At 62.3% G+C, this 439,549-nt stretch carries 467 protein-coding genes, 3 tRNA genes, 3 pseudogenes and 1 other annotated feature (1 of these 474 cut by a window edge); of the genes and pseudogenes, 235 read left to right on the top strand and 238 right to left on the bottom strand.

Annotated elements, in window-relative coordinates; translation table 11 throughout:
- The 4 genes from ACQKP1_RS07235 to rsmA all read left to right on the top strand — a co-directional run.
- Positions 1–2,019 carry the 3' portion of an LPS-assembly protein LptD gene (locus tag ACQKP1_RS07235; RefSeq protein WP_203014607.1) on the top strand. 318 nt of this gene lie to the left of the window's left edge, so the window shows 2,019 of its 2,337 coding nt (coding positions 319–2,337); the start codon falls outside the window, past its left edge; the stop codon is at positions 2,017–2,019.
- A gap of 127 nt (positions 2,020–2,146) precedes the next feature.
- Positions 2,147–3,091 (top strand): peptidylprolyl isomerase, encoded by a 945-nt coding sequence (locus tag ACQKP1_RS07230; protein WP_203014605.1) that lies wholly within the window; start codon positions 2,147–2,149, stop codon positions 3,089–3,091.
- An 18-nt stretch (positions 3,092–3,109) separates the two neighbouring features.
- Complete coding sequence (gene pdxA, locus ACQKP1_RS07225) at positions 3,110–4,132, top strand: 4-hydroxythreonine-4-phosphate dehydrogenase PdxA (RefSeq protein WP_427274745.1); 1,023 nt, start codon at positions 3,110–3,112, stop codon at positions 4,130–4,132.
- Entirely contained in the window at positions 4,132–4,959 is an 828-nt protein-coding gene (gene rsmA / locus ACQKP1_RS07220) for a 16S rRNA (adenine(1518)-N(6)/adenine(1519)-N(6))-dimethyltransferase RsmA (protein ID WP_427274744.1), read from the top strand. The genes pdxA and rsmA overlap by 1 nt, the downstream gene beginning before the upstream one ends.
- 15 nt (positions 4,960–4,974) lie before the next feature.
- Here rsmA and ACQKP1_RS07215 read toward each other — a convergent pair whose 3' ends face one another.
- On the bottom strand, positions 4,975–7,164 hold the full coding sequence (locus ACQKP1_RS07215; protein WP_427274743.1) for a methyl-accepting chemotaxis protein: 2,190 nt from the start codon (positions 7,162–7,164) through the stop codon (positions 4,975–4,977).
- 136 nt (positions 7,165–7,300) lie between these two features.
- Entirely contained in the window at positions 7,301–8,218 is a 918-nt protein-coding gene (locus ACQKP1_RS07210; protein ID WP_427274742.1) for a LysR substrate-binding domain-containing protein, read from the bottom strand.
- A 154-nt stretch (positions 8,219–8,372) separates the two neighbouring features.
- On the opposite strand from ACQKP1_RS07210, the gene choX reads away from it, so the two are divergent.
- Together choX and betC are read left to right on the top strand one after the other, a co-directional pair.
- Positions 8,373–9,275, top strand: coding sequence for a choline ABC transporter substrate-binding protein (gene choX, locus ACQKP1_RS07205; protein ID WP_427276421.1), 903 nt, complete (start codon positions 8,373–8,375; stop codon positions 9,273–9,275).
- 8 nt (positions 9,276–9,283) lie between these two features.
- Positions 9,284–10,804, top strand: coding sequence for a choline-sulfatase (betC, locus tag ACQKP1_RS07200; protein WP_427276420.1), 1,521 nt, complete (start codon positions 9,284–9,286; stop codon positions 10,802–10,804).
- Positions 10,805–10,865: 61 nt separating this feature from the next.
- On the opposite strand, the gene gmk is transcribed toward betC, so the two are convergent.
- From gmk to fabD, 7 genes are all read right to left on the bottom strand, one after another.
- Positions 10,866–11,513: a guanylate kinase gene (gene gmk / locus ACQKP1_RS07195; RefSeq protein ID WP_427274741.1), complete on the bottom strand. Its 648-nt coding sequence runs from the start codon at positions 11,511–11,513 to the stop codon at positions 10,866–10,868.
- Between the two features lie 3 nt (positions 11,514–11,516).
- Positions 11,517–12,407 carry a YicC/YloC family endoribonuclease gene (locus ACQKP1_RS07190; RefSeq protein ID WP_427274740.1) on the bottom strand — a complete coding sequence of 297 codons (891 nt, stop codon included), beginning with the start codon at positions 12,405–12,407 and terminating at the stop codon, positions 11,517–11,519.
- Between the two features lie 23 nt (positions 12,408–12,430).
- Positions 12,431–13,654 (bottom strand): endolytic transglycosylase MltG, encoded by a 1,224-nt coding sequence (gene mltG, locus ACQKP1_RS07185; protein WP_427274739.1) that lies wholly within the window; start codon positions 13,652–13,654, stop codon positions 12,431–12,433.
- 189 nt (positions 13,655–13,843) lie between these two features.
- Positions 13,844–15,100 carry a beta-ketoacyl-ACP synthase II gene (gene fabF / locus ACQKP1_RS07180; RefSeq protein WP_427274738.1) on the bottom strand — a complete coding sequence of 419 codons (1,257 nt, stop codon included), beginning with the start codon at positions 15,098–15,100 and terminating at the stop codon, positions 13,844–13,846.
- A gap of 131 nt (positions 15,101–15,231) precedes the next feature.
- On the bottom strand, positions 15,232–15,468 hold the full coding sequence (locus ACQKP1_RS07175) for an acyl carrier protein (protein WP_006727438.1): 237 nt from the start codon (positions 15,466–15,468) through the stop codon (positions 15,232–15,234).
- Positions 15,469–15,743: 275 nt separating this feature from the next.
- Positions 15,744–16,481: a 3-oxoacyl-[acyl-carrier-protein] reductase gene (gene fabG / locus ACQKP1_RS07170; protein WP_427274737.1), complete on the bottom strand. Its 738-nt coding sequence runs from the start codon at positions 16,479–16,481 to the stop codon at positions 15,744–15,746.
- 43 nt (positions 16,482–16,524) lie between these two features.
- Positions 16,525–17,469: an ACP S-malonyltransferase gene (gene fabD / locus ACQKP1_RS07165; protein WP_427274736.1), complete on the bottom strand. Its 945-nt coding sequence runs from the start codon at positions 17,467–17,469 to the stop codon at positions 16,525–16,527.
- Positions 17,470–17,677: 208 nt separating this feature from the next.
- On the opposite strand from fabD, the gene ACQKP1_RS07160 reads away from it, so the two are divergent.
- The 8 genes from ACQKP1_RS07160 to ACQKP1_RS07125 all read left to right on the top strand — a co-directional run bounded on the left by ACQKP1_RS07160 (position 17,678) and on the right by ACQKP1_RS07125 (position 25,427).
- On the top strand, positions 17,678–18,721 hold the full coding sequence (locus tag ACQKP1_RS07160) for an aldo/keto reductase (RefSeq protein ID WP_203014543.1): 1,044 nt from the start codon (positions 17,678–17,680) through the stop codon (positions 18,719–18,721).
- 132 nt (positions 18,722–18,853) lie between these two features.
- Positions 18,854–19,786 (top strand): calcium/sodium antiporter, encoded by a 933-nt coding sequence (locus ACQKP1_RS07155; protein WP_203014541.1) that lies wholly within the window; start codon positions 18,854–18,856, stop codon positions 19,784–19,786.
- Positions 19,787–20,006: 220 nt separating this feature from the next.
- The gene (locus tag ACQKP1_RS07150; RefSeq protein WP_427274735.1) at positions 20,007–20,912 is read left to right on the top strand and encodes an RTX toxin; all 906 of its coding nucleotides are present in this window, start codon (positions 20,007–20,009) and stop codon (positions 20,910–20,912) included.
- Positions 20,913–21,196: 284 nt separating this feature from the next.
- Positions 21,197–21,652 carry a 30S ribosomal protein S6 gene (rpsF, locus tag ACQKP1_RS07145; RefSeq protein ID WP_136597528.1) on the top strand — a complete coding sequence of 152 codons (456 nt, stop codon included), beginning with the start codon at positions 21,197–21,199 and terminating at the stop codon, positions 21,650–21,652.
- Positions 21,653–21,675: 23 nt separating this feature from the next.
- Positions 21,676–21,924: a 30S ribosomal protein S18 gene (rpsR, locus tag ACQKP1_RS07140; protein ID WP_003502063.1), complete on the top strand. Its 249-nt coding sequence runs from the start codon at positions 21,676–21,678 to the stop codon at positions 21,922–21,924.
- A 182-nt stretch (positions 21,925–22,106) separates the two neighbouring features.
- The gene (locus ACQKP1_RS07135) at positions 22,107–23,081 is read left to right on the top strand and encodes a DUF2232 domain-containing protein (RefSeq protein ID WP_427274734.1); all 975 of its coding nucleotides are present in this window, start codon (positions 22,107–22,109) and stop codon (positions 23,079–23,081) included.
- Between the two features lie 19 nt (positions 23,082–23,100).
- Complete coding sequence (gene rplI, locus ACQKP1_RS07130) at positions 23,101–23,676, top strand: 50S ribosomal protein L9 (RefSeq protein WP_203014522.1); 576 nt, start codon at positions 23,101–23,103, stop codon at positions 23,674–23,676.
- A gap of 254 nt (positions 23,677–23,930) precedes the next feature.
- Entirely contained in the window at positions 23,931–25,427 is a 1,497-nt protein-coding gene (locus ACQKP1_RS07125; protein ID WP_076395502.1) for a replicative DNA helicase, read from the top strand.
- 40 nt (positions 25,428–25,467) lie between these two features.
- On the opposite strand, the gene ACQKP1_RS07120 is transcribed toward ACQKP1_RS07125, so the two are convergent.
- The 3 genes from ACQKP1_RS07120 to ACQKP1_RS07110 form a co-directional block, all read right to left on the bottom strand.
- On the bottom strand, positions 25,468–25,770 hold the full coding sequence (locus tag ACQKP1_RS07120) for an AzlD domain-containing protein (RefSeq protein ID WP_427274733.1): 303 nt from the start codon (positions 25,768–25,770) through the stop codon (positions 25,468–25,470).
- Positions 25,767–26,465, bottom strand: a complete 699-nt coding sequence (locus ACQKP1_RS07115; RefSeq protein ID WP_203014505.1) for an AzlC family ABC transporter permease — start codon at positions 26,463–26,465, stop codon at positions 25,767–25,769. The genes ACQKP1_RS07120 and ACQKP1_RS07115 overlap by 4 nt, the downstream gene beginning before the upstream one ends.
- Positions 26,466–26,534: 69 nt before the next feature.
- Complete coding sequence (locus tag ACQKP1_RS07110; protein WP_203014502.1) at positions 26,535–27,398, bottom strand: AraC family transcriptional regulator; 864 nt, start codon at positions 27,396–27,398, stop codon at positions 26,535–26,537.
- An 84-nt stretch (positions 27,399–27,482) separates the two neighbouring features.
- Here ACQKP1_RS07110 and alr point away from each other — a divergent pair, with 84 nt between their 5' ends.
- The 8 genes from alr to ACQKP1_RS07070 all read left to right on the top strand — a co-directional run bounded on the left by alr (position 27,483) and on the right by ACQKP1_RS07070 (position 34,770).
- A complete protein-coding gene (alr, locus tag ACQKP1_RS07105) occupies positions 27,483–28,649 on the top strand; it encodes an alanine racemase (RefSeq protein WP_427274732.1) in 1,167 nt (388 codons plus the stop codon).
- Between the two features lie 72 nt (positions 28,650–28,721).
- Positions 28,722–28,976, top strand: a complete 255-nt coding sequence (locus ACQKP1_RS07100; protein ID WP_203014470.1) for a ribbon-helix-helix domain-containing protein — start codon at positions 28,722–28,724, stop codon at positions 28,974–28,976.
- Positions 28,960–29,274: a type II toxin-antitoxin system RelE/ParE family toxin gene (locus tag ACQKP1_RS07095; protein ID WP_203014468.1), complete on the top strand. Its 315-nt coding sequence runs from the start codon at positions 28,960–28,962 to the stop codon at positions 29,272–29,274. The genes ACQKP1_RS07100 and ACQKP1_RS07095 overlap by 17 nt, the downstream gene beginning before the upstream one ends.
- Positions 29,275–29,277: 3 nt before the next feature.
- On the top strand, positions 29,278–30,681 hold the full coding sequence (gene radA, locus ACQKP1_RS07090) for a DNA repair protein RadA (protein ID WP_006727418.1): 1,404 nt from the start codon (positions 29,278–29,280) through the stop codon (positions 30,679–30,681).
- 88 nt (positions 30,682–30,769) lie between these two features.
- Complete coding sequence (locus ACQKP1_RS07085; RefSeq protein WP_006727416.1) at positions 30,770–31,363, top strand: CvpA family protein; 594 nt, start codon at positions 30,770–30,772, stop codon at positions 31,361–31,363.
- Between the two features lie 127 nt (positions 31,364–31,490).
- Positions 31,491–32,981, top strand: coding sequence for an amidophosphoribosyltransferase (gene purF / locus ACQKP1_RS07080; protein WP_427274731.1), 1,491 nt, complete (start codon positions 31,491–31,493; stop codon positions 32,979–32,981).
- A gap of 121 nt (positions 32,982–33,102) precedes the next feature.
- Positions 33,103–33,843 (top strand): SDR family NAD(P)-dependent oxidoreductase, encoded by a 741-nt coding sequence (locus ACQKP1_RS07075; protein ID WP_427274730.1) that lies wholly within the window; start codon positions 33,103–33,105, stop codon positions 33,841–33,843.
- A gap of 48 nt (positions 33,844–33,891) precedes the next feature.
- Positions 33,892–34,770, top strand: a complete 879-nt coding sequence (locus ACQKP1_RS07070) for a DMT family transporter (protein ID WP_427274729.1) — start codon at positions 33,892–33,894, stop codon at positions 34,768–34,770.
- Here ACQKP1_RS07070 and ACQKP1_RS07065 read toward each other — a convergent pair whose 3' ends face one another.
- Entirely contained in the window at positions 34,771–36,009 is a 1,239-nt protein-coding gene (locus tag ACQKP1_RS07065; RefSeq protein ID WP_427274728.1) for a diguanylate cyclase domain-containing protein, read from the bottom strand.
- A gap of 309 nt (positions 36,010–36,318) precedes the next feature.
- On the opposite strand from ACQKP1_RS07065, the gene cysS reads away from it, so the two are divergent.
- The 8 genes from cysS to rarD all read left to right on the top strand — a co-directional run bounded on the left by cysS (position 36,319) and on the right by rarD (position 43,420).
- Entirely contained in the window at positions 36,319–37,866 is a 1,548-nt protein-coding gene (gene cysS, locus ACQKP1_RS07060; protein ID WP_427274727.1) for a cysteine--tRNA ligase, read from the top strand.
- 56 nt (positions 37,867–37,922) lie between these two features.
- Positions 37,923–38,165: an antitoxin gene (locus ACQKP1_RS07055; RefSeq protein ID WP_054150488.1), complete on the top strand. Its 243-nt coding sequence runs from the start codon at positions 37,923–37,925 to the stop codon at positions 38,163–38,165.
- A 14-nt stretch (positions 38,166–38,179) separates the two neighbouring features.
- A complete protein-coding gene (locus ACQKP1_RS07050) occupies positions 38,180–38,578 on the top strand; it encodes a type II toxin-antitoxin system VapC family toxin (protein ID WP_153763569.1) in 399 nt (132 codons plus the stop codon).
- Positions 38,579–38,704: 126 nt separating this feature from the next.
- Entirely contained in the window at positions 38,705–39,172 is a 468-nt protein-coding gene (locus tag ACQKP1_RS07045; RefSeq protein WP_427274726.1) for a GFA family protein, read from the top strand.
- Positions 39,169–39,657: a GFA family protein gene (locus ACQKP1_RS07040; RefSeq protein ID WP_427274725.1), complete on the top strand. Its 489-nt coding sequence runs from the start codon at positions 39,169–39,171 to the stop codon at positions 39,655–39,657. Before ACQKP1_RS07045 ends, ACQKP1_RS07040 begins: the two co-directional genes overlap by 4 nt.
- A 1-nt stretch (position 39,658) precedes the next feature.
- The gene (gene pip, locus ACQKP1_RS07035) at positions 39,659–40,618 is read left to right on the top strand and encodes a prolyl aminopeptidase (protein WP_427274724.1); all 960 of its coding nucleotides are present in this window, start codon (positions 39,659–39,661) and stop codon (positions 40,616–40,618) included.
- Between the two features lie 171 nt (positions 40,619–40,789).
- The gene (gene cimA, locus ACQKP1_RS07030) at positions 40,790–42,406 is read left to right on the top strand and encodes a citramalate synthase (RefSeq protein WP_427274723.1); all 1,617 of its coding nucleotides are present in this window, start codon (positions 40,790–40,792) and stop codon (positions 42,404–42,406) included.
- A gap of 117 nt (positions 42,407–42,523) precedes the next feature.
- Positions 42,524–43,420 carry an EamA family transporter RarD gene (gene rarD / locus ACQKP1_RS07025; protein ID WP_203014411.1) on the top strand — a complete coding sequence of 299 codons (897 nt, stop codon included), beginning with the start codon at positions 42,524–42,526 and terminating at the stop codon, positions 43,418–43,420.
- Between the two features lie 2 nt (positions 43,421–43,422).
- Here the strand turns inward: rarD and ACQKP1_RS07020 are convergent, their stop codons facing one another.
- Positions 43,423–44,043, bottom strand: a complete 621-nt coding sequence (locus ACQKP1_RS07020) for a TIGR00730 family Rossman fold protein (protein ID WP_006727403.1) — start codon at positions 44,041–44,043, stop codon at positions 43,423–43,425.
- A 157-nt stretch (positions 44,044–44,200) separates the two neighbouring features.
- Here ACQKP1_RS07020 and ACQKP1_RS07015 point away from each other — a divergent pair, with 157 nt between their 5' ends.
- Both ACQKP1_RS07015 and ACQKP1_RS07010 read left to right on the top strand, forming a co-directional pair.
- On the top strand, positions 44,201–46,258 hold the full coding sequence (locus ACQKP1_RS07015; protein WP_427274722.1) for a LysM peptidoglycan-binding domain-containing protein: 2,058 nt from the start codon (positions 44,201–44,203) through the stop codon (positions 46,256–46,258).
- A gap of 113 nt (positions 46,259–46,371) precedes the next feature.
- A complete protein-coding gene (locus ACQKP1_RS07010; RefSeq protein WP_427274721.1) occupies positions 46,372–48,261 on the top strand; it encodes an ABCB family ABC transporter ATP-binding protein/permease in 1,890 nt (629 codons plus the stop codon).
- Positions 48,262–48,287: 26 nt separating this feature from the next.
- Here ACQKP1_RS07010 and ACQKP1_RS07005 read toward each other — a convergent pair whose 3' ends face one another.
- Positions 48,288–49,571 (bottom strand): GGDEF domain-containing protein, encoded by a 1,284-nt coding sequence (locus ACQKP1_RS07005; RefSeq protein ID WP_427274720.1) that lies wholly within the window; start codon positions 49,569–49,571, stop codon positions 48,288–48,290.
- A gap of 246 nt (positions 49,572–49,817) precedes the next feature.
- On the opposite strand from ACQKP1_RS07005, the gene ACQKP1_RS07000 reads away from it, so the two are divergent.
- The 3 genes from ACQKP1_RS07000 to ACQKP1_RS06990 all read left to right on the top strand — a co-directional run bounded on the left by ACQKP1_RS07000 (position 49,818) and on the right by ACQKP1_RS06990 (position 51,718).
- Entirely contained in the window at positions 49,818–50,516 is a 699-nt protein-coding gene (locus ACQKP1_RS07000; RefSeq protein WP_006727399.1) for a phosphatidylserine decarboxylase, read from the top strand.
- A 10-nt stretch (positions 50,517–50,526) separates the two neighbouring features.
- Positions 50,527–51,387, top strand: coding sequence for a CDP-alcohol phosphatidyltransferase family protein (locus tag ACQKP1_RS06995; RefSeq protein ID WP_427274719.1), 861 nt, complete (start codon positions 50,527–50,529; stop codon positions 51,385–51,387).
- Positions 51,388–51,580: 193 nt separating this feature from the next.
- Complete coding sequence (locus ACQKP1_RS06990; RefSeq protein WP_427274718.1) at positions 51,581–51,718, top strand: hypothetical protein; 138 nt, start codon at positions 51,581–51,583, stop codon at positions 51,716–51,718.
- A gap of 61 nt (positions 51,719–51,779) precedes the next feature.
- Here the strand turns inward: ACQKP1_RS06990 and ACQKP1_RS06985 are convergent, their stop codons facing one another.
- Entirely contained in the window at positions 51,780–52,544 is a 765-nt protein-coding gene (locus ACQKP1_RS06985) for an SOS response-associated peptidase (RefSeq protein ID WP_427274717.1), read from the bottom strand.
- 134 nt (positions 52,545–52,678) lie between these two features.
- Between ACQKP1_RS06985 and ACQKP1_RS06980 the strand changes: the two genes are divergently transcribed.
- The 9 genes from ACQKP1_RS06980 to ACQKP1_RS06940 all read left to right on the top strand — a co-directional run bounded on the left by ACQKP1_RS06980 (position 52,679) and on the right by ACQKP1_RS06940 (position 58,646).
- On the top strand, positions 52,679–53,104 hold the full coding sequence (locus ACQKP1_RS06980) for an NUDIX hydrolase (RefSeq protein ID WP_427274716.1): 426 nt from the start codon (positions 52,679–52,681) through the stop codon (positions 53,102–53,104).
- Complete coding sequence (locus ACQKP1_RS06975) at positions 53,101–53,523, top strand: TIGR02301 family protein (protein ID WP_427274715.1); 423 nt, start codon at positions 53,101–53,103, stop codon at positions 53,521–53,523. Before ACQKP1_RS06980 ends, ACQKP1_RS06975 begins: the two co-directional genes overlap by 4 nt.
- Positions 53,524–53,617: 94 nt before the next feature.
- Positions 53,618–53,875 (top strand): hypothetical protein, encoded by a 258-nt coding sequence (locus ACQKP1_RS06970; protein ID WP_054150473.1) that lies wholly within the window; start codon positions 53,618–53,620, stop codon positions 53,873–53,875.
- 20 nt (positions 53,876–53,895) lie between these two features.
- Positions 53,896–54,633, top strand: coding sequence for a hypothetical protein (locus ACQKP1_RS06965; RefSeq protein ID WP_427274714.1), 738 nt, complete (start codon positions 53,896–53,898; stop codon positions 54,631–54,633).
- Positions 54,634–54,739: 106 nt separating this feature from the next.
- Complete coding sequence (locus ACQKP1_RS06960) at positions 54,740–55,573, top strand: YgfZ/GcvT domain-containing protein (protein ID WP_427274713.1); 834 nt, start codon at positions 54,740–54,742, stop codon at positions 55,571–55,573.
- 1 nt (position 55,574) lies between these two features.
- Entirely contained in the window at positions 55,575–56,207 is a 633-nt protein-coding gene (locus ACQKP1_RS06955) for a hydrolase (protein ID WP_427274712.1), read from the top strand.
- Positions 56,204–56,740, top strand: coding sequence for a tyrosine phosphatase family protein (locus tag ACQKP1_RS06950; protein ID WP_427274711.1), 537 nt, complete (start codon positions 56,204–56,206; stop codon positions 56,738–56,740). The genes ACQKP1_RS06955 and ACQKP1_RS06950 overlap by 4 nt, the downstream gene beginning before the upstream one ends.
- Positions 56,737–57,696 carry an NUDIX hydrolase gene (locus tag ACQKP1_RS06945; RefSeq protein WP_427274710.1) on the top strand — a complete coding sequence of 320 codons (960 nt, stop codon included), beginning with the start codon at positions 56,737–56,739 and terminating at the stop codon, positions 57,694–57,696. Before ACQKP1_RS06950 ends, ACQKP1_RS06945 begins: the two co-directional genes overlap by 4 nt.
- 59 nt (positions 57,697–57,755) lie before the next feature.
- The gene (locus tag ACQKP1_RS06940; RefSeq protein ID WP_427274709.1) at positions 57,756–58,646 is read left to right on the top strand and encodes a mechanosensitive ion channel family protein; all 891 of its coding nucleotides are present in this window, start codon (positions 57,756–57,758) and stop codon (positions 58,644–58,646) included.
- 55 nt (positions 58,647–58,701) lie between these two features.
- Here ACQKP1_RS06940 and ACQKP1_RS06935 read toward each other — a convergent pair whose 3' ends face one another.
- The 4 genes from ACQKP1_RS06935 to nadA form a co-directional block, all read right to left on the bottom strand.
- A complete protein-coding gene (locus ACQKP1_RS06935) occupies positions 58,702–58,890 on the bottom strand; it encodes a hypothetical protein (protein WP_427274708.1) in 189 nt (62 codons plus the stop codon).
- 394 nt (positions 58,891–59,284) lie between these two features.
- Complete coding sequence (nadC, locus tag ACQKP1_RS06930) at positions 59,285–60,190, bottom strand: carboxylating nicotinate-nucleotide diphosphorylase (protein WP_427274707.1); 906 nt, start codon at positions 60,188–60,190, stop codon at positions 59,285–59,287.
- A gap of 13 nt (positions 60,191–60,203) precedes the next feature.
- On the bottom strand, positions 60,204–61,796 hold the full coding sequence (locus tag ACQKP1_RS06925) for an L-aspartate oxidase (RefSeq protein WP_427274706.1): 1,593 nt from the start codon (positions 61,794–61,796) through the stop codon (positions 60,204–60,206).
- A 26-nt stretch (positions 61,797–61,822) separates the two neighbouring features.
- Complete coding sequence (gene nadA, locus ACQKP1_RS06920) at positions 61,823–62,893, bottom strand: quinolinate synthase NadA (RefSeq protein ID WP_427274705.1); 1,071 nt, start codon at positions 62,891–62,893, stop codon at positions 61,823–61,825.
- A gap of 232 nt (positions 62,894–63,125) precedes the next feature.
- Here nadA and ACQKP1_RS06915 point away from each other — a divergent pair, with 232 nt between their 5' ends.
- The 5 genes and pseudogenes from ACQKP1_RS06915 to ACQKP1_RS06895 all read left to right on the top strand — a co-directional run.
- On the top strand, positions 63,126–65,891 hold the full coding sequence (locus ACQKP1_RS06915; protein ID WP_427274704.1) for a DUF2339 domain-containing protein: 2,766 nt from the start codon (positions 63,126–63,128) through the stop codon (positions 65,889–65,891).
- Between the two features lie 67 nt (positions 65,892–65,958).
- Positions 65,959–66,612, top strand: a complete 654-nt coding sequence (locus ACQKP1_RS06910) for an HD domain-containing protein (RefSeq protein ID WP_427274703.1) — start codon at positions 65,959–65,961, stop codon at positions 66,610–66,612.
- A 13-nt stretch (positions 66,613–66,625) separates the two neighbouring features.
- Positions 66,626–67,471, top strand: coding sequence for an MOSC domain-containing protein (locus tag ACQKP1_RS06905; RefSeq protein ID WP_427274702.1), 846 nt, complete (start codon positions 66,626–66,628; stop codon positions 67,469–67,471).
- Positions 67,472–67,830: 359 nt separating this feature from the next.
- On the top strand, positions 67,831–69,051 hold the full coding sequence (locus ACQKP1_RS06900) for an MFS transporter (RefSeq protein WP_427274701.1): 1,221 nt from the start codon (positions 67,831–67,833) through the stop codon (positions 69,049–69,051).
- A 401-nt stretch (positions 69,052–69,452) separates the two neighbouring features.
- Positions 69,453–69,632 (top strand): annotated as a pseudogene (locus ACQKP1_RS06895) (hypothetical protein); the annotation flags it as partial.
- A 2-nt stretch (positions 69,633–69,634) separates the two neighbouring features.
- Here ACQKP1_RS06895 and recO read toward each other — a convergent pair.
- The gene (gene recO / locus ACQKP1_RS06890; RefSeq protein ID WP_427274700.1) at positions 69,635–70,408 is read right to left on the bottom strand and encodes a DNA repair protein RecO; all 774 of its coding nucleotides are present in this window, start codon (positions 70,406–70,408) and stop codon (positions 69,635–69,637) included.
- Positions 70,409–70,459: 51 nt separating this feature from the next.
- Positions 70,460–71,098, bottom strand: coding sequence for a TetR/AcrR family transcriptional regulator (locus ACQKP1_RS06885; RefSeq protein WP_427274699.1), 639 nt, complete (start codon positions 71,096–71,098; stop codon positions 70,460–70,462).
- 105 nt (positions 71,099–71,203) lie between these two features.
- Here ACQKP1_RS06885 and ACQKP1_RS06880 point away from each other — a divergent pair, with 105 nt between their 5' ends.
- Positions 71,204–72,301, top strand: coding sequence for an AbrB family transcriptional regulator (locus ACQKP1_RS06880; RefSeq protein WP_427274698.1), 1,098 nt, complete (start codon positions 71,204–71,206; stop codon positions 72,299–72,301).
- Between the two features lie 21 nt (positions 72,302–72,322).
- Here the strand turns inward: ACQKP1_RS06880 and era are convergent, their stop codons facing one another.
- The 8 genes from era to rpoZ all read right to left on the bottom strand — a co-directional run bounded on the left by era (position 72,323) and on the right by rpoZ (position 79,052).
- On the bottom strand, positions 72,323–73,273 hold the full coding sequence (gene era / locus ACQKP1_RS06875) for a GTPase Era (protein WP_427274697.1): 951 nt from the start codon (positions 73,271–73,273) through the stop codon (positions 72,323–72,325).
- Positions 73,274–73,999, bottom strand: coding sequence for a ribonuclease III (gene rnc, locus ACQKP1_RS06870; RefSeq protein WP_427274696.1), 726 nt, complete (start codon positions 73,997–73,999; stop codon positions 73,274–73,276).
- Positions 73,996–74,733: a signal peptidase I gene (gene lepB, locus ACQKP1_RS06865; protein ID WP_203014295.1), complete on the bottom strand. Its 738-nt coding sequence runs from the start codon at positions 74,731–74,733 to the stop codon at positions 73,996–73,998. The genes rnc and lepB overlap by 4 nt, the downstream gene beginning before the upstream one ends.
- 97 nt (positions 74,734–74,830) lie before the next feature.
- Positions 74,831–75,235, bottom strand: coding sequence for a holo-ACP synthase (acpS, locus tag ACQKP1_RS06860; RefSeq protein WP_203014293.1), 405 nt, complete (start codon positions 75,233–75,235; stop codon positions 74,831–74,833).
- Between the two features lies 1 nt (position 75,236).
- A complete protein-coding gene (locus ACQKP1_RS06855) occupies positions 75,237–75,818 on the bottom strand; it encodes a DUF2062 domain-containing protein (protein ID WP_203014290.1) in 582 nt (193 codons plus the stop codon).
- A gap of 124 nt (positions 75,819–75,942) precedes the next feature.
- Positions 75,943–76,092 (bottom strand): DUF3563 family protein, encoded by a 150-nt coding sequence (locus ACQKP1_RS06850; RefSeq protein ID WP_076395410.1) that lies wholly within the window; start codon positions 76,090–76,092, stop codon positions 75,943–75,945.
- A gap of 231 nt (positions 76,093–76,323) precedes the next feature.
- On the bottom strand, positions 76,324–78,552 hold the full coding sequence (locus ACQKP1_RS06845; protein WP_427274695.1) for a RelA/SpoT family protein: 2,229 nt from the start codon (positions 78,550–78,552) through the stop codon (positions 76,324–76,326).
- Between the two features lie 98 nt (positions 78,553–78,650).
- A complete protein-coding gene (gene rpoZ / locus ACQKP1_RS06840; RefSeq protein ID WP_006727366.1) occupies positions 78,651–79,052 on the bottom strand; it encodes a DNA-directed RNA polymerase subunit omega in 402 nt (133 codons plus the stop codon).
- 295 nt (positions 79,053–79,347) lie between these two features.
- Here rpoZ and ACQKP1_RS06835 point away from each other — a divergent pair, with 295 nt between their 5' ends.
- Positions 79,348–79,932: an NYN domain-containing protein gene (locus ACQKP1_RS06835; RefSeq protein WP_006727365.1), complete on the top strand. Its 585-nt coding sequence runs from the start codon at positions 79,348–79,350 to the stop codon at positions 79,930–79,932.
- 242 nt (positions 79,933–80,174) lie between these two features.
- Here ACQKP1_RS06835 and ACQKP1_RS06830 read toward each other — a convergent pair whose 3' ends face one another.
- Complete coding sequence (locus tag ACQKP1_RS06830) at positions 80,175–80,594, bottom strand: DUF3830 family protein (RefSeq protein WP_427274694.1); 420 nt, start codon at positions 80,592–80,594, stop codon at positions 80,175–80,177.
- A gap of 5 nt (positions 80,595–80,599) precedes the next feature.
- The gene (smpB, locus tag ACQKP1_RS06825; protein ID WP_166601299.1) at positions 80,600–81,076 is read right to left on the bottom strand and encodes an SsrA-binding protein SmpB; all 477 of its coding nucleotides are present in this window, start codon (positions 81,074–81,076) and stop codon (positions 80,600–80,602) included.
- A gap of 294 nt (positions 81,077–81,370) precedes the next feature.
- On the opposite strand from smpB, the gene ACQKP1_RS06820 reads away from it, so the two are divergent.
- Both ACQKP1_RS06820 and ACQKP1_RS06815 read left to right on the top strand, forming a co-directional pair.
- Positions 81,371–81,988: a hypothetical protein gene (locus ACQKP1_RS06820; RefSeq protein WP_427274693.1), complete on the top strand. Its 618-nt coding sequence runs from the start codon at positions 81,371–81,373 to the stop codon at positions 81,986–81,988.
- Between the two features lie 780 nt (positions 81,989–82,768).
- Positions 82,769–83,227 (top strand): hypothetical protein, encoded by a 459-nt coding sequence (locus ACQKP1_RS06815; protein ID WP_427274692.1) that lies wholly within the window; start codon positions 82,769–82,771, stop codon positions 83,225–83,227.
- Between the two features lie 285 nt (positions 83,228–83,512).
- On the opposite strand, the gene dapA is transcribed toward ACQKP1_RS06815, so the two are convergent.
- Positions 83,513–84,397 (bottom strand): 4-hydroxy-tetrahydrodipicolinate synthase, encoded by an 885-nt coding sequence (gene dapA, locus ACQKP1_RS06810; RefSeq protein WP_427274691.1) that lies wholly within the window; start codon positions 84,395–84,397, stop codon positions 83,513–83,515.
- 223 nt (positions 84,398–84,620) lie between these two features.
- Here dapA and ACQKP1_RS06805 point away from each other — a divergent pair, with 223 nt between their 5' ends.
- Entirely contained in the window at positions 84,621–86,690 is a 2,070-nt protein-coding gene (locus ACQKP1_RS06805) for a transglycosylase SLT domain-containing protein (RefSeq protein ID WP_425959197.1), read from the top strand.
- Between the two features lie 84 nt (positions 86,691–86,774).
- Positions 86,775–87,635: an alpha/beta fold hydrolase gene (locus ACQKP1_RS06800; protein WP_427274690.1), complete on the top strand. Its 861-nt coding sequence runs from the start codon at positions 86,775–86,777 to the stop codon at positions 87,633–87,635.
- 99 nt (positions 87,636–87,734) lie between these two features.
- Here ACQKP1_RS06800 and ACQKP1_RS06795 read toward each other — a convergent pair whose 3' ends face one another.
- Positions 87,735–88,691 (bottom strand): porin, encoded by a 957-nt coding sequence (locus ACQKP1_RS06795; protein ID WP_427274689.1) that lies wholly within the window; start codon positions 88,689–88,691, stop codon positions 87,735–87,737.
- Positions 88,692–88,932: 241 nt separating this feature from the next.
- Positions 88,933–89,023 (bottom strand) — tRNA-Ser (locus ACQKP1_RS06790).
- 606 nt (positions 89,024–89,629) lie between these two features.
- Between ACQKP1_RS06790 and ACQKP1_RS06785 the strand changes: the two genes are divergently transcribed.
- Together ACQKP1_RS06785 and ACQKP1_RS06780 are read left to right on the top strand one after the other, a co-directional pair.
- Positions 89,630–90,640 (top strand): porin, encoded by a 1,011-nt coding sequence (locus tag ACQKP1_RS06785; RefSeq protein WP_427274688.1) that lies wholly within the window; start codon positions 89,630–89,632, stop codon positions 90,638–90,640.
- 301 nt (positions 90,641–90,941) lie between these two features.
- Positions 90,942–91,874, top strand: coding sequence for a tyrosine-type recombinase/integrase (locus ACQKP1_RS06780; protein ID WP_203014254.1), 933 nt, complete (start codon positions 90,942–90,944; stop codon positions 91,872–91,874).
- 93 nt (positions 91,875–91,967) lie between these two features.
- Here the strand turns inward: ACQKP1_RS06780 and ACQKP1_RS06775 are convergent, their stop codons facing one another.
- Positions 91,968–93,185, bottom strand: a complete 1,218-nt coding sequence (locus ACQKP1_RS06775) for an NAD(P)/FAD-dependent oxidoreductase (RefSeq protein ID WP_427274687.1) — start codon at positions 93,183–93,185, stop codon at positions 91,968–91,970.
- A gap of 334 nt (positions 93,186–93,519) precedes the next feature.
- Here ACQKP1_RS06775 and ACQKP1_RS06770 point away from each other — a divergent pair, with 334 nt between their 5' ends.
- The 3 genes from ACQKP1_RS06770 to ACQKP1_RS06760 all read left to right on the top strand — a co-directional run bounded on the left by ACQKP1_RS06770 (position 93,520) and on the right by ACQKP1_RS06760 (position 95,691).
- A complete protein-coding gene (locus tag ACQKP1_RS06770; RefSeq protein WP_006727353.1) occupies positions 93,520–93,873 on the top strand; it encodes a hypothetical protein in 354 nt (117 codons plus the stop codon).
- A gap of 178 nt (positions 93,874–94,051) precedes the next feature.
- Entirely contained in the window at positions 94,052–94,468 is a 417-nt protein-coding gene (locus ACQKP1_RS06765) for a PilZ domain-containing protein (protein WP_006727352.1), read from the top strand.
- Between the two features lie 110 nt (positions 94,469–94,578).
- The gene (locus tag ACQKP1_RS06760; RefSeq protein ID WP_427274686.1) at positions 94,579–95,691 is read left to right on the top strand and encodes a pyridoxal phosphate-dependent aminotransferase; all 1,113 of its coding nucleotides are present in this window, start codon (positions 94,579–94,581) and stop codon (positions 95,689–95,691) included.
- Positions 95,692–95,844: 153 nt separating this feature from the next.
- Here ACQKP1_RS06760 and ACQKP1_RS06755 read toward each other — a convergent pair whose 3' ends face one another.
- Entirely contained in the window at positions 95,845–96,111 is a 267-nt protein-coding gene (locus ACQKP1_RS06755; protein ID WP_006727350.1) for an SEL1-like repeat protein, read from the bottom strand.
- Between the two features lie 509 nt (positions 96,112–96,620).
- On the opposite strand from ACQKP1_RS06755, the gene ACQKP1_RS06750 reads away from it, so the two are divergent.
- The 3 genes from ACQKP1_RS06750 (at position 96,621) to ACQKP1_RS06740 (ending at position 98,966) form a co-directional block, all read left to right on the top strand.
- A complete protein-coding gene (locus ACQKP1_RS06750) occupies positions 96,621–96,956 on the top strand; it encodes a DUF2147 domain-containing protein (RefSeq protein WP_076395390.1) in 336 nt (111 codons plus the stop codon).
- Positions 96,957–97,189: 233 nt separating this feature from the next.
- The gene (locus ACQKP1_RS06745) at positions 97,190–97,360 is read left to right on the top strand and encodes a hypothetical protein (RefSeq protein WP_203014242.1); all 171 of its coding nucleotides are present in this window, start codon (positions 97,190–97,192) and stop codon (positions 97,358–97,360) included.
- Positions 97,361–97,463: 103 nt separating this feature from the next.
- The gene (locus tag ACQKP1_RS06740; protein WP_203014239.1) at positions 97,464–98,966 is read left to right on the top strand and encodes an AMP nucleosidase; all 1,503 of its coding nucleotides are present in this window, start codon (positions 97,464–97,466) and stop codon (positions 98,964–98,966) included.
- Positions 98,967–99,007: 41 nt separating this feature from the next.
- Here ACQKP1_RS06740 and ACQKP1_RS06735 read toward each other — a convergent pair whose 3' ends face one another.
- Positions 99,008–100,108: an aldo/keto reductase gene (locus ACQKP1_RS06735; protein WP_427274685.1), complete on the bottom strand. Its 1,101-nt coding sequence runs from the start codon at positions 100,106–100,108 to the stop codon at positions 99,008–99,010.
- A gap of 106 nt (positions 100,109–100,214) precedes the next feature.
- Between ACQKP1_RS06735 and ACQKP1_RS06730 the strand changes: the two genes are divergently transcribed.
- Positions 100,215–101,099: a LysR family transcriptional regulator gene (locus ACQKP1_RS06730; protein ID WP_427274684.1), complete on the top strand. Its 885-nt coding sequence runs from the start codon at positions 100,215–100,217 to the stop codon at positions 101,097–101,099.
- A gap of 26 nt (positions 101,100–101,125) precedes the next feature.
- On the opposite strand, the gene ACQKP1_RS06725 is transcribed toward ACQKP1_RS06730, so the two are convergent.
- Positions 101,126–101,599 (bottom strand): OsmC family protein, encoded by a 474-nt coding sequence (locus ACQKP1_RS06725; RefSeq protein ID WP_427274683.1) that lies wholly within the window; start codon positions 101,597–101,599, stop codon positions 101,126–101,128.
- A gap of 148 nt (positions 101,600–101,747) precedes the next feature.
- Here ACQKP1_RS06725 and ACQKP1_RS06720 point away from each other — a divergent pair, with 148 nt between their 5' ends.
- The 3 genes from ACQKP1_RS06720 (at position 101,748) to ACQKP1_RS06710 (ending at position 103,497) form a co-directional block, all read left to right on the top strand.
- Entirely contained in the window at positions 101,748–102,344 is a 597-nt protein-coding gene (locus tag ACQKP1_RS06720; protein ID WP_427274682.1) for a PadR family transcriptional regulator, read from the top strand.
- A gap of 2 nt (positions 102,345–102,346) precedes the next feature.
- On the top strand, positions 102,347–102,640 hold the full coding sequence (locus ACQKP1_RS06715; RefSeq protein WP_427274681.1) for a DUF2218 domain-containing protein: 294 nt from the start codon (positions 102,347–102,349) through the stop codon (positions 102,638–102,640).
- Positions 102,641–102,723: 83 nt separating this feature from the next.
- Complete coding sequence (locus ACQKP1_RS06710; protein ID WP_427274680.1) at positions 102,724–103,497, top strand: SDR family NAD(P)-dependent oxidoreductase; 774 nt, start codon at positions 102,724–102,726, stop codon at positions 103,495–103,497.
- A 13-nt stretch (positions 103,498–103,510) separates the two neighbouring features.
- Here ACQKP1_RS06710 and ACQKP1_RS06705 read toward each other — a convergent pair whose 3' ends face one another.
- The 3 genes from ACQKP1_RS06705 to ACQKP1_RS06695 form a co-directional block, all read right to left on the bottom strand.
- The gene (locus ACQKP1_RS06705; protein WP_427274679.1) at positions 103,511–103,876 is read right to left on the bottom strand and encodes a type II toxin-antitoxin system VapC family toxin; all 366 of its coding nucleotides are present in this window, start codon (positions 103,874–103,876) and stop codon (positions 103,511–103,513) included.
- Positions 103,870–104,082, bottom strand: a complete 213-nt coding sequence (locus ACQKP1_RS06700) for a ribbon-helix-helix protein, CopG family (RefSeq protein WP_427274678.1) — start codon at positions 104,080–104,082, stop codon at positions 103,870–103,872. The genes ACQKP1_RS06705 and ACQKP1_RS06700 overlap by 7 nt, the downstream gene beginning before the upstream one ends.
- Positions 104,083–104,152: 70 nt before the next feature.
- The gene (locus tag ACQKP1_RS06695) at positions 104,153–105,526 is read right to left on the bottom strand and encodes an aspartate aminotransferase family protein (RefSeq protein WP_427274677.1); all 1,374 of its coding nucleotides are present in this window, start codon (positions 105,524–105,526) and stop codon (positions 104,153–104,155) included.
- 193 nt (positions 105,527–105,719) lie between these two features.
- Here ACQKP1_RS06695 and ACQKP1_RS06690 point away from each other — a divergent pair, with 193 nt between their 5' ends.
- The 5 genes from ACQKP1_RS06690 to ACQKP1_RS06670 all read left to right on the top strand — a co-directional run bounded on the left by ACQKP1_RS06690 (position 105,720) and on the right by ACQKP1_RS06670 (position 112,639).
- Positions 105,720–107,078 carry a glutamine synthetase family protein gene (locus tag ACQKP1_RS06690; protein WP_427274676.1) on the top strand — a complete coding sequence of 453 codons (1,359 nt, stop codon included), beginning with the start codon at positions 105,720–105,722 and terminating at the stop codon, positions 107,076–107,078.
- 249 nt (positions 107,079–107,327) lie between these two features.
- Complete coding sequence (locus ACQKP1_RS06685; protein WP_427274675.1) at positions 107,328–108,926, top strand: peptide ABC transporter substrate-binding protein; 1,599 nt, start codon at positions 107,328–107,330, stop codon at positions 108,924–108,926.
- A gap of 62 nt (positions 108,927–108,988) precedes the next feature.
- Positions 108,989–109,912: an oligopeptide ABC transporter permease OppB gene (gene oppB, locus ACQKP1_RS06680; RefSeq protein ID WP_427274674.1), complete on the top strand. Its 924-nt coding sequence runs from the start codon at positions 108,989–108,991 to the stop codon at positions 109,910–109,912.
- On the top strand, positions 109,905–111,029 hold the full coding sequence (locus tag ACQKP1_RS06675; protein WP_427274673.1) for an ABC transporter permease: 1,125 nt from the start codon (positions 109,905–109,907) through the stop codon (positions 111,027–111,029). The genes oppB and ACQKP1_RS06675 overlap by 8 nt, the downstream gene beginning before the upstream one ends.
- A gap of 2 nt (positions 111,030–111,031) precedes the next feature.
- A complete protein-coding gene (locus ACQKP1_RS06670) occupies positions 111,032–112,639 on the top strand; it encodes an ABC transporter ATP-binding protein (protein ID WP_427274672.1) in 1,608 nt (535 codons plus the stop codon).
- A gap of 54 nt (positions 112,640–112,693) precedes the next feature.
- On the opposite strand, the gene ACQKP1_RS06665 is transcribed toward ACQKP1_RS06670, so the two are convergent.
- The gene (locus ACQKP1_RS06665) at positions 112,694–113,611 is read right to left on the bottom strand and encodes a diacylglycerol/lipid kinase family protein (RefSeq protein WP_427274671.1); all 918 of its coding nucleotides are present in this window, start codon (positions 113,609–113,611) and stop codon (positions 112,694–112,696) included.
- Between the two features lie 253 nt (positions 113,612–113,864).
- Here ACQKP1_RS06665 and ACQKP1_RS06660 point away from each other — a divergent pair, with 253 nt between their 5' ends.
- Both ACQKP1_RS06660 and ACQKP1_RS06655 read left to right on the top strand, forming a co-directional pair.
- Entirely contained in the window at positions 113,865–115,082 is a 1,218-nt protein-coding gene (locus ACQKP1_RS06660) for an MFS transporter (RefSeq protein ID WP_427274670.1), read from the top strand.
- 195 nt (positions 115,083–115,277) lie between these two features.
- Positions 115,278–116,300: a zinc-binding alcohol dehydrogenase family protein gene (locus ACQKP1_RS06655; protein WP_427274669.1), complete on the top strand. Its 1,023-nt coding sequence runs from the start codon at positions 115,278–115,280 to the stop codon at positions 116,298–116,300.
- Between the two features lie 48 nt (positions 116,301–116,348).
- Here the strand turns inward: ACQKP1_RS06655 and ACQKP1_RS06650 are convergent, their stop codons facing one another.
- The gene (locus tag ACQKP1_RS06650) at positions 116,349–116,822 is read right to left on the bottom strand and encodes an Lrp/AsnC family transcriptional regulator (RefSeq protein ID WP_427276419.1); all 474 of its coding nucleotides are present in this window, start codon (positions 116,820–116,822) and stop codon (positions 116,349–116,351) included.
- Positions 116,823–116,951: 129 nt separating this feature from the next.
- Between ACQKP1_RS06650 and ACQKP1_RS06645 the strand changes: the two genes are divergently transcribed.
- On the top strand, positions 116,952–117,866 hold the full coding sequence (locus ACQKP1_RS06645; RefSeq protein ID WP_427274668.1) for a DMT family transporter: 915 nt from the start codon (positions 116,952–116,954) through the stop codon (positions 117,864–117,866).
- A 9-nt stretch (positions 117,867–117,875) separates the two neighbouring features.
- Here the strand turns inward: ACQKP1_RS06645 and ACQKP1_RS06640 are convergent, their stop codons facing one another.
- From ACQKP1_RS06640 to ACQKP1_RS06630, 3 genes are all read right to left on the bottom strand, one after another.
- Positions 117,876–118,283, bottom strand: a complete 408-nt coding sequence (locus ACQKP1_RS06640; protein ID WP_203014189.1) for a winged helix-turn-helix transcriptional regulator — start codon at positions 118,281–118,283, stop codon at positions 117,876–117,878.
- A 305-nt stretch (positions 118,284–118,588) separates the two neighbouring features.
- Entirely contained in the window at positions 118,589–119,203 is a 615-nt protein-coding gene (locus tag ACQKP1_RS06635) for a L,D-transpeptidase (RefSeq protein ID WP_427274667.1), read from the bottom strand.
- A gap of 176 nt (positions 119,204–119,379) precedes the next feature.
- Positions 119,380–121,044, bottom strand: coding sequence for an electron transfer flavoprotein-ubiquinone oxidoreductase (locus tag ACQKP1_RS06630; protein ID WP_427274666.1), 1,665 nt, complete (start codon positions 121,042–121,044; stop codon positions 119,380–119,382).
- Positions 121,045–121,376: 332 nt separating this feature from the next.
- Here ACQKP1_RS06630 and ACQKP1_RS06625 point away from each other — a divergent pair, with 332 nt between their 5' ends.
- The 5 genes from ACQKP1_RS06625 to ACQKP1_RS06605 all read left to right on the top strand — a co-directional run bounded on the left by ACQKP1_RS06625 (position 121,377) and on the right by ACQKP1_RS06605 (position 125,922).
- Entirely contained in the window at positions 121,377–122,288 is a 912-nt protein-coding gene (locus ACQKP1_RS06625) for an NAD(P)-dependent oxidoreductase (RefSeq protein ID WP_427274665.1), read from the top strand.
- An 88-nt stretch (positions 122,289–122,376) separates the two neighbouring features.
- Positions 122,377–123,780 (top strand): FAD-binding oxidoreductase, encoded by a 1,404-nt coding sequence (locus tag ACQKP1_RS06620; protein ID WP_427274664.1) that lies wholly within the window; start codon positions 122,377–122,379, stop codon positions 123,778–123,780.
- A 95-nt stretch (positions 123,781–123,875) separates the two neighbouring features.
- The gene (locus ACQKP1_RS06615; protein ID WP_006727323.1) at positions 123,876–124,661 is read left to right on the top strand and encodes an SDR family oxidoreductase; all 786 of its coding nucleotides are present in this window, start codon (positions 123,876–123,878) and stop codon (positions 124,659–124,661) included.
- Between the two features lie 119 nt (positions 124,662–124,780).
- Positions 124,781–125,005, top strand: coding sequence for a hypothetical protein (locus tag ACQKP1_RS06610; RefSeq protein ID WP_203014169.1), 225 nt, complete (start codon positions 124,781–124,783; stop codon positions 125,003–125,005).
- A 119-nt stretch (positions 125,006–125,124) separates the two neighbouring features.
- The gene (locus ACQKP1_RS06605) at positions 125,125–125,922 is read left to right on the top strand and encodes a hypothetical protein (protein ID WP_427274663.1); all 798 of its coding nucleotides are present in this window, start codon (positions 125,125–125,127) and stop codon (positions 125,920–125,922) included.
- Positions 125,923–125,987: 65 nt separating this feature from the next.
- Here ACQKP1_RS06605 and ACQKP1_RS06600 read toward each other — a convergent pair whose 3' ends face one another.
- Complete coding sequence (locus ACQKP1_RS06600; protein WP_203019970.1) at positions 125,988–126,176, bottom strand: hypothetical protein; 189 nt, start codon at positions 126,174–126,176, stop codon at positions 125,988–125,990.
- 272 nt (positions 126,177–126,448) lie between these two features.
- Between ACQKP1_RS06600 and ACQKP1_RS06595 the strand changes: the two genes are divergently transcribed.
- The 4 genes from ACQKP1_RS06595 (at position 126,449) to ACQKP1_RS06580 (ending at position 129,494) form a co-directional block, all read left to right on the top strand.
- Positions 126,449–127,741 carry an Hsp70 family protein gene (locus tag ACQKP1_RS06595; RefSeq protein ID WP_427274662.1) on the top strand — a complete coding sequence of 431 codons (1,293 nt, stop codon included), beginning with the start codon at positions 126,449–126,451 and terminating at the stop codon, positions 127,739–127,741.
- A gap of 220 nt (positions 127,742–127,961) precedes the next feature.
- A complete protein-coding gene (locus tag ACQKP1_RS06590) occupies positions 127,962–128,855 on the top strand; it encodes a uracil-DNA glycosylase (RefSeq protein WP_427274661.1) in 894 nt (297 codons plus the stop codon).
- Positions 128,856–128,998: 143 nt separating this feature from the next.
- Positions 128,999–129,190, top strand: coding sequence for a hypothetical protein (locus tag ACQKP1_RS06585; RefSeq protein WP_427274660.1), 192 nt, complete (start codon positions 128,999–129,001; stop codon positions 129,188–129,190).
- Between the two features lie 145 nt (positions 129,191–129,335).
- Positions 129,336–129,494: a hypothetical protein gene (locus ACQKP1_RS06580; RefSeq protein ID WP_157790723.1), complete on the top strand. Its 159-nt coding sequence runs from the start codon at positions 129,336–129,338 to the stop codon at positions 129,492–129,494.
- Between the two features lie 75 nt (positions 129,495–129,569).
- Here the strand turns inward: ACQKP1_RS06580 and ACQKP1_RS06575 are convergent, their stop codons facing one another.
- Entirely contained in the window at positions 129,570–130,466 is an 897-nt protein-coding gene (locus ACQKP1_RS06575) for a hypothetical protein (RefSeq protein WP_427274659.1), read from the bottom strand.
- Positions 130,467–130,793: 327 nt separating this feature from the next.
- On the opposite strand from ACQKP1_RS06575, the gene ACQKP1_RS06570 reads away from it, so the two are divergent.
- Entirely contained in the window at positions 130,794–132,065 is a 1,272-nt protein-coding gene (locus ACQKP1_RS06570; RefSeq protein WP_427274658.1) for an MFS transporter, read from the top strand.
- A gap of 2 nt (positions 132,066–132,067) precedes the next feature.
- Here ACQKP1_RS06570 and ACQKP1_RS06565 read toward each other — a convergent pair whose 3' ends face one another.
- Positions 132,068–133,006: a DMT family transporter gene (locus ACQKP1_RS06565; RefSeq protein WP_427274657.1), complete on the bottom strand. Its 939-nt coding sequence runs from the start codon at positions 133,004–133,006 to the stop codon at positions 132,068–132,070.
- Positions 133,007–133,306: 300 nt separating this feature from the next.
- On the opposite strand from ACQKP1_RS06565, the gene ACQKP1_RS06560 reads away from it, so the two are divergent.
- The 3 genes from ACQKP1_RS06560 (at position 133,307) to ACQKP1_RS06550 (ending at position 139,937) form a co-directional block, all read left to right on the top strand.
- The gene (locus ACQKP1_RS06560; RefSeq protein WP_203014152.1) at positions 133,307–134,416 is read left to right on the top strand and encodes a methyl-accepting chemotaxis protein; all 1,110 of its coding nucleotides are present in this window, start codon (positions 133,307–133,309) and stop codon (positions 134,414–134,416) included.
- A gap of 248 nt (positions 134,417–134,664) precedes the next feature.
- Positions 134,665–137,313, top strand: coding sequence for an aminopeptidase N (gene pepN, locus ACQKP1_RS06555; RefSeq protein ID WP_427274656.1), 2,649 nt, complete (start codon positions 134,665–134,667; stop codon positions 137,311–137,313).
- Positions 137,314–137,576: 263 nt separating this feature from the next.
- Positions 137,577–139,937: an ATP-binding protein gene (locus tag ACQKP1_RS06550; RefSeq protein WP_427274655.1), complete on the top strand. Its 2,361-nt coding sequence runs from the start codon at positions 137,577–137,579 to the stop codon at positions 139,935–139,937.
- A 92-nt stretch (positions 139,938–140,029) separates the two neighbouring features.
- Here ACQKP1_RS06550 and ACQKP1_RS06545 read toward each other — a convergent pair whose 3' ends face one another.
- The 4 genes from ACQKP1_RS06545 to ACQKP1_RS06530 all read right to left on the bottom strand — a co-directional run bounded on the left by ACQKP1_RS06545 (position 140,030) and on the right by ACQKP1_RS06530 (position 146,850).
- The gene (locus ACQKP1_RS06545; protein ID WP_427274654.1) at positions 140,030–142,981 is read right to left on the bottom strand and encodes a bifunctional [glutamine synthetase] adenylyltransferase/[glutamine synthetase]-adenylyl-L-tyrosine phosphorylase; all 2,952 of its coding nucleotides are present in this window, start codon (positions 142,979–142,981) and stop codon (positions 140,030–140,032) included.
- A gap of 52 nt (positions 142,982–143,033) precedes the next feature.
- Positions 143,034–144,449: a sensor histidine kinase gene (locus tag ACQKP1_RS06540; protein ID WP_427274653.1), complete on the bottom strand. Its 1,416-nt coding sequence runs from the start codon at positions 144,447–144,449 to the stop codon at positions 143,034–143,036.
- A 1-nt stretch (position 144,450) separates the two neighbouring features.
- On the bottom strand, positions 144,451–145,209 hold the full coding sequence (locus tag ACQKP1_RS06535; RefSeq protein WP_427274652.1) for a response regulator transcription factor: 759 nt from the start codon (positions 145,207–145,209) through the stop codon (positions 144,451–144,453).
- A 96-nt stretch (positions 145,210–145,305) separates the two neighbouring features.
- Positions 145,306–146,850, bottom strand: coding sequence for a Do family serine endopeptidase (locus tag ACQKP1_RS06530; RefSeq protein WP_427274651.1), 1,545 nt, complete (start codon positions 146,848–146,850; stop codon positions 145,306–145,308).
- A 282-nt stretch (positions 146,851–147,132) separates the two neighbouring features.
- Here ACQKP1_RS06530 and ACQKP1_RS06525 point away from each other — a divergent pair, with 282 nt between their 5' ends.
- The gene (locus ACQKP1_RS06525) at positions 147,133–147,303 is read left to right on the top strand and encodes a hypothetical protein (protein ID WP_427274650.1); all 171 of its coding nucleotides are present in this window, start codon (positions 147,133–147,135) and stop codon (positions 147,301–147,303) included.
- Entirely contained in the window at positions 147,300–147,704 is a 405-nt protein-coding gene (locus ACQKP1_RS06520; RefSeq protein ID WP_427274649.1) for a type II toxin-antitoxin system death-on-curing family toxin, read from the top strand. The genes ACQKP1_RS06525 and ACQKP1_RS06520 overlap by 4 nt, the downstream gene beginning before the upstream one ends.
- A gap of 40 nt (positions 147,705–147,744) precedes the next feature.
- On the opposite strand, the gene ACQKP1_RS06515 is transcribed toward ACQKP1_RS06520, so the two are convergent.
- The 15 genes from ACQKP1_RS06515 to ACQKP1_RS06445 all read right to left on the bottom strand — a co-directional run bounded on the left by ACQKP1_RS06515 (position 147,745) and on the right by ACQKP1_RS06445 (position 161,314).
- Positions 147,745–148,179, bottom strand: coding sequence for a cytochrome c-type biogenesis protein (locus tag ACQKP1_RS06515; protein WP_427276418.1), 435 nt, complete (start codon positions 148,177–148,179; stop codon positions 147,745–147,747).
- A 164-nt stretch (positions 148,180–148,343) separates the two neighbouring features.
- A complete protein-coding gene (locus ACQKP1_RS06510; RefSeq protein WP_427274648.1) occupies positions 148,344–150,332 on the bottom strand; it encodes a heme lyase CcmF/NrfE family subunit in 1,989 nt (662 codons plus the stop codon).
- On the bottom strand, positions 150,329–150,781 hold the full coding sequence (gene ccmE, locus ACQKP1_RS06505) for a cytochrome c maturation protein CcmE (RefSeq protein WP_427274647.1): 453 nt from the start codon (positions 150,779–150,781) through the stop codon (positions 150,329–150,331). Before ccmE ends, ACQKP1_RS06510 begins: the two co-directional genes overlap by 4 nt.
- A complete protein-coding gene (gene ccmI, locus ACQKP1_RS06500; protein ID WP_427274646.1) occupies positions 150,778–151,998 on the bottom strand; it encodes a c-type cytochrome biogenesis protein CcmI in 1,221 nt (406 codons plus the stop codon). Before ccmI ends, ccmE begins: the two co-directional genes overlap by 4 nt.
- A gap of 136 nt (positions 151,999–152,134) precedes the next feature.
- Entirely contained in the window at positions 152,135–152,446 is a 312-nt protein-coding gene (locus tag ACQKP1_RS06495) for an addiction module antidote protein (RefSeq protein WP_427274645.1), read from the bottom strand.
- Positions 152,443–152,715 carry a type II toxin-antitoxin system RelE/ParE family toxin gene (locus ACQKP1_RS06490; protein ID WP_427274644.1) on the bottom strand — a complete coding sequence of 91 codons (273 nt, stop codon included), beginning with the start codon at positions 152,713–152,715 and terminating at the stop codon, positions 152,443–152,445. Before ACQKP1_RS06490 ends, ACQKP1_RS06495 begins: the two co-directional genes overlap by 4 nt.
- A 169-nt stretch (positions 152,716–152,884) precedes the next feature.
- Entirely contained in the window at positions 152,885–153,292 is a 408-nt protein-coding gene (locus tag ACQKP1_RS06485) for a hypothetical protein (protein WP_427274643.1), read from the bottom strand.
- A gap of 123 nt (positions 153,293–153,415) precedes the next feature.
- Positions 153,416–154,810, bottom strand: coding sequence for an ATP-binding protein (locus ACQKP1_RS06480; RefSeq protein WP_203014119.1), 1,395 nt, complete (start codon positions 154,808–154,810; stop codon positions 153,416–153,418).
- Positions 154,807–155,472 carry a response regulator transcription factor gene (locus ACQKP1_RS06475; protein WP_006727294.1) on the bottom strand — a complete coding sequence of 222 codons (666 nt, stop codon included), beginning with the start codon at positions 155,470–155,472 and terminating at the stop codon, positions 154,807–154,809. The genes ACQKP1_RS06480 and ACQKP1_RS06475 overlap by 4 nt, the downstream gene beginning before the upstream one ends.
- Positions 155,473–155,515: 43 nt before the next feature.
- On the bottom strand, positions 155,516–155,755 hold the full coding sequence (locus tag ACQKP1_RS06470) for a hypothetical protein (RefSeq protein ID WP_203014115.1): 240 nt from the start codon (positions 155,753–155,755) through the stop codon (positions 155,516–155,518).
- 108 nt (positions 155,756–155,863) lie between these two features.
- On the bottom strand, positions 155,864–156,376 hold the full coding sequence (locus ACQKP1_RS06465) for a type II toxin-antitoxin system YhaV family toxin (protein WP_427274642.1): 513 nt from the start codon (positions 156,374–156,376) through the stop codon (positions 155,864–155,866).
- Between the two features lie 3 nt (positions 156,377–156,379).
- Complete coding sequence (locus ACQKP1_RS06460; protein WP_203014111.1) at positions 156,380–156,712, bottom strand: type II toxin-antitoxin system PrlF family antitoxin; 333 nt, start codon at positions 156,710–156,712, stop codon at positions 156,380–156,382.
- Between the two features lie 71 nt (positions 156,713–156,783).
- On the bottom strand, positions 156,784–156,993 hold the full coding sequence (locus ACQKP1_RS06455; RefSeq protein WP_203014108.1) for a hypothetical protein: 210 nt from the start codon (positions 156,991–156,993) through the stop codon (positions 156,784–156,786).
- Between the two features lie 23 nt (positions 156,994–157,016).
- Positions 157,017–160,796: a baseplate multidomain protein megatron gene (locus ACQKP1_RS06450; protein WP_427274641.1), complete on the bottom strand. Its 3,780-nt coding sequence runs from the start codon at positions 160,794–160,796 to the stop codon at positions 157,017–157,019.
- Positions 160,797–160,798: 2 nt separating this feature from the next.
- Positions 160,799–161,314 carry an NlpC/P60 family protein gene (locus ACQKP1_RS06445; RefSeq protein ID WP_203014102.1) on the bottom strand — a complete coding sequence of 172 codons (516 nt, stop codon included), beginning with the start codon at positions 161,312–161,314 and terminating at the stop codon, positions 160,799–160,801.
- A gap of 281 nt (positions 161,315–161,595) precedes the next feature.
- Between ACQKP1_RS06445 and ACQKP1_RS06440 the strand changes: the two genes are divergently transcribed.
- Together ACQKP1_RS06440 and ACQKP1_RS06435 are read left to right on the top strand one after the other, a co-directional pair.
- On the top strand, positions 161,596–161,856 hold the full coding sequence (locus ACQKP1_RS06440) for a CopG family ribbon-helix-helix protein (RefSeq protein WP_427274640.1): 261 nt from the start codon (positions 161,596–161,598) through the stop codon (positions 161,854–161,856).
- Positions 161,856–162,164, top strand: a complete 309-nt coding sequence (locus tag ACQKP1_RS06435) for a type II toxin-antitoxin system RelE/ParE family toxin (RefSeq protein ID WP_203014098.1) — start codon at positions 161,856–161,858, stop codon at positions 162,162–162,164. Before ACQKP1_RS06440 ends, ACQKP1_RS06435 begins: the two co-directional genes overlap by 1 nt.
- A 156-nt stretch (positions 162,165–162,320) precedes the next feature.
- Here the strand turns inward: ACQKP1_RS06435 and ACQKP1_RS06430 are convergent, their stop codons facing one another.
- The 3 genes from ACQKP1_RS06430 to ACQKP1_RS06420 form a co-directional block, all read right to left on the bottom strand.
- Positions 162,321–163,217 carry a DUF2163 domain-containing protein gene (locus ACQKP1_RS06430; RefSeq protein WP_427274639.1) on the bottom strand — a complete coding sequence of 299 codons (897 nt, stop codon included), beginning with the start codon at positions 163,215–163,217 and terminating at the stop codon, positions 162,321–162,323.
- Positions 163,214–163,846 (bottom strand): phage distal tail protein, Rcc01695 family, encoded by a 633-nt coding sequence (locus tag ACQKP1_RS06425; protein WP_427274638.1) that lies wholly within the window; start codon positions 163,844–163,846, stop codon positions 163,214–163,216. The genes ACQKP1_RS06430 and ACQKP1_RS06425 overlap by 4 nt, the downstream gene beginning before the upstream one ends.
- An 89-nt stretch (positions 163,847–163,935) precedes the next feature.
- Positions 163,936–164,514: an NUDIX hydrolase gene (locus ACQKP1_RS06420; protein ID WP_427274637.1), complete on the bottom strand. Its 579-nt coding sequence runs from the start codon at positions 164,512–164,514 to the stop codon at positions 163,936–163,938.
- A gap of 172 nt (positions 164,515–164,686) precedes the next feature.
- Between ACQKP1_RS06420 and ACQKP1_RS06415 the strand changes: the two genes are divergently transcribed.
- Positions 164,687–164,932 (top strand): type II toxin-antitoxin system VapB family antitoxin, encoded by a 246-nt coding sequence (locus tag ACQKP1_RS06415; RefSeq protein WP_427274636.1) that lies wholly within the window; start codon positions 164,687–164,689, stop codon positions 164,930–164,932.
- Complete coding sequence (locus ACQKP1_RS06410; protein ID WP_427274635.1) at positions 164,932–165,336, top strand: type II toxin-antitoxin system VapC family toxin; 405 nt, start codon at positions 164,932–164,934, stop codon at positions 165,334–165,336. The genes ACQKP1_RS06415 and ACQKP1_RS06410 overlap by 1 nt, the downstream gene beginning before the upstream one ends.
- Positions 165,337–165,487: 151 nt before the next feature.
- Here the strand turns inward: ACQKP1_RS06410 and ACQKP1_RS06405 are convergent, their stop codons facing one another.
- Positions 165,488–166,099, bottom strand: a complete 612-nt coding sequence (locus ACQKP1_RS06405) for a phage tail tape measure protein (protein WP_203014091.1) — start codon at positions 166,097–166,099, stop codon at positions 165,488–165,490.
- Between the two features lie 150 nt (positions 166,100–166,249).
- Between ACQKP1_RS06405 and ACQKP1_RS06400 the strand changes: the two genes are divergently transcribed.
- Entirely contained in the window at positions 166,250–166,579 is a 330-nt protein-coding gene (locus tag ACQKP1_RS06400) for a nucleotidyltransferase domain-containing protein (RefSeq protein WP_427274634.1), read from the top strand.
- Positions 166,557–167,048, top strand: coding sequence for a hypothetical protein (locus ACQKP1_RS06395; RefSeq protein ID WP_427274633.1), 492 nt, complete (start codon positions 166,557–166,559; stop codon positions 167,046–167,048). The genes ACQKP1_RS06400 and ACQKP1_RS06395 overlap by 23 nt, the downstream gene beginning before the upstream one ends.
- A gap of 50 nt (positions 167,049–167,098) precedes the next feature.
- Here the strand turns inward: ACQKP1_RS06395 and ACQKP1_RS06390 are convergent, their stop codons facing one another.
- Genes ACQKP1_RS06390 through ACQKP1_RS06380 form a run of 3 tightly spaced genes read right to left on the bottom strand, consistent with a single transcriptional unit; the run spans position 167,099 to position 168,121 of the window.
- Positions 167,099–167,302 (bottom strand): rcc01693 family protein, encoded by a 204-nt coding sequence (locus ACQKP1_RS06390; protein WP_203014085.1) that lies wholly within the window; start codon positions 167,300–167,302, stop codon positions 167,099–167,101.
- Positions 167,299–167,706 carry a gene transfer agent family protein gene (locus ACQKP1_RS06385; RefSeq protein WP_427274632.1) on the bottom strand — a complete coding sequence of 136 codons (408 nt, stop codon included), beginning with the start codon at positions 167,704–167,706 and terminating at the stop codon, positions 167,299–167,301. The genes ACQKP1_RS06390 and ACQKP1_RS06385 overlap by 4 nt, the downstream gene beginning before the upstream one ends.
- 7 nt (positions 167,707–167,713) lie before the next feature.
- Positions 167,714–168,121 carry a phage major tail protein, TP901-1 family gene (locus tag ACQKP1_RS06380; protein WP_427274631.1) on the bottom strand — a complete coding sequence of 136 codons (408 nt, stop codon included), beginning with the start codon at positions 168,119–168,121 and terminating at the stop codon, positions 167,714–167,716.
- A gap of 403 nt (positions 168,122–168,524) precedes the next feature.
- Here ACQKP1_RS06380 and ACQKP1_RS06375 point away from each other — a divergent pair, with 403 nt between their 5' ends.
- On the top strand, positions 168,525–169,748 hold the full coding sequence (locus ACQKP1_RS06375; RefSeq protein ID WP_427274630.1) for an MFS transporter: 1,224 nt from the start codon (positions 168,525–168,527) through the stop codon (positions 169,746–169,748).
- 122 nt (positions 169,749–169,870) lie between these two features.
- Here ACQKP1_RS06375 and ACQKP1_RS06370 read toward each other — a convergent pair whose 3' ends face one another.
- From ACQKP1_RS06370 to ACQKP1_RS06335, 8 genes are all read right to left on the bottom strand, one after another.
- Positions 169,871–170,269, bottom strand: coding sequence for a DUF3168 domain-containing protein (locus ACQKP1_RS06370; protein ID WP_427274629.1), 399 nt, complete (start codon positions 170,267–170,269; stop codon positions 169,871–169,873).
- Positions 170,270–170,610: 341 nt separating this feature from the next.
- Positions 170,611–170,946 (bottom strand): phage head closure protein, encoded by a 336-nt coding sequence (locus ACQKP1_RS06365; protein WP_427274628.1) that lies wholly within the window; start codon positions 170,944–170,946, stop codon positions 170,611–170,613.
- A gap of 2 nt (positions 170,947–170,948) precedes the next feature.
- Entirely contained in the window at positions 170,949–171,518 is a 570-nt protein-coding gene (locus tag ACQKP1_RS06360) for a head-tail connector protein (RefSeq protein ID WP_427274627.1), read from the bottom strand.
- 255 nt (positions 171,519–171,773) lie between these two features.
- Complete coding sequence (locus ACQKP1_RS06355) at positions 171,774–173,111, bottom strand: phage major capsid protein (RefSeq protein ID WP_427274626.1); 1,338 nt, start codon at positions 173,109–173,111, stop codon at positions 171,774–171,776.
- A gap of 5 nt (positions 173,112–173,116) precedes the next feature.
- A complete protein-coding gene (locus tag ACQKP1_RS06350) occupies positions 173,117–173,692 on the bottom strand; it encodes an HK97 family phage prohead protease (RefSeq protein ID WP_427274625.1) in 576 nt (191 codons plus the stop codon).
- A gap of 449 nt (positions 173,693–174,141) precedes the next feature.
- A complete protein-coding gene (locus ACQKP1_RS06345; RefSeq protein ID WP_427274624.1) occupies positions 174,142–174,462 on the bottom strand; it encodes a DUF6107 family protein in 321 nt (106 codons plus the stop codon).
- 261 nt (positions 174,463–174,723) lie between these two features.
- Complete coding sequence (locus tag ACQKP1_RS06340) at positions 174,724–175,074, bottom strand: alpha-ketoglutarate-dependent dioxygenase AlkB (protein WP_427276417.1); 351 nt, start codon at positions 175,072–175,074, stop codon at positions 174,724–174,726.
- A gap of 506 nt (positions 175,075–175,580) precedes the next feature.
- Positions 175,581–176,753 carry a phage portal protein gene (locus tag ACQKP1_RS06335; protein WP_427274623.1) on the bottom strand — a complete coding sequence of 391 codons (1,173 nt, stop codon included), beginning with the start codon at positions 176,751–176,753 and terminating at the stop codon, positions 175,581–175,583.
- A gap of 111 nt (positions 176,754–176,864) precedes the next feature.
- Between ACQKP1_RS06335 and ACQKP1_RS06330 the strand changes: the two genes are divergently transcribed.
- Positions 176,865–177,029: a hypothetical protein gene (locus tag ACQKP1_RS06330; protein ID WP_427274622.1), complete on the top strand. Its 165-nt coding sequence runs from the start codon at positions 176,865–176,867 to the stop codon at positions 177,027–177,029.
- Positions 176,962–177,432: a type II toxin-antitoxin system death-on-curing family toxin gene (locus ACQKP1_RS06325; RefSeq protein ID WP_427276416.1), complete on the top strand. Its 471-nt coding sequence runs from the start codon at positions 176,962–176,964 to the stop codon at positions 177,430–177,432. The genes ACQKP1_RS06330 and ACQKP1_RS06325 overlap by 68 nt, the downstream gene beginning before the upstream one ends.
- A gap of 8 nt (positions 177,433–177,440) precedes the next feature.
- On the opposite strand, the gene ACQKP1_RS06320 is transcribed toward ACQKP1_RS06325, so the two are convergent.
- A complete protein-coding gene (locus tag ACQKP1_RS06320; protein ID WP_203014056.1) occupies positions 177,441–177,746 on the bottom strand; it encodes a Dabb family protein in 306 nt (101 codons plus the stop codon).
- Positions 177,747–177,828: 82 nt separating this feature from the next.
- Positions 177,829–178,449: a glycoside hydrolase family 19 protein gene (locus ACQKP1_RS06315; RefSeq protein WP_427274621.1), complete on the bottom strand. Its 621-nt coding sequence runs from the start codon at positions 178,447–178,449 to the stop codon at positions 177,829–177,831.
- 209 nt (positions 178,450–178,658) lie between these two features.
- On the opposite strand from ACQKP1_RS06315, the gene ACQKP1_RS06310 reads away from it, so the two are divergent.
- Entirely contained in the window at positions 178,659–178,784 is a 126-nt protein-coding gene (locus ACQKP1_RS06310) for a hypothetical protein (protein WP_256367279.1), read from the top strand.
- A 547-nt stretch (positions 178,785–179,331) separates the two neighbouring features.
- On the opposite strand, the gene ACQKP1_RS06305 is transcribed toward ACQKP1_RS06310, so the two are convergent.
- The 9 genes and pseudogenes from ACQKP1_RS06305 to ACQKP1_RS06265 all read right to left on the bottom strand — a co-directional run bounded on the left by ACQKP1_RS06305 (position 179,332) and on the right by ACQKP1_RS06265 (position 188,752).
- A complete protein-coding gene (locus tag ACQKP1_RS06305) occupies positions 179,332–180,840 on the bottom strand; it encodes a DNA-packaging protein (RefSeq protein WP_427274620.1) in 1,509 nt (502 codons plus the stop codon).
- 110 nt (positions 180,841–180,950) lie between these two features.
- Positions 180,951–181,760, bottom strand: a pseudogene (locus ACQKP1_RS06300) (DNA adenine methylase).
- A gap of 101 nt (positions 181,761–181,861) precedes the next feature.
- Positions 181,862–182,332, bottom strand: coding sequence for a hypothetical protein (locus ACQKP1_RS06295; RefSeq protein ID WP_427274619.1), 471 nt, complete (start codon positions 182,330–182,332; stop codon positions 181,862–181,864).
- A gap of 277 nt (positions 182,333–182,609) precedes the next feature.
- Positions 182,610–183,770: a diguanylate cyclase domain-containing protein gene (locus ACQKP1_RS06290; protein ID WP_427274618.1), complete on the bottom strand. Its 1,161-nt coding sequence runs from the start codon at positions 183,768–183,770 to the stop codon at positions 182,610–182,612.
- Positions 183,771–183,953: 183 nt separating this feature from the next.
- On the bottom strand, positions 183,954–184,304 hold the full coding sequence (locus ACQKP1_RS06285) for a carboxymuconolactone decarboxylase family protein (RefSeq protein WP_203014042.1): 351 nt from the start codon (positions 184,302–184,304) through the stop codon (positions 183,954–183,956).
- 184 nt (positions 184,305–184,488) lie between these two features.
- Complete coding sequence (locus ACQKP1_RS06280) at positions 184,489–184,692, bottom strand: heavy-metal-associated domain-containing protein (protein WP_425959158.1); 204 nt, start codon at positions 184,690–184,692, stop codon at positions 184,489–184,491.
- 77 nt (positions 184,693–184,769) lie between these two features.
- Positions 184,770–185,213 carry a Cu(I)-responsive transcriptional regulator gene (cueR, locus tag ACQKP1_RS06275; protein WP_427276415.1) on the bottom strand — a complete coding sequence of 148 codons (444 nt, stop codon included), beginning with the start codon at positions 185,211–185,213 and terminating at the stop codon, positions 184,770–184,772.
- Between the two features lie 208 nt (positions 185,214–185,421).
- On the bottom strand, positions 185,422–188,058 hold the full coding sequence (locus ACQKP1_RS06270) for a heavy metal translocating P-type ATPase (protein WP_427274617.1): 2,637 nt from the start codon (positions 188,056–188,058) through the stop codon (positions 185,422–185,424).
- A gap of 229 nt (positions 188,059–188,287) precedes the next feature.
- On the bottom strand, positions 188,288–188,752 hold the full coding sequence (locus ACQKP1_RS06265; protein ID WP_427274616.1) for a YcgN family cysteine cluster protein: 465 nt from the start codon (positions 188,750–188,752) through the stop codon (positions 188,288–188,290).
- A gap of 345 nt (positions 188,753–189,097) precedes the next feature.
- On the opposite strand from ACQKP1_RS06265, the gene ACQKP1_RS06260 reads away from it, so the two are divergent.
- On the top strand, positions 189,098–191,287 hold the full coding sequence (locus tag ACQKP1_RS06260) for a transglycosylase domain-containing protein (RefSeq protein WP_427276414.1): 2,190 nt from the start codon (positions 189,098–189,100) through the stop codon (positions 191,285–191,287).
- A gap of 314 nt (positions 191,288–191,601) precedes the next feature.
- On the top strand, positions 191,602–192,792 hold the full coding sequence (locus tag ACQKP1_RS06255) for a GGDEF domain-containing protein (RefSeq protein WP_427274615.1): 1,191 nt from the start codon (positions 191,602–191,604) through the stop codon (positions 192,790–192,792).
- Positions 192,793–192,817: 25 nt separating this feature from the next.
- Here ACQKP1_RS06255 and ACQKP1_RS06250 read toward each other — a convergent pair whose 3' ends face one another.
- Together ACQKP1_RS06250 and alaE are read right to left on the bottom strand one after the other, a co-directional pair.
- Entirely contained in the window at positions 192,818–194,452 is a 1,635-nt protein-coding gene (locus tag ACQKP1_RS06250; protein WP_427274614.1) for a sensor domain-containing diguanylate cyclase, read from the bottom strand.
- 164 nt (positions 194,453–194,616) lie between these two features.
- A complete protein-coding gene (alaE, locus tag ACQKP1_RS06245; RefSeq protein ID WP_006727247.1) occupies positions 194,617–195,078 on the bottom strand; it encodes an L-alanine exporter AlaE in 462 nt (153 codons plus the stop codon).
- Between the two features lie 236 nt (positions 195,079–195,314).
- Here alaE and ACQKP1_RS06240 point away from each other — a divergent pair, with 236 nt between their 5' ends.
- Entirely contained in the window at positions 195,315–195,848 is a 534-nt protein-coding gene (locus tag ACQKP1_RS06240; RefSeq protein WP_427274613.1) for a DUF4269 domain-containing protein, read from the top strand.
- Between the two features lie 131 nt (positions 195,849–195,979).
- Here ACQKP1_RS06240 and ACQKP1_RS06235 read toward each other — a convergent pair whose 3' ends face one another.
- Positions 195,980–196,759: a hypothetical protein gene (locus ACQKP1_RS06235; protein WP_427274612.1), complete on the bottom strand. Its 780-nt coding sequence runs from the start codon at positions 196,757–196,759 to the stop codon at positions 195,980–195,982.
- A gap of 455 nt (positions 196,760–197,214) precedes the next feature.
- Between ACQKP1_RS06235 and ACQKP1_RS06230 the strand changes: the two genes are divergently transcribed.
- A complete protein-coding gene (locus ACQKP1_RS06230) occupies positions 197,215–197,901 on the top strand; it encodes a permease (RefSeq protein ID WP_427274611.1) in 687 nt (228 codons plus the stop codon).
- A gap of 3 nt (positions 197,902–197,904) precedes the next feature.
- Here ACQKP1_RS06230 and ACQKP1_RS06225 read toward each other — a convergent pair whose 3' ends face one another.
- From ACQKP1_RS06225 to ACQKP1_RS06215, 3 genes are all read right to left on the bottom strand, one after another.
- Positions 197,905–198,186, bottom strand: coding sequence for a hypothetical protein (locus ACQKP1_RS06225; RefSeq protein WP_427274610.1), 282 nt, complete (start codon positions 198,184–198,186; stop codon positions 197,905–197,907).
- A 171-nt stretch (positions 198,187–198,357) separates the two neighbouring features.
- Complete coding sequence (locus tag ACQKP1_RS06220) at positions 198,358–198,876, bottom strand: hypothetical protein (protein ID WP_006727242.1); 519 nt, start codon at positions 198,874–198,876, stop codon at positions 198,358–198,360.
- A 132-nt stretch (positions 198,877–199,008) separates the two neighbouring features.
- Positions 199,009–199,902 carry an NAD-dependent epimerase/dehydratase family protein gene (locus ACQKP1_RS06215; protein WP_427274609.1) on the bottom strand — a complete coding sequence of 298 codons (894 nt, stop codon included), beginning with the start codon at positions 199,900–199,902 and terminating at the stop codon, positions 199,009–199,011.
- A gap of 152 nt (positions 199,903–200,054) precedes the next feature.
- On the opposite strand from ACQKP1_RS06215, the gene ACQKP1_RS06210 reads away from it, so the two are divergent.
- The 6 genes from ACQKP1_RS06210 (at position 200,055) to ACQKP1_RS06185 (ending at position 202,940) form a co-directional block, all read left to right on the top strand.
- A complete protein-coding gene (locus ACQKP1_RS06210; RefSeq protein ID WP_427274608.1) occupies positions 200,055–200,534 on the top strand; it encodes a DUF3833 family protein in 480 nt (159 codons plus the stop codon).
- 79 nt (positions 200,535–200,613) lie between these two features.
- The gene (locus ACQKP1_RS06205) at positions 200,614–200,991 is read left to right on the top strand and encodes a PH domain-containing protein (RefSeq protein WP_427274607.1); all 378 of its coding nucleotides are present in this window, start codon (positions 200,614–200,616) and stop codon (positions 200,989–200,991) included.
- Complete coding sequence (locus ACQKP1_RS06200) at positions 200,945–201,271, top strand: DUF4160 domain-containing protein (RefSeq protein WP_427274606.1); 327 nt, start codon at positions 200,945–200,947, stop codon at positions 201,269–201,271. The genes ACQKP1_RS06205 and ACQKP1_RS06200 overlap by 47 nt, the downstream gene beginning before the upstream one ends.
- Complete coding sequence (locus ACQKP1_RS06195; protein ID WP_203013995.1) at positions 201,264–201,677, top strand: DUF2442 domain-containing protein; 414 nt, start codon at positions 201,264–201,266, stop codon at positions 201,675–201,677. Before ACQKP1_RS06200 ends, ACQKP1_RS06195 begins: the two co-directional genes overlap by 8 nt.
- A gap of 130 nt (positions 201,678–201,807) precedes the next feature.
- Entirely contained in the window at positions 201,808–202,392 is a 585-nt protein-coding gene (locus ACQKP1_RS06190) for a DUF1214 domain-containing protein (RefSeq protein ID WP_427274605.1), read from the top strand.
- Positions 202,389–202,940, top strand: a complete 552-nt coding sequence (locus tag ACQKP1_RS06185; protein ID WP_427274604.1) for a DUF1254 domain-containing protein — start codon at positions 202,389–202,391, stop codon at positions 202,938–202,940. The genes ACQKP1_RS06190 and ACQKP1_RS06185 overlap by 4 nt, the downstream gene beginning before the upstream one ends.
- 7 nt (positions 202,941–202,947) lie before the next feature.
- Here the strand turns inward: ACQKP1_RS06185 and ACQKP1_RS06180 are convergent, their stop codons facing one another.
- Together ACQKP1_RS06180 and ACQKP1_RS06175 are read right to left on the bottom strand one after the other, a co-directional pair.
- Positions 202,948–203,886, bottom strand: coding sequence for an HD-GYP domain-containing protein (locus ACQKP1_RS06180; RefSeq protein ID WP_427274603.1), 939 nt, complete (start codon positions 203,884–203,886; stop codon positions 202,948–202,950).
- A gap of 226 nt (positions 203,887–204,112) precedes the next feature.
- Positions 204,113–204,325 (bottom strand): hypothetical protein, encoded by a 213-nt coding sequence (locus ACQKP1_RS06175; protein ID WP_427274602.1) that lies wholly within the window; start codon positions 204,323–204,325, stop codon positions 204,113–204,115.
- Between the two features lie 389 nt (positions 204,326–204,714).
- On the opposite strand from ACQKP1_RS06175, the gene ACQKP1_RS06170 reads away from it, so the two are divergent.
- Positions 204,715–205,803: a DUF2336 domain-containing protein gene (locus ACQKP1_RS06170; RefSeq protein WP_427276413.1), complete on the top strand. Its 1,089-nt coding sequence runs from the start codon at positions 204,715–204,717 to the stop codon at positions 205,801–205,803.
- Between the two features lie 216 nt (positions 205,804–206,019).
- Here the strand turns inward: ACQKP1_RS06170 and ACQKP1_RS06165 are convergent, their stop codons facing one another.
- The 6 genes from ACQKP1_RS06165 to ACQKP1_RS06140 form a co-directional block, all read right to left on the bottom strand.
- On the bottom strand, positions 206,020–206,367 hold the full coding sequence (locus ACQKP1_RS06165) for a DUF1491 family protein (protein ID WP_427274601.1): 348 nt from the start codon (positions 206,365–206,367) through the stop codon (positions 206,020–206,022).
- A gap of 46 nt (positions 206,368–206,413) precedes the next feature.
- Positions 206,414–206,920, bottom strand: coding sequence for a type II toxin-antitoxin system YhaV family toxin (locus ACQKP1_RS06160; RefSeq protein WP_427274600.1), 507 nt, complete (start codon positions 206,918–206,920; stop codon positions 206,414–206,416).
- Positions 206,913–207,236: a type II toxin-antitoxin system PrlF family antitoxin gene (locus tag ACQKP1_RS06155; RefSeq protein ID WP_427274599.1), complete on the bottom strand. Its 324-nt coding sequence runs from the start codon at positions 207,234–207,236 to the stop codon at positions 206,913–206,915. Before ACQKP1_RS06155 ends, ACQKP1_RS06160 begins: the two co-directional genes overlap by 8 nt.
- Positions 207,237–207,338: 102 nt before the next feature.
- A complete protein-coding gene (locus ACQKP1_RS06150; protein WP_427276412.1) occupies positions 207,339–207,647 on the bottom strand; it encodes a HigA family addiction module antitoxin in 309 nt (102 codons plus the stop codon).
- A gap of 16 nt (positions 207,648–207,663) precedes the next feature.
- Positions 207,664–207,954, bottom strand: coding sequence for a type II toxin-antitoxin system RelE/ParE family toxin (locus tag ACQKP1_RS06145; protein WP_427274598.1), 291 nt, complete (start codon positions 207,952–207,954; stop codon positions 207,664–207,666).
- A gap of 42 nt (positions 207,955–207,996) precedes the next feature.
- Complete coding sequence (locus tag ACQKP1_RS06140; RefSeq protein ID WP_427274597.1) at positions 207,997–209,460, bottom strand: methyl-accepting chemotaxis protein; 1,464 nt, start codon at positions 209,458–209,460, stop codon at positions 207,997–207,999.
- Positions 209,461–209,651: 191 nt separating this feature from the next.
- Between ACQKP1_RS06140 and ACQKP1_RS06135 the strand changes: the two genes are divergently transcribed.
- Entirely contained in the window at positions 209,652–210,632 is a 981-nt protein-coding gene (locus ACQKP1_RS06135) for a glycosyltransferase (protein WP_427274596.1), read from the top strand.
- 34 nt (positions 210,633–210,666) lie between these two features.
- On the opposite strand, the gene ACQKP1_RS06130 is transcribed toward ACQKP1_RS06135, so the two are convergent.
- Positions 210,667–211,677, bottom strand: a complete 1,011-nt coding sequence (locus tag ACQKP1_RS06130) for a peptidoglycan-binding domain-containing protein (protein WP_427274595.1) — start codon at positions 211,675–211,677, stop codon at positions 210,667–210,669.
- On the bottom strand, positions 211,649–213,148 hold the full coding sequence (locus ACQKP1_RS06125; RefSeq protein ID WP_427276411.1) for a sensor histidine kinase: 1,500 nt from the start codon (positions 213,146–213,148) through the stop codon (positions 211,649–211,651). The genes ACQKP1_RS06130 and ACQKP1_RS06125 overlap by 29 nt, the downstream gene beginning before the upstream one ends.
- A 500-nt stretch (positions 213,149–213,648) precedes the next feature.
- On the opposite strand from ACQKP1_RS06125, the gene ACQKP1_RS06120 reads away from it, so the two are divergent.
- From ACQKP1_RS06120 to ACQKP1_RS06105, 4 genes are all read left to right on the top strand, one after another.
- The gene (locus tag ACQKP1_RS06120; RefSeq protein ID WP_203013964.1) at positions 213,649–214,113 is read left to right on the top strand and encodes a DUF5330 domain-containing protein; all 465 of its coding nucleotides are present in this window, start codon (positions 213,649–213,651) and stop codon (positions 214,111–214,113) included.
- 247 nt (positions 214,114–214,360) lie between these two features.
- The gene (locus tag ACQKP1_RS06115; protein ID WP_427274594.1) at positions 214,361–214,621 is read left to right on the top strand and encodes a CopG family ribbon-helix-helix protein; all 261 of its coding nucleotides are present in this window, start codon (positions 214,361–214,363) and stop codon (positions 214,619–214,621) included.
- A complete protein-coding gene (locus ACQKP1_RS06110) occupies positions 214,618–214,938 on the top strand; it encodes a type II toxin-antitoxin system RelE/ParE family toxin (protein ID WP_203013958.1) in 321 nt (106 codons plus the stop codon). Before ACQKP1_RS06115 ends, ACQKP1_RS06110 begins: the two co-directional genes overlap by 4 nt.
- Positions 214,939–215,056: 118 nt before the next feature.
- A complete protein-coding gene (locus ACQKP1_RS06105; protein WP_427274593.1) occupies positions 215,057–215,473 on the top strand; it encodes a SufE family protein in 417 nt (138 codons plus the stop codon).
- Between the two features lie 9 nt (positions 215,474–215,482).
- Here the strand turns inward: ACQKP1_RS06105 and ACQKP1_RS06100 are convergent, their stop codons facing one another.
- From ACQKP1_RS06100 to ACQKP1_RS06055, 10 genes are all read right to left on the bottom strand, one after another.
- Positions 215,483–216,265, bottom strand: a complete 783-nt coding sequence (locus ACQKP1_RS06100) for a DUF6456 domain-containing protein (RefSeq protein WP_427274592.1) — start codon at positions 216,263–216,265, stop codon at positions 215,483–215,485.
- Between the two features lie 15 nt (positions 216,266–216,280).
- Positions 216,281–216,706, bottom strand: coding sequence for a helix-turn-helix domain-containing protein (locus tag ACQKP1_RS06095; protein WP_427274591.1), 426 nt, complete (start codon positions 216,704–216,706; stop codon positions 216,281–216,283).
- Positions 216,707–216,946: 240 nt separating this feature from the next.
- Positions 216,947–217,375, bottom strand: coding sequence for a MucR family transcriptional regulator (locus ACQKP1_RS06090; protein ID WP_203013947.1), 429 nt, complete (start codon positions 217,373–217,375; stop codon positions 216,947–216,949).
- Positions 217,376–217,781: 406 nt separating this feature from the next.
- Positions 217,782–218,111, bottom strand: coding sequence for a monovalent cation/H(+) antiporter subunit G (mnhG, locus tag ACQKP1_RS06085; RefSeq protein ID WP_427274590.1), 330 nt, complete (start codon positions 218,109–218,111; stop codon positions 217,782–217,784).
- Positions 218,108–218,515: a cation:proton antiporter gene (locus tag ACQKP1_RS06080; RefSeq protein WP_427274589.1), complete on the bottom strand. Its 408-nt coding sequence runs from the start codon at positions 218,513–218,515 to the stop codon at positions 218,108–218,110. The genes mnhG and ACQKP1_RS06080 overlap by 4 nt, the downstream gene beginning before the upstream one ends.
- Positions 218,515–218,988 (bottom strand): Na+/H+ antiporter subunit E, encoded by a 474-nt coding sequence (locus tag ACQKP1_RS06075; RefSeq protein ID WP_203013936.1) that lies wholly within the window; start codon positions 218,986–218,988, stop codon positions 218,515–218,517. Before ACQKP1_RS06075 ends, ACQKP1_RS06080 begins: the two co-directional genes overlap by 1 nt.
- Entirely contained in the window at positions 218,985–220,565 is a 1,581-nt protein-coding gene (locus ACQKP1_RS06070; RefSeq protein WP_427274588.1) for a Na+/H+ antiporter subunit D, read from the bottom strand. Before ACQKP1_RS06070 ends, ACQKP1_RS06075 begins: the two co-directional genes overlap by 4 nt.
- 20 nt (positions 220,566–220,585) lie before the next feature.
- Complete coding sequence (locus ACQKP1_RS06065; protein WP_203013930.1) at positions 220,586–220,963, bottom strand: Na+/H+ antiporter subunit C; 378 nt, start codon at positions 220,961–220,963, stop codon at positions 220,586–220,588.
- On the bottom strand, positions 220,963–221,382 hold the full coding sequence (locus ACQKP1_RS06060) for a Na+/H+ antiporter subunit B (protein ID WP_006727213.1): 420 nt from the start codon (positions 221,380–221,382) through the stop codon (positions 220,963–220,965). The genes ACQKP1_RS06065 and ACQKP1_RS06060 overlap by 1 nt, the downstream gene beginning before the upstream one ends.
- Positions 221,379–223,775: a putative monovalent cation/H+ antiporter subunit A gene (locus ACQKP1_RS06055; protein WP_427276410.1), complete on the bottom strand. Its 2,397-nt coding sequence runs from the start codon at positions 223,773–223,775 to the stop codon at positions 221,379–221,381. The genes ACQKP1_RS06060 and ACQKP1_RS06055 overlap by 4 nt, the downstream gene beginning before the upstream one ends.
- A 302-nt stretch (positions 223,776–224,077) precedes the next feature.
- Here ACQKP1_RS06055 and msrB point away from each other — a divergent pair, with 302 nt between their 5' ends.
- From msrB to ACQKP1_RS06040, 3 genes are all read left to right on the top strand, one after another.
- Complete coding sequence (msrB, locus tag ACQKP1_RS06050) at positions 224,078–224,491, top strand: peptide-methionine (R)-S-oxide reductase MsrB (RefSeq protein WP_427274587.1); 414 nt, start codon at positions 224,078–224,080, stop codon at positions 224,489–224,491.
- A gap of 105 nt (positions 224,492–224,596) precedes the next feature.
- A complete protein-coding gene (locus ACQKP1_RS06045) occupies positions 224,597–224,746 on the top strand; it encodes a hypothetical protein (RefSeq protein WP_203013924.1) in 150 nt (49 codons plus the stop codon).
- A 155-nt stretch (positions 224,747–224,901) separates the two neighbouring features.
- Positions 224,902–225,297, top strand: a complete 396-nt coding sequence (locus ACQKP1_RS06040) for a hypothetical protein (protein ID WP_427274586.1) — start codon at positions 224,902–224,904, stop codon at positions 225,295–225,297.
- 127 nt (positions 225,298–225,424) lie between these two features.
- On the opposite strand, the gene ACQKP1_RS06035 is transcribed toward ACQKP1_RS06040, so the two are convergent.
- Positions 225,425–225,997 (bottom strand): nucleoside 2-deoxyribosyltransferase, encoded by a 573-nt coding sequence (locus ACQKP1_RS06035; RefSeq protein ID WP_427274585.1) that lies wholly within the window; start codon positions 225,995–225,997, stop codon positions 225,425–225,427.
- A 247-nt stretch (positions 225,998–226,244) separates the two neighbouring features.
- Between ACQKP1_RS06035 and ACQKP1_RS06030 the strand changes: the two genes are divergently transcribed.
- Positions 226,245–227,072 (top strand): class I SAM-dependent methyltransferase, encoded by an 828-nt coding sequence (locus ACQKP1_RS06030; protein ID WP_427274584.1) that lies wholly within the window; start codon positions 226,245–226,247, stop codon positions 227,070–227,072.
- A 131-nt stretch (positions 227,073–227,203) separates the two neighbouring features.
- Complete coding sequence (recQ, locus tag ACQKP1_RS06025) at positions 227,204–229,060, top strand: DNA helicase RecQ (RefSeq protein ID WP_427274583.1); 1,857 nt, start codon at positions 227,204–227,206, stop codon at positions 229,058–229,060.
- Between the two features lie 170 nt (positions 229,061–229,230).
- Here the strand turns inward: recQ and ACQKP1_RS06020 are convergent, their stop codons facing one another.
- From ACQKP1_RS06020 to ACQKP1_RS06010, 3 genes are read right to left on the bottom strand one after another with little or no spacing between them, the layout of a single operon-like run.
- The gene (locus tag ACQKP1_RS06020; protein ID WP_427274582.1) at positions 229,231–229,656 is read right to left on the bottom strand and encodes a type II toxin-antitoxin system VapC family toxin; all 426 of its coding nucleotides are present in this window, start codon (positions 229,654–229,656) and stop codon (positions 229,231–229,233) included.
- The gene (locus tag ACQKP1_RS06015) at positions 229,656–229,892 is read right to left on the bottom strand and encodes a type II toxin-antitoxin system VapB family antitoxin (RefSeq protein WP_427274581.1); all 237 of its coding nucleotides are present in this window, start codon (positions 229,890–229,892) and stop codon (positions 229,656–229,658) included. Before ACQKP1_RS06015 ends, ACQKP1_RS06020 begins: the two co-directional genes overlap by 1 nt.
- A 37-nt stretch (positions 229,893–229,929) precedes the next feature.
- Complete coding sequence (locus tag ACQKP1_RS06010) at positions 229,930–231,069, bottom strand: helix-turn-helix domain-containing protein (RefSeq protein WP_427274580.1); 1,140 nt, start codon at positions 231,067–231,069, stop codon at positions 229,930–229,932.
- Positions 231,070–231,241: 172 nt separating this feature from the next.
- Here ACQKP1_RS06010 and ACQKP1_RS06005 point away from each other — a divergent pair, with 172 nt between their 5' ends.
- The 3 genes from ACQKP1_RS06005 to ACQKP1_RS05995 all read left to right on the top strand — a co-directional run bounded on the left by ACQKP1_RS06005 (position 231,242) and on the right by ACQKP1_RS05995 (position 234,371).
- Positions 231,242–231,988 carry a hypothetical protein gene (locus ACQKP1_RS06005; RefSeq protein WP_427274579.1) on the top strand — a complete coding sequence of 249 codons (747 nt, stop codon included), beginning with the start codon at positions 231,242–231,244 and terminating at the stop codon, positions 231,986–231,988.
- A gap of 484 nt (positions 231,989–232,472) precedes the next feature.
- Entirely contained in the window at positions 232,473–233,510 is a 1,038-nt protein-coding gene (locus ACQKP1_RS06000; RefSeq protein ID WP_427274578.1) for an NADP-dependent oxidoreductase, read from the top strand.
- Between the two features lie 186 nt (positions 233,511–233,696).
- Entirely contained in the window at positions 233,697–234,371 is a 675-nt protein-coding gene (locus tag ACQKP1_RS05995; protein ID WP_427274577.1) for a type 1 glutamine amidotransferase domain-containing protein, read from the top strand.
- 201 nt (positions 234,372–234,572) lie between these two features.
- On the opposite strand, the gene ACQKP1_RS05990 is transcribed toward ACQKP1_RS05995, so the two are convergent.
- Positions 234,573–235,070, bottom strand: coding sequence for an N-acetyltransferase family protein (locus ACQKP1_RS05990; protein ID WP_427274576.1), 498 nt, complete (start codon positions 235,068–235,070; stop codon positions 234,573–234,575).
- Positions 235,071–235,204: 134 nt separating this feature from the next.
- Between ACQKP1_RS05990 and ACQKP1_RS05985 the strand changes: the two genes are divergently transcribed.
- Positions 235,205–235,684 (top strand): ABZJ_00895 family protein, encoded by a 480-nt coding sequence (locus tag ACQKP1_RS05985; protein ID WP_427274575.1) that lies wholly within the window; start codon positions 235,205–235,207, stop codon positions 235,682–235,684.
- Between the two features lie 156 nt (positions 235,685–235,840).
- Here ACQKP1_RS05985 and trhA read toward each other — a convergent pair whose 3' ends face one another.
- A complete protein-coding gene (trhA, locus tag ACQKP1_RS05980) occupies positions 235,841–236,500 on the bottom strand; it encodes a PAQR family membrane homeostasis protein TrhA (protein ID WP_427274574.1) in 660 nt (219 codons plus the stop codon).
- A gap of 200 nt (positions 236,501–236,700) precedes the next feature.
- Between trhA and ACQKP1_RS05975 the strand changes: the two genes are divergently transcribed.
- On the top strand, positions 236,701–237,084 hold the full coding sequence (locus tag ACQKP1_RS05975) for an MAPEG family protein (RefSeq protein WP_427274573.1): 384 nt from the start codon (positions 236,701–236,703) through the stop codon (positions 237,082–237,084).
- A gap of 72 nt (positions 237,085–237,156) precedes the next feature.
- Here ACQKP1_RS05975 and ACQKP1_RS05970 read toward each other — a convergent pair.
- Positions 237,157–237,417: pseudogene (locus ACQKP1_RS05970) on the bottom strand (DUF305 domain-containing protein); the annotation flags it as partial.
- A gap of 279 nt (positions 237,418–237,696) precedes the next feature.
- Between ACQKP1_RS05970 and ACQKP1_RS05965 the strand changes: the two are divergent.
- A complete protein-coding gene (locus ACQKP1_RS05965) occupies positions 237,697–238,095 on the top strand; it encodes a DUF6331 family protein (RefSeq protein ID WP_427274572.1) in 399 nt (132 codons plus the stop codon).
- Positions 238,096–238,211: 116 nt separating this feature from the next.
- On the opposite strand, the gene ACQKP1_RS05960 is transcribed toward ACQKP1_RS05965, so the two are convergent.
- The 3 genes from ACQKP1_RS05960 to xylF all read right to left on the bottom strand — a co-directional run bounded on the left by ACQKP1_RS05960 (position 238,212) and on the right by xylF (position 241,610).
- Positions 238,212–238,997: an ATP-binding cassette domain-containing protein gene (locus tag ACQKP1_RS05960; protein WP_006727196.1), complete on the bottom strand. Its 786-nt coding sequence runs from the start codon at positions 238,995–238,997 to the stop codon at positions 238,212–238,214.
- 14 nt (positions 238,998–239,011) lie between these two features.
- Positions 239,012–240,325 (bottom strand): sugar ABC transporter permease, encoded by a 1,314-nt coding sequence (locus ACQKP1_RS05955; protein WP_427274571.1) that lies wholly within the window; start codon positions 240,323–240,325, stop codon positions 239,012–239,014.
- Positions 240,326–240,569: 244 nt separating this feature from the next.
- On the bottom strand, positions 240,570–241,610 hold the full coding sequence (gene xylF, locus ACQKP1_RS05950; protein ID WP_427274570.1) for a D-xylose ABC transporter substrate-binding protein: 1,041 nt from the start codon (positions 241,608–241,610) through the stop codon (positions 240,570–240,572).
- A 239-nt stretch (positions 241,611–241,849) separates the two neighbouring features.
- On the opposite strand from xylF, the gene ACQKP1_RS05945 reads away from it, so the two are divergent.
- The 6 genes from ACQKP1_RS05945 to ACQKP1_RS05920 all read left to right on the top strand — a co-directional run bounded on the left by ACQKP1_RS05945 (position 241,850) and on the right by ACQKP1_RS05920 (position 245,372).
- On the top strand, positions 241,850–243,061 hold the full coding sequence (locus ACQKP1_RS05945) for an ROK family protein (protein ID WP_427276409.1): 1,212 nt from the start codon (positions 241,850–241,852) through the stop codon (positions 243,059–243,061).
- A gap of 84 nt (positions 243,062–243,145) precedes the next feature.
- Entirely contained in the window at positions 243,146–243,424 is a 279-nt protein-coding gene (locus tag ACQKP1_RS05940) for a BrnT family toxin (protein ID WP_427274569.1), read from the top strand.
- Positions 243,411–243,635 carry a BrnA antitoxin family protein gene (locus tag ACQKP1_RS05935; protein ID WP_427274568.1) on the top strand — a complete coding sequence of 75 codons (225 nt, stop codon included), beginning with the start codon at positions 243,411–243,413 and terminating at the stop codon, positions 243,633–243,635. The genes ACQKP1_RS05940 and ACQKP1_RS05935 overlap by 14 nt, the downstream gene beginning before the upstream one ends.
- A 210-nt stretch (positions 243,636–243,845) precedes the next feature.
- Positions 243,846–244,058, top strand: coding sequence for a hypothetical protein (locus ACQKP1_RS05930; RefSeq protein WP_006727191.1), 213 nt, complete (start codon positions 243,846–243,848; stop codon positions 244,056–244,058).
- A 76-nt stretch (positions 244,059–244,134) separates the two neighbouring features.
- Positions 244,135–244,842 (top strand): haloacid dehalogenase type II, encoded by a 708-nt coding sequence (locus tag ACQKP1_RS05925; RefSeq protein WP_427274567.1) that lies wholly within the window; start codon positions 244,135–244,137, stop codon positions 244,840–244,842.
- Positions 244,843–245,123: 281 nt separating this feature from the next.
- Positions 245,124–245,372: a DUF982 domain-containing protein gene (locus ACQKP1_RS05920; protein ID WP_006727187.1), complete on the top strand. Its 249-nt coding sequence runs from the start codon at positions 245,124–245,126 to the stop codon at positions 245,370–245,372.
- 39 nt (positions 245,373–245,411) lie between these two features.
- On the opposite strand, the gene ACQKP1_RS05915 is transcribed toward ACQKP1_RS05920, so the two are convergent.
- Positions 245,412–245,849 (bottom strand): YqaA family protein, encoded by a 438-nt coding sequence (locus ACQKP1_RS05915; protein ID WP_427276408.1) that lies wholly within the window; start codon positions 245,847–245,849, stop codon positions 245,412–245,414.
- 211 nt (positions 245,850–246,060) lie between these two features.
- The gene (locus tag ACQKP1_RS05910; protein WP_006727184.1) at positions 246,061–246,363 is read right to left on the bottom strand and encodes a hypothetical protein; all 303 of its coding nucleotides are present in this window, start codon (positions 246,361–246,363) and stop codon (positions 246,061–246,063) included.
- A 141-nt stretch (positions 246,364–246,504) separates the two neighbouring features.
- Between ACQKP1_RS05910 and ACQKP1_RS05905 the strand changes: the two genes are divergently transcribed.
- Positions 246,505–246,891 (top strand): DUF1622 domain-containing protein, encoded by a 387-nt coding sequence (locus tag ACQKP1_RS05905; RefSeq protein WP_427274566.1) that lies wholly within the window; start codon positions 246,505–246,507, stop codon positions 246,889–246,891.
- Here the strand turns inward: ACQKP1_RS05905 and ACQKP1_RS05900 are convergent, their stop codons facing one another.
- Together ACQKP1_RS05900 and ACQKP1_RS05895 are read right to left on the bottom strand one after the other, a co-directional pair.
- Entirely contained in the window at positions 246,892–247,377 is a 486-nt protein-coding gene (locus ACQKP1_RS05900) for a DUF421 domain-containing protein (RefSeq protein WP_203013860.1), read from the bottom strand. It lies immediately after the preceding gene.
- A 22-nt stretch (positions 247,378–247,399) separates the two neighbouring features.
- The gene (locus ACQKP1_RS05895) at positions 247,400–247,621 is read right to left on the bottom strand and encodes a hypothetical protein (protein ID WP_427274565.1); all 222 of its coding nucleotides are present in this window, start codon (positions 247,619–247,621) and stop codon (positions 247,400–247,402) included.
- 220 nt (positions 247,622–247,841) lie between these two features.
- Here ACQKP1_RS05895 and ACQKP1_RS05890 point away from each other — a divergent pair, with 220 nt between their 5' ends.
- Complete coding sequence (locus tag ACQKP1_RS05890; protein WP_427274564.1) at positions 247,842–249,365, top strand: sensor histidine kinase; 1,524 nt, start codon at positions 247,842–247,844, stop codon at positions 249,363–249,365.
- 42 nt (positions 249,366–249,407) lie between these two features.
- On the opposite strand, the gene ACQKP1_RS05885 is transcribed toward ACQKP1_RS05890, so the two are convergent.
- Positions 249,408–250,235, bottom strand: a complete 828-nt coding sequence (locus tag ACQKP1_RS05885; RefSeq protein WP_427274563.1) for an SDR family oxidoreductase — start codon at positions 250,233–250,235, stop codon at positions 249,408–249,410.
- Positions 250,232–251,425: a phytanoyl-CoA dioxygenase family protein gene (locus ACQKP1_RS05880; protein ID WP_427274562.1), complete on the bottom strand. Its 1,194-nt coding sequence runs from the start codon at positions 251,423–251,425 to the stop codon at positions 250,232–250,234. The genes ACQKP1_RS05885 and ACQKP1_RS05880 overlap by 4 nt, the downstream gene beginning before the upstream one ends.
- A gap of 55 nt (positions 251,426–251,480) precedes the next feature.
- On the opposite strand from ACQKP1_RS05880, the gene ACQKP1_RS05875 reads away from it, so the two are divergent.
- Positions 251,481–252,539, top strand: a complete 1,059-nt coding sequence (locus tag ACQKP1_RS05875) for a LacI family DNA-binding transcriptional regulator (protein ID WP_427274561.1) — start codon at positions 251,481–251,483, stop codon at positions 252,537–252,539.
- A gap of 18 nt (positions 252,540–252,557) precedes the next feature.
- Here ACQKP1_RS05875 and ACQKP1_RS05870 read toward each other — a convergent pair whose 3' ends face one another.
- The 3 genes from ACQKP1_RS05870 to ACQKP1_RS05860 all read right to left on the bottom strand — a co-directional run bounded on the left by ACQKP1_RS05870 (position 252,558) and on the right by ACQKP1_RS05860 (position 256,932).
- Positions 252,558–254,246, bottom strand: a complete 1,689-nt coding sequence (locus ACQKP1_RS05870; RefSeq protein ID WP_427274560.1) for a methyl-accepting chemotaxis protein — start codon at positions 254,244–254,246, stop codon at positions 252,558–252,560.
- Between the two features lie 261 nt (positions 254,247–254,507).
- Positions 254,508–256,196, bottom strand: a complete 1,689-nt coding sequence (locus ACQKP1_RS05865; RefSeq protein ID WP_427274559.1) for a methyl-accepting chemotaxis protein — start codon at positions 256,194–256,196, stop codon at positions 254,508–254,510.
- 343 nt (positions 256,197–256,539) lie between these two features.
- Positions 256,540–256,932 (bottom strand): DUF937 domain-containing protein, encoded by a 393-nt coding sequence (locus ACQKP1_RS05860; RefSeq protein WP_076395111.1) that lies wholly within the window; start codon positions 256,930–256,932, stop codon positions 256,540–256,542.
- A gap of 226 nt (positions 256,933–257,158) precedes the next feature.
- Between ACQKP1_RS05860 and ACQKP1_RS05855 the strand changes: the two genes are divergently transcribed.
- The 6 genes from ACQKP1_RS05855 to ACQKP1_RS05830 all read left to right on the top strand — a co-directional run bounded on the left by ACQKP1_RS05855 (position 257,159) and on the right by ACQKP1_RS05830 (position 261,196).
- Positions 257,159–258,727, top strand: a complete 1,569-nt coding sequence (locus ACQKP1_RS05855; RefSeq protein ID WP_427274558.1) for a helicase HerA-like C-terminal domain-containing protein — start codon at positions 257,159–257,161, stop codon at positions 258,725–258,727.
- A 153-nt stretch (positions 258,728–258,880) separates the two neighbouring features.
- Positions 258,881–259,687, top strand: a complete 807-nt coding sequence (locus ACQKP1_RS05850) for an EAL domain-containing protein (RefSeq protein WP_246753942.1) — start codon at positions 258,881–258,883, stop codon at positions 259,685–259,687.
- A 49-nt stretch (positions 259,688–259,736) separates the two neighbouring features.
- On the top strand, positions 259,737–260,057 hold the full coding sequence (locus tag ACQKP1_RS05845) for a YnfA family protein (protein WP_427274557.1): 321 nt from the start codon (positions 259,737–259,739) through the stop codon (positions 260,055–260,057).
- Between the two features lie 61 nt (positions 260,058–260,118).
- Complete coding sequence (locus ACQKP1_RS05840) at positions 260,119–260,367, top strand: BrnT family toxin (protein WP_427274556.1); 249 nt, start codon at positions 260,119–260,121, stop codon at positions 260,365–260,367.
- Positions 260,364–260,675 carry a BrnA antitoxin family protein gene (locus tag ACQKP1_RS05835; protein ID WP_203013833.1) on the top strand — a complete coding sequence of 104 codons (312 nt, stop codon included), beginning with the start codon at positions 260,364–260,366 and terminating at the stop codon, positions 260,673–260,675. Before ACQKP1_RS05840 ends, ACQKP1_RS05835 begins: the two co-directional genes overlap by 4 nt.
- A 29-nt stretch (positions 260,676–260,704) precedes the next feature.
- On the top strand, positions 260,705–261,196 hold the full coding sequence (locus tag ACQKP1_RS05830; RefSeq protein ID WP_203019954.1) for a GNAT family N-acetyltransferase: 492 nt from the start codon (positions 260,705–260,707) through the stop codon (positions 261,194–261,196).
- Between the two features lie 9 nt (positions 261,197–261,205).
- Here the strand turns inward: ACQKP1_RS05830 and ACQKP1_RS05825 are convergent, their stop codons facing one another.
- Positions 261,206–261,841 (bottom strand): LysE family translocator, encoded by a 636-nt coding sequence (locus tag ACQKP1_RS05825; RefSeq protein ID WP_203013832.1) that lies wholly within the window; start codon positions 261,839–261,841, stop codon positions 261,206–261,208.
- Positions 261,842–261,965: 124 nt separating this feature from the next.
- Here ACQKP1_RS05825 and ACQKP1_RS05820 point away from each other — a divergent pair, with 124 nt between their 5' ends.
- Positions 261,966–262,658, top strand: a complete 693-nt coding sequence (locus tag ACQKP1_RS05820) for a helix-turn-helix transcriptional regulator (protein ID WP_427274555.1) — start codon at positions 261,966–261,968, stop codon at positions 262,656–262,658.
- Between the two features lie 89 nt (positions 262,659–262,747).
- On the opposite strand, the gene ACQKP1_RS05815 is transcribed toward ACQKP1_RS05820, so the two are convergent.
- Positions 262,748–263,800 carry a fatty acid desaturase gene (locus tag ACQKP1_RS05815; protein ID WP_427274554.1) on the bottom strand — a complete coding sequence of 351 codons (1,053 nt, stop codon included), beginning with the start codon at positions 263,798–263,800 and terminating at the stop codon, positions 262,748–262,750.
- A gap of 319 nt (positions 263,801–264,119) precedes the next feature.
- Positions 264,120–264,611: a histidine kinase gene (locus tag ACQKP1_RS05810; RefSeq protein WP_427274553.1), complete on the bottom strand. Its 492-nt coding sequence runs from the start codon at positions 264,609–264,611 to the stop codon at positions 264,120–264,122.
- A gap of 168 nt (positions 264,612–264,779) precedes the next feature.
- Here ACQKP1_RS05810 and ACQKP1_RS05805 point away from each other — a divergent pair, with 168 nt between their 5' ends.
- The 4 genes from ACQKP1_RS05805 to ACQKP1_RS05790 all read left to right on the top strand — a co-directional run bounded on the left by ACQKP1_RS05805 (position 264,780) and on the right by ACQKP1_RS05790 (position 266,119).
- Positions 264,780–265,061, top strand: coding sequence for a hypothetical protein (locus ACQKP1_RS05805; protein WP_427274552.1), 282 nt, complete (start codon positions 264,780–264,782; stop codon positions 265,059–265,061).
- A gap of 12 nt (positions 265,062–265,073) precedes the next feature.
- Positions 265,074–265,283: a cold-shock protein gene (locus tag ACQKP1_RS05800; RefSeq protein WP_006727165.1), complete on the top strand. Its 210-nt coding sequence runs from the start codon at positions 265,074–265,076 to the stop codon at positions 265,281–265,283.
- A gap of 239 nt (positions 265,284–265,522) precedes the next feature.
- On the top strand, positions 265,523–265,759 hold the full coding sequence (rpsU, locus tag ACQKP1_RS05795; RefSeq protein WP_054151125.1) for a 30S ribosomal protein S21: 237 nt from the start codon (positions 265,523–265,525) through the stop codon (positions 265,757–265,759).
- Positions 265,760–265,891: 132 nt separating this feature from the next.
- The gene (locus ACQKP1_RS05790; RefSeq protein WP_006727163.1) at positions 265,892–266,119 is read left to right on the top strand and encodes a hypothetical protein; all 228 of its coding nucleotides are present in this window, start codon (positions 265,892–265,894) and stop codon (positions 266,117–266,119) included.
- 76 nt (positions 266,120–266,195) lie between these two features.
- On the opposite strand, the gene ACQKP1_RS05785 is transcribed toward ACQKP1_RS05790, so the two are convergent.
- Genes ACQKP1_RS05785 through ACQKP1_RS05775 form a run of 3 tightly spaced genes read right to left on the bottom strand, consistent with a single transcriptional unit; the run spans position 266,196 to position 268,240 of the window.
- Positions 266,196–266,972, bottom strand: a complete 777-nt coding sequence (locus ACQKP1_RS05785) for a VOC family protein (protein ID WP_427274551.1) — start codon at positions 266,970–266,972, stop codon at positions 266,196–266,198.
- Positions 266,973–267,004: 32 nt separating this feature from the next.
- Complete coding sequence (locus ACQKP1_RS05780; RefSeq protein ID WP_427274550.1) at positions 267,005–267,496, bottom strand: DUF1579 domain-containing protein; 492 nt, start codon at positions 267,494–267,496, stop codon at positions 267,005–267,007.
- A gap of 12 nt (positions 267,497–267,508) precedes the next feature.
- Entirely contained in the window at positions 267,509–268,240 is a 732-nt protein-coding gene (locus ACQKP1_RS05775; protein WP_427274549.1) for a DUF899 domain-containing protein, read from the bottom strand.
- A 50-nt stretch (positions 268,241–268,290) separates the two neighbouring features.
- Here ACQKP1_RS05775 and ACQKP1_RS05770 point away from each other — a divergent pair, with 50 nt between their 5' ends.
- Entirely contained in the window at positions 268,291–268,737 is a 447-nt protein-coding gene (locus ACQKP1_RS05770) for a MarR family winged helix-turn-helix transcriptional regulator (RefSeq protein WP_427274548.1), read from the top strand.
- 8 nt (positions 268,738–268,745) lie between these two features.
- Here the strand turns inward: ACQKP1_RS05770 and ACQKP1_RS05765 are convergent, their stop codons facing one another.
- Entirely contained in the window at positions 268,746–268,958 is a 213-nt protein-coding gene (locus ACQKP1_RS05765; protein WP_427274547.1) for a hypothetical protein, read from the bottom strand.
- 211 nt (positions 268,959–269,169) lie between these two features.
- Positions 269,170–269,592, bottom strand: a complete 423-nt coding sequence (locus ACQKP1_RS05760) for an organic hydroperoxide resistance protein (RefSeq protein ID WP_427274546.1) — start codon at positions 269,590–269,592, stop codon at positions 269,170–269,172.
- Positions 269,593–269,736: 144 nt separating this feature from the next.
- Between ACQKP1_RS05760 and ACQKP1_RS05755 the strand changes: the two genes are divergently transcribed.
- The 5 genes from ACQKP1_RS05755 (at position 269,737) to ACQKP1_RS05735 (ending at position 273,499) form a co-directional block, all read left to right on the top strand.
- Complete coding sequence (locus ACQKP1_RS05755) at positions 269,737–270,192, top strand: MarR family winged helix-turn-helix transcriptional regulator (RefSeq protein ID WP_427274545.1); 456 nt, start codon at positions 269,737–269,739, stop codon at positions 270,190–270,192.
- Between the two features lie 88 nt (positions 270,193–270,280).
- Complete coding sequence (locus tag ACQKP1_RS05750; RefSeq protein ID WP_427274544.1) at positions 270,281–271,621, top strand: DUF2254 domain-containing protein; 1,341 nt, start codon at positions 270,281–270,283, stop codon at positions 271,619–271,621.
- An 83-nt stretch (positions 271,622–271,704) separates the two neighbouring features.
- Positions 271,705–272,601 carry a class A beta-lactamase gene (bla, locus tag ACQKP1_RS05745; protein ID WP_427274543.1) on the top strand — a complete coding sequence of 299 codons (897 nt, stop codon included), beginning with the start codon at positions 271,705–271,707 and terminating at the stop codon, positions 272,599–272,601.
- Positions 272,598–272,963, top strand: coding sequence for a hypothetical protein (locus ACQKP1_RS05740; protein WP_427274542.1), 366 nt, complete (start codon positions 272,598–272,600; stop codon positions 272,961–272,963). Before bla ends, ACQKP1_RS05740 begins: the two co-directional genes overlap by 4 nt.
- A gap of 131 nt (positions 272,964–273,094) precedes the next feature.
- Positions 273,095–273,499, top strand: coding sequence for a host attachment family protein (locus tag ACQKP1_RS05735; RefSeq protein WP_427274541.1), 405 nt, complete (start codon positions 273,095–273,097; stop codon positions 273,497–273,499).
- Positions 273,500–273,609: 110 nt separating this feature from the next.
- On the opposite strand, the gene ACQKP1_RS05730 is transcribed toward ACQKP1_RS05735, so the two are convergent.
- The 4 genes from ACQKP1_RS05730 to ACQKP1_RS05715 all read right to left on the bottom strand — a co-directional run bounded on the left by ACQKP1_RS05730 (position 273,610) and on the right by ACQKP1_RS05715 (position 277,870).
- Positions 273,610–274,317, bottom strand: coding sequence for a L,D-transpeptidase (locus ACQKP1_RS05730; RefSeq protein WP_203013785.1), 708 nt, complete (start codon positions 274,315–274,317; stop codon positions 273,610–273,612).
- A 156-nt stretch (positions 274,318–274,473) separates the two neighbouring features.
- Entirely contained in the window at positions 274,474–275,292 is an 819-nt protein-coding gene (locus ACQKP1_RS05725; RefSeq protein ID WP_427274540.1) for a L,D-transpeptidase, read from the bottom strand.
- Between the two features lie 191 nt (positions 275,293–275,483).
- A complete protein-coding gene (locus ACQKP1_RS05720) occupies positions 275,484–276,131 on the bottom strand; it encodes a hypothetical protein (RefSeq protein ID WP_427274539.1) in 648 nt (215 codons plus the stop codon).
- Positions 276,132–276,265: 134 nt separating this feature from the next.
- Entirely contained in the window at positions 276,266–277,870 is a 1,605-nt protein-coding gene (locus tag ACQKP1_RS05715) for an MDR family MFS transporter (RefSeq protein WP_427274538.1), read from the bottom strand.
- Positions 277,871–277,934: 64 nt separating this feature from the next.
- Here ACQKP1_RS05715 and ACQKP1_RS05710 point away from each other — a divergent pair, with 64 nt between their 5' ends.
- The gene (locus ACQKP1_RS05710; protein WP_427276407.1) at positions 277,935–278,543 is read left to right on the top strand and encodes a MarR family winged helix-turn-helix transcriptional regulator; all 609 of its coding nucleotides are present in this window, start codon (positions 277,935–277,937) and stop codon (positions 278,541–278,543) included.
- Between the two features lie 171 nt (positions 278,544–278,714).
- Here ACQKP1_RS05710 and ACQKP1_RS05705 read toward each other — a convergent pair whose 3' ends face one another.
- Entirely contained in the window at positions 278,715–278,918 is a 204-nt protein-coding gene (locus tag ACQKP1_RS05705) for a hypothetical protein (protein ID WP_427274537.1), read from the bottom strand.
- A gap of 219 nt (positions 278,919–279,137) precedes the next feature.
- Between ACQKP1_RS05705 and ACQKP1_RS05700 the strand changes: the two genes are divergently transcribed.
- Both ACQKP1_RS05700 and ACQKP1_RS05695 read left to right on the top strand, forming a co-directional pair.
- Positions 279,138–280,517, top strand: a complete 1,380-nt coding sequence (locus ACQKP1_RS05700) for a TIGR03808 family TAT-translocated repetitive protein (RefSeq protein WP_427274536.1) — start codon at positions 279,138–279,140, stop codon at positions 280,515–280,517.
- 124 nt (positions 280,518–280,641) lie between these two features.
- Positions 280,642–282,480, top strand: coding sequence for a putative bifunctional diguanylate cyclase/phosphodiesterase (locus tag ACQKP1_RS05695; RefSeq protein WP_427274535.1), 1,839 nt, complete (start codon positions 280,642–280,644; stop codon positions 282,478–282,480).
- A 45-nt stretch (positions 282,481–282,525) separates the two neighbouring features.
- Here the strand turns inward: ACQKP1_RS05695 and ACQKP1_RS05690 are convergent, their stop codons facing one another.
- Positions 282,526–283,083, bottom strand: coding sequence for a DUF2087 domain-containing protein (locus ACQKP1_RS05690; RefSeq protein WP_203013776.1), 558 nt, complete (start codon positions 283,081–283,083; stop codon positions 282,526–282,528).
- A gap of 301 nt (positions 283,084–283,384) precedes the next feature.
- Here ACQKP1_RS05690 and ACQKP1_RS05685 point away from each other — a divergent pair, with 301 nt between their 5' ends.
- Positions 283,385–284,044, top strand: a complete 660-nt coding sequence (locus ACQKP1_RS05685) for a glutathione S-transferase family protein (protein WP_427274534.1) — start codon at positions 283,385–283,387, stop codon at positions 284,042–284,044.
- Between the two features lie 12 nt (positions 284,045–284,056).
- On the opposite strand, the gene ACQKP1_RS05680 is transcribed toward ACQKP1_RS05685, so the two are convergent.
- The 3 genes from ACQKP1_RS05680 to ACQKP1_RS05670 all read right to left on the bottom strand — a co-directional run bounded on the left by ACQKP1_RS05680 (position 284,057) and on the right by ACQKP1_RS05670 (position 287,806).
- On the bottom strand, positions 284,057–285,391 hold the full coding sequence (locus ACQKP1_RS05680) for a lipopolysaccharide biosynthesis protein (protein WP_427274533.1): 1,335 nt from the start codon (positions 285,389–285,391) through the stop codon (positions 284,057–284,059).
- A complete protein-coding gene (locus ACQKP1_RS05675; RefSeq protein WP_427274532.1) occupies positions 285,388–286,680 on the bottom strand; it encodes a GNAT family N-acetyltransferase in 1,293 nt (430 codons plus the stop codon). The genes ACQKP1_RS05680 and ACQKP1_RS05675 overlap by 4 nt, the downstream gene beginning before the upstream one ends.
- Before the next feature lie 118 nt (positions 286,681–286,798).
- Entirely contained in the window at positions 286,799–287,806 is a 1,008-nt protein-coding gene (locus ACQKP1_RS05670) for an asparaginase (protein WP_427274531.1), read from the bottom strand.
- 72 nt (positions 287,807–287,878) lie between these two features.
- On the opposite strand from ACQKP1_RS05670, the gene ACQKP1_RS05665 reads away from it, so the two are divergent.
- The 4 genes from ACQKP1_RS05665 (at position 287,879) to ACQKP1_RS05650 (ending at position 289,835) form a co-directional block, all read left to right on the top strand.
- The gene (locus tag ACQKP1_RS05665; RefSeq protein ID WP_427274530.1) at positions 287,879–288,613 is read left to right on the top strand and encodes a DUF3750 domain-containing protein; all 735 of its coding nucleotides are present in this window, start codon (positions 287,879–287,881) and stop codon (positions 288,611–288,613) included.
- A gap of 269 nt (positions 288,614–288,882) precedes the next feature.
- On the top strand, positions 288,883–289,155 hold the full coding sequence (locus ACQKP1_RS05660) for a hypothetical protein (protein WP_006727135.1): 273 nt from the start codon (positions 288,883–288,885) through the stop codon (positions 289,153–289,155).
- Positions 289,152–289,451, top strand: a complete 300-nt coding sequence (locus tag ACQKP1_RS05655; RefSeq protein WP_040300415.1) for a type II toxin-antitoxin system RelE/ParE family toxin — start codon at positions 289,152–289,154, stop codon at positions 289,449–289,451. Before ACQKP1_RS05660 ends, ACQKP1_RS05655 begins: the two co-directional genes overlap by 4 nt.
- 78 nt (positions 289,452–289,529) lie before the next feature.
- Complete coding sequence (locus tag ACQKP1_RS05650) at positions 289,530–289,835, top strand: hypothetical protein (RefSeq protein WP_427274529.1); 306 nt, start codon at positions 289,530–289,532, stop codon at positions 289,833–289,835.
- Between the two features lie 11 nt (positions 289,836–289,846).
- Here ACQKP1_RS05650 and ACQKP1_RS05645 read toward each other — a convergent pair whose 3' ends face one another.
- Entirely contained in the window at positions 289,847–290,542 is a 696-nt protein-coding gene (locus ACQKP1_RS05645; protein WP_427274528.1) for a proteasome protein, read from the bottom strand.
- A 273-nt stretch (positions 290,543–290,815) separates the two neighbouring features.
- Here ACQKP1_RS05645 and ACQKP1_RS05640 point away from each other — a divergent pair, with 273 nt between their 5' ends.
- Positions 290,816–291,841, top strand: a complete 1,026-nt coding sequence (locus tag ACQKP1_RS05640) for a hydroxyacid dehydrogenase (protein WP_427274527.1) — start codon at positions 290,816–290,818, stop codon at positions 291,839–291,841.
- 32 nt (positions 291,842–291,873) lie between these two features.
- Here ACQKP1_RS05640 and ACQKP1_RS05635 read toward each other — a convergent pair whose 3' ends face one another.
- The gene (locus ACQKP1_RS05635) at positions 291,874–292,398 is read right to left on the bottom strand and encodes a GNAT family N-acetyltransferase (RefSeq protein WP_427274526.1); all 525 of its coding nucleotides are present in this window, start codon (positions 292,396–292,398) and stop codon (positions 291,874–291,876) included.
- 26 nt (positions 292,399–292,424) lie between these two features.
- Positions 292,425–293,426 carry an NAD(P)H-quinone oxidoreductase gene (locus tag ACQKP1_RS05630; RefSeq protein WP_427274525.1) on the bottom strand — a complete coding sequence of 334 codons (1,002 nt, stop codon included), beginning with the start codon at positions 293,424–293,426 and terminating at the stop codon, positions 292,425–292,427.
- 224 nt (positions 293,427–293,650) lie between these two features.
- On the opposite strand from ACQKP1_RS05630, the gene ACQKP1_RS05625 reads away from it, so the two are divergent.
- Positions 293,651–295,366 (top strand): flagellin, encoded by a 1,716-nt coding sequence (locus tag ACQKP1_RS05625; protein ID WP_427274524.1) that lies wholly within the window; start codon positions 293,651–293,653, stop codon positions 295,364–295,366.
- Positions 295,367–295,389: 23 nt separating this feature from the next.
- On the opposite strand, the gene ACQKP1_RS05620 is transcribed toward ACQKP1_RS05625, so the two are convergent.
- Both ACQKP1_RS05620 and ACQKP1_RS05615 read right to left on the bottom strand, forming a co-directional pair.
- A complete protein-coding gene (locus tag ACQKP1_RS05620) occupies positions 295,390–295,860 on the bottom strand; it encodes a GNAT family N-acetyltransferase (protein ID WP_427274523.1) in 471 nt (156 codons plus the stop codon).
- A gap of 77 nt (positions 295,861–295,937) precedes the next feature.
- The gene (locus ACQKP1_RS05615) at positions 295,938–297,740 is read right to left on the bottom strand and encodes a bifunctional diguanylate cyclase/phosphodiesterase (protein ID WP_427274522.1); all 1,803 of its coding nucleotides are present in this window, start codon (positions 297,738–297,740) and stop codon (positions 295,938–295,940) included.
- A gap of 347 nt (positions 297,741–298,087) precedes the next feature.
- Between ACQKP1_RS05615 and betI the strand changes: the two genes are divergently transcribed.
- Both betI and betB read left to right on the top strand, forming a co-directional pair.
- The gene (gene betI, locus ACQKP1_RS05610) at positions 298,088–298,735 is read left to right on the top strand and encodes a transcriptional regulator BetI (RefSeq protein WP_427274521.1); all 648 of its coding nucleotides are present in this window, start codon (positions 298,088–298,090) and stop codon (positions 298,733–298,735) included.
- Positions 298,736–298,841: 106 nt separating this feature from the next.
- Positions 298,842–300,305: a betaine-aldehyde dehydrogenase gene (gene betB, locus ACQKP1_RS05605; RefSeq protein ID WP_427274520.1), complete on the top strand. Its 1,464-nt coding sequence runs from the start codon at positions 298,842–298,844 to the stop codon at positions 300,303–300,305.
- Positions 300,306–300,732: 427 nt separating this feature from the next.
- On the opposite strand, the gene ACQKP1_RS05600 is transcribed toward betB, so the two are convergent.
- The gene (locus ACQKP1_RS05600) at positions 300,733–301,083 is read right to left on the bottom strand and encodes a helix-turn-helix domain-containing protein (protein WP_203013732.1); all 351 of its coding nucleotides are present in this window, start codon (positions 301,081–301,083) and stop codon (positions 300,733–300,735) included.
- A gap of 3 nt (positions 301,084–301,086) precedes the next feature.
- Complete coding sequence (locus ACQKP1_RS05595; protein WP_427274519.1) at positions 301,087–301,332, bottom strand: type II toxin-antitoxin system RelE family toxin; 246 nt, start codon at positions 301,330–301,332, stop codon at positions 301,087–301,089.
- 50 nt (positions 301,333–301,382) lie between these two features.
- Here ACQKP1_RS05595 and betA point away from each other — a divergent pair, with 50 nt between their 5' ends.
- On the top strand, positions 301,383–303,035 hold the full coding sequence (gene betA / locus ACQKP1_RS05590) for a choline dehydrogenase (RefSeq protein WP_427274518.1): 1,653 nt from the start codon (positions 301,383–301,385) through the stop codon (positions 303,033–303,035).
- 191 nt (positions 303,036–303,226) lie between these two features.
- Here betA and ACQKP1_RS05585 read toward each other — a convergent pair whose 3' ends face one another.
- On the bottom strand, positions 303,227–304,369 hold the full coding sequence (locus ACQKP1_RS05585) for an alpha/beta hydrolase (RefSeq protein WP_427274517.1): 1,143 nt from the start codon (positions 304,367–304,369) through the stop codon (positions 303,227–303,229).
- Between the two features lie 372 nt (positions 304,370–304,741).
- Here ACQKP1_RS05585 and ACQKP1_RS05580 point away from each other — a divergent pair, with 372 nt between their 5' ends.
- The 3 genes from ACQKP1_RS05580 (at position 304,742) to ACQKP1_RS05570 (ending at position 307,698) form a co-directional block, all read left to right on the top strand.
- Complete coding sequence (locus tag ACQKP1_RS05580; protein WP_427274516.1) at positions 304,742–305,776, top strand: TRAP transporter substrate-binding protein; 1,035 nt, start codon at positions 304,742–304,744, stop codon at positions 305,774–305,776.
- Between the two features lie 72 nt (positions 305,777–305,848).
- A complete protein-coding gene (locus ACQKP1_RS05575; RefSeq protein WP_427274515.1) occupies positions 305,849–306,388 on the top strand; it encodes a TRAP transporter small permease in 540 nt (179 codons plus the stop codon).
- On the top strand, positions 306,388–307,698 hold the full coding sequence (locus tag ACQKP1_RS05570; RefSeq protein ID WP_427274514.1) for a TRAP transporter large permease: 1,311 nt from the start codon (positions 306,388–306,390) through the stop codon (positions 307,696–307,698). The genes ACQKP1_RS05575 and ACQKP1_RS05570 overlap by 1 nt, the downstream gene beginning before the upstream one ends.
- Here the strand turns inward: ACQKP1_RS05570 and ACQKP1_RS05565 are convergent.
- A complete protein-coding gene (locus tag ACQKP1_RS05565; protein ID WP_427274513.1) occupies positions 307,676–307,954 on the bottom strand; it encodes an Ada metal-binding domain-containing protein in 279 nt (92 codons plus the stop codon). The two genes, ACQKP1_RS05570 and ACQKP1_RS05565, sit on opposite strands and share 23 nt — an antisense overlap.
- Positions 307,955–308,103: 149 nt before the next feature.
- Here ACQKP1_RS05565 and ACQKP1_RS05560 point away from each other — a divergent pair, with 149 nt between their 5' ends.
- Positions 308,104–308,754, top strand: coding sequence for a DUF2161 domain-containing phosphodiesterase (locus ACQKP1_RS05560; protein ID WP_427276406.1), 651 nt, complete (start codon positions 308,104–308,106; stop codon positions 308,752–308,754).
- Between the two features lie 13 nt (positions 308,755–308,767).
- On the opposite strand, the gene ACQKP1_RS05555 is transcribed toward ACQKP1_RS05560, so the two are convergent.
- The 4 genes from ACQKP1_RS05555 to ACQKP1_RS05540 form a co-directional block, all read right to left on the bottom strand.
- Positions 308,768–309,238 carry a DUF6644 family protein gene (locus ACQKP1_RS05555; protein ID WP_427274512.1) on the bottom strand — a complete coding sequence of 157 codons (471 nt, stop codon included), beginning with the start codon at positions 309,236–309,238 and terminating at the stop codon, positions 308,768–308,770.
- 4 nt (positions 309,239–309,242) lie between these two features.
- The gene (locus tag ACQKP1_RS05550) at positions 309,243–309,620 is read right to left on the bottom strand and encodes a DUF6152 family protein (RefSeq protein WP_427276405.1); all 378 of its coding nucleotides are present in this window, start codon (positions 309,618–309,620) and stop codon (positions 309,243–309,245) included.
- A 159-nt stretch (positions 309,621–309,779) separates the two neighbouring features.
- Positions 309,780–311,267: a SulP family inorganic anion transporter gene (locus ACQKP1_RS05545; RefSeq protein WP_427274511.1), complete on the bottom strand. Its 1,488-nt coding sequence runs from the start codon at positions 311,265–311,267 to the stop codon at positions 309,780–309,782.
- Positions 311,268–311,341: 74 nt separating this feature from the next.
- Positions 311,342–311,397 (bottom strand) — a sequence feature (sul1 is cis-regulatory element that is thought to sense ions involved in sulfur or methionine metabolism; They are found in Alphaproteobacteria).
- Between the two features lie 140 nt (positions 311,398–311,537).
- A complete protein-coding gene (locus ACQKP1_RS05540; protein ID WP_427274510.1) occupies positions 311,538–312,557 on the bottom strand; it encodes a sulfate ABC transporter substrate-binding protein in 1,020 nt (339 codons plus the stop codon).
- A 599-nt stretch (positions 312,558–313,156) separates the two neighbouring features.
- Here ACQKP1_RS05540 and ACQKP1_RS05535 point away from each other — a divergent pair.
- The 4 genes from ACQKP1_RS05535 to ACQKP1_RS05520 all read left to right on the top strand — a co-directional run bounded on the left by ACQKP1_RS05535 (position 313,157) and on the right by ACQKP1_RS05520 (position 314,449).
- Entirely contained in the window at positions 313,157–313,396 is a 240-nt protein-coding gene (locus ACQKP1_RS05535) for a hypothetical protein (RefSeq protein WP_427274509.1), read from the top strand.
- Positions 313,397–313,497: 101 nt separating this feature from the next.
- Positions 313,498–313,746, top strand: a complete 249-nt coding sequence (locus ACQKP1_RS05530) for a hypothetical protein (RefSeq protein WP_427274508.1) — start codon at positions 313,498–313,500, stop codon at positions 313,744–313,746.
- Positions 313,747–313,844: 98 nt separating this feature from the next.
- Positions 313,845–314,093, top strand: coding sequence for a hypothetical protein (locus tag ACQKP1_RS05525; protein WP_427274507.1), 249 nt, complete (start codon positions 313,845–313,847; stop codon positions 314,091–314,093).
- A 107-nt stretch (positions 314,094–314,200) separates the two neighbouring features.
- The gene (locus ACQKP1_RS05520; protein ID WP_427274506.1) at positions 314,201–314,449 is read left to right on the top strand and encodes a hypothetical protein; all 249 of its coding nucleotides are present in this window, start codon (positions 314,201–314,203) and stop codon (positions 314,447–314,449) included.
- 89 nt (positions 314,450–314,538) lie between these two features.
- Here ACQKP1_RS05520 and ACQKP1_RS05515 read toward each other — a convergent pair whose 3' ends face one another.
- Entirely contained in the window at positions 314,539–314,970 is a 432-nt protein-coding gene (locus ACQKP1_RS05515) for an RrF2 family transcriptional regulator (RefSeq protein WP_203013691.1), read from the bottom strand.
- A 221-nt stretch (positions 314,971–315,191) separates the two neighbouring features.
- On the opposite strand from ACQKP1_RS05515, the gene ACQKP1_RS05510 reads away from it, so the two are divergent.
- The 5 genes from ACQKP1_RS05510 (at position 315,192) to ACQKP1_RS05490 (ending at position 321,609) form a co-directional block, all read left to right on the top strand.
- Positions 315,192–315,938, top strand: coding sequence for a phosphoadenylyl-sulfate reductase (locus tag ACQKP1_RS05510; protein ID WP_427274505.1), 747 nt, complete (start codon positions 315,192–315,194; stop codon positions 315,936–315,938).
- A gap of 207 nt (positions 315,939–316,145) precedes the next feature.
- A complete protein-coding gene (gene cysD / locus ACQKP1_RS05505; protein WP_427274504.1) occupies positions 316,146–317,102 on the top strand; it encodes a sulfate adenylyltransferase subunit CysD in 957 nt (318 codons plus the stop codon).
- Between the two features lies 1 nt (position 317,103).
- The gene (gene cysN / locus ACQKP1_RS05500; protein ID WP_427274503.1) at positions 317,104–318,591 is read left to right on the top strand and encodes a sulfate adenylyltransferase subunit CysN; all 1,488 of its coding nucleotides are present in this window, start codon (positions 317,104–317,106) and stop codon (positions 318,589–318,591) included.
- A 146-nt stretch (positions 318,592–318,737) separates the two neighbouring features.
- Positions 318,738–319,646 carry a MerR family transcriptional regulator gene (locus ACQKP1_RS05495; RefSeq protein ID WP_427274502.1) on the top strand — a complete coding sequence of 303 codons (909 nt, stop codon included), beginning with the start codon at positions 318,738–318,740 and terminating at the stop codon, positions 319,644–319,646.
- Positions 319,647–319,917: 271 nt separating this feature from the next.
- Positions 319,918–321,609: a methyl-accepting chemotaxis protein gene (locus tag ACQKP1_RS05490; RefSeq protein WP_427274501.1), complete on the top strand. Its 1,692-nt coding sequence runs from the start codon at positions 319,918–319,920 to the stop codon at positions 321,607–321,609.
- Positions 321,610–321,648: 39 nt separating this feature from the next.
- Here the strand turns inward: ACQKP1_RS05490 and ACQKP1_RS05485 are convergent, their stop codons facing one another.
- Both ACQKP1_RS05485 and ACQKP1_RS05480 read right to left on the bottom strand, forming a co-directional pair.
- Positions 321,649–322,647 (bottom strand): LacI family DNA-binding transcriptional regulator, encoded by a 999-nt coding sequence (locus tag ACQKP1_RS05485; protein ID WP_203019947.1) that lies wholly within the window; start codon positions 322,645–322,647, stop codon positions 321,649–321,651.
- A 327-nt stretch (positions 322,648–322,974) separates the two neighbouring features.
- Positions 322,975–323,051, bottom strand: a tRNA-Pro gene (locus tag ACQKP1_RS05480).
- Between the two features lie 338 nt (positions 323,052–323,389).
- Here ACQKP1_RS05480 and ACQKP1_RS05475 point away from each other — a divergent pair.
- Both ACQKP1_RS05475 and ACQKP1_RS05470 read left to right on the top strand, forming a co-directional pair.
- Positions 323,390–323,809, top strand: coding sequence for a hypothetical protein (locus ACQKP1_RS05475; RefSeq protein WP_006728140.1), 420 nt, complete (start codon positions 323,390–323,392; stop codon positions 323,807–323,809).
- A gap of 447 nt (positions 323,810–324,256) precedes the next feature.
- On the top strand, positions 324,257–324,517 hold the full coding sequence (locus ACQKP1_RS05470; RefSeq protein WP_427274500.1) for a hypothetical protein: 261 nt from the start codon (positions 324,257–324,259) through the stop codon (positions 324,515–324,517).
- 42 nt (positions 324,518–324,559) lie between these two features.
- Here the strand turns inward: ACQKP1_RS05470 and ACQKP1_RS05465 are convergent, their stop codons facing one another.
- On the bottom strand, positions 324,560–325,348 hold the full coding sequence (locus ACQKP1_RS05465) for a phosphate/phosphite/phosphonate ABC transporter substrate-binding protein (protein ID WP_427274499.1): 789 nt from the start codon (positions 325,346–325,348) through the stop codon (positions 324,560–324,562).
- 35 nt (positions 325,349–325,383) lie between these two features.
- Positions 325,384–326,307: a fatty acid desaturase gene (locus ACQKP1_RS05460; protein WP_427274498.1), complete on the bottom strand. Its 924-nt coding sequence runs from the start codon at positions 326,305–326,307 to the stop codon at positions 325,384–325,386.
- A 276-nt stretch (positions 326,308–326,583) separates the two neighbouring features.
- On the opposite strand from ACQKP1_RS05460, the gene ACQKP1_RS05455 reads away from it, so the two are divergent.
- From ACQKP1_RS05455 to ACQKP1_RS05425, 7 genes are all read left to right on the top strand, one after another.
- Positions 326,584–327,099, top strand: coding sequence for a sigma-70 family RNA polymerase sigma factor (locus ACQKP1_RS05455; protein WP_427274497.1), 516 nt, complete (start codon positions 326,584–326,586; stop codon positions 327,097–327,099).
- A gap of 172 nt (positions 327,100–327,271) precedes the next feature.
- Positions 327,272–328,279, top strand: a complete 1,008-nt coding sequence (locus tag ACQKP1_RS05450) for a FecR family protein (RefSeq protein ID WP_427274496.1) — start codon at positions 327,272–327,274, stop codon at positions 328,277–328,279.
- Positions 328,280–328,419: 140 nt separating this feature from the next.
- Positions 328,420–330,714: a TonB-dependent receptor domain-containing protein gene (locus ACQKP1_RS05445; protein ID WP_427274495.1), complete on the top strand. Its 2,295-nt coding sequence runs from the start codon at positions 328,420–328,422 to the stop codon at positions 330,712–330,714.
- A gap of 73 nt (positions 330,715–330,787) precedes the next feature.
- Positions 330,788–331,699: a siderophore ABC transporter substrate-binding protein gene (locus ACQKP1_RS05440; protein WP_427274494.1), complete on the top strand. Its 912-nt coding sequence runs from the start codon at positions 330,788–330,790 to the stop codon at positions 331,697–331,699.
- On the top strand, positions 331,699–332,676 hold the full coding sequence (locus ACQKP1_RS05435; protein ID WP_427274493.1) for an ABC transporter permease: 978 nt from the start codon (positions 331,699–331,701) through the stop codon (positions 332,674–332,676). Before ACQKP1_RS05440 ends, ACQKP1_RS05435 begins: the two co-directional genes overlap by 1 nt.
- Positions 332,669–333,613 (top strand): iron chelate uptake ABC transporter family permease subunit, encoded by a 945-nt coding sequence (locus ACQKP1_RS05430; RefSeq protein WP_427274492.1) that lies wholly within the window; start codon positions 332,669–332,671, stop codon positions 333,611–333,613. Before ACQKP1_RS05435 ends, ACQKP1_RS05430 begins: the two co-directional genes overlap by 8 nt.
- A complete protein-coding gene (locus ACQKP1_RS05425) occupies positions 333,610–334,377 on the top strand; it encodes an ABC transporter ATP-binding protein (RefSeq protein ID WP_427274491.1) in 768 nt (255 codons plus the stop codon). Before ACQKP1_RS05430 ends, ACQKP1_RS05425 begins: the two co-directional genes overlap by 4 nt.
- Positions 334,378–334,637: 260 nt before the next feature.
- On the opposite strand, the gene ACQKP1_RS05420 is transcribed toward ACQKP1_RS05425, so the two are convergent.
- The 3 genes from ACQKP1_RS05420 to ACQKP1_RS05410 form a co-directional block, all read right to left on the bottom strand.
- Positions 334,638–336,338 carry an ABC transporter ATP-binding protein gene (locus ACQKP1_RS05420; RefSeq protein WP_427274490.1) on the bottom strand — a complete coding sequence of 567 codons (1,701 nt, stop codon included), beginning with the start codon at positions 336,336–336,338 and terminating at the stop codon, positions 334,638–334,640.
- Positions 336,332–336,478, bottom strand: coding sequence for a hypothetical protein (locus tag ACQKP1_RS05415; RefSeq protein WP_427274489.1), 147 nt, complete (start codon positions 336,476–336,478; stop codon positions 336,332–336,334). The genes ACQKP1_RS05420 and ACQKP1_RS05415 overlap by 7 nt, the downstream gene beginning before the upstream one ends.
- Positions 336,479–336,628: 150 nt before the next feature.
- Positions 336,629–336,703 (bottom strand) — tRNA-Gln (locus ACQKP1_RS05410).
- Between the two features lie 169 nt (positions 336,704–336,872).
- On the opposite strand from ACQKP1_RS05410, the gene ACQKP1_RS05405 reads away from it, so the two are divergent.
- Entirely contained in the window at positions 336,873–337,433 is a 561-nt protein-coding gene (locus ACQKP1_RS05405) for a type 1 glutamine amidotransferase domain-containing protein (RefSeq protein ID WP_427274488.1), read from the top strand.
- Positions 337,434–337,508: 75 nt separating this feature from the next.
- Here ACQKP1_RS05405 and ACQKP1_RS05400 read toward each other — a convergent pair whose 3' ends face one another.
- A complete protein-coding gene (locus ACQKP1_RS05400) occupies positions 337,509–337,835 on the bottom strand; it encodes a hypothetical protein (protein WP_427274487.1) in 327 nt (108 codons plus the stop codon).
- A 115-nt stretch (positions 337,836–337,950) separates the two neighbouring features.
- Here ACQKP1_RS05400 and ACQKP1_RS05395 point away from each other — a divergent pair, with 115 nt between their 5' ends.
- Both ACQKP1_RS05395 and ACQKP1_RS05390 read left to right on the top strand, forming a co-directional pair.
- The gene (locus tag ACQKP1_RS05395) at positions 337,951–338,937 is read left to right on the top strand and encodes a hypothetical protein (RefSeq protein WP_427274486.1); all 987 of its coding nucleotides are present in this window, start codon (positions 337,951–337,953) and stop codon (positions 338,935–338,937) included.
- An 86-nt stretch (positions 338,938–339,023) separates the two neighbouring features.
- Positions 339,024–339,959, top strand: a complete 936-nt coding sequence (locus tag ACQKP1_RS05390; RefSeq protein ID WP_427274485.1) for a DUF1499 domain-containing protein — start codon at positions 339,024–339,026, stop codon at positions 339,957–339,959.
- 240 nt (positions 339,960–340,199) lie between these two features.
- On the opposite strand, the gene ACQKP1_RS05385 is transcribed toward ACQKP1_RS05390, so the two are convergent.
- The 3 genes from ACQKP1_RS05385 to ACQKP1_RS05375 all read right to left on the bottom strand — a co-directional run bounded on the left by ACQKP1_RS05385 (position 340,200) and on the right by ACQKP1_RS05375 (position 341,859).
- The gene (locus tag ACQKP1_RS05385) at positions 340,200–341,126 is read right to left on the bottom strand and encodes an MBL fold metallo-hydrolase (RefSeq protein ID WP_427274484.1); all 927 of its coding nucleotides are present in this window, start codon (positions 341,124–341,126) and stop codon (positions 340,200–340,202) included.
- Entirely contained in the window at positions 341,123–341,419 is a 297-nt protein-coding gene (locus tag ACQKP1_RS05380; protein WP_427274483.1) for a cupin domain-containing protein, read from the bottom strand. The genes ACQKP1_RS05385 and ACQKP1_RS05380 overlap by 4 nt, the downstream gene beginning before the upstream one ends.
- A gap of 179 nt (positions 341,420–341,598) precedes the next feature.
- Positions 341,599–341,859: an addiction module antidote protein gene (locus ACQKP1_RS05375; protein ID WP_427274482.1), complete on the bottom strand. Its 261-nt coding sequence runs from the start codon at positions 341,857–341,859 to the stop codon at positions 341,599–341,601.
- Between the two features lie 108 nt (positions 341,860–341,967).
- Here ACQKP1_RS05375 and ACQKP1_RS05370 point away from each other — a divergent pair, with 108 nt between their 5' ends.
- Positions 341,968–342,699 (top strand): hypothetical protein, encoded by a 732-nt coding sequence (locus ACQKP1_RS05370; protein WP_427274481.1) that lies wholly within the window; start codon positions 341,968–341,970, stop codon positions 342,697–342,699.
- A 21-nt stretch (positions 342,700–342,720) separates the two neighbouring features.
- Here ACQKP1_RS05370 and ppdK read toward each other — a convergent pair whose 3' ends face one another.
- Positions 342,721–345,387: a pyruvate, phosphate dikinase gene (gene ppdK, locus ACQKP1_RS05365; protein ID WP_427274480.1), complete on the bottom strand. Its 2,667-nt coding sequence runs from the start codon at positions 345,385–345,387 to the stop codon at positions 342,721–342,723.
- 223 nt (positions 345,388–345,610) lie between these two features.
- Between ppdK and ACQKP1_RS05360 the strand changes: the two genes are divergently transcribed.
- From ACQKP1_RS05360 to ACQKP1_RS05350, 3 genes are all read left to right on the top strand, one after another.
- Positions 345,611–346,612, top strand: coding sequence for a VOC family protein (locus ACQKP1_RS05360; protein ID WP_427274479.1), 1,002 nt, complete (start codon positions 345,611–345,613; stop codon positions 346,610–346,612).
- A 154-nt stretch (positions 346,613–346,766) separates the two neighbouring features.
- Entirely contained in the window at positions 346,767–348,080 is a 1,314-nt protein-coding gene (locus tag ACQKP1_RS05355) for an enoyl ACP reductase FabMG family protein (protein ID WP_427276404.1), read from the top strand.
- 397 nt (positions 348,081–348,477) lie between these two features.
- Entirely contained in the window at positions 348,478–349,644 is a 1,167-nt protein-coding gene (locus ACQKP1_RS05350) for an MFS transporter (protein ID WP_203013624.1), read from the top strand.
- 1 nt (position 349,645) lies between these two features.
- Here ACQKP1_RS05350 and ACQKP1_RS05345 read toward each other — a convergent pair whose 3' ends face one another.
- The 5 genes from ACQKP1_RS05345 to ACQKP1_RS05325 form a co-directional block, all read right to left on the bottom strand.
- Positions 349,646–350,068 (bottom strand): Ivy family c-type lysozyme inhibitor, encoded by a 423-nt coding sequence (locus ACQKP1_RS05345; protein ID WP_427274478.1) that lies wholly within the window; start codon positions 350,066–350,068, stop codon positions 349,646–349,648.
- Positions 350,065–353,529 carry a chromosome segregation SMC family protein gene (locus ACQKP1_RS05340; protein WP_427274477.1) on the bottom strand — a complete coding sequence of 1,155 codons (3,465 nt, stop codon included), beginning with the start codon at positions 353,527–353,529 and terminating at the stop codon, positions 350,065–350,067. The genes ACQKP1_RS05345 and ACQKP1_RS05340 overlap by 4 nt, the downstream gene beginning before the upstream one ends.
- An 81-nt stretch (positions 353,530–353,610) precedes the next feature.
- Positions 353,611–354,357 (bottom strand): DsbA family protein, encoded by a 747-nt coding sequence (locus ACQKP1_RS05335; protein ID WP_203013614.1) that lies wholly within the window; start codon positions 354,355–354,357, stop codon positions 353,611–353,613.
- A 185-nt stretch (positions 354,358–354,542) separates the two neighbouring features.
- Positions 354,543–354,896, bottom strand: a complete 354-nt coding sequence (locus ACQKP1_RS05330) for a DUF5368 domain-containing protein (protein ID WP_203013612.1) — start codon at positions 354,894–354,896, stop codon at positions 354,543–354,545.
- A gap of 10 nt (positions 354,897–354,906) precedes the next feature.
- Complete coding sequence (locus ACQKP1_RS05325; protein ID WP_427274476.1) at positions 354,907–356,208, bottom strand: NAD(P)/FAD-dependent oxidoreductase; 1,302 nt, start codon at positions 356,206–356,208, stop codon at positions 354,907–354,909.
- A 451-nt stretch (positions 356,209–356,659) separates the two neighbouring features.
- Between ACQKP1_RS05325 and ACQKP1_RS05320 the strand changes: the two genes are divergently transcribed.
- Genes ACQKP1_RS05320 through ACQKP1_RS05310 form a run of 3 tightly spaced genes read left to right on the top strand, consistent with a single transcriptional unit; the run spans position 356,660 to position 362,725 of the window.
- Positions 356,660–357,958 (top strand): tetratricopeptide repeat protein, encoded by a 1,299-nt coding sequence (locus tag ACQKP1_RS05320; protein WP_427274475.1) that lies wholly within the window; start codon positions 356,660–356,662, stop codon positions 357,956–357,958.
- A 10-nt stretch (positions 357,959–357,968) separates the two neighbouring features.
- Positions 357,969–360,494, top strand: a complete 2,526-nt coding sequence (locus tag ACQKP1_RS05315; RefSeq protein WP_427274474.1) for a FecR domain-containing protein — start codon at positions 357,969–357,971, stop codon at positions 360,492–360,494.
- Complete coding sequence (locus tag ACQKP1_RS05310; RefSeq protein WP_427274473.1) at positions 360,491–362,725, top strand: CHASE2 domain-containing protein; 2,235 nt, start codon at positions 360,491–360,493, stop codon at positions 362,723–362,725. The genes ACQKP1_RS05315 and ACQKP1_RS05310 overlap by 4 nt, the downstream gene beginning before the upstream one ends.
- A gap of 11 nt (positions 362,726–362,736) precedes the next feature.
- Here ACQKP1_RS05310 and ACQKP1_RS05305 read toward each other — a convergent pair whose 3' ends face one another.
- Together ACQKP1_RS05305 and ACQKP1_RS05300 are read right to left on the bottom strand one after the other, a co-directional pair.
- Entirely contained in the window at positions 362,737–365,007 is a 2,271-nt protein-coding gene (locus ACQKP1_RS05305) for a SulP family inorganic anion transporter (protein WP_427274472.1), read from the bottom strand.
- Between the two features lie 198 nt (positions 365,008–365,205).
- On the bottom strand, positions 365,206–365,697 hold the full coding sequence (locus ACQKP1_RS05300; RefSeq protein ID WP_427274471.1) for a DUF721 domain-containing protein: 492 nt from the start codon (positions 365,695–365,697) through the stop codon (positions 365,206–365,208).
- A gap of 82 nt (positions 365,698–365,779) precedes the next feature.
- Here ACQKP1_RS05300 and mutY point away from each other — a divergent pair, with 82 nt between their 5' ends.
- From mutY to ACQKP1_RS05280, 4 genes are read left to right on the top strand one after another with little or no spacing between them, the layout of a single operon-like run.
- Positions 365,780–366,886, top strand: coding sequence for an A/G-specific adenine glycosylase (mutY, locus tag ACQKP1_RS05295; protein ID WP_427274470.1), 1,107 nt, complete (start codon positions 365,780–365,782; stop codon positions 366,884–366,886).
- A 3-nt stretch (positions 366,887–366,889) separates the two neighbouring features.
- Positions 366,890–367,501, top strand: a complete 612-nt coding sequence (locus tag ACQKP1_RS05290) for an HAD family hydrolase (RefSeq protein ID WP_427274469.1) — start codon at positions 366,890–366,892, stop codon at positions 367,499–367,501.
- Positions 367,502–367,550: 49 nt separating this feature from the next.
- The gene (locus tag ACQKP1_RS05285; RefSeq protein WP_427274468.1) at positions 367,551–367,907 is read left to right on the top strand and encodes a type II toxin-antitoxin system RelE/ParE family toxin; all 357 of its coding nucleotides are present in this window, start codon (positions 367,551–367,553) and stop codon (positions 367,905–367,907) included.
- A 2-nt stretch (positions 367,908–367,909) separates the two neighbouring features.
- Positions 367,910–368,251 carry an XRE family transcriptional regulator gene (locus ACQKP1_RS05280; protein ID WP_203013590.1) on the top strand — a complete coding sequence of 114 codons (342 nt, stop codon included), beginning with the start codon at positions 367,910–367,912 and terminating at the stop codon, positions 368,249–368,251.
- A gap of 176 nt (positions 368,252–368,427) precedes the next feature.
- Here the strand turns inward: ACQKP1_RS05280 and ACQKP1_RS05275 are convergent, their stop codons facing one another.
- The 9 genes from ACQKP1_RS05275 to ACQKP1_RS05235 form a co-directional block, all read right to left on the bottom strand.
- Complete coding sequence (locus tag ACQKP1_RS05275) at positions 368,428–369,558, bottom strand: site-specific DNA-methyltransferase (RefSeq protein WP_427274467.1); 1,131 nt, start codon at positions 369,556–369,558, stop codon at positions 368,428–368,430.
- 193 nt (positions 369,559–369,751) lie between these two features.
- The gene (locus tag ACQKP1_RS05270; RefSeq protein ID WP_427274466.1) at positions 369,752–370,093 is read right to left on the bottom strand and encodes an MmcQ/YjbR family DNA-binding protein; all 342 of its coding nucleotides are present in this window, start codon (positions 370,091–370,093) and stop codon (positions 369,752–369,754) included.
- Positions 370,094–370,111: 18 nt separating this feature from the next.
- Positions 370,112–370,306 carry a type II toxin-antitoxin system HicA family toxin gene (locus ACQKP1_RS05265; RefSeq protein ID WP_427274465.1) on the bottom strand — a complete coding sequence of 65 codons (195 nt, stop codon included), beginning with the start codon at positions 370,304–370,306 and terminating at the stop codon, positions 370,112–370,114.
- Positions 370,307–370,313: 7 nt separating this feature from the next.
- A complete protein-coding gene (locus tag ACQKP1_RS05260; RefSeq protein ID WP_427274464.1) occupies positions 370,314–370,556 on the bottom strand; it encodes a DUF1902 domain-containing protein in 243 nt (80 codons plus the stop codon).
- 156 nt (positions 370,557–370,712) lie between these two features.
- Complete coding sequence (locus ACQKP1_RS05255) at positions 370,713–371,135, bottom strand: DUF1284 domain-containing protein (protein WP_427274463.1); 423 nt, start codon at positions 371,133–371,135, stop codon at positions 370,713–370,715.
- Positions 371,136–371,161: 26 nt separating this feature from the next.
- The gene (locus ACQKP1_RS05250; protein ID WP_427274462.1) at positions 371,162–371,752 is read right to left on the bottom strand and encodes a biotin transporter BioY; all 591 of its coding nucleotides are present in this window, start codon (positions 371,750–371,752) and stop codon (positions 371,162–371,164) included.
- A 639-nt stretch (positions 371,753–372,391) separates the two neighbouring features.
- Positions 372,392–373,072: a GntR family transcriptional regulator gene (locus ACQKP1_RS05245; RefSeq protein ID WP_427274461.1), complete on the bottom strand. Its 681-nt coding sequence runs from the start codon at positions 373,070–373,072 to the stop codon at positions 372,392–372,394.
- A gap of 107 nt (positions 373,073–373,179) precedes the next feature.
- Complete coding sequence (locus ACQKP1_RS05240) at positions 373,180–373,524, bottom strand: antibiotic biosynthesis monooxygenase family protein (RefSeq protein WP_427274460.1); 345 nt, start codon at positions 373,522–373,524, stop codon at positions 373,180–373,182.
- Positions 373,521–373,850: an NIPSNAP family protein gene (locus tag ACQKP1_RS05235; RefSeq protein ID WP_203013571.1), complete on the bottom strand. Its 330-nt coding sequence runs from the start codon at positions 373,848–373,850 to the stop codon at positions 373,521–373,523. The genes ACQKP1_RS05240 and ACQKP1_RS05235 overlap by 4 nt, the downstream gene beginning before the upstream one ends.
- A 165-nt stretch (positions 373,851–374,015) precedes the next feature.
- Here ACQKP1_RS05235 and ACQKP1_RS05230 point away from each other — a divergent pair, with 165 nt between their 5' ends.
- Both ACQKP1_RS05230 and ACQKP1_RS05225 read left to right on the top strand, forming a co-directional pair.
- Positions 374,016–374,702 (top strand): ArsR/SmtB family transcription factor, encoded by a 687-nt coding sequence (locus ACQKP1_RS05230; RefSeq protein ID WP_427274459.1) that lies wholly within the window; start codon positions 374,016–374,018, stop codon positions 374,700–374,702.
- 91 nt (positions 374,703–374,793) lie between these two features.
- The gene (locus tag ACQKP1_RS05225) at positions 374,794–375,168 is read left to right on the top strand and encodes a DUF4440 domain-containing protein (protein ID WP_246753938.1); all 375 of its coding nucleotides are present in this window, start codon (positions 374,794–374,796) and stop codon (positions 375,166–375,168) included.
- 295 nt (positions 375,169–375,463) lie between these two features.
- On the opposite strand, the gene ACQKP1_RS05220 is transcribed toward ACQKP1_RS05225, so the two are convergent.
- The gene (locus tag ACQKP1_RS05220; RefSeq protein WP_203013565.1) at positions 375,464–376,198 is read right to left on the bottom strand and encodes a carbonic anhydrase; all 735 of its coding nucleotides are present in this window, start codon (positions 376,196–376,198) and stop codon (positions 375,464–375,466) included.
- A gap of 217 nt (positions 376,199–376,415) precedes the next feature.
- On the opposite strand from ACQKP1_RS05220, the gene ACQKP1_RS05215 reads away from it, so the two are divergent.
- From ACQKP1_RS05215 to ACQKP1_RS05205, 3 genes are all read left to right on the top strand, one after another.
- Positions 376,416–376,760 carry a DMT family transporter gene (locus ACQKP1_RS05215; protein WP_040300799.1) on the top strand — a complete coding sequence of 115 codons (345 nt, stop codon included), beginning with the start codon at positions 376,416–376,418 and terminating at the stop codon, positions 376,758–376,760.
- A 14-nt stretch (positions 376,761–376,774) separates the two neighbouring features.
- On the top strand, positions 376,775–377,362 hold the full coding sequence (locus ACQKP1_RS05210; protein WP_427274458.1) for a TetR/AcrR family transcriptional regulator: 588 nt from the start codon (positions 376,775–376,777) through the stop codon (positions 377,360–377,362).
- A gap of 111 nt (positions 377,363–377,473) precedes the next feature.
- The gene (locus ACQKP1_RS05205; RefSeq protein ID WP_203013556.1) at positions 377,474–378,163 is read left to right on the top strand and encodes an HAD family hydrolase; all 690 of its coding nucleotides are present in this window, start codon (positions 377,474–377,476) and stop codon (positions 378,161–378,163) included.
- Between the two features lie 20 nt (positions 378,164–378,183).
- Here the strand turns inward: ACQKP1_RS05205 and ACQKP1_RS05200 are convergent, their stop codons facing one another.
- Together ACQKP1_RS05200 and ACQKP1_RS05195 are read right to left on the bottom strand one after the other, a co-directional pair.
- Entirely contained in the window at positions 378,184–379,104 is a 921-nt protein-coding gene (locus tag ACQKP1_RS05200) for a diacylglycerol/lipid kinase family protein (protein WP_427274457.1), read from the bottom strand.
- A gap of 178 nt (positions 379,105–379,282) precedes the next feature.
- Positions 379,283–380,647, bottom strand: coding sequence for an LLM class flavin-dependent oxidoreductase (locus ACQKP1_RS05195; protein WP_427274456.1), 1,365 nt, complete (start codon positions 380,645–380,647; stop codon positions 379,283–379,285).
- 128 nt (positions 380,648–380,775) lie between these two features.
- Between ACQKP1_RS05195 and ACQKP1_RS05190 the strand changes: the two genes are divergently transcribed.
- Both ACQKP1_RS05190 and ACQKP1_RS05185 read left to right on the top strand, forming a co-directional pair.
- The gene (locus tag ACQKP1_RS05190; RefSeq protein ID WP_203019942.1) at positions 380,776–381,357 is read left to right on the top strand and encodes an XRE family transcriptional regulator; all 582 of its coding nucleotides are present in this window, start codon (positions 380,776–380,778) and stop codon (positions 381,355–381,357) included.
- Between the two features lie 237 nt (positions 381,358–381,594).
- Positions 381,595–381,837 carry a hypothetical protein gene (locus ACQKP1_RS05185; protein ID WP_427274455.1) on the top strand — a complete coding sequence of 81 codons (243 nt, stop codon included), beginning with the start codon at positions 381,595–381,597 and terminating at the stop codon, positions 381,835–381,837.
- 55 nt (positions 381,838–381,892) lie between these two features.
- Here ACQKP1_RS05185 and ACQKP1_RS05180 read toward each other — a convergent pair whose 3' ends face one another.
- On the bottom strand, positions 381,893–382,447 hold the full coding sequence (locus ACQKP1_RS05180; protein WP_203013548.1) for a hypothetical protein: 555 nt from the start codon (positions 382,445–382,447) through the stop codon (positions 381,893–381,895).
- Between the two features lie 303 nt (positions 382,448–382,750).
- Here ACQKP1_RS05180 and thrC point away from each other — a divergent pair, with 303 nt between their 5' ends.
- The 4 genes from thrC (at position 382,751) to ACQKP1_RS05160 (ending at position 389,058) form a co-directional block, all read left to right on the top strand.
- Positions 382,751–384,157: a threonine synthase gene (thrC, locus tag ACQKP1_RS05175; protein ID WP_427274454.1), complete on the top strand. Its 1,407-nt coding sequence runs from the start codon at positions 382,751–382,753 to the stop codon at positions 384,155–384,157.
- 20 nt (positions 384,158–384,177) lie between these two features.
- A complete protein-coding gene (locus tag ACQKP1_RS05170) occupies positions 384,178–385,476 on the top strand; it encodes a M16 family metallopeptidase (protein ID WP_427274453.1) in 1,299 nt (432 codons plus the stop codon).
- A gap of 61 nt (positions 385,477–385,537) precedes the next feature.
- Positions 385,538–386,149 (top strand): GNAT family N-acetyltransferase, encoded by a 612-nt coding sequence (locus tag ACQKP1_RS05165; protein ID WP_427274452.1) that lies wholly within the window; start codon positions 385,538–385,540, stop codon positions 386,147–386,149.
- Positions 386,146–389,058 carry an EAL domain-containing protein gene (locus ACQKP1_RS05160; protein WP_427274451.1) on the top strand — a complete coding sequence of 971 codons (2,913 nt, stop codon included), beginning with the start codon at positions 386,146–386,148 and terminating at the stop codon, positions 389,056–389,058. Before ACQKP1_RS05165 ends, ACQKP1_RS05160 begins: the two co-directional genes overlap by 4 nt.
- A 12-nt stretch (positions 389,059–389,070) precedes the next feature.
- On the opposite strand, the gene ACQKP1_RS05155 is transcribed toward ACQKP1_RS05160, so the two are convergent.
- The gene (locus tag ACQKP1_RS05155; protein ID WP_427274450.1) at positions 389,071–389,706 is read right to left on the bottom strand and encodes a LysE family translocator; all 636 of its coding nucleotides are present in this window, start codon (positions 389,704–389,706) and stop codon (positions 389,071–389,073) included.
- A gap of 198 nt (positions 389,707–389,904) precedes the next feature.
- On the opposite strand from ACQKP1_RS05155, the gene ACQKP1_RS05150 reads away from it, so the two are divergent.
- Positions 389,905–390,477: a hypothetical protein gene (locus ACQKP1_RS05150; protein WP_427274449.1), complete on the top strand. Its 573-nt coding sequence runs from the start codon at positions 389,905–389,907 to the stop codon at positions 390,475–390,477.
- Positions 390,478–390,499: 22 nt separating this feature from the next.
- Here the strand turns inward: ACQKP1_RS05150 and ACQKP1_RS05145 are convergent, their stop codons facing one another.
- Positions 390,500–391,105, bottom strand: coding sequence for a YqgE/AlgH family protein (locus ACQKP1_RS05145; RefSeq protein ID WP_076392871.1), 606 nt, complete (start codon positions 391,103–391,105; stop codon positions 390,500–390,502).
- 187 nt (positions 391,106–391,292) lie between these two features.
- Here ACQKP1_RS05145 and ACQKP1_RS05140 point away from each other — a divergent pair, with 187 nt between their 5' ends.
- Both ACQKP1_RS05140 and ACQKP1_RS05135 read left to right on the top strand, forming a co-directional pair.
- The gene (locus tag ACQKP1_RS05140) at positions 391,293–392,141 is read left to right on the top strand and encodes a protein-disulfide reductase DsbD domain-containing protein (RefSeq protein WP_427274448.1); all 849 of its coding nucleotides are present in this window, start codon (positions 391,293–391,295) and stop codon (positions 392,139–392,141) included.
- Between the two features lie 71 nt (positions 392,142–392,212).
- Positions 392,213–392,704 (top strand): peroxiredoxin, encoded by a 492-nt coding sequence (locus tag ACQKP1_RS05135; RefSeq protein WP_427274447.1) that lies wholly within the window; start codon positions 392,213–392,215, stop codon positions 392,702–392,704.
- 68 nt (positions 392,705–392,772) lie between these two features.
- On the opposite strand, the gene ACQKP1_RS05130 is transcribed toward ACQKP1_RS05135, so the two are convergent.
- The 3 genes from ACQKP1_RS05130 to ACQKP1_RS05120 all read right to left on the bottom strand — a co-directional run bounded on the left by ACQKP1_RS05130 (position 392,773) and on the right by ACQKP1_RS05120 (position 394,608).
- Positions 392,773–393,081: a Dabb family protein gene (locus ACQKP1_RS05130; RefSeq protein WP_427274446.1), complete on the bottom strand. Its 309-nt coding sequence runs from the start codon at positions 393,079–393,081 to the stop codon at positions 392,773–392,775.
- Positions 393,082–393,175: 94 nt separating this feature from the next.
- The gene (gene rnhA, locus ACQKP1_RS05125) at positions 393,176–393,646 is read right to left on the bottom strand and encodes a ribonuclease HI (protein ID WP_203013531.1); all 471 of its coding nucleotides are present in this window, start codon (positions 393,644–393,646) and stop codon (positions 393,176–393,178) included.
- Positions 393,643–394,608, bottom strand: a complete 966-nt coding sequence (locus ACQKP1_RS05120; protein WP_427274445.1) for a homoserine kinase — start codon at positions 394,606–394,608, stop codon at positions 393,643–393,645. Before ACQKP1_RS05120 ends, rnhA begins: the two co-directional genes overlap by 4 nt.
- A 241-nt stretch (positions 394,609–394,849) precedes the next feature.
- Here ACQKP1_RS05120 and ACQKP1_RS05115 point away from each other — a divergent pair, with 241 nt between their 5' ends.
- Complete coding sequence (locus ACQKP1_RS05115; RefSeq protein ID WP_427274444.1) at positions 394,850–396,556, top strand: putative bifunctional diguanylate cyclase/phosphodiesterase; 1,707 nt, start codon at positions 394,850–394,852, stop codon at positions 396,554–396,556.
- Positions 396,557–396,592: 36 nt separating this feature from the next.
- Here ACQKP1_RS05115 and ACQKP1_RS05110 read toward each other — a convergent pair whose 3' ends face one another.
- The 11 genes from ACQKP1_RS05110 to coxB form a co-directional block, all read right to left on the bottom strand.
- Entirely contained in the window at positions 396,593–397,282 is a 690-nt protein-coding gene (locus ACQKP1_RS05110; protein ID WP_427274443.1) for a superoxide dismutase, read from the bottom strand.
- A gap of 124 nt (positions 397,283–397,406) precedes the next feature.
- Positions 397,407–398,405: a 4-hydroxy-3-methylbut-2-enyl diphosphate reductase gene (ispH, locus tag ACQKP1_RS05105; protein WP_427276403.1), complete on the bottom strand. Its 999-nt coding sequence runs from the start codon at positions 398,403–398,405 to the stop codon at positions 397,407–397,409.
- 10 nt (positions 398,406–398,415) lie between these two features.
- Entirely contained in the window at positions 398,416–398,781 is a 366-nt protein-coding gene (locus ACQKP1_RS05100; RefSeq protein ID WP_427274442.1) for a DUF1304 domain-containing protein, read from the bottom strand.
- A gap of 72 nt (positions 398,782–398,853) precedes the next feature.
- Complete coding sequence (locus tag ACQKP1_RS05095) at positions 398,854–399,597, bottom strand: SURF1 family protein (RefSeq protein ID WP_427276402.1); 744 nt, start codon at positions 399,595–399,597, stop codon at positions 398,854–398,856.
- 7 nt (positions 399,598–399,604) lie between these two features.
- On the bottom strand, positions 399,605–399,988 hold the full coding sequence (locus ACQKP1_RS05090; protein WP_427274441.1) for a DUF983 domain-containing protein: 384 nt from the start codon (positions 399,986–399,988) through the stop codon (positions 399,605–399,607).
- Between the two features lie 141 nt (positions 399,989–400,129).
- Positions 400,130–401,005, bottom strand: a complete 876-nt coding sequence (locus tag ACQKP1_RS05085) for a cytochrome c oxidase subunit 3 (protein ID WP_054148948.1) — start codon at positions 401,003–401,005, stop codon at positions 400,130–400,132.
- Positions 401,006–401,060: 55 nt separating this feature from the next.
- Entirely contained in the window at positions 401,061–401,669 is a 609-nt protein-coding gene (locus tag ACQKP1_RS05080; protein ID WP_203013513.1) for a cytochrome c oxidase assembly protein, read from the bottom strand.
- Between the two features lie 14 nt (positions 401,670–401,683).
- Positions 401,684–401,818, bottom strand: coding sequence for a hypothetical protein (locus ACQKP1_RS05075; protein ID WP_281435250.1), 135 nt, complete (start codon positions 401,816–401,818; stop codon positions 401,684–401,686).
- A complete protein-coding gene (locus tag ACQKP1_RS05070) occupies positions 401,818–402,774 on the bottom strand; it encodes a heme o synthase (protein WP_203013510.1) in 957 nt (318 codons plus the stop codon). Before ACQKP1_RS05070 ends, ACQKP1_RS05075 begins: the two co-directional genes overlap by 1 nt.
- Before the next feature lie 90 nt (positions 402,775–402,864).
- Positions 402,865–404,523 (bottom strand): cytochrome c oxidase subunit I, encoded by a 1,659-nt coding sequence (gene ctaD, locus ACQKP1_RS05065; protein WP_203013507.1) that lies wholly within the window; start codon positions 404,521–404,523, stop codon positions 402,865–402,867.
- A 14-nt stretch (positions 404,524–404,537) separates the two neighbouring features.
- Positions 404,538–405,422: a cytochrome c oxidase subunit II gene (gene coxB, locus ACQKP1_RS05060; protein ID WP_203013504.1), complete on the bottom strand. Its 885-nt coding sequence runs from the start codon at positions 405,420–405,422 to the stop codon at positions 404,538–404,540.
- Between the two features lie 376 nt (positions 405,423–405,798).
- Here coxB and ACQKP1_RS05055 point away from each other — a divergent pair, with 376 nt between their 5' ends.
- The 3 genes from ACQKP1_RS05055 (at position 405,799) to ACQKP1_RS05045 (ending at position 408,263) form a co-directional block, all read left to right on the top strand.
- Positions 405,799–406,278 carry an invasion associated locus B family protein gene (locus ACQKP1_RS05055; RefSeq protein WP_371418469.1) on the top strand — a complete coding sequence of 160 codons (480 nt, stop codon included), beginning with the start codon at positions 405,799–405,801 and terminating at the stop codon, positions 406,276–406,278.
- A 111-nt stretch (positions 406,279–406,389) separates the two neighbouring features.
- Positions 406,390–407,805, top strand: coding sequence for a metalloprotease TldD (gene tldD / locus ACQKP1_RS05050; RefSeq protein WP_427274440.1), 1,416 nt, complete (start codon positions 406,390–406,392; stop codon positions 407,803–407,805).
- Positions 407,802–408,263, top strand: a complete 462-nt coding sequence (locus ACQKP1_RS05045; RefSeq protein ID WP_427274439.1) for a bleomycin resistance protein — start codon at positions 407,802–407,804, stop codon at positions 408,261–408,263. The genes tldD and ACQKP1_RS05045 overlap by 4 nt, the downstream gene beginning before the upstream one ends.
- A 1-nt stretch (position 408,264) precedes the next feature.
- Here ACQKP1_RS05045 and ACQKP1_RS05040 read toward each other — a convergent pair whose 3' ends face one another.
- The 4 genes from ACQKP1_RS05040 to soxR form a co-directional block, all read right to left on the bottom strand.
- Positions 408,265–408,678: a type II toxin-antitoxin system HicB family antitoxin gene (locus tag ACQKP1_RS05040; protein WP_427274438.1), complete on the bottom strand. Its 414-nt coding sequence runs from the start codon at positions 408,676–408,678 to the stop codon at positions 408,265–408,267.
- Positions 408,679–408,702: 24 nt separating this feature from the next.
- Positions 408,703–408,912, bottom strand: a complete 210-nt coding sequence (locus ACQKP1_RS05035) for a type II toxin-antitoxin system HicA family toxin (RefSeq protein ID WP_427274437.1) — start codon at positions 408,910–408,912, stop codon at positions 408,703–408,705.
- Between the two features lie 123 nt (positions 408,913–409,035).
- Entirely contained in the window at positions 409,036–410,352 is a 1,317-nt protein-coding gene (locus ACQKP1_RS05030) for a serine hydrolase (RefSeq protein WP_427274436.1), read from the bottom strand.
- Positions 410,353–410,566: 214 nt separating this feature from the next.
- Positions 410,567–411,010, bottom strand: coding sequence for a redox-sensitive transcriptional activator SoxR (gene soxR, locus ACQKP1_RS05025; RefSeq protein ID WP_427274435.1), 444 nt, complete (start codon positions 411,008–411,010; stop codon positions 410,567–410,569).
- 79 nt (positions 411,011–411,089) lie between these two features.
- Here soxR and ACQKP1_RS05020 point away from each other — a divergent pair, with 79 nt between their 5' ends.
- Both ACQKP1_RS05020 and ACQKP1_RS05015 read left to right on the top strand, forming a co-directional pair.
- On the top strand, positions 411,090–412,583 hold the full coding sequence (locus ACQKP1_RS05020; protein ID WP_427274434.1) for an MFS transporter: 1,494 nt from the start codon (positions 411,090–411,092) through the stop codon (positions 412,581–412,583).
- 79 nt (positions 412,584–412,662) lie between these two features.
- The gene (locus ACQKP1_RS05015) at positions 412,663–413,709 is read left to right on the top strand and encodes a polysaccharide deacetylase family protein (protein ID WP_427274433.1); all 1,047 of its coding nucleotides are present in this window, start codon (positions 412,663–412,665) and stop codon (positions 413,707–413,709) included.
- A 13-nt stretch (positions 413,710–413,722) separates the two neighbouring features.
- Here ACQKP1_RS05015 and pdxH read toward each other — a convergent pair whose 3' ends face one another.
- Positions 413,723–414,343, bottom strand: a complete 621-nt coding sequence (gene pdxH / locus ACQKP1_RS05010; protein WP_427274432.1) for a pyridoxamine 5'-phosphate oxidase — start codon at positions 414,341–414,343, stop codon at positions 413,723–413,725.
- Positions 414,344–414,408: 65 nt separating this feature from the next.
- On the opposite strand from pdxH, the gene ACQKP1_RS05005 reads away from it, so the two are divergent.
- The 4 genes from ACQKP1_RS05005 to ACQKP1_RS04990 all read left to right on the top strand — a co-directional run bounded on the left by ACQKP1_RS05005 (position 414,409) and on the right by ACQKP1_RS04990 (position 418,041).
- Positions 414,409–414,864 carry an RT0821/Lpp0805 family surface protein gene (locus ACQKP1_RS05005; RefSeq protein WP_427274431.1) on the top strand — a complete coding sequence of 152 codons (456 nt, stop codon included), beginning with the start codon at positions 414,409–414,411 and terminating at the stop codon, positions 414,862–414,864.
- Between the two features lie 224 nt (positions 414,865–415,088).
- Positions 415,089–416,360, top strand: coding sequence for a DnaJ domain-containing protein (locus tag ACQKP1_RS05000; RefSeq protein ID WP_427274430.1), 1,272 nt, complete (start codon positions 415,089–415,091; stop codon positions 416,358–416,360).
- 255 nt (positions 416,361–416,615) lie between these two features.
- Positions 416,616–417,434: an enoyl-ACP reductase FabI gene (gene fabI, locus ACQKP1_RS04995; RefSeq protein WP_054148934.1), complete on the top strand. Its 819-nt coding sequence runs from the start codon at positions 416,616–416,618 to the stop codon at positions 417,432–417,434.
- Between the two features lie 16 nt (positions 417,435–417,450).
- A complete protein-coding gene (locus ACQKP1_RS04990) occupies positions 417,451–418,041 on the top strand; it encodes a histidine phosphatase family protein (RefSeq protein WP_203013475.1) in 591 nt (196 codons plus the stop codon).
- Positions 418,042–418,082: 41 nt separating this feature from the next.
- On the opposite strand, the gene ACQKP1_RS04985 is transcribed toward ACQKP1_RS04990, so the two are convergent.
- The gene (locus tag ACQKP1_RS04985; RefSeq protein WP_203013472.1) at positions 418,083–418,343 is read right to left on the bottom strand and encodes a DUF1344 domain-containing protein; all 261 of its coding nucleotides are present in this window, start codon (positions 418,341–418,343) and stop codon (positions 418,083–418,085) included.
- 279 nt (positions 418,344–418,622) lie between these two features.
- Here ACQKP1_RS04985 and ACQKP1_RS04980 point away from each other — a divergent pair, with 279 nt between their 5' ends.
- The 3 genes from ACQKP1_RS04980 (at position 418,623) to ribB (ending at position 424,057) form a co-directional block, all read left to right on the top strand.
- Positions 418,623–421,676, top strand: coding sequence for a putative bifunctional diguanylate cyclase/phosphodiesterase (locus ACQKP1_RS04980; protein WP_427274429.1), 3,054 nt, complete (start codon positions 418,623–418,625; stop codon positions 421,674–421,676).
- A 175-nt stretch (positions 421,677–421,851) separates the two neighbouring features.
- On the top strand, positions 421,852–422,946 hold the full coding sequence (gene aroC, locus ACQKP1_RS04975) for a chorismate synthase (RefSeq protein WP_427274428.1): 1,095 nt from the start codon (positions 421,852–421,854) through the stop codon (positions 422,944–422,946).
- A gap of 10 nt (positions 422,947–422,956) precedes the next feature.
- Positions 422,957–424,057, top strand: coding sequence for a 3,4-dihydroxy-2-butanone-4-phosphate synthase (ribB, locus tag ACQKP1_RS04970; protein ID WP_427274427.1), 1,101 nt, complete (start codon positions 422,957–422,959; stop codon positions 424,055–424,057).
- Between the two features lie 207 nt (positions 424,058–424,264).
- Here the strand turns inward: ribB and ACQKP1_RS04965 are convergent, their stop codons facing one another.
- From ACQKP1_RS04965 to ACQKP1_RS04950, 4 genes are all read right to left on the bottom strand, one after another.
- Entirely contained in the window at positions 424,265–424,963 is a 699-nt protein-coding gene (locus tag ACQKP1_RS04965) for an RES family NAD+ phosphorylase (protein ID WP_427274426.1), read from the bottom strand.
- Between the two features lies 1 nt (position 424,964).
- The gene (locus ACQKP1_RS04960; RefSeq protein WP_427274425.1) at positions 424,965–425,399 is read right to left on the bottom strand and encodes an antitoxin Xre-like helix-turn-helix domain-containing protein; all 435 of its coding nucleotides are present in this window, start codon (positions 425,397–425,399) and stop codon (positions 424,965–424,967) included.
- A 120-nt stretch (positions 425,400–425,519) separates the two neighbouring features.
- Positions 425,520–425,879: a GNAT family N-acetyltransferase gene (locus ACQKP1_RS04955; protein ID WP_427276401.1), complete on the bottom strand. Its 360-nt coding sequence runs from the start codon at positions 425,877–425,879 to the stop codon at positions 425,520–425,522.
- A 93-nt stretch (positions 425,880–425,972) separates the two neighbouring features.
- On the bottom strand, positions 425,973–427,160 hold the full coding sequence (locus ACQKP1_RS04950; RefSeq protein ID WP_427274424.1) for a winged helix-turn-helix domain-containing protein: 1,188 nt from the start codon (positions 427,158–427,160) through the stop codon (positions 425,973–425,975).
- A gap of 177 nt (positions 427,161–427,337) precedes the next feature.
- Between ACQKP1_RS04950 and ACQKP1_RS04945 the strand changes: the two genes are divergently transcribed.
- From ACQKP1_RS04945 to ACQKP1_RS04925, 5 genes are all read left to right on the top strand, one after another.
- Positions 427,338–428,018 carry an energy-coupling factor ABC transporter ATP-binding protein gene (locus tag ACQKP1_RS04945; protein ID WP_427274423.1) on the top strand — a complete coding sequence of 227 codons (681 nt, stop codon included), beginning with the start codon at positions 427,338–427,340 and terminating at the stop codon, positions 428,016–428,018.
- Positions 428,012–428,617, top strand: coding sequence for an energy-coupling factor transporter transmembrane component T family protein (locus ACQKP1_RS04940; protein ID WP_427274422.1), 606 nt, complete (start codon positions 428,012–428,014; stop codon positions 428,615–428,617). Before ACQKP1_RS04945 ends, ACQKP1_RS04940 begins: the two co-directional genes overlap by 7 nt.
- A gap of 32 nt (positions 428,618–428,649) precedes the next feature.
- Positions 428,650–429,213 (top strand): biotin transporter BioY, encoded by a 564-nt coding sequence (locus ACQKP1_RS04935; protein WP_427274421.1) that lies wholly within the window; start codon positions 428,650–428,652, stop codon positions 429,211–429,213.
- A gap of 81 nt (positions 429,214–429,294) precedes the next feature.
- On the top strand, positions 429,295–429,762 hold the full coding sequence (locus ACQKP1_RS04930) for a DUF4424 family protein (RefSeq protein ID WP_427274420.1): 468 nt from the start codon (positions 429,295–429,297) through the stop codon (positions 429,760–429,762).
- 228 nt (positions 429,763–429,990) lie between these two features.
- Positions 429,991–432,006 (top strand): HAMP domain-containing methyl-accepting chemotaxis protein, encoded by a 2,016-nt coding sequence (locus ACQKP1_RS04925; protein ID WP_427274419.1) that lies wholly within the window; start codon positions 429,991–429,993, stop codon positions 432,004–432,006.
- Positions 432,007–432,099: 93 nt separating this feature from the next.
- Here the strand turns inward: ACQKP1_RS04925 and ACQKP1_RS04920 are convergent, their stop codons facing one another.
- The 3 genes from ACQKP1_RS04920 to ACQKP1_RS04910 all read right to left on the bottom strand — a co-directional run bounded on the left by ACQKP1_RS04920 (position 432,100) and on the right by ACQKP1_RS04910 (position 433,446).
- On the bottom strand, positions 432,100–432,357 hold the full coding sequence (locus tag ACQKP1_RS04920) for a DUF2188 domain-containing protein (RefSeq protein ID WP_006726730.1): 258 nt from the start codon (positions 432,355–432,357) through the stop codon (positions 432,100–432,102).
- Between the two features lie 7 nt (positions 432,358–432,364).
- Entirely contained in the window at positions 432,365–432,688 is a 324-nt protein-coding gene (locus tag ACQKP1_RS04915; protein ID WP_427274418.1) for a hypothetical protein, read from the bottom strand.
- Positions 432,689–432,843: 155 nt separating this feature from the next.
- Positions 432,844–433,446, bottom strand: a complete 603-nt coding sequence (locus tag ACQKP1_RS04910; RefSeq protein WP_006726728.1) for a superoxide dismutase — start codon at positions 433,444–433,446, stop codon at positions 432,844–432,846.
- Positions 433,447–433,640: 194 nt separating this feature from the next.
- On the opposite strand from ACQKP1_RS04910, the gene ACQKP1_RS04905 reads away from it, so the two are divergent.
- Positions 433,641–433,970 (top strand): hypothetical protein, encoded by a 330-nt coding sequence (locus ACQKP1_RS04905; protein ID WP_427274417.1) that lies wholly within the window; start codon positions 433,641–433,643, stop codon positions 433,968–433,970.
- A 5-nt stretch (positions 433,971–433,975) separates the two neighbouring features.
- Here the strand turns inward: ACQKP1_RS04905 and ACQKP1_RS04900 are convergent, their stop codons facing one another.
- From ACQKP1_RS04900 to ACQKP1_RS04875, 6 genes are all read right to left on the bottom strand, one after another.
- Complete coding sequence (locus tag ACQKP1_RS04900; protein ID WP_427274416.1) at positions 433,976–434,317, bottom strand: YkgJ family cysteine cluster protein; 342 nt, start codon at positions 434,315–434,317, stop codon at positions 433,976–433,978.
- A gap of 3 nt (positions 434,318–434,320) precedes the next feature.
- Positions 434,321–435,505: an MFS transporter gene (locus ACQKP1_RS04895; RefSeq protein WP_427274415.1), complete on the bottom strand. Its 1,185-nt coding sequence runs from the start codon at positions 435,503–435,505 to the stop codon at positions 434,321–434,323.
- A gap of 87 nt (positions 435,506–435,592) precedes the next feature.
- Positions 435,593–436,138: a GNAT family N-acetyltransferase gene (locus ACQKP1_RS04890; RefSeq protein ID WP_427274414.1), complete on the bottom strand. Its 546-nt coding sequence runs from the start codon at positions 436,136–436,138 to the stop codon at positions 435,593–435,595.
- On the bottom strand, positions 436,135–436,443 hold the full coding sequence (locus tag ACQKP1_RS04885) for a DUF1778 domain-containing protein (RefSeq protein ID WP_427274413.1): 309 nt from the start codon (positions 436,441–436,443) through the stop codon (positions 436,135–436,137). The genes ACQKP1_RS04890 and ACQKP1_RS04885 overlap by 4 nt, the downstream gene beginning before the upstream one ends.
- 74 nt (positions 436,444–436,517) lie before the next feature.
- The gene (gene dxs, locus ACQKP1_RS04880) at positions 436,518–438,437 is read right to left on the bottom strand and encodes a 1-deoxy-D-xylulose-5-phosphate synthase (RefSeq protein ID WP_427274412.1); all 1,920 of its coding nucleotides are present in this window, start codon (positions 438,435–438,437) and stop codon (positions 436,518–436,520) included.
- Between the two features lie 89 nt (positions 438,438–438,526).
- Entirely contained in the window at positions 438,527–439,453 is a 927-nt protein-coding gene (locus ACQKP1_RS04875; RefSeq protein ID WP_427274411.1) for a pirin family protein, read from the bottom strand.
- Positions 439,454–439,549 lie beyond the last annotated feature (96 nt).

Raw genomic sequence — 439,549 nt, 5'->3', positions numbered from 1 at the left:
GTCGAGCCGACCGGAAACCGCATCTATGCGGATTCGCTCGATGTCACCGACAATTTCTCCGACGGCTTCCTGCGTGCCTTGCGCGTGGAGAGCACCGACAACACACGCCTCGTTGCCGAAAGCGCTCAGCGCGTCGGCGGCACGCAGATGATTCTGCACAAGGGCGTGTACACGGCATGTCTTCCCTGCGCGGAAAACCCGTCCCGTCCGCCGCTCTGGCAGGTGAAGGCAGAACGCGTCGTACAGGACGGCACGAAGAAGACCGTGCGGCTCGAAAGGGCCCGGTTTGAACTGTTCGGCAAGTCGCTTGTGACGCTGCCGTTCATCGAGGTGCCTGATAATACCGTCAAGCGGAAGTCGGGCTTCCTGTTCCCGCAGTTCCGCTCGGGCGAAAATGTCGGTTTCGGCATTGCGGTCCCCTACTACATCGCCATTGCACCGGACCGCGACGCGACGATCACCACGACAGGCTTCAGCGCGCAAGGCGTGCTGCTCGAAGCAGAGGTCCGCCAGCGCTTCGAGAAGGGGCAAGCCAATATCCGGATCGCTGGCATCAGCCAGATGAATACGGATGAGTTCACCGCCGGCACGAGCGACGCCGAGCGCGACACGCGCGGCCTCATCGCGTCCAAGGGCGAGTTCAAGATCAATCCGCGCTGGTCATTCGGCTGGGATGTCATGGTGCAGAGCGACAACAATTTCGCACGCACCTACGGCATCGATGGGCTGAATGCGTCAACGAACACCAATGTCGTCTATCTGACCGGCATCGGCGAACGCAATTTCTTCGACATGCGCGGTTACTATTTCGACGTTCAGGATGCGGACCTGAACAATACAGCCGAAAAGAAGCAGGCCACTGTCCTGCCGGTCATCGACTACAGCTACTACGCGCCCGAACTGGTCGCCGGTGGCCAGCTGGCTGGCACCTTGAACTTCACCTCCCTGTCGCGCTTCTCGAGCGAGTTTGCCGACACAAACAGGGACGGCGCATTTGATGTTTATCGCGGGCTGAAGGGCCACATGAACCGCCTGACGGGCGAGCTCGAATGGGAGCGCACTTTCGACGGTCCGGGCGGTTTGCAGATCACGCCGCTTCTGGCTGCGCGCGGCGATGTTTATGGCCTCGCCATGGACGCGCCCGGCAACTACACCGGCGGCTACACGAGCAATGACGCACCTGCTCGCTATTTGCTGACTGCCGGTATCGAAGCCCGCTACCCGTGGCTTATCACGACTGCCAACAGCTCGCATATCATCGAGCCGATCGCGCAGATCTATGCCCGCAACAACGAGGGCTATGCTGGCCAGTTGCCGAACGAAGACGCGCAGAGCCTGGTGTTCGATGCGAGCAACCTCTTCTCGCGCAACAAGTTTTCCGGGTTTGATCGTGTCGAGGGCGGCACACGCGCCAATGTCGGCATGCGCTACACCGGCAGCTTCGACAACGGGATCGGTGTTCGTGCTGTCATCGGCCAGTCCTACCATCTGGCGGGCCTGAACTCCTACGCAACGCAAGACCTGCTTGCCGTGGGCTCCGATTCCGGCCTTGAGACTGACGTCTCCGACTACGTCGCATCGGCTGGCTTCGAACTGCCGATCGGGCTTTCGCTGAGTGCCGGTGTGCGGCTCGACGAGGAAACGCTCGATGTCCGCCGTACCGACGTCAACGCGACCTATGCTCAGGACCGGTTTGAAACAAGCCTGACATTTACCCAGGTTGACGCTCGCCCGGCCTACTCGTTCAGCAACGACAACCAGACGGTCACCAGCTCCACGACCGTGAAGGTCACTGAGAACTGGTCGGTGTTTGGCTCGGTCAACTACGACATCGATGCCGACAAGTTCAACCGCCGCAGTGTTGGCATCTCCTATGCCGACGAATGCACGGTCTTCTCGATCGCCTATTCGGACAAGTATGACCCGAATGCCGAGACCGCGAACGACTGGACGATCGGTGGAAAGCTGGTGTTCCGCACCCTCGGAGAGATCAATCTCAGCGACACCTCGTTCGAGTGAGGCAAAGCCGCTGCGATGCAGGTCATTGTTTCGCCGCATGGATTGTGCAATCCGTGCGGCGGTTCTAAAATCCGTTACATGATCTAAGTCCGGAGCAGGCTTCTGCAGTTCGGAGAAAGGATGACAGATGGCTCATGCAAAAAAAGGCACCGGTCTGCTGCTCGCCGGCGTCATCGCGCTGTCCTTAAGCGTCAGCCCGACGCCAATCTTTGCGCCGGCTCAGGCAGCAACATCGGTGGCAGCCGTTGTCAACAAGACCGCGATCACCAGCGCTGACGTCGCGCGCCGCGTGGCCTTCCTCAGGCTGCAGCGTCGCAGCGGCAATCTCCAGCAGATCGCCCGGGAAGAACTCGTGAACGAGACGCTGAAGCGCGAGGAAATCGCGCGCGTCGGCATGTCCGTCAGCACGGCGGATGTGGATGCCTCGTTCGAACGCTTTGCGTCATCGAACAAGATGTCCGTATCACAGCTCAATTCCGTGCTCGATCAGGCGGGCGTGGGTGCTGCCCACTTCAAGTCCTTCATCGCCGTCTCGATGAGCTGGCCGCGCCTCGTGAACGCGCGTTACGGGGCAGGCGCACGTGGCCGTTTGTCGAACCAGGATCTCGTGACCCGTCTTCTCGAAAACAAAGAGAAGCCGGTGACGACGGAATATTTCCTCAAGCAGGTGATCTTCGTGGTGCCAGCCTCGAAGAAGGGCATCGTCGGCAAGCGCAAGGCGGAAGCCGAAAAGTCGCGCGCCTCGTTCCCGGGCTGCGATCAGGCCATGGAATTCGCCAAGAACTATCTCGATGTGTCGATCCGTAATCTCGGCCGCGTTCTTGAGCCCGAGATGCCGCCGGAATGGAAGCCGCTGGTCGAAAAGGCAAAGGGTGGCACGACGGCAACCCGCGTGACCGACCGTGGTGTCGAGTATCTTGCCATTTGCAACCAGCGTCAGGTCTCCGACGACGTGGCGGCAGAGGTCGTCTTCCGCGCCGAGGATATCGGCAAGGAACAGCAGGGCGAGAACCCGAATTCCGACAAATATCTGGAAGAACTGCGCTCGAAGGCCCAGATCGTAATGCAATAAGCCTCGAAAGGCCGATCCATGACCAATGGCGTCCTTCCGCTGGCGCTCAGCCAGGGCGATCCGGCCGGTATCGGGCCGGATATCACTCTTCAGGCGTGGCTGAAACGGGATGAACTGGCGCTCCCGCCGTTCCTCTATATCGGCGATCCCGAGGTCCTGAAGGTCAGGGCCCGCCAGTTGGAACTCGAGGTTGTTGTCGAGGAGACTGATGCGGCGCATGCAAGCGGCGTCTTCGCCCGGGCGCTTCCGGTTCTTCCCATTCCCACCGGCGTCGACGTCTTGGCTGGCAAGCCGCATGTGGCGAATGCCCGCGGCACGATCGCAGCTATCGAGACTGCCGTTGCGCTTTGCCTCCAAGGTACGGTGCGTGCTGTCGTCACCAATCCGATCGCGAAATCCGTGCTGTACGAGGCCGGTTTCGGTTTTCCTGGCCATACCGAGTTTCTCGCCGATCTCGCGGCGCGGGCAAGGGGTGGCTCGGTCATGCCGGTCATGATGCTTGCCGGCCCGAAGCTCAAGGCCGTCCCGGTGACCATCCATATTCCGCTGAAGGATGTTCCGGACGCGCTGACGGAGGACCTGATCGTCGACACCTGCCGGATCGTCGCGAAGGATCTTGCCGACCGCTTCGGGATCGCGTCCCCGCGGCTGGCGGTCGCCGGCCTCAATCCGCATGCGGGCGAGAATGGCGCGATCGGCCATGAGGACGACGACATCATCCATCCGGCAATCCGCCGGCTGCGCGATGAGGGCATCGATGCCTTCGGCCCTCTGCCCGCCGACACCATGTTTCACGACGATGCACGCAGCCGCTACGACGTGGCGATCTGCATGTATCACGACCAGGCACTGATTCCGGCCAAGGCACTCGGCTTCGACGACAGCGTCAACGTGACGCTCGGGCTTCCCTTCATCCGCACCTCACCCGATCACGGGACGGCCTTTGGCCTCGCGGGCAGCGGTTTTGCCAAGGAAACCAGCCTCATTGCAGCCTTGCGGATGGCCGATCGCATGGCGCATGAGCGCGAGGCATCTCTCTGATGGCCGCCCTCGATGGACTGCCGCCGCTGCGCGATGTGATCGCGCGCCATGGATTAGATGCCAAGAAGGCACTCGGACAGAACTTTATCCTCGACCTGAACTTGACCCAGAAGGTGGCCCGCAATGCCGGTTCGCTCGAAGGGGTGACGGTGATCGAGGTCGGGCCGGGTCCGGGCGGCCTGACCCGGGCGATCCTTGCGCTTGGCGCAAAGAAGGTCATAGCGATCGAGCGTGATCCGCGTTGCCTGCCGGCTCTAAAGGAGATTGCCGACCATTATCCCGGTCGCCTTGAGGTGATCGAAGGTGATGCGCTGAAGACCGATTTTGCGAGCCTCGCCCCGGGCGAGCCGGTCAAGATCATCGCGAACCTGCCTTACAATGTCGGCACGCAGTTGCTGGTGAACTGGCTGTTGCCAGGCCAATGGCCGCCCTTCTGGCAGTCCCTGACGTTGATGTTCCAGAAGGAAGTCGGGCAGCGGATCGTGGCACGTGAGGACGACAACCATTATGGCAGGCTCGGCGTGCTCTGCGGCTGGCGAACGGAGGCGCACATGGCCTTCGACATCCCCCCGCAGGCCTTCACACCGCCGCCAAAGGTGACCTCGACCGTGGTCCATCTGGTGCCGATCGAAAAGCCCCTGCCCTGTGATCCGGACAAGCTCGAAAAAGTCACGCAGGCTGCTTTCGGCCAACGTCGCAAGATGCTCCGGCAAAGCCTCAAGCCGATCGGCGGCGAAGCATTGCTCGCCCGCGCGGAGATCGATCCTCAACGCCGGGCGGAAACGCTCAGCGTCGAGGAATTTTGTCGGATCGGCAATCTGCTCTGAGTACCCGTTTCTTCGTCAGGCGGCCTCGCGGCCGCGCTCACGATTCTCGTTTCCAGGCAATTTGAACATGGCGATCTGACCGTTAAGGCGGTCAGCTTCGGTCGCCACGCTCGACGTCGCTGCACTCGCTTCCTCGACCATCGCCGCATTCTGCTGGGTCACCTGATCCATCTGGCTGACGGCCTGGCTGATCTCGTTGAGGGCAGCCGACTGCTCCTTTGCAGCCGAAACGATGGCCGTGACGCGCTCGTTGATCTTCATCACGTGGTCTTCGATGCCCTTCAGCGTGTCGCCGGTTTCGTTGACCAGCCGAACCCCGGCCTCCACCTCCTGCGCCGAACGATTGATCAGCGCCTTTATCTCGCGTGCGGCGTTGGCGGACCGCTGGGCGAGTTCGCGGACCTCCTGGGCCACGACGGCAAAGCCCTTTCCGGCCTCCCCTGCCCGGGCTGCCTCGACGCCCGCATTCAGCGCCAGAAGGTTGGTCTGGAAGGCGATTTCATCGATGACCGAGATGATCTGGCTGATCTGCCCGGAGGACTGTTCGATATGCTGCATCGCCTTGACCGTATCCGATACGACAGCACCGGATTTCTGGGCGGTCACGCTTGCTTCGCGCACCAGATGACCGGCCTCTTCCGCACGTTGCGCCGAGCTCGTCATGGTCGTGGTGATCTGCGTGATCGAGGCGGCAGCCTCCTCCAGAGCCGCGGCCTGGCGTTCGGTGCGGCGAGCAAGATCATCGGCTGCCAGTTGCAGTTCCTGCGAGCCGCCATGCAACTGTCCGGTGCTCTCGCGGATGGTCGCCATCACGCCGCAGAGCCGCTCCATCGAGCTGTTGAAGCTCATGCGAAGCGGATCGAGAGAGGGCGCGAAGGGGTTGGACAGACGGTAGCCGATCTCACCCGATGACAGCGCATCCAGGCCACTGGCGAGCTGTTCCACCGCAAATGCGATCTCCGCGGCACGCTCGGCCCGTTCGCGCTCGGCTTCAAGCTCGGCGGCACGCTTGATCCGTTCGGCTGCCTCCTGCTCTTCGCGCTCCTTGACCATGCGGGCCTTGGCAAGCGCGATATACTCGGTGACGGCGCGCCCCATCTGGCCGATCTCGTCCTTGCTCTCGGAACGGATCAGGTCGACTTCGACATTGCCGGCTGCCAGATCATTCATCGTCTTCGTCAGGCGCCGCAGCGGACGCACGACGGTTAGGGACAGCGAAACGGCGAAGAAGCAGGCAAAGGTGAGCACCGTGCTCGTGATACCGGCCACGCGCAGAAGGTGATGGTATTCTTCATCTGCCATCCCTTGTGCATCCACGACAATGGTCGCCAGCGTCTCGTTTTCGAGTTCCTTCAGGCGCTCGATGCGGCGCGCTGAGCGCTCCAGCCACTCGCCGCTGTCGATCGCACTGAGGTCAGCCGACAGGCCACCCACCATCATCTTCGAGCGGATATCTTCGACCGCGTCTGCATCCGGCGTATGCAGCGATTCGCGATAGTGCTCCCGATCCTCGTCCGGCAGCAGTTCGAGATACTGATCGATCAGCGACTTCTGCGAGCCGAACATGCCGACGAAATCGAGATAATGTGCCTCGTCGAACTTGCCTTCCGAGATGAAGGCGTGACCCAGATTGCGCTCCTGGCCTGCGACTTCCTTGGCATTCATCAGAAGACTGTAGGCCATCATCTTGCCGACCACGCCTCTGGCGCCTGCCGCGAGCGAGAACTCGCGCGAGACATTCATCAGCCGGTGAACGAGATCGGTGTAGTAGACGAAGACCTCCGTGGGCTCCAAGGCCAGATTGTCTGTCGAGGCCCGGATCTGTGGAAGCTTCGCCAGCACGGCCTCGAGCTCCTGTTCGTGGCGCATCAGCGTCGGATCGCCCTCGGCCTTCATGTCGGCGAGAACCTGATCCATCTTGTCGAGGGCGGGCGCACCGGCGGTTCGGGCGGCCTCAAGTTCGGCGCCATGCTCCCGCCCCTTGGAGGCGAGCAGGCCCACCGCTTCGGCGCGTTCCGCCTGGAGCGCATGCACGAAATCACCGATCACGCCGAGATCGGCGCTGACGATGTTCAGATGGCGAGCATGCTGATAGGCAGTAAACGTCGTATTGATTTCGACATAGGCCAGACCGGCCAGAGCCACGAGCGGTATGGCAAGCGCCACCGCGAGGCGCCAAGTCACTGAAACATCTGTCAGTCGCATCTCGATCCCCAGCACTAAATGAGTATTCACTAAGGTTCCGCAACCATAGCGTCAGAACAATGATGCAATGCAATGGTTAAACATTAGTCATAGGTGAATTGGGCAAATTGAGCGATGACGCGATTTCTTTGGTCTTTCAGGTCGGGATCCGTCCGGCAACTGTGCCACCAGCCTCTTCGACCAACCATGCGGCGAGCAAAGTCACGGCCTCGCTGTCGCTGCCAGGTACGAGCCAGTAACCACGTTCCTCAACGGAGACCATGTCACCGGCCATGACCAGTAGGTTGGCGTCGAGCAGGTGATCAACAATACCCAGCCAGCCAAGAGCCACGCCCTGCCCTGCCATGGCAGCCTGAACGACGAGCGCATAGGTGTTGAAGCGGAGGTCACCCGGACTGTCCCGCAGGCTCTCGCCCAGTCGCTGCCGTGACATGTAGGCGGGCCAGTCGAGCCAGGGCGACAGTTGCTCGGCTTCGAGATGGATTAGAGGACATTGTTGGAGGACCAGGTCCGGTCCATCCGTCAGGTTGCGCGCCAGGCTGGGCGTGCAGACTGGCACCACGCGTTCCGGCATCAGCAAGCGGGCGTCGCTGCCGAACTCGCTGCCAGAGCCGAAGGCGACGGCGAGATCCGCATCCTCCCGCCAATGATGGCTGAGGCGCTGGGTGGCGACGATCTGCAAATCGATTTCCGGATGGCTTTGTCGAAAGGCGTGCATGCGCGGAATAAGCCAAAGGCTCGAGAAGGCGTAATCTGTCGCGAGCCGCACCGCAGGCCTTCTGCGCGCTGCCCGCACGCTGCGCTGTAGGGCATCGACCTCCGACACCGTGCGCTCTGCAATTGCGAGCAGCCGCCGCCCTTCCTCGGTATACCTTACGCCCCTGTGCAGGCGATGCAGCACAGGCTGACCAAATCGCTGCTCCAGAAGGCGGATCTGATAACTCACAGCCGGCTGTGTCAGGCCAAGGGCTTCGGCAGCGGCCGACAGGGAGCCTTTTCGCTCGATCTCGACCAGCAGGCGCATCCAGGCGAGATCGATCAGCGCTTCAGACATAAATTTTCTCTATGTGAAACATCAAAATTCTCCCGCTTCACAGGTGAATGGTGCACCTCTTGAATAAGGGTAACCAATATCACAACAAGAGGGAACCATCATGCGCAAGACACTCACGTCCGGCACCCGCCTTGGCGGGCTCGCCGCTCTGGCAATGCTGTTCATCACCACCGCGGCCGCCGCTGCGGATGCCGAAAGCTGCAAGGTCGTCCGGCTGTCCGATCCGGGCTGGACCGACATCACGGCGACCAACGGTGTCGCCGCAGTCGTCCTCGAGGCGCTCGGCTATGAGCCGGACGTGAAAACGCTTTCCGTGCCGATCGGCTATCAGTCGATGAAGAACGGTGAGATCGATGTGTTTCTCGGCAACTGGATGCCGGCTCAGCAGGCCTTCATCGACGACCTAAACTCTGCGCAAGCGATCGAGGTCCTGGCCAAGAACCTGGAAGGGGCAAAGTTCACGCTTGCCGTTCCGACCGCAGTGGCAGACAAGGGCATCAAGGATTTCGCCGATCTCGGCAAAAACCCGGACGAATTCGAAAGCAAGATCTACGGCATCGAGCCCGGCGCACCGGCCAATGCAAACATCCAGAAGATGATCGATGCCGGCGAGTTCGGTCTGAAGGGCTGGGAACTGGTCGAGTCCGGCGAGCAGGCCATGCTCGCCCAGGTCGAGCGGGCCACGAAGGAAGGCAAGGGCGTGGTCTTCCTCGCCTGGGCGCCGCATCCGATGAACGAACGCTTCGACCTCACCTACCTTTCGGGTGGCGACGCCTATTTCGGCGCCAACTACGGCGGCGCGGAAGTCTATACGCTGGCCCGCGCCGACTGGAGCGGCAGCTGCCCGAATGCCGCAACCCTCTTCAAGCAGATGACCTTCGACGTCTCGATGGAAAACGTCTTGATGGGCGAGATCCTCGGCGGCAAGGATTCGAAGGAAGCGGCAACCGAGTGGCTGAAGGCTAATCCCGCCGTCATGGATGCCTGGCTGCAAGGCGTGACCACTCTCGACGGCCAGCCGGGTGACGCGGCGGTCAAATCGGCTCTTGGTCTCTGAGGTCGTCAATCGTGACTTCGCGCCCCAACATCCTGATCCTGATGGTGGATCAGTTCAACGGGACCTTCTTCCCCGACGGTCCCGCCGACTTCCTGCATGCCCCGCATCTCAAGTCTCTGGCGAAGCGCTCCGTGCGCTTCGCCAACACCTACACGGCAAGCCCGCTCTGCGCCCCGGCACGCGCCTCCTTCATGTCCGGGCAACTGCCGAGCCGCACGCGCGTCTACGATAACGCCGCCGAATTTGCTTCCGACATACCGACCTATGCGCATCACTTGAGGGCTGCCGGCTACCAGACCAGCCTTTCCGGCAAGATGCATTTCGTCGGGCCGGACCAGTTGCATGGTTTTGAGGAGCGGCTGACGACCGACATCTATCCCGCCGACTTCGGCTGGACGCCCGACTATCGCAAGCCGGGCGAGCGGATCGACTGGTGGTATCATAATCTGGGCTCTGTCACCGGTGCCGGGGTCGCCGAAATCACCAACCAGATGGAGTATGATGACGAGGTGGCCTACAACGCAACTCGGCGTCTCTACGACCTGTCGCGCGGCCATGACGAGCGGCCCTGGTGCCTGACGGTGAGCTTCACCCATCCGCATGACCCCTATGTTGCGCGGCGGAAGTATTGGGATCTCTATGAAGGTTGCGAGGCGCTGCAGCCGAGCGTGCCGGCCATCCCCTACGAGGAGCAGGATCCGCATTCGCGCCGCCTCATGGACGCCTGCGACCACCTCGCCTTCGACATTACCAACGAACACGTGGCACGAGCCCGTCAGGGCTACTTCGCCAATATCTCCTATGTCGACGACAAGATCGGCGAAATCCTCGACGTACTCGAGCGCACCCGGATGGCGGAGAACACCATCATTCTCTTCGTCTCCGACCATGGCGACATGCTTGGCGAGCGAGGCCTATGGTTCAAGATGAACTTCTTCGAGGGCTCGGCACGGGTACCGATGATGATGGCGGTCCCGGGGATCGATGGACGGCTGGTGACGACGCCGGTTTCGACGCTCGATGTTACGCCGACGCTTGCCGGTCTCGCGGGCATCGACATTTCGACAATCAAGGACTGGACCGACGGCGAGGACCTGATACCGCTTGCGACCGGCACCGGCGGCCGCAGCATCGTTCCGATGGAATATGCCGCCGAAGGGACGGTGAGCCCCATGGTCGGGCTTCGGAACGAGCGCTACAAACTGACGCTCTGTGCTGCTGATCCACCGATCTTGACCGATTTGGAGGCCGACCCCTACGAGCTCACCAACCTCATGGACGATCCGGCAGCTGCGGACATTTTTGCGACACTGAGCGCCGAAGCGGAGCGGCGCTGGGATTTAACTCGCTTCGATGCCGCCGTCCGGGAAAGCCAGGCTCGACGCCACATCGTCTATACGGCACTGCGCAACGGCGCCTATTTCCCCTGGGACTACCAGCCGCTGCAGAAGGCCTCGGAGCGCTATATGCGCAACCATATGGACCTCAACATTCTCGAAGAAAGTCAGCGCTTCCCAAGAGGCGAATGATCCAAACAAGAAGGGCGGCGGAGATAATCGCGCCGCCCTTTTCAATGGGTCAGAGACACTCTCAGGCGATCAGCCCTTCAACAAAATCGAACAGGCCGTGGCGACGATCACGACGCAGGCGCTCAGCCTTGACGATGGACTGCACGGCATCGAATGCCGAGTTCAGGTCGTCATTGACGATGACATAGTCATATTCGCGCCAGTGCTTGATCTCGGCGCGGGAATTGTTGAGGCGGGTCTGGATGACCTCTTCCGTGTCCTCGGCGCGACGATGCAGGCGCGACTGCAATTCGGCCATGGTCGGCGGCAGTATGAAGATCGACACGACGTCGGCCGACATCTTTTCCTGCAGCTGCTGGGCGCCTTGCCAATCGATATCGAAGAGCATGTCGCGCCCCTCACCCATGGCCGCTTCCACGGCTTCGCGCGGCGTGCCGTAGTAATTGCCGTGAACCTGCGCCCATTCCAGCAGCGAGTCGCTATCGCGCAGCCGTTCGAATTCGCGCTGCGAGACGAAGTGGTAATGCACGCCCTCAATCTCGCTCTGGCGACGCTGGCGGGTGGTGATGCTCACCGAGAGACTGATCTGCTGATCTCGGTCCATCAACGTTCGCGCAATCGTCGACTTGCCGGCGCCCGAGGGCGAGGAGATGACGAGCATCAGGCCGCGCCTTGCGATCTTGACGGAGGTGGGGGCGGCAGCGGCCATGGACTACTCCAGATTCTGAACCTGTTCGCGGAACTGGTCGATGACGACCTTCAATTCGATGCCGGCGGCAGTGACTGCGACGGCATTAGACTTGGAACAGATAGTATTTGATTCGCGGTTAAATTCCTGCGCCAGGAAATCGAGCTTGCGGCCGACGGGACCACCCACGGACAAGAGTTCCCGGGCCGCCGCCACATGGGCCTTGAGGCGATCGATTTCCTCACGCAGATCCGCCTTGGTGGCAATCAGAGCGATTTCCTGATGGAGGCGGTCGCGGTCGAGCCCGCTGGTTGAGTCCATCAGGCTGGAAAGCTGCGCTTCAAGCCGGCGTGCGATCTCTTCGGGCGAGCGGGACGGATCGGCCTCGATCTGCATGGCGAGTTCTTCGATCCTGGCGATATGCTCTTCGAGGATCCGGCGCAGCGCTGCCCCCTCGGTCGTGCGCATGTCTACCAGTGCGGAGATAGAACGTTCGAGGCCAGCGAGAATGTCGGCATCACGCGCGGCGATCGCCTCGGCGTCATCGGTCGCCTCGCGCATATCGACAAGCCCTCGGATAGACAGCAGAGTGTCCAGCCTGAGCGGTGCCGGGTCCAACACCTCGGGACCAAGTTCGTTGCGCAAGGCGAGAACGGCCGCCAGTGCATCATGATTGAGCACCGCTTCGACGCGATTTTCACTGACCGTCAAGCTGAGGCCGATCTGCAAATTTCCGCGCGTCAGACGCTCGCTGGCCAGGCGACGGATATCCGTCTCCAGTGCTTCGTGTCCCTGCGGCAAACGTGTGCGCAGGTCGAGACCCTTGCCGTTCACCGAGCGCAATTCCCAGGCCCAGCGATACCGACCGGACGAGCCCTCGACCCGGGCGAAGCCCGTCATGGATTGCAGTGTCATGTCCCCGCCCCTTACCGCCGGTCTCAGTTATTGGCCGACGGATCGACTTCCGGATCGACATCCAGTGTGGCTGGCGGCGTTTGAGCCCGCTCGGCCTCGATCTTGCGCCAGCGACGCACATTCGCATTGTGCTCATCGAGCGTCTTGGCAAAGGCGTGACCGCCGGTTCCGTCAGCGACGAAATAGAGGTCATCCGTCTTCCACGGATGCGCAACCGCTTCGAGGGCGGCACGGCCAGGATTGGCAATCGGGCCCGGCGGCAATCCCCTGATCACGTACGTGTTGTAAGGCGTTTCCTTGCGGATGTCCGACTGATAGATCGGCCGATCGGCCGGTTTGCCGTCACCGCCGAAGAGGCCATAGATGATCGTCGGGTCGGACTGCAGGCGCATGCCCTTGTTCAGGCGATTGATAAAGACCGAAGCGACATGGGCGCGCTCGTCGTCCTTGCCGGTTTCCTTTTCGACGATCGAGGCCAGCGTGACGAACTCTTCCTTCGTCTCGACAGGCAGATCCGGGTCACGCTTCTCCCAGATCTGGTCGATCAGACGTTCCTGTGCGGCCCGCATCTGAGCAATGATCTCGGCACGGTTGGTGCCACGCGTAAACTTGTAGGTGTCCGGACGCAGGCTGCCTTCCGGCGGAAGCTCGGCAGGCAGGTCGCCTTCAAGCACGGGATCGGCGGCAAGCCGCTGGAACATCTGCTTGACGGTCAGACCTTCGGGCAGCGACACGGAATAGAGTATCGATCGTCCGGATTCGAGCAGCGCCGTGATCTCCTTCATCGAGGAGCCGGCCTTAATCTCGTATTCGCCGGCCTTCAGCGTCTGACCGTCCGTGAGATAGGTGGTCGTCACATAGCGATAGATGCGGGCATCCGTAACGATCCCGTTGCGTTCCAGATTGTTGGCAATCTCGGCCAGACCGGCACCGCTGCGGACGACGAAATTGGTGTTGGCGACGAGCGGGCCGGGCTTCTGGTAGCTGTCCATCACATAGAAGAAGCCGGCGACAGCGACGACGCTGACGAAGACCACCATGGTCATCAGGAAGTTCAGAAAGATCACCAGCTGGCTGCGCGCCTTTCGCGAGCGGCGCGGCGGCTGTGGCACGCGCTCGGGGCGCAGGGCCTCGTTCGGCGACTTCGGAATGAAGGGTCCCTTGCCCGGCTGGGTATCGGCATCGCGGCCGAAGGAGACACCGTTGTTCTGGCTACCGCCGTTCTGGCTGTTGTCGGTCACCGGCAATCCTTCTTAGTTTCGCACTCGCGGCTGTTTTATCCAGCAATGCGGCAAAAATCCGGGTCATCGTCCGGCACAGATGCGCCGGGCGTTGGCATGATTTCTACCCGCTAAAAGTGGTGGCGGGCAAGAGCGCCCGGCCTTCTTCCAGTGCAATCGCGGGCGGCGGATCAACGACCGGCCGCCCGGGTGGGATCAGGCCTCGTAGCGCTTCAGCACCAGCGAGGCATTCGTCCCGCCAAAGCCGAAGGAATTCGACAGAGCGACGTTGATCTCGCGCTTGCGCGCCTTGTGCGGCACCAGGTCGATCTTGGTCTCGACATCGGGATTGTCGAGGTTGAGCGTCGGCGGTGCGACGTTGTCGCGAATGGCCAGCGTCGAGAAGATCGCTTCTACCGCACCGGCCGCACCGAGCAGGTGACCGATGGCCGACTTGGTCGACGACATCGAGACATTTTCGGCGTGATCACCGAGCAGACGCTCGACGGCACCCAGCTCGATCGTATCGGCCATGGTCGATGTGCCATGAGCGTTGATGTAGTCGATGTCGGACGGCGTCAGGCCGGCGCGCTTCAGCGCCATGGTCATGCAGCGGAATGCACCGTCACCATCTTCGGAAGGCGCGGTGATGTGGAAGGCGTCGCCCGAGAGACCATAGCCGACAACTTCGGCATAGATCTTGGCGCCGCGGGCCTTCGCATGTTCCAGTTCTTCAAGCACGACAATGCCGGCGCCCTCGCCCATGACAAAGCCGTCACGGTCCTTGTCGTAGGGACGCGAGGCAGCGGTCGGGTCATCATTACGGGCGGTCGAAAGCGCCTTGCAGGCGGCAAAGCCGGCAAGCGAGATGCGGCTGATTGGCGATTCGGTACCGCCGGCCACCATGACATCGGCATCGCCAAGTGCGACCAGACGGGCAGCATCGCCGATCGCATGTGCGCCGGTCGAGCAGGCCGTCACGACGGAATGGTTCGGGCCGCGCAGCTTGTGGCGGATCGAAACCTGGCCAGAGGCGAGGTTGATCAGGCGGCCCGGGATGAAGAAGGGCGAGAGGCGACGCGGACCCTTGTCGCGCAGGATGTGGCCGGCTTCAACAATGCCTTCAATGCCACCGATACCGGACCCGATCAGCACGCCGGTGGCGCATTGCTCGTCATCGGTCTTCGGCTCCCAGCCTGCATCCTTGAGCGCCATATCGGCTGCGGCAACGGCGTAGATGATAAAATGGTCGACCTTGCGCTGCTCCTTGGGCTCCATCCAGTCGTCGGGGTTCCAGGCGCCCTCGCCTTCGGTCGGGATGCGGCAAGCGATCTTGGCCGGCAGATCTTCGACCTCGAATTCAGTGACCAGACGGGCACCGCTCTGGCCAGCCAGTAGCCGCTGCCATGTCAGTTCCGTTCCACATCCAAGAGGCGATACCATGCCGGTACCGGTGATGACGACACGTCTCATCGTGCGAAGCCCACCCAATTTATTTGACCGAAGTCATTGTAAACAAAGGTCCAGATACAACAAGGCCCGCTCATCGCGGGCCCAAGCGGACAGGACGGGCTCGCGCCCGCCTTCCGCAGCAGTTTGGTCGATCAGGCCTGGGCCTTCTCGATGAACTTGACAGCGTCGCCGACCGTCAGGATCGAGTCAGCTGCATCGTCCGGGATCTCGACGCCGAATTCTTCTTCGAAGGCCATGACGAGTTCGACGGTGTCGAGCGAGTCAGCGCCCAGATCGTCGATGAAGCTCGCGCCTTCGACGACCTTTTCAGCGTCAACGCCGAGATGATCAACTACAATTTTCTTCACGCGTTCTGCGATATCGCTCATGTCGGTATCCTCGACCTTCTAAAATTCAGAGGGAGCCTTAATGGCGTCCCTACCCTGCATTCAGCCAGTGACGCTTTCGTCCCACCAGCAAACCTGTTCGGCCCTGACCCAGAGCGGTTTATGCAAACAAAAGCATAAACTTCGGCTCATGAGACGGAGCGACTGCTCACAGTCATGGCCCGCTTAACACGGTTTAAGCGCGCCGCAAAGCCAGAAATTCGCCCCCTTGCCTTGCTCAACATCCTATTGCGCAGGGGCTGTTTCCGGCAATGAGATCAGATCATCGCCATGCCGCCATTCACGTGCAGCGTCTGCCCGGTCATGTAGGCTGCCTCGTTGGAGGCGAGGTAGACGACGGCGGAGGCGACTTCGGCGCCGGTGCCCATGCGCTTCATGGGGATGGCCCCCATGATCGCTTCCTTCTGCTTGTCGTTCAGTTTGCCGGTCATGGCGCTTTCGATGAAGCCAGGAGCAACACAGTTGACCGTCACGTTGCGGGTGGCGATCTCCTGACCGAGCGACTTGGTAAAGCCGATCATGCCGGCCTTGGAGGCGCAGTAGTTGGCCTGGCCGGGATTGCCGGTGACACCGACGACGGAGGTGATGTTGATGATGCGGCCAAAGCGGCGGCGCATCATCGGATGGGTCAGCTCGCGCGTCAGGCGGAAAACGGCGGTCAGGTTGACTTCCAGAACCGCATCCCAGTCGGCATCGGACATTCGGACGAACAGGCCGTCCTTGGTGATGCCGGCGTTGTTGACCAGGATATCGACGCCTTCGAGTTCGGCTTCGGCCTTTTCGCCGAGCGCCTTGACTTCGTCACGGTCGGACAAGTTGGCCGGGAAGATCTTGACGCGATCGCCGAGATCGGCGGCCAGTGCTTCCAGTTTTTCGACGCGTGTGCCGTGCAGGCCGACAATCGCGCCCTGGGCATGCAGCTGGCGGGCAATTTCTTCGCCGATGCCACCGGTGGCGCCAGTCACGAGGGCCTTGCGGCCGGTCAGATCGAACATGGTCGGGTTCCTTGTTGTTCGTTGGGGCGATCAGCCGTTCAACTTAGCCGTTCAGGGCGGCGATCGCAGCGTCAATGTCGGCCGGGCCGTTGACGGCCACACCGTTGATGTTCTTGTCGATGCGACGGGCAAGCCCAGTCAGGACCTTGCCGGCACCCACTTCATAAAGCGTGGTCACGCCATTGGCGCCGAACCACTCGACCGTCTCGCGCCAGCGGACCTGACCGGTCACCTGCTCGACGAGCAGATCGGCGATTTCGGACGCCGACGTGACAGGGGCTGCACGCACATTGGCGATCAGCGGCACGATGGGGTCTTTTTTCTCGACCTTGGCAAGCGCTTCGCGCATGGCGTCTGCCGCGGGGGCCATCAAGGCGGAATGGAAAGGCGCAGAAACCGGCAGCATGATGGCGCGCTTGGCACCCTTTTCGGTGGCGAGTGCTGCAGCCTTCTCGACTGCGGCCTTCGCTCCCGAAATGACCAGCTGACCGCCGCCATTGTCATTGGCGATCTGGCACGGACCGACGGCAGAGGCATCCGCGCAGATCGCCTGCACGTCGCCATGCTCGAGGCCGATGATCGCAGCCATCGCGCCCTCACCCACCGGGACGGCTGCCTGCATGGCATTGCCACGAATGCGCAGGAGACGCGCGGTGTCGCCAATCGAGAATGTGCCGGCAGCGCAGAGCGCGGAATATTCGCCGAGCGAATGGCCGGCGACGTAGGCAACCTTCGACTTGAGGTCGAGACCCTTGGCTTCCAGTACGCGGATCACGGCCATGGAAACCGCCATCAATGCCGGCTGGGCATTGGCCGTCAGCGTCAGCGTTTCTTCCGGGCCGTTCCACATGATGTCGGACAGCTTCTGGCCGAGCGCTTCGTCGACCTCTTCGAAGACGGCACGAGCTTCGGCAAAATTGTCGGCAAGGTCCTTGCCCATTCCGACGGCCTGGCTGCCCTGACCGGGAAAGGTGAATGCGACTGACATGGGCGTTTCTCCCTTGGTTTTTTCCTGTCAATTCACAGTTGGCCCTTGCGAGTCAAGTCTTGCACCCCTTTGGCTGCCCCTCGAAACGACCTTAGGACAAGGCTGTTCCACAGCTATCGCCATCTTGCGATGCATCAATTTCTGACTAGATTGCTTCCGAACTCATCCCGCCTCCCAAGGCAATCCCTCCACATCAGAGGCTTCTCCCATGAAGATGAACCGGCTCGGCCGAACCGATATCCTTGTTTCCGAAATCTGCCTGGGCACGATGACCTGGGGCTCGCAGAACACGCGCGAGGAAGCCTATGCGCAGATGGATTACGCGCTGGAGCACGGCGTCAACTTCTTCGACACGGCCGAGCTCTATCCGACGACGCCGCTCTCGGCGGAAACCTATGCCGATACCGAGCGGCTGATCGGGGACTGGTTCGAAAAGACCGGCAATCGCGACAAGGTGGTGCTGGCGACGAAAGTTGCCGGCCCAGGCCGCCCCTATATCCGCGAAGGCAAGCCGATCACCGGCGCAGTGGTGAAGGAAGCGCTCGACGCCAGCCTGAAGCGGTTGAAGACCGACTATGTCGACCTCTACCAGATCCACTGGCCAAACCGCGGGCATTTCCATTTCCGCGGCGCCTGGAACTACAATCCCTACAAGCAGGACAAGGCAAAGGCCTCTGTCGAGATCGCGGAGATCCTGGATGCCCTCGGTGACTGCGTGAAGGCCGGCAAGCTTCGGGCCGTCGGTCTGTCCAACGAGACCACCTGGGGCACACAGAAATACCTGACGCTTGCCGAAGCCAAGGGGCTCCCGCGGGTCGCGACGATCCAGAACGAGTACAACCTGCTCTACCGTCACTACGATCTCGATCTGGCTGAACTGTCCCATCACGAAGATGTTGGTCTGCTTGCCTATTCGCCGCTCGCAGGCGGCATTCTCTCGGGCAAATATCTCGACGGCAACAAGCCGGCCGGTTCGCGCGGCTCGATCAACGGCGACATCGGCGGCCGCCTCGTGCCGCATCAGGAAGCGGCAACGCGCGCCTATGTGGAGCTCGCCAAAGCTCATGACCTCGACCCCTCCGCCATGGCGCTTGCCTTCTGCCTGACGCGCCCGTTCATGGCCTCCGTGATCATTGGTGCAACGACCCTGGAGCAGTTGAAGACCAATATCGGTGCCGCAGAACTGACGCTCTCGGATGAGGTGATGCAGGAGATCGCCAAGATCCATCGTCTCTATCCGATGCCAATCTGACGACACAGACTTCGCAGCCCCGCCCGGCATGCAAAAAATCAGTGAGCCGGGCCTACACAATGTCGCGGCTCGTCACCATTTGCGACTGCGGTTTAACGCCGGCCCGCGGGCCATGTTTTATGGGGGATTGTCTTGGATTATCTGTTCGTGGCCGGGGGCCTGGTCGGTCTTTACTTCGGTGCCGAGTGGCTCCTTCGCGGCGCCATCGGAGTGGCGCAGAAACTCGCCATACCGACGCTGATCGTCTCGCTGGTCATCGTCGGCTTCGGCACGTCGATGCCGGAACTGCTGGTCTCCGTCCGCGCCGCGCTGACCGGCTCCTCGGACATCGCGCTTGGCAATGTGGTCGGTTCGAATACGGCAAACATCCTGCTGATCGTCGGCACCTGCGCGTTGATCTTCCCGATCACCCATTGGGACAAGGGCGTGAAGCGCGACACCTATGTGATGATCGGCGCGGCGGTCCTGCTTCTGGGTCTCGTGCAGTTCGAGGCCATAGGGCGGCTTGCCGGCCTGGTCATGGTCGCGGTTCTCATCGCCTACATTCTCTATGCCTATATTCAGGGCAAGGGCACGATCGAGGAACTGGCGAATGAAGATGTGAAGCACGAGATACTCGGAACCGGCTTCATGACCCTTCTGATCGTCGGCGGTCTGGCCACGCTGTTCGTCGGTGCCGAACTGCTGGTCCGCGGTGCGACCAATCTTGCCCGCGATTTCGGGATTTCCGAAGCGGTCATCGGCCTCACCGTGGTTGCGGTCGGCACCTCGCTTCCGGAACTCGCAACCGGCATCATGTCGGCCATGCGCAAGCACTCCGACATCATGATCGGCAACATCGTCGGATCGAACATCTTCAACATCCTGTTCATTCTGGGCGTCACCTCCGTCATCCAGCCGATCTCCGTCGATCCGCGATTCGGCAGTTTCGACGTCCCCGTCATGCTCGGCATCACGCTCGGCTTCGCGTTCCTGCTTCTCGCCCATCTTGGCGTCCGCAGACTGACGGCCGGCGCGATGCTCGTCGCCTATGTCGGATACACACTGGCATTGGTTCAGGTCTGAGGCACGATCCGACGCCGATCAGGGTCGCCGGCATTTACGCTCTTGGTGTCGCAAACCTGGGGCCACAAGCAAAGGCGTGAGCAGATGTTAACTGTCTGCTCACCGCGTTTGCCTGGAGCGCCTTCCGCAACGGCGCAGGTCATGTAAGCTTTTCTCAATGTACGAATGCTAGCTTGCCATGCCAGCGCCCCCGCTGCTCGGGCCACGAGATAGGCGACACATGACAGTCATCAACGCTTTCTATCGCAATCCGAACGCGCTCGCATATGCCACTCAGTTGTTTTCTCCGTCTTCGCCTGTTCGTGCGCAGTCCGAAACCCCGCCCGGCTGGGGCAAGCCCGACGATCCGGTGTTCACCGAAACAGCTGGTCATAAGGCTCTTGCACGGATTGCGGAGATTTTGGCGTTGCGCGATGCAGTCAGCGGAGATGAGGCATCTGTCGATGAGAACCTCGGTCATATCACTGCGGTGAAAGGCACGGAAGGAGACGACAAGCTCACCTTCGATGCAAAGGCTGTCTACAATGTCGAAACAAGTGGCGGTGCCGACACGGTAAGCGCCCGGGCAGCCGCGATTGTCGGCCTGTCGACCGGGGCCGGCAATGACAGTCTTGCTGCGAGCGCCCGCTACATCAATGAGATCGACATGGGCGCAGGCGACGATGAGATGAAACTCTCCGGTCGGCTGGTCATGAACGTGACGGGTGGAGAGGGCAACGACCGTCTGACAATAGCCGGGCAAGCCCTGATCGGTATAGACGGCGGCGCTGGCGATGACACCATGATCCTGGAGGGTACCCGCATCTTCGCCTCCGGCGGCACCGGAAACGACACGGTCACCATCAAGCGGACCGACATGAAATCTGCCAATGCCATTGCTGAATATGGCTTTGCCCGCGGCGATGGCGTGGACACGATCACCAGCAATGGTGCACTCACCCTGCGGTTCGATGACTATCAGGAAAAGGATGTGAGCGTGACCGTCAAGGGCAACACGCTCACCGCGACATTTGCCGGATCGGATGACAAGATCACACTGACGGTCGATGAAGCAGCCTTATCCGGCAAGGGCCTGACCTACCAATTCGCGCTCGACCAGGGGCGCACGATCCTCAGGATCGGCTGACGCCACCGTTAGAAAATCCTGCACGGCTCTTGCTTTTCGCCGGGATACGCGTATAAGCGCGCCGTTCACAACACCCGGTCCTCTGGCTGGTGGCTGAACGGAGGGCTGGCAGGTCGATGAGGCTTGCAGCAGGAACCATAAGGGTTTCCGGTCTCCCGTGTCTCCGCTCTCGACCGTCTCGAACACACTACTTTTCTTGCCGCGGCTCACGCCGCACAGGAGCAGTCTGTGAGGCTTAGCGCCGGATCCGGGTGACGACAACCGCAAGAAAAGGCAAAGCTTACATGGCTCTTTACGAACACGTATTCCTTGCCCGGCAGGATATGTCCGCTCAGCAGGTTGATGCCCTCGTCGAACAGTACAAGGGTGTCCTCGAAGCTAATGGCGGCAAGGTCGGGCGCGTAGAAAACTGGGGCCTCAAGTCCCTGACCTACCGCATCAAGAAGAACCGCAAGGCTCACTACGCCCTCATGGACATCGATGCTCCGGCAGCTGCCGTCCATGAAATGGAGCGCCAGATGCGCATCAACGAAGACGTTCTTCGTTACATGACCATCGCTGTCGAAGCCCACGAAGAAGGCCCGTCTGCGATGATGCAGAAGCGCGACCGTGACGACCGTCCGCGTCGTGACGGCGACGATCGTGGCCCGCGCCGTGACTTCGGCGATCGTGGTCCGCGTCCGGACCGTGGCCCCCGTGAAGGTGGCTTCGAGCGTCGTCCGCGCGAAGACCGCGCGTAATCTGAGCAATAGGAGAACACACAATGGCTGATGCATCCTCTTCTCAGGCCCGCCGTCCTTTCCATCGTCGTCGCAAGACCTGCCCCTTCTCGGGCGCGAATGCTCCGAAGATTGACTACAAGGACGTCCGTCTTCTGCAGCGCTACATTTCTGAGCGCGGCAAGATCGTTCCTTCGCGTATCACCGCAGTTTCCCAGAAGAAGCAGCGCGAACTGGCCCAGGCCATCAAGCGCGCCCGTTTCCTCGGTCTGCTGCCTTACGTCGTAGCGTAATCTGATCCGAAGCCTGCCGGCCTTTGCCGGCGGGCTTCATCCCTTCCGCGTTGGGCGCGGATCGGAACCGACCGCCAGATGGCGCGATTGCCGCGACGTCAGGTGAAAACCCATGTTGGGGATGGCTCTTGCGAGATCGCGGTAGCCCTTCCCCTAACTGCTAAAACAGCAGGACAGCGACGTTGAACAAACTGGATGCGAAATCGCTGACGACCGGCTTTGTTGCCGGCATTACCGCCGCTTTGCTCGTGCTGGGCGCTGCGGCGCAGCCGACGCTTGCCTCCATTCTCTATGCGGCTTCTGCGCTTCCCGTTCTGATCGTCGGCCTCGGCTGGGGCAATGCCGCCGCCATCACCGCGATCGTGACGGCCGCCCTGCTCGGCATGGTCAGCGTCTCGCCGATGTTCGCCTTCGGCATGGCGATCTTCACGCTGGCGCCGGCCGGCTGGCTCGCGCATCTGTCGAGCCTGGCGCGCCCCGCGTCTGAAATCGGTGGCCCCGACCACCTGATGGCTTGGTATCCGCTTTCCGACATTCTTCTCCAGCTCTGTGCTTTCGTGTCGATCGCCGTCGTCGTGCTGGGTGTGATCATTGGCTTTGGTCCGGAATTCACGGGCCAGCTTGTTGACGCGATGACGCAGGCGATGAGCACGCAGGATCCGGCGATGATGCCCGATGCCGTGGCGCTCGAGCAGTTGAAGCGCACCATGGTCATCCTGCTGCCGATCATCCAGGGCGGCACCTGGGTTCTGCTGCTGACGATGATGTATTACATCGCCATGCGCATCGTCACGGCTTCCGGCCGCAACAAGCGTCCGCGCGAGGACTTTCCGTCGGCGCTCCGGATGAACCGTAACACTGTCTTCATCTTCCTCGCTGGCATCATCGCCTGCTTCCTGGGTGGTGTGCCTGCGATGAGCGGCGCTGTTGTCTGCGGCACCTTCGGCGCGGGCTTCCTGATGGCTGGCTTTGCCTCCATGCATCTCAAGACGCGGGGCAAGGACTGGCGTCTGCCGGCCCTCATCCTCGCCTATCTCTCTTCGATCATGCTCTTGCCGCTCATGATCCCCCTCATCATCGGCCTCTCGGACACCCGGCGGACCGTTGCCCTGACGCCGGCCGCCAAGGCCGACAAAGACCATTCCGAAACTGATTGACACTGAAAGGAACACGACAATGCAGGTCATTCTCCTCGAACGCATCGCAAAGCTCGGCCAGATGGGCGAAACCGTAAAGGTTCGCGACGGCTTCGCTCGTAACTACCTGCTGCCGCAGGGCAAGGCGCTGCGCGCCAACGAAGCCAACAAGAAGCGTTTCGAAGCCGAGCGCGCAACGCTCGAAGCCCGCAACCTCGAGCGCAAGTCGGAAGCCCAGACCGTTGCCGACGCTCTCTCCGGCAAGTCCTTCATCGTCGTCCGTTCGGCTGGCGAAACCGGCCAGCTCTACGGTTCGGTCGCGGCTCGTGACGTCGTCGAAATCCTGGGCGCCGAAGGCTTCAACATCGGCCGCAACCAGGTTGAACTGAACACCCCGATCAAGGCCATCGGCATCCACCAGGTCACCCTGCACCTGCATGCTGAAGTCGAACTGTCCGTCGAGCTCAACGTTGCCCGTTCGGCTGAAGAAGCCGAGCGCCAGGCCAAGGGCGAAAGCCTGACCTCGGCCGACGCCATCTACGGCGTTGACGAAGACGCTCTTCGTCCGGAAGACTTCTTCGATCCGGACGCAGACATGGACGGCGAAGACGACTGATTTTTCCGCCATCGCGGAGACGGAACGCCCGGATTTTTCCGGGCGTTTTTCGTTGGCGCTCTGTTAAAATGAACACTCCAGCTCGCCGATTCGGCTGATGTCACAGTCAACCGAAAAGATCGGATTGCTCAGCTTTTTCTAAAGTCGCGATTGGCCGCCTGTGAATCAATGTGGGTTGCTGTGCGGGCCATTCCGCTGGCCGAAGTTCTCGCTATGGTGCAGCCACCGCCGACACACTGAACGGATGCGAACGAATGAATGATGCTGCGCGCAAACTGAGCCCGGTCCAAGCGGCTGAGCCGCTCTATCGGGAGGCTCCGAACAATATCGAAGCCGAACAGGCCCTGCTTGGCGCCATTCTCGTCAACAACGATGCCTTCTATCGCGTTTCGGACTTCCTGAAGCCCGAGCATCTCTACGAGCCCCTGCATCGGAAGATCTTCGAGGTGGCCTCCGAGATCATCCGTATGGGCAAGACGGCAAACCCGGTCACGATCAAGACCTTCCTGCCGGCCGACCAGAAGGTCGGCGACCTGACCGTCGCGCAATATCTCGCGCGCCTCGCTTCCGAAGCCGTCACCATCATCAATGCGGAAGACTATGGTCGAGCGATCTACGACCTCGCATTGCGTCGCTCGCTGATCCAGATCGGTGAAGATGTCGTCAACATCGCCTATGACGCGCCGCTCGACATGCCGCCGCAGGCGCAGATCGAAGACACCGAACGCCGTCTCTTTGCGCTGGCCGAAAACGGTCGCTACGACGGCGGCTTCCAGTCCTTCTCGGATGCCGTTGCCCAGGCTGTCGACATGGCGGGGGCTGCCTTCGAGCGTGACGGCAACCTCTCCGGCGTCTCCACCGGCATCATGTCGCTCGATGCCAAGATGGGCGGTCTGCAGCGCTCCGACTTGATCGTGCTCGCGGGTCGTCCGGGTATGGGTAAAACCTCGCTTGCCACCAACATCGCCTGGAACATCGCGGCCGCCTACGAGCCGGAAGTCCTGCCCGATGGCTCCTTCAAGGCCAAGAATGGCGGCGTTGTCGGCTTCTACTCGCTCGAAATGTCGGCCGAGCAGCTCGCCACCCGTATCATGTCCGAACAGACGGAAGTCTCCTCCTCGAAGATCCGTCGCGGTGACATCACCGAGCACGAATTCGAAAAGCTTGTGGGCTTTTCCCAGACCATGCAGAAGGTGCCGCTGTTCATCGACCAGACCGGTGGTATCTCGATTGCCCAGCTCGCTGCCCGTGCCCGTCGTCTGAAGCGTCAGCGCGGCCTCGACTTCCTGGTCATCGACTATATCCAGCTGATGACTGGCTCGGGCAAATCGGGCGAAAACCGCGTGCAGGAAATCACACAGATCACCACGGGCCTGAAATCGCTGGGCAAGGAACTGAACGTTCCGATCGTGGCGCTTTCCCAGCTCTCCCGTCAGGTTGAAAACCGCGAAGACAAGCGCCCGCAGCTCTCCGACCTTCGCGAATCGGGCTCGATCGAGCAGGACGCCGACGTCGTGCTCTTCGTGTTCCGCGAGGAATACTATGTGAAGAATCTCGAGCCCCGCGACATCGCCGATCCGAAGTATCCGGAATGGGAAGCGCATATGGAGAAGGTCAAGGGTACTGCCGACGTCATCATCGCCAAGCAGCGTCACGGACCGACCGGCACCGTCAAGCTCGCCTTCCAGTCGGAATTCACTCGCTTTGCGGATCTGGCCGAACCGAGTTTCATCCAATACGAAGAACCGTGAATTCGAAGGGCGCCCGAGAGGCGCCCTTTCCTTTCCATGGCTAGAGACCTGCAGCCCTCAAGGTGGCAACGGTCACGACGCCGGCGGCAGCGGCTGGCAGAAGCGGCAGGCGGGTTGCGGAGAAGGCCACCACCGCACAACCCGCGGTCTCCGCCCAGCCGGCGGCAAAGGCAGTCGGCGTCACCACAGCCGTCAGCACCGAGGGCGGGATCGCTGCCAGGCTCTCTTTGGCTTGCGGCGACAGTTGCAGGAGCCGACCGACCAGCAATCCCGCCTGACGCGTCGCAATCGTTGCGGCCGCCATGGCGAGGATCGCAAGCAGCGTGTTCATGTCGATCGTCATGCCCTCGCCTCCCCGCGCAGCGAAGAAACCACCGCGACGGCGACACCCCCGAGCGCGCCGGCGAGGATGTACCAGACACCCGGAACGGACTGGTGAACCAGCAAGGCGCTGATACCGCTGCCGACGAGGATCAGACCGGTGCGTGGGCCGCGCCAGAAGCCGGCGATGAGGATCACGAAGACAGCGGGAAAGACGAAGTCCATGGCGATCACGGCAGGATCGCCGACGAGGCCTCCGAGCGAGGCGCCAACCAGCCCTGACAGCACCCAGGCAGCATAGAAGGGCAAGGCGGCACCGACGAACCAGGCCGGCGTCAACAGATGATCCCGAGCATGGAATTCGGCGACGGCCCAGATCTCATCGGCGAGGAAGAGCATGGAAATGATCTTCTGCCGGAGCGAGAACGCCGCCATGTGGCGTGAGATCGACGCGCCCATCAGCACATGCCTGACATTGACGAGCAGGGCCGCCATGCCGAGTGCTGCGATGCTCGCGGGGTGGCTCCAGAGATCCATCGCGACAAACTGCGAACCGCCGGCAAAGACCAGGGCGCTCATCAGAAGGGCCTCCAGCGCCGAGAGCCCTTTGGTGGCGGCGACAGCACCGAAGACGAGACCGATCGGGACAACGGCGACAGTGAGCGGCAGAATCGATCGGAAACCCTGACGGATTTCGGCGGTGACTTTGGGTGGCATGCATGGTCCCTCACGCGAGTGTCACGCCGGGATAAGGCCTCAGTCGTCCAGGGTCTTGAAGGAAAGTGATCAGCCGGCACGAAAGACAGCAGGGGTGAGGCCCGTGCGCGCCTTGAACTGCCGGGTCATATGCGCCTGGTCGGCAAAACCGCAGGCAGCAGCGGTGTCCGATGGGGTGGCGCCTGATCGGAGCAGATGACGCGCGTGGCGGATCCGCATATCGGTCTGGAAGGCATGTGGGGTGATGAAATACTGCTTGCGGAAGGCGCGGATCATGTGGGCACGGCTGAGGTTTGCCACTTTCGCCAACGTCTCGAGGCCGATCTCCTCATCGAAGTGGGCAGCGATATGATCGCGGACGCGGCGCATGGCGAGCGGCTCGTTGTGATCGGGCGCACGGATGATCTCGTGGCCATGGTGGGCGAACATCGTTGCGAGAACACAATACATGCTCTCTTCACCTTCGAGGGCCGCAACCTCACCGCTTTCGATCCGGCGATGGGCGAGGTTGAAGGCCTTGGCGAGTTCCGGATCCGTCAGGAGCTGTCGCCCGAAGCTCGGCATGCCGTGGAAGGCGCGGCCGGTCACGTCCTCAATGATGTCGGTCAGCAGTGCCACCTCGGGATAGATCATACGGTAGCGATAACCATCCGGCGCGCCCGGCTGACCGTCATGGATCTCACCGGGATTGATGAGGTAGAGAGCGCCAGGGCCCGTATGTTCGCGCGTGCCACGGATGTTTGCCACTTGGCAGCCGACTTCGATCGCACCGATCGAGAAGGTGTCGTGCGAATGGGGCGAGAATTCATGGGTGATGAAGGAGGCGGTGAGGCACTCCATGTCGCGGAAGCGCCCGTCCCGCCAGAAGCGGGTTCGCTCCTTGCGTGAGACCGGATTGGCCTCGGCGGCCTCCTGCTGCGAAACACTGTGCATAGCAGCATAATATCGGGCCTCCGCATTTTCGTCTTGAAGAAAAGTGCTAGGGTCGGCCGTCCGATCAACCGACCCGAAGCCTTCATGACAGACCGTTTCACCATCCTCGATGCGCCGGAGGAGTTTCTTTCGGCACCGCTGCGCCTGACCACTGACCTCTCGGCCATTGCCGACAACTGGCGCGAGATGGCGCGGCGATCGGGCAGGGCGCGGGCGGCGGCCGTCGTCAAGGCGGATGCCTATGGCCTCGGGATCGAGGATGTGGGGCAAACGCTCTACAGGGCGGGCGCCCGCGATTTCTTCGTCGCCGTGCCGGCCGAAGGGGCGACATTGCGCCCCTATGCCCCTGAAGCCCGCATCTTCGTGCTCTCGGGTATCTGGCCCGGTCAGGAAGAAATCTTCTTCGAGAACGACCTGGTCCCGGTCATCGCGTCCGAGGAGCAGCTCGCCTTCTGGATGGCCGTGCTCACCGAGCGCGGCCCCTACCCTTGCGCCCTTCATGTCGATACCGGTTTCAACCGGCTGGGACTACCGATGGCCGATGCGATGGCGCTTGTCGACGACGTCTCGCGTCCGGCAAGCCTCGACCCGGTTCTCGTGATGAGCCATCTCGCCTGTGGCGACGATCCAACCTCGCCGATGAACCGGAGGCAGCTCGAGAAATTCCAAGAGGTTAGTGAGGCTTTCGAAGGTGTTGATTCCAGTCTATCGGCCTCGGCCGGCATCTTCCTCGGCTCGGATTACCACTTCGACCTCACCCGGCCCGGCATCGCGCTTTACGGCGGCGAGGCAGTGAACGGCGCCAGAAACCCGATGCAGCCGGTCGTCAAGGCCGAGGCGCGCATTCTGCAGATCCGCGACGCCAAGGCCGGCGAAAGCGTCTCCTACGGTGCGACCCATCTGCTGTCCCGCGACAGCCGACTTGCGGTCGCCAGCGTCGGTTATGCGGATGGTTATCTGCGCAATCTGTCCGGCTCGGGGATTGCCCTGCGCGACACTGGTTTCCCCGGCGCCGAGGGCGTGATTGGTGACAAACGCGTTCCTGTCGTTGGGCGGGTGACGATGGACCTCACCATCTTCGACGTCACCGATCTGTCCGAAAATGCCGTGCGCAGCGGCGACTATATCGAACTCCTCGGCCCCTCCATGCCTCTCGATGACGTCGCCCGCGCTGCCGGCACGATCGGCTACGAAATGCTTACCGGGCTCGGGCTGCGCTATGAGCGGATCTATCTGGAGGGAGAAGACTGAGGTCTGGCGCGGAGGGATTTGTTCTGCTATTGTTCCAGCCCTGTCGGTCTTGTTCAGAATGGAGTTCAGACGATGCAGCGCATTCAATTGAGCGCCAGAGACGCGGAGTTCGTGGCGGAGCAACTTAGTTCCGGCGTCTATGAGACAGTCGATGCGGTGGTTGCTGCCGGTCTGGAACTGCTGCGTGAACGGGACGATGCCGAACTTCGTCAGTTTATTCAGGAGGGGCTTGATGATGTCGAGGCCGGTCGAGTTCACACCTACGAGAACGCGGAGGATCTGCTCGCGGACATCAAACGCGGTCTGATCGATGCCCACCAGCCGTAAGGTGAAGTGGACCACCACCGCCAGAGACGATCTCCGTTCGATTTATTCCTACATAGCCCAATTCGATCCTGCCTTGGCGGATGCATTCGTCACTGGACTCTACCAGAAGATCGAAGCATTGGCGCAACTCGGTCTTACCGGGACAAAGACGGACCATTTGCGTGACGATATTCGTGCCTTCACGTTCAAGGAGCGCCGGTTCTTCATTCGTGTGTCCGACGAGACGATAACCGTCCTTCGTGTGAAGCACGGCCGTCAGAACATCTCCCCAGACGATTTCCCCGAAAGCGACCTGTAATTCATGGCCAAAGCTAAGACTCAATTCATCTGCCAGAACTGCGGCACGGTGCATTCCCGCTGGGCGGGCAAATGCGATGGATGCGGCGAGTGGAACACCATCGTCGAGGAAGATCCGATGGGCGGGATCGGGTCGGGCCCTGGCAAGGCGCCAAAGAAGGGCCGTCCCGTCACTCTCACCTCGCTGTCCGGCGAGATCGAGGAAGCGCCACGCATTCCAACCGGCATGGGCGAACTCGATCGCGCCACCGGTGGCGGTTTTGTACGCGGTTCGGCGGTGCTGATCGGCGGTGATCCCGGCATCGGCAAATCGACGCTACTGATGCAGGCGGCTGCGGCGCTGGCGCGGCGTGGTCATCGGGTGATCTATGTCTCGGGCGAAGAGGCTGTCGCGCAGGTTAGGCTGCGCGCCCAGCGACTGGGTGCTGCCGATACAGATGTGCTGCTCGCCGCCGAAACCAATGTCGAGGACATCCTCGCCACCATCTCGGAAGGCAAGCGGCCGGATCTCGTGATCATCGATTCGATCCAGACGCTGTGGAGCGACACCGCCGACAGTGCGCCGGGGACCGTGACCCAGGTGCGCACCGGCGTCCAGGCGATGATCCGCTTTGCCAAGCAGACCGGTGCGACCATGGTGCTGGTCGGGCATGTCACGAAGGAGGGCCAGATCGCCGGTCCCCGCGTCGTGGAGCACATGGTCGATGCCGTCCTCTATTTCGAAGGCGATCGCGGCCATCACTATCGCATCCTACGCACGGTCAAAAACCGCTTCGGACCGACCGACGAGATCGGGGTCTTCGAAATGTCGGACAAGGGTCTGCGCGAAGTCGCCAATCCCTCCGAGCTCTTCCTCGGCGAACGCAACGAGAAAGCCCCAGGTGCTGCCGTCTTTGCCGGCATGGAAGGCACGCGGCCCGTGCTGGTCGAGGTGCAGGCACTGGTGGCCGCCACATCGCTCGGCACGCCGCGTCGCGCGGTCGTCGGTTGGGATTCGTCCCGCCTCGCCATGATTTTGGCGGTATTGGAGGCGCATTGCGGGATCAGGCTCGGTCAGCACGACGTCTATCTGAACGTTGCCGGCGGCTACCGGATCAGTGAACCGGCAGCCGACATGGCAATTGCTTCGGCACTGGTTTCGTCGCTGGCCGGTATTGCCCTTCCGGCCGATTGCGTCTATTTCGGCGAAGTCAGCCTGTCGGGGGCGGTGAGGCCGGTGGCCCACACGGCCCAAAGGCTGAAAGAGGCGGAAAAGCTCGGTTTCTCCGCTGCGGTCTTGCCGGCTGCCTCCCCGGACCTTCCAAAGGGTTCGGCTGGCAAATGGAGGGAAGTGGACAGCCTTCCCGATCTCGTGGCGCGGATCGCCGGTTCCCGGCTGAAAGCCCCCACGGATCAGGAGGACGGTTGATCCGGTCCGACGCGTGGTTTCACGCGTTCCGGCGGAATCGCGGTGACATCAATGCCGGTCTTTTCCGGCAGCCTTGGAGTTGGTATTTATGCCCATCACAATTTTCGACGGTATCGTCATCGGCGTCGTTCTGTTTTCAGCGGTGCTGGCGATGGTACGCGGCTTCTCGCGTGAAGTGCTGTCCATCGCGAGCTGGGCGGGTTCGGTCGCCGCTGCCTATTACCTCTATCCCCTGCTCGTTCCCTATGTGATGAGCTATACCGATGATCCGCGGATCGCGATGGCAGGCTCTGCCGGCATCATCTTCCTGATCGCGCTGATCATCATTTCGTTCATTACCTCGCGCATTGCCGACTTCATCATCGACAGTCGCATCGGCGCACTCGACCGCACGCTGGGCTTCCTCTTCGGCGCAGCCCGCGGCCTGCTGTTGCTCGTCGTTGCGGTGGCCTTCTGGAACTGGTTGATCAACGAGCCGCAGCGACCGGACTGGGTCAACAACTCCAAGTCCAAGCCTTTCCTCGATTCGCTCGTGCAGAAACTCGAGGCAGTCCTGCCGGAAGACATCGAGCCGCAGATCCGCGAGCGCATCCTCGGCCGCGACGAACCGGAAGCCGGCGCTGCTGGCGAAACGGCTCCCGCCGAGCAGGCGCCCGAACAGGCTCCGGCCCAGAACAACTGATCCTCTCGCGGCTTCGGCCGCGCGACATGAGACAAGACACAGATGCCGCCGGATCGGGACAGACCGGCGGCTTCCCTGTTCAAAGCGCAGCATCCCCGCGTCTGTCCCCGGAGCAAAGGCCCTCGCCATGAAGCAGATCAGCCCTTCTTACGTCGTCTATGGCAGCCAGGACGACAAGTTCCACGAGGAATGCGGCGTGTTCGGCATTCTCGGTCATCCAGATGCTGCAACCCTGACCGCGCTCGGTCTGCACGCGCTCCAGCATCGCGGCCAGGAGGCAGCCGGCATCGTCTCCTTCGACGGGCGCCAGTTCTACACCGAAAAGCATATGGGCCTCGTCGGCGACCACTACACCAATCCGGCGACCCTCGCGAAACTGCCCGGCCCGCAGGCGATCGGCCACACGCGCTACTCGACCACAGGGGAAGTTGCGCTCCGCAACGTCCAGCCACTCTTTGCCGAGCTCGAAGAAGGCGGCATCGCGATCGCCCATAACGGCAACTTCACCAACGGTCTGACGCTGCGCCGCCAGATCATCGCCACCGGCGCGATCTGCCAGTCGACCTCGGATACCGAAGTGGTGCTGCATCTGATCGCCCGCTCGCGCCATGCCTCGACCACCGACCGCTTCATTGATGCGATCCGCCAGATGGAAGGCGGCTATGCGATGATCGCGCTCACCCGCACCAAGCTGATTGCCGCCCGCGATCCGATCGGCATCCGCCCGCTGGTCATGGGCGAACTCGACGGCAAGCCGATCTTCTGTTCGGAGACCTGTGCGCTCGACATCATCGGCGCCAAGTTCGTCCGTGACGTGAAGAACGGCGAAGTCGTGATCTGCGAGACGCAGGCCGATGGCACCGTGACAATCGAATCCCGCATGCCGGCCCGTCCCCTGCCTGAACGGGTCTGCCTGTTCGAATATGTCTATTTTGCCCGCCCGGACTCGGTCGTTGCCGGCCGCAACGTCTACACCACCCGCAAAAATGCCGGCATGAACCTTGCCAAGGAAGCACCTGTTGAAGCCGATGTCGTGGTGCCAGTACCGGATGGTGGAACGCCGGCTGCCCTGGGCTACGCGCAGCAGAGCGGCATTCCCTTCGAATACGGCATCATCCGCAACCATTATGTCGGCCGTACCTTCATCGAACCGACGCAGCAGATCCGCGCTTTCGGCGTCAAGCTCAAGCATTCGGCCAACCGGGCGATGATCGAGGGCAAGCGCGTCGTGCTGGTGGATGATTCCATCGTGCGCGGCACGACCTCGCTGAAGATCGTGCAGATGATCCGCGATGCCGGCGCCAAAGAAGTGCATATCCGCGTCGCCTCGCCGATGATCTTCCATCCTGACTTTTACGGCATCGATACGCCGGATCGGGACAAGCTGCTGGCCAACCAGTATGCCGGCGACGAGGCGATGGCGAAGTATATCGGCGCGGATTCCCTCGCATTCCTATCGATCGACGGCCTCTATACAGCGGTCGGCGGCGCTCCGCGCGATCCGGCCAATCCGCAATTCACCGACCACTATTTCACCGGCGACTATCCGACCCGCCTCCTCGACAAGGAAAGCGAGAAGCCGGGCCGCAAGGAAAGCATGCTCGCCGCCAACGGCTGAGCTCCAGAGCAGGTCCAGCAAAAGTGCGCCAGCGGTTTTGCGTCCGGACTGCGTTAATACAAGGAGATAGAGCATGCGATCCGGCTTAAGCCGGACATGCTCTAGGGATACAGGACAGACCATGACCATCGACCTCAAGGGACGGCTTGCGCTCGTCACGGGTGCCTCGCGCGGCATCGGCTATTTCACCGCGATCGAACTGGCCAAGGCCGGCGCCCACGTGATTGCCTGTGCCCGCACTGTCGGCGGCCTGGAAGAGCTTGATGACGCCATCAAGGCGGTCGGCGGCACGGCAACGCTGGTGCCCTTCGACCTCTCGGACATGGCCGCGATCGACCAGCTCGGCGGCCACATCTTCGAGCGCTGGGGCAAGCTCGACATCGCCGTCCTCAATGCCGGCGTGCTCGGTGTCATCTCGCCAATCGGCCATGTCGAGGCGAAGGTCTTCGACAAGGTGATGACGATCAACGTCACCGCCACATGGAGGCTGATCCGCTCGCTCGAGCCGCTTCTCGTCAAGTCCGACCAGGGCCGAGCGCTGATCCTGTCTTCGGGCGCTGCTCACAAGTGCCGACCCTTCTGGGGCCCCTACTCCGCCTCCAAGGCAGCCGTCGAGGCGCTGGCGCGGACATGGGCGGGCGAAACGCAGCGGCTGCCTCTGCGCGTGCTCTCCGTTGATCCCGGTGCTACCCGCACCGCAATGCGCGCGCAGGCGATGCCGGGTGAAGACCCCGCGACGCTGCCGCATCCGTCCGAAGTTGCCGCCAAGCTCCTGCCACTCGTCGGCCCGGACCAGACGGAAACCGGCAAGCTCTTCATCGTTCGCGAAGGCAAGATGGTCGACTACCGCATGCCGGAGTAAGCACCCGCACTCCACCCAACCGGCGGCCGACCAGTAGCAGGATCACCCATGTCGCCCAGAGATTTCGCCGCTTATGCCTATCTGTCTCTGGCCTGGGGACTGTCGTTCCTGCTGCTCCTGCATGTCGTCGACGCCTTTGGCTGGATCGGAGCGGTAACCTTCCGCTGTTTCATTGCCGGTGCCCTGCTCTACGTGATTGCAAGGGCCATGCGACGCCGGCTTGACTTCGGTGCGGGCTGGCTGCCTTTCGCGGTCGTCGGCGCAACCACTGTGGCCGGGCAGCTTGTGGGCCTCTCCTACGCGACCCCGCTGATCGGCACGGCCATGGCCGCGATCTTCGTTGCGTCCATCCCCCTGTTCTCGATGGTCATCGCGCAATTCTGGGGGCTGGAGCGGATCACGCCGACGCGGGTGCTCGGCCTTGCACTCGGAACGATTGGCATCATCATGCTGGTCGGCTTCCCCGCGGTACCCGTCACCGCAACCTTCCTGCTCGGCTGTGCGGCCATGGTCGGTTCGACCTTCTCGGCCGCCTTTGGCAGCAACTATGCGAGCCGCCACCTATCCGGTACCGGCCCCTGGGAGGTGACCATCGGCTCCTTCATCGCCGGCGGTATCCTGACGCTGCCGCTTCTGTGGTTCGTGCCGGTTCCCGGAACACCTTTAGCGATCGACTACCTCTATCTCGTGGCGCTGGCAGCCCTGATGAGTGCGCTGACCTATGTGCTCTATTTCGGCCTGGTCAAAAGCATCGGCGCGACCGCCGCGATCAGCGTCGAATTCGTCGTGACAGTCGTTGCCGTGCTGGTCGGGGCTCTCGTGCTCGACGAACCGCTGACGGTGATGCAGCTGTTGGGTGGCGGCGTCATCATCGTCGGATGCGCGCTGGTTCTGGGCCTTGTCCGCCCGGTGCGCGCAGCTACCTGATCACTTGCCTCGCCGACGGATGCGCGGAGCCGAGCGCCCCGGCTTAGCCACGGCAAGAGCGAGCATTGCTGCCGTGTCGTCCAACAAGACTGCGGGTTCGCAGAGACGAACACAGTTTCGTCCATCCGCCTTGGCCCGATAAAGGGCGGCATCGGCGCTGGCCAGCAGCATATCGAGATCTTCACCGCTCGCACTGGCTTCGGCAACACCGATGCTGACAGTCACCTGCAGGGGTGAGAGCGGCGACATCGCCATGCCCGCGACTGTAAGGCGTAATTCTTCGGCCAGCGCCAGCGCCTGTTGCACGCCAATGCGCGGCAAGAGACAGGCAAATTCCTCTCCACCCAGCCGGGCAAAGAGGCAGCCCTTGGGCATGCGCTGTTCGATGGCGCGCGAAAAGGCGATCAGCACCTGGTCACCTGTAGCATGGCCATGGCTATCATTGACGGTCTTGAAATGATCGATGTCGAGCAGCAGCAGGCTCGTCCCACCCTCCTGGCTGAGAGCGGCCTTGGCTTCCGTGACAAAGGTGCGCCGGTTGGCGAGATTGGTCAGCGGATCCCGTTCCGAGGCCAGTCGATAACGGAGTTCGTCGCGCTCCTTCGCCAGCATCAGCAGAGCGACGAGCGTCAGCACGATCATCATGGAGTTGGCCAGCACGATATAGGCAAACCAGGGTGCCGTCGTGCCATCGGCCGCGTAGGCCGGCCCGACAAAGAGCGACAGCGGCACCGGCGCCAGCCAAACCGCGCCTCGAATGAGGTTTGCCACGGCAGCAATCGACCTGGACGGCAACGGTTCTCGCTTTGCCTTGCGCAAGATATCTTCCGCCGTAAGGAAGCAGTAGCCAGCAATCAGGAGGCCAAGAATCGTGGTTCTCAGCTCTACCGATTGATAGACGACCGGCATCAGCCAGAGCGCCGTCCAGACAATCAGCCCGATCGAGGCCTTGGTTAGGGAAGCTTTGCCGCCTTCGAACACCACGACCGCCTGCCAGTAGAGTCCGACGGCAAAGACGCCGAGCCCGAGACCGACGCCCGACGACAAGAACAGCGGCAGCGAACTGCGCGCCGAATGCAGAAACATGGCCGTGCAGCCAGCGAGCCCCGCCGCGACCAGCAGGGGCAGGATCTGGCTGTCTCGGTTTCGCAGCCACATGTAGATCGTCACGATCGTCGATATTAGCGTAATCAACGCATGGACGATCATCACTGTTGGCAGATGCAGGCTGTGGTCCATGCCGAAGATCATCTCCGAGGGCGGGGGAATACCACGCTAGAATTGGGGAGTAATCTTGAAAAAGACTTAAGCCGAGGAGCAGGTATCCACAGCGACGGGCCGCAACATGCCCCTTTTCGGGACTCCGCAAGCGCCCTTGACCAAAATCACGACCCGCGCCATAACACCCAGCATGAAAACGAGCTTCTGCACCATTTGCGGGATCATTATTCGCTAGCGCATTCGCTGGCCTGGCCGTTTTCGTCTCCTGCATAGCCCCAGATGACAAACGACCCGGTCCAGCCGGGTACATCATTCTGGGAGTTTCACATGGCCGGCGGCCTCAAGCTTTACAACACGCTCACACGCGAGAAGGTCGATTTCGAACCGATCGACCCCGACAATGTGCGCATGTATGTCTGCGGCCCGACGGTCTACGACTTCGCCCATATCGGCAATGCGCGCCCCGTGATCGTCTTCGACGTGCTCTACCGGCTGCTGCGCCACACCTATGGCGCCGACAAGGTCACTTACATTCGCAACATCACCGACGTCGACGACAAGATCAACGCACGCGCCTTGCGCGATTTCGGCAAGCAGATCGCCGATGGTTCGATGAGCCTCAACGAGGCGATCCGGGCTGTTACCGGCAAGACGGAAAGCCAGTTCCACGAGGACGTGGCCTCGCTCGGCTGCCTGAAGCCCACCGTCGAGCCACGCGCCACCGACAACATTCCGCAGATGATCACCATCATCCAGCGGCTGCTCGACATGGGCCATGCCTATGTCGCCAGCGGTTCGGAAGGCCATGAAGTGCTGTTTTCGACCGCCTCGATGGCCGATTACGGCATGCTGTCGAAGCGCAAGCTGGAAGACCAGCAGGCAGGCGCGCGCGTCGCGGTCGAAAGCCACAAGATGAACCCAGCCGATTTCGTGCTGTGGAAGCAGTCCGCTGACACAGAGCCAGGCTGGCCGGCGAGCTTCACCTTCGAGAAGATCACCACGCCGATCTATGGGCGTCCCGGCTGGCATATCGAATGCTCTGCCATGTCCGACCGCTATCTCTGGGAAGAGATCAAGGATCGCCTGTCCCCCAAGGCGAAGGCCAAGCCGCACCAGTTCGACATCCATGGCGGCGGGCTCGACCTGATCTTCCCGCACCACGAAAACGAGATCGCCCAGTCCTGCTGCGCCTTCGACAACGACCTGATGGCGACCGTGTGGATGCACAACGGCTTCCTGCAGGTCGAAGGCCGGAAGATGTCGAAGTCGGAGGGTAATTTCGTCACGATCAACGAGTTGCTGGCGACGGAGAAATTCGGCGGGCGGAAGTGGCCGGGCGAAGTGCTGAGGCTCGCCATGCTGATGACGCATTACCGCGAGCCGATCGATTTTTCGGTGAACAAGCTCGTCGAGGCGTCCAACATTATCGAAAAATGGAGGACGGCTGCTGAGGGAGCACAGCCCTCGGCACAGAAGATCGATGGCGAAGTGCTGGGGGCACTCGCCAATGATCTGATGTCTCCCAAAGCTCTGCAGTTCATATCCAATCTGGCTAGCCGAGTTAATGCTTTGCGCCATGAGCAAAGAAACAACGATGGCATCTCACTCGAAGCTGAAATCCGAGATTTACAAGCTTTGCTAGTTGGATCTGCGGGACTACTTGGCTTTGCGGTCGAGAAGCGTTCCGAAGTCAGCGACGACCTCTCCGCTGCAGTCCAAGCACTCGTCGACATGCGGCTCGAAATGCTGAAGTCGAAGAATTTTGCCGAAGCTGACAAGATCCGGGACGACCTTGCCGCCAAGGGGATCCAGCTCAAGGACGGCAAGGACAAGGAGACAGGCGAGCGGGTAACGACCTGGGAGGTCAAGCGGTAGTTGCTTGTGGGAAACCGTTGGCATATGCTTGGCATATGCCAACTCAGGAGATGCGAATGGAACTGGAAAGACATGTCCGGATTTTCAAGAACGGTCGCAACCGCGCCGTTCGCATTCCCGTGGAGTTCGACTTCCCCGGTGACGAGGCGATCATGCGCAAGGAGGGTGACAAGATCACCCTAGAACCCGTCCAGGCAAAGAAGGAAAGCATGATCGAATGGCTGCGCCGCCAGGAGCCAATCGAAGAGGACTTCGACTTCGACCTTCGTGAACCGCCAACGCGGGACGTCGAGCTGTGAATACGCCTCGCTACATGCTCGACACGAATATTGTTTCGGACGTGATCCGCAACCCGCATGGATCCGCCGCCACGATGATCGAGAGCGTCGGAGACGCGCAGGTGGCGATCAGTTCGATCGTTGCGTCCGAACTGCGTTTCGGCATTCTGAAACGCAACTCCGAGCGCCTGACGTTCCTGGTCGAAAACCTTCTCGATCGGGTTTCGATCCTGCCCTACGAAGACAAGGAAGCTTCCCATTTTGCCGAGATTCGCCTCGACCTTGAACGGAATGGAACGCCGATCGGTTCGACGGATCTCTTCATCGCCGCGCATGCAAGATCTCTGGACGTGACCCTGGTGACGGCCAACGTCCGAGAATTCGGCCGAGTATCAGGCCTCAAGGTAGAAAACTGGGTCAGATCCAACCCATGACCCAGCCAAACCCCAATACCAAGATGCCGAAATGGCTGCTCTATGGCCTTATCGCCAAGGGCGTGATCGTTGCTCTGATCACTCTCGGCGTCGTGCTTTATGTGACCATGCGATGAGGAAGAGCAGATGAGCGAGATCCATAGCGGAGGCTGCCAGTGCGGCGCAGTGCGGTTCCAGGCGTCGAAGCTTGGGCGGCCGTCGATCTGCCATTGCCGTATGTGCCAGAAGCAGTTCGGCTCGTTCTTCGGCGCCTTCGTCACCGCCGATCAGGCGCATCTGACCTGGACGCGCGGGCAGCCGATGCTCTACCGCTCGTCCGCCAAGGTGAAGCGCGGGTTCTGCGGCAAGTGCGGCACACCGCTCACCTATCAGCATCCCGGGGGCGTCGAACTTGCGATCGGCGCCTTCGACCATCCGGAGCGTTTCGAGCCGCAGATCCAGGTCAACCATCACCAGCGCCTGCCGTGGATCGATCAGCTGTTCGAGACGCCTGTCTATACGAGCCCCGAATACGAGGCATTCTTCGCCTCGATCGAGAGCTTCCAGCACCCCGACCACGACACGGCCCAGTGGCCGCCGGAGGATGATCAATGACCCGACAGGTACATTCCGGTGGCTGCCAGTGCGGCGCAATCCGCTACAAGATATCAGGCGAGCTCGGTTACCCGCATATCTGTCACTGCCGTATGTGCCAGAAGGCCAGCGGCAATCTGTTCATGGCGCTGGCCGGCTCGCGGCAGGAGGATTTCCTCCTGATGCGCGGCGAGCCAAGCTGGTTCCAGTCGTCTGACCCGTGCGGGCGCGGCTTCTGCAAGGACTGCGGCACGCCGCTGTTCTTCCGCACCAAGGGCTCGCCCTATATCAGCATCACGATCGGCAGCCTCGATAAGCCAGAGCTCGCCGAGCCCATTTCGCAAGACGGCGTCGAAAGTCGCGTTTCCTATTTCGACAAGCTCTTCAATCTTCCGCAGAACGAAACCGACCGTTCGGACCTTCCGGCGGGCAATGCCGGGATCGCCGCCACATCTAGGCAGCATCCCGATCACGATACGGTGGCCTGGCCACCGAAGAGGACATGACATGACGACTGAATTGCGTGGCGTTTACCCTGAAATCGAACCCTTCGAGACCGGCATGCTCGATGTCGGTGACGGGCACCAGATCTATTGGGAGCGTTTCGGCACCAGGGGGGCCAAGCCGGCCGTCTTCCTGCATGGCGGTCCCGGTGGCGCCACAGGTCCCGGCAACCGCCGGCTCTTCGATCCCGCCCTCTACGACGTGCTGATGTTCGACCAGCGCGGCTGCGGCAAGTCCACACCGCATGCCTCGATCGACGCCAACACCACCTGGCACCTCGTCGCCGATATCGAGCGGCTGCGCGCCCTCATGGGCGTCGAGACCTGGCTCGTCTTCGGCGGTTCCTGGGGCTCGACCTTGGCGCTCGCCTATGCCGAAACCCATCCGGAGCGCGTCTCCGAACTGGTCCTGCGCGGCATCTATACTCTGACCAAGGCCGAGCTCGACTGGTACTACCAGTTCGGCGTCTCCGAGATGTTTCCCGACAAGTGGGAACGGTTTTGCGCACCCATTCCGGAAAATGAACGTCACGAGATGATGGCCGCCTATCGCCGCCGGCTGACCGGCACCGACCGCGAGGAACAGCTGCGCTGCGCCGTTGCCTGGAGCTCCTGGGAGGGCGAGACGATCACGCTCCTGCCGAACCCGGATTACACGGGACGCTTCTATGAACCCGACTTCGCGCTCGCCTTCGCCCGCATCGAAAACCACTTCTTCGTCCATGCCGGCTGGCTGGAGGAAGGCCAGCTCTTGCGGGATGCCTATAAGCTCAAGGATATCCCGGGCGTGATCATCCATGGCCGCTACGACATGCCCTGCCCGGCGAAGTATGCTTGGGCTTTGCACAAGGCCTGGCCGAAAGCGGATTTCCACCTGATCGAGGGGGCGGGCCACGCCTATCTCGAGCCTGGTATACTCGACCAGCTGATCCGGGCGACGGATCGGTTTGCGGGGAAGAATTGAAGTAAAGATTGCCCCTCACCCTACCCTCTCCCCGCAAGCGGGGAGAGGGGCGCAAGCGGTGCAGCATCGCCCTTCTCCCCGCCTGCGGGGAGAAGGTGGCGGCAGCTCAGGCGCAACTCTTTGCGCCGAGGATGAGGGGCTGATATGACGCATTTGCCCAAGGACACCAGCATGACACGCGAAAAGATCACCCTGTTCGACACGACCCTGCGCGACGGCCAGCAGACGCCGGGGATCGATTTTTCGGTCGAGGACAAGATCGCGATCGCCGCCATGCTGGACGAGTTCGGTATCGACTTCATCGAAGGCGGCTATCCGGGCGCGAACCCGACGGATACGGCCTTCTTTTCACGCAAGCGCACGCAGAAGGCCGGCTTCGTCGCCTTCGGCATGACCAAACGCGCCGGCATCTCCGCCTCCAACGATCCGGGCCTCAGCCAGCTCATCCAGTCGAAGGCGGATGCCGTCTGCCTGGTGGCGAAGAGCTGGGACTATCATGTGAAGGTCGCGCTCGGTTGCACCAACGAGGAGAACCTCGAAAGTATCCGTGACAGCGTCAAGGCCGTGGTCGACGCGGGCAAGCTTTCCATGGTCGACTGCGAACACTTCTTCGATGGCTACAAGGCCAATCCGGACTATGCCCTTGCCTGCGCAAAAGAGGCTTACGACGCTGGCGCACGCTGGGTGGTGCTTTGCGACACCAATGGCGGCACGCAGCCGCCAGAAATCCGGGAGATCGTCCAGGCTGTGATTGCCACCGGCATCCCCGGTTCCTCGCTCGGCATCCACGCGCATAACGACACCGGACAGGCCGTCGCCAATTCGCTCGCGGCGGTCGAAGCGGGCGTGCGGCAGATCCAGGGGACGCTCAACGGCATCGGCGAACGCTGCGGCAATGCCGATCTCGTCACGATCATCCCGACGCTCTGTCTGAAGGAGACGTATTCCTCGCGCTTCGAGACCTCGATCGACCGGGAGAAGCTTGTCGGCCTTACGCGTCTGTCGCGCGCCTTCGATGAGCTGCTCAACCGTTCGCCCAATCACCAGTCGCCTTATGTCGGCGGTTCTGCCTTTGCCACCAAAGCCGGCATCCATGCCTCTGCGCTGCTCAAGGATCCGAAAACCTATGAGCATGTCGAGCCGGAAAGTGTCGGCAATTTCCGCAAAGTCATGGTGTCGGATCAAGGCGGCAAGGCAAATTTCCTTAATGAACTGAAGCGTCGCGGCATCACGGTTGCCAAGGACGATCCGAAGCTCGACACGCTGATTTCTATCGTCAAAGAGCGCGAGGCCTCGGGTTACGCCTATGAAGGCGCGGATGCGAGTTTCGAATTGCTGGCGCTCAAGACGCTCGGGACCGTGCCCAATTTCTTTGCGGTCGAGAGCTTCCGCGTCATGGTTGAGCGCCGTTTCGACAGCCATGGCAAGCTGAAGACCGTGTCGGAAGCCGTCGTAAAGGTGCTGGTCGACGGCGAAATGGTGATGTCGGTTGCGGAAGGCGATGGTCCGGTCAACGCCCTCGACATTGCGCTCCGCAAGGATCTCGGCAAATACCAGACGGAAATCCTCGATCTCGAACTGGCGGACTACAAGGTCCGTATCCTGAACGGCGGCACCGAGGCCATCACCCGCGTGTTAATCGAGTCCACCGATGCCTCCGGCGCCCGCTGGTGGACGGTCGGCGTGTCCGAGAACATCATCGACGCCTCCTTCCAGGCGCTGATGGACAGTATCGTCTACAAGCTGATGAAGAACCGCGAACTGGCAGGCAAGATCGCGGCGGAGTGAGATCGGAGGCGTCCAAACGATCGGTCTGCCTGAACGATGCTTCACAGAAATGAATTGGCGCCTGCAACCTTGCAGGCGTAATCCCGTTTCCAAGCATAACAAAAGTCAGGAAACACCATGGCCGACGTCACCGCTCCCGCCGAGAACCGGGACAGCCTGAACGGCTTTCTCTTTGCGCTCTCCGCCTATCTTTTGTGGGGCTTCCTGCCACTCTACATGAAGGCGCTCGCGCATATCTCGCCGGCGGAGGTGATCGCTCACCGCATCCTCTGGTCGATCCCGGTTGCCGGCCTGCTCTTGATCATCCTCAAGCGCACCGATGAGTTGAAGAAGGCGATGCGCAATCCGCGCATGCTCGGCATGGCCGCCGTGACCGCGACGCTGATCAGCGTCAACTGGGGCATCTATGTCTGGGCGATAGGGACTGGACACGCGCTGGACACGGCGCTCGGCTACTTCATCAATCCTTTGTTTTCGATCCTGCTCGGTGCTGTCATTCTCAAGGAGAAGCTGAAGAAGACGCAGATTGCGGCCCTCTCGCTGGTCGTGATCGCTGTCGTCATCCTGACCGTCGAGGCGGGCCGCCTGCCGGTGGTGGCGCTGGCGCTGACCTTCTCCTGGGGCTTCTACGCCTTTTTCCGCAAGACATTGCCGATCGGGCCGAACCAGGGCTTCCTCTTGGAAGTGCTGCTGCTTTCGCCCATCGCGCTCGGCTATCTTGTCTATTTGAACCTGCAGGGCGGCGGGCATTTCCTGATGGGCAACATGACCGATACGATCCTGCTTGCCTCGGCAGGACTGGTGACGGCAGTGCCGCTGATCCTTTATGCGAACGGCGCCAAGCTCTTGCGCCTATCGACGATCGGCATCATGCAATACATCGCGCCGTCGATGATCTTCATCACCGCCGTCTTCGTCTTCAACGAACCCTTCAGCGTGGCGAAAGCCGTTGCCTTCCCGCTTATCTGGTCGGCATTGGTGATCTATACGCTGCCGATGCTTCGGCAGCGCTGAACTCAAAGCTTGGAAATCGTCTCCGGGTCGCCTTCGGGCGATCCGGCCTCGGCCCAGCGGGCCTCGATGGCGGGCACAATGTCCTCGATTCGGTCAATGACCAGCGGCCGCACGAGATGGGCGGTGTGGATAAAGCCCGAAACCGACATATGGTCGATCAGCTCGAGCATCGGCTTCCAGAAATCATTCACATTCGCAAAGACCATCGGCTTGGTGTGACGGCCGAGCTGACCCCAGGTCATGATCTCGACGATCTCCTCGAGCGTGCCGATGCCGCCCGGAAGTGTCACGAAAGCGTCAGAGCGCTCAAACATCGCGTGCTTGCGCTCGTGCATGTCCTTGGTGATGATCAATTCGTTCAGCTGGCCGAGCGAATGGCGCGTCGCTTCCATGTCGACGAGAAACTCGGGTATGATGCCGGTGACATGACCGCCAGCCGAAAGCACGCCCGAGGCGACCGCCCCCATGATGCCCTTGGTACCGCCGCCATAGACCAGGCGAAGGTTGTTTTCTGCCAGGGCGCGACCGAAATTTCGGCCGGCTTCCATGAAGGCGGGATCGCGTCCGGGCTGGGAGCCGCAATAGACGCAGACGGATCGAATCGGGGTTTTCTGTTCGCTCATGCGGGGCAAAAAACAGGCTACGCCGCTGCAGGTCAACAAAATTGGCTGAAAACCCTTGTCCGGCAGGGTGGATTGATCCATCGCCGCTTGTCGATTCATCGGGTTGACGCTAGCAATTCCAAGGGAATGGCGGCTCATCCGCCGGGAGACTTGAGAAATGAAGAACCGTGCCCTCTGGGTGGTCCTGATCGTCCTTGCCATCGTCAGCCTGCTGATGGTGTTCGTCATCATGCCACGGCTCAATCCGCCGGTGAGCGATCTGCCGACCGTGAATGCTGCCGCGGATGCGGCGAAGTCTGCAGCCGATCAGGCCCAGGCGACGGCCGAAGGCGCCGTGCAAGACGTCGCAAGCGCAGCCAGCCAGAAGATGGATCGCCTGAAAGAAGAGGCCGTGAAGGCCGTCGACAGCATCTCGGCGCTGTTTGCCGATGGCCGCACGCCGGGCATCGAAGCCTATACCGCCGCCAAGACACTCGCCCAGGGCGCCCTTCAGGCACTTTCATCGATCGAGATTCCCGACGACCTCGATGCGACGGTCATGAACGGCATCAAGACAGTACAGGCCGATGCAGCACGGGCTCTGGAAATGGTTCAGCAGCTGCCGGCCGATCCGGCAAAGGCCGCAGGCCTCATCGCCTCGATCAAGGATGCGCTGCTCGGCAAGCCGGTCACCCAGCCCGCGCCCGCCACCGAGGCAACGGCGGAGATTGCGCCCCGCTTCGACGTGCTTCGCGTCGAGCCGAATGGCTCCACGGTCATCGCCGGCAACGCCGTGCCGGGCGCGACCGTCGAGATCCTGAATGGAGACCAGGTCATTTCCTCGCAGACGGTCGACGGCACGGGCGATTTTGCCGCCGTGCTCGATCAGCCGCTGCCGCCCGGCGATCACGCGCTGCAGATCCGCGCCACGGCACCCGACGGCAAGGTCGTCACCTCGGAAGAGGTTGCGACGATTTCCGTGCCCGAAGGTGGCAAGGGTGAGCTCTTGGCCATGGTCTCGAAGCCTGGCGAGGCGAGCCGTCTGATCACCCTTCCCGGTTCCGAGAATGCTCCCGCATCGGCAAGCCAGCCGGCCGCTGCACCGGCCGGCGGCGTTGCCCTGCCGGAACTTCCCGCTGCCGCCAGCGAACTTGCCGGCTCAGCGCCTGCGATGCCGGGCATGAGCGAAACGGCGGCGGCCCCCGCGAATGAACCCGTGGCCGAAGAACCGGCTGCCCTTCCCGGCGCCACTGAAGTGCAGGTCACTGCGGTCGAGATCGAAGGCGACCGCATCTTCGTCGCCGGCAAGGCGCCGGCCGGAGCGCGGGTGCGTGGCTTTGCTAACAAAGCTACCATCGGCGAAGCGGCGAGCGACGGAAACGGCAACTTCGTCATCGAAGGCGAAATGAAACTCGAGGTCGGTAACCACATCATCGAGGTGGAACTCCTGGATTCCACCGGCAAGGTGATCGTCCGCGCCTCGGTTCCGTTCGAGCGCCCCGCCGGCGAGCAGGTCTCCGTCGTCGCCCAGACGGGAGCGGGTGCTGCGTCATCGCCGACCACCCCCGAACAGATTGAGTTCGAGCGGCTGCGGATCTCCTTGACCAAGGCGATGACGATCCTGGAAAATCTGTTCGCCAACGGTCAGAAGCCCGCCCTGGAGCAGGCGGCAGCGGCGCGTTCGGCCACGGAAATCGGATTGCAGTCGATCATCGGCTTCCGTCCGGGCCCCAATGTCGAACCAGACCTTGCCGCCGCCTTCAACAGCCATGGCGCCAAGGCTCGCGAGGCGCTTGCGCTCCTGCAGTCTGTACCGAACGGCAATGTGGATGCTTTGGGCGCCACCCTGCCGCAGCTCGTCGCGCTGATCCGTGACCTCCTCAACGATCCGGCACCCGCTCCGTCAGCGCAGGCACCGGCTCAGTCCGAAACCAATGTGGCCGCAGCATCCCCGACGACTGCTGCTGCATCCGGTGAACCGAAGACAATCCAGCAGGCGCCGCTCGAACAGAGCGACAGCAGCGTCATCATCCGCCGCGGCGATACACTCTGGCAGATTTCGCGGCGCGTTTATGGTCAGGGTGTCCGCTACACCACGATCTATCTCGCCAACGAGAACCAGATCAACAATCCGGACCTGATCGAACCCGGCCAGATCTTCACGGTGCCGCGCGACGCGCTTCCCAATGCGGAAGAAATTCATCGAAAGCGCCTGCGTGGCGAGGCGGTGAACTGAGCTTTCACAGTTCCGTTATTGTATTCGCACGAGCGAAAACCTAAGTGAATGAGAGCGGCGATCCTCAAAAGGGATCGCCGCTTTTTAATCTGCATGCAGCGAGAGGGTCGGGGATGGCAGAGGCGAAGAAGAAGACGGTATCGGCCGACGACGGCAACCCGATGCAGACGCTCGTGAACCTCTGGCCCTATATGTGGCCGGCCGACCGATTTGATCTCAAGATGCGCGTCGTCTGGGCGACCGTCTTCCTGATCATCTCGAAATTCGTCCTGATCCTCGTTCCCTATTTCTTCAAATGGGCAACCGATGCGCTCGACGGCCGGATCGACATGGCGGGTCTGCTGCCGACCTTCCTTCTGGGCGCCGTGGCGCTCGTCATCTTCTACAATCTCACCCGCATCCTGCAGGTCGGCCTCAACCAGCTTCGTGACGCGCTGTTCGCCAGCGTCGGCCAGCATGCGGTGCGCCAGCTCGCCTACAGGACCTTCGTGCACATGCACCAGCTGTCGCTGCGCTTCCATCTGGAACGCAAGACCGGGGGCCTGTCGCGCATCATCGAACGCGGCACCAAGGGCATCGAGACGATCGTCCGCTTCACGATCCTCAACTCGATCCCGACGCTCATTGAATTCATCCTGACGGCCGCGATCTTCTGGTGGACCTACGGCTTCTCCTATCTCGGCGTCACCGCCTTCACCGTCTGGGCCTATATCTGGTTCACGATCCGCGCGTCGGACTGGCGCATCGGCATCCGCCGCGCGATGAACGACAGCGACACAGACGCGAACACCAAGGCGATCGACTCGCTTCTCAACTTCGAGACGGTCAAGTATTTCGGCAACGAGGAGATGGAGGCCAAGCGCTTCGATGCCTCGATGGCGAAGTATGAGAAGTCCGCGACCCAGGTCTGGACCTCGCTCGGATGGCTGAACTTCGGCCAGGGCCTGATCTTTGGTGTCGGCACTGCGATCATCATGGTGATGTCCGCACTTGCCGTGCAGCGCGGCGAACAGACGATCGGCGACTTCGTCTTCGTCAACGCCATGCTGATGCAGCTGTCGATCCCACTCAACTTCATCGGCTTCGTCTACCGCGAAATCCGTCAGGGTCTCACCGATATCGAGCAGATGTTCGATCTTCTCGAAGTCCAGGCCGAAGTGGTCGACGGTCCCGAGGCGACGCCGCTCCTCATCGCTCAAGGGGCCATCGCCTTCAAGGACGTGCATTTCCACTATGATCCGGACCGGCCGATCCTGAAAGGCGTGTCGTTCGAGGTCCCCGCCGGCAAGACTGTGGCCGTCGTCGGTCCCTCGGGCGCCGGCAAATCGACCATATCCCGCCTGCTCTATCGCTTCTACGACGTCCAGAAGGGCTCGATCACCATTGACGGCCAGGACGTGCGGGATGTGACCCAGAAGTCGCTCAGAGCCGCGATCGGCATGGTGCCGCAGGACACTGTGCTGTTCAACGACACGATCGCCTACAACATCCGCTACGGTCGACCCGGCGCGTCTGACGCCGAGATCGAACAGGCTGCGGAGGTCGCGCAGATCTCGCATTTCATCAAGGATCTGCCGGATGGTTTCGACACCAAGGTCGGGGAGCGCGGGCTGAAGCTCTCGGGCGGTGAAAAGCAGCGCGTGGCGATCGCCCGTACGGTGCTCAAGGCGCCGCCGATCCTGATCCTCGACGAGGCGACCTCGGCGCTCGACACGACCACCGAGCACGAGATCCAGTCCGCCCTCGACATCGTCTCAAAGAACCGCACGACGCTGGTCATCGCCCACCGTCTGTCCACGGTGGTTGGCGCTGACGAAATCATCGTGCTGAAGGGCGGCGAGATCGCCGAACGCGGCAGCCACAGCGAGCTTCTGGCCCAGGACGGCCTTTATGCCTCAATGTGGAACCGTCAGCGGGAGGCGACTCAGGCCGAAGAAATGCTGCGGCAGGTGCGCGAAAGCGACGAACTCGGCGTCGTGGTCCGGCGCCCGCCAGCCGTCTGACGGTGGCGCTCAATGACACCGGGCGGTCAATCCGCCCGGCATAGCCGATTGCGGCCGTCGCGCTTTGCCCGGTAGAGGGCGAGATCGGCCCGACGAAGCGCGTGGTCGATCGTCTCCTGCAGCGGATCGAAATTGGCTAGGCCGATGCTGATGGTGCCGGCGGTGCCCATGCCGGCCGCAACCGCACAGTAGCGGGCGATGTCGGTCCGCATCCGCTCCAGAATGTCCTCCGCCTGGGCTGCATTCTCGCCGGAGAAGAAGGCAAAGAACTCTTCGCCTCCGGCACGCGCGACCAGGACGCCCTCCGCCTCGTGCGCTCTGAGGGTATCGACGATCGAACAGAGGGTGAGATCTCCCTCGCCATGCCCCAGTTCGTCATTGATCGACTTGAAGTGGTCGATGTCGATGACGGCCACGGCAAAGCTCTGCTCACCTTCTTTCGCCGTCTCGATTGCCGAACCCGCCACCTGGAAGAACTTGCGACGGTTATAAGCATTGGTCAGCGGATCGCGTTCGGCAGCTGCGGTCAGGCGCGCTTCCAGTTCCTTGCGTTCGGTGATGTCGATCAGCACGCCGGCAATGCCGCGAAGGCCGCCTTCCGGCGAGGCGACACAGGCCTTGTGCAGCATCACATGGCGCACGCCCGTGTCTGGCACGCAGACATCGGTCTCGACCCTGATGACGCCGCCTCTGCGCATCACTTCGAGGTCCGATTCCCGATGCGCCTCGGCAACATCCAGCGGCAGAAAATCAGCGAGGGTCTGGCCTATGACGCGGTCACGTTCGGTGCCGACAAAATGGCTGAACGCCGTGTTGCAGCCGAGATAGCGTCCGCCGACATCTTTCAGGTAGATCGGCGTCGGCAGATGGTCCAAGCCGTCCTGCCAGGCATCGAGCTTGTCCTGCAATGCGTCGAGTGTCTTCTGGTGTGCCTGCAGCAGGGTAAGGTGACGCTTGGCGCGCAAGAGGCAGCGCAGCAGCTGGGCCGAGCCATCGTCCATCAGGAGATCGTCGACCCCGGCGTCGAAGAGTTCAGCCTGAAATTCGGCGGTGACTGCCCCCGTCACCGCGACAAGATAAATGCCATTTCCGCAGATCTCGAGCAGCCGGACAACCTGGGCGATTGCGGCCTTGTCAGCGCAATCAAGGAAGCAAAGCGACGAGTTTTGCAGCGCCTCTGCAGCGGTGATCCGAGACGGAGAGAGGGACGCGATGAAGGCCGGCGGCGGCAGTCCACGAGAGGAATGCCAGGATATCGTGGCGAGCGTTACCGTATCCGTATCCGGTTCAATTTGCCTGGCGAGCTGCAACAGTCATCCCTTGCCCGGACGGCTCCGACGACGGCACCGCATTCCGGATCCTGCTTAAATCCAACACCCCTTTTTTAGGGTGCAGTTATTTACAAAGTCTCGCCAGGCTCATGAGCAGTTGATCTTTTTTTGGGCCAGGTGTGGATGGTCACATGTGCTTTAGCGCGCCTTGATTTGACCGGCGGCATTGCCCATCTGCGGCTTTCAGAGTAGTCACGGGCGACACAATAAAAGACCGAGGACCCCATGGATCTGTTCGAAACCATCCGCAAGACGATCGTGCCCGTGCACAAGGAAGGCTATCCTTTCGTCGCCGCCTTCTTCGTTGCATCGCTGGTGCTCGGCTGGATCTGGGATCCGCTTTTCTGGGTGGGCCTGATCCTGACCCTCTGGTGCGCCTATTTCTTCCGCGATCCCGAGCGTGTGACGCCGCAGGACGACGATCTGGTCATCAGCCCCGCCGATGGTCGCGTGTCCTCCGTCCAGATGGTCGTTCCGCCGCAGGAACTCAATCTCGGCACCGAGCCGATGCTGCGCATCACGGTCTTCATGAACGTCTTCAACTGCCACGTGAACCGGGCACCGATGCGCGGGCGGGTGACGACGATCGCCTATAAGGAAGGCCAGTTTCTGAATGCGGAGCTGGACAAGGCTTCGACGGACAACGAGCGCAACGGCCTCGTCATCGAGAGCAAGCACGGCGCAATCGGCGTCGTTCAGATCGCCGGCCTCGTTGCCCGCCGGATCATCTGCTGGACGAACATGAACGAGCCGCTCGATGCCGGTGAACGCTTCGGCCTCATCCGCTTCGGCTCGCGCCTCGATGTCTTTCTGCCGGCGGGTGCCGAACCCCGTGTTTCGCTCGGCCAGACCGCGATTGCCGGCGAGACCGTGATCGCCGAGTTCGGCTCGGCCAAGGGGCCGGTCATCAGCCGCCGAAGCTGAGGAGATATTAATGGACGATCAGACCCCCTCGACCGAACTACGCGGCAGCACCCAGGCTGATACCGGTGCGCGCGGCCCGAGGCTCCGCGAAATTCCCCTCCGGCTGATCATTCCCAATCTGATCACGGTGCTTGCGATCTGTGCCGGTCTGACCGGGATCCGGCTTGCATTCGAAAATCGCTATGAATTGGCGGTCGCCATGGTGCTTGCCGCCGCCTTTCTCGACGGCATCGACGGTCGCGTCGCGCGGATGATGAAGGCGACGTCGAAATTCGGCGCGCAAATGGACTCGCTCGCTGACATCATCAATTTCGGCGTGGCGCCTGCCCTCGTTCTCTATGTCTTCGTGCTCGACCAGGCCCGTTCGCTCGGCTGGATTGCCGCGCTGATTTATGCGATCGCGGCCGGCCTGCGGCTCGCGCGGTTCAACGTGATGGATGAGCGCGAGACCAAGGCACCGTGGCAGTCGGAGTTTTTCGTCGGCGTGCCGGCACCCGCGGGTGCGGCACTCGTCATGCTGCCGATCTATCTCGGCTTTCTCGGCGTGGCACCGGTCGGCATCTTTGCCTATGCCAGCACGACCTACACCGTCGTGATCGGCTATCTCCTCGTCAGCCGCCTGCCCGTGTGGTCCGGCAAGTCGGAGACCAGCCATGTTCGCCGCGATCTTGTGTTTCCGATGATTCTCGGCGTCGTGCTCTATGTCGCGCTTCTGATGAGCTTTACCTGGGAAGTTCTTGTCGTCAGCGTGCTTCTCTATCTCTGCTCGCTGCCATTCGGCGCCCGCAACTGGCACCGCCGCTACGGTACACTGACGATTGGCGAGGAAGCAGCCGAAAAGGGGCTTTCGGAGATCGATCGGGGCGTCTGACCCGCGCATTTCGTTCAAGCTTGAAGTAGTTTGAGCCCCGCCAAGCCGAAAAGCTTGCGCGGGGCTCTCTATATCTACTCTTTTTCTTCAAATTTGATTTGAGTCACAGCAACGGCCACGCTTTTGTCATGATCTCCGCAGAGAGAGCCGCAAACAAAAAAACCGGTCAGGAAACACTCCAAGGAACATGACGATGACGACTGAGAATCAAGCCGAGCAGCAGAAGCCGGCAAACGAGAATCTCGCCTCGAAGTACCGCCCAGTCGGCCTCAAGGCCGTTCTCGCTGCAGCTCTTATGCTGAAGCCCAAGGTAGTGCCGAAGGTCGCCTGAAGGCTTTCAGGAAGACCGCAATTCCGTGCATGGGAAGCTCGCTTCCTGTTCCGGAAATTGCCTAGAACAGGCTCATCTGCCCGTCGCCGGACTTGTCCGCGGTGGGCTTTTGCTTTTTCGGCGGGAGCGCGACCGGTGTCTGAAGTTCCGGTCCGACATTCGCGACCTTGTTGACGAGGTCGGACACCGGGATTGCCTCGAAATAGTCGTCCGCTGCCGGCTGCAGAAGATCTGCCACATCGCGCGGCTCGCCGTGGCGGCAATCGAGCCAGCGGCTAAAATCCTGCGGCTGGATCACCACGGGCATACGGTCATGGATCTCGCCGATGGCCTTGTTTGCCCCGACCGTCAGGATGCAGCCCGTATCGAGCTCGGAGCCGTCCTTCGACATATAGGTCTCCATCAGCCCGCCGAAGCAGACGATCCCGCCACTCTTCGGGCGGATCCAGTAGGCCTGCAGCTTTTCGCCGCTCTCCTTTGGCGGCCGGTGCCATTCGTAGAAGCCGGAGGCTGGAACCAGAATACGCCGGTGCCGCATCGCCGCGCGAAACGACGCCTTCTCGTTTGCTGTTTCGGAACGGGCATTGATCAGCAGCGTGAATTCCTTGGGGTCCTTGACCCAGGACGGGATGAGGCCCCAGCGCACCAGCACCGCCATGCGATCCGGCCGGTTCGAGCCGGGCTCGGCGGGCGGGGACGCGACTGCCACGAGGATCGGCTGCGTCGGCGCGATATTGTAGCGCGGCGGAAAGCCCTCGAGCTCCATCACGCCGAGGATCTCCGCCACTTCTTCCGGGCTCGCAGTCAGGGCAAAACGTCCGCACATGGAACGTAGATGGCAGTCCCACCCGCCAGGGTCAAGGCGTGACGCGATGCTTGCAGGGGGCGGCAAAGCCCGCGATAATCGGGCTACACTGCTTCGTTGCCACGATGCGATCTTCCGACCGGAGTTTCCTGTTCATGAGCATGCCCCGCCTCGCCTCTTCCGCCATCGTCGAGCGGGCCGGGCGCTATCTCCTCGTCCGGCGCGGCAATCCGCCGGCGGCGGACCTCTTTGCCTTTCCCGGGGGGCGCGCCGAGCCGGGGGAAACGCCGGAGGAAACGGCGCTCAGGGAGCTGTTCGAAGAAACCGGGATCATCGGGCGCAATCCGCGACTGTTCGAGACGGTCGAGCTTCTGCCCGAGGTTGGCGTCGCGGGCAGCCATTTCCTGCTTTCGGTCTTCCAGGTGGAGGCTGAGGGGACGGACGAAGTTGAAGCTAGAAGCGACGCGCTCGAGGCAGGCTGGTTTCTTCCCGAAGAAGTGCTTGGGCTTCCCATCCCCGAGAGCGTGCGCGACTGCATCCTACGCCTATCGTCAGCGACCACGATCGGGGGCGAAGCATGAGCAAGATCACAAAGCCCCTTTGCCTCGCCGCGGCTCTTCTCGCAATCGCCGGTCCGGTGGCCGCACAGGGCAGCACTGAGGCGATCGTTCCGCCCGTGGCAGACACCGAGAAGCCGACGCCCTATGATGACCGTCTCGCGCGACTTTCGGAGATCATCGGAGCCGTTCACTACCTGCGCAATCTCTGCAAGGCGGATGGCGAACCGGAATGGCGGCGGTCGTTGCAGGGACTGCTGGACGCCGAAACACGCGCCGAGCCGAAGCGCCGGGCACGGATGACGGCCGCCTACAACAGGGGCTATCGGTCTTTTGCCTCCGTCTACACCTCTTGCACGCCGGCCGCAGTTCGTGCAGAGCAGAATTACCGTATCGAAGGCGCAACACTTGCCACAGAAATTACCGCACGTTTCGGAAATTAACGATAAATTCACCTCTTTTAGTCTGGCCCCGTGTCGTTTTGGCAAAAGGCTGATAGGGTCGTTAAGGACTGAGTAAGTGCTTCGAGGAATGCCCATGGAACCGCGCCGCAACGAAATCGACGAGATGATCGTTCACGAGAAGATGCAGGCTGCGCTGGAATACCAGAACGAAGCCTGGGCCGACGGCATGGCCGATGGGATCGAGCCCGAGATCATCGCCGAGGCGTCCTTTGCGCTGGCGATGCGCGAGACTATCCGCATTCATGGCGAACATGGCGCCGAGGCTGTTCTCGATGCGCTCAAGGCCCGGCTGCTCGCCGGCGAGTTCTCGCCCGAACGCCAGCTTCAATAAGACAGCAATCGAGGGACACAATGATGATCTCGTCGCGGGTCAGGCTCCTCCGCTTGACGAGCGCGCTGACGCTCACGGTTGCCTCCGCAGGGGTGGCCCTGCCAGCCATTGCCCTATCCGACATCAAGGATATCACTCCGCCGGCCGCCGAAGCATCGGAGCCAGCGTCGAACGAGGAACTTGATGTCATCGAGGATTCGATCCCGATGATCCCCGACCCGGATCCGTTGATCCGCTCTCCTGAGCCAGCAGAGGCCGGGGATGTCGAAGATATGGAGCCCGCCGGTCCGCCGGCCGAAGTCATCTATGACATCGAGAAGGCGCCGGAACCCGTTCGACGCATGCGCGAGCTGATAATTGAGGCCGCAAAGACCGGCGACATCTCGAAGCTGAAGCCGCTGATGAACCCCGGACCGGACCAGACTGTGGTGCCGCTCCAGACGCCTGACCAGGATCCGATCCAGGCGCTCATGGCGATCTCCGGCGACAGCGACGGAATCGAGATCCTGGCCATTCTGCTCGACATTTTCTCCACCGGCTTCGTGCAAGTCGACAAGGGCACGGCGGACGAGGCCTATGTGTGGCCCTATTTCGTCGGAAAGTCGCTCGGCCTGCTGACGCCGCAGGAGAAGGTCGAACTGCTGCGAATCGTGACGGCTGGTGACGTCGCGGAGATGCAGGAATACGGGAATTACAACTTCTTCCGCGTCGGCATCACACCCGACGGCCGCTGGAAGTTCCTCTCCGTCGGCGACTGACCACGATCCGGATTGTGGGGCAAACTGTGGGCTGTGATCGGAACTGCTTGTCGTCTAGACTGGCAGCGCCTAACTCAGTCGGCATCGAAACAGCCCGGTGGACCCCATGCCCTCAGCCTTCCTGCCCGATCGCGCCTTTGTCCGAATAACGGGGGCGGATGCCGAGCACTTTCTGCAGAATCTGATCACCACCGATCTCGGGGCACTTGCGACCCGTGAGTTGCGTCCGGGCGCGCTTCTTACGCCACAGGGCAAGATCTTCTATGATTTCCTGATCTCCCGCAGCGATGACGGTTTCCTGGTCGATATCCGCGCCGATCAGGTGGAGGCCTTCGTCAGGCGTATGACGATGTACAAGCTGCGCGCTGCCGTGACGATCGAGACGCTGCCGGAAACGGGTGCGACGGTCATCTGGGGCGAGGCCAGCGATGGCGCCGCCGACCATCGATTCGCGCTCGCCGGAACCGGGGTTCGCCGCCAACCCGGCCGGATCGATGGTGCTGGCGACCGGGGCGCTTACGATGCGCTTCGCATTCTCCACGGCGTGCCGGAATCGGGGCGGGACTACGCGCTACAGGACGCCTTTCCGCACGATATCCTCTTCGACAAGTCGGGTGGCGTCTCCTTCCGCAAGGGATGTTATGTCGGTCAGGAAGTGGTGTCGCGCATGCAGCATCGCTCGACCGCGCGGCGCCGCGTGGTGATCGTCTCGGGCGAAGCGCCGCTTCCAGCGTCCGGCTCAGAGATCACCATCGGCGGCAAGACGATCGGCGCGCTCGGCACGGTCGCTGGCGAGCGCGCGCTTGCGATTGTCCGCATCGACAAGGCCGGTGAAGCCATGGCAGTCGGCGAGCCCATCCTTGCCGGTGACTTGCCGGTATCGGTTGCCCTTCCCGGCTGGACGGGACTGACTTTCCCCAGCTCGGCCGAGGAGGCCTGACATGGGTTCGGCTGCCGCTCTGCCCTCCGCCCGCGCCTGGCAACGCATGCTCTCCGGTCGGCGTCTCGACCTGCTCGACCCCTCGCCGCTTGATGTCGAGATCACCGATATTGCCCATGGGCTTGCCCGCGTCGCCCGCTGGAACGGGCAAACCTCCGGCGATCATGCCTTCTCCGTTGCCCAGCACAGCCTGATCGTCGAGGACATCTTCCGCCGCTCCAACCCCAAGGCCACGGCCGACGAGCTGATGGTGGCGCTGCTGCATGACGGGCCGGAATATGTCATCGGCGACATGATCTCTCCGTTCAAGGCCGTCGTCGGTGGCGGCTACAAGGTCGTGGAAAAGCGACTGGAGGCGGCCATCCATCTGCGCTTCGGCCTGCCTGCCCATCCGAAAGCGGTGCTGAAGGACCTGATCAAGAAGGCCGACATGATCTCTGCCTATTTCGAGGCAACCGTGCTCGCCGGCTTTGCCGAGGCCGAAGCCCGCAAGCTGTTCGGCCAGCCCAAGGGCTTCACCCGCGATACGATCCTGATCGAACCGCTGCCCGCCTATCAGGCCCAGGCAAAGTTCCTCGAACGCTTCGAAGAGATCGAGGCCGACAGGCAGTCGACGACCTGGGCCCGCCCATGAGCGTCATCGTCGTTTTACCGCTCGCCCGAATTGCCGAGATGGCCGTGCGTCACAAGGCGCGCGAGATGATCAGCCTGCTGGCTGCCAATCAGGATTTTCACCGGCCGGCGGTCATCCAGGCCGAGCGGCATCTGAAGCTTGCGATGAACGACATCAGCTTTGCCGGCACCGGCGATCTGATTGCGCCGCAGGAAGCACATGTCGCCGAGATCATCGGTTTCGCAAAGGCGTGGGATCAGGCCGCACCGCTCGTCGTGCATTGCTGGATGGGCGTGTCGCGGTCTCCGGCAGCTGCGATGATCGCGAGCCTTGCGATTGCTCCCGACGACGACGACGATGCGCTGGCGAAGCGTTTGCGCGAAGCCTCGCCATTTGCCACGCCCAATATGCGGCTGGTGGAAATCGGCGACGACATGCTCGGTCGTGGCGGACGCTTCGCAAAGGCGGTGAAGGCACTCGGGCGGGGCGCCGATGCCGACGGCAACAGGCCGTTTGTATTGCCGCTTCCCGCAAGAGATCCAATCCAGTCATGACAGCACCGGCGGAGATCGAGATCGGGCTCAATGCCGCGATCGTCGCCATCAACGCCCGTACCCCACGCCTGCTCGTGGTCGGAGAGGACGGCAACGCACTCGATGCGCTGCCCTTCGGCCCCTTCGATCCGAACCGGCACCGGACGATGGAGATGTCGCTTCGGCATACCGTCGAAGCACAAACGGCGCTCGAACTGGGTTACATCGAGCAACTCTACACCTTCGGGGATCGCGGCCGCCACAAGATGCCCGGCGACCAGGGACCCCATGTCGTCTCCGTCGGCTATCTTGCGCTGACGAGGCTCGACACCGACGGCGATGCACGGCTCGAACTGTCCGGAGCCCGATGGCGTGACTGGTACGGATATCTTCCCTGGGAGGACTGGCGGCAGGGACGTCCGGCTCTCCTGGACCGTGTCATCCTGCCGGCGCTGACCTCATGGGCAGAAGAGACATCGGTCTCCTCCCGCCGCTCACGGCTGCGACTTGCTTTTGGTCTCGATGACTTCCCCTTCGACGAAGAACACGTGCTGGAGCGCTACGAGCTGCTCTACGAAGCAGGACTGGTCGAGGAAGCCGTGCAGGACGGCCGGGTCGAGCGCTGCCGCACAACCGTGACCCTGGGGCGTCCGATGCGCCATGACCACCGGCGGATCGCCGCGACGGCGCTTGCCCGGTTGCGCAGCAAGATCAAGTATCGACCCGTCATATTCGAACTGATGCCGCCGGAGTTCACTCTCACCGAGCTGCAGGGCACGGTCGAGGCGATTGCCGGGCACCACGTACACAAACAGAATTTCCGGCGCCTGGTCGACGGCGCCGAACTGGTCGAACCGACGGGATCGACTCAGGCCGCCACCGGTGGCCGGCCGGCGGCCCTCTTCCGCTTCCGTCGCCAGGTGCTCGAAGAGCGTCCGGCGCCGGGCCTCAAGGTCGGAGGCCGGACCAGCGGTTGACCTCGCCTGCCTCGGCCCCATCTAGGGCGTGGATATCAACAGCAGGGAGCAATCACGGCATGGACTTGGATACGAACGAAGCGATACTCGCGACACAGGCGGCGCTCGAACAGGCGAGCCAGCTTGCGGTCCAGTATTCCTTCTCGATCGTCGGAGCGCTTCTTCTCCTCTGCATCGGCTGGTGGCTTGCCGCACTGCTCAGCCGCTGGACCCATGCCGGTCTCATGCGGGTTCGCGGCTTCGACGAGACGCTGGCGCGCTTCTTTGCCAATGTCGTGCGCTACGGCGCACTCATTCTCGTCTTCGTCACCGTGCTCGGCCAGTTCGGCGTCCAGACCGCCTCGATCATCGCGGCGCTGGGTGCGGCGGGCCTCGCGATCGGCCTTGCCTTGCAGGGCACGCTGCAGAACATTGCGGCCGGCATCATGCTCCTTGTGCTCCGTCCGTTTCGCGTCGGTGAGTATATCGATACCGGTTCGATTTCGGGAACCATCGTCGAGATCGGTCTTTTTGCGACGGAATTGAAGACGCCTGATGGCCTGTACCGGCTCGCACCCAATTCGACGCTGTGGAATGTGCCGATCACCAATTTCAGCCGTCTTCCGACCCGCCGTTTCGAACTGAAGGTGGGCATCGACTACAATGACGACATCGATCTGGCCGAGAAGATCATGCGCGATCATGCGGAGGCGGATGAAAGGGTCTTGAAGGATCCGGCGATCTCTACCCATGTCGACCAGCTGGGCGACAGCGCCGTGGTCATAACCATGTGGTACTGGACCGCAGCTTCGAACTACTGGCCGACGTCGCGCGAGATGATCAAGAAGGTGAAGAAGTCCTTCGACGAGAACGGGATTTCCATCCCGTTCCCGCAGGTGACCTATCACGGCTCGCCGCAGATGGTCGCCCTACCCGAGCGCTTCGTCGACGCTCAGGCGAAGGAAGCCTGAGCGTTACCTGCCGCCACAGGTGCAACCCAGGTTTTGGAATTAGAGGCAGCGGGGCTCAGCTCTCGCTCTGCTGCCCTGCAGTCGTTTCGATATGCCGGTCGATGATGCGCTGCATTTCGGCGAGCACTTCCAGCACGCTGACAGTGTCGTCCTCGGTCATGCCCGCAGTAGTCTCGGCATGCGGGCCTTCCCCCACCTGTTCAGAACAGGACGCGGACTTGTGCGTCGCAAGCGTTGACTGCACTGCTGAAATTTCCTGGCAAGCAGATGTCGTGTCGGAGTGATGTGGGTCACAAGTGATTGCTAGATCATTTCTAGTAATGGATGCAGGTGTCGAAGCATCATGTCGGACATCCCTGCCCTGGAGCGCGCTGTCCGGCTTCAAAAGTGTCGTCGTCATACTTGCCCCTTACACAGTCGTCGTTCCGTCTGCATTACCCCAATGCGATACAAACTGTATGCATGACAAAGGGCTAGGGGATTCGGTTTTCACGGTCAAAAACCAGGAATCACGGGTAATAACTAGCGAAGCAAATGCTGATATATCAGCAAAGCCTTGGCAGACATGGGTTTTCCGGATCACGCGGCATCCCGGCGCATGCTGCACCGCAAAACAATCCGCAAACTTTGTCGTGAGTTCAGCGGAGCGAGATGTCGAGGCCGATGTCGAGCGTCGGGGCTGCCATGGTGATCTGGGAGGTCGAGATATAGTCGACACCCGTCTCGGCGATCGCGCGAATCGTCTGCAGGTTGACGTTGCCCGAGGCTTCTAGGACCACGCGCCGGACATCCGAGGCGTAATCGGAAGGGCTGAGGCCATGATGATCGCGGTTGATCTCAACCGCCTCTCGCAACAGATCCGGCCCCATATTGTCGAGCAGGATCACATCCGGCCGTGCGCCAAGCGCTTCGCGCATCTGGTCGAGACCGTCGACCTCGACCTCGATCTTCACGAGATGGCCTGCATAGGCACGCGCGGCATTTATTGCGGAGGCGACACCACCGGCGACGGCAATGTGGTTGTCCTTGATCAGGATCGCGTCGTCGAGCCCGAAGCGATGATTGGATCCGCCGCCCAGTCGCACGGCGTATTTCTCGACTGCTCTCAGGCCCGGCAGGGTCTTGCGGGTGCAGGTCACCCGCGCCTTCGTATCTGCGATCTCGGCGGCAAAGCGGGCGGTGTAACTCGCCACACCGGAGAGATGCATGAGGAAGTTCAGTGCGACGCGCTCGGCCGATAGAACTGACCGGGCGTTGCCGGACACGCGGGCGATCGCCTGCCCCGGGGCCACCGTGTCGCCATCGATCACGAAGGCTTCGAAGCGCAAGTCCGAATCGATCAGGCGAAATGCCGCTTCCGCCAAGGGCAGTCCGGCGACGACGCCGTGTTCGCGGCTGTTCAAATCGGCCACCGCCGTCTTCTCCGGTCCGATCGTCGCATAGGTGGTGATGTCACCGGCCCGGCCGAGATCTTCCAGAAGCGCGTTGCGGACAAGGTCCTCGATCATCAGGGGCGAAAGCTGCGGGCGAAGGCTCGGGGTCATCGGCGTGGTCTCCTCAGCCGGCCAGTTCGGCGGCAATGCGATCGGCATCTTTCAGCGTCAGATAGGTGCGGTGGCGCAGCGCTTCCTGCGGATTGGGATGGTCGGCGCGCATATGGGCTCCACGGCTTTCCGTACGGAGATAAGCGCCGACGGCAATCAGCTTGGCGGTGGCGGTGATGTTGGAGAAGCGTACGCGCGGGCGCTTGCGCTCCAGAGCCACGAGTTCACGGATCAGCACCTTCAGCCCCGCCTCGTCTCTGATGACGCCCGCATAGCGGCTCATCAGACCGCGCAGGTCCTTGAGCTCGGGACTATCCTCGACGGTCACAAGGTCGTCGTTCTCGCCAGCGCTCGTGCCCCATTCATAAAGGGCCGATTCCGGCAGCATGCCCTTGATCGAGTCGGCGATTCGCCCGGCAAAGACGACGGCTTCGAGAAGCGAGTTGGAGGCGAGACGGTTGGCGCCATGGACGCCGCTCGAAGTCACCTCTCCCGCTGCCCAGAGGCCATCCAGCGATGTGCGACCATCGGCATCCACGAGCACGCCGCCCATGTGGTAATGCACCGCCGGGACCACCGGAATGGGCTGACTGACAGGATCGATGCCGGCGGCGATGCAGGAGGCAAAGACCGTCGGAAAGCGTTTCAAAAATTCCTTGCCGATCGCCTTGGTGCAGTCGAGAAAGGCGCCTCGGCCGGCTGCCACTTCGGCGAAGACGCCGCGCGCAACGATATCGCGCGGTGCAAGCTCCGCGTCGACGTGCAGATCGGTCATGAAACGATGGCCGGCCGCATTCACGAGCACAGCACCGTCACCGCGAAGAGCTTCGGTCGCGAGTGGCGCCGGGTCCTGGCCTATATCGATCGCGGTCGGGTGGAACTGGACAAATTCCGGATCGGCGATCATGGCGCCAGCCTTTGCCGCCATGCCGACACCCGTGCCGCGCGCTTCGGCAGGATTGGTAGTCACAGAATAGAGATGGCCGACACCGCCGGAGCAGAGGACGACGGCGCGGGCGGGAAAGGCGACGCGGGTCTTCGACTGGCCGGCATCGGGCCTCGCAATAACACCGGAGACGAAACGGCCCTCGGCGATCAACTCCTCGACCACATAACCTTCCATCACCCGGATCGACGGCGTGCGACGAACGGCAGAGATCAGCGCCTCCATGATCGCGCCACCCGCCCGGTCACCGGCCACGCGCACGATCCGCCGCTCGGAATGAGCCGCTTCACGGGACAGCAGAAGATGACCTTCGAGATCGCGGTCGAATGGTACGCCATAAGCCAGCAGGTCATGCACGCGGTCCGGCCCTTCGGATATCATCAGCCGCGCCATCTTTTCCTCGACGAGCCCGGCACCGGCCGACACCGTATCGGCCAGATGTTTGTCGAAGCTGTCGCCGGGGCTCATGGCAGCGGCGATGCCGCCTTGCGCCCAAGCCGAGGACGCGCCCTGCCCGATCGGGGCGGCGGCGAGCACAGTGACGGGGCGTGGCGCCAGCTTCAGGGCGCAGAAGAGGCCGGCCAGGCCGCCACCGACGATGACTATATCGTCGATGCCCTGCCAGGATTGCGGCCGCATGGATTCAAGATTGGTCGCCATTCAGCCCTCCCCGGCCGGCCGGTATTTCAATTCTTCAGATTGATCATCCGTTCGACGGCAAGCCGTGCGCGGCCCGCAATTGCCGGATCAACCGTGACTTCCTCTGTCATGAAGAGCAGGCTGTCGAGGATCTTCGGCAGAGTGATGCGCTTCATATGCGGACAGAGGTTGCAGGGCTTGACGAAATCGACCTCGGGCACTTCCACCTGAATGTTCGAGGCCATCGAGCACTCGGTGACGAGCAGGACACGGGCCGGGCGCTTGGTCTTGACATAGTCGATCATGCCCTTGGTCGAGCCGGCAAAGTCAGAGACGGCCAGCACGCTCGGATGGCATTCCGGATGGGCGACGATCTCGATGCGCGGATCGGCCTTCTTGTATTCCAGCAGTTCGTCGGCCGTAAAGCGCTCATGCACCTCGCAGTGGCCTTTCCAGGTGAGGATCTTTTTGCTCGTCTGGTTGGCGACATTCATCGCCAGATATTCGTCCGGAATGCAGAGCACCGTGTCGCTGTCGAAGCTGTTGACCACGTCGACGGCATTGGCCGAGGTGCAGCAGATGTCGGTTTCAGCCTTCACGTCGGCGGAGGTGTTGACATAGGTGACGACGGGCACGCCGGGGTAGCGCTCGCGCAGCAGGCGGACATCGGCGCCGGTGATCGATTCGGACAGCGAGCAGCCGGCGCGGCCATCGGGGATCAGCACGGTCTTTTGTGGATTGAGCAGCTTCGAGGTCTCGGCCATGAAATGCACGCCGCACTGGACGATGATCTCGGCATCGACGCTGACGGCATCACGGGCGAGCTGTAGCGAATCGCCCTTGATGTCGGCGACGCAGTGGAAGATCTCCGGCGTCTGGTAGTTGTGCGCCAGGATGACGGCGCCGCGTTCCTTCTTCAGCCGGTTGATCGCATGGATGTAAGGCGCAAAAATCGGCCATTCGATCGCAGGAATGAAGTCGCGGACGCGCTCATAGAGATGCGCGGTCTCCTTGGCGACGGCGGGCGAATAGGTCAGATCCGGACGCTCCAAGACGCCGAAACGCTCGGCTGCTGTGCGGGACGTGCTGTTGGCTTCCACCAGATGCTGCGCTTCCATGGCCATCTCCTCCATTATTTATGCTCAAACTGAGCATAACAAGCGCCAAAGAAAACCGGCGATCGCCGGTAGTGCCGATGTAGAAAGTTTCGCCCTCGATTGCAAGGGAGGTTTTAGCCCCGGCTGCGGCCCTTAGAGCTCGGCTACGACCGGCGCGTGACGAGAAGCGCTTTCCCTCATCGGGAAAAACGTTAGTTTGGCTGCTCCTTGAGGCAAGGCTCTGCGAGGCCAAATGTTCGAACTGTTGCCGCTGATCCTGATCGGCGTTCTCTTTGTCATCATCCGGGGTGCTGCCAAGCGCATCGATCGCCTCGAGAGGGAACTCGGAGAGGTCCGCGAGCGGCTGCTCAGGGTTGGCGGAGCCACCGCAGTGCCATCAGCCATTCCGATGGAGACGGAAGAGCCGGTCGAAGTTGCACTGCCGCAGACGGTCGCAGAGACCGTGACCGCAGAGGAACCCCCGCTCGACGGTGCGCCGTATCAAAGCGCGCCTGCCTCCCTGACTGAGGAAAACACTGAACTCCTCGCCACGGCGGCTCGCGGCGAAGCCACGGCCGCCGCACCTGCGGAAAGCCTGGAAAATCTCCTCGGCGCGCGCTGGGCCGTCTGGGCCGGCGGCCTGGCTCTGGCGCTCGGCGGGGTCTTTCTCGTGCGTTACTCGATCGAAAGCGGTCTGCTCGGTCCGGGTGTGCGGCTGACGCTTGCCGCGCTGTTCGGTCTTCTTCTGATTGCCGCCGGCGAACTCATTCGTCGCAAGGCGCTGCCGAAGGCCGAAGCCCTCTATGCCAATGCCATGGTGCCCGGCATCCTCACGGCAGCGGGCGCGGTCTCGCTGTTCGGCGCGATCTATGCGGCGCATGGTATTTATGAATTCATCGGCCCGACGCTCGCCTTCCTGCTTCTGGGGCTGACTGCCTTCGGTGTGCTCGGCCTCTCGCTGCTGCATGGCCAGGCGCTGGCCGGGCTCGGGCTCGTCGGCTCCATGCTGACTCCGCTTCTGATCTCGACCACGGCGCCGAGCCTCTGGACACTGTTCATCTATCTGACCGTCGCCCAGCTCGCGACGGCGCTCGCCTCACGGATCAAGGGCTGGCTGATCGTCCCGGCGATTGCCCAGGTGCTGCTCGGGCTCTGGGCGCTGGTGGCACTCATCGACGCCGCCGAAATCACGCCGGTTGCCCTCTCACTGATTGCCATGATCGCCAGCTGGATGCTGATCTGGCCAGGCGCGAAGGGTGAAGACCCCGCGACGCCCGAAACCCCGCTGTCGCTCGATGCGCTCGGACGGCGGATGGCATCGGGTCCGCTTGCGCTCGACATCACGCTGTCGCTCGCGGTCCTTTTGCCGGCCCTCGTGATGCTGGATCGAGGCCCTACGGTCTCCTTGCCGCTGTTTGCCTTCGCGGCCTTGGTCGCAGCGCTCGCCGCCGCCGGCAGCGCCCGTCACGGCGCCTTTTGGCCAACGGCACTCGCGGCCACGGGTGCCCTGATCGGGGCCGTGGTGAAGTCCGGCTTGATCGCCCAGGCGCAGGTGCTCCTGCTCGGTTTCGGCTGGGACGAAACGGCCGTGGTCAGCCTCGGCGGTCCGGTCATGCTGATCTTCCTGGGGCTTGCCGCCGTCTTTGCCTTTATCGGCCTTGCCCAGAACCGCCGTCGCTTTGCCGAAGACCCGTTGTTCGCAACGGTCTGGGCCGTGATCGTTGCGGTGCTGCCGGTGATGCTCACAACCATCAGCTTCGTGTTTTACGGGACCTATGCCCGGGACTGGGCGCATGGTCTCTTCGCGCTCGGCCTCGGGGCCGTGCTGCTCGCGGCCTGCGAGTATCTGTATCGCCAAGGCGCCCTGCCCGGCTTCCGACGCGGGATCGACGTCCTGATTCTCGGCAGCTTCGCCGCCTTTACGCTCATGCTGCATTGCCTCACCGATGGCGTTGTGACCACGATCCTGCTCGCGCTCCTCGGCTTTGCCTATCTGATGGCGACCCGCAAACGGGCGTGGAGCGGGCTGCCCTGGATGTTGGTGGCAGCGCTTGTCGGCGTGCTCTTCCGCATCTTCTGGGATCCGACGCTGGTCGGGCCGGATGCCCTGTCGCGGACGCCTCTCTTGAACCAGTTGCTGCCCGGCTATGGCATTCCGGCACTGCTCGCTCTGCTCTCGGCCTATGAGATGCGGAACTGGCCGGGCCTTCGGGTTCGCAATGCGCTGCAGGGCCTCGCCAGCCTTCTCGGCCTGCTCGCAGTCGCGATCCTCGTCCGCCATGCGATGAATGGTGGCGTACTCGATGCGTCCGCTCCGACGCTTGGCGAACAGTCGATCTACACGCTGCTGGTGGTCGGCCTCTCCGGCATCCTGATGACGCTCGACGTCAAATCGCCGAGCCCGGTCTTCCGCTACGGCTCGATGGTGGCGGGCGGCATCGCCATCTTGCAGACGCTGAGCCTGCATCTCGGGGTGCTCAACCCCTATTTTTCGGGCGAGAGCACCGGCAATTGGCTGCTGATCAACCTGCTGCTGATCGGTTATCTCCTGCCCGGCCTCGCCTATGCGGGCCTTGCCTTCTACGCCCGCGACAAGCGCCCGCTTCCTTACGTGATCCTGCTCGCGCTGTCCGGTGCCCTGCTCGGTTTCGCCTGGGTGACGCTCACGGTCCGGCGCTTCTGGCAGGGCGAGTTCATTGCCTACTGGAAGGGCTTCCAACAGGCGGAGACCTACAGCTATTCCGTCGCCTGGCTCGCCATCGGCGTTGGTCTGCTTGCGCTCGGTTCGCGATTCGATGCGAGGAGCCTGCGCATTGCGTCTGCCGTCATCGTGATGCTGACGGTCGCCAAGGTCTTCCTGATCGACATGGCCAACCTCGAAGGCGTGCTGCGCGCGCTGTCCTTCATCGGCCTCGGCTTCGTGCTGATCGGCATCGGGCTCTTCTACCAGAGGATCCTGAGCGGCAAGTCGAGCCGCTCGCCCGATGTGGACGACGAGGAGGCGCCGACGGGGATCTGATTGAGGGCGGTTGAACAGTGGGCGCTCGCAAGGCTAGATGCGGGCCGACCAGAATAGGGAAACTGTCTTGACCGCCCTTCTCACCGCCGCCGACTTCGCCCCCCATGAGACGCTCGCCGCCCGCCTTCTGCCGCATGCAACGGATGGCGATGATGGCTCGCACGACCTCGCCCATATCCATCGCGTCTTCAGGAACGCCTTGAAGATAAAGGCCGGCGAAGGCGGCGATGCCGAAATTCTCGCTGCTGCCGTTCTGCTGCATGACTGTGTCGCCGTCGAGAAAAGTTCGCCGCTCCGATCGCAGGCCTCGCGGCTTGCCGCAGAAAAGGCGAGCGGCATTCTGGCGGGGCTCGGCTGGCCGAAGGAGAGGGTCGAGGCCGTGGCACATGCGATCCTCACCCACAGCTTTTCCGCCAACATCCAGCCGGAGACGCTGGAAGCGAAGATGCTGCAGGATGCCGACCGGCTCGATGCGATCGGCATGGTCGGGGTGGCCCGCTGTTTCTACATTGCCGGGCGCATGGGTTCAGGCCTCTATCACCCCGGCGATCCCGGCGCCGAGAACCGCCCGCTCGACGATCGCAGCTTTGCCATCGACCACTTCCCGGCCAAGCTCCTGAAGCTCTCCGATGGTTTCCAAACCGAGACCGGCCGCAAGCTGGCACAGGAGCGGCACGAGCGGCTCACCTTGTTCCTGACCCTCTTCCGCGACGAAATCTGAAGGACGCTAAACCATGCAAGTGACCGGGCTTTCCATCTATCCCTTCAAGAGCGGGCGCGGCATTGCGCTTCCCCAGGCACGCATCGATGCCATGGGCCTCTCCGACGACCGGCGCATGATGCTGGTCGATCCCGATGGTCAGTTCATCACCCAGCGGGAAATGCCCGACCTTGCTCGCCTCACGGCGCTTCCGGCGGCCTCCTATCTCACACTCCGACTGGATGACGGGCGTGAGATGATGGTCGCGCCGCCGCAGCCGGACAATCGCATGGATGTCAACATCTGGCGCTCGACCGTCAGCGCGGCGATGGCGCATGACAGCGTCAATGCCAAGCTTTCCGACTGGTTCGGCCGGCCGGTGAAGCTCGCCTTCATCGACGGCGAGAGCCGCCGCGAGGCGAGCGCGGAATGGGCCGGCGACGGCACGCCGATGGGCTTTGCCGACGGCTACCAGATCCTGGTCACGACATCAGGCTCCTTGCGCGCGTTGAATGAGGACATGGAGCGGCATGGCGAAGGTTCTGTTGGCATGGATCGGTTTCGCCCGAACATCGTCGTCGACTGCGACGAACCCTGGGCAGAAGACACCTGGACCGGCCTCGAGATCGGCGGCATCCGCTTCGATTTCGTCAAACCCTGCCCACGCTGCATCATGACAACGCAGGACCAGCAGACCGGATCGCGCGAGGGCGCCAACCCGATGCCGGCCATGGGCCGCATCCGCATGTCCGCCGATCGCCGCGTGCCGGGCGTGCTGTTCGGCTGGAATGCTGTGCCGCGCGGTGAGGGTCTAGTGCGGGTTGGTGATGCGGTGACTGTGCTTGGCAGCCGGGAGGGTTGGGCGATCAAGCAGCGGTGAGGCGGAGTATAGGGTGGCCGCCAAAAGTGCGAGCCCTTCTCCCCCTTGGTGGGGGAGAAAGCGATTTCGATGAATTAGTCGGGGCGCAAGCCACGGCTAAACATCTGAAATCGCAAGCGAGGGGGCCCGTCAGGCTGTGCCCACAGTACCAATCCCCTCACCAGCAAAATCTGAAGTTTAGGCCGCTTGCGCTGGCCTAAGCCTTCGATTTTGCAACCTCTCCCACAAGGGGAGAGGTGGTACGCACCGCCCTCGCCCCCCTGACATTCATCAAATCCCCTGATGGCCAGTTCATCAAAAGGCGTTTCTGCTCGTCCATCGACTGCACTAATGTGTGATGGACAGAGGAGAATCCCCCGATGACGACCACCAGCCGCCCTGCCATGCCCTGGCTCATCATTCTCGCCGGATCGCTGATTGCGGTGATGACCTTTGGGCCGCGCTCGGCCATGGGGTTCTTCCAGCTGCCGATGCTCGCCGACCGGGGCTGGGACCGCTCCACCTTCGGGCTTGCCATGGCATTCCAGAACCTGTTCTGGGGCATCAGCCAGCCGTTCTTCGGAGCGCTCGCCGACAAGTATGGTACGGGTCGCGTTCTCGTCATGTCGGGCGTGCTTTATGCCGCTGGCCTCGTGATGATGGCCAATGCTTCGGCGCCCATCTGGCTGCATATGGGCGGTGGCGTGCTGATCGGGCTTGCGATCGGCGCGGGTTCGTTCAGCGTTATCCTTTCGGCCTTTGCCCGCAATGTGACACCCGAACAGCGGTCGATGGCGTTTGGCATCGGCACGGCGGCAGGCTCTGCCGGCATGTTCTTGTTTGCACCCTTGAGTCAGGGTTTCATCTCGGCCTTCGGCTGGTCGGACAGTCTCGTGATCATCGCCGTGATGATGCTGGTCGTGCCGCTGCTTGCCTTTCCGTTGCGCGGCAACGCGCAGTCGGGCACACAGTCCGGCAACCAGTATCAGCAGACGATCGCCGAGGCGCTGAAAGAAGCCTTCGCGCACAAGAGCTACCTTCTGCTAACGACCGGCTTCTTCGTCTGCGGCTTCCAGGTCGCCTTCATCACCGCGCATTTCCCGGCCTATCTCGGCGATATCGGCATCGAGGCGAGCTATGCGGTGATCGCGATGGCGCTGATCGGCTTTTTCAACATCATCGGCTCGCTCGCAGCCGGCTGGATCGGGCAGCGCTATTCCAAGCCCTACTTCCTCGCCGTCATTTATATCGGCCGCTCGATCACGGTGACGCTCTTTCTGCTTCTGCCGCAGACGCCGGCCTCCGTCGTTGTCTTTGCCGCCGTGATGGGCCTGCTCTGGCTCTCCACCGTCCCGCCGACCAACGGTCTTGTGGCGATCATGTTCGGCACGCGCCACCTCGGCCTGCTCGGAGGCCTGGTCTTCCTTTCCCACCAGATCGGCTCCTTCCTCGGCGTGTGGATGGGCGGCTATCTCTACGACCTGTTCAGAACTTACGACCAAGTCTGGTGGTTGGGTGTGGCGCTCGGCATCTTCGCGGCTGTGGTGCATTGGCCGATCCGCGAACAAGCCGTGGAGAGACCGGCTGTCGGAATGGCGTAATTTTGCCCAAAGTGAGATCATATTTCGGCATGGCGCCCATGCCGGATCAAAATTCCTGTGTTTTCGCCTGAGGGCGACCGTCACAGAAAATTATTTTATTTTTCTTCTGCCGCCCGTTGACGGATTCCGAGCCAGCACCTAACTTGTGCGAGCTGGTTCGGACACTGACGACGAACCATTTACGGCCTCCGCCTGGGAGGCCGCAGCCAAAGAAGGAGGTCAGCGAAATGCAAGTTGTGTTTCTTGATGCCATCCGATCCTGGCAGCAGACCCCGCGCCTCGTGATGGTGAAACGCCATTCCGAATGCACCTGTCGAATGTGACGCTGCGCAAGCACTGATTTCATATCCATCGACATCTTAGACAACGCCGTGCCGCGCGCATGGGCGGGGAATATCGTTATGAAGAAGCAAGTTATCGAATATGCCGGGATCCCGGTTGGCATCACCATACCCGACGGCGACAGGGTCAAGTTCATCGCCGTCAAATATCCGGTCATCGACCTCGACGGCGGTAGCTATCGCAATATCAGCGAACTTCAGGCCGCCATCCACGACCACATGGCGAAGTCTGCGCCGGAAGATCAGGCCGTGTTTCTGGGCGCGGCCAATGCGCCAGGCGTTTCGAGCGAGCGCAAGGTCTTCAACGCCGCCTGACAGAATCCCTCGCGTGCCGCGCCGGGCTCCAGCCCCCGCGGCACGTAGACATGGCGATCCAGAAAATAGGCCGTCAACCGAAAGGCTGCCGCCAATGTCTCCGGATCTGCCGCGCGGTTGGTTCCGGGGGTCAAGAAATCCGGCAGCGCCAGCATCTTGTCCGCCCAGGGGGCGCCTGCCTCGCGGCTGACGGCCCTGCCCGACTTCGGTGAGACATAAGCCAGATCGTGATGCGTGCCCGTCGCGGCGCATTCGCTCAAATCCAGCCCGAAGCCGAGATCATTCAGCAGCGCGAGCTCGAAGCGGACGAAGAGTTCGCCTGCCGTCGCCGGCTCCTCGAGATGATCGAGGATGACATCCAGCGCCTGGAAGAGATGCGGATGGGGATCACGCTCCGGCAAAAGCCGCAGCAGGGCGGCGAGCGCCTGCACGCCGTAGACGGCGGTCGCACTCTCCAGCAGCCGCCCAGCCCGCAGCATCAGAGGCTCTATACGAAACTCGCCGAGATGTTCGTCGAGGCGTGCGCGCCAGGTGACCTCCAGCCGATTGCCGGGCTGCAAGACCGGCTGCATCGTGCGCGACCGGCCGGAGCGCACCATGCCCAGATGGCGGCCACGGCTGCGCGTCATCACCTCGGCGATGACGCTTGTTTCGCCATGCCGCCGCACCCCGAGAAGGATTGCCTCATCTGTCCATTGCATGCACGAGTTTTACCGCAGAGGCCGGGCTAGCGCGAGGAATTTCGCGAGATGTCAGACGTCCGTGAGATAGCGTTGCACCCAGCCGCGCCAATGGGCAATCGCTTCGGCCTTTCCGGGATAGCGTTTTTCTTCATGCAGTTGCACGAGCGACTTCATCGCCTGGAAGAGCACCACCGACATGGCCTCGGCCTGTTCCTCCGGCAATTGCGGGCGCCACAGCATGAGGATCTCGGTGATCCGCTTGCGCAGGCTTTCGCGAAGCACGCCCGGGCGTACACCCGGTTGCTCCCAGCGGGCATCGAGCAGGCTGAGCGCCAGACTGCGCTCGACTGCGTGAGCGACCAGCACGTCGAGCAAACGGTCGGCAAGCTGGCTGCCATCGAGGTCCGCCACCTGCGCCCTGATTCGGTCGAGGGCCGCCTCGACATGCTCGGCGTAGCGGGCAACGAGGGCGTCGGCGAGCACATCCTTGTTGGGAAAGAACTGGTAGAGTGAGCCGATCGGTGCCTCGGCCCGGGCAGCAATCTCCGTCATGGTCGCAGCCCTGTAGCCCTGCTCGGCAAACACGGCGGCACCGGCATCAAGAAGCTTTGCGACCCGGGCAATGCCGCGCTTGCGTTTGGGCTCCTTGGCGGTCGGCGCGGGCGTCGCCTGCGATGTCGCCGCCGAACTTGACTTTTGCGAGGCCATGCTCATAAAACTCGTTTGTGAGGTCTACCTCATTTATTTGATGAAAACGCGCTTTCGTCCAGCCCTTTCCGGCAAAGGTGTCTCAGACGAAGGACGGAGACAGTCATGTCCCTGGACAAAGAGCACGGAACGCCAGCCCAACCTGGCCTGTTGACACCGCTTCCGGTCGTGCTTCGCTGGCTTGTTCTCCTCGCTCTGTCCGTTGCGATCTCCGGCGGACTTTTCCTCGCGCATATCCCGGGCGCGCTGCTGCTCGGGCCCATGGTCGCGGCCATTCTCGTGGCCACCAACGGCGCACGGCTTTCCGTTCACCGCTATCCCTACATCTTCGCCCACTCGCTGATCGGCTGCATCATAGCCCGCTCGATTGATCTCGGAACGCTGTCGACGGTGGCAGACGACTGGCCGGTCTTTCTGTCCATCGTGCTTGCGATCATCGCCGCGAGCAGCCTGCTTGGCTATTTCATGGCGAAAGCCGAGATACTGCCGGGCACCACAGCAATCTGGGGCACATCTGCCGGAGCCGCCTCAGCCATGGTCCTGATGGCAGAAGCGCATGGCGGGGATGCGCGGCTGGTCGCCTTCATGCAGTATCTGCGCGTCGCCTTCGTCGCGACCGGGGCGTCGCTGATGGCAGCCTTCGTCTTCAACATCGAGGGTGGCGCAGCACATCCGGTCGTCTGGTTTCCGGAGACGGACTGGCTCGATCTGTCCTTAACGCTGGCTGCGGCCCTTGCGGCGGCGATGATCGGCGCACGGTTCCGGATACCGGCTGGCACCATGCTCCTGCCGCTGGTCGCGACGACGGTTCTGCATGTCATGGGCTATATCACCCTGCAACTGCCCGAATGGCTGTTGGCGCTCGGCTATGGTGTGATCGGCTGGCGGATCGGCCTGTCCTTCACGCGGCGGATCCTCAGGCATGCGGCAAGCGCCCTGCCCCAGATCGTCGGCTCGATCCTCGTGCTGATGGCCTTCAGCGGCGGACTTGCCTTCCTGCTCTGGTCGCTGCATGGCATCGACCCGCTGACCGCCTATCTCGCGACCAGCCCTGGCGGGCTCGATTCGATCGCGATCATTGCCGCGACCACGCCGGTCGATATGTCCTTCATCATGGCGCTGCAGACCATGCGGCTGATCGTCATCATCCTGATCGGACCGACGATTTCGGACTTCGTGGCAAGGCGCGTGGCGAAGGACTGAGCGCCCTTCGCTTGAATGTGCTTAGTCGCGGGGGAACTCGAGGCCCATTTCGCGGAAGCGTTCGGGATCGTTGCCCCAGTTCTCGCGTACCTTGACGAAGAGGAAGAGGTGGACCGGCTGTTCGAGGATCTCGGACATCTCCTTGCGGGAAGCCGTGGAAATCGCCTTGATCGCGTCGCCGTTCTTGCCCAGCACGATCTTCTTCTGGCTGTCGCGCTCGACATAGATAACCTGCTCGATACGAACCGAGCCGTCCTTGCGCTCTTCCCAGCTCTCGGTTTCCACATGCGAGGAATAGGGAAGCTCCTGGTGCAGGCGGAGAAACAGCTTCTCGCGGGTGATTTCGGCTGCGAGCTGGCGCATCGGCAAATCGGAGATCTGATCTTCCGGATAATACCAGGGACCTTCCGGGAAGGTCTCTGCCAGGTAGTCCATGATGTCGTCACAGCCGGAGCCTGTCGTGGCCGAAATCATGAAGGTGCGATCGAATTTGACGAACTCGTTGGCCTTCTCGGCCAGCGCGAACAGATCTTCGTGGCGTACCCGGTCGATCTTGTTCAGGACCAGGATCTTCGGCTGCGGCACATCCTTCAGGGCTTCCAGGATCGCCTCGGCATCGCCGCGCAAACCGCGTTCGCTGTCGATCAGGAGAAGGATGATATCGGCATCCTTGGCGCCGCCCCAGGCCGAGGTCACCATGGCGCGGTCGAGCTTGCGGCGCGGCTTGAAGATTCCGGGCGTGTCCATGAAGACGATCTGGGTGTTCTTGTGGATCGCGATGCCGCGCATGACGGCGCGCGTCGTCTGCACCTTGTGGCTGACGATCGACACCTTGGCGCCGACGAAGCGGTTGACCAGCGTCGACTTGCCGGCATTGGTCGGGCCGATCAAGGCGACGAAGCCGGATCGGGTCGGGGTGTTGACGGTGGCTTCGCCGCCGTCATGCGTTTCGGTGTCGGTCATATCATCCATTCAATTCGCGCCGGAGGCCTTGGCCCAGACGCCTTCGCGTTCGAGTATCTTGGTCGCGGCCACCTGTTCGGCGGCTCGCTTGGAACGTTCGATGCCGATCTCCGGCTTCAGGCCCGGGATCTCGACGATCACCGTGAAGCGGGGATCATGATCCGGTCCGGAGCGATCGGCAACCTTGTATGTGGGCGGCTTGCCAAATCTGGCATGCGTCCATTCCTGCAATTCGGTCTTGGCGTCGCGACGGGCGCCATCGGCGCGGGCAGCGCGACCCTCCCAGTATTTCAGGATGAAGCCGCGCGCGGCCTCCAACCCTGCTTCGATATAAATGGCGGCAATCAGGCTTTCGACCACGTCGGCGCGGACGTTCAGCATGTTCGCTGCGGTAATCTTCTTGATGTCGGAGCCCGTGCGGATGAACCGATAGAGCTCGATCTCGTCGGCAACGGAAGCACAGGCCTCGGCGCTGACCAGCTGGTTGAAGCGGACCGAAAGCTCACCCTCGGTCGCGTCGCGGAAGGTCGTGAACAGCATTTCGGCGACGCAGAGGCCCAGCACGCGGTCGCCCAGAAATTCCAGGCGCTCGTAATCGCCTTTCTTGCCCCGCGAGACCTGGGCGCTGGCATGCGTCAGCGCCCGCTTCAAGCGATCGCGGTCGGCGAATTTGTGGCCGATCGCAGCTTCGAGCTGCTCCCAATCCTTTTCGCCGACCACGCTCTTGTTCGTCATTCGACCACCTTGAACAGGCGATCCCAGCGCATGTTGGCCGGCCACTTCCAGACTTCGCGGAAGGAGGTATCATTCCCAAGCGAGAAGAAGATCAGCGAGGCCTTTCCGATCAGGTTCTCGGCCGGCACGAAGCCAACGTCGAAACGGCTGTCGAGCGAATTGTCGCGGTTGTCACCCATCGCGAAATAATGGCCTTCCGGCACGATGAATTCGCGCGTGTCATCGCCGCGGGTGCCCTGCGCCTGGTCGAGCGTGTCGTAGCTCACGCCATTGTCGAGCGTTTCGCGGAAGACCGGAACATCGGTGCCGGGATCCATCCGGTAATCGGAGGTGAAGACACCGTCCTGCACCTTCGGCACGGGCTGACCGTTGACCTGCAGTACGCCGCCAATCATCTGGATCCGGTCACCCGGCAAGCCGACGATGCGCTTGATGTAGTCGATGCTCGGGTTCGGCGGGAAGCGGAAGACGGCGATGTCGCCGCGCTCCGGTTCGCTTTCGAAGATCCGGCCTTCGAAGAGATCCGGCGAGAAGGGCAGTGAGTACTTCGAATAGCCATAGGAGAACTTGTTGACGAAGATGTAGTCGCCAACAAGCAGCGTCGGCATCATCGAGCCCGACGGAATTGTGAAGGGCTGAAAGAACACGGTGCGGATCACCATTGCCAACAGCAGGGCCTGGATGATGACCTTGACGTTTTCCCAGAGGGCACTTTGCTTCTTTTCTTCGCTCACGCGGATCTTTTCCTTCTTGCGAAAATCCTGCTCTCTCTAGTCGGTTCGCGTGCGCGCGGCAACCGCGCAGGCGTCCGGACCAGCGCGACCAGTCGACTCAGCGGCTTTCCGGCAGGGCCTCGACGATGACGAATGCCTGGGCATAGGGGAATTCGTCGGTGATGGTGAGATGGATGACAGGACGATGGCCTGCCGGCAGGAGCCGTTCCAGACATCGGGCCGCGCCACCGGTCAGCTCCAGGCCCGGCTTGCCGTTCGGCAGGTTCACGACGCCCATTTCCTTCCAGAAGACACCTTCAGCAATTCCGGTGCCAAGCGCTTTTGCCATGGCCTCCTTGGCGGCGAAACGCTTGGCATAGGAGGCAGCGGTGTCCTTGCGGCCATTCGAGCGCGCCTGCTCCTCGTCCGTGAAGCAGCGGGCGGTGAACTTCTCGCCGAAACGGGTGATCGATTTCTCGATCCGTCTGATGTCGACCAAGTCGCTGCCGATGCCGATGATCATCTCAGATGCTCGATCCCTGGAGGGCTTCGGCGAGGCGGGTACGGGCGCGCGCGGCGAGCCGTTCGCGGCGACGGGCCTGAAATTTCGACACGGTGAAATAGATGACACAGTAGATGACAACGCCACTGACGGCGGCAAGCGGGATCGCTCCCACCAGCATGGGCTTCAAGATCGGATGCCACATGCTCTCGAAGGCCGAAAGGGAGAATTTCTTCTCGAGATCGACGCTATCCGTGACCGGATCCCCCTTGCCGATCAGGCGATGGCCGACCTCCCAGGTCGAAGCCCAGATGAACGGAAAGGTCAGCGGGTTTCCGAAGGCTGTTCCGATAGCTGCCGCAACCATGTTGCCCGCGATGATATAGGCGATCGCGAAGGCGAGCAGAAAATGCAGTCCGATGAACGGGGTCCACGAAGAAACGACTCCCGCGACCACGCCGGCTGCAATCGCATGGGGAGTGGCGGACAGGCGCAGGACACGTTTGCTCAGATATTGAAACGATCTGATAAAGCCACGACGCGGCCAGAAAAGCTCACGCAGCTTGGTCAGTCTGGATATCGGTTGCCGGCGTCGAAACAGCATGCGGGATATGTAGTTGATCCTGGACGGCTTCGGCAAGCAAAAGCGGCTGACAAAGTGGTCAAAAAGCAAAGACGCCGGCAGGAACCGGCGTCGCAGCAGAGACCGTATCTGGTCGGTGGGCAGTTCAGGCGCGGCGGAACATGCCACGGTCGATTTCGCGCTGACGGTATTCCAGGTCGACCAGGTCGCGAGCGCCGTTCAGGTAGTTCATTTCACGCTCTGCAACGGTCGGGACGCGAAGGGCGCGGGCGAATTTGCGGATCGGAGTAAACATCGTTTTGTCCTCGGTTCTTTCTCTTCATCTGTTGGACTGAAGATAATGCTGCGGCGCACAAGGCACCAGAGACAAGAACTGAAGCCAGCCATGCGCCAAACGCATGACGAGGGGGCCGAGGTTTACGATTTGGGCAAGATCGTGATCAAAACGAAGGCAGTTTGACCCAATCGAGGCCTGCAGATCGCGAAGCCCGCGCCCTGCCCTTCCCCAGCCGCCCGGATCGGCGCATCAGTCGTAGACGCGCTTCACCGTCGAGATGCAGTCCAGCTCCTTCAACTCGCCAAGCAGCTGGCTCAGCTGGCGCAGATCCCAGACCTCGAGATCGATCCCCATTTCCGTGAAGTCGGTGGCGATCCGAATCATGTTGAGCACCCGAATATTGATATCCAGACGCGCGACGGATTGCGCAACAGTCGCCAACGTACCCGGCTCGTTCAGCGCATTGATCAGGATGCGGGCGACGAAGCGCGACTTGTTCGCCTCATCGAGATCCCAGCGCACGTCAATCCAGCGCTCCGGCTCGTTTTCGAAGCGCTGCAGGGCGGAAGCCTGGATCGGATAGATGGTGATGCCCTTGCCGTCTTCCATGATGCCGACGATTCGGTCTCCGGGAACGGCACCGGCAGGGGCGAAATGCACCTCTGCATTGCCGGAAAGGCCGCGGATCGGCAGTGGATCCGGACCGTCGCCCGCTGTCGGTGCATCGCCCTTCGGATGGGCCGGACCGGGGATCTTGAAGACCATGCCATTGGCGCTGTTCATCGCAAACCAGCCCTCGTCCGAAGACGGCTTCACGGTCACACGTTCGTCCTGATAGTCGGGGAAGACGGCCCTGAGAACGTCGAGCGAGGAGGTCTCGCCGCGACCGACGGAGGCGATCGCGTCTTCCACGTCGCGCTGGCCGAGACGATGCAGCGCGGGTCTCAGCGTATCCTTGGAGAAGACCTTGCCGGCGCGCTCGAAGGTGCGCTCCAGGATGCGCTGGCCAAGGCCTGCATATTGCTTGCGGATCGCCATGCGGGTGGCGCGGCGGATGGCGGCGCGGGCCTTGCCGGTGACGACGATTTCTTCCCAGGCGGCAGGCGGCACCTGGACGCCGGAGCGGATGATCTCGACTTCATCGCCATTCGACAGACGGGTGACGAGCGGCATGATCGAGCCGTTGATCTTGGCGCCGACGCAGGTATCGCCGACATTGGTGTGCACGGCATAGGCGAAATCGATCGGGGTCGCCCCGCGCGGCAACGCAATCAGCTTGCCCTTGGGCGTGAAGCAGAAGACCTGATCCTGGAAGAGCTCAAGCTTGGTATGCTCGAGGAACTCTTCCGGGTTGTCCCCTTCCGCCAGCGCCTCGATCGTGTGGCGCAGCCAGGAATAGGCATTGCTCTCGCGCTGCAGCGGCTCGTTCGCCTCGCCGTTTTCGCCGTCCTTATACAGGCTGTGGGCGGCAATACCGTATTCGGCGATGTCGTGCATGCGCCGCGTGCGGATCTGCAGCTCGATACGCTGGCGCGACGGGCCGACGATGGTGGTGTGGATCGAGCGGTAGTCGTTCTGCTTCGGGGTCGAGATATAGTCCTTGAAGCGGCCGGGCACGACGCGCCAGCGGGTGTGCACGATGCCGAGCGCCCGGTAGCAGCCGGGGATGTCGTCGACCAGGATGCGGAAACCATAGACATCCGAAAGCTGCTCGAAGGACAGCGATTTCGACTGCATCTTGCGGAAGACGGAATAGGGCTTCTTCTGCCGGCCCTTGACCGAGGTGTTCAAAAGCCCGTTCGCGACCAGAAGCTCCCGCAACTCGTCCTCGATCTTGGTAATCAGGCCCTCGTTGCGGGTGGAAAGCTCCGCAAGGCGGTTGGTCACCGTCTCATAGGCTTCCGGGTTCATGTAGCGGAAGGACAGGTCCTCCAGCTCGTCGCGCATGTCCTGCATACCCATGCGGCCGGCGAGCGGCGCATAGATTTCCATCGTCTCTTCGGAAATTCGGGCGCGCTTGTCGTCACGCATGTGCTCGAGCGTGCGCATGTTGTGCAGGCGGTCGGCGAGCTTTACCAGGAGAACACGGACATCGTCGGAAATGGCAAGCAGCAGCTTGCGCAGGTTTTCCGCCTGCTTGGCCTTCTTGGTGACGAGGTCGAGCTTCTTGATCTTGGTGAGGCCCTCGACCAGACGGCCGATATCCTCGCCGAAGAGTTCGTCGATCTCGGCACGGGTCGCGGACGTGTCCTCGATCGTGTCGTGCAGCAGAGCCACCGCGATCGTCGATTCGTCGAGATGCATATCCGTCAGAATGGCGGCAACTTCGAGCGGGTGGGAGATATAGGGGTCCCCGCTGGCGCGTGTCTGCTTGCCGTGCTTCTGCATGGCATAGACATAGGCCTTGTTCAGCAGAGCTTCGTTGGCGTCGGGCTTGTATTTCTGCACCCGCTCAACGAGCTCGTATTGCCGCATCATTCCGATCGTCTCCACAAACGAAAAAGCGCGCCAGTCGAGACGACTGGCGCACATTCATCCTACAGTCAGATCAAGACTTAAGTCTGATCTGTTGACGATTAGTAATCGTCGCTCTTTTCCGGCGGAACGAGGCCTTCGATACCGGCAAGCAGCTCTTCTTCCGACATCTGGTCGAAGGTGAGCGTTTCCGGCAGTTCGTCCTCTTCCTCGCCCTTGCCGGCGGTGCCGGTATTGGCCAGCATCGAGCTCGGCTCCTGCTCCGGCTCGTCGACTTCGACGTGCTTCTGCAGCGAATGGATCAGATCTTCCTTCAGGTCGTCGGGCGAGAGGGTCTCGTCGGCGATTTCGCGCAGAGCGACGACCGGGTTCTTGTCCTTGTCGCGATCGATGGTGATCGGCGCGCCCTGGGAGATCTGGCGGGCACGGTGGCTTGCGAGCAGAACGAGCTCGAAGCGGTTCTCGACTTTGTCGATGCAATCTTCAACGGTGACACGGGCCATTGCCTGTCCTTTGCGATCTTGAATGCGTGGGATTGACGGCTGCGATACAGGCAATGGCAGGCAAATTCAAGTTTTTCGTGCTCACACACTGCCAAGCCCAAAAATGAAGGCCGGAAAAGGCCCTCAATACACCACATTTCAACCACAGGCTGCTTGGATTGCCCCTGACGATGCCCTAGATAGATTTTTATATGATCATTTCATAATGTAAATCTATGATCATATCTGGAGGGGCAAGGTATTGTTTTGATTGCCGATTGCCGAGACTGTTCATATTTGACGTAAGGATATCGAAATGTTCGACCCCCGCGAAAAAATTGCACTCTTCATCGATGGCGCCAATCTCTATGCCGCATCCAAGAGCCTCGGCTTCGACATCGATTACCGCAAGCTCTTGAAAGCCTTCCAGAAGCGCGGCTATCTGCTGCGCGCCTATTATTACACGGCCCTTATCGAGGACCAGGAATATTCCTCGATCCGCCCGCTGATCGACTGGCTGGACTATAACGGCTACAAGGTGATCACCAAGCCGGCGAAGGAATTCACCGACTCCATGGGCCGCCGCAAGGTCAAGGGCAACATGGATATCGAGCTTGCGATCGATGCGATGGAACAGTCTGAGACGGTCGACCATCTCGTGCTCTTCTCCGGCGACGGCGATTTCACCACGCTGGTCGAAGCCCTGCAGCGCCGGGGCCGCAAGGTCTCCGTCGTCTCGACCATGGCGACGCAGCCGCCGATGATCGCCGATGATCTCCGCCGCCAGTCCGACCATTTCATCGACCTGATGACGCTGAAAGCCGAAATCGGCCGCGACCCGAGCGAACGCGGCATGCCGCGCGCCCCGGAACCGGCGACATCGAGCGAAGACGACCACTGAGGGACTTGGGGCGCCCGCGACAATGATTGCGGTTGAAAGCACCCCCCTCTGCCCTGCCGGGCATCTCCCCCACAAGGGGGGAGAGCGGCTGAGCCGCTGCCCCGTCGCCCTCCACTGATGTCTTGAACAGCGCGGCAAACGCGACGTCCCACTCTCCCCACCTGTGGGGGAGATGTCACGCAGTGACAGAGGGGGGTGTTCTTGCTCCGCCATCGCGGAAGGACCTAAGCAGGGTAGCTTTCCTACATCGCTTCGAAGGCGATATCCTGCGCGCCCTGCCAGAGCACCATATTGCCCATGGCCTCCAGCTGCTCCCCACCCTTCGTCACCGTCAGAAAGTGATTGCCTGATAGTACACCCATCTTGCTCGCAAACTGCGAGGAGCCATAGGCGAAGAGCAGTTCCGTTTCGCTGAAGCCGCCGGGATAAAGCAGGATGTCGCCGCGCGAGGGATATGCCGTGTGGTTCTCGAAGCCTGCCCCGAACTGGAAATCGCCCAAGGGCACCCAGACCGCCTCGCCCGACCAGCGCGAATGGATCGCCTGGTTGCGGAATGGCAGGAAGGTCTCGAAAATGCGGCAGGTCTCAGGCGCCTTTTCGCGCTCGAGCCGGGCCTCGAAGACGAAGGGGCCGACGGTAACCTTTAGAAATTCCAGGGACATGCCACTCAACCCGTCTTCATCAGGCGCTGCTTCTGGCGGTTCCAGTCGCGTTCCTTCTCGGTCTCGCGCTTGTCATGCAGCTTCTTGCCCTTGGCGAGCGCCAGCTCCAGCTTCGCCCTGCCCTTCTCGTTGAAATAGATCTTGAGCGGCACAAGCGTCATGCCCTCGCGATTGATCGAGGCGCGCAGGCGGTTGATCTCGCGCTTGGAGAGCAAAAGCTTGCGACGGCGGCGCGGCTCGTGATTGAAGCGGTTCGCCTGCAGATATTCCGGCAGATGCGAATTGATCAGCCAGATTTCCTCGCCCTCGTCGGAGGCATAGGATTCGGCGATATTGGCCTTGCCCTCGCGCAGCGACTTGACCTCCGTGCCGGTCAAAACCAGACCCGCCTCGTAGGTGTCGACGATCTCATAATTGAAGCGCGCCTTGCGGTTTTCCGCGACGATCTTGTTGACGGTGCGCTGCGAGCCTCTGGGGGCCATGGTCAAATCTTCCGTTTCGCCCGGGATTTTGTGGTGGGTCGCCTGCGCCCGGGCGGGGCGTGGCGGGTATGACAGGTATGTAATGGAGGATGGGGGGGAAATAAAGGTGGGGGTGGTGAGTTGAGGGACCCAGCAGCTTGCTTGCTTCAAAGCTGATGCAACGGGCGCCTAAAGAGTCTGAGTGAGGGCCTTTTACGGCTCATCGCAGCAGAGAGCGACAACTAGAAAATCTGTAGTTTAAACGCCCGTGTTTTTCTTTACGAATTGCAGAACATTAGAGCCAAGATACAGCAAATGCGCCAGACAAAGAGAAAACTCCGTGTCCTTGAATTGCTCGCTCAGAGTCAGCCCACTGGGGTAGCGCTGCTGAACGAGATTTCCTACCGCTATTTGGAGGGCGAAGCGTCTCGGGGCAACTCCGGAAAGTCCGACCGCCAGAAGTCCTTCAACAGGTCCGTTCTGCCTGGTTTCACGGGCTTAGATGTCCACTATCTAGCTGATAAGCGTTACATCTACGGAGACCTAACCGCAGGAATTTTTGCCCGCTGGGCAGTCTGGGAACTATTTGATCAAAAATACATCTCAGGGTTTCCGGGCTCGAAGGAGATGATTGTTGCAGTCGGCAAAGACGCTTGCTCTGCTTTCGCAGTCCTTAAGCAAAACCGATTGGCTGTCATTGGTCCAGCAACGTTCCTGAAAGATATCGTCGTGCTGGGAAATCGCCCGCTAGATTCGGCCGACATTCAGGAGCTTTCTAAAATACCTTGGCAGGTAATGTGCTTCACTGAACATGGCACGTCAAACGATCCTCGTCTACCCATCACCAAGCTAGCAAGACTTCCATATCATATTGAATTATCAGAGAATTTGTCGATTTCAACTGCTAGAAATCGCCTGCCCTATCGGAGGTAATCAGCCTCTTATTGTCCCTCGATTCGAGGACATTAAGAATATTTTTTGAATGAGGCGATTCCGACAAAGACCGCCAAAAAATTCAGAATTGCTGTAAGGACTTCTATATACTCCATAATATGACACCTTACTGGAACATTGCTATTAGGACAATGCACCCATCTAATCAGGCAGAGTTTTTTTTAGAAGATGGAATAGCACTATGACCCTCGTGGCAGGTTTAAGCATTGGCGGGCTTCCTGCTTTTGTGGGTGACCTTCTCTTATCGTGGGGGATGCCTAAAGAGGTAGACTTACCCACATTGCGCGCTCCCGGCGTATTTCCCGGAATGACTTCGCACTATGCAGCAAACCTCGCTCAGAAGCTCATCATTGTGAGGCCCTACTTGCTCATCGCGTGGGCTGGGTACCAACGCGAGGCAATCAGAATCATCGAAGCGCTAGATATCATTCTACCGAAGACGCAGCAGTTAGAGGAACATTCTAAAGCACTATTCGAAATCCTAGACTCATGCGGAGAAGGGACTGAGATCGTTGCACTAGTAATAGCTGGATCGGCGATTCATCCCCTTTGCGTCCGTACTAGGGGGTTCGACATTGACCATAAGAGAGTTTATCTGTTGGGTTCGGGGGCGGCCGATTTTTTTAGCTTCCTCCAGGAATGCCCTGAGCTCGTGCCATCCAACGAGCAAACAAATGGTATGCTTGCTCGAACAACTATGCTTCGTTTTGCCGCCAGAGCGATGACTTTCCAGGTGACTGGCAAAGGCCTGGAGAATTCATGGGCGCGGGCTTTGAAGTTGCGTATCCAACACCTGAAGGATTTAAAAAAATTGATCGGCTTATGTTTCGCGCATGGAAACTTGATCATGATGGCACGTACGAATACTCTGGCCACTCTTTTTTCTCGCGATACATTCAGCAAGATCTATATTTGAGTCGCTTCAATCCGGAAGAGAAAACGTACCTTATAAAGTCACCCGTTGGCATATCCGCTGCGCCAGAGCCTGATGAGAAAATTTGGCCGGAATGGACATTCGAGCTTTTCATCTTGCCAACAGGGCAAATCGTCGAAGCCGCCCGATTTCATCCTCCTCACCGGCCTGTGAACGATTTCGTTGAATACTCCTACGGCCAGATCGTAGGTTGGCATTGGGACAAGGCTTATGTTGACGACGTTGCGCGCAAAGCGGCTGCCTATGCTTCAGTTGGCGGTAGCTTCCGAGTTGAGAGGTATTAGTCGCGTTACAGGGGGATGGCTGCTCAACAGCATCTCCTGCTGGCATCGAGCGAGCATGGCGAGCAAAGCAACGGCACTTCCCAAACCAAAAAAGCCGGCGTCTCCGCCGGCCCAGACTGCTGACAAACCTCGCAGGCACACCGAAACGCCTTAGATTCACGGAACGTCACAGATTCAGAGCGTGAACACATCGGAATCAAAACCCCTCGTTTTCGCGTCTCGTGAAAAAACGAGGGGTTTGTAAGCAAACTGAGCCGGCGTCTCCGCCGGCCTTTTGTCATTCCCTCAATTCAGCAACCCCGCATGCTTCAGCGCCGCGTCGATCGCGGCTTCCGTCGAGGCCTCCAGCGTTGCCATCAGTGGCAGGCGGACGGTGCGGTTCATGCCGCGGGTGCGGTTCAGCGCGTATTTCGCGCCGCAGAGGCCGGGCTCCAGGAAGATGGCCTTGTGCAGCGGCATCAGGCGGTCCTGGTAGGCGAGTGCCTTGGCATAGTCGCCAGCCAAGGTCGCGGCCTGGAATTCGGCACAGAGGCGCGGGGCGACATTGGCAGTGACCGAAATGCAGCCCACGCCGCCATGGGCGTTGAAGCCGAGTGCTGTTGCATCTTCGCCCGAGAGCTGGACGAAATCCGGCCCACAGGTGATGCGCTGTTCGGAAACGCGCTCGATCTTGCCGGTCGCATCCTTGACGCCGATGATGTTCTTATGGGCTTTCGCAAGCGCTCCCATCGTCTCCGGCGACATGTCGATCACCGAGCGGCCGGGGATGTTGTAGATGATGATCGGCAGCGAGACGGCCTTGGCGATCGCCTCGTAATGGGCGATCAGGCCCTTCTGCGTCGGCTTGTTGTAATAGGGGGTGACGACGAGCAGCGCGTCTGCGCCGACGGCCTCAGCATGCTGGGCAAGCTCGATCGCCTCAAGCGTGTTGTTGGAGCCGGCGCCGGCAATCACGGGCACGCGCTTGTCGGCCACCTCGACGCAGAGCTCGACCACACGCTTGTGCTCGGCGTGGGAGAGGGTCGGCGATTCGCCCGTGGTGCCAACAGGCACGAGACCGGAGGAGCCTTCGGAAATCTGCCATTCGACATGGGCGGCGAAGGCTTGCTCGTCGACGGCGCCCTCATTCGTGAACGGCGTGACGAGCGCGGGAATGGATCCCTGATACATGCAATGAACTCCTCGGGGGCCGACATCCACGCTTCGGCCGCATTCTCAGATTAAATCGGGGGCACATTACTTCGCACCATCAGGTGCGACAAGCGCATCTGCAGGAGATTTGTGACAGTTTTCCGAGGCTTCGTTCGAGAGAATGTGATCGCTGGCTTTAGGCTTTTGTTAACCGCGTGCTCGGCCTAATCTCTCGTGTGATGCCATGGGTTCTGGTGTGTGGATGAAGATGTCGCTCTCTTACGGTTCTGTCCTTGGTCTCGGTCTTGCGCTGATCTTGTCGTCGACAAGTGCGCATGCGCTTTCCGATGTGCCCGTTCCGGCAATGAAGCCGCTCGGCTTTGCGCCGAGCAAGGCTTTGCCGCCGTCGCTCGAAACCACCGGCGCCATTCCGCGTGGCGATCGTCTGGCGGCTGCCAATCCGCAGCTGAAATCCGGTCTCGACGCTCTGTCCGATCGCAAAGGCGCCCAGGCGATTGCGATCCGCGATCGCATGCCCGCCGGTCTCGACCGGCAGATGCTGACCTGGTCGATCGCGATGTCCGGCTTGAGCGATGTGCCAGCGGCCGAAATTGCCGCCGCCCAGCGACAGCTTCAGGGCTGGCCGGGGCTCAAATCCTTCCGCGCCAATTCGGAAAAGGCGCTTTTCCGCGAAAACCCGGCGCCATCCGCCGTTCTCGCCGCTTTCGGCAACACGGCGCCGGAGACGACGGAAGGCACGATCCTCCTGGCGCGCGCGCATCTCGGCTCGGGCGACACGGCGAAAGCGGCAAGCCTGATCCGCAATCTCTGGCGCAGCGAGGCGCTGGATGAGGCAGCGGAAAACCGGATCCTCAAGGAATTCCCTGCCCTTTTGCGCACTGCCGATCACCGGGCGCGCATGGATTATCTGATGTATCGCAACCGGGCCTCGCAGGCGAAGCGGTTTTCTTCGCTCGGTGAAGCGCAGTCTCTCTACCGCGCCTGGGCGGGGCTCAATGCGCGCGCCAAGAATGTCGATGCGCTGATTGCCGCCGTCGACAAGTCCTGGGCCAAGGATCCGGCGCTCCTCTATATCCGCATCGAAAACCTGCGCCGGCAACAGCGCTACGAAGAAGCGGCAAAGCTTCTCGAACAGATGCCGCGCGAGCGGGACAAGCTGGTGAGCGGCCGCGCATGGTGGAACGAACAGCGGATCATCGCGCGCGGGCTTGCCGATCTCGGCCAGTATCGCGAGGCCTATCGCATCGTCTCCCGCCATGTGGCAACCGAAGCGACCGATATTGCCGACGCCGAGTTCCATGCCGGCTGGTATGCGCTGAGGGCGCTGAACGACCCCGGCACCGCAAGCCGCCACTTCAACCGCATTCTCGAGGTATCGAACCGGCCGCTTTCGGCAAGCCGTGCCTGGTATTGGCTCGGCCGTGCGGCGGAAGCAGCCAAGGACGGCAAGGCGCGCGAGCATTTCGCCCGCGCAGCCCAGCATTCCAGCACCTTCTACGGCCAGCTCGCGGCCGCCCGCATCGATCGTCCCGGCATCCAGATCCCCTATCCCCGCCCGAGCGAGGCCGACCGCAGCCGGTTCGGTCAGCGCGAATCCGTCCAGGCGATCGCCCGCTACGAGGCGGCCGGCCATGGCTGGCGGGCGCAGAGCCTCTACCGGGCGCTCGCCGACCAGCTCGACAGTCCAGGTGAACTGGCGCTGCTCAGCGCCCGGGCGGAAAACTCTTCCGGCGGACATCAATTGTCGCTGCAGATCGGTAAGACCGCATACGCGCGCGGCATCGATGTGCCGGCGCTCGCCTTCCCCGTCGGCGTCATTCCGGCTAGTGCGAATATCGCCGGCTCCGGCAAGGCGCTGGCTTACGCGATCGCCCGGCAGGAAAGCGCCTTCAACCCGGCCGCCATCTCGCCGGCCGATGCGCGCGGGTTGTTGCAGCTCCTGCCCTCGACGGCCCGAGGGGTCGCCGCACGTCACGGCATTGCCTATCAACCGGAGAAGCTGACGCGCGATCCGGGCTTCAACGCCACCCTCGGCGCCCATTATCTCGGCGAGCAGATCGACGCTTTCGGCGGCTCCTATATAATGACCTTCATCGCTTACAATGCCGGCCCGCGCAAAGTGCCTGAATGGATCGAGCGCTACGGCGATCCGCGCGGCAAGTCGATCGACGAGGTGGTCGACTGGATCGAGCGGATCCCCTTCCCCGAGACGCGCAACTACGTCATGCGGGTGATGGAGAATTATCAGGTCTACAAGAGCCGACTTGGACAAAAGACCGACATCGTGCACGATTTGCGCTTCGGTCGGTAAGCGCCCGGCCCTTTACATGATTGCCTGATGACCGGCGGTGAAGGCTCCGCTAGGCTCTCTTTCGAGACAGCGAAGGAGAACCGCATGGCCGATGGCATCGACCGCTTCATCACCGTCCCCGACGGACTTAACCTGCATGTGCGCATTCATGGCGCAGACAATGGCGGAACGCCCGTCGTCTGCCTGCCGGGGCTCACACGCAATGTGCTCGACTTCGAAGATCTCGCGCGAATGCTGGCAGCGCCGCCTTATGATCGGCGGGTCATCGCGATCTCCTCGCGCGGCCGTGGGTTGTCGGATCGAGATCCGAGCCCGGAGCGTTACACCATCCCTATCGAAGCGGGTGACGTGATCAGCGTGCTCGACCAATTGGGGATCGACAGCGCCGCCTTCATCGGCACCTCGCGCGGCGGCTTGATCCTGCATATTCTGGCCATGACGCATCTCAATCGTATCGAACGGCTGGTTTTGAACGATATCGGGCCTGTGCTGGAAACGGAGGGGCTGCGGCAGATCCAAGGCTATCTCGGCAATCGGCCTGCGCCTTCCAGTTACGCCGAAGCGGCTGATATCCTCGAGGCAACCCATGGCGCAGAGTTTCCGGCGCTGAAGCAGGACGACTGGGCCGACATGGCTAAGGCGCTTTACCGCGAGATCGATGGAAAGCTCACGGCAGATTTCGCCCCTGATATCGCCGCACAGTTTCGTGCCGCAGACCTGAGCCAGCCCTTCCCCGACCTCTGGGCACAGTTTGCGCTGTTTGCGGACAAGAAGGTGATGGTGATCCGGGGGGAACACTCAAGGCTTCTGTCCCGCGCGACGACGGATGAGATGGCGCGGCGACATTCCGGATGCACGATTGTGGAGGCGAAGGGCCAGGGGCATGCGCCGCTGTTGCATCTCGGAGGCCTCGCGGAGGCGATCGGCGCGTTTCTCGGCAGCTGAACCCAGCTGTTGATCGCAGCGGCGATCGTCAGAACACCTCTATACAAACGAAAAGCCCGGCACGAGGCCGGGCTTCCCTTATTCGATCTGGAGATCGAATTAGAACGAACGGATCAGGCGAACGAAGCCAGTCCAGTCCTTCGAGTCGGACTTGTTGTAGTCGACGGTTGCGTCGACCTTGAGGCCCGAAGCAACAGCGTAGGAAGCCAGAACGCCACCGGTGGTGTAGTCAACGCCGTTGAACTGCTCAACAAAGTTGACCGACGGGGTGATCGTCAGCTTTTCGGTTGCCTTGAAGCCGTAAGCAGCGCCAACGGTCCACTCAACGGTGGCTACGTAGTGCGACGGATCAGAAGCCCATGCGCCGTAGAGTTCGAAGGTGCCCGGGCCAACAGCTGCAGCTGCCTTGGCAGAGATGTAGCCTTCGTCAGCCTTGGTGTCGTAACCGCCCCAGAGGCTGATGGTTGCAACGCCGAGCGTGGTGGAAGCGTAACCCTGCACGCCGAATGCGCCGTCAGCCTGACGGAGTTCGTCAACGCCGAGACCAACGGTGAAGGCGTCAGCTGCGTAGGTGTAGCTGACCGAGTCGAACTTCGCGTTGTCGATGAACGTGTCGTTTTCGCCGGAGATGCCGATGTCGTCAGCCCAGGTCAGGAAGTAACCAGCCTTGAAGCCGCCAACAGTGATGTAGGCCTGATCAAGGATGACGCCCTGCGAGCCGTCGCTGTTGCCTTCGAGGCGGATGTAGGAACCGATGGTGCCAACTTCCGAGTCATTTGCGGTCTGGAAGACGACGCGAGCGCGGGTCTGGAAGTCGTCACGGTTGATGAGGGTCGTGTCGTTGCTGTTCCAGTCGTAAGCGAAACGAACTTCGCCGCCGATCTTGAGGCAGGTTTCGGTGCCGGGGATGTAGAAGAAGCCGGTGCCGAAAGCGTCGCAAACGCGAACGTATTCCATGGGCTCGGGCTCGGCAGCGACGATTGCGTCAGCAGCCTGAGCGCCGGAAACTGCAACGAGAGCTGCAGCGGAGCCGAGAAGAAGGCTCTTGATGTTCATTATTGACCTCCAGTCAATTATAGAGGTCGAGGCAGACGAATACTGGCTTTGTTTTGTTTTTTCAGTTGGTTAGTGGATCATGGGGCAGATGCTTGGCAGCGCGCCGATTCATTCTCGGGCCTCAACAGGCACGATTCTCTCTCGAGCTGCGCCAGTGCCAGGCGCGAACAATGCGACGACGGCGCAGCGACACGACGACTATTTGAAAGCGATGGGTATGATCTATTGGGGAAGGTATCTATGGCGGAGAGGAAGGGATTCGAACCCTCGATACGCTTTTGACGTATACTCCCTTAGCAGGGGAGCGCCTTCGACCACTCGGCCACCTCTCCGGTGACGCCTGATTATTTGCTTGAATCAGTGATTGCAAGGCCTTTTCTCCGCTCTCAACATTTTAGCGAGCGGCAACCAATGCAAGGCGTTGATCGGCTCCACTCATATGAAAAGCCGAATCGATGCTGGCCGATGACATGATTCTGTCACTCGGGCGGCCTTCTGCTGCCGATTTTCAGGCTTAAGCTCTGAAACTGCCATTGTCGAAGATGCAGCTTCGAGGCGAGCCGACATGGTTCTAAATGCAACTTTTTGCGGAATCCTGTGCCAAAATGAGAAGAACACCCGCGTGCGAACACCTGCCCGGCGTACCCAAGAGCCCGTGTAAGCGGCGGTTTTTTTTGGCTTTTCTTAACAAAACCTAAATGGATATGGGGCCGTGCCAGGGAGTTTGTGGCCTTTCAGCAACAGACCGGGTGGAAGGGTGACCACATTCTGTCCATTCCACTCTTTGGTGATTGCATGACTGACCGGGTTTTGTATTTTCAATCTCGGAAGCGAGGCGGTGGATCGTCCGTCTTCTGAAACCGAAGGGGATGGGGCAGGGAATGCTGTCCTTCAGCCAAATAACCCAGACCCATACGAAACTTGACTGGAGGTCAATAATGAACATCAAGAGCCTTCTTCTCGGCTCCGCTGCAGCTCTCGTTGCAGTTTCCGGCGCTCAGGCTGCTGACGCAATCATCGCTGCTGAGCCCGAGCCCATGGAATACGTTCGCGTTTGCGACGCTTTCGGCACCGGCTACTTCTACATCCCCGGCACCGAAACCTGCCTCAAGATCGGTGGCGAAATCCGTGCGACCGTTTACGCTAACGAAAGCGGCGTCAACGATGACGACCTCGACGAAGACTTCAACTCGGAAGTCCGTGCTCGCATCACCTTCGAAGCCAAGAACGACTCGGAAATCGGAACGATTGGTTCCTACGTTCGCCTTCAGTCGGTTCAGGGTGACGAACTGGGTCGTTCTGCTGTACAGCTCGACCAGGCTTACATCACTGTCGGTGGCTTCAAGGTCGGTCGCGCTCTGACCTGGGCTGACGATTGGGGTCTGGCTGGTGAATCGGATGCGTTCTTCAACAACGCTCGCTTCAACACCGTCTCGTACACCTTCACGTCTGACGCTTTCACCGCTGGCCTCGGCATCGACGATCTGTCCGAAGTTTACACGGACGGTAACGAAGTTGGCCTCGAAGCCGTCATCTCCGGTTCGCTGGGCGCTGCAACTGCAACCCTTAACGGCGTGTACGACTTCGGCGACGACGAAGGTGCGATCGCTGGCGTAATCACCGCTGACCTCGGCCCGGGCACGCTCGGCATCGCTGGTGCATGGGCTACTGGCTACTCCACCGGCTACGACTTCGAAGCCGAATGGGCTGTTGGTGCTGCTTACACCATCAAGGCAACCGAGAAGCTCTCGATCACCCCGCAGGTCATGTACTACGGCGACGTTGCTGACGGTGGCGTATTCACCTCGGCCGACGCCTGGGCTGCCGACCTCTACGTCGAATACGCTCTGGCTGCTGGCCTGAAGGCTTCGGCTGACGTTCGTTACGTCGACGTCGACGGCGAAGGCAGCAACTGGGACGGCTTCGTTCGCCTGACCCGTTCGTTCTAATCCACAACGGATTAGCGAAAAAGTTTGGGGTCCGGCTTCGCAAGAGCCGGACCCCTTTCGGCCATCTGGCCCGCGCCTTTACCTGCCACGTAAATACAATGACTTAACCCGGCGGACGGTGATCCGCACCATGACAAAAGGAGATGCTTCCGACACCAATTGACAGGCTCGAGTCGAGCCGCTCCGGAAAAGTTTGTGCCGTTTTGCACTATACTTTTTATAAGTTATAACGATATCTAAGCCCGTGGGGACGGGCGGTGAGCCCGTTCGCGTGCTCGCCAAAGGGAAATTTGGGGGATACATGCAGGTGGAAATGCCAACCGGCAAGGGTTTTGACGTCTTCGTGGGCGTGCCCGATTATTCGGTCAATTATCAATACAGACAGGGAACGATCCTGCACGAGGTGCGCGAAACCAATCTGCGCGAACTGTTCGGCAAATATGGCGACCTGTTATGGATGAATGGCAGCCACAAATATAACGTAACCAATTTTATCGGAGAGCTTCACGATCTCCTTGATTTTCCGAGTTTTTCGGCTTTTTCGGACGAGATGCTCGACCAATTGATCGGCAAGTTGCGCAAACGCGGTAATAGCAATGCCACCATCAATCGAAAGATGGCGGCCTTAAGCAAACTGCTGCGAAAGGCGAACAAAATGGGAGACGTTCACAGTCTGCCTGAATTCAAGCGCCAGAAGGAGAAAGCGGGCCGGATTCGCTTTCTCGACACAGATGAAGAAAACCTGCTGTTTTCCGAAATCCGGGCGCATTCCGAACTCTATTACCGGTTCTGCCTCTTCCTGGTCGATACCGGCGCCCGCCTGAGCGAGGGTCTGAACCTGCGCTGGGGTGACATACATAAAGACCGCGTTACCTTTTGGGTCACGAAATCGGGGCGCTCGCGCTCGGTTCCGCTCACCCAGCGCGCGTTGGCCGCCATTGAAGCGTCGGATCGTCGATATTCGGGCCCGTTTGCCGAGATCGATCAGCAGCGCTTCCGCATCGCCTGGCACAATGCCAAGGATGCGGTGGGGTTTGCCGACGACAAGGACGTGGTGCCGCACGTGCTGCGCCATACCTGTGCGTCCCGTCTGGTTCAGGGCGGGATCGATATCCGTCGTGTGCAGATGTGGCTCGGCCACCAGACGCTCACCATGACCATGCGCTATGCTCACCTGGCTTCGCATGATCTCGACATGTGCGTTCCCATCCTAGAACGGGCAGCAGCTTCGTGAGTCATTTCGTAATTTAAATTGCAAAAGGGCCGGCTTTGTCCGGCCCTTGCTCTTTATACTCTCTTGTCCCCTGCCCGACCTCGAACGGCGGCCTCACGCCATCAGGCTCTTCAGGTCGAGCGCGGGATCGGCAATCGAGACAGGATCGAGCGGCCGGCCGAGTTCCAGGAGCTTCTTGCCGGTCACATAGGCCTTGGCATCGTTGATCGCATCCACGGCAATGAAGACGCCCTTGCGGAAATACCAGATCGAAAGGCTGCCCTCGCGGCTACCGGGGCGCAGTACGGTCTGATCATAGCCCAGATTGAAGCCCGCGATCTGCAGTTTGACATCATACTGGTCCGACCAGAACCAGGGCTTCGGGCGATATGGCCCGGAACCGCCTGCGATCACGGCGGCGATGGCTTCTGCCTGATCCACCGCGTTCTGCACGGATTCGAGCCGGACCTGCTCCCCGTCCCAATCCTGAACGGCGCAGTCGCCCATGGCGAAGATGGCAGGATCACTCGTGCGGCCAAAATCGTCGACGACGATGCCGTTCTGAACCTCGAGCCCAGCATCACCCGCCAGACGATCGTTTGGGATCACACCGATCCCCACGATGACCAGGTCGACGTCGATGACGCGGCCGTCCGAGAGCTCGGCGGCTTTCACTCTGCCCTCATCGCCGATCAAACGGGTCAGGCCCGTCCTTTCGTGGATCTTCACGCCCTCGGCTTCATGGATCGCGCGGATCGCATCCGCCGTCTCGCGGGCGGCCACGCGGGCAAGGATGCGGTCTGCCATTTCGATCAGTGTGACGTCGAGCCCCAGTTTGCGGGCGACAGCAGCAGCCTCGAGACCGATGTAACCGCCACCGATGATCAGGAGCCGATGGCCCGGTTTCATCTCGTCGGCCAGACGATCGGCGTCGGCCTTGTCGCGCATCGTGTAGACGCCCTCGAGATCACCGCCGATCGCGGCCGGCAGGCGGCGAGGCGTCGCCCCGGTGGCGATGGCGAGGGTCTCATAAGAGATCTCGCTGCCGTCAAACAGCTTGACCACGCGCTTGTCACGATCGATCGCTTCGACCGGCGTCGACAGGCGGATCTCGACCCCGTTCTCGCCATACCAGGCTTCAGGCCGGAACAGCAGCCGATCGAAGTCCATGTCGCCGAGCAGATACTTTTTGGAAAGTGGAGGCCGCTGATAGGGAAGCACCGGCTCGTTGCCGACAAGGGTGATCGGGCGTTCGTCCTTCAGCGCCCTCAGCTTTGCGGCCAGAGCGAAACCCGCCTGCCCCGCCCCGATAATCACCAGTCGCTCCGCCACGTGATGCACTCCCTGCCTTATGCCGTCCAAATCAGAATCGCTGCCGGAGAACCGGCCACGATGCGATGCAGCAAGGCCTAGCTTTGTGGCGGTTTGCGGTCAAGTTGGCCTGGGGCTCGCCGGTCGAAACCGTCCATTGTCACCGGCGTGCACGTCCTCGCCGATTGCTACCTACGGCATTCCCGACCAAAAACGGCACAAACAGCCAACCGACGAAGTGGCTGGCAAATCTTGCCAATTTGAAAGCTCGTCTGGATTTTACGGTTTGCATGCAGAATCTGGTAACGGACATCGGCTAGCATGTCATTCTAACTTGACACCGTGGGAGGGTAATATGCCCTTGCAGAGGATACCGGACGCAAAATCGGACATCCCTCGGGATCAGATCTTCGAGAAATTCAAGATCGATCGCCCCGGCAAGATCGTGTTTGTCGGCCACCATCTCAGCATGGCGCGGTCGCAGCGCTGCCTCATCCGGACGATTTCGCTCTATGGTGCCGATCTCGACGTCTCGCCGCATGTCCAGGTGCCGCCGAACTTCTTTCTGGAGATCCTCGGCATTCACGATGACATCGGCTGCACTCTGATCCGCCGCGAAGCCGAAAAGCTCACGGTCGGCTTCAACATGTTGATCGACCCCGAATTCCTGCACCGTGTCGTCAGGCTTTCCTTCGAAACAAGCCACTGAGATCTCGCGCCAGCTGATCACCGTTTGCGCTATCCTGCGGGCGGAAGCGCGGCCTGCGCTTGCCGGGACGTCCGTTGAAACCGAATATTCCGTATTGGTAAAATTTGAGCGATCTTATTGATGCTACTGCAAATATTAGTGCGCACAGTGTGAGACAGAAGAGTTTGGGGAGCCGGTCATGGCGATGGAAAATGCGACGCATCTGGCTGGGGTACGCTCGGAAATGTACGAGCGCAAATGGGAGCGCTTTTATGTTCGCCGGCCGGCCAAGGTAATGTCGGTTCGCCCCGGCCTCACCGGCATCACGATCCGCAGCTGCGAAGTGGTCGACATTTCGCAAGGCGGTGCAGCGATCGAACTCACGACCGCAATTGGCCTCTCCTCTCATTATTATCTGCAGATCGTCGGCCTTGCCGACAGGATTGGATGTGCTGAGGCCTATCGCAACGGCAACAGGGTCGGCGTGAAGTTCATCGCGCCGATCTCCGAGCACATGTTGCACCGGATTGTCCGCGCTGACTTCATGCTTGGCGACGCCGTCAATACGCCGCTCAAGCCTTTCCAGAACGGCAACGGTGCGCGCCTCGGTCGCTGAGAAAATCTCTCTCGGCAGATGAGGTCTGATCGCCGCGGATCCGGCTTGCTTCGGCTGCGGCGGCACTTATGGTGAGCGGATCGCCCTCGACCTCCGGATGCCGCTTCGCAATGAACGCCTTTTCACGCTTCACGCCCCTCTCCGCCTCGCTCCCCGCAACCGTACCCTTTGTCGGTCCCGAAGCCATTGAACGGCAAAGGGGCCTTTCGGTTCGCGCCCGCATCGGTGCAAACGAAAGCGGCTTCGGCCCGGCACCTTCCGTACTTGCCAGGATCGCCGAGAAGTCAGGCGAGATCTGGAAATACAATGATCCGGAAAACCATGCCCTCAAGGCGGCGCTCGCCGCACATCTCGGACTGAAGCCGGAGAACTTCGTGATCGGCGAAGGCATCGATGACCTGCTCGGGCTGATCGTCCGGCTGGTGATCGAGCCCGGCATGCGTGTCATCACCTCGCTCGGTGCCTATCCGACCTTCAATTTTCATGTGAACGGGTTTGGCGGGCGCCTGGTCACGGCTCCCTACCGGGACGACCGGGAAGATCTCGATGCGTTGCTCACATTGGTGAAGCAAGAGGATGCGCCGCTCGTCTATTTCGCAAACCCCGACAATCCGATGGGCAGTTGGTGGGATAAAGACAGCATCGTCAGCTTCGCCCGCGCTCTGCCCTCGACCACCCTACTCATCCTTGATGAAGCCTATAGCGAGACCGCCCCCGAGGGTTCGATCCCGTCCGCCGATGTGCTGATCGATCTTCCGAACGTGATCCGAACCCGCACATTTTCAAAAGCTTACGGCCTGGCGGGTGCCCGCGTCGGCTATGGGATCGGCACGCCTGGCACCGTCTCTGCCTTCGACAAGATCCGCAATCATTTCGGGATGCCGAGGCTTTCGACCGAGGCGGCACTCGCGGCGCTCGCCGATCAGACCTATCTCGCGGACGTCGTGGGGCGGATCAAGGCGGCACGCGACCGGATCTCGACCATCGCGAAGGCCAATGGGCTTAACCCGCTGCCCTCTGCCACCAACTTCGTGGCGATCGATTGCGGGCGCGATGGGGTCTATGCCCGCGCGATCGTCGACGGGCTGATGGAGCACGGCGTTTTCATCCGCATGCCCGGTGTCGCCCCGCTCAACCGCTGCATCCGGGTCTCGGCCGGCCTGCCCGAAGATCTCGACCTGTTCGAAGAAGCGCTGCCGAAGGTCTTGAAGGCTCTCGTCTGACCTTTACACAATGAAAAAGACCGCGCCGGCCTTGTTCCTGCCGGTCGCGGTCTTTGAAAAGTGTTGGCCCTGGCCCCGTCCAAAGGTCCCCGCCACGTTCCCCACTCAGGGTTATTCTTGTCATTCTCCTGCCGCGGTCGCGGCCGGAATTCGTCAGTGCATGGTCATCCATTCGCGGGCTGCACGAAGCGCCTCGGCGAGCTGGATCTTGCTCATGGTCTGGGCGAGATCGGCGCGCAGCTCGGCAGCGCGGTCGCAGCCCTTGATCGCGGCGATGTTCAGCCACTTGTGTGCCGACACCAGGTCAACAGGGCAACCGCGGCCGGTCGCATACATCAGACCCATGTCGCGGAAGACATCAGCCCGGGTTTCGCCACCCATCGTGGCATTTTCGGAATTGTGCATTTCAAAGCGTGCCATTGGTTTTGTCCCTGTTTGCCTGGTTTCTCGGTGGTCCCTGTTTTCCCTTGCGGGCCCTTCCGAAACGGCGCCGGATCTTTGTCCGGTCATTCTCGCTTTGGTCGGGTTTGGCGGGGTTTTTCCCTGCTCGTTTGATGGGTTCACTATGCCAAACGGTCTTCAAAACTCGCTTAAAATGCATCCTTAATTTGCTGAAAACAAAGTACAAAAGCTTCGTAAACTTCGGATTCCGTTAAGCATCGCTTCCCCTACAACCCAAGGATTTCCGCTCAAAATTTACGAAAGCTTCACGCTGTGAAATCAACCGATTTTTCACCATGATTTCGGAAGGCAATTCGCAGAAATGCAGGATTTGCTGCGATCCGAGGCTTTCCACCGCTCGATTTTCGCGGCGGATTGCATTTTACCTTTACGTGTGCGTAAGATAATTCTTAACCGTTGGACGGCTGCGGAGAGGACCGTCTCCGACCACGGGAGAGGACCATCATCTCGGGAGGAGAGATCAGACCATGCGTTCCATCATCATTGCGGCAGCCCTTGCGCTTTCGGCCTTCACCGCTCAGGCCGCCGAGCCAATCGAAGGCAACTGGAAAACGGCATCCGGCGCCACGGCCCAGATCGCACCCTGCGGCGGCGCTTACTGCGTGACGCTGAAGAGCGGCAAGCACAACGGCAAGCAGATCGGCAAGATGTCCGGCAGCGGCGACAGCTACAAGGGCGAGATCACCGATCCGGAAACCGACAAGACCTATGCGGGCTCCGGCTCCGTCTCCGGCAATTCGCTGAAGATGCGGGGCTGTGTCATGGCCGTGCTCTGCAAGACGCAGACCTGGTCGCGTCTCTGAGGCGATCGACGTTTGTAAACAGCGAAGGGGCGCCGGCTACAACCGGCGCCCTTTTTCGTTTTCAAGAACACCGTCCAAGACCGACGCCGTTTTGCACTTCTGGCAAAATGACTTTGTTAACAAACTCGGGCTGCCGGTTAACGCTTCTGAATGCCAGATGAATTGGGATCTCAGGCCGCATTCAGCCCGGCTTTGCTAGAACCTCTCCAACGGTTTGCAAAGGAGTTCACGACATGGGCACGCTGGCACGACGCTTCACCATCATCTCTGTGACCATGGCGCTTTTCGCCTTCATGTTCGCGCAGCTCGTGGTCAACAACCAGCCGGGCCTGCGACACACGTCATCGGGACTGGTCGCGAGCTGCGCGCCGACAGGCCTCAACAGCTGCCGCCCGAGCCTCTGATTGAAACCAGGGCGCAGGCTTGGTCGCAGACCGACGCCAAGAAATCTTGACGCATCCCCCATGACGTCGTTTGCTTGTCAGATTTCGTCTCCTATAATGCGCCATGAACACACGAATCCTGTCCCCAGCACCCCAGAACTCCATCAGCCCCGAGCCCTTTGCGCCTCAGGCCTTCACAGATGCGACGGCCGCGGTCGACGCGCTGACGGCGCTTTACGAGCGCAATACGAATTTCCTGATCGAGGCCTTTTCGTCTCTGGCCAAGGGCGGTCCGATCGAGGGTCGATACCGCGCCTTCTATCCGCAGGTCAGCATAGAGACGACGAGCTTCGGCCATGTCGACAGCCGTCTCTCCTACGGCCACGTGACCTCGCCCGGCATCTACACCACGACGATCACCCGGCCGCAGCTCTTCCGGCATTATCTGAAAGAGCAGCTGGCGCTTCTGATGCGCAATCATCAAGTGCCGATCACGGTGTCTGAATCGGCAACCCCCATTCCGCTGCATTTTGCCTTTGCGGAAGGCGCGCATGTCGAGGCGTCTGCCGGCGGCCTCGTCGACATGCAGCTGCGCGACATCTTCGATACGCCTGATCTCACTGTCACCGATGATGAGATCGCCAATGGCGAATACGAGCCTCTGCCCGGCGAACCGCATCCGCTGGCGCCGTTCACGGCACAGCGCATCGATTATTCGCTGGCGCGGCTGTCGCATTACACGGCAACCGGCGCCAATCACTTCCAGAACTTCGTGCTTTTCACGAACTACCAGTTCTATGTGGACGAGTTCTGCGCTTATGCCCGCAAGCTGATGGCGGACGGAAACAGCGACTACACGGCCTTCGTCGAGCCCGGCAACATCGTGACGCCATCCGGTCATGCTGAGCCCACGGAGGGCGTTGCCCTCGGACGCTTGCCGCAGATGCCGGCCTATCATCTGAAGAAAAAGGGGCATGGCGGCATCACCGTGGTCAATATCGGCGTCGGCCCTTCCAATGCCAAGACGATCACCGACCATATCGCCGTGCTCAGACCGCATGCCTGGCTGATGCTCGGCCATTGCGCCGGGCTTCGCAACAGCCAGCGCCTCGGCGATTATGTCCTGGCGCATGCCTATATGCGCGAAGACCACGTGCTCGACGACGATCTGCCCGTCTGGGTGCCGATCCCAGCGCTGTCGGAAGTGCAGCTGGCGCTGGAAGACGCGGTCGAGGAAATTACCGGCTATGAGGGCTTCGAGCTCAAGCGCATCATGCGCACCGGCACCGTCGCCACGATCGACAACCGCAACTGGGAACTGCGCGACCAGCGCGGACCGGTCAAGCGGCTTTCCCAGGCGCGCGCCATCGCACTCGACATGGAATCGGCCACCATCGCCGCTAACGGCTTCCGCTTCCGTGTGCCCTACGGGACGCTGCTTTGCGTCTCCGACAAGCCGCTGCATGGCGAGCTGAAGCTACCCGGCATGGCGACCGCCTTCTATAAGACGCAGGTCAGCCAGCACCTGCAGATCGGCATCCGGGCACTGGAAAAGCTCGGCGCCATGCCGACCGAAGCCCTGCATTCGCGCAAGCTCAGAAGCTTCTTCGAGACGGCGTTTCAATAATAAAGACAATCCCGGGCGGCCCACTGGCCGCCCGGTTTCGTTTACGCCCGCCAGGCGTCGAGCGTCTTCACCCCAAACCGGATCTCGGGCGGAAGCTGGAAGATGAAATAGGGGTTGAGGACGGGCAAGGCACTTGCCGCCTCCAGTCGATCCCGATGCGGGCCGTCCAACGTGATTAAGAGCGAGGCGAAGTTCTGCAGCAATTGCTCTGGACGGCTTGCACCGACCAGGACCGACGACACGCCCGGTCGGGTCGCGACCCAGGCGAGAGCGACCTCCGCCATCGGTCGTCCGAGGTCTGCTGCGACATCCCGCAGCGCATCGACGATCGCAAAATTGCGCTCGGTGAATAACATGCCGCCGAACGGATTGTCGCCGGAGAGGCGCCCCCCTTCGCTTGCCCCCTCGCCGTTGTCCGCATCGGCCGGCAATGCCGGCACACGGTCAGCTTCTGACAACATGCTGCGGTCGTATTTGCCGGTGAGCAGCCCCGCGGCAAGCGGGCTCCAGGGGACCATGCCGAGGCCCAGCTGCTGTCCGGCCGGCAGAAGCTCCAGCTCCGCGGCGCGATCGATCAGGGAATAGGCATATTGCAGCCCGATCGGCCTCGGCAGGCCGTGCGCCTCCGCCAGCGTCGCCAGACGCGTGACGTACCAGGCGGGGGTGTTGGAGAAGCCGTAGTGCAGGATTTTGCCGTCACGGACCGCGCTCGCAAGCGTCTCCAGGACTTCCTCGACCGGTGTCGTCCGGTCCCAGACATGTATCCAGTACATGTCGATATAGTCCGTCTTCAGGCGCTTCAGCGAGGCATCCAGCGACTGACGGATGTTCTTCTTGCCGTTGCCGCCGCCATGCGGACTGCCGGTTCCCCGCGCGAAGCCGGATTTCGTTGCGACCACGAGGCGATCGCGCAGCTTGCGCTCGGCCATGAAGCGGCCGAGCATCTCTTCACTCTGGCCGCCCGAATAGATGTCGGCGGTGTCGACAAAATTGCCCCCCGCCTCGACATAGGTGTCGAAGAGCGTGCGGGAGATGCTTTCTGCCGCGCCCCAGCCCGCGGCACCGAATGTCATTGTGCCGAGCGCCAAAGGGCTCACGGCGAGGCCGGAGCGGCCAAGAGTGCGATAGTTTTCGAGGCTCATCTGATTATCTCCTTGGGAAGGTCTCTGTCACTCCATGGAGATAGCCCGGCCTCAATGCCCCGATTAGCGCTTGCGCCCGGCATGCGCTTGTGAGCAGTTTGCATGAATGGAACGCAACGAGCTCAACGATCTGCTAGCCTTCGCCACTGTCGCCCGTGAGCGCAGCTTTACCCGGGCTGCGGCGAAGCTCGGCATTTCGGCTTCGGCGCTCAGCCATGCCATGCGCAATCTCGAAGCGCGGCTCGATGTGCGCCTCCTGTCACGGACCACCCGCAGCGTCGCCCCGACCGAAGCCGGCGAGCGGCTCCTCGAAACGGTATCGCCTGCGCTCGCCAGCATCGAGGAAGGGTTGGCGGGGCTGGCGCATTGGCGCGACCGCGTGTCCGGCACCGTTCGCGTAACGGCATCGACCTATGCCGCGCAGACGGTTCTAATGCAGAAATTGCCGGGCTTCCTGCTCGACCACCCCGACATCAAAGTGGAGATCAATGTCGAGGATCAGCTGACAGATATTGTGTCAGAAGGCTTCGACGCCGGTATCCGGTTTCATATGTCGGTCGACAAGGACATGATCGCAGTCCCTGTCGGACCGATGCTGCGCACGGTCGTCGTGGGCACGCCCGCTTATTTCGAAAGGCATCCACCGCCGCAGACGCCCGCGGATCTGAAGGATCACGTCTGCGTCGGTTTCCGACTGAAGTCCGGCGCGGTGATGGCCTGGGATTTCGAGGAAGATGGCCGAGAGTTTCGCTTCCGCCCGTCAGGCCAGTTCATCGCCAATGACGGCCCGCTGATGGCCGCCGCGGTCCGGGCCGGCGCAGCACTCGGCTACATGATGGAGGAGGAAGTGGTCGAGGACATCGCCGACGGAAGGCTGATCCAGGTTCTCGACGCCTGGTGCGTGCCCTTTCCCGGCCTGCATCTCTATCACCCGAGCCGCCGCCAGCAACCGCCGGCACTTCGTGCCCTGATCGAGGCGCTGCGCCTCTGAATGCGTCTATCTTGTCGGGTGCGCCTTCAAGCCTCGACGATCTTCGCCTCGCAGCGGACAGGGAAATTGACCGAATTGGCGATGAAGCATTTCTCATGCGCGTCGCCATGAAGGTCCAATGCGAGCTCCGGAAAGGTACCGCGCTTGATGGTAACGCGCGGCTTCAGCAAGACGTCGACAAACCGTCCTGTGCCATTGGCATCCATCTCCATCACGCCCTCGGCCTGATCCTCATAGGCCGTGACGATGACGCCGGAGACGGCGCAGAAATGCAGGTACCAGAGCTTGTGGCAGGCCGAGAGCGAGGCAAGGAAGAGATCCTCCGGGTTCCACCGGGCCGGATCGCCACGAAAGGCCGGGTCGGCGGAGGCCTGAATGTCCGGCTTGCCTTCGGCCGAAATCAGGTGGTCGCGACCATAGTCCCTGTAGCCTGACGTCCCGGTTCCGGCATTGCCCTGCCAGGTGATCGTCACCCGATATTCATGCCGCTTTTCGCCCATGCTTCGTCCTCCCCAGCGATTCCTGACGCATCATAGGCGCCGGTGCCTGTCAAATCCAAGCATGGAGAGCGCCGGAATTTTTGTGACAAATCTTGCAAAGACCACTCTAAGATATATCTTAGATGCAATTCTAATGGAGAAAGCCATCATGAGAAAGTGCCATCCCGACCGCGGAGAACGCGGCAATCCCTTCTTCGCCTTTCGCGAAGCCATGCATGCCATGCGTCACGGAGGTGCCTTCGGCGGCCCGATGGGCGGAGGCCCGCGCGGACGCGGCGGAGAGCGACGACGCATGTTCGAGGGTGGCGAGCTGCGCCTCGTCCTCTTGAAACTTGTCGAGGACCAGCCTCGCCACGGCTATGACCTGATCCGCGAGATCGAGACCCTGTCGGGCGGTGCCTATGCCCCTTCGCCCGGCGTCGTCTATCCGACCATGACGCTGCTTCTCGACATGGGGCTCGCGGAAGAGCATGAAAGCGATGGACCGCGCAAGCTGATGACCATCACCGAAGCCGGCCGGACACATCTCGCAGAGCGGGCCGACGAGGTTGCAACTGCCATAGGGCGGCTGACCGCGCTTGCAAAAGTCAGCGAAAGAACCGATGCAGCCCCGGTGCGCCGCGCCATGCACAACCTGAAACAGGCCCTGCATGACTGTCTGTCGCGCGAGACAACCACGCGCGAGACGCAACTCGAAGTCGCCCGCATCCTTGACGAAGCGGTCGGCAAGATCGAAAGGCTCTGACCATGGCACAATCCACGACAACCGTTCCGACTGAAAACGGCTGGAAGTATTTGCAACAACTCTGCAAGCATTGGGCGCACAAGCTCGAGGTCGAACTCGACGAGGAAAACCACAAGGCCGTGGTGAAGTTTCCCGAAGCGAAAGCATCCATGCAGTCTGACGCGTCGAGCCTCTCGGTCTTGATCGAGACAGAGGATCCCGCCAAGCTCGATACCTACCAGGGCGTGGTAGCCAGCCACCTCGACCGCTTCGCCTTCCGCGAGGCGCCTTTGCCCTTCGACTGGAAGGCAGCATGAAGCGATCTGCCTGACGACGAGAGCGGCCTTGCCAAATCACATCGAGGCCGCTCTAACTTGTCCGACAACAGGAGGACAAGCTCATGACCGCACTCACCATCCCCGATCTCGCCGGCGAGGCCGTGCTGATCACCGGCGCATCGAGCGGCATCGGTGAGGCCCTCGCCCGGGCTTTTGCAGCACAAGGCGCCCTGGTCGGGCTGCATTACAATTCCAATGCGGAAGCGGCGCATGCCATCGCCCGCGACATAGAAGCCGCCGGAGGCAGCGTTGTGCTCGTGAAAGCCGATGCGGCGTCATCGGAGGCCATGGCGGCGGCGGTCGCACATGTGGCCGAGACCTTCGGCCGGCTCGATGGCGTCATCAACAATGCCGGCAGCATGATCGCCCGTGTTCTCTATGAAGAGATGACGGACGCCCATTACGACAAGGTGATGGATGTGAATGCCCGCTCGGTGATCGCCACGACGCAGGCTGCCGTGCCGCATCTCAAGCGTGAGGGCGGCTTCGTCATCAATACGACCTCGGTCGCGGCCCGCACGGGCGGCACCGCAGGCTCCGGCGTCTACGGCTCGTCGAAGGCCTTTGTCGGCGCCGTTACCAAGGGCATGGCGCTGGAATTCGGCAAATACAATATCCGCGTCAACGCGGTCGCACCGGGCGTGATCACCACGGCTTTCCAGGACAAATATGCCCTGCCGGGGCAGCTCGATCAGGTGGCCGGCAGCGTGCCCTTGAAGCGCACCGGCACACCGGAGGATTGCGTCGGCGCCTATCTCTTCCTGGCGTCCCCCACGCTCTCGGGCTACATCACCGGCCAGACGATCGACATCAATGGTGGGCAGTTCATGCCGTGAGAGCGGCTCGACATCACAGTTCGTAGGGAACCGTGATCTCTGGATGGTGGCGCGGGAAACCCTTTGTATCCCGTGTCAGCAACTGAAGGCCGCTTGCCTTGGCAGCCGCCCAGATCATCGCATCCGGTAGTTTAAGCCTGTGGCTCTGCCGGACGATCACCGCATGATTGGCGACATCCTGTGTCAGTCCAATAACGTCAAAGCCTCTCAGAAAGGCGCGTGTAGCGTCGCCCAAATCAGGCGGGGCTCCGACCATCACCTCTATACAAGTGATGATACTGATTGCCCGTTCCGGGTAGCTGTCCAAGACCTGCTGCGCCTCAGGCACGCCGTTGAGCACGTCGATCACGATATTCGTGTCGAAGAGTACCTTCACCACTCGGAACGCAGTCGACGCTGGACGGCAAGTCCGTCTTCGGCGTTGCCCCAGAGCCCGAACCCACTGCGAACAATATCATCCTTCTGTCGATCCAGCAGTTCACCGACGGCTTCTCTGATCAATGAAGCACGCGATACCTGCTTTTCGGCAGCAAGCCTATCCAAGGCTTCTATGTCGGCGTCTGGAATATCCACCAGCGTACGCATGGCATCCTCCGAGTGATATCGCACATATATATCACCTTACGAAGGAGGGTACCAGAGATGGAGCGCGGTCTTACCCCTCGCCCCTGTTGTCCTTCAGCCAGTCCAGACCATTGCGCAGCGTGTCCACCGCCTGGTCGATCTGCGACCGCTCTATGATCAGCGGCGGCGAAAACAGCATGCGGTCGCCGGTGGCGCGCAGCACGACGCCGGCATTGACACACTGGTTGCGGACGGCAGTGCCTGTATCATCTGGCTTCTTGAAGCGGCGGCGGGTCGCCTTGTCGGCGGCGATCTGGACGGCACCCATCAGGCCGACGCTCACGGCTTCGCCGACGAGCTCGTGGTCGGTGAGTGAGGCGAGCGCCTGGGCGAGATAAGGGCCGGTATCGTCGCGGACGCGCTCGACCAGGCCTTCTTCCTCAATGATGCGGATATTCTCAAGCGCTGCGGCGGCTGCCACCGGGTGACCGGAATAGGTGTAGCCGTGATAGAAATCGCCGAGTTCGTTGACCATGACTTCCGCCACGCGGTCGGAGACCAGCACGCCGCCGATCGGAAGGTAGCCAGAGGATAGGCCCTTGGCGATCGGCGCGAGATCCGGCTCGAAATCATAATGCTGGTGGCCGAACCACGACCCCAGACGGCCGAAGCCCGAGATGACTTCATCGGCGACAAGCAGGATCTGGTACTTGGCGCAAATGCGCTTGATTTCCGGCCAGTAGGTCGAGGGCGGCACGATGACGCCGCCGGCCCCCTGGATCGGCTCTGCGACGAAGGCTGCTACATTTTCCTCGCCGAGCTCGATGATCTTCTCTTCAAGCTCGCGGGCGACCTTCAGGCCAAAGTCCTCGGGCGTGAGATCGCCGCCCTCGGCATACCAATAGGGCTGGTTGATGTGGTGGATACCCTCGATCGGCAGATTGCCCTGCTCGTGCATCCACTTCATGCCGCCGAGCGAGGCGCCAGCGACCGTCGAGCCATGATAGGCATTCTTGCGGGCGATCACCTGCGTCTTCGTCTCGTGGCCGAGGGCCTTCCAGTAGACGCGCGCCATGCGGAACCAGGTGTCGGAGGCTTCCGAGCCGGAATTGGAGAAGAAGACGCGGTTGATCTTCGGGCCGGTCTTTTCGGCGATCTTCTGGGCGAGCAGCGTGGTCGGCGGCGTCGTCGTGCCGAAGAAGGTGTTGTAATAGGGGAGTTCCAGCATCTGGGCATGCACGACATCGGCGATCGACTTGCGGCCATAGCCGACATTGACGCACCAGAGGCCTGCGAACGCGTCGAGATACTGCTTACCGGTCGAGTCCCAGATATGCACGCCTTCTGCCCGGGTGATGATCTTTGTGCCGGATGCGTTCAGCTTCTTCATGTCCGAGAAGGGGTGAAGATGATGCGCGGCATCAATGGCACCGAGATTGGAGACGGCGGTTACTGGCTTGTTCATGGGTCGGATCCTCGGCCGGGGCGGAAGCTCTTGCTTTCACGGCCAAACATGGTCCGTGCGGCTGCCTTGCCTCGCATTGAAAGGCGGAACATTATCGGCTACGAACATGACCGTCCAAAACGCGTTTGGCAAGGCACCGATTGCCGCGTCCCTCCGGCCAAATCCGCCCAGAAAAGCCAGCGAGAGTTTCCCCATGACAGCATTGACCGAGGCCGCCGATCAGACCGCAGCCGACCCTTCCGCGCGCATCGAGGTGCTGCTCGTCGGCATGAATGGCGACCTGCGCGGCAAGATGATTCCGCTGAAAGCGGAGGACAAGGTCTGGAAGAACACGGTCCGTCTGCCGGCCTCCACCCAGTCGCTCGACATCTGGGGCGACGACAATGACGACATTACCAAGATCTCGCTGACGCTCGGCGATCCCGATGGCATCTGTACGCCGGACAGGAACTCGCTGACCACCCTTCCCTGGGGGCCCGCAGGCTCCAAGCAGGTGCTCGCTACCATGCATACGCTCTCAGGCGAGCCGCATTATGTCTGCCCACGCGCCATCCTCGCCAACGTGCTGAAGCGCTTCGAGGAGAAGGGCCTGACGCCGGTTGTTGCCACCGAGCTCGAATTCTACGTGATGGAGCCCGATTTCCGGGAAACCGGCGTGCCGATGCCGCCAAAAGCACTCGTCATGAACGGCGAGGTCGAGGGCTATCAGCTCTATGACATGCGCGCGACCGCTGCGATGGAAGACTTCCTCGCCACCGTGCGCGGCTATTGCGATGACATGGGCCTGCCGGCGGACGCGACGACCGCCGAATTCGGCCCCGGCCAGTTCGAGGTCAACCTCCTGCACAAGCCGGACGCCATGGCCGCTGCCGACGACTGCATTTATCTGAAGCGCGTCGTCGATTTCGCCGCCCGCCGCCACGGCTTCAAGGCCACCTGCATGGCCAAGCCTTACGGCGATCACGCCGGCTCTGGCCTGCATGTGCATGCCTCGATCATCGACAAGGACGGCCGCAATATCCTCGACGCCAAGGGCGGCGATCCGGTGAAGCTGAAGTCGATCACGGCGGGCATGCTGAGGTCGATGCAGGACGCGCAGCTGATCTTCGCGCCCTTTGCCAATTCCTATCGCCGCTTTCAGCCGGGCTCCTTTGCGCCCGACAAGATCGACTGGGGTTTCGGCAATCGCGGCACAGCAATCCGCATTCCCGACAAGGACGGCCCGGCCGCCCGCATCGAGCACCGTGTTGCGGGAGCGGACGCCAATCCGCATCTGCTGCTCGCCGCCATCCTCGGCGGCATCCTGCTTGGCCTCGACGAGGATCTCGACCCCGGTCCGGTCACGACGCCGGACAGCGCGCCCGAGAACCCAGACATGCTGACCTATGATTTCCTGACCGCCGTCGAACGCTTTCGCGCGTCTGCCTTCATCGCCGACATCTTCGGCGCCGAATATCAGCGCATCTACGGCGACACCAAACGCAAGGAAGCCATGGCCTTTCTGCGTACCGTCTCGAGCTTCGATTATCAGACCTACCTACCGCGGATCTGACCCTTTCCCCAGCCACCGGAAACCTCGCAGACGCGGCCTTAAGGCCGCGTTGTCGCATTTCGGGCGGGATTTGGCGCTATAATTTTATTTCGTCATAAAACGGTCACACGAAATCTTCGTGCCAAGTGACAGGCTACCCCTCCAATTTCCTCCCTAAAATTAGGGTGGCCACAAAAAATGCGGCTTGCCACCTCCGCACGAATATTCTTCTGTCCGTTTCCGTTAACGTGAACTGGGAGTTCAAAAACGATGTCTATCCAGACGCGCCGGTTGCTCGGCACCTCACTTCTCCTCACCTCCTTGATGTTTGGCGCAAGCCAGGCGCTGGCCGAAGTCGTGCTTCATCGCGGCAATTCCGGCGAACCGCAAACGCTCGACCAGGCCAATACTTCGATCGACATCGAAGCCTTCATCCTCAAGGATCTCTACGAGGGCCTGACGATCTACGACGCCAAGGGCGAAATCGTGCCCGGCGCTGCCGAAAGCTGGACCATCTCCGACGATGGCACCGTCTACACCTTCAAGATCCGCGAAAACGCCAAGTGGTCGGATGGCTCGCCGGTAACGGCTGAAGACTTCGTCTACTCGATCCAGCGCGTCCAGAACCCGGAAACCGCCGCGAAATACGCCAACATCCTCTACCCGATCAAGAATGCCGAAAAGGCCAACAAGGGTGAAGCGAAGCTGGAAGAAATCGGCGTCAAGGCCGTCGACGAGAAGACCCTCGAGGTGACCCTCGAGCGCGCAACCCCGTTCTTCCTCGAACTTCTGGCCCACCAGACCGCCCTGCCCGTCTCCAAGGCCAGCGTCGAAAAGAACGGCAAGGATTTCGTCAAGCCGGGCGTCATGGTGTCCAACGGTGCCTACAAGCTCGAAAGCCACGTGCCGAACGACAACCTCGTCGTCGTGAAGAACGAGAACCATTGGGATGCCGCCAACACCCAGATCGACAAGGTCGTCTTCTACCCGATCGACGACCAGGCCGCTTCTGTTCGCCGTTTCGAAGCCAAGGAAATGGACCTCGTCTACAACTTCTCGGCCGACCAGATTAATCGCCTGAAGGACAGCTATGGCGAGCAGGTCCGCGTTTCGCCGTCGGCCTCGACCTACTACTATGTGTTCGACACCCGCCAGGAGCCTTACAGCGACGTCCGCGTCCGTCAGGCGCTCTCGATGGCCGTCGACCGCGACTTCCTTGCCAACGAAATCTATTCCGGCGCCCAGCTGCCGACCTATTCGCTGGTTCCGGACGGTCTCGGCGGTTACGAGGCAGCCAAGGCGGACTTCGCCGAGATGTCGCAGCTCGACCGCGAAGACAAGGCGATCGAACTGATGAAGGAAGCCGGTTACGGTGAAGGCGGCAAGCCGCTTAACATCGAGATCCGCTACAACACCAACCCGAACCACGAGCGCGTGGCGACGGCTGTTGCCGACATGTGGAAGAACACCTTCGGCGCAACGGTCACCATGACCAACCTCGACGTGGCCTCGCACTACGCCTATCTGCAGGAAGGTGGCGCGTTCAACGTCGCTCGCGCCGGCTGGGTCGCAGACTACGCGGATGCTGAAAACTTCCTCGGCCTCAACGTATCCACCAACACCTCGTTCAACTACGGCAAGTACAACAATCCGGAGTTCGACGCGCTGATGGCAAGCTCCTACACCGAGGGCGATGCCGACGCCCGCAAGAAGATCCTGCATGACGCCGAAGTCATCCTGATGCGCGATCAGCCGATCGCTCCGCTGATGAGCACAGCGAACCTGTGGTTGGTTTCCGACCGCGTCAGCGGCTGGCAGGACAATGCAGCCAACGAGCACCTCAGCCGCTTCCTGAGCGTCGCTGAATAATCTCGTCACGTGACCGGACGACGCACGGTTCAAGCCGCGCGTCGTCCATTCAGGAGCAGGACATGACATCCTTCGTGCTGCGGCGGCTGATGAGCGCCGTCCCGACGATCTTCATTGTCGTCACCATCTCATTCTTTCTGATGCGCTTTGCGCCCGGCGGCCCCTTCAATCTCGAGCGCCCGCTTCCGCCTCAGACGATGGCCAACATCATGGCCACCTACAAACTCGATCAGCCGCTGATCACCCAGTATCTGAGCTATATCGGCAATGCTGTCACCGGCGATCTCGGCCCGAGCTTCATCTACAAGGACAACACCGTCTCCGAACTGATCGGCAAGGCCCTGCCCTATTCGATCCAGCTCGGCGGTATCGCGATCCTCGTCGCGCTGATCGGCGGTGTATTGCTCGGAACCGTTGCTGCACTCCGGCAGAACAGCGCGCTTGACTTTGCCGTCATGTCCTTCGCGACAGTCGGCGTCACCATCCCCAATTTCGTGGTGGGTCCGGTGCTGACACTGTTGTTTGCCGTTATCCTCAACTGGCTGCCGGCCGGTAGCTGGGGCGATGGCTCGCTGCGTTACCTGATCCTGCCGGTGACCGCACTTGCCTTGCCGCAGCTTGCCGTTTTCGCCCGCCTCACCCGTGGTGCGATGATCGAAGCGCTGCATACCGACCATATCCGCACAGCCAAGGCTTACGGCCTGCCCTCGCGTGTTGTCGTCGTGACCCATGCAATGCGTGGCGCGATGCTGCCGATCGTCTCCTATCTCGCGCCTTGTGCCGCCGCACTTCTGACAGGCTCCGCCGTGGTGGAGACGATCTTCACCATTCCCGGTGTCGGTCGCTACTTCGTGCTCGGCGCGCTCAACCGCGACTATCCCCTCGTCATGGGCACCGTCATCCTCGTCGCCGTGTTCGTGATCGTCTTCAACCTGTTGGTCGACATCGCCTATGGCCTGCTCGATCCGAGGGTTCGCAATGACTGATATCACCGTTTCCTCCCAGCCGGAGATCAGCGGGCGGAGCCTGGCTCAGCTCGCGATGATGCGCTTCCGACGCAACAAGGCCGCCATCTCGGGCTGCGTGCTGTTGGCTTTCGTAACCCTATTCTCCTTCGCTGGCCCCCTGTTCGTGCCGCATAGCTACGACCAGGTCTTTTCCTCCTACGTCAACGTGCCGCCGAGCCTGACCCCGCGGCCGGATCCCGAGACGCTGCAGGACGTGGCCGAAAGCGTGGCCCAGCGGGCTAGAGTGACACTCGACAGCTTTACGGTCGAGGATGGCCGCTTCACTGCCGTGATCAGCTCGGATGGGGAAATCGATCCCCGCACGATCCGCTATTTCGACCGAAACAACGAGTTCAAGAATTCGGAAGTCGTTGCGCAATCGGAAGACGGAAGCAGCCTGACGGTCTCCGGCACCGTGGACCAGATCACATTCCCCTTCGGCACCGATTCCAACGGCCGCGATCTGCTCGTCCGCGTCATGCTCGGCGGGCAGATCTCGCTCGCCGTCGGTCTGGCGGCCAGCCTCGTCTCGCTCGGCATCGGCGTCGTCTATGGTGCGACCTCGGGCTATCTCGGTGGCCGCGTCGACAATGTGATGATGCGTATCGTCGAGATTCTCTACTCGCTGCCCTTCGTCTTCCTCGTCGTTGTCCTCGTCGTGTTTTTCGGGCGATCGGTGATCCTGATCTTCCTGGTCATCGGGGCGGTGGAATGGCTGGAAATGGCCCGCATCGTGCGCGGCCAGACACTGTCGCTTAAACGCCGCGAATTCGTAGGCGCGGCGGAGGCGCTCGGCCTCACCGACTGGCAGATCATCCGCCGTCACATCATCCCGAACACGATCGGCCCGGTCATCGTGTTCGTCACCGTCATCGTGCCGAAGGTCATCCTGCTCGAGAGCTTCCTGTCTTTCCTCGGGCTCGGTGTTCAGGCGCCGCTTGCCAGCTGGGGCACGCTGATCTCGGAAGGGGCCGCCAGCATGCAGAATGCGCCGTGGCTTTTGATCTTCCCGGCGATCTTCTTCGTGGTGACGCTGTTTTCGTTGAATTTCGTGGGCGACGGCCTGCGGGATGCGCTGGATCCGAAGGACCGATGAGCATGGACGACAAGACCAACAACGAAACCGTGCTCGACGTTTCCAACCTCAAGGTGACGTTCGCGACGCCCGACGGCACCGTGGAAGCGGTCAAAGGCATCAGCTTTTCGGTGAAAAAAGGCGAGACCCTCGCCATTGTCGGCGAATCTGGCTCCGGCAAGAGCCAGACCATGATGGGCATCATGGGCTTGCTCGCCAAGAACGGCGATGTCACCGGCGAAGCCGTCTATGGCGGACGCAACATCGTCGGCCTTCCGATCGGCGAGCTGAACAAGGTGCGCGGTGCGAAGATCACCATGATCTTCCAGGAGCCGATGACCTCACTCGACCCGCTTTACAGGATTGGCAAGCAGATATCAGAACCGCTGATCCATCATCGCGGCATGAGCAAGACGGAAGCGCGCGCCCGCGTGCTGGAACTCCTGAAGCTCGTCGGCATTCCCGATCCAGAGCGGCGCATCGACAGCTATCCGCACGAGATGTCCGGCGGCCAGCGCCAGCGCGTCATGATCGCGATGGCCTTGGCCAACGAGCCCGACGTGCTGATCGCGGATGAACCGACGACCGCGCTTGATGTCACCATCCAGGCGCAGATCCTCGATCTGCTGGCCGACCTGCAGAAGCGCTTCGGCATGGCGATCGTGCTGATCACCCATGACCTCGGCGTGGTCAAGCACGTGGCCGACCGTGTCGCTGTCATGCGCAAGGGCGAGATCGTCGAAACGGGAAGCCGCGATGCGATCTTCGGCAACGCCCAGCACGACTATACGAAGATGCTGCTGGCGGCAGAACCCTCTGGTACAAAGCCGCCGCCGGCTGACGATGCGCCGGTCGTGCTGGAAGGTCGCAATGTCACCGTCGATTTCGACATCGGCAGCGGTGGCTTCCTGCGTCCGAACCGTACCTTCCGGGCTGTCGACCAGGTCAGCGTCCGGCTCCGCCAGGGCCAGACCATCGGCATCGTCGGGGAATCGGGATCTGGCAAATCGACGCTCGGACGGGCGCTTTTGAAGCTGCTCGCAGCCGATGGCGCCTTCCGCTTCGAGACGGCGGATATCTCGAACCTCGACCGGGCCGGCATGCGCCCTTTCCGCAAGCAGCTGCAGCTGGTGTTCCAGGACCCCTATGGCTCACTCTCGCCGCGCCAGACGGTGGGCGAGATCATCACCGAAGGTCTCTACGTGCACGAGCCGCAGCTCAGCCGCGCCGAGCGTGATGCGCGGGCGATTGCGGCCCTGAAGGAAGTCGGCCTCGATCCGGCAGCCCGCAACCGCTATCCGCATGAGTTCTCAGGCGGCCAGCGTCAGCGCATCGCGATAGCCCGCTCGATGATCCTGAAGCCCAAGGTCGTCATCCTGGATGAGCCGACCTCAGCACTCGACCGCTCCGTGCAGCGTCAGGTGATCGAACTGCTGCGCGACCTGCAGGACAAGCATGGGCTTTCTTACGTCTTCATCAGCCATGACCTCTCGGTCATCCGCGCGATGTCGGACCATGTCATCGTGATGAAGAACGGCAAGATCGTCGAGCAGGGTGGAACCGAGGCGATCTTCGATCATCCGCAGGAAGACTATACCCGCGACCTGATCGCGGCGGCCTTCAGCCACTGAGCTCGGTTCATCCATAAACCAGAAAGCGGCGCCCCAATTGGGCGCCGTTTTCGTTCATGCCGGCGCCTGCGGCCGCGCCACGAGCACCTTCAGCTGTCCGGCATGGATCTTGATCTCGACGTCAGCGGGCATGCGCAGGAGTTCACCGTCGAGGACACAGGCGGCACCCTTGCGATGTTTGGGGAAATGGAGATGCACCTTCTCCGCAGTCGAGGCGGTCACTGCCTCGTTCTCCTTGAACTTGCCTCTGATGATATCGAAAGCCAGCTTGCCGACGCCGGTCGGCTCCAGCGGCTCCGCCAGATAGACGCCGAGCCTGCCGGTATCGACCCGGTCGGCGAAGAACAGCGAATTATTGCCAAGCGGATTGTTGGAGACGGAGATCGCCGAGACCGGGCGCTCCTCGCTGCGGCCGTCGCCGTCTATATCGAAGACGACCTCGAAGCGCGGCGGATCAAGCATCACGCCGAAGGCTGCACTCGTGCTTGCCCGGATCTTGCCGATACGGGAGGCAAAATTCATCTGGTTGCGCATCCGGACCATGCGGGCGTGCAGACCTGCGGAAAACTGGTGCACGAAGGGACGACCGTTCGCCGTTGCAATATCGACGTTGACAACGGTTGCGTCGGCCAAGAGGTCGAGTACCTTCCAGATATCGAGCGGTAGCTTCAGCGAGCGGGCAAAGAGGTTCATCGTGCCGGCGGGGATGATGCCGAGCGGCACGCCGGCTTCCCAGGCGATGCCTGCGGCCGTGGATATCGTGCCGTCCCCACCGCCGGCCAGAAGCGCATCAAGGTCGCTCTCTTTGCTGGCATTTTCCAGAGCTTGCACAACTTCGTCGCCGCCCACGACATCGCAGATGAGATCGTGCCCCCTGGCTGCAAAGGCGCGGGTTGCCGTCTCGCAATAGGTCTGCATGTCGGTGGTCTTGAAGGTGCCACCGTCGCGATTGAGTACCGCCTTGATTTTCATGTCGCCCTTTCGCGGCCCTTGAGAGGCCAAAGCTCACAACGTGTCGACGCCTCGAAAGTTTCGAGGGCCGCCTGCAGATCGATAGCGCGCGAGCAAATTTCAAGGTGGCGAGCAAAAGCCTTTGCCGCAGCGCACACAGATATGATAAAAAACAATCCCGCTCTAATGGCCTTCTGGCTCCCTTCTTTCATTTCGGCTTCCTCGGAAGCGCGTTTCGCGTGGCAAGGTTCTCTTGCGCGCCCATGGTGTTTTCATGACCGAATTCGCTTCTTCTCCCACCGCCGAACTGCAGCAGTCCCCGGCCCTGACGCCAACCACGATCATGCTGATCGAACTGGCGCTCGCCGCCGGCGGTTTTGGCATCGGTACTGGCGAGTTCGTAATCATGGGGCTCTTACCGGAAGTCGCAGAGACCTACGGGGTCGCCGTGCCTCAGGCGGGCCATGTGATCAGCGCCTATGCGCTTGGTGTCGTCCTTGGCGCGCCGATCATCGCGGCACTTGCCGCCAAGCTTCCGCGCAAGACGCTGCTCTTGCTGCTCATGGGCCTTTTCGCCATCGGCAACTTCGCCAGTGCACTCGCCACCGAATTCTCGACATTCACGCTTCTTCGCTTCATCACCGGTTTGCCGCATGGCGCCTATTTCGGCGTGGCGGCGCTGGTTGCCGCTTCCATGGCGCCGCCGAACCGGAGGGTGCGGGCTGTGGGGCGCGTGATGCTGGGACTGACGATCGCTACGCTGATCGGCACTCCAATCGCGACCTTCCTCGGCCAGATGATGAGCTGGCGGGCCGCCTTCTTCCTGGTGGCGGCCATCGCAGCACTGACCGTTGCCCTGATCGCTCTTTATCTGCCGAAGGACGAAGTCGCCGAAGGAGCCAGCATCCGCCGCGAGTTGTCGGCCTTCGGGCGCCTGCAGGTCTGGCTGTCCTTCGGTGTCGCAGCCGTTGGCTTCGGCGGGATGTTCGCGATCTTCAGCTACATAGCGAAGACCGTGACCGATACTGCCGGTCTTCCGGCCAGCATGGTGGCCGTGGTGCTTGCCCTGTTCGGTATCGGCATGAATGTCGGCAATGTCGTCGGCAGCCGATTGGCCGACTATTCGCTGAAGGGGACGATCGGCGGCATGCTCGCCTTCAATATCGTGCTGATGGCGGTCTTTTCGCTCACCGCACACAATTCGATCATGCTCTGCATCTGCGTCTTCCTCACCGGCTGCGGCTTTGCCGCCTGCCCGGCCGTGCAAACCCGTCTCATGGATGTGGCGGCCGAAGCGCAGACGCTTGCCGCCGCGACCAATCATTCCGCCTTCAACATTGCCAATGCGCTGGGCGCCTGGCTCGGTGGCATGGTGATTGCCGCCGGCTATGGCTACGCCGCCACCGGCTATGTCGGCGCGGTGCTCTCGGCCTTCGGCCTGATCATCTTCCTGATTTCCGTTGCTTTGGAGAAAAGGCCGTCACGCGGCTGAAGCGGTCTGCAGGGTCTACTTGAGGGGACAGTCGGGAAATTGCTAACCATCCTTTCGCGAGGGCGTGACATGGTCGGCATCCTCAAGTGAACCAGGGTTCTTTTCTGTGCCTGAAGGCAGAAAATGTGCATTCTTGCGCAGAACAAATCTATGTTCTTAATGGGCAGCGTGCAGACGCAAGACAGGAGTTTCCCCATGCGAGCCATCGGTTTCTACACTCCCCAGCCCATCACCTCAAAGGGCGCCCTGGTCGATCTCGACCTGCCGATGCCTGAGGCATCCGGCCATGACCTCCTGGTCGAAATCAAGGCCGTCTCGGTCAATCCCGTCGATACCAAGGTTCGCCGCAACCAGACGCCGCCGGCCGGCGAAGCCCGGATCCTGGGCTATGATGCGGCGGGTGTGGTCAAGGCCGTCGGTCCGGATGTCAGCCTCTTCAAGCCAGGAGATGAGGTCTACTATGCCGGCGCGATCAATCGACCAGGCACCAATGCCGAATATCACCTCGTCGACGAACGCATCGTCGGCCTGAAGCCGAAGACGCTCTCCTTCGCGCAAGCCGCCGCCCTGCCGCTGACAGCCATCACAGCTTACGAGGCGCTGTTCGACAGACTGAAGGTGAGCGATCCGGTCCTTGGCGCCGGACGGTCGATCCTGATCACGGGCGGTGCCGGCGGCGTCGGCTCGATTGCCATCCAGCTTGCCAAGGAACTGACTGACCTCACCGTGATCGCCACCGCCTCTCGGCCTGAGACGGCGGACTGGGCAAAGTCTCTCGGTGCCGATCACGTCATCGACCACAGCAAGCCGCTCGCCCAGGAATTTGCGGCGCTCGCCATCGACCCGCCGGGTTTCATCTTCTCGGTGACCCATAGCGGCCAGCACCGACTGGCCATGGCCGAGATCATCGCACCGATGGGCCGCATCTGCCTGATCGACGACTTCCCCGAAGGCTTCGACATCCTGGCCTTCAAGCAGAAGGTCGTGTCGCTGCACTGGGAGTTCATGTTCTCCCGGCCGGTCTTCCAGACGCCTGACATGATCGAGCAGCACAAGCTCTTGATGCATGTTGCCGAACTCATCGACGAGGGTAAGGTCCGAACGACGCTCGATACGGTGCTCGGGCCGATCACGGCGGTAAACCTGCGCGAGGCGCACCGACTGATCGAGAGCAACCGCACGCGCGGCAAGATCGTGCTGGAAGGTTTTCCGGCTTGAGCCAGTCCTTAGCGGCCGCCGTCTCTGCGGCGGCCGCATCCTACGCGATCAGGTGCGAACCGGGAGCTTCAGCGGCGCGCCGGTCTTGACGCTCCTGATCGCAAAATTCGACCGGATGTCGGTCACGTTGGGCAAGACGAGCAGCTTTTCCGTCAGCAAGGTCTCGTAAGCTGAGAGATTTTCGACGACGACTTCTGCCAGGAAATCGGACTCGCCCGAAATCATGTAACAGGCAACGACTTCGGGAATGTCAAGCAAGGCCTCGTGCAGCGCATCGGCATTCTCGCGCGTGTGGCGCGCCACCTTGAAGGCGACGAAGACCGTGAGTTCGAGCCCGAGCATCCGACGGTCGAGATCGGCACGATAGCCACGGATGATGCCGCTTTCTTCCATCAGCCTGATACGTCTGAGGCAAGGTGATTGCGAGAGCCCGACCTTCTCGGCAATCTCGACATTGGTGGTGCGTGCGTCATCCTGCAGAAGCTTGAGGATCGCGTGATCGAACTTGTCGAGCTTTGGCAGCAAGTGAAACTCCAGCGCATCTTTTTGGCACATTCTGCCAAATTACTAACCGTGGGGCGTGCATTGCGCAAGGACACGTCAGAGCGAACGGCATAAGATTGGACGCAAGCATCATCTTCTGGAGCACCCATGTCTGCCGTCGGCACCACTCCCCTTCCCGGCTCCGGCCGCTCAGCGCTGGGTGCATTGTCGGCGCTGTCCGTCGTGCTCATCTGGGCCTCATGGCTCGTCTCCACGCGCCATAGCGTCGGCGCCGGGCTTGGCCCCCTCGACCTCAGTCTTCTGCGTTATGGTATTCCGGCGCTCGTGCTGGCCCCGGTCTGGTGGCGTACCGGGTTGTTTCCCAAGGGCGCCATGGGACCACTCGGCCTGATGATTCTCGGCTCCGGCGCGCCCTTCTTTCAGATCGTCGCCTTTGGCATGCGCCACACCCCTGCCTCGGCCGCCGGCGTTTTGCTGCCGGGGCTGATGCCGCTTGCGGTCGCAGTCATCGGGATGGCATTCCTCGGCGAACGACCCGACCGATGGCGCAAGGCAGGCATGGTTGCGATCCTCGCAGGCGGCGGCATTCTGCTCGCGGGCAATCTGGGGAGCGACGGGCTCGGCTGGATCAGCTTCACCATCCTTCCCATCGGCGCGACGCTCTGGGCTGTCTATACCCATTCCTTCCGCCGCAGCGGACTCGATGCCTTCGAAGGTGCCGCGCTGATCTGCGTCTGGTCGACCCTTCTCAACCTTGCGGCCCTGCCCTTTGTCGGCACGCAATTCCTGACGGCTCCTTTGGAGGAAATTGCGCTGCAATCCGTCACACAGGGCCTGCTTTCGGGCTTGGTTGCCACCTTGCTCTATGGGACGGCCGTTCGCGCGCTTGGCGGAACCCAGGCTGCCGCCTATACGGCGATCACGCCCGTGGCTGCGGCCATTGGCGGTGCCGTGCTGCTTGCGGAGCCGCTCGGCATCTCGGTCCTTGGTGCGGCGCTTGTCACCGGGCTCGGCGTCCTCTTGTCCACCGGCCTTTTGTCCCGACGTCCGCCCGCAGGTTGACAGCGGGCATTACGCAGCAGAGCGCATGATCGCCGCACTGCCCGTCGGGCTCTCGCTCGGCTTCAGTGCCGCATCCTCGACCGCCACCAGGTTCTCCTGGCCCCAACGGCCGATCGCCTGAAGCACCGGCTCGAGGCTGCGGCCGAGCGGGGTCAGCGAATAGTCAACGCGCGGCGGCACGACCGGATAGACGGTGCGGGCGACGAGACCGGCGACCTCCATGTCGCGCAACTGCTTCGACAACATGCGATGAGTAATCGATGGCAGGCGCTTCACCAGTTCGTTGAAGCGCAGCACTTCGTCCTTGAGGAGATGGTGGAGGATCACGCCCTTCCATTTGCCGTCGAGCAGCTGCAGGGTCGCCTCGATCTGGCAACCACCCAGGTCCGACAAGCCGGCGTTTGTATCGCGAGCCATTCAAAATCCCTTCTCAAATCTTCGACGCAGCGGTACCCGGCACGTCTGTTCCCACTTAGTCCTGATCGGTCGGCGAAAAAAGCCTCCGGCCGACCGGAATTGGTCGACACAGCGTCAACAGGACATTCGACGCATCCGCGCGCCGAAAAGTTTCACTGCGGGGAGATTGGGGCGAAGGCTTGGAGCCTCAAGTGCGATGGCAGACTCGTGACTGCGTGTGACAAGACAGGGCAAATTGATCACAGCAAAGTGGCGCTGATCGAAGAACCAGCGCCACAATAAAGACGGGAAGTTCTAAGCGCCGATCAGGCCTGAATCACCACGACCTTGCTGCCGACATCGACGCGGGCATAGAGATCGATTACGTCGTGGTTCATCATGCGGACGCAGCCAGAAGACATGGCCTGGCCGATCGACCAGGGCTGGTTGGTGCCATGAATGCGGAACATGGTGTCGTTGCCGCCACGATAGAGATACATGGCCCGGGCGCCGAGGGGATTGTTTGGGCCGCCGGGCACGCCGCCTGCATATTTCAGGTTCCGCTCGGGATCACGGCGGATCATGTTGGGGGTCGGCGTCCAGCTCGGCCATTCAGCCTTGCGACCGACATAGGCGTTGCCGGAAAGAGCAAGGCCCGCGCGACCGACGCCGATGCCGTAGCGCATGGCCCGACCATTGCCCATCACGTGATAGAGCCTGCGCTCGGGCGTATTGACCACGATTGTTCCTGGAGCGTGCGGCGTCTCGTAAGCCACTTCCTGACGACGGAGCTCGGGCTTGATCTTCTCGATCGGCACCTTCTTCAGCGGATACGGCTCGTCCGGCACGTCGCCATACAGGGCCTGCTGGTTGGGAACGGACTGGCAGCCGGCGATGAAGAGCGGCAGGCCAAACAGGAGACCGCGGCGGGAAATGGTCATGTTTCAGGCGTCCTCGGGATTACGATTCGTTGCCGAGGAGCCTAGGAATTTATGGTTAATGACGGGTTAAATCTGAAGGTGCCTGTTAAGATCGATGGCGAAGATGGGGCGGAGGTTGGTGGCGACACAGCTCCGCAACGCAAAAAAGGGCGGCCTCTCGACCGCCCTTTCAATCCTCACATGTTCGGATAGACCGGCCCTTCGCCGCCTTGTGGCGGCACCCAGTTGATGTTCTGGTTCGGGTCCTTGATGTCGCAGGTCTTGCAGTGGACGCAGTTCTGGGCGTTGATGACGAAGGTTTCCTCGCCGTCCTTTTCCACCCATTCATAGACGCCTGCCGGACAGTAACGGGTCGACGGACCGGCATAGACGCCGAGCTCGGAGCGCTTCTGCAGGTCCATGTCCTTGACCTTGAGGTGGACCGGCTGGTCTTCCTCGTGATTGGTGTTGGAGAGGAACACCGAAGAGAGGCGATCGAAGGTCAGCACACCATCCGGCTTCGGATAGGCGATCGGCTTGTGGTTTGCCGCCGGCTCCAGGGATTCCGCATCGGTCTTGCCGTGCTTGAGCGTGCCGAAGAAAGAGAAGCCGAGGAGCTGGTTCATCCACATGTCGATGCCGCCAAGGCCGACGCCGAGCGCGGTGCCGAGCTTGGACCAGAGCGGCTTGACGTTGCGCACGCGCTTCAGATCCTTGCCGATATCGGTGGAGCGCCATTCGTTCTCGATCTCGATCGGCTCGTCATTGGCGCGACCCGCGGCAATTGCGTCCGCGATCTTTTCCGCCGCCAGCATGCCGGAGAGCACGGCATTGTGGCTGCCCTTGATGCGGGGAACGTTGACGAGACCGGCGGAACAGCCGATCAGCGCGCCACCGGGGAAGGAAAGCTTCGGCACCGACTGATAGCCGCCTTCGGTGATCGCACGGGCGCCGTAGGACAGGCGCTTGCCGCCTTCGAAGGTCTTGGCGATGGCGGGATGGGTCTTGAAACGCTGGAACTCCTCGAAGGGGTAGAGATAGGGGTTCTTGTAGTTCAGGTGCACGACGAAGCCGACGGCGACCATGTTGTCTTCGAGATGGTAGAGGAAGGAGCCGCCACCGGTCTTCATGCCGAGCGGCCAGCCGAAGGAATGCTGAACCAGCCCAGGCTTGTGGTGCTCGGGCTTGACCTGCCAGAGCTCCTTCAACCCGATGCCGTATTTCTGCACATCGCTTTCGCGCGACAGATCGAACTTGGCGATCAGCTGCTTGGCGAGCGAGCCGCGCACGCCTTCCGAGATCAGCACATATTTGCCGAGCAGTTCCATGCCGCGCGTATAGGCCGGGCCCGGCTCGCCGTTCTTCTCGATGCCCATGTCGCCGGTCGCAACACCGATCACAGCGCCCTGGTCATTGTAGAGCACTTCGGCGGCTGCAAAGCCCGGATAGATCTCGACGCCGAGCGCTTCTGCATGGGCGCCCAGCCAACGACAGACATTGCCGAGCGAGACGATGTAGTTGCCGTGATTGTTCATCAGCGGCGGCATCAGAAAATTCGGCAAACGGACGGAGCCGGCAGGCCCGAGGAACAGAAACTGGTCGTCGGTGACTTCAGTCTTGAACGGGTGATCGGCCTCTTCGCGCCAGCCAGGGATCAGCTTATCGACACCGACAGGATCAACCACGGCACCGGACAGGATATGCGCGCCGACTTCGGCACCCTTTTCGAGCACGACAACGGTCAGGTCCGGATTGACCTGTTTCAGCCGGATCGCTGCCGAAAGACCGGCCGGGCCTGCGCCCACGATCACGACGTCGAATTCCATGCTTTCGCGTTCAGGCAGTTCCATCTCGGTGCTCATTCGTCATTCCTCGCCAGGCGGTGCTTTCCGCCTTCCTCCTTGACAAAACCCAACCGGATTGTCGAGCCGAAGCGCGACGCGCCGAGGCGCAAATTCCGGCAGGGCGGTGTGAAGCAGAAGAATAACTTACGTGAACGTAAGGGTCAATGCGACGGTTTCGCTGCGTTGGCCGTAGTCACCGCTCGCCGGACCTTTCTCCTCGCTTTCCCAACGAAAAGTGCAGCAGCGTGTTCCGCCTGCGTCAAATCTCGTCGCAGGCCAAAATCTGCCTTTGAACGCTTCCGCGCTTTGTCGCAGTCTGGCGACAAAACGCCAGCAGGGGACAAGACGACATGGCACTCACATATGGTTTCATCGGGCTCGGCCATCTCGGCCGCCATCTCGCCGGCAGTCTGGTCCGGGCGGGCTTTTCCGTCGTGGTCAATGATCTTTATCCCGACAATGCCAAGGAGCTGGTGGCCGCCGGCGCCAAGTTTGCCGCCGACCCTCAAGCTGTTGCTGAAGTCGCGGACGCCGTCATCACCTGCCTGCCTTCGCCGAAAGTCAGCGAACGCGTTCTGACCGGCGAGCGGGGCATCCTCAAGGGGTTGAAGCCCGGCGCCACCTGGATCGAGATGAGCACGCTCGACGAGCAGGAAGTCCTGCGGCTTGGCAAAATCGCCGCTGAGGCCGGCGTGCGCATGCTGGAATCCCCCGTCACCGGCGGCGTGCATCTGGCCGCCTCAGGCGAAATCACCGTCATCATCGGCGGAGATGCCGACCTCTACGATCTGCACCTGCCGGCCTTCCAGGCGATGGGAAAGCAGATTTTCCGCGCAGGTCCGCTCGGCAAGGCTGCCGTGATCAAGGTGATCACCAACATGCTCGCCTTCATCCACCTGATTGCGACCGGCGAAGCCCTGATGCTGGCGAAGAAGGGCGGCATCGACCTCACCGACGCCTTCAACATCATCAAGGCCTCCTCGGGCAACAGTTTCGTGCACGAGACCGAGGGCCAGGTGATCCTGAACGGCAGCTACAACATCAACTTCACCATGGATCTCGCCGTGAAGGACCTCGGCTTCGCGCTCGGCTTCGGTCGCGAATTCGGCGTGCCGCTCGACCTTGCCTCCCATGCGCTGCAGACCTTCATTCGAGCCCGCTCGACCTATGGCGGCAACGCATGGTCGTCGCAGGTCGTGAAACTTCTCGAAGACGCAACCGGCACGGACCTGCGGGCACCAGGCTTTCCGGCAGAGCTTTGAGCGGTTGGAGAGGTCTGGATTGGCAGCTTGACGCCTTGCGGCGACCGGATTTTCAGGCGAAGAAGCCGCGAACAGTTCAGGTTGCCCCATGTCTTCGCATTCGACCTTCTCGCCCCTCGACCTCACCTCGGCACTTGACGGCCTGCATCCGGACCTCCGGATCCTTGGTCCCGAGACGCTTGCCGGCCGGCATCCCGGAGAAGATCCGGCGAACCTCGATGCCGGCGTGATGGCACAGCCCGGCTCGACGGAGGCGGCAGCGGCACTCGTATCCTGGTGCAGGGCAAACCGCGTTGCCATCGTGCCGCAGGGCGGGGTCAGCGGGCTTGTCGGCGGCAGCGTTTCCCATGCGGGTGAAATCATCCTGTCCAGCGCCCGGCTCAACCGGGTGCTCGCAATTCATCCGGACGAGGAAACGGTCGAAGTGGAGGCCGGCGTCACGCTTGAAGCCCTGCAAGCGGCACTGGAACCGCATGGGCTGACCACGGGCATCGACCTCGGCTCGCGTGGTTCAGCAACGATCGGCGGCATGGCTGCGACCAATGCCGGCGGCATCCTCGCCTTCCGCAATGGCGTGATGCGACATCAAATCCTGGGCCTGGAAGCCGTTCTTCCCTCGGGCGAGGTCTTCTCCGACATGACCAGGGTGGTGAAGGTCTCGGCGGGGCCGGATCTGAAGCAGTTGCTGATCGGCAGCGAGGGAGCCTTCGGTTTCGTCACGCGGCTTGTGCTGAAGGTCGAACCAATCCGCCCGCATCGGGCCGTGGCGCTCCTCGGCGTGCCCAATGCGAGCCGCGGGTTGAGGGTCGCCGCGCGTCTGCGGCGCCATCCGGCGCTGCAGTTGGAAGCCGCCGAAATGATGTGGCCGCGTTATGTGCGCGATCACGCCGCGCTGAAGCGCTTCGACCTGTCCTGGCTGGAGAACAATACGCCGGTGCTGCTGCTGGAAGTCTCCGGTGAGACGGCAGAGGCCGCAACAGCGCTTCTCGAAGCAGAACTCGCCGAGATCTGGGAGGAGGCCGAGCTTCAGGGCGGGATCATCGCCCAATCCTCCGATCAGGCACACCGCTTCTGGGAAATGCGTGAGGATTCCGGCTTCTACTTCGCCGCGTTTCCGAATGCGCCGTCCTTCGACGTCTCGATGCCGCCCTCCGCCCTGGACGACTATGTCGCCGGACTGACTGATCGTCTTGACGCGATCGGCGATGGCTTGGAGGCCTATGTCTACGGGCATATCGCCGACGGCAACCTGCATATCGCGATCGCCGCTGCCGGGCCCCTGCCCCTCGATCTGAAGACGGCCGTCGAGGCGGCGGTCTATGATGGCATCCGCGCCTCGGGCGGCAGCTTCTCTGCAGAACACGGGGTCGGGCTCGAAAAGCGCGCCGCCTATCTCGCCCATGTCGATCCGGTGAAACGAACGCTTGCGCGTCAGATCAAGTCCATGCTCGACCCGCACAATCTATTCAATCCGGGCAAGGTGCCGTTCTGAAACCGGTTGATCCGCAGATCGTCGGGGTTTCGATCGCGGCCCGGGGCCGATAGACTGCCGCAAAACACATCGTATCACCTGGAAAGGATACACCCATGGATCTCGGTATTTCCGGCAAACGCGCCCTCGTGCTCGCCGCTTCGCGCGGTCTTGGCCTCGGCATCGCGAAGGCGCTTGCGGCGGAGGGATGCCATGTCCTTATCTGCGGGCGCACGGAAGAAAAGCTGAAAGCCAATGTCGAGGCGATCAGGGCTGCTGGCGGCAAGGCGGACTATGTGGTCGCCGACCTCGCCGATGCGCATTTCGTTGACCAGATGCTGCACGCAGTCCATCATACGCTCGGCGGTATCGACATTCTCGTCAACAATACCGGTGGTCCGACGCCCGGCACCGTCGAGGACATGGATGCCGAAAAGCTCTACAACTTCTTCCAGTCCATGGTGGTTCGCGTCATCACGCTCACCAATGCGCTCGCACCCTTGATGAAGACGCAAGGCTTCGGCCGCATCCTCACCGTCGCCTCGTCGGGTGTCTTCGAGCCGATCCCGAACCTTGCCCTCTCCAACACGCTGCGCGGTGCGCTCGTCGGCTGGAACAAGACGCTGTCGGCGGAACTCGCCTCCTATGGCGTCACCGCCAACATGATCCTGCCAGGCCGCATTCACACGGACCGCATCGACGAGCTTGATGGAGCCAATGCCAAAAAACAGGGCAAGTCGCTGGACGAAGTCCGCGCCGCCTCGGTCAAATCGATCCCGGCCCAAAGGCTCGGCCGCGTCGAGGAGTTCGCCGCCGCAGCTGCCTTCCTCTGCTCTAGCCCTGCGAGCTACATTACCGGCACCATGCTGCGCGTCGATGGCGGGGCGGCGAAATCGATTTGAGCGCACCGATGACCGGCATCAAATTCGAATTCGCTAAAATGAGAGCGATCGACTGAACGGGTTCGAAATCTCTTGGGTTTACTCAAACGTGAGAAACCTGGGAGATGAGAGTTCCCGTGATGACAGATGCCGGACATGAAGACCGGATGCTGCTGGCGCTTGATCCTGCAGCTTTCGTGACCGAACCCGAACCGATCGCCGAAGAGCGCGCGCGCGTGCCGCGCTCTCGCAATGCCAGTTACGGCCGGATCATCGACCACTTCCTGACAAAGCTTGAGGGCTTCAACGATGAGCTCGATCTGGAGGCCGCGCCGATGGCAGCACGCCTCTATCAGGACGTCTGACATCCCCCCCCTGAATATCCGGGGTATTTGACACAAACTGCATGAACGAAAGCGACGGTCGGTCAAGAGACTGCTTGTATTAGGGGTGCCGACGATACACTCCAACCTTATGGACCATCATGCTCGCCCCCATACTTTTCGGTTCCGGCTCGTCTGGAACCACGACCAGTCCGTCGTCTGGCACGACATCGGGCTCGACCTCTTCACCGCCACCCTCCGAAACCACTCAGCCATCCTATCAGGAGCCGGAAGCGGCAGCGCCCGGTGATATCGACGACGGCACCTATCAACCGGCTCCGTCAGAAGAAACGGGCGAACCATCACCTGCGGTCGATGAGGGCAGTGGCGCTCCTGAAGAGGTGACCGCCGAGACGCCACCAGCCCAGACGGAAGCCGACGCGGAACCTACACCGGTTGGCGAGGAGCCGGCCTCTTCTGAGACCGAACCTCAGGCTGCACCTGAAGACACTTCCGTTTCCAACGACAACGTCGTCGATGAGGGCTTCGCAGAAGACGCAGCGACCGGCCCCGAAGCAGACACAGCACCCGAAGCAAGCCCCACGGCGACCACGCCTTCACCCGTTGCGAGCGACCGCCCGGTCACGGCGGCACCGGCGAGCGAGCGTGTGTCGGCAGAAGACGCGATCGAGGCCGCAGCACTGGCCGAATATCGCGGGAAGCGGGTCAGCCCTGAAGGCGCGGCAAGCGACTTCGCTCAGCAGGTGACCACCCTGATCGACCAGAGCCTGAACAGGGCGCGCGAGCGGGCATTGGAAGTCTCGCAGGCCCGCATCATCGCCGGGCTGCTTTCGGGTGCAGAGACCTCGGAATCGCCGGCGACCTCTGCTCTTGCCGCAGGTGCGGAACGCCAGCCTGTCGACGTCGCCGCAGCGATCCGGGCCTATCGCCAGGCCTGAGTGCGACCACAGGAAGATCTTGAGGGCCCACCCGCCGGTTGGGCCCTCACTGTTTCTGCCGGTCCTCAGCGCCGACGCAACAGTATCAGACCTGCGACGCCCGCAAGTGCAAGGATGGCGCCATAAATGATCCAGGGGCTCTGATCGATCATGAAGCTCGACGCTGGATAGGGAAAGTGACCCGAGCCCTGCCCGATCCACACGAAGCCCATCAGGATGGCGAGGGCCGCGAGGCAGTGCAGGGCAATGCGCATGGGTGGCATCTGTCGATCTCCTGAGTGGAGCCGACCATAGACCCAGCCGCCCAGGACGGCCAGAGGCATCCGTTTCAAGGCAGGCCCTCGATTCGGTAGATCATCTTCACGCGCCGACCTCCGCTCCGATCGCGGACGTCACAAAAAGGTCGCTTGCCCTCGCCGCCCCCCTGTGGCATCAGGCGCCCTCTTTCATGCCTCGGCATTGCCGACAACAGTCGGCCCGCCGGCTCTCACAGACATCCGACACACGAAACAAGGGAGCGATGGCCATGGCTGAAGCGCTTGGGCTCGATTTCGGCACGACCAATACCGTTATCGCCGTCGCGGAAAGCAGCGACGCGACGCATTCGGTCGCCTACACTTCGCCGGCCGGCACATCCGACAGCATGCGCACCGCGCTCTCCTTCCTCAAGGATCGACAGCTCGGCGCAGGGGCGCTGAAGGTCGAGGCCGGTCAGGCCGCGATCCGTGCCTTCATCGACAATCCCGGCGACTGTCGCTTCCTGCAGTCGATCAAGACCTTTGCAGCCTCCGCCCTCTTCCAGGGTACGCTGGTGCATGCAAGGCGGTTCCAGTTCGAAGACCTGATGGAGGTGTTCCTCAAGCGCCTGCAGGTCTATGCGGGCGATGGCTGGCCGGGCGGGGCCAAGCGTCTCGTCGCCGGTCGTCCCGTCCATTTCGCCGGTGCCAACCCCGATCCGGCGCTTGCCGTCACCCGCTACAACGAAGCGCTGACACGGCTCGGCTTTCCCGAGATCCACTATGTCTATGAACCAGTCGCGGCCGCCTTCTATTTTGCCCGCACGCTGAAGCGTGACGCGACGGTTCTCGTCGCCGACTTCGGCGGCGGCACGACCGACTTCTCACTGATCCGCTTCTCGACCGAAGCCGGCAAGCTCAGCGCCACGCCGATCGGCCAGTCCGGCGTCGGCATTGCCGGCGACCAGTTCGATGCCCGCATCATCGACCAGCTGGTGGCACCCGAAATCGGCAAGGGCAGCCAGTTCAAGAGCTTCGGCAAGCTGCTCGACGTTCCCAGCAACTACTACCTGGCTTTTTCGCGCTGGAACCAGCTTTCGGTCTTCAAGACCTTGAAGGAATTCACCGACCTCAAGTCGCTGGTGCGCCAGGCGGAAGAGCCGGAGAAGCTCGAACTCTTCATCGACCTCATCGATCACGACGAAGGTTACCCGCTCTATCAGGCCGTCTCGGCCACCAAGATGGCGCTGTCTTCAGCGGAGGAAGCGGACTTCCGCTTCGCGCCGCTCGGTAAGGCCGGCGATAAACGCGTGACCCGCCGCGATTTCGAAAGCTGGATCGCAGACGACCTCGCCCGCATGGAAGAGGCGCTCGACGAAGTGCTGGCCAAGAGCAACACCGAGGCCGGCACGATCGACAAGATATTCCTCACCGGCGGCACATCCTTCGTGCCCGCCGTGCGCGACATCTTCCACCGCCGCTTCGACGCCTCCCGCATCGAAACCGGCGGCGAACTGGTGTCGATCGCGCATGGCTTGGCTTTAATCGGCGAGCGGGACGATATCGAACAGTGGGTGGCTTGAACCGGTCTAGCTAACTTCCCTTGCGGGCGCCTGCAGGGTCTCCCCTCATCCTGAGGTGCCTGCAGAGCAGGCCTCGAAGGATCGAGGCCACCCCAAAAATCACCCGCCCTCGTCCTTCGAGGGTCGCATACGCGCCCGCCTCAGGATGAGGGCTTGTCACCAAAGTTTGTCCTACGCTTTCCATTTGCCTTCCGTCGGCCAAACGCACTAGAACAGCCTGATGATCCAGGCCCGCGACATGTCCTCCGCAGAGCTCGCCGCGCTTCTCGCATTTCATGCAGAGGCCGGTGTCGAGTGGCTGGTGGAAGACGATCCGATCGACCGCATCGCGGCTTTTGCAGCCGAAAAGGCGGCGCGGCAGGTGGCACGCCCGGCAGCGGATACACCAGCCACCAACGCACAGCCGCGCAGCCTGCCGGGACGCGGCGCACCCCCGCCCTCGGAACGCCAGCCGGCGCGGGCGCAACCCGCTCAAGGGTCGGCGCTGCCGGCGATCCCGGACGAGAATGCCATTGCCGAGGCGCGCTTTGCCGCCGAAAGTGCGCGGTCACTTGCCGAATTGAAAACTGCCATCGAAGCCTTCACCAGCTGCAACCTGAAAACCTCGGCACGGTCGACCATCACGGCCGAGGGCGCAGGCACTGCTGGCATCATGGTGATCGGCCCCATGCCGAATGCCGATGACGATCGCGAGGGCCAGGCCTTTTCGGGACGCGCGGGCCTGCTGCTCGACCGCATGCTGTCTGCCATCGGCCAGAGCCGCGAAAGCGCCACCATCACCACGATCATTCCCTGGAGACCGCCGGGCGACCGCATGCCCTCCGGCCCGGAAACCGCCATCTGCCGTCCGTTCATCGAACGGCAGATCGCCCTTGCCGAACCCCGCCTGGTCCTTGTGCTCGGCAATTTTGCCGCCCGCTTCTTCTTCGGCGAAACCGGAACGATCCACGCCCTGCGCGGCAAGTGGCGCGAAATTGGCGCTGGCGGCCATACCGTCCAGGCCATGGCCACGCTGCATCCGCAGGAGTTGCTTGCCGCGCCCGCCAGCAAGGCGCTTGCCTGGATGGACCTGGTCGCCTTCTCGGAGCGCGTGAATCCTAGCCAGAACGGCTAAATTATCATCAGCATGAACAAATTATGAAGACAGCCATGCGTTTTACGCAAGGCAGGATCGCGGCCATGTCCGTTGCCGAATCTATGCTGCACTGCGATACATGAGTCTGAAAGTGGGAGGGACACTTTTAAAGGAAGACCATCGTGAGCCTTCGCACCCGCCCCATTCACTGCAAGTTCGAGACGCTCCGCCTCGCCGGCGAACACGGCCGTAGCGCAAGCCCCTACAACCGCAGCAGCAGCGCGGTTTCTGCTGAACAACTGAGCGCGCGCTTTACCGGCCATGCCGGTCGCATTGCGCGCCCGGCCAGCGTCTTTTCCGAGTTCCGCACCTGAAACCTGGACAATCGCGCCGGTCAAAAACCGGAAGCTTGCAGGGAACGCATATCAGGACTTCCGCATTGTGCGTTGCGACATCGGTTCAGTCATGAACAGATATACCCGCAAACATCGATATGCATGTAGAGCAGAGGATAAGACCATGAACATCTCGTTCCACCCCGTCCGCAGCCTGCGCCAGGCCATGCACAGTATCGGCCACGCGGTCAGCGCTTCGGAAGAATTCTCGACTGCGGCCCGCAAGCGCCAGCAGGCGCAGGATCGTGGCGTCGAGCGCGCTTTGCAGCCGCTCGGCTTCTGATTCCTTCCTGACGACAAGCCGTTCTTTGGGCCCGCTTTTCGCGGGCCTTTTTGCGTTTAGAGGCTGAAAGAGTATCTAGAAGCCACCGACAGCCCCGAGGCGGGGATCAGACTTTCCCAGGCGAACAGGTCCGCAGATCCGCTCATAGGCAAAGTCGACGATCGCAAACTTGATCGCCTGCCAGCCGCAATACTCCTCGAGAAAATCGCGCTTGAGGATGCAGTGGTTGCGATCGCCAGTGGGCCAATAAAGGCAGCCCGTTTCCACCGCGCGGCGGAAAAGCCGTTGGAGGTGGGTGCGGGAGATCATGAAGTGCTCGGCCATGACCCGAGCATCGATGCGACCGATATTGTATCCGTCGCCATCGGGGGCATCCTCCATCGCCCGGCGCACCAGCTCATCCATGACGAGACCACCCGCCTCGGTCCACAGGAACAGCGCCACGCGCGACGGCGGCTCCAGCCAGCTCGGATTGAGACAGGCATGGCGGGCGATCTGCGGCTGGATGAGACGGAAGAGATCCGGCTCGGCCGCAAGTGTCTCGGCCCGGTTGCCACCATCCAGATGATCGAGGAGCTCCAGATTGGTCAGCAGCCATTGATACATGGCGCGGGTCGGCAATTCCGTCGCCTCGTAGCGCTTCGGCCGACGGTTCGGATCGCCGACGATGCGAACGAACTTGTAGCTCAGAAGCTGATCGAGGAAATTGAGAACCGTGTTGCGGCTAGCGGCATTGTTCGAGGTGATGATTTCCCGCAGATTGGTCGTCGTCAGTCCGCTTCCCGGCTGGGTGGGATCATATTCAAGCTGTAGCGCAAAGGCCGCCTGGCTGAGCAGCCAGCGCTGATGCGATGCCAGCATGCGTGAAAGCCTTGGGCTCTGATCGAACTGGCCGCGCAACTTGCCAGCATAGGCCCCCAATGCGGCGGCGAATTGAGGATGACCGGCAATATCGTTGGAGGAGAGCGTCATGACGGCCTCCAGGATCCGGAGTTCCAGGCGGCACAGGAGATCGACACGGTCAGGCATCGCAATGCGTGCCGGTCCATTCCTCTGCTCGCCGCGGTCGTCCCCATTCGATCCCTTTGGCTGACGTGGACACTGGGTCCGACGCCTCTCTGACGCTGTTGTTGTGAAGGTAAACGAATTCCTGACGACGTTTCAATCCCTTATTGCCAAAGCGCGAGGGAAGAATGATATGGCGTTCATGATTGCGTCGCCTTGCGTCGTATTCGACATTTCACCTGCCCGGCGATACTGGCAGTATTCTCGTTCCCAATTGCGCCCCACGGAGGCCAAATGCTGTCCAGTCTCGCCTCCATCGCCACCCTGATGCTGTCGACGCTGCTGATGATGGCGGGCTTCGGATTGATGGGCTACATGCTGCCGATCCGCTCGCTCAATGAGGGATGGTCGACCTTCATCATTTCCGTGATTGCCACAGGCTATACCTTCGGCTTCACGGTTTCCTGCATCGTCACGCCGATCTTCGTGCGTCGCGTCGGGCATGTGCGGGTCTTCGGCGCTCTGATCACGCTCCTGACCGTCTCCATCCTGCTTTGCGCGCTCGTCGTCGAATGGTGGGCCTGGATAATCTTCCGCGGCCTTTCCGGCTTTGCCATTGCCGGCGCCTATCTCCTGATCGAAAGCTGGCTCAATGAGCGCGTGACGAATGACAATCGCGGCGCCCTGTTTTCCGTCTACATGGTGACCTGCCTCGTCGGCTCGATCGGCGGCCAGTACATCGTGCCGCTCGGCGATGTGAATGGGCCGAACCTTTTCATTATTTGCGCGCTGATCTTCTCGCTGGCACTCTTTCCTGTCGCCCTGTCGACGGCCAAGTCTCCAAGCCCGATTGCCGAGGCGCGCTTCGACCTGAAAAGGCTCTACCGCCGGTCGCCGATTGCCTTCTTCGGCTCGCTGCTCTCAGGCGCACTATCAGGCACCTGGGGCAGTCTCGGCGGCGTCTATTCCCAGACGATCGGCATGACCACGGCGCAAGGCGCCACACTACTGGCTGCCTTCCTCGCCGGTGGCGCAATCTCTCAGGTACCGATCGGACGCATATCGGACCGCATGGATCGCCGCTTCGTGATGATTGCCTCCGGCCTCTTCGGCGTCGGCGCCTGCGGAACGATGATCGCTTTCGGCGCGGATGACCCAACCGCGCTCTATATCGCCGGCTTCTTCGTCGGCACCGTGCTCTATCCGGTCTATTCGCTCAACGTCGCCCATGCCAACGACCTCGCCGAGCCGCATGAATATGTGACGCTGTCGAGCGCCATCATGATCCTCTACGGCATGGGTACGGTCACCGGTCCGATCATGGCAGGCACGCTTATGCAATGGTCGGGGCCGAGCGCGCTCATCGTTTTCCTCGGGATGGCCTTTGCGCTTTATGCCGGCTATGCGGCCTACCGCATCACCCGGCGCCCTGATGACGTGACGCCGGAAGAGAAGACCGATTTCCAGGCGACGATCCTGCCGATGCAGGGCGCAGACAACGCCTCTCCGCTGCCTGAGCCTGAATTGGAGGAGCAGCTGGAGCTCGGGATCGAGCCCGGGCGCTAAGCTCAACCCTGTGGAGTCGATGCCTTGCGGGCCGCCCGCCGTTCAAGACCAAGCTGGTGTTCGCGGTAGATGATGAAGATGCCGGCGGCCACCACGATCGCCGCGCCGGTCAGGGTCGTCATCGTGGGCACCTCTGAAAACAGCAGATAGGCGGCGATCGAGCCGAGGATGATCGAACAATATTCGAAGGGCGCGATCGTCGAGACATCGGCAAAACGATAGCTTTCTGTCAGGAAGATCTGACCCAGCCCGCCAAAGAAGCCAGCAAGGGCGAGCAGCCCGAGCCCCTGCCAGGAGAGATCGGCCCAGCCGAAGAACCAGGTGAGCGCGGAAAGAAGTGCTGCTGTCAGGGAAAAGAAGAGGACGATGGTCGAGGTCTTTTCCTCGCGCACCAGCTGGCGGACCTGCAGCATGGCCCCTGCCCCGAGGATTGCCGAAACCAGCACGGCCAGGGCGCCCACCGCCACGTCTGAGCCCAGCCCCTCCTCGCCGAACAGCGTCAGCTTCGGAAGCGAAATGATCAGAACTCCGACAAGCCCGATCACGACCGCCGTCCAGCGATAAAGCCGGACGGTCTCCTTCAGGAAGATGGCTGCAAAGACGACGGCAATCAGCGGCATTGCATAGCCAATGGCGATCGCATCCGGCAGCGGCAGATGGACCAGCCCATAGAAGCCTGCCCCCATGGCGCAAACGCCGAGCAAACCGCGCTTCACATGGCCGACCGGGTTGTCTGTCTGGAACGCCTGCCGCAATTCGCCGCGCCAGGCGAGATAGACGAGGATCGGCACGATAGCGAAAGCCGAGCGGTGAAAGCTGATCTGGCCCGGCGGAATGCCACTGCCTGCAAGCTTGATGCAGGTCTGCATGGCGACGAAGACAGTCACCGAGCAGACTTTCAGCACGATGCCGCGGAGAGGATTGGGATCGGCAAAGGCCATGGTGATCAGATTCTTGCGGGCAGGCTATGCGCAATCGCACAGGGATTTTGAGCCGGCAGCGATGCCGCCGTGGACTCGGGCTGTGGCCTAGCATGCATGCCCGCCGGTCCCGCGCAAGTGCCGAACCGGTGTCGATGCCGCGAGGTTCTCCCCAGAAATGGCCGAAAACACCGGGTTTCTGGCCATCTTCCGTTAACCAGCCGTTCAAACGAGGAAATTATCTTTCCTGTCAATAAGTCATATTAATGCGGCCTTGCGCCGTCTTTGTTGCTCGCTCTTTTCAAACCGGGGTTTGGTGCCATGCCGCAGACCGAATACCAGACCAATTCCATTTCAGAGATCCGCGCCACACCCCGGTCCATGCGCCTTGTCACCGAGAGTATCGGCACCGATCTCGAGCAGTTCAGCGCCGACAACGCCCATATCGTGCGCCAGATCCGCCTTCTTGCGATCAATGCCCTGATCGAGGCGGCGCGTGCCGGTGAGGCCGGCAAGGGTTTCGCCGTCGTTGCCAACGAGGTCCAGCGTCTCGCTCAGGGTGCGGGAGAAACCGCAGAGCGGTTTCAGGAGAACGTACTCGGACGCATCCGGCAGAGCCGGACCATGGCGGATGATCTCGTCGATCAGATGGAAGGCGTGAGACTGATCGACCTTGCCCAGACGCTCGTGCAGTTCATCGTCCGCAATCTCTTCGAGCGGACGGCAGACGTGCGCTGGTGGGCAACCGACAGCGCGCTTTGGGAGGCGCTCGAACAGCCCTCGCCCGAACGGGCCCAGCATGCATCCGCACGGCTTGGCGTCATCAACCGCTTCTACACGGTCTATCTCGATCTCGTCTTGACCGACGCCGCCGGCAAGGTCATCGCATCGGCCAATCCCCGATATCATCGGAGCCTCAAGGACCGGAATCTGTCCAGCGAAGCCTGGTTCCAGGCCGCCCGCACCTGCCAGAGCGGTGACGACTATATCGTCGACACCGTCAAGCGCAGCCTCGTGCACGACAATAGGGATGTGCTGGTTTACGCCACCGGCATCCGGGAGGGCGGCCGCAGCGACGGCGCGCTTCTCGGCACGCTCGGCGTCTATTTCGACTGGAAGGCCCAGGGCCAGGCCATCGTCGAGAAAGAGGCGAACCTGCCGCCGCAGGTCGCCGAGAAGACGGAAGTCCTGTTGCTCGACGGCAGCAATATGGTGATCGCCTCCTCCCGTCCGGAGCGGATCTACACCCATTTCGCACTCAGCAATCCCGCTCAGCTCGCCAAGGGCAGCTATTATGACCAGAGCGGCGCGATCGTCGCCTTCGCAAAGACACTCGGCTACGAGGACTATGATGGCCTCGGCTGGTCCGGGGTGATCATCCAGACGATGGACAGCGACGAAACGCTGCGCCAGCAACTCCGGTTGCGATGATGCCGCCCACATTTCGGCCGGTATTCTCAAAGATATTCTGGTGACTATTCTTGGATTTGAAGCGCGATCTCGGCCGTGAAACCCAAGAAAAGCGGCTCCAGGATCAAGAGCATCGTAAAAATAACTCGTGTTTTAACAATCGTTCAGAAATTGCTGCAATCATCGCGACAACTTGACCCCAGGCGGTCACGTGCCTTAGCGCTCGTGCCGTGCCATGGTGGCCAACCCCGCAGCGACCAGGACACATTATGCGCACAGATACGGGCCGGATCGTTCATCTGGCAGACTACCGCCCCACCGACTTCGTTCTGGAACGGGTTGATCTGACCTTCGAACTGGACCCGACGGAAACCAAGGTGGAAGCCCGGTTGATCTTCCATCGGCGCGAAGGCGTCGATGCGGCAGCCCCCCTGGTGCTCGACGGTGACGACCTCACCATGACAAGCCTTCTCTTCGACCAGATCGAGCTGGATCCTGCGCGCTATACCGCGACGCCCGAGAGCCTGACGATCCGCGACCTGCCGGAGTCGACGCCCTTTGAGATCACCGTAGTCACGATGATCAATCCGGAGGCAAACACTCAGCTTATGGGCCTCTACCGCTCGAACGGCATCTATTGCACCCAGTGCGAGGCCGAGGGCTTCCGCCGCATCACCTATTTCCCCGATCGCCCGGATGTGCTCGCCGTCTATACGATCAACATCATCGCCGACAAGGCAGCCAACCCGCTGCTGCTCTCCAACGGCAATTTCCTCGGCGGCGCCGGCTTCGGCCCGGACAAGCATTTCGCCGCCTGGTTCGACCCGCATCCGAAGCCGTCCTATCTCTTTGCGCTGGTTGCCGGCGATCTCGGCGTGGTCGAAGACACGTTCACCACGATGTCCGGCCGCGAAGTGGCCCTGAAGATTTATGTCGAACACGGCAAGGAGCCGCGTGCGGCCTATGCCATGGATGCGCTGAAGCGCTCGATGAAGTGGGACGAAGAGGTCTTTGGACGCGAATACGATCTCGACATCTTCATGATCGTCGCCGTCTCCGACTTCAACATGGGGGCCATGGAAAACAAGGGCCTCAACATCTTCAACGACAAGTACGTGCTCGCCGATCCCGAGACCGCGACCGACCAGGACTACGCGAATATCGAGGCCATCATCGCGCATGAATACTTTCACAACTGGACCGGCAACCGCATCACCTGCCGCGACTGGTTTCAGCTCTGCCTGAAGGAAGGCCTCACCGTCTATCGCGACCATGAATTCTCCGCCGACATGCGCTCGCGTTCGGTCAAGCGGATCGCCGAAGTCCGCCACCTGCGCTCGGAGCAGTTCCCGGAGGATGCAGGTCCGCTCGCCCATCCGGTGCGCCCGACCAAGTATCGCGAAATCAACAACTTCTACACGACGACCGTCTACGAGAAGGGCTCCGAAGTCACCCGGATGATCGCGACCATCCTCGGCCGCGACGATTTCAAGAAGGGCATGGACCTCTACTTCGAACGTCATGACGGCGATGCCGCGACGGTCGAGGATTTCGTCAAGTGCTTCGAGGATGCGAGCGGTCGCGATCTCACGCAGTTCTCGCTCTGGTATCACCAGGCCGGTACGCCGCAGATCACCGTCTCCTCTGCCTATGACGCGTCTGCAAAGACCCTGACGCTGTCGCTCGAGCAGATGAGCCCGGCAACGCCCGGCCAGAGCAACAAGGAGCCGATGCACATCCCGCTTCGCTTCGCGCTGATCTCGGAAAACGGCTCGGAAGCCACAGCTTCGTCCATCGCCGGCGGCGACGTCACCGGCGATGTGCTGCACCTCACCCAGCGCGCCCAGAGCTTCACCTTCTCGGGCATCGGCAGCCGCCCTGTTGTCTCGCTCAACCGCGGCTTCTCCGCTCCGGTCACCCTGCATTTCTCGCAGAGCGCTGAGGATCGCGGCCATATCGCCCGCCACGACAGCGACCTCTTCGCCCGCTGGCAGGCGATCACTGACCTCGCTCTGCCGGCCCTGATCGATGCTGGGAAGACCGCCCGTGACGGTGGTACCGTGGCGGCCGACCCCGCTTTCGTCGACGTCCTGCTTGCAGTGGCAGCGGACGAGGCGCTGGAGCCTGCCTTCCGCGCCCAGGCGCTCTCGCTTCCGAGCGAAGCCGACATCGCCCGTGAACTGGGCGGCAACAACGATCCCGACGCTATCCATGCCGGCCGCCAGGCCGTGCTCAGCGCCATCGCCACGGCAGGCGCCGATGTCTTCCGCAAGCTGCACGCCACCCATTCGGCTTCCGGCCCCTTCTCGCCAGATGCCGCAGGTGCAGGCAAGCGGGCGCTGAAGAACCTTGCGCTTTCCTTCCTGTCACTGGCGGAAAACACCCCGGCGCTGGCCGCCGAGGCATTTGCCAAGGCCGACAACATGACGGACCTGTCGCAGGCCCTCACCATCCTCGCCCATCGCTTCCCCGATGCGGAAGAGACGAAGCAGGCGCTCACCGCTTTCGAGACCCGCTTCGCGTCGAACGCGCTCGTGCTCGACAAGTGGTTCACCATCCAGGCGACGATCCCGGGTGCGGCGAGCCTCGACCGGGTCAAGGTCTTGATGACAAGCCCGCATTTCCAGCCGACCAATCCGAACCGCGTGCGCTCTCTCGTCGGCACCTTCGCCTTCGGCAATGCGACCGGCTTCAACCGTGCCGACGGCGCGGCCTATGCATTCTTTGCCGAGCAGATCCTTGCGATCGACCCTCGTAACCCGCAGCTTGCGGCACGCCTGCTGACCGCCCTGCGTTCCTGGCGGCTGCTGGAAGCCGGGCGTGCCGACAAGGCGCGCGCGGCGCTTGCGACCATCGAAGCGTCGGCGACGCTGTCCACCGACGTGCGCGATATCGTCGACCGCATCTTGAAGGGCTGATCGACACATCCCATTCGAGGGAAAAGGCGCCCCGAAAACCGGCGCCTTTTTTCGTCCTCGATCGTTTTCCGGCCGCCGAACGTCGGCTAATTTTCCATGAGATTCAGCCTCTTGCACTGACGCCGATAAAAAAGCGGAGTCGGAGCAATGGGTTAATATTTTCTTTACGCACCGGCTCTGGACAAGCCGAATCGACCATGATTCCTTGGCGTCAGATTCGGGCAAGCGGCGCTCGAATCACACGAGGGACAGAGGCAGGGACGATGTTGGACGCGCGGCGGGTCACCGCAGCCGATGAGCGGCTGCGCATCAAATTTTCGGACATGGTTGGATTTCTCGCGCGGCTCGGACGACGGTCTTTCGGTTCGTCCTCGCCGATTGCGGGTCAGGCCGAAGTCTCTGTCCGCTCGAGGCGGATCGAGACGATCCTGCGCCGGGCAATCCCGATCCTCATTCTTGCCTTTCTGGCCGTGGTCGCGCTCGCCCGCACCATCGGCATCGTCAACGAGCACCAGCGCATGGCCACAGCCGCCCGGCAGTCGACCGCGCTGATCGCAGCAACGGTCAATGCCGCGCTCGCCGAGCAGGCGACACTCTTCGAAACCCGCAATCGCACCGAGGCCGAGAAGCGCCTCGCCACCTATCTCGACCGCGAGCATTTTGCCAACGGCGCCTTCGTGCTGCTCGTTGATCCCAGCGGCCGCGTCTTCGCCTCGTCGCCAGAAGCTGCCGGTCAGGTCGGCTCGACGATGGTTAGCCTGCTGCCGGAAATGATGACCATCCGCAAATCGGGCAGCCGTACCGGCGCGATCGAAACGGATATCAATGGCGTGCCGCATCACGCCATCTTCACGCCTGTTGGCGCCGATGGCGCTGTCATCGTTGCTGCCCATTCGCTGCAGTCGGTCGAAGAGTTCTGGCGCCGCGAGCTGTCGCTCAACGTCACGCTCTTCATCTGCATCACCGTCATCCTCTTCGTCATCCTGTATGCCTATTTCTACCAGGTGAAGCGGGCCCGCGAGGCGGACGATACCTTCCTCGAATCCAACTTGCGGGTGGAAACGGCGCTCGCCCGCGGTCGCTGCGGCCTCTGGGACTTCGATCTGGAAAGCCGCAAGCTGGTCTGGTCGCGCTCGATGTACGACATGCTCGGCCTCACGCCTTCCACCCAGCCATTGGCCTTCGCCGATGCCGCCCGCCTGATGCATCCCGACGATGGAAATCTTTATGCCCTCGCCCGCTCGGTCGGTCGCGGCAGCTCGCGCCACATCGACCAGATCTTCCGCATGCGCCACGCCCAGGGCCACTATGTCTGGATGCGTGCCCGCGCTCAGATCATCTCGTCCAACACCGGCGACCTGCATGTCATTGGCATTGCAATGGACGTGACCGAGCAGCATCGCCTCGCCCAGCGTTATGCCGAAGCCGACCAGCGCCTCGCCGACGCGATCGAATGCACCTCGGAAGCCTTCGTGCTCTGGGACAAGAATGACAAGCTGGTCGCCTGGAACGGCCATTTCCAGAAGGTCTACGGCTTGCCTGACGACGTGCTGGTGCCCGGCAAGGAACGCTCGCTGGTGCTGGCTGCCGCCGGCAAGCCGATCATCCAGCGCCGCATCGCCGACGCCGACGACGGCACCAATTCGCGCACCTCGGAAGTACAGCTCGCCGACGAACGCTGGCTGCAGATCAACGAACGCCGCACCCGCGACGGCGGCCTTGTCTCCGTTGGCACCGACATCACACTGCTCAAGCGTCATCAGGAGCGCCTGCGCGATCAGGAACGACGCCTGATGGCAACCATCGGCGATCTCTCTGCCTCGCAGAAGATCCTGGAGCGCCAGAAGACCGAGCTTTCCGACGCCAACGAGAAATATCTCGCCGAAAAGCAGCGCGCCGAGGCCGCCAACAAGGCGAAGTCGGAATTCCTGGCCAATATGAGCCACGAACTCAGGACGCCACTCAACGCCATCCTCGGCTTCTCGGAAATCCTGCTCGCCCGCATGTTCGGCCCGGTCGGTTCGCCGAAATACGAGGAATACGCCAAGGACATCCACGAAAGCGGCAAGCATCTGCTCAACGTCATCAACGACATTCTCGACATGTCGAAGATCGAGGCGGGACAGATGAAGATCCGCTGCGAAACCATAGATCTCTGCCCGCTGATCGAAGAGAGCATGCGCCTCACCGCGATCCCGGCCGAAGAAAAGAACATCACCGTCGAACAACGCGTCGAAGCCAGCCTCTCACTCGTCGCCGACCGTCGCGCCATCAAGCAGATCCTGCTCAACATCCTGTCCAATGCCGTGAAATTCACCGATGAAGGCGGCAAGATCGCTCTTCGGGCCCGCAAAGTTCAGGGTGCCGTGATCGTCTCCATCGCCGATACTGGCATCGGCATTCCGAAAAGCGCGCTCAGCAAGATCGGCAATCCTTTCGAACAGGTGCAGAGCCAGTATGCAAAATCAAAGGGCGGCTCGGGCCTCGGCCTTGCCATCTCCCGTTCACTGGTCGCGCTGCATGGCGGCTCGCTGAAGATCCGCTCCCGCGAGGGCCAGGGTACGGTCGTGTCGATGCGCATCCCGGATGTGAGCTTCGCCCAAGGCGTGAAGCGGCGCGCGTGAACGCTGGCACACTCTGAACACGAGGCTTGGTTCCCGGCCCTCTTGAGGGCCGGATCTGTTCCCCGCGCGGCCTTGCGGTCACAAGAAGACCGCTACGACACCACCCGCGAAAACACCTTCCTCACCGCCTTCGAGAGCCGCTTCACCTCTGCCTCGGCCGTTTTCATGTCGGGGCTTTCTGCCGCGCGTGCGACGCGGTCGGTGAGACCGGCCGGCACATTGGCGGGATCGAAGGGGCCGTCGATGCAGAGGCGAATGACCTGCGACAGGTCCGTGTAGAGCTTGAGCGCCGATAGGCAGATATCGAGATCGTTGGGGTCGATGAGCGCGCCGAGCGCCTTCAGTGCGTCCGCCGTCGACAATTCGTTGGTGCGCACGCGGTGACCCTTCGCGGGAGCCACCAGCGCCAGGTATTGCGCAATGAACTCGATATCGACAAGTCCGCCGGGTATGAGCTTCAGGTCCCAGATGTCCTTGGCCGGCTTCTCCTGTTCGATCAGGGCGCGCATTTCCAACACGTCCTTGACCGTTTTTCCGCCATCGCGCGGAGCGGCCAGCACCTCTTCGATGATCCGCTCGGCCTCGGCGACGAGGCCCGCATCGCCGGACATCATGCGAGCGCGCGAGAGTGCCATGTGTTCCCAGGTCCAGGCCTCTTCGCGCTGGTAGCGGGCAAAGGCGCGAAGCCTCGTTGCCACCGGCCCCTTGTTGCCTGAGGGGCGAAGCCGCATGTCGACCTCGTAGAGCACACCTTCGGCCGTGGGCGCAGACAATGCCGCGATCAGCCTTTGGGTTAGCCGGGTAAAGTAACGCACCGGATCAAGCGGCTTTGCACCATCGGATTCAGAGGCATCGTCGTCATGCTCATAGAGCAGGATCAGATCGACATCGGATCCTGCCGTCAGTTCGAAGGAGCCGAGCTTGCCCATGCCGGCCAGCGCCACGCGGCCACCGGGGATCTTGCCATGCGCCGCCTCCATCTCCGCGATGACGGCCTTCAGCGCCTCGTCGATGACGAGGTCGGCGAGGTCGGTGAAAGCGTGGCCTGCCTGGACGCCGCCGATCGAGCCGGTCAGCAAGCGGATGCCGATCAGGAATCGCTGCTCGGCGGCAAAGATGCGCAGCCGGTCGAGGATTTCCTCGTAATGGCGGGCGCTGGAGAGGAAACTCTTCAGCCGTTTTGCGAGATAGTCGCGGGTGGGAAGCTCGACCAGAAGACCCGGATCCAGCATGCCGTCGAAGACATGCGGCCGCTCTGCGATGATCTCGGCAAGCCGCGGGGCGGCCGCCATGATGTTGACCATCAGGTCGAGAAGGGCGGGATTGTTGCCGAGCAGCGAGAAGAGCTGGATGCCGGCGGGAAGCCCTGAGAGGAAGTTGTCGAAGCGCAGCAGCGCCTCGTCGGCCCGCCGGCTCTCGCCGAAGGCCTTCAAGAGATCCGGCGTCATCTCGGTCAACCGCTCACGCGCTTCCACCGATTGCGTCGCGCGGTAACGGCCATAGTGCCAGGTGCGGATCACACCGGAGATGGCTTCCGGCCTTTCGAAGCCGAGCCCCTTCAGCGTCTTCAGAGTGTCCGGGTCATCCTGCTGGCCGGTGAAGACGAGATTGCCCGTCGCGCTCGACAAGCCCTCCTCCTTTTCGAAAAGACGGGCATAGCGCTTCTCGACGGTCTTCAGCGTCGTTTCCAGCGCCCGCGAGAAGGCGGTCGTGTCGATGAAGCCTAGCATGAAGGCAATGCGCTTCAGCTCCGCCTCGGTTTCGGGCAAGACATGCGTCTGCTCGTCATGCACCATCTGGATACGGTGCTCGACATCGCGCATGAACCAGTAGCAGTCGGTCAGTTCTTCGGCCGTCTGTTCATCGATCCAGCGCGCCGCGGCCAGCGCCTTCAGCGCCTCCTCCGTCGGGCGGCAACGGAGGTCCGGCATGCGGCCGCCGGCGATCAGCTGCTGCGTCTGAGCAAAGAATTCGATCTCGCGAATGCCGCCGCGACCGAGCTTGACATTGTGCCCCTTGACCGCGATTGCGCCGTGCCCCTTGTGCACATGGATCTGGCGCTTGATCGAGTGAATGTCGGCGATTGCCGCATAGTCGAGATATTTGCGGAAAACGAAGGGCACGAGTTCCCGCAGGAACCCCTCGCCGGCCTTCAGGTCACCGGCGACCGGTCGCGCCTTGATGAAGGCTGCCCGCTCCCAGTTCTGTCCCCTGCCCTCGTAATAGATGAGCGCTGCCTCCACCGGCACGGCAAGCGGCGTCGATCCCGGATCGGGTCTGAGGCGAAGATCGGTGCGGAAGACATAACCGTCGGCCGTGCGTTCCTGCAGGATGCGCACCAGACGGCGCATCATCCGGGCGTAGGTTTCCATGGCGTCGTCGGGATCCCCAAGGATCCCGGAGTCAGGATCGTAGAAGATGACGAGGTCGATATCGGAGGAATAGTTGAGCTCACGAGCACCGTGTTTGCCCATGCCGAGCACGATCAGCCCGCTGCCTTCGGCGGGATCGTCGCGGTTCTTCAACGTCAGCTTGCCGCCATCATGACCCAGCAGCAGCAGATGATTGATCGCAGCAGCAACAGCCGCGTCCGCCACCGCACTCAGCCAGGCCGTGGTGTCGCGGGCGGTGAAGACCCGGGCGAGATCGGCAAGTGCCGTCAGAAATGCCACCTTGCGCTTTGCGCGCCGCAGCCTGGCCATCACCTCCGGCTCGCCGGGCACGGCACCGGATGCATCAGGCCTCCAGGCCGAGCGCGCCTCTTCGATCGCGTCGAGGATTTGCGGCTCGATCGGCGCCGAGACAGCACCGAGCAGCAGAGACGGTTTCAGGTTGGCGATGTCGCGCAGATAGGGAGACAGTGTGAAAGCCGCGAGGATGAAGCTGCGCAACGGGCCATCGACCGCAAGATGCTCGGCAAGCGCCGGCTCCTGTTTCGTCAGGTCTTTCAGCAGCGCATTGGCCGCCTTGAGCTCCGTCTGGTTCAGTGGGCGGATCACGCCCTCTGCCACATCGGACAATCTGCTCGTCCTGCCGTTCCCCATCAGCGTCTCCTCTCCCGGCCGAGATTTCTAGCGAATCTCAAACCGGGTCAGGTTACGGCTTCAGTCCGGGAAAAACCATGGTCGCCGTCAGGCCGGGATGATCAGGATCACCGCGGGTGTCGGACAGCACAAGTCGCCCGCCGTGAAGCGCCATGATCGCCTCGACGAGCGACAGACCCAGGCCTGTGCCCGGTTTCGACCGGCTCTTGTCGAGGCGCACGAAGCGCTTCACCACTTCGGCGCGCTTGTCTTCGGGCACGCCCGGCCCCTGATCCGAGACGGCAATCTCCACGCCATCGGCCCCGCGCGACACACGCACGCGGATCTCCGAGCCCTCGGCACCCTGGCTGCCATATTTGATGGCATTGTCTATCAGGTTGGAGATCGCCTGCCCCACCAGTTCGCGATTGCCGCGCACGGACAGGCTCGGCGAAATCTCGCAGATCATGGCCTGGCCCGCCTCCTCCGCCACCGGCTCGTAGAGTTCGGCACTGTCGGCGGCAATTGCTGAGATGTCGATGTCGGACAGTTCTGCCGCTATCGAGCCTGCTTCCACCCGCGAAATCATCAAAAGCGCATTGAAGGTGCGGATGAGCTGATCGGATTCGCCGATGATTGTCTCGAGCGCTGCCTTGCGGGCATTCGCGTCATCCTCGTTCAGCGCATCGGCCGCCTTGTTGCGCAATCGCGTCAAGGGCGTCTTCAAGTCGTGGGCGATGTTGTCGGAGACTTGGCGCAATCCCTCGTTCAGCTGTTCGATCCGCCCGAGCATGCCGTTCAGCGAGGACGACAGGCGATCGAACTCGTCGCCAGAGCCCGATACGGGCAGTCGCTGCGAAAGATCGCCTGCCATGATCTTCTGGCTCGCTTCCGAAACCCGGTCGATGCGTTTCAGGGCATTGCGGCCGATCGCAAACCAGATGACGACCGCGCCGACCCCCATGATCAGAAGCGCCACCATCAGCGCCTGACGGACGAGCAGCCTGAGCTTTCCGGGTTCGCCGAGATCGCGACCAACAAGCACGCGGATCCCGTTTTCGAGCACAAAGACATGGCCCGTCGCCAGGTGACGTTTCACTGCGCCGCTGTCGGTATAACGCTGATAGCGGAACGGAAAATTGGTCCAGCCTTCCTCATCGAAGACGCCGGGCTGCAGCGAGGCGACGTTGCCGGCCAGGATCTCTCCGTTGGGGCTCGCGATCACATAGAGGTTGGCGCCCGGCTGGCGGGCACGCCTCTCCATGGTTCTGAGTAGCTGGTTGATGCCGCCGCGCTCGAAGGCGCCCTGGATCTCGGTCACTTCCTGGCGAAGGGCATCACGGGTCTGATTGTTGAGGATACGCTCGGCCAGCCCCGTCACGTAGAAGACGAGGAAGGCGGCGCAGAGCGCAAAGAGAATGATGTAGAGCGCAGACAGCCGGACGGCCGTGGACTTGGCCAGCACCCCGATGCGGGACTTCAGCCGCATGTCAGCCTTCGTCCTTGATCATGTAACCGGCGCCACGCACCGTCTTTAAGAGCGGCCGGTCGAAATCCTTCTCGATCTTCGAACGCAACCGCGAGACATGCACGTCGATGACATTGGTCTGCGGGTCGAAGTGATAGTCCCAGACGTTTTCGAGCAGCATGGTGCGGGTCACCACCTGCCCGGCATTCTTCATCAAGTATTCCAGCAGGCGGAATTCACGCGGCTGCAGCAGGATCTCCTTGCCCGCGCGCTTGACCTCATGGGACAGCCGGTCGAGTTCGAGATCGCCGACCCGGTAGACCATGTCCTGCTCCGGCTTGCCCTTGCGGCGGCCAAGCACCTCGACGCGCGCCAGCAGTTCGGAAAAGGCATAGGGCTTCGGCAGATAGTCGTCGCCGCCGGCACGCAAACCGGTGACGCGGTCATCGACCTGGCCGAGTGCCGAGAGGATCAGGACAGGCGTGTCGATGCCGCGCTTGCGCAGCTCGCTGATGACCGAGAGACCATCCCGGCGCGGCAGCATGCGGTCAACGACCATCACGTCATAAGCATTTTCGGTGCCCATGAAGAGCCCGCTTTCGCCGTCGCTCGCATGATCGGCGACGATGCCGGCCTCGCGAAAGGCCTTGGTCATGTAGGCTGCAGCTTCCAGATCGTCTTCGATGACAAGTATCTTCATGTGCGCGACATTAGCCGCGGCATCCGCCACCGTATAGACGGTTTCGCCGGACTTCGGCTGTCCGTGTTCCGCGATCCCCATGCTTTGTCCTTTCCTGACACGCAGCGGTCGCAACCGCCGGAAGCGACAAAGGGCGCCGCCGGTCCTCGACCGCCGGCGCCCTTCGTCACGTCACAATCAGCCCTGGTTGATCGGGAGCGCCACGAAGCGGCTGCCGCTATCCGATTCGACCTGGAAGAGCGCCCGGGTCCGGCCGTCCTTCTTCGCCTGCTCCAAAACCTTCTGGACGTCGGCTGCCGACGAAACCTCCTGGTTGTTGACCGAGGTGATCGTCTCGCCGGCCTTCAGGCCCTTGTCGGCGGCATCGCTCGACGGATCGACGTCGAGGATGGCAAGCCCCTTGCCGCCATCGGCAGGACGAACGGAAAGGCCGAGGCCCGACAGTTCCTGCTCTGCTTCCGGTGCAGGTGCGGCATCATTTTCCGTGCCGGCGCTCGCAGCCTGGTCGGCCGGCAGTTCGCCGAGCTTGACCTTGACTTCGGTCGCCTTGCCGTCACGCCACAGTGTCACATCAACCGTGGTATCCGGTGCAAAGGCGGCGATGCGGCGGGCCAGATCACGGGGATCCTTGACCGGGTCGCCATTGACGGCCGTCACGACGTCGCCCTGCTTGATGCCGGCGGCTTCACCCGGAGAGCCGGCCTGGGGCGCGACGACAAGCGCACCAGAATCTTCGGCAAGACCGAGGCTATCTGCAATATCCTGCGTCACCGGCTGGATCTGCACACCGAGCCAGCCGCGCGACACCGTACCGGTCTCCTTCAGCTTGGCGATGACATCGGTCGCAACCGAGGCCGGAATGGCGAAGGCGATGCCGACATTGCCACCCGAGGGCGAGAAGATCGCGGTGTTGATACCGACGACTTCGCCGTTCAGGTTGAAGCCGGGACCACCGGAATTGCCGCGGTTTACCGCTGCGTCGATCTGCAGGTAATCGTCATAGGGGCCGGAGCCGATGTTGCGGCCACGGGCCGAGATGATGCCGGCGGTTACCGTGCCACCGAGACCGAAGGGATTGCCGACAGCAACGACCCAGTCACCGACGCGGACCTTCTCGTCGTCCGCAAACTTAACATAGGTGAACTTGGTGTTCGGCGAGTCGACCTTGAGCAAGGCCAGATCAGTACGGCTGTCCTTGCCGACGAGCTTGGCGTCGTACTCCTTGCCGTCGGTCATCACGATGGTGAAGGCGGAGCCGTCGTTGATGACGTGGTTGTTGGTGACGATATAGCCGTCTTCGGAGATGAAGAAGCCGGAGCCCTGAGCGGTCGGGCGCAGGCGTTGCGGACCACGCTCGGCACGCGGGCCGCGATCACGAGGACCTTCCATGCCGGGGCCACCAAATTCGCGGAAGAAGCGTTTCAGCGGGTGATCGTCAGGCAGGTCGTCGAAGCTGCGGCCACCGAAATTGAAGGAGAAGTTGCTCTCGTCGGATGATGCCGGCTGAACATTCGACTGGACGCGAACGGATACGACGGCGGGCAGAACGGCCTCGACAACGTCACCGAAGCTCGGGACCTGCGGCGCATTCACTTCGACCGGGGCGGCGAGCGCCGGAACCGCGGAGAAGGGGGCAGCCGTCACCAGCATCATGGCGGCAAGGCTCGCGGCGGTGGAGGTCTTGAGGATCGTCTTGAGGGAGCGACCTTTGTTCTCGGACATGGGATCTACCTTCATCTGTTCTTCTGACTGGAGCCGCCGGACAACCCGGCGGTGGGAAGCGGTGGATGAAGAGAGATATAGGAGCCGTCACGTTACGGCGAACTGTACGGCAGATGAATTCTTGGTAATCTTTGGTGCGGTACAGGCCGGTTTCAGCAACAAGGCGACAAAGCGGTCTTCCTTAGCCTCCAAGACCCCGGCAAACCTTCATTATTTGAATGACTTACGGACGAATGTGGAAAAGTGCCCTGATCAAGGTTATGTTACTGACGAGGTGAACTCATGGACAAGACCAGCGTCGACAAAAAGCCTACCGAACCTGTCACGCCCGCGCCGACAAAACGTCAGACGCGCCAGCCTTCGCATGGGCAGAATGTGAGGCCAGATGCCGACGATGTGGCTCGGGTCGAGCACGAGCGGCACAAGCGCCTCATGGATTTACTTGCCAAGTGAGCGCTGAACCCGGATGGATCGAACTGTCCGAGGTCATTGCTCTCAATCGAGCTGCAGTCGCCATCACTGGTGAGAGGCATCTTCTGACCAATGCAGTGACGCTCGAAAGCGCGGTCATGAGTCCGCGAAACCTCTTCCTCTACGAAAACGAGGATGACATCGGGGTACTCGGTTGCCGACTCATCGTGGCGCTCAGTCGTGCTCATGCCTTCATCCAGGGCAACAAGCGAACAGCCTGGCTATCCGGCATCATGTTTCTGAACATCAATGGATATGACGTCACCCTGCCGTCGGCGGAGGCGAACACGTTTATCGCGGAGCAGATCACAAAAGTCATTCAGCGAGATGTGACTGAAACCGAATTCTTCAGCAGCCTGGATATCTTCATCGTGCCTCTGTAGTTTGGTAGCCGTTGCACTCCACTCCAATGAGACCGTGCCATCACTCCCGCTCGAGCAACTTCCCCAGCCGCGCTTCCTCTTCCGCCGAAAGCTTCGCCACCGGCTGCACGGCGCGTCGGCGCGTATAGACGACGGCCACGATTAGACCGATGATCGCGAGTGCCGCCGGCGCCCCCCAGAGCCCGATCGTGCGGATGCTCAGCCGCGGCTTCAGAAGCACGAACTCCCCGTAACGCGAGACGACATAGTCGAGCACCTGCTCGTCCGTATCCCCGCCCACCAACCGCTCACGCACCACGACGCGGAGATCGCGGGCGAGCTCGGCATTGGAATCGTCGATCGACTGGTTCTGGCAGACCATGCAGCGCAGCTCTGCCGAGAGCGCACGGGCACGCTGTTCGAGGGCGGGATCGGCGAGCACTTCATCCGGGTTGACGGCAAAGGCATGGATGGGGGTGAGTAGAAGGGCGAGCAGGAGGAAAAGACGGTGGAGGGTAAGCCGCCGTAGCCCCTCAACCTGACCCTCTCCCCGCAAGCGGGTAAAGGGAATGGCTGACATCGGCGGGTTCGCCCTTCTCCCCGCTTGCGGGGAGAAGGTAGCGGCAGCCGGATGAGGGGCAATTTCTTTGATCCACGCCATCACTCCGCAGCCTCCAGCGACGGCTTGGCCGCCACCTTGGCCCGTTTCGGCGCACCAACCCGCAGTCTGCGGTCGGACAGCGACACGACACCACCGATCATCATCACGATCGTGCCGTACCAGATGCAGAGGATCCAGGGCTTCCACCAGACACGCACAACGATGCCGCCATCGGCCATCGGGTCACCCAGCGAGACATAGAGCTGGCTGAAGCCGAATGTGACGATGCCGGCTTCCGTCGTCGGCATCTGGCGCGCCGTATAGAGCCTTTTCGACGACCAGACATCGGCCACTTCGACACCACCCTCGCGGATGGTGAAATGCCCCTGATCCTCGGTGTAGTTCGGTCCGGTCGCGGCACGAATGCCATCGAAGGTCACGACATAACCGCCGGCCTCCGCCGTCATGCCCGGCTTCATCTCGACCACGGTCTCCGTCTCGAAGGTAGTGACGGCCACGACGCCGAGCACGGTGACGCCGATACCGAAATGGGCCAGCGCCGTGCCGAAGGCTGAGCGCGGCAACCCCTTGAAGCGGCTCCAGGCGGTCGAGAGCGGATGCTTGCCGAAGCCTGCACGATACCAGAGGTCTGCAATCGCCCCGCCCATGACGAAGAAGGCGAGCGCGAGGCCACCCACCGCCATGACAGGTCCGCCGTTCTGGGCGTACCAGAGGCCAAGCCCGAGAACGAGCGAAAGGGCCGCCGCCACGTAAAGCCGCTGCAAGGCGCCGAGAAGATCGCCACGCTTCCAGGCGAGGAACGGCCCAAAAGGCACCGCCAGCAGAAGCGGGATCATAAGAAGCCCGAAGGTGATGTTGAAGAAGGGCGGACCGACCGAAATCTTCTCGCCTGTCAGCGTCTCAAGCAACAGCGGATAGAGCGTGCCGATCAGCACCGACGCGGTCGATACCGTCAGGATCAGGTTGTTGAGGACAAGCGCACCTTCGCGCGAGATCGGCTGGAACAGGCCACCGGCCTTGAGCATCGGTGCGCGCAGCGCAAAGAGCGTGAAGGCGCCACCAATGAAAATGACGAGAATGCCGAGGATGAAGACCCCGCGTGTCGGGTCGGTTGCGAACGCATGCACCGAGGTGAGCACGCCCGAACGCACCAGGAAGGTGCCGAGCAGCGACAGCGAGAAGGCGATGATGGCAAGCAGCACCGTCCAGATCTTCAGCGCATCACGCTTCTCCATGACGAGCGCCGAATGCAGAAGAGCAGTGCCCGCGAGCCAGGGCATGAAGGAAGCGTTTTCGACGGGATCCCAGAACCACCAGCCGCCCCAGCCGAGTTCGTAATAGGCCCAGTAAGAACCCATCGAGATCCCGGCGGTCAGGAAGACCCAGGCCGCCAGCGTCCAGGGCCTGACCCAGCGCGCCCAGGCGGCATCGATGCGGCCGTCCATCAAGGCGGCAATCGCGAAGGAGAAGCAGACCGAGAAGCCGACATAACCGAGATAGAGCAGCGGCGGATGGATCGCGAGGCCGATGTCCTGCAGGACCGGGTTGAGGTCCTGACCTTCCGCCGGAATCGGCGACAGTCGGACGAAGGGGTTCGACGTCAGGAGAATGAAGAGCGTGAAGGCCGTCGTGATCCAGGCCTGGACGGCCAGCACATTTGCTTTCAGCCGATCCGGCAGGTTGGTGCCGAAGAAGGCGACCATGGCGCTGAAGAAGGCGAGGATCAGCACCCAGAGGAGCATCGAGCCTTCATGGTTCCCCCAGACCCCGGAGATCTTGTAGATCATCGGCTTCAGGGAGTGGGAGTTCTCATAGACGTTCTGCACCGAGAAGTCGGAGACGACATAACCATAGGTGAGGACGGCAAAGGAGAAGCCGATCAGCAGGAACATAGCATAGGTGCCGGTGGTCGCCACCGCCATCATCGCCGCATCGCCGCGCCGGGCGCCGATCACCGGCAGGATGGAGACGACGAGACAGGTGGCGAGCGCCAGGACGAGAGCATAATGGCCAAGCTCGATGATCATTGGATCGTTTCCTTGCCGCTCAGTTCAACCCCTTGCGCTTCCAGACGATCCGCGACGTCCTTCGGCATGTAGGTCTCGTCATGCTTGGCGAGAACCGTATCGGCGACGAAGACCTTGTCCATGCCTTCGAAACGTCCCTCGGCGACCACGCCCTGCCCCTCCCGGAAAAGATCGGGCAGGATGCCGGTATAGGTCACGGGCAGCTGGCTCAGCGTGTCTGTCACGGTAAAGGTGATCGTCGAGCCTTCACCACGCACCACCGAGCCCGCTTCCACCAGCCCGCCCAGGCGGATGCGGGTTCCCGGCTGCACGTCGGATTGGGCGAGATCCGCCGGAACGTAGAAGTAAGCGATCGACTGGCCGAAGGCGAACATCACCAAGAGCACGGCGGTCAAAATGAAACCCATGCCACCGCCGATCACGGCCAGGCGTTTCTGTTTGCGGGTCATTGGCTCACCTCCTCAACATCAAGGCCGAGTTCCCGCGCCATGGCGAGCAGTTGCTGACCCTCGGCGCCTGCGGCCGGGAAGGTCTTCAGCCCTTCCTGCAGCGCGGCTTCCGCCCGTTCCTTGTCCTTCAGCATCGCATAGGAGCGGACAAGCCGCATCCAACCTTCGAAATTGTTCGGATCTTCCTTCAGCCGCGCATCGAGGCTCGCCACCATGCCGCGGATCATCTCGCCGCGATCGGCCTCCGACATGGTTCCGGCATTGGCAACGTCCTCGGCCGTCGGGTTGCCAAGGGCTGCGGGGTTCTCCGCTTGTGCCTCGCCTTCCGGCGCCGTCCGCGCTGGCTGATCGGCAAGCGGCACGCCGGCGCTATTTGCCGCAATGTGCTGGTTGACCAGTGGCATCCAGGGGGCCGTGGGCGGCGAGGCCTTGGCGATGTTCTGGAACGCGGTCAGCGCCTCCGCGCGGCGACCGGACTGCTCGAGCGCCAGCGCCAGATAGAAGTCTGCACGCGGATTGTTGGGTTCAAGCTTCAGCGCCGCCTGAAATGCCATCTGGGCATCATCGGTGACGATCCCGTCATTGCGCAGCACCAGTGTTTCGCCCAGCCCGTTCATCCGGTCGGCATCGGGGCCGAGAATGCGGATCGCGTTGCGATAGGCGAGTTCGGCATCCGGCAGGCGACCGATGCGGAAATAAACGGGCGCCAGAACGTTCCAGCCATTGCCGTCGGAAGGATTGCTCGCCAGATGCTGCTCGACCTTGGCGACGAGCAGATCGACATCGTCGCCGGGATTTTCCATGCGTGCGGCGAGCGGCGCATCGGGTGTGCCCGGGCTTCCGATTTCCAGATAGCCGGCAAGCCCGATCACGGGAAGACAGAGCAGGATGAAGGCCTGCGACCAGGTGTAGCGACGGCGGGCGGACGAGTTTGCCGCGCCATCGGACGGCTCGCTCCCCTCTCCCGCTTCGCCCACCTTTTCGCGGGCGGCGATCGCGAGCAGCCGACGGCCGATTTCGGCGCGCGCATAGTCGGCATCTTCCGCCGAAATCAGTCCTTGCGCCTTGTCCCGCTCCAGCTCGCGCAGCTGGTCGCGATAGACCGCCGCCTCGCCTTCGTCATAACGCGTCGCCCGGGCCGAGGCCCGCAGCAAGGGGGACAACAGGACGACGGCAACAAAGACCGTCAGCAGCGCGGAGATGATCCAGAACAACATGAAACTCAATTACGGCAAGGACAGGTGCTTTCCAACAGCCAAACCTCCCCTGACGCAAAGTTGAGGCGTTTGGCCGCAAGAATTCTCTAAGCCTGCATAACCCGCCCAGCCTTGACCCAAGTCAAGTGGAAAGACCTCAAGACTGGCGCTGTGTGGGCGTGATCGTGAACTGCAGCCCCATCGTGGCCAGTATCTTGGCCAATGTTTCAAACTGTGGCTTGCCGTTCTTCGACAGGGATTTGTAAAGGCTGCCCCTGTTCAGCTGCGCCTGTTCCGCCACACCCGCCAGCCCGCCAGCCTGCGCCTTGGCAACGTGACGCAGGGCCTCCTGGAAGAGCTCCATGTCACCACTTTCAAGGAACTCCGCCAGATAAATGGCTGCATTCTCCGGGTCCCGCAGCAGCTCTTCATAGCGGTCGAAATCGAACGGTCTGCTCGGCTTGTTCACGGCTTCATCCTCTTACGATAGTCCTCCAGATAGACCTTGGCCCTTTCGAGCGTCCGCCTCTGATCTTTCTTCGTCGCGCCTGCCAACAACAGAACCACCGTATTTCCAAGGACCGTGTAGACCACGCGGTAACCGGCTCCGGCATGGATCCGCATTTCAAAGATGCCGTGCGCACCTGCCAACGGTTTCCAATCGCCGAAATTACCCAATGATGCGCGGCGGATGCGTGCCAAAAATTTGGGTTCTGATTTCGGAACTGGCAATCGCATCGAGCCACGCCTGGAAAGGCGCCTCGCCATCCTCGGTCAGATACACCTCGATCTCAAAGCGCGTCATTTTCGCAGTGTACGCCAGAGCATACACTTTAGGAAGACGATTCGGATGACTGTTCTAGAAGGCAAGCTGCAAGGGATGCGGGTCCGCCTGCCCGCCTGCGCCTCAGCTCAGCGGCGTCCAGGTGCCGTTCGAGTTGCGGCAAGCCGCGCCGCGGGCCTGCAGCTCGCGGCCGCTGCGATATACCTTGTGGGTGAACTGGCGGCAATTCTGCTGGCCGACCTGATAGGGGGCAGCTGCGACGACTTCGCCGCGCACCTCACCGCCTGCCCAGGTCACGGGCTGGCCACCGGGGGCCGCCTCCAGCGCGCGGTATTCCGCTTCGAGGGCCCGCTGCGTCTGGCTGCGCGACAACTCGACGCCCGTGCGCGAGACAATGCCGCCCTGAAGCGCCGCAATATAGACGGCGGAATTGGCTGTCGCCGTGCGGCCGCCGCTCGAAGTGGTGCAGCCCGCAAGCGCGAGCGACACGAGGCCAGTGGCTGCAAGTATCCCGAAGTGCTTCACACCCATCAGACCGTTCCAAGTCCCGTCGATTTCTGTCGTCGAGGCCGACCTGTTCGCGCGAAGCGGTTGACGGCCTTCGACCGGCTCAAGGCCGTCTTATACACCTATGTAATTTCACAGGAAAATCAATCACGCAGTGTCCTTGGTCACAGCTGGAAGGATCAACTGTGCGCGAAGCCCCCCAATGCCGGCGCGCGACAGGCCGAAAGACCCCTGATATTCCCCCGAAATCTCCTTGACGATCGACAGTCCGAGCCCCGTACCGGGCTTGCTCTCGTCGAGCCTTCGGCCGCGCTTCAGCGCCTCGCCGATCTGGTCGGGAGCAAGCCCCGGCCCGTCATCCTCGACCACGATCTCGATCCAGCCGCGCCGGCCGTCGGTCACGTCGTCGTCACGGGTTGTCATCACGGCCTTGGTGACCACCTTGGTGCGGGCAAAGCGGGAGGCGTTTTCCAGAAGGTTGCCGATGACCTCCTCGACATCCTGCTGCTCCATCGCAAAGGTGAGGTCCGGCGCGACATCGAGTTCGAAGAGTATATCGGCGTTCAGCTTGCGCATCACCCGCGCAAGCCGCTCCATGACCGGCTGCGCCTCGGTGCGGGCCAGCACACTGTCGCGCTGGGCGGCAATCCGCGCCCTGTTCAGATAGGAGCTTACCTGCGCCTGCATGGCCTCGGCCTGGGTCGCGATGACTTCGGCTTGGTTCTTCTCCAGGGTCCGCGCCTCGTTCAAAAGCACGGCGATCGGCGTTTTCAGGGAATGCGCGAGATTGCCGACCTGCATGCGGGCCCGCTCGACAATGCGGCGGTTGCTGTCGATCAGCGCGTTGATCTCGTTGGCGAGCGGCTGAACCTCGCTCGGGAAATCGCCTTCTATCCGCTCGGCCTCGCCTCGCCGGATGCGCTCCAGCGCCCGGCGCGCGCGGTCGAGCGGCTTCAGGCCATAGAGGATGGCAAGACCGTTGACGATCAGCCCGCCAATGCCGACCACGGCGAGCGCGGCGTAGAGACGGCTGGTGAAAAAGGCGATCTCGTCCTCGACCACCTGCAAATTGCCCGACACCCGGAAGCGTGCCGCCCGTCCCTGGTCGTCGAGCACCACTTCGGTTTCGGCAACGCGGATGTGGTTGCCGACATCATCGGTCATTTCGTAATAGCGTTCGTAGTTCTGGTCGAAAGGCGTCGCTTCCACGTCGGGAACGGCAAGGTTCGCGACCCCGAGCGAGGCGGAGGCGAGCGGTGCCGTGGCATAGTTGCCGAGCGGCTCGACCAGCCAGTACCAGCCCGTCGCGGGCTGGGAGAACCTGAGGTCACCCAGCGCCGGCGAACCGGTCAGGCTATCGCTGTCGCCGATCGAAACGGAGTTGACGACGTTATAGAGCTGGGCACGCAGGAGATTGTTGAAGCCGCGTTCGACGCCCTGACGATAAAGGGCTGAAATCGCTACCGCAATTGTCACCAAGGCCAGCGCCGACCAGAGCGTGGCAAGGATCAGGACGCGCGCAGTGAGCGAGCGGATCCTCATTTCGCCGGGGCTTGGATGCGATAGCCGAGGCCGCGCACGGTTTCGATCATGTCGACACCGAGCTTCTTGCGCAGACGACCGACAAAAACCTCGATCGTGTTGGAATCGCGGTCGAAATCTTGGTCGTAGAGATGCTCGACCAGTTCGGTGCGCGATACGACTTCGCCCATGTGATGCATCAGATAGGACAGAAGCCGGTATTCGTGCGAGGTGAGCTTCAGCGTCACGCCTTCAACGGTCGCCTTGGAGCTCTTTGTGTCAAGCCGCACGGGTCCGCAGACGATCTCTGAGGATGCATGGCCTGCCGCCCGGCGGATCAGGGCGCGGATGCGGGCAAGCACTTCCTCGACATGAAAAGGCTTGGTGACATAGTCGTCGGCGCCTGCGTCGATGCCGGCCACCTTGTCCGACCAGCGGTCGCGGGCCGTCAGGATCAGCACCGGCATGACACGGCTTGCCGCACGCCATTTCTCCAGCACCGTAATGCCGTCCATCTCGGGAAGGCCAATATCGAGGATGACGGCATCATAAGGTTCGGTCTCGCCGAGGAAATGGCCCTCCTCGCCGTCGAAAGCTTTGTCGACGACATAGCCCGCTTCCTGCAGGGCCTCGACCAGTTGGCGGTTCAGATTGACATCGTCTTCAACGACGAGAATGCGCATGCGTTTACCCCTCGGTGCGGAGAGTTTCAGGCCCGGTACAAGGTCACTCTGCGACCCGCATGGTGACCTTACGCGGCCGTTCGTTGCCGTTGCCCGGCACGAGCACGACGATCACGCATTCACCGCCCGATTCGTGCACGGAAAGCAACTGCCCGCCGACTTCAGCGACCACGCGTTCCGCGGCTTGCCTGCAATCCGCCGCCACGGCATCGCCTCCCGTCGCCGGCAAAGCCGCCACGGTCACGGCCAATGCCAGGCCCGTGTATTTCATGAAAGATGCCATTGCTGCTTCTTCTTGGATGACGTCCACTTTGGCAAATTATGTACCGCAAGGCGTCTGAATGGCAAATGAATGCGTGGCGAGAGGGTAGAGATCATGCCCGTCCTACCGTCATTTCTCCCCATGTATCAGTGTCTGTGATCGACCGGTCAGTTCGCCCAGACGCTTCTCAGCCCTGGCGCTGGATGCAGCTTCGAGGAGTTGCGGCCAGTTGTCAGGCGGATTGCCAACGTCGAGCATCGCTCGAAACACTGCGTAGGCATCGCTGCGCGATCCATAGCTGCGCAACGTGTTTGCATCGTTGACCCAGGCAAATACTAGAACGCGCGCAGCCGAATTGTATCGAAAAAACAACCGAAAGCGCCCATTGCCGAATTTCGCCCGAAACCAGTGTTTGCGCTCGGATCCCAGGGTCCCGCCCTGCCGAAAGACAGGCAAGGTTGGATCAGCCGGAATGCTCTCGAACACGAGTTTTTCCAAGGCGGCCAAAAGCTTGAAATTGGCACCACTTTTGAACGTGTCAGGCTTCTTCAGCGCCTCATTCTCTACAGCCAGGGTCAGTCGTTCGAGCTGGTCGAGAAACAAGGGATGCGCCCGAATGATCCAGCCCTTGACCGTGTCCATGTCTCAAAGCTCGACATCGCCGTCGATGGGAGCGTCGAGGTCGACATCGGCGCCGTGCGTGAGTGCAGCGATGCGATCACGAAGCCCGGCAGGAAGCTCGACAAAAGCATCCCCCGGACGAGCGGTCATATCCTTAGCAAGGAGATCAAGAAAACCCTCCAAGGCCGGATCGTCCTGCTCGTCATCGTCCCGCTCGACATAGACCCTGTTCTTTTCGTCCAGGCTGAACGCGATGCGCCCGCCGTAACCGACCCCAAGCGCCTCTCGAATTGGCTTCGGGATCGTGGTCTGTCCCTTGTCGGTGATCGTGCTCACCTTGCGTAAAATCTTGTTCATCGTGCCGGCCCTATTTGGCGACACAAAGTAATGCAAATTCCTTACTTGGTAAAGATCGGCACAGGATGCCCTCACCCACCCACACCCTTCGTCGCCGTCAGCCGGCCGTAGAGCGCGAGCAATCCTCCGACCGTGCCGGCAAGCGCCGTCAAGGCCTCGGCGATTTCCGCCTGCTCGGCGCCGCCGAGTTCCAGTCCGGCCCGGCCGAGAAGCGGGGCGGCAATGGCGATCAGGGCGCCCCAGACGGTCTTCGACTGGTACCAGGGTTTCATCTCCAGCATGTCATCCTCCTGTTGAATGGTTTTCAATCGACGGGAACCAGCGCCTCGAGCGGCATGCCCGCTGCCAGGCGGCCGAGTTGGCGGATGCGAAGGTCAAGCGCCGTCTGCGGCACGCCGAAATCTGTCAGTTCATCGGCACCGGCATAGGTCCAGGCGGGCTTGGCCACCTCGACCACCCGAAGCACGGTGCCACCATCAAGGATCTCCAGCCGGTAGCGCTCCTCCGCCTCGTCGAGCGGCACCTCCCCGTCTGTCCATGCATCGGCCTCGATGCGGCCACGCCTAATCCAGCTGATCGCGAGATCGCCGGCGGCCTGCCGCTGCACCTTCGCATGCACCGGCGAAAGCGGCGTCTCCGCCCGCAATCCGCCGGCAAAGACATGTGGCCCCGAAAGCTCCGTCACGAGCCCCATCGGCTCGAGGATCCAGTTCTGTGCGGCCCCGCGTTCGGCATTTACGAGCCCCAGCGGCCGGACCGCTTCGTCGAGAGCCACGATCTCGGCCCCGGCTGCGGCACCGGCCGCCATGGCGTCCTCAGTGCCGCCCAGCCCGCGCAAGAGGCCCGTCAGCCGGAAGCGTCCGACCGCGATCTCCTCGGCCTCGACAAAGCCGATGACCTCCCAGCCGCCGGTGCCGGTCCGGACCGCGATCCGGTTCGCGCCGGAGAGAACCGCCATGCGGCTCGCCGAGGCAAAGGCTCCGCCGAGCACCTCGACCACCAGGGCATTCGCCCCATCGAAGCGCCCGACAGGGCCCGGGAGGAGCGGCTCCACAAGCCGCCCAAGGGTCGCCGGCCGATCCAGCGTCAGCCGCAGCCGATAGCCCTCCTGTTCCGGAGAGCTCGATACCGCAAGCCGCCGCCAGGGACGGCCAAAGGCCGTCACACTTGCGTCACCGGCATGGCTTGCGCCCTCCAGCCTCGGCAGATCGAGAAACTGCACGACCGGCGCAAAGCCGGCCGCACCGCCACCGTCGACCACCCGTCCGGGTTCAACCACCGGCACGGGTGCGGAGACCTTGCCCGCGAAGGCCCTCAGCGTCAGACGCCGCTCGAAGCCCTCGTCGATGCCCTGCACCAGAAATCGCCCCTCCGGTCCTTCGGGAAAACGCAGCACGTCACCCGGCTCGATCGCGATCTCCTGCGGCCCGAGCGCCAACTGAACCGTGCGCCGGGCCAGCCGGTTGTCACGCAGCCAGCCTTCGGCGGCGGCAAGTGCTGTCTCTTCCGGCATCGCCGCCGGCAGGTCGCGGGCCAGTTGCCGGTCGGTCGCCGCCTCCACCTTGCGTGAGCGCACGCTCGCCTCGACATAATCCGCCGCCGGATCATAAAAGGTCACCAGCGCCTCGGAGGCAAAATCGCTGTCATGGCCGCGCGTCTCGCTCCACAGCGGACGATCGGCGATATCGGCGAGGACCGTGATCTCGCGGGCAGCCAGGCTCGCCGTCGGTCGGGTGCGGAATTTCAACCGGCCTGCATCCTCGATCACGTCGATCTGGAACAGGTCGAGCAAAGGCTCGATCAGGTCGCGCGCCGAGGTCAGATCCCCCTTCACATAGCCGCCGAGATCGCCCGCCACTTCCGATACGTCGAAATCGGAAAAGCCATGATCCCTGAGGATCGCCGCAATCGTGTCGGCCAGTGTCGCCGTACCCAGCCGGCCATTCAACCAATGCCCCGTGCGCCAGTTCGATCCGTCTGCCCAGAGCGCCATGTTCTGCGGAAAGGCCGGAAAGGGCCGCGCGTCCCAGGTCCAGGCATAGACATGCGACGGATCCACCATGCCTGACGGGAGGAAACTGCCGGTCCAGTGAGCAAGATGAGCCTCCAGAAAGCGGCGCTGCTGGCTGTCGCTGCGCGCACCCGCCGAGAAGTAAGGCCTTCCGCTCTCGGCCGATTTGGCATCGACGAAGATGTTCGGCTGGTTCGCCCCCTTGTCGACCGCGCCGCAACCGACCTCGGTCATCCAGAACGGCTTCATCCGGGGTATCCATACCGTCGGGCTTGCCTGCTCGACGCCACCGATTCGGTTGAAATGCTGGTTTTCCCACCAGGATTTCAGGTCCTTGAACCTGAAGACCCAGGGCTTGCCATAGGCGCCATCGGTGATCGGCGTCCGCACCCGCGCCCGGCGATCAGCCTCGCTGGCATAAAACCAGTCGAAGCCCTCGCCCGATGTCAGCTGCCGCGCAAATCCCTCCGCATCGTTGATGCCGGTGAAACCATCCGGGCTTTCCGCCTCGAGATCCTCGTCGCGCCAATCGGCGAGCGGCATGTAATTGTCGATACCGACGGCGGTGACGTGAGGGCTCGCCCAGAGCGGATCGAGATGGAAGAAGACATCCCCCGAGCCATCCGCCGGCTGATGGCCGAAATACTCGGTCCAGTCGGCACCATAGGAAATCGCCGTCGAACTCCCGAGCAGACCCCGCACTTCACCGGCGAGCGCCACCAGCGCCTCAACGAAAGGAAAGGCATTGGCCTCGTCGCGCAGAGCAGTCAGTCCGCGTAGTTCCGAGCCCAGCAGAAAGGCATCGACCCCGCCGACAGCAGCGGCGAGCGCCGCATAATGCAGCACGAGACGGCGATAGCCGTCACCGCGATAGACGAAGCTCGAGACCTGCGCCCGCGCCGAGGCCGTCTTGTCGCTTCCGGGCGGATAGGCCGTGATCCGCCCGCGCCAGGGATAAGCCGCCTGCTCGGCCCCGCCATAGGGGTCGGGCAAGCCGTTGCCTGAGGGAATATCCATCAGCACGAAGGGGTAGAGCGTCACCTTCAACCCGCGCGCCTTCAAATCGCGGATCGCCTCGATCACGCTTTCGTCGCTCGGCGAGCCGCCATAGGCCGGACCACCGCTGTGGCGCGACACGACATAGGCATCGCCTCTACCGATGCCCGCGACACTCCAGGGCCGGCTCTCCTCGTTGCGGTAGCCGACCTCGACCCCCGGCAGCACCCGGCAATCGCCGGCGCGCAAATCCGTGCCGAACCAGGCCACCACCAGAGCCACGCTTTCGAGATTGGGGCAAAGCGCCTGCAATTCGTCCAGCGAGGCCTGCCAGTCCGTCGCTGCAACAAGCGTGTTGCGGTTCAGCCAGCGTTTCGCGCCCTCGCTCGGCGCATCCGAGACCCGGACCGTCGCGTAGCCATGCTCCGTCGCGCCGGGGATCATCGTCACCGCCCGGATTTTCTCCTCCAGCGCCCCGACGGGTCGGATGACCTCGAACTGGATGAGTGGAATCCGATTGCCGAAATCATCGAGCGGCAGTCGCTCCAAGACGACATAGGCAAGCCCGCGATAGGCCGGCGCATTGCCTGCCCCTTGCTTCGCTGCAATCAGCGGATCGGCCGGCTGGCTCTCGGTGCCGCGATAGACGCGCATCTCGATTTCGGTCGTGTCGAGTTCGCGCCCGTCCGCCCAGACCCGCCGCACGCCCGCAATCGGCCCCTCGCAGAGCCCAAAAGCCAGATTGGCATAGTAGCGATAGGTCGTGGTACGCGTGCCGCCGGAAGATTTCCCCCCGGTCCGCTCGGTCACCGTCTCTTCCTCGAAGCGCGTCGCCCAGATCAGCGTGCCGCCGAGCCGCGCGGTGCCGTAGAGCCTCGGAATGACAGTGCCTTCGCTGGCACCCGATATGCGCGCCGCAGACAGCCGCGCGCCGTTCACCTCACGCGTGCCCGACAACAGGCTCCGGTCGATCATGCTGCCGGCAAGTGCACCCGCCGCCTGGCCGATCGCCGCTCCGACCGGCCCGAAGACAGAACCGAGGGCAGCACCCGCCGCCTGCAGAAGAATGGTCGCCATCTTCAGATCCTTTCGGGGAAGCGATAGATGCCGGCAATCCTGCGCCGCCAGGCCGGCACGAGCGCCGAGAGCGTCACCGCCGATTGTTCATAGGCATGGATGAAGGCATCGGGCGGCCGTTGATCGCACGCGCACGTCTCCGACAACCGTGCCCCGTTGGCGTCCATCGCACCGCCACCGCCTTCCGGCGACAAGTAGGCCAGAATGCCCGCATGCTTCGCCGCCAGATGCGGCCGAAAACGAAACAGCACGAGATCCCCCGCCCGGCTCTCCGCAAAGGACGCAACCGCCAGAAAATGCCGCCCGGCCGCCTGGATCAACCGCTCCTCGCCCGCCCGCTCCGCCCAGTCGGGCTGATACGCCGGCACAGCCTCGGGCTCTTTGCCATAAAGCTCCCGCCAGATCCCGCGAACAAGCCCGAGACAATCGCAGCCCACCCCCTTTACCGATCCCTGATGCCGATAGGGCGTGCCGACCCAGGTCCCGGCAATCGCCAGGACGGATGTATTGACGGACATGGGGAGGCTCCGTTTGGGCGGTTGGATTGGGAAGCGGTGGGATCGTGCGAAAGGCATCCGACGCCATGGAGGCGAAGAGCGAGCAACAGCATTTCCCCTCACCCTGAGGTGCCCTCGCCCCGCGAGGGCCTCGAAGGGTCGAGGTCAGATCTGCTGCAGAATCCTGCGAGGCTCCCGCTCTGCCGGGCTCCTCAGGATGAAGCCCGCCTCCTCGCGAGAGGCCCCTTCAACCATCACCAAATCCGTATTACAGTGTATTACGCTTGTACCGGAGGATCACGATGACCAAGCCACCTCTATCTGATCCGATTGCGCTCCGTATCCCCGAGGATGTCCTCGCCGATATCGACACGATCGCGCAGGCGACCGAGCGCTCGCGCAGCTGGGTTATCGTGCGTGCGCTCAGAACCTACCTCCAGCAGGAGGGGGCGGAGATCCTCGCCTATCGACAGGGCCTCGAAGAGGTGGCCGCCGGCGACGTGGAGGACATCGACCAGGTCCTCAAAGACCTTGAACGCATCGCATCCGACAAGGTCGCCTGATGCGCGTCGTCCTTTCGAAATCGGCAGCAAGCTGGCTTCGAAAGGAAATCCGGTATCTCCAGCAGAGAAGCCCGGCGGCGGCGAAAACCTTCATCGCACGGATCTCGGACGCGAGGCTCGTGCTTGGCGCGCATCCTGAAGCCGGCCCGGTTGCCAGAAGCCTGCCCGTTCCAGGCGCCAGAACCTTGGTCATCGGCGACTATCTGCTCGACTACGTTATCGAAGCCGACCGCATCGTCATCGTCACGATCCGTCACGGACGCATGCGACCTCCGGATCTGCCAGTAGACGCCGACTTTGAGGATTGAGGCGCAGAACCTTATCGTCTGGCGGCCCCTAACTCTTCCCCTCACCCTGAGGTGCCCGACCTCGTCGGGCCTCGAAGGGTCGAGGCAAAGAACTGTATCCTTCGAGGCCCCTGCACGCAGGGGCACCTCAGGATGAGGGCAGGGTAAAAGCAGCCCTCACCGATACAACACCCCGCCGTCATGGGTGCTGTCTCCGGTGACATAGGAATAGGCGAAGTCGCTGCCCGGCATATGCGGAAAACCGCGGAAATTCAGCGGGTTGCCAAAGATGGCTCGACAGGTAGCAAAACTCTTGTCACAGCCGACTGTCAGCGTCACGGCATCCCCTTCGGCCGGTCGCGCCTCAAGCGGCAACCAGAGCCTCAGCGTCATCAGCCCCCCCACCACAGCGCTACTCTCCTCGATCGCCAGCCGCTTGCCGGCGAGAGGGCCGTCGTCGAACCTGACATGCCCGAGCCGGAAATGCCCCTCGCCCAGACCCGACAGGCCTGAGACCGTCAGCCGGTCGGCCGCGAGCACATCTGCGATCACGCCGGAGACCCTGCGGTTTGCCAGGCTCATATCCACCCGGCACCTGTCATCGCCGAGATCGGCGTCGCAGCGCCTGTTATAGATCCGCCCCTCCGCCTGCTGCAGGCGATGGGCGAAGCTGCGAAGCTCCGCCGAAAAGCCCGGTCCTGCGCGGCTCACCTCGCCGATTTCCTGCACCGTAAAAAGCGCGTGCTGCTCCATCGGTTCGTGCCAATTCACCAGGAAACACTCGACCCGCGCACCGTCGAAACGCCCGGCGGCGAGATCGGCTTCGGTGATCGCCTCGCTCGAAAAGCCACCGCGCACCTCGGCACCAGGCGCCGCAAGCCCGCTCGCACTGCTTGCCTCGGTCGCCGCAAATCCGGTGCCCGGCTCGAACACCGTGCCGGCGAAGACCAGCCGCTGGTCGTGCTCGGTAAACCCCAGTTGGAAGCCATCGCGGCAGGTCACGCGCCACGCCCGGCAGAGCGTCGTCTCGCCGGTCGCGATATGAGCGGCGAGCGCTTCAGGAAGCCGTCTCATGGGATCACCTCGATCAGCGGAATGGAGGGAATGCGCCCGGCCCGGAAGGCCTCGAGATCGATCTCGATCCGGTGGGTATCGAAGCGCACGGGCACGTCATAGTCGAAACCCGCCCGGATCTCCGCGCCCTCTCCCGGCACATGACCCGCCGCAAAGGTAACCATGCCGGTGGCCGCATCGACGGAAAACCCACCCGTCTGCTCCACCCCGTCAAGCGCTACCCGCACCGATCCCGCCACCGGCTTCACCACCGGCCGCCGCTCAACCGCCGCGCCATCGCCGTAGGTCTTCAAGAGCTGGAACCTCGCGGTCTCGCCGTCGCCCGCCCCGATCCACTGGTCGAGCGGCGTTATAGCCTCACCCGGCCGCGCCGAGGAGCAATCCACCGGATCGCGAAAGCGAAACCCATGCAGCTGCCCGCCGCGCGCCTCGAAGAATTCCAGCACCGCGTACAGGTCGGCGACCGAGCGCACCGCGGTGCCGACATCATAGCGGCGCCTCGAAAACCGCCAGCGCCGATTGCGCGCCTCGCGGCCATTGGAGAGCGAAACGATATCCGTCTGCCGCCCCGGCCCACCGCTCATGGACAGCGACAAACGCAGCGGGAAACGCTGTTCGTGAAAGGCCATGACGGGCTCCAGGACATAGATCGAGGCACGCCCGCTTGGGACGCCTCATGATGTGCTGACGGATTTTTGTAGGGAAGGGATCGGAGCGATCAGCGAGAACTGCTGTTTGGTACAATTGTCAGATAACCGGCCGTCATCAGCGCCGTGTGCAACGAAGAGACATGCAAGGCTTGCTCCAGTAGTCCGGTCACGATCCACTCGAGATCGCCGACCAGGCTCTTCAGTTCCACTGTCATGCCCTCTTCGCCAGTGTCCAGGTTTGGTGAAGTGATGCGCACGGCACCCAGGGCGAGGAAGGTATGAAGTCTGTTTGTCTGTAAGGCAGGATTGGGAAAGCGGGTGGCGACCAGATTGAAATGCGGGGCGGTGTAGCCGGTTTCCTCCAGCAGTTCGCGCCGCGCGGCCACCTCCAGATCCTTGTCTAGGTCCTCTACCGCCCCACCTGGCAACTCAAGGAAAGTCCGCCCGGCAGCATGTCGATATTGCCGCGTTAGGACCAGATGCTGGTCTTCGGTGATGGCAACAATGTTCACCCAGTCGGGATAGGAGAGCACGTAATATGGAGCGATCTTTTGTCCTTGAGGCGTCTCACATGTCTCGGCTCGCAGATCGATCCAGCGATCCTTAACGACCTGCTGACTCTGCCGAACTCTCCACTTCGAATCCACGCGTATCTCCCTGCGAAACGACTGATCGTAGACCCAACTTCCGTTGTCGTACAACCGGTCATTGCATGGCAGGCTTGGCGCCGATCGGCAGCCCAAGGCGCGCGTGGCGCCCCTTGGAAAACCGGCCACAACCATCTACATTGAAAGCGGAAAACATCTACATGGAGCCGCCATGGCCATCAACGTCAACAATCCGGAAGCCGATGCGCTGACGCGGCAGTTTGCCGAGATGGCAGGCGTCGGCATCACCGATGCGATCGTGATCGCCATGAAGGAGGCGATCGAACGGCGCAATCGCGCCGAAACAGCGCTTGAGACGGCCGCGCGCCTCAGGACAAAACACCAGGTCGTGCTGGCGGAACAAGCCCGGAGCCCCCTTCCCAGCGCGGTCTTCGATGACATGTGGGGCGACAACTGATGTTCGTCGACGCCTGTGCAATCATCGCCCTTTTGTCCGAAGAGCCGGAAGCACCGCGCGTGTCCGATGCGCTCGCCTCCGCCACGCGGCCGTTCACATCCCCGGTCGCGGTCCTCGAAACGGTTCTCGGTCTCGCCCGCCCGGACAAGCTCGATCTTCCGGTACCTGCGGTTGAGGCCCTGGTGACGGAATTTCTAGAAGCCCGCGGCATCGACATCCGCGATCTGCCGCCAGCCGCAGACACGGTGCGGCTCTCCTCGGAGGCCGCCCATCGCTTTCGCCATGGCCGCCACGGCCTGAACCTCGGCGACTGCCTGCATTATGCCTGCGCAAAATTCCACGGCGTCCCGATGCTTGCCACCGCCGACGAGTTTCGCGCCACGGATCTGGAGGTCGTCGCCTGAGTGCAGGTCGGTCTGCAGACCGCGTTTGCTTGATTGCAGCTTCCGACGCCGGCCGCCCTTTCCTTCTCCCCGCCTGCGGGGAGAAGGTGGCCCGCAGGGTCGGATGAGGGGCAAGCCATTCCCTACTGCCTACTGCCTACTCGCTCCCCACTCACATCCCACGCCGTCCGCGCCCCACGGAGCGCGCCAGCATGGCCGTGATCTGCCCCTCGCTTCTGGCGAAACTCGCCGCGTCGCTTGCCGTCACCTGGAAATGGATGACCGTCGTGCCACCGCCGCCCTCAGCCGCCACCCCGAGCGCACCGTCCGCACCGCGTTTCAGCGGCAGGATCGCCTCCGCCCCGGCCTCGCCCATCAGCCCGGTCCCACCGGCCATCGGAAAGTAGGTGGGCGCCGCCACCACGCCGCCCTCGGCAAAGGGCGTGACCCGTCCCGGCACACCGCCTTGGGCAAAGGCGTTTACCCCGCCTCCGGACAGCGCCGATCCAAACCCGGAAGACAGGCTGCCGATCAGGCTGCCCGCCGCATTGCCGAGCATTGTCTCGAGCGGCTTCAGGCCTGAAGACAGCGCAATATCGGTCAATCGCAATCCGACCCCGCGCAACACCTCCTCCAGCCCCTTGCCGCCTGTCGTCGCGCCTTTGAGCGCCGAGGTCAGCGCCCGGCCGAAACTCGTCGAGCGGCTTTCGAGATCGTCGAGCACGGAAAGCGCTGCCGCCGCATCGAGGTCGACGGCGACCGAAAGTGTGTCGTCATCGGTCATGGAAATATCCTTTCATCACAAGCATCAGCGACCCGCCCGCGCATCGCCCTTTCCCCTCCCGCTGAAGAACCCGCGAAGCATAAACGCTCAAGGGCGAGGCCACTTCCGACTGCACCGCGCTTGCGTTAGACTGCGGCAGGGAGAACGAAAATGAACCGTATGCAATCGCTGATCGCCGAAAGGCTTGAACCTCGACACGCCTTGGCCGAGCGAGTTGTAGCAGCAATCGTGCGGGAGGCCGGTTCAGGCGGCATCGTTGTAACGCCCGTCGGCTCGCTGGCCCGAGGCGATTTTCGCATCCACTCTGATGTGGATCTTTTGGTGCGCGGTCCGTTATCACCCACGCGTCGCCTGCGGGTCGAACAAATCGTCGCCTCGCACTTGCGCGGAACCGATATCGCCTATGATTTGCTTTTCGAAGCTGATCTTGATCCTGCCAGGGTGGAAGAGCTCCTGCATGATGCCGTTCACGCTCGCTGAATTCTCCAGACTTTCTCCAAGGCTCGACCGTTGCGAACGGGAGCTTGGACAGCTGAGCGATTTCTTCGATCGCCACAGAAGGGATGTTCTGGCAGGAGATTGGGGCGCCGTCTCCGCTGTGTCTCTCGGCGTCCACAACGTCTACAACGGGATCGAAGACATTCTCATGAGCCTCGCGCGCGATCTCGATGGATCAGCCCCAAAGGGGACGACCCTTCATCAGGATGTCCTCGACCAGATGGCCTCAGAACTGGCGGGGCGCAGACCTCCCCTGCTGTCGCCTGACCTTCACATACAGCTCACAGAGCTCAAGGGCTTTCGCCACCTCGTTCGGCACAAGTATGGTTTCGATCTCCAACCCGAGAAAGTCGTCGACAATGTCGAGCGCCTGCAGCGCGTGTACCCGTCCTTCTCGCAGAGACTGATAGCACTGCACGATCTGCTCGCAAGTGACAGCTCCTCACTCTGAAGAACTGTCGACGAGTGAGGGCGTGAAGTCCGCTTACCGGTCGCCGCCGCTCAATCCGGAAACTGCCGCATCAAAGCCTCCACCTCGCCACGCGACAGGCCGGCGGGCTCACCGAAGGCCCCCGCCATTGCCGCCAATTCCGTTAGGCTCAGGCCCCAGAAAACTTCAGGAGAAAGCCGCAGGCGGAAGAGACCGAGCGTCATCACCGTTCCCCAGGGAAACGGCCGCGCCTCTCGCCCGCCTGCGGCCCTCAAGGGGAGGTGCCGCCCTCGCCCTGTTCATCGCGAACCCGGCGCTCATCTGCCGACACACCGAAGGTCAACGCCAGCAACTCGCCCACCAGTTTCGCTGCACCCGCCACGCCGCCCTCGACCACCATATCGGCGACATCGGCATCCGAAACCCGGTTGCCCCCGCCGCGCAAGCCGCAGGCGAGTATGCGGGTCAGATCGGCGCTCTTCAGCCGGCCGCCGGCAAAACGTGCCGCGAGATCCGTCAGGCTGTCAGCCCCGAAAGCGGTCTCCAGCTCGGCAAGCGCGCCAAGCGTCAGACACAGAATGCGCCGCTCGCCGTCAATGACGCCTTCGACCTCGCCGCGATGGCGGTTGGCGCGGTTGACGGTCACCGGTTCGCGCATGTCGCGATCATAGCCCCGCATGACCACCTCACAGTGCCGCGAAGGAAACGGCACCGGCCGATTCCAGCGCGATCTCGAAGGTCACCTCGCCGTCATGATTGCCGGCATAATCCAGCGCCGTCACCTGAAACGGCGCCGTCACCGTGCCGAAATCCGGGATCACCACCTGATAGTTGAGGATGGAGCCGGCAAAGAAAGCCGCCCTGATCAGCGCATCGGACGCTGCATCCTTGAACAGGCCGGAGCCGGTGAGCCCAGCCCGCCTGACACCCGCCCCTTCCAGCAGCTCGCGCCAGCGCCCGGCACTTTCACTATCGGTCACATCGACCGATTGCGCATTGAAGGCCAGCCGCCTCGCCCTCAAGCCCGCCACCGTCACAAACCCCGCCCCTTCCTCGACCTTCAGCAACAGATCCTTGCCCTTCTGCGCGCCCATGGCGTCTCTCCTTTGATGATGTCCGTGATTGTTTTCGGGCGAGGCGCCGACGGCGCCGCATCTCCCCCTTGAGGGGGAGGTCGCCGCAAAGCGGCGGGTGGGGGTGATCTTCGCCAGAATGGGCACGGCCAGAAGCGGCGTCACCCCCCTCAAGGGGAGAGTGGCAGCGGCACACCCATGCGTCCCCTCACCCTGAGGTGCCCGGCAATGCCGGGCCTCGAAGGGCCGAGGCCACCAACAAGACGGATGCTTCGAGGCCCTCGCCTGGCTCGGGCAGCTCAGCATGAGGACCTCGTACTGGGCACGCCCTAACACGCGCACACCCTAAGATTTTACCCTATCGCCCACCCTACAACCGGCCTAGAAGAAAACCCCCGCCCCGAACTATCCGCCTGAGTCTCCCATGAACATGCCCCGCACCCTCCTCGTCGCCGCGCTTGCGGTCTCGCAGATCCTCGGCTGGGGCACGACCTATGAAATGCCGGCCGTCTTCGGCCGGGCCATGGCGTCCGATCTCGGACTTGCCAACGAGACCGCCTTTGCCGGGCTCACCGTGATGATGCTGACAATGGCCTTTCTCGGACCCTGGACCGGCCGACTGATCGCCCGCCACGGCGCCTCGAAGGTGCTCGCCATGGGCTCGGTCCTGATGGCATCAGGCCTTGCCATGCTGGCGCTGTCCACCGGCATCGTCACCTATGCCGCCGCCTGGCTGATCCTCGGAGCTGGCGGCTCGTTCGCGCTCACCGTGCCGGCGTTTGCCGCCGTCGTCGAGCGCGAGGGTCACGGCGCCCGCCGCGCCATCGGCATCCTGATGATTTTCACCGGGCTGTCCTCGGCGGTCTGCTGGCCGCTGCTGACGCTGGCCGGCGAGGCCTTCGGCTGGCGCGGCGCGCTGCTGGCAGCAGCCGCAGCACAGCTATTTCTGGCGCTGCCGATCCATCTGTCCCTCGGCCGCATCGCGATCGCCCGCTCGGCCGAGGACCTCGCCGCGGATGCCCGGGAGCCGCTGGAGTTGAGCCGTCGCATGGCGACGATTGCCTTCCTGCTGATTGCGCTCTCGACCTCGCTCGCCAGCCTGATGACCTTCGGCCTTTCGCCGCAGCTCCTGCATATTCTCGAACTCTCCGGCGCCACGCCGGCTCTGGCGCTCCAGCTCGGATCGCTGCGCGCCGTCTTCGGCATTGCTGCCCGCGCCTTCGATCTGGTGCTCGGCAAGCGCTCCTCGCCGGTGACCACCGGGCTTGCCGGCATGGCCATGCTGACGGGTTCCACCCTGCTTCTGATGTTCTCGTCCGGCACGCCGTCGAGCCTGCTGATGTTCACCGCGCTCTACGGCTTCGGCTCCGGCGTCACAACGCTTGCGCGCGCCACCCTGCCGCTCGCCTTTTTCTCCGCCAGCCGCTTCGCCCGCCAGTCGGCGCGCCTCGCTCTGCCGCAAAACCTCGCCAATGCGACGGCCCCCGTCCTGATGACAGCCGTCATCGACCGCGCCGGCATCGACGCTGGCCTCGTTCTCGCCACCCTCTTCGCCGCCACCGGCTTTGCGGCCATCCTGGCGCTGGCGGTGATTGCGAAGCGGGGAAGCAAAGGCGCGGTCTCGGACACCATCAGCCCCTCATCCTGAGGTGCCGGGCAAGGCCCGGCCTCGAAGGATCGAGGCCACACAGAAACTGCTACCGGATCCTTCGAGGCCCGCGCGTTACGCGGGCACCTCAGGATGAGGTCACACCTAGAGCCGGCCTCATCTCACTCCACCACCGCCCGAAACCCCGCCTCGGCCACAAACAGCCCCGTCTTCACCTCGCGCCGGCTCACCGTCCGACGATGGCGAAAGTTGACCAGTCGAAACCCATCGAGCATCTCGGGCAACCCGTCCGCCACTCGCATGAACTCCGCCACCAGCCCCTCGGCCTCACGCCGCGACACGGCACTCCAGGCCTCAAGCGTCAGCAGGATCTCCGCGCCGTCCGCCTCGCCCGTCGAGAAATCCCGCGCCTCGACCGATCCCACCACCAGTGCCGGAAAGCGTTGCGGCCGGATCGTCCGGTCTGACAGTCCCTGGGGTCCGAGCGCCGCCATCAGTTCCACATCGGTCTTCACCGCCTGTTGAAGGCCCGCCAGCATGGCATTGACCGCATTCGTCATATTCCATTCTCCCGAGGCTGTGCCGTGCGACACCGACCGGCTCTTTCGTGACCCTCGCGCGCAACCGGTGTCCGCGCATCTCCCGTTAGCCTAGCGGCCCGTCTGCGCCTCATCGGTCACCCGGTTGTCGCGTCCGTCAGCGCCGAGTCCCGCAGTCGCTGTCTCATCCGGCTCCATCGAGCCCCCGTCCGCCGATGCCCGATTGCTCAGCTTCGCCACACGGACCGCCAATGCCCGCCGCAAGATGTCTGCGAGTTGCCTGCCCGTCTCCTCCAGCGCCACGCCCCGTGGCCCGGATCCGCGCCCTCGTCCTGACCCTCGCCCTTGTCTGGCGCCGCTACTCATCCCGTCACCTCGCGGCACAGCGCCAGCTGAAACCGGCCCGTCTCGTCGGGATCGCGCACCGCCAGGATCTCGAACACCCGCGCGCCTTTGCGAAATCGCTGCCCGGCCACGAGATGGCCAAGGGCCCGAACCGTCACATGATGCGTGACGGTCGCCACAAGCCCCGGCCCCTTCTCCTCTTCGGCAAAGCTGCGCGGCTCGACCAGCGCCCAGACACGGGCCAGTTCGACGAAGCCCATCGCTACCCCGCCCTGCCCGTCTTCCACCGCCTCCGGCCGCTCCAGCACCAGCCGCGCCGTCAGCCGCCCGGCATCGATATCCATCATCGCCATGATCAGAGCCCTCGCCGGCAATAGGGTGCAATCAGCCGGTCGTATCCCGGCGGCACCACCGCCGGCTGGGCCTCGGCCGCGACCACGCCCCGGCAGGCAAACATAGCGGCGACATGCAAAAGCATCGCCCGCTTCAGCGTCTCCGGTACATCCGCGCCGCTCTCGCCGAAGCCGGCGGAAAATTCCACCTCGATCCCGTTCATCGCCCGCCCCGGCTGCGGCACATCCCGCAACCAGAGCCGCGCCGGCCGCGCCTGCCCATCGAGCAGCTGCCCTTCAAGATCGACTGCCTGCGGTTCACCATCGCCGTCATAGACGGTCACTGCCGTCACCACCCGGACAGGCCCGCGCGCAATCGTCACAATCCCGTCCGCCGGCCAGTCGTCGAGGCAAAGCCGGAAATCCCTTGCCGCCAGCACCAGCCCCGTCTCCCGCTCCAGATGCTCGCGGGCAACGGTGGCAAGCGCTAGGAGCAGCGCATCCTCGTCCTCCGTATCGAGCCTCAGATGCGCCCTGATCTCGACAAGCGTCAGCGGCTCCACGGCGGGCGGAGTGAGTTCAATGATGGTCATGGGAGTTTCCTTGAAAGCGGATTGCAGGCGCACCCCTCACCCTGATGCGCCGGGCCACGCCCGGCCTCGAAGGGCGAGGCCACCTGATCATTTGGGACATGGGATGGTTCGAGGGGCGCTCCCCGCGCACCTCAACATGAGGGAGCCGAAGTGCTGGGGCGGGCCCACCTCCCCCCATGTGGGGGAGGTCCCGCGAAGCGGCGGGTGCGGGTAACCGAGCTTCCGACCCTCCCCCTCAAGGGGAGGGTCAAAAACTCACACCCCAAACTTCACCAGCTTGATCGCCTCGAAGTCCTGCACGCCACCGCCGACGCGCTTGGTGGTATAGAACAGCACATGCGGCTTGGCCGAATAGGGATCGCGCAGCACCCGCACTCCAACCCGATCGACGACCAGATACCCCGCGCGGAAATCGCCGAAGGCGATCGCCGTGGCATTGGCCGCAATCTCGGGCATGTCCTCGGATTCGGCAACCGGGAAGCCCATCAGCGAGGCCGGATCGCCGGCGCGGGCCGGTGGCGCCCAGAGATAGTTGCCGTCGGCATCCTTCAGCTTGCGCACCGCGCCCTGGCTGCGGCGGCTCATGACGAATGTGCCGTTCTGCCGGTGGCCCGCCTTCAGCGCATAGACCACGTTGATCAGCACGTCCGAGGCGCCGCTCGCCGCGAAAGCCCCCGCTGCCCCCGTCGAGACAGTGCCGATCTTGCCCCATTCCCAGGCGCCGTCATCCACCTGGTCGTAAGCCAGAAACCCCTTCGGCTTCAGCACACCGTCACCCGACACGAAGGCCTCGCCCTCCTGTTCGGCAAAGGCGATGTCGACTTCGGCGGCAATCCAGGCTTCGATGTCGACGGCGGCATCATCGAGCAGCGCTTGTGTTGCCGCCGGCATCGCATAGAGCTCCATGGTCGGGAAGGCGAGTTCGGAGAGTTCCGGCGTGCCGGTCTGGGTTCGCGCCGCCGTCTCAGCCACCCAGCCGCTGGCAAAACCTGCAGCCGCAAAGGGCTTCTTCAGCACGGACCCTGAGACCTGCCGCACCGTTGCCAGCGACCGGATCGGCGAGATCACGCGCAGCCTGCGGCCGATCTCCTCGTCCACCTGCGACGGCACTAGGTAGCCGCCATCGCCAGAGACCCCTGCGGAAAGCGCCTTCTGGTCGAGATCGCGCAGCGCCTGATCGTCGCCCCGTCGCACATAGGCCTCGAAGGCCGCCTTGTGTTCGGCGAGCCCCGCATCGTCACGACCGGGCCGCTCCAGCGCCGGGCGGCGCTTCTTCAGCACCAGTTCGTCGAGCAGCCGGCTCTGCTCGTCAATCGCCTTGTTGATCCGCTCGACCTTGTCGCGGGTGACGACATCGCTCGACAGCTTCTCCTCGATTTCGCCCAGCCGCTCGTCATTGGCCTCCTTGAAGGCCTCGAAAGCGCTCATGAATTCGGCAAAGGCCGAAGTCACCGTATCGGGTGCCGCCTTCACCTCCGGTGCCAGCCCGGCGGGAGCGCCCTTCCCCCGCTTGCCGCCGCGTCCACCTGCAGCGGCGACTGCCTGCCCCGCTTCGACCATCATGTTCTCACCTGCCGTCATCGCGTTTTCCATGTCGCTTATCCTTTCGTGAAGTGATTCTTCGCCATCGACCGGGCCGCCCGGCGCATCAGCCGGACGAGCTCGGTTTCCCTGTCGCGGTAGAACCGCCTGTGCTTGACATTTGAGACCCTGGCCGTCGGCAGCATGGGAAAGGTCACAACCGAAATCTCCCAGAGATCGGCCTCAAGAATCCGCCGCACGCCCGTCTTGCGGTCGCTCCTGGTCTTCACCGCGCGAAAGCCGATCGACAGCCCATCCAGCGCACCCGCCTTCATCAGCGCATGCACCTCGCGGGCGCGGGCGACATCGGTCGCCAGCCTGCCCTCGACATAGAGCCCCCGCTCATCCTCGCGGATCTCGGTCCAGCGACCGATCACCTCGGCCGGATCGTGCTGGTAGAGCATGCGCACACCGCCTGCCCCGCGCTTTGCAAGCGAGGCTGCAAAGGCCCCGGGCTCGATCGCGTCGCGGCCAAGATCGACCTCGCCGAACAGGCTCGCATAACCCGAAAACCGCCCGTCACCGGCCACGCCCTTCAGCGTCAGCCCGGCATAGCAAAACCGCGGCGCACCCGCCGTTTCCAAAGCCTGCATGGCTCGTCTCCTCGTGATGTTGATTGTGTCTCGCCGGCGCATTCCACCTGGCCCCCGGTGGGCGTTCGGCGGTGATCCGCTCTCCCCTCTTGTGGGCGAGATGTCCGCGCTTCGATGCAATCGACGGAGGACAGAGGGGGTGCCGTACCCGCCGCATCCGCCCACTTCCCCTTGAGGGGGGAGGTCGCCGCAAAGCGGCGGGTGGGGGTGATCGCGGCTGCGAGTGGAATGCTGAACCCAGAAGGAGGCGTCGAAGCCATCACCCCACCCCGGAGCTTCGCTCCGACCCTCCCCCTCAAGGGGAGGGTGGATAGCCGCTCCGCCCTTCCCCCTCACCCTGAGGTGCCCGCGCACCGCGCGGGCCTCGAAGGGTCAAGGCGACCGATTTCAACGAAGCGCGATCCTTCGAGACCCCTGCCTGCGCAGAAGCTCCTTAAGGATGAAGGCGTTCACCCACCCACCTTGTCCCCCGCCCGGCCCGTCAGCCGCACCAAAACACCAAGCCCCCACCAGGCGGTGAACGACGCCAGCGTCGCCCCGGCCAGCATGGTCTCCGCCGTCGATAGCTGCCCGTCGAGACCCAGCTGCCTCGCGCCCCACAGACCCGTCGGTCCGCCGAAGATCAGCCCGCAGGCGACGCCCGTCAGAAAACGCACGGCCGCCTCGCGGCGATGTTTGGGAAGCAGATAGACCAGCGAAATCGCGGAGCCCGCGACAGCACCGATCAGACGCGCGGAGGTCACCCCGCCGTCATGGCCGAAGTCAGTCATTTGTTCATCTTTCGCGGTTAGCTTTGGAATGAGCGCCGGCCGGAACGATCCCGCCGACAGGCTGCGGCCGGCGCTTCCTCTTCCTTGTCCGCACTCGTCGAGCGCTTCACCCGTCAGGCGAAGTGGGTGCAGATTGTCGAGTCCCTGGAATCGCTTGGCGGCGAAAGTTCACAGTCTGATTCCGCCGGTTGAATTGATGCATGAAGTTGCGGCCGGTCCTGCCTGGCCGGGCCTTGCGTCAAAACCGCATCGTCCGAAACGTCAGCGACACCCGCCGCTGTCGGGCAACTCGCAGACCGTCAATGACATCCGACAGCCGCGCGGGGATCGCATGCGTCCACTCACGCCGCGCCGGCCCGGCGAGCACCAGCAGCGAACGCGGCGGCAAATGACCGCCCGCGTCTCGCCACTTGAAAGGGATGCAAACCGCATTTCGCAGGCCGACAGCAGACTGAGCGAGGCAATCACCTCGCCGAAACACGGCTCACAATCGACATGCGCGCTGATCCCCTGCCCGGGGAGATATTCGTTGGCGATCACCTGGTCCGGCACGGCGGCGAAACGCCCGTCCGCCACCAGCCGCTCCGCCAGTCCCTGCAGCATGTCCGGCAGTGGCCCGATCCGGCTCTCCCCCGTGGCGCGCCTCGCCCGGTAGTCATAGCGATAGCCGAAATGCCGAACCCGCCGCTTCAGCTCTCCACTCCACGCACCGGCGTAGAGGAAGGCGATCAGCGCGGCTTCCTGCTGAGGGGTGATCCAGTCGGCGGTGAGACTGGCACCGGGTGGCAGCTAGGGCTGGGTCTCCATGGGCGGGTGTCCTTGTCGGTCGAGTGGGCATCTTAGTGGGAAATACATACCCCGCATCCGAGTGATGCTAGGGTATTGCCAAGAGAACCGATCGCCTCACTTGCGAAATCTGAAGTTTAGGCGGCTTGCGTTCGCCTAAGCCTTCGATTTCGCTGTCTCCCACACAGAGAAGGAGAGGGAGCGCGCCGCCAGCCGCATCGACACCTCTCCCCCTTGTGGGAGAGGTTACAAAATCGAGGGCTTAGCCCGATCAGGGCTAAACCTCAGATTTTGTTGGTGAGGGGATCCGTGCTTGTGGCACAACCAACCCCTCAATACCCCACCGCCTCGCGCTTCTCCTCGTCCGTCAAAAATGCCGCCGCCCCCACCCGCGCCCAAAGCGCATCGCGTTCCGCCGAAAGCCCCGCAACCGTATCGAGATCCGGCACCAGCCGCAGCCCCTCGCCCGTAAACTCGCCCAGAAACACCGAAAGCGACGCCCCAGTCCGCGTCACCAGCGGCAGCACGGTCAGCCGATAGAAGGCGCGGTTCGCCTCCTGGTAATTGGCATAGGTGTTGTCGCCGGGAATGCCGAGCAGCATAGGCGGCACACCGAAGGCGAGCGCGATGTCGCGGGCAGCCCCATTCTTCGCCTCGACGAAATCCATGTCCTTGGGCGAAAGCCCCATCGACTTCCAGTCGAGCCCGCCTTCCAGCAAAAGCGGCCGCCCGGCGCGCATCGGGCCGGAATAGCCCTCGTCGAGCTCCGTCTTCAGCCGCTGATACTGGTCGGCCGAGAGATTGCCGCCCTCCTTCGGCTGATAGACCAGCGCACCTGATGGCCTTGCCGAATTGTCGAGCAGCGCCTTGTTCCAGCGCCCCGCCGCATTGTGCAGATCGAGTGCCACTTGCGCTGCCGCGAGCGGCGCAAATCCCTCGTGGTCGTCGAGCGGATGAAACAGCTTCAGATGCAGGAGACCATCGAGCGCGATCCGCCTGGCCCTGGTGCCGGCGCGATAGTCATAGGCAGACGGCCAGCCGTCGGCTCCGGTCACCACGCTCACCCGGTCCGGCCGAAGCAGATGCAACTCCGCCGCCCGATCAGAGGCCCGCCCGCCCGCTGCCACCGCCTCGACATAGGCATTGCCCGAGAGCAGCAGCTGGCCATAGAGCGTCTCGAGAAAATCCGCCCCTGTCATCGCCCCGTTCGGACGCGCCAGCAGCTGAAGCGCCGGATGCCCCTCCCGCTCGACCGCCGCCTGATAGGCAAGGAACCCAATGCTGGCAGCGGCCTCAGACACCATCCGCACACAGCGATGCGCGACCGGGTTTTTCATGAAGCCTTCCCGCGCAAGCGCCGCGTAATTTCGCCCTGTCCAGCGCGCCTCGCCCTCGCCCGCAATCAGCGCCAGCGCCGTCCCGGGTCGCGGAATGAGCGCCTTTTCTTCAGGCACGGAGGTTCGATCCCGGGCTTGCGCCCAGGGCAGACGGAAGGGGAGTTTCATGGTGATGTCCTCTGGAATGGAGGTCGAAACACGGGTAGCGCGGCAGTGCTCGTCAAAACACCAATCCTGCGCTATAGTCTTCCTATGAGTTCAAAAGCGAAAATCGGTGGTGTGGACGAGAGGCGGAACAGCGATGGCCGCAAAGCTGCTATCGCGCCTTCCGATGGCGTTACCCTGAAGACCGCAAAGCCGATCGCATCCACGCCGGATCTCGACGAATTCGTCCAAGACCTGCTCGTCACCGACAAGATCATCCTGTATCATCTGGCCAAGTGAGCGCATAAGCGAGCCCCTCTGGATTGCAATCGAGGATGTGATTGCGATCAACAGACGGTTGCTTCTCGGCTCTTCGGAAAACCACTTTCTGCGGGACCGATTCGCCCTCGAAGGCGCCCTTCACCGTCCGCGGTTCCAGGCAGAGTATCGCCAGATATCATCTGTCTCCTGGCTCGCCTGCTGCATCATCCAGTCGATCGGCAAGGCACATGCCTTCGAACAGGGCAACAAGCGGACAGCCTGGCTTTCCGGCCGCTATTTCATTGCAGTCAACGGCTACCGTTTGTCTCTCGATGCAGAACAGCAGGAGCGCCTGAAATACGGGATCGAGGACCTGATCATCGGGAACGACGACCCCTCTCTGCTCGCGGACCGGTTGGAGCCCCTGCTAAGCCCGGCCTAAGAGGCCGCTCACACCCGCCCCCGCACCGCATCCCCTACCACATAATCCGCCGCAAACCGCTCCTCGCGCAGCGGCTTCACACGCCGGATGCTCTCTTCATAAAGCGGATGCGCCTTGTAGGCGGCGAGTGCTGCCTCATCCTCGAATTCGCCATAGACGACCAGGTCGATGCTGCGGTGAAAGCCGTCGGTCTTCACATTCGTGCCGATCTCCAGCCGTGCCGCACTCGGGATTTCCGTCAGGATCGACAGCCCCGCCCGCACAGCCTCGATATTCTCCGGCTTCACGGTGAAGAAGACGATGTGGCGGATCATGGGGCACCCTCAACCTGTTGCAACGCACCAGCCGATAGCATCGCCGGACCTCCCGCTCAATGCGCCATCTCGCCCGTGCCACTCACACCATAAGCCCCGCCCTGATCGCCGCATCGAAGGTCCGCGCCGTCACCGCGATCTTCTTCGCCCGGTCGGTGCCGTTGACGATCTTTCGCGCGCCCGTCCAGTCGGCTTTCGTGCCCGAAAAGTAATCGGAGAGCCTTGCCCCCGAAAACAGCCCCTCGGTCATGCCGACCACCAGGATGGTGGCGGAGACGTCGAGCCTCAGCGCCAGATCCGGCTCCGCGACGAGGTCGAGGCCCGTCACCCGGCTCATCTTCGCGTAATTCTCGCGATGGGTGATCTGCACCAACCCACGGCCGTAATAGCTCCGCCCCTCCGGATCCCGCCGCCAATAGGGCGTCTTAACCGTCGGCAGCTTTCCGCCGCGCCAGGCCCGTTCCAGCCGGTTGACGGCCTCCTCATCGTCGGGCGCAAAGGTCTCGCGCACCGCCTGCATGGTGCCGCCGGTCTCGTGATGCGCGGTTGCCAGCATATAGGCGAGCCAGCGCGGATCGCCCCAGCCGCGCGCCGAAAAGCGCGTCAGCACGGCCTCCACGCCGTCCACCTGCCCCTGAGACAGCCGCCCGCCGAACACGGCATTGCGCAGCCCCGCGAAGACGATTCGCCGGTCGATCCGCATGATGAAATCCTCAATGTCAGGGAAAGCGGCACAACGCCTCGCCTCTGTGGGGGCAGCGCCGATGAAAAAAAGTTCAGAATTAAAACGATTGAAGAAATTTCAATCGTTTAGAGCTCGTTCCGTTCATATTTACAAAGGTTTAACGCTGTGGAACTTTCGCCCCACAGACACGTTTGGAGGCCAGACTTCCAAACCCGAGGAGGGAAGAGATGCAGACGAACACTTCGACCAAGACCGCCGCGCCGGCAACCATCCCGGCCCATGTCCTGCAGCGCCTCGAAAACGAATGGCGCCAGGTCCGCCAGCCGGCCGCCCCCGCAACGGCTGCGAAGTAAACCGATCCACCGCATTGCAATGTGAAACCGGCGCTCGAAAGGGTGCCGGTTTTTCGTTTCTGGTGCCAACGAAACCAATCCCCTCACTTGCGAAATCTGGAGTTTAGCCCTCGATCGGGCTAAGCCTTCGATTTCGCTTTCTCCCCCACAGTGGGGGGAGAGGGAGCGCGAGGCCAGCGGCACCGTCCCCTCTCCCCTCTGTGGGAGAGGTTACAAAATCGAGGGCTTAGCCCGGTAAGGGCTAAACCTCAGATTTTGTTGGTGAGGGGACCCGTTCAGTCGGCACCACACCCTTGCCCCCCACAACCCAAAAGCGCATACTGCCCCCATCCAAAGGGTCAGTTCATGCGCTACGAACCGAAACCCCTCGCCCGAGCCCGCGCACGACAGATGCGCGCCGACCCTACCACACCCGAAGCCGAAGGCTTAGGCGAGCGTAAGCCGCCTAAACTTCAGATTTCGCAAGTGAGGGGATCAGTTCAGTCGGCACAACTCGAAGCAATTTTCGCGGTCCCTGCATTGTAACAACACCTCAGCATGAGGGACCTCACACCCCCCGTATCCGAGGCTCGCCGCCACCCTCGAGCATCAGCGCCGTCAGCGCCCAGACCAGCGCATCCAGCCGGTCCGGCGAGCGCCCATTCGACAATCCCTCCGGCCCGAAATCACACATCTGATCCTCGAGTTCGACAAACCGTCCCGCATGCAAAACCCGCCCCTGCTCATAGAGCGCCGCCACCGGCTCGGCGCGCAGGAACTTGCCGCGCGTGGCCCGGACCGTCGTCACCGGCAGCCGCGCCTCGATGCCCTCCAGCACGGCGCGCACCATGTCGCCGCCTTGGTTGACCTCGGCCACCACCCGGTCGGCCTCGAAGCGCCGATAAGCCAACACCACCGCCCGCGCCCAGCCGGCCGGGCCCTGCCCCTCCACCGAGCAATCCGAGAGCACCACCGCCTGGCCGTTTTCCTTCAGACCCGCCACCACGATGCCGCAGCAGGCAGAGACCCCGCCGGCCGGCGGATCGACCGCCACCACAATGCGACGCAAGGGTTCCGCCAGCTTCACCACGATTTCGTCGAGCCGCGCACGCTTCCAGAGCGCATCCGGCCGGTCCTCGATCAGCTCGCCGTCGAGCTCCTGCCGCCCGAGCCGTGTCCCGCCATAGCGGGCTGCAAGCGCGCCCAAAAACCCCGGCGCCAGATGCGCGGCATTGGCCGAGGTCGCCATTTTCGTCAGCCGCGTCGCCTCATCCGCCATCAGCCGCTTCAACAGCGGCACCGGCCGCGGCGTCGTCGTCACCACCTGGCGCGGATCATCGCCCAGGCGCAGCGCAAACTGCAGCATGTCGAAGGTCTCGTCGGCATGTTTCCATTTGGCGAGCTCGTCGCACCAGGCGAGGTGAAACTGCGGCCCGCGCAAGCTTTCGGGATCCTCGGATGAAAAGATCTGCGCAATCGCCCCGTTCGGCCAGACCAGCCGTCGCCGCGAAATCTCCACCTCCGGCCGCATCCGCCTTGCGATCCTTGCCAGCCCCGAAGCGCCGTCGATCATCACCTCACGCGCATCGCCGAGCGTCTCGGCCACCAGCGCAATGCGCAAATCCGTTCGCTTGCCCGCTGCCAGCACCTCAGCCTGCACCCATTCGGCCCCGGCCCGCGTCTTGCCCGATCCGCGCCCGCCGAGGATCAGCCAGCTCCGCCAGTCTCCCTCCGGCGGCAATTGCTCGGGCCGCGCCAGAAGCTTCCAGTCGCGGGCGAGGAAGGCGAGATCTGAAGGGGTGAGCCGTGCGAGGTCGGGGATATCAACGGGTTTGATCGGGTGCGACTTGACAAGACCTGCTGGCAATCGATCGGATACACCGATGAGCAGTCTCGGATCCTCAGGCGCTTCTGAGATCACCCTGTTCGCTATCGAGCGGCAGTGGGTATTCGCCTCTTGCATCCTAGTTGATAAGTGACTCATTCGCTCTGTAAATTCGCTGACAATACCAATGGCCAGCGGACAGATTGCAGCTTGCCGCTCCCGCCGAAGCCTGCTCTTAGATTTTAATGTCATCTGCTATCTCCGGCACCGTCTCCGCAGCTGCGCGGGCGAGATATACGATCGGATGCATGAATTACTTCAGTGCCGCGCGTTGAGAACAAGGGGTAGCGTGGCCGCCCATGCTATTCTGGAGATAGGTACACGAGCTCCTTGCGGCGTACTCTGCGAGACCTGGACGCCGTATAATCAACGTCCAACTCTCGCATCGAGAAGCCGTTGAAAGTTGTTCGAATAAATGGATCGTCATTGACCGAGAGAACGAAGCGCCCTTTCAACCGGGCCAGTTGAGCCGCAAGCCTCTCAAACTGGTCATTCTCAAACATCCCGGCCCCATAGTCATCTTCATGCCCGTGATATGGGGGATCGAGATAGAACAGAGCCGTAGAGCTGTCGTATCGCTCAAGAACTTCCAACCAATCAAGATTCTCGACAATGACACCGGCCAAGCGTTCGTGAACCGACTAAAGGACCGTGCCCAAATTCGATATGTTGAAGCGACTGGGGCTGTTTTTGCTGATCCCGAAGCTCTGCCCCCGAACCCTCCCGGCAAAGCTGAGCTTCTGAAGATAAATGAAACGCGCGGCACGCTCGAGATCCGTGAGGCCTTGAGGATCCGACGCACGCAGCCGCTCGAACTCTTGTCGACTGGCCAGTTGAAATCTGAGGATATCCATCAGTTGAGGGTAGTGCCGTTGCAGAATCCGAAAGAAATTAAACACTTCACCAGATCGGTCGTTGATGACCTCGGCTTTCGGAACGCGCGTCCGGCGAAAAAACACCCCTCCCATGCCAAAGAACGGCTCTATGTAAGATCTGTGTGGAACGCCCTCAATCAACCCAATGATTTGCCCTGACAGTAGCCGCTTACCACCGATCCAAGGCGCTGGGGGATTTGTCTTGGGCACAACAGTAAGAGCTTCGGGTGTCAGCATGCCGGACCTCGATATTGGTTAGGACATCAAGATAGGCCAGATCACAGAGCGGTAGGAAAGCGCGCGCAACTGAATGACCCAACGTTCATTGCAGGGGAGCCTCACGGCGGCCCCCTACCCTCGGCCAATCCTGCAACCTCCGCCAACCTTGCCGCCACCGCCGCCTCCAGCCGTGCCGCCACCGCTGCCTCGACCCTGGCCGCAATCAGCGCCTCCACCTCGCCGCGCAAGACCTCCGGATCGCGCGCCTCGAGCAGACGTTCCTCCGCATCCAGCCGGTCGCGCTCCAGCTGGCGCAACAGTGCATCGATCTTTTCCAGCGTGCGCACGATCAGCGCAATCGCATCGGTCGCCGCCTTGATGTCGGCGCGCGCCTGTTTCGCCAGTGCCTCGTCGGCCCCGTCGATCAGGCTCTCGGCGCCTGCCCTTAAGCGTCGAAACAGGTCGAACTGGGCACGCATTTCGATGGTGAATTCCTGGAGCAATCGCTCGAGATCGCCAGCGCCTGCCGCCTTCACCTCGATCACGTCAGGCAGCGCCTCGAGATCCCCGCGTCGGTCCTCGCCCAGCATGGCCGCCTCCGAAATGAAAGAAGGGCCCGCCAGCGGACCCTTTCCAAACCTCTCCGGATCACCTTGGCCCCGCGGCCACAGCTTTCCGATCATGTCAAAACCCTATCCGACGACCGTCACGGTGTCAAGGATTATTTTCCTATTTTGGTAACAGCCCCACCTCCCCCCTTGCGGGGGAGGACGGAAAATCGAAGGCTTAGGCGAGCGCAAGCCGCCTAAACTTCAGATTTTCCAGGAGAGGGGCGCAGTTCCGTTGCATCTGCCTCACCGAGCCCCCTCATCCCGCCTTCGACCTGTTGCGCCCAGCACTCTTCGCCTCGTAAAGCGCCAGATCCGCCCGGGTCACCAGATCGCGCGCTCCCCGAACGCCGCCCTCGCCGGTCCCGGCATAGCCGACCGAGACTGTGACATGCGAAAGCCCGTCGGCGCGGGCCGGATGCGGGATCGAAAGCTCGCGCACGGTTCGCACCAGCCGGTCGGCGAGAAACGCGCCGCCGGTCTCGGCGTCGACGGCAAACAGCAGGGTGAATTCCTCGCCGCCATAGCGGGCGACAAAGCCCTCGTGGCGGGCGGCAAAGGTGGCAAGAGCGGAGGCGATGCGGCGCAGGCAATCGTCGCCCGCCACATGGCCGAAACGGTCGTTGAAGGCCTTGAAGTGGTCGACATCGACCATCAGCAGCAGCACCGCGCCCGGTGTTGCGAGCCAGGTGCCGAGCGTTTCGTCGAGATGCCGGCGGTTGGCAATCCCGGTCAGCATGTCGGTCAGCGTCAGATCGCGCAACCGGTCGCCGCGGCGCTCGGCAATGTCTGCGCGGTTTTGCGCATCGTAGCGGGCGAGATAGGTGAGACAGCGCTGTCTCTCGACATGCCAGTTGCCGTAGAGCGTGAAGAACAGGCCGGTCACCACCTGCACGGTCAGGGGAAATATCAGGTTCTCGTCCAGCCCCGGCTTGGCGTGAATGACGAAAAGCGCCGTCAGGCAGGTGACGGCGGTGAAGATCAGCGCAAGGCGAAAACGCAGCACCAGCAACATGTTACCGAAGAGCAGGACGAGCGGCAGTTCGCCCAGCGTGTAGGTCGCGTAGCTCGATTGCGAGATGTAGAGCAGATAGAGCGGCAGAAGGCTTGCGACGAACATCCCGCCGAGCAGGAGCAGTTCGCGCAGTGCCGGCGGCACGCGCGGCACGAGGTAGAAGATCGCCAGCGAGCCCGGCACCAGCACGAAGAGGCGCATGGCGACCGTGAAGGGCTGGATGTCTGCCATCAGGTGCAGGCTGGTGAGATTGTAGATGTTGTAGACGATCAGGCCGACGATGATCGCATGGCGCAGATGCCGGATACGTTCGGCGCCGAAATCCCGTTCCTCGGCCCGTTCCACCTCGGGCGCCATGCGCAACAGCCAGTTCAACCGCCCTCTTGCGCCCGTCTCCGTCTGCATGCCCTGGCCATTGCTCCCTGGCGACGCTCGAGTGGCGCCGCATCGGGTTTCACCATGGCGGATGGCGGCAAATTTTTCGCTAATTTAGAGCACGCAAAATGAAGCTGGCCCGGCATTTTTTGGGCCGCGACCCTGCGGCGTCGCACCAGACTAGTCCCCGGCTTAGGCCCGACCTGAGTTGCCTCAGGCCTTCGGTCCACCGAACTGCTCCCAGGCGGCCATGGCATCGCCCGCATACATCAGCGACGGGCCACCGCCCATGTAGACCGCAAGCCCCAGCGCCTCCTCGAATTCCGCCTTGGTGCAACCAAGCTTGATCAGCGCTTCCGTGTGAAAGCCGATGCAGCCGTCGCAGCGGGTGGAGATCGCAATGCCGAGCGCCACCAGTTCCTTCACCTTCTTCGACAGCGCCCCGTCCTTGGTCGCCGCACCGGCCATGGCCGAAAAGCCCTGCATCACATCGGGAATGTCCTTGCGCAGGGTCTTGATCCCGTTCGAGATATCCCGGGTGATGGCGATGTAGTCCTTGCTCATGGCGGCGTCTCCAAAATATATACGATACTACATATATATTGAGCCTTGAGGATATTGCAAGAGAGGCAGTAGGCAGTAGGCTGGGAGATTGGACTGATTTCCGAGCAGCGCGGCAACCCTGTGTCATCATCGCTGTCCGCTGCGGGACAACTCCTAACCCCTATTCGCTATTCGCTCACCCCCCTCAAACCTCCCGCACCGGCGTGTAACCCGCCTCGCGGATCGCCTGTTCGGCAAGGACAGCATCGCCCTCGACAAAGGCCTTGCGGGCGGCGAGATCGATGGTCACGGCACTTCCCGGCAACACAGCCGCCAAGGCCTTGACCACGGTCTTCTCGCAATGCCCGCAAGTCATGTCCTCGATCTTGAAAATCGTCTGTCCGATCATGGTCTTGTCCTTCCCTGTGCCGACAGCGTCGAGCCGTCGCTTCCAATCCCTTTCTGCACCTTCCCATGGGGGCAAGGTCAATCCCCGCAGCAGTCCCCGGCCTTGTCCTTTCCGGCGGTCTTTTGCCGCAGCGGCTTGCCCTCGAGATCGGCGAGGATCGGGCAGTTCGGCCGCTCATTGCCGAGGCAGCGCTCGGCGAGATGAGCGAGCGTGTCACGCATTGCCTGCATCTCGGCGATCTTTCCTTCCAGCTCCTCGACATGGGCAAGCGCCAGAGCCTTCACCTCGGCACTTGCCCGTTCCTTGTCGTCCCAGAGCTTCAACAGCCGCTCGGTCTCTTCAAGCGAAAAGCCGAGATTGCGCGAGCGCCGCACGAAACGCAGCCGGTTGACGCTGTCGGCATCATAGACCCGGTAATTCGCGGCCGTCCGGCCCGCCGGCGCAATCAGCCCGATCTCCTCATAATAGCGGATCATCTTGGCTGACACGCCCGAGGCATGCGAGGCTTCACCGATGTTCATCGTCATGGTCTTGTTCTCCTTCAGTTCCAATCCCACAGGAGGAGAGGCCGCGATACCTCCCCCCATGCGGGGGAGGACGGAAAATCGAAGGCTTAGGCGAGCGCAAGCCGCCTAAACTTCAGATTTTCCTGGTGAGGGGCTCGGTTCCGCTGGCACCAGCCTCACCGAGCCCCTCTCTTGCAAAATCTGAGGTTTAGCCCTGATCGGGCTAAGCCCTCGATTTTGCTTTCTCCCCCGCTAGGGGGGAGATGGTTTCCGTCACCTTGGCCGTCCGCAATCGCAACGCATTCGACAACACGAACACGCTCGAAAGCCCCATGGCCGCCGCCCCCAGCATCGGCGAAAAAGTGATGCCGAAGAGCGGATAAAGCAGCCCGGCCGCGACCGGGATCAGCGCGACATTGTAGCCAAAAGCCCAGAACAGGTTCTGGCGGATATTGGCCATGACCTTGTCCGAGAGCTCGATCGCATGCAGCGCGCCCGTCAGGTCGCCGCCGACCAGTACGACATCGGCGCTTTCGATCGCCACGTCGGTGCCGGTGCCAATCGCAATCCCGGCATCGGCCGTTGCCAGTGCCGGCGCATCGTTGATGCCGTCGCCGACAAAGGCAACCTTTTCACCTTTCGCCTGCAGGTCCTTGATCGCGCTTACCTTTCCCTCCGGCAGCACATCGGCGACCACCGCATCGATGCCGGCTCTTCTCGCCACGGCTTCGGCCGTGCGCCTGTTGTCGCCGGTCACCATGACAAGCTTCAGACCCCGGGCCTTCAGGGCTGCAATCGCGGCCGCACTCGTCTCCTTGATCGGATCGGCCACCGCAATCGCCGCTGCAAGCTTGCCGTCGATCGCCACATAGAGAGGACTTGCGCCTTCGTCGGCGAGACGGGTCACGGCAGCAGTGAGACCCGATGTCTCGCCCTCCGCCATCACCGCAAGCTTCACCATGAACCGGTCGGCACCGGCCGCTACCCGCCGCCCGTCAACCACACCCGTCACGCCAAACCCTGCCACCGCCTCGACATTCTCCACGGTACACAGCACGATCCCCCGCGCCTCCGCCGCGCGCACAATGGCATCTGCCAGGGGGTGCTCCGAGCGCGCCTCAAGGCTTGCGGTCAGGCGCAGCACCTCCACCTCGGCAAAGCCCTCTGCCGTCACGATCTCCGTCACCTCCGGCTTTCCGGCGGTGATCGTGCCGGTCTTGTCCATGACAACCCAGTCGATCTGGCTGAGGCTCTGTAGCGCCTCGCCCTTGCGGAAGAGCACGCCGAGTTCGGCGGCGCGGCCGGTTCCGACCATGATCGAGGTCGGCGTGGCCAGCCCCATGGCGCAAGGGCAGGCGATAATCAGCACGGCCACCGCCGCCACGAGCCCATGCGTATAGGCGGGCTCCGGCCCGAATATCAGCCAAACGAAGAAGGTGGCGACGGCAATGCCAATCACTGCCGGCACGAACCAGGCGGTCACCTCATCGACCAGCTTCTGGATCGGAAGCTTTGCCCCTTGCGCTTCCTGGACCATGCGGATGATGCGCGACAGCATCATGTCGGCGCCAATGCCCGTCGCCTCGAAGCGGAAGGAACCGGAGCCGTTGACGGTACCGCCGATGACAGTAGCACCAGCACCTTTCTCCACTGGGATCGGCTCGCCCGAGATCATTGCCTCGTCGACGGCGCTTGCCCCGTCGATCACCCGGCCATCGACCGGAATGCGCTCGCCGGGCCGCACGACGACGACATCGCCGAGCCTGACTTCGGAGAGCGGCACATCACGCGTCTCACCCTCACGCTCGACCCGCGCTGTCTTTGCCTGCAGGCCTGCCAGCTTGCGGATCGCAGCCCCCGTCCGGCCCTTGGCGCGCGCTTCCAGAAGTCGGCCGAGCAGGATCAGCGAGACGATGACGGTCGCCGCCTCGTAATAGACATGCCGGGCATCGACGGGCAGGATTTCAGGCGCAAAGGTCGTCACCAGGGAATAGAGATAGGCCGCCCCGGTGCCGATCGCGACCAGCGCGTTCATGTCGGGGGCAAGACGCCAGAGGGCCGGAAAGCCTTTCAGATAAAAACGCCGCCCGGGACCGGCCAGAACCGCTGTCGCCAGCGCAAACTGCAGCAGATACAGACTGTTGCCGGGGAAAACATCCATCAGCACATGATGCAGCGGCGGATAGAGATGCCCGCCCATTTCCATGACGAAGAGCGGCAGTGTCAGCACAAACCCAATCAGGAAATCACGCTTCAGCCCGGAGATCTCCTTCTCTCGCCGCGCCTCGCGACTATCGTCGGCCCGGCCTGCCGAGCCCCCCGGATGCGCCGAGCCCGGAACCGCATCGGGTGTGGCCTCGCCCACGCTCCCCTGCCCTTTTCCGGCCGCGGCTCCATCCGTCGAAGCACCGGCGAGCCTGACCGCATAACCCGCCTTGGCCCCGGCTGCGGTCAGCGCCGGCAAGGCGTCGACCCCGCCCAGCACCTTCACCACCGCCTCACCGGTCGCCAGATTGACGCTCGCCGTCTCGACCGACGGCACCGATTTCAAGGCCTTCTCGACCCGCGACACGCAGGATGCGCAGGTCATGTCCTCGACCTCCAGCACCAGCGTCTCGGCCTTGGCTTCATAGCCGGCCTTTTCGATCGCTTCGAGCAAGGCGTCTGCCGAAAACCCGTTTCCCGGCGTCACCGACAGCGTCTCGGTCGCAAAATTCACCGCGCTCGCCTCGACCCCTGGCACCGCGGCCACGGCCTTTTCCACCCGCCGCACACAGGATGCGCAGGTCATGCCCTCGACAGGCAAAAGGATGGCTTCGTTCTTGTTCTTGGCCAGATCTGGCCTGGACTGCATATTCATGGCGGTCACCTCCGCCATCATAGATGGACCTTCCCATCATGGGAGGGTCAAGGGGTGGTGCGTCGATTTCCAGCTCAAAAGGGTTCAGAGGCTGTCTGGCCAGACCTGAGCACCTTGCAAAACGCGCAGAATAGAGAAGATGCTCGCGCTGACCCGCAATCTCGCCGTCTTCCTCGGCATCGGCTGAGGCCCAGATCAACAACTAGGCCTCAAGCACCTCGCGAGCCCCTCAATCCCGCTCCGCGCCCACCTTCAGCGGCCAGTCGACCACGTAATCCTCGAGATCCTCGACATCGAGCCCCTCCTCCGAGATTGTCCGCCCTCGGGCGGAAATGCCGGCCTGATGCACCGTTTCGGGGCTGCCCGAGACCAGCGGGTGCCACCAGTAGAGGTCGAGGCCTTCATCGATCAGCCGGTAGCCGCAGGTCGGTGGCAGCCACTGGATTTCGCGGAGGCCCTTAAGCGTCAGCTGGATGCAGTCGGGCACGGTTTCCTGGCGGTTCTCGTAGTCGGAACAGCGACAGCTGTGACCGTCAAGCAGCTTGCAGGCAACCGAGGTGAAGACCACCTCGCCGGTGTCCCAATCCTCCAGCTTGTTGAGACAACAGAGGCCACAGCCATCGCAGAGGCTTTCCCATTCTGTGTTGCTCATCTCGGCGAGCGTCTTGGTTTTCCAGAAGGGCTGTTCGGTCATGGTCTCGTTCAACTGACTGTGATCTTTCGGTCTTGCTGCTGCATCCTACTGCGGCGCTGGCCGCCATCCTCGGCCAGTCGGTGGCCGGGGTGCAACGCCTGCTGCCAAAAGCGCGTCCGGGGCCGCGCCGGGTTCACCATGCGCCGCGAAACCGCTTGTTCTTTTACAGCAAATCGACCATCACTCACATAATGACGACCCGCCCGTAATCTCTCCGGGTCCTGATCCCAATCGGCGGGCGCGTCAAGGGAGCCGACAACAAGTTTTCGGGAAAAAGCCACCGTGGTCGACAAGGACAAGCCTGACGATCTTCAGCCTGCGGAACGCCTCGGCGGCGCCGACGGCATCGATCGGCCAGCCTCCGGCGCCTCCTCGGCAAGCCCCGAAAAGCCACGGAAGCTGAAGCGCCACTTCTTTCTCAAGATCGACAGCTGGCTCGATTCGACGCTGTGGAATGCCGGTTACGACCTCGCCGAGGCCTGGGAAGAGATCACCATCTTCTTCCGCCGTTTCCGTGTGCGCGGCCTCAAAAAGCTCGGCTTCGAGATCGCCGGCGAAGCCATGACGCTGGGCACGGCGGGCATGGTTCTCCTGCTCGCGCTCGCCCAGCCGGCCCTTGAGGAAACCAAGAAAGACTGGCGCAACCACGACAATTTCGCCGTCACCTTCCTCGACCGTTACGGCAACATGATCGGCCATCGCGGCATCATCCATGAAAACTCCGTTCCGGTCGATGAGCTGCCGGACCATCTGGTCAAGGCGGTTCTGGCGACGGAAGACCGGCGCTTCTTCGATCACTTTGGCATCGATTTCATCGGCCTTGCCCGCGCCATGACGGAGAATGCCAAGGCGGGGTCGGTCGTTCAGGGCGGCTCGACGCTGACGCAGCAGCTGGCGAAGAACCTCTTCCTCACCAATGAGCGCTCCATCGAGCGCAAGATCAAGGAAGCTTATCTGGCACTGTGGCTGGAGGCCAATCTCTCCAAACAGGAGATCCTCTCGCTCTATCTCGACCGCGCCTATATGGGCGGCGGCACGTTTGGCGCAGCAGCCGCCTCGCAATTCTATTTCGGCAAGAACATCACCGAGGTGACGCTGGCGGAAGCCGCGATGCTGGCCGGCCTGTTCAAGGCGCCGGCCAAATATGCCCCGCATGTCAATCTGCCGGCGGCGCGGGCGCGCGCCAATGACGTGCTCACCAACATGGTGCAGAGCGGGCTGATGACCGAGGGCCAGGTGGTGGCGGCGCGGCGCAATCCGGCCTCCGTCATCGATCGCGACAAGAAGGAAGCGCCCGACTTCTTCCTCGACTGGGCGTTCGAAGAAGTCCAGCGGATCGCCGCCCGCTTCAAGGATCATACGCTGGTCGTGCGCACCACTGTTGATCTCGGCCTGCAGCAGGCAGCCGAGGAGGCTGTCGCCTCGTCGCTGCGCGAATATGGCGAAAGCTACAACGTCAAGCAGGGCGCCCTTGTGATGGTCGAAAACGGCGGGGCGGTGCGCGCCATGGTCGGCGGACGCGACTACGGCGAGAGCCAGTTCAACCGCGCCACGCGGGCGCTGCGCCAGCCAGGCTCCTCGTTCAAGATGTATACTTTCGCGCTGGCCATGGAGAACGGCTATACGCCGCAAACCGTCGTGGTCGACGCGCCGGTCGCCTGGGGCAATTGGAGCCCGCAGAATTATGGTCGCAGCTTTTCCGGGCGCGTCACCATGGAAACGGCGCTGGCGAAATCGATCAACACGATCCCGGTCCGGCTCGCCAAGGAAAAATTCGGCATCGACGCGATCATCCAGACCACCAGGGCGATGGGTGTGGAGACGCCGATCAAGAAGGACGTGACGATCCCGCTCGGCACCTCAGAAGTTACCGTCCTGGACCAGGCGACGGCCTATGCCGTGCTCCCGGCCGACGGTTACGCCTCGCGCCGCCACGGCATTGCGCAGATCGTCAATTATGCCGGCGACGTGCTTTACGACTTCGAGCGCGACGCGCCCGCGCCCGAGCGCATCCTGTCGGAACAGGCGGCCCGCTCGATGAACCAGATGATGACCAAGATCCCCTATATCGGCACGGCGCGGCGCGCCGCCGTCGATGGGATCCTGACCGGCGGCAAGACCGGCACGACCCAGGCTTACCGCGATGCCTGGTTCGTTGGCTATACCGGCAATTACACCGCCGCCGTCTGGTTCGGAAACGACGACTACACCTCGACCAACAACATGACGGGCGGCTCGCTTCCGGCCATGACCTTCAAGAAGCTGATGGACTATGCCCATCAGGGCATCGACATCAAGCCGATCCCCGGCGTCGACCAGCCGATGCCGGAGAAGGAAGCGAAGCCCCGGGTGGCGGATGCGGCCAATCCGGATGCGCTCCCGCCGATGGTGCGGCCGCGCTCGCTGTCTTCGCAATCGACCCGCCTCATCCGGGAGCTTGCCACGCGGCTGAAATCCGCCGATGCGCTTTCGGCACCGACCGGCACCGCCCAGGCCGCCATCGAGCCGGAAACAACCGGCTCGACCGGCCGTTAAGACAATCACAAGTTTACTTCGTCTCAAGCACGGCGGCTGCGAATCGCGACAGCAGTGCGTCGGCTTTCGACAGCCTGTCCGCCCCCTCCAGGCGCAGAGGCAAGCCCGCCCTCACCTACCATCCTGAATTGAAACAGGTTGCAGCCTCCCAGGCTTTCCAGGCCCTTCGGCGTTTACCGCAGGTTAACCATACCGCTTGTGTTCATCCATGATTTCTCGTATTGGCACATCGCCTTCACCCCAAATTAAGGGGGCCAAACATACTTTTTCGCTGTTTCGACGGTTCATATATTTCAATCGGTGATTGGACATCCATGATGAGATGGCTCGGACTTCCCGCTAGGCCCCGATTGACGGTGGAGCAGTATGCGGCATTCCTCGAAGATCGCGCAGCTTTACGCAGCCGAATGCTGAAAGCGGCCGTCGTCTGTGTTCTGATCTTCTATCTCGCTTGTTTCCTCTTCGATCTGTGGTTGCTGGGCGACGTCACCCTGCTGTCGGCGGTGCTGCGCTTCGGGGTGATGCTGCCGATCGCGATCGGCCTCCTCTTCTACATTGCCGGCAATCATCCGATCGAGAAGAAGGAGATCGCTGCGATCCTGGTGGCACTTCTCGCCAATGTCTGCTGGTGCGCGATCCTGGTGTCCAGTTCGAGCCCGGGTGTGCTCACTTATTTCTATGCGGCCGCGACCTTCCAGATGGCAATCACGATTGCCGCCGCCTCGCCGTTCCGTCCGGCGCTGCGGGCCAGCATCTTCACCTTCTGCCTCAACTATTCCGCCATCTGGCTCCTTCAGGGGGCGAGCCCCTCCTATGTCATCCAGCATCTGGCGGTCTACATGCCGACGGTGCTGATGACGCTGCTTGTCTCCTATCAGCTGGAAGTCGAGGCGCTCACCAGCCATCTGCAAATGCAGGAAAACGAGGCGCTGAAGCGCGAGCTTTCCCGACAGAACAAGGATCTCGCCCGGCTCTCCGTCACCGACCCGCTGACCCGGCTTGCCAATCGCCGCGGCACCGAGATGGAGCTGATGCGGCTTGCAACGGACGTGTCGGACGAGGCGCGGCGCGTGGTGCTGCTGGTTGCCGATGTCGATCACTTCAAGGCCTATAACGACGCCTATGGCCATGGCGCCGGCGACGAATGTCTGAAACGGGTGGCCCGCGCCATGCGCCGGGCCCTGCCGATGGAGGCGCATCTCGCCCGCCATGGCGGCGAGGAATTTCTCGCCATCCTCTCCGACGCCGATTCCGACATGGCACCGACGCTGGCCGAGAGCCTGCGCCGCGCCGTGCGCCAGCTCGGCATTGCCCACGGCTTTACCGGCGACCGGAACACCTATGTGACGATCAGCGTCGGCGCGGTCTCAGGCAGGATCCAGTCCGAGGGAGACTTCGAACGCCTGCTCGACATGGCCGACCGGGCGCTCTACGCCGCCAAGGCCGACGGCCGCAACACCTGGCGCGTCAGCCTCGACGAGGACGAGGCGCGGGTCGTGGCGTGAGGGCGAGTGGGATGGCCTTCGACGCCTAGGTCTCACCCGTCGCCCCGCGGGTTCTGTTCCGTCCCGCGCTCTTGGCTTCGTAAAGCAGCTTGTCTGCCCGTTCATACAATCTCGGGAAGCTCTCACCGCCTGAGATGAAGGTGATGCCCATGGTCGCCGTCACCAGTCCCTGGACAACGGGAACGGCACCGGCGACGGTCGTCGGGATCGCCTCACGTCGACGCTCGGCCTCTTTCTCCACGTCGTTCCCGCGCAGCACCAGTAGAAACTCTTCGCCACCCAGGCGATAGGCGCGCACGTCCGGACCTGCCTCCAGCGCGACGGCCACGGCCTTTAGCACCTCATCGCCGATGTGATGCCCGTAGCCATCATTGATCGCCTTGAAATGATCGAGGTCCACGACAGCGAGGGCGGTAAAACGGTCGGCCCGCAGCTGCTCGAACTGCCGTTCGATCGCCCGCCTGTTGAGCAACCCGGTCAGTGGATCGGTTTCGGACAGCCGTTCCAGCAGATCCGCCTCACTCCGCGCGCGATCACGCTCTCGCCTGATGATCACAAGACGATCGGCCACGCCAAGCGCCGTGAGCAGCACTTCGAACATGCAGCCGAAATAGAACAGCAGCATGGCGTCGGTGCTCGGCAGCCCGGGCACGACACCCGTGACGATCCGGATCAGCCCGACCAGGATCAAAGGCGCGTAACCGATGGCCTGGAATCTTGCGGCGCGGCTTCCACGACGCAAGGCGTCGATCATCGACACCAGGAAGACGGCCAGAACCGGCGCAAATGCTGCCGTATAGACGGCAGATTGCACCGGGCGTGCGACGAAGGGAAAGCTCGCGTGAAAGAGGCTGAGGAAGATCGCCCAGGCGGCACAATAGGGGAGAATGCGCCGCAGGAGCGGATGCAGCTTGCCTTGCTCGATAAAGCTATGGGTGAACATCACGCCTGCGCTGATCGTAAGCCCGAAGATCAACGTGGTCATGGCGCTCAGCATCATGGGCGGCGGGTCGAAGAACACGACCGCCAGACCGGACGTGACGACAATCGTCATCAGCATCGACAAAGTGAGAGCCGAGTGCCAGAGAACGAAGGATTGCCGGAGGGCTCGGTAGAATGCCGCATTGAATATGAGAGGCATGACGAGCATGCCGGTGAGCCCGGCAAGGAGCAGCAGAAAGCGCAGATCGTCGGTGTCCGCGCCCGCATCAACGGGCGAGAGATAGGCGTTCTCCAGGGTCATTCGGTGAGACGGCCGGTCAATCACCGCGACGACGTGCCGGGTCATCTGCGTGAGGACCGGCAGGGGGGCGCTGAAGTAGCCGCCAGCCATCGAGCTGCGCAAGGAAGCGGCAGGAAGGGACGTCTGGCGCATTCTGCCATCCTGATCGATTGCCAGCAGATGCACGGTTTCGAGTGCGCTCCGCCTCGAGAGCAGATAGCGGGGCGGCGTCTGATCGGCTTGGATGTCGAAGCGAAGGAGCACGCGCTCGGCAGCGATCGAGAAACTCTGGCCGGCGCCTGAGCAGGACCATCTTTCATCATCCCGCGCCACCGCAACGGGATCTTCCGACAGCGTGGATTCAGCCCAGCAGGAGGGGCGAATGCTGGCGGAATCGCTCGCATGGGCGGCGTCGGCACCCAATCTTGCCAGCGCCACCAGAAGCAGAGATATCGTTAAGACTTTAAAGAAACCGTTCGAAATCATAGACTTTGCGATAGCGCAGAAAGCTTTTGATGCCGTTAAGAGCCGGTGAAGCCAAAAGGACTGCATCGGCTCTTAACGCAGTTGCGGCTGTGCCCGGCCCGAAATTTCCCTTGCGTTCAGGTGTTCAGTGACATCGGCTTTTCGCCTCCAGGCGGCAGCCCGAAGAGGTGCCGTATCCAGTTGAGGAAGGCTCCGTAGGGTCGGCCGAGCACGATCATCATCAGTGCTGCACCCAGCACACCCCGTATCAGCCCATCCCCGGTGGCTCCGCTGAATGCAATGATCGCAGCATAAATCGGCACCTGAAAGCTCATCAGTGCCGAACTGTCCCAGAAAAGCTGGGAAACGCGTGTTTCCTTCGCATGGCTCATCATCCAGTCACGCCACATGCCATAAGGCCGTCCCACCGGAACCATCAGAACGCCCCCGATCAGACGTGCATGAAGCACCTGCTCCCAAGTCATTCCGGCAATGAACCGTTCATTGATGATGCCGGTTGTGGTGAAGAAAAGGATCAAGGCCAGCGTATCCGCAACATAGGCCCGCGTGCTTCCTGATCGCGTCGTGGTCTCTGACAAGTCATCTCTCCCGTCGCCTGTTCATGCCCTCAGGAGACATAGCGTCCCGATGTTGGGTTTGTTCCAGAACTAGACGAACCAATGACCGCTCCTGCTGGCGCGGAGGCGAAAGTCATCGCGACAAAGCCTCTGCCAGAACCTTACGGGTTTCAAGCCCGCCCCTGAGACGGACCCGCCTTGATCCGCTCCCCCTCGGGCGTTAGGAAAGCGACCCATTCCTCTCTCGGGGCGAGCCAGTGTCACGGACCGACCATCAGACTGCCGTGGATCAAATCGGCATCCTGGAGGCCCTTGCGGCTTATGATCCGCATATCGCGGGCACGCCGCCTCTTAGGGTCGATACCCTGACCAGCGATATCGACATTCTCTGCTGTGCGCCGGATGCCGAGGCGTTCGTTGCCGATGTGGTGCGGTCCTATGGCGGGATGAGCGGGTTTCGTATCTGGCAGTGGATCGCGGACGACCGTCCGGTGATCGCGACGTTTCAAGCCTGCGGGTGGGATTTCGAAATCTTCGCCAGCCCCTTGCCCGTTGCCGAACAGTTCGGGTGGCGGCATTTCGAGATCGAGCGGCGTTTGCTGGCGCTCGGCGGTGACGGGTTCAAAGAGGCCATCCTGGCGCTGCGGCGGAAGGGGCTGAAGACCGAGCCGGCCTTCTGGTCGGCCCTGGCCCAAGAGGGCGATGGCTATCTCGGCCTGCTGTCTCTGGAACAGGCGACGGACACAGAGCTTCGCAAAATGCTTGACGCGGCCGGCTTTGGGTCAAGTTGATCCGCGTTGAGATGTGGGAGTTCGCGGTGACGTGAGAGGTCACCGGCGCGACGCGCGGCCGAGCTTGGCGTCCTCAGTTCCTCATCCTGCCTTGGCCCCCTTTTCCCCGCCCTGTGGGAGGAGAGCAGCGCTCATCCCTCCTCCGGTTTGCCGATCGGATAGAGGAAGAGCCGTGTCTTGCGGGCGTCCGACAATTCCCAGATTTCATCCGGATCGACATCCGGCACGGCAAAACTGTTGGAGACGAAGAGGCTGCCGGGCTTCATTTCGCTGGACAATTTCTGCCAGAGGGCGGCCATGGGGGCGGGCGAGAGGAAGGCGTAGACTAGATCTTCCTGCGAGACATCCGTCTTCCACATATCGCCGCGGCGGATCTCGCCCTTGCCCGCGATACGCGACAGGAGGCGGGCTGCGAGATAGACGGCCGGCGCATTCTCCACGCCCCGCGCCCGCCGTCCCTCGCCGTCCAGCGCGCGGACCACGCCGCCAAGTCCGCAGCCGAGGTCGAGCATGCGGGTCGCACCGCGATCGCGCATCATGTCCTTCAGGACCGAAGCCGTTTCGGGGTTGGTGAGATAGAGCGGCACGCGGCCACGGGTGGTATTGGAAAAGACGAGCGCCAGGAGGAGGAAGGCGAGGCCAAAGGGCCAGGCCGGCAGATTGCCGATCAGCATGGTCGAGCCCATGGCCAGCGGAAAGAGAAAGGCAATCAGCAGCCACCAGCGCGGAAGGCGCAGAAGCGCACAAATCAGTGCCGCAAGCGCTCCCTGCAGAACAAGCGCGATCATGATCAGCGGCAGGCGTTCGACCGAGGTCGAGAGCGGCGCCGTCACGGCGGCCACCACCGGCAGGGCGACGACCTGGGCGAGAAGCGCGCCGAGGATCGGCGTCTTGCGGAAAAGGGCGAGCATTCGGTCTCCGGCAGGTTCAAGCCGGGTGACACTGGCAGGTGGTGGGGCGATTCACAAGGGCGGACACCTCTCCTCGCAGGGAGGCGCTGGAGCAAGGTCGGGGGAGGATGATCGCTTGAGCATGCCTGCTTCGTGATCATCGCCACGCGCTGCTTTGCGGGCGATCTCCACCCTCATCCTGAGGTGCCTGCGTCAGCAGGCCTCGAAGGATCGAGGCCCAGATGCCCTCACCCGCCCCGTCCTTCGAGGGTCGCTTCGCTCCCACCTCAGGATGAGGGCAAGCCCACTGCAGGGCTTGAGAATCTGCGAGTGAGGCAAGGTTGGGGTCCGAGCTGCAGATGGACCGGATGCGGCGGCTTTGTCGCGCCGGTCTTGCGCCCCCTGCTCCCGGCTGGCATCGTCGCATGCGGCCTGCCAAGGACGATCGGTCGCCATAGGTCACTTGGGGAATATGCATGGATTTCATGAGGCTGTTGAAGTCGCTGGAGGAACTGCTCTACGAGCTCGTCTCCTGGCTGGTCTTCTATCCCTTGACCTTCTGGCGCGCCTTCACCCGGCCACTCAGCATGATGCGCTATGCCGATGACGAGCTGGAGGACAGGCTGGAAGACCAATATGACGATACGATCAGTCCGCCCCTATTTCTCTTGATCACGCTCTTGCTCTCCCAGGCCCTGTCAACGGCATTTCCTTCCGTTGCATCCTCAGCGGAAGTCGACGCTCTCACCCGTTCCCAGTCCAATCTGCTCATTCTCCGTGGCGTCGTCTTCGGGATCTTTCCGATGGTCATGGCCGTGACGCTGATCCGCAACAAGGGGCTGATCCTGACCCGCTCCACGCTTCGCCCGCCCTTCTTCAGTCAATGCTATGTGGCAGCGCCTTTTGTTTTCCTGATCGGTCTTTCCGTCGACTGTCTGCTGATCCCAGCGGATCGGGGCCTGCCTTATGCCGCAGCCATCTTCCTGGGCGCGGTCGTCTGGTATGGGCAGGCGGAGATCCGCTGGTTTCAGCGCGATCTGGGGGTCGGCGGCATCCGGGCGACGGGGCTCTTTCTCCTCGCCTTTTTCGTGGCGATCACGGCCGCCCTTGCCTTGGCGGTCGGTGTAGCGCTGCTACTGCCCCGCTGGACTGCACCGGGTTGAGGATCATTGCCGGCTGACAGGGCGTTCGTCCCGCTCGCCGTTCTCTGCAGCATGTTCGCCAAGCAAAATGCGGCCGAGCTCGGCCTCCAGCTCCGTGCGTTCCCGCGGATCGAAATCGCGATAGCCATGGATTGCCGCATGAGACCAGAGAATACGCCCCGAAAGGATGGGGGCATCGATCGTCGAGATCACATGCCCCTGCATCGCCACATCGAAGGTGACGAAGCTCTGGCCGCGCACTTCGGTCTGCGCGTAGTTGGCGATTTCCATGCGCTTTTCTGGCAAGGCTGATCTTCCGGGGCCGTCAATAAACCCTAGAAATGAAGGGTTTTTCCAAATTCCTCATATGTGAAAAACGAGGCCTTTTCATCCTCCATTTTAGGTTTTTACCCCTAAAAAATGACAGGGCGGCCGAAGCCGCCCTGGTTCACTGCCAACAGTGTTCACGTGATGTCGTCAGCGGCTGTCGCGCCGCGCCTGGCCGTTCTTGACGAACTGCGAAACGCGTCCAACTTCCATCGGGTTGACGAGGTCCGGACCGCGCTCATTGGGCACCGAGCGCATGCCTTTCTTGGCACGGCGCGAGGTCGGGCGGTTGGGGCGGCTCGCCGCGCGGCGCATCTCCAATGCCTTTTCGGCATTGCGCTTCAGTTCCTCGCGGGAGGAGAAGCGCTTGCGACGGGCGATCTCGCCGTTGACACGCTGGAGAGCGGCAGAGAGGGCGGCGAACTTCTCGCGGCTGCCGGCATTGTCTGCTGCAGGCTTCGCGCCCGAGGGCGCAGCCTTGCCACGCATTTCGCGACGCTGGCGGCTGGCGATGTCACGAGCGCGATCGCGACGGTCACGCAGGTTCTTGCGGAGCGAGGAGAGATCCTCATCCGTCCGCTCGGCAAGGTGCGGATGCCGCGAGGCTTCCACCAGTTCCTTCTCGGTCTCGTCGAGAAGTCGCAATTCCATCCGGCGCGCCTGGGCCATATCAGTCTCCCTCATTCATTCGTCTATTACGATAACAAGGGGATAATGGCAGACTGACTGCGATGTTCCATCCGGATCGGCTCCGGATGGCTGACATTCGAGTGAGCGAGATTTGAAGGGCGGTGGCGGTCGTCAGACCTTCACGTATTTGCGCCAGTCATGCTCTTCCTTGAAGCCGAGGAGTTCGCGGATCTTGCGGTTCGACAGGGGTGCATCGAAGCCGTCGATCTCGCCCGTGATCGGCGTGTTCGGGGCATATTTTGCCAGGAATTCGCGGGTCGGCACGGTCGCGGTGATCGTGTCGTTGACGGCATTGAAGACCTGGAAGCCGAGGCCGTCCTTTGCGACGCAGAGATCGACGATCTGGCCGAGATCGCGGGCATCGATATAGGACCAGGCATTGCGCTTGCGGCATGGCGGATCGGCGAGATAGCCGGGGAAGTTGGCATAATCCTCGGGCGAAATGACATTGCCGATCCTGAGCGCGTAAACATCGATGCCGAAGCGCATGGCAAAGGCGCGGGCGGTCTTTTCGTTGACGACCTTGGACAGGCCGTAAGAGTCCATCGGATCGACGTCATAGTCTTCGGTCAGCGGGAATTCCTTGTAGTCCTTGTCGCCTTCGGCAAAGCAGACGCCATAGGTGGTCTCGGAAGAGGCGATGATCACCTTCTTGATGCCGAGCTTTGCGGCAGACTCGATGACGTTGTAGGTCGAGACGGTGTTTTCCGCGAAGGTCTTGTTGTCGGGATGCATCAGGATGCGCGGGACGGCGGCGAAATGCACGACCGCATCGACCGGCTTCGGGCCGCCCTCCTGTTCATAACCGTCATAGCCGAAATGGCAGGAGAGCGCGTTGAAGACCTCGCCGGCATCGGTGACGTCGGTCAGCAGGGTGTGCACGCCTGGAACGTCGAGCACGGCGCGGTCGACATTCAGCACCTTGTGGCCCTTACCTAAGAGATAAGGCACGACATGGCGCCCCGCCTTGCCGCTGCCGCCGGTGAACACGATCCGCTTGCCCATGGTGATCCTCCTCGAAAATGGGTTGTCTGGCGACCAGATAGCGCGGCGGAGGCAAAAGCGTAAGGGGCTAAAGCGCGCCTTGATCTCCCAGGGGAACCCGAGCCGCCTTCCCCGTGTTTCACCGGACCATTCGGCAACCGAGGAGAGACGCCTTGAAACTCGAGGATTTTGCAGACAAAGAGCCCAAGTTCATTCTGGAGGAGTTCTTCTCCGGCACGCTGCGCGGCTATGGCATGACCATCGGGAGGCTGGGCGGCTTCCAGAACCGGTTCACGATCGATGCCCGCGGGCGCTTTGACGCAAGCGCCAATGTGCTGTCGCTGACGGAAGACTATTTTTTCGACGACGGCCACTCCGACACGCTGACCTGGACAATCCTGAAACGCAGCGAAAACCGCTATGAGGGCCGCGAGACGCTGATCGAAGGCACGGCAGAGGGCGAACAATCCGGCTGCGCCTTTCGCTGGCAATATGCCCGCGACGTTCCCGATGCCGATGGTTCGAAGACCCGTTTCGGTTTCGACGACTGGTTCATTTTGCATGACGAGCGGCATATGAGCGTGCATGCCTCGCTGACCAAGCTCGGGGTGGAAGTAGCGACGCTGGAGGCGTTTTACGAGCGGGTGGGTTGAGCGATCAGCTCGATAGTGGGCGCTTGACGACGTCAGATGCCCTTCCCATCTCCGTTCTAACCACAGTTGGAGGATCACGATGGGTTTGTTCGACGGATTGCTGGGCCATGGATCGAGCGTCGATCCAGCCGATCTCGCCAAGCGGCTGGACGGCGTCTTGATTGAGGGCGAGCGCGTCTCGCTCGCCTTCCGGGTCATCCGCGACGTCTTTGTCTTCACCGAAAAGCGACTGATCCTGATCGACGTGCAGGGCATTACCGGCTCGAAGGTCGACTACATGTCCGTCCCCTACCGCGCTATCACCCGCTTTTCCGTCGAAACCGCCGGCACCTTCGACCTCGACAGCGAGTTGAAGATCTGGGTCTCGGGGAGCCATGATCCGGTAAAGAAGACTCTGAAGAAGGGCACGGATGTGCGCGGGATACAGCGAGCGCTGGCGGCGGGGGTGTTGCGGTAGCACTCATTGGCATAACCCAACAGATGGGTTACAGTGTGGGATGGTTGTTGTTCATCGCGCTTTCGGCTTCCGTTTCGTGATCTACACGCAGGATCACGAGCCTGCGCATGTTCATATCACCGGGTCCGGACAGGCGAAGATAAACCTGCTGGGTCGAAACGGAGAACCGGAACTGGTCTACAGCATGGGGATCAGCCGTGCCGATCTTCGGCGCATCTTGAACGAGGTCGCGATGGAACAGGCGCGGCTGTTCAGAGAATGGGAGCGCATTCATGGCTGACTTTGACGAAAGAGACCTTGAGGCTGCAGAAGCACGCGGACGCGCTATGCTGGAGACAGAACCGAGAGCGATTGCCGCGCGATACGACGCACAGACAGGTCGTGTCGTACTCGATCTCGCCAATGGTTGCGTCTACGCTTTCCCGACGGCCTTGATCGAAGATCTGCAATCAGCCTCTCCAGAGGCACTGGCCGGTGTAGAAATTGACGGGCTCGGCTTCAATCTCCATTGGCCAGAGCTAGATGTCGACCTCTTCGTGCCAGGGCTGATTGCCGGAATTTTCGGGACAGAAGCGTGGATGACACGAGAACTGGCGCGCCGCGCGGGTCGAGCCACGTCCGATGCCAAAGCCGCCGCAGCACGGGCAAACGGCGCCAAGGGCGGACGGCCGCGCAAAGCCGTCTAGCTCGGGGTGGAGTTCGCTAAGCTCCTCCTCCCTCCCCCGCAAACTTCCCTCACCCCCGAATCAGTGATACCCCTCGGGCACTGCCGCCCGGCGCGATTGCGCCTGCATTGCCGAAGGTCTCGACCCGCCCGTGTTTCGTGTTCCCCTCATCGTCGCCACTGCGCTGATCATTGCCTTCGGAGGCGGGATCCTATCGGCGCTTTCGATGCTGAACGCCTCCGTCGGGTTCGGGGCGATCGAAATGGCTGGCTGGCGGGCGTTTCCCTCCGCGCAGAAGGCGTCTGCCGATCCTTACGCCAAGGCGCATCGCGCCAAGGGCGGGCGACTGCTTTACGGGTCTGCCGAGGGGCTGCAGTTCACCGCCTATCGCGATAAGGACGGGTTGACGCTGACGGGGACCTGCTCTTACCGGATGAGCGGGCGCACGCCGACGGCGCGGCTGTGGACGCTTTATGCCGCCGATGCCGACGGCAATCCCCTGGATGCGGGTCCAGAACTTCCGACGGCGAAGAATTCCCAGACGGTTCTCAGGCGTAGCGACGGGACATTCGACATCACGATCTCGCGTACGGCAAAATCCGGCAACTGGCTCGCCATTCCCGATGCCGGCTCATTCCAGCTGGTGCTGACGCTGCTCGACACCCCGGCGGCCGCCTCGACGGGCCTCTCCGGTCTTGCCATGCCAGTCATCGAGCAGATCGGATGTGGCCAATGAGCAAGCTTCTCTACGCCATCCTGACCGGTTTCTTCGGTGCCGTGCTCCTGCATATCATCATTATTCTCGGCGTGCCGCATTTCACCGGGCGTGACGCCTATACGCGCGTGACCGCCGAGGGTCCCCCCTTCGTCTTCCACCCGCTGTCGGCTCAGCCCGATGCGGTGGGCCTGTCGAACCTCGATCCCTATCTCAGGGTCGCGGTCTGTCATTTCGACATCACCCGCCAGCCGCTGTCGTTGATCGCGCTCGGCGGCGGCGTCGATTTCTGGTCGGTCGCGATCTATGACCGGGAAGCCAACGAGATCTTTTCGATGAACGACCGCACTTCGGTTGCCGGCGATCTCGACGTGCTGGTTGCAACCCCAGTCCAGGTGGCGCAGCTCCGAAAGACACCGATCGCAGCACTCGCGGAAACCATCCTGGTCGAGCATCCGGGCATGGAAGGTTATGTGGTGCTGCGGGTTTTGGCGCCGCAGGCAAGCTATGAGGCCGATGCCAGGGCGTTTCTGGCCGATGCGGAATGCCTGCCGTTCATCGGGCGTTGAACAGGTCTTAACCGATCGGCTCGTCGCTCAGAACGCTGCCCAGCCGGATGACCATCTTACGATCGAAATGATGCGGACGAGCAAACATCCAGTCGAGAGCCTGTGAGACCGTCCAGGGACGCTTGTAGGGACGCACGGATGTCAGCGCCTCGAAGACATCGCAGACCGCGCTCAACTGCACCGGGGCGCTCAGGTCCTTCTGCTTCAGACCGAGCGGGTAGCCGGAGCCATCGAGAACCTCATGATGCAGGCGGCAGACGTCGAGCACTACTTGCGGGATCTCGGGATGGGTCTTGAGCAGCTGGTAGCCTGCCTCCGGATGGTTGCGGATGACGACGCGTTCACGATCGGTCAGATGACCGGGCTTGTTGAGAATTTCGTTGGGGATCAGCAGCTTGCCGATATCGTGCAGCATGCCGGCGACGCCGAGGATGCGCACCGTTTCGTCGTCCATTTGCAGCGAGCGCGCCAGAAGTGTCATCAAGCCGCTGACGGCAAGCGAATGGACATAGGTGGTCTCGTCCTTGCTCTTGAGGCGGGTCACCTCCAGGGCGATGACGGTGCTGTCGGACCACAGCTCGGCATTCTCGTCGGCTGCCTCGGAGAGATGCGCCATGTCGAGCGGGCGACCCGAGACGATGTCGCCGAGACTGGTGCGGAGCACCTTTGCGGATTGCTTGATGACCCCGCGAGCGGCCCGCGTGCGCATGTCCTTTGGCAGCAGGGATGACGAGGCTGGCTTGACGGCTGCGACCTTGCGGCCGTCCGGATCGACGCCGAGACGCAGATTGATCGAGACGTCGGTCGCAGACGAGGTCAGGATTGCCGCCATGTCGCGGTCGCTGTTGAGCAGGAAGCGGCGTCTGGCAAATTCCCGGCTGGGGCACGCGACGCTTTCGATGAACATTCCCTTGCGAATGCGATCCTTGGCAATCTTCATCAGCATGGATGGTCGACCTGCTCCGCAAGAGGCGCCCTTGGCAGGGGCAGCGGTTGATCGGGCGTAATGCCACGACTTCCTATTTTACCTTATCCTACATAAACGATTTACAACCGGTGAATCGCTGGAAGTCGGGTGTGCGACATGGCTTCGGAGCCTTGAGCAGCAACACGTCGCGGATGCCCGGATCGCACCACGACGACCGGCAACGGCGAATGACGAGAGAGCTTGCTCAGAACGGCCGACGGCCTGGGCCGAAGACAGGTCCCTGTGGCGCTGGCAGGGCCGGCAAGGTCGGCAGTTCCACCCGTGGCCAGATGGCATTGGGATCCAGCCGCTCATAGCGGATGCCGGTGAAGAAAAGGATCTCCGCCTTGTGCTCACGTTTGCCTGCCGAACGGCGGGAGGGGTTCAGCCGGTCCGAAATCCTGATGATATCCGCCATGCTCGTCTCCTTTCGAGAAGAAAGATCGAGAGGGTCGAGAGGGTCATCTCGCCCTGCCCTCCTTTTACGAGGGCCGGCACAATCCGGTTCATGTTGCGGAAAGTCTCACACAAACCAGGGTCATCTGCGCCTTTCTCCGACGCGTTCCCCCTTGTCGCGGTTCACCCCACGAAACGGGGTACGCATATGCCTAATATCGGAAACATGCGGCGAATCATCTGACTTGACCATCCGCCTGTCCACAAGAAGCCATAGGTTAGTTAACAGCTTGCTAACAAATTCGTTCTAATCTGGCTCACATCTGTATTGCGTTGGAGTGGGTAGTCGTGAGCGAACAGTTCAGGGAGCTTGAAAGGCCGGCCGGCGCGCGGAACAAGGATGTCGTTCTGATGGCCACGGTCACGAGTTTCCAGGCGCTCTCCTTTCCCGGCAAGTCGGAACTCCGACAATTTGCCGAGCTGTTCCAGCCGCTGTTTGCCGGGTCTTCTGCCGAAGCGCGTCGCGAAGCGGTCGCGGCCCTCTCGCAAAGTCCGAACCTGCCGCTCTCGATCGCAGCCTTCATCGCCTCCCAGCCGATTTCGATCGCCGCCCCCTTTCTCGCCTCGTCGCCTGCATTGTCTGACGATATGCTGGTGATGATCGCCCGCACGCAGGGTGCCGATCATGCCCGGGCCATCGTCAAGCGTGAGCGCCTGTCGCCGACTGTGATCGATGCCCTGGTCTCGCTGCGCCACGCGCTGCCGCCACGACCGGACAAGGTGAAGGCGGATGAGACGAAGCCTGAGGTTCAGACTCCGCAGGCGGCCAAGGCTCCACCCTCGAGCTTCGACACGGTCATGGCCGATCTGGAAATGCGCGACCTGCCGGGCGCTGCGTCAACCGCTGTGTCCGAGCCTGCAGCGGAGAGCCGCGAAGAAGCGCTGCGCCAGACGATCAAACGCATGGCCTATCAGCAGCGTCCGCCTCGCAGTGACCGGCTTGGCCGACGCCAGGCGACACCGGTGCAGACCGCGTTGCTCGTCCGCTTTGCCCGCACCCATGACGGCGGGTTCTTTGCCACGACGCTCGCCGACATGCTGACCTCGAGCCGCTGGCTTGCCGAGCGCATCCTGCTCGACATTTCCGGACGGCAGCTCGCAACCACGCTTGCCGGCGTTGCCATGGAGGATCGCGAGGCGATCTTCATCCTCGAACACATCTATCCGCATCTCTCCCGCCGCGAGAACGGCGCGAGCCGGGCCGAAAACCTCTTCTTCGGCATGGACCCGGACCAGGCCGAGGCCCGGATCGACAGCTGGATCCGTGCCGACCGGTATACCTTCGCCGGCGAAGAGCAGACGATCGAGGCGGGTGACGGCTCCGAACGCACCGCGGTGCCGAGCAGCAAACCGCTGACCGCCGCCAACCAGGCTGCATCAAAGCGTCAACCCGTGGGCGACGAGCATGGGCGACAGGTGCTCAGGGCGCGCAAGCGGTAGAAGCTGAGTGAGGCAATAGGCAGTAAACGGTAGGCGTGACTGCTTGTGTGTGGGTTTTCGCAGCCGCCGTCGCGTGTGATCACTCCAACCCCGGCGCTTTGCGCCGACCCTCCCCCTCAAGGGGAGGGTGGAGGGTGGATGGCGATGGCCGACGCTCCTTCGCTCGACGGCCTCTTCCGAGGGGCTGATCCCATGCCGCGCAGAGTGGGCTGTCGCTCAATCTTCGCCATCCGTCAGCGTCAGATAGGTGCCGAGATGCTCCACCTCGATCTCGACCAGCCAGAGATCGCTGTCGAACTTCTGCTCGCGGGCAATCAGAGCCTCCACGGCCTCTGGTTCGGCACGCACGAGGCGTGGCTCGAAGATGCGGTCGTCGCGCGTCTCGTCATCGATCATGGCCTGGGGTGCCGGGCCATAAAGCGTCTCCAGACCATCGCGGAAGCGCTGGCGCACGAAGACTGCGCCCGAAGCCTCCGAACCCTTGGCGACAACAGCAGCATAGCCGCCGTCGGAGAAGACGCGGCGAGTGAGTGCGGAGACGAAGATGTCGGAGCGGATGCGCATGGGCTAGGGTTTAGGGGATTGCGCGGGCGGCGTCGAGGGTCGAGGGTCAGGGTTCGTCAGTCGGCTTAATCAATTGCGCAAATCGAGCGCCTGCCCCTTTGGCCTCATTGAGGACCACATCGAAATCGTCCGGCGGATGGCCGCTGTCGAGCATACTCTTGAAAACCGAATAGGCATCGAATCGACTGCCATAGGCACGGAGCGTGTCGTCATCGTTCAGCCAAACGAAGACGATAATCTTGCGGCTGCTGTCGAAGCGAAAGAACAGCCTGTATTGCTGGAAGAACTTCGCCCGGAACCAGTGTTTGTGGTGACTGCCCAGCGTATGACCCTGACGGAATTGCGGGGCTCCCGGATCGGCCGGAATATCGGTCGTCACGAGCTTGAGGATCGCGGCCAGCCGCTTCGAAGCATTCTTCTGACGCCAAGTCTCCGGATCGCGGCGCTTTCGCGCTTCGACTTCGTCCGCAAGGGTCAGCAACTGATCGAGAAAAAGGGGGTGGGCATAGACGGCCCAGCCATTAGCCGTGAAGGGCGCGCCGAGCTCACTCATCTTCCGGCGACAGTGGCGCGTCGAGATCGACGGCGACATCTCCGACCAGTGCTCCGATCCGCTGCACCAGCGCTCCCTCCATCGGCTTCAGCCGTTCGGGATGATCCATCACACCGCGTTCCAGCAGATCCAGGAATGGGCCAAGAGCGGGATCGCGCTCTTCGGCCACAGCTTCGATATACACTCGGCCGCTCGAGTCCGTACGATAGCGGATCTGGTCGCCCTTACGCAGTTGCAACTGTTTTCGCACACCCGTCGGAACCGTGGTCTGGTACCGATCGGTCAGCTTCGAAATCTCGTCGGGTCGCATCGTCATCGCCAGCCTCGCAGGTAATAAGCGCAAAAGTAATGCATCTGCATTGCCTGCGCAAGGCGATGGTGAGGGCGAGCAGGCCGACATGCGATGTCGGCTTGGGATTTAACCCACTTCGGCAGCCTTGTATGGCGCCACCACGATCTCATCAGCACGACGCCTTGCTGCTGCAATGTCGAAGCTGTTTTGCATGCGCATCAAGGTGTCCATGGATACGCCGAAGGCCTTCTCGATGCGCAGGGCCATTTCCGGTGACAGGCTGGCGCGCTGATTGAGCAAGGCGGACAAGGCGGCACGCGTGACGCCCAAGGCCGCCGCACCAGACGTCACATTGAGGTTCAGGGGCTCGATGATCTCATGACGGATGAAGTCACCCGGATGAGCCGGTGACTTCATGCGATAGCCCGCGTCCATGTTCATCTTCGACCTCCTAGTGATAGTCCTCGTAGTTCAGATCGACGATCTCCACAGTGTCGCCGTCGATGTGGAAGGTCAGGCGCCAGTTCTTCGTGACGAACAGGCTCCACGTGCCCTTCCGATCACCAGTCAGACGGTGCGCTTTCCAGCTTGGAACCGCATACAGCTCTTCTTCGCTCTGCATGTCCTGCAGGAATGAGATCATGCGTCGGATCTTCGGGATCACAGCTGGCTGAAGGCCAGACCCGTCGTCTGCCTCGATCAACCGACGCAAGCCCTTGTGCAGAACCGACCTGATCTTCATGCGAAAAGATAGGCTGACCAGTGCATATCGTCAAGCGACGCTTTACACCTTCACCGCCAGCCTCAGCCCACCCCAATGCCGGCCGGCGACGAAGATCGGGGCGGAGATGTCCTTCATCAGGACGAAATTACCGCCGCCCATGTCGCGGCGGTAGGTCTGGACGAGGAAGGGGGCCGTCGAGCGGCCAGCGGCAAGGCCGACGCGGTCGTTGAAGAGGCGGCGGTTGCGACAGTTGGCGGTGTTCCACACCGTATTGCCGGGGCGCTGCGGGGCAGAGAACTTCTTGTTGTGGGTCGGCAGATAGCCGTTTTCGTCGACGGCAGCGCAGAAGCCGATGCGCTCCGACGATCCCGCCACTGGCTCGATGATCGCGGGAAGCACCTGATCGGTGAATTCGGTGAAACCGGTCATCATCTGCACCGGGTCGGTGCCCGGGATCGGACGATAGTTGCGGTCGAAAAGGTCGCTCGAACGGATCCTGCCGCTGTCGACGGCATTCTGGAAGGCCTGCGAAATGCGGGCGGCGACATCGACGGCGGTGTCGATCCAGTCGCTGTCGGCGGTGCGGATGCCTGCACTGGCGGTCAGCTGGATCAAGGTTTCCGAAAGCGCCACCACCTTGTCGACGCGGCCTGCGGTCTGCTGCAGGTGATGGTCGGACTGGCGGACTTCCGCCGACATGTCGCTGAGGGTTGCGACGAATTCCGAGCACTGGCGATCGACCTGGTCGGTCGTCTGGGCCATGGCCGAGGAGCCGTCGAGAATGCGGGTGATGACCTGCTCCATGGCGGAGAAGGACTGGTTCATCGCCTGGGAGGTCTCACGTACGTCGCGGGCGCTGGCGGTCGCACCACGGCCGGCATCGTTCAGGCGGACGATCTTCTGGCGGATCTGGTTCAGGGTTTCCTGGATGGCACCGGTCGCCTGGGAGGTCTGCAGCGCAAGCGCGCGGACTTCGGCTGCAACCACGGCAAAGCCCTTGCCGGCCTCGCCTGCACGGGCAGCTTCGATCGCGGCATTGAGGGCGAGCAGGTTGGTCTGGCGGGCGATGGTGCCGATCTCTTCGGCGACCTTGTCGACCTCGGCGAGCGACTGCGAAAAGCTGCCGATCTCCGTGCCGATTTCCTCCGAGGTCTCGACCATGTGATCGATCTTGTCGACGGCGCCGGTCAGGCGGGTCGCGCTGTCGGTCAGCATGCGACGGGCTTCGCCGGCGGTCTGATCCGTCTCGCGCAGGGTGCTCGCGACATCGCGATTGGTTTCGGCGATCGACAGCGCTGTTCGGGTAATGCCGTCGAAAGTCACCGCATGGCGTTTGGAAATACCGGCGACGTCCTGGATCGCTCCGGCGATATCGACGAGATCGACGCCGAGCGTCGAGGCCTCTTCGGCCAACCGCTGGACGATGCCGCGCAAAGTGGCTGCATCGATCTCCTGATGCCGCAGGGTCTCCGTCGCATCCAGTTGGTGGTCGTCATCGTATTGCGCGTTCATCGCAGCAGTCATGGATCATCCTCCTCCAATTGACGGAGTATACAGTTGGTATGATTAATGAGGCCTTTCGTTAGGGACTCCGAAAATTCACCTAGACGAAAGTCCGGTGAACAGCCGATGCTCGTCCGCCCTGCCCCCCTGCGGAGAATTGCCCGAGCAGGACACGGCATGTTAGGTCACAGCAAAGTTGACCCAGGACCGCCATGCACATCGTTCTCGCCACTCATACCCGTATTCCGGCCCTGCGTTACGGCGGCACGGAGCGCATCATCGCCTGGCTTGGCCGCGCGCTTGCCGAAAAGGGTCACGTCGTCGGACTTCTGGGCCCGGCGGGTTCGACGTGGCACTACGGACCGCTTACGGTTTTCGATCCCGATCGGCCGCTCGAGGCGCAGATCCCGCGCGAGGCGGATGTGTTTCACAGCCATGTCGGGCTCGATCCCGATTTCGACGGCAAGGCCTGCCAGACGATCCATGGCAATGCGGCGGATGCCGGGCTGCATCGCAATTCGATCTTCGTCTCCGCCAATCACGCCGCACGGCATGGCGGTGCCGCCTTCGTGCATAACGGGCTCGATCCGCGCGTCTACCCAGAGCCTAACCTTGCTCATGAGGGCAGATCTCTCGCCTTCCTCGCCAAGGCGGCCTGGAAGGTGAAGAATGTGCGCGGCGCGATCCGGGTGGCGCGGAAGGCCGGACGTCGGCTCGACGTGCTTGGCGGCTATCGCCTGAACCTGAAGATGGGGCTGCGGCTTACGCTCGATCCCAATGCACGCTTTCACGGCATGGTCGACGACGCCGGCAAGGCTGAAGTGCTCGGGCGGTCGGCCGGCCTGTTGTTTCCGGTGCGCTGGCACGAACCCTTCGGGCTTGCGGTGATTGAGGCGATGTATTTCGGGCTTCCGGTCTTTGCCACGCCCTACGGGTCGCTGCCGGAACTGGTGCCGGAGCATGTGGGCTGCCTTTCGGACAAGGGCGACGTATTGGCGGAGGCAGTTCGCGATATCGGGCGGTTCGATCGCGCGGCGATCCACGCGCATTTCCAGGAGCATTTCACGGCGGAGCGCATGACCGCGCACTATCTGTCGTTCTATGAGCGTATCGAGGCGGGAGAGAGCCTGCACCCGGCAAGTTTTACGGCGCCGGTCGCGCCCCATCAGGGCTTGCTGCCCTGGACGGACTGAAGCGCCGTCGCTTCAGTGTCACGGGGTCAGGAAATCACAGGGCGCCGATGGATTTCAGCTTCTTCAAGACGGCCGCGCTCGGCTCGCCCGTTTCCGGCAGCTGGTAGTGGCGCTCGAAGCGACGGATCGCGGAACGGGTGTCTTCGCCCGGCACGCCGTCGATGCGGATGTTCTTGTAGGCCATGTTGGACAGGCCGCGCTGGATTTCCATGACCAGGCCCGGATCGAAATTCGCCTGCTGCACCGGCGGCGGGGCCGTCGGTTCGACGGTTTTGGGCGGAACGGGCTGGGCGGCTGTGACCGGACGCCGCGGCGCGGTCACCACCTGGGCTTCAGAATTGCGGATGGCGGCCGCAACCGGGTCTTCTCCCGGCGCTTCGACATCCATCACCGGGCGCTGTGCCGGAACGGCGGCGGTGATGCCGCGATCGAGCGTGAGCGCCGCCAAAAGTTCCGGCATCACGAGGCCGTTCGCCTCCATGCCAACGGTCTTCTGGAACATGGCAATCGCGGTTTCGGTGCGCGGCCCGATGACGCCGTCTGGCTCGCCGTCATAGAGACCGCGGCGCAGGAGTTCATCCTGGACCTTACGAATGAGGCCTGCCGTCTCCGCGGCATTGGCGGGGAGGCTCGCGGGCGCGGGCGAGGCTGATGTCGCGGTTTGAGCCGGTGCTGCTGCCGGACGGGCTTCAGTCGTATCCGAGGGTGCCGTTTCGCTGCCCGGCTTTTCGCGTTCGATGCGGAAGGTGGTGACGTTGTCCGCGTCCTGTTCGCTGAGTAGCGGGCTGCGCGGCGTGCCGGCAAGGGCGGTAAAGTCGGCAGCGTCACGGGTGCGCAGGAATGGCGAGGGATGCTGGCCCGGCTGATACCACAGCGCATTGGCAGCGATCGTTCCGAAGACAAGTGTAAAGCAGAAAGCGCCACCCACGGCACGCGGATGACGGCCGGCAAGCCGCGCAAGGGCGCCAGCACCCGTCGAGAGAACCAGGAGGACCTTCGAGCCCGCCTTCTTCTTCTCAGGCGATTTTCGCTTTCGCTTCGTCATGCCCCGGTGCTTTCCCACCCCTTGTCAGTTCACTCCCCGTCTCGGCAAGGCGCGGCGGGAATTCGACCATGTTCGTTTCACCGATAGCCCTGGCGCCAGAGCCGTCCGCCGGCAGAGTCACCAAGACCACGGTGCCCTCGCCTGCGCGGCTTTCAATCCTGAAGGTGCCGCCATGGAGAGCCGTCAATCCCTTTACCAGCGAAAGGCCGAGGCCGGAACCCTCGTAGTTGCGATTGAGATCGTTCTGCACTTGTGTAAACGGGCGACCGAGCAGAGCCATCTTCTCCGGCGCGATGCCGATACCGGTATCGCTGATGCTGATCGTGACCTCGTTGCCCTGTCTTGCGGCATCAATGTTCACGGCGCCACCGGCATCGGTGAACTTGATGGCATTGCCGACGAGGTTGATGACGATCTGGCGCAGCGCCCGGCCATCCGCCGAGATCTCGCCCAAGCCCCGGGGCAGACGGCTTGTCAGCTTGACGCCCTTGGTCTGGGCCTGCAGCGAAAGCATGCGTTCGCATTCGGTCAGCGACTGCGCGAGATCGACATCCTCGAGCATCAGTTCGTAGCGGCCCGCCTCGATCTTCGACATGTCGAGCATGGTGTTGACGACGGAGAGCAAGTGGGCGCCGGACTGGCGGATCAGCTGGACATATTCACGCTGGCGGTCGTTTTCGAGCTTGCCGAAATACTCACCGATCAGGATGTCGGAAAAGCCGAGAATCGCGTTGAGCGGCGTGCGCATCTCATGGCTGACGGCGGCGAGAAAGCGGCTCTTGATCTCGTGGGCAGCACTTGCCTCTTCTTCCTTGCGGGCCACCTCGTCGCGCATCAGCATCTCGCCTTCGATGTCGAGCATCTGGGCGCGGACACCGGCAAGCGTGCCGTCGTCGGACCGGACGGCGGTCATGTCGAGACGGACATTGAGGAATTGGGCCTGATCGAGTCCGATGACCGGACGGTCGAGCCTGAGATCGGTCACGACGACATCGGCGCCGAGGCGCAGCTCGTCGAGCGCCTGGACGAAGGCCAAGCGGTCGGAGACATGCACCTGCTCGACAAAGGCACGCGACAGCGGCTCGCGCAGGAAGGACAGGAACATCTGACGGTCACGGCCACCGGCCGCGCGGACGATGCCCGTCGCGTCGAGCGTCAGGAAGAGGCCGGGGCAATATTCGTAAGGGTCGGTCGGGATGGTCGCGAGCACCGTCTCGGCCTCGTCTCGCTCGCTTCCGAGGCGAAGGCCCGAGACCAGCACCAGGGCGCTGAGAAGATAGAGGGCGGTGACGAGGGCAAAACCGATCGGCAGACCGGTTGCGACGCCAAAGACCAAAGTGAGGATGGCGGGCACGGCGACGAGCGCGGGGAGAACCGCAAGGGTCAGCCGGCGCAAGGCAACGATCTCGGCCCGGTCAACCGGACGGCCAACGGCATGACGCACGAGAAGCCGGGCCAGAAGCCCGTCCATCTTTACCGTCAATGCAGCCGACATTTTACGCAATACAACCACGCCAGAAATCCGCGACCGGTTCATCTGATTTATGGGTCTGAAGATAGGCCGACGCGCTTAAGGAATAGATAAGGCAGAGCCCCGGAAGGGCCCCGGCTCAGCCGTTCTGACCCGAAACAGGACAGCCGAACGAGGCTTTCCAAATCATGGTTAACGGGGCGTAAGCACTGAAATCATTCAATTTTTCTGATGGCCGTTAAGATTTGTGTCGGCGCCACCAGGCCAAAAGCGGTGGATTGCGGGGCCAGCGCCACATTTATGCTTAACGCTGACCGCTAAAGTTTTACGGACGCGTCCCGAAATGGGGAGATCACTCAAATTTTAGTCGAATTCGCATCAAAACCGACCGTCTTTCGCAAATCGATTTTGGCGAATCAAACCTAGGGTGGAATTCACGAGTTCGGGGAGAAACCCGGACCGTTCCGGCAAAGACCGGCAACAGGGATTTGGTGAAGACAATGTGGTTTCTTATCAAGGGAACTTTCTATTGCACCGCGACGCTTGTCGCGCTGTCCTTCCTCGCGGCACCGCCTGCAGAGGAAAAGGATGGCGCCAGCTTCGACATGGGTGCCGCCATCACCGCCGCAAGCGGTGCTTATGAGTATGTCACCTCGCTCTGCGTCGAGAAGCCCGAGGTCTGCGAGAAGGGCAAGGCAACCTTCCAGGCGCTCGGTCAGCGGGCCCGCGAAGGGGCGCTCGTCGCCTATCAGCTGCTCGACCAGCAGTTTACCGACGAGGGCACGGCCGTCGTCGCCGACGAGATCCAGGCGCCGAAGAGTGGCGCCGTCGAGATTATCAGGCCTCAGGTCGAGACACCGCGGCTCGTCAGTGCCGAGACCGATGCGCCCGTCATCACCGGTACGGTGACACCGGCGGAACGGCCGAGGCATCTGCCGAAACCCTACCAGCCGCCGAAGCCCTGAGAGCTTGAGGCGCATGACCGAAGCTTACGCGGTCATCTGACAAATTCCGGGGCGGACAGCCGCCCCTCCCCACCTTGCAGCCGGCCCTGCCATGGACCGGATGCCTGTCTGCCTGTCCCTGACTGAATTCGGCATTTGCCGGGCCGCGTAGCGCAAGCTGCGCGGTTTTTCTTTTTTCGGCCCATGGCCAGCATTGAGGCGTGCGGACATTTGTCTTACATTGTCTTGCAGACCTGAGGAGAGCACGATGTCGACAAGCAAAGCGACAGAATCCGTCACGCTTCGTATTCCGAGCGAAGTCCTCCGGGACATCGATCGAATTGCGGAGGCGACCGAACGCTCGCGCAGCTATATCATTCTGCGCGCCATGAAGGGATATCTCCTGAGCGAGGGAGCTGACGTGCTTGCGGCCATCGAAGGACGCGCAGAGATCGACGCCGGAGAGCACGAAGATTTCGACGCCGTGCTTGCCGAGATGGACCGTATCATCGCCGGCAAGGTGGCATGAAAACCATTCGGCTTTCGCACAAGGCCGCCGATTACATCCGCCAGGAAAGCGCTTACCTGAAGGACCGCAGCCCGGCTGCGGCACGCACGTTTGCTCTTGCCATGAAGCGGGCGCGCAGCCTGCTGCAGGATTTCCCGGAAGCGGGCAACACACTGCACGGGCTGCAGATCGCCGGATTTCGCACGCTTGTGGTGGACAACTATCTCATCGACTACCGCGCCGATGACGAGACCGTGGACATCGTCACCATTCGACATGGTCGCATGCAGCAGCCCATGCCCGATATCGACGACGCGGACACCAGCGACGACATGTGACGACGTGTGACGACGTTGCTCCCAACCGCCCTCACTCAAAAGCTTTCATTGCCGCAGCCAGTTCAAAAGCTTGTCGGTCTCAACTATATGGGTCCGACGTAACGAGCGGGTGGGCAGCATGGCTAATTTGAACGAGATGATCGACGACTTCGGCTTCCTGGATGATTGGGAGGACCGCATGCGCTACGTCATCGAGCTCGGCAAGGCGCTGCCGGATCTGCCGGACAGCGAGAAGACCGCCGAAAACAAGGTGCAGGGCTGCGCAAGCCAGGTCTGGCTCTCGGTCACATCCAGCGATGGCGCCGATCCGGACATGACCTTTCGCGGCGACAGCGACGCCTTCATCGTGCGCGGTCTCGTTGCGATCGTGCTGTCAGCCTATTCCGGCAAGAAGGCATCGGAGGTGGTCAGCTTCGATGCGCTCGACCTCTTCAAGCAACTCGGCCTTCTCGAACACCTGACGGCGCAGCGCGCCAACGGCTTGCGCTCGATGATCCAGCGGATCCGCGAAGAGGCGGCGCGCCGGCTGGTTTGAACGGCCCCCTCACCCCATCTCCGGACGAAATCCCTCGTCGCCCCAGTGGCGGGTGCGGGACCGGGCCGGTGGCGGGGCGTAGTGGCGGGCGAGCGACAGCAAGGCGGTGCGCAGCATCAGCTTGGCAGAACGGGCCGGCCATTGGCGCTCGTGTTCGACCGTTTCCAGACCCTTGCCGAAGCAGCAGACATCGAGCGCCACGCCGGAGAGCTCCGGCCCTATGGCCTCGACGGCACGATTGACGCGGTCGCGGGCCGAGAGCGTCGCATCGGTGAAGTCAACTCCCGGCGGGGGTGCGCCCTTGTTGCGGGTCGACAGGCGCGGCTGCCAGCTGGCGGTGATGCGCGGCTGCAGGCCGGCGAAGTCGAAATCGGCGGCCAGCCGCTCGCCCGCGGCAACAGCCTCTTCCGACAGAAACGGGCGTCCGTCCTTTTCCTTCAGGCGCAGCAGGGGAAAAAGCGGCGATTCCTGCAGATTGCGGCGCACCGGCTGACGACCCTGAGGCATCTCCAGCGTCACGGCCTCGACCGTGCGGTGCTGGGCGGCATGCGCCTCCTCGGGCAGATCGCAGAGATCGCGGCGCAGCCAGGCGGCTGTCTCGGCGGTGGCTGCAAGACCGCCTGGCGTGTGGCGAAGCAGGCCATCGGCCACCAGGCGGGCGAGGAGCTCGGGCGCAGTCTCGGCCGGTGACAAGGCCGCCTGATGGTTGGCGTCATGCGGGGGCAGTTCCAGGGGGCCGGTCAGCGCCCGGCGGAGGATCTGGCGGATCTGTTTTCGTTCGCTGCGGGTCATGACCTGCCGTCTCCTTCAGATGCGCTTGCCGGCGATGAGATGGACTGCACTTGCCATGCGCTCGACGATCGCGACAAAGGTGTCGTAGGCGCGGTCGTCGCGGCGGTCCTCGACCATGCGGCAGGCATGGCCAACCGTGGTGCGATCACGGCCGAAGGCCTGGGCCACCTCCCCCATCGGCATCGAATAGGCGACGTGGCAGACATACATCGCCACCTGGCGGACATGGCTCGTCGCCCGGCGGCCAGGCTCCTGATCATGCTCAAGGCCCGTGGCGCGCAGCAATTCCTCCGTCAGCTGCCGGACGATCATGCAAAGCAGCCGCCGCTCCGGCGTCAGCGGACGCTCGGCAAGATCATCCTGCTCGGTTGCGGGCGGCCATTCGACAGAGGGTGCAACGGCAAAGGTCTGGGATGGGGGAAAGGCGTCGTCAGGTCTCATGGCTCACTCCGCTTAAAAGGATTTTATTCCTATTCAAGCTAGCAGCGCCAGAGGGAATGTGAACCCCATGAATTTAGGGGCATAGAGACCTTTTTCGGATTCAACAAGAGGTCACTGCTTACGCGGAGGGGTGTGGTGACCGGTCAATGATTGAGGATCATTTTCCTATTCGTTGATGCAAAAAAGGCCGGTCGCGGGACCGGCCTGATCTTCCTCGCATCGCGAGAAACCAGAAAAGGCTTACTTGGCGCGCTTGCGGCGCTGGCCGAGGCCCATTTCCTTTGCGAGGCGCGAGCGCGCTTCGGCATAGGCCGGGGCAACCATCGGATAGTCGGCCGGCAGGCCCCACTTCTCGCGGTATTCTTCCGGGGTCATGTTGTAATGGGTCATCAGGTGTCGCTTCAGCGACTTGAACTTCTGGCCGTCTTCGAGGCAGATCAGATAATCATCCTCGATCGACTTGCGGATCGGAACCGGCGGCTTCGGCTTTTCGACGACCACGGGGGCCGGAGTCGGCGAAGCGGTGTTGTTCAGGGCCATATGCACATCGGCAATCAGGTTGGTCAGGTCGCTGACCTGGACGACGTGATTGCTGACATAGGCAGAGACGATGTCAGCGGTCAGTTCGACCAGCAACTGCTGGCTTGGACCCTGCTGGGTTTCAGTCATTCAATTCTCCTGTTCAGATTCCGGAGAGGCCGCCGCCCCTGCAGACAATAGTTTTACCGTCTTCCCGATCCAACCGGACGGGGAAGGCTAAGACACCCCCACGAAGATCACCAATTTGCCGGACCGGCCCCAAACCGTCCGGCGTAATGCCACGCAGAATTCAGCGAAGATCAGGTGTTCGACATTGCCAATAGCTGGCAGTTCACTTCGCCTAGATACCGCGAACGCAACATATCAGCGCTCTCAAGAGTGAATTAACACCCCTGCTGCAAATGTCCACCTGATATTTCTACTAGATTTGACGGGTATAAAACTTTTCTATTCGCCAATCACGCATTTTGCATTGAGCAAGATAGCTAGGATTTCAATAGAGACGCTTACTCAACCGGGAATATCAGCCGTTTCATTATGACATCATATCGTCACGTACTGATGCGGACGACAGCTTGTAGCCGACCTTGTGGGCCGCGCGGGCAAGCAGATGGGCGGAAATCGGCGCCGTCAGAATGAAGAAGACGATGCCGGCCACGGCGCGTCCGAAGGTCGCGACATCGGCCGCATGCAGGCCAACGGCCAGAAGCAGCAGGCCTGAACCGACCGTGCCAGCCTTCGAGGCGGAATGCATCCGGGTATAGAGGTCCGGTAGACGATTGAGGCCGATTGCGGCGATCAGGGAGAAGAGCGCACCGCCGATGGTCAGAACGGCAATGGCGATGGCTGCGAGAAGCGAGATCATTTGGCCTCCTTGCCGAGCGGTGCGGCCGGTTTGCTTGCCTTGACCGGTTTGCCCGACTTTCCCGAACCCGACTTGCCGGTCGGTTTCTTCGACGACGGGCCCGCCTCGACCTGCTCCCCTTCCCCGACATAGCCGCGGGCCAGGATGAAGCGGGCGAAGGCGACGGTCGCGAGGAAGCCGACGAGGCCGAGCGCGATCGCGATATCGATATAGAGCGTATAGCCGGTTCTGAGCGCAATTACGGCGATGAAGCCGATGACGATGCCGACCAGCATGTCGAGGGCGATGACGCGGTCCGGCAGGGTCGGACCGACGACGACGCGGTAGACGGTCATCAACAGGGCGATCACGAGGATGACGATGGCGGCGACGGATGCGTATTCGACGATGAGTTCAGGGGTCATCAGGCAAATGCCTCCATGATCTTCTTCTCGAAGCCCTCGGCGATGTCACGGCGGGCGGCCTCGACGTCGGAGCAGTCAATCGCGTGGATGTAGAGCGTCGAGCGGTCCTCGGAAACGTCAACGGAGAGCGTGCCCGGGGTGAGCGTGATGAGATTCGCGAGCAGGGAGATCTCCCAATCGCTCTTGACGGTCAGCGGATAAGCGAAGATGCCGGGCTTCAGGTCCATCTTCGGCTGGAGCACGAGTGTCGCGACACGCCAGGCGGACTTGGCGAGTTCGACGAGAAAGAGCATCACCAGCGCCAGCACGCGGCGGAAGCGGCTCGTGTAGTCGCGACCGACGAAACGCTCACGCAGGAGGTAGAGCGTGAGCAGCGAGATGACGAAGCCGAAGATCAGATTGGGGACCGTGAAGCTGCCGGAGACGGTGGCCCAGATCACCGCCATCAGGATGCTGAGTGCATAAAGGCTCATCGGGCAACTCCTTCAGGAAAGACGGAGCGGATATAGGCGGTAGGATCCGAAAGACCGGCGGCGGCCTGCTGCGTGGCAACGATCAGGCTGTCGGGGAAAAGGCCGAACCAGACCACGAAAGCGGTCAGGATGACGATCGGCGTCATGCGCCAGCGCAGCGCGCCCGCCGATGTGGGGGCCGATGTTGCCTGCGCATTGCCTTCGACGGCGACCGGGCGCCAGAAGGAGAAGAGGAAGACGCGGCCAAAGGCGATCGTCGTCAGGAAGCCGGAGACGAGCACGGACGCGGCCAGCCACCAGGCGCCGATATCGATCGAGGCCTTGACCAGAAGCGCCTTGGGCCAGAAGCCGGAGAACGGCGGAAGGCCGCTTGCGGCAAAGAAGAGTGCAAGGGTGATCGCGGCGAAGGTGGGCGCTGCTGTCCAGAGGCCGGCCACACGATCGAGGCGGTAGCTGCCGCCAATGCGGCCGATTTCACCGGCGACCAGATAGAGAGCGGTCATCAGGAGGATGGAGTGCAGCGCATAGAAGATCGCAGCACCCACCGCCATGTCGCCGCCGATCGCGACGCCTGCCATCATGTTGCCGATACCGGCAATGACCACGAAGCCGAGGAAGCGGCGGATATCATTCTGGGCAAGTGCGCCGATCGCGCCGAAGATCATCGTGAGTGCCGCGACCACCGCGATGACGAGGCTGAGCGCCTCACGCTCGACGGGGAAGAGCATGACCACGACGCGGAACAGCGCGTAGACACCGACCTTGGTCAGAAGGCCGGCGAACAGCGCCGATACGACAACGCGCGGCGTGTGATAGGAGGCCGGCAGCCAGAAATTGACCGGGAAGGCCGCAGCCTTCATTGAGAAGGCCAGGATGAACAGCGCCGTCAGCGTCATCAGCGGCGCGGTCTCGGCATATTGCGGAACCTTCGTCGCGATGTCGGCCATGTTGAGCGTGCCGAAGATGGCGTAGACATAGGACACGCCGATGAGGAAGAGCGTCGTCGCCATCAGGTTGAGTACGGCATATTTCAGCGCACCATCGATCTGCTCGCGCTCGGATCCGAGGATCAGGAGGCCGAAGGAGGAGATCAGCAGAACTTCGAACCAGACATAGAGGTTGAAGATGTCGCCGGTCAGGAAGGCGCCAGAGACACCGGCCATCAGCAACATCAAAAGCGGGTAGAAGCCATAGCGGCGGCCGCTGTTGTTGATTTCGACATGGGCGTAGAGCGCGCCGCAGAAGGCGACGATGGCGGCGGACAGTGCGAGCAGCGCACCGGCAAGGTCGACGGTGATCGCGATGCCGAAGGGTGGCAGCCAGCGGCCCATCATCATAGTCAAGGGGCCATCGGCCATGACCTTGGCGAGAAGCAATGCATTGTTGAGGACGAGCAGCGCCAGTCCCGTCAGTGCCACCGGCGGATGCCAGTGGGTGCGGTGGCGGATCATCATCAGGATCGCGCCAAAGACGATGCAGAGCGCCATGGGCGTGACCGCGAGCCAGTCGGCAGCCGTCATCGGCTCCATGACATAGGCGGCGGCGTAGTCGGCAGGGGTCGTTGTGGGGGCAGCCATGTGGTCCTCGTGTCTCCCGCTCAGTAGCCGCTCGGCGGCAGCGGCTCGTCCATCGGCTCGGCGACACGCATTTCACCCGTGTCGTCGGTGCCGAGGTCCTGATAGGCGCGATAGCTCAACACCAGCAGGAAGCAGAAGAAGGAGAAGGAAATGACGATCGCCGTCAGGATGAGCGCCTGCGGCAGCGGATTGGCGGTTCCGGCCGGCAGCACGTCGACGCCACCCGGGATGATCGGCGGAATGGACGGGGTCAGGCGACCGGCGGTGAAGAGCAGCATGTTGACGGCATTGCCGAGCAACACGAGGCCGAGCAGAATGCGGACGATCTTTCTCGACAGCATCAGATAGACGGCGGCGGCAAAGAAAATACCGACGACGAGCGAGAAGATGACTTCCATCAGCCGTCATCCCTTTCTTCGAGTGCAAGCGCGATCGAGGCGAAGGTGCCGACGACCACGAGATAGACGCCGATGTCGAAGGAAATCACGGTCGCGAGCGGCACTTCGACACCGAAGAGGCTCGGATAGATCCAGACACCGGTCATGAAGGGGTAGCCGAGCGGCGCAGAGATGAGGCCGGACAAGGCGGCGATCAGCAGGCCGAAGCCGGCGATCGACATCGGATGGAAGACCATGGCGCGGCGCACGGCCTGAACGCCGAAGGCGATGCCATACATAGCAAAGGCAGCAGCGCCGATCAGCCCGCCGATGAAACCACCGCCGGGCTCATTGTGGCCGCGCAGCAGGACGAAAATCGAGAAGACCAGCATCAGCGCCGTCAGGAAGGGTGCGAAGGTGCGGAAGATCAGAGTGTTCATGAGCGCTTGCCACCTTTCGTCTTGCTGGGACGTGTCCCCTCGGCGGAGGCGCCGGGCGGCGCCATGGCCGGCGCTGCCGGGGCGCCACCCACCCGGATGCGGATCAAGGCCAGGATCGACAGGCCGGTGATCATCACGACGGCGATTTCACCCAGCGTATCGACGCCGCGGAAGTCGACGATGATGACGTTCACGACATTGGCGCCGTGGGCGATGATCTTGGAGTGCTCGGCAAAGAAGGCCGAGAGCGAGCCATCGAAAGGACCCGATGTCGAGGCTGCCAGCATCAGGCCGAAGCCGAGACCGCAGGCAATTGCCAGCGAACCATCGAACAGGCGCGCCGACATCGGGCGATGGTCGGAGAGCGAGAGCCTGAGGCGGGTCATGACCAAGGCCAGAATGATGACCGAGAGGGTCTCGACCATGAACTGGGTGAAAGAGAGATCCGGTGCGCCATAAAGCAGGAAGATGACGGCGACGGCAAAGCCCTGGATGCCGAGGCAGACGATGGCGGTCAGGCGATCCTTGGCGGTGAGCACGGCGATCACGCCGATCACCGCAATCACCAGGATCGCCATCTCATGCAGATCGACATCGCGCGGCAGGACCAGATCCTGCGGGAACTCGCCGAAGACAAAAGGCGTCACGAGCAGCACGATCGCGATGAAGACGAAGGAGAGCGTGATGTAGGTCTCCAGGCGGCCGTTCTGGACGAGGCGCGTGACAGTGGTCGAGAAACGCACCAGCCCTGCGATGAAGTGGTCGAAGCCGCGATCGGGGCTGATCCCAAGACCCGTGACGAGACGATCAACGGCGGCCCTCAGACGCTCAATCCCGAGATAGAGCACAAGGCCGATCAGGACCGTCAGCACGGAGAGCGCAAGTGCTGCACCGAGCGACGGGATCAGGCCGATGGTCACGGTCTGCGCCTCGCCATCGACGGCGCTTGCCATGGGCGACGAGATGAAGCGATGAGCAAGGCCGGAGAAGAGCGCGCCGCCGAGCGACAGGAGCGCGAGCGTCAGCGGGCCGATCCAAAGGAGCACAGGACCCTCATGGGCATGTTTCGGCGTCGGGCCTTCCTTGCCGATGAAGGGTTTCAGGCCAACTGCGAAGGCGATGACGAACATCAGGGCATTGCCGATGACGGCCACGGCCGTGAAGAGGATGGCGCGCGGGTCGGAGCCGGCCAGCGCATAATAGATCTCTTCCTTGGCGAGGAAGCCGAAGAGCGGCGGCAGGCCAGCCATGGAAACGCCTGAGAGAATGGCGGCGGCAAAGGTGATCGGCATCAGTTTGCCAAGCCCCCCCAGCCGCGTGATGTCACGGGTGCCGGCTTCATGGTCGATGGCGCCGGCGACCATGAAGAGCGCGCCCTTGAACAGCGAATGGGCAACGAGATAGAGCACCGCCGCCTCGACCGCGTAGGGCGTGTCAAAGCCGGTCAGCATGACGAGCAGGCCGAGCGAGGCCACCGTCGTATAAGCGAGCATCAGCTTCAGATCCGTCTGGCGGACGGCGAGCACCGAGCCGACGATCAGCGTGATGCCGCCGAAGAAGGGCAGCAGGATTTCCCAGGCGGGCGTTTCGCCCATGACCGGGTTCAAGCGCATCAAGAGATAGACGCCGGCCTTCACCATGGTGGCCGAATGCAGATAGGCGGAGACCGGGGTCGGCGCTTCCATGGCATTGGGCAGCCAGAAGTGGAACGGGAACTGGGCCGACTTGGTGAAGGCGCCGCCGAGCACGAGCAGGAGCGCCGCGAGATAGAAGGGACTTTCGCGCAGCGCATCGCCGGTCGAGAGCAGAAGCGACAGCTGGCTGACGCCGGTGATGTTCCAGATGAAGATCATGCCGGCCAAGAGGATCAGGCCACCGCCGCCGGTGACCACCAGCGCCTGCAGGGCCGCACGGCGCGAGGCCTCACGCGTGTGATCGAAACCGATCAGCAGGAAGGAGGTGATCGAGGTCAGCTCCCAGAACACAAAGAGCATCAGGAAGCTGTCGGAGACGACGAGGCCGAGCATGGCGCCCATGAAGAGCAGGATGAAGCCGATGAAACGGCCCTGCTGCGGATGGCCCTTCATGTAGCCGCCGGCATAGAGCACAATCAGCGTGCCGATGCCGGTGATCAGAAGCGCAAAGGTGAGAGACAAGCCGTCGATGAACCAGGAGAAGGAGAGGTTCAGGCTCGGCACCCAGGCGTAACCGCCGGTCACCCGCTCGCCGTTGGCGATCTCGGGCAGGAAACCGGCGAAATGCGCAAAAGCGAGCGCCGGCGCCAGCGCCAAGACCCAAGCGCCGTTTGCGCCGAGACGGGAGACGATCCACGGCGCCAGAACGGCGGCGGCAAACGGCAACAGCATGGCGACCCAAGTCATGTCGCTCGTCATCTCAGGCATTCCATCTCCCCGTGGGCAACGATCAGCGCTCGACCATCAGTCGATACAAGGTGGCACGTGTTAGGACAAGCCAACCTTTGTCTCAAGCGAAAACGGAACTTTGCCCCTTCACGGACGCGTCAACCCACGATTCTGTGAGATTGGAGTGATGCAGTTCAGTTTGTCGTGAGGGGGACGGGGCCTGAGCGAGCAAAGCACCGTGCAGACAATTGCCGCTCAGGCTATGCCTCCCTATCTATAGAGCAACACCTGCGAGGCTTTGCCCTGCCCCGCCTCTGGCCAAGGAGATCATCATGACCGCTTCCACGACCGCCCCGAAGATCGTCAAGTCGGATGCCGAATGGCGCGAGCAGCTGACGCCGGAGCAATACCGGATCCTGCGCGAGCACGGCACCGAGCGCGCCTTTACCGGGCCCTATTGGGACAATTTCGAAAAGGGGCTCTATCGCTGCGCGGCCTGCGACGAGCCGCTCTTCGTCTCCGACACCAAGTTCGACGCCGGCTGCGGCTGGCCGAGCTATTTCGAGCCGGTGAAGGCGGATGCCGTGACCGAGCATCGCGACACGGCCTTCGGCATGGTGCGCACGGAAATCCGCTGCGCCAATTGCGGCGGTCATCTGGGACATGTCTTTCCCGACGGCCCTAAGCCGACGGGGCTGCGCTACTGCATCAACGGCCATTCCATGGTGTTCACGCCGATCGAGTGATGGGCAAGACCAGCGCCGGAAGACGCGCCTGGCCGAACGGCCGGGCGGCTTCCAGTCCGGCAGAGCCGCTTTCGCGCGGCCGAAAATAGCCCGAGCGAGACCTGCTTGAAGACAAAGATCATCCTCCTTCTCGGCGTCGCTGCCGTCGCCACGGTCATCGGCTTTACGGCCGTCAGGTTCGCCGGAGGCGAAGCTGAGGCGACGGCATCGCTGCCGCGCAAACACTGCCCCGTGATCGGTTGCGCCTTGCCGTAAGTGTCCTCGACATCGGCCGGCAGATCGACTGACGCGTGACGCTGCCTTTCTTGGCTGTGGAAAGGTTCGATCTAAAGCTCCAGTTGCAATCTTTGCAATTGACCGGCAAACGCGTTGATGGAACCCCAATCCGGTTAACAACCTGGGGGTCTACCATGCATGCCAAACTTGCGACCGTTCTCGGTCTCGCCGCCATGCTTTCGTCCTGCGCCAGCAAACCGCAGGACATCGAAGCGGCCTATGTCTCGCCGACACTCTATGAAAGCCTGTCCTGCGACCGGCTGCGCGAAGAGGCAACCGCCGTTTCGGCCCGCGCCATCTCAGCAAGTGGCGTGCAGCAGAAGAAGGCCGACAATGATGCTGTCGCCGTCGGGGTCGGCCTCGTCCTCTTCTGGCCGGCACTGTTCTTCGCCAAGGGCGATGGCGCCTCGGCGGCGGAGGTTGCGCGACTGAAGGGCGAGATGAAGGCGATCGAGGGCGCGTCGATCAAGAACAATTGCGGCATCCGGTTTGAAGACCCGACGGCAAAGCCGGCGGCCAAGAAGGCCTGACGGAGACTACCACCCTCCCCGCAGCGGGGAGGGTCGGCTCTGCAGCCTTGTGCCCTTTGGACATGACCCGGAAGAGGATGCGGCGACTGTTTGCAGGACCTCAGCCTGCCCGGGCAAATACTTGATTTCAGACTCTTTCTGACAGCGCCTTCAGGCACTGCTCGAAGGCCGTGAGATCCGTATAGAGCCGCGCCGGATCGGCGGCATACACGGCCACCGGTCCGCCGCGGCGCTCGACGCCGCCATGCAGCATCAGGTTCTCGATCATGTCGAAATCCTCCAGCGAATGGCCATCCGGTCCGCGCATTCGGCCCTCGCCGTCGGGGCTGAGCTTGCCCTCATACCAGGCGAGTGTGCGCTGGTAGTGGGTCTCTGCGACATTGGTGTAGCAGGCGACGATCTTGCCGGCGCCGCACATGTAGCCGAGTTCGAAGACCGTGCCCGGATCCGCCGCGATGCCGCGAAAGGGGGTCAGGTTGGCGATCACGCCATCGGCGCGGTTCATGAAGCTCTCGTCGATCTCCGAAATGTTGAGCCCGAACTGACGCTTCGTTGGGGCCGGCGGAATGGCGAGATCTCCGGGGCAGATCGGCTCGAAGCCGTAGGCGCGCGTCATCGCGGCCTTTTCGTCGAGCACTGCGCGGGCATTGGGGAGGAAGACTTCGGGGCCGGCGAGGTAGAGTTTCAAAGGAAAGTGCATAGGAGACTGACAACCTTGGGGCGTGGCGGGAGGAACCTCATGAGGATCAGGCCTTATCGTTGGACGCAAGTGTATCCAGGCCTTGTTCACAGGTGATCGTGAATCCGAACGTCAACCCATCGGACGCGAGGCTCACACAAGGATAAGGCGAAATAGTCATTGCGATTTCGTGCGCAAACCCTGCACCCATTTGCTCATCGCCGCTGGGAAAGCCGCTTGGCACGCAAGTCTTACCCTGGAGAGGCACATGAGCAATTACAGCGACCATATCGATGAGACTGTCCTGAAGACCTGGTTTTCCGCCAAGACCATCGCGGATCCGCAACTCACCCGGTTCATCAACACCAACCATCTGCCACGGATCAAGCCGTCCTTTAAGGATGTCTGCAACAGGCTGTTCGGATGTGACAATCCCTATCACGCCTACAAGCCGGAACTGCTTCCGGCACCGATGCCCTACAAGGCCCATATAGGAGAAAAGACTCTCGGCGCGATCGAGGCGCAGCTCGGCCGCAAGCCGACGTTCGGCATCGAAGTCGGAAGTTTCATCGGCAGCAGCGCATCGATCATCGGTGCGTGGATGCGTGAGCACGGCGGAGCGCTGATGTGCGTCGATACCTGGTGCGGCGATATCAACATGTGGCTGCTCGGCAACTTCGCCGGCACGATGCGCAAGATGGACGGTGACCCCGTTATCTTCAAGTATTTCATGAATGCGATGTTCAACAGCGGCCTGACAGAGACGGTCATCCCCTTCCGCGTATCATCGATCGTTGCCGCCCGGGCGCTGAAAGTGCTGAATTACGAGATTGACTTCGTCTATCTCGATTCGGCGCATGAGTGCGGCGAGACCTTCATGGAATTGTCGCTCTATTACGACCTGCTGCCGCCGGGTGGTATCATCATCGGCGATGACTACATGATGTTCCCGGCCGTCAAGCATGACGTCGATCTGTTTTGCAAGGTGAATGACATCCAGCTGTTCTTTACGGGCGAGCGGGATACCTGGCTGATTCAGAAACCTGTGGCCGCCGACAACGTCCTACCTCTGCCGGTGGCAAACGAAGTCGCCTGAGCCTTGATCCGTATTGCCGCTCCGGGGTTCCTCGCGGGGCGGCAAGACTCTTGGGATGCGGTCGGCAAAGGCTGCGTATCGAACTGCTTTGCCATGGCCATCCCCCGGCCTCTCGGCTAAACCCTCTGATCATGCCGACTCAGTCCCTCACCGATCCGCTCTTCTCGCACCCTGCCCTGGACGGTCCGCTTGCCGTCCTGAAGCGTGTCTATGGCTATTCCGCGTTTCGCGGGCGCCAGGCGGAGGTGGTTTCGCATGTCGTGTCCGGCGGCGATGCCGTGGTGCTGTTTCCGACGGGGGCGGGAAAATCGCTCTGTTTCCAGGTGCCCGCGCTCTGCCGGCCAGGCGTCGGCGTGGTCGTTTCGCCGCTGATTGCCCTGATGCGCGACCAAGTTGAGGCGTTGAAAGGCCTCGGCGTCAGGGCGGCGGCGCTCAACTCGACGCTCAGCCGCGAGGAATATGTCGAGATCCGCCGGGCGCTCGATCGCGGCGAGCTCGACTTTCTCTATGTGACACCGGAGCGGACGGCGACCCCAGGCTTCATCGAGATGATGCAAGGTGTGGAGATCGCGCTCTTTGCCATCGACGAGGCCCATTGCGTTTCTCAATGGGGGCATGATTTCCGGCCGGAATATCGCGAGCTCGGCAAGCTTGCCGATCTCTTCCCCGGCGTGCCGCGGCTGGCGCTGACGGCGACCGCCGATCCGCATACGCGGGAAGACATCATTGCAAGGCTGCGGCTGGACGATGCACAAGTCTTCACCACCTCCTTCGACCGCCCGAACATTGCTTATGAGATCGTCGAGCGTGACCAGCCGCGCCAGCAGCTTTTGCGCTTCCTGTCGCGCCACAAGGGATCGAGCGGTATCGTCTACTGCCTGTCGCGCGCCAAGGTCGAGGAGATCGCCAGCTGGCTGGACGACCAGGGGATAAGGGCGCTGCCCTATCATGCCGGCATGGACCGGGCGATCCGAGACGCCAACCAGGACGCTTTTCTCAAAGAGGAAGACCTCTGCCTGGTCGCCACGGTTGCCTTCGGGATGGGCATCGACAAGCCGAATGTGCGTTACGTCGCGCATCTCGACCTGCCGGGCTCGGTAGAGGCCTATTATCAGGAGACGGGCCGCGCGGGGCGTGACGGTCTGCCCTCCGAAGTCTGGATGGCCTATGGCATGGCCGATGTCATTCAGCGCGGACGGATGATCGACGAGGGTGGTGCGGCCGACGACATCAAGCGGGTGGAACGGGCCAAGCTCAACGCGCTCTTGGCCATCTGCGAAACGCCCGGCTGCCGGCGCCAGGCGATCCTCAAGCATTTCGGCGAGAGCCACGCGGGCCAATGCGGCAATTGCGATACCTGCCTGAAGCCTGTCGAGACCTGGGACGGTGCCGAGGCGGCGATCAAGGCGCTGGCCGCGATCTACCGCACCGGAGAGCGCTTCGGCACCGGGCATCTGATCGACGTGCTCACGGGCAACGAGAACGACAAGACGATCCGTTTCGGCCATACGGACATGCCGGTCTTCGGCGCGGGCAAGGATTTACCCGCGAAGACCTGGCAATCGGTCTACCGCCAGCTTCTGGCGGCCGGCTATATCCGTGTCGACCACACGGCTTATGGTGCGCTGACGCTCGAGGAAAGCGCGCGCGCCGTCTTCAAGCGCGAGGTCGATGTGCGCTTCCGCAAGGACCGGCCGACGACGGGCAAGGCAGCGCGCGGCCAGTCCTCGCGCACGGCGCAGGCCAAGGCCGGGCTCGACCAGGCGGATCAGGAACTGTTCGAGGCCCTGCGCGCCAAGCGCATGGAGCTCGCCCGCGAGCAATCGGTGCCACCTTACGTCATCTTCCCCGACACGACGCTGGTTGCACTCGCCACCGAACGGCCGATGGACGAGGACGAGATGCTGTCGATTTCCGGCATCGGGCAATCGAAGCTGGAGCGTTACGGCGACGCCTTTATCGAGGTGATCACGGCCTATTCGCGGTGATGGATCACCCTCCCCTCGAGGGGGAGGGTCGGAGCGCAGCTCCGGGGTGGAGTGACGTGGAGACGTCAGCGCTTATCGACAAGATCGAACTCGAGGCCATGGTCACCCCCACCCGCCGCTTCGCGGCGACCTCCCCTCTCAAGGGGGAGGTGGAGAGCGGCGGTGCGTGCCTACCAGCCGATATCCGTATGCAGGAAATCGTCGCCCTTGTAGGCGACCCTTGTCTGGCTTGCTGTCGCGCAGGCGTGAGCGAAGCAGTCGCCCATGTTGAGGCGGGCTGCATGGTTCACGATCTTGCCGAACCGCTGGGCGGCATCCAGAGCGTAATTGGCAACGTCGTCCGCAATGGGAACATCACGGGCCTCCAGATCGGTAATGAACTGGTCGACAAGTCGTCTGGCCGTGGCGACCATGTCGGCGGTCGCAGGATTGCCCGGACCCGCCAGTCGGCGCGCGACAGATAGGCTCGTCTCGAGTTTCATGACTGCTGAAACATAAAACGGCCCGCCTTCTTTCTCCAATCGATCCATCAGCGCATCGGCATCATCCTCCCGGCTGATGATCGCGACGGCGACGGAGGCGTCGATGAAGATCATCAGTCGTCCCACATCTCGTCGGTTTCCCGTTTGTGATCGCCAGGATGGAAAGGGCCGGCTGCGTCGGCCATGGCAAGTGTGGTGGCAAGGCGATCTCGGATCGACAGCTTCGCCTTGCGACTTGCAATGGCGTCCTTCAGCGCATCCCTCACCGCCTCCACCTTGGTCGTCCGGGTGAGGCCGATCAGTTCGTTGGTGAGTTGGTCCACCTCGGGATCCCTGATGTAAAGTGGCATGCCAGCATATCCTTTCAAGGATCCGAGTATATCCTCGCTAACAGGTCTTTGCCAGTCCAGGGTTTTGTGCGCGTCGCCAGTCGCTGGGGCTTTCGCCGGTCACACGCAGGAATTCGCGGTTGAAGTTGGATTTAGTCATGAAGCCCGCCTCGAAGAGGATACGGGTGACGGGCATGTCGGTGTCGTTAAGCAGGCGGCAGGCCTCTGATATGCGGTGGTTGTTGACGTAATGCGAAACGCTGATGGCGTGGACGCGGTTGACCGCTTCCGAGACAGCGCGGGCGGGCAGGCCGAGGCGGCGCGCGAGGCGGGCGAGGTTGAGATCCGGGTCCGCCCAGAGGCGTTTCTCCCGCATCAGGTCATCAAGCGCGGTTGCGATCTGGCGGTGATCTTCCGTCGCGGCCTTCGCCGGTGTGGGAGAGGCAAGGACTGGGGCCGAGGTGTTCGCCGCATCCATGAGCGGGGCCGACGGCCGGTCGCGGCCGGACATGGCGCGAGGCTCAAGAGCGCTCGTCCGATCGGCAGCCGCATCAGCCCCCTCGCCCGCCTCTTCCTGGCCGGCGGTGACGGCGCCGATGCCGAGGAGGAGCAGTATGAGCGTTGTGGCGGCCGAGACGACCATGGGCGAATAGCGACCGCCGGACCAGAGCATGTCGAGGCTGATCGCGACATCCGTCAGAGCCGAGGCAATCAGGGCAATGCCGGTCAGCATGAGGGCACGGAAGGAGCGCAGCGAGCCATCGAGGCGGGCGGCGATCAGCCCATCAGGACCGAGTCGCGCAAGCCAGATCAGCGCCAGACCATAACCGAGGAAATTGGCGATGATGACGAGATCGACCGGTGCCCGGCCGATCAGAAGCAGCAGCAGCGTCGCGGTTGTCGGGAGAAGATGCGGCCAGTCGGCGGCCGAGAGCCCAGGTCTTTCACGGGTCAGATCACGGAAGGCGAGGAAGGAGAGCGCCGGCACGAGGCTTGCCATGACAGGCAAGGCCGGCAGCACGGCCATCACCCCATAGCCCCAGCGCAAGCCGACCAACAGGCTCTGCACCACATAGAGGGCCAGCAGCGCGAGGAAGAGGCCGTTGCGGCGCCAGCTTTCGCGGCCTTCACCGAGAAGGCGGACGAGGAAGACGGCAAGGAACAGGGCGACGAGAAAGGAGAGCGGGACAAGCAGCATGCGGATGTTTCGGTGTCGGAGTGCAGGTGAGGACGCTCCGACCATGACCGAAAGCGCGATCCCGGTCGACCCGGATCGCGATCGAGGTCGCGGGTGCCAGGTGTATCGACGGAGATGAGGGCATCGAAACGGGCCGCCCGAAAACGGGAGTGCCAAACCAGGAGTGTCCTTCATGCGCAAACGAACCATTCTTCTTTCCATCCTCGGCGGGATCATCGGCCTCGCCATCATCGACGGCAGCGTGCAGATGATCCGGGCAAGCGACGCGCTGTCCGGTCCGATCGACCTCACCGGCGTGACGCAGCTTTCGGTGACCGGGGCTGCAAGCGACATCTCCATTTCCACCGGCGGCGACGGCGCGCGGGAGGCCCTCCTCTCAGGCACGCGGCATGGCTGGGGGGCGATCTGGCGCTCCGGCTGGTTTGCCGGCGATTGCATGGGTGAGGCTCAGATGCGGCGCGAGGGCGACACACTTCATGTCGACACGGGCGATCGGGGCGGTTTCTTCGGCTGGAACGATTGGGACGACTGCACGCTCTCCCTGACGGCCACCCTGCCGCCGCAGACCCGGATCTCGATCCGCCAGGACGCCGCGCGCATGCGGCTTGCAGGCGATTTCGGTGCGGTCACCGTCGACAGCGATGCCGGTGATTTTGCCCTGACCGGCCATGCCGCTTCCGTGGCGGTCTCAGGCGCGGCGCTGCGGGCACGGCTTGCCTTCGAGCGCGTGATGAATACCGAGGAGATCCGCATTTCCGGCAAGATGCTGGATGCAACTGTGATGTTCCTCATGCCGACGCCGATCTCCTATGGCGTCGAGGCCGTCGCCTCCTATGTCGACAGTGCCTTGCCAAACACGCCCGGCGCCAAGCCCGAGATCCGCATTCGCGGCGAGATGGCGCGGGTGCGGATCGAATGAGGCGGCGCGGGCACCGCCGTGCTCGGAGCGGAGGCCGACTGAGGGGGTGGGCGGACCCGTGATCGACTTTTGCGCTTCGCGCTCCCTTATCCCCCCCTTTCACGCTACCTTCTCCCCGCTGGGGAGAAGAGGAAGATCGCGGCTTCACCACCCTCCCCTTGAGGGGGAGGGTCGGAGCGCAGCTCCGGGGTGGGGTGATGGTCCGTAGTTGAGCCCCGGCTTCAGGCACAGGACTCGTAACGGGGTTCACCCCCACCCGCCGCTTTCGCGGCGACCTCCCCCCTCAAGGGGGAGGTGGAGAGCGCCGGGCCGTCCTCCGTCATGACCGCGACAGGATGTCATGGAACAACGCCATCCGGGTGCCGTTGTCATGGCTCATGGCTCATGGCCGTCGCCTTCGCGCCAAGGCGCGATCGACGATCGAACGGACATCGTGCTCATGGCCCGGCCGAGACGGACAGGCCTTGCAAGACAGGAGATTTCCATGCCGCAATCGACCGATACCAACCGCCGCTTCGTGCTGGCTGAACGCCCGAAAGGCGAACCCAATGATCAGACACTGCGGCTCGAGACCGTCGACATTCCCGAACCGAAAGACGGCCAGATGCTGTTGCGCACTGTCTTTCTTTCGCTCGACCCTTACATGCGCGGGCGGATGAGCGATGCGCCCTCCTATGCGGCGCCGGTCGAGATCGGCCAGACCATGGTCGGTGGTACCGTGTCGCGCGTGGTCTCATCCAAGCTCGAAGGGTTCAAGGAAGGCGACTGGGTCGTCGGCTTCACCGGATGGCAGGACTATGCGCTTTCCGACGGCCGAGGCGTGACGCCGCTTGGCGCCAATCCCAGCCATCCGTCCTGGGCGCTCGGCGTGACCGGCATGCCCGGCTTTACCGCCTGGTCGGGCCTCAAGGAAATCGGCAAGCCGAAGGCTGGCGAAACGCTTGTCGTAGCCGGTGCGACCGGCCCTGTCGGCTCGACCGTCGGGCAGATCGGCAAAATCCTCGGGCTGAAGGTCGTCGGCATTGCCGGTGGGCCAGACAAATGCGCCCATGCCACCGACACGCTCGGCTTCGACGCCTGTGTCGACTACAAGGCTGACGGATTTGCGGAGGCATTGAAGCAGGCAGTGCCCGACGGCATCGACATCTACTTCGAGAATGTCGGCGGCGAGGTGTTCGATGCGGTGGCGCCGCTTCTCAACACGGCTGCGCGCATCCCGCTTTGCGGGCTGATCGCCCAGTATAACGCGACTTCGCTTCCCGACGGGCCGGACCGATTGGGCTGGCTGATGGGGCTCTTCCTGAAAAAGCGCGTCACCGTTCGCGGCTTCATCGTCTTTGATGATTTCGGCCACCTCTATCCGGAGTTTGCCAAGGAAATGGCCGGCTGGGTCGAGGCCGGCAAGATCAAATATCGCGAAGAGATGATCGACGGGCTGGAACAGGCGCCGAGCGCCTTTGTCGGCCTGCTTCGTGGCGAAGCCTTCGGCAAGCGGGTGATCCGCGTCGGGCCGGATGATTGACCCGGCGGCTGGCTCGATCCTTCGAGGCCCTCGCTTTTGCGAGGGCACCTCAGGATGAGGGGCGTCTGTCGCCTGAAATACCAAGATCTCCCCTCACCCTGAGGTGTCCGGCGCAGCCGGACCTCGAAGGGCGAGGCCTTCGAAGCAAACACGAATGCTCCCAAGACAACACAAAGGAAAACACCGATGAAAATCCTCATGGTTCTCACCTCGCATGACCAGCTCGGCGACACCGGCAAGAAGACCGGCTTCTGGCTCGAAGAATTCGCCGCCCCCTATTACGTGATGAAGGATGCCGGCGCGGAGATCACGCTTGCCTCGCCAAAGGGCGGCCAGCCGCCGCTCGATCCGAAGAGCGACGAGCCGGATGCCCAGACCGAGGCGACCGACCGGTTCAAGGCGGACCAGACGGCGCAGCAGCTGCTGGCCTCGACCACGCCGCTGTCGCAGATCAACCCAGCGGAGTTCGACGCCGTCTTCTATCCGGGTGGGCATGGTCCGCTTTGGGATTTGGCCGAAGACCGGGACAGCATTGCGCTGATCGAGGCTTTTGCTGCGAAGGATCAGCCGATTGGTGCCGTCTGCCATGCGCCGGGCGTGTTGCGCCACGTGAAGGGCCGGGATGGCGAAGCGCTGGTCAAAGGCCGCAAGGTCACGGGCTTCACCAATTCCGAAGAAGAAGCCGTTGGCCTGACGGACGTCGTGCCTTTCCTGGTCGAGGACATGCTGCAGGAACGCGGCGGCCTTTATGAAAAGGGCGCCGACTGGGGCGTCTATGTCGTGACCGACGGCAACCTGGTGACTGGCCAGAACCCGGCCTCGTCGGAAGAGGCGGCGAAGAAGCTACTGGCGCTGCTGTAAGGCAAATCGTCCACCCGCCCCTTGAGGAGAGGTGGGCGCTTCGGGCTCTCCTCTCCTCAGGGGCCTGCGTCAGCAGGCCTCGAAGGATCGAGGCCCCGGCGCGCCCATCCGCCCTCGTCCTTCTGATATCGCTTCGCTCCCACCTCAGGATGAGGGCCGATCGTTCGCGGCGACCTCCCCCTCCAGGGGGAGGTAGAAACCTCAGTCCAGCTTCAGTTCCATCATCGTCAGATCCAGCCAGCGACCGAATTTCTGACCGACTTCGTGATGGGTGCCGACGAGGCGGAAGCCTAGGCTCGTGTGGAGCGCAATCGAGCCCGTGTTGCCGGCTTCGATGGCGGCGACCATGACGTGGATGCCGCCCGTCTTCGCGCGCTCGATCAGCGCCGTCATCAGCGACTTGCCAAGCCCCTGGCCGTAATGATCCTTTTCGACATAAACGGAATGTTCGACCGAGGCGCGGAAGCCATCGAAGGGCCGCCAGTCGCCATAGGAGGCGTAGCCGGCGATCGTTCCGTCGATATCGGCAACCAGGATCGGGAAGCCTCTCGTCTGGCGCAGATCGAACCAGGCCTGGCGGTTGTCGAGATCAACAAGCGTTTCGTTCCAGATCGCGGTGGTCTCGGCGACGGCGTGATTGTAGATGGCGAGAATGGCAGGCAGGTCGGCAGGCGTTGCGTCGCGGAGGATGAGGGGCATGATGCGGCTTCTGCAATTTCTGGCGGAAAAACCGCCATGCGGGATCGAGGTGTGACGGGCGATACTTCGCCGCATCGACACATCAGGCAACAAGGGTGCAAAGGCAAGACCATTACAGACGGAAAACAGATTTCATGACCTCCATGCTTCCCGGCCTCCTCACCCGCTATGTGCTCGTCTTCGTCGCAGCACAGCTGTTCATCTATGTCCTCGTGCTGGTGCTCGACAATTTCGGCTGGGGCGACAGCCTGTCTTCGGCCGGCAATGTGGCCGTGCTGATGGCCGCCGGCTCGTCTGCGGGTACGTTCGTCGCGCAGCGGCTGAAGGGTCGGCCGAGCTGGGGCTTGAGCCTCAAGCTTTCGGCTCTGCTCGCCGTCGTCGCGGTGCTCATCGGCTCGCTGATCCTTCTTGCCATCATCTGGGTGAACGGGATCACCGGCGCTGAACTGCAGCTTCTTGCCGCGCAGATGGGCATGACGCCGCGCATGGCGACACTGGTTCTGGCGGCAGTGTCGCTGGCGCTCAGTTTTCCGATGACGCTTGCAGGCTTTCGCATCGGTGCCGGCCAGGTGGCCAAGCAGATGGAGAAGCAGGCGAAGATGACGGGGATTTGAGGGGCTTAGGCGTTAGGCCGTCATGCTCGGCCTTGTGCCGAGCATCCATTGCCGTTGCAACGGGTGTGACGAGAGCGGAAGCGTCGAGACCGGGGCCGGCCTCGGTAGATCCTCGGGACAAGCCCGAGGATGACGGTTGGGAAAGGTTGAGGCCCCTTAGCCCAGGCTGATGGCCGTGAAGACTGCCGAATAGTGGACGATGGCGGCCGTCACCACGAAGGCGTGCCAGATGGCGTTCTGGAAACGCAGGCGTTCCCAGACATGGAAGACGACGCCGGCGGAATAGATGCAGCCGCCGACGATGATCAGCGTCAGGGTCACGCCGGGAATGATCTCGGAGATCGGGCCCATGGCAAGCGCACCGCTCCAGCCCATGCCGAGATAGAGCAGGATGGCGAGACGGTCATAGCGGCCGGGAAAGCGGAACTTCAGCCAGATGCCGGTGAACGCCGTGATCCAGATGCCGATGAGCAGCGCCAGGATCAGCGGGCGGTCAGCGCCCTGGACAAGGAAGGGCGTGTAGGTCGAGGCGATCAGGATGAAGATCGCCGAGTGGTCGAAGCGGCGCAGGATCCACTTCACGCGGGAATGCGGCCACATGTTGTAGGTAAAGGAGACGCCGAGCGAGATGATCAGGCCGAGGCCGTAGATCCAGCTGGCGGCGATGTTGGCATAGTCGGAAAAGACGGTGGCGTAGAAGATCAGCGCGGTCGCGCCGACCAGCGCAAAGACCACGCCGATCCCATGGATGATCCCGTCGGCGACCAGCTCGTGCAGGTCGTAGGCACGGCCAAACTTGAAAGGATCGGTGGTCATCGGGTCTCTTCGTTTCTCGGCAGGGAACGGATCGGCGGGCTGTCGAAGCATTGCGGCAATGATGGCGGAAAAGCCTTGAGCGGACAAGCCGGAGCACCATCACGAACATGTCGATCCGGTAATCTTGCTTGCTTGCCTTCTCAACTCACGCCGCCTACCAATCAATGGTTACCAATGCCTTTTCACGCTTCGGATAGACAATGCGCTTTACCGTTCTCGCGACCTTTGCTGCTCTCCTCACCTATTGCTGGTTCCTGCTCAAGGTCGGTCAGGCCCGCCGGAAATTCGGGGTGGAGGCACCCAAGACCACCGGCAATGCGGATTTCGAGCGGATCTTTCGGGTGCAGCAGAACACGGTGGAGCAGCTGGTGCTCTTCCTGCCGTCGCTGTGGATCTTCGGTTTCTACGTCTCCGACATCCTGGCCGGGCTGCTCGGCCTTGGCTGGACGGCAGCGCGGGCGCTCTATGCCGCCGAATACTACGCCGATGCCAAAACGCGCGGACCGGGGGCCGCCCTGACATTTCTGATCGGGATCGTGCTGCTGGTTGGCGGTACGATTGGCGCGCTGATCAAGGGGGTGTGAGGGGTCGGAGCCCCCGCTTCAGAGCACATGCGAGCAACGGGCTGCGGCGGGTTCTATCCCGCCGCAGCTTTTTTATGGACCGGCGAGGCTGGCAGATGGCGAAGGCGAAAGCCTTGGCGCTTCATCCGGTGGCGGATTGGCCTCGAGCTCCGCAATCAGCGCCTTCATCTCGGAAATCTCGCGCACCTGTGCCTCAATGATCTCGTCGGCCAGTTCGCGAACACGTGGATCGCGGATATGGGCCCCCTCGCTGGTCATGATCGCAATCGAATGATGCGGTACCATTGCCTTCATGTAGCTGACATCGCCCACCGTCTTTTGGCTGCGCACCAGCGGCGCGGGTTTCTGCCGTCGAAAGATGATCCGTTTCGGCTGTTGCGGCCGATCTGGCATATTGCGGCGTCGCTGGAGGCGGCGCGATCAGGTGGATAGCGCCTGCCTTTGCCAGCGACGACCCTATGTCCCAAGGGGCGCCCGGGCGCGCGACGGAGAGTGGCGGGAGATCCGAATTGCAGCAAAGGCCGACGTCTTCTTTTTGTCCACGGGCAAGGGAGGCATGCGTCCGCATTGGGCCCATTGCGGAATCTCAATCGCGCATGCAATGTACAGTGCATGATGATCGAAATCACCTTGCCCGCAAGCATTGGGGCTCTCTGCAAAACCTGCGAAACCACATGTGAAAAGGAATGCTGCGGCATCCGCGCGTTCAACTTTTCACCCTTCAACATCATCTATCACCTTACCAAGGTTGAAGAGCGCATTCGGGATAGTGATGTTGCCGAAATCCGGACGAAAATCGCTGATATTTCAAAGCAGGTCGGCAATCTGGACCGGCACGCTGACAAGGCAGTGATCGCGGAGTTGAACGCCATCCTTACTGTAGATCAGGCGATTTCCCTGTTCGATCTCATTGACTCAGCTCTTTCTGACGGCTGCACGATATATTCAATTCACGAGAAACAGATTGAGCAGAACGAGCAGCAATTTTCGTGCATCATCGGTCGGCCGTAGTGCCCGCTTATGGCGCAAAGCGGAAGCCTCCATCCCGTCCCCTTCCCCATCCGGAACCACGGTCAACAAAAAGGGGGCCGAGGCCCCCTTAAGCTTGTTCGCAACGTTGCAGCGGCTCACGCCACCTGCATGGCGCCCGGTCCGGGCACAGCGCCGGGAGGGCACTTGCCGAGGATGATCATGCCGAGGACTTCGTCCTTGGTGACATCCTCGGTGCGGGCATGGCCGACCACACGGCCGTTCTTCATGACGAAGACGCGGTCGGCGAGGTCGAAGACATCGTGGATGTCGTGGCTGATCAGGAAGATGCCGATGCCGTCCTTCTTCAGCTGCTGGATGAGATCGCCGACCTGGGCGGTTTCCTGCGGGCCCAAGGCGGCCGTCGGTTCGTCCATGATCAGGATCTGGGCGTCGAAGAGGATCGCGCGGGCGATCGCCACCGACTGGCGCTGACCACCGGACAGTGCCTTCACCGGCTCCTTGAAGCGCTGGAAGTTGGGGTTGAGGCGCCCCATGACTTCGCGGGCCTTGGCTTCCATCGCGACGTCATCGAGCGTGCCCCAGGCGGTGCGCAGCTCGCGGCCGAGATAGAGGTTGGCGGCGGCATCGACGTTATCGGCGACGGCGAGCGTCTGATAGATCGTTTCGATGCCGTACTTCTTGGCGTCGCGCGGATTGTTGATGTCGGCGAACTCGCCGCGGACCAGGATGTCGCCGTTGTCGCGCTTATAGGCGCCGGAGAGGATCTTGATCAGGGTCGACTTGCCGGCACCGTTATGGCCGAGCAGGGCCACGACTTCGCCCGGGAAGAGGTCGATCGAGGCGTCGTCGACGGCGTGAATGCCGCCGAAGGAAATGGAAACGTTGCGCATTTCCACGAGGGGGGTGCGATTTTCAGACATGAGTTCAACTCCCCTTACTTCGCACGCGAGCGGTAGACGGTGTCGAGCCAGACCGCGACGACGAGCACGATACCGATGACGATGCTCTGGAGCGGTGTGTCGAGACCGAGCAGAACCATGCCCGAGTTCAGTGATTGCATGACGATGGCGCCGAGCATGGCGCCGGCGATGGTGCCGACACCGCCGGCAAGCGAGGTGCCGCCGATAACGGCTGCGGCGATGGTGTAGAGCTCGTCGAGCGTGCCCTGGGCATTGGTCGCGGCATTGAGGCGAGCCGTCGAGATGGCGGCGGCGATGGCGCAAAGCGCACCCATCAGCGCGAACAGCTTGACGATGACCCACTTGACCTTGATGCCGGCGAGTTCGGCAGCTTCCGGGTTACCACCGATCGCAAAGACATAGCGGCCGAAGCGCGTGCGGTTGGTGATGAAGGCCATGACCATGGCGATGCCGATGGCGATCAGAACCGGGACGGCGATGCCAAGACCGATCTGCAGGCCACCTTCCGGCCAGGCAATGCCATTGGCTTCGGCATAGCGGCGGGCGAGGTTGACCGGCATGTAGTAGCTGTTGGCGACCCAGACGGCACCGAGAACCGCGATGCAGCCGGAGATGACGAGGAAATACTCGGCCCAGACCGGACGCAGCGGGAAGCCGAAGCGACGACGCTGGCGGCGGGTGTTGAGGATGGTGAGCACGATCATCAGGCAGGCGACGAGGCCGACGATCCAGCTGGCCGTGACACCGATCGAACCATCCGCGCCACCGCCCATCAGGCGGTAAGTGGTGTCCATCGGAGCGACAGTGGCGCCTGAGGTGACCATCCAGGCGGCACCGCGCCAGACGAGCAGGCCGCCGAGCGTGACGATGAAGGCGGGTACGCCGAGGAAGGCGATGATGGCGCCGTGCAGCGCACCGATCGCCGTGCCGACGAGGATGCCGGCGCCAAGCGCGATGATCCACATCATCGGGTGTTCGAAGCCGATAATCGGCGGCAGGATGCGGGCCTGAAGCACCGCCATGATCATACCGACGAAACCGAGGATAGAGCCGACGGACAAGTCGATGTTGCGGGTGACGATGACCAGCACCATGCCCGTCGCCATGACTGAAACGGAGGCCGCCTGGACCGAGAGGTTCCAGAGGTTACGCGGGGTCAGGAACAGGCCGTTCGACAGGATGTCGAAGCCGACCCAGATGAAGCCCAGAGCGATGACCATGCCGAGCAGGCGCGTATCGATTTCGGTGGCTTGAAAGAAGCGTTTTACCGCTGAAACATTGGATGCCCGGGCACCATGCGCGGGTGTGGCAAGGCTGTGATCCGCCATACGAAAAATTCTCCCCAGTCGTTTGTCGGCTTGCGAAGGGCCGCGCCTTGCGCGGGCTTGCGGGCATTGGACCCGCCATGCGGATCGAGGCATCTGACGTTCTTCGGCGGCTGTTGCTGAGGTGTGCGGTGGCCCCTTAAAGCCGCCGATACCTTGCTGCCGCGATGCTCTCGACCAGTCGAAACGCCGCAGCGCAAAAGGCTGCGGCGTTCCGGCTCAAGCTCTGTGGTCAGTCACTACAGGATCAGTTGCAGGCGGCAACGGAACCGGCGGCAACGCCCTGGCATGCTTCTTCCTTGGAGATCCAGCCAGCGTCGATGACGACGTTGAGGTTGTCCTTGGTGATCGGCAGCGGAGCGATGAAGTAGGAGTTCATTTCGACGCCCTTCGGGCCGCCCGAGAACTTCACGGTGCCTTCGACTTCGTCCATCGACTTGCCAGCAGCCAGTTCGTTGGCGATTTCAGCGGCCTTCTTGCCGAGTTCGCGGCTGTCCTTCCAGACAGACACGGTCTGGGTGCCGAGTGCGACGCGGTTCAGAGCGGCCTTGTCGCCGTCCTGACCGGAGACCGGAACGGAACCGGCGAGACCCTGAGCTTCCAGAGCTGCAACCACACCACCGGCCATGCCGTCGTTGGACGAGACAACAGCGTCAACGGCGTTGTTGTTGGCGGTCAGGAACTGCTCCATGTTCTTCTGGGCAGCTTCCGGCTTCCAGCCGTCCGTGTAGGCTTCACCGACGTTCTTGATCTTGCCGGAGTCCATGGCTTCCTTCAGGACTTCGATCTGGCCCGAATAGAGGAAGTCGGAGTTCGGGTCGGTCGAGGCGCCCTTGATGAAGACATAGTTGCCTTCCGGCTTCGCCTTGAACACTTCGCGAGCCTGCATGCGGCCCACTTCCTTGTTGTCGAAGGTGATGTAGTAGGCGTCCGGGTTCTCGATCAGACGGTCGTAACCGACGACCGGGATACCTTCAGCCGTTGCCTTTTCGATCGCCGGAGCAATGGCTTCGGAGTCCTGGGCGAGAACGATCAGAGCGTTTGCGCCCTGGGCGATCAGGCTTTCGATGTCGGTGAGCTGCTTGGCGGCAGAGGTCTGGGCGTCGGCGGAGATGTACTTGTTGCCGGCTGCCTCGAGTGCTGCCTTGATCGCGGCTTCGTCCGTCTTCCAACGCTCTTCCTGGAAGTTCGACCAGGAAACGCCGACGGTCAGACCTTCGGCATTGGCGACAGAATGCAGGCTCACGATGACGGCAGTCGCTGCCATCAGCTTCATAACGGATTTCATTTTTAAAACCTCCCAAGGTGAAAGCGGACCGTCGGAAGACCTCCCAACCTACGACCCGCTGCGAAACTGCCCTTACCCCATGGACCCCCGTCCAATGGTTTTTCTCGACAGTCGAGAAAATAACTGTCAGAAGATTCTCACGCTGTCAACACGAGCCGGGGGAGGCTTGCAAAGACAGTTGCCAAATGCTTTGGGAGGAGCATGCGGTGGACCATACGAGAGCGGGCGACAAGCCCATCATGACAGCCAGTCCGAGGGCGAGCACCGAGGCCGTTCGCCATCAGAACAACGGGCTCGTGCTCAAGGTGCTCAGGCGCGAAGGGCCACTCGCCCACACCGATCTGTCTGCGGCGACGGGGCTCTCTTCGGCGACCGTTTCGGCAATTACCTCGCATCTCGAGAAAAATGGTTTGCTGGAGCGCCGCGAGGTGGCGAATGCCGGCCAGCGTGGACGGCCGCGGGCCCTGTTTGCCCGGCGCCGGGATGCCGCCCATGTGATTGCGGCGCGCATCTCCTCGCATGCGGTTCAATATTCGCTCGCCGATTATCGCGGCACGATGATCGACCGTTTCGAGGAGGCGCGCGAACAGGGGACGGAATCGCCGAAGCGCTTTCTCGACGGTTTCCGGGCGGCCCTTGAGCGGCTGATACAGCGGTCGCGTCTGCCAGCGTCTTCGATTTCGACCATTTCGATTTCCAGCAAGGGGTTGGTCGACCGCGAGGGGGCGAAACTTTTGTGGTCACCGGTTTTCGGCTATCAGGAGCTCGACTTCGAGACAGCCCTTTCCGACTTCAGCGGCAGCCGGATCCACCTCTTCAACGAGAGCCTGCTCGTCACTCATGCGCTGGCGCTTCGGCTGGAGAAGAACAGGGGCGCACCGCTTGCCTCACTTGCCACGCTGTCGCTCGGCCACTCGATCGGGCTTGGGATCGCGTATCGCGACCAGCATGGCGATCTCGAAATCCGGGCGCCGAATTTCGGCCATATGCTGCATGCGAGCGACGGCAAGCTCTGCCGCTGCGGCGCGATCGGTTGCATTGAGGCCTCCGCCGGCTTTTACGGCATTCTGCGCATGGCATTTGAAGTACCGCCGGACACGATCCCGGCGAAATTCGTGCCGCTGGCCGAGATGGAAAAGATCGCAAGCCGCGCCCGCCAGGGGCATCGGGCGTCGGAATATGCCTTTCGGCAGGCAGGGCTTGCGCTTGGCCAGGGACTGTCGCGCATGCTGAGCCTTGCCGAGGAAACCATGCCGATCGCGATCACCGGGCCGGGCACGCGCTTCATGGACCTGCTCACCCGAGGGCTCGACGAAGGGCTGGGCCAATCGCAGCATGTGCGCGTGCGCGGCGCGCCGGAAATCCTTATTATCACCGAGGAGGAGACGCTTGTCTTCGAGGGGCATGTGGACCGGGCTCTGACGGAGATCGATCAGGATCTGGGTGGGTGAAGGTGCGCATCTCATCCGATTGCATCCATTGGTAGAGTTGTTGATTTTGACAATGGCTATTCTGATGTTTTTGTAGTAACAATAATGGATATCACCTTCGATCCTGAAAAGCGGATGAAGGCCCTTGTTGAAAGGGGATTGGATTTTGCGCGGGCGGGAGAGGTTTTTGCCGGCCGGCATCTGACGATAGAGGACGATCGCCGCGATTATGGTGAAGTCCGTTTCATGACCATCGGCATGCTGGATCAACGGATGGTGGTGATGATCTGGACGCATCGCGAACCGGCGATCCGTGTGATCAGCATGAGGAAAGCCAATGACCGTGAGTACACCATCTACAAAGGTCGACTTGCCGGACATTGAGGACGAGGCGCCTGACCTTTCGACCAGCCCCTGGGTGGAGAAATTCCAGGCGGCACCGGTCCGAAGCGGGCGGCCCAAAAGTCCCAAGACGAAGGTCTCGACAACCATCCGGCTGGACCAGGACGTGATCGACGCCTTTCGCGCCGAAGGCCCGGGCTGGCAGTCGCGGATCAATGCGGTGCTCAGGGACTGGCTGCGGACCAAATCCTGACTGTGACTGAGCGAAGCTAGCCGATCCCTTTGAGTGACCGGGTGGGTTTGTTCATTTTCGAATCGACGCTCGCGAAAACCTCAGGCATAGCAACACTCAATTCAAGTTGTGACGCGCCGGCGGACATTCGCTGCGCCCGCGTCCTCTGATCTGCGGCCTGGCCTCAAGAGTGGGAGGGCTGAGATCGGCCGTGCCCAGAGAAAGACCCCGATGATCAAGATCATGGTATTGCTGCATGCCGCTCAAGGCCGCGACTGGCAGACGCCACCGAAGGGCACGAGCCTGAAGACCCTGGCCGAGGCTGAGGAACAGGGGCTGATCGAGGTTCGTGGCGAATTCCAGAAGCGCCAGTTCCGGCTGACGACGCGCGGTTTTTCGACCGTCGAACACGACCGAAAGCGGCTCGCGGCACGCCGCAGCTGATTGCGATCAGGTACGGGCCCCTGCCCGCTTGAACGGCCGACGCCTGCGCCCTACCCTCCCTAGAGGAGGAACATTCATGACAGACGCGATCGCATACCATGCTGACGTCCGGACCGGATCCGGGCACCAAGCCTATGTCTTCGATGCCTATGGCACGCTGTTCGACGTGCATGCGGCCGTACGTCGGCATGCCGATGCAGTCGGGCCGGATGCCCCGGCGCTCTCCGATCTCTGGCGGGTGAAGCAGCTGGAATATACCTGGGTGACTAGCCTGATGGGGCAATACCGGGATTTTCGCGCGCTCACCGAAGACGCGCTCGACTTTTGCCTTGCCCGATTTCCCGGCGTCGACAAGGGTCTGCGGGCGGATCTGCTCGACGCCTATCGCAAGCTCGACTGTTTTGCCGAGGTGCCAGACGTGCTGGCAGCACTGCGCGAGACCGGGGCGCGGATCGCGATCCTCTCGAATGGCACGCCGGCCATGCTCGACGAGGCGGTCGATGCCGCCGGGATCGGGCATCTGATCGACGAGATCTTCTCGGTCGACCCTCTCAAGATCTACAAGACGGCGCCGGCGGCTTATGCGCTGGTTACATCGAGCCTGCGGATTTCCGCCCCCGACATTGCCTTCCAGTCCTCCAATCGCTGGGACATTGCCGGCGCCAAGGCCTTCGGCATGACCTGCCACTGGATCAACAGAAGCGGTGCGCCGAACGAATATGCGGATTTTGCGCCCGACAAGGTGTTGTCGTCGCTGTCGGGACTGGTCGAGGTTCCCGCGTAGGCCGACACTGAGCCGGGCCGGCCTGTCCTCCAGTCGTCAGGGCAAGCCCTTGCGCCTGAAGACAAGGAAAGGCAGGAGCGCGGAGAGTGGCATGGTCCTGGACCAGTCAAAGCCAACCTGCATCGCTGCTGGTCTGCCATGCCGAATTGCGGCAACGGCACATCCGGTCCATATAGCCGCCGAGATCAGAAAGCGTGGCGACGGACGTCACTCTCGGTTATGCAGACCCCAGATCGGGCCACCGACCCTTAAGGTGGCAGCAAGACAGGAAAGTGAAAGCGATGAGCAAGACCTGGAGCAAGCCCGTGATCCTGCACGGGATCGGCGAAGAGGGCGAGGATGTGGTGGTCGATAGCTCGCTCGGCGCCTCCTGGGCGTTGATCGAGGACTGGCCGGAGGAAGAGAGCGAGGTGCTGGACAAGGCGCTTCTGGTGCTCGGCGCCGTGGCCCAGGGCAAGGCCAAGGAAGAGGACGGGCGAAAAGCGCTGATTTCGGCGGCGACGGCAGCGGGCGTGAAGTTTACCGCGTGAGTTCTGCAGCCTGCTTGAAGCCGGGACAGACGGCCAGGCTCACATCAGACCGAGGGTGAGTGCGGCGAGCACGGCGTAGCGCCCGGCCTTGGCGATGGTGACCAGGATCAGGAAGGTAAGAAACGGCGTGCGCAGGAGACCCGCGACGACTGTCAAGGGATCGCCGATGATCGGCACCCAGGACAAGAGCAGCGACCAGATGCCGAAGCGGCGGTACCAGGCTTCGGCACGGGCGAGCTTCTGTTCGGAGACGGGAAACCAGGGACGGTCGCGGAAATGCTCGATAAAGCGGCCGAGCAGCCAGTTGACGACCGAGCCGAGCACATTGCCTGCCGTTGCGACGAGGAGCAGCAGGACAACAGGCTGCTCTTTGGCGAGGATCAGGCCGACCAGTACGGCCTCGGACTGCGCCGGGACAATGGTCGCGGCGAGGAAAGCTGCCAGGAAAAGTGCTGTATAGGCGGCGAAAGCGGTGATCACCAGCCCGGTCTAGCGTGGCGAGTTCCGGCTGGCAACGTGGCGGGCGGAGTTCGTCGGCGTAGGTTTCTGACTTCAGTCTCTCAAACTGGACACGCGACGGCTTCGGAACCGTATGACCCTAAAGAAGGGCCGCCATGCATCCGGGGGGCGATGCATGGCGGCCGGATGGCCGGGGGCTGGCCATCGAAACTGTATCAGACGGTTCTGGTCAGACGACGCGACGGGCGGCGTGCTCGATATCCGTACCAGCGGCCTCATCGGCATCGATCACGCGGCTTCCTTCGACGCGCGCGCCCGGCTCCAGACCCTCGGGCCCATGTTCACGGACCTGATGCGGGGCGGGCGTGGTGATGGCGCCGTGCTTCGGGTCGTTGACATCCTGACCGCGGACGCCATCGGCATCGGCCTTGCGTTCATCCGGATTGCTGCGCGTTTCGCGCTCGCGGGTCGCATCCGCAATCAACCGGTCGAGTTCGTCCTCGGTCATGGCGCTGAGATCGAAATCCTGCATCGGGGTCTCCCTGCTTCTCGAGATGGACGGTGTTCGTCTCATCAACGCGCGACACGGCGAAAGGTGCCGTGACGTGTTGGCGATTGTGGAAACCGATCGGATGGGGGAACGTTGCACCCTGATCAAAGGGGAGCCGGAGCCATGGATTTCGTCAGCATCATGCACATCATCACCCGGGTGATCGAAGCAGTCGGCGTCGCTGTCATTGTCATCGGCATCGCGGTCTCGGGATTTGCCTATCTGAAAAGCCCGCACGGCCTGAATGCCTATGGGGATCTGAGGGCCGGCATGGGACGGGCGATCCTGCTCGGGCTCGAGTTGATGGTGGCCGGCGACATCATCAACACGGTGGCGGTGGAGCCGAGCCTCGATTCCGTGCTGGTGCTCGGCGTGATCGTGATCATCAGGACCTTCCTTAGCCTGTCGCTGGAGGTCGAGATTTCCGGGCGCTGGCCCTGGCAGGGGGAACGCGGGACGCAGAGCCTGCATCGGGGCAAGACGGATGGCTCAGCGGATAAAAATGTGTGATCAGCGCGGCTCGCCGATGATGCTGAGCGTGCCGTCACTCTCCAGCACGATGGCCGCCACCTGATCGAGGCTTTCGCGGCCACTGGAGCGGGCCGCGCTCTTGATCTCATCCTCGGTGATGCGCTGTCGCATCATGGCGTCGTGGCAAAAACTGCCGTTGCGTACGAGAAGTGTCGGCTCCGAGCGAAGAGCCTTCGCCACACTGTTCGAACGTACCGAGGCGAACGTGACGATGTATTGCAGGAGGATCAGCAAGCCGAGCGCGGTTGCCCCTTCGGCGAGCGCGATCGATTCCTGCAAGAGAATTGCAGAGAGGGTGGAGCCGAGCGCCACCGTCACCACCAGATCGAAGGCATTGAGCTTCGACAGCGTTCGCTTGCCGGAGATGCGCAGGAAGAGCACCAGAGTGACATAGGCGAGCGTTCCGACGAGCAGTGTGCGCAGAATGCCCGGCCAGCCCTGAAACAGCATCTCCTGCCAGTCCATGCCTTTACTCCTTCCCGGCTTTTCAGCGCTCCGGATTGTCGGCATTGGCGAGCGGCGATGGGCGACCGTCCGGGCGGTCCTGTCCCTCGCGCTGATCGCTGTCTTCCATGTCCTGGTCGACGAGATAGGTGTCGGAGCCCAGCCGGTTCGCCTCGCGGCGTGCGTCGGGGCGGATCGCGGCGCCGGCTGGCTCGGCGAGCTTGCGAACGCCTTCCTCGCGATGGTTTTCGCTGTCTGAGGTCATCGTCTTTCTCCATGATTGTATTCAGGGATTACGTTCAGGCTTGTCCTCTCTGCCGAACGGGCATGTGATCGCTTCGTTCCGACTTGCGGTGGCAAAACTGGTTCCAGGGGCAGGTCATCGTGTTGCAATGGTGGTTACGAACTGCTCTATAAGCACAGCCTTGAACAATTTTCGACGCAACTTCGAAAGGGCGCACGGCTTGGCAGTCTGGGGTCCCGATATGGTGTTACGCTGGTTCCGGACCATTCAAATCGGGAGTGTCCTGATCCCGGTCGTGGGTGGACTGATCTGGGGCGGGATCGCCTGGCAGGAGCAGAAGGCGATCGCGACCGATCATGCGGTCGACACGGTCACCCTTGTCCGCCAATATTCCCAGCGCCTGATCGAGACCGAGCTCATCAAGCATGGTGCGGCCCGCAGCCGGGTCAACGATGAGCCGGCAGACTTCCTGCGCTCGGAGGCGTTTCACGGCTTTCTCGCCGATCTTGATGGTCGCCAACCGGACAATTTCGGACTGGTGGTGATCAGCGAGGAAGGGCGGATGCTGGCCTCGAGCCGTGCCTTCCCGGTCGACATGGACATGGGGTCTCGCGACTATATCGACGCGATCCGGGGTGGCAGTCGGCTCTTCATCGACCGGATCAAGCTGGAGCCGGGCGGCGAGGACGCGATCATCGTCGCGACACCCTTCGTCACCAATGATTTCCGCGGCATGATCGTCTCGTCGATCGCGACCGATACCAGCCGCACCTTCCTGCGCGATGTCGCGTCACAGGAAAATGAGGCGGCTTCCCTCACCCGCGACGATGGCAAGCTCCTGGTGCGCCAGGTTCCGGCCGAGCCGATCGTTCTTGCACCCGACACACCGGCGCGGCAGAACATGGCGATCAGCAATGAAGGTGTCTACGAGGCGCTGGCGGTCTCCGACGGTATCCGGCGCATCTACGCCTTCAGCCGGCTCGGCGGCATACCCCTCGTCGCCAATTTCGGCGTGCCGATCGACGGTATCCGTGCAGCCACCATCCGCAGCGCGCTGCCCGTCTGGCTGTTGATGCTGGCAATTTGCGCCTTCACGCTGGTTGCGACGTCGCTTGCCAGACGCAGCATGCTGGTTCAACGCGAAAGCGACCGGCAGGCGCTGAAGCGAGCCGAGGCGGAGAACCTTGCGCATCAACGGGCCGAGCTCGTGCGCGAGATGAACCATCGGATCAAGAACAATCTTGCGCTGGTGACGAGCCTCATCAACATGCAGGCACGGCGCGGCAGTGTCGACGTGCAGGCGCTGCAGATGCGGGTCAGGGCGCTGGCCGAGGTGCATGACCTGCTCTATCGCTCCAGTCACGGCGAGAAGATCGACCTCGGCGAACTCCTGACCCGCGCCTGCGATCCGGCGACGCTGGTGCCGGAAGATCGGGCCATCACACTCGACGCGGTTCTGCCGAGCGGCATCCTCCTGCCTGCCGACCGGGCCTCCCCGCTGGCGCTTGCTGCCCTGGAACTGGTGACCAATGCCGTGAAACATGCCTTTTCCGACAGGGAGAGCGGCACGATCCGCCTGACGCTTAAAGCCGAAAACGACGGCCGGGCCCGCCTCACCATCGCCGATGACGGCATCGGCATGGATGAGGAGACCACACGCCGCTCCGGCACCCGTCTCGTCGATGCCTTCGTTGCGCAGGTGGGAGGCGAGATCTCCCGCGAGATCGATGGCGGGACGCGTTACGTGATCCGGTTCAGCCTGTGAGGGAAGCCGCGTCGGGGGTTCCGCGACTCCCCTCGCCTCCCCTCAGAGCGTCATCTTTTCCTTCGGATGCGGGCTGTCCTCATAGGCGCCCCAGATCGACTGGTCGAAATTGATCGTGGCGCCGGTCATCAGGCCGCTTTCCTCAGACGACAGATAGGCGCAGGCACGGGCGACCTCGGCCGGATCGACGAGGCGACCGAAGGGCTGGCGGGCGGCCGCTTCCTTCAGCCAGTCGGCCGGCGCGCCGTGATATTCCCGCTGGATGCGATCTTCGCCGTCGCTCGCCATCCAGCCGATATTGAGCGCATTGCAGCGGATCCGGTTTTTCAGGAGGCCGAAGGCGACATTGCGGGTCAGCGTGTCGAGCGCGCCCTTGGAGGCGCAATAGGCGGCGATGAAAGGCTGGCCGGCCATCGATGACATGGAGGAGATGTTGACGATCGTGCCCTCGATACCGTCGCGCAGCATCAGCTTCACCGCATCCTGGATGAGGAAGAAGGGCGCGCGAGTGTTGATCGCGAACATGCGGTCGAACAGCGCCTCGTCGGTGTCGAGGATCGTGCCGCGATCGGTGATGGCAGCGACATTGACCAGCGCATCGATGCGGCCGAATTTTTCGTCGGTCGCGGCAATCACCCGGCGGCAATCAGCGACCTCGCCGAGATCAGCCGAGACGAAATACACCGGGGTGCCGTAGCGCTCGGTGATCTCACGGGCCTTCGCCTCGCCCTTGTCGCGGCTGCGGCCGCAGATGACGAGGCCCTTGGCACCGCGCTCGGCAAAGAGCCGCGCGACCTCCGCGCCCAAGCCTTGCGTGCCGCCGGTGACCACGGCGATCTTGTTGTCCAGTCTTCCCATTGTGGTCCTCATGCCCTGCGCTTGGCAGCCTGTGTCTCGACGAGCGCTGCGAAGGCCTCCGGCTCCATGCCCGCCTCGAGTGCTTCCGTCATCATGGTGTTCTGCGTTTTCGGCGCAAGGCCACCGACCGGCGGATCGCTGTCGAGATTGGTCGGGAAGGCATAACCTTCCGCGGTGGCCGCAATGGCATTGGCGATTTCGGCAGAAGTCAGCGTGCCCGTCCTGTGGGCAGCCAAAAGCGCGGGATAGACGGCCTTGCACATGGCGTCGCGGTCGACGCTCTCCATGGCGCGGCCGAAGGCGGAGGAGACCTGCAAGAGGTTTGCCATGCGCCAGATATCGGTCGATACGTTGTTGCCGGCGCCGTGCATCAGGGCCGGATTGAAGAAGACGGCGTCGCCCTTCGACAGCGGCAGTTGCACGTGGCTCTCGGCAAACACTGCCTGGAATTCCGGCCGGCCGAAGGCGAGGTAGCCTTCGAAGAAGCTCTGCGAATAAGGCAGGAAGAGCGTCGGGCCGCTTTCGACCGGCATGTCGCAATGGGCGACCGCACCCTGCAGCGTCAGAAGCGGCGAGACCGCGTGGATGTGGCCCGGATAGGCTTGCATCTGCTCCGGCGACATGAAGCCGAGGTGATAATCGCGATGCGGGACCTGCGCCTTGCCGCCGGGGTTCACGCGGTTCATCTGCGCGGTCATCTGATAGCCGCGGCCGAGCCAGGCTTCCGACGCCATGGCGATTGCGTCCGAGGCATAATAGCGGGCGAAATTGTCGGGGTCGGCGAGCGCGTGTTTCTGCAGGGAGTTCCAGATGCGGTCATTGGCGCCGGGTTTGGCGAAATGGTCGGCGGCCGCCTTGCCGCCTTCCTTCTCGGCCTTGACGATGGCGTTAAAGACTTCGGTGGCGCGATCGACGACCGCAAGATCGGCAATGGCATTTTTAATGACGATGACGCCGGGGCCGGTCGTGAAGACCTCGACCCATTCTGCCATCAAGTCGCAGCGGGCCTCCGGATCGCGGGCGATGTCGCGCACGGCCGACCCATCATAAAGGAGCACGTTCTTCTCGACGCCGCTCGCGAACGGCCAGTCTTCGCGCCTGGTCTTCTGAGCCACCAGCGCCTTGAAGGCCTCGATGTCGCCGGCCTCACTGTCGAGCCAGACCTTGTCGCGACGACGACTGGTCAATGTTCTCTGGTCCATGGTTTCCTCCCGAAATCCTCATCCCGCTTGACCATAGTCAGGCGAAGGGCGAGAAATGAGCGGCAAAACACCTCAAAAACACCTCAAGGCCGAAGCCATGCGCCCGCCCTTCCCGCTCAAGGACATCGCCCTGCAATCGGGCCTCAGTCTCGCCACCGTCGATCGGGCGCTGCACGGACGTGGGCATGTGGCAAAAGCGACGGGACTTCGCATCGAGGCGGCGATCGCCGAACTGGAGCGGCAATATGCCGAGGCACGCATCGCGGGGCGGCGCCTCGTCATCGACGTCGTCATGGAAACGCCGCAGCGATTTTCGAATGCCGTGCGTGCGGCCTTTGACGCCGAGCTGCCGGGCATGCGGCCGGCTTCGCTCTCGGCGCGCTTTCACGTGGCCGAGACCATGGAGGAGCGCGATCTTCTCGCCATCCTCAAGCGCATTCGCCGGCGCGGCAGCCATGGCGTCGTCGTCAAGGTGCCCTCGACGCCGGCGATTGCGGCGATGGCAGCCGAGTTGATGGAAAGCGGCATTCCTGTGGTGACGTTGGTGACCGATCTGCCTGGAAATGTGCGGCAGGGTTACGTCGGCATGGACAATCGGGTGGCGGGCGCAACGGCCGCCTATCTGCTCGCGCGCATGGCGGGGCCGGCTCAGGACAAGGTGCTGGTCACGCTATCGAGCGTCCGTTTTTCCGGCGAGGAGGAACGCGAGCGCGGCTTTCGCGACGCACTTGAAAAGGACGCGCCGCATCTGGGCATCGTAACGATTTCAGAGGGCTTCGGCGTCGACCGCACGACGGAGCGGCTGGTGAAGGCGGTGCTGGTCAGCCATCCCGAGATCCGCGCCGTCTATTCGATCGGCGGCGGCAACCGGGCGATCCTGCGCGCGTTCGCCGAGGAGCGGCGCCGGATCGATGTCTTTGCCGCCCATGATCTCGATGCAGACAATCGCGCGCTTTTGGCGGAGGGTCGCCTGACCTTCGTCATCCATCACGACCTGCGCCAGGACGCCCGCAGCGCCTGTCAGATGGTCATGGCGCATCACCGCATGCTGCCCCGGGATTTCCAGGTGGCACCATCGCGGGTGGCGATCGCCACGCCGCATGAGGTGATGTGAGATCAGGCGCCGCTTGTCTCAAGCAGCCCTGCTCATGGCCTGCTGCGACTGTGCGCCTTTCGCGCCTGTCGTCTGGAAGCGGGATACCATTGTGTAGAGTTCCCGGGCGCTCTCCGAGAGGGAGGCTGCCGTGGCACTGGCTTCCTCGCCGGTCGCGGCACTCTGCTGGGTCACCTTGTCGAGCGTGTTGATGGCTCCGTTGATTTCGCTGATCCCCTGCGACTGCTCCCGGGCAGCAATGGCGATCGCGTCGACATTCGAATCGATTTCCTGGACCTGGTTGACGATGGACTGCAAGGCGTGTCCGGTCTTGTCGACGAGGCTGACACCGTGTTGGACGGCATCAGACGCCTTGGCAATCAGGCCCTTGATATCCTTGGCCGCACTTGCCGACCGCTGGGCGAGTTCGCGGACTTCCTGGGCAACGACGGCGAAACCCTTGCCGGCTTCCCCGGCTCTTGCAGCCTCGACTCCGGCATTGAGGGCCAGCAGGTTCGTCTGGAAGGCGATCTCGTCGATGACACCGATGATGTTCTCGATTTCCTTCGAGGAACTGGCGATTTCGCCCATGGCGGCAGTCGCCTGCTTGACGACGAGACCGGAGCCTTCCGCATTGGAGCGCATCTCGCCAACCAGCTTCATGGTTGCCTGTGTGCGGCCCGTCGTATCCTTGATCGTGGTGGTGATCTCGTCGAGGGCTGCGGCGGTCTCTTCGACCGTGGCCGCCTGACGCTCGCCATTCGTGGCTATGCCATTGGCGACATCATTGATGACGGCGGCATTGGCCGAGAGCATCTGAACCGCCTGCACGATTCCGCTCAATGTGCGGTCAAGTGCTTCGGCGGCGGTGTTGACGTCAAGCCTCGTATCCTCGAGGACCGGGTCGAGCGGGTCTCGCAGCCGGACAGTCAGATCCCCATCGGCGAGCCGCTTGATGGCCGCGCCAATTATCTTAACTGCCCGCATGCGACCACTGATATCGGTGGCGACCTTGATCACCCGATAGACCTTGCCGCGGGAACTGAACACGGGCGTATACGCCGCTTGGATCCAAACCTCGCGTCCTCCTTTCCCGTAGCGGACGAAGTTGGACGCCAGAAATTCACCGGCGCGAAGGTTTTCCCAGAACTGGGTGTAATCGGATGTGCGCGCATATGTCGGTTCACAGAACATGCTGTGATGCTTGCCGATGACCTCCGACCGATCGTAACCCATAGCCTTCAGGAAGTTGTCGTTGGCCTCGACGATGGTGCCGTCGGGTTCGAATTCGATGATCGCCTGCGATTGATCGATGGCGCGCAGCCGATTGTTGTCGTGCAGGGCGACGATCTTGGTCTTGGTGATGTCCGTTGCGATCTTCAGAATTCGGATCACCCGGCCGCCATGGAAGACCGGATTATAGGTCGCCTCGATCCAGACGTCCTCGCCAGTCTTGCTCTGGCGGCGGAACTGGCCACCCTGAAATCGTCCCGCTGACAGTTCCGACCAGAAGCGCTGATAATCCGGCGACTGACGGATGGCGTCTTCGCAAAAGATGCGATGATGTTTGCCGACGATCTCCTCGAGCTTGTATCCGAGCGCGTTGAGGAAGTTCTCGTTGGCGTCGAGGATCGTGCCGTCAGGCGCAAACCAGATCATGGCCTGCGCATTGGAGAGGGCTCTCATGTCATCGGCAAGTTTGGTCGCGTGGAGGTAGTCCGTCAGCATGTTCGTGCCTCTCGAGATTCAATGAATACACCAAAGCACCCGAAAATTAATGTTTACTAAATGAACCCACGCGCCACTGCTAAATTTGATAAACGCCAAGAATGTGCGACCGGAAGAATGCAACTGAAAAAGGCCAACCGCGCTGGTGCTGCGGCTGGCCCCTTGACCTAATCATTTGGTGGAAGGATGTTCAGGATAGGCCCGGGAAGGGCCACCAACATCTTCGCACGCCTGCCCGATCCGCGAAGTTTACTTCAACCCTCAGGCGGCCCTGCCCATGGCGTGCTGAACCTGTCCGGGTTTCAGCGCCGATGTCTGGAAGCGGGAGACGAGGCCGTAGAGATCGCGGGCGCCATCGGCGAGCGAGCTTGCAGCGGCGCTTGCCTCTTCCACGGTCGCGGCACTCTGTTGGGTTACCTTGTCCAGCATACCGATCGAGCCGTTGATCTCACCGATGCCCTGCGCCTGATCGCGAGCAGAGACGGAGATCGCATCGACATTGCCATCAATTTCCTGCACCTGATTGACGATCGATTCCAGTGCGTGGCCGGTCTGATCGACCAGGGCGACGCCGTGACTGACGGCATTCGCCGACTTGGCGATCAGGCCCTTGATGTCCTTGGCAGCGCTTGCCGAGCGTTGGGCGAGTTCGCGAACTTCCTGGGCAACGACGGCAAAACCCTTGCCGGCCTCGCCTGCTCTTGCTGCCTCGACGCCGGCATTGAGCGCCAGAAGATTGGTCTGGAAGGCGATCTCGTCGATCACGCCGATGATGTTTTCGATCTCGCGCGAGGAGCCGGCGATCTCGTCCATCGCCGATGTCGCCTGGGTGACGACGGTGCCGGAGGCCTCGGCATTGGCACGGGTTTCGCTGACGAGGCGGGTGGTGGCAAGCGTGCGGCTGGTCGTATCCTTGACCGTGCGGTTGATTTCTTCGAGAGCCGCTGCCGTCTGCTCGACCGTTGCGGCCTGGCGTTCACCGTTTGCAGCGATGCTGTTGGAAACGTCGCTGATTACGGCAGCGTTTTCCGACAGCGCCTGGGCGGCCCGGACGATGCCGGTCATGGTTTCGTCGAGGGCCTGAGCTGCGGTGTTAACGTCGAGTCTCGTCGCTTCCAGAACCGGATCGAGCGGCTCGTTCAGACGCACGGTAAGATCGCCGTCTGCCAGACGCTTGATCGCCTGGCCTATGATCTTGACGGCGCGCATGCGCGGGCTGATGTCCGTGGCGACCTTGATCACCTTGTAGACCTTGCCACGCGAATTGAAGACGGGCGTGTAGGCCGCCTGAATCCAGACCTCGCGGCCGCCCTTGCCGTAACGGACGAAATTGGACGAGATGAACTCGCCGGCGCGCAGACGCTCCCAGAACTGGGCATATTCGGTGGTCTCACCATAGGCCGGATCGCAGAACATGCGGTGATGCTTGCCGACGATCTCGGCTGCGTCATAGCCCATGGCTTTGAGGAAATTGTCGTTTGCCTGGACAATGGTGCCGTCGATCTCGAATTCGATGATCGCCTGGGACTGATCGATCGCCCTCAGCCGGTTGCCGTCGTGCAGGGAGGCGATCTTGCTCGCCGTGATGTCGGAGGCGATCTTCAGGATGCGCACCACACGGCCGCCGCTGAAGACCGGATTATAGGTGGCCTCGATCCAGACATCGTCGCCCGACTTGCTTTGGCGGCGGAACTGGCCGCTCTGGAAGCGGCCGGCGGCAAGATCCGACCAGAAGCGCTGATAGTCCGGAGAATTGCGGATCGCTTCCTCGCAGAACATGCGGTGATGTTTGCCGACGATCTCGTCCAGGCTGTAGCCGAGCGTCTTCAGGAAATTCTCGTTGGCATGAAGAATGGTGCCGTCCGGCGAGAACGAAATCATCGCCTGCGCCGTGGAAATCGCCCTCATGTCATCGGCAAGCTTATTCGCGTTCAGGTAGTTCGACAGCATCTTGGCCCCCAAGCGTGGATCACTGCGTCAATCAAACCTGCGTTATGTTAACGCGCGCTAAATGGGAGCGCGTGTTTCGCCACAAATGACGAACGTTAAGCGGGAAATTGGGCCAAGGGACCCAAAAATGGTTGAATTCGGAATTCGTGATAAAGCCTAATACACAGGGCCACCACCATTTTTGAGGGGTATGAATTGATGAAATCCCCTCACCCATGATCCGGCTGCGCCGGCGTTAACCCTTGTTCCAGGCATGGAACAATCTGCTATCTGGCAGTGCCATGAAAAAACCGCCGGATCTGCACCCGGCGGTTGATGACGCATTTTCTGACGGAAAGAGCGATCAGACGAACTGGCTGAGGCCCGGGACCGAGGCCACGACCTCGTCGACCACGTCGGCGCCGGCATATTCGCGGGCGACCGCCATGGTTTCCTTGGCGAGCGTCGAGATCTCGCCCATGCCGAGGCCTTGCGACATCAGCTGCTGGCCGAGGCCCATGATGCCGCCGCCGCCGATGGCGCTCATCAGGCCGCCGAGCAGACCGCCGCCGCCTGCACCTTCGCCATTGTGCTTGGCGACCAGTTCAGCGGCACCCGGGATCGCTTCGATCATGCGGGCGACCGGGCCGTCGGCTGCTTCGCGCTGCAGGAAGCCGAGCATCATGCCAAGCGCGGTTTCGGCCTTTTCCTGGGAAATGCCGACATTGTCGGCGATGCGGGTGACGATTTCGCTCATCTTCGGAGTCCTCCTGAGGCGATTTTGACGTTAACGTCAACGTAATGGATGTTCATCCCGAACTCAAGCGGTCCGGCCATGGCGCAGCGAAATTTGCCGGGGACGGCACAGGAATGCGACCGCATCGCCAAGCGTACCGAAACGGGACGGTCGACCGTTGTCGATGTTCCACAGTCCACCTATAAGAGCAAGCTGAAGTGTTGGCGACGCAGGGAGAAACGTCCGCATGCTGCAAGAAGGTTCGCTTTATCTCGGCACCAGCCGCAACCCGGACGACAGCCTGAACAAGGCGGAATATCTGGCGCTGAAGTACGGCAACCGCCACGGCATCATCACCGGCGCAACGGGGACCGGCAAGACCGTGACACTGCAGGTGCTGGCCGAGAGCTTCTCCGAGGCCGGCGTTCCCGTCTTTGCCTCCGACATCAAGGGCGACCTTTCCGGCCTTGCCGCCATGGGCGAGCCGAAGGACTGGATCACCCAGCGGGCAGAGCAGATCGGCTTTACCGATTATGCACCTGCCGAATTCCCCGTCATCTTCTGGGATCTCTACGGCGAAAAGGGTCATCGCGTTCGCACTACGGTGGCCGAGATGGGACCGCTGCTCTTGTCGCGGCTAATGAATGCATCGGAAGCGCAGGAAGGCGCGCTCAACATCGCCTTCAAGATCGCCGATCAGGGCGGACTGCCGCTGATGGATTTCAAGGACCTGCAGGCGCTGCTCAACTACATGGCCGAGCATGCGACCGAGCTCTCGAGCCAATTTGGCCTGATCTCCAAGGCCTCGATCGCGACGCTGCAGCGCGGGCTTCTGATCCTCGAGCAGCAGGGGGCGGAAAATTTCTTCGGCGAGCCGGCGCTCAAGGTGACCGACATCATGCGTACCACCCATGACGGGCGCGGGGCGATTTCGATTCTCGCTGCAGACAAGCTGATGATGAACCCGCGGCTCTATGCGACCTTCCTGCTCTGGCTGCTTTCGGAGCTGTTCGAGGAGCTGCCGGAAGTGGGCGATCTCGACAAGCCGAAGCTGGTCTTCTTCTTCGACGAGGCGCATCTCTTGTTCAACGACGCGCCGAAGGTCTTGATCGAGCGGGTCGAGCAGGTGGTGCGGCTCATTCGCTCCAAGGGGGTCGGCGTCTATTTCGTCACGCAGAACCCGCTCGACGTGCCGGAAACCGTGCTCGCCCAGCTCGGCAACCGCGTACAGCATGCGCTTCGCGCTTATACGCCGCGGGAACAGAAGGCGGTAAAGACGGCAGCGGATACCTTCCGTCCCAACCCGGCCTTCGATTGCGCAGAGGCCATCACCCAGCTCGGCATTGGCGAGGCGCTGGTGTCGACGCTGGAGGCCAAGGGCATTCCCTCCATGGTCGAGCGCACGCTGATCCGGCCGCCATCTGCCAAGGTGGGACCGATCGACGATGCAACGCGGCAGAAGGTGATGAACCTTTCGCCCGTCGCCGGGCAATACGACATCGATCTCGATTCGGAATCGGCCTACGAGATCCTCTTGGCACGGGCGAAGAAGGCCGCAGACGCAGAGGCTGCCCGGCGCGCGGAGGAGGAGAAGGCCAAGGGCGGCGACAGCGCGGCCGGTCGATGGACGCTGCCCGGCTTCGGCGACGAGCCCGAAGAGACGCAAAACAGCCGCAAGACGACAACGACGAAACGATCCGGCGGCTATCAGCGCGAGACGGTGATCGAGGCCGCCATGAAAAGTGCTGCACGCTCGGTTGCGACCTCGGTTGGCCGCGCTCTGGTTCGCGGGATCCTGGGAAGTCTTCGCCGGTGAAAACTTGCATTTTTCTCGCGCGCCACAAGAACTGAGTGACGAAAGCTCGCCGTTATCGGCGGGTTTTTGTTCACTTCCGCGCAACCATCCCTGATATATACTGAACACTGGTACAATTCGCGGACCTGTCTCCGGGAATCCATGGGGTCGAGCTTGGACAGCAGTCTGGATCACGTCGTTCTGGTCAACAATGCAAAGCGCGCGCTGGAACGCGGACGCTTCGAGCTCACCTATCAGCCGATTTACTCCGTCGATCAACGGGAAGTGGACAGTGTCGAAACACTGCTGCGCTGGCGCGTTGCGCCGGGCCGGCTGGCGGCCGCGCAGGATTTCCGCTCGGTGTTCCGGGATCCCATGCTGTCGCTGTCAATCCGCGACTTCGTGCTGACGACGACGCTGCGCCAGGCGGCGCGCTGGCGGGCCGAGGGCCACGACATGGGGCGCATCAGCGTCAATGCCACGGCCTTCGACCTTTGTGCCGGGGATTTCGCCCTGCGGCTCACCGACATGGTGCAGGGCTTCGGCCTCACTCCCGACATGCTGGAGATCGAGGTGGCGGAGCCGGCCTTCTATGGACCGCTGGCAAAGTCTGTAAGCCTTGCGCTCGAAGCCTTGCACTACTGCGGCTTTTCGCTCGCCATGGACAATTTCGGCGCGACCCATGCCGGGCTTGCCGCGCTGCGCAACCACAGCTTCCGGCGCCTGAAGATCGACCATTCGCTGATGCGCAGCGCACTTACCAATGCCGTCGACAAGGCGATCGTGCGCCATGTGATCGCACTTGGCCATGATCTCGGCATGATCGTCACGGCAGCGGGCGTTGAGAACGAAGACCAGATGGAAATCGCCGTGCAGCTTGGCTTTGATAGCGTGCAGGGCTTCTTCGTCTGCTTCCCGAAGGAAGCCGAGCTTCTGCCTCGCGTCTGTCACGTATTGAACCTGCAAGGCCGCACCGGCTGAGCCTCGCCCCTGCCCTTCCGCCCTCCTTCACGAGATGGCAGGAGGCGTCATGACCCTGCTGATCTATCCCCTCGCTGCGCTTGCCGAAATCGCCGGATGTTTTGCCTTCTGGGCCTGGCTTAAGCTTGACCGCTCGCCGCTCTGGCTGGCGCCCGGCCTCGTCGCGCTTGCCCTCTTCGCCTGGCTGTTGACGCTCGTGCCCTCTGACGCGGCAGGCCGCGCCTATGCCGCCTATGGTGGGGTCTATATCGCGGCTTCGCTCGCCTGGCTCTGGCTGATCGAGGGGCAACGGCCGGATCGGTTTGACCTCACGGGCGCTGCAATCTGCCTGATCGGGGCTGCGGTGATCCTGCTGCCGCAGCGGGGCTGAGCGAAAAATCCCATAGATTGGCAGGATGCCGGCTTGCGGAATTTCCGTATATACATAAACTATGATGATCGTCTGGGACGAACCGAAGCGGCAGCAAAATCTGGCGAAGCACGGCCTCGACTTTGCCGAGCTCGATGAGCGCTTCTTCGTTGGTGCCAGCGTCCGTCCGGCAAAATCGGGCCGGACTATCGCAATCGGTGAGCTGAACGGTCGGATCGTTGTTGCAGTGATCTATACGCCTTTGGGCCGCGAAGCGCTGTCGATCATTTCCATGCGCCCGGCCAGCCGGCGGGAGAGGAGCCTCATATGAGCGGGAAGTTTTCGTCCAAGAGACCGCTGACAGACGAAGAAGAGGCGGAGATCCAGGCGATGATTGCGTCTGATCCCGACAATCCGGAAATCACAGAAGAAGAGTTGAAAGAGTTCCGCCCCTTCCGTGAGGTCTTTCCGGATCTCGCCGAGGCAATCGACCGCAAGCTCGGCCGGCCGAAGGCAGAGAGCCCAAAAAAGGCGATCAGCATCCGGCTCGATCAGGAGGTGATCGACCGCTTCAAGGCAACAGGCGACGGCTGGCAGTCGCGGATGAACGAGGCCTTGCGCAAGGCGGTGGGGCTGTGAGCCCCCTGCCCGGCGACCCGCGCTTCGCAATGCTTGTCGATGAGGGCCGCCCCAATCAGGATGCCATTTCGATTGCCCAGGAGACGCCGCGCCAAGCAGGTGTGATCCGACTGCTTGAGCTGTCAAACGCCTATGCGGCTTCGCTCTATCCAGGCGAAAGCAACCACATGGTTCCGCTTAACGAACTTGAGGAGGCCAAAGTCTCCTTCTTCGTCGCACGCTCCGGCGAGGCGATACTTGGTTGCGCCGCCCTTGTCGGTCATGACGATGGCAGCGCCGAGATCAAGCGGATGTTCGTCGATGAAGCCGCTCGTGGGCTGAAGCTCGGCAAACAATTGCTGCAGGCGCTGGAGGAAAGGGCGTTGCAGCGCAACATGTCGGTCATTCGGCTTGAAACGGGGATCTATCAGCCCGAGGCGATCGGGCTTTACCGAAAGGCGGGTTATCGGGAGATCCCGCCCTTTGGCGCCTACCAGCCCGATCCGTTGAGCCTGTTCATGGAGAAGCGACTGAACGGTTGAGCTAATCGCTCACCAACTCCTCCACCCCTCCACCAGCATCAGCACCGCCACCGCGACCAGCAGCCAGCCGGCGGCGCGGCCGATCCATATGGTCACCTGCGGTATCGAGGTCAGCGCATCTCTTCCTTTGGCGGCGGCGAGCGCGAGACCGCCGTAGACGGTTGCCTGGAGCAGCAGTGTGAGCGCGCCCATGACCAGCGCTTGGCGCCAGAATGGGCCGTACTCGGGGCGCATGAATTGCGGGTAGACGGCGAGGATGAAGAGCCAGGCTTTCGGGTTCAGCAGGCAGGTAATCAGGCCCTGGGTGAAGATGCGGGCCGAGCGGTGCAGTTTTGACGCCTCGATACCGTCGATGACGATGGCGCTTTTGGCGAGCGTGTAGCCGATCCAGATCATGTAGGCGGAGCCGATTACCAGCATGGGGCCGGCAAGCTGCGGCACTAGCGTCGAGAGGGCCGTAACGGCAACTGTGCCGAAGAGGGTGTGGAAGACGCCACCCAACATGATGCCCGAAGTTGCCGCCACGCCGGCCCGGCGCCCGCCGGTCAGGGTATTGGCCATGACGAAGATCATGTCCATGCCGGGCACGGTGATGATGCCGGCTAGAAGAAGCGTGAAGAGCCAGAGGTTTTCGGCGTAGGTCATGTCAGTTGTCCATGCTGCAAAATGGATGGCCGATACGGGTTTCCGCCTGTTTCCAGCCTGTTCGGACATGCTATAGAGAGAGCCAACTGACAGAGCTGTGTCAGTTGCGATGAGGATCTCATCCATGCGCAAGGCTTCCCGGCTGTTCGAGATCATCCAGATCTTGAGGCTCGCCGACCACCCGATAACGGCGCAGCAGATTGCCGAAAAACTGGAGGTCACGCAGCGGTCGATCTACCGCGATATCGCCGCCCTTCAGGCGATGCGCGTGCCGATCGAAGGAGAGCGCGGGATCGGCTATATCCTCAGGCCCGGCTTTCACCTGCCGCCGTTGATGTTCACGGCCGAGGAGACGGAAGCCATCGTGCTTGGCATGGCGCTCACGAAGCGCACGGCGGACCCCGAGCTGCGCGAGGCCTCGGCGCGGGTGATGGACAAGATCGCGGCGGCTGTGCCGGGACCGTTGCGCGAGGCGATCGTCTCACGCTGGCTCTATGCCTGGGGGCGGGTGGCGGAAGCTCCTGAAGCGATCGACTTCTCGATGATCCGTCGGGCGATCCGCGACGAGGAAAAGCTCGATATCGACTATGTCAACGAGCAGCAGCAGGCGACGACGCGGCGGATCCGGCCGATCGCCGTCATCCATTATGCCGAGGCCGAAGTCGTCGTCGGCTGGTGCGAATTGCGCCAAGGCATCCGCAATTTCCGGGTCGATCGGATCAGGGACTGCCGCGCGACGGGGGTGCATTTCCGGCGTGAGGGCGACAGGCTGCGCAAGCTTTGGGTGGCGGGCTGGGAGACGGGTACGAAAAGCTAAGCCGCAGTCTCGTTTCCCATCGCCCTAGGGAAACGCCCGCTGCTCGGCTGAGCAACGGGCGTCCCGATTTTCAGATTTTACTGCAGAGATCAGGCGGCCACAGCCATCCGGCGGGCTTCGCGGAAGGACACAAGGCGGCCGCGGGCTTCGTCCCACAACACGAGCTTCACGCAGGCGAAGCTTTCCTTCAAGGTGATGCGGCTGATCGACTTCAACTCCGGATGGTCGCGCAGAACTTCCGGGAGGCGGTAGAAGGGGATCTTGCTCGACAGGTGATGCACGTGATGCACGCCGATATGGCCGGTCAGCCAGCGCAGGCCCCAGGGCAGATCGTAATGCGAGGCGCCGTGCAGCGCGGCGTGCTGGAACTGCCATTCCGGAGGGTTGGACCAATGGGTGTCTTCGAACTGGTGCTGGACGTAGAAGAGCCAGATGCCCAGTGCGCCGGCAAGCAGCACGATCGGCAGATGCACGATCAGGAAGGCATCGAGGCCGGCGAGCCAGATCATCAGCGCTGCCATGATCACCATGCCGGCATTGGTTGCCATGGTGGAGACCCAGGGCAGAGCGCCATCCTTCATCATGCCGAAGGGCAGACGCTGCTTCAGGAGGAAGACCCAGATCGGGCCGATGCCGAAGAGCACGACCGGATTGCGATAGAGGCGGTAGCCGAGGCGGCCCATCGGGGACAGGGCCTTGTATTCGGCAACCGTCAGCGTGGTGATGTCGCCGACGCCGCGTTCTTCGAGATTGCCGGCGGTCGCATGGTGTTCGGCGTGAGCGCGACGCCAGTAGTCGTAGGGCGTGAATGTCAGGACACCGAGCAGGCGGCCGGTCCAGTCGTCCACCGAGCGACGGGCGAAGAAGGCGCCGTGGCCGCAGTCATGCTGGATGATGAACAGGCGCAGCAGGAAGGCTGCTGCCGGCACGACGAGCACGAGGCCCGGCCAGAAGGCGTATTCGAAGCTTGCCCACGCACCGAGCCAGAGCAGGACGAAGGGCACGAGCGTGACACCGAGCTCGAAGCTCGAGCGCGTCAGGTCCGGTTTGCGATAGGTATTGACGATTTTCAGCCAGGCCTTGGCGTCAGGGGACTCGTCTTCGACGATCTGATCGTCGCGGTAATCGAATGCAGCGCTCAATGGCCGGCCTCCGAAAGGTTGGTTTGATCGGGAAAGGCGGCAGAGAGGCTAAAGACGCCCGATATCGGGGCGCACGACACGGGGCATCCGAAGGAGAGGCCCGCAGCAATTGTCATGGTCGGCTGGCTTTCGTGACTTAGAGATCGCCCGTCACTCCTGGAACGGGTGGCCTCTCCTATCAGATCATGGAGGCCTTGTCGCCATGGAACACTGTCGCTTGTCCGGCTGCGGCATTTCGCCGGCCATTCATTGTGCATGGCGTCCCGGAACGCCTGTGAACCGGGACGCAGGTCTTCTGGTCAGCGACGAGCGGCGCTCATCAGTCGGCCGGCTTCAGTGTTGCGAGGATCTTGCCGACTTCGGGCATGTTCTGGGCTTCGGTTTCCGTGGATGCCCAATAGGTGACGATGGCGATCTTTTCGTCGGAAAGGCCAATAATGCCCACGCCGATCGAGACGGGACCGTCCTTGTCCGTGCCCTTCCAGTCGATGGTCTCGAAAGACATACCGTTCAGCTGGTCCTTTGATTCTTTCTGAGACGCCGGATCTGGCACGACGCCGTTTTCTTCCAGGAAGCCGAAGACGTCGGTCATGACCTGGTCCATGTCTTCGGCGCCTGCAATGTCGAAGGAGATATAGGTGCCGGCGTCAGGAGAGTTCGCCTCGACGCCGTAATCGGTCTCGGTCGGCTGCCAGTCATCCGGGATTTCGACTGACGCGGCCGGCTCGTCGGAGGGGAAGGTAAAACTGCCTGCAAGGGCGGTGGACGCGGTGATCAGGAGGATTGCGGTTGCGGCGAGAAACTTGTTCATCGGAGGGTCCGTTGATGAGGGATGAGACGTGCCAGATGATGGCTTTTTTCAAGCGGCAGGTGGCGCGTTGTCGTAGCAAGCAGAGGTCAAGATCGTCGTACTGTTTTTGCGTGAAACGGCCTACAGCGATCAAAAAATATCAATGCTTCACGATATGATGAAGAAATATTGAAGGAGCGTATTTTACGGCTTGCCACATCACTTTTTCGCCGCGGTGCAAAAGCCGATTTCCGCAATGTTTTCCACTGCTTCCCTCGTGCCTTTCGCTTCGTGAACAGCCTTGAAACAGCGGTTTTCCGGTTTTTGCTTGTGTCGGCGCCATCCTTTCCCTATATTGCCGCCATCGAAGATTGCGAGCGACTTTGTCTACGCGCTTTTAGCGCACGCCAGATTTCCTTCAACGTCGATATACCAGCCGTCGAATGTCTCGGCGGCAAGCCCAACGATTGAAAGGAAATCGTTATGAACACAGGTACCGTAAAGTGGTTCAACAGCACCAAGGGTTTTGGTTTCATCCAGCCGGATGAAGGCTCTGCCGACGTGTTCGTCCACATCTCTGCAGTTCAGCGCGCCGGCATGCGCGACCTCGTCGAAGGCCAGAAGATCGGCTACGACATCGTCCAGGACAAGCGTTCGGGCAAGAGCTCGGCCGACAACCTGCGCGCCGCTTAATAATTTGTCGCTCGCCCCCGCTGATAACGGATCTACCGGCAGTTGGGGCTGAGTGGCGAGGGAAGGTCGGGTCCGCCCGGCCTTTTTTGTTTATCCCGCGATCGAAGCCTTCAGCCGCGATCCATATCTTTGCCCGATTTTGTCGGGATCTTCGCCGGGGCATGGCGCGTTAGCCTGTCGTATCCCCTCCTTCGAAACTCGAAAACAAGCGGGCATCAAAGCCCGGAAAGGAAACGACCGTGCAAGTTCTCGTTCGTGACAACAATGTCGACCAAGCACTCCGCGTGCTGAAGAAGAAGATGCAGCGCGAAGGTCTCTTCCGCGAGATGAAGGCCCGCAGCGCCTTTGAAAAGCCGTCGGAAAAGCGTGTGCGCGAGAAGGCGGAAGCCATTCGTCGCCAGCGCAAGCTTGCGCGCAAGAAGATGCAGCGCGAAGGCCTTCTGCCGGCTCCGAAGAAGGCAGTGCGTACGCGCTAATGACGCTATGATCCGTGCGCCCTCGGGCGCGCGGACCCGCCCTCCCCGCCACGAAGGCGCAACGCAGATTGCGACGCGGGCAGGGTCCAGACATGCCGAGACAGGCAGCCAGGCTGCAGGAAGGATCCGGACATGACCGCCACCAAAGAGACCTTCTTCAAGCCCGAAAAGGTTTCCCCGCAGGACAAGGCCGCCACGACCGACAGCGTTGCCCGCTCGCTGATCGCTCAGGAAGCGACCGCGCGCGAACGCAAGACGGAAACGCTGAAAGCGCTGCGCATGCAACGGGAAGCGCTCGAAGCCGAGCAGGCACCCGCACCGAAGAAGCGTGCCGTGAAAAAGGCCGTGAAGCGCGGCTGAGGCCGCGCCCACGACTGCAACTATCGAATTCGAAGGAAGCCGGAGCCCGCTTGACGCGGCTCCGGCTTCTTTCTTGTCATTTCTGCGCTGCCGTCAGGTTGAAATAGGCGCCTTGCGGGTCCTGACAGGCCGCAATCCAGGAGCCGCCAGGCACTTCGTGGGGGCCGAACATGAGGCTCCCGCCGAGGGACTTCATCTTTTCGATGGCTGCATCAATGGCCGGGACAATGAAGAAGAAGCCCCAGTAAGGTGCCGGGATTTCCGGCGTCTTGGTCATCATGCCACCGATGCCGCGACCACCGAGCTTGAAGGTCTGATAGGTGCCGAGTGGCCCCATGTCGACCGCCACGTCCTTTTCCCAGCCGAATCGGGCGGCGTAGAAATCCCAGACCTTTTCCCAGTCACCGGCCATCAGCTCGTTCCAGCCGACGGTGCCCACACTGCCGGGCGTCGGCCAGCTGCCTTCCGAGCCGTCGTCCATCTTCGGGGTCATGATGCAAAGGACGGCGCCCTGCGGGTCCGCGACCACTGCGAATCGTCCAACGCCTGGGATATCTTCAGCTGGGCGGCAGATCGTGCCGCCATTTGCCGCATAATCGGCAGCCGTCTGATCGACATCATCGACACTGATGTAACCGGTCCAGTTTGGCGGGATGCCCTGACTTTTCATATCTTCCGTCAGAGCCATCATGCCGGCGACGCCGGACGGGAAGCCGGGGACCGCGAACGAGGTGTATGTGAAGCCTTCCATCTCCATATCGGTCGGCTCCCAACCGAGCAGCGGGCCATAAAAGGCCTTGGCTGCGGCCGGATCGGGGGTCATCAGCTCGTGCCAGATGAATGTGCCGTGCATGCGCAGTCCCTCTCTCTTTATCGTGCCCGGCGTCAGCCGATGCGTTTTGCTTCGCTGGTCATGAAAGTATGAAAGCTGCCGTCGGGTTGGCGAACGCTGCCCGAGAAGGTTCTGGTGTCATCATCGATGAAATGGATGACATCACGATAGGTCTCGGTCCGTTCGGGGTCCTGCATGCTCGGCCCCTCGGCCTCGAGCACAAGCGTCTGGCCGTCATCTTCCAGCCATCCCCTGTAGACCCAGAACTTGTCCATCATCGAGCCGATCCAGCTGCCGACATAATGTCCCTCGCGCGGATCGTAACCGAGGGTCATGATCATGGTGGCACGCTCGCCACCATCGCCCATGCCGCCCTCACCTTCCGCGACCACCCAGAGGCCGCCGATGGAACGGACCTTTTCGGTCCAGCGCTTCTCGGGATCGTCGGGATCGTAGCCGTCCATGCCGGTCGAGGTCAGGAAGAGCCAGTCGCCGACCAGCCGGTCGAGGAAGCGGTGATGTTCGGTGGGTTTTGGAAATTCCATGTCCCATCTCCTTCAGTGGCAGCAACCGGCCATCTCGACCGGCTTCTCAGCGTATTCATCCTTGCGCTTGACGAAGCTCAGCGTGCCCGTCTCGTTGCGGCCGAGCGGCGCATGATCGAGGATCATCAGCGTGCCGAGAGCCTCCTCCCCGCCGCGGGCATATTGCGAATAGGTATGGAAGATCTCGCCCTTGTCGTTGCGATAGAAGGCAGACAGGCCGGGCAGTTCGTCGAAGGCCCGGTCGCTGGGCGTCTCGCGGAAATTGTAGTTCACCGAACCGGACGCGAGCTCCTCCTTGGTGAAGGAGACGTGGAAGTCGTAGTTGAAATCACTGCCGCCGGACGAGACCCAGGGGAAATGCCAGTTCATGCGCCGCTTGTAGGCTTCGATCTTCTCAAGCGGCGCACGGGAGACGGTGACGAAGGTGACGTCGTGATTGTTGAGATGCGGTAGCATGCCATCGATATGATCGGCGAAGAAGGAGCAGCCCTCGCAGCCTGCCTCCCAATCGGGATGAAACATGAAATGGTTGATCATCAGCTGGCTGCGACCATCGAACAGGTCAGACAGCGTCTTTTCGCCCGTGGATGACTGAAAGTGATAATCCTTCTCCATGCGCACCCAAGGCAAGGCGAGACGGGCGGCGTTTACCCGGTCGCGCTGACGGGTCAGTTCCTTCTCCTGCTGAAGCAGGGATTTGCGGGCCTTCAGCCACTCCTCCCGCGAAACAACCGAATATTCCATTTTGCTGTTCCTCCTCTTGACATTTACGTTGATATCAACATATTTGGTCCATGTCAAACATGCCCCTGATTCCCTATGCAACAACCATCCATGTCCGAGATAACTGTCTTTGCCTGCATGCCCAGCGTGCGGCGCGCGCGCTCGCTCGCCGCTTCGATCTGGCGCTGAAGCCCGTCGGGCTCACCAATCAGCAATTTTCCCTGATGATGGCGCTCAACCGGCCAGAACCGCCGCCCATGGGACCTGTTGCCAAACTTCTGGCGATGGATCGGACCACGCTGACGGCAGCGTTGAAGCACCTTTCGGCGCGGGGTTGGGTATCGATTGAGCCTGACCCGAAGGACAAGCGGGGCAAGCGCCTGCGGCTGACTGCCGAGGGCGCACTCACGCTCTCAAGCGCTGTGCCGATCTGGATAGACCTGCATGGCGAGATCGAGGCCGGCATGCAGGCCGACCCCTCGATTCTTCGTCGGGGCATGATCGAGATCAGCGCCTGACGGCTGCCTCAGCCGAGACCGAGCGGAAGGGCGACCAGCGGGCCGATCAGCATGACCGTCGCCATGGCGAGCGCGATCCGGTCACGCCCCTCGAAGAGCGGGCCGCGGAAGGCGGATGCAGGGTATCGGTGACGGATCTCGTGGCGCGTGGCTTCCTCGACCGGAAGATCCGGCGACAGGCGGTGATCCTCATAGATTGCATTGGCTGTGGTGGTTTGCATGGTTTCGTCCTCGGTTGTTGGTATGAAAGTCGAACCGGGAACAAAGGCAAAGGGTTCCCCCTCCTCCGCCTGATGCTTGTGACCGCGCTACGCTGACCGCCTGCGGAAACGGCAATCCATGCCAACACCAATGACGGACGCGCGCGCATGAAAAAGGCCGGCGCGAGGCCGGCCTTCGGGCGGTGGATGCATGGGGTCGGCGGTGTGCCGATCAGATGACCGAGACCGGAACTTCCGTCGAGGTGCGCATGGCGTGGCTGTAGGGGCAGACGATGTGGGCGGCGGCGACCAGACGTTCGGCCAGTTCACGCTCCATGCCGGGGATCTCGACCGACAGCTTCACTTCGATGCCGAAGCCGGTGCCATCCTCGCGCGGGCCGATGCCGACGTCGGCATGAACCTTGGCGTTTTCCGGGATCTTCACCTTTTCCTTGCCGGCAACGGCCTTCAGGGCGCCGAGGAAGCAGGCGGAATAGCCGACTGCAAAGAGCTGCTCGGGATTGGTGCCAGTTGCGCCGTCGCCGCCGAGTTCCTTCGGGGTGGTGAGCGTGACATCGAGTACGCCGTTGTCGGAGGCGCCATGACCGGAGCGGCCGCCGGTGGCATGTCCATGTGCGGTGTAAAGAATAGCCATTGGGTGTTCTCCTTGTTTTGCGGTTGGTGAGTTTCTATATAGTACACAATTGAATTGCGCGCAATTGTTTTTTGCGCATTGAAAAGTGCGCCAGTTTTGGCCACTGTGGAAACAATAGATGCCGAAAGGGGTTCATCAAGGGCTATGGACGACGAAACGCTTGAGAAGGAACTGAGGCTGGACAAGCAGCTGTGCTTTGCGCTCTACGGCGCAGCACACGCCTTCACGCGTGCCTACAAGCCGCTGCTTTCCCCGCTGGGGCTCACCTATCCGCAATATGTGGTGATGATGGCGCTGTGGGAAGAAGACGACATCTCGGTGAAGGCGCTGGGTGAAAAGGTCGGGCTTGATTCCGGCACGCTGTCGCCGCTTCTGAAGCGGCTTGAACAGATCCATTACGTCTCGCGCCGCCGGGATGCGGCCGATGAACGCGTGGTGTTCATCACGCTGACGGAGGAAGGGCGCGCCCTGAAGGCCCGGGCGCTGGAAGTCTTTTCCACGCTCGGAAGCCAGATCGGCTGCGACATCTCCGAGATCGAGAGCCTGCGTGACAGCCTCAAGCGCCTGAAGGGGCATCTCGAAGCGATCGACGGGGACTGACGCGACACCGTCCGCGAGGCCTTTTCCGGATGCCTGAGCCCGGCCACATCGCCCGGGAGCAATCCGCAGCCTTGCGCGTTGTGGAACAATGGACAAGGCGCGCAATCTTTTCGACATCGTAAGAAGCCAGCTCTGGCTTCTGCCTCTCATCTTCTCCGGCCTTGCGGCCCTTCTCGCCATCTTGCTGATCAGCTACGGGCATCTCCTGGGGCCTGATGTGGTGCGCGGGGCATGGTGGCTTTACAGCGGCGAGGCCGAGACGGCGCGGCAGCTGCTGAGCAGCCTGTTGTCCGGGTTGATGACCATGACCTCGCTCGTGGTCTCCGTGACCTTCGTCATCCTGACGCTGGCTGCCAACCAGCTCGGTCCGCGACTCATTTCCCACTTCATGGCCGACCGGCAGATCCAGGCCGTGCTCGGCCTGTTCATCGGCACGATCCTCTATCTCATCCTCGTCTTGCGGACCATCTCCGACACGCTGGGCGCGGACGGCGTTCCGCATCTGGCGATCTCGGCCGGCAGCCTGCTGACGGTCATCTGCCTGATGGCGCTGTTGTTCTACATCCACAAGGTGGCGCGGCTGATCATCGCCGACAATATGATTCATGCATTGCACCGCGATCTGATCTCGACAGTCGGCGAGGTTTTGCCCGCCACACCGCCGAGCCATGGCGAAGACGTCGCCCGCTTTGCCGGCATCGGCGAGCCGGTCGCGCTCGGCAAGGTCGGGCATGTGCAGGTGATCGACTATGGCGCGCTGACCCGAATTGCGGCGGAAAAGGATCTGCGGATCGACGTGGCGGTCAGGGCCGGCCAATATCTGCTGTCGCAAGGCGACCATTTCACCATCTTTTCCGGAGCTGGCGGCGATGGGACCGATATCGACGACGAGACGATCGCAGCCTTGCGCGGGTGTTTCACCATCGGGCTGCAGAACACGACGGCGCAGGACCTCGAATACAGCATCCGACAGCTCACCGAAATCGCGGTGCGGGCGCTGTCGCCGGGGATCAACGACCCCTTCACGGCGGTCGCCGTCGTCGACCGGCTGGCGGCCTCCTTCGAGGCGGTGCAGCAGCGTCCCCTGCCCTATCGGCAGTATCACGACGACGACGGTGTCCTGCGTCTGATCGTCAACCGTTCCGACTATCGCCACATGCTGAACACCGGCTTCCGGTCGATCCGCCAGGCGGGCGCCGACCAGCCGCTGGTGCTGATGCGGATTGCCGCCCGGCTTGCCGATCTTGCCCATTCCGTGCGTTCGCCTGACCAGGCCGACGCGCTGCGAGAGCAGCTGGCAGCACTCGAGGAGACGGTGGAGAAGTGCCATTCCATCGAACAGGACCAGGCGTCGATGCAGGCCTATCTCAGCGAGACGAAGACTGTTCTGGCGGCAGTCGGGACTGAGCCGGCCTCCCAGCCGGCATGAAGCCGGCTTTTCCACCTCTCCTGCCGCGTGCCTCCCTGATGCCTTGATTGCCAACGATGAGGGCCAGAGAAGGAGAGCACCACATGACACCATCGAGACCTGTAACCGCCGTCCTGATCACTGCCCAAATCCGGCGTCTCGTTCTGCCGCTGATGCTCTTGGGTGCCGCCCTGCCGGCATCCGGGCAGGCTGCCGATGGAGAGATCATCGCGGCGGCCAAGCGCATGGAGCAGAAGCTTGGCATGCGGGTCGGGCTCTCCGTCATCGACACGGGCCGTGGCACGGTGGTCGCCTACCGGGACGATGAGCGCTTCGCCATGGCGAGCACATTCAAGTCGCTCGCCTGTGCGGCAGCCCTGTCGGGTGGCGATGCGGTGCTTGAGCAGACGACACGCATCACCAAGGCGGATCTGCGGCCGCATTCGCCGGTGACGGAGACGCGGCTCGGCGCGAGCCTCTCCGCGCGAGAACTGTGCGAGATCACGCTTCGGACCAGTGACAATGCCGCGGCCAATGCGATCCTGAAAGTGCTCGGCGGGCCGGCCGAGGTGACAAGCTTCCTGCGCGGCATCGGTGATACGACCACGCGGCTCGACCGTTACGAGCCAGAGCTCAACGAGGCGACACCCGGCGATCCGCGCGACACGACGACGCCGCAAGCGATGGCGCAGACGCTCGAACGCCTGCTCGTCGGCGCGGCACTTGCCCCCGCTGCCCGCGACCAACTCGACGCATGGATGTCCGCCAATGCGGTGGCCGACGGCCTTCTGCGGTCCAGGCTGCCGAAGGGCTGGCAGATTGCCGATCGCAGCGGGGCTGGCGGGCATGGCACGCGTGGGGTGATTGCCGTGGTGCGGCCGCCCGGGGCTCAACCGCTCGTCATTGCGATCTACCTGGACGGCAAAACGCATCCGTTGAAGACGCGGGACGCAGCGATTGCCGAGATCGGTGAAGCGGTCTTTGCGGGATATGCGCGATGATCGCTTGTCACAACCTCTGGCCCTGCATCGCCCTCGTCCTTGGCCTTGCCAGCCTCACTTTGCCGGCGCATGCCGAAGGTCAGGAGGCCGGCACGACGGCGGAAGCGCGCTCCGACTGGCAGCGGAAGAAATGCGACGTCTATCGCCAAGCCTTTGCCGAGATCCTCGACCATGTGGGACGCGAGGGTGTCTCTGAGGCGTTCATGGCCCAGAACCAGGCCTTCATCGACAGCGGCTGCCTTGCCGATGTCGATGCCTGTCCTGAGACGGAAGCCGATATCGAGGTCGCGAATGGCCTTACCATCGCCAGCATGAATGCAGGCGCTGCGAGCTCGTTCAGCCCGTTTCGCTGTCGGGAATAAACCGCGTCAATCCGCCGTCCCAGCGAGGGCCTGGAATGAGGAACCGATCCCGCTGCGAAGGGTTGTCCTTAGGTCAACTGCGGCCGCTCCACCTTCGGTGGACGTCGCACAGACCATCAAGGAGAATGTCCATGCAAGTACCGCAGAATGCCGTGATTGCCGTCGCCGATGGCGAGAAGCTGAGCCTTTTCGAGAATGAGGGCAATGCGCTTGATATCAAGCTGAGGGCCATTCCGTCAGACGAGATTGACGGTTCGAAGATCCCCTCAGGCTCCCGCCATTCCAGCAGTGCCGCCAATCCCGATGACAGCCAGCAGGACGAGGACGGCTTCAGCAACGGCATCACCGAGATGCTGAACAGGCAGGTTCTCGACGGCAAGATCAAGAACCTGGTGATCATCGCGGCACCTCGGACCCTCGGCGAGATGCGCAAGAACTACCACAAGCAGCTCTCGGCTGTGCTGATCGGCGAGCTCGACAAGGACCTGACCGGCCATTCCGTGCAGGCAATCGAGAAGGCCCTTGAGGCCGCTTGATCACGCCAAGCATTTGAGACCCCATGATGTAGAGAGGCCCCGCCGTCACCGGCGGGGCCTTCTTTTTGTCTTGAGGCGATTGCCCTGCGAGATCTGTTCGAAACGGCAGGTTACTGCTTGACGATGATCTTCGCCTTGGTCGGCACGCGCTCGTAAAGGTCGATGATGTCCTGGTTCATCAGACGCACGCAACCCGAGGAGACGGCCTTGCCGATGGAATTCCATTCCGGCGAGCCGTGCAGGCGGTAGAGCGTGTCCTGGCCATTCTTGAAGATGTAGAGCGCGCGGGCGCCGAGCGGGTTGTCGATGCCACCCGGCTTGCCGCCGTTGCGGACGGAGTACTTCTCGAGCTCCGGCTGGCGGGCGATCATCTCATCCGGCGGGGTCCACTTGGGCCATTTCTGGCGCCACTGGATGACGCCGGCGCCACCCCAGGCAAAACCGTCGCGGCCGATGCCGACGCCGTAGCGCATGGCGGTGCCGCCGCGCTCGACGAGATAGAGGAAGCGGTTCGGGGTATCGACGACAACGGTGCCGGGGGCTTCGCCGGTCGGATCGATCACCTGCTGGCGATAGAAACGCTCGGGAATGCGCCAGTAGGGTACGGCCGGAATGACGTAGCCGCCGTCATAGACCTCGCCATACATGGCATCGAGTTCGGGCGTGCGACCGCTCGGCGCGGCCGGCACGACGGGGCCCTCGAGACGGGCATCCGCCGGAAGCGGACGGGAGGTGGTGCAGCTGGCCAGCAGGGACGCCGCGCCGAGGCCTGTCAGGGACAGAAGCGAACGACGGGTCAGATTTGGTGTAGAGGACATTTAGGTATGGGTTTCCTGTAGCAGTTCTGCGGAGGAAGACGCTGGGAGGTGCGCTTTGTTCCGCGATGATCCGATGCAAACAGGAAAGCTTCAATGAAAGCAACGCGAGCCCCCTTTCACGTTTTGGAGAGAGGCAAACGCTGCGATCAGGTGTCGCTAAATGACAACAATCGGGGTGTTCTCGGGCACGCGGTCAAAGAGATCGATGACATCCTGATTGAACATGCGAACGCAGCCCGAGGACGTCGCCTTGCCGACCGACTGCCAGTCCGGCGTGCCGTGGACGCGGTAGAGCGTATCCTTGCCGTCCTGATAGATATAGAGCGCACGCGCGCCGAGGGGATTGTTGAGGCCGGCGACCAGACCGCCGCGGGCGGCCGAAACCGGCCGGAGGTTCGGATTGTTCTCGACCATGGTGTCGGTCGGCGTCCAGTGCGGCCATTTCGCCTTGCGCTGGATCACGCCTCGGCCCGACCAGGCATAGCCGTCACGACCAAGCCCGACGCCGTAGCGGATCGCCTTGCCGTTCGGCTGGACGAGATAGAGGTAATGCGCCCTGGTATCGACGACGATGGTGCCCGGTGCTTCCGTCGACTGGTAGCTTACTTCCTGGCGCAGCATGTCGGAGCGCACGCGGTCGAGCGGGATGGCGGGCAGCGTGTGGCCGTCATCGACCATCACGCCGTAGAGCGTGCGGTGCATGGGATTGGAGACCGGCAGGCCATAGGTCTGGTGGAACTGCGTCTGGTAGAGGTTGCGCTTCTGCGGTGCTGACTGATCGGCGGCCGGCGGCGTGCGGGCAGGATCGTACCAGACTGGGGCCACCTCGTCCTGGAAGACCTCGATGTTCATGCGGCTGGTATCGGTCATCAGGATGCAGCCCGAGAGCGAGCCGACCAATGCCGTGCCGAGGCCGAGCGACAGGAGCCGCTTCGACAGGAGGGAGGCCGGGCCGGACGGGAGAGGCTTCAACATGCTGCACCGATTCACTGATATCGTTGGCCGCAACCTGTCAGCCGCGGCTGGCGCGAAGCTTATGGCGAGGGGTAGCTTCACGCCGCCTGAGGTTTGCTAAGATCAAATACCCCCGGCCGCGCCTCGGCCGGAAGCTTCCTGTGGCAAGGCTGGAGCGAGCGCACGAGATACGGCGCATCGCACGCTCATCATCAAGCCGAGACGATGTCCAGCAATTCGTTGACCTGGTCTCTCTGCGCGTCTTCCACGCGGACACTCGGGCCAGTCTCTGACTTGCTCAATAGTTCGAGGACCTGATCGATGAAGCTGTCAGTGCCGGGTGATATGTTGTAAGCCGCCAGTATGGGACCGATACTCTCTGAGGTCAGCTCTCCCTCGAAGTAACCTTCGGCTCGGCAAAGAGTTATCTCGGTTATGAAATCGAATGCTTGCTTAACAGACGCTTCATCGGCTGCTGCCGGCGGAAAGCCGTCGTCATCCAGTACTACGGGATGGTCCCCTAGTATGAGAAGGTTGTAGCCGGTCAACTGCTTGAACAACTGCGCATCAGAATCAGATGGCAATATCCAGCCCTCGGTTCCGATGAGACTGAAGCTTTCGCCATTCAGTTCTGTGATTATTGCTCGCGCGGCGAAGCTCTTTTCGGACCAGCTTTCACCCTTTATGTTGTAATCATAGCTGCCGGCTTCATTCTCAGTGATACGGGCATTGATCGCGGGATCTTTGCGCAGATTTTCGAGCATCTGCTCCAGATCTGGTCTCTCTTCTGACGCTGCGGTGCTGGCCGGCTTGGTGGTGGCCGAGTAGGACGATGCACGGCAAGCGGATTGTATCTGCATACCTGAAACCTCGAAAGCGGAAAATTGCGCGAATTATGATGACGCACGCAGCATATGGTTGCGGGCTTGCGTGAGGCGTTTGGTGGTTGTCTTCAGATCTCCTGAGCCAGACTATTGCAGCTGGCCCTCAAACCTCACTCCGCCACGACCGCTTTCGTCACCTTGCCCTCGCCTTCGCGCGGCAGGCGGATGTTTGGCAGCAGGAGCGCTGCGATCAGGCCAATGACCATCATGCCCGAGGCGGTCAGGAAGAGCGGCACGAAGGCGTCGGAATAGGCATTGGCGACAAGGGCACGAGCGGCATCCGGCAGGGCGGCAAGGCCTTCCGGTGTGAGGTTGCGGAAATCGACGCCGCCGGGCAGTGCGATCTGGACCTGGGTGAGACCTGAGCTGACGATCGCGCCGTAGATGGAGATGGCGATCGCAGCACCGCCCATGCGCGTCAGCGTGACCGTTCCGGTGGCGGCGCCGACATCAGCTCTGGAGGCGGCGTTCTGGACGCCGATGACGGGAACCTGCTGGCCGATGCCGACGCCGAAGCCCTGGAGCAGCATGACCAGCGCGATGAAGATCAACGGCGTTCCGGCGTGCAGGACCGAGAAGATGCCGAGGCTGATGACGCCGAGGGCTGCCGAGGCAATCGAGAAGGGCTTGTAGCGGCCGGTACGAGCAATCAGGCGGCCGGCGGCGATTGAACCGATGGCGATGCCACCTGTTGTCGCGACGAAGAGCAAGCCGGCCATGGAGGGCGAGAGGCCGGTCGTCGTCTGAAGGAAGAGCGCGATGTAGTTGACGGAGCCGATGCCGATGGCCCCCGAAACCAGCGAGATGATCAGCAGCAGGTTGATGGTCGGCTTGGAGAAGAGCGAAAGCGGCACGACGGGTTCGGGTGCGCGACGCTCAACGAGGACCCAACCGATCGCGCAGAGCGCACCGAAGGCGACGACGGCGAGGCTTTCCCAGGCGATCAGCGAGCCGAAGATCTGACCGCTATCAGCCCAGAAGACGATGGAGGCGACGGCGCCTGCGAGCAGGATCGCACCGGCGTAGTCGATCTTCGGCTTTCGGTTCGGTTTGCGATAGGGGAGCAGGAAGGCAAGGCCGATGAGGACCGCGATGCCGATCGGCAGGTTGACGAGGAAGATCGAGCGCCAGCCGAAGAGATCCGACAGCGTGCCACCGAGGACCGGACCGAGCGCGCCGGAGGCCATCAGCACGAGGCTCGAATAGCTCTGGTAGCGGGCACGTTCGCGCGGTTCGAAGAGGTCGGCATTGATCGAGAAGATCGAGACCATGATGCCGCCGCCGCCCAATGCCTGGAGAACGCGGGCGGCGATCAGCGTGTCCATGGAGACGGCGAGACCGCAGACCAGCGAGCCTACGGTAAAGATCGCGATGGCTGCCATGATCACATATTTGCGGCCGAAGAGATCTCCCAGCTTGCCATAGAGCGGCATCACGGCTGACGTCGTCAGCAGATAGGCCGAGCCGACCCAGCCGAAGCGTTCGAGTTCACCGAACTCGCCGACAATGGTGGGCAGCGCGGTCGAGACGATCTGGTTGTCGAGGGTCGCCATGAACATGGCCGACATCAGCAGGAGATAGACGAAGAGGCGGAGCCGGGGATCGGTGACCAGCGGTGTGTTGTCTGCGATCGGCCCGCCGCTGGCGCTCGTGGCCGGATGCGGTTCGAAACGGGGTTCGGGCCCGGAGGGGGCGGCAGTGGTGGCTCTGGTCATGGATCGGGGGCTCCTGTCTGGCTTCAAAATGTGCCCCTCGCATTTATATGTCAATAGCACATATTTGCCGAAGGCATTCATTTTGCTTTTCGCACCGTTCGACCTTTGCTATGCTGGAACCATGATGTCTTCTTCGCACCCCCACCCCGCTGGCGACGAGCCGGTGACCGAAACTCAGGACGCTCTCTCCGTTGGCGGAGACTCGTCTCTCGCGACCATCGGGCATGCCATGACGCGCATGCGGCTGTTGATCGGCCGGCGCTTTATCGGGCGCATGGCCTTGCAACGCATCGGGACGGGGCTCGAACTGTCGGACCTCGATGCCATCGGCGTCATCAAGCGGATCGGCAGCCAGCAGGAAGTGACGGTCGGCACGATCGCCGAACAGCTGAGAATCGATCCTTCGCGGGGCAGCCGGATCGTTGCGGATCTCGTCAAACAGGGATTGCTGGAGCGCGCGGCCTCGCAGGAGGACGGCCGCCGCAGCCTTGTCCGGGTGACGGCGGCCGGGCGCAAGGTGCTCGATGAGATCGAAGCCATCAAGCGCGAGACGATCACCGAGGCGACAGCCGGTTGGTCAATCGAGGATGTGGAGGCCTTCGGGCGGCTCTATGCCCGCTTCACCGAGGGCCTAGAGGCCCAGTTCAAGCGCTTCGAGCAGGACGAGGGCTGACGGTCTCAGATCGGCACGGCCGCGGGTCGCTGGCAGCTGGGACGGAAACGACCCGACCGGCATTCCCTCCCCCGAGAAAATGCCGGCCGGTCGTCATGGGACTGGTTGTTCACCACCCTCCCCGCTCCGCCAGGACAGGAAGGGCTTGCGTCCCACGCCGAAGAGAATGGCTCAAACCGGTTTCGGTCCTTGCAAGGCGTTATAGATCTTCTTCGCCAGGATCGCCGAAATCGGGATCGCAAGGACGAGACCGGCTGCGAAGGCGGATGCGATCTGCCAGCCTTCGCGCATGTCGAGCGACAGGACCGCGATCACCGCCGCACCGCCGACGGCGCTGGCGACGAGGATATAGAGAACTGCAGCGAGGCGAAGCATGATCGTCTTCCTTCGTGTTCATGTCTTTCTGGTGTGAGAATAGGATCAAGCCGGCAAGTTTCCTTGATCTGGCTCAAGTCTTTGGCTGAAATCGCTTAGACCAAAGGCGAAGCGCTTCAGGTGCGGCGTTAACACTGTTTTAAGCCTGTTCTTGCCGGGGCCGTCTGCCTCCTCCAAGGTTGCCGCCATTACAGTTGAAGCCGGAAACGGAACGAACAGATGCCTTCTCGACGCTCGGTCATGATCGGCCTTGGCGGGCTCTTCGCGACAGCGGCCCTGCCCGGAAGCCTGCGCCTTGCATCTGCCCAGACGCTTGCCATGGCCGAGTTGCGCGGCGGCTTCGACGCGGCCGAAGCGGGAATTCTGCCGGGCGCCGAAGACGACCAGAGCGCCAAGCTGCAGGATCTGATCGACCGGGCGGCTGCCATGGGCCAGCCGGTCTTCCTGCCAGCCGGTACCTACGAGGTCGCCAATCTCGAATTGCGCGACGGCAGCCGGATCGTCGGCGTACCGGGGCTGACGCGGCTCGTCTATCGCGGCGACGGGCATCTGATGGCGGCCCAGGACATTCGGCGCCTCAGCCTGTCGGGTCTCACCTTCGACGGCGCCAATCGCTGGCTCGCCGATTATACCGAGGGGCTCCTCTCTTTCCGCAGTGTCGATGACGTGACGATCGAGGCTTGCGAGATCACCGGCAGCCGCAAATGCGGGATCTATCTAGCACGCTGCGGCGGTCGCATTGATACCACGCGGATCTCGGGCGCTGCTGAAGCCGGGATCTGGGCGATCGAGGGCAAGGCGTTTTCGATCCGCAACAACCAGATCTTCGATTGCGGCAATGGCGGCATTCTCGTGCATCGCTGGGCGAAGGGCGAAGACGGCAGCGTCATTGCGGGCAACAGGGTGGCACGGATCGGCGCGACCAATGGCGGCACCGGCCAGTATGGCAACGGGATCAACATCTTCCGCGCCGATAATGTGCTGGTGTCGCAGAACCATGTATCGGACTGCGCTTTCTCGGCCATCCGGGCCAATTCCGCCTCCAACATCACGATCAGCGGCAACCAGGCCTTCCGATCCGGCGAAACCGCCATCTATGCCGAATTCGAGTTCGAGGGCGCACTGATCACAGGCAACATCATCGATGGCGCGGCGATCGGCATTTCGGTCGCCAATTTCGACCATGGCGGGCGCCTATCGACCGTCAGCAACAACATCATCAGGCGGATCGTCAACAAGGGCCCCTATGTGCCGACGATCAGCAGCTTCGGCTTCGGCATCTCGGTGGAGGCCGATACGCTGGTCAGCGGCAATCTCGTCGAAGGTGCCGAGACGGCGGCACTTGCGATCGGCTGGGGTCCTTATCTCCGCAACGTCATCGTCAGCGACAACATTCTGCGCGACAGCCCGGAAGGCATGCGGGTAAGCGTGGTCGAGGGTGCGGGAAAGACGGTCATCCGCGGCAATATCGTCGAAGGTGCGGATAATGGTGCGATCCTCGGATATCGCTGGAAGGAGCGCGTCGGCGACGAGCTCCTAGACGGAGAAACCGGCTACAGGCATCTGAGCGTCAGCGACAATACGCGCGCGGCTGCGTGATCCGGCGAAGAGCGAGCCTCAGCGTTAACGCTTGGGAAACCAACACCGGTATTTTCGGGTAGTCGTAATCTCTGTTTAAGGTCGCACTGATCTAATCGCTGACGACCCTAATGCAGCGAAACCCATGTTCCTGAAACTGCAGAACACCATCCTTGAAATGATCGCCATGGGACATCCCCTGGCGGAGACGGTCGATAGACTCTGCCGCGAGGTGGAAGCGAGCAGCAATGATCTCGTCTGCTCAGTGTTGCTGCTCGACGACGAGCAGCGGTTGAGGCATCTCGCCGGTCCGTCGCTGCCGCTCGAATACACCTCCGCCATCGATGGCACTGCAATCGGACCCGGCGTGGGCTCCTGCGGAACCGCTGCGTATTTCGGCGAGCCTGTTCTCGTTGAGGATATCGACACGCATCCCTATTGGCAGGCCTTCAAGAGCCTGGCTCTACCCAACGGCCTGCGGGCCTGCTGGTCGACACCGATCATCGGTGCCGGAAAGGTGTTCGGCACCTTCGCCTTCTACTACCGTGTCGCGCGCGGCCCATCGGATGCGGAGAAGGCGGCTGTCGAAGCCTGTGTGCATCTCTGCGCTATCGCCATCGAGCGCGACCAGCGGATTGCCGAGCGACGGAAGCTTGCCGAAACCGACAACCTGACCGGCCTGCCGAACCGCAGCCGCTTCAACGAGACGATCGAGGATGTGGCGCGCCGGGGCCAGGACTGGGCGCTGATGCTGATCGACCTCGACAATCTGAAGATGGTCAACGACACCTTCGGCCACAGCGCCGGCGACGACCTGATCCGCATCGTGGCCCATCGCCTTCAGGATCGTGCGCCCGCGGAGATGACCTTCCGGCTCGGCGGCGACGAATTTGCCGTGATCGTGCCTTACCTGGAGGCGACAGACCCGACCGAACTTGCCGAAGCGCTGATCCAGCGGATCAAGGAGCCGGCTGATTGCGCCGGGCACCTGATCTACCCTGCCGCGACACTCGGCGGCGCAAAGGCCGGCATCGAGCGCAGCCCGCAGCAAGTGCGCCAGAATGCCGACTACGCACTCTATCACGCCAAGGAACGGGCGCGCGGGCGCTATCTCGAATATGCCCCCGGTCTCGGCACCTCGATCGTCAAGCGCTTCCGCGCCGTGCAGGAGGTAGATCGGGCGCTGCGCGATGACCGCATCGACGCTCATTACCAGCCGATCATCGAACTCGCCACCGGGCGGATCATGGGGTTCGAGTCGCTCTGCCGGATGAGGATGGCCGATGGCAGCCTGGTTGCCGCCGCCCATTTCCAGGAGGCGATGAAGGATGCGCATGTGGCGATCGAGATCACCGAGCGCATGCTGGAACGCATCTCGGCGGCATGTATCGAATGGCAACGAGAAGGTCTGCAATTCTCGCGTGTCGGCCTCAATCTGTCCGCCGCCGATTTCCACCGTGGTCGGCTGACGCAGCGGATCGTCGATGCCGTGAGCCGCGTCGGCCTGCCGGCCAGCGTGGTCGTCGCCGAGGTGACCGAATCCGTCTATCTCGCCCAGAAAGACAATGTGATTGCCGAAGAGATCCGGGCCATGCGCGAGGCCGGCATCAAGGTGGCGCTCGACGATTTCGGCACCGGCTTTGCCTCGCTCACCCATCTGCTGACAGTGCCGGTCGACGTCATCAAGATCGACAAGTGCTTCGTTCGTCGCCTGGCCGACGCCGGAAGCGGATCGGTGATCACGAAAGGACTGCTCGACATCGCACGGGGGCTCGGCATATGGGTGATTGCCGAGGGCATCGAAGAAGAGGCTCAGGCCGAGCATCTGCTGTCGCTCGATTGCAAGGCAGGCCAGGGCTATTATTTCTCGCGTCCCATGGATCGCGACAGCGTGCGGGAGATGCTTGAAGTCAGCCAGTTCCATCCGGACTGGTCACGCATTCTGCTCGGTCGCGAACGGCAGCTTGTGCCGCGGGCCGGCTGAGGGACGGAGGGCGAAGGCCGCCCGTCCCTGCAACCTCGCTCCCCGTCAGTTCCGTGACGATTGACGGTTGCCGACCCAGCGGATCAGTTCACGCGCTTCCGGTGGCGGACGCTTCTCGACACGACGATAGAGGCGGCAATCGCGGGTGCGCGACAAAAGCCCCATATTCACCAGTTCCCGGCGGATCAGCACGTGATCGCCAAAACCGTTGTGGCGCATCAGCACCTCGTTGACCGCCTTTTCCGGCATCTCCTGACCGGCCGGCAGGAAGGACCAGAGCACCCAGAGCGCGAGCTGCTGCTGGTTGAGCTTGCCCGGCCAGCGGACGAGACTATCGGTTCCGGCAAAGCAGCGGGCGGTGAGTTCGACGCGGCGGAAATCGACCGCGGGCTCGGCCTCGACGACGGGCGGATTGGCCAGGCGATCCTCTGCCGCCCGGCTCGCCTTGAAATGCTGGTAGTTTCGGTAGCCGACGGCACGCGTCAGCATGTTCAAGAGCTCGACATGGCCGGGCAGGTCCACCCGGGCCTCCAGTTCGCGCTTGAGGTTTTTCGCCAGCGCCGACAGATCGGGGGCTGCGAAGGCATGTGTCGTCTTCGACATCTCATTTCTCCTGGTCGTGCCCGGTCTTTGAAAGGACCACAAGGCCGGTGGTCACCGACTTCCGACGGGGCACGGAAAAACGAGCTTCGTCGATCAGAAGAAAAGCAGGTTTAGCTCCCCTTGTCGGGGCGGTGACGCCTGGGTGAACTGCGGACCCTGGAGGCCCCGAATTAAGCGCGCCGAGGGCCTGCTGTCAATTGCTGCTGCGATCAGCAAAAATCATCGATCCCATCAGCGCGAACGGCTTTCCCAGAGCCCATCGGCGCGATAGCCTCCGGCCCACCAATCAAAGGAGACCGGCATGCTGAAGATCTATGGCGTCTACAAGTCGCGCGCGACGCGTATCCTCTGGCTCGTGGAAGAGCTCGGCATGCCCTTCGAGCTGGTGCCGGTCATCCAGGCTTATAAGCTCAAGGATCCGATGGCGGCGGATGCGCGGCTGAATACTCGGTCGCCGGAATTCCTCGCTGTGAACCCGATGGGCAGCATTCCGACCATTGAGGATGACGGGCTGGTCTTGAACGAGTCGCTCGCCCAGACGCTTTATGTGGCGAAGAAGCAGGGCGGCACGATTGCGCCGCGCGATCTCAACGAGGAAGCGCAGATGCTGCAATGGTCGCTGTTTGCGGCGACCTCGATCGAGACCGAGGCCCTGAAGATCTCGATGGCCAATGTCAGCGGTAAGCTCTCCACACCGGAAGGACAGGCGGAAGCGGCCGAAGTCGCCAAGATGCTCGCGCGGCCGCTTGGCGTGCTGGAGAAGCACTTCACCCAGCATGACTACGCCGTCGGCGGGCGCTTTACCGTCGCCGATATCAACCTGGCGGAAGTCGTCCGCTACGCTCAGACCTACCAGCCCCTGTTCGACGCGCATCCGAAGACCGCCGAATGGCTCGCCCGCGTCCAGGGCCGTCCAGGTTTCAAGGCGATGTGGGAGAAGCGGCTGGCAGAGGCGGAGTGACCACCTCGGGCCCTATCCGTTGGCCCGTGCAAACAGCCGAACCAGCACCCAATAGCCCGTGTGGCGATAGACCAGCCCCGTGACCACCACCAGCCGGATGATCTGCACCAGGACCATCGCGGCGGCAGCGCCTGTTATGCCCCAGAGGGGCACGAGGACGAGCATCGCCGCGACACAGACGGCAACCGAGATCGAGACGATGGCGAGGCTCAGGCGGTAGCGGCCCTGAACGACGAGGAGTTCGGCCGCCTGGCCGGTTGCGGCGCGGATGACATAAGCAAGGCCCAGCAAGACGAGACAGGGATAGGCGGTGACGAAGGCCTCTCCGAAGAGGTGCAGCAGTGGATAGCCGGCGGCTAGCGTCAGCGCGACCGAGGGGATGGTGAGCCAGAAGGTTGCATTGGTCGAGCGGGTGATGCGGGCCTGCAGCCCTGCCCTGTCGGCCGAGGCGAGCGACAGCGAGAAGCCACGCGCGGCGACCAGCATGAAGCCATATTGCACAAAGGCGGCGAGCGAGAGGGAGCGCTGGGCGGCGAAGTAGAGAGAGGCCTGATCCGGGCTCACCAGGAAACCGAGGATCAGCACGTCGATCCAGACGAAGAGTTCTTCCGCCGTCATTGCCGGCATCATCAGCACGGAGGCCAGAAGCCAGAAGCGGCGGCGCTCCGGTGTCATGACGACAGGCGCGGCCGTCTTCGGCAGGCGGGCGCGCAGGAGGAGCGCCTGGACGACAAGGACGACGATCGAGGAGAGCACGACAAGAGCGAGCACGGTCACCGCATCGAGGGGCAGGCCCGAAAGCTTCGCCAGACCGACGCCGGTCATGATCAGCACCGGCCGCAGGATGAAACCCGGCACGGTCGAGAGCGCATACCAGCCGAAGCCGCGGGCAACGCCTGTCACATAGGTTTCGAGCGACAAGACGGGGAAGCCGAGGGCAAGCACGCCGATCGGCAGCAGGAAGGCCGGGTCGACAAGGCCCGGCAGGACCAGCAGGAAGGCAATGGCAAGTAGCGCCAGCAGGCCGGAGCCGAGGATGACAGCGCGGAAGCCGGTCGCGAGATAGCCGGTCAGGTGGGCATGTTTTTCGCGCCGGCCATAACGGGGGATGAAGCGGGCGGCGGAATCGTAGAAGCCGAGAACACCGATCTGTCCGACGACGCTGACCCAGGTCCAGAGAATGACATAGACGCCGTAATCCTCGAGCGCCATCAGCCGGGCGAGCAGGATCTGCAGGCCAAGTCCGACAAAGGCGGCAGCGATGCGGACGGAGATGCTGACAAGCGCCCCGCGCAGCCCGGGGTCACGCACCGCCTGCTGCAGCCTGGCGACTGACCGCGCGATCATGGCATGCAGCACAGGACGAGGCCCATGCTGCCGCCATGGCGACCAAGCAAGCGCTGGACCGGACCGACCGCCGACAGGAGGCGGGCCCGGATCTGCGCACCGAAGCGATGGTAGATGGAGCGCATATGCGGGCGAAGGCCTGCCATCCAGTGATGGCAATAGAGCCGGCCGAGGCTGGTCAAGGGAACATAGAAGGCCGTCAGCGGCTCGGTGGCGTTGGTCCAACTCGACTTGTAGGCGGAGGGGTCATTGAGAAAATCGAAGCGGCGGATCCCGGTTTCGATCGCCCAGCGCTGGGCGCTCTCCATCTGCACCTTGCCCGGCGAGTGTTTCTGATAGGCAAGATCGATGGCGCCGAGAAAGCAGTAATAGTCATCGCGGAAGCGCATGCCGATTTCCATGGCGATCGGGCTGCCGTCGAGCGTCAGGGCATGCAGGTAAACGCCATCGTCGCCCTCGTTCACCCTGGTGCCGAGATCGCGGAGGAAGGCGGCAAAACGTGGATCAAACACGTCGCGCCCGAGGCGACCGGTTTCTCTCAACCAGGCCTGTTTGAGGGCAATGCAGCGATCGATGTTGTCAGCGTAACCTGCACTTCCGGCCGGATAGACGCGATAATCGAGGGCGCCCAGCTTCTCCAACCGGTTGCGGCGGCTGTTGCGCTGCAGGCGCTGTTTCTTCGGCAAGGCGCGGTGATGGCTTTCCCAATCGTTGATGCCGGAGAGATCGAGGATGGAGGATTGCTGCCCCTCCTCGGGGCTTACCCCCTGACCTTCCAGAATAGCTGCGAGCAGCGCTGATTGCGGTACATGGTCGAGGCAGACGGCATCGAGCCCACGATCCCGGCGGATCTCATCGAGGACTGCGCGACCAGCGTCCCGATCAAAACGGGCGGGATCGTAAAGCAGCGTCGAATACTGGTTCATCGGCGCCGTCAGCGGAACGAGAAGCGTGATTGCCGGGCTGATGCGGCGGGTCATCATCGGCCAGATCATCACGCACTCGGCGCCATCCCACAGCACATAGACCCGAGCGCGCACCTCCGTCTTTTCCGGCGCGAGGAAAACCCTGCACCAGGACAAGCACCAGTCGAAGCTCTGGAAATAACCGAAAGGTTCCGGGCAGCGCTCTTCGAGCCCCTGCCAGACATCCCTCAATGCTTCGAGTTCATCGAGCGTTTCGAGGCATTCGAGCTCCAGGTGGCAGCCATGGCGCACAAGCGGAATGGACCGGCTATGGCCGGCGCTGGCCACGGCGCCGCGGTCTCGCCCTGTGATCGCAACAGTCATGACACTCGGCCTCGTCGTTTGCCCACGATGGGTCGTAACGGCACTCTAGACCGACAAGGGTTAAACCTCCCTTGAGGCAGGTGGCCCCGACGTGGCTGACCGGCTGACGGCCGAAGGCTCAGGCGAACAGCACGTCCGTCGTCCTGACTGTGCCGACCGAGAGGCCATTCCAGTTCGTCATGCCGTGATGGGCAAGCTTCATCAGGGCGGCCCGTTCCTCACTATCCGCATCGAAATGACGGGCAAGCAGGGCTGCGATCATCGCCTCTGCGGCACGGGTTGCGCCATCCTCGGCCTTGACGGCGAAGGACAGGCCCTTGTCCGGCAGAAGCGCGCAGAAGACGCCTTCCGCGCCGGTCTTGGCGAAGATCCTGCCCGGCGCGACCTGCATCAGCTTGGTGCAGAAGCGTTTCGTGCCGGCAACGTAGAAGGGTTCTGCCATGCAGGCATTGATCAGGCGGCGGGCGGCAGCGGCGCGCAAGGGCTCCAGTCCCTTGCCGGTGACCAGCTTGCCGAAGCCACGGGCCAGGCCCGTGAGCGGCACGGCATAGGTCGGGATCGAGCAGCCGTCGGTGCCGCAATTGTCTCTCGAAAGCACGGCCCCGGTGAGATCGGTCATGATGGCGCGGATCGCCTCCTGCAGCGGATGATCGAAACCGGCATAGCCGCGCGGCTCTTCGCCTGTATGCACGCAGGTGCAGACAAAACCGGAATGTTTGCCGGAGCAGTTGTTGTGGAGGGCGGTCGGCTTCTCCAGTGTCCGGACCTGATCGATCAGCACGGACTGGTGCGAGGACCAGTGGGCGCCGCATTCGAGCACGCTTTCGTCCCGGCCCGCGGCCTTCAGCATGGCGGCTGCGGTCGCGACATGCTCCGGCTCGCCGGAATGGGAGGCGCAGGCGAGTGCGAGTTCGCGATTGCCGAAGCCGTAAGCATCGGCCGCACCGCTTTCGACCAACGGCAAAGCCTGCATGGCCTTGCAGGCAGAACGCGGGAAAACGCCGGAATCGACATCGCCGGCGGAGAAGACGATGGCGCCCTCGGCATCGATCACGACGGCCATGCCGCGATGGCGGCTCTCGACGAGTTGACCGCGCGTGACCTCGACCGTGATTGGATTTTCCATGACGTGCCTCAAAAAGCCAATATTCTCTGATGCTTCTTAAAGCATGCATCGCCCTGCTGTTCGAGGTCCGCGTTGAAATTTCTGCTGCGCATCGTCTCCGTCATCCTGCTCGTCTTCGTGCTGCCGACGCTGGTTTCGGCCGGGCTCTGGGCGACACGCGACCATCCGGAGGGCTGGAGTTCGGCACGATGGAGCTCGTCCGGGCTGCTGCCGACGGCCGAAGAAAGCCCGGAAGCGGCGATCTACATTTTCTCGGCGATGACCGGCGGCCTGAAGGGCGCGATCGCCAGCCATGCCTGGATCGTCACCAAGGACGAAAACGGTGACTATCAGCGCTATGACAAGGTGGGCTGGGGCTCGCCGATCCGCCGCAATCATCGGGCGCCGGATGCCTATTGGTATTCCAACCCGCCGCGGCTCGTCGCCGAAGTGAAGGGCGAAGAGGCCAAACGACTGATCCCGATGGTGGAAGCGGCGATTGCCGGCTATGCCTATGGCCAGCCGGGTGGCTACCGGATCTATCCGGGACCGAACTCCAACACTTTCGTCGCGCATGTGCTGCGCGAAGTGCCGGAACTGGGGGCTGTTCTGCCATCCGATGCGGTCGGCCGCGACTATCTGCCGGGCGGTGCCTTCTACCATCTCGACAAGGACGGGCGGGACCTGCATTTGAGTCTCGGCGGCTTTGCCGGGCTATCGGTCGGGGCGCGCAGCGGGCTGGAGGTGAATTTCCTCGGCCTCGTGGCTGGCATCGATGTCGCCCGACCGGGGATCAAGGTGCCGGGATTCGGGACTGTCGGGCTTTAAGCGCCCTGCCCTCAAAACAAATCCCCTGAATCAAAAGAGCCACCCGCAAGGGTGGCTCCCATGAGTTTTAGTCCTTTGTCTGGACCCGGACGGGGATACCGCCCGAAGGAAGGCTGGGTCAGGCCGAGGGCTGCCCCGTCAAAACCGCACCCTTTCCAAAGTCACACACGCAGACCGAAATCTCATTAGACATTGGATCACCTTCCTTTCGTTACGTTGCCGATAGAGATAAGGTAGGTGCGTCGAGTGGATACGGCAAGGCACGAAATATGACGAAGCTCGAAATTATGTTACCGGATGTGGTGACCGTCGCCATCGAGACGCTGTCACGCCAGACAGGCCAGTCTCGCGAAGACATCGTCGCGCGCGCAGTCGAGGCCTATATCGACGGTCGCAATCGCTGGCAGGCGGACATGGATCGCGCCTTGGGCGATGTCGACCGAGACCTCGGCCATGACGGAAACGAGGTGCTGAACTGGATGGAGAGTTGGGGTGACGAAGCGGTTCTGCCGCCTCCCCCGTCGTTCGTCGAGCGCTCATGAAGCTCCGGTTCACGCGCGATGCGGTTCGAGACCTTGAAGACCTAAGAGACTGGCTGCGGCCACGCTCTCCGTCTGGGCACAAACATGTTGTGACCGCCATTCGAACGACGCTGCGTCGGGTCCAAGAGCAGCCGCAGAGCGGACGGCTGACAGAGCGTCCGGATATTCGCGAAGCGGTCGAGCCCCGCTTCGGCTTCATTCTCCCCTATACCGTTCGCGGTGACATTCTCTGGGTGCTGAGGGTCTACAACGCCCGACGGCATCCGATGATCTGGACCGATGACGACGCGATATGATCTGCCGGATGGCAAGCATTGCTGTTGACCGCCCCCTCTCCGGCGGCGACACTCCCTAGCGTAATGGGAGGACATATCATGGACGAATCCATCCGCTGGCGAAACATGCGCACGGCGCCGCGCGACGGCAGCCGCATTCTCGTGACCATCCGCGCTTCAGAACAGGGTCCTGGCGCCGTCGATCTCGTATACTGGTCGAAGGGCGACCGGTTCGGCGCCGAGGGCTGGCGGTCCTCCGATTCGACGCCGGGACTGATCATCGCCTATGCGGAGCCGGAGCTGAAATGCTGGATGCCGTTGCCGGGGGTCAACACGGATGCCATGGTCCGTCCGCCGGCCTGGGAGGGCGAGGACGAAACGGAGCTCGACGGCTCGGGGATCTGAGCCTTAGCGGCTCAGTCGAATATCTTGGCGATAGCGGCCTGTTCGGCCTTCTCCCAACGAGCCACGACATCTGCGACCTCGTCGATCTCCTTGTCGGTCAGGTGATGGGCGCCGTCCTTAGTGATGCGGCACAGGCTGAAAGGCTTGCCGACGCTGGCGGAGGTGAGGTCGAGGGACTTCAACACGCGCAACACTGCGGCACAGCCGACCTCGACAGAGCGCTTGCCCAGGCGAAAATGCGAGAGCAGCGAGCCCGCCTGCTGGGCCATGGCCGCACCGCTGCCGATCGCGTGGAAACCGATATCGGCGTAATGTCCGATCATGCCAGACGGGGTGATTTCGATGATCCACGGCTCACCATCCCGCCATCCGGCCGCCATGACATAGGCCGAGGGCGTGCCGCCGCCTTCCTCGCCGGGCACGTCGGGAATGAAGGTGTCGTAGTGATGGCGCAGGATCGGCAGGACCTGGCTCTGCAGGGCACGGCCGATGTCCGGCGCCTCGAGGATCGCCGCACTGTTTTCGTTGAAGCTGCGCTGCACGTCTGTCAGCACCGAGCGAGCACCACTGCCCGCCCAGGCGGCGTCGATGCCGAGGGGGTGAAGCTTCTGGGCCGGATAGGTCATGCCCCGCCCCTTGTCGGTGATCTGGGAATCCGATCCCATGACCACGCCATCTTCACACACGGTGGCAAGCACGACAGTCATTTGGCAATCCTTTCAATTTCAGCGTCTCCGACACCCCGACTGGCAGCTCGAAGCGGCGGCAATCGGTTGGCGTCCCGGCGTTCAGACAGTGCGAGGGAACATATCATCCGCATCCAATAGACGCCTTTGGCCCTCAAGCCGTTCCATTCAGGCTCCGCTTTTCGCCTCCACCGGCGAAGATATGGCCGGGTATGGCCCGCAAAGACGGCCTGCCATGCGAGAGGGTTTTCGCGCTAAGCTGCAACCAAGCAAAGATTCTCGAGGGAGGAAACATTGAGCCGCGATATCATTCTGGTCGATCCTTTGCCGAGGACACTCGATCTGATCATGGAGCCGTCCGTCCGGACACGGCTCGAGGCGCTGGGCGAGGTGATCGTGTCGGAGGATCGCCCGATGCCGCCCGAAGAGGTCGAGCGGTACCTTCCCGACACTGTCCTGATCTTCGGCCAGACGGACATGCCGAGAGAGCGTCTGGACAGGGCGCCGAGGCTGAAGGCGATCATCAATGTGGAATCGAATTTCCTGCCGAATATCGACTACCAAGCCTGTGTCGAGCGCGGCATCTGGGTGATCACGCCGGCCTCGGCCTTCGCTTCGCCGGTGGCAGAAGCCGCACTTGCCATGGCGCTCGATCTCGCCCGCGGCATCACTGCGGCGGATCGCGACTTTCGCCTCGGCGTCGAGCGCTATGGGCTGGAGGGCAATGCCGAGACGTTCCGCTTTGCCGGCGCTCCCGTGGGGATCATCGGTTTTGGCGATCTCGGCCATGCATTTCGTGATCTGATCCGCCCGTTCAAAAACCGGGTCCGCGTCTTCGATCCCTGGCTTCCCAGAGAGATCATCGAAGGCCAGGATTGCGAGCCGGCGACGCTGGAAGAGGTCTTGCGCGAAAGCCAGGTGGTCTTGGTGTTTGCAAGCGTCACAAGCGAAAACGAGGGCTTCATCGGCAGCGGAGAGTTCGCGATGATGAAGCCGGGGGCGGCGTTCCTGCTGATGAGCCGGGCTGCCGTCGTCGATTTTCCAGCGATGATCGAGGCTGCCCAATCCGGCCATATCAAGGTGGCAACGGATGTGTTTCCGGAGGAGCCTGTCGCGGCCGACGATCCCGTGCGCCAGGCGTCGGGCATTCTCTTCTCGGCCCACAGGACCGGCGGCACGCGGGACGCCTTCTATGCGCTGGGCTCCATGGCCGTTGCCGATGCCGAACTGATCATGAAGGGCCTGCCGCCCCGCCTCTGCCGCCGCGCCGATCCGGCAACGGCGAGCAAGATGCGGTCGAAGCCGGTGAGTGTGTCTTGAGGGGGCTCGATGCCACGACCCTTCACCCCAGGCTACGCAATCCGCAACCTCATGTCGTAACGATCCATGCCGGGAGCAAAGCCGTCCGGGGTGACCTTGACGACCGCGAAGCCATGTCTCCGATAAAATCCAACCGCATGTTGACTTGTTGCAAGCACCAGTTCCGCAATCTGCGCCGAAGAGCGAGCCAGCTTCATCCGCTCTTCGGTCAGCCGGGTGCCCAGCCCCCTTCCATGGTAGGCTCGATCCACCATCCCCCAGGATAGAGAGGCCGCCCCCTTGTTCGGATCGAGGCTCAGCCCGCCACAGGCAACCACGAAGCCGTCAAGAACAAGCACAATGTAGGGGCTCGTCTCAGGGTCGACTTCAGCAAGAAACGTCGCAAACTCAGCGCGCTCGTCCATTGAGAAGAAGCCCGGCACGTTGCCATCGAAGATCGACAGGCAGGCGTCGAAGTCTTCATGCCGGTATGGACGCGATATGCAGTGATCCATGTTTCGGGCGTCACTCAAGTTGATTGCATCAAACATCCGCAACAATGACGTTTGATGCGCCAATCTTCAACGATCCTGGAATGCCCCGCTCACCCCAGCTTCAGCACGATCTTGCCGATATGTTCAGAGCTTTCCATCAAGCGGTGCGCCTCGACGACCTCTTCGAACGGCAGGACGCTATGGATGACGGGGGCCACTTCGCCGCGCTCCAGGCGGGGCCAGACTTCCGTCATCAGGTCGTCGCGGATGGCGCGTTTTTCTTCCGGGCTGCGCGGGCGCATGGTCGAGCCGGTGACCGTGAGGCGCTTGACCATGATCGGCGCCAGATTGGCCTTTTCGACGGTGGAGCCACCGAGGAAGGCGATGATGGAGAGACAGCCGTCCTTGGCGAGGACCTGCAGGTTGCGGTCGAAATAGGCGGCACCGATCATGTCGAGCACGACATCGACGCCCCTGCCTTGCGTCTCCTCCTTGACGATCTCGACGAAGTCTTCGAGCTTGTAATTGATCGCCCTTGCAGCGCCGAGATCCATGCAGGCGGCGCATTTTTCAGCCGAGCCGGCGGTGGTGTAGACGGTGGCGCCGAAGGCTTTCGCCAGCTGGATCGCCGTCGTGCCGATGCCGGAGGATCCGCCGTGGATGAGCACCGTCTCGCCTTCGGTCAGGCCGGCCATCTGGAAGAGATTGGCCCAGACGGTGAAGAAAGTTTCCGGCAATGCTGCCGCCTTGACGGCATCGTAGCCCTTCGGAAACGGCATGGCCTGGCTTGCCGGCACGGCGCAATATTCGGCATAACCGCCGCCGTTTGCCAGCGCGCAGATCCGGTCGCCGAGCTGGAAATCGGTAACGCCAGTGCCGAGGCCGACAATCTCGCCTGCGATCTCCAGGCCGAGAATGGGGCTTGCATCCTTCGGCGGCGGATAGGCGCCCTGGCGCTGGGCGACATCCGGCCGGTTGACACCCGCCGCGTCGACCCTCACCAGCACTTCGCCGGGCCTTGGGCTCGGCAGTGGCCCCTCGGCGAGGTGCATGACCTCCGGCCCCCCATGGGTGGGCAGGTCGACATGGCGCATGGTGGCGGGCAGAGACATGGGGGAAACTCCTATGGACAGGACGGACACCTTATACGGGGTGGTGTCCGGACAAATGCGGTAAATCGCCTCGGAAGGGCGTCTGATCATTTTTGGTTGCAATGCTCAAAGCATGAAACCTCACAGTCGAACATTCAGATCTCGTTAACCATGGCCGCGCTTAAACAGGCATCACTATTCGGCACATGACGTGCCAGCATCTTCCTTCCCCGAGAGTCTTTTTCATGACCAGTATTCACACGAATCTGGGCGCGATTGCCGCGCTCCAGACGCTGCGGAGCGTTGCCGCCGACCTGACCGATCATCAGCAGAAGGCCGCATCCGGCCTGCGGATTGCCGTTGCCGCCGACAATGCAGCCTATTGGTCGATTTCCACGACGATGCGCTCGGACAATCTGGCGATCTCGGCCGTATCCGATGCGCTCGGCCTTGGCGCAGCCAAGATCGACACGGCCTATGCCGGGACGGCTGCCATCGTCGACATTCTCGGAGAATTCAAGGCGAGACTGGTCGCGGCCAAGGAGCAAGGCGTCGACCGGGCGAAGGTCCAGGAAGTGTTGACGCAACTGAACGCGCAGGCCGAATCCATCGTCGAATCGGCAAGTTTCAGCGGTGAAAACCTGCTGAAAACGAAGTCCACCTTGCCGCTGCTCGAAGAGGGGCCGATGACGACGAGCGTGGTCTCCTCCTTCGTCCGCGACGCGAACAGCAATGTGCAGGTCAAGACGATGGCGATCGACCTGAAGCAATCCAGCATGCTCAATGTCGGCGGCGGTGGCGGGATCCTGCAAAAGCAGATCCACAGCGTCGGCGACATCGGCGGCTTCCGCGGCACGGGCGTCAACTCCGTCGCACATCAGGGACATGAGCGCCACAAGTTCACCGGTGGCGTGACGTTTGCCGCAGGCGATACCATCACCTTCGACATCAATGTCGACTCCGGCACACATTCGACCGGCAGTGACTATACGCTGACGATCGACAAGGCTCTGGTGGATGCAGCGCTTGGGACCACGGACGGGATCGTCAACAACACGGCAAAACTGCGCGCCGTGCTCGAACGTGCATTCACCGACAATGGCGTTCCGGCGACAGCATACGAGTCCCTGTTTTCGGGCAGCGGCTCCACAACGCATTTCGAGATCGGGTCGCTGGAAACGTCCGGACATCCCGGCTCCAGCATCACAATCTCAAACGTCCTATCCAGTTTTGCCAGCGGCGCCTATCCCCCGGGTTTTGCGATGGGACTGGAGGACGCGCCGGACCAGAACCACGACAACATGTATCCCAAGGCATCCATCTCCTTTTCTACGGCGTTCACGGTGTCGCCGCTGGCGGAAGTCTATTTCGACGTGCAGGTCGGCCCCGGGGCGATGACGACCTATACGATCAACCGGGCGGTCGTCGATTCGGCACTCGGCACGGTCGACGGCTATATCGGCAGTGCGGCGGATCTCGCGGCCGTCATCAGCCAGGCCTCGAGCGGCAGCAATCTGATGGCGGTTGCGACAGGCAACTCGATCACCTTCTCCGCCGACCAGACCGTCTATCCCGAGGCCGGCAATCGCGCCGCGCGTGTCTATGTCGGGAACGTCCAGTCCAACCCGCCCTATGCCCCGGATTTCGATCTGGCCGAGGTCGACATCACCCAGAACATTAGAACCATCGACCAGTATCTGCGGGGCGTCGATCACATGGAGAAGATGGCGATCAGCAGCGCCAGCCGGCTGGGTTCCTTGCAGACACGCATCGAGCTGCAGGCAGAGTTTGCCGAAAAACTCTCCGACAGCATCGACAGTGGTGTCGGCCGCCTGGTGGATGCCGACATGAACGAGGTCTCGACACGTCTGAAGGCGCTGCAGACCCAGCAGCAGATCGCGGCGCAGTCCCTGTCCATCGCAAACAGCAACAGCGAAAGCCTGATGCAGTTGTTCCGCTAAGGCAAGGCGGCGGAGCGCGCCGGCTAAAGGTCGATCTGCATGAAGGTGGCGATCGGGGTCTGGCGGTAATTGCCGAAGGGGTCACGGTCGCGGAAGCCCAAGCTTTCGTAGAGCCGGCGCGCCGCGACATTGCGGATGCCGACTTCGAGCAGCACGGAGCGGAGGCCGCGCTCCCGCGCCGCTTGCAGGATTGCGGAGAGAAGGCTGCGTCCGACACCCTTCCCGGCATGATCAGGATCAACGATCATGCGCTTCAGTTCGGCCGTGCCGTCCGACAGGTCCATCAGGGCGGCACAGCCGAGCGCCTGACCAAAAGCATCGCGGGCGACGAAGAGCGTGACGCTGGGAAGCGCAAGTCTGGCAGCCGTCAACGACTGGCGGAAGGCGCCGGGATAAAGGCGGGCGGCGACCGCGTCGGACAGATCAAGGAGCCGCTGGATTTCGGGCTGGTCGGCTGGCTCGACGGCGATCAAAAGCATCTGTCCCTCGGTCACCTGAACGCTTCCTGTTCCCACTGGCGCATCATGATCGATGGGATTGCAGGTTCAAGCGGCAAGGATGGCGACGTTGCTCATTCCCTGCCTGATTGGCCGATCACCACGCCCTCGGCACTTTCCTTCGCGAGCTTCTTCAACTCCGCGATCTCGCCGCTGATGCGGTTGACGTCGTCGATGACGAGGCCGGGTGGCAGTTCCAGGACGCCGATCGAGCAGCGCATCAGGGGGAAATCGCGCTCAAGGCCCTGACGGTCGAGGCCCTTGATGTGGCCGGTCTGGCGATCGGTTTCGGAATAGAGGTCGATGACGTCGTCGTGGAAATCCGAGAGCAGACGATCGAGGATTTCGGTCAGCTCCTCGCGGGACCAGTCGCTGACGCCGATGAAGAAATCGTCGCCGCCGACATGGCCGAGGAAATCGCCTTCGGAGAAGAAATAGCGGCGGAGGAGCGCTGCGAAAAGCGAGATGGCGTGGTCGCCCTGGTGGAAGCCGTAATGGTCGTTGAACGGCTTGAAATGATCGAAATCGCAGTAGCAGAAGAAGCGCGGGCCATCGCCATCAAGGGCCGCCGTGCGCATGAAGTCGCGGATGGCTCGGTTGCCAGGCAGGCCCGTCAGCGGGTTCTGGTCCTGCGCCGTCTTCAGCTGCTTCTCGCTCATGATGCGGATCAGCGAGGCGGCGGAGACGACGCCGGCATAGCGCATGTTTTCCGTCAGGATGACGCAGTCGGAGCCTTCCATATTGGCAAACATGGTCATCAGCCGCTCGGCATCGGCATCGAGCCCGACGATCGGTGCGCGGTCGACGAAATGCGAGATCGAGCGCTCGTAGAGCTTGTTCTTCAACAGATCCCGGCCGAAGGGCTGATAGATGTATTCCTTCAGATGCCGCTCGTTGATGATGCCGCGGGGCTCGCCATTGGCATTGAGAACGGGGAAGAAGGACTGGCCGGGATTGCGGCGGAAGAGATCGAAGACGTGGTCGATGTTCTCGTGTTCGAAGACGGTGGGCAGCGTTTCGATCTGCTTGCGGATCAGGATCTCGTCGAGCGACTGGGTGGCGCGGCGGGCCTTGCCGACATCCTGGAGATGGGGAAAGGCGCTTTTCAGTTCCGAGACAATGGTGCTGGGGCGGGCGATATACCAGCCCTGGACGAGATCGACGCCGAATTCGCGGCAGGCGAGGAACTCCCCTTCCGTCTCGATGCCTTCGGCAATGACGCGCACGCCGAGCACGTGGCAGAAGTTGACGATATTCTTGACGAGGTGTCGCTTGCGCGGATTGTGGTCGAGGCCGGCGATGAAATGGCGGTCGATCTTCACATAGTCGACGGGATAGTCGCAGAGAAGCTTCATTTCGCCATGGCCGACGCCGAAATCATCAATGGCGAGCTTGAAGCCGGAGCGGCGCAGGCGCTCGACCAGGGCCGCGAATTCCGGGACGCGCGTGTTGTCGAAGCGCTCGGAAAGCTCGAAGCAGACGGAAGACGGCGGGACATGCGCCTTGCGCAGCTGATCGAGCAGGGTGTCGACCAGGGCATTGCCGTCGGGGATCAGGCGGACGTCGAGATTGAGAAAAAGGGTGGCGCCGGCACAATCGGGAAGCGTCGCGAACTTGGCCAGCGCCCGGGTCGCGACCATCTGTTCGAGGGCCAGGAGCTGGCCGGTCGAGGCCGCCTGATCGAGCAGGTCGAGCGGGCTTTCAAAGCCGATGCGGTCATGACCGCGCATCAGGCTCTCATGGCCGAAGACAGCACCGGTGCCGACCTCGACGATCGGCTGGAAGGCGTTTTCGACGACGAGCTTGGCCAGTGTGACGAGCTGGTCAGAGGCAAAACGCCTGAGCGCCCCCAAATCTTCCGCGACCCCCGCACCCATACACGATACTCCCAGTATGCATTTGTTTTTATGGGCGGAAATGTGGTCGAGCAATCGTGAACAAAGGCTTTCCGTAGTGTGACAGTGGGATGAAAGTTTCACGCAAGACCGACTGCTAGAACGAGCCATCGCCTGCCTGGATCACGACGCGAACGGCCATGAAACGCAGGCGCTCCGGCGTGCCGTCCCGGATCGGCAAGCTACGGGATCGCAGCTTCCCGGCCCAGGCTTGCCGGCACGCTTTACCGTTAACGGTCGAGCTCACCCGTCATGATCGACGGCGCCAAAGATTTTTTATTGATTGATCAGTCAATCAAATTTATCATGGGCAGCATAGGAGAAGCCGGATGCCGAAGGTCGGAATGGAGCCAGTGCGCCGAAAGGCGCTTGTCGATGCCGCGTTGAAGACGATCGGCCATCACGGCTCGCTGACGGTCACCATGTCGGAGATCGCGCGCGAGGCGGGTGTTTCTCCGGCGCTGGCGCATCATTATTTCGGCTCAAAGGACCGCTTGCTGATCGAGACGATCCGCTCGCTGCTGCGGCAATTGCGAGCGGATGCGGTCGAGGCGCTCGGCCAGGCGCAGACGCCGCGGCAGCGCATCACGGCGGTGATCCGCATCTCCTTCAATGCCGACCAGTTTGCGCCGGAAGTGGTTGCCGCCTGGCTTGCCTTCTATTCGGAGGCGCAGCGTTCGGAAGAGGTGCGCCGGCTCTTGGCACTATATGCGCGGCGGCTGCATTCGAACCTTCTTTCGGGACTGAAGCCGCTGTGTGGCTCCCCTGAGGCAAGTCGGATCGCCGATGGCGCGGCAGCAATGATCGACGGGCTCTATATCCGCCAGTCTCTGAAGGCAGCGCCCTTGTCGATTGATGCCTCTGTCGCATTGGTCGAGGATTATGTGACGGGGCAGTTGCAAGCCGTGACCGCCGAAACATTTGCCCCTCACCCTACCCTCTCCCCGCAAGCGGGGAGAGGGAGAGGCGACCGCTAGCGCCGGAGTGTCCTTCTCCCCGCAGGCGGGGAGAAGGTGCCCGAAGGGCGGATGAGGGGCATCGCCCGATGATACGATTTGATTGAACGCTGTCCGGAGAGACACCATGAAAGCCCAACCGCAAGCCTCCCACTTCATCGACGGGGAATATGTCGAGGATACAGCCGGCACCGTCATCGAGAGCATCTATCCGGCGACCGGCGAGGTGATCGCAAGGCTGCATGCCGCGACCCCTCAGATCATCGAGAAGGCGATCGCGTCGGCCAAGCGGGCGCAGAAGGAATGGGCGTCCTGGAGCCCGGCAGCGCGCGGACGCGTGTTGAAGAAGGCGGCCGAGATCATGCGCGAGCGCAACCGCGAGCTTTCCGAGCTCGAGACGCTCGACACCGGCAAGCCGATCCAGGAGACGATCGTGGCCGACCCGACCTCGGGGGCCGACAGTTTCGAATTCTTCGGCGGCATCATCGCGACTGCCATGAATGGCAGTCAAATCCCGCTGGGTGGCGACTGGGCCTATACCAAGCGCGTGCCGCTCGGCGTGGTCGTCGGCATCGGTGCCTGGAACTATCCGCAGCAGATCGCCTGCTGGAAAGGCGCACCCGCACTCGCTGCCGGCAATGCCATGGTGTTCAAGCCATCGGAAGTGACGCCGCTTGGTGCACTCAAGATCGCCGAAATCCTGATTGAGGCCGGTGCGCCGAAGGGCGTCTACAACGTCATCCAGGGTGATCGCGAAACCGGGCCGCTGCTCGTCAGTCATCCCGATGTCGCCAAGGTGTCGTTGACCGGCTCCGTGCCCACGGGTCGCAAGGTGGCCGGCGCTGCAGCCTCGCAGCTCAAGCATGTGACGATGGAACTCGGCGGCAAGTCGCCGATCGTCGTCTTCGATGACGCCGATATCGACAGCGCGATCTCAGGCGCCATGCTCGGCAATTTCTACTCGACCGGCCAGGTCTGCTCGAACGGCACCCGCGTCTTCGTGCACAAGGCAATCAAGGAGACGTTCCTCGCCCGCCTGAAGGCCCGCACCGAAGCCATCCTCATCGGCGATCCGCAGGATGAGGCAACCCAGATGGGGCCGATGGTCTCGCTCACCCAGCGCGAAAAGGTGCTCTCCTATATCGACAAGGGCAAGGCGGAGGGCGCAACGCTCGTCACCGGTGGTGGCATTCCGAACAGCGTCACCGGCGAAGGCTTCTACATCCAGCCGACGGTGTTTGCCGATGTCACCGACGACATGACCATTGCCCGGGAAGAGATCTTCGGGCCTGTGATGTGCGTGCTCGATTTCGAGGACGAGGCAGAGGTGATCGCGCGGGCAAACGGCACCGAGTTCGGGCTTTCGGCGGGTGTATTCACGGCGGATTTCTCCCGTGCGCATCGCGTGGTGGATCAGCTGGAGGCCGGCACGCTCTGGATCAACACGTATAACCTCTGCCCGGTCGAAATCCCCTTCGGCGGCTCCAAGCAATCCGGCTTCGGCCGCGAGAATTCGGCAGCGGCGCTGGAGCATTATTCCGAGCTGAAGACGGTTTATGTCGGCATGGGCAAATGCGAGGCGCCGTATTGAGATGAGATCGGGCGTCGCGCGAGGATACCCCCCTCTGTCGGCTTCGCCGACATCTCCCCCACAAGGGGGGAGAGCGGCGCGCGGCTGGCCGCTCGGTCGACTGCACACGATGAGCGCTCTGCCGATAGAAGGTTCGAGAGGCAAAGCGTCTACGACCATTCTCCCCCCGTGTGGGGGAGACGTCGGCGCAGCCGACAGAGGGGGGTATCCCCGGCGACAGAAAGACGGGCATGGCTTCGCCCCCCTCATCCGCCCTTCGGGCACCTTCTCCCCGCTGGGGAGAAGAGGGAGCGCGTGGCGTCTACGTGCCCCCCTCTCCCCTCGGGGAGAGGATGGCCGAGCGAAGCGGAGGCCAGGCGCAACGCGTTGCGCCGGGGGTGAGGGGGCGGCTTGCTGCGAGTGTCAGGAAGCGAGCGTCACCCTCAACTCACACCACGATATCGTCGAGATCGACCTTCAAGGCCGCCGCAATACGCTTGAGCACATCGACGGAGCCGGTCTTCTTGCCGCTCTCGATCTCGGAGAGATAGGGCTGCGAGATGCCGGCAGCGGCGGCGAGGTCGGAGACGGACAGCTTGCGGTAATTGCGGTAGGTGCGGATGCGGCTGTCGGTTTCCCAGAGTTCGTAAACGAGTTCCGCCGGCCAGGTCTCCTCGCCGGCCCGGACACGAGCCAGAATCTTCTCGGCCTCAATGCCATCGATCAAGTCTTCGTACTCGTCCTCGGGGATGAGAACATAGGTCTCGCCGTCGATGACGGTCTTGCGCAGTTCGCCCATGGTTCACTCCTTGTAGATGCCGCCGCGCGGCCCGACTTCGACGACAAGGACCAGCATCGTCTGCTCATCGATGATGACCCGGTCGTCTCCGACGCGAATTCTGAGAAGCGGGCCGCCCTTCAGCTTCTTCAAATCGACCCGCTCGCCTCGTGCGAACGCATCGACTTTCTGGCGGATCGCCTCCCGTCGCCTGGGCTGCATCCGGTCCAACACTTTGCTGGCGGCCCTAGAATACTCCACCTTCTTCATCGGCCCACTATAGCAAATAGCTATAACTCTTCAACCGCTCGGATCTGACCATGCAGAACGCAGACTTCATCATCATCGGTTCCGGCTCTGCCGGTTCGGCGCTGGCTTACCGGCTTTCGGAAGACGGCAAGAACAGCGTCATGGTGCTCGAATATGGCGGATCGGATATCGGGCCGTTCATTCAGATGCCGGCTGCCCTTGCCTGGCCGATGAGCATGAAGCGCTACAACTGGGGCTACCTCTCCGAGCCAGAGCCGAACCTCAACAACCGGCGCATCACGGCACCGCGTGGCAAGGTGATCGGCGGCTCCTCCTCGATCAACGGGATGGTCTATGTGCGCGGATCGGCCGAGGATTTCGAAGGCTGGGAGGAGAGTGGTGCCAAGGGCTGGGGCTATGCAGACGTGCTGCCCTACTTCAAGCGCATGGAGAACTCGCATGGCGGCCAGGACGGCTGGCGCGGCACCGACGGGCCGTTGCATGTCCAGCGAGGCCCCGCCAAGAACCCGCTGGTGCGTGCTTTCGTGGAAGCCGGCAAGCAGGCCGGCTTCGAGACGACGGAAGACTATAACGGCGAGAAACAGGAAGGCTTCGGCCTGATGGAGCAAACTATCTGGCGCTCGCGCCGCTGGTCTGCCGCCAATGCCTATCTCAAGCCAGCGATGAAGCGCGGCAATGTCGAGCTGGTGCGCTGCTTTGCCCGCAAGATCGTCATCGAGAACGGCCGCGCCACCGGTGTGGAAATCGAGCGCAATGGCAAAATCGAGGTGGTGAAGGCCAATCGGGAGGTCATCGTTTCCGCTTCAACCTTCAACTCGCCGAAGCTCCTGATGCTGTCGGGCATCGGACCGGCGCAGCATCTCAAGGAGATGGGCATCGAGGTGAAGGTCGACCGGCCCGGCGTCGGCGCCAACCTGATGGACCACATGGAGTTCTACTTCCAGCAGGTCGCGACCAAACCGGTCTCGCTCTATTCATGGCTGCCCTGGTTCTGGCAAGGGGTGGCTGGCGCGCAATGGCTGTTTTCCGGCACCGGGCTTGGCAGCTCCAACCAGTTCGAATCCTGCGCCTTCGTGCGCTCGGCAGCCGGTGTGAAGCAGCCTGACATCCAGTTCCACTTCCTGCCCGTCGCCATTTCCTATGACGGCAAGGCGGCAGCGAGAAGCCATGGCTTCCAGGTGCATGTGGGCTACAATCACTCGAAATCACGCGGCGCCGTCACCCTGCGCTCGTCCGATCCGATGGCCGATCCGGTGATCAAGTTCAACTATATGAGCCATGAGGAAGACTGGGTGAAGTTCCGTCACTGCGTTCGGCTTACCCGCGAGATCTTCGGCCAGAAGGCTTTCGACGCCTTTCGCGGACCGGAAATCCAGCCGGGCGAAGGGGTGCAGACGGACGAGCAGATCGACGCCTTCCTGCGCGAGCATCTGGAAAGCGCCTATCACCCCTGCGGCACGTCGAAAATGGGCGCGAAGGACGATCCGATGGCCGTGGTCGATCCGGAATGCCGGGTCATCGGCGTGAAGGGTCTGCGCGTCGTGGACTCGTCGATCTTTCCGCGGCTGACCTATGGCAACCTCAACGGCCCCTCGATCATGACCGGCGAGAAGGCGGCGGATCATATCCTCGGGCGACAGCCCCTGCCCCGCAGCAATCAGGAACCGTGGATCAACCCGCGCTGGGAAGTCAGCGACCGGTAAGGGTCATGCCTTTGACGACGGGGGGCTCCAGCGTCGGGCAAGCCGTGTCTTCCCTCTCCAGTCCATAGACGCATTGGATCTTGGCATAAATTGCGCAAGACACCGAATTTCGTCCCTCGTCAACCTGCAGAAACGCAAGACTGAGCTGCGCGTCGCGTCATACTTCTCAGATGGCTACGCTCAGCCCAACTTCATTGCTGACGCAGCACCCTGGCGGCAAGGGAGAAGGGACTGGACACGGTCTGGGCGGCAGCATCCAGCACGAAGGCTCCTGCATCGCCGAGCGTCGCACTCGAGGTAGGTGTGCCAAGGGTTGCGGCCAGCTGTTTCACGTCGAAGAAGCGGTTGTGATTGGTGGCATCGACGGATTCGAGCGACGAGATATCGATGACCGTCACGCCATAGCGCTTGGCGGCCTCAGCCACTTCCGGATTGCGCGCGTCCAGCGCGCCGACGCGCTGGGTGCCAGCGCCGAGAATGCTCGAGACCTGCAGCGCCCGGTCGTCCGGCGAGACGAGAATGGTGATCGGGATGCGCATGCGACCGATGACGTCGAGCTGGGCCGTGAAGACATCTTCGTCGATGTCGGGCGCTGCCATGATGACCCTCAGCCGATCGAGGACGTCCCCCTTGCCCTGCAGTCTCAGCTGTCGCAGCGCCTCGACCGTCAGCCAGCCCCCCATCGAATGGGCGAAAACATCGACCTCACCCTTTCGCGCCCGCACCATATCGGCGAGCAGGTCGGCCAGCGCATCGCGGGAATAGGTGGCGGATTCCTTGTCGGCGACATAGGCCGGGAGAGCGGCGAGCGAAGGCCAGGAGAAGAGGACCGGCGTTCCGTCGAGATTGCTGTCCGTTTTAAGCTGGGCGAGGCGGAAGAGCGCTTCCTGGAAATTGTAGTTGTAGCCGTGCACGAAGACGACCGGCGGGGCGGCTTCGCGGGCGCGGATCGCCTGCAGGAGGCTGGCGCGATCCAAAACGGACTGCGAAACCACGGCGAAATCGGTCTTCGGATCAACCTTGCGGCCGGGTTTCGGCCATTCGATGTTTGCCGGCTTGTGATTTGGCGGGATGGAGACGGCGAAGCTCGCATAGTTCGGCTCGCGCGTCTTGGTCGTCGTGAAGACGTTCTCGCCGGGTTCCGCGCGATCGCGTGTCGTCACCGTATACAGCGTTTCGACCCGCGTCGGCTTGTAGTCACCGAGCGCTACCGTCCCCAGCGTCTCAGGGCCCGGGCGACCGGCGCAGGATGCCAGGCCCGTGGCTGAAACCAGGCAGAGCGCCACGAAGGCCGCTCGCGACCGACGATAGGGGCCGAAGGAAAGAAGGCGCATCCGGGATCATCCTTGCAGATCGACAATCGCCCGCCTCGTGTCGTCATGACCGGGCCGGAGCGGCGAGCTATAACCGGAGACGAGGATGGAGCCAAGGCCCGGCGGCCGGCCCGGCGTCACGATCGCGGCACGGGGCCGAGACGCGCGGCTTTGCACAGCGCCATGCATACTAATCTGGTTATGATTTACGGCCACATAATTATTTGCGTGCCCGCATCCCATCTGTAATCATAACTTATAAGGAAGAGTCTGCCGGATGGGAGTGAGGAACCGGGCGACGCGATCTTTACATGACTTTCGTCATGTTTTCTGATTGCTCTGTTGCCTCGAGCCGGACGATTTTTCCAGATCAACAAGACATGGGAGGAAATCATGTTGCGCCAGTTTCTTATCGCCGGATTGTCCGGTGCCGCATTGTCGATGATGGCGTCCGCCAGCTTCGCCGCAGACGTTACACTCAAGCTTCACCAGATGTTGCCGCCACAGGCGACGATCCCGGCCAAGGTGCTGCAGCCCTGGGCCGAGAAGATCCAGGCCGATTCAGGAGGCCGAATCGTCGTGGAGCTTTACCCCGCCATGCAGCTCGGCGGCAGGCCGGCCGACCTCGTGGACCAGGTAAAGGACGGCGTGGTCGATCTGACCTGGACGCTCTTCGGCTATACGCCAGGCCGCTTCCCGAAGTCGGAAGCCTTCGAACTCCCGTTCATGGTGACGACAGCCGAGGCCACCTCGCTCGCCTTCCAGGATTATTACGAGAAGCACCTCAAGGACGAGTTGACCGACTACCACGTGCTGGCAGTCCACACCCATGGTCCGGGCCTCATCCACACCATCGCCTCCAAGCCGGTCGAAAAGCTCGAGGACATGCAGGGTCTGAAGCTGCGCGGCACCTCGAAGGTCATCAACCAGATGCTTGAAGCCATGGGCGCCTCTGCCGTCGGCATGCCTGTCACGGCCGTTCCGGAAAGCCTGTCGAAGAGCGTCATCGACGGTTCCGTCGTTCCGTGGGAAGTGACCCCCGCCATCAAGATCGCCGAGCTTGCGCCGAACCATACCGGCTTCTCCGGTCCGAACGGACTTTACACCGGCACCTTCGTGTTCGCGATGAACAAGGACAGCTATGACGCGATGCCGGACGACCTGAAGAAGGTGATCGACGACAATTCCGGCAAGGAACTCGCCCGCCTCTTCGGCCAGGCCATGGATGCAGGCGACATCGGCGGCAAGGAGATTGCCGAGAAGAACGGCAACAAGATCATCACCCTCGACGAAGCCGAGACGGCACGCTGGAAGGCTGCAGGCGAGGCCGTGACCAAGGCCTGGATCGCCGAAATGGACGGCAAGGGTCTGGATGGCACGACACTCTACAACGACGCCCTTTCTCTTATCCAGGCCAATACCCAATAACCTCCCCGCCTTGTCCGGGCGCTTGTCGGAAGGCGCCCGGATCCTTTGCACAGACTTTCAAAGGACTTTCTGATGGCGACTGCCGTTTCCACCAGCTTCGAACGATTGGAGCGGGCGTGCCATGGCCTGGCCTCCGCCCTCGTCCTATTCGGCGGCTTCTGCCTCGTGGTTGCCTGTGCGCTGACCGTCGCCTCGATCGTGGGCTCGGTCACCATCCGCCCCCTGCCGGGTGAAATCGAACTGGTCGAAGCGCTGTGCGGGCTCGCAGTCTTCGCCTTCCTGCCCTTCTGCCAGCTGAAGCGTGGCCATGTGGGCGTCGACATCCTGATCTCTGCCTTCGGACCGAAGGCGATGAACTGGACGCAGCTGATCGGCGACATCGTCATCGCCATCCTGATCGGCCTCGTCACCTGGCGCCATGCCATAGGCACCATGGACAAATTCGGCAATGGCGAAACCACGCCACTGCTTCTTCTGCCCGTCTGGTGGGGCTTTGCCATTGCGCTTGCCCTCCTCGTCGCCAACCTCCTCGTCTGCTTCTATGTGATCGCTGCCGATATCCGCGACATCCGCCGCGGCAAGACGATCGTCGCTGCGATGGGAGCGCACTGATGAGCAGCATTGAAATCGGCCTCTGGTCTTTCCCCGTCCTCATTCTGCTGATTTTCCTGCGCGTGCCGATTGGCGCTGCCATGCTCGCCACCGGCGTCGTGGGCACCTATCTGGTGCTCGACCGCTGGACGCCGATCCTGGCGCAGATGAAGGTTCTGGCCTGGAACACGAATGCGAATTATTCGCTGTCGATCATTCCGCTCTTCCTGCTGATGGGACAATTCGCTGCCCGTGGTGGCATGAGCCAGGCCTTGTTCAACGCGGCCGCCGCCTTTGTCGGCCATCGCAAGGGCGGCGTTGCCATGGCGGCAATCGGTGCGTCTGCCGGCTTCGGCTCGATCTGCGGCTCGTCGCTTGCGACAGCTGCGACCATGGCGCAGGTGGCGCTGCCGGAACTGAAGCGCAACGGCTATGCGGGCGGGCTTGCAACCGCGACGCTGGCTGCCGGCGGCACGCTCGGGATCCTGATCCCGCCCTCCGTCGTGCTGGTCATCTACGCGATCCTTGCCGAGCAGAACATCGCCAAGCTCTTCCTCGCAGCCTTCGTGCCGGGTCTGATCGCGGCGATTTCCTATCTCGTCGTCATCGCCATCTATGTCCGGCTGAAGCCGGAAAGTGCCGGCCAGGCGCCGCGCATTCCGTGGAAGGACCGCGTGCCGGCCCTGATTGCCGTCTGGCCGGTCGTCGCCATCTTCTTTGCCGTCGTCGGCGGCATCTATCTCGGCTGGTTCACGCCGACCCAGGCTGCCGCCGTGGGTGCCGTCGGTGCCGGCCTCGTCGCCTTTGCCAATGGCGGTCTCGACCGCACGTCGCTGATTGCCTGCTTCAAGGAGACGGCGGTTTCCACCGGCATGATCTTCTTCATCATTCTCGGCGCCTCGGTGTTCAACTCCTTCCTCGCCTTTTCCCGCCTGCCGCAGATGGGTGCGGAATGGGTGACGGCGCAGGGCTTTGCACCGATGACCGTGCTGATCATCATTCTCCTGCTCTACATCATCTTCGGCTGCATCATGGACTCGCTCTCCATGATCGTCTTGACCATCCCGATCTTCTTCCCGATCGTGACGGCGATGGATTTCGGCATGAGCCCGGAGCACTTCGCCATCTGGTTCGGCATTCTGGTGCTGATGGTGGCCGAGATCGGCATGATAACGCCACCGGTGGGCTTAAATCTCTTCATCATATCGGCCATGTCGCGCGACGTGCCGATCCGCGAGACCTATAAGGGGATCGTGCCCTTCGTCACCGCCGACGTCTTCCGCATCGTGCTTCTGACGGCCTTTCCGATCATCTCGATCTTCCTGGTGTGACCAGGCGCGGGACCGGCACAGCCCAGGTTTCAGGCTGGTCCGGACGGCAGCGCAGACAGGCCCTGAAGCCGCCCGCCCGGGCGGCTTCAGCCGTTTCGTGGAAGGTGACATTTTCCGGTCGCGCCGGACGAGAGGGGCAGGACGGACGGCAGAAGATCCGGGTCGACAGCACGCCATAGACGAAATCTCCCTCCATTGACGCATCACGGGTGCGGATCGCCTGCCAGCGGGCACCGTCGGTCTGATCAGGGTTCATGGCTATCTCCTCTCGCAAACACGCGGATAAGCATCGCCAGCGAGGACCGAACGGACCACCCGTTTCCTGTGCCCCCTCAGATTTCCTGATGACGCTCACCGACAAAGCAGGCTAGGTGTTGATTCTTGCGCAACCTGATCCCGAGCTCCATGGAAACCTCGCTCTACCTTCCCGTCAAAAGCTTCCTCGAGCAGGCGGGCTATACCGTGAAGGGCGAGATCGGTGGCTGCGATCTCGTGGGCTTAAACGACGAGGATCCGCCGGTTGTGGTGGTCTGCGAGCTGAAGCTCAGTTTCAATCTCGAGCTCATCCTGCAGGCGGTCGACCGAGCCTCGGTCGCCGACGAACTCTGGATCGCCGCGCGCATTTCGGCCAAAGGCAAGGGCCGCGAGAGCGACAAACGCTACCGCGATCTCTGCCGGAGGCTTGGCATCGGCATGCTCGGCGTTGCCGACAACGGCACGGTCAATGTCATCGTCGGTTCGGTGACACCAATGCCCCGAACCAATCCGAAGCGCCGGTCCCGGCTGATGCGCGAACATCAGAAGCGCCGGGGTGACCCCGCCGTCGGCGGCAGCACCCGCACCCCCTTGATGACCGCCTATCGCCAGCAGGCGCTCGGCTGTGCCGCAGCACTTGCATCCGGGCCCCTTAAGGTGCGCGACGTCAGGGCAAGCGTTCCCGAAGCGGGCAAGATCCTGCAGGCGAATGTCTATGGCTGGTTCGAACGGGTCGAGCGCGGTGTCTATGGGCTGACACCGGCGGGGCTGGAAGCGCTCGAACGGTGGCAGAAGCCGTGACCGCACGCCTGCCCTAGAGAAAGCCGATCCAGCGGCCGGCGAGGACGGCCGACAGCCATGTTGTCAACGAGAAAACAGCGCCGAGTTTCAACAGAAGCGACGCCTCCCCTGCCACGATCATCTCGGCCCAGTCCCGGGAGAGATGAACGAACACGGCATTCGCGGTTCCGAGGCCGACGAGCAGGAGCTTGACCAGGAAGGCGGTATTGCCGGCATATTCGACCGGACGGACGGAGAAGAGGACAGCGCCAGTGATAACAGCAAGGCAGAGGGCCAGGGCGGCGATCCGCGAAAGCAGTTCGGCGGTCTCGGCGAGCGGCAGGCTCTTGAATCGGCCGAGCAAGCGAAGATCGAGGATCACGCTCGCCCCGACCAGCATGGCGAGCGACAGGATGTGTGCAGCATTGGCAAAGATGTAGAGCACCGGCGAGACGGTGAGTGCTTGCGCGACCACCGACTCGCCGAGGATTGCCAGCCATTCCATGCCGTCAGTTGGTCACGATGCGGCTTGGATAGATGTCGTAGTTCTTGCCCTCGACGACGACACGCACCGCCTTCAGGCGCTTTTCATCCGGATCGAGCGAGCGGTTGCCGCGCACGGTGATCTCGTCGCCGACAGCCACGACGCCCTCGACGAATCCGGAGCGCTGGGTCTGGTTCGGATTGCCAAGTTCGATGCGCCAGAGGCCTTCTGCTGTCTCCAGTTCGAGCGTCGGATGCGGCGGGGCAAAGGAGATGGTGGTGATTGTGCCGGTCAGGTCGATCTGGTCGGCCTCGGCCCAGGACCAGCCGTGATGGGCCATGGCAGCGCCGGCGATAAGGGTAGCGCCGGCCAGGGCCGAGAGGGACAGCGTGAACTTGGGCATGGACGGCAGGGAAAATGCGCGGGTCATGATCGTCTCCGGATTTGGTCACAGCTACTCTCAAGGGTAGTGCGCGGATCCGGATTTGCGACCTCACCTTTGCTTGATCGTGCGGTGAAGCGGGACAAGGGCGCTGGTTTGCGGGCGCCCCCTGTCCTCATCTCAGTGCAAGGCAGCGCTGGCGGCCAGCCGCTCGTCCTTGTCGTGCAGGGCGAAGCGGTCGACCATGTCGGCGCTGGCCTCGTTGAAGCCGAGAACGTCGACCTCGAGACCGGCCTTGCGGTATTTCAGCACGATCTTGTCGAGCGCACCGACGGCGGTGATGTCCCAGAGATGGGCCGCTGTCACGTCGATGACGATCTTGCTTGCCCTGTCCGTGAAATCGAAGGCGTGAATAAAGCTCTCGGCCGAGGCGAAGAAGATCTGGCCGGTGACGCGGTAGGTAATGGTGCCGGATGCTTCGTCGGCATGGCGGCTGACGCGGAAGAGCTTGGCCACCTTGCCGGCGAAGAAGATGCCGGAGAGCAGCACGCCGACAATGACGCCCTTGGCGAGGTCATGGGTGGCGACCACTGTCACGACCGTTGCCAGCATGACGACAGAGGACTGCCAGGGATTGCGACGGAGATCCAGGATCGAGCGCCAAGAGAAGGTCCCGATCGAGACCATGATCATGATGGCGACCAAGGCTGCCATCGGAATGATGCGGACGAGATCGTCGAGCACCACGATCAGGAAGAGCAGAAAGGCGCCGGCGACGAAGGCCGACAGGCGTCCCCGGCCGCCCGAGGTGACGTTGATGACAGACTGGCCGATCATGGCGCAGCCGCCCATGCCGCCGATCATGGCGGAGGCGATGTTGCCCGTGCCCTGACCGATGCATTCCTGGCTCTTATTGCTCGGGGTGTCCGTCATGTCATCGACGATCTGCGCGGTCAGCAAGGACTCAAGCAGGCCGACGGCGGCGAGCGTCAGCGAATAGGGCAGGATGATCTGCAATGTCTCGAGGGTGAGCGGCACATCCGGCAGCAGGAAGACGGGCAGTGTCGAGGGCAGTTCGCCGAGGTCGGCGACGGTGCGCAAGTCCATGCCCGTCCACCAGGCAAGCGTCGTCAGGACGATGATGGCGACGAGCGGCGACGGGATCGCCTTGGTCACATAGGGGAAGAGGTAGATGATCGCTAGGCCGCCGGCGATCATGGCATAGGTCAGGCCCGGCACGCCGATCAGTTCCGGCAGCTGCGCCATGAAGATCAGGATGGCGAGCGCGTTGACGAAGCCGGTGATGACCGAGCGGGAGACGAAGCGCATGACACGGCCGAGCTTCAGGAAGCCGGCCAGGATCTGGATCACGCCCATCAGGATGGTGGCGGCAAAGAGATATTGTAGGCCGTGTTCCTTGACCAGCGAGACCATGATGACGGCGGTGGCGGCGGTGGCGGCCGAGATCATGCCGGGTCGGCCGCCGACAAAGGCGGTGACGCAGGCGATGGCGAAAGAGGCATAAAGGCCGACCTTGGGGTCGACGCCGGCGATGACCGAGAAGCCGATGGCCTCAGGGATGAGGGCGAGCGCCACGACGATGCCCGAGAGGATGTCACCACGAATATTGGAAAACCACTCGCGGCGGTAATTGGAAAGAGTTTGCATTGTTGATTTTTCACAGTTGTTGCAACGGTCCGAGAGGGGCTCGGGCCAGGAATAGAAGATGGGTTGCGTTGCTGTGTTGTCTGGCGGATCGGCGGCCAGAAGAGCCACCCGGAGTTTCACCGGGTCCTTGTGGATGAGTCTCGTGTAGCCGAAAGCCTGCTGTAGCGCAACAATGGGCGACGGACGGCAGGCAATGCGACCTTGCCTACTCCAAACAGTGAAGGCGGCCCTTTCGGAACCGCCTTCCTGACCCTTGGGAGGAGCCGCCTGTCAGGGGCGGTAGATCTGGTCGAAGACACCGCCTTCGCCGAAGTGCTCCGGCTGCGCCTTGGCCCAGCCGCCGAAGAGCGGATCGTCGATGGTGACGAGATCGAGCTTGGGCAGTTCGGGGCCGGAGCCGGGGGCCACAAGATCCGGACGCGAGGGGCGATAGAAGTGCTTGGCGGCAAGCGCCTGGCCTTCTGCCGAATAGAGGTAGTTCAGATAGGCTTCCGCCTGTTTGCGGGTGCCCTTCTTGTCGACGACGACATCGACGACCGCGACCGGCGGTTCGGCGAGGATCGACAGCGAGGGGGTGACGATGTCGAACTGGTCAGCGCCGAATTCCTTGCCGGCGAGATAGGCCTCGTTTTCCCAGGAGATCAGCACGTCGCCGATCTCGCGCTGGGCAAAGCTCGTCAGCGAGCCTCGGGCACCGGTATCGAGCACGGGGGCGCGGCGGTAGATCTCGGCGATATAGTCGCGGATCTTCTGCTGGTCGCCGCCGAATTCCTCGTTGGCCCAGGCCCAGGCGGCGAGATAATTCCAGCGCGCGCCGCCCGAGGTCTTCGGGTTCGGGGTGACGATCTGCACATCGCCCTTCACCAGATCGCCCCAATCCTGGATGCCCTTCGGATTGCCCTTGCGCACCAGAAAGACGATGGTCGAGGTGTAGGGGGACGAATTGTTCGGCAGGCGTGCACGCCAGTCGGGCGCGATCAGATTAGTCCGCTCGGAGATGATGTCGATGTCGCTTTGCAGGGCGAGGGTTACGACATCGGCCTCAAGGCCTTCCATCACGGCGCGGGCCTGACGACCTGAGCCGCCATGCGACTGGCTGATCCGCACGTCCTCGCCCGTCTCCTGCTTCCAATGCGTGGCGAAGGCGGTGTTGAACTCGGAATAGAGCTCGCGCGTCGGATCATAGGACACGTTCAGCAACTCAGTTGCTCCAGCCGGCAGCACAAGTCCGGTGGACAGGCTCAGTCCGACGAGAAACGCCGCAAGATTTTTCCCAATGCACTTTTTCATCTGTGCCTCCTCTCTGGCGTTAATGATTTAAGACTACTGCACAAGTCGTCTTAGTCAACACGGTCGGGAAAATAGCAAAACGGTGCTCGAAAGAGGTGGCGGCGACAGAACGGACACGCTGGCGAGGTCATCGATCATGGGGAAATCTCCCGCCATATCGGCAACGGACGAAATGGCGGAGCCATCCTCGCGGACGGTCGACGTGGACCGAATGCTCAGCAATGCTTGGCAATCGGCGATCTCGTGATGGCAGTCGCGCCTGCGCTCCACAGGGCCTGCCCGGTGGCCGTCAGTCTGCGATCAATCAGGGTGATAGGAGGACCTGTCCCTCGCCTCCCTACCCACATCATCGTCACAAAAGGGTGATTGAGGTAAAAAATAATCGTTGTATGTCATAGTTAAATGACGGTGTCTTTCCATTCTAACCCGCTGTTTTTCCTCAATCCTTCCTTCAAGTATCCTCCATGATACCGGGTACTTTCACCGAACCAATCAGTTCGATTGTGCGCAAAGGGGTATTGATTTCCCAATCGCAATACGCCAAATACATCTCATCGAACCGAGCAGTTCGATCACGCAAGGTTCTAAAGGCCAACACAATGAAGACCATCGCAGCAGCACTCCTGACCACCATCGCAGCCGCTTCGGCCGCTTTCGCGATCGAGCCAGTCCCTGGCTCAATCACCTATGGCGGTGCGCAGCCAAGGCTCGAACAGGCACCCGCCGGTTCGAACTTCTTCCACACCTTCCATCTCAACGGCACGGAAGTCCATGAGATCTACAAGGTGAATGCAGACCGGACCGTCTCCCTCGTCTTCCGTTCCATGGCGAACGACTGACAGGACAAGGACGATCCCATCACGGGTAGATACTACCCATTACTACAATCTGGAGCTGAATGCCTGAGGCATGGCTCAATCTTAGATAAGGAAACACGACCATGAAGACCATCATCTCTGCAGCCCTCATCACGCTTGCAGCCGGCTCGGCAGCCTTCGCTTCCGTTCAGCCGATCCCGGGCTCGATCACCTATGACAACGCCAATGTTCAGCTGGAAAAGGCACCTGCCGGTTCGACCTTCTTCCACACCTTCTCGAACGGTGACGGCCGCGACATTCGCGAAGTCTACAAGGTCAATGCCGACAAGTCGGTGACCCTCGTCAACCGCACGGTTTCCAACGCTTCGTAATCAGCGCGCCTCCCAAGACGTGAAGACCTCCAGCGGCAGGCTCGGCCCCTTCCACCGCCCCGAGCCGCCGCCCACAAAATGCACAAAGGACCATTACCATGAAGACCATCATCTCCGCAGCCCTCATCTCCCTCGCAGCCGGCTCGGCCGCTTTCGCTTCCGTCCAGCCGATCCCGGGCTCGATCACCTATGACAACCCGAACGTCCAGCTTGAGAAGGCTCCCGCCGGTTCGACCTTCTTCCACACCTTCTCGGACGGCAGCGGTCGTGACGTCAACGAAGTCTACAAGGTCAATGCCGACCAGACCGTGACCCTCGTCACCCGCACGATTTCCAACGCTTCGTAATCAACGCGCCTCCCAAGACGTGACACCCTTCGGCGGCCGGCTCGGTCCCCTCTCCCCTTCCCCCAACCGGGCCGCCGCCAACCCCACGCTACACAAGGAATACGACCATGAAGACCATCATTTCTGCAGCCCTCATTTCCCTCGCAGCCGGTTCGGCCGCTTTTGCAACCGTCCAGCCGATCCCGGGCTCGATTACCTATGACAACGCCAATGTTCAGCTGGAAAAGGCACCCGTCGGTTCGACCTTCTTCCACACCTTCTCCAACGGTGACGGCCGTGACGTTCGCGAAGTCTACAAGGTCAACGCCGACAAGACGGTGACCCTGGTTAACCGCACGGTTTCCAACGCGTCCTGATTCAAGGGTGCGTGGTGGGCCTCGGGGCTTCGGTCCCGGGGCCCTTTTTGCATTTTTTGATATCGTGAAGGACTTTCGGCCTGTCCCTTTCAGTGGGCAGGTTCGGTGACTTCGCCTGCGGCATCCGCAAGGCTCGTCGAGAGCAGCACCGCCCGGGTCTCGTCGGCCACGCGAGCGAACACCCGGCGGATCTCGCAATCGGTCTCGCCATCACAATCCTCGCATCGGCGATAGGCGGTGAGCGAAAGGCAGGGCAAGGGTGCGACGGGACCGTCGATCAGGCGCAGCACTTCGCCATAGGTGATCTCGCTTGCCGGCCGGTGCAGCAGATAACCGCCCTGTTTTCCACGCCGGCTTTCGACCATGCCGCCACGTTTCAGATCCAGCATGATCTGCTCGAGAAACTTCTTCGGGATCTTTTGGCGGTCGGCGATATCGGGAATCTGGATCGGCTCGCCCGGCTCTGCGCGAGCGAGGAGTGTCAGCGCCCTCAGCGCGTATTTGGCTTTCTGTGTGATCATCGAGCGTCTAAATCTGCCAGAACCGGTGCCACAATCGTGGGTCCGGCCATAGCGCAATTTGCCATGGCATTCCACGGATCATTTCGACGCTGCGGCACGAATTGCCGCGATAGGCGCGTGAGAGAGAGATATTTGCTCTTTGTCCGCGCCTCCGCGCATGTCGATTTCTGTCCGCCCCGCCGCTCATGCTGGATAATGGCACAACTGAGCAGGGAACCGACATGACCATCAACACCTCCGCAGACCTGGCCAGGGCACTGGACCAGAAACTCGCATCCGCAGACCTCACCGAACGCCTGCGCATCGTAGCGAGCCTCGATGGCCGCGCCGTCTTCACGACGTCGCTCGGCATCGAGGATCAGGTGATCACGGCAGCGATCGGGCTTGGCCAGCTGCCGATCGATGTTTCGACGCTGGAGACCGGGCGGCTGTTCAAGGAAACGGTCGACCTGATCGCCGAGACCGAAGAGCGTTTCGGCATCGCCATCAAGCGGTTCCATCCGCACCAGGACGACATCGACGCCTATGCCGCGAAATATGGCTTGAACGGCTTTTACGAAAGCGTCGAAGCGCGGCATGCCTGCTGTCATGTGCGCAAGCTGGTTCCGCTGGCGGAGGCGCTGTCAGGCGCCCGCTTCTGGATCACGGGCTTGCGCCGCTCGCAATCCGGCAACCGGGCAACCACGCCCTTTGCCGAATATGACGCCGAGCGCGACCTGATCAAGGTCAACCCGCTGGCCGACTGGTCGCTCGACGACATCAACGCCTATGTCGAAGCCGAAAGCGTGCCGATCAATCCGCTGCATGCCCGAGGCTATCCGTCGATCGGCTGCGAGCCCTGCACAAGGGCAATCAAGCCTGGCGAGCCGGAGCGCGCCGGCCGCTGGTGGTGGGAGAATGACGAGAAGCGCGAATGCGGCCTGCATGTGCCGGAGGCGGCGACGTCTCTGGTGCCAACGCCGGCTTGAACTGGAACGAGAATTCACCCCCCTCTGTCACTTCGTGACATCTCCCCCACAAGGGGGGAGAGCGGAGCGCCAGCCACTCGCCTCCCTGCCTGGACTGGGCGCTAGGGAAGCGGATTTCGGTCTCCCTCCTTGTGGGGGAGATGCCGGCAGGCAGAGGGGGGTGCCACGAAATGCCATCGTCGATGGCCATCAAGGCAGACAGAGACCATGCACACACATACATCTGAATTCGATCCGCATTCGCGCGACCCGATCACCAAGCCGCCGCTCGATCCGCATCTGAAGGCGCTGGAGAATGAGGCGATCTATATCTTCCGCGAAGTGGCGGCCGAGTTTGAAAAGCCGGTCATGCTCTACTCGATCGGCAAGGACTCGTCGGTGCTCCTGCATCTGGCGCGCAAGGCCTTCTTCCCCGGTCGTGTGCCCTTCCCGCTGTTGCATATCGACACCGGCTGGAAATTCCCCGAGATGATCGCGTTTCGCGATGCGACGGCGGAGAAGTTCGATCTCGACCTCATCGTACACACCAATCCGCGCGGCAAGGAAGAAGGCATCGGCCCCTTCAGCCATGGCTCGGCCTATCATACCGACGTGATGAAGACCGAGGCGCTCCGCCAAGCACTCGATGCCGGCAAATATGACGCGGCCTTCGGCGGCGCGCGCCGCGACGAGGAAGCCTCCCGCGCCAAGGAGCGCATCTATTCCTTCCGCACGCCCGACCACAAATGGGATCCGCGCAACCAGCGCCCGGAACTCTGGAACATCTATAACGGCATGATCCGCCGCGGTGAAAGCGTGCGCGCCTTCCCGCTGTCGAACTGGACCGAGGTCGACATCTGGCGCTACATCCAGGCCGAAAACATCGAACTGCCGCCGCTCTATTATGCGAAGCAGCAGAAGTATGTGGAGCGGGACGGGATGCTGATGTGGGCCGAAGATCCGCGCTTCGAAGCGCTGCCCGGCGAACAGATCCAGGAAGGCATGCTGCGCTTCCGCACCCTCGGTTGCTGGCCGCTCACCGGCGGCATCCGCTCCCATGCGACCACCCTCGACGAGGTGATCGCCGAACTCGAAATCGCCACCGTCTCCGAACGCCAGGGCCGCGCCATCGACCGCGACCAGGCCGGTTCGATGGAAAAGAAGAAGCGCGAAGGATATTTCTGAGATGACCGCTCAAGCCAACACCGCCCTCGCCGCCGAAATCCTCGAGGTGCCGCACGCCGAAGCCGCAGCGGTCATTCGCGACAGCCGTCCGCTGCGCCTGATCACCTGCGGCTCTGTCGATGACGGCAAGTCGACGCTGATCGGGCGTCTGCTGTGGGATACCAAGGCCGTCAAGGAAGACCAGGCGGCGACGCTGCGTCGTGATAGCGGCCAGCAGAACGACCTTGGCCTGCCCGATTTCGCCCTGCTTCTCGACGGGTTGCAGGCGGAGCGCGAACAGGGCATCACCATTGATGTCGCCTATCGCTATTTCGCCACCGACCGCCGCTCCTTCATCGTCGCCGACACGCCCGGCCATGAGCAGTATACCCGCAACATGGCAACCGGCGCCTCGACGGCGGATCTGGCCATTCTTCTGGTCGACGCCCGTGCCGGCCTGCTGGAGCAGACACGCCGCCATGCCACCATCGCCTCGCTGATGGGCATCAGGCAGTTCGTGCTGGCGGTGAACAAATTCGACCTCGTTTCCTACGACAAGGCGGTGTTCGACCAGATCAGCACCGAGTTCAAGGCACTGGCGCTGACGCTCGGCGTGCGGCAGGTGACGGCCATCCCGATGTCGGCGCTGAAGGGCGAAAACGTCGTCTATTCCGCGCGATCGGTGATCCCGTGGTATGAAGGACCGACGCTGGTCGAGACACTGGAACTCGCCACGCTGCGTTCCGGCCAGTCGACCGGCTTCCGCCTGCCCGTCCAGCGCGTTTCGCGTCCGGGTGAGAGCTTCCGCGGCTATCAGGGCACGGTTGCCGGCGGTGCCGTGAAGCCCGGCGACAGCGTCGCCATCCTGCCCTCCGGCCAGGTCGCCAATGTCAAGCAGATCGTCACCTTCGACCTCGTGCGCAACGCCGCCGTTTCCGGCGATGCGATCACCTTGGTGCTCGACCGCCAGGTGGACGTGGCGCGCGGCGATATGATCGTCTCGCTCGATGCCCAGCCGCAGACGGGCCTTGCCTTCGACGCCCAGATCGTGGCCCTGCAGCCCGATGGCATCGTGCCCGGCAAGCGCTACTGGCTAAAGGCCGGCTCGCGCCGCCAGCGCGTGCAGGTCGAGCCGGTACAGCAGCTGGATCTCAAGTCCGGAAAGTGGCAGTCAGCCGAGATGCTGCAGATGAACGCGATCGGCAAGGTGCATCTTTCCTTTGACGAGACGGCGATCTTTGACCCTTACGAGCTGAACCGCGGCACCGGCGCCTTCATCCTGATCGATCCGGACACCAACAATACGGTGGCTGGCGGGATGATCACCGCCAAGCGCACCGAACTCGGCGGGCTCAACGCCCATGAGGGGCGTGTGATCCTGTCGCTGCCGGCGGATCTCGCCGAACAGCTGTTGGCGACCGAGCTGCTCGCCAGCCGGCGCGACGAGGTGGAGACACGCCGCGTGACGACAAGTGCGGCACGGCAATTGCTCGACGATATCGACGGTTGATCGGCAGTTTTTCGGCTGAACCGCTACACCCGATGGAGAACGGCTCGCCTTGCGCGGGCCGTTTGCGTTTCGAGCCGCTGCTGCCAACCTGCTTTTCTTCCTGAAATGACACGCTAATATACGATGCAAATCAGCTAGGGGCCGGCATGCATCGCAACAGGCAGCAGGAACGGGAAGTGTTGATCGGCCTGGCCGAAACGCTTGTCACGAGCGGGATCTCGAAACTTCTGCTGCATGCCTGGGAACGCCGCTATGGGATCGAGCCTCAAGAGCGCAGCCCTACAGGACGGCGCTTCTATACACGCGAACAGGTGGAACGGCTGCGGCTGTTGAAGTCCTGCAGCGACGGCGGCTATCGGATCAGTTCGCTCGTTCCCCTCTCCAACGAGGCCTTGTTGCGGCTCGAATGCGAGTTGGCAGCCCGTCAGGCGCTTTCGGAAATCATCGACGCCATACAGGCTCTGGACAGCGATCGTCTGCAGGCGCTGTTGCAGACCCGCGCCGAAACCGAGGCGCCCGAGCAATTCATTCGGGCCACGGCACTGCCGCTGATGCGCGAAATCGGCTCCATGTGGGCCGAGGGCGAGGTGTCGATCGCGGCCGAGCACATGACGACGGCGCATATCAAGCGTATCCTCGGCGGGCTCTTCGACCGATGCCCGATGCCACCACCCGATGCACCGCGCCTTGTTGCCACGACCCCGGAAAAGGAGGATCACGACATCGGGGCGCTGGTCGCGACCCTGCTCGCGCGGCTCAGGGGCTGGAATGCGCTGTTTCTTGGGGCAAGCCTGCCGGCCAGCGAAATTGCCGATGCAGCCCATCGGCGTGACGCCTCCTGCGTCTGTCTGAGTGCCCTCACCGGACGCAAGGCAGGCTTGCAGCGCCATCTGCAGGCGCTGCGATCGGCACTTTCGCCCGATATCGACATCTGGATCGGCGGGGCGGCTTACGCGAACCTCGCTCCGATGGCTGGCGTCTCCTTCATGTCCAATATGGATGTCTTTCTGGACGCTCTGGCGACGGCCGTCCCGGCGCTTCCGAAAGCCGAGTGAGCGCAGGCCTCACCTCGCGCTCAGGTTCCCCGCTTCCTGGCGCCTGCCCCCGACTGGCAGCGTCGCGGCTCGTCACTGTGTCTTCCGGCCTGTTTTACCCTGCCCCGTCCGACCCGGGTCCAGCATTATCGGCACCGGGCATTACAAGATTTCGTATGAAAGATAGACAAGCCGTTCATATTTTAGCTCTTCATTTATTTTTTGTATGCATTTTACCTCCATCTGATTTTCGCGGAACCAGCGGAGGGGCTGCTGGGCGATTGGAGGACACATGGGATTTCCGGGCTTTTCGAATGCACGAACTGTTGCCAAGACCCTGGCGCTCGATGCGCTCCAGGCAAACGTCATGGTGGCGGACGCCAATCTCAACATCACCTATATGAATCCTGCGGTCATGGAGCTGCTCAAGGAGGCTGAAGCCGACCTGAAGAAGGAATTGCCGAAGTTCAGCGTTGCGAGCCTGATCGGCAGTAATATCGACGTGTTTCACAAGAACCCCTCGCATCAGCGCAACATGCTGGCCGCGCTGAAGAACCGCCACAGCGCGACGATCACCGTCGGCAACCGGGTATTCGACCTGCTCGTCACACCGCTCAAGGAAGGTTCGAAAACGGTGGGCTTCGTGGTCGAATGGGCCGACGCCAAAGCGCGCCTGCTGAATTTCGATTATGCAGCACAGATTGCCGCGATCTCTCGCTCACAGGCAATCATCGAGTTTACCGTCGATGGCAAGATCACGAGTGCCAATCAGAACTTCTTCAACCTGATGGGCTATTCGCCGGCGGAGATCATCGGGCAGCACCACAGCATGTTTGTCGACAAGGCGCATGCCAATTCCGAGGAATACAAGAAGTTCTGGCAGACGCTGCGTGATGGCCAGTATGTCGCCGCTGAGTTCCCGCGCATGACCAAGGGAGGCAAGGAAGTCATCATTTCGGCTTCCTACAACCCGATCCTCGACATCCACGGCAAGGTGGTGAAGGTGGTCAAGTTCGCGACCGATGTCACCGCGCGCGTACGGACCGTGAGCTCGCTCGGCGATGCGCTGAAACGCCTCTGTTCCGGTGACTTCGGCTTCCAGTTGACTGAACCCTTCTCCGCCGAATTCGAATTCCTGCGTCACGATCTCAACCGATCGGTTTCGCAGCTCTGCGACACCTTCCGGGAAATCTCGGCCAGTGTCGAGCTGATCAGCCAGGGGACACGGGAAATCACCCAAGGCGTCGGCGACCTCTCACGGCGCACCGAGAGCCAGGCGGCCAATCTCGAGGAAACGGCCGCCGCGCTTGAGGAAATCACCGCCAATGTCGGCTCGTCCGCCCAGCGTGCGCAGGAGGCCCGAACCGTCGCCGGCTCGGCCAAGGCAAGCGCCGAAAAGTCGGGCGACGTCGTGGCTCATGCCGTCGATGCGATGAGCCGCATCGAGGATTCCTCGTCGAAGATCTCCAACATCATCGGCGTGATCGACGAGATCGCCTTCCAGACCAACCTCTTGGCGCTCAATGCCGGTGTCGAGGCGGCGCGTGCCGGTGAGGCCGGTCGCGGCTTTGCCGTCGTTGCCCAGGAGGTCCGCGAACTCGCCCAGCGCTCAGCCAAGGCTGCCAAGGAGATCAAGGATCTCATTCAGAATTCAGCCACGGAAGTCGCTTCTGGCGTGAAGCTCGTCAGCGACACCGGCGGGGCGCTGAAATCGATCAGTCAGCTCATCGTCGAGATCAACGACCATGTCGTTGCCATTTCCACTGCGGCGCGCGAACAGTCGTCCGGTCTGGTCGAGGTCAACAGCGCCGTGAACGGCATGGACCAGATGACCCAGCAGAACGCGGCCATGGTCGAGGAAAGCAGTGCCGCCGCCTCGACGCTGTCGACGGAAACAGACAAGCTGCGCGGCATGATCGGGCAGTTCAATCTCGGCGACCAGCAGTCCGGCGCGGCTGCCTTCCGGATGAACAGGGCTGCCTGAGCGGCCCAGACACACGTGCCCGCGCGGACGACCCTGGTGTCATCCGTCGCGGGCCGTCGATCCCCGCGACACAAGCTGATAGCCGAGATCGACGACCTTTGCCGGATAGGCTCCCGATCCGGAGGCGCGGATGATCATGTCCACGGCGCGGTAGCCGATCTCGTAGCGGGGAACGCGCACCGACGTGATCGCCGGAAAGGCAAAGCCGGCATATTCGAGATCGTTGAAGCCGCAGATGCCGAAATCACCGGGGACGGCAAGCCCCCGCCGCTGGCATTCGAACAACACGCCGAGCGCAATATCGTCATTGTGGCAGAAGGCGGCATCGGCATCCGGAAACTCGTTTCTCAGCCGATCCAGCAGATGACAGCCGAGGCCTACGCTTGTGCTGCTGTCGATCGAAAGCACGAGGGCCGGATCAAAAAGCCCGGCCTCCTCCAGCACGGCCTGAAAGCCCTCCTGCCGGCGCCGGCCACGAAAATCCCAGGCACCACCCAGCATGGCGATGCGCCTATAGCCCTTCGCAAGCAGATGCCGCGTCGCCGTCTCTGCGGCCAGACGGTGGTCGATCCCGATCGCCATATCCGTCGGCTGGCGGCTGACATCCATGATCTCGACCACGGGGCACGGCGCGCGACGTAGGAGATCGTCGATCGCGGGATCGCCGATCTGGCCGACATGGATGAGGCCGGCGGGGTTCTGCGACATGAAGAAGCGCAGCTGGCGTAGCTGATCCTCGCTGTTGCTGTCGGCGTTGGCATATTGGATGCGCAGGTCGGAGGGACGAACGCGGTCCTCGATGCCGCGGATGAGGGCGAGGAAAGCGTGGCTGGTCAGGCCGGGCGAGAGCACGCCGACGAGACCGCTGTTCTTGCTGGCAAGGGCGCGGGCCGCAAGATCGGGCACATAGCCCATCTCCTCGACAACCGTCAGGATCGTGTCGCGCAGCTGCGGCGAGACTTTTTCCGGGTCGCGCAAGGCGCGGGACACGGTGATCGCGCTGACACCGGCCCTTTGCGCCACGTCGGAAAGGGTCACCTTGTCCTGGCGCTGACGACGTTTTCTCGTCCCTGGGATCATGCTCACCCGACCAGTTTGATTGCAATCATTGGTGGCAGCCTCGGCCGGACCAAACACCCCCGCCCGCCTCGTCGAATACAATTCAAGATAGCCTAATCTTCCTTCCTCAGCAATGACTTGCAGAGGCAATCCCCATCCAGGAGCGAAATTGGGGAAGTGTATCCGCTACCACTGTTTGCAAGATATACAACTTGACCGGACGAGAGATACGGACAGCCGACGCCGCAGATCAACTGCGGGCAGTTCTATATCAGGGACAAGTGGGGAAATTTCGGGAAATTAAACTGGTCGGAGTGGAGTGATTCGAACACTCGACCCCCACGTCCCGAACGTGGTGCGCTACCAGACTGCGCTACACTCCGTGACCAGCGGCGCTTCTATAGACCAGCGATTTTCGTTTCACAAGCAGGGAAACGCAAAATGGCTGAAGAAAGTTGAAGTTTTCGTGACGCGGACTGCATGCTGCTGAATTCATTGGCTTAAGAGTCGTTGATCGACAGCTATTCGCCAGGCTGCAGCGATCGCTCGGCGCAGGAGTGCGGCGCGGCGTTGCGGGGAAGTCACCCTTGGAAAAATTACACGGCACAAGCGGCTGCGACCGTTTCGCCTGTGCCGGTTTCGCAGTAAAGCAGGTAAGGGCCGGATGTGCTGGCGGCATGGCGTCGAGGACGGCCCTCATGGGGTTCAAGGGACAGTGACGATGAATTTGCTGAAAAGCACGACGACCGGACTGATCGCAGCGCTTTGCCTGGCTGCTGCAGGCTGCACGACGGTGGGTGGAGCACCGACGAACGAGATCGAGGCGCGTTGGAACGGGCAGCAGGCCGGGGCCTTCTTCGCCAAGTTCGGACCGCCCGTCTCGGATGCGGCCTCCGGTACGGCGACGCTCTATACCTGGCGCGGTGGCTTCAAGACCCGGGTCGTGCCAGCGACATACGAGGATCTCGGCGACGGCAAGAGGGGCAAGATGCTGACCCGCGCGCGCACGGAATATCTGCGCTGCGAGGTCCAGCTGACGGTATCCTCCGACTACATCATCCGCAGCGTTCGCACGGTCGTCGACCGTCCGGGCACAAATGGCGGCAAGAGCTATTGCGCGGAGTTCCTGACAGCGAGCTGATCCCCGCCGCGCGATCCCGGAAATGGAAAAGCCTCCCGCCAGCATGGCGTGGAGGCTTTTTCTTTCCAGGTCCGGTCCAACCGGACGGGCTTCGTGGCATGGGCCGTGCACCAATCGCCGCCGGGGCCTCATGCCCTCTGAACACCCGGTTTAGGGCGTGCGCGGGAGGACGCCGTGGATGACGCCCTCCCCGATACGCAATACTGAAACCGAGCGCTTCGCGACGCACTACCTTGGTGGAAGCCCCCCTTTATAGGAAGATCAAGGTTAACAGTTACCTTACAGACCGCAGAATTTATGGTTAATTTTCAGTGACCTAGCAGCAGCGCAGAAAGTCGCGCCGGCACGGCGCAGGTCACCCTGAAAAGCCTTGAAAACCAGGGGCAACAGCGTTTCGTGATCATTTGCGCACTTGACGATGTTCTTGTTTTGTTCAAGATCACGATCATGACCCAGACGATCGATACCCTTGGAAAAGCGCTTCGCCACAACATGCTGGTGGTTGCCACCTGTCGTGAATGTCAGAACCAGGGTCGGTTTCTCGCCAAGGATCTCGCAAGCTTCTACGGCCACGGCCGCGACCCCTTCTCGCTGAAGTTCCGCTGCAAGCAATGTGACACGCGCAACTGCAAGATCACCCTGATGGAAAACCCTTACGACCGTACGCCGGAGACCATCGTCTGGCGCCCGGTGAAGGTGAAGCTTTGAGTTAACGGGTGCTCCCGAACTGCCACGGTCTCGGAAGGAAGCCTAGCGCAGATCCGGATAGCCCGCTGCGATCGCCGCCTGTTCATGCGCGAGCAGGATGTCGTAGGCGCTCTCGTCCAGCACCGTCACGTCCTTCAGCCCGAGGGTTTGACGGACCTTGTCAAGTTCGGGTGCGACGATGGCGGCCTTCAGTGCGGCGCGGAGTAAGTCGATCTCATGATCCGAGGCCGACAATCTGGTGATGAAGGGCAGATTGGGGCCGCGTGGGGTCTCAGCGAGGATGACAAGGCCCGCGATCCGCTCCGGGGCATGGCGGCGCAGGAGGTCATGGGTGATGCAGTCGATCGCCGCGAGATCGGCCCGACCATTTCGCACCGCCTCGATGCTGGCGAGATGGCCGCCGGTCTTGAGGATCTCGGTGAAGAAGGCGCGGCCGCCGGCATAGGGGGCGATTGCCGCGCGCAGCAGATTGTAGCCGGAATTGCTGCCGGTTTCGTTGATCGCGGCCCTCAGCCCGCGGCAAGCGGCAAGGTTTGCCGGTGCGTCCTTCTCTCTGACGATGATGACACTGCACATGTCAGCACCGGAGCAGCCCGGGGCCTCGTAGACCGGGGTGGCGACAAGCCGGACCCTGCCCTTCAGATGTTTGACGAAGGGGAAGCCGCAGGTCTGGGCGAGCACGAGGCGCGGATCGAGCCAGGCCTCGTGGTGGGGCAAGGCCTCGTCCAGTGTCTGTGGCAGGCCGACCATGCCTGCACTGCGCAGATGGTCGCGCAGGAAGGCCCAGAGCAACCGTTCAGTCTCGACCACCACGGATGGTGCGACATACATCCGAAGGCTCGCGAGCCTGGTCTCAGGACGCGCGGTCAGGAGTGCCTCGGATGGGTCGGAGCGTCGTGTTTCCTGAAAAGGAAGCGGCGGGCGACATCGAAATAGCCGCGATAGACCAGACCGCCGTTCAGCCGGACGAGGAAATCGCGGTGGCGCTCATAGATGCCGGGCAGCATATACCAGGGCAGCGCCGGCACGCGGTGATGCAGCACATGCAGGTTGTTGTAGAGGAAGAGCAGGCCGAAGAGCGGGCTCCTCTCGACGATCGCCGTGCGCTCCTCATGATTGTCGGCAAAGCGGTGTTCGGCATAGGAGCGCAGACGCGACAGCGCCGTGCCGGAATAGACGAAGCCGAAGAAGAAGAGCAGGAAAGGCATGTCGCAGACGACGAGCACCCACCAGAGCACGATGGCCACACCGACACCATGCCAGGCCCAGAGGCGTCGGCTGTCGCCCTCGCCGCGGATCACCTTGATCGCCTCGTGCCAGAGAAAGGAGGCGAGGATGATCGCCGGGCCAACCGTCAGGCGGCCGATCAGGGTCAGATTGAACTCCCACAGCGTGCGACCAGCCCAGCCGAACCGCTCCCAATCTGCCCGGGTGAAATAGTAGGATTCCGGATCTTCGATTGGGTCGGTCAGGTGTTCGTCGCGGTGATGGGCAAGATGACTTTCCCTGTACACATGATAGGGCAGCCAAAGCGAAATCGGCGGAAACCCGATCGCATCGTTGAGCCATTGATGGCGCGTCGGATGATGGTGGATCACCTCATGCTGCAGGGACCCGTGCCAGGCGATCAGCCAGGCCCCCAACGGCACGAGGATCAGAAGCGGAATGTCGCGCCAGAAATAAGTGAGGGCGATAAATCCCCCGTAGATCAAAAAGGCCAATGCGACGGTCGGCCATTCGATGCGCGCAATGCGCGGTATTGCGATCTCACCCTCGGCAAGATGTGCCATGCAGTCCCCATAGACGAATCTCCTATGGACGTTCAGACTAACTGTGTGCCTGCAGGCCTGCTAGAATAAAAGCGGCAGAAAATGCCGCGAAATGATCACAAAGCGGCGGAAATCGGCGGAAAATGTAGATCCAGCCTCGGCGAGCGCCTCCTTTGATAGGGTGCTGGCAAGTCAACCGCATCCCGGCATCTCCCGCGATTGAAACCATCTGGTGAATGGGATAAGCGAAAGCTTCATTCCACACTCAGATTTTAATCCGGTGACATCGAACGCCCCATGGCTGCAGAAACCAAGAGCCATCTCGAGGTCTTCCTCGAGAACAGAACGGCCCTGGTGAGCTATGCTGCCAGGCTCCTGGGTTCGCGTGACCAGGCCGAAGACATCGTGCAGGATGCCTTTCTGCGGCTGAAGCCGGAGGATGGCGTCGGCTATGCGCCGCGGCAAATCCTTGCCTATCTCTACAGCATCGTGCGCAACCTCGCCTTCGATCAGTTGAAGCGGCGCAATGTCGAGACGCGCGGGCGCGAGGTCGATCCGCCCTTCTGGATCCTGCCGCAGGATCCGGGCTCGCCCGAAGAGACGGTTCTCTTCGCCGACCAGGCCCGCGTCGCCCGTGAGGCGCTGGAGGGGCTAGCCCCCGATGCCCGCCGGGCGATCGAACTCTACCGCATCGAAGGCTGGACGCTGGAGGCGATTGCGGGGGAACTCGGAATTTCGGTTGCGACCGCCCATCGGCTGATCCGCAGCGGCATGGTCAAGATCGCGCTCTCCATGGATCGGGCGAGCCATTGATGGGGGCGACAGGGAAAAATGCCGGGGTAAAGATGAAAAAAATCAGGGCGTCGATCGTATCTTCAACAGGCACAGATAAACGTGCGATAGGCGCGGCCATGTCCTGCGGTCACTGCCAATCGCGTGCCATCGTTGCGGGACAGCAACGCAGCAGTCAGGGAACGGTCGGCCGGTGAGCGTCACGGATCATCCACAGCAGCAGCAGGAGCGGCTTCTCGAAGAGGCGATGGACTGGCTGATGCGCCTCAACGATGCACCGACAGATGCAGCGCTGATCGCGGCCTGGGACGACTGGCTGCAGGCTTCGGAAGCCCATGCCGGAGCCTGGGCCCGGATCTGTCGCACCTGGGCGGCCCTAGGCGAGATGCCAACTGCTGCACCGGAACCCGCCGTGCCGGTTATCGGCACCGTCCCGAACCGATCCACATCTGTGCAGGGCTGGCGGCTCTCCCGCCGCAGTCTCGGTCTTGCGGCCGCCGCGTTTATGTCCGCAGCCCTGGTCGCCGTTGTCGTTGCTCCTACCCTCGAGATGCGGTTCGAGGCGGACTTCCGCACCGGCGCCGGCGAGACGCAGATCGTGACGCTGGCGGATGGATCCAAGGTGACGCTCGCCCCTGAAACGGCGCTGGCCGAGGACTTCGACGGAGGCGCGCGGCATGTCCGTCTCATCTCCGGCGAGGCGTTTTTCGAAGTCGAACGCGATACCGCCCGCCCCTTTGTCGTCGCGGCGCCGGATGCATCGGTCCGCGTGCTCGGCACGGCCTTCAGCGTGCGCGATACCGGTCACGGCACGCGGGTGGAACTGGCGCATGGGGCGATCGCTCTGACGCCAGAGGCGGCAGAAGACCGCACAGAACTAACGCTCCAGCCCGGTGACGTCGTGAATGTCGAACGTGCCGACGGCAAGACGGAGCGCAGCCAGGTCGACCCCGCCGATATCGCGCTCTGGCGGACGGGCAAGCTTGCCGTCACCGACCAGCCGCTGGGCGACGTCGTGGCGCTCATCCAGCGCCAGCACTCCGGCTGGATCGTCATGCCCGAAAGCGACATTGCCGCTTTGAGGGTGACCGGCCTCTATGATCTCAGCGATCCCGACAAGGCGCTGATGGCGCTTGTCGCACCCTTCGGGCTGCAGGTCCGCAAGGCCTCGCCCTATCTGCGGATCATCTCCAGTCGATAATTTTTAGGTTCAATATCAATCGACTAGATGGAAAGAGGCATACCAGACGCAAAAAATTCGGACGACACTGAAAAACTTGTCTGAATTACTCGTATTTTCATCTAAGCAGAGCCGAGATTGGTTTCTGCATGGAAATGAGTATGCGTTCGACGAGACTGCCCGCGAAGCAGGACGCCTTGATCAGCGCGGCGTGGCACCGCCGGCTGACGGGGACGGCTTGCGCGCTTTCGCTTCTGGCGGGGGCCTCCAGCCTGCCAGTCGCGGCGCAGACGGCAGCCGGTAGCGAGACCGTGCAGGCGTATGACATTCCGGCACAGCCACTTGCGAACGCATTGCGCGCCTTTGGGCAGCAGTCAGGGCTGCAGGTGTCGCTCGCGGCGGAGCTTGCCCGCCACACGCGCTCGGCCGCCGTCTCCGGCGCCCTGACGATGGACACGGCGCTCGCGCAAATGCTTAACGGAACCGGCCTAGCCTATCGCATCGACAATGGCGTCGTCGTCATCGGCGACACGTCGCCCGCCCTGCCCGGCGATATCTCCGCCACTGACGGCTCCACCGTGATCGACGAGATCAAGGTCACCGATCGGCGGATCCAAGGCGGCGTCAGCACAGTCACTGTTGACGCGGAAGCGCTTGCGGAGCGCAATCCTTCCGACATCGCCGATGTCTTCCGTGACACGGCGGGCGTCAGCGTCGGCAGCTCGATCGCGACGTCGCAGAAGGTCTTCGTCAACGGCCTCGAAGAGACGACGCTTGCCGTCACCATCGACGGCAGCCGGCAGAACAACCGCGTTTTCCACCACAATGCCACCAACCTGATCGACCCCGCCCTGTTGCGCAGCGTCACCATCGACGCCGGCATCGCCCCGGCCGATGCCGGTCCCGGTGCGCTCACCGGCTCGATCGCCTATGAGACCCGGACCGTGAAGGATCTGCTGTCCGAGGATGGTTTCGGCGGACTGGTGTCGGAGACCTATGACAGCAATGCCGAGACCTTCACCACCGGGCTCGGTGGCTGGGCGATGCAGGACGGGTTCGAATTCCTCGGTTTTCTCAACTATGGCAAGGGAGAGAATTACCAGGCCGGCAATGGCGAGGAGGTCCGCGGCACCGCGACCAACCTTTTGAGCGGCCTTGGCAAATTCGCCTACGAAGCGGAGAGCGGCGAGCGTTTCGAGATCAGCCACGAGCGCATCCGCGACGATGCCGAGCGGCCATTCCGCGCCAATGCCAGCGTGGTGGCCACCGGCCGCAGCTGGGAACCGCGCTACAGAAACTACAAGCTCGACCGGGACAACACCGTCTTCACCTATAGCGACACCACGCCGGAAGGCTGGTGGGATCCGCTGGTTCGACTCGCCTATAGCCACAGCGCGGTCGAAACGCCTGTTTATTTCGATGACGGCAGCGGCAACCCGGCGTCCTATGCGGGCCGGGGCGCAAGCGGAAGCCTGAACGGACGCGTGCAGAACAGGTTCGCGCTCGAGAATGGTGATCTCGTTGCCGGTCTCGATTTCTACAGCGACCGGATCGAGCTCGATACGGCACGCGACGCGGAGGATGCGGCAGAGACGGCCCGGAATATCGGGGTCTATGCCCAGGCCCGTCTCGAACCCTTCGAGGCAACGCGGCTGTCCTTCGGCGGGCGGGCCGATCGGCAATGGTTCGAGGGCACCACGGGCCAGACATGGGATCATGCGGGCCTGAGCGGCAATGCCGCGATCGAATACGACCTCACGAGCGTCCTCACGGCAAAAGCCGGCGCCTCGCATGTCTGGGCCGGCATTCCCTTGGCGGAAGCCTTCATCATGAACCCCGGCTGGTCCTATAGCGCGCCAGGGCCGGAGGTGACGACCGCAGACAACTTGATGGCCGGTCTCGAATTCCATCACGATGGTTTCACGGCGGAAGCGAGCCTTTTCCGCAGCCGCATCCATAATGCGCGCGTTGCCAAATTCGCGGTGGCGCTCGCCAACCAGAACTACGAGGTGGAGACCGAGGGCTTCGAGCTTGCGGCGGGCTACGACTGGATCGACGGTTTCATCAAGCTGAAATATGCGCATATCGACGCCGAGATCGACGGCCGGCCGGCGGATTCCGATACCGGCAATTACCTGACCACGCCTGTCGGCGACATCATCGTGCTCTCGGCTGGCCATAGCTTTGCCGATTGGGGTCTGACCATCGGCGGCGATGTCGAGATAGCGCCGGAATATACCTCCGGCGACGCGACCTACCGATCCTATGAGGTTGTGAACCTCTTTGGCGAATGGAAACCCGAAGCGCTGCCGCACATGACGTTTCGCGCGGAGGTGCTGAACCTTCTGAACGAGACTTATGCCAGCCGGGCAACCTACGGCCAGGAATTCGGCAATGTGACGCCGCTGCACGAGAAGGGGCGAAGCTTCCTTCTCTCCGTCAAGGCGACCTTCTGACAACAAGACTGCATCGCGCCTGAAGGCGCGGGGCTAAACCACGACCACCTGCTTACGTTTCGGAGAGACCGCAATGACCATCCGCCCCTTTACCCGCCGCGCGCTGATTGCCGCCGGCCTCACCCTTGCCGCCCTGCCGGCGCTGGCACTCGATGTCGAGACCTATACCGGCAAGGTCACTGTCGAGGGAACACCGTCGAAGGTCGCCGTCTTCGACATTGCCGCGCTCGATACGCTGCTGGCCATCGGCGTGATGCCTTCAGGCATTCCGGAAAACCTGTATCTGCCGGAACTGTCTGATCTGAAGGGCAAGGCCGAGGTTGTCGGTGACATCTTCGAGCCGGATCTCGAAGCCTTGAGCGCACTTGAACCAGACCTGATCATCGTTGGCGGCCGCTCCTCCGGCAAGGAGAAGGAAACGGTGAAAGTCGCCCCCTCGCTCGACATGACCATGGACGGCGTCGATGTGGTCGAGCAGGCACGCGAGCGGGCCACGACCTATGGCGCGATCTTCGGCAAACAGGCGGAGGCCGAGAAGGCGGTTGCCGATTTCGACGCCGCACTTGCCCGCGCCAAGGCCGCCGTTCAGGGCAAGGGCAAGGGTCTGATCCTGATGACCAACGGGCCGAAGATCACCGCTTACGGGAACGATTCCCGCTTCGGCTGGGTGCACAAGGCGCTCGACCTGCCGCCGGCTGTCGAAGATGTCGAGGCCGCCACCCATGGCGAGCCGGTCTCCTTCGAATTCATCGCCAGGGCCAATCCCGACTGGCTGCTGGTGCTCGACCGGGCCGCCGCCATCGGCGCCAATGACCAGAATGCCAAGGCGACGCTCGACAATGCGCTGGTCGCCGAGACCACGGCCTGGAAGAGCGGCCAGGTGATCTATCTGCCGTCGGCGGATTTCTACATCGCCGCAGGCGGCCTCAAGGCCACCGAACGGGTGCTGGCGGCGATCGAGGCCGCATTCTCCGCCAGCCAGTGATGTCTGCCATCTCTGATACACCACATCGCCGCGTGATGATTGGCGCCGGGCTCTGCCTGGCGCTTCTCGTCATGTTGAGCCTTGCGATCGGCGTGCAGGAGATGTCGCTCTCCGGCAGTGACGGGGCGATGCCCTTTGCCGATCTCATGGCCATCAGCCGGCTGCCGCGCACGCTTGCCGCCGTGCTCTGCGGTGCGGGGCTGGCGGTCGCCGGCCAGATCATGCAAACGCTGACGCGCAACCGTTTCGTCGAGCCCTCGACGGCTGGCACCGCCCAGAGTGCAGCCCTCGGCATTCTGATCGTGACGCTGTTCCTGCCGGCAGCCGGCCTCGGCGTGAAGGCGCTGGTCGCGAGCGGCTGTGCGCTTGCCGGCACCGCGCTTTTCCTCGCGACCGCCCATCGCCTGCCGCCGGAACAGCCGCATCTCGTGCCGCTCTTCGGCCTTGTCTATGGCGGCGTGGTCGGGGCTGCCGTCACCTATGTCGCCTGGCAGAGTGATCTCCTGCAATATCTCGACATCTGGACCAATGGCGAATTCTCCGGCGTGCTGAAGGGCCGCTACGAGCTGCTCTTCGTCGCCGTCGTCATCGTCGCAGCGGCGATCGTGATTGCAGACCGGCTGACGATCATGGCGCTCGGCGAGGATCAGGCGACCAGCCTCGGCATCGATTATCGCCGCATGACGCAGATCGGGCTGGTGCTTGTCTCGGTCATGTCGGCGCTCTCGGTCGTCGTGGTCGGGCTGATCCCCTTTGTGGGCCTTGTGGTGCCCAATCTCGTCTCCCGTATCTCGGGCGACAATCTGCGCGGCACGCTGCCGCTCGTGGCGCTCGGCGGGGCAATCCTTGTGCTCGCCTCCGATATCGCGGGGCGCCTCATGCGCTTTCCTTACGAGATCCCCGTCGGCACGGTTATGGGCGTGATTGGACCTGCCGTCTTCCTCTGGTTCATCCTCAGGGAGCGGCGCGATGCGTGACCGGATCGTTATCGGCCTTCTCCTCTGTCTGGCGCTCTTAGCCGTCATCGCCTTCATGACGGTCAACCTGCGCGGCAATATCGCTTTTGCGCTGGAGCTGCGCGGCATCAGGCTTGCCGCGCTTGTAACCGTCGCGGTTGCCATCGCACTCTCGACCGTCACCTTCCAGACGATCACCGGCAACCGCATCCTCACCCCGTCAATCATGGGCCTCGATGCGCTCTACCAGTTCGGTCAGGCAGCACTCGTCTTTGCGTTTGGCGGGCTGGGTTATGTCTCGCTCTCGCCGCATCTGAAATTCGGCATGGAGGCATCCGCCCTGATGCTGCTCGCCTTGGTCATCCTCTGGCCGGCGCTGAAGAGCCGGATGGACCTCACCTTGATGTTGCTCGCCGGCGTGGTCATCGGCGGGCTCTTCCGCAGCCTGACCAATCTCATTGCCCGACTGATCGATCCGCAGGAGTTCGCGGTGGCGCAACGCGCGATGTATGCAAACTTCTCCTCGCCGAATACGGATCTGCTCGTCATCGCAGCGCTCGTCACCGCGATCGCAGGCGCCTTCCTCGTCTCGCGTCGCCATCTGCTGGATATCGCCGCACTCGGACGCGACACGGCGATCGGCCTGGGCATCGCGTGGAATCGCGAGATCATGATCCACCTCCTGGTGGTGTCGCTGCTGGTCGCCGTTTCCACCGCGCTTGTCGGGCCCGTCACCTTTTTCGGCCTGTTGATCGCAGCGCTTGCCGAACGGCTCACATCGTCGCGCCGGCATGCCTCCGTCTTCGTGGTTGCCATGCTTCTCGGCGTCATCGTGCTGGTCGGCGGGCAAACGCTGTTGCAGCACGGGCTAGGCCAGGCCGGAACGCTCTCTGTCGTCGTCGACTTCGTCGGCGGCCTTGTCTTCATCCTGCTTCTGCTTGCGAGGCGCACCCGATGATCGAGATCCAATCCGTCAGCCTTGATCGCGAGGGCCAGCGCGTGCTTGAGGGCATCGACCTCACCCTGCCCCGCGGTGGCCTCACCGCCCTGGTTGGTCCGAACGGGGCTGGCAAGTCGACGCTGCTCTCGCTTGCCGCCCGGCTGTTGCCGCTGCAACAGGGAAGCGTGACCATCGATGGCCTGCCTGTCGCGACCACGCCGGGCAAGGTGCTGGCGAAAAAGCTCGCGATCCTCCGGCAAGACTCTGGCCCGCCGCCGCGCGTCACGGTGCGCGAAATGGTGGGCTTCGGCCGCTTTCCGCATAGCGGCGGGCGAATGACGTCGGAGGACAAGGCGATGGTCGAGGAGGCACTCGCCCGCTTCGAGTTGGAAGATCTCGCCAGCCGCTCGCTCGACCGCCTCTCCGGCGGCCAGCGGCAGCGGGTGATGGTGGCAATGACCTATGCGCAAGACACGGACTACATCCTGCTCGACGAGCCCTTGAACAATCTCGACATGTATCACGCCCGCCAGCTGATGCTGGAGCTGCGCCGGCTAACCGACGAGACCGGCCGCACGATCGTCATCGTGTTGCACGACATCAATCATGCCTCGGCGAGCGCCGACCGGATCATCGCCATGAAGGACGGCCGGATCGAAGCCGATGGCAAACCCGAAGCGATCATGCGCTCGGACGTGCTGGAGGCGATCTACGGTTTTGAAGTGCCGGTGGTCGAAACCGCCGGCATGCGGCTTGCGCTGCAATATGCCCGGATGGCCTAGGCGCGTAAGCCGTCCTTGGTCCGAAGCGCGCTTATGTGGACGGCTGCAGTTGGGCCATCGGGAGAAAACTCCCGGCGGGTTATCGGCGGCATCTCAGCCGCGCGATCCCCGCCGCCTGCACTAGGTTCTGATCGAAACTGCGGTGAACTGCGCCTGCCGTGAGCCCACATTGACACATCGACCGACCGGCTCGATCAGGGGCCAAACCAGCCATCGATTACAGATGAGGCCCCGGGCAGAGGAGCCCCACCCACGCTCCGTCAGGCAGCGAGCCTGGCATAGGCGCCTTCCCGCTTCATCAGTTCGGCATGGTTGCCGACTTCAACAATGCGGCCCTGCTGCATGACGACGATGCGATCGGCATTGCGGATGGTGCCGAGCCTGTGGGCGACGACCAGCGTTGTGCGGCCCTTGGACAGCTCCTCCAGCGCAGACTGGATCTCGCGTTCCGTCGTGCTGTCGAGGGCCGAGGTCGCCTCATCGAGCAGCAGGATCGGCGGGTCCTTGAGGAAGGCGCGGGCAATCGCCACACGCTGTTTCTGGCCGCCTGACAGCATGATGCCGCGCTCGCCGACGATGGTGTCCAGCCCTTCGGGCAGATTTTCCAGCATGGTCGAGAGCTGGGCACTGCGGCAGGCTTCCAGCACGTCTTCATCGCTGGCACCGATGCGACCATAGACGATGTTTTCCCGCAGCGTTCCGCCGAACAGGAAGACATCCTGCGAGACGAGGCCAATCTGGCGGCGCAGGCTCTCGACAGTCATTTCGGAGAGCTCCATGCCATCTATGGTGATGGAGCCCGAAGTCGGCTCATAGAAACGCGGCAGAAGCGACAGAAGCGTCGATTTGCCAGCCCCGGATTCACCGACGAAGGCGATGGTTTCGCCGGGCCTGACATGCAGCGAGATATCGCGCAGCACGGGGCGACCGGGCGTGAAGGCGAAGCTGAGGTCGGAGAAGATGATTTCGCCTGATAGCGTCGAGACCGGGCGAGCGTTCGGACTGTCGGTAATCTCCGGTTCGGTGGCGAGCAGATCGAGATAACGACGGAAGCCGGCGATGCCGCGCGGATAGGTTTCGATGACGGCGCTGATCTTGTCGAGCGGGCGGAAGAAGACGCCGACCAGAAGCAGGAAACCGACAAAGCTGCCGGTCGTCATGGCGCCTGAGAGCACATAGGCCGAGCCGATCACCATGATCACCACCTGGACGAAGCGCATCCCCATGTAATGCAGCGAGGACGAGGCAGCCATAACCTTGTAGGCGTCGAGCTTGGTCTGGCGGTAGCGGGCATTGTCTTTGGCAAAGAGTTTCCGCTCATGATCCTCGTTGGCATAGGCCTGGACCACGCGAATGCCGCCGATCGTTTCTTCCAGCCGAACGTTGAAGGCGCCGATGCGGCCATAGATCTCCTGCCAGGTGCGGGTCATGCGGCTGCCATAGATCGAGACTATGGCAACCGTGCCCGGAACGATGAGCGCCGTGACCAGCGCGAGCTCCACATGCAGGTTGAGCATCAGGATGAAGGCGCCGACAAAGGTCATGATGGCGATGAACAGGTCTTCCGGCCCGTGATGGGCGACTTCGCCCACTTCCTCCAGATCACGCGTGACGCGGGCCACCAGCTTGCCTGTGCGGGCCGTATCATACCAGCGCCAGGAGAGCGTCGTCAGATGTTCGAAGGCCTTGGCGCGCATCGACGTTTCGATGTTGATGCCGAGCTTGTGGCCCCAATAGATGACGATGGCCATCAGGGCCGCATTCACGACATAGATGGCGAGCAGGCCAGCGGCGGCCATCAGCGTCAGCGTCCAGTTGCCGGTCGGCAGCAGCCTGTCGATGAAAGCGGTGACGGCAAGCGGGAAGGCAAGCTCCAGGAGGCCGGAGACAACAGCACAGGAAAAATCCAGCCAGAAAAGGCCTTTCCACGGGCGATAATAGGCGAAAAACTGTTTCAGCATGCGATGATCCTGCAATGGTCCATGGCACCCGCAAAGGGTACTGGCAAGCGGCCGGGACGTGTCACCCCATCCATGGCAAGACCATGGGCCCGCGACAAGGCTTCCGGCGGCTTCAGCGCGCCGGATGTGCCGTTGAGCACAACCTTTCCGTTTTAGTCAAGTTATCGCGTCTGGCGGAAGGGTCGCTCACGGTACCGGGGCCGCGGCAAGTCGGTCATAGCTGGAGGCAATGTCTCATCGGGAACGCCAGAAACCCGTGCTGGCGGAACGCACTAAGCAAGCTCAGACGATGGCTGGGGCGCCAGGATTCGAACCTGGGAATGCCGGTACCAAAAACCGGTGCCTTACCGCTTGGCGACGCCCCAACAGAATTGCAGGCGAGAGTGAGCGCTGCAAATCGCGGCCTGATTAGCAAAGCGAAAGCCGGGCGGCAACACCTTCTGAAGGAGGAACGTGCGTTTTTCCCGGAACGATGCGGCGGCGGCGTCGTTTCCTTTTTATCCCCCACGACAAAACCAACGAAAAGGACATCCCATGCCCTCCATCACATCCGCCCGCATCCTCATTCTCGCCACCCATGGCTATGAGCGCTCCGAGTTGCGCGTGCCGCTGGAGCAGCTCTCCGCCAACGGTGCCAAGGTCAAGATCGCCTCGCTCGAAAAGGCTCCGATCAAGAGCTGGGACGAGAACAATTGGGGCGACACTGTCGATGTCGATCTCACCCTCGACGAGGTGAAGATCGATGACTTCGATGCTCTGGTCATTCCCGGCGGCCAGATCAATCCCGACCTGCTGCGCAAGGAGCAGAAGGCCGTCGACGTTGTGAAGACCTTCGTCAATTCCGGCAAGGCGGTCGCCGCCATCTGTCACGGTCCATGGCTGCTGATCGAGGCCGGCGCCGTCAAGGGTCGCAAGGCGACCTCCTTCTCCTCGATCAAGACCGACATGATCAATGCCGGCGCCGACTGGCGAGACGAGGCCGTGGTCACTGACCAGGGCATCATCACCTCGCGCAATCCCGACGATCTCGACGCCTTCGTCGCAAAGATCGTCGAGGAGATCGAGGAAGGCCGGCATCAGCGCCGCGCCGCCTGATCGCTTCTGCAGGCAATACGAGAGACCCGGCGGGCGACCGCCGGGTTTTTTTGTGTTATGCTTGTGCTCACGACATCAGCCCGGGACCGAGGGCACTTCGCGCTTCAGATCCGGCTCGTCATGGATGAAGGTGAGCTGCAGCGTTGCCATGCGCTCAATAGCGGGATCGCTGACATCACCCAGCCCCTCCGGTGGCCCTACTGAAATGCCGCCCTCTTCCAATGCGTTGACCAGCGTGCCAAATGCGCCGGCCGGCAGCGTCATGCGGATCGTGTTCATCAGATTCGAATACATGTGCACGTCGTCGATCCAGCCGCCGAGGCGATTGACGGTGTCGAAGACGAAGCTCGTCGCCGCCTTGCGCTCGACGCGCGTGACGGCCGTCAGCATGACGATGGCCATGGCCCTGATCCTTTCGGCTTTCACGAGAGAGTGCAGCGGCTGGCGGTGACAAATCAAGTCTCCTGTGGAATAGGCTGAGATGCTGCGGCTTGCCGCGCAAGACCGGACCTTGAGCATGAAGAAGCAGAAGCAGCCACACAGGAAATCGGGGCGGGCGACGGGAAAGAGCGGACCTTCGGGGGCCGTGCGCAGCACGGCGCATGGCGAGGGCGGCGATGCGGCGATCCGCAATCCGGCCACCGTCAAAAGCAGCGCGGGCAAGACGAGCGCTGCTGCCGAACGCTTCCGCGCCGGAGTTCGCGCGCCTGCCTTCCGGATCGCCCTGGTCGTGTTTCTCGCCGGTGTTCTCACTGTTGCAGGTTCGCTTGCCATTCCGCACGAATTCGCCTTTTTCGAGCTCGGCTATCTCTTCACGCTGTCGATCTATGATCTGGTTCTGGCCATGCTCGGCCTGTCGGTCGCGATCGGCATGGCGGAGCGGCGGCGCGAGGTCCTGTCGATTGCGGGGGCTTTTCTCGGCGTCCTCGCGCCGGTGCTGCTGTTTTTCGATCCGATCTTCAGCGCCATCCTGCAAAGCCCGCTCGGCCACGAACTCTTCCTGATCGCCCCCATCGCCGTGATGCTGTCTGGCATGGTTCTCTGGCTTCCAGCGTTCATCCGCCGGTTTGCAGCACCGGTGGCGGCGGCCGTCGTCAGCCTGTCCCTGTCGCTCTTCATCGGGCTCGACGACTTCGGCATCGGCATCAAGGAATTCGCCTTCACCGCCGTGCTTGCCGCTCTCTGGATCCTTGTCGTTCCCGGGATGATGCTGCGGCCCTTCCGCGGCGCCTGGCTCACCATCCCTGCACGGATCATCGGCTCCTGGCTGATGGTGATCGCGGTCATCGTCACCGTCTCGCTTTACGTGCCGCTTGCGCCCGATGCCCCGCCGCTTCCCGAGATCCTCGACGGCCCAGAACTTGCGCCGCTCGATCCGGCGGTCGAGGACGGCCTCTCGGAGGCGCCGGAGAGCTTCGACAGCCCGGCAGAGGGCAGCACCATTCCGGGGCCGGAACTCGGCGACAATCCGCTTCTCGGCGGAGGGCGCAACCGCCAGCCGTGAAGCGAAGCAGACCGCATTGCCAGTCGACGCCTTCAGCGTCAGCCGTTACAAGCGGTCAATGTCGCCTCTGATTCCGGTAGTTCCTGATGCATATCCGCTATGACCGTCCGGTGTCCCGTTCCGCCTTTCTGGCGCGACGGCTGGCGCTGTTTTCCCTCGGCTTGCTGCTGATTGTTGTCCTGGCGCATCGCTTCGGGCCGCTCTCGACGCCGGATTTCGTGCTTTTGGTGCTGGCATCTGCCGTGCCGGCGGCGATTGCCGTGCCGCTGGCACTTCTCGGCCTAGCCCGGCTCTGGCAGATCGGTGCGCTCGGGGGCGTGGCTTCCGCCTGGGCGCTGATCTATGCGGTCCTGCCGCTCGCTTTGCCCGGCTATGGCTATTACCTCTATGTCAGCAAGCCGAAGCTAACCGAGGTTTCCACCGATCTCGCCGACCGGCCGGCCTTCGTGTCCCTGCCGGATGCGCCGCAAAATCTCCTGCCCCGCCCTGCCCTGCCTGACAATGCCGGCGAAGCCCAGCTTGCCGCCTATCCGGGCTTGAACGGCCGGCGTTATGAAGGGGCAATCGACCGCGTTTATCAGGCGGTGCGCAAGGTGGCGACGGAGAACCGGCTGGTTGTGACGGCAAGCCGCGGCGAGGAATATGGCCTGCCGGCGCTGGAACTGCGGCCGACGACGGAAAGCCCGGTCGAGGCGGAAGCCGAGGGCGCAGTACCCGCTACCCAGGACGCGCTGCCGGAAAGCGGGCCGCTGCCCACCGCGCGCCCCGAGCCGAGCCTGCTCGTGCCGCTTTCCGACGGCGAACCGGAGGGGACGGCCCGACTGCAGTTTGCCACCCGCACGCTGGTGCTCGGCCTGCCCTTCGATGCGGTGGTCCGGCTTCGCGAAGAAGCGGAAATGACGCTCGTCGACATCCGCGTCGCCTCCCGCTATGGGCCGCATGACCTCGGGATCAGCGACCGGATTGCGGAAGGTTTTCTGCATGCGCTGGACGCGGAACTTCTGGGGATTGCCGGGAACTGAGGCTGGCCTTGTGCCGGTTGGCACCAACGTCTTTGACCGCGTGAAATCTCGCCCTATGGGCAGGGCTATCGCCCATGAGATACCCCCTCTGCCCTCCTGAGCTTGTCGAAGGGCGGGCATCTCCTCCACACGGGGGAGAGCGGATGAACGCGGGCGTCGGCGACAACCTCCACTCTCCCCACCTGTGGGGGAGATGTCGGCGCAGCCGACAGAGGGGGGCAAGCCGCACAGCGCGGGGCCTCAGCCCGGCCGATACTCTCCCGACAGTTTCGCTGGGCCGTCCGTGGCGATCAGGCCCTTCTCCACGAGGTCCTCGAGATGGGCGAGCACGGAGAGGGCTGCGGCCCCATACAGGCGCGGATCGGTCGAGGCGTAGATGACCTTGACCATGTCGGGGATGAAGCGATCGCCTTGTCGAATGCGTTCCAGCACCGCGCGTTCGCGCATCAGACGATGGGTGCGCAGCGCCCGAACGAATGCGCGGGGCTCACCGACCGGACCGCCATGGCCTGGCAGATAGAGCCGGTCGTCACGCGTCAGCAAGCGATCGAGCGAGACCATGTAGTCACTCATCGCACCATCGGGGGGCGCGACGATCGAGGTCGCCCAGGCCATGACGTGATCGGCGGAAAAGAGGATGCCGGTGTCTTCGAGCGCGAAGGCGGCATGGTTTGCCGTGTGGCCGGGTGTGTGCACGGCCGTCAGCCGCCAGCCGTCGCCTTCGACCGTCGCGCCATCGGCAAGTGCATGATCGGGGATGAAATCCGTATCGGAACTCTCGGCGAAGGGATTCACCTCGCCCTCGAGCAAGGGGCGCGACGGGCGATGCGGGCCCTCGGCAACGATCACGGCACCGGTCTCTTCTTTCAGGCGGCGGGCGAGCGGCGAATGATCGCGATGGGTGTGGCTGACGGCGATGTGGGTCACCTCACGGCCCTTAAGTGCCGCCATCAAGGCTTCGAAATGCGCGTCGATGTCCGGACCGGGATCGATGACGCAGACCGATTTTTGGCCAATGATATAGGTGTTGGTGCCGTGGAAGGTGAAGGGGCTGGGATTGGGCGCAGTGAGACGCTCGACACCGTCTGCTACGGGCACCGCCGCACCATGTTGCGGCTCGAAGGCGGTGACGAAGTGCGGCACCGCCGGATCTTCCGTCTTGCTCATTTATACTCGATCTCAATGAAACTCATCGGCTGGTCGCCGCCATTAATGACATTGTGCTCGACGCCGGCATCCCGGCGATAGGCTTCACCAGCTTTGCTCGTCACGCGGCGCGAACCGTCGGCATCCTCGATCAGAAAATGGCAATCGGTGAGCGGCACGACGACATAGCCGAGGCCATGGGTGTGATGCCCGGTCGCGGCACCCGGCTCGAAATCCCAGCGGGTGATGCGGGTGACGGCATCGTCGAGGACCACGGTCGGGATGGCGGGCGGACGGGCGGAATAGCCGGGCATGGATGGGGACTCCGGGTGGGCGATGACGGGGCAACCTAGCCTGCGGGGGTGGCGGGGGCAATTGGGGGGATGCGGGGATGAAAAGAGCTGTGGCGCAGGGACTGGCACCCCCTCTGCCCTCCTGAGCCTGTCGAAGGGCGGTCATCTCCCCCATCCGGGAGGAGAGTGGAAACTTCGCTTCACCCCACCACATCCGCAGTCAGCGAAATTCCTAGCGCCTTCATCACTGCAAGCGTCGTCTTGAGCGTTGGATTGCCCTCGCTCGAAAGCCCCACCACCTCGGCAGTCCCGGCCATGCCCTTCGCGCGAGCGACGACTCCCAGCGCGTGCGCGATATAGGCGGCATCTTCGGTTTTCAGGGCTTCATTGATGAAGACAGAAATCGCCTCGGGCGTATCGAGGTCTTCCGCCGGATCGTAGCCCATCAGGACTTCAGTCATCGGTTTAGCCTTTGCGGTTCTCTGCACCTTTTCCGGACATCAGCCAGGGGCAAGCATTGCTCCTCATAAGAGTACATATATACAAATTACACGTTTTGAGGAATTGCGATGCAGACTATTACTGCGCCCAAAGGCACATCTGCCGCCACATCGTATGCCGGCACCTCCAACATCAGATCGTTCGATCTCGACAACAACGCGATCTTCCAGAACCTGCTGAATGACGCCTCGGTCAGTCAGTTTATCGAGCGGCAAGAAGACGGCTCCTATGACTGGACCTGGACGCCATCGGATGGTCCGACAACTACGCAGCAAAGCGTGGCGCGCTGGCTGATCGGCTGCGCTGAGGGAACCATCGACAACAGTGCAGCGCGCGACGACAGCTACACGCAAAGTGATATCGCCCTCTTCAAGACGCTGACGGGGTACAATCTTGTTCTGACACCTGCGGGTGCGTCACTCGTCTGCAATGACTACGGCAAGGATGTTGCTGCGGCGGATGAAGCGCTCGTGACCGAGGCAAGAACGCTGATCGATACGATTGCCTTTGCGCGGCGCGACGCCAACCTCGGCAGCGGGCCGCTCGCCCTCGACGATGTGCCTGCGGTGCTGCAACGTTATGGCGGAAACGCCAATGGCGACTTCGATGCAGCAGAGACCGTTCTGAAAAACTGGATGCGGAGCCTGGGCGCGGACGAGGCAACGGTTGCCAAGCTGCAACGGCATGTCGGACGCGATGCAGGGGGCAACGCGTTCGCAACGTTCAGCTTTTCCGAAGACATCGATTTGACATCGAAGACGTTTTCGGAAAGCGAGACTCTGCTGGACCTGCTGTTCTGACGCAGTCAGGAACGAAAAACCTCACGCCCTCGCCTTGATCGCCGCCTGGGCTGCCGCGAGCCTCGCGATCGGCACGCGGAACGGCGAACACGAGACGTAATCCAGTCCGACATCCTCGCAGAAATGGATTGAGGTCGGGTCGCCTCCGTGTTCGCCGCAGATGCCGAGCTTCATGTCGGGGCGCGTTTTGCGGCCGCGTTCGGCGGCGATCCGGATGAGTTCGCCGACGCCGTCGAAATCGAGCGAGACGAAGGGATCCTGCACGATGATGCCCTTGCGCTGATAGGTCGGGATGAAGCGGGCGGCGTCGTCGCGGGACATGCCGAAGGTGGTTTGGGTCAGGTCGTTGGTGCCGAAGGAGAAGAATTCGGCGGCTTCGGCGATGATATGGGCGCGGATCGCGGCGCGCGGAAGCTCGATCATCGTGCCGACGAGATAGGAGATCTCGAGCTTTGCCTCACCCATGACTTCAGCGGCGACACGGTCGATCACGGCCTTGACGTAATCCAGCTCGGAGCGCAGGCCGACAAGGGGCACCATAATTTCGGGCACGACGGGGGCGCCGGTTTCGCGGGCCGCCGTGACGGCTGCCTCGAAGATGGCGCGAGCCTGCATTTCGGCGATCTCGGGATAGGAGATGGCGAGACGGCAGCCGCGATGGCCGAGCATCGGGTTGAACTCGTGCAGCGCGTCGATGCGGCGGCGCATGAAGCCGGGTTCGAGGCCCATGGCGTTTGCCACTTCCTCGATCTCGTCATCGCTCTTCGGCAGGAATTCGTGCAGCGGCGGGTCGAGCATGCGGATCGTCACCGGCAGGCCATGCATGATGGTGAAGAGCTCGGTGAAGTCAGAGCGCTGCATGGGCAGAAGCTTGTCGAGCGCGGCGCGGCGGCCGGCCTCGTCTTCGGCGAGGATCATCTCGCGCATCACATGGATGCGCTCGCCTTCGAAAAACATGTGTTCGGTGCGGCACAACCCGATGCCTTCGGCGCCGAAGGAGCGGGCGGCGCGGGCGTCTGCGGGCGTGTCGGCATTAGTGCGCACCGTCATGCGGCGGGTGCTGTCGGCCCATTGCATAAGCTTTGCAAAATCGCCCGAGAGTTCGGGCTGCAGCATGGGCACCTCGCCCTTCAGCACCTGGCCGGAGGAGCCGTCGATGGTGACGATGTCGCCCTTCCCCAGCGTCACGCCCATGCCGATGAGCTTTTCGTTGCGCAGGTCGACGCGCATGGTGCCGGCGCCGGAGACGCAAGGGATGCCCATGCCACGGGCAACCACGGCGGCGTGGCTGGTCATGCCGCCACGGGTCGTCAAAATGCCTTGGGCTGCATGCATGCCGTGGATGTCTTCGGGGCTGGTCTCGACGCGGACGAGGATGACCTTGCGACCTTCGCTTTCCGCCTCAACCGCTTCTTCGGCGGTGAAGACAATGGCGCCGGTTGCCGCCCCCGGCGAGGCGGGAAGTCCCGAGCCGATGACATGACGGGTGACGCGGGGATCGATGGTCGGGTGGAGCAGCTGGTCGAGCGAGGAAGGCTCGATTCGCATCACCGCCTCTTCCTCCGAGATCAGCCCTTCCGCCACCATGTCGACGGCGATCTTCATCGCGGCCTTGGTCGTGCGCTTGCCCGACCGGGCCTGCAGCATCCAGAGCTTACCGCGCTCGATGGTGAATTCGAGATCCTGCATATCACGGTAATGGGATTCGAGCCGGTCACAGATCGCCTGGAATTCGGCGAAGGCCTCCGGCATCAGCTTTTCGAGCGAGGGCTTGTCGGAGCCACTGTCGATGCGGGCCGCCTCGGTGATCGATTGCGGCGTGCGGATGCCGGCGACCACGTCTTCCCCTTGTGCGTTGACGAGAAATTCGCCGTAGAGCTCTCGTGCCCCTGTCGAGGGGTTGCGGGTGAAGGCCACACCGGTCGCCGAGGTCGAGCCGAGATTGCCGAAGACCATGGTTTGGACGGTGACCGACGTGCCCCACTCGCCGGGGATCTTGTGCAGCAGGCGGTAAGTCTTGGCGCGCGGGTTCATCCAGCTGGAGAAGACAGCGCCAATCGCACCCCAGAGCTGGACATGCGGTTCCTGCGGGAAGGGCTGGCCGAGATCCTGCTCCAGCAGTTCCTTGTAGAGCGCGACGATGTGTTGCAATTCCAGCGCAGAGAGATCTGTATCGAGTTCGTGGCCAAGCCTTGCCTTTTCGTCTTCGAGGATCTCCTCGAAGACTTCGTGATCGAGGCCCATGACGACATCGCCATACATCTGGATGAAACGGCGATAGCTGTCCCAGGCGAAGCGCGCATCGCCGGAGTGGTGGCCGAGCGCTTCGACCGTGTGGTCGTTGAGGCCGAGATTGAGGACCGTGTCCATCATGCCGGGCATGGAGGTGCGCGAGCCGGAGCGGACGGAGAGAAGAAGCGGGTGGCTGGTGTCGCCGAAGGCGCGGCCGGTCGCGGCCTCGATGCCGGATATGCCGCGGAGAACCTGGGTCTTCAGCTCGTCGGCGAGCGTCTTTCCACTCTTGTAGAAAAGGCCACAGGCATCTGACACGATCGTGAGGCCGGGCGGAACCGGCAGGCCCAGGCTCGCCATTTCGGCGAGATTGGCGCCCTTGCCTCCCAGCTGATCGATCTCGGCCCTACTCCCCTCGGCCGCTCCTCCGCCGAAGGTGTAAACCCACTTTCGCATTGCCTTCTCCACCCGAACAGGCTTGTTTTTCCACCATTTACAGCAAATGTGACGGATTGGAAATGTTCAACAGACAAGTTTATGCTGCAATGCATCATAATTGCGGCAGATCTCGTCTCGAACGCTCACGCGGATGTGAAATTGTGTGGAGAGACGTGAAAGACGGATTTCGAGGCGGCATTGTAAGCAAGGCCTACAAGTGCAAGGGTAGATTGGGACCGAAATGACTGTTCACTGGACGCGGCGCCAGCTATTGCGGCTGGCCGGGACGGCAACGCTGACGGGGGCGCTCACCGGGGCGCTGAGGGCCGAGGGGATCGAGATTCAGACCTCGCTTCCGGCCGCACAGACGCCACAGCTGCCTTTCGGCCTGACGCGACCCGTGCATGTGGGCGAGGTGTGTCTGCGGGCGAAGGATGTCGCGCGGCTCAAGGCCTATTACACCAGCATGCTGGGGCTCGACGTGCTGACGGATGCGCCCGATGCCGTGACGCTCGGGGCCGGCGGGACGCCGCTTCTGCATATCCTTGCCCGGCCGGATGCGACGCCCGAGGCGCCGGACCAGGCCGGCCTTTATCACACCGCCTTCCTGATGCCTGACCGTGCCGATCTCGCCCGCTGGCTGGTGCATGTGGCCCGCAGCCAAATTCCGCTCACCGGCTTTGCCGATCACTCGGTGTCCGAAGCGGTTTATCTGACGGATCCCGAGGGCAATGGCGTCGAGGTCTATAGCGATCGCCCGCAGGAGACCTGGCTCTGGGCCGGCAATACGGTGACCATGGGCAGTCGTGAACTCAACATCGATGACATCTTCCTCAAGACGCAGACGCGCACCGACCGCGACGAGTATATGACCGTGCCGGCCGCGCTGCGGATCGGTCATATCCATCTGAGGGTCGGCAGGCTGGAAACGGCGCGCGACTTTTATGCCGATGGGCTTGGCCTCGATGTGGTCGCCGGCAGCGACGAGCGTGGCGCGACCTTCCTGTCGTCCGGCCGCTATCACCACCATATCGGCGCCAACATCTGGGAAAGCCGGGATGCAGGCCCACGCCAGAACGCGATGACCGGGCTCGACTGGTTCTCGCTGCACACGAGTGATCAGGCGATCCTCGAGGGGCGCCGCGCGGATCTTCAGGCGAAGGGCTTTGCCGTGAGCGCCATCGAGGGCGGGTTCGAGGCACTGGATCCCTGGGGCACACGGGTCCGGCTCAAGCGGGTTTGACGCGCCAACAGCCAGCAATTGTTACAGGGTCATCACGCAATGCAATAAACGGTCACGCAAAATGACCAGACAAATCAATTGAGGGTGATGCGTTCAGGGCCAGCGTTTGCTAGGTGGCATTCTAGTAAATTGTAATCCGGAATCAAAAATGACCCTGACCAGCCCGGTTTCACTGACTGAGATCCCGCAGAACAACCTTTACCAGAAGGGCGACGTGTTCGTTCTTTTCGGCGAATTGTTCGGCCGGGGCTATGTCACGGGCCTGCTCGACCAGGCCAAGAAGGCCGGCATGGAGATCATCGGGATCACCGTCGGCCGCCGTGACGAGAACAACAAGCTGCGTCCGCTGACAGACGAAGAGCTTGCCCAGGCGGAAGCCAATCTCGGCGGCCGGATCATCAACATTCCCGCCATGGCCGGCTTCGATCTCGATGCGCCCGAGGGCGAGAAGACGCCGACGGACCTGCTTGCTACGCTGACGCTGGAAAACTGGGAAACGGAAAAGCTCGACTGGGCGCATATCGAAAAGTGCCGTCAGGTTGGCGTCAAGCGTTTCCAGGATGCCGTTGCCAAGATCATGGACGAGCTGGAAGGCATGATTGCCGATGGCCGGAATGTGCACTTCGCCCACACCATGGCCGGCGGCATTCCGAAGGCCAAGGTCTTCCTCGTTCTGGCAAACCGCATCTACAAGGGCCGTGGCGCGCGCCACATGTCTTCGCAGGTGCTGCTCGACAGCGATCTCGGCAAGCTCATCCTGCAGAACTTCGACGAAGTCTCGGCCAATACTTTCCGCCACCTGATCGAAGGCAGTGCCGCGATCCGCGCCCGCATCGAAAAGAGCGGCGGCCAGGTGCGTTACTCGGCCTATGGCTATCACGGCACGGGCATTCTGATCGGCGACGAATACCGCTGGCAGACCTACACGAACTACACCCAGGGCTATGCCAAGATGAAGCTCGAGGCGATTGCCGAAGAGGCTTACGCTTCCGGAGTCAAGGCGACTGTCTTCAACTGCCCTGAGATCCGCACCAATTCGTCTGATGTCTTTGCCGGCATCGAGCTGCCGCTTCTGCCGCTCCTGAAGGCGTTGAAGAAGGAAAATCCCGGCGCGCGCGCCGAGAAGATCTGGGCAGACTGCGAAGCCCTTCTTGTTGAGGGTGTCACCGTCAACGACGTGCTCCAGAAGATCGCCGACTTCCAGGTCAGCGATGTGATGAAGCCGTTTTACGACTTCAACAACTGGCCGATGCCCAACAGCCAGGGCCAGTCCGACATCACCATCGGCACCTCGCAAGAAATCGCCCAGATGCACAAGGACGGCAAGGCGCTGATCTCGGACTATCTGAGCGTGCTCGTGGTCGAGGCAACCGGCGCGCTGATCTTTGGCGAAATGGCCAACCCGTCTGCGCCAGTGCTCTGGCTCAACCACGATGTGGTCGCGCAGCAGATCAACAAGGCCGGCTGAGCGGGCGAAGCGAATAGCGAATAGCGAATAGCGAATAGCGAATAGCGAATAGGCGGTAGCCAATAGGACGATGCCTGGAGCTTGCTTCCGGCATTTTCTTTTCGGTGGATCGTCATCCTCGGGCTTGTCCCGAGGATCTACTGCCGTTGCTATTGGCTCGACGTTTGGAACCTTCCCTAAGCGTCACCTTCCTGGCCACCCTTGGCAGATCCTCGGCACAGGGCCGAGGATGACGGCGCTTATGGAGCATGCCCCCTGCCCGTCAGATGTCTCGGCGTACAGCGCCACACAACAGGCTTTTTCCGGGGGCGAACCGATCGGCGTCTGGCGTCACTGGACTTGCCCGACGAATGCTGGCACGCCGTTGACTGGTCATCAGACAAATCGAGTCTCCCCGATGCATTTCCAGCCGCAGTACCGCGTCTATATCGCCTTCTTCCTGTTTGCCATGTCGACCGGCTCGCTGTTCTCGCGGCTGCCGGACCTGCAGGTGCAACTCGGGGTGAATAAGGCCGAACTCGGCATGACGCTGATCGGCATGGCGATCGGCTCGCTGATCTCGCTGACACTGTCTTCGCCCATCATCGTGCGGCTCGGTTCGCGCACGACGCTCGCCATCTGCCTGCTCGGGGTGATGGCGCTCTTGTCCCTCATCCCGTTGCTGCCCTCCGCACCCTTCGTCTTTGCGACCCTTTTCCTCATGGGCCTGCTCGCCGGCGCGCTGGAGATCTGCCTCAATGTTGAGATCGGCCGTATCGAGGCGCAGGCAGGTTTCGGCATCATGAACCGCGCGCATGGCTGCTGGAGCCTCGGATTCTTCGTCACCGCGATCACGGCCTCATTGGTGCGCCAGGCTGGGATCAGCATGCAGATGCATATGCATGTGCTGCTCGGGCTGATGTTCGTCATCGGTGCTGTTACAATCGCCGGCATGAAGAACGCCCCTGTCCTCACCACCGCAGGTGCAGAGGACAAGGCACCGCATTTTGCGCTGCCGACCTTGGCGCTGCTGCCGCTTTGCATCATCGGCACCTCGGCCTTCCTGATCGAGGGGGCCGGCATCGACTGGTCGACGATCTACATGGAAGAGGTCTTCGACGTCTCGCCCTTCATCTCCGGTTCTGGACTGACGCTGTTTGCCTTCTTCATGGCACTGGCGCGCCTCACCGTCGATCCGGTGGTCGATCGCCACGGGGCGCGGCTCGTGGGCCGTGTGCTCCTGTCGGTGGCGGCACTGGGTATCGCCATGGCGTGGATTGCGCCGTCTCCGACGCTGGCCCTTTTCGGCTTCGCGCTGATGGGCGCCGGCTGCAGCGCCGTCTATCCGATGGCGGTCTCGGCGGCTGCCCAGCGCACCGACAGACCGGCCGTGATCAATGTCGCGGCGATCGCCCAGATGGCCTTTGTCGTGTTCTTCCTCGGACCGCCGCTGCTCGGCTTCGTGGCCGAGGCCTTCGGCATCCGCAACGCCTATCTCGTCTGCCTGCCGCTGGTGCTCGGATCGATCCTGGCGAGCGGCGCGCTGCCGGTGGGGCCGGCCAGGCGCAAGAAGCTGGCGGCTTGATTCAAGGGCGCGCCAGAAAGGTCAGTTCTTCCGGTGTCGGATCGCCGAAGATCTTGATGCCAAGCTTGGCATCGGAGACGTAGAGCAGCGCCCGCTTGCCGTCTTCGGAGTAAAGCACGCGGATCCAGCTTGTTTCGCAGGTCCGCGGCTCGCAAGCGCGGAACAGTTGCATGCGCTTGTCCTTGACCGCGACCTCCTCGGAGGCGAGCGCGACGTAACGCGGCTGGCGCACCAGGGCGCGCACCCAGAAAGGCAGACCCGGCTGTCCCTTGATCATCTCCATCAGACTGTCACGATGGGCCGGAGAGGTCGCGAGCACACTCGGCAGGTAGTTGCCGGCGAGCGAGGTGGACGCGGTCTGGGCGTGGAGGGGGCCCGCGCTCAGAATGAGGGCGGCGGCGATAGCCAGAATGCGTTTTCTCACACCAGCTCCCTCTCGCGCAGCGCCTCTGCCGTCTGCAGGTCGACGGAGACGAGTTGGGAGACGCCCTGCTCGGCCATCGTCACCCCGAAGAGGCGGTTCATGCGGGCCATGGTGATGGGGTTGTGGGTGATGATGACGAATCGGGTCTCGGTGGAGGCAGCCATTTCGTCCATCAGGTTGCAGTAGCGCTCTACATTGTGGTCGTCGAGCGGCGCGTCGACTTCGTCCAGCACGCAGATCGGGGCGGGGTTGGTGAGAAACACCGCGAAAATCAGGGCCATGGCGGTCAAGGCCTGCTCGCCGCCCGAGAGCAGCGTCATGGTCTGCGGCTTCTTGCCCGGCGGGCGGGCAAGGATCTCAAGGCCGGCTTCCAGCGGATCGTCGCTTTCGATCAGCTGCAGTTCGGCCGTGCCGCCGTTGAAGAGGTGGGTGAAGAGGCGCTGGAACTGGGCGTTGACCACGTCGAAGGCGGCGATCAGGCGTTCGCGGCCTTCGCGATTGAGGCTCTGGATAGCACCGCGCAGCTTGCGGATCGCATCGATGATATCGTCGCGCTCCTTGATCAGGGTGCTAAGCTTGTCGGACAGTTCCTTCTGCTCTTCCTCGGCGCGCAGGTTGACGGCGCCCAAGCGCTCGCGCTCCATCTTCAGCCGGTCGAGATTGCGCTCGACCTCTCGCAGGTCGCCGATCTCGGAAGGGTCTTTCAGGCCCGTCAGGCGGAAGGCATCGTGCGGGCCGACATTCAGCGTATCAGCGATACGGGTCTCGGCTTCGATGCGCCATTCGCGGGCAGAGACAAGGCGTTCTTCGGCGCGGCCGCGTTTTTCTCTGGATTCGGCGAGTTCGGCCAAGGCGGCGGCGGCTTTCTGGTCGGCCTCGCGCTGGCGGGTCTCGGCCTCGACCAGCCGGTCGGCAGCGTCGCGGCGGTCTTTTTCGGCCTTGTCGAGGGCCGTCATCAGATTGCGGCGCTTGTCCTCGAATTCATCGGGCGCCATTTCGAGATCGGTGATCTCGTCACGGGCCTCGGCCTCGCGCTCGCGCAGGGTCGCGATATGCTCCTCCGCAGACTTGGCGCGGTTCTGCCAGTTCTGCTTTTCCTGGCGAATGGAGAGAATGCGGCGGCGGCGCATCTCGTCTTCGCGGGCGAGCCCCTCGAAGCGGGCGCGGGCTTCGGCGAGCAGGCCGCGGTCGCGGGCGACAATAGCCTCGGCATCGCGCAGGCTGATATCGAGGGCAGAGAGGTCGGGCGTCTCCTCCATTTCGATGCGGGCGGTTTCCTCCTGCTCGACGATCTCCTCGATCTGAGCCTTCAGACCGTTGACCGCTTCCTCGATCACTTCGCGGCGGCGGATGAGATCGCCCGAGGCGCGTTCGGCCTGGGCAAGGGCATCGCGGGCCTCGGCCAGCGCGCGAACCGTCAGGCGGCTGCGGTCGCGGGCATGCGTGAGGCGGGCTTCTTCCGCGCGGATGGCATCGGCGGCTTCGCTGAGGCGATCCTCGGCCTCGACCATCTGGTCGCGAGCCTCTTCGGTCTCGATCTCGATTTCGGCGAGGCGGTTCTTCTGGGCGAGGCGCAGCGCAGCGGCACTCGGGGCATCGGCACCGGTGACATGGCCGTCCCAGCGATAGACGGCACCATCGCGGGTGACGAGACGCTGGCCGGGGGCAAGGCTAACCATCAGGCGGAGCGCGTCTGCTTCCTCAACGACGCCGATCTGGCGCAGCGCCCGGGTGAGCGCTGCGGGTGCACGGACATGGGCGAGGAGCGTGGGCACGCCGGATGGCAGGCTCGGGTCCCCTTCCCCGTCGCCATTGCCGTGCCAATGGGCGGGCGCTTCCGGATCAAGCGCGCTGTCGAGATCGTCGCCGAGGGCGGCACCCAGAGCGGTCTCATAGCCGCGATCGACGGAGAGTTCATCGGCCACCGGCGGAAAGTCGCCTGTTGTCGTCGAGGCCAGGATGCGGGCGATGGTGCGGGCTTCGGTCTCCAACCCGTTGACGCGGGCGCGCGCCGCCTCCAGCGGCTGGCGCAGATGGCTTTCTGTGCGGCGGGCCTCATTGAGCGCCGCCTCCGCTTCCATGGCCGCACTCTCGGCATCGGCGACCGCCTGTTCGGCGATCTCGACCATTTCGCGCTTTTCGTCGGGATCGGGAAGAGCGGCGATCCGTTCGGATATGTCGGAGAGTTCGCGGGAGGCGTCCGAGACCTGACGCTCCAGCCTTGCACGGCGCTCCGTCAGATCGCGGATAGCGCGTTCCAGCTGGTTGCGGCTGGCAGCGGCTTCGGCGCGTTCGGCGGTTAGGCGGGTGAAGTCGCGTTCGCTGTCGGCAAGGGTCGCGGCAGCGGCCTCGAAGGCTTCCTTTGCCTCTTCACCGAAGCGTCCGGCATCGGCGAGGATCTCCTCGAGTTCGGCCTCTTCTTCCGCCAGCCGCTGGATGACCTCGGCATTCTCCGACACCAGGCGCTCCTCGCGCCGGATGTCCTCATCGAGCTGGGCGAGACGGCGGGTGAGCTCGTCGCGGCGGCGCAGGATGCGGTTGGCTTCCTCGTCGAGCTGGCTACGGGCGATCTGCAGGCGCTGGAGAGCTGCGGCGGCCTTCGCCTCCTCCTCGCGCAGTTCCGGCATCTTGAGGCTCGCCACGGCCTGGAGCTTGGCCGCCTCCATCTGGTGGTTCGCCTTTTCGGCAACCGTAGACATGGCCTGGTTCAGGGCGCTTTCCGCCTCGCCCTCCGCCTGCTTGGCCTGCGACCAGCGGATATGCAGGAGCATCGCGTCATGGGCGCGGATATCGGCGGACAATTGCTTGAAGCGGTTGGCTTGGCGGGCCTGACGCTTCAGGCTCTCGATCTGGCTTTCGAGCTGCGCGGTGATGTCTTCCAGCCGCTCCAGATTGGTCTCGGCGGCACGCAGCCTGAGTTCGGCCTCATGGCGGCGGGAATGCAGGCCCGAAATGCCGGCGGCCTCTTCGAGCAATTGCCGGCGGGCCTGAGGCTTGGCTGAAATCAGTTCGCCGATACGCCCCTGGCCGACCATCGAGGGCGAGCGGGCACCGGTCGAGGCATCTGCGAAGAGAAGCTGCACATCCTTGGCGCGGGCTTCCTTGCCGTTGATGCGATAAACTGAGCCATTGCCGCGCTCGATGCGGCGGGTCACCTGGATTTCATCGGCATCGTTGAAGGCGGCTGGGGCCGTGCGGTCGGAATTGTCGAGGTGGAGGCCGACTTCGGCGGAGTTGCGGGCGGGGCGGTTGCCGGAGCCCGAGAAGATGACGTCGTCCATACCGGAGGCGCGCATGTTCTTGTAGGAGTTCTCGCCCATCACCCAGCGCAGGGCCTCGACGAGGTTCGACTTGCCGCAGCCATTCGGCCCGACAATGCCGGTGAGGCCCCGTTCGATGACGAATTCGGAGGGTTCGACGAAGGACTTGAAGCCAACGACGCGCAGGCGGTTGAATTTCATGGCGCCACCCACCCCCGAAGAAACGCACGAAAAACGGGCGCACGGGTTTCCCCGGCGCCCGTCGTCAGAACGGATCGTCGATCAGAGCATGCTGTCGATGAGGGCCGACATGGAGTCAACCGACATGTCCCCCGAATAGGCCTTGCCATTGATCAGGAAGGTCGGCGTCGACTGGACACCGAATTCCTGGGCGCCGCGGTCGCGGACTGCCGACACATCACCGGCAAGCTGGGCGTTCGTCAAGCAGGCGTCGAAGCTCTCCTGTGTAAAACCGGCAAGCTTGGACATTTGCAGCATAGCATTGCGCACGTCGCCGTCAGCCGGCGCCGCCCAGGCGGACTGCTGCTTGAGAAGCGTGGAGACGAAGGGGAAGTAGCGCTCTTCGGTCGTGCAGCGGGCCAGCATGAAGGCCGCCAGCGATGCGGTGTCCTGCGGGAACGGGAATTCGCGCACGATGAAATAGACCTTGCCGGTGTCGACATAGCGCGTCTTGATTTCGTCGAAGGTGCGGACGTGGAAGTTTGCACAATGCGAGCAGGTCATCGACATGTATTCGATGATCTTGACCGGCGCATTCGGGTCGCCGAGGGCCATTTCCTTGAGCGGACCGGGCTTCAATGCCTCTTCCATGTCGACGTCGCGATCCGCAGTCGGGATCTGGGCAGAGGTCGTCGAGGCCGTGGTCTCGTTGCTGACGGCGGGTTTGGGCTCGGCACTGGCGGCCTTGTCTTCTGCGTCGCTGCAGGCAGTGAGCGCGAAGCCGACGGCGGCAATGGCGATACCGCCGAGGAGGCGGCGCTTGGTGATCGAGAGTTCGGATGTCGACATGGGTCAGTTACCTGCGTTGCAAGGATCTTGGATGGCTTCACCGTTATAACGGCAAAAGGCGCCAAACAAGGCAGGCTCCCCCCTGAAAAATCAAAGATCCGTGACCTTTTCACCGTAGCCACGGCAAAATTGCAGAGACCGGCAAGCGATGTGCCTGCCGGTCTGATCTGACTTCAACGCGCTTTTCAGCGAGCCGCAGGACGGCTCACCAGCGATTGCACCGTATAGACGAGTATCGCGATGCCGATGGCACCCATGGCAGCGACGCCGAGCAACACGATGACATCGACGGGGCCGCCGATGTCGCCGAAGCCGGAGCGGGTCACGGCCTGGACGAACCAGACGGCGCCGATGGCGCCGACCGGCATGGTAAGCTGGGCCAGCAGAAACTTCTTCCAGGAAACCTGGCGATCGCGGATCAGCACGTAGAGATAGGCAAGCGTGATGACGGCAGCGAATGCGACCATGACCCAGAACAGGGTGTGGCCGAAGATCTCCTCGAGAACCGCAACGATCATTCCGACAGTCATGTCCTTCATGGCATCCTCCTCAGGCGCGACCGCGCAGCATGGCGTTATAGGTGGGTTTCAAGGCGATCTCCTTCATCAACCAGGAAATCCAGAGCTCTTCCAGCGGGGCGATCAGTCCGGGGAAGGACGGGACGAGATTGTCCTTGTAGTCGAACTCGACCAGCATCGCCGAGCCGATGCGGGTGATCAGCGGGCAGGACGTATAGCCGTTATAGCTTTCCTTGCTCTCGCGCCCCTCGATCTGGGCGACGAGTTGGTCGACCGCGACCGGCACTTGCCATTTGACGCTGGCCGCCGTCTTGCCCTTGGGCACGCCTGCAATGTCGCCGACCGCGAAAACATCGGGATAGCGCGTGTGGCGCAGGGTGTTCTTGTCGACCTCGACCCAGCCCTGGCCCACCCATTTGTCGGCCCAGGGCAGCGGGCTGTGCAGGATGACATCGGGCGCACGCATGGGCGGGATGACGTTGGTGAAGTCGTAGCCGAGTTCCTTGTCGCCTTCCGGCGTGGTGAAGGTGGCGATCTTGCGCACGGGATCGATCTTCTTCATCACGTGCTCGTAGACCGTCTCGATGCCTCGCTCCTCATAGAGCATGCGCACCTTTTCGGAGACGATCGGCACCCCGAAAAGCGCCTTGTTGTGGGCAGCATAGACGATCTTGGAGTTGCTGCGGGTACCCTTGCGGGTCAGGTAATCCTCGGTGAGGAAGGTGTATTTCAGCGGAGCGCCGGCGCATTTCATCTCGGTCGCCGGGCGCGAAAAGAGGGCAAGACCGCCCTTGTCGGTGAAGCGGTCCATTTCCGCCCAGGTCTTCTCGGCGTAATCAGGGCCTGCATAGACAGAACCGATGCCGTCCTTGCCGATCAGGTCAAGCGACATGCCTTCGATCGCCGCGTAGTCGAGCTTGAGACCGGTTGCGACGAACAGGAAATCGTATTCGATCGCCGTGCCGCTCTCTGTCACAACCTTCTTGCCGTCGGGATCGACTTCGGCCGCACCTTCCTCGATCCATTCGACGCCGGCAGGCAGCCAGTCGGCCGTGCCGGACACGGAATAGGACGCGGGCTTCAGGCCTGCGGCGATCAGCGTGAAGCCCGGCTGGTACCAGTGCTGCTTGCGCGGATCGAGAATGGTGATCCTGGCGCCGTCGAGGCGGTTGGACAGCTGGTTGGCAAGCGCTGCTCCGGCCGCACCCGCACCGAGGATCAGGATGCGGGCATTGGTCTTGACGGGTTGTGCCGTCGCGCCTTGCAAAGGTGCAGCGGCCAGTGCCGCACCGCCGGCCGCCAGACCGAAAAATTGTCGTCTGCTGGTTTTCATTGCTTCCTCCCCCAGGGTGACGCAGGCGCCCCTCGCCTCTTCTGGATGACGTTTCGCCGAAACAGCTTCGCCTACCGCTGAAGCTCCCATCGTTGATCATCATCCAATATATATACTATTTCGTATCTTCAATGCAACGTAGTTATAGGGATCCAGCACTAGACTGTCGTCGGGGATATCCGCGCCCGCGCATTGCCGCTGGTTCCTCAGGCCTATAAGAATTCATCGCGTATGACCGATGAAGCTGGCAAAGACCCAAACTTGGCCGGTCAGGTCGCATTTAACTTATTCTAACAAGACCTTAACGTGCCCTAGAGATTTCAGCTCGATCAAAGTCAGAGTTCCTTTTCCCATGACGTTTCCGAAGAGCCGGGAGACCTTCTCTCTCGCTGCCCCTCATTTCAGTCTTGCCCTTGCCGCGGTATGCCTGGCGTTGTCCGTGGGCGGAGCCTTGGCGCAGCAATCCCAAAACGTTGCGCCGCGTACGGGCAGCGCATCGATCAACGAGGTCGAGGCCAAGCGCAAAGCCTTGTTCGGCCGGATGATGGCTGCACCCGACGATCTCGACACCGCCTTCGAATATGCAGCGCTGTCCTCCGAAGCCGGCGATCTGGAAGGGGCGATCTCGACGCTCGAACGCATGCTGATCTACGCGCCCGGCCTGCCCCGGCTGCAGCTGGAGCTCGGCGTTCTCTACTATCGCCTCGGCGCCTACGAGACCGCGCGCCAGTATTTTGATGGGGCGAAGTCCGCAGGCGACATGCCGCCGGAGGTCTCCGCCAAGGTCGATCAGTATCTTTCGGCCATCGACCAGCGCGGCGCCCCCTCGCAATTCTCCGGCATGATCAGGACGGGCATTCGCTATCAGAGCAATGCCAATGCGGGCCCGGGCAATTCGACGGTGACGCTGAATGGTCTTTCCTACACGCTGGACGGCTTGAGCGTCGCCGGCGAGGACTTCAACGGCTTCGTCAATGGCGGGCTGCGCTATCGCCATGACACCGATATCCAGGGACTATCGCTGGAGGCGGGCCTTTCCGGCTATGCCGCTGGCTACCGCGACCGCAACGCGCTGAACACGGCAGCGGTCGAGGCCTATGTAGGCCCGGTCTTCGATCTTGGACGTTTCGGGCTCGACGACCGGACGCTCTCCGTCCTCCTGACCACCAGCGGCGTTCTCATCGAGGGCGACCGGTATTTGGCATCGGCGGGGGTCTCGACGACGATCGACTGGCAGGTGACACCAGTCGACAGCCTCTCGGGCAGCCTGCAATACCGCTACGAGGATTTTTCCAACACCAAGTCCCGGCGGACCGCAAATCTGCAGAGCGGCCATCGTTTCGACGGCCAGTTTTCCTGGTCGCACAATCTCACCGAAGACTTCAGCCTGACGGGGCGCATTCTTGCGAGCCGGCGCGACGCGGAGGTGGGTTACCTGTCCTCCAGCGAACTGGGCGGGGCGATCTCCGGCACCTATCGCTATGCCGCACTTATTGGCGACGGGCCGGCCTGGATCACCGGGGTGGAAGCAGCCGTTGCCGGACGCGGCTATGACGATCCCGACAGTATGATCAATTCGGCGGAGCGTCAGCGCGACACCGACTTCAGCCTCAACCTGCGCCAGATCATGCCGTTCAGCGAGCGCGTGGCGCTCGTCGCGGAGGCCGGCTACCGCAAGGTCTGGTCGAACTATGACATCAAGAGCTTCGACAATATCTCGCTGTCGATCGGCATCCAGTCCGCGTTCTAGGAGCATCACGATGAAGCCGAACACCCGCCATGCCCTGCTGGCCGCATCCGCGGCACTCTTCGTCATCACAGCGCATCCCGTCAGCGCGGAGACCGATGTCGCCGGTGTCACCGCGGCGGTCAATCCTGAAGCAAGCGCCATCGACCGCGCAGGCAAGGCGCGGCTGATCTCGCTCGGCGACCCCGTGGTCCGCAATCACCGCATCGAGACGAGCGGTGTCGGCCTCGTGCAGATCCTGCTCGCCGACGGCACCTCGTTTACGGTCGGTCCGAACTCCTCCGTGGTGATCGACAGCTTCGTCTATGACCCGGAGAAGAACACGGCTGCGCTGGCGGCGACGATGAGCAAGGGGGCGCTGCGCTTCATCGGCGGCAAGGCATCAAAGGCGAGCGGCAATGTGACGATCAAGACGCCGATCGGCACGGCCGGCATTCGCGGCGCGGTGGTCGATATCAACCTCAGCGGCCAGACGCCCGACGGCCAGCCTCTGCCACCACACATGACGCTGGTCTATGGCAAGGAGGTGCAGCTCACCGGCAATGGCGCGCCGCAGCGGCTGTTCAAACAGGGCTTCTCCATCGTAGCCGGCGACGGCCAGCCGCGCGTCCAGCGCACCCCGCCGCAATGGGTGAGCGGGCTGCAGCAGGTGCTCGCCGGCCGGCCTGGCCAGAGCGGTGGTGCGAGCAATGCGCCAACGGAGCAGACAGTGGCCAGCAGCACGGTTGCCCAGAGCAATTCCGCCCAGTTGCCCTCGGATAACGCCATCCCCGTGCCGACGCCACGTCCGGTCGTGACGACACCGGTCGAGGAGGTGGCGAGTGCTTCGCAGCGGGATGTGGGGACGAGGCCGCAGGTGCCGACTGGCCCGGTTGATCCGGAAGCGGACGCGCCGTGGGATGGCTCGGCGCAGGCCAGCGCTTACATTGACAACGGTGGAGACGTCCGCTTCCGCCCGGTATCGGGCACTCTCTCTGTCGCTCAGAACGGCAACTTCACCGGAACCTTCGGCCAATTGGGGCTGGTATCGCTGCAGAAACCTGCAGGCACCGAGACACTGACGCAGACCGATGTCAGTGGGACGATCGGCAGCCTCGGCTCCGTCAGCGGCACGGCCTATACCGGCAGCGGTGACTTCATCGCCTATTTTCTGGAGTCCGACGACAGTTCTGACCCGGTCTACATCGTCGGCGGGAAGGCTGCGGATGCGCGCGAAGTCTTTTCACCGGGGCAGGTCTACCGCTACGCGGTGGAACGCGATCCGATCAACGGTGGAGCCTCGATCGGAGGGGTGCAAGTACCTTTCTACGACGATGGCAACTTCCTTGCCGGTGAAAGTACGCCCATGCGTGCTTCTGCGAGCGACCTCTATGTCGGCGGCGTGAGCGGGAATGGCGTTGCCGCACGGCTGCTGCAGGGCTCGATCTCGATCTCTGGCGACGGCACGACCCAGCGCAGCAGAATCCAGGTGATGGCCGGCAGCTTCAAGGAGACTGCAGGCGCCTACAAGATGACAGGCCGCGTCTCGGGATCCTACCAGACGAGCAATCCCACATCGAATGCGGGCCAGGCGGGTTATGTGGAGACGCTCGGCAACGGTGCGGCGGCGGACCAGGTCTTCGGTGCAAACGGGGAATATCTCGTGCTCGGCTCTGGAGAGATGTATGACATCGAGGACCGTTTGGACGGCTATGACACGGTGCAGATCGCTAGCCGAAACGACGGCGTCACCACCGCAGCCAACCGCAGCTTCACCGGGGAGATCGGCGGCTTTTCTTCCGGAGCCGCCACGAATATGTGGACCGACAACACGGAGCTCTTCACCGGCACGGCCACCTTCACATTCAATCAGGCGGGCGGCACCTTCGACGGTGGGATCAACTCGGACTCTTCAAACTACTTCGCGGATTTTCTCGGCGGCGACGATTATGATGGCTATGAGGAAGTCTACCTCACCGACCAGCTGATCGCCGCCGTAGACTCCTCCAGCGAGGCCTACATGGTGTCGTCCGCCGTCGTGCCAGCCAGGATCTTCAACGGCGACACGACTGCGGCCATCTGCAACAACTGTGACTTCATGACCTGGGGCTGGTGGGGCAAAGCATCCGGGCCTGAGAGCTTTTACAGCGTCCATCTCGGCAACTGGATCATCGGCAAGCAGCCAGAGAACAGCGCCCTGCCGACCTCCGGTACCGCAACCTACAACGGCAATGCGGTCGGCACCGTTCTCAACGATGGTGCTCAATATATCGCCACGGGGACGATGACCTCGACGATGAATTTCGGCACGCGGTCTGGGACGGTTTCCGTGTCCAACTATGACAGCAAGAACTTCAGCGCCGGGGTAAATTTCGGCACCGGCGCGGCGACTTTCAGCGGCAACGTGACGAGCGGCGTCGCCTCGGGCACAGTCACCGGCGCTTTCGCCGCCAACGGCACCGACCCGGTCCAGGGCATCATGGGCAACTTCACGGTAACGGACGGGAGTTGGGGATCGACCGGGATCTTTGCCGGCAGCACGACAGGCGTCGTTCCGTGACGAAGGCAGCCGGCGGCCCACGCCCCGGACAGAACCAAGGGCGGCCGACATCACGCCGTCTGTCTTCCTCGCAGCGCCGCAAGCTCGGCGTCGTGCTGATCGGCCTGGCGGCACTCGTGGCGGTCATTGTCGGCCATGCCGCTTTCTCCTCCCAGGCCTTTCGGCTCACGGCGCTGGTCTTCGACACCTATCAGGTGATCAAACCGCGCGACGCGACTGATCCGCCGGTGGCGGTCATCGACATCGACGAAGTGTCGATTGGCAAGCTTGGACAATGGCCCTGGTCGCGCGGCACGGTGGCAGAGATGGTGAACAAGGCAAGCGGTCTTGGCGCGGCAGCCATCGGCTTCGACATCGTGTTTTCCGAGCCGGACCGGACGGCACCGGCGCGGCTCGTCGAAGCGATGCGGCGCCAGGGGATCGCCATCGACATCGGCGTCGACCTGCCGGACCCGGACGCACAGCTGGCCGAGGCCATCGCCTCAAATGCCGTGGCGCTCGGGATCGCGCTCAGCAACGAGACCACCGCGCCGGCACCGGAGCCGAAGGCGGGGTTCTCATTTCTGGGACCCGATCCGCGGGCGCGGCTCACGCCCTATGCTGGCGCCTTGTCCAACCTTTCCGCGGTGACCGAACGCGCAACCGCGATGGGCTATTTCTCCTTCCCGCCGACGCCTGACAACATCATCCGCACCTTCCCGCTCGTCTCCATGAGCGGCGACCGGCTCTACCCGGCCCTTTCGATCGAGGCGCTGAGGATCGCACAACAGGAGGGCTCCTTCATCCTGCGCTCCGCCGGCACGGAAGACGGCTCGGCCTTCACCGACTTGAGGGTCGGTGCGCTCGACGTGCCGCTATCGGCCGACGGCGAGATCTGGATCTACTATTCCGGCCTTCCGAACATGCCGGTGATTTCCGCCGCCGATCTCTTCGATCCGGAGAAGGCCGAAACCTTGGCAGGGCTGATCGAGGGACGCATCCTGCTGGTCGGCACAAGTGCGGTGGGTCTGCGCGATATCGTTGCGACCCCGGTCGACCCCGCCATGCCGGGCGTCAAGGTGCATGCCGAGATCATCGACCAGATCGCCAGCGGCGTCTTCCTGCAACGGCCCGACTGGATCATCGGGGCCGAACGGGCGGCGGCAATCACGGTCGGACTGGTGCTGCTCTTGGTGCTGGCGACCGCCGCCCCGGCCATTTCGGTGGCGACAGGCCTGCTGCTGGCCGGACTTGTCGCCGGTGGATCCTGGCTTGCCTTTTCCCGGGCGTTCACGCTTTTCGATCCGTTGCTGCCCATGGCGGCCCTCGGAGCAGTCTTGCTGACCGCACTGCCCCTCCTCCTGATGCTGACCCATCGGGAAAAGCGCTTCGTGCGTGAAAGCTTCGGCCGCTATCTCTCGCCGACCCTGGTCGAACGCCTGTCTGAAAACCCTGAAGGTCTTACGCTGGGTGGCGAAGACCGCGAGCTCACCATTCTCTTTTCCGACATCAGGGGCTTCACCAGCCTCTCCGAAACGATGACGCCGACCGAGCTAACGGGGCTCCTCAACAATTTCCTGACGCCGATGACCGACGTGCTTCTCAAACGCGAGGCGACAATCGACAAATACATCGGCGATGCGATCATGGCCTTCTGGAACGCGCCGCTCGACATAACCGAACATCCGCAAAAGGCGTGTCTGGCGGCGCTCGACATGGTCGTCGCTCTCGACCGGCTGAACCGCGAGAGCGGTATGAACCTGAAGATCGGGATTGGCCTCAATACCGGCATGGCCTGTGTCGGCAATCTCGGCTCTGACCAACGCTTCAGCTATTCCTGCCTTGGCGACAGCGTCAATCTCGCATCACGCGTCGAGGGCATGACCAAGCTTTACGATGTCTCGATCCTGGTGACCGAGGAGGTACGGGCTGGCACGACGAGACTTGTGTTTGCCGAGGTCGATCGGGTGCGCGTGGTCGGCCGGCAGGCGCCGGTGACACTGCATGTGCTGCTCGGTGTCAGCGATACGATGAGCTCGGATCAGGCTGATTTGCTGCAAGCCCATGCGGCTTTCATCGGGGCCTGGCAGTCGGGCGATCTTGGAACCGCACGCAACCTGCTAAAGGACCTCCTGTCACTGCCGCAGAATCCGCTCTCCGGCACGCACAGGCTCTATCACAAGCGGCTCGCCCTGCTGCCGGAGACCGCTCCCACAGACTGGGACGGCGTGTTTACCGCAAGCAGCAAGTAGCCTACCAACCTTTACTCGTGCAGCGACTGCACCACGCGGTTGGCGGTCGTCAGTCGCTCGGCGAGCGTGGTTGCGCAGAGGCGGTGGACGAGGAGCGCGAGCTCAGGGTCTGCCTGTTCGAGATAACGCAGCTGGCGGCGGGCCAGGCGATAAACGGTCGAGGGCACTTCCGCCACGACGTCAGCCGTGCGCGGGCCACCGCGATAGATGGCGATTTCGCCGAGTACGACGCCGGGCTTTACCGTACGCAGGCGCAGGCGCTTGCCGTTGGCGAGCACGGCTTCGACCTTGGCGCGGCCGGTCCAGAGCAGGAAGAGATCCTCTCCCGGTTCTCCCGCCCGGATGAAACGATCACCCGGCTGCAGGCGAATTTCCTCCATCGAGGCGACCAGATCCTTCAGTCGTGCACTCGGACCAATGGTCTGGGCGAAATAATCCTCGATATCCTGCCAGGTCTCTTCGCGACTGATGGCGGCGATCAGCCGTTCCTCACAGCGCTCCAGGGCATGGTCGAGATCACGCTCGCGGCCGACAGAAGGGTCGGAGACGAAATCGATGCCGTTTCTGGCGAGGGCCTGCTCGATCTCGGGCGAGAGGCTGCTGAAGACGAGCTCGATCTCGCTGCCGGCCAAGAGGTTGCGGATCTTGACAAAGGTGGCGGCAGCGGCCGCATCCATGCCGCTCACGCGGCGGAAATCGATGACGACAAAGCGCAGCGACAGGCGGCTGCGATCCTGCTGTCGGCGCCGGATCGCCTCGATGATCTGTTCTGCCGTTCCGAAGAACAGGAATTCCTGCAATTCCAGCACCTGGACCTGTTCGCCCTCCAGCTCGATCAGGCTGTTTTCTGCCGGCGGGCGGTCGATGCTGCTCTTGCGTTCGCGCAGCGAGGCGTTGACGCGGATAACCGAGAGACGGGCATAATTGTAAACGAAGCTGGCGATGGAGAGCGCGAGGCCGAGGGCCATGCCGCCCATGAAACCGAAGGCGGCCATGCCGAGGGGAATGGCGAGGACGACCAGCCACTCCATGCGCGGCAGTTGCGTGCGTGTGCGCCAGAGCCAGTCCTGGATCAGTTCAATGCCGAGCGCGATCATCAGACCGGCGGCGACGAAAGTCGGCATGGCGCCGGCCAGTTCACCGGCAAAGGGCAGCATCAGCGCCAGCATCAGGGCCGTCGCGATACCGACGGAGCGGGCCTTAGCCCCCATGCGGTTTGCGAGCAATGTCATCGACAGTCCGGTAAAGCCGGGTGCCCCGCCGAAGCCGCCGGCGACGATATTGGCGATGCCGGTGGTGCGCAGTTCGGCATCGGCATCGATCTCCTGGCGGGTCGCAACTTCAAGACCGCTGGTGTTGAGCAGAAGCCCGACCATGCCGAGCAGCGCGACGGAGATAATCGCCGGCAGGGCCTGCAGCACCACTGACCAGTCGGCAGACGTGACGACGTCCACTGGCTGCGCGAGAGCAAAACCCGGGCCTGCGGGCATGGCGGGAAGCCATTGCATCGCCCTTGCCTGCTCGCTTTCGACACCGATCACCGCGAGCATGCCATAGAAAATGAGACCGCCGCCAAGGAGGATGAGCGGCATGGTCAAAGGGCTCGTCGAGCGCCTGATGGCAAAGACCATGACGATCGAAAAGACGACGGCGACATAGAGATTGGCGACCGCCTGCTGCCCCTCGGGGCGGACCAGGAGATCGACGAGGTTGCGGTCGCCGATGATCATCATGACGGCGCCCTGGATGAGCAGCCAGCCGGAGCCGGCGAGGAAACCGGCAACGACCGGATAGGGCATGAAGCGCACGAGCCGACCGAAGCGGCCAAGGCCGAAAAGCCAGAAGACCGCACCGGTGACCACGGCACTGGACCCCAGAATGGCAAAGGCAGTGGCGACCTTGACCTCCTCGGGGGCGAATTCCAGCTGCAGGGTGGCGGCGGCAATCGCGGTCGCAAGGATGGCAATGCTCGCCTCCTGCACCTGTCCGATGCTCGAGGGATAGCGGCTGCGCAGCCCAATCCACAGCGCCATGACGATGCTGGACAAGAGGATCACGCCGACGCCCATGGAGAAGCCGGCAGCCAGCGGTCCGGCAAAGATCAGCGCGGCGAAGGCAATGCTTGTGCCCAACCCATCGATGCCGGCGATGATCGCAAAGAGCACGGGTGCGAGGGTACGGCTGGCGGCGCTCGGAACAGGATAGCGCCATGCACGCTGTCGCGGGGCGGCACCGACCGTGGCCTTGCGATCCGGGGCGGGCGCTGGATTGTGGATGTTCACGGCTTTTCCTGCTCTTGAAAAGGCATTCGCAACCGGGGCGACATGCCGGCTCACCGACTGGTAGACGGCGCTGGCGTGGCGGGCAACGCGACCATCCGGATCGGCCCAAACTTGGCCGGATCAGGCGCGGAAAAGGTTTGGATCGAAGGGGAAAAACCGTCGGTTTCAACGGGTCAGGGCCGGAGGGGAGATCGACGGCTATTTGCGCTTCGCCTGCAAAACGGCGGTGCCGAGGCGCTCGACGGCGCGGCGCAGGTTCTCGTTCTCGATACCGTCCATCATCGCTTCCAGCCGGCGGGCCTTCTCACCTTCCAGCTTGCGGATGCGGGGTCTGGTAATCGCCACCGAAACCGGTTTCTGGACGATGCGGACTTGGCCGATCGCGGGATAGCCGAAGAAGCCGTTGATGCGGGCAATCAGCTCGCCCTGGGCATGGGAGAGAAAGAGCGCACGCGCGCCTTCGCAGGCAATTGTCAGCACGCCAGGGCGGTGGCCGCCATCGTCGGGAAGATCAGAGCGACGGGGCCAGGCGATCTTTTCCGGACGGGTGCAATCGGCAAAACCTTCTCCGACGATGTCTTCCCAGGAGCCGAGCAGCGCCGTGTTGATGCCCGCACGCCTGGCGAGCACCGGGTCGACGATGCCGTTGGCGATCTCGGAAATCTGGTTTGCGCCCTTGAATGTGGCCATGGCCTCTGGGGATCCTTCACATCGGCCCTTGAACGGGCGACTGCTTTGATCAGATATAGGCCATCCTCCCCTCTCTTCGCAAATGACCGGCGTGACACTCCCCAGTAAAGCATCGACAAGACCGACGGCTCCCATGCTTCTTGCCTGGTATGACCGGCATCACCGCGAACTTCCCTGGCGCATCTCGCCTTCGGCGGCGAAGCGCGGGGTGAGGCCCGATCCCTATCACATCTGGATGTCGGAGGTGATGCTGCAGCAGACGACGGTTGCGGCAGTGAAGGCTTACTTCGCGAAGTTCATCAGCCGCTGGCCGACAGTCCAGGATCTCGCGGAGGCGCCGAACGAGGATGTCATGGCCGCCTGGGCGGGGCTTGGCTACTACGCCCGCGCCCGCAATCTGAAGAAATGCGCAGAGGCCGTCGCCTTTGAGCATGGCAGTGTGTTTCCCGATACCGAAGATGGTTTACGGGCGCTTCCTGGCATTGGCGACTATACCTCGGCGGCAGTTGCGGCGATCGCTTTCAACCGGCCATCCGCCGTCATGGACGGCAATGTCGAGCGCGTGATCTCGCGGCTCTTTGCCATCGAGGCGCCGCTTCCGGGATCCAAGCCGCAGATGAAGGCGAAGGTGGCGGAACTGACGCCGACCGACCGGCCCGGGGACTTTGCCCAGGCGATGATGGATCTGGGCGCCACGATCTGCACACCGAAGCGTCCGGCCTGCGCACTCTGTCCGTTCAACGATGCCTGTCTGTCCCTCGCCACCGACGAGCCGGAGCGTTTTCCGGTGAAGGCGGCGAAGAAGGCAAAGCCGGTGCGGTTGGGGGCCGCCTTCATTGCCGTCGATCGCGACGGGCAGCTTCTCTTGCGCAAGCGGGTGGAGAGCGGCCTGCTGGGCGGCATGACGGAGGTGCCGACGACCGAGTGGACTTCGCGGCAGGACGGGGAAACGGGTATCGAGGCTGCCCCCTTCCCGGCCGACTGGCAGGCGGCGGGCGCGATCTCCCATGTCTTCACGCATTTCGAGCTCAGGCTTTCGATCTTCCGCGTCGGCCCGATCGAGCGCCCCTCCGTCAATCACGGTTTCTGGGTGCCGGTCACCGAACTTGATGGTCAAGCGCTGCCGACTGTCATGAAGAAAGCAATTGCAGCCGCTATTCCAACCGCCTTTCAACATTCCAAAGGGTAAGACATGACCGAAATCCGCCATATCGTCTTCGACATCGGCAAGGTGCTGATCCATTACGATCCCAACCTGCCTTATCAGCGGATCATCCCGGACGCCGACGAGCGGGCGGAGTTCTTCGCAACGGTCTGCACGCATGACTGGAATATCGAGCAGGACCGCGGCCGCAGCTGGGCCGATGCCGAAGCGCTGCTGATCTCAGAGTTTCCCGAGAAGGAAGCGCATATCCGCGCTTTCCGCAAACACTGGGCCGAGATGGTGCCGCATGCCTATGAGGACAGCGTTTCCATCATGACCGGTCTGATCGATTCGGGCCGCGACGTGACCATGCTCACCAACTTCGCCGCCGATACCTTTTCCGAAGCGCGCAAGATGTATCCCTTCCTCAACCTGCCGCGCGGCGTGACGGTTTCGGGCGAAGTGGGGCTGATCAAGCCTGACGTGGCAATCTACGAGAGGCATGCGAAGGATTTTGACCTGTCGCCCGAGCACTCCGTCTTCATCGACGACAGCCTGGCGAATGTCGAAGGCGCGCGCGCTGCCGGCTGGCAGGCGGTGCATTTTACCGGAGCGGAAAAGCTTAAGGCGGATCTGGCGGCGTTGGGCGTAAAGGCCTGAGCAGGGAGAATGCTCTTGAACGCATATGCATTGAAGAGCATATTGAGCCATGAGTTGGCCCGTTCTTCTGCATCCGGATTTCGAGCCAGAGTTTCAGGCCCTGCCGGAAGCGGTGCGGGATGAGATTTTCGTCTCGCTGCCATTGATGAAGACATACGGGCCAATGCTCGGCAGGCCCTGGGTGGACACTCTCAGAGGATCGCGCTTCGCCAATATGAAGGAGCTGCGGTTTCGGGCAGCAGACGGTGTTTGGCGGCTCGCCTTTGCCTTTGATCCGAAGCGGCAGGCGATCCTGCTGGTGGCAGCCGATAAATCCGGCGTGAGCGAGCAGCGGTTCTACAAGGTGCTGATCGACAAGGCCGACAAACGCTTTGCCGCGCACTTAAAAACTCTCGAGGGTGAATGATCATGGTACGTGCCTTGGACGATCTGCTGGCGGAACTGCCGAGCGAAAAGCGGAAGGACCTCGAAGCGCGCGGTCAGGCCCGGCTTGAGGACTATCGGACCCTGCAGGAACTGCGTAAATCCCGGGATCTGACGCAGGAGAAGCTTGCCGCCCTGCTCGGCATCAATCAGGAGAACGTCTCGCGCCTCGAACGGCGCAACGATCTGCTGTTGTCGACGCTGAGAGACTATGTGGAGGCTATGGGAGGAGATCTGGAAATCGTCGCTCGCTTTCCGGATCGGGAACCCGTGCGGCTGAGTGGCCTTCTCCAGGATACGGAGACGGAACGCCCATCGAAGGAATAAGGCGCTGGCGCGGGTGGAGTTGGCGGACCCCTGCCCGCGCCAGATCGATCCCTTAAGATCGAATGCAGCCCGATTAAAGGCTTCGACTTGCTCGAAGCTGATCACACGAATGTGAAGTTATTCTAATTGAGCTGAAAATCGGCACCGGCGCGAATTAGTTGCCAGGCCTTCGTCCTTTACTCCAGGCCGCCCATGCGGCTGCGGATGATCGAGCGCAGATCGTCGATGGGTTTCAGAGCGCCCTTTTCTTCGACATGCCAGAAGGTCCAGCCGTTGCAGGCATCGAGCCCCTGCACCTTGGCGCCCATGCGGTGGATCGAGCCGCCTTCGCCGTTTGCCGTCAGCGTGCCATCGGCGCGGATGATGGCGGAGTGGCGGCGCTTGGCATCGGTCAGGACCTGGCCGGGCTTCACGAGGCCGGCTTCCAGGAGAACGTTGAAGGCGACGCGGGGTTCGGCCTTCTTGCCGGTCATGACCGTCAGCTCGACCTTGCCCAAAGGCTCGACGGCGGCGATGCGGGCCGAGGCTGCATCGATGTAATCCTGCTCGCGCTCGATGCCGACGAAATGGCGACCAAGACGCTTGGCGACGGCCCCTGTCGTGCCGGAGCCGAAGAAGGGATCGAGCACGATATCGCCCGGCTTGGTGGAGGCCATGATGACGCGGGCGAGCAAGGCTTCCGGCTTCTGGGTCGGATGGACCTTCTTGCCGTCGTCGCCCTTCAGCCGTTCACCGCCCGAGCAGATCGGAAAGAGCCAGTCGGAGCGCATCTGCACGTCGTCATTGGCCGCCTTCATCGCATCGTAATTGAAGGTGTAGCCCTTGGCCTTCGGATCGGGCGAGGCCCAGATCATGGTTTCATGGGCGTTCTGGAAACGACGGCCCTTGAAGTTCGGCATCGGGTTGGTCTTGCGCCATACGATGTCGTTCAGGATCCAGAAATTCAGGTCCTGCAGGGTCGCGCCGACGCGGAAAATGTTGTGGTAGGAGCCGATGACCCAGATCGTGCCTGTCGGCTTCAAAACGCGGCGGCAGGCCAAGAGCCAGGCGCGAGTGAAGGCGTCATAGGCTTCGAACGAGGCGAACTGGTCCCATTCGTCGTCGCAGGCATCGACAACCGACTGGTCGGGACGATGCAGGGCACCACCAAGCTGCAGGTTATACGGCGGATCGGCGAAGATGACGTCGACGGATTTGTCGGGAAGGGCTTCGAGGGCGGAAACGCAATCGCCCTTGATGATGCTGTCGACCCAGGCAAGCGGGTCGGACGAACGGCGGAGTTCGGCAATCGGAAATACAGAAGCCATCGGTTACTCACTCTTACGCTGACGCAGCACGGGAACACGAGGCTTATGGTTACCGAACTTGGTTACCGAAGGGTGAAGAGGGTTGAGAATTTGTGCGGGGATGGAATGCTCCATCTTCTCCCCAGTGGGGAAAAAGATGTCGGAATGACAGATGAAGGGTCGCGAAGCTTCTTGTTTTCCTTGGCAATACCCCTCACCGCCCCGAATCCCAGGCCTTCACCACCGCTTTCTTCGCCTGCGCTCGCCAGACACGCGTCAGGTTTTCGCGCGCCCATTCGAGGTCGAGCCGGTCCGGACGGGCGAGCACCAGCCGATGGGGTCGGTGATGATCAGTGGTGAAAAAGGTGTCGGGCTCCATCTCGATCAGGTGGTCGCGCTCCTCGAAAGGGACCTTAAAGACCGGACAGTCATGGGTCGGGTTCCAGAACAGCATGGCCTTGCCGTTGACCTTGAAGGACACGGCATTCCAGGAGGTGGTTTCCTCCGTGGTCGGCAGGGCAAGGATGACCTGGCGGAGCATGTCGAGGGTGATCATGGCTATTTCACCTTCCACTCAGAACGCTTTCGGCAGACCTGCCTGTTTGAGCGTTTCGTTGGCTGTATGGCGGGACTTCACACCGTGATCGACGGTGAAGTGGCGATTGGTGATGGGGCTATACCAAATCTCGTGATCGCCCTTTCCCGGCCGCACGAAGGTGCAGCCCGCTGCGGAGAAGCGCTCCTTCAACTCGCGGAGATAGCTTGCCATATCCGCGTCAAAAGCTCGGGTTCGGCACCTTGCCGATCTGTTCGGCAACAATGTGTACAGGAATTTCCGGCAGATCCGAGCCGACCCCGTTCAGCTCCAATAGATCTGCGACAGCCGCCATGACCTTCGGTTGAAGCTTTTCCATGCTCTCCGACTCAACCGCAAGACCTTCGATATCATGGCTTGTGGCCACCCAGACCCCGGCTTCGTCGTCCCAGGTGGCGCGCACAATGATCGACCGCATGTTCATCTCGGCTTCCTCCGGTGTCGATGGTCGAAACCCTACACCCAACCGAGGACAGGCGAAAGCGGCTGATAAGCCCCTCATCCCCGGTGCAACACGTTGCACCTGAGCGCTTTGGGCACCTTCTCCCCGCCTAGCGGGGAGAAGGTGATCCCTCCAGCCTCACGGCGCCACGCGCACGCCGAGATAGCCGCCATCGGCGACATGATCGCAAAGGCCGGACCATTCGCAACCGGAACAGGCGGCGCGGATCTCGCCGGTGGCGAAGGTTTTTCTCAGACGCGCGAGGAGAGCGGCAGAGGGGGTGATGCGGGCGCCCGGCGGCAGCGGGCTGCCGATCAGGCGGGCGATGGCGTCTGCTGCCACCCGGTCCCGCTCGATGACGCCTGGCCCATGGCAATGGGCCTCGGGGTCTGCGGTCAGCGGGGCGCAGATATCGTCCGGCCCCGCGACCAGCTCGATCTCCTCGCCGGTCGAGAGCCTTGCGGCAATCACCTCGTAATTCTCGACGAAGGCGGGCGAATAGCCCCTGCCGACATAGGTCAGCACGCAGAGCAGGTGGTGGGCGCGGAGCCGGACGGTCATGCGTGTTTCAGTCTGTGGTCAGGAGCTCAGACATCTAGCGACTGCGTCTTGCGGCGGGCCAGCGCCAAAAGCAAGGCAGCGGCGAGTGCGGATTTCAGCACTGCGCCCAGGATGAAGGGTGTGACGCCGAGGCTCAAGCCCTTTTCGGCACCGATCAGATAGCCAAGCCAGGCGCCGCCGATGCACAAGCACAGGAAATTGGCGGCGAGATGCGCGAGGAAACTTTTGACCACATGGGTTCCCGTCCAGCCCTTCTCGGCGAGGTAACCTGCGAGCGCTGCGATGATCGGGAAGGCTGCGAGATAGCCCGCCGTCGGGCCGACAAATGGCGCAAGGCCGCCGCTGCCATTGGCCAGCACCGGCAAGCCCATCAGCGCTTCCCCCAACCACGCAAGCACGGTCAGTGCGCCGAGACGCCAGCCATAGAGCATACCGATCATGGTGAGCGCAAAGGTCTGCATGGTGATCGGCACCGGCACCATGGGCACAGAGATCTGCGAGGCAAGCGCCAGCACGCCCGTGCCGAAGAGGAGAAGGGAGGCCTGCATGGGAAGCGAACGGCCCGATATGCCGAGCGGATCGAAACCGCGAGTAGCGGGCGCGAGAATGGTCGTCATGGGCAAACTCCATTTTATAGATAATTTGAAGTGACGAAGAATCTTTTATCTATGGAATCGGCGGATGCCAAGGTGTTGGGTTGAGGAATCTTGGGCAAGATTGCTAAACTAGGGATTGGATTTGGTGATCGCGGCACGAGCTGGTGGCAGTTGATCACTTTTATCTATACTTTTATGCTGAGGGATGGCACCTTGCCCCTCACCCCTCCCCCCTCACCCCTCCCCTCTTCCCGGAGGCGGGGAGAGGGTGGCACGCGTGGTCGGCGCTTCGGCCTTCTCCCCCGCATGTGGGGAGAAGGTTCCGGCAGGCGGATAAGGGGCTGAGCGCGCAAACCCTCCCCCTGAGGTGCCTGCGCCAGCAGGCCTCGAAGGGCGAGGCCACGGAGGAGCCACCCGCCCCTCGTCCTTCGAGGGGAGCATTCGCTCCCGCCTCAGCATGAGGGCTGGTCAATGATAGACGCCGCCAACACCCTCCCCTCGAGGGGGAGGGTCGGACCAAAGGTCCGGGGTGGGGTGACCCGACGTTTCCAGAAAACGAAGCCGATACGGCAGCGATCGAAGCAGGTGGAAGCTTGACATGTCAGCGAGGTCACCCCCACCCACCGCTTTGCGGCGCCCCCCTTAAGGGGAGGTGGGAGTTTAACCGACGATGGCAAAGCCTTCGGTTTCGGCGCGACCCGGCACAGGCATTGGCGCGCGGCCGATCCACTGGACGTGGCGCTCGAGAATGCGGACAGCCTCTGCAGGGTCGCCTGATTTCAGGGCTTCGAGGATGGCGCGGTGGTCGTGGTCGGTGCGGGCTTCCCAGGTGGCGCGCCAGGCGACGAAGAGGAAGCGGGCGGAGACGGCGTGGAGATCGTCGATGACGGAGAGCAGGCGCGGCATGCCGCAGGTCGAGACAATCAGCCGGTGGAAGCGGCGGTTCGCCTCCTCCCAGGTTCGCACATCCTTGGCGTCGTCCGCGTCGGCTGCGGCCTGTTCGGCGGCGGCCAGCACCTCCGGCGTGAGGTTCGGGGCGGCGTGGCGGAGCGCCAGGACCTCAAGGGCGGCGCGCATCTCGGCCACTTCGCGCACCTGTTTCAGGTCGAAACTTGCGACCCGCACGCCCCGACGGGGCAGCGAGACGACCAGGCCCTGCGCCTCCAGCCGGCGGAAGGCTTCGCGCACGGGCACATGGCTTGCGCCGAATTCCTCGGCGATATGATCCTGCGCGAGACGCGATCCAGGCACCAGTTCGCCATGGATGATGCGCTCCGCCAGCGCGCGGCTGATGCGGCTCGCCACCGTGTCCTTCGAGGAATCGTCGCGCGTCTTGGGCATGCGGTCATGCATAGTCAGCAGGTGGCGGCTTGTCGAGGGAGGCCGGTGTCGTGGCCCTTCAGTCGATGGCGACGACGTGCGAGCTGTGGCAATCACCTGTCCTCCTCTCACCCGTGCCGTGCGCGGCTGTCCTCCGGCGCCTCGGCACGATCCTCAAGACCGTAGTCGCGCAGCACTTGGGCGACGCGCAGGCGATAGGCGGCAAAGACACCGCCGCGACCGGCGGCCTGGGCGGCGCGGTGTTCTTCCGTTTCGCGCCAGCGGCGCACGGCCTCCTCGTCGCGCCAGAAGGACAGTGACAGGAGCTTTCCGCGGGTCGTCAGGCTTTCGAAACGCTCGACGGAGAGGAAGCCGTCGGTCGCTTCCAGCTGCTCTCGCAATTCGCCGGCGAGATCGAGATAGCGATGGCGCTCGCCGACGAAGGGCACCACCTCGAAGATGACGGCGATCATGGCTGAACCTTCGACGATGGCGAGCTGGAAACTTTCTTCAGGAAGAGGCGATCTTCCTCCAGGATGAAGCGGGCGTTCCTGGCGAATTCATAATTGGCCTTGCCGAGCGGATCGGCAGCAAGCCTTGCTCGGTAGGCTTCATAAGCTGCGAGGTTTTCGATGTTGTAGATGCCATAGGCCGTGCTCGCAGACCCCTCATGCGGAGCGAAATAGCCGACGAGGTCGGCGCCGCAGCGCGGGATGGCCTCGCCCCAGTTGCGGGCGTAAGTGGCGAAGTCGTCGCGACCAAAGGGGTCGATGCGGTAACGGATGATGCAGGTGATCATGGGTTGCTCCTCGTGGTTTGCGAGGTGGGTTTGCCACGGCGACACAAGGCGATGCTTCGATCGGCATCGAAGTCTCGCAAGCATTGTGTATACTCGATAGTTCGACCGGGATCGAAGCATCGACCACACTGGACATGCGACTGCTACTGGCTCACGGAGACGAATATGGCGGAAGGACCTGATATCGCGCGCATCGCTTCGCTGATCGGCGATCCTGCCCGCTCCAACATGCTGTTGGCGCTGATCGGCGGCAAGGCGTTGACCGCGACGGAGCTGGCGGGCGCGGCGGGCGTCACACTGCAGACGGCGAGTTCGCATCTGTCCAAGCTCGAAGATGGCGGGCTGCTTGCCCAGCGCAAACAGGGGCGGCATCGCTATTTCGCGCTGGCGGATGATCAGGTGGGCGTGATGATCGAGAGCCTGATGAGTTTTTCGGCGACGCGCGGGCACCTGCGCCACCGCACCGGGCCGAAGGAGCCGGAACTGCGCAAGGCGCGGATCTGCTACGATCATCTGGCCGGCGATTTTGGCGTGCGCATGCTCGACAGCCTGATCGCACGAGGGGCAATCCGCGCCGAGGACGAGGCGCTGACGCTGACGGCCGAGGGCGAGACCCTGCTCGCGGGTCAGGGTCTCGATATCGCCAGCCTCAGAGCCAAGCGGCGGCCGCTCTGTCGCGGATGCCTCGACTGGAGTGAACGGCGCACTCATCTCGCGGGCTCGCTCGGGGCGGCACTGCTCTCGCATTTCCTCGATCGTGGCCATGCAAGGCGGGTGGAGGAGAGCCGGATCATCCGGTTTTCACCCGAGGGCGAGCGGCGATTTCTGGCGATGTTTCCGGCAGCAGACTGAACGGACGCAGGTAGAAAAGGGAACAGAGCCAAGGCAGTTGCCCGTCGCGTGCAGGTAGCAGGTTAGACAATAGTGCCAGCGAGGTAAGACATTGACCAGCATTCCCAGCCTCGAGGAAATCCAGTCATTGGAAGAAGCCCTTCATCAGCCCGGCACGAGACGCTGCCGGCAAACTTTAGAAATCCTGCTCGCTGACGGCTTCATGGAAATTGGAGCGTCCGGGAGCGTCTACGACCGGACGACCATCATGGAACTGCTGGAGCGAGAGCCTGGAACCGGCGGAAACAATCTGGAGACAGCGAACTACGCATTGAAACCGATTTCCAGCGATGCTGTGCTGCTCACCTACGAGACCAAACGCTCTACAGCCAATGGTTCGTTGCAGTGTGTGCTGAGAAGCTCCATTTGGAAATATGACGGGTGCAAATGGCAAATGCTTTTTCATCAAGGGACAGTCAAACCTTGACGCGTAAGGCAACACAGTTCTCACCAACCTTTGTGCTCACCAGGTTTGGCGACCACTATCCTGCCGAGGGCGTGGGATACTTTGCGGCGCCTCGTTCTTAGGCTGCTTTCCCTGCGAAAGCATCGGCCACATCGCAAGTTCGTGCCGAGGATCGGCAGGTCAAGGCAATGACCGAGAGCCTGATGAACTTTTCCGCGAGGCGGTTTCTCCCGATGTTTCCGGCAGCAGACTGAACCGAGAACAAGCCGCGTACACCGGAGCTGGAGGGGGCATTACTGCCCCCTGCCCTCTTTGCTCAGATGTCTTCGATGAATTCGACTTCGCCACTGGCGATGTCATAGACGGCTGCCACAACACGGACCGCGCCAGAGGTCACCAGTTCGCTGACGATATGGCTTTCATCGGCGATGCGACGAGCGCCGGAGATCGCGTTGAGGCGGACCGTCTCGGCAACAAGCCCATCGCCCTTGTCCTTGGCGGAGAGCACGACGGGAAGGATCGGCTGAACCATCTTGCCGATCGAACCGCCGGGCACGGCACCCTTGGTGACTTCGTCGCAGGCGGCGGTGACGGCGCCACATTTGCTGTGACCCATGACGACGACCAGCGGCGACTTCAGATGTTCTGTTCCGTATTCGATCGTGCCAAGCGCACCGGTATCGAGCACGTTGCCGGCATTGCGGATGACGAAGAGTTCGCCGAGCGTCGAGCCGCCGAAGACCAGTTCAGGGCTGACGCGACTGTCCGAGCAGGTGAGGATCGTGGCCCAGGGCTGCTGGCCGCCGGCCAGTTCGCCGCGGATCGCCACAAGGTTGGAGGCGCAGGCTTCGGCATCCTCGACGAAACGCCTATTTCCCTGCTTCAGCCGCGCCAGCGCTTCTGCCGGCGTCGTCACCGATGAGCTGGAGGGCGCCGTGGCGGCGGCGCGCGCGGGCGCGCTGCCGATGAGGGCGGCCGTGGTCAGGCCGACGCCGGCGAGCTTGAAAAGGTTGCGACGGTTGAGACCTTGCGTTTCGCATTCCTGGCACATGCTGGATGTCCTGTTGATGATGGGGTGGCCGGACGGCCGAGGGCAAGCTCGCTCGCGGAACTCGGCGAAATTGTGATATGTTAATATTGTGTTCTATAATTAATTTTTGACCTCCTGCAGATTGCAGGGACCGCCTCGCTTTTGCATCCAGGGCGCGCTTGCCGAACAAACCGACCATACGGTATGTTTAAGCCGTCCCATTTCCGGAGCTCTGTCCATGAACCCCGTATTGACCGCCTATGGCGCACTCGCCGCCGCCATCGTGCTCGAAGTGATCGGCACCACCTTGCTGCAGAAGTCGGCGCAGTTCACCAAGCTTCTGCCGACGGCTGGCATGGTGATGTTCTATGTCGCGTCCTTCTACCTGCTCTCGCAGGCGCTGAAGGGCATGCCGCTCGGCATCGCCTATGCGATGTGGGGCGGGCTTGGCATCGTGCTGACGGCCCTAATCAGCGTGTTCTACCTCAAGCAGAGCCTGGATCTTCCGGCGCTTGCGGGTATCGGCTTGATCGTTGCCGGTGTCATCGTGATGAACACGCTGTCGAAGACGGTTTCGCACTGATGGCGCCCTCATCCTTGTCTGGGTCCTCCCCGGCCGAGGCTTTGCTCTCGGCCCACCACCGCAAGAAGCAGCCGGAACAGGTGCGCCGGGCATTACTGGACTGTGCGGCCCAGATCGCCGCCGAACAGGGTGCGTCGGCGATCACCATCCAGGCGGTAGCCGAACGGGCCGGCGTGACCAAGGGTGGGCTGCTGCATCATTTCGACAGCAAGCAGGCGCTGCTGGCCGCCGTCTTTAAGGATCTTCTCGACAAGATGGATCAGGAAATCGACCGGACTCTGGCGGATGATCCCGCATCGCGAGGGCGCTTCACACGGGCCTATGTGCGCGCCTGCTTCTCCGATCGCCTGCTGGGCGAGCGCAGCCTCTGGGCGGCACTCTCGGTTGCGATCGTCTCGGAACCGGCGCTGCGCTCGCTCTGGTCAACATGGCTCGACGGGCGCATGGCGCGGCATGCTGAGACGGATGGCGACCCGTCGCTGATTGCGGTCAGGCTTGCCGCCGACGGGGTCTGGCTTGCGGACATGATGGAAAAGGCCGGCGGGCTCAAGCGCTATCCGCAGGATTTCGAGGCCGTGCTGCTTTCGATGGCCGGCACCTGAGGCGAGCAACCGGAGCGGCCGGCAGATCTGCCATGCGCCGGGCATGATTGTCCTCGCCTCGCCAATCGTGTAGGAAGCCGCCTTCTTCAGGACCACAGGACGGATATTTCCATGAGCGGCTTCGATCTCACCCTTTTCGATTGCGACGGCGTGCTCGTCGATTCCGAGATCATTGCGGCCAAGGTCGAATCGAAGCTTCTGACGGAGGCCGGTTATCCGATCTCGGTCGAGGAGATGGGCGAGCGCTTCGCCGGCATGACCTGGAAGAACATTCTCCTGTCGATCGAGAAGGAGATCGATATCCCGCTCTCGGCCAGCCTGATCGACAAATCGGAACAGCTGCTCGACCAGAGGCTTGCCCGCGAGGTGAAGGCGATCGAAGGCGTGCAATATGCGCTGGCGCGGCTCGCGGGTCCGCGCTGCATCTGCTCGAACTCGTCCTCGCATCGCCTCGACATGATGCTGACCAAGGTCGGCCTCAAGGAGTTCTTCGCCCCGCATATCTATTCGGCGAAGGATCTCGGTGCTGACAGGGTCAAGCCGAAGCCTGATATCTTCCTGCATGGTGCCAAGCAGTTCAATGTCAGCCCGTCCAAGTGCATCGTCATCGAGGATTCCGTTCACGGCGTGCATGCGGCGCGCGAAGCCGGCATGCGCGTCATCGGCTTTACCGGTGCGTCGCATACCTATCCTTCGCATGCAGACCGGTTGACGGATGCCGGTGCAGAGACCGTGATTGCCCGCATGCAGGATCTGCCGGGCGTGATCGCCGCCATGGCCGAGTGGGAAGGCGCGTTCTAATTTTCTGACGATCGCCTGGCTCAGGTCCTGATGGTCAGGGCGCCTGGCAAAATTTCCGCGACGAAACCGCCTCGGATCGGCATTTCGCCGTCGATTTCGACGGGGAAACGCTGGGGATCGCGTGGCCGCACCTCGACGCGGCGCCCTTTATGAAAACTCAAAAGCGGATGGCCAACATGGCCGGCGGAATGCAGGCGTCCCAGTAAATTCAAAAGGCCGAGGATCTTTTCCTCGCGCATGACGGCAATGTCGAACAGGCCATCGGCGACATCGGCATCCGGCGTGATGTTCATGCCGCCGCCGAACCAGCCGCCATTGGCAATGGCTGCGATCGCCAGCTGCCCCTGATGCACCTGCATGCCATCGATCAGCACTTCGAAATCATAGGGACGGTAGCGCAGGATCGCGAGTGCCGCATGCACAGTGAAGCGGAGGGGGCCGTTCAAGATGCGTCTGCGTCCAGGCGCGTTCACAGCATCGACGATTTCGCCGGAAATGCCGACACTGGCGATATTGGCAAAGTGGCGACGCTGTTCGTTTCCGGATGCATCGCGGCTGACCAGCAGCCCTGCATCGATCCTTCGGATGGAGGCGTTTGCGATGTGCTCTGCGAGGGCAGCCGGATCGCTCGGGACCTTGAAGTTCCGGATGAAATCGCAGCCCGTGCCGATCGGCAAGAAGGCGAGCGGCATTTCGGGGCGCGACGAGGTCAACACGCCATCGACGACATCGCTGATCGTGCCGTCACCACCTGCCACCACGATGACGTTATAAGGCCCCGCGGCAAGCTCGCAGGCGAGCCTTCTCGCGTCCCCGCTGGAGCGGCTTTCATGGATTTCCAGATCCGGGAAACGATGGCGGAAGGCGGCAAGCAAAGGAGCCCATTGCTTCTGGCCCGCTCGGCCGCCCGCAATTGGGTTTCTCACGACAGCAATTTTCAACAAGGCCTCCCCGGGGACACCGCCTTGGTGCCCCACTCCCTCTCAATGCCAGCGCGTGCATCCCGAGGGGGCAGGCATGCTCCGCCATATGGATTGCACGCTAGCATCCGCCGAGCAGATAGAGCAAGGCGAGGCACCGGCCCGGACCGATGCCTTGCACAACATGAGAAAGACGTGATCAGCCTCGCTGATGCCGGTGGGTGGAGGCAATGTGGCGATCGGTCAGACGGGCGTTGCCGAAGAGCTTTTCCCGCAGCGGCCCTTCGCGGTATTCGGTCTTGTAGAGACCTTTCTCCTGCAGGCGGGGTACGACCAGCTCGATGATGTCGTCAAAGCATTCCGGCACGACCGTGCGCGACAGGTTGAAGCCGTCGACGCCGGTGTCCTCGACCCAATCAACTAGCCAGTCGACCACTTGGTCGGCGGAGGCGACGAGCGGCGGCTGGCGGCTGCCGAGCACCATCTGCTCGATCAGCTTGCGCTTCGTCCATTGCGGTCCGGCCGCGCGGTCCATGGCCTTGATATTGGAGGTGATCGCCTGGCTCTTGCCCGTCTCGACCGGTTCGTCCATGTCGAACTTGTCGAAATCAATGCCCATCGAGGCGGCTGCATGGGTGAGCGCGGCCTCGGAGCTCACGTACTGGCGGTAGTCCTCGAACTTGTCGCGTGCCTCCTTTTCGGTGCGGCCGGTGACGATGGTGGCACCAAGGAAAACCTTGATGTCATCGCCATGCCGTCCCAAGCCCTCGGCACGCGCACGGATGTCGGTGACGATCTCGCGCACGCCTTCCTTCTTCTGACCGTTGACGAAGACACATTCGGCGTGGGTTGCGGCGAACTGTCGGCCACGCGGCGAGGACCCGGCCTGATAGAGCACCGGCGTTCGCTGCGGCGAGGGTTCTGAGAGGTGATAGGCATCGACCTTATATTGGCGTCCATGATGATGGACGGGATGGACGCGCTGCGGATCGGTATAGACTTTCGCCGCCTTGTCGGCCACCACAGCGCCGTCCTCCCAGCTTCCTTCGAGGAGCTTGTAGATCACCTCCATGTATTCGTCGGCGAGATCGTAGCGATCATCATGGGCCATCTGGCCATCGAGGCCGATGGCGCGGGCCGCACTGTCGAGATAACCGGTCACGATGTTCCAACCGATGCGGCCACCGGTCAGATGATCGAGCGTTGCCATGCGGCGGGCAAAGAGGAAGGGCTGTTCGTAAGTGAGATTGGCCGTGACGCCGAAGCCGAGATGGCGGGTGGCCGCGGCCATGGCCGGAACCAGCATCATGGGGTCGTTGACCGGCACCTGCACGGCACCGCGGAGCGCCGGCGCCGGACTGCCGCTCAAAACGTCGTAAATGCCGACGACATCGGCGAGGAAGATACCATCGAACAGGCCCGCCTCCAGGCGTTTTGCATAATCGGTCCAGTAGGCTAGGCTCGTATATTCCATCGAGCGGTCGCGCGGGTGGCTCCAGAGTCCCTGCTGGATATGACCGACGCAATTCATGTCGAAGGCGTTGAAACGGATTTCGCGTGCCATGCTCGTATTCGTCCCTCTCTTTTGTCGACAGGCGGCGACTTGTGGATGCGCCGTCATCTATCGTATGTTCCCGTCCATTATAGAAGACGCAGCCGGATCATTTGGCAAGGGGCGAGATGATGAACACCGTGCACAGAGATGATGCTCACACCGAGGACCGCCAGGCGCGGGCGATCGCCGAGCGCGTCCGGCTGGAGCGGGAAACACGCGGCTGGTCGCTTGCCGAGCTTGCGGCGCGTTCGGGCGTCTCCAAGGCAATGATCAGCAAGGTGGAGCGCTGCGAGGCGAGCCCGACGGCGACCGTGCTCGGCCGCCTCTCCGGCGCCTTCGGCCTGCCGCTTTCCGTTCTTCTTGCCCTTGCCGAACGCGAGGGGGATCGGCTGACGCGCCGCGAGGAGCAGCCGCTCTGGACCGATCCGGACACGGGCTATACGAGGCGCACGCTTTCCCCCGCCAATGGCGGCCAACTCGAACTTCTGGAAGTGGTTTTGCCGCCTGGTGTCCGAGTGCCCTACCCGGCCTCTGCCTTCAGCTTCCAGCACCAGCAGATCTACGTGCTCGAAGGTCGCCTCGACTTTATCGAAGGCACACGTAGCCATCAGCTTTCGACGGGTGACTGCCTGCAACTCGGCGCGCCCAGCGATTGCGTGTTCGTCAACGGCAGCGAGCAAGCAACCCGCTATCTGGTGGCCCTGACGCGGCGCTCATAGGCGTAGCCGATCGCATCGATGACGCTTTTCTTGTCCTAAACGTGACTGGATGCCATATTGCCTTGAAACCTGAGGATTTCGGCATGACTGGCATGGATGAGACCAAGCTGCTCGCACTGATTGAATCTGTCTTCAATGGCCAAAGGCGGACATTGAGCATGGTAGAGGCGGCTATCGAGAAATTCGGTTCCATAGAGATCGAAATCACGAAGCTCAATCGCAAGATGAACTCCCTGCATGAACTGGCGTCCCAACATCATAGCGAGACGTCCACCCGACTTGGTGCGATCATTTCCCGATTGGACGGCGGAAACCATGCTCGACGAGCGATCCCGCGACATCAAGCGCACCCAGATTGAAGTTGTCGGGCAGTACAATAAGGTGCTGACTGCACTTCAGGACGCCGCAAACGCGATGCGCATCGCAGAGGACCTGAACACTCGCCTCATCGCTGTCGAGAGCAAGCTATCGCTTGGTTGAGAAAGGGGTCGGATGAGACCCCAATCTTTCGACCAGCCGACTTCCCTTGAAAGGGTTACTTCTTCTTCGGCTGTTCGAAGCCTATGAAGACGCGGGCCGTGCCGGAGATATTGCCGGGAACGGTTGCCACCTTGCTGTAGATGAACTGCGTCGGCTGGTTCACGTCGGCAAGCGTCACGGCATACTGCTCGACCTCGTTGAAGACTTCCTGACCGCCATCCACGACAGTGACGCGCACCGGCAGATTGATCGTGCCGGCCTTGCCCTGCGGGCCTGCGACGAGGCGCCCCTGCACAAGCGCGTTGATCGTCAACGATGTTTCGGTGCGAGCGCAGGAGCGCGTGGTGTCGGCGAGCGAGGCCTGGAAGATGACCTGTTCGGCGTCACCATCCTTGCCGCGCGCATAGGTGCGATAGGAGGCGGTGCCGTCACGCAACGAGATCTGCGGGCAGAAACCCTGGACGAAAGCCTGCCGATCCGCGGCTGCAGCCGCGTTGCCTGGCTCCGATGGCGAAAGGCCAAGACTACTGCCGATACCGCCGGCATTGCAGCCCGAGAGAACCATCATCAGCGAGACGGCGACAACACCGCGCGACACGTTTACAGACACGAGACTTCACCTTCCGCATGCTCGGCCCAAGGCCGAAAAACAGTCAAACTTGAGGCTTTTCAGCGCCCTCGCGGATGGTCTATACCAGCGGCCACGACAAAAATCGATTGGGTAGCCGGCAATTTGCTTCAATTTTCGATGGACCTTCGAGAGCCGGCAGGAGTCTCCACATCAGCGCGGGCATGCAGGACTGCCGGGCTTGCGAAATCCTGGCCGGTGCACTGGCGCAAACGGGCAAACCTCTTTATCCGAAACGCCATAGATTTGACGGCGGCTTCGGCTCCGAATTCTTGAACTTTAGGGATGAGCGACGTGGAATATGTTTCGACCCGCGGCGAGGCCCCCAGCCTCGGCTTTTGTGACGCACTTCTGGCGGGCCTTGCCCGTGACGGCGGACTTTATGTTCCCCGCGAATGGCCGCAAATGTCGAAAAAGGCGATCCGGTCCTTGCGCGGCAAGTCCTATGAAGACGTTGCCTTCGAGGTGCTTCTGCCCTTCACCAATGGCGAGATCGAGCCGGAGGTCTTCCGGGCGATGATCGACGAGGCTTACGCGACCTTCAAGCACCCGGCCGTGGCGCCGCTCGTGCAGACCGGTGCAAATTCCTTCGTGCTCGAACTCTTCCACGGCACGACGCTCGCCTTCAAGGACGTGGCGATGCAGCTCATCGCCCGGCTGATGGACCATGTTCTGGAAAAACGCGGCGAGCGGGCAACCATCGTCGGCGCGACCTCAGGTGACACGGGTGGGGCTGCGATCGACGCCTTTGCGGGTCGCGCGCGCACCGACATCTTCATACTCTTCCCGCATGGCAAGGTTTCGCCGGTGCAGCAGCGCCAGATGACCTCGTCGACGGACGAAAACGTGCATGCCATCGCCGTCGAAGGCAATTTCGACGACTGCCAGAACCTGGTGAAGGCGATGTTCAACGACGTACCGTTCCGGGATCGCGTCGGTCTTTCCGGTGTCAACTCGATCAACTGGGCCCGCATCATGGCACAGGTGGTTTACTACTTCACCTCTGCAGTCGCGCTTGGCGCCCCCGATCGCAAGGTGTCGTTCACCGTGCCGACCGGCAATTTCGGTGACATCTTTGCCGGTTACGTCGCCAGGAAAATGGGCCTGCCGATCGACAAGCTTGTCATCGCGACCAACGACAACGACATTCTGGCGCGCACGCTGAAGACCGGTCGCTACGAAATGAAGGGCGTCTCCGCGACCACGTCGCCATCGATGGACATCCAGATTTCGTCGAACTTCGAGCGGCTGCTGTTCGAGGCCTATGGCCGCGATGCCTCTGCCATCCGTTCGTCGATGGAGGGGCTAAAGCAGTCCGGCGCTTTCGAGATCAAGCCGGAAGCTCTCAAGTTCATCCGCAAGGATTTCCGCGCAGGACGCGCGACTGAGAAGGAAGTAGCGAAGACGATCCGCGCCGTTCTCGACGAGACCGGCTATCTTCTCGATCCGCATACGGCCGTCGGCGTGCATGTCGCGAAAAAATTCGAAAAGCCGCAAAGCCCCATGGTGGTTCTGGCGACGGCACACCCGGCCAAGTTCCCCGCCGCAGTAAAATCGGCCTCCGGTATTGACCCCGCGCTTCCGGCGTGGCTTGCTGATCTGATGGACAGGGAGGAGCGCTTCGAAGTCCTGCCCGCGGAACTGAAAGCCATCGAAGGCTTTATCAGTAAACAGGCGCGAGCAGTCAGGTAGGAAGCGCGGAAAGACGGACCATGAATGTTGAGTGCACCCGGCTTCCATCGGGTTTGACTGTCGTAACCGAGAACATGCCTCATCTGGAAAGCGTGGCGCTCGGCACCTGGATCAAGTCCGGCTCGCGTAACGAGACCGAAGCCGAGCACGGCATTGCGCATCTGCTCGAGCACATGGCCTTCAAGGGTACGAATACGCGCACGGCCCGGCAGATCGCCGAGCAGATCGAGAATGTCGGCGGCGAAGTGAACGCCGCCACCTCGACCGAGACCACCTCTTATTATGCCCGCGTGCTGAAGGACAACGTGCCGCTCGCGGTGGACATTCTCGCCGACATCCTGACCGACAGCGTCTTCGACGAAGAGGAACTGGAGCGCGAGAAGCACGTCATCCTGCAGGAAATCGGCGCAGCCGACGATACGCCAGACGACGTGGTCTTCGACCGTTTCTCCGAACAGGCCTATCGCGGCCAGACGATCGGCCGCAGCATTCTCGGCACCCCCGAGACGGTGCAGTCCTTCTCCAGCGACCAGATCCGCGCCTATCTGTCGCGCAACTACACGACCGACCGGATGTTCGTCGTGGCCGCCGGCAAGGTTGACCACGATGCCTTCGTCAAGCAGGTCGAGCAACGTTTCGCCTCGCTGCCGACAACGCCGTCTGCGACGCCGGTGATGGATGCCGCACACTATACCGGTGGAGAGTCCCGCGAAGAGCGCGACCTGATGGATACCCAGGTCCTGCTCGGTTTCGAGGGCAAGGCCTATCACATGCGCGACTTCTACTGCTCGCAGATCCTCGCCAACATTCTCGGTGGCGGCATGTCGTCACGCCTCTTCCAGGAAGTGCGGGAAATTCGTGGCCTGTGCTATTCGGTCTATGCCTTCCACTGGGGCTTTTCCGATACCGGCATCTTCGGCATTCATGCTGCGACCGGCGGCGAGAACCTGCCGGAACTGGTGCCCGTGATCATCGACGAACTGCGCAAGGCATCCGACCATATCGATCAGCAGGAAATCGAGCGCTCGCGGGCGCAGATCCGCGCCCAGCTTCTGATGGGCCAGGAAAGCCCGGCCGCGCGTGCCGGCCAGATCGCCCGGCAGATGATGCTCTATGGACGCACCATTCCGAACCAAGAAATGATGGAACGGCTTGCCGGCATCACCACCGAACGCCTGACCGACCTTGCCGGCCGCCTGTTCTTCGACACGGTTCCGACGCTGTCGGCTATCGGCCCGATGGACCACCTGGTTCCGCTCGACGATATCAAGGGCGCGCTGACCACACAGCCTGCCGGTATCCGCAAGGCCGTCGGCTAAAGGCCGCCGGCATAGACCGCGACCGGCGGGGACCCCGCCGGACATCGCTTGGGGATTGACGATGACGCGCTCGGTGTTTCGGTTTCTGTCCCGGCAGCCGGATATGCCGGAAATCACCAGCGAACGACATCTCCTTCGCCTGCCCCGCTTCCGCGATTTCGAGCAATGGCACCAGCTGCGCAAGGAAAGCCGCGCCTTTTTGCAGCCATGGGAGCCGAGCTGGCGCACGGACGAGCTGACCGAGCGCGCGTTTCGACAGCGCGTCCTGCGTAATGAACAGGAATTTCACTCCGGCATGGCCGTGCCCTTCTTTCTCTTTGATCGAGCCGAGAACACCTTGCTGGGCGGGCTTACCATCGGCCTCATCCGCCGCGGCGCGGCACAAAGCTGCATGATCGGCTACTGGATGGGAGAACGTCATGCGGGCCGAGGTCACATGTTTGCCGCACTTCAGCTGGCTATTCCCTACATCTTCGGGCCACTCGAGTTGCACCGTATCGAAGCAGCCTGTATTCCGGACAACGTCAACAGCCTGAGGCTACTCGAAAAAGCGGGATTTGAGCAGGAAGGTCTTTTGCGCGACTATCTGAAAATCAACGGGGAATGGCGCGACCATCTGCTGTTTTCCCGGATCGGCGGCCATAAGGCGCGGAACGGCAAGACGCCCTCATGACGATCACCACACCCCTTTCGCGCGTCGTGCCTCGCCTCGCCGCCCTGTGGCTTGCTGCGCTTGCGACAGCCTATCTGTGTCTTGCCGCAACGGCGGCATTCGCCGTCGAGCCGGTGAAGATCGCGCGCGATGACAACGCACTCGACCTGACGGCAACCACCGAGATCTACACGAACCAGGGCGAAGCGTTCCAGGTATCGACCGCCGCCGGTGCCGACGGCATTCGCCGACGCATCGAGGTGCGCTCGAGCTCGCCGGAGCACCAGGGCGACTGGGCGGTCTTCGCGCTCGCCAATGTCTCGGAAGAACAGCTGGAGCGCGTCATCGTCGCACCGCATTTCCGTCTTTCCGGCTCCAGAATGTTCTGGCCGGATCTCGGGTCGCAGCGGATCATGGCGATCACGCCGTCGGAAGGCTTTGCGCTCGACCGCGTGCCAAGCCCCGATGCCGACGTCTTCCGCATTACGCTCAATCCCGGCACCGTCATTACCTTTGTAGCCGAGCTCGCGACGCCGGAATTGCCGCAAATCTATCTCTGGGAGCCGGACGCCTACAAGGACACGGTCAACGCCTTCACGCTCTATCGCGGCATCGTGCTCGGGATTGCCGGCCTGCTGGCCGTCTTCCTCACCATCCTCTTCGTGGTCAAGGGAACGTCGATGCTGCCGGCGGCGGCCGCCCTTGCCTGGGCGGTTCTCGCCTATATCTGCGTCGACTTCGGCTTCCTCGAAAAGCTGATCTCGCTCACCTCCTCCGACATCAGAATATGGCGTGCGGGGGCGGAAGTGGCGCTTGCCTCATCGCTCGTGATCTTCCTGTTCACCTATCTCAATCTCAATCGCTGGCACGTGCATCTCGGCTACGCGACGCTTGCCTGGATGCTTGGCCTGACCGTTCTCTTCGGCGTGGCGATCTTCGACCCGTCGATTGCGGCCGGCATTGCGCGTGTTTCCTTTGCGCTGACGGGCGTGGTCGGCATCGGTCTGATCATCTATCTCGGCTTCAATCGCTATGACCGGGCCGTGCTTCTGGTGCCGACCTGGGCCCTGATCCTCGTCTGGCTCTTCGCCGGCTGGCTGACCGTGACCGGCCAGCTTGACAATGACATCATCCAGCCGGCGCTTGGCGGTGGTCTGGTTCTCATCGTTCTCCTGATCGGCTTCACCGTCATGCAGCACGCCTTTGCCGGCGGCGCCTATCAGCAGGGCCTGTTCTCCGATCTCGAACGCCAGTCGCTGGCGCTGACCGGTTCTGGCGACACCGTCTGGGACTGGGACGTGGCGCGCGACCGCGTGGTGACGAGCCCTGACGTCTCGATACGTCTCGGCCTGTCGCCCGGCACCATGCACGGCCCTGCCCGCAACTGGCTGCCGCGCCTGCATCCAGACGACCGCGATCGCTTCCGCGCGACGCTCGACGTGCTGCTGGAGCATCGCAAGGGCCGCCTCAGCCACGAATTCCGAATTCGCGCCGAAGATGGGCATTTCCACTGGCTGAAGATCCGCGCACGGCCGGTGCTCGGCTCGAATGGCGAAGTCATCCGCTGTGTCGGCACGATCATTGACGTCACCGAGCAGAAGAACTCGATCGACCGGCTGCTGGTCGATGCCATGCATGACAATCTGACGGGCCTGCCGAACCGCGAAGTCTTCCTCGACCGGCTGCAGGCGATCCTGTCGCTGGCTTCCACCTCCGACAGCGTGCGACCCACCGTTCTTGCCATCGACATCGACCGTTACAAGCAGGTCAATGACGTTCTTGGCATCGCGGCCGGCGACAATATCCTGATCGCGATCACGCGCCGCCTGCGCCGGCTCTTGAAGCCTCAGGATACGCTGGCGCGGCTTTCCGGCGACGAATTCGGCCTGATCCTGGTGTCGGAAAAGGATCCGGCCAAGATCGCCGACTTTGCCGATGCCGTTTCCAAGGCGATCATGGTGCCGCTCAACTTTGCCAATCGCGAGATCAGCCTGACGGCCTCGATCGGCCTTGTCTCCTGGGTCGACCAGCAGGAAAGTGCCGCGAGCCTGCTTGCCGATGCGGAGCTTGCCATGTACCGGGCGAAACGATCAGGCGGCAATCGCGTCGAGCCTTTCCGCCCGGCCTTCCGCACCGTCAGCACCGACCGGCTGCAGCTCGAAACGGATCTCCGCCGCGCCATCGAGCGCAAGGAGCTGTCGATGGCCTATCAGCCGATCGTCAATCTCTCCAATGGCGAGATCGCTGGTTTCGAGGCGCTGATGCGCTGGGATCATCCGAAGCGGGGCAATATCTCGCCGACGGAATTCATTCCGATCGCGGAAATGTCCGACCTGATCGAGCCGCTCGGTATGTTCGCGCTGGAGCGCGCCTCCAGCGACCTGATGGAGTGGGAACGCCAGACCGGCGAGCTTCCGGTCTTCGTCTCGGTGAACCTCTCCTCGGCCCAGCTGATTTCGAGCGAGATCTATAACGACATCCGCGCCATGCTGGTGAAGACACAGTGCGATCCGAAGCGGATCAAGCTGGAGCTGACCGAAAGCGTCGTGATGGAAAACCCGGAACAGGGGCGCCTGATGCTGGAAAAGCTGAAGGACACCGGCATCAGCCTGGCGCTCGACGATTTCGGTACCGGCTATTCCTCGCTTGCCTATCTCACCCGCTTCCCCTTCGACACGATCAAACTGGACAAGGCGCTGGTCTGCGACCAGTCGGACAAGAGGTCCGTCCTGCTGCGCTCCGTCGTCTCGATGGCGCGCGGGCTCGACATGCAGGTGGTGGCCGAGGGCATCCAGACCGACCAGGATGCAGCCGACCTTGCGATGATGGGTTGCGACTACGGCCAGAGCTATCTGTTCGGCCCGCCGCTGGGTTCGGAATCGGTGCTCAGGTTGCTCAAGGAACGGTTTCCGCTGATGAAGCGGGCGTGAGGCGGAAGGGCCTCACGTGCGTTGGAAGGCGACCTGGAGGCCCAGCCCGACGAGGATCGCGCCCCCTGCCCTTTGCAGATTCCGCTGCAGCGCCGAGACCCGCGATAGACGCGCTGTGATCGCGCCAGCCGCCAGGACGCAGACAATATCGGCGATGGTGAACATCGCATTGACGGCCGTGCCGAGGATCAGGAACTGCAGCCAGACTGGAAAGCCTGCCGTCGCATCGATGAAATGCGGCAGGAAGGCCAGGAAGAAGATCGCCGTCTTTGGATTGAGCACCTCGACCAGCATGCTTTCGAGGAAAGCACGGCCTGCTGATTTTGCGGGCGGCAGTGCGCTGCTCATGCCACCAGCCGCGCGGGCGGCACGGAACATGCGGACACCGAGATAGATCAGATAGGCAGCGCCTGCGAGCTTCACCGCCAGATAGAGCGTGGGGACTAGGTGGAAAAGGATGGACAGGCCTGCGGCGGCGGCCACCACATGCACATAACATCCAACATGAATGCCAAGCGTCGCCATCAGGCCCGCGCGGAGATCCGCAGCCAGCGTGCGGGCCGCGACATAGAGCATGGCCGGCCCTGGGATGAAGGCGAAGACGGCGGTGGTGACGAAGAAGGCGATGAGGATATCGATGGAGGGCATGGGATGGGTCTCGATTGGGCCAGACCCTATGGTCTGCTTCGGCCAGTGTGTTTCTTCGCCTCGCCCATTGCAAACGGATTAAAAACGCTACCCTTCAGCGCATCCGGCTGAATGGGTAATCCTGAGTTGAGATTCAGCAAGTAAGGTGTATCATTGGGATTAGATGCGGCTAACTCGTCTCAATTTGGGGGACCAGAGATGATTTTGCTATCGCTTAGTCAAGCAACGTCGGCAGCACTTGCAGCAAGTGAAATCCCTACCAACGCGCCTGCCAATGTTACGCCGTGGATGCTGGCGGTCATCGGCGGAATAGTGATCGCCCTTGCACTGGTTTTGGTCATACGAAACATGCCGGTTAGCACCGGGCATTCTATCTTCCTCGGTGCTGGCGTCGCCTTATTGGCGCTTCCACTCATTTCCAAATTCGAATGGTCAAACGACAAGTTTTCCTTCGAACTCAAGGCAGCTGCTCAGGATCTCACTAAGGAAGTCAGTCGCATTGCGGAGGAGAACAAAGCCATTCGGGGCGAACTCGTACAGCTCAGCAGTGCACTGCAGGCCGCAACGGCAAAGATTGACCTTAAAGCGGACGCCGCAACAACCGGGATCGGATCCAGCTCACCATCGGCTGATGTCGATTGGTCGAAGTACAGCTCACCCACCTTTTTTGAGGATTTGATGGTGCGCAACAAGACTGCAATACAGGGCAATGAACGCACCCTGGACAATTTGCAGTCCATTCAGAAGCAGTTGCAGCTTCCCCTACAATAGCAGCTCTGCGCCATGAAACGCCTCAAGCGTGCCCCGCCTCCATCGACAGCATCGCGGGATTGATGCCCATCAGCCCCAGGGCCCGGTCATATTTGTTATCCAGGCTGCGGTCGAAGATCAGGCTTTCGGTGGCCGCACAGTGCAGCCAGCCGTTCTGGGCGATCTCCTCTTCCAGCTGGCCCGGACCCCAGCCAGCATAGCCGAGCAGCATGGTGGCGTGGCGCGGACCGCGACCGTCCGAAATAGCGCGGACGATATCGAGGGTGGCGGTGAGCGAGATGTCGTCGCTGACGGGAATGGAGCTGTCTGAAAGATAGTCGTCGGAATGCAGCACGAAGCCACGGTTCTGCTCGACGGGGCCGCCGCACTGGATCGGAAAATGGCGGGCGTGATCGGGCAGCATGATTGCGTCGTTGCGGTCGATCAGCTCCAGGTGCAGGAGGAGATCCGCAAACGTCACCGATTGCGAGCGGTTGATGATGAAGCCCATGGCACCGGCATCGGAATGGGCGCAGATATAGACGACCGCGCGGGCAAAGTTGCCATCGGGCATGCCCGGCATGGCAATCAGCAGCTGTCCATCCAGGAAGCCGCGTTCTCTCAGATCGGTTTTCGACGACAATGCCATGCCCGCCTCCTTGGTTCGCCTTGTCGGCAATCGGCTTCACGCGTGGTTCAGATGCAGTCTCCCATTCAAGATGGGCCAGAAGCAGGTCCCGATCAACCCAAAATGATGAGCATGAAGCAAGCGTGACTGGCCAAGCCAACAACGATCTTCTAGAGCCGGAGACATGATCTCCAAAATGAACCCAGCGATGTCTTGTTCCACTCTCTCAGTCATTTCCCGCGGCAGCCGCGCATGGATGGTTGCGGCAGCCATCGGCCTGGTCTCGCTCTTCCCCGCCATGCCGTCACTTGCGGCGAGCAGCGACTGGGCCCTGAACGAAGGCGGGCGGATGCGCCTGATCCTGCTTCCCAAGGAGGCCGACGGGACGAGACATGGTGCGCTCGTAATCGAGCCCAAACAGGGCTGGATCACCTATTGGAAAGAGCCGGGCGATGTCGGCATTCCGCCCGCAATCACGCCGGCGCCGGGCGCCGCCTACACCGTCGAACGTGTCGGCTTTCCCGTGCCCAAGGTCCTGACCAATGGCGACATGACCGATGTCGGCTATGACCATCCTGTGACCTTGCCGATCACCCTCAAGAACGCGCCCGATGACACCGCCGTGACGCTGAGTGCCTTTGTCGGGGTCTGCCAGAACATCTGCATTCCCTTCCAGGCCGATCTCAGCGTGCCGCCGGACGAAGACGGGATCGCCAATTCTGTCGAAACAGCGCTTGTTCGCTCCGCCCAGGCCCAGGTGCCGCCCGGCCCCTCGCCCGAGTTTCACGTCGTCGACCACCAACTCGGCGCAGATCAAAGGGAGCTCGTCGTCCGGCTCAAGATGCCTGCTGACGCGGTCAGTCCGAAGGCTTTTGTGAGCGGGCCAAGCGGCCATGTCTTCACCCATTCCGTTGCCTCCCGAGGCGCCGATGGCGAGACGGTTCTGACATTGCCGATCGGCAAGTTGCCGAAGAAATACAAAATCGCCGGCAAGCAATGGGGCATTCTCGTGGTCAGCGGCGACAGGGCCATGGAAACCACGCTTGCCTTTGATTGACCCATTCCTATATTCGCCTCGATCGCCATTCGGAGGGGTTCTGGATGGAGCAACCAAGCGAGGACTATTTCATGACCATTGCCATTGGCGACAAGCTGCCCCAGGCCACCTTCAAGGAAAAGACCGCCGATGGTCCGGTGGAGATCACCACGGAACAGCTGTTTGCGGGCAAGAAGGTCGTCGTCTTCGCCGTACCGGGAGCCTTCACCCCAACCTGCACGCTGAACCACCTGCCGGGCTACCTGGAAAACCGTGATGCGCTGATGGCGCGCGGCGTCGACGACATCGCCGTCATCTCCGTCAATGACTGGCACGTGATGGGCGCTTGGGCGCAGCATTCGGGTGGCCAGGGCAAGATCCACTTCCTTGCCGACTGGGACGCTTCCTTTACCAAGGCGCTCGGCCTCGACATCGACCTGTCGGGCGGCGGGCTCGGCGTGCGCTCCAAGCGCTATTCGATGCTGGTCGAAGACGGCGTTCTGAAGAGCCTCAACATCGAGGAGAACCCGGGCCAGGCAACGGTCTCCTCGGCCGCGACGATGATCGAGCAGCTCAGCGCCTGAGCGTCTCTAGAAATTCTTTAGAACTGGAGAGGCTCGGGAAACCGGGCCTCTTCTCGTTTCCGGAAGCGTCAGTGCGCCAGATCGAAGACGAGGATGCCGGCCAGGCCGCCGTCGGTTGCGCCGACGATGCGTTCGCCGACTTCGACATGCTTCGGATGCTTCAGGTAATAGTCGCGGACCATCTCGTCCTCGAAGGTGACGATGAAGCCGTCATTGTAGCCGCTTGCCAGCCCTTCCGGCGAGACATTCGCCCCGGCCTTCACCTCCAGCATGCCCGGCACCACGTCCTTCAGATCGGTAATGGCCGCATAGATCGCCTGCTTCTCGGCCTCCTGGACGGCGGCCTTGAAGCGCAGGAACACGCAGTGCTGGATCATGGATGTCTCCCGTGATGGTGTTTTGACGGGAGCATAGGGGCAACGGGCGAAAGGGCAAGGGGATGAGGACGCGCCCTTCCCTTTCCCACTCAGCTCACTTCACCATCAGCGACTTCGGAAAGCCGCCCGACTTCTTGAAGGGCTCCATGCCCTTGCGCGCCAGTTCGTCGGCGCGTTCGTTTTCCGGGTGGCCGGCATGGCCCTTGACCCAGTGCCATTTCACCTTGTGGCGCTGGTTGGCGACGTCGAGCGCTTGCCAGAGTTCACCATTCTTCACCGGCTTCTTGTCGGCCGTCTTCCAGCCGTTCTTCTTCCAGCCGAAGATCCACTTGGAGATGCCGTCCATGACATATTTGCTGTCGGTGTAGAGGTCGACTTCACAGGCGTCTTTCAGCGCATTCAGTGCGGTGATCGTGGCGAGCAGTTCCATCCGGTTGTTGGTGGTATCCGCCTCGCCGCCGGAAAGCTCCTTTTCTACCTCGCCGTAGCGCAGCACCGCGCCCCAGCCTCCGGGGCCGGGATTTCCCGAGCAGGCGCCGTCTGTGTAGATCTCGACATGTTTCATGCAATCAGTCCGTATTCGGAGGCGTTGGTGACCGCGCGGTGGAAGCGCAGTTTCTTGAGGTATTCGAGCGGGTCCTTCTTGACCACCAAGGCGCCTGCCGGCGTCGTCAGCCAGTCATAGAGGCGGGTCAGGAAGAAGCGGAGAGCAGAACCGCGGCAGAGGATCGGCAGAGCCTCGATTTCGGCGGCCGAGAGCGGACGGACCGACTGGTAGCCCTCGATCATCGCCTTGCCCTTGGTGATGTTGTAGGCGCCGTCCTTTTCGAAGCACCAGGAATTCAGGCAGATCGAGAGGTCGTAGACCAGGAGATCGTTGCAGGCGAAATAGAAGTCGATCAGGCCCGACAGGGTGTCGCCGAGGAAGAAGACATTGTCCGGGAACAGGTCGGCATGGATGACGCCGGCCGGCAGGTCCTTCGGCCAATGGATGGAGAGGAAATCCAGCTCGGCGCCGATCTCGGCCTCCAGCCCCTCCTCCACCTCGTCGGCGCGTGCCTCGGACTTTGCCCAGAGCACCTGCCAGCCTTCGATCGACAGGGCATTGGGACGCGTAAGCTCGAAACCTTCGCCGGCGATGTGCATCCTAGCAAGGGCTGCTCCCACCTCGCGGCAATGCTGCGCCTCGGGCTTTCTCAGCCACATGCCTTCGAGGAAGGAGATAAGAGCGGCCGGGCGGCCCGAGAGTTCTCCGAGCAGCTCGCCGTCCTTGCGTGGCAAGGGCAGCGGACAATTGAGGCCGCACTCGGAGAGATGATGCATCAGGCCGAGGAAGAAAGGCAGGTCCGACTTTTCGACCCGCTTCTCGTAAAGCGTCAGGATCAGCGGGGACTTCGAGGTGTGCAGCAGGAAGTTGGAATTCTCCACGCCTTCGGCGATGCCCTTGTAGGAGAGCAGTTCGCCTGCATCATACTGCGCCAGAAAGGCCTTGAGGTCGACTTCGTTGATATCGGTATAGACTGCCACAGCGTGAGGTTCCGTGCCGCTTCGGGGATGACAGCAGTCCTATAACGGGCGCGGCGCCCATGCCAGCCTTGCTGCGACACGGGGCACAGGAAATGGGTGGCATTGAGGTCCGAGCTGCTTATGGCCGACCATACACGAGCAATGCGCGCAACTTGCCAATCGCCCCACCGAGCCTGGAATTTTACACTTCCCTAATGCTATCCCGTTAGCCTTTCCTGAAACAATGATCGGATGTGCCATTATGGATCTGCCGACCACTGCCAAGATGGCGCATGATTTTGCTGCAGCGATGAGCCATGCGCTCATCGTCGTTGATGGCAGTGGCGCAATGCGCTTTGCCAATCCCGCCTTCTGCGAGATGTTCGGGTATCAGCAGAACGAGGTTCTCGGCCAGCCGATCACGCTCATCATTCCCGAGCGCATGCGCGGGGCCCATACCGCCGGCATGGCCAATGTCGCGGCCGGAGCAAAGCCCGGTCTTGCGGGCAAGGCAGTAGAGGTCTGCGCCATCAAGCGGGATGGCAGCGAATTTCCGATTGAGATCACGCTTACGACCTGGAATGACGCAGGTGCGTTCTGGGCCGGTGCAACGATCCGCGACATTTCGGAGCGACGCGAGCGTGACGCCCGGCTGATGCGCCTTGCCTCGCACGATACCCTGACGGGCCTGCAGAACCGCCACGAGTTCATGACGGTTCTCGGCGACAAGCTCTCCGTGGGCAGCCCGTGCACCCTGCTCCTCCTCGACCTCGACGGTTTCAAGGAGGTCAATGATACGCATGGTCATATGGTCGGCGACAGCCTCCTGCAGGCGGTGGGTGTCCGGCTTCCCTATCTGTTGGGCGACAAAGCAGCCATCGGTCGTCTCGGTGGTGACGAATTTGCCGTGCTGTTGAAAGACAGCGGCGATCCGATGGCGGCCCAGAAGCAGGCCGCGTGCATTCTCGATGCCTTCCGCAAACCTTTCAGCCTTGGTGGTCTAGAGCTGGAGCTGGGCGCCAGCATCGGCATCGCGATCTCGCCGCTGCATGGCGGCGAAGCGGAGGAGCTTCTGGCTTCCGCCGACTTCGCGCTCTATCGGGCAAAGGCAGCCGGTGGGCGCGCCTACCGGTTCTTTGAAGCCTCGATGCGCAACGAGAGCCAGGCCAAACGCGATATGCGAGACCGCCTCCGGCGCGCGCTTCACTGTGGCGAACTCGAACTCTACTATCAGCCTCAGGTGGAGCTTGCGAGCCAGCGTGTCGTCGGCTTCGAGGCCCTCATTCGTTGGAATCATCCGGAGCGGGGCCTTCTGCTGCCTGGCGTTTTCCTGCCGTCGCTGGAACAGAGTGCGCTCGGTTCCGAGATTGGATGGTGGACGATCGACGAAGCCTGCCGCATGGCCGCAGAGCTCAATGGCAAACACGGGACCTATCGCATCGCCGTCAATCTCTTTGCCCAGCAGTTCCGCGCTCCTCATCTGTGCGACAGGGTGGCGGAAGCGCTGGAGCGCCATCGTGTCCGCCCTGAATGCCTCGAGCTGGAAGTGACAGAGGAGGTCGCGCTTAACGACGAAGATGCAAGCCTGCAGAAGCTGAAGGCCATTCGCGACATTGGTGTCGGCGTTGCATTTGACGATTTCGGGACCGGCTTTGCCTCGCTGAGCTCACTGCAGCGCTATCCCCTGACCACCCTGAAAATCGATCGGGGCTTCATCCGGGACATCCGCACCTGCCCGTCGGACGCTGCCATTACGCGTGCGCTGGTTGCGATGAGCTGTGAAATGGGATTGCGCACGGTGGCCGAGGGCATCGAGACGACCGAGCAGGAGGCCGTTCTACGGGAAATCGGCTGCCAGGAGGGACAGGGTTATCTCTATGGGCGACCGATGCCCGCGGGTGATGCGCTGAAATTCGTTCGCGAAACTGAGGCGCCGACACCGCGCTCGCGCGCGGTCCCGGGGAAATAAGCCAAGCCTATCACTGACTATCTACGTAAGGTTCGATCAGGCTGCGACGCGGTCGGCGATGACACGCCAGTTCACGATCTTGTCGAGAACGGCGCGGATATGCTCCTCCTTCCGGTTCTCGTAGTCGACATAATAGGCGTGTTCCCAGATATCGATACCGAGATAGCCCGGACGGCCGAGTGCGACGGGATTGTTGCCATCTTCATAGCCGATCAGAGCGAGCGCATCCTGATCATCGCGTGTCAGCCAGACCCAGCCGGTGCCGAACACCTCGTTTGAGACGGTCACGACGCGATCAACGAAACCCTCATAGCCGCCAAATGTATCGTCTATCGCAGCGGCGAGCTCGCCTTCCGGCCGTACGGGTCCACCCGGCACGAACTGATCCCAGTAGGCGACGTGGTTCCAGGCTTGGGCCGCGTTGTTGAAGATCTTGGCATCCTCCGCTGACGTCGCCGATGCGGTCATGATTTCGGAGAGTTCCATGTCGGCATACCGGGTGCCGGCGGCCAGTTCGTTCAGCTTGTCGAAATAGGCCTTGTGGTGTTTGCCGTAATGCAATGCCACTGTTTTGGACGAGATGGTCGGGGCGAGCGCGTCTTCTGCGAAGGGCAGACCCGGCTGTGTGAGGGGAAGTGCGGCTCGTGCGATATGCGGTGCGCCGACAAAGCTCAATGCAGCGGTGGCCGCAGTCGCGGTCAGAATCGTCCGTCTCGTCACATCCATGATCTCATTCTCCAGTTGCGATTGCCGGGGACGCTTCAATTGTCCCTGCATTCGCAAACCGGAGACGGCACGATCCGTTCCATCACGCGCGCGTGAGGCCGGAGGTCGTGTCAGATAACGGGGCTCAGCCGTTGACCCAGGCCATGTCCGCGCGGGTCAGCTCCACGTCCCGCAACTCGCGATTGACGAGGAAATGCTCGTTTTCTTCCGCCGTGATCGCCAGTTCGACCTTGGCGTCGAAGCGCTCGCGGAAGGCGTCGATGATCTCGTCGACGATGACCTCAGGCGCGGAGGCGCCGGCGGAGATGCCGAGTGTGCCGATTTCATCGACATCGTCCCAGTCGATTTCGGAGGCCCGCTGAACCAGCATCGAGCGCGTGGCCCCTGCCCTCAAGGCGACTTCGACGAGGCGCTTGGAATTCGACGAGTTGGGAGCACCTACGACGATGAAGAGGTCGCAGCCGGGTGCGGCCGCCTTCACCGCTTCCTGGCGGTTGGTGGTGGCGTAGCAGATACTGTCGGCCGAGGGGGCAGTCAGGTTCGGGAAGCGTTGCATCAGGCGGGCGATGACGCCGGCGGTGTCGTCCACGGAAAGCGTCGTCTGGGTGACGTAGCCGAGATTGTCAGGGTCCGCCGGCTGGTAGGCATCGGCATCTTCGACCGTCTCGACCAGGGAAACGGTGCCTTCCGGAAGCTGGCCCATGGTGCCGATGACTTCGGGATGGCCGGCATGGCCGATCAGGATCACGTGGCGGCCAAGGCGCTGGTGTCGCATGGCCTGCTTGTGGACCTTGGAAACCAGCGGACAGGTGGCATCGAGATAGAAGAGATTGCGGCTTGCCGCGTCTTCCGGGACGGATTTCGGCACGCCATGGGCGGAAAAGACCACGGGTTGCTGGCGGTGCTCGGCTGGGATCTCGTCGAGTTCCTCGACAAAGATCGCCCCCTTGGCCTCAAGCCCTTCCACGACATAACGGTTGTGGACGATTTCGTGGCGGACATAGACCGGCGCGCCATAACGTTTGAGGGCGAGCACGACGATCTGGATCGCGCGGTCGACACCGGCGCAAAAGCCGCGAGGGCCGCAGAGCCTGATCGTCAGAGGGGGGCGGTTCATGTGCATGTTCATCGGGTCAGCCGGCAATCAGGACAGCAATAATGGCGATGGCTGCGGGAAGCGCCTGGATGACGAAGATCTTCCGCGAGGCCGTTGCACCCCCATATAGGCCGGCGACCAGTACGCAGCCAAGGAAAAACAACTGAATTTGAAAACCAAGGGCGACATCGGGATGGAGCAGGCCCCAGATCAGGCCGGCCGCGAGAAAACCGTTGTAGAGGCCCTGGTTGGCGGCCATGAGCTTGGTCGCTTCGGCCTGTTCCGGTTTCATGCCGAAGGCGCGGCGGCCCGTCGGCGTGGTCCAGAGAAACATCTCGAGGACGAGAATGTAGATGTGTTCGAGCGCGACGAGCGCGACCAGTGTCGAAGCGAGATAGGACATGCATGTACCCCTAGGCGGCGATCGATCGGGACCGCGCGGCCTTGCGTGTTTAGCCGAAAAGCTCTCTTCGGACTATCGGGTTTTGCGCCTGAAAAGGCCAGCCACCGTGACAGCCACGAGGGCAACGGCCAGGCCATACCAGGTGATGGCATATTGCATGTGGTTGTTGGCGAGGTCGATCTGCGTCACGCCGCCTTTCGGCAGACCACCCGCGACCGGGGTCGAATCAGCATCGAGGAAGAACGGGAGCAAGCGATCGGCCGGCAGATCCACGGAGGCCGCCATACGGCTCAGATCCTTCCAGTAGAAGATGTTCGCCGCCTCGTCATTGTCGGGCACAAGCGAAGACGGCTTTTCCGTGAGTTCCGCGCGAGCAAGGCCGATGACCGTCTGCAGCCCTTCGATCTGCCCCTCGCCGCGGCTGGCGGGATCCTTGCGGTCATAGGGAACGAAGCCGCGGTTGACCAGAAGATAGCGGCCATCCTCCAGTTCAAGCGGTGTGTAGATGTAGAAGCCCGACTGTCCGCCGAAGGTCGCCAGGAAATGGCGCTCCTTGTCATGCAGATATCGTCCGGCGACCGTGGCGTGGCGATAGTCGATCGCCTCGCCCTCGGCCATCAGGCGCTCCAAAGCCGCGACATCCACGGGCGCGGCATTGCTGCGTTCCTGGATATCGGCGAGCAAACTTTCCTTCCAGTGCAGCCGATTGACCTGCCAGGTGCCGAGCGAAAGCAGGATGACGAGGGCCACCGGCACCAGAACCAGTGCGGCCCAGAAACGCCAGGTGCGCCGGCCCTCGTGGTCTGCCTCGTTCAGCCGGGAATCAGCCACGGTCGATCACTCCTTGCGAGGCGTTGTGCTTGTATTGCAGGGCGATCAGCAATGCCTTCAGGAAGCGCATGAGCCAGAGCGTCAGCGCCACGCCGAGCGGGACAAAAACGAGGATGTGCAGCCACATCGAGGGCTGATAGGTGAGTTCCACCCAGACCGCGAAGCCGACCACCAGGAGATCGGCGAGCAGGATGACGAAAATCGCCGGGCCATCACCTGCATCGATCCAGGAGAGATCGAGGCCGCAGGAGTTGCAGCGGGCCTTCGGCTTGGTGAAGCCGTCGAAGAGCTTGCCATTGCCGCAGCGTGGGCAGGATGCCGTCAGCGCCGCCTTAACCGGATCCACCGGCGGAAATTTCGCGTTGTCTTCGGTCATCAGAGCTCTCCTTGATACTGCCTTATGTCCCCGGCCAACCCTTAGAGCATGCAGTGGTTCCCGACGAGTGCCGGATCGTCGCACGGGCCGAAAACACGAAGGGCGGCTTTCGCCGCCCTTCTGGAACTTTCGTCACCCGGATCAGTGGGCGAGCGGTGCACCCCAGTCGCCCCAGATGTAGATGGCGAAGAAGAGGAACAGCCAGACAACGTCAACGAAGTGCCAGTACCAGGCAGCGGCTTCGAAGCCGAAATGCTGCTGCGGGGTGAAATGGCCGGCGAGCGCACGGAACAGGCAGACAATCAGGAAGATCGTACCGACCAGAACGTGGAAGCCGTGGAAACCCGTCGCCATGAAGAAGGTCGCGCCATAGATCGAGTTCTTGAAGTCGAAGGGCGAGACTGCGTATTCATAGGCCTGCACGAAGGAGAACAGGACGCCGAGCAGCACGGTCAAGAGAAGGCCGTAGACGAGGCCCTTGCGATCGTTGTGCAGCATTGCATGGTGCGCCCAGGTCACGCAGGTGCCCGAGAGCAGCAGGATGACTGTGTTGTAGAGCGGCAGGTGCCAGGGATCGACGACCTCAATGCCCACAGGCGGCCACTGGCCACCGGTGAACTCGACGCGGCTCGTCTGGATCGCTTCATTGGCGAAGAGGCTGGCATCGAAGAAGGCCCAGAACCAGGCAACGAAGAACATCACTTCGGAAGCGATGAACATGATCATGCCGTAACGCAGGTGCAGCGACACGACGCGGGTGTGATGACCTTCGTGGGCTTCCTTGATCGTATCTGCCCACCAGGCGAACATGGTGAAAAGCACGATCGCAAGGCCGATGTAGAAGAGCCACGGGTTGGCCCAATCCACACCGAACAGGTTCAGCGAACCGCCGTTGAGGTAGCGCATGTAGCCGACGCCACCGAAGGTGAGGACGAAGGCGCCGATCGAGGCCAGAAGCGGCCAGGGGCTCGGATCAATGATGTGGTAGTCGTGGTTCTTCTGGTGCGCTTCGGCCATTTCAGCAATCCCCGAATGTCAATTTCATTACGAGTTCCGGCGAACCGGAGCCCTCTCACAGTTTCGGCTGTTCCTTGTCCTCACCAACCGACAGTGCGGCCACCGGCTCCTGATCATTGCGCGGGTAGAAGGTGTAGGACAGCGTAATCGTTCCGATGCCCTTTGTCTCATCCGCCTCGACGATGGCGGGGTCGACAAAGAAGACGACCGGCATTTCCAGTGTTTCGCCCGGCTGCAACGTGGTCTTGGTGAAGCAGAAGCACTGGACCTTGTTGAAGTAGGCGCCGGCTTCGCCGGGCGTGACGTTGAAGACCGCCTCACCCGTAACCGGATGGGACGAATTGTTTGTCGCTGTATAGGTGATCTGAACGGTCTCGCCGATCTTCGGCGTCACCTTCTTGTCGACCGCCTTGAAATCCCAGTTCAGACCGGAAGACGCATTGGCGTCAAAGGTGACGTTGATCGTGCGGTCGAGCACGACATCGGATAGCTGCTCAACGCGCTGCGTCGTGCCGCCGTAGCCGGTCACCTGACAGAAGAGCTGATAGAGCGGAACGGCCGCATAGGCCATGCCCACCATTGCGCCGACGAACACCACGCAAGCGGTCGCGACGCTGGCATTGCGACGCTCCGTAGCCTTTTTGTCATCGTAGGATACAGTCACGGTGTGAAGCCTCGTTAACCCACGTTGCCGATCTTGATGATGGTCACGACGTAGAAGATGACCACCAAAGCTGCGAGAACCACGCCGAGCGCAATGTTGCGCCCGCGGCGGGACTTCTTCTGCTTGTCGTTCAGCTCGATAGTTTCCATCAGGCAGCACCTCCAAGGATTGCCGCAAAGGGAGCGACGTAGAGGTCGATCATCAGGGCCGAGAAGATCGCGAAGAGATAGAAGATCGAATAGGCGAACAGCTTTTTGGCCGGCACCATTTTCTCGTCGCCGTCGGCCATGCGCCAGACGGCGATGGAACAGTGAACAAAGACGGCGCCGAGAATGGCTGCGACAATGCCATAACCGATGGAAGACAGACCGGTGAAGGTCGGCAGCACGCCGGTCACGGCCGTCAGGACGGCATAAGCGGCGATCTGACGCTTGGTCGATGCGATGCCAGCCACGTTGGGCATCATCGGCACGCCGACATCGCCGTAGTCCTTCATCTTGAACAGCGCGAGCGCCCAGAAATGCGCCGGCGTCCAGAGGAAGATGATCATGAACAGGATGAAGCTGTCGAGCGAGACGCCACCCGTCACGCAGGCCCAGCCTACCATGGGCGGAAAGGCGCCGGCCGCACCGCCGATGACGATGTTCTGCGGGGTCGAGCGCTTCAGCCACATCGTATAGACGACGGCATAGAAGAAAATGGTGAAGGCGAGCAGGAAGGCGGCAAACCAGTTCACGGCAAGGCCGAGCACGCCGACCGAAAAGACCGATAGAACGAGGCCGAAAGCGAGCGCCTCTTCGGGCGTCACGCGACCTGATGGCACCGGACGGGTTGCCGTGCGGCTCATGATGGCGTCGATGTCGGCATCGTACCACATGTTCAGCGCGCCGGATGCGCCGGCGCCGACGGCGATGCAGAGGATCGCGATGAAACCAATGACCGGATTGATGGAGCCGGGGGCGAGCACGAGGCCGGCCAGTGCAGTGAAGACGACGAGCGACATGACCCGCGGCTTCAGGAGCGCGAAGAAATCGCGCGGGCCGGCTTCGGACAGGCGTACCTCGCCTTCGATGCCGAATACGTCGCGATTGTCGATGACCGTCATGCTTTCGAATTCCGTCTTTCGTTTGGCTTTGCGGGCGCCGCGATCCTGATGATCGCGACGCCCGATATCGTTTCGCAGGTTAGGCGCTGCTTACTTGATCTTCGGCAGCTGTTCCCACTGGTGGTACGGCGGCGGCGAAGACAGCTGCCATTCCAGCGTGGTCGCACCTTCACCCCAGGGGTTGTCGCCAGCGACGCGCTTCTTGGCGAAGGCTTCGAAGACGCCGTAGAGGAAGACGAGAACCGCAAAGGCCGAGATGTAGGAGCCGATGGATGAGACATAGTTCCAGCCGGCATAGGCATCCGGATAGTCGATGTAACGGCGCGGCATGCCGGCAAGGCCGAGGAAGTGCTGCGGGAAGAACACCAGGTTCACGCCGATGAACATGACCCAGAAGTGGAGGTGTCCAACAAACTCGTTGTACATGTAGCCGGTGATCTTCGGGAACCAGTAGTACCAGCCGGCGAAGATCGCGAAGACGGCACCGAGCGACAGAACGTAGTGGAAGTGGGCCACGACGTAATAGGTGTCATGCAGCGAGCGGTCGAGGCCGGCATTGGCGAGCTGGACGCCCGTGACACCACCGACGGTGAACAGGAAGATGAAGCCGATCGCCCAGACCATAGGGGTCTTGAAGGTCAGCGAACCGCCCCACATCGTTGCAATCCACGAGAAGATCTTGATGCCGGTCGGCACCGCGATGACCATGGTTGCGAAGAGGAAGTAGCGCTGCGCCTGGAGCGACAGGCCAACCGTGTACATGTGGTGTGCCCACACGACGAAGCCAACGGCACCGATGCCGACCATGGCGTAGGCCATGCCGAGGTAACCGAAGACCGGCTTCTTCGAGAAGGTCGAGATGATGTGGCTGACAATGCCGAAACCGGGCAGGATCAGGATGTAGACTTCCGGGTGACCGAAGAACCAGAACAGGTGCTGGTAGAGAACCGGGTCACCACCGCCCTCAGGCGAGAAGAAGGTCGTGCCGAAGTTGCGGTCGGTGAGCAGCATGGTGATGCCGCCTGCGAGAACGGGCAAGGACAGCAGCAGCAGGAAGGCTGTGACCAGAACGGCCCAGGCAAACAGCGGCATCTTGTGCAGCGTCATGCCCGGAGCGCGCATGTTCAGGATCGTGGTGATGAAATTGATCGCACCGAGGATCGACGACGCACCGGAGACGTGGAGCGCGAAGATCGCAAGGTCAACGGCCGGACCGGGCTGGCCGGAGGTCGCAAGCGGCGGATAGAGCGTCCAGCCACCACCGACACCATAACCGCCGGCCGGGCCTTCGACGAACATCGACAGCACGAGCAGCAGGAAGGCCGGTACGATCAGCCAGAAGGAGATGTTGTTGAGGCGCGGGAAGGCCATGTCCGGAGCACCGATCATGATCGGGATCATCCAGTTGGCGAAGCCACCGATCAGCGCTGGCATGACCATGAAGAAGATCATGATCAGGGCGTGCGCCGTGGTGAAGACGTTGTACATGTGCTTGCCGCCGTCGATGGCAGCATCACCCTCGAAGCCGTAGACCATGGAAGCCAGGCCGTGGAAGATCTGGATGCCCGGCTCCTGCAGCTCCATGCGCATGGCAACCGACATGGCGGCACCGATGATACCCGCGACGATCGCGAAGATCAGGTAGAGGGTGCCGATGTCCTTGTGGTTGGTAGACAGAAACCAGCGAGCGAAGAAGCCCGGCTTATGGTCGTGATGTGCGTGTTCGTCGTGGGCAACAGAGCCAGCCATTGACCTCACTCCTCTCAGTTCGTGGTGTTTTCGGCAGTCTGGACGGCGGGAGCGCCGTCGACAGCAGCCATGAGAGCGCGGTTGGCGCCCGACAGATCCGAGGTCGCAGCCTCAAGCCAGGTCGCGTACTGCTCGTCGGTGACGACGCGGATGGCGATTGGCATGTAGGCGTGGTCCTTGCCACACAGCTCCGAACACTGGCCGTAGTACAGACCTTCACGGTCGGCGCGGAACCAGGTTTCGTTCAGGCGGCCCGGGATGGCGTCGATCTTGATGCCGAAGGCGGGCATTGCAAAGGCGTGGATAACGTCGGTCGGAGCAGCCGTGACCAGCAGGCGAACGGTCTTGCCGACGGGGACGACCACTTCGTTGTCAACAGCGAGAAGGCGCGGATAACGGGCGACATCTTCCTTGCCGGTGGCCGCGCGGTCTGTTTCCTTCAGCATGTAGCTATCGAAGGAGACGGCCTGCTCGCCCTCGTATTCGTAGGACCAGAGCCACTGGGTGGCGGTCGCCTTGATGGTGATGTCGGGGTTTTCCGGCATCTTCAGCTGGTAGGTCAGCAGGTTGAAGGACGGGATCGCGATCGCGAAGAGAATGAGAACCGGCGCAACCGTCCAGACGATCTCAATCGCCGTGTTGTGGCTCGTCTTCGATGGCACGGGATTGGCGGCGGCGCGGAACTTCACGACCACGATGATCAGGAGAATCAGAACAAAGATGGTGATCGGAACGATGAACCACAGTGTGTACTGCTCGAACCAGCTGTTGAACTCCATGATGGAGGTGGCTGGTTCCTGCATACCCATCTGCCAGGGCTTCGGCTGATCGGCGAAGCCTACAGAAGCGAAAAGCAGACAGGCCAAGGCGGCCAAGGCTGCATAGGTTCTCTTCATCACGGTTTGGTCTCCCACAAGCGCTTGATCCACATCAAACCATAGCGCAAAAATCATGCTAGTGTCGCCGTTTCAAATCACAGATTGGCCGCAATCGCAATACGCCCGCGCGAAAGGCGGTGCGGCATTTTTGCGCTTCATCAAATAGATGAGCCTTGCATTCACAGGCTTTCTACAGATCGCACCGAAAAGGGCTCATGATTGCGCTCGCATCGCAAACCCGCAGTCCCAATTATGCCGCACTCGACCTTAAAACAGGGGTCGGGGCTTCCATTTGCGGACCCTCGCGACAAGAATGTCGTCAATGATTCGTTTTCCAGAGGTTTTCATGGGTCTGCCTAGACTTGCCTGGTCGAGCCTGACAGCGAGCGCCGTGCTGATGGCCGCACTCGCCACTCCGGCACTGAGCCAGCAACCGCAACAACAGCCGGGCTCGATCCGTTCCAACCACGGCGCCTGGTCTGTCATCTGCGACAAGCCGGCCGGCGCTTCGGAAGAACAATGTGCGCTGATGCAGAACGTCATTGCGGAAGACCGGCCGGAAGTCGGCCTCTCCGTCGTCGTGCTGAAGACCGCTGACCGCAAGGCCCGCATCCTGCGCATTCTCGCACCGCTCGGCGTTCTCCTGAAGGATGGCATGGAGCTGTTCGTCGACGGCAACAATATCGGTCGCGCCTATTTCACCCGCTGCTTCTCGGAAGGCTGCTATGTCGAAGTCGAGATCGACGAAGAGCTGATGAAGATCCTGCGGGCCGGCAAGGCAGCAGTCTTTGCGCTGCGCGAATCGGCAGACCAGGACCGCGTCGGCATTCCGATCGAGCTTGCCGGTTTCGGCGAGGGTTATGATACGCTGCCGTAAGGGCGTGGTCGCCGGATCGTGATGACATTATCTATAGGGGCAAGTCCGACGGGCTTGCCCCTGTTTCGTTGCGCGCCTACATGCTTGATGCCAGCGCCCAAGGAGACATTCATGACCCAGGACCTTCTCTCCCTCTTCGATTGCGACGAAACCACGCTGACGCGGCGCGTTGCGGATGCTCTCAAGGGTGCCGACGACGGAGAGCTGTTCGTCGAACATGCCCAGGCGGAATCGCTGACCTTCGACAACGGGCGCCTGAAGGGTGGCTCGTTCAACACGGACCAGGGATTCGGACTTCGCGCCGTGGCCGACGAAGCGGTCGGCTATGCCCATTCCGGTGAATTGTCGCTGGCCGCCCTCTCCCGTGCTGCCGACGCCGTCGGTGCGGTGACCCATGGTTATTCCGGTTCCTATGCCACGGCACCACAGCGGACCAATGCCAAACTCTATGGTGATGGCAACCCGATCGGCTCCCCGACCTTCGAGGAGAAGGTGAAGCTGCTCTCGGAGATCGATGCCTATCTGCGCGACAAGGATCCCAAGGTGCGGCAGGTGACGGCAACCGTCGGCGCAAGCTGGCAAGTGGTCGAGATCTTGCGTGCCGACGGCCACCGGGTGCGCGACATAAGGCCGATGACCCGCATCAACATTTCCGTTGTCACCGGCAAGGGCGACCGCCAGGAAAGCGGCTCCTTCGGCACCGGCGGTCGCATGAGCTTCAACGAGTTCCTGACCGAGGACGGCTGGCGCCGTGGTGCCGACGACGCACTGCGTCAGGCGCTGATCAATCTCGAAGCCCAGGAGGCGCCAGCCGGCACCATGGATATCGTGCTTGGCAATGGCTGGCCGGGCGTCATGCTCCACGAAGCGGTCGGCCACGGCCTGGAAGGCGACTTCAACCGCAAGAAAACCTCTGCCTTTGCCGGCCTGATGGGCGAGATGGTGGCGGCTCCCGGCGTGACCGTCGTTGACGACGGCACAATCAACGACCGGCGCGGCTCGATCACCGTCGATGACGAGGGCACGCCGTCCGCCTACAATGTGCTGATCGAGAACGGCAAACTCGTCGGCTACATGCAGGACCGGCAGAATGCCCGCCTGATGGGCATGAAGGCGACCGGCAACGGTCGCCGCCAGGGTTATGCGCACCAGCCCATGCCGCGCATGACCAATACCTACATGCTGTCGGGTGACAAGACACCGGACGAGATCATCGCCTCGGTGAAAAAGGGCATCTATGCCGTCTCCTTCGGCGGCGGCCAGGTCGACATCACCTCGGGCAAGTTCGTCTTCGGCTGCACCGAGGCCTATCTGATCGAAAACGGCAAGATCGGAGCACCGGTCAAGGGCGCGATGCTGATTGGCAACGGTCCCGATGCTATGAAACGTATCTCGATGATCGGCAACGACACCAAGCTCGACACCGGCATCGGCAATTGCGGCAAGGCCGGTCAATGGGTGCCCGTCGGCGTTGGTCAGCCGCATCTGCGGATGGACCAGATCACGGTGGGCGGGACCAAGGCTTGAGGGAGAACGCGCTCGTCCCCGAACTCGCAGTCAGTGACTGGCGGACGAGCCGCACTTTCTACCGCGACCTGATCGGATTTGAGATTGCCTATGAGCGGCCCGAGGAAGGCTTCAGTTTTCTGACCCTCGGAGACGCGCAGCTGATGATCGACCAGATCGGAATCGGTCGGACCTTCGAAGTTGAGGGCGCTCCTGTCGAACGGCCCTTCGGCCGCGGCCTGAACATGCAGATCCGTGTCGCTGATGTCTCGGTCATACTTGATCGCCTCGCTGCGGCAAGCGTGGCGCTGTACCTGCCGCTAGAGGAGAAATGGTATCGCCGCGACGACCATGAGATCGGCAACCGGCAATTCGTCGCAGCCGATCCGGATGGCTATCTCTTGAGGCTGTTCGAAGATCTCGGGGAGCGGCGGGGGCCTGTTAAGACATTCGATGGTGCCGGACAGCTACCAGGCTAGCTCACTCGGCCTTCAGGAGGTCACGAATTCGCTGGCGCGCAGCATCGGCCAGAAATCCGGAGCGCGACTGATTGGCATGCGCGGCGGCGCGGTCAATTGCCTCGATGAGCGTCTCGTCCATTGAGATGTTGATCCGCACGGATTTCCGGGGCAATTCGTAGCGCGCCAGAAACAGCACGCCGTCGGCCAGCCCCTCTTTGGCCTCAGGATCCGAGAGCAGCTCCTTGAGGCTTCTCCTGACCGGCAGCATTTCGCCGTCTTCCAGCATACCGGCGACGTGAAAGGTCAAGACCTCGTCAGCCTTACGGATAGCCTCTTCCTCGCTATCGGCGCCCGTAATGCAGCCAGGAAAATCGGGAAAGGAAATGCCGAAGGCGCCGTTTTCTTCATGCATCACAGCATGTGCGAAAGGCATCGCCACTCTCCCTCGTGCCGGGCGCTACCACTCCCATCCAGCCTGCTTGAAGATGGATCGCAAGGTGCCGGTCGGGACTTCCCGGACGCCCATGTCCAAAGTAACTTTACCCGGCTTTTCCGTGTGGGCGTATTGAACATGATCACCCGGCCCTTTTCGCTTGATGGACCAGCCATCGGTGCGGAGCATACGGTCCACCTCTCTCGGTGTCAGCGGCGCATGTTTTGAACCCATGTCGCACCTTGTGTATTTATACACAAATCGACGCAGCTATCAAGTATCGCTGCCTGCTCGGGTACGTTAGCGCAAGCCGGAGGTTATGAAAGCTCCAGCATTCTAGGGTTTACGAGCGGACAGTCACCCCCGCGCGGGCATCAGGACGCAGTCGTAGCGCTGGCGCACCAGCTTGTCGCAGGCCGCACGGGCCGCTTCTTTGGTCTCGAATCCGGTGAAACGGGCGCGGTAGAAGGTGATGCCGTTGCGGGTGACCATTTCGGTATAGGTGTCGAGCCCCTGAAGCGGGCCACCGACCTTCTGGCGGGCCTGGGACAGCAAGTCCATGGCTGCCTGGGCGGATGTCGCGGCGGCAATCTGGACCTGCCACCTGCGTTCGAAAGACGTCGCGGGCGTGCTGGCGGTCTGCTGCGGGTCGACGGCGGCAAAGCGACTTGCCGGCGCCGCGACGATGTCTGCGGTTGCGGTCCCAGATGACGGCGCATAAGCCGAGGCGGTACCCGGCGTTGCGACTTCAGAAGCGCCGGCGAGCCCCTGTACTGCAGCCAGCGCAGACTGCCGTGAACCCGGAACCGGCACCGCGTCGCCAAGGCGGGCAAGATCCATCTGCGCTCCGGTCGAGCGGGAAACCAGAAGCTGCCGGCCGGTCGACGCCTTCTTGATGTTGGCGTCGATCAGACGCTCCATGATCTTGTCGCGGCTGGCGGCGGTTCGTCCACCCAAGACGACGCCGATGACGCGGCGGCCATCATGCTCTACGGCACTGACCAAATTGAAGCCCGAGGCATTGGTATAGCCGGTCTTGATGCCGTCCATGCCCTTGTAGCGATACATCAGGTTGTTGTGACCATTGATGGTCTTGCCGCGAAACTTGAAGCTCTTGGTGGCAAAGAGCTCATATTCCTTCGGGAAGTCGCGCATCAGGGCGACACCGAGGGTCGACATGTCGCGGGCGGTGGTGAACTGCTGCGCATGCGGCAGGCCGGAGGCATTGAAGAAAGTGGTGTTCATCATGCCGAGCGAGCGGGCCTTGCGCGTCATCAGGGCCGCAAAGCCCTCTTCGCTGCCGCCGATCTTCTCGCCGATCGCGGCCGAAGCGTCATTGGCCGAGCGAACGATCATGGCCAGAACAGCTTCGCGGACGGTGATGCTGTCGCCTGCCTTGACGAAGAGCTTTGTCGGCGGGCGGGAGGCGGCATGTTTCGAAAAGGGAACGGGGCTATCCCAGCTGAGCTTGCCGGCCTTGATCGCGTCGAAAACCATGTAGACGGACATCATCTTGGTCAGCGATGCTGGGTGATTGAGCACATCCGCGTTTTCGGAGGCGAGAACTTCGCCGGTGCGGGCATCGAGGAGAAGCTGGGCACTTCCTGCCTGGGCTGTCGTCGAGAGGGTAAGGATCGCCACGCAAAACGAGAACGCGATCAGCAACTTGCTCATGAAAACTCCAATGCCGCCCGGATTTCAATGATGACTGCGACTGGTCCGATTCGATCGATCCGCCGTCTTGGGCTTGAGCCCCTATGGCAAGAATGGGGCGACAATCAGCCGATCGGAATCAAATGCAACCGTCATTCCCCATAACGTCGCTCAATCATGGTGAATGGAGAGTTAATCCACAGGGCGAAAGCTCGCAGCGGCGCTCACGAAACCGTCAGCGGGCAAGTGTTACCGCGCCTGTGCCCTCCTCTGCCAATCTGTCCGCTGGATTGACGAGCTGACAGCGCTGAAGAGACAGGCAGCCGCAGCCGATGCAGCCATCGAGATCATGCCGAAGACGCTGGAGGATACGGATACGCGCATCGAGCTTTTCGGCCCAGATGCTGGCAATCTGTCGCCAGTCTTCCGGTGTCGGCGTGCGTTTCTGCGGAAGGCCTGCCAAAGCCTCGGCAACATCCGAGAGTGGCAATCCCACCTCTTGCGCGGCCCGAATGAGCGCGAGGCGCCGCAAGACATCACGACCGTAGCGGCGCTGGTTTCCGCCTGTCCTGTCGGCGACGATCAGACCCTTGCGTTCGTAGAAATGGATGGCAGAAACGGCGATCCCTGAGCGGCGGGCGACGTCTCCGACGGTCAGATGCATTTTCTTTTCGGACATGGCTTTACCTCAACCTTGGTTGAGGTTGTAGCATCCGGGCAAATCGCATCCAAATCCATTTCATACAGAGAGTATTCCTATGACAAACCGTGTGACCGGCAGCCCGGAAAGCCCTTCCCTGCCGGCGTTTGCTGATGCCCCCGACGACGTCGCGCGCCTTTCCGGCGAGACCGGCGGCTGGCTCGATCTGGTGTCACGCGAGCACCTGACCACCACGTTGATGCTGAGCATGGGCGTTGCCCTCTTCGCCTTCAACGGCTTCTTTGTCTCGACCGTGCTGCCAAGCGCAATTGCCGAGATCGGCGGCGGTCAATTCATAGCCTGGTCGGTTTCCCTCTACCTCATCGGCTCGATTGTGGCCGGTGTGACCGCTGCGCAGCTGAAGCAAAGGTTCGGGGCTCGCCGCGTTCTGGTGGTCGCCACACTGGTCTTTCTTGCGGGGACAGTGACTGCCGCCATGGCGTCGTCCATGGAGCAGGTCCTGCTGGGACGGATTGGACAGGGTCTCGGAGAGGGCGTCGTCGCGGCGATCTGCTATGCCCTCATCCCGGCTCTCTATCCCTCCCGCCTGGTTCCCAAGGTCTTCGGTGTCGAGGCGCTTGTCTGGACCCTGGCTTCCTTCGGTGGGCCGTTTGCCGCGGGCTGGCTGGCAGAGAGCCTTTCCTGGCGCATGGCATTCCTGATCAACCTGCCGTTTGGCCTCGTCTTCCTTCTGCTGGCACTCTTCACGGCGCGAGCACGCGAAGAGGTTGCCGATGCGCATGGGCTCCCGCTTTCGCCACTCTTGCTTCTGTCGATCGGCCTGCTGATGATCCTCTCATCGGGCGTCATGGCGGAGGCGTGGCTGTCGGCTGTGCTTGTCGTCTCGGGGCTGATCCTGTTGGCCTTCAGCGTCCAGCGCGATCGAGCCTCGCCCGTCAGTCTCATGTCTCACAATGCCTTCCGCCTGTCCTCTACGGTCGGCACCGGTCTCTGGCTGGTGCTGCTGATGCCCGTGGCCCAGGCAACGAGCAGCGTCTACTTCGTTTTCGGCCTGCAACACGGCTTCGGCTTTGGGCCGCTGGCGGCGGGCGGGCTCGGCGCCATCATGGCCATGAGTTGGAGCCTGGTTGCAGTCCTGGTCGCCCATGTGGGCACCGCAAGAGCAAGGCGGCGGGCCATCGAAGCAGGCCCTATCCTGCAATGCGCCGGCATGATGCTGGTGGCACTCGGATTTTACCAGGGATCACTCACCCTGCTCGTCGTCGGCCAGATCATCGTCGGCGCAGCCTTCGGCTCGAGCTGGGCCTTCCTGAGCCAGATGTTGATGGAAGCGAGTGCGGTTACGGAGCGGGACAAGACCTCAGGCCTGATCCCGACGCTGCAATCGGCCGGCTTTGCGATTGGCGCTGCGCTTGCGGGCCTGACCGGCAACAGTTTCGGATTGGGCAACCTCTCCATCCATGAGGGGGCGAATGGCGCCTTTTCCACGACCTTCCTGATCCCTGTGCTCTGGACAATCCCCGCCATCCTCCTGGCGCGGCGTGCAACCAGATTGGCAGCAGAACTGCCGAAGTATTCTCAACAACATTGAGAGATACCGTTGAACCTCGCTTAAGGACTCTGGGGCTAGCCTTGGCGGCATTGTGACAAAGTTGTTTTCAGGCAGGACTATGGCAGGACGGATCAAGCAGCAGATGAGGCGCGCGGCGATTACGGGGGGACTGGAGGCGTCCTTTCTGTTGTCTCGGCTCGGGCTGGCGGGTGCTCTTCGGGGCCGAGGGGTGATCTTCACGCTGCATCATGTCCGGCCCGCCGATGCCAGACCGTTCCAGCCGAACCGGCATCTCGACATCACGCCCGACTTCCTCGACGCGGCGATCCGGACGCTAATCCGGCGCGGCTATCGCTTCATCCGACTGGACGAGGTGCCGGCGGCGCTTGCCGAACCCGAGGGCGGACAGCCGTTTGCCGTCTTCACCCTCGACGACGGGTTTCGCGACAATCGCGACCATGCCCTGCCGGTCTTCGAGTGTCACGGGGTGCCTTTCACCATCTTCGTCTGCAAGGGGCTTTCGGAGCGCAGCCATACGATGTGGTGGGATACACTTGCGGCCCTGATCGGGGCCCGGCAGAGAGTGGCGCTCTGCCTGCCGGCAGGACGGATCGACATCGACTGCAGTTCGACGGCCGCCAAGCGCGCCGCATTCGATGCCGTGGCGCGCCTGCTCATGGCGGGCGACGAGGCGAAGGGGGTGGCGCAACTCGATGCGGCGGCGAATGCTGCCGGTATCAACCCGCATGCGCTGGTTTCCGAAACGGTCATGGATCGGGAAGAGCTGGCCGCTCTGGGCAGCAACCCGCTCGTCTCCTACGGCGCGCATACCGTGAGCCATCGCGGGCTCGCCGATCTCAACGACGAGGCCTTGCTGAAGGAGTATAACGAGAGTGCGGAGTATGTGGCCGGCATCACAGGCACGCGGCCCGTCACCTTCGCCTATCCTTACGGCGATGCCCGCAGCGCCACGGTTCGCACGGCTGGCTATGCCGACTGGGCGGGCTTCAAGCTGTCGGTGACCACACGGCCGGGCACATTGACGCCCGCCTCAATGGCGAGCCCGCAGCTTCTGCCACGGATCTCGCTCAACGGGCTCTTTCAGAAGCCGCGCTATGTCGAGGCGCTGGCTTCGGGGCTGCCGTCGAAGCTTGTCGGCGGCTGAGCCCCTCCCCTGATCAGGGGTACATCCGGATCTTAGACCAGCCTTCGCCGTCCGCGTCGCGACGGAACTCGATGCGGTCGTGCAGGCGGAACTTGCGATCATGCCAGAACTCGATCGAGCGCGGGATGATCCGGAAGCCCGACCAGTGCGGCGGACGGGGGACGTTTCCGAGCGCGTATTTGGCGGTGTATTCGGCGACCGCCTTTTCCAGAGCGAAGCGGCCTTCAAGCGGACGGGACTGCTTCGAAGCCCAGGCTCCGATCCGGCTGCCGAGCGGCCGGGACTGGTAATATTCGTCGGCCTCTTCATCGGAAACCACCTCGACTTCGCCCCTCAGGCGGATCTGGCGGCGCAGCGATTTCCAATGAAAACACATGGCTGCCTTTTTCTGGCCGAGAATTTCCTGTCCCTTCTGGCTCTCGAAATTCGTGTAGAAAACGAAACCCCTGACATCGAAACCCTTGAGCAGCACCATACGGACATTTGGCAGGCCATCCGCATCGACGGTGGCGAGCGCGACGGCATTGGGATCGTTGATCTCCGAGGCCTCGGCATCCTTCAGCCAGGTCGCGAAGAGCGCAAAGGGTTCGCTCTCTTCGGTGAAGTCACCACTTGTTAACCCGATATCTGACATATTGTTTAAAATGCTCCCGATATGCATATTGGCCGTCGATGACGAAGCACTGGATCGCAGGCCCCTTGGCAGACATAGCAAAATCGGTCGAGCGGACAAAGGGTTGGTGCATGCGTAGAAGCTCTATCTTGCTCGTCATCTCTGCGACACTTCCGCTCAGCGGTTGCTTCGGCAGCAGCATGGACCTGTTCGGCTCCGATACGGTCGATAGCTCGATCTCCACATCGACGGTCGTCAAGGGCGGCAATCCCACGAGTCGCTCCGACGAGCTTACCGTGCAGAGTGCTGTCTCTTCAGCCGATCTCACCAAGACAGAAGGCAAGCCGCTTCCCTGGGCGAATGCGACAACGGGCAGTGCCGGTGTCGTGACCGCGATCCAGGAAGAGAAGGGTAATGGCGTCATCTGCCGCAACTTCTCGACGACCCGCCATTCCTATGAAGGCATTGCCTATTTCTCCGGCAAGACGTGCACGTCCGGCACCGGAAACTGGCAGCTGATGAATTTCGACCGCCAATCGTGAACGGCGGATCGATTTAGGTCGCATTCGAAAGACTTGCTTAAGCAAACCGGAAGAATGAGGTCGCCCTGACGGCCGACAGCTAACCTTCGATTAGCATATGGCATGCGACGGTTCCCGAGACTGTAGCGCCCGGATCTGCATGAATTCCGCAGGACGGCATAAAAGTTTCGCGGACGGGGCCCCATGAACGGACCTTTTCCGCCTGAGGTGTGTTGGTGTCCTCGATGCGTGATTTTTATTCGATCCTTGGCGTGAAGCGCGATGCCGGCTCTGACGAGATCAAGGCAGCATGGCGCACGAAGGCGAAATCCGTGCATCCGGACCAGAACCGCGACGATCCGCAGGCCCATAACCGGTTCGCCGAGATCGGCCGCGCCTATGAAGTGCTCAAGGATCCGGCCAAGCGCAGCCGTTACGATCAACAGCGCATGAAGGTCGAAGCTCTGGAACGCGAACAGACGATCATGCAGCAGCGCCAGGCAGCACGCGAGGCGGCGGAAAAAGCCAAGCAGGCCAAGATAAATGCCGAGCGCGTGCTTGAGGAGCTGGCGCGCGCCGAGGCGGAGAAAGCCAAGGCGGATGCGATCCAGGCAGCCCAAGCCGCCAAGGCGAAGGCCGCAAAGGAACAGGCTGCCGAGGCGAAGACCAAAGCCCAGGCAGATTCCGGTGCGAAGGATGCAGCCGCAGAAACGGCTACTGCGGCCGGCACCGACAAGACTTCGACTGCCGGTGCAAGCGCTAGCCCTAAATCGGGTCCGAGCGCCACCGTCGGCGGCACGGCTTCAGGCCCGGAAGAAACCGCTTCACGCATTTTCGGCGATAGCCCGGAAGCGGCGGCAGCCGCTGAAAGCCTGCGTCGCGAGCAGGAGGCCGCAGAGCTTCAGGAGGGAATTCCCCTGAAGCCGGCGGCATCGCCCCTGCTGGCGCCGATCGAGCTCTTCAGTTCGCTGGTGCGTCGCCTGCGCGGCGCCCCGCCGCCGCTGCCGGAAAAGGCACCCGATATCTTTGCTGATGCCGTGGTCGCGATTGCCGATCTGCTCGAGCAGAAATCCGTGTCGATCACACTGAACGACGGACGCGAAGTGCGCGTGCCGCTCAACGGTGTGACCGAGGGCCATGTCGTGCGCCTCAAGGGTCAGGGGCTGAAATTCCAGGGCCTGCAGCGCGGCGATGTCGCCGTGACGATCAAGGTGCTGCGCGCCGAACGCTTCGCTGTCGACCAGTTCGATATCCGCACCGTGTTGCCAATCACACTCGAAAACGCCGTGCTGGGCTGCGAGACACAGGTCGAAGGACCTGACGGAACCATGGTGCCCGTCACGGTCCCGGCCTGGTCGAACTCGGACCAGGTTATCCGAATCGACGACCTCGGCCTTCCCAACGCCGAAGGCGGCCGTGGCGCGCTAGTCGTCGAACTGCGCGTGATGCTGTGGGAGAAGCCGGACGAGAAGGTCACCGACCTGATGCGGCTGATGCGCGAAGGGCTCTATATCTGAGCCCCCTTGGGTCCTGGTGACAGGTCTCCAGGTTTCGACCTCCGCTTATGCACAGCATTCTCGGCGAGCTTGTCGTTTGGGCCCGGCGGCAATCGTTGAGTGTCAGCCCAGCAGATTTCCGCCTGCTAAATGAGTGATTTCTGACAGTTGTGATGGATGTCGGGGCCGTGTCCCGTTGATCTGAGCCTGCAATCTTGAACCCCGGATCGGCCTATGCCATAGGCAACTCCACCGAACGTCTTAAAGGGTCTCGATATGGTTCAGGGTTCCGGCCTTATGGCAGGCAAGCGCGGCGTCATCATGGGTGTCGCCAACAATCGCTCCATCGCTTGGGGCATCGCGAAGGCCTGTCGTGACCAGGGTGCCGAGATTGCGCTGACCTGGCAGGGCGACGCGCTGAAGAAGCGTGTCGAGCCGCTCGCACAAGAGCTGGACGCCTTTCTTGCCGGCGACTGCGACGTAACTAATCTCGAAAGTATCGACGCCGTCTTCAGCAATATCGAAGCCAAGTGGGGCAAGATCGACTTCGTCGTGCATGCCATCGCCTTCTCCGACAAGGACGAGCTGACGGGCCGCTACATCGAGACGACGCGCGACAACTTTGCCCGGACCATGGACATCTCGGTCTATTCGTTCACCGCCGTCGCGGCGCGTGCGGAAAAGATCATGAACGACGGCGGTTCGCTGCTGACGCTCACCTATTACGGTGCCGAGAAGGTCATGCCGCACTACAACGTGATGGGCGTGGCGAAGGCTGCACTCGAGGCGTCCGTGCGCTATCTCGCCGTCGACATGGGCGGTCGCGGCATCCGCGTCAACGCCATCTCGGCCGGCCCGATCAAGACGCTTGCGGCGTCCGGCATCGGCGACTTCCGCTACATCCTCAAGTGGAACGAGTATCATTCGCCGCTGAAGCGCAACGTCACGACCGACGAGGTCGGCAAGTCGGGCATGTATCTCTTGTCCGACCTCTCGACCGGCGTTTCCGGCGAAGTGCACCATGTCGACTGCGGTTATCACACGGTTGGCATGAAGTCGGTCGACGCGCCCGACATCGTTCTCGGCAAAGACTGAATTCGGAGACTACGCCGTGCTCATCTACATGATCCGCCACGGCCAGACCGATTGGAATGCCGAGGGCCGGATGCAAGGCCAGAAGGATATCGGCCTCAACGACACCGGCCGCCAGCAGGCCACTGAAAACGGGCGCAAGCTCGGTGAAATCCTCGGTCGCCGCGCCGGGGATTTCGACTTTGTGAGCTCCCCGCTCGGACGCACGCGCGACACGATGGAACGGGTGCGTGGCGCCATGGGTCTGCCGCCGGGCGACTACCGGCTCGACGATCGGTTGAAGGAGCTCTCCTTCGGCGATTGGGAGGGCTCGACACTGCCGGAACTGGCACAACGCGCGCCAGAGCGGGTCGAAGAACGGGCGCGCCAGAAGTGGGGGTTCATACCGCCCGGCGACGATGCGGAAAGCTATGAGATCCTGTCCTGGCGGATTGGCGCTTGGCTGACCTCTGTCGAGCAGCAGACCGTCTGCGTCAGCCATGGTGGCGTCATCCGCAGCTGCTTCCGGCTGATTGGAAATGTCAGTGAGGACGAAGCCTGCGAGATGAACATTCCGCAGGACCGGATCCTGAAGATCGATCGCGACCGGAAACTGATAGGCTGGATCTGAGGTCCCGAACGGGCCGCCGTCTTCGGGCAGCCCCGCGCTTTCTACTGGAGAACTTCCAGATCATCGACGACGCGCTTGCCATCCACCTCGGTGTAGAAGACGATGACCTTCTGGCCCGGCTCCAGACCCTCGAAGTTGAATTCCGAGGGAACGGCATAGGTCTTGCCGTCATCCAGGACGAGGCTCATGCCGTCGACGTTCACATCACGAATGGTGGCTTCCACATCGGCGCTGCCGGCATAGACGCTGACCGGTGACAGGAAGCCCGCGGTGGCGAGAAGCAGGGATATAACGATACGCATGCAAACCACCCTCGACCAAATCACTGCTGAAACCGACTGCAAACTAGCCTCCTGAATGTGGCGGAATTCGCCCCTGACAATGTCATTTCGGGGGATAGTGGACCCGAAGGGCAACCGGGATCAAGCGCGTTCGCCGCTGTCCCCCGACAAACTATGGGCTCAAGGTCTTTCGTGCGTCCGATAAACAGCGAAACGATAAAAAAACCTGCCCCTGACGAAATCCTAAATTAACCGCAGACCCATAGGCTTAGCGCAATCGGGGTCAAGGGAAGCTTACACTTGCGCAAGTTGACGATGGACGCGCGTGCCGACAGGCGACTGAGCAACGGCATGCTCTGGCTGATCGGTGCTGCAGTGCTGAGCGTGCTCATCGTGTCCGCCGGGCTGATGATCGACCGCCAGACCGCGCTGACCGAGAAGGGCCGCATCGAGCACGGCATACTGGATCGCCTCCTGCGCGTGCAGTCGGACATCAAGACCCATCTGGATCACGACATCAATCTTGCCTTGTCTTTGGCGGACGACATCGCCGATGACGGCATGTTGTCTCCGTTGGAGTTCAATCGGACTGTAAACCGCCTGATCGTCGACAACCCTCAGTTTGATAGTATTCGCCTCGCCACGCTCGACGATCCCGCTCGCATGGCCTTCACCCCGAAAGTCACCAGGGATTCGCGCACCATCAGCATCGATATTCCGGTGCCGCCCGTTTCGTGGCAGTCGAGCGCGGCATGGATCGCCCTCGTCGTCGAGATCAATGCGGACCGCTTCTTCGATCACTATGAACTGCTGACGGAAGTGGACCTGCCGGACCATGACGGTCACGACCACACCAAGGTCGCCATCGTCATGCCCTCCGCCGATGGAACCGATGAAGTCTTCGGTGACGAGACGATTTTCGATGATAACCCGGTCACCGCCACGTCTGCCGACGAACATCTGAGCTACACTCTGCATGGCGTGCCGGCAGAGGGCTGGAATGCCGCCATGAACAGGCTCTTGCCGAGCCGCCTCCTGGTACTCGCCGGCGTCGTCGCGATGACCAGCTCCGTGCTGCTTGCCCTCTTCCTGCTGCGCGAGCGCAACCTGAACATCAAGCGTTTGCGGGGTCGCGAACAGCGGCTGCTCGAACTGTCGCAGCGGTTTCAGCTCGCGCTGGAGACGTCCAATATCGGCATCTGGGAGATCGACGCCTCGACCCATGCGCTGATCTGGGACAGTCGCAGTGCCGGCCTGCATGGCCTGCCCAACAGCCTGACCGACGAAGAAGACCGGTTGGCGGACTGGTTCGCATCGCTGCATGCTGATGATATCGGTCGCGCCGAACAGCTCTATTTCGACGCCGTCGTCGCCGCGACCGCCGATCAATGGGACATCAGCTACCGCGTTCCACTGTCGGACGACAGTTTCCGCTATCTGCGTTCGGTTGGCGCTCGCACGAGCGACGGCAGCATCACAGGTATCGTCTGCGACGTGACGACCGATACGCTGGTCACCCAGTCGCTGAGCCGCGCCAAGGAAAACAGCGACATCAAGAATGCCGAGCTCGAGCTTGCCCTCGAGGAACTCTCAAGCCGCGAGCACCAGCTGGCAGAAGCCTCGCAGCGCCTGGATCTGGCGCTCGGCTCCTACAATTGCGGCACCTGGGAAGGCGATCCAGTGACACGGAGCGCGATCTGGGACGAGCGCATGCACCAGCTCTACGGGATCCCCTACAGTGACAAGCCTGTGACCGAGCATCTCTGGCTGTCTCGCCTGCATGCCGACGATCGCGGAGAAATTCAGCTTGCCACCAAGCGGGCCGCGACGCTGGATCAGACGCTCAACACGACCCAGCGCGTCGTCCTTCAAAACGGTGAGACCCGCTACATCCGCTCGGTCGGCCAGCCGCATATCGGGCGCGACGGCAAGAAGAAGCTGATCGGCATTGCCTTTGACGTCACGGCCGACGCGCTGCTTGCCGAACAGCTGCGCAATGCCAAGGCGGAAGCCGACATGCGCAACATCGAGCTGGAACTCGCCAAGAACCGCATCGAGTTCAACGCCCTGCACGATCCACTGACCTCGCTCGCCAACCGCCGCAAGCTCGACCTCGAACTCGACACGCTGGCTCGCAATGGCAATCGCCAATCGTCCAAGTTCGCAATCCTGCATCTCGACCTCGACCGCTTCAAGGAAATCAACGACACGCTCGGCCATGCGGCTGGTGACGCCATGCTGGTGCATGCCTCTCGCATCCTGATGAAACACGTGCCACGCGGCGATCTCGTCGCCCGCATTGGCGGCGATGAATTCGTGGTTCTGGCACGGCGGCAGACTTCGGTCGACGAGCTGGCGGCGCTCGCCAATAAGATCATCGACGAGATGCGCCAGCCGCTCGACTTCGAAGGCTTCGATTGCCGCTGCGGCGTCTCGATCGGGATTGCCCAGTCCCAAGGCGCGGCACCCGACCCGCGCAAGGTGCTGATCAACGCCGACATCGCGCTGTACCAGGCCAAAGAAAAAGGCCGGAACTGCTACGAGTTCTTCACCCCGGACCTGCAGGCCAACATCGTCGCCAAGAAGCGCATGGCCGACGACATGCTGGCCGGTCTCGACCGCGACGAGTTCATCGTCTGGTACCAGCCGCAATTCGAGGCCTCCAGCATGCAGCTCTGTGGCGCGGAAGCCCTGATCCGCTGGCGCCATCCGGACCGCGGCATCCTTGCCTCCGGCAACTTCCTGAAGGTCGCCGAAGACCTGAACGTGATGGCACGCATCGACGAACTCGTGCTGCAGACCGCGCTCAAGGACCAGATGCGCTGGACGGCGCTTGGCATGCAGGTGCCTCGCATTTCGGTCAACGTATCGTCCAAGCGCCTGCATGACGACAACCTGATCGACCAGTTGAAAGGCCTTTCGATCACACCCGGTTCGATCTGTTTCGAATTGGTGGAGTCGATCTTCCTTGACGATAGCGACACGTTTGCCTCCGAGAATATCGAGAGGATCAAGGCGCTCGGCATCGACATCGAAATCGACGATTTCGGCACCGGCCATACCTCGATCGTCTCGCTCCTGAAGCTCAAGCCGAAACGGCTGAAGATTGACCGCCAGCTGGTGATGCCGGTGACCGTGCAGCCACAGGAACGAAGCCTCGTGCGCAATATCGTCGAGATCGCCCGCTCCCTCGGCATCGAGACGGTCGCTGAAGGCGTCGAGACCCATGAACATGCAGGCATCCTGCGGCAGCTCGGTTGCGACTACCTTCAGGGTTACGCCTTCGCCAAACCGCTATCCTTCGAGGATTTCACCCGCTTCGTGGACCGCCTGCCACAGCGCAAGGCGTCTTGAGCCAGCGCATGGCCGGATCACAGATGTCGCGGTGACACTGTGTCGTCGCAAATCGGCGGCGCGCGGCGCAAAAGCGCTTCACAGAAATTGTCAATTTGCTCTATGAGTGACGCCATCCAAGGCAGGGCCCGCCGGAAGACGTTCCGGCGGACGAGAATGGGACGGTAGCATACGCATGTCGCACAATACCTTCGGTCACCTCTTCCGCGTCACCACCTGGGGCGAAAGCCACGGGCCGGCGCTTGGCGCTGTTGTCGACGGCTGCCCTCCGGGTGTCCGCTTCACCCAGGAGGATCTGCAGGTCTTCATGGACAAGCGCAAGCCCGGCCAGTCGCGCTTCGTCACCCAGCGGCGCGAAGACGACATCGTGAAAGTGCTCTCCGGCGTCATGCCGCAGGAAGACGGCACGATGATCACCACGGGTACGCCGGTCTCGCTGTTCATCGAGAATACCGACCAGCGCTCGAAGGATTACGGGGAGATCGCCAAGCGTTATCGCCCCGGCCATGCCGATTATACCTATGATCTGAAATACGGGATCCGCGACTATCGTGGCGGCGGGCGCTCTTCCGCCCGCGAGACGGCCGCCCGCGTAGCAGCCGGTGCGCTGGCCCGCCTTGCCATGCCCGGCGTTACCATCCGTGGCGCGCTGGTGCAGATCGGCACGCACAAGATCAACCGCGAGAACTGGGATTGGGCTGAGGTCGACCAGAACCCGTTCTTCTGCCCTGATGCCGCGATGGTTCCCGTCTTCGAGGAGTATCTCGACAGCATTCGCAAGGCAGGCTCCTCTGTCGGAGCCGTGATCGAAGTCATCGCCGAAGGCGTCCCGGCCGGCATCGGCGCACCCGTCTATGGCAAGCTCGACCAGGAGATCGCAGCCGGCCTCATGTCGATCAATGCGGTCAAGGGTGTCGAGGTCGGAAACGGCTTCCAGGCAGCCGAAATCACCGGTGAGGAGAACGCCGACGAGATGCGGATCGGGGCGGACGGCAAGCCCGTCTTCCTGTCGAACCATGCCGGCGGCGTGCTTGGCGGCATTTCGACCGGCGAGCCGATCGTCGCGCGCTTCGCCATCAAGCCGACTTCGTCGATCCTGACCGAAAAGCGCTCGATCGATGCCGATGGCAACGAAGTCGATGTGAGGACGAAAGGCCGCCACGACCCTTGCGTCGGCATCCGCGCCGTGCCCGTCGGCGAGGCGATGCTCGCCTGCACCATCCTCGACCATATCCTGCGAGACCGCGGCCAGAACGGCCGGACCAGATAAGGACTGTCCCATGAGCTTTGACCAGAAACGCGTCGTCGAGGCCATCAGAGCCTTCGAAGCCGGCGAAATCGTTGTCGTCATGGACGATGACGGCCGCGAGAACGAAGGTGATCTGATCGTCGCGGCAGTACACTGCACCGCAGAAAAAATGGCCTTCATCGTGCGCCATACCTCAGGCATCGTCTGTGCGCCCATGCCCAAGGAAGAGGCCAAGCGCCTGAACCTATCGGCGATGGTAGCGGAAAACGATAGCGCACACACCACGGCCTTCACCGTCTCCGTCGATTTCAAGCATGGCACGACGACGGGCATTTCTGCCGATGACCGGACGCTGACGGTCCGCAATCTCGCCAATCCGAATGTCGGTCCCTCTGATTTCGTCCGCCCCGGCCACATCTTCCCGCTGGTGGCCCGCGAGGGGGGCGTGTTGATGCGCTCCGGCCATACGGAAGCGGCCGTCGATCTCTGCCGTCTCGCGTCGCTGCCGCCAGTTGGTGTGATCTGCGAACTGGTCAACGATGATGGCACCGTGATGCGCGGGCCGCAGGTGGCAGCCTTCGCAGAGAAGCACGGCCTGAAGCAGGTCACCGTCGCCGATCTCATCGCCTATCGGCAGCGCAAGGAAACCCTGATCCAGCTCGTCTCCAATTTCGATCTGCAGACCCCCTATGGCCCAGCCAAGGCATTCGCCTATTCGCTGCCGTGGGATCCGATGCAGCATCTGGCCGTCGTCTTCGGCGATATCCGTGATGGTGAGGACATTCCGGTTCGCCTGCATCTGGAGCATGTCGGCAAGGACGTATTTGGGACAGATCGCCAGATCGACGGGATCATGAAGCGGATCGCCGAAAAGGGCCGTGGCGTCATCGTCTATCTACGCGAGGGATCCGTCGGCGTCGGCGTCTCGACGACGGCGCGCAGCGGCAAACACGAGCGCGAGGACCATTCCGAAGCGCAGGCGCGCGAGAGCGAGTGGCTGGAAATCGGCCTCGGTGCGCAGATCCTGAAGGACCTCGGCGTCACCTCGATCCGGCTCTTCTCATCGCGCGAGCGCCATTATGTCGGCCTTGAAGGTTTCGGGATCCGCATTGCGGCGACGGAAATCGTCTGAGGGTCTTCCCTCTCGATTGATGCCATGTGGCGGCTTACGGCCGCCTGATCACCCCACCCCGGACCTTCGGTCCGACCCTTCCCCTCAAGGGGAGGGTGGAGTGTTACCGCTAGCGCTCGCACCAAGGCTAACGGCGACCACCCACCTCCCCCTTGAGGGGGGAGGTCGACGCGCAGCGTCGGGTGGGGGTGACCCCAGTCAAAACACTCAAGTCCCGATCGGCCCTTCCACCACCGGCTCCGGCCTGCCCTTCCAGCTTAGCCGCCAGACGTCCCCCTGGCGCACCGACTGGACGGCAGCGGGACGCAAGATGGCGAAGCAGGTTCCGCTATCATGGCGGACCGACGGGTAGACGATGCCGTTCAAGCCTGCGCGCCTCGCTTCGAATGCCAGGCGGTTGCCCTCGGGGTAGCCGATTGCCTTTTCCGGCGAGAGCGACGGATGATGGGGCAACGCCCTCAGGTCGAGAAATTCTCCCGATGTGCTGCACAGCATTTCCGCATAATCGGCGACCGCTTCAAAGACGCCCGTCCGCGACAGGAACTCCGTCATGTGAAAGGCGATTTCGGCGAGACAGGTTTCGACGCCGAGTGCTGCATACCAGGCGCCGCGCGTCTCGCCGTTGAAGCGATTGGGTTCGCGCGGCTTTGCATAGGCAAAGCTCGCATTGATGAAATGGGCATGCGGCACATCGTAGACGAGCTCGTTGGCGGCCAGCCCGGAAATGCCCGTCGATTGCGCCTGAATGCGGGTTGATGTGGCCGCCTCGATCTCGGCGAGTTCGGCAAGTTCATCGGCAGTATCGGCGAGCGGCGCGAGCACCGCCTGCCGCAAGCGTGCGGTAGAGACGAGACGCACGGTCTTCGGATAGGCAAGCGTGCTCACCGGAACGCCGGCGACGTCCAAGTCAGAGACCCCCGCGCACGGCGTCGAGATAGCGGCGCACCTCGAGCATATGCGGGATGCCGCCTTCGATCATGGCAGCAACGGGCGTGCGGCGATCAAAAAGCGGCCCGGTGTTTTCCAGCATCGGCCAGCGATCGGCCATGGCATCGACGAACAGCAGATGCAGGGCCTTGTAGATGCCGGTGAGCGCCGATATCCGGGTCATCTGGTCCTGGCTCAGGGTTTTCGTCACGCTCTCAGGCTTCAACCGCTCCCAGGTGCTGAGCGAGACACCGAGCAATGCCGCTGCCTGCTGGCTGGTCAGGTCCCAATCAATGACCAGACGGCGAAAGGCTTTGAGAGCCGTCGCCGAAAGTCGTTTCCGATCGGCTTCGACCGAGAAGCCCTGGGGCGGAATGGCATCCGAGACGGCGTTGCGTTCGAGAGCATGGAGCATGACCAACCTCCTTCAAATGACAAATAAAATATACGTCACTTGAAGGCTTATACAAGGGGACCGCAACACTGTGGCCGACAATTTGGACATTCCGGAATGCCGGCGGCCTCTCGCTCCGTGTTAAGCAACCCGCCGCGCCATGCCGACCGAGCGCGGTGCGGTCTCATCAAAGCCGAACTGGCCGTAGAGGCGGTTGGCGGGAACGTCGGCAATCAGGCTGACATAGGCCGTCTTCGGCAGTGTGGCGATGAAGTCTGAAAGAGCCGCCATGATCTCTTTCGCGAGCCCCCTGCCCTGATGCGCGGGCAGGATGGCGATGTCGGTCACCTGGAAGAAGCAGCCGCCATCGCCGATGATGCGGCCCATACCGACGGTCTCATTGCCCAGCATCAGGCTGACGCCGAAGATCGAGTTCGGCAGGCCCTTTTCGGCGGCTTCGCGCGCAAACGGCGTGAGGCCCGATTCCAGGCGAAGACGCATGTAGTCTTCTATGGCAGGCACACGAGGTTCGATGCGGTAGGCGCTGTTGTCGGTCACGTCGGATCTTTCTGTCTCTGTGGTGATCGTGCTTGCTCAACCGAGCCAGCCCGGCTGGAGGCGTACGGTTTCCATACCGGCAAAGCGAGCGACACGCTGCAGTTCGGCTTCCAGCTTATCGAGGCGGCCGGCCGTCGGCTTCACACCCGGTTCCAGCCAGAGGCGGCGGACATCGAGTAGACCTTCCTTGCGTTCCGCCTTCATGTCGATCCGGCCAATCAAGCGATCACCCTCGAGCAGCGGGAAGACGTAATAGCCGTATTGCCGCTTCGGCTCGGGCACGAAGACCTCGATGCGGTAAAAGAAGCCGAAGAGGCGTTCCGTTCGGTTCCGATCACGGATCAGGGGATCGAAGGGCGAGAGCACGCGGATGCGGGCCGGCGGCTCGGGAGCGTCGAGGAGCCATGCCACCTGGTCGGCTAAGGCAAAGGAAGCGCGCGGCTTGCCGTCTGTGGTTTCGAGCAGCAGTTCCTGCAACTCGTCGCGGTGGGCGGCGACCCAGACTTTGGCCTCGTCAGGGGTGACGATATCGAAAAAAGCGGCGATTTCACCCGAGGTGGCGAAGCCGAGGCGGGTGAGTGCCGCCCGGCAGGCCCAGTCGACGAAGGTGTCGTGGTCTACTTCTGCGGAGTGATGTTGGGCGGGGATGACCCGCTCGGAGAGGTCATAGACCTTCTGAAAACCTTCGCGGCGGGCAATCGACAGTTTGCCGGTATGCCACAGAAATTCCAGCGCCGTCTTCGAAGGATGCCAGTTCCACCAGCCACCGGACTTGTGGTCCTCAGCCTTCACATCGCGGGCCATGACCGGACCGCGGTCACGGATGCGGGCATAGGTTTCTTCGAAGGCCTGGTCGAAGCCTTCCCCCTGCCATTTCGCCCAGTTTTGCCGGATACGCTCTTCGCGGCGGACGAAGCGGTGCTTCCAATAGGGAAAGAAGGCTGAAGGGATGACCGAGGCATCATGGGTCCAGTGCTCGAAAAGCGAGCGGTCCTTTTCGAGGAGATGCTGGAGATCCTTTGGCCGGTAGGTCTGGTTGCGCGAGAAGAGGATCTGGTGATGGGCGCGCTCGACCCACTGGATGCTGTCGACCTGAACGAAGCCGAGATCGTGGATCAGGTCGTAGAGCCCATCACGCCCGAGCGCCTTGGTTGGCGAGCGCGACAGGCCCTGCCGTTCAAGGAAGATTTTTCGCGCAAGCGTGTTGGGGACGGGAATCGACATGATTGGGAGGCTAGGACATGTTCGCGGTTTGTTCAATGGCTAGAACTTGCAGGGGGCCACGATCTGCAACCTGGGCCGGACGAGGATCCACGTTGCGCACCGATTGCTTCACAGCAGAGGCTGGAAGCCCGGGCGCCAGCGGTCTATAGGAACGGATCTTTCAGGAGACCCCTCACCTTGCACATCCGTTTCGACCAGGCCGAGTTGCGCTTCGGCGACCGTGTGGCTCTCTCGCCGCTGACGCTGTCGCTCATCGAGCCTCGGATCGGCGTGATCGGGCTTAATGGTTCGGGAAAGACGAGTTTTGCGCGGCTGATCGCGGGGCTTGCCAAGCCGACATCCGGCACGGTGACGCTGGATGGGCTGGATACGGTTGCCGACGAGAAGGCGGCCCGGGCAAAGACGGGGTTCATCTTCCAGAACCCGGGCCATCAGATCATTTTGCCTGTCATTCGCGAGGATATCGCGCTCGGGCCGAAATCGAGGGGGATGGCCGCTCACGAGGTGGATCGACTGGTGGATGAGGTCCTTGCCCGGTTCGGGATCAGCGATCTCGCGGCAAGGCGGCCCCACGAGCTATCCGGAGGGGAGCTACAGCTTGCAGCGCTGGCGGCCGTCTGCGTCAACCGTCCTGACGTGGTGATCTTCGACGAACCGACCAATCAGCTGGACCTTAGAAACCGGGCGCGGGTGAAGTCGGCGATTGAGGGGTTGGGCGAACAGGCCGTGGTCATCAGCCACGACCTCGATCTGGTGGCGGATTTTTCCCGCGTGCTGGTCTTCCACGAAGGGGCGCTCGTCTTTGACGGAGAGGCTATCGAAGCGATCACCCACTACCGGGAGATTGCCGAATGCTGACGAGCCTGCATGTGGAGGGGCAAAGCCTCCTGCATCGCATCCCGGTCAAGCCGAAGCTTATTGGGCTGATGGCTTTCGGGCTGGCCCTGTATTGGGTCGATCATCCGCTGGTGCTGACTTTGGCCCTGATCGCCACCGGCTCTCTCTATCTGTCAACCGGGATCGGCGTGCCGGAAGGCTTTCGGCGGCTGAAGCCGGTGCTGTTCACGATTGCCTTTCTCGCTTTGGTCAATCTGCTGCTTCTGTCGCCTCACGAGGCCCTCGTGATCACGCTCAGGCTCGTTGCGATCCTGTTGCTCGCGGCTGCCGTTACGGCTTCCACCACCATTGCCGACTTCATGGCCGCCGTCACCGATTTCGCCCGGCCGCTCGAGCGGCTGGGGCTCATGAAGGCGGCCGATCTGGGTCTTGCCCTTGGGCTCGTCCTGCGCTTCGTGCCTGAGATTGCGGCGCGCTACGAAGCGCTGAAGGAGGCGCATGCGGCGCGCGGCATTCCGGTCAAGCTGTCGCGGATGCTCGGCCCCCTCATCATTTCGACGTTGAAGGATGCCGATCGGATCGCCGAAGCGATTGACGCCCGGGGAATTCGGGGTCAGTAAAAACCCCAGAAAGTTTACCGGGGACCCGTTCAATGACCACCAGAGACATCGTGCTCGCAGCCCTCTTCACCGCGATCATCATCGTGCTCGGCTTCATTCCGCCGGTGCCGATCCCCTTGCTGCCGGTACCGATCACGGCGCAGTCGATGGGCGTCATGCTCGCCGGCTGCATCATCGGGGCGAAACGCGGTGCCGCCGCCTATGCGCTGCTGGTCGTGCTCGTCGCCGTCGGCCTTCCCGTCCTCTCGGGTGGTCGTGGCGGCCTCCACGTGCTGATGGGACCGACGGGCGGCTATATCTTCGGCTGGATCATCGGCGCCTTCGTCACCGGTTTCCTTGCGGAAAAGCTCGTGCGCGAGGGCCAGTCGGCCGTCCGGCAGATGACCGGCTTCTTTGTCGCCAGCGTCGTTGGCGGCATCGGTGTCGTCTATCTCTGCGGCATGCCATGGCTGTCGCTCGTCGCCGGCACGCCCTTCGACAAGGTCGTCCTGGGGTCGCTGGCCTTCATTCCCGGCGACCTGGTCAAAGCGGCGATTGCCACGCTTGCGGCGCGCGCCGTGCTCGTCGGCTATCCGCTGCTGCCGGCCCGCGCATAACACCCAGAAAGCGTCGTTCAAGAATCGAAATGCCACCGTTAAGGTGGCATTTTCCGTTCTGGGTTCTGGGGATTTCGAACCGTGACGACCGTGCCGAAACTGATGCTCGCCTGCGCTCTGCAGGCCCTTGCCACCACTACAGTCCTTGCCAATGACTCCATGGCGACGCTGGAGGCTGGTGGGCTCGTGTTTACCCGCAGCGACGAGATCACGATGGCAAAGGAAGATCTCTACATATCCCCGGAGCAGGTGGAGGTAAAATATCTCTACCGCAATACGAGCGACAAGCCGGTCAGCACCATCGTCGCCTTCCCCATGCCGAAGATCGGCGGCATTCTGACCACCGGCAACAACTGGTATGGTCCGATCGGCGACTTCCGCCTCACCGTCGACAAGCTGAACCCGGAATCCATCGTCAGTTTCTGCGGGCAAGGCGTGAAGAAGACCGGCCCGACGACATTCGAGATGCGCGCCAAGGACTTCTATCCCGAACGCGACCTCAACATCCTTCTCGTCGTGTCGAACAAGGTGGCGATGCAGGCTCCGTGAAATGGTGGCAAATTCCACCAAATTCGGCGACTGCGGTCATTCGGCCATGTCTTGGTAACGGCTTGTAAAATCGTTTCCGACAGGATTGCCACCGATCGATCGTTTCCGGTGTCCCCCTGAGCACTCCATGATGGAGGCGCAAACGCCTGAACGGATCATGTCACCGCTGCATCTGGACGCCGGCCTTCCGGCTGTCCCGCCGTTTTCGCGCGCCCGAAAGTCATGATCATGTTCCTCAAAAACCTTTCGCTCAGCAAAAAGCTGATCCTCACCTTTTGCACCATCATGGCCGGATGTTTCCTGGCCTCCGTCGTCGTCTTCGTGCAGGCCTATACGGCCAAGTCCGCGCTGGTCGACCAGGACCGCGCCCAGCGCATCGTCAACCTCGTCGATGCCGCAAAGACTGCCATGGCCGAGCAGGCGGCAAACGAGCGTGGTTACCTCCTCCTCGGCAGCGAAAGCACGCTTGCAGCCGTAACCACCGAGCGCCAGGCGCTCGATGCGGCCATCACCGAGGCGAAAACATTGGCGGCAAGCGACAACGCGCTTGCGACCCGCCTCGACGCCATGCGGGCCGCCGCAGAGACCTATGCAAAGCAGATTGCCGATCCGCAGATCGCCGCCCGCAAGGCAGGCCAGACATCGATCGAAGAGATCGCGATCATCGGCAAGTCGGACGCCGCGGGTGCGCTTGACACCTTCCGCGCGGCTGCCGCCGATATCAAGAGCCTGCTGGCAGTGGAGACCGCTGCCACCCGCGCCCGTCTCGACGCGGCGCATTTCGCCCTCGAACTGGCATTGACCCTCGGTGCAGCCGTCGCCGGCGTCTTTGCGGTCGGTCTGATCTGGCTGCTCGCCCGCTCGATCGTCACGCCGATCACCGGCATGACCAATGCCATGGCGCGTCTGGCCGCCGGCGACCACGCCGTCGAAGTGCCGGCCGTCGATCGTGGTGACGAAGTTGGCCGCATGGCGAAAGCCGTGCTGGTGTTCAAGGATGCGGCAATCGAAAGCGCGCGCATGTCCGACGAGCGTCGCACGATGCGCGAACAGGCCGAGGCCGACCGTCAGAAGGCCGAAGCGGAAAAGGCCCGCGAAGCCGAGGAAGTGCGCTTCGCCATGACCGAGCTCGCCAAGGGCCTCTCGGCACTCTCCGAAGGCGATGTGGTGTTCCGGCTTGAAAAGCCCTTTGCCGCCCATCTCGACAGTCTGCGTGGCAACTTCAACGAGTCTCTTGAGAAGCTGCATGCGGCGCTGAGAACCGTGGGCGCAAATGCCCATGCGATCCATGCCGGTGCAGCTGAAATTCGCGCCTCGGCAGACGACCTTGCGCGGCGCACCGAACAGCAGGCAGCATCTGTCGAAGAAACGGCCGCCGCGGTCGAACAGGTCACCAAGACCGTTCGCGACACGGCCAAACGCGCCGAAGATGTGGGCCAGCTCGTGGACAGCACGCGGTCCGGTGCCGAACGCTCCGGTGAAGTCGTCCGGAACGCCGTTCAGGCGATGACGGAGATCGAGCAGTCGTCGCAGTCGATCTCCAGCATCATCGGCGTAATCGAAGACATCGCCTTCCAGACCAACCTTCTGGCCCTCAATGCCGGCGTAGAGGCGGCCCGTGCCGGCGAGGCCGGCAAGGGTTTCGCCGTCGTTGCCCAGGAAGTGCGGGAGTTGGCGCAACGCTCGGCCAATGCGGCCAAGGAGATCAAGTCGCTGATTTCACGTTCGACCGCGCAGGTCGGCAATGGCGTGGCGCTGGTCGGCGAGACAGGCACCGAGCTCGACAAGATCGTCAGCGCCGTTCAGGAGATCAGCCACCATGTCGGCGCGATCGTGGTTGCGGCGCGCGAACAGTCGACCGGACTGCAGGAGATCAATCTCGCCGTCACAGCAATGGATCAGGGCACGCAGCAGAATGCCGCCATGGTCGAAGAACAGACGGCTGCTTCCCACACGCTGGCAGCGGAAGCGGATTCGCTCAACACGCTGCTCGCCCAGTTCCGTCTTGGCCAGGGCGCATCCGCCACTGTGCCTCACCGGACGCAACAACGTGCCACCGCGCCTGCGCATGCGACGCCTGCGCCCATTGCTCGATCTGTGCCGCGCCAGCCGGCTGCTGCCTCTGCCGCCCACAGCCCTGCCCCTTCGCCGGCGCGTGCGCTTGCCGGCAAGCTCGGCCGGGCCTTCGGCATGGGCTCTGCGGCGCCCGCAGAACCGGCGAAGCAGGACTGGACGGAATTCTGACCGGGCTGCTCCCCGAGCAATCTCAGCAGAATCAAGAAAGCCCGTGGCTTGCGCCACGGGCTTTCCCTTTTGCCTGGACTCAAAACAGTCAGGCTACCGGTCGTCCTCGACATCGTCGACGACGTCCGTCATGGGGCGGTCCGCACCGTCCGCATGTTCGTGATGCCACTCGCCCTCGGCGTCCTGCCAGCTGATTTCGGCGTCGCCGTCGGAGAGTTGCTGGGCGCCGGCGGCCTGACGGGCCGCAGCAAGCGCCTGTTCGTGTGTCGGATAAGGCTCCGAGTAGACGTCGCCGAGGCGATAGGCATAGCCTTCGTCATGGGCCACGACGTGATAGGTGACCTTCACCATCCCGGCCTCAATTCCAATGCCAGCGGTCGCGCTTTGCCGGCGTCGAGGTGGCGACAAGATAGCCGATGACGCCGCCAATGATGCCAAGCGTGATGAGGGCCGTGGACGCAGCCGCCGGATGGCGACGAGCGACGCCAGCGACGGTGTCGGCACCGTCACGGGCATAGTCCGCCACGGTGCCTGCTGTGCGGGCCGCCTCTTGCCAGGCTTCCGACGCGCGGTGACGGACATCATAGCCGGCGCGACCGGCCTGACGACCGATGACTTCCTTCAACTCGGTCATCTGTTCGCGCAGTTCGCGCAGTTCTGCCTGCAGGTTGGACGTCGCCATGGATCGGCTCCTTTTCTTGTTTCGGGATCTTGCCCAAGAAACGTGAGCGGGGCGGGATGGTTCCAATGCAGCGCACAAAGGGAACGAAACTCGCTGCAAACGAAAACGCCCGATGCAGGGCACCGGGCGTTTCGAAGGCGGATGTCTGGAAGCGCTTACTTGGTCGCGGCTTCGTACATTTCCAGGACGTAATCCCAGTTGATCAGGCTGTCGACGAAGGCTTCGAGGTACTTCGGACGGGCATTGCGGTAGTCGATGTAGTAGGAGTGTTCCCAGACATCGACGCCGAGGATCGGGGATGCGCCGTGGATCAGCGGGCTTTCACCATTCGGGGTCTTGGAGATTTCGAGCTTGCCGTCCTTGACGGAGAGCCAGGCCCAGCCGGAGCCGAACTGGGTGGTGCCGGCTGCGACGAAATCGGCCTTGAACTTGTCATAGCCGCCGAGATCGCTGTCGATGGCAGCCTGCAGCTTGCCGGGAAGCTTGTTGCCGCCGCCATCCTTCTTCATCCAGTTCCAGAAGTGGATGTGGTTGTAGTGCTGGCCTGCATTGTTGAAGAGGCCGGCATTCTTGCCGTAGGACTGCTTGACGATCTCTTCGAGAGACAGACCCTCGAGGCCGGAATCCTTCAAGAGGTTGTTGCCGTTGGTCACATAGGCCTGATGGTGCTTGTCGTGGTGAAACTCGAGGGTTTCAGCCGACATGAACGGTGCCAGCGAGTCGTAGGCATACGGGAGGGCGGGCAATTCGAAGGCCATGGTGAGATCTCCTTTTGGCAAATGGATTGCGTTTTGGCAGGTGACGGGAACATAGGTGCGGAACAACGCGCAGGCAACCTTTGCCCTTCCAAAATACGGCTCACAAGGGAAAGAAATCTCTTCCGTTTTTGGACTTGCACGATGGCCCGTTCCAGCCGAGGTTTGAAGCCTCACTGCATCCAACCGAGGTTCGCATGCTCCGTTCCCGCAAGCTTTTGACGGCGACCGCAATCGTCTTCAGTCATCTCGCCTCATCGGCAATCGCCGCGTCGGGCGATGCCTGGGACGAATTTGCCAAGGATGTCGCCGCCAAATGCGCCGTGCTTGCAGAAGGGCGGATTGAGCAGCCAAAGGTCGTCGTCGATCCCTTCGGCACCGAGAGCTATGGCGTGGCGATCCTGACGGGCAAAGCTGTTGGGGCCGATGCTGTCGTCAGTTCCATCTGCGTCTATGACAAGAAGAGCCAGACGGCCGAGATCGGCGGCGAACTGCCTGCCGATCAGGTGACGATCAGTATCCCTTGACCAGATCAGGTCTCGAAGATCTCGGGCTCCGGCAGGCCTTCGATCGGGAAACCGAACTCGGCGCGGGCGATCTTGCATTCCTCGTCGCCGGGCATGCAGGTACGGCAGACATGCGGACGCACGAGATAGACGGCGCAGCCGACATGTTTGCCGACCTCGCCGGTCAGAGCCGCACAGCGCCCATTCTCGAACTTCATGCCGCTCTCGTCATTGGCGATCATTGCTTCGGGAATGGCGGCGATCTCCTCATCGCTTTCCATGGAAAAGCGCGGCCAGTCGGCGGAATAGGCGCAGCAGGCACCGCAGGTCTGGCAGTCGAAGATGTCGGGTGGGGAGGTTTCCAGCATGGGTCAGCGCTTCGCTGCACGGAGGCGCAAAAGGTTCACGGCGAAGAAGCCGGTGAAGCCCAGCATCAAGAGGCCGACGAAAACAGGCCCGGCATCGACCGAGATCAGATCCATGGTCAGCCCCGTGCTGCCGGAGCCGGCGGCACTCCCGATCGCATAAGCCAGCGCAAAGACGGCGGCACCCGAGACCAGCAGACCGCCACGGAAGCGCTCGCCGAGTAGGGTCAGCGCGGCCGTGTAGAGCGAGAAGCTTGCGGCACCCAGGATTGAAATGGTGATCAGCAGGGCAACCTCGGAGGTCATCAAGGGAAGCGCCAGGAAGGCGATGGCGGCAATCAGCGAGCCGGAGACGGCAATGACCGGTCGCGACAGGCGATCCAGCAGCCAGCCGACAAAGGGCTGGGCAAGCGCCGTCGGCAAAGCCACCATGGTAACGACGAAGGCCGCAAAGTTCTGGCTGTAGCCACGCTCGAAGAAATAGAGCGGGATCATCGAGATCGCCGCAATATCCGAGAAGCCGAAGGCGACGACCATCAGTGTCAGCACCGGCGCCATTTTGACGAAGGTCAGGAGACCGCCGGCTTCCGAGGCTTCCGGCTTGGTCTTGGCATAGCGGCCGAGCATGACGGAGGCGAAGGCGACGAGTGCCACGTAGGCCGCCGTCAGGGCGAAGGCGAAGCCGTCCTCGATGCCGACGAGCGGGATGGCGAGCGGACCTGCGGCAAAACCTGCACACATGCCGGCGCTATAGGCCCCGGAGACACGTCCGCGCAGGCGGTCGGGACAGGCGGTGTTCAGCCAGGCTTCGGAGACCGTGTAGATGATGCTGGTGCAGAATCCGAGCAGGAAGCGGGCGACGAACCAGATCCAGAGCTCATCGAAGGCCGAGAAGGTGGCGAGGCAGGCGGAGACGCCACACAGCGAGGCGACGATCAACCGGTCGCCGCGTATCTTCTGCGTCAGCGTCCCGATTAGAAGCGTCGATGAGGCGAGGCCCAGCGCAAAGACCGAGGCGTTGAGCCCCGCCATGCTGGAGGAGACACCGCGGCTTTCGAGGATCAGCGCGATCAGCGGATAGGTGAGCCCCTGCCCCACCGCAAAGGCCGTCACCCCCAGGATGACGACCACAATCGCCGCCCAATCGGGCGCGATGTCGGCTGCGATATCCGTGGTGGGTGCGGTGTGCATGGGGCCTCCGAGGCGCATTTCGCGCCCGTCGATTGAAGGCCCGGTCTAGCGGGGGGATTGGGGGAAGTCCAGAGAGGGGCGCAGATGTCAGAGGGTCGCCAGCGCCTCGCGTATGGCCGCCACCGGCAAGAATAGCCGGAGCGGGTTCGACGGTAACGCCTCGAACCCGTAGCGCAGGTAAAGTGCCTTTCGACGGGCGACGTGACCCGGATTGCCGTCGTCCAGCACGTCCAGAATGACCACCGCAATACCGATCCGCTCGGCTGCCTGCACGATCCGCAGCAGGGCGTCGGCAAGCAGATCGCCGCCATAGCCTTGTCCGGCATATCGCTGGTCCACACCTATCATGGAAATGAAGGCGGCCGGGATCGCGCCGTGGGATGGGCGTGTCCGGGCGTAGCGAGACGGCAGTTCCGTGAAATCGACAGAATGGGCATTGAGGGCATAGAAGCCGATCACATCGCCTATCTCGGAGGTCATCACGTAGACGCGCGCATTGCCAGCCCTGGCGAGCTTGTTCGCGGTCTTGCGGAAATAGTTGTCAACGGTCTCGACACCACAGGAGAAGTTGTCCCGATCATGGCGCTCGGGATCGAGCAACTCGATGACGACCGAGTGCCCCTCGTCACTCATCTGCTGATGACGCGCGACTTGTGGCTGGCGAGAGCCTTTCGTAAGGCGTCCGTCGGGGGACGTGGGTTGTCGAGTGCTTCAAAGAAGGCGCCATGATCGATCGGCTGTAGAAGTGTCCGTTCATGAGCCTCGATGGTCGCGAGTGCTGAAGCATAGGCTGCATTCATCGCAAAAGCCGTCTCATCGACACCGCTGATCGCAGCGGCGCGCTGGATCGCCTGTTTCACATGCGGCTTGGTGCGAAAGTGCATCCGCTCCGTCGCGCGGTCTTCTTTGGTCTGGCGGATGTCCTTCGCTGTGCTCATGATGGCGGCCCTCACGTCTCGCCACAAGCGTACGCCGTTTTGGCGTACACTTCAATCTCGCCGCTGAAGGTGGCTCAGCCCGCCGCAATCACGCCCGGCACGTCCTGGCCCAACGCCGCAAACACCGTCTTCAGAATACCCGCCGCATCTAGTCCGGCGCGGGCATACATCACTTCGGGCTTGGCCTGATCCATCCAGACATCCGGCAAGACGAGCGAGCGGACCTTCAACCCGTTGTCGATTAGTCCCTCGTTGACGAGGAAATGCATGACATGGCTGCCGAAGCCGCCGACGGCGCCTTCCTCGACTGTCACGACCACCTGGTGGTGGCGGGCAAGCTGGCGGATCAGGTCGTGATCGAGGGGCTTGGCGAAGCGGGCGTCGGCGACCGTGGTCGATAGGCCGGCAGCATTGAGGTCTTCGGCGGCCAGCAGACAGTCGGCGAGACGCGTTCCGAAGGAGAGGAGCGCGACCTTGGAGCCCTGCTTAACGATGCGGCCGCGGCCGATTTCAAGGATCTCGCCACGCTCCGGCATGGCAACGCCGACACCTTCGCCGCGCGGATAGCGGAAGGAGATCGGGCCTTCGTCATAGGCGGCTGCGGTGCGGACCATATGCTTCAGTTCTGCCTCGTCGGCTGCGGCCATCACCACGAAGCCCGGCAGTGCCGCAAGGAAGCCGGTGTCGAAGGAGCCGGCATGGGTCGGGCCGTCGGCGCCGACGAAGCCGGCGCGGTCGATGGGGAAGCGGACCGGCAGACCCTGGATGCCCACATCATGCACGACCTGGTCGTAGCCGCGCTGCAGGAAGGTGGAATAGAGGGCGCAGAAGGGCTTGAAGCCTTCGGCGGCGAGGCCGGCGGCGAAGGTCACCGCATGCTGTTCGGCAATGCCGACATCGAAGGTGCGCTCGGGGAAGAGCGACTGCAGCTTGTCGAGGCCGGTGCCCGAGGGCATGGCGGCGGTGATGCCGACGATCTTTTCGTCGTGGCGGGCTTCCTCGACCAGCGCATCGGCGAAGACGGAGGTATAGGCCGGCGCGTTCGGCTTGGCCTTGGCCTGGGTGCCAGTGATGACGTCGAACTTGTTGACGCCGTGATACTTGTCGGCCGCGGCTTCGGCCGGCGCATAGCCTTTGCCCTTCTGGGTGACGACATGGATCAGCACAGGGCCCTTGGCATTGTCACGGACATTGCGCAACACCGGCAGAAGGTGGTCGAAGGAGTGACCGTCGATCGGGCCGATATGATAAAAGCCGAGCTCCTCGAACATCGTGCCGCCGGTGACATAACCTCGGGCATGCTCGACGGCGCGGGTGATCGCGCGGTCGACGGTCTTGCCGAGATAGGCGGTCAGCTTCTTGCCGAACTCGCGGAAGCCCATATAGCTGCGACCGGAGGCGAGGCGCGCGAGATAGGCGCTCATCGCGCCCGTCGGCGGAGCGATCGACATGTCGTTGTCATTGAGGATGACGATCAGGCGCGCATCGAGGGCTCCGGCATTGTTCAGTGCCTCATAGGCCATGCCGGCGGACATGGCGCCATCGCCGATCACGGCGATCACCTTGCGGTCGGTCTTGGACAACTCCGCGGCAACGGCCATGCCGAGACCGGCAGAAATCGAGGTCGAGGAATGGGCAGCACCGAAGGGATCGTATTCGCTCTCGGCGCGCTTGGTGAAGCCGGAGAGGCCGTCTTCCTGGCGCAGCGTGCGGATGCGGTCACGGCGGCCGGTCAGGATCTTGTGCGGATAGCACTGGTGGCCGACATCGAAGATCAGCCGATCATCCGGCGTCTCGAAGACCTTGTGGATCGCGATCGTCAGCTCGACCACGCCGAGGCCCGCGCCCAGATGCCCTCCCGTTTTCGACACCGCGTCGATCATCTCGTCGCGGACCTCGCGCGCCAGTTGCGGCAGGTCGCGATCCTCAATGGCCTTCAAGTCTTTCGGGAGATTGACCTTGTCCAGGAGCGGGGTATCGGGCAGGGATGTCACGGGCTGATGCCTCTTCAGTCTGTTTGGATGCGCGATACCATCCCCCGACGATCAGGGCAATTCCACGTCATCAAGCGCTTATATAGCGGTCAACGGCCCTCCGGCAAAGGCACGAACTCGTCTTCGTCGCCGGGAACGATGTCAAAACGGCCAGTTCTCCACTCTTCCTTGGCCTGTTCGATGCGTTCCTTGGACGACGATACAAAGTTCCACCAGATATGTTTCCGGGTTTCCATGGCAGCGCCACCGAAAAGCATGACATGACAGCCTGCCGCGCCGCCGATCAAGGTGATCGCGTCGCCGGGGCGGAAGACGAGAAGCTGGTCCTGGGCAAAGCGGTCGCCGGCGATCTCGATCTCGCCGGAGAGAATGTAGAGGGCGCGCTCTTCCTGGCCGGCGTCGAAGGGGAAGCGGGCACCGGGCTCAAGAGCGAGGTCGACATAAAGCGTCTCGGAGAACGTCGTGACCGGCGAACGCAATCCGCCCATGCCGCCGATGACGACGCGACCGGAAGCGCCGCGATCATTGAAAGTCGGCAGCTCGCCCTTCGCCGTGTGGGCGAAGGCCGGATCGATCTCCTCCAGATGATCCGGGAGCGCGATCCAGGTCTGCAGCCCCGACATCGAGAGTGGATGACCGCGCAGGTTTTCCGGCGTGCGCTCGGAATGCACGATGCCGGAGCCCGCGGTCATCAGATTGATGTCGCCGGGGGCGATGACCAGCTCCGTGCCGAGACTGTCGCGATGTTTGATCTCGCCGTCAAAGAGATAGGTGACGGTCGAGAGTCCGATATGCGGATGCGGGCGGACATCCATCGCCTCCCCCGCCTTCAGGACGGCAGGCCCCATGCGGTCGAAGAAGATGAAGGGGCCGACGAGACGGCGCCGGACAGAGGGGAGCGCGCGCCGCACCGCAAAACCGCCGATGTCGCTGGAACGGGGAATGATCAGATGTTCAATGGCGTCACAGGCAAAGGCGTCGCCGGGTACGGGGTCGTTGCCGGGAAAGAAGGACATGAAAAACCTCTTCGTTTACGTTCAGAACGCGCCGCTCTCGTAGGGTGATGCTCCCATCATAGGGCGCTACCGAGCGACCACCGAGGGCTTTTTTTT

It is taken from the genome of Allorhizobium sp. NPDC080224 (assembly GCF_050281005.1).
GTDB lineage: Bacteria > Pseudomonadota > Alphaproteobacteria > Rhizobiales > Rhizobiaceae > Allorhizobium.
Note: the sequence above shows the minus strand (reverse complement) of the source record. Positions and strands in the feature narration are given on the sequence as shown.

What these genes read in the sequence shown, in the direction of transcription:
- ACQKP1_RS05995 (WP_427274577.1), top strand. Translation starts at nt 233,697, where the DNA reads ATGAAAATCCTCATGGTTCTCACCTCGCATGACCAGCTCGGCGACACC.
- ACQKP1_RS05280 (WP_203013590.1), top strand. Translation starts at nt 367,910, where the DNA reads ATGGTACGTGCCTTGGACGATCTGCTGGCGGAACTGCCGAGCGAAAAG.
- ACQKP1_RS07120 (WP_427274733.1), bottom strand. Translation starts at nt 25,770, where the DNA reads ATGACGATCGACATGAACACGCTGCTTGCGATCCTCGCCATGGCGGCC.
- ACQKP1_RS04940 (WP_427274422.1), top strand. Translation starts at nt 428,012, where the DNA reads ATGCTGACGAGCCTGCATGTGGAGGGGCAAAGCCTCCTGCATCGCATC.
- cysN (WP_427274503.1), top strand. Translation starts at nt 317,104, where the DNA reads ATGACCGCTCAAGCCAACACCGCCCTCGCCGCCGAAATCCTCGAGGTG.
- ACQKP1_RS05070 (WP_203013510.1), bottom strand. Translation starts at nt 402,774, where the DNA reads ATGACGGTCATCGACAATCGCGACGTATTCGGCATCGAAGGCGAGGTA.
- dapA (WP_427274691.1), bottom strand. Translation starts at nt 84,397, where the DNA reads ATGTATCAGGGATCCATTCCCGCGCTCGTCACGCCGTTCACGAATGAG.
- ACQKP1_RS06315 (WP_427274621.1), bottom strand. Translation starts at nt 178,449, where the DNA reads ATGCGGATCGACCGGCGAATCGTCTTCGCGGGGCTGCGCAATGCCGTG.
- ACQKP1_RS07000 (WP_006727399.1), top strand. Translation starts at nt 49,818, where the DNA reads ATGGATCTGTTCGAAACCATCCGCAAGACGATCGTGCCCGTGCACAAG.
- ACQKP1_RS05420 (WP_427274490.1), bottom strand. Translation starts at nt 336,338, where the DNA reads ATGCTGAAACAGTTTTTCGCCTATTATCGCCCGTGGAAAGGCCTTTTC.
- ACQKP1_RS06965 (WP_427274714.1), top strand. Translation starts at nt 53,896, where the DNA reads ATGATGATCTCGTCGCGGGTCAGGCTCCTCCGCTTGACGAGCGCGCTG.
- rpoZ (WP_006727366.1), bottom strand. Translation starts at nt 79,052, where the DNA reads ATGGCCCGTGTCACCGTTGAAGATTGCATCGACAAAGTCGAGAACCGC.
- ACQKP1_RS06975 (WP_427274715.1), top strand. Translation starts at nt 53,101, where the DNA reads ATGAGCAAGATCACAAAGCCCCTTTGCCTCGCCGCGGCTCTTCTCGCA.
- ACQKP1_RS05340 (WP_427274477.1), bottom strand. Translation starts at nt 353,529, where the DNA reads ATGAAATTCAACCGCCTGCGCGTCGTTGGCTTCAAGTCCTTCGTCGAA.
- ACQKP1_RS07215 (WP_427274743.1), bottom strand. Translation starts at nt 7,164, where the DNA reads ATGCGACTGACAGATGTTTCAGTGACTTGGCGCCTCGCGGTGGCGCTT.
- ACQKP1_RS05215 (WP_040300799.1), top strand. Translation starts at nt 376,416, where the DNA reads ATGAACCCCGTATTGACCGCCTATGGCGCACTCGCCGCCGCCATCGTG.
- ACQKP1_RS07045 (WP_427274726.1), top strand. Translation starts at nt 38,705, where the DNA reads ATGAGCGAGATCCATAGCGGAGGCTGCCAGTGCGGCGCAGTGCGGTTC.
- ACQKP1_RS05455 (WP_427274497.1), top strand. Translation starts at nt 326,584, where the DNA reads ATGGCTGCAGAAACCAAGAGCCATCTCGAGGTCTTCCTCGAGAACAGA.
- ACQKP1_RS05985 (WP_427274575.1), top strand. Translation starts at nt 235,205, where the DNA reads ATGACCTCCATGCTTCCCGGCCTCCTCACCCGCTATGTGCTCGTCTTC.
- ACQKP1_RS05040 (WP_427274438.1), bottom strand. Translation starts at nt 408,678, where the DNA reads ATGCCTTTCGCACATGCTGTGATGCATGAAGAAAACGGCGCCTTCGGC.
- ACQKP1_RS06015 (WP_427274581.1), bottom strand. Translation starts at nt 229,892, where the DNA reads ATGCCACTTTACATCAGGGATCCCGAGGTGGACCAACTCACCAACGAA.
- ACQKP1_RS05460 (WP_427274498.1), bottom strand. Translation starts at nt 326,307, where the DNA reads ATGGCACATCTTGCCGAGGGTGAGATCGCAATACCGCGCATTGCGCGC.
- fabF (WP_427274738.1), bottom strand. Translation starts at nt 15,100, where the DNA reads ATGAGACGTGTCGTCATCACCGGTACCGGCATGGTATCGCCTCTTGGA.
- rnhA (WP_203013531.1), bottom strand. Translation starts at nt 393,646, where the DNA reads ATGAAACATGTCGAGATCTACACAGACGGCGCCTGCTCGGGAAATCCC.
- betI (WP_427274521.1), top strand. Translation starts at nt 298,088, where the DNA reads ATGCCGAAGGTCGGAATGGAGCCAGTGCGCCGAAAGGCGCTTGTCGAT.
- ACQKP1_RS06690 (WP_427274676.1), top strand. Translation starts at nt 105,720, where the DNA reads ATGACAGCATTGACCGAGGCCGCCGATCAGACCGCAGCCGACCCTTCC.
- ACQKP1_RS06710 (WP_427274680.1), top strand. Translation starts at nt 102,724, where the DNA reads ATGACCGCACTCACCATCCCCGATCTCGCCGGCGAGGCCGTGCTGATC.
- ACQKP1_RS05255 (WP_427274463.1), bottom strand. Translation starts at nt 371,135, where the DNA reads ATGACCGTCCGGCTCCGCGCCCACCACCTGCTCTGCGTGCTGACCTAT.
- ACQKP1_RS07070 (WP_427274729.1), top strand. Translation starts at nt 33,892, where the DNA reads ATGTCGCCCAGAGATTTCGCCGCTTATGCCTATCTGTCTCTGGCCTGG.
- ACQKP1_RS05690 (WP_203013776.1), bottom strand. Translation starts at nt 283,083, where the DNA reads ATGTCGAAGACGACACATGCCTTCGCAGCCCCCGATCTGTCGGCGCTG.
- ACQKP1_RS05385 (WP_427274484.1), bottom strand. Translation starts at nt 341,126, where the DNA reads ATGAGCAAGACGGAAGATCCGGCGGTGCCGCACTTCGTCACCGCCTTC.
- ACQKP1_RS05775 (WP_427274549.1), bottom strand. Translation starts at nt 268,240, where the DNA reads ATGGAATATTCGGTTGTTTCGCGGGAGGAGTGGCTGAAGGCCCGCAAA.
- rpsF (WP_136597528.1), top strand. Translation starts at nt 21,197, where the DNA reads ATGGCTCTTTACGAACACGTATTCCTTGCCCGGCAGGATATGTCCGCT.
- ACQKP1_RS06350 (WP_427274625.1), bottom strand. Translation starts at nt 173,692, where the DNA reads ATGCAGGCTTTGGAAACGGCGGGTGCGCCGCGGTTTTGCTATGCCGGG.
- ACQKP1_RS05575 (WP_427274515.1), top strand. Translation starts at nt 305,849, where the DNA reads ATGGCGACTGCCGTTTCCACCAGCTTCGAACGATTGGAGCGGGCGTGC.
- ACQKP1_RS06270 (WP_427274617.1), bottom strand. Translation starts at nt 188,058, where the DNA reads ATGAATATGCAGTCCAGGCCAGATCTGGCCAAGAACAAGAACGAAGCC.
- ACQKP1_RS05390 (WP_427274485.1), top strand. Translation starts at nt 339,024, where the DNA reads ATGCATATCCGCTATGACCGTCCGGTGTCCCGTTCCGCCTTTCTGGCG.
- ACQKP1_RS05540 (WP_427274510.1), bottom strand. Translation starts at nt 312,557, where the DNA reads ATGAAAAAGTGCATTGGGAAAAATCTTGCGGCGTTTCTCGTCGGACTG.
- thrC (WP_427274454.1), top strand. Translation starts at nt 382,751, where the DNA reads ATGAGCGACGTGGAATATGTTTCGACCCGCGGCGAGGCCCCCAGCCTC.
- ACQKP1_RS06985 (WP_427274717.1), bottom strand. Translation starts at nt 52,544, where the DNA reads ATGTGCGGACGTTTTGCCCTGACTGCGAGCCCGGAAGAAGTGGCGGAG.
- ACQKP1_RS06615 (WP_006727323.1), top strand. Translation starts at nt 123,876, where the DNA reads ATGGATCTCGGTATTTCCGGCAAACGCGCCCTCGTGCTCGCCGCTTCG.
- ACQKP1_RS05685 (WP_427274534.1), top strand. Translation starts at nt 283,385, where the DNA reads ATGCTGAAGATCTATGGCGTCTACAAGTCGCGCGCGACGCGTATCCTC.
- ACQKP1_RS05840 (WP_427274556.1), top strand. Translation starts at nt 260,119, where the DNA reads ATGATGATCGTCTGGGACGAACCGAAGCGGCAGCAAAATCTGGCGAAG.
- ACQKP1_RS05735 (WP_427274541.1), top strand. Translation starts at nt 273,095, where the DNA reads ATGCAAGTACCGCAGAATGCCGTGATTGCCGTCGCCGATGGCGAGAAG.
- ACQKP1_RS04885 (WP_427274413.1), bottom strand. Translation starts at nt 436,443, where the DNA reads ATGAGCACAGCGAAGGACATCCGCCAGACCAAAGAAGACCGCGCGACG.
- betB (WP_427274520.1), top strand. Translation starts at nt 298,842, where the DNA reads ATGAAAGCCCAACCGCAAGCCTCCCACTTCATCGACGGGGAATATGTC.
- ACQKP1_RS06140 (WP_427274597.1), bottom strand. Translation starts at nt 209,460, where the DNA reads ATGACTGCTGCGATGAACGCGCAATACGATGACGACCACCAACTGGAT.
- ACQKP1_RS06365 (WP_427274628.1), bottom strand. Translation starts at nt 170,946, where the DNA reads ATGGCGATGATGGATATCGATGCCGGGCGGCTGACGGCGCGGCTGGTG.
- xylF (WP_427274570.1), bottom strand. Translation starts at nt 241,610, where the DNA reads ATGAAATCCGTTATGAAGCTGATGGCAGCGACTGCCGTCATCGTGAGC.
- ACQKP1_RS06415 (WP_427274636.1), top strand. Translation starts at nt 164,687, where the DNA reads ATGGCCATCAACGTCAACAATCCGGAAGCCGATGCGCTGACGCGGCAG.
- ACQKP1_RS04935 (WP_427274421.1), top strand. Translation starts at nt 428,650, where the DNA reads ATGACCACCAGAGACATCGTGCTCGCAGCCCTCTTCACCGCGATCATC.
- ACQKP1_RS06145 (WP_427274598.1), bottom strand. Translation starts at nt 207,954, where the DNA reads ATGAAGATCAGGTCGGTTCTGCACAAGGGCTTGCGTCGGTTGATCGAG.
- choX (WP_427276421.1), top strand. Translation starts at nt 8,373, where the DNA reads ATGCTGTTCATCACCACCGCGGCCGCCGCTGCGGATGCCGAAAGCTGC.
- ACQKP1_RS06165 (WP_427274601.1), bottom strand. Translation starts at nt 206,367, where the DNA reads ATGCGCATCCGCTCCGACATCTTCGTCTCCGCACTCACTCGCCGCGTC.
- ACQKP1_RS05030 (WP_427274436.1), bottom strand. Translation starts at nt 410,352, where the DNA reads ATGAGCAAGTTGCTGATCGCGTTCTCGTTTTGCGTGGCGATCCTTACC.
- ACQKP1_RS06185 (WP_427274604.1), top strand. Translation starts at nt 202,389, where the DNA reads ATGAGCAAGCTTCTCTACGCCATCCTGACCGGTTTCTTCGGTGCCGTG.
- ACQKP1_RS05585 (WP_427274517.1), bottom strand. Translation starts at nt 304,369, where the DNA reads ATGCGCCTTCTTTCCTTCGGCCCCTATCGTCGGTCGCGAGCGGCCTTC.
- rsmA (WP_427274744.1), top strand. Translation starts at nt 4,132, where the DNA reads ATGGCCGCCCTCGATGGACTGCCGCCGCTGCGCGATGTGATCGCGCGC.
- ACQKP1_RS06685 (WP_427274675.1), top strand. Translation starts at nt 107,328, where the DNA reads ATGTCTATCCAGACGCGCCGGTTGCTCGGCACCTCACTTCTCCTCACC.
- ACQKP1_RS05975 (WP_427274573.1), top strand. Translation starts at nt 236,701, where the DNA reads ATGCGCTTTACCGTTCTCGCGACCTTTGCTGCTCTCCTCACCTATTGC.
- ACQKP1_RS05140 (WP_427274448.1), top strand. Translation starts at nt 391,293, where the DNA reads ATGTCTTGTTCCACTCTCTCAGTCATTTCCCGCGGCAGCCGCGCATGG.
- ACQKP1_RS05395 (WP_427274486.1), top strand. Translation starts at nt 337,951, where the DNA reads ATGAAGAAGCAGAAGCAGCCACACAGGAAATCGGGGCGGGCGACGGGA.
- ACQKP1_RS05260 (WP_427274464.1), bottom strand. Translation starts at nt 370,556, where the DNA reads ATGAACATGCGGTCGATCATTGTGCGCGCCACCTGGGACGACGAAGCC.
- ACQKP1_RS05490 (WP_427274501.1), top strand. Translation starts at nt 319,918, where the DNA reads ATGGGATTTCCGGGCTTTTCGAATGCACGAACTGTTGCCAAGACCCTG.
- ACQKP1_RS06815 (WP_427274692.1), top strand. Translation starts at nt 82,769, where the DNA reads ATGGGCGCGGGCTTTGAAGTTGCGTATCCAACACCTGAAGGATTTAAA.
- pip (WP_427274724.1), top strand. Translation starts at nt 39,659, where the DNA reads ATGACGACTGAATTGCGTGGCGTTTACCCTGAAATCGAACCCTTCGAG.
- ACQKP1_RS06925 (WP_427274706.1), bottom strand. Translation starts at nt 61,796, where the DNA reads ATGGCGACCAATCTTGAATCCATGCGGCCGCAATCCTGGCAGGGCATC.
- ACQKP1_RS05240 (WP_427274460.1), bottom strand. Translation starts at nt 373,524, where the DNA reads ATGATCGCCGTCATCTTCGAGGTGGTGCCCTTCGTCGGCGAGCGCCAT.
- ACQKP1_RS06830 (WP_427274694.1), bottom strand. Translation starts at nt 80,594, where the DNA reads ATGTCCCTGGAATTTCTAAAGGTTACCGTCGGCCCCTTCGTCTTCGAG.
- ACQKP1_RS06770 (WP_006727353.1), top strand. Translation starts at nt 93,520, where the DNA reads ATGCCCTTGCAGAGGATACCGGACGCAAAATCGGACATCCCTCGGGAT.
- soxR (WP_427274435.1), bottom strand. Translation starts at nt 411,010, where the DNA reads ATGTCCGAAAAGAAAATGCATCTGACCGTCGGAGACGTCGCCCGCCGC.
- ccmI (WP_427274646.1), bottom strand. Translation starts at nt 151,998, where the DNA reads ATGTTGTTCTGGATCATCTCCGCGCTGCTGACGGTCTTTGTTGCCGTC.
- ACQKP1_RS06305 (WP_427274620.1), bottom strand. Translation starts at nt 180,840, where the DNA reads ATGACATTAAAATCTAAGAGCAGGCTTCGGCGGGAGCGGCAAGCTGCA.
- ACQKP1_RS06725 (WP_427274683.1), bottom strand. Translation starts at nt 101,599, where the DNA reads ATGGGCGAAAAGCGGCATGAATATCGGGTGACGATCACCTGGCAGGGC.
- ACQKP1_RS05425 (WP_427274491.1), top strand. Translation starts at nt 333,610, where the DNA reads ATGATCGAGATCCAATCCGTCAGCCTTGATCGCGAGGGCCAGCGCGTG.
- ACQKP1_RS06100 (WP_427274592.1), bottom strand. Translation starts at nt 216,265, where the DNA reads ATGACCCGCAGCGAACGAAAACAGATCCGCCAGATCCTCCGCCGGGCG.
- ACQKP1_RS05160 (WP_427274451.1), top strand. Translation starts at nt 386,146, where the DNA reads ATGACGATCACCACACCCCTTTCGCGCGTCGTGCCTCGCCTCGCCGCC.
- ACQKP1_RS05960 (WP_006727196.1), bottom strand. Translation starts at nt 238,997, where the DNA reads ATGTCTGAAAATCGCACCCCCCTCGTGGAAATGCGCAACGTTTCCATT.
- betA (WP_427274518.1), top strand. Translation starts at nt 301,383, where the DNA reads ATGCAGAACGCAGACTTCATCATCATCGGTTCCGGCTCTGCCGGTTCG.
- ACQKP1_RS05325 (WP_427274476.1), bottom strand. Translation starts at nt 356,208, where the DNA reads ATGAAAACCAGCAGACGACAATTTTTCGGTCTGGCGGCCGGCGGTGCG.
- ACQKP1_RS04950 (WP_427274424.1), bottom strand. Translation starts at nt 427,160, where the DNA reads ATGTCGATTCCCGTCCCCAACACGCTTGCGCGAAAAATCTTCCTTGAA.
- ACQKP1_RS04925 (WP_427274419.1), top strand. Translation starts at nt 429,991, where the DNA reads ATGTTCCTCAAAAACCTTTCGCTCAGCAAAAAGCTGATCCTCACCTTT.
- pdxH (WP_427274432.1), bottom strand. Translation starts at nt 414,343, where the DNA reads ATGTCAGATATCGGGTTAACAAGTGGTGACTTCACCGAAGAGAGCGAA.
- ACQKP1_RS05285 (WP_427274468.1), top strand. Translation starts at nt 367,551, where the DNA reads ATGAGTTGGCCCGTTCTTCTGCATCCGGATTTCGAGCCAGAGTTTCAG.
- ACQKP1_RS05905 (WP_427274566.1), top strand. Translation starts at nt 246,505, where the DNA reads ATGGATTTCGTCAGCATCATGCACATCATCACCCGGGTGATCGAAGCA.
- ACQKP1_RS07115 (WP_203014505.1), bottom strand. Translation starts at nt 26,465, where the DNA reads ATGCCACCCAAAGTCACCGCCGAAATCCGTCAGGGTTTCCGATCGATT.
- ACQKP1_RS04910 (WP_006726728.1), bottom strand. Translation starts at nt 433,446, where the DNA reads ATGGCCTTCGAATTGCCCGCCCTCCCGTATGCCTACGACTCGCTGGCA.
- ACQKP1_RS07175 (WP_006727438.1), bottom strand. Translation starts at nt 15,468, where the DNA reads ATGAGCGATATCGCAGAACGCGTGAAGAAAATTGTAGTTGATCATCTC.
- ACQKP1_RS06955 (WP_427274712.1), top strand. Translation starts at nt 55,575, where the DNA reads ATGGGTTCGGCTGCCGCTCTGCCCTCCGCCCGCGCCTGGCAACGCATG.
- ACQKP1_RS05670 (WP_427274531.1), bottom strand. Translation starts at nt 287,806, where the DNA reads ATGGAAAATCCAATCACGGTCGAGGTCACGCGCGGTCAACTCGTCGAG.
- ACQKP1_RS05020 (WP_427274434.1), top strand. Translation starts at nt 411,090, where the DNA reads ATGACAAACCGTGTGACCGGCAGCCCGGAAAGCCCTTCCCTGCCGGCG.
- ACQKP1_RS05115 (WP_427274444.1), top strand. Translation starts at nt 394,850, where the DNA reads ATGGATCTGCCGACCACTGCCAAGATGGCGCATGATTTTGCTGCAGCG.
- ribB (WP_427274427.1), top strand. Translation starts at nt 422,957, where the DNA reads ATGAGCTTTGACCAGAAACGCGTCGTCGAGGCCATCAGAGCCTTCGAA.
- ACQKP1_RS04920 (WP_006726730.1), bottom strand. Translation starts at nt 432,357, where the DNA reads ATGGTGAAGGTCACCTATCACGTCGTGGCCCATGACGAAGGCTATGCC.
- ACQKP1_RS06820 (WP_427274693.1), top strand. Translation starts at nt 81,371, where the DNA reads ATGCGCCAGACAAAGAGAAAACTCCGTGTCCTTGAATTGCTCGCTCAG.
- ACQKP1_RS05220 (WP_203013565.1), bottom strand. Translation starts at nt 376,198, where the DNA reads ATGTGCCAGGAATGCGAAACGCAAGGTCTCAACCGTCGCAACCTTTTC.
- ACQKP1_RS05545 (WP_427274511.1), bottom strand. Translation starts at nt 311,267, where the DNA reads ATGCAAACTCTTTCCAATTACCGCCGCGAGTGGTTTTCCAATATTCGT.
- ACQKP1_RS06780 (WP_203014254.1), top strand. Translation starts at nt 90,942, where the DNA reads ATGCAGGTGGAAATGCCAACCGGCAAGGGTTTTGACGTCTTCGTGGGC.
- ACQKP1_RS05205 (WP_203013556.1), top strand. Translation starts at nt 377,474, where the DNA reads ATGAGCGGCTTCGATCTCACCCTTTTCGATTGCGACGGCGTGCTCGTC.
- alr (WP_427274732.1), top strand. Translation starts at nt 27,483, where the DNA reads ATGACAGACCGTTTCACCATCCTCGATGCGCCGGAGGAGTTTCTTTCG.
- ACQKP1_RS05370 (WP_427274481.1), top strand. Translation starts at nt 341,968, where the DNA reads ATGCAGACTATTACTGCGCCCAAAGGCACATCTGCCGCCACATCGTAT.
- era (WP_427274697.1), bottom strand. Translation starts at nt 73,273, where the DNA reads ATGGATGATATGACCGACACCGAAACGCATGACGGCGGCGAAGCCACC.
- ACQKP1_RS06230 (WP_427274611.1), top strand. Translation starts at nt 197,215, where the DNA reads ATGGATTTCATGAGGCTGTTGAAGTCGCTGGAGGAACTGCTCTACGAG.
- ACQKP1_RS05100 (WP_427274442.1), bottom strand. Translation starts at nt 398,781, where the DNA reads ATGTCCTATCTCGCTTCGACACTGGTCGCGCTCGTCGCGCTCGAACAC.
- ACQKP1_RS05290 (WP_427274469.1), top strand. Translation starts at nt 366,890, where the DNA reads ATGACCGAAATCCGCCATATCGTCTTCGACATCGGCAAGGTGCTGATC.
- ACQKP1_RS06575 (WP_427274659.1), bottom strand. Translation starts at nt 130,466, where the DNA reads ATGACGCTCTCCTCCAACGATATTGCCGGTCATCCTCAATTCGCCGCC.
- ACQKP1_RS05780 (WP_427274550.1), bottom strand. Translation starts at nt 267,496, where the DNA reads ATGGAATTTCCAAAACCCACCGAACATCACCGCTTCCTCGACCGGCTG.
- ctaD (WP_203013507.1), bottom strand. Translation starts at nt 404,523, where the DNA reads ATGGCTGGCTCTGTTGCCCACGACGAACACGCACATCACGACCATAAG.
- ACQKP1_RS06835 (WP_006727365.1), top strand. Translation starts at nt 79,348, where the DNA reads ATGTTCGACCCCCGCGAAAAAATTGCACTCTTCATCGATGGCGCCAAT.
- ACQKP1_RS05515 (WP_203013691.1), bottom strand. Translation starts at nt 314,970, where the DNA reads ATGATCACACAGAAAGCCAAATACGCGCTGAGGGCGCTGACACTCCTC.
- ACQKP1_RS06545 (WP_427274654.1), bottom strand. Translation starts at nt 142,981, where the DNA reads ATGGGGAACGGCAGGACGAGCAGATTGTCCGATGTGGCAGAGGGCGTG.
- ACQKP1_RS06255 (WP_427274615.1), top strand. Translation starts at nt 191,602, where the DNA reads ATGATGAGATGGCTCGGACTTCCCGCTAGGCCCCGATTGACGGTGGAG.
- mutY (WP_427274470.1), top strand. Translation starts at nt 365,780, where the DNA reads ATGACCGGCGTGACACTCCCCAGTAAAGCATCGACAAGACCGACGGCT.
- ACQKP1_RS05785 (WP_427274551.1), bottom strand. Translation starts at nt 266,972, where the DNA reads ATGCACGGCACATTCATCTGGCACGAGCTGATGACCCCCGATCCGGCC.
- ACQKP1_RS05765 (WP_427274547.1), bottom strand. Translation starts at nt 268,958, where the DNA reads ATGCAAACCACCACAGCCAATGCAATCTATGAGGATCACCGCCTGTCG.
- ACQKP1_RS07065 (WP_427274728.1), bottom strand. Translation starts at nt 36,009, where the DNA reads ATGGACCACAGCCTGCATCTGCCAACAGTGATGATCGTCCATGCGTTG.
- ACQKP1_RS05720 (WP_427274539.1), bottom strand. Translation starts at nt 276,131, where the DNA reads ATGCAGATACAATCCGCTTGCCGTGCATCGTCCTACTCGGCCACCACC.
- ACQKP1_RS06785 (WP_427274688.1), top strand. Translation starts at nt 89,630, where the DNA reads ATGAACATCAAGAGCCTTCTTCTCGGCTCCGCTGCAGCTCTCGTTGCA.
- pdxA (WP_427274745.1), top strand. Translation starts at nt 3,110, where the DNA reads ATGACCAATGGCGTCCTTCCGCTGGCGCTCAGCCAGGGCGATCCGGCC.
- ACQKP1_RS07095 (WP_203014468.1), top strand. Translation starts at nt 28,960, where the DNA reads ATGCCCACCAGCCGTAAGGTGAAGTGGACCACCACCGCCAGAGACGAT.
- ACQKP1_RS06950 (WP_427274711.1), top strand. Translation starts at nt 56,204, where the DNA reads ATGAGCGTCATCGTCGTTTTACCGCTCGCCCGAATTGCCGAGATGGCC.
- bla (WP_427274543.1), top strand. Translation starts at nt 271,705, where the DNA reads ATGACACCATCGAGACCTGTAACCGCCGTCCTGATCACTGCCCAAATC.
- ACQKP1_RS07075 (WP_427274730.1), top strand. Translation starts at nt 33,103, where the DNA reads ATGACCATCGACCTCAAGGGACGGCTTGCGCTCGTCACGGGTGCCTCG.
- ACQKP1_RS04900 (WP_427274416.1), bottom strand. Translation starts at nt 434,317, where the DNA reads ATGCTGGAAACCTCCCCACCCGACATCTTCGACTGCCAGACCTGCGGT.
- ACQKP1_RS05695 (WP_427274535.1), top strand. Translation starts at nt 280,642, where the DNA reads ATGTTCCTGAAACTGCAGAACACCATCCTTGAAATGATCGCCATGGGA.
- ACQKP1_RS06435 (WP_203014098.1), top strand. Translation starts at nt 161,856, where the DNA reads ATGCGCGTCGTCCTTTCGAAATCGGCAGCAAGCTGGCTTCGAAAGGAA.
- ACQKP1_RS05555 (WP_427274512.1), bottom strand. Translation starts at nt 309,238, where the DNA reads ATGGAATGGCTGGCAATCCTCGGCGAGTCGGTGGTCGCGCAAGCACTC.
- ACQKP1_RS06385 (WP_427274632.1), bottom strand. Translation starts at nt 167,706, where the DNA reads ATGCGGGGCTATGATCGCGACATGCGCGAACCGGTGACCGTCAACCGC.
- ACQKP1_RS05595 (WP_427274519.1), bottom strand. Translation starts at nt 301,332, where the DNA reads ATGAAGAAGGTGGAGTATTCTAGGGCCGCCAGCAAAGTGTTGGACCGG.
- ACQKP1_RS06200 (WP_427274606.1), top strand. Translation starts at nt 200,945, where the DNA reads ATGTGCGCGGGATACAGCGAGCGCTGGCGGCGGGGGTGTTGCGGTAGC.
- ACQKP1_RS05055 (WP_371418469.1), top strand. Translation starts at nt 405,799, where the DNA reads ATGGCCGCACTCGCCACTCCGGCACTGAGCCAGCAACCGCAACAACAG.
- ACQKP1_RS06135 (WP_427274596.1), top strand. Translation starts at nt 209,652, where the DNA reads ATGCACATCGTTCTCGCCACTCATACCCGTATTCCGGCCCTGCGTTAC.
- ACQKP1_RS05195 (WP_427274456.1), bottom strand. Translation starts at nt 380,647, where the DNA reads ATGGCACGCGAAATCCGTTTCAACGCCTTCGACATGAATTGCGTCGGT.
- ACQKP1_RS05000 (WP_427274430.1), top strand. Translation starts at nt 415,089, where the DNA reads ATGCGTGATTTTTATTCGATCCTTGGCGTGAAGCGCGATGCCGGCTCT.
- ACQKP1_RS06215 (WP_427274609.1), bottom strand. Translation starts at nt 199,902, where the DNA reads ATGGGCAAGCGGATCGTGTTCACCGGCGGCAGCGGCAAGGCGGGGCGC.
- ACQKP1_RS05300 (WP_427274471.1), bottom strand. Translation starts at nt 365,697, where the DNA reads ATGGCCACATTCAAGGGCGCAAACCAGATTTCCGAGATCGCCAACGGC.
- ACQKP1_RS05945 (WP_427276409.1), top strand. Translation starts at nt 241,850, where the DNA reads ATGACAGCCAGTCCGAGGGCGAGCACCGAGGCCGTTCGCCATCAGAAC.
- ACQKP1_RS06960 (WP_427274713.1), top strand. Translation starts at nt 54,740, where the DNA reads ATGCCCTCAGCCTTCCTGCCCGATCGCGCCTTTGTCCGAATAACGGGG.
- ACQKP1_RS04905 (WP_427274417.1), top strand. Translation starts at nt 433,641, where the DNA reads ATGCTCCGTTCCCGCAAGCTTTTGACGGCGACCGCAATCGTCTTCAGT.
- ACQKP1_RS06170 (WP_427276413.1), top strand. Translation starts at nt 204,715, where the DNA reads ATGGCCACGGTCACGAGTTTCCAGGCGCTCTCCTTTCCCGGCAAGTCG.
- ACQKP1_RS06355 (WP_427274626.1), bottom strand. Translation starts at nt 173,111, where the DNA reads ATGGAAAACGCGATGACGGCAGGTGAGAACATGATGGTCGAAGCGGGG.
- ACQKP1_RS06205 (WP_427274607.1), top strand. Translation starts at nt 200,614, where the DNA reads ATGGGTTTGTTCGACGGATTGCTGGGCCATGGATCGAGCGTCGATCCA.
- cimA (WP_427274723.1), top strand. Translation starts at nt 40,790, where the DNA reads ATGACACGCGAAAAGATCACCCTGTTCGACACGACCCTGCGCGACGGC.
- ACQKP1_RS06175 (WP_427274602.1), bottom strand. Translation starts at nt 204,325, where the DNA reads ATGGCGGATATCATCAGGATTTCGGACCGGCTGAACCCCTCCCGCCGT.
- ACQKP1_RS06590 (WP_427274661.1), top strand. Translation starts at nt 127,962, where the DNA reads ATGATCCAGGCCCGCGACATGTCCTCCGCAGAGCTCGCCGCGCTTCTC.
- ACQKP1_RS06720 (WP_427274682.1), top strand. Translation starts at nt 101,748, where the DNA reads ATGAGAAAGTGCCATCCCGACCGCGGAGAACGCGGCAATCCCTTCTTC.
- ACQKP1_RS05860 (WP_076395111.1), bottom strand. Translation starts at nt 256,932, where the DNA reads ATGAGCGAAATCGTCACCCGCATCGCCGACAATGTCGGCATTTCCCAG.
- ACQKP1_RS05865 (WP_427274559.1), bottom strand. Translation starts at nt 256,196, where the DNA reads ATGCTGTCGAACTACCTGAACGCGAATAAGCTTGCCGATGACATGAGG.
- ACQKP1_RS06040 (WP_427274586.1), top strand. Translation starts at nt 224,902, where the DNA reads ATGCATGCCAAACTTGCGACCGTTCTCGGTCTCGCCGCCATGCTTTCG.
- ACQKP1_RS05535 (WP_427274509.1), top strand. Translation starts at nt 313,157, where the DNA reads ATGAAGACCATCGCAGCAGCACTCCTGACCACCATCGCAGCCGCTTCG.
- ACQKP1_RS05955 (WP_427274571.1), bottom strand. Translation starts at nt 240,325, where the DNA reads ATGGCGGATCACAGCCTTGCCACACCCGCGCATGGTGCCCGGGCATCC.
- ACQKP1_RS05655 (WP_040300415.1), top strand. Translation starts at nt 289,152, where the DNA reads ATGAAGCTCCGGTTCACGCGCGATGCGGTTCGAGACCTTGAAGACCTA.
- ACQKP1_RS07190 (WP_427274740.1), bottom strand. Translation starts at nt 12,407, where the DNA reads ATGACACTGCAATCCATGACGGGCTTCGCCCGGGTCGAGGGCTCGTCC.
- ACQKP1_RS06570 (WP_427274658.1), top strand. Translation starts at nt 130,794, where the DNA reads ATGCTGTCCAGTCTCGCCTCCATCGCCACCCTGATGCTGTCGACGCTG.
- ACQKP1_RS07055 (WP_054150488.1), top strand. Translation starts at nt 37,923, where the DNA reads ATGGAACTGGAAAGACATGTCCGGATTTTCAAGAACGGTCGCAACCGC.
- ACQKP1_RS05465 (WP_427274499.1), bottom strand. Translation starts at nt 325,348, where the DNA reads ATGTATGTCGCACCATCCGTGGTGGTCGAGACTGAACGGTTGCTCTGG.
- ACQKP1_RS06670 (WP_427274672.1), top strand. Translation starts at nt 111,032, where the DNA reads ATGGACGACAAGACCAACAACGAAACCGTGCTCGACGTTTCCAACCTC.
- ACQKP1_RS07020 (WP_006727403.1), bottom strand. Translation starts at nt 44,043, where the DNA reads ATGAGCGAACAGAAAACCCCGATTCGATCCGTCTGCGTCTATTGCGGC.
- ACQKP1_RS05075 (WP_281435250.1), bottom strand. Translation starts at nt 401,818, where the DNA reads ATGGAAACTATCGAGCTGAACGACAAGCAGAAGAAGTCCCGCCGCGGG.
- ACQKP1_RS06195 (WP_203013995.1), top strand. Translation starts at nt 201,264, where the DNA reads ATGGCTGACTTTGACGAAAGAGACCTTGAGGCTGCAGAAGCACGCGGA.
- ACQKP1_RS06940 (WP_427274709.1), top strand. Translation starts at nt 57,756, where the DNA reads ATGGACTTGGATACGAACGAAGCGATACTCGCGACACAGGCGGCGCTC.
- ACQKP1_RS05145 (WP_076392871.1), bottom strand. Translation starts at nt 391,105, where the DNA reads ATGGCATTGTCGTCGAAAACCGATCTGAGAGAACGCGGCTTCCTGGAT.
- ACQKP1_RS06470 (WP_203014115.1), bottom strand. Translation starts at nt 155,755, where the DNA reads ATGGCATCTTTCATGAAATACACGGGCCTGGCATTGGCCGTGACCGTG.
- ACQKP1_RS05565 (WP_427274513.1), bottom strand. Translation starts at nt 307,954, where the DNA reads ATGAACCCTGATCAGACCGACGGTGCCCGCTGGCAGGCGATCCGCACC.
- ACQKP1_RS05870 (WP_427274560.1), bottom strand. Translation starts at nt 254,246, where the DNA reads ATGCTGACGGACTACCTCCACGCGACCAAACTTGCCGATGACATGAGA.
- ACQKP1_RS05885 (WP_427274563.1), bottom strand. Translation starts at nt 250,235, where the DNA reads ATGAGGACCACAATGGGAAGACTGGACAACAAGATCGCCGTGGTCACC.
- ccmE (WP_427274647.1), bottom strand. Translation starts at nt 150,781, where the DNA reads ATGACCCGCAAACAGAAACGCCTGGCCGTGATCGGCGGTGGCATGGGT.
- ACQKP1_RS05375 (WP_427274482.1), bottom strand. Translation starts at nt 341,859, where the DNA reads ATGACTGAAGTCCTGATGGGCTACGATCCGGCGGAAGACCTCGATACG.
- ACQKP1_RS06560 (WP_203014152.1), top strand. Translation starts at nt 133,307, where the DNA reads ATGCCGCAGACCGAATACCAGACCAATTCCATTTCAGAGATCCGCGCC.
- ACQKP1_RS05275 (WP_427274467.1), bottom strand. Translation starts at nt 369,558, where the DNA reads ATGGCTTCTGTATTTCCGATTGCCGAACTCCGCCGTTCGTCCGACCCG.
- ACQKP1_RS05405 (WP_427274488.1), top strand. Translation starts at nt 336,873, where the DNA reads ATGCCCTCCATCACATCCGCCCGCATCCTCATTCTCGCCACCCATGGC.
- ACQKP1_RS06915 (WP_427274704.1), top strand. Translation starts at nt 63,126, where the DNA reads ATGTTCGAACTGTTGCCGCTGATCCTGATCGGCGTTCTCTTTGTCATC.
- ACQKP1_RS06115 (WP_427274594.1), top strand. Translation starts at nt 214,361, where the DNA reads ATGTCGACAAGCAAAGCGACAGAATCCGTCACGCTTCGTATTCCGAGC.
- ACQKP1_RS05790 (WP_006727163.1), top strand. Translation starts at nt 265,892, where the DNA reads ATGACCGCCACCAAAGAGACCTTCTTCAAGCCCGAAAAGGTTTCCCCG.
- ACQKP1_RS06095 (WP_427274591.1), bottom strand. Translation starts at nt 216,706, where the DNA reads ATGAGACCTGACGACGCCTTTCCCCCATCCCAGACCTTTGCCGTTGCA.
- ACQKP1_RS06055 (WP_427276410.1), bottom strand. Translation starts at nt 223,775, where the DNA reads ATGACGAGCGACATGACTTGGGTCGCCATGCTGTTGCCGTTTGCCGCC.
- ACQKP1_RS06700 (WP_427274678.1), bottom strand. Translation starts at nt 104,082, where the DNA reads ATGCGTACGCTGGTGGATATTCCAGACGCCGACATAGAAGCCTTGGAT.
- ACQKP1_RS06480 (WP_203014119.1), bottom strand. Translation starts at nt 154,810, where the DNA reads ATGAGGATCCGCTCGCTCACTGCGCGCGTCCTGATCCTTGCCACGCTC.
- ACQKP1_RS06745 (WP_203014242.1), top strand. Translation starts at nt 97,190, where the DNA reads ATGGGCACGCTGGCACGACGCTTCACCATCATCTCTGTGACCATGGCG.
- ispH (WP_427276403.1), bottom strand. Translation starts at nt 398,405, where the DNA reads ATGCACATGAACCGCCCCCCTCTGACGATCAGGCTCTGCGGCCCTCGC.
- oppB (WP_427274674.1), top strand. Translation starts at nt 108,989, where the DNA reads ATGACATCCTTCGTGCTGCGGCGGCTGATGAGCGCCGTCCCGACGATC.
- ACQKP1_RS06845 (WP_427274695.1), bottom strand. Translation starts at nt 78,552, where the DNA reads ATGATGCGGCAATACGAGCTCGTTGAGCGGGTGCAGAAATACAAGCCC.
- ACQKP1_RS05660 (WP_006727135.1), top strand. Translation starts at nt 288,883, where the DNA reads ATGACGAAGCTCGAAATTATGTTACCGGATGTGGTGACCGTCGCCATC.
- ACQKP1_RS05570 (WP_427274514.1), top strand. Translation starts at nt 306,388, where the DNA reads ATGAGCAGCATTGAAATCGGCCTCTGGTCTTTCCCCGTCCTCATTCTG.
- ACQKP1_RS06900 (WP_427274701.1), top strand. Translation starts at nt 67,831, where the DNA reads ATGACGACCACCAGCCGCCCTGCCATGCCCTGGCTCATCATTCTCGCC.
- ACQKP1_RS06850 (WP_076395410.1), bottom strand. Translation starts at nt 76,092, where the DNA reads ATGTTTACTCCGATCCGCAAATTCGCCCGCGCCCTTCGCGTCCCGACC.
- ACQKP1_RS05330 (WP_203013612.1), bottom strand. Translation starts at nt 354,896, where the DNA reads ATGAAGGACATGACTGTCGGAATGATCGTTGCGGTTCTCGAGGAGATC.
- ACQKP1_RS06640 (WP_203014189.1), bottom strand. Translation starts at nt 118,283, where the DNA reads ATGGCTCGCGATACAAACGCCGGCTTGTCGGACCTGGGTGGTTGCCAG.
- ACQKP1_RS06060 (WP_006727213.1), bottom strand. Translation starts at nt 221,382, where the DNA reads ATGAACACTCTGATCTTCCGCACCTTCGCACCCTTCCTGACGGCGCTG.
- ACQKP1_RS06445 (WP_203014102.1), bottom strand. Translation starts at nt 161,314, where the DNA reads ATGTCCGTCAATACATCCGTCCTGGCGATTGCCGGGACCTGGGTCGGC.
- ACQKP1_RS06550 (WP_427274655.1), top strand. Translation starts at nt 137,577, where the DNA reads ATGTTGGACGCGCGGCGGGTCACCGCAGCCGATGAGCGGCTGCGCATC.
- ACQKP1_RS06395 (WP_427274633.1), top strand. Translation starts at nt 166,557, where the DNA reads ATGATGCCGTTCACGCTCGCTGAATTCTCCAGACTTTCTCCAAGGCTC.
- ACQKP1_RS06460 (WP_203014111.1), bottom strand. Translation starts at nt 156,712, where the DNA reads ATGAACAAGATTTTACGCAAGGTGAGCACGATCACCGACAAGGGACAG.
- ACQKP1_RS05560 (WP_427276406.1), top strand. Translation starts at nt 308,104, where the DNA reads ATGGAAACCTCGCTCTACCTTCCCGTCAAAAGCTTCCTCGAGCAGGCG.
- ACQKP1_RS06295 (WP_427274619.1), bottom strand. Translation starts at nt 182,332, where the DNA reads ATGCTGGGCGAGGACCGACGCGGGGATCTCGAGGCGCTGCCTGACGTG.
- ACQKP1_RS06155 (WP_427274599.1), bottom strand. Translation starts at nt 207,236, where the DNA reads ATGACGATGCGACCCGACGAGATTTCGAAGCTGACCGATCGGTACCAG.
- ppdK (WP_427274480.1), bottom strand. Translation starts at nt 345,387, where the DNA reads ATGCGAAAGTGGGTTTACACCTTCGGCGGAGGAGCGGCCGAGGGGAGT.
- purF (WP_427274731.1), top strand. Translation starts at nt 31,491, where the DNA reads ATGAAGCAGATCAGCCCTTCTTACGTCGTCTATGGCAGCCAGGACGAC.
- cueR (WP_427276415.1), bottom strand. Translation starts at nt 185,213, where the DNA reads ATGAACATCGGTGAAGCCTCGCATGCCTCGGGCGTGTCAGCCAAGATG.
- ACQKP1_RS07150 (WP_427274735.1), top strand. Translation starts at nt 20,007, where the DNA reads ATGACAGTCATCAACGCTTTCTATCGCAATCCGAACGCGCTCGCATAT.
- ACQKP1_RS06005 (WP_427274579.1), top strand. Translation starts at nt 231,242, where the DNA reads ATGCGCAAACGAACCATTCTTCTTTCCATCCTCGGCGGGATCATCGGC.
- ACQKP1_RS07085 (WP_006727416.1), top strand. Translation starts at nt 30,770, where the DNA reads ATGCCCATCACAATTTTCGACGGTATCGTCATCGGCGTCGTTCTGTTT.
- ACQKP1_RS06035 (WP_427274585.1), bottom strand. Translation starts at nt 225,997, where the DNA reads ATGCACTTTCCTTTGAAACTCTACCTCGCCGGCCCCGAAGTCTTCCTC.
- msrB (WP_427274587.1), top strand. Translation starts at nt 224,078, where the DNA reads ATGACCGCTTCCACGACCGCCCCGAAGATCGTCAAGTCGGATGCCGAA.
- ACQKP1_RS06265 (WP_427274616.1), bottom strand. Translation starts at nt 188,752, where the DNA reads ATGACCGAACAGCCCTTCTGGAAAACCAAGACGCTCGCCGAGATGAGC.
- ACQKP1_RS04895 (WP_427274415.1), bottom strand. Translation starts at nt 435,505, where the DNA reads ATGCACACCGCACCCACCACGGATATCGCAGCCGACATCGCGCCCGAT.
- ACQKP1_RS06655 (WP_427274669.1), top strand. Translation starts at nt 115,278, where the DNA reads ATGCGAGCCATCGGTTTCTACACTCCCCAGCCCATCACCTCAAAGGGC.
- ACQKP1_RS05090 (WP_427274441.1), bottom strand. Translation starts at nt 399,988, where the DNA reads ATGACCGAAGACAACGCGAAATTTCCGCCGGTGGATCCGGTTAAGGCG.
- ACQKP1_RS05580 (WP_427274516.1), top strand. Translation starts at nt 304,742, where the DNA reads ATGTTGCGCCAGTTTCTTATCGCCGGATTGTCCGGTGCCGCATTGTCG.
- ACQKP1_RS06990 (WP_427274718.1), top strand. Translation starts at nt 51,581, where the DNA reads ATGACGACTGAGAATCAAGCCGAGCAGCAGAAGCCGGCAAACGAGAAT.
- ACQKP1_RS04915 (WP_427274418.1), bottom strand. Translation starts at nt 432,688, where the DNA reads ATGGCGACGTCCAACCTGCAGGCAGAACTGCGCGAACTGCGCGAACAG.
- ACQKP1_RS05600 (WP_203013732.1), bottom strand. Translation starts at nt 301,083, where the DNA reads ATGGGCGAACTGCGCAAGACCGTCATCGACGGCGAGACCTATGTTCTC.
- ACQKP1_RS06530 (WP_427274651.1), bottom strand. Translation starts at nt 146,850, where the DNA reads ATGTCCGAGAACAAAGGTCGCTCCCTCAAGACGATCCTCAAGACCTCC.
- ACQKP1_RS05940 (WP_427274569.1), top strand. Translation starts at nt 243,146, where the DNA reads ATGGATATCACCTTCGATCCTGAAAAGCGGATGAAGGCCCTTGTTGAA.
- fabI (WP_054148934.1), top strand. Translation starts at nt 416,616, where the DNA reads ATGGTTCAGGGTTCCGGCCTTATGGCAGGCAAGCGCGGCGTCATCATG.
- ACQKP1_RS05510 (WP_427274505.1), top strand. Translation starts at nt 315,192, where the DNA reads ATGACCATCAACACCTCCGCAGACCTGGCCAGGGCACTGGACCAGAAA.
- smpB (WP_166601299.1), bottom strand. Translation starts at nt 81,076, where the DNA reads ATGGCCCCCAGAGGCTCGCAGCGCACCGTCAACAAGATCGTCGCGGAA.
- ACQKP1_RS07040 (WP_427274725.1), top strand. Translation starts at nt 39,169, where the DNA reads ATGACCCGACAGGTACATTCCGGTGGCTGCCAGTGCGGCGCAATCCGC.
- gmk (WP_427274741.1), bottom strand. Translation starts at nt 11,513, where the DNA reads ATGGCCGCTGCCGCCCCCACCTCCGTCAAGATCGCAAGGCGCGGCCTG.
- ACQKP1_RS06620 (WP_427274664.1), top strand. Translation starts at nt 122,377, where the DNA reads ATGTCTTCGCATTCGACCTTCTCGCCCCTCGACCTCACCTCGGCACTT.
- ACQKP1_RS06000 (WP_427274578.1), top strand. Translation starts at nt 232,473, where the DNA reads ATGCCGCAATCGACCGATACCAACCGCCGCTTCGTGCTGGCTGAACGC.
- ACQKP1_RS06320 (WP_203014056.1), bottom strand. Translation starts at nt 177,746, where the DNA reads ATGATCCGCCACATCGTCTTCTTCACCGTGAAGCCGGAGAATATCGAG.
- ACQKP1_RS05035 (WP_427274437.1), bottom strand. Translation starts at nt 408,912, where the DNA reads ATGGGTTCAAAACATGCGCCGCTGACACCGAGAGAGGTGGACCGTATG.
- ACQKP1_RS06995 (WP_427274719.1), top strand. Translation starts at nt 50,527, where the DNA reads ATGGACGATCAGACCCCCTCGACCGAACTACGCGGCAGCACCCAGGCT.
- ACQKP1_RS05250 (WP_427274462.1), bottom strand. Translation starts at nt 371,752, where the DNA reads ATGACGACCATTCTCGCGCCCGCTACTCGCGGTTTCGATCCGCTCGGC.
- ACQKP1_RS06905 (WP_427274702.1), top strand. Translation starts at nt 66,626, where the DNA reads ATGCAAGTGACCGGGCTTTCCATCTATCCCTTCAAGAGCGGGCGCGGC.
- ACQKP1_RS06110 (WP_203013958.1), top strand. Translation starts at nt 214,618, where the DNA reads ATGAAAACCATTCGGCTTTCGCACAAGGCCGCCGATTACATCCGCCAG.
- ACQKP1_RS06065 (WP_203013930.1), bottom strand. Translation starts at nt 220,963, where the DNA reads ATGGAAGTCATCTTCTCGCTCGTCGTCGGTATTTTCTTTGCCGCCGCC.
- ACQKP1_RS06675 (WP_427274673.1), top strand. Translation starts at nt 109,905, where the DNA reads ATGACTGATATCACCGTTTCCTCCCAGCCGGAGATCAGCGGGCGGAGC.
- ACQKP1_RS05400 (WP_427274487.1), bottom strand. Translation starts at nt 337,835, where the DNA reads ATGGCCATCGTCATGCTGACGGCCGTCACGCGCGTCGAGCGCAAGGCG.
- ACQKP1_RS06760 (WP_427274686.1), top strand. Translation starts at nt 94,579, where the DNA reads ATGAACGCCTTTTCACGCTTCACGCCCCTCTCCGCCTCGCTCCCCGCA.
- ACQKP1_RS06730 (WP_427274684.1), top strand. Translation starts at nt 100,215, where the DNA reads ATGGAACGCAACGAGCTCAACGATCTGCTAGCCTTCGCCACTGTCGCC.
- ACQKP1_RS05315 (WP_427274474.1), top strand. Translation starts at nt 357,969, where the DNA reads ATGAAGCCGAACACCCGCCATGCCCTGCTGGCCGCATCCGCGGCACTC.
- ACQKP1_RS06665 (WP_427274671.1), bottom strand. Translation starts at nt 113,611, where the DNA reads ATGAAAATCAAGGCGGTACTCAATCGCGACGGTGGCACCTTCAAGACC.
- ACQKP1_RS05760 (WP_427274546.1), bottom strand. Translation starts at nt 269,592, where the DNA reads ATGGCTATTCTTTACACCGCACATGGACATGCCACCGGCGGCCGCTCC.
- ACQKP1_RS05900 (WP_203013860.1), bottom strand. Translation starts at nt 247,377, where the DNA reads ATGGACTGGCAGGAGATGCTGTTTCAGGGCTGGCCGGGCATTCTGCGC.
- ACQKP1_RS06335 (WP_427274623.1), bottom strand. Translation starts at nt 176,753, where the DNA reads ATGAAACTCCCCTTCCGTCTGCCCTGGGCGCAAGCCCGGGATCGAACC.
- ACQKP1_RS04955 (WP_427276401.1), bottom strand. Translation starts at nt 425,879, where the DNA reads ATGCGTCTTCGCCTGGAATCGGGCCTCACGCCGTTTGCGCGCGAAGCC.
- ACQKP1_RS06105 (WP_427274593.1), top strand. Translation starts at nt 215,057, where the DNA reads ATGGCTAATTTGAACGAGATGATCGACGACTTCGGCTTCCTGGATGAT.
- ACQKP1_RS05470 (WP_427274500.1), top strand. Translation starts at nt 324,257, where the DNA reads ATGACCCAGACGATCGATACCCTTGGAAAAGCGCTTCGCCACAACATG.
- ACQKP1_RS05430 (WP_427274492.1), top strand. Translation starts at nt 332,669, where the DNA reads ATGCGTGACCGGATCGTTATCGGCCTTCTCCTCTGTCTGGCGCTCTTA.
- nadC (WP_427274707.1), bottom strand. Translation starts at nt 60,190, where the DNA reads ATGACCCCGAGCCTTCGCCCGCAGCTTTCGCCCCTGATGATCGAGGAC.
- ACQKP1_RS06970 (WP_054150473.1), top strand. Translation starts at nt 53,618, where the DNA reads ATGGAACCGCGCCGCAACGAAATCGACGAGATGATCGTTCACGAGAAG.
- fabD (WP_427274736.1), bottom strand. Translation starts at nt 17,469, where the DNA reads ATGTCAGTCGCATTCACCTTTCCCGGTCAGGGCAGCCAGGCCGTCGGA.
- ACQKP1_RS07010 (WP_427274721.1), top strand. Translation starts at nt 46,372, where the DNA reads ATGGCAGAGGCGAAGAAGAAGACGGTATCGGCCGACGACGGCAACCCG.
- ACQKP1_RS06980 (WP_427274716.1), top strand. Translation starts at nt 52,679, where the DNA reads ATGAGCATGCCCCGCCTCGCCTCTTCCGCCATCGTCGAGCGGGCCGGG.
- aroC (WP_427274428.1), top strand. Translation starts at nt 421,852, where the DNA reads ATGTCGCACAATACCTTCGGTCACCTCTTCCGCGTCACCACCTGGGGC.
- ACQKP1_RS05715 (WP_427274538.1), bottom strand. Translation starts at nt 277,870, where the DNA reads ATGACCAGAGCCACCACTGCCGCCCCCTCCGGGCCCGAACCCCGTTTC.
- ACQKP1_RS06765 (WP_006727352.1), top strand. Translation starts at nt 94,052, where the DNA reads ATGGCGATGGAAAATGCGACGCATCTGGCTGGGGTACGCTCGGAAATG.
- ACQKP1_RS07110 (WP_203014502.1), bottom strand. Translation starts at nt 27,398, where the DNA reads ATGCACAGTGTTTCGCAGCAGGAGGCCGCCGAGGCCAATCCGGTCTCA.
- ACQKP1_RS05550 (WP_427276405.1), bottom strand. Translation starts at nt 309,620, where the DNA reads ATGCCCAAGTTCACGCTGTCCCTCTCGGCCCTGGCCGGCGCTACCCTT.
- ACQKP1_RS06510 (WP_427274648.1), bottom strand. Translation starts at nt 150,332, where the DNA reads ATGATCATCGAGCTTGGCCATTATGCTCTCGTCCTGGCGCTCGCCACC.
- ACQKP1_RS07125 (WP_076395502.1), top strand. Translation starts at nt 23,931, where the DNA reads ATGAATGATGCTGCGCGCAAACTGAGCCCGGTCCAAGCGGCTGAGCCG.
- ACQKP1_RS05700 (WP_427274536.1), top strand. Translation starts at nt 279,138, where the DNA reads ATGCCTTCTCGACGCTCGGTCATGATCGGCCTTGGCGGGCTCTTCGCG.
- rplI (WP_203014522.1), top strand. Translation starts at nt 23,101, where the DNA reads ATGCAGGTCATTCTCCTCGAACGCATCGCAAAGCTCGGCCAGATGGGC.
- ACQKP1_RS05360 (WP_427274479.1), top strand. Translation starts at nt 345,611, where the DNA reads ATGACTGTTCACTGGACGCGGCGCCAGCTATTGCGGCTGGCCGGGACG.
- ACQKP1_RS05520 (WP_427274506.1), top strand. Translation starts at nt 314,201, where the DNA reads ATGAAGACCATCATTTCTGCAGCCCTCATTTCCCTCGCAGCCGGTTCG.
- ACQKP1_RS07015 (WP_427274722.1), top strand. Translation starts at nt 44,201, where the DNA reads ATGAAGAACCGTGCCCTCTGGGTGGTCCTGATCGTCCTTGCCATCGTC.
- ACQKP1_RS06800 (WP_427274690.1), top strand. Translation starts at nt 86,775, where the DNA reads ATGGCCGATGGCATCGACCGCTTCATCACCGTCCCCGACGGACTTAAC.
- ACQKP1_RS06070 (WP_427274588.1), bottom strand. Translation starts at nt 220,565, where the DNA reads ATGGCTGCCCCCACAACGACCCCTGCCGACTACGCCGCCGCCTATGTC.
- ACQKP1_RS06090 (WP_203013947.1), bottom strand. Translation starts at nt 217,375, where the DNA reads ATGACTGAAACCCAGCAGGGTCCAAGCCAGCAGTTGCTGGTCGAACTG.
- ACQKP1_RS06075 (WP_203013936.1), bottom strand. Translation starts at nt 218,988, where the DNA reads ATGAGCCTTTATGCACTCAGCATCCTGATGGCGGTGATCTGGGCCACC.
- ACQKP1_RS06290 (WP_427274618.1), bottom strand. Translation starts at nt 183,770, where the DNA reads ATGCAGACGGAGACGGGCGCAAGAGGGCGGTTGAACTGGCTGTTGCGC.
- ACQKP1_RS06150 (WP_427276412.1), bottom strand. Translation starts at nt 207,647, where the DNA reads ATGGACGCGGGCTATCGCATGAAGTCACCGGCTCATCCGGGTGACTTC.
- rarD (WP_203014411.1), top strand. Translation starts at nt 42,524, where the DNA reads ATGGCCGACGTCACCGCTCCCGCCGAGAACCGGGACAGCCTGAACGGC.
- ACQKP1_RS06345 (WP_427274624.1), bottom strand. Translation starts at nt 174,462, where the DNA reads ATGACTGACTTCGGCCATGACGGCGGGGTGACCTCCGCGCGTCTGATC.
- ACQKP1_RS06735 (WP_427274685.1), bottom strand. Translation starts at nt 100,108, where the DNA reads ATGAGCCTCGAAAACTATCGCACTCTTGGCCGCTCCGGCCTCGCCGTG.
- ACQKP1_RS05245 (WP_427274461.1), bottom strand. Translation starts at nt 373,072, where the DNA reads ATGCCCAAGACGCGCGACGATTCCTCGAAGGACACGGTGGCGAGCCGC.
- ACQKP1_RS06600 (WP_203019970.1), bottom strand. Translation starts at nt 126,176, where the DNA reads ATGCGCATTGCCCTGCACTGCCTCGCGGCCCTCGCCATCCTGATGGGC.
- ACQKP1_RS06235 (WP_427274612.1), bottom strand. Translation starts at nt 196,759, where the DNA reads ATGCTCGCCCTTTTCCGCAAGACGCCGATCCTCGGCGCGCTTCTCGCC.
- ACQKP1_RS06580 (WP_157790723.1), top strand. Translation starts at nt 129,336, where the DNA reads ATGAACATCTCGTTCCACCCCGTCCGCAGCCTGCGCCAGGCCATGCAC.
- ACQKP1_RS06625 (WP_427274665.1), top strand. Translation starts at nt 121,377, where the DNA reads ATGGCACTCACATATGGTTTCATCGGGCTCGGCCATCTCGGCCGCCAT.
- ACQKP1_RS06645 (WP_427274668.1), top strand. Translation starts at nt 116,952, where the DNA reads ATGTCTGCCGTCGGCACCACTCCCCTTCCCGGCTCCGGCCGCTCAGCG.
- ACQKP1_RS05525 (WP_427274507.1), top strand. Translation starts at nt 313,845, where the DNA reads ATGAAGACCATCATCTCCGCAGCCCTCATCTCCCTCGCAGCCGGCTCG.
- mnhG (WP_427274590.1), bottom strand. Translation starts at nt 218,111, where the DNA reads ATGATCTCGCTTCTCGCAGCCATCGCCATTGCCGTTCTGACCATCGGC.
- ACQKP1_RS06595 (WP_427274662.1), top strand. Translation starts at nt 126,449, where the DNA reads ATGGCTGAAGCGCTTGGGCTCGATTTCGGCACGACCAATACCGTTATC.
- ACQKP1_RS05930 (WP_006727191.1), top strand. Translation starts at nt 243,846, where the DNA reads ATGATCAAGATCATGGTATTGCTGCATGCCGCTCAAGGCCGCGACTGG.
- ACQKP1_RS06695 (WP_427274677.1), bottom strand. Translation starts at nt 105,526, where the DNA reads ATGAACAAGCCAGTAACCGCCGTCTCCAATCTCGGTGCCATTGATGCC.
- ACQKP1_RS05440 (WP_427274494.1), top strand. Translation starts at nt 330,788, where the DNA reads ATGACCATCCGCCCCTTTACCCGCCGCGCGCTGATTGCCGCCGGCCTC.
- ACQKP1_RS06410 (WP_427274635.1), top strand. Translation starts at nt 164,932, where the DNA reads ATGTTCGTCGACGCCTGTGCAATCATCGCCCTTTTGTCCGAAGAGCCG.
- ACQKP1_RS06010 (WP_427274580.1), bottom strand. Translation starts at nt 231,069, where the DNA reads ATGCTGCTTGTCCCGCTCTCCTTTCTCGTCGCCCTGTTCCTTGCCGTC.
- ACQKP1_RS05880 (WP_427274562.1), bottom strand. Translation starts at nt 251,425, where the DNA reads ATGGACCAGAGAACATTGACCAGTCGTCGTCGCGACAAGGTCTGGCTC.
- ACQKP1_RS05445 (WP_427274495.1), top strand. Translation starts at nt 328,420, where the DNA reads ATGCGTTCGACGAGACTGCCCGCGAAGCAGGACGCCTTGATCAGCGCG.
- ACQKP1_RS05265 (WP_427274465.1), bottom strand. Translation starts at nt 370,306, where the DNA reads ATGGCAAGCTATCTCCGCGAGTTGAAGGAGCGCTTCTCCGCAGCGGGC.
- ACQKP1_RS05645 (WP_427274528.1), bottom strand. Translation starts at nt 290,542, where the DNA reads ATGACTGTCGTGCTTGCCACCGTGTGTGAAGATGGCGTGGTCATGGGA.
- ACQKP1_RS06715 (WP_427274681.1), top strand. Translation starts at nt 102,347, where the DNA reads ATGGCACAATCCACGACAACCGTTCCGACTGAAAACGGCTGGAAGTAT.
- acpS (WP_203014293.1), bottom strand. Translation starts at nt 75,235, where the DNA reads ATGATCATCGGCATCGGCAGCGACTTGGTCGACATCAGACGGATCGAG.
- ACQKP1_RS05680 (WP_427274533.1), bottom strand. Translation starts at nt 285,391, where the DNA reads ATGATCGCGCGGTCAGTCGCCAGGCTGCAGCAGGCGGTGCGTGACCCC.
- ACQKP1_RS05990 (WP_427274576.1), bottom strand. Translation starts at nt 235,070, where the DNA reads ATGCCCCTCATCCTCCGCGACGCAACGCCTGCCGACCTGCCTGCCATT.
- ACQKP1_RS05725 (WP_427274540.1), bottom strand. Translation starts at nt 275,292, where the DNA reads ATGTTGAAGCCTCTCCCGTCCGGCCCGGCCTCCCTCCTGTCGAAGCGG.
- ACQKP1_RS05615 (WP_427274522.1), bottom strand. Translation starts at nt 297,740, where the DNA reads ATGGGTGCGGGGGTCGCGGAAGATTTGGGGGCGCTCAGGCGTTTTGCC.
- ACQKP1_RS07100 (WP_203014470.1), top strand. Translation starts at nt 28,722, where the DNA reads ATGCAGCGCATTCAATTGAGCGCCAGAGACGCGGAGTTCGTGGCGGAG.
- ACQKP1_RS06805 (WP_425959197.1), top strand. Translation starts at nt 84,621, where the DNA reads ATGAAGATGTCGCTCTCTTACGGTTCTGTCCTTGGTCTCGGTCTTGCG.
- recO (WP_427274700.1), bottom strand. Translation starts at nt 70,408, where the DNA reads ATGCAATGGACAGATGAGGCAATCCTTCTCGGGGTGCGGCGGCATGGC.
- ACQKP1_RS05770 (WP_427274548.1), top strand. Translation starts at nt 268,291, where the DNA reads ATGTCAAACATGCCCCTGATTCCCTATGCAACAACCATCCATGTCCGA.
- ACQKP1_RS05810 (WP_427274553.1), bottom strand. Translation starts at nt 264,611, where the DNA reads ATGAACAAGTTTCTCGCCGCAACCGCAATCCTCCTGATCACCGCGTCC.
- ACQKP1_RS05925 (WP_427274567.1), top strand. Translation starts at nt 244,135, where the DNA reads ATGACAGACGCGATCGCATACCATGCTGACGTCCGGACCGGATCCGGG.
- ACQKP1_RS06180 (WP_427274603.1), bottom strand. Translation starts at nt 203,886, where the DNA reads ATGCTGATGAAGATTGCCAAGGATCGCATTCGCAAGGGAATGTTCATC.
- ACQKP1_RS06280 (WP_425959158.1), bottom strand. Translation starts at nt 184,692, where the DNA reads ATGATCGGACAGACGATTTTCAAGATCGAGGACATGACTTGCGGGCAT.
- ACQKP1_RS05845 (WP_427274557.1), top strand. Translation starts at nt 259,737, where the DNA reads ATGACCCTGCTGATCTATCCCCTCGCTGCGCTTGCCGAAATCGCCGGA.
- ACQKP1_RS05270 (WP_427274466.1), bottom strand. Translation starts at nt 370,093, where the DNA reads ATGATCACCCTCGACATGCTCCGCCAGGTCATCCTTGCCCTGCCGACC.
- nadA (WP_427274705.1), bottom strand. Translation starts at nt 62,893, where the DNA reads ATGGAAGCGCAGCATCTGGTGGAAGCCAACAGCACGTCCCGCACAGCA.
- ACQKP1_RS06605 (WP_427274663.1), top strand. Translation starts at nt 125,125, where the DNA reads ATGCTCGCCCCCATACTTTTCGGTTCCGGCTCGTCTGGAACCACGACC.
- ACQKP1_RS05015 (WP_427274433.1), top strand. Translation starts at nt 412,663, where the DNA reads ATGGCAGGACGGATCAAGCAGCAGATGAGGCGCGCGGCGATTACGGGG.
- rnc (WP_427274696.1), bottom strand. Translation starts at nt 73,999, where the DNA reads ATGACGAACAAGAGCGTGGTCGGCGAAAAGGATTGGGAGCAGCTCGAA.
- ACQKP1_RS06635 (WP_427274667.1), bottom strand. Translation starts at nt 119,203, where the DNA reads ATGACCATTTCCCGCCGCGGTCTCCTGTTTGGCCTGCCGCTCTTCATC.
- ACQKP1_RS05820 (WP_427274555.1), top strand. Translation starts at nt 261,966, where the DNA reads ATGCGCAAGGCTTCCCGGCTGTTCGAGATCATCCAGATCTTGAGGCTC.
- ACQKP1_RS05675 (WP_427274532.1), bottom strand. Translation starts at nt 286,680, where the DNA reads ATGACTGTTGCGATCACAGGGCGAGACCGCGGCGCCGTGGCCAGCGCC.
- ACQKP1_RS06475 (WP_006727294.1), bottom strand. Translation starts at nt 155,472, where the DNA reads ATGCGCATTCTCGTCGTTGAAGACGATGTCAATCTGAACCGCCAACTG.
- ACQKP1_RS06855 (WP_203014290.1), bottom strand. Translation starts at nt 75,818, where the DNA reads ATGCTGTTTCGACGCCGGCAACCGATATCCAGACTGACCAAGCTGCGT.
- ACQKP1_RS06535 (WP_427274652.1), bottom strand. Translation starts at nt 145,209, where the DNA reads ATGGGGATCGCGGAACACGGACAGCCGAAGTCCGGCGAAACCGTCTAT.
- ACQKP1_RS05380 (WP_427274483.1), bottom strand. Translation starts at nt 341,419, where the DNA reads ATGCCCGGCTATTCCGCCCGTCCGCCCGCCATCCCGACCGTGGTCCTC.
- ACQKP1_RS06610 (WP_203014169.1), top strand. Translation starts at nt 124,781, where the DNA reads ATGACAGATGCCGGACATGAAGACCGGATGCTGCTGGCGCTTGATCCT.
- ACQKP1_RS06375 (WP_427274630.1), top strand. Translation starts at nt 168,525, where the DNA reads ATGAACATGCCCCGCACCCTCCTCGTCGCCGCGCTTGCGGTCTCGCAG.
- ACQKP1_RS05435 (WP_427274493.1), top strand. Translation starts at nt 331,699, where the DNA reads ATGTCTGCCATCTCTGATACACCACATCGCCGCGTGATGATTGGCGCC.
- ACQKP1_RS05475 (WP_006728140.1), top strand. Translation starts at nt 323,390, where the DNA reads ATGAATTTGCTGAAAAGCACGACGACCGGACTGATCGCAGCGCTTTGC.
- fabG (WP_427274737.1), bottom strand. Translation starts at nt 16,481, where the DNA reads ATGTTCGATCTGACCGGCCGCAAGGCCCTCGTGACTGGCGCCACCGGT.
- ACQKP1_RS05705 (WP_427274537.1), bottom strand. Translation starts at nt 278,918, where the DNA reads ATGCTTCGCCTCGCTGCAGTTCTCTATATCCTCGTCGCCAGCGCCGTC.
- ACQKP1_RS06490 (WP_427274644.1), bottom strand. Translation starts at nt 152,715, where the DNA reads ATGCGATTGCCAGTTCCGAAATCAGAACCCAAATTTTTGGCACGCATC.
- ACQKP1_RS05150 (WP_427274449.1), top strand. Translation starts at nt 389,905, where the DNA reads ATGATTTTGCTATCGCTTAGTCAAGCAACGTCGGCAGCACTTGCAGCA.
- ACQKP1_RS05835 (WP_203013833.1), top strand. Translation starts at nt 260,364, where the DNA reads ATGAGCGGGAAGTTTTCGTCCAAGAGACCGCTGACAGACGAAGAAGAG.
- ACQKP1_RS06030 (WP_427274584.1), top strand. Translation starts at nt 226,245, where the DNA reads ATGAGCAATTACAGCGACCATATCGATGAGACTGTCCTGAAGACCTGG.
- ACQKP1_RS06310 (WP_256367279.1), top strand. Translation starts at nt 178,659, where the DNA reads ATGCAGACGAACACTTCGACCAAGACCGCCGCGCCGGCAACCATCCCG.
- ACQKP1_RS05165 (WP_427274452.1), top strand. Translation starts at nt 385,538, where the DNA reads ATGACGCGCTCGGTGTTTCGGTTTCTGTCCCGGCAGCCGGATATGCCG.
- ACQKP1_RS05800 (WP_006727165.1), top strand. Translation starts at nt 265,074, where the DNA reads ATGAACACAGGTACCGTAAAGTGGTTCAACAGCACCAAGGGTTTTGGT.
- ACQKP1_RS05920 (WP_006727187.1), top strand. Translation starts at nt 245,124, where the DNA reads ATGAGCAAGACCTGGAGCAAGCCCGTGATCCTGCACGGGATCGGCGAA.
- ACQKP1_RS06380 (WP_427274631.1), bottom strand. Translation starts at nt 168,121, where the DNA reads ATGGGCGCGCAGAAGGGCAAGGATCTGTTGCTGAAGGTCGAGGAAGGG.
- trhA (WP_427274574.1), bottom strand. Translation starts at nt 236,500, where the DNA reads ATGACCACCGATCCTTTCAAGTTTGGCCGTGCCTACGACCTGCACGAG.
- ACQKP1_RS07210 (WP_427274742.1), bottom strand. Translation starts at nt 8,218, where the DNA reads ATGTCTGAAGCGCTGATCGATCTCGCCTGGATGCGCCTGCTGGTCGAG.
- ACQKP1_RS05135 (WP_427274447.1), top strand. Translation starts at nt 392,213, where the DNA reads ATGACCATTGCCATTGGCGACAAGCTGCCCCAGGCCACCTTCAAGGAA.
- recQ (WP_427274583.1), top strand. Translation starts at nt 227,204, where the DNA reads ATGCCGACTCAGTCCCTCACCGATCCGCTCTTCTCGCACCCTGCCCTG.
- ACQKP1_RS06080 (WP_427274589.1), bottom strand. Translation starts at nt 218,515, where the DNA reads ATGACCCCTGAACTCATCGTCGAATACGCATCCGTCGCCGCCATCGTC.
- ACQKP1_RS05130 (WP_427274446.1), bottom strand. Translation starts at nt 393,081, where the DNA reads ATGATCCAGCACTGCGTGTTCCTGCGCTTCAAGGCCGCCGTCCAGGAG.
- ACQKP1_RS05825 (WP_203013832.1), bottom strand. Translation starts at nt 261,841, where the DNA reads ATGACCTACGCCGAAAACCTCTGGCTCTTCACGCTTCTTCTAGCCGGC.
- ACQKP1_RS06885 (WP_427274699.1), bottom strand. Translation starts at nt 71,098, where the DNA reads ATGGCCTCGCAAAAGTCAAGTTCGGCGGCGACATCGCAGGCGACGCCC.
- ACQKP1_RS06630 (WP_427274666.1), bottom strand. Translation starts at nt 121,044, where the DNA reads ATGAGCACCGAGATGGAACTGCCTGAACGCGAAAGCATGGAATTCGAC.
- cysD (WP_427274504.1), top strand. Translation starts at nt 316,146, where the DNA reads ATGCACACACATACATCTGAATTCGATCCGCATTCGCGCGACCCGATC.
- ACQKP1_RS06160 (WP_427274600.1), bottom strand. Translation starts at nt 206,920, where the DNA reads ATGAGTGAGCTCGGCGCGCCCTTCACGGCTAATGGCTGGGCCGTCTAT.
- ACQKP1_RS06755 (WP_006727350.1), bottom strand. Translation starts at nt 96,111, where the DNA reads ATGGCACGCTTTGAAATGCACAATTCCGAAAATGCCACGATGGGTGGC.
- ACQKP1_RS05495 (WP_427274502.1), top strand. Translation starts at nt 318,738, where the DNA reads ATGCATCGCAACAGGCAGCAGGAACGGGAAGTGTTGATCGGCCTGGCC.
- ACQKP1_RS06660 (WP_427274670.1), top strand. Translation starts at nt 113,865, where the DNA reads ATGACCGAATTCGCTTCTTCTCCCACCGCCGAACTGCAGCAGTCCCCG.
- rpsR (WP_003502063.1), top strand. Translation starts at nt 21,676, where the DNA reads ATGGCTGATGCATCCTCTTCTCAGGCCCGCCGTCCTTTCCATCGTCGT.
- ACQKP1_RS06450 (WP_427274641.1), bottom strand. Translation starts at nt 160,796, where the DNA reads ATGGCGACCATTCTTCTGCAGGCGGCGGGTGCTGCCCTCGGTTCTGTC.
- ACQKP1_RS05185 (WP_427274455.1), top strand. Translation starts at nt 381,595, where the DNA reads ATGAACTGGCGTCCCAACATCATAGCGAGACGTCCACCCGACTTGGTG.
- ACQKP1_RS06130 (WP_427274595.1), bottom strand. Translation starts at nt 211,677, where the DNA reads ATGACGAAGCGAAAGCGAAAATCGCCTGAGAAGAAGAAGGCGGGCTCG.
- ACQKP1_RS06565 (WP_427274657.1), bottom strand. Translation starts at nt 133,006, where the DNA reads ATGGCCTTTGCCGATCCCAATCCTCTCCGCGGCATCGTGCTGAAAGTC.
- ACQKP1_RS05085 (WP_054148948.1), bottom strand. Translation starts at nt 401,005, where the DNA reads ATGGCCGAAGCGCACCAGAAGAACCACGACTACCACATCATTGATCCG.
- ACQKP1_RS05730 (WP_203013785.1), bottom strand. Translation starts at nt 274,317, where the DNA reads ATGTCCTCTACACCAAATCTGACCCGTCGTTCGCTTCTGTCCCTGACA.
- ACQKP1_RS04985 (WP_203013472.1), bottom strand. Translation starts at nt 418,343, where the DNA reads ATGCGTATCGTTATATCCCTGCTTCTCGCCACCGCGGGCTTCCTGTCA.
- radA (WP_006727418.1), top strand. Translation starts at nt 29,278, where the DNA reads ATGGCCAAAGCTAAGACTCAATTCATCTGCCAGAACTGCGGCACGGTG.
- ACQKP1_RS05910 (WP_006727184.1), bottom strand. Translation starts at nt 246,363, where the DNA reads ATGCAGGATTTCGATCTCAGCGCCATGACCGAGGACGAACTCGACCGG.
- ACQKP1_RS06405 (WP_203014091.1), bottom strand. Translation starts at nt 166,099, where the DNA reads ATGACCGATGACGACACACTTTCGGTCGCCGTCGACCTCGATGCGGCG.
- ACQKP1_RS05650 (WP_427274529.1), top strand. Translation starts at nt 289,530, where the DNA reads ATGGACGAATCCATCCGCTGGCGAAACATGCGCACGGCGCCGCGCGAC.
- ACQKP1_RS04890 (WP_427274414.1), bottom strand. Translation starts at nt 436,138, where the DNA reads ATGAGTGACGAGGGGCACTCGGTCGTCATCGAGTTGCTCGATCCCGAG.
- pepN (WP_427274656.1), top strand. Translation starts at nt 134,665, where the DNA reads ATGCGCACAGATACGGGCCGGATCGTTCATCTGGCAGACTACCGCCCC.
- ACQKP1_RS06540 (WP_427274653.1), bottom strand. Translation starts at nt 144,449, where the DNA reads ATGCGGCTGAAGTCCCGCATCGGGGTGCTGGCCAAGTCCACGGCCGTC.
- ACQKP1_RS07230 (WP_203014605.1), top strand. Translation starts at nt 2,147, where the DNA reads ATGGCTCATGCAAAAAAAGGCACCGGTCTGCTGCTCGCCGGCGTCATC.
- ACQKP1_RS04960 (WP_427274425.1), bottom strand. Translation starts at nt 425,399, where the DNA reads ATGCTCCATGCTCTCGAACGCAACGCCGTCTCGGATGCCATTCCGCCC.
- ACQKP1_RS05350 (WP_203013624.1), top strand. Translation starts at nt 348,478, where the DNA reads ATGCATTTCCAGCCGCAGTACCGCGTCTATATCGCCTTCTTCCTGTTT.
- ACQKP1_RS05235 (WP_203013571.1), bottom strand. Translation starts at nt 373,850, where the DNA reads ATGATCACCTGCATCATCCGTTACCGCATCGACCCCTTTGGTCGCGAC.
- ACQKP1_RS06370 (WP_427274629.1), bottom strand. Translation starts at nt 170,269, where the DNA reads ATGACGAATGCGGTCAATGCCATGCTGGCGGGCCTTCAACAGGCGGTG.
- ACQKP1_RS06020 (WP_427274582.1), bottom strand. Translation starts at nt 229,656, where the DNA reads ATGATCTTCATCGACGCCTCCGTCGCCGTCGCGATCATCAGCCGGGAG.
- ACQKP1_RS05890 (WP_427274564.1), top strand. Translation starts at nt 247,842, where the DNA reads ATGGTGTTACGCTGGTTCCGGACCATTCAAATCGGGAGTGTCCTGATC.
- ACQKP1_RS05335 (WP_203013614.1), bottom strand. Translation starts at nt 354,357, where the DNA reads ATGTCGACATCCGAACTCTCGATCACCAAGCGCCGCCTCCTCGGCGGT.
- ACQKP1_RS06455 (WP_203014108.1), bottom strand. Translation starts at nt 156,993, where the DNA reads ATGCTGGAGATGAAACCCTGGTACCAGTCGAAGACCGTCTGGGGCGCC.
- ACQKP1_RS06440 (WP_427274640.1), top strand. Translation starts at nt 161,596, where the DNA reads ATGACCAAGCCACCTCTATCTGATCCGATTGCGCTCCGTATCCCCGAG.
- ACQKP1_RS06400 (WP_427274634.1), top strand. Translation starts at nt 166,250, where the DNA reads ATGAACCGTATGCAATCGCTGATCGCCGAAAGGCTTGAACCTCGACAC.
- ACQKP1_RS06945 (WP_427274710.1), top strand. Translation starts at nt 56,737, where the DNA reads ATGACAGCACCGGCGGAGATCGAGATCGGGCTCAATGCCGCGATCGTC.
- ACQKP1_RS05875 (WP_427274561.1), top strand. Translation starts at nt 251,481, where the DNA reads ATGAGCGGCAAAACACCTCAAAAACACCTCAAGGCCGAAGCCATGCGC.
- ACQKP1_RS06750 (WP_076395390.1), top strand. Translation starts at nt 96,621, where the DNA reads ATGCGTTCCATCATCATTGCGGCAGCCCTTGCGCTTTCGGCCTTCACC.
- ACQKP1_RS06220 (WP_006727242.1), bottom strand. Translation starts at nt 198,876, where the DNA reads ATGGCCCAGGCGCGCCGGATGGAATTGCGACTTCTCGACGAGACCGAG.
- ACQKP1_RS05530 (WP_427274508.1), top strand. Translation starts at nt 313,498, where the DNA reads ATGAAGACCATCATCTCTGCAGCCCTCATCACGCTTGCAGCCGGCTCG.
- ACQKP1_RS06360 (WP_427274627.1), bottom strand. Translation starts at nt 171,518, where the DNA reads ATGACCATCATTGAACTCACTCCGCCCGCCGTGGAGCCGCTGACGCTT.
- ACQKP1_RS05110 (WP_427274443.1), bottom strand. Translation starts at nt 397,282, where the DNA reads ATGGATGTGACGAGACGGACGATTCTGACCGCGACTGCGGCCACCGCT.
- ACQKP1_RS05170 (WP_427274453.1), top strand. Translation starts at nt 384,178, where the DNA reads ATGAATGTTGAGTGCACCCGGCTTCCATCGGGTTTGACTGTCGTAACC.
- ACQKP1_RS05965 (WP_427274572.1), top strand. Translation starts at nt 237,697, where the DNA reads ATGATGATCGAAATCACCTTGCCCGCAAGCATTGGGGCTCTCTGCAAA.
- ACQKP1_RS06120 (WP_203013964.1), top strand. Translation starts at nt 213,649, where the DNA reads ATGTGGTTTCTTATCAAGGGAACTTTCTATTGCACCGCGACGCTTGTC.
- ACQKP1_RS05755 (WP_427274545.1), top strand. Translation starts at nt 269,737, where the DNA reads ATGGACGACGAAACGCTTGAGAAGGAACTGAGGCTGGACAAGCAGCTG.
- ACQKP1_RS05740 (WP_427274542.1), top strand. Translation starts at nt 272,598, where the DNA reads ATGATCGCTTGTCACAACCTCTGGCCCTGCATCGCCCTCGTCCTTGGC.
- ACQKP1_RS06430 (WP_427274639.1), bottom strand. Translation starts at nt 163,217, where the DNA reads ATGAGACGGCTTCCTGAAGCGCTCGCCGCTCATATCGCGACCGGCGAG.
- ACQKP1_RS07160 (WP_203014543.1), top strand. Translation starts at nt 17,678, where the DNA reads ATGAAGATGAACCGGCTCGGCCGAACCGATATCCTTGTTTCCGAAATC.
- ACQKP1_RS06285 (WP_203014042.1), bottom strand. Translation starts at nt 184,304, where the DNA reads ATGAGCAAGGACTACATCGCCATCACCCGGGATATCTCGAACGGGATC.
- ACQKP1_RS05230 (WP_427274459.1), top strand. Translation starts at nt 374,016, where the DNA reads ATGGCGGAAGGACCTGATATCGCGCGCATCGCTTCGCTGATCGGCGAT.
- ACQKP1_RS06465 (WP_427274642.1), bottom strand. Translation starts at nt 156,376, where the DNA reads ATGGACACGGTCAAGGGCTGGATCATTCGGGCGCATCCCTTGTTTCTC.
- ACQKP1_RS07050 (WP_153763569.1), top strand. Translation starts at nt 38,180, where the DNA reads ATGCTCGACACGAATATTGTTTCGGACGTGATCCGCAACCCGCATGGA.
- ACQKP1_RS05830 (WP_203019954.1), top strand. Translation starts at nt 260,705, where the DNA reads ATGCTTGTCGATGAGGGCCGCCCCAATCAGGATGCCATTTCGATTGCC.
- ACQKP1_RS05895 (WP_427274565.1), bottom strand. Translation starts at nt 247,621, where the DNA reads ATGACCTCAGACAGCGAAAACCATCGCGAGGAAGGCGTTCGCAAGCTC.
- ACQKP1_RS06125 (WP_427276411.1), bottom strand. Translation starts at nt 213,148, where the DNA reads ATGGACGGGCTTCTGGCCCGGCTTCTCGTGCGTCATGCCGTTGGCCGT.
- ACQKP1_RS05750 (WP_427274544.1), top strand. Translation starts at nt 270,281, where the DNA reads ATGGACAAGGCGCGCAATCTTTTCGACATCGTAAGAAGCCAGCTCTGG.
- ACQKP1_RS06795 (WP_427274689.1), bottom strand. Translation starts at nt 88,691, where the DNA reads ATGAACATCAAGAGCCTTCTTCTCGGCTCCGCTGCAGCTCTCGTTGCA.
- ACQKP1_RS06525 (WP_427274650.1), top strand. Translation starts at nt 147,133, where the DNA reads ATGGACAAGACCAGCGTCGACAAAAAGCCTACCGAACCTGTCACGCCC.
- ACQKP1_RS05855 (WP_427274558.1), top strand. Translation starts at nt 257,159, where the DNA reads ATGCTGCAAGAAGGTTCGCTTTATCTCGGCACCAGCCGCAACCCGGAC.
- ACQKP1_RS06880 (WP_427274698.1), top strand. Translation starts at nt 71,204, where the DNA reads ATGTCCCTGGACAAAGAGCACGGAACGCCAGCCCAACCTGGCCTGTTG.
- cysS (WP_427274727.1), top strand. Translation starts at nt 36,319, where the DNA reads ATGGCCGGCGGCCTCAAGCTTTACAACACGCTCACACGCGAGAAGGTC.
- ACQKP1_RS05625 (WP_427274524.1), top strand. Translation starts at nt 293,651, where the DNA reads ATGACCAGTATTCACACGAATCTGGGCGCGATTGCCGCGCTCCAGACG.
- ACQKP1_RS06425 (WP_427274638.1), bottom strand. Translation starts at nt 163,846, where the DNA reads ATGGCCTTTCACGAACAGCGTTTCCCGCTGCGTTTGTCGCTGTCCATG.
- tldD (WP_427274440.1), top strand. Translation starts at nt 406,390, where the DNA reads ATGACCCAGGACCTTCTCTCCCTCTTCGATTGCGACGAAACCACGCTG.
- ACQKP1_RS05630 (WP_427274525.1), bottom strand. Translation starts at nt 293,426, where the DNA reads ATGTCTCTGCCCGCCACCATGCGCCATGTCGACCTGCCCACCCATGGG.
- ACQKP1_RS05155 (WP_427274450.1), bottom strand. Translation starts at nt 389,706, where the DNA reads ATGCCCTCCATCGATATCCTCATCGCCTTCTTCGTCACCACCGCCGTC.
- ACQKP1_RS06485 (WP_427274643.1), bottom strand. Translation starts at nt 153,292, where the DNA reads ATGGGTGTGAAGCACTTCGGGATACTTGCAGCCACTGGCCTCGTGTCG.
- ACQKP1_RS06740 (WP_203014239.1), top strand. Translation starts at nt 97,464, where the DNA reads ATGAACACACGAATCCTGTCCCCAGCACCCCAGAACTCCATCAGCCCC.
- ACQKP1_RS04875 (WP_427274411.1), bottom strand. Translation starts at nt 439,453, where the DNA reads ATGTCCTTCTTTCCCGGCAACGACCCCGTACCCGGCGACGCCTTTGCC.